General features: G+C 64.6%; 361 protein-coding genes, 5 tRNA genes, 1 rRNA gene, 2 pseudogenes and 1 riboswitch (1 of these 370 cut by a window edge). Of the genes and pseudogenes, 156 read left to right on the top strand and 213 right to left on the bottom strand.

Annotated features, from left to right (window positions below):
* Positions 1 to 488: 488 nt before the first annotated feature.
* From LQG66_RS29185 to LQG66_RS29175, 3 genes are all read right to left on the bottom strand, one after another.
* Positions 489 to 564: transfer RNA gene (locus LQG66_RS29185), tRNA-Ala, on the bottom strand.
* 82 nt (positions 565 to 646) lie between these two features.
* Positions 647 to 723, bottom strand: a tRNA-Ile gene (locus LQG66_RS29180).
* A gap of 219 nt (positions 724 to 942) precedes the next feature.
* Positions 943 to 2,431: ribosomal RNA gene (locus LQG66_RS29175) — 16S ribosomal RNA — on the bottom strand.
* Between the two features lie 809 nt (positions 2,432 to 3,240).
* Here LQG66_RS29175 and LQG66_RS29170 point away from each other — a divergent pair.
* Entirely contained in the window at positions 3,241 to 5,301 is a 2,061-nt protein-coding gene (locus LQG66_RS29170) for a M23 family metallopeptidase (RefSeq protein WP_231319300.1), read from the top strand.
* Positions 5,302 to 5,415: 114 nt separating this feature from the next.
* Here the strand turns inward: LQG66_RS29170 and clpB are convergent, their stop codons facing one another.
* Entirely contained in the window at positions 5,416 to 8,055 is a 2,640-nt protein-coding gene (gene clpB / locus LQG66_RS29165) for an ATP-dependent chaperone ClpB (protein ID WP_231319299.1), read from the bottom strand.
* Between the two features lie 212 nt (positions 8,056 to 8,267).
* On the opposite strand from clpB, the gene LQG66_RS29160 reads away from it, so the two are divergent.
* The gene (locus tag LQG66_RS29160; RefSeq protein WP_231319298.1) at positions 8,268 to 9,065 is read left to right on the top strand and encodes an MOSC domain-containing protein; all 798 of its coding nucleotides are present in this window, start codon (positions 8,268 to 8,270) and stop codon (positions 9,063 to 9,065) included.
* Positions 9,066 to 9,275: 210 nt separating this feature from the next.
* Here LQG66_RS29160 and LQG66_RS29155 read toward each other — a convergent pair whose 3' ends face one another.
* Positions 9,276 to 9,929: a TIGR02594 family protein gene (locus LQG66_RS29155; RefSeq protein ID WP_231319297.1), complete on the bottom strand. Its 654-nt coding sequence runs from the start codon at positions 9,927 to 9,929 to the stop codon at positions 9,276 to 9,278.
* Between the two features lie 256 nt (positions 9,930 to 10,185).
* On the opposite strand from LQG66_RS29155, the gene LQG66_RS29150 reads away from it, so the two are divergent.
* Positions 10,186 to 11,049: an alpha/beta fold hydrolase gene (locus LQG66_RS29150; RefSeq protein ID WP_231319296.1), complete on the top strand. Its 864-nt coding sequence runs from the start codon at positions 10,186 to 10,188 to the stop codon at positions 11,047 to 11,049.
* Between the two features lie 106 nt (positions 11,050 to 11,155).
* A complete protein-coding gene (locus LQG66_RS29145) occupies positions 11,156 to 12,244 on the top strand; it encodes a serine hydrolase domain-containing protein (protein ID WP_231319295.1) in 1,089 nt (362 codons plus the stop codon).
* Positions 12,245 to 12,434: 190 nt separating this feature from the next.
* Here LQG66_RS29145 and LQG66_RS29140 read toward each other — a convergent pair whose 3' ends face one another.
* Positions 12,435 to 12,854, bottom strand: a complete 420-nt coding sequence (locus tag LQG66_RS29140) for a secondary thiamine-phosphate synthase enzyme YjbQ (protein ID WP_231319294.1) — start codon at positions 12,852 to 12,854, stop codon at positions 12,435 to 12,437.
* A 385-nt stretch (positions 12,855 to 13,239) separates the two neighbouring features.
* On the opposite strand from LQG66_RS29140, the gene LQG66_RS29135 reads away from it, so the two are divergent.
* The 4 genes from LQG66_RS29135 (at position 13,240) to LQG66_RS29120 (ending at position 17,729) form a co-directional block, all read left to right on the top strand.
* A complete protein-coding gene (locus LQG66_RS29135) occupies positions 13,240 to 13,971 on the top strand; it encodes an AfsR/SARP family transcriptional regulator (protein ID WP_231319293.1) in 732 nt (243 codons plus the stop codon).
* A 201-nt stretch (positions 13,972 to 14,172) separates the two neighbouring features.
* Positions 14,173 to 15,279 (top strand): hypothetical protein, encoded by a 1,107-nt coding sequence (locus LQG66_RS29130; RefSeq protein WP_231319292.1) that lies wholly within the window; start codon positions 14,173 to 14,175, stop codon positions 15,277 to 15,279.
* 107 nt (positions 15,280 to 15,386) lie between these two features.
* Positions 15,387 to 15,617, top strand: coding sequence for a hypothetical protein (locus tag LQG66_RS29125; protein WP_231319291.1), 231 nt, complete (start codon positions 15,387 to 15,389; stop codon positions 15,615 to 15,617).
* A 45-nt stretch (positions 15,618 to 15,662) separates the two neighbouring features.
* Entirely contained in the window at positions 15,663 to 17,729 is a 2,067-nt protein-coding gene (locus tag LQG66_RS29120; RefSeq protein WP_231319290.1) for a S8 family serine peptidase, read from the top strand.
* Positions 17,730 to 18,064: 335 nt separating this feature from the next.
* Here the strand turns inward: LQG66_RS29120 and LQG66_RS29115 are convergent, their stop codons facing one another.
* From LQG66_RS29115 to metX, 3 genes are all read right to left on the bottom strand, one after another.
* A complete protein-coding gene (locus LQG66_RS29115) occupies positions 18,065 to 19,282 on the bottom strand; it encodes an ATP-grasp domain-containing protein (protein WP_231319289.1) in 1,218 nt (405 codons plus the stop codon).
* A 906-nt stretch (positions 19,283 to 20,188) separates the two neighbouring features.
* Positions 20,189 to 20,857 (bottom strand): methionine biosynthesis protein MetW, encoded by a 669-nt coding sequence (gene metW, locus LQG66_RS29110; protein WP_231319288.1) that lies wholly within the window; start codon positions 20,855 to 20,857, stop codon positions 20,189 to 20,191.
* 3 nt (positions 20,858 to 20,860) lie between these two features.
* Positions 20,861 to 22,120, bottom strand: coding sequence for a homoserine O-acetyltransferase MetX (gene metX / locus LQG66_RS29105; RefSeq protein ID WP_231319287.1), 1,260 nt, complete (start codon positions 22,118 to 22,120; stop codon positions 20,861 to 20,863).
* 82 nt (positions 22,121 to 22,202) lie between these two features.
* Positions 22,203 to 22,282, bottom strand: a riboswitch (SAM riboswitch).
* A 199-nt stretch (positions 22,283 to 22,481) separates the two neighbouring features.
* Here metX and LQG66_RS29100 point away from each other — a divergent pair.
* Genes LQG66_RS29100 through LQG66_RS29090 form a run of 3 tightly spaced genes read left to right on the top strand, consistent with a single transcriptional unit; the run spans position 22,482 to position 25,386 of the window.
* Positions 22,482 to 23,315 carry a chorismate mutase gene (locus LQG66_RS29100; RefSeq protein ID WP_231319286.1) on the top strand — a complete coding sequence of 278 codons (834 nt, stop codon included), beginning with the start codon at positions 22,482 to 22,484 and terminating at the stop codon, positions 23,313 to 23,315.
* 41 nt (positions 23,316 to 23,356) lie between these two features.
* Positions 23,357 to 24,454 carry a histidinol-phosphate transaminase gene (hisC, locus tag LQG66_RS29095; protein WP_231319285.1) on the top strand — a complete coding sequence of 366 codons (1,098 nt, stop codon included), beginning with the start codon at positions 23,357 to 23,359 and terminating at the stop codon, positions 24,452 to 24,454.
* Positions 24,451 to 25,386, top strand: a complete 936-nt coding sequence (locus tag LQG66_RS29090) for a prephenate/arogenate dehydrogenase family protein (protein WP_231319284.1) — start codon at positions 24,451 to 24,453, stop codon at positions 25,384 to 25,386. The genes hisC and LQG66_RS29090 overlap by 4 nt, the downstream gene beginning before the upstream one ends.
* A 12-nt stretch (positions 25,387 to 25,398) precedes the next feature.
* On the opposite strand, the gene LQG66_RS29085 is transcribed toward LQG66_RS29090, so the two are convergent.
* A complete protein-coding gene (locus tag LQG66_RS29085) occupies positions 25,399 to 26,583 on the bottom strand; it encodes a DUF2125 domain-containing protein (protein WP_231319283.1) in 1,185 nt (394 codons plus the stop codon).
* 99 nt (positions 26,584 to 26,682) lie between these two features.
* Between LQG66_RS29085 and LQG66_RS29080 the strand changes: the two genes are divergently transcribed.
* Entirely contained in the window at positions 26,683 to 27,282 is a 600-nt protein-coding gene (locus LQG66_RS29080; protein ID WP_425601259.1) for a gamma-glutamylcyclotransferase, read from the top strand.
* A gap of 6 nt (positions 27,283 to 27,288) precedes the next feature.
* On the opposite strand, the gene LQG66_RS29075 is transcribed toward LQG66_RS29080, so the two are convergent.
* The 4 genes from LQG66_RS29075 to ftsE form a co-directional block, all read right to left on the bottom strand.
* Positions 27,289 to 28,056, bottom strand: a complete 768-nt coding sequence (locus LQG66_RS29075) for a lysophospholipid acyltransferase family protein (protein ID WP_231319282.1) — start codon at positions 28,054 to 28,056, stop codon at positions 27,289 to 27,291.
* 12 nt (positions 28,057 to 28,068) lie between these two features.
* A complete protein-coding gene (locus tag LQG66_RS29070) occupies positions 28,069 to 28,782 on the bottom strand; it encodes a YdcF family protein (RefSeq protein ID WP_231319281.1) in 714 nt (237 codons plus the stop codon).
* A gap of 259 nt (positions 28,783 to 29,041) precedes the next feature.
* Positions 29,042 to 30,010 carry a cell division protein FtsX gene (locus tag LQG66_RS29065; protein WP_231319280.1) on the bottom strand — a complete coding sequence of 323 codons (969 nt, stop codon included), beginning with the start codon at positions 30,008 to 30,010 and terminating at the stop codon, positions 29,042 to 29,044.
* On the bottom strand, positions 30,003 to 30,662 hold the full coding sequence (gene ftsE / locus LQG66_RS29060) for a cell division ATP-binding protein FtsE (RefSeq protein WP_231319279.1): 660 nt from the start codon (positions 30,660 to 30,662) through the stop codon (positions 30,003 to 30,005). The genes LQG66_RS29065 and ftsE overlap by 8 nt, the downstream gene beginning before the upstream one ends.
* 214 nt (positions 30,663 to 30,876) lie before the next feature.
* On the opposite strand from ftsE, the gene LQG66_RS29055 reads away from it, so the two are divergent.
* Positions 30,877 to 31,719: an MJ0042-type zinc finger domain-containing protein gene (locus tag LQG66_RS29055; RefSeq protein WP_231327989.1), complete on the top strand. Its 843-nt coding sequence runs from the start codon at positions 30,877 to 30,879 to the stop codon at positions 31,717 to 31,719.
* Between the two features lie 54 nt (positions 31,720 to 31,773).
* Entirely contained in the window at positions 31,774 to 32,154 is a 381-nt protein-coding gene (locus tag LQG66_RS29050; protein ID WP_231319278.1) for a response regulator, read from the top strand.
* A 548-nt stretch (positions 32,155 to 32,702) separates the two neighbouring features.
* On the opposite strand, the gene LQG66_RS29045 is transcribed toward LQG66_RS29050, so the two are convergent.
* From LQG66_RS29045 to LQG66_RS29005, 9 genes are all read right to left on the bottom strand, one after another.
* Positions 32,703 to 32,909 carry a hypothetical protein gene (locus LQG66_RS29045; protein ID WP_231319277.1) on the bottom strand — a complete coding sequence of 69 codons (207 nt, stop codon included), beginning with the start codon at positions 32,907 to 32,909 and terminating at the stop codon, positions 32,703 to 32,705.
* Positions 32,910 to 33,239: 330 nt separating this feature from the next.
* The gene (locus LQG66_RS29040; RefSeq protein WP_231319276.1) at positions 33,240 to 34,409 is read right to left on the bottom strand and encodes a mandelate racemase/muconate lactonizing enzyme family protein; all 1,170 of its coding nucleotides are present in this window, start codon (positions 34,407 to 34,409) and stop codon (positions 33,240 to 33,242) included.
* 34 nt (positions 34,410 to 34,443) lie between these two features.
* The gene (locus LQG66_RS29035) at positions 34,444 to 35,151 is read right to left on the bottom strand and encodes an SDR family NAD(P)-dependent oxidoreductase (RefSeq protein ID WP_231319275.1); all 708 of its coding nucleotides are present in this window, start codon (positions 35,149 to 35,151) and stop codon (positions 34,444 to 34,446) included.
* On the bottom strand, positions 35,148 to 36,218 hold the full coding sequence (locus LQG66_RS29030; protein WP_231319274.1) for an ABC transporter substrate-binding protein: 1,071 nt from the start codon (positions 36,216 to 36,218) through the stop codon (positions 35,148 to 35,150). Before LQG66_RS29030 ends, LQG66_RS29035 begins: the two co-directional genes overlap by 4 nt.
* An 18-nt stretch (positions 36,219 to 36,236) precedes the next feature.
* Positions 36,237 to 37,076 (bottom strand): ABC transporter permease, encoded by an 840-nt coding sequence (locus LQG66_RS29025; protein ID WP_231319273.1) that lies wholly within the window; start codon positions 37,074 to 37,076, stop codon positions 36,237 to 36,239.
* On the bottom strand, positions 37,069 to 37,896 hold the full coding sequence (locus LQG66_RS29020; protein WP_231319272.1) for an ABC transporter ATP-binding protein: 828 nt from the start codon (positions 37,894 to 37,896) through the stop codon (positions 37,069 to 37,071). Before LQG66_RS29020 ends, LQG66_RS29025 begins: the two co-directional genes overlap by 8 nt.
* Positions 37,897 to 37,973: 77 nt before the next feature.
* Complete coding sequence (locus LQG66_RS29015) at positions 37,974 to 38,918, bottom strand: dihydrodipicolinate synthase family protein (protein ID WP_231319271.1); 945 nt, start codon at positions 38,916 to 38,918, stop codon at positions 37,974 to 37,976.
* A gap of 27 nt (positions 38,919 to 38,945) precedes the next feature.
* Positions 38,946 to 39,761, bottom strand: coding sequence for an IclR family transcriptional regulator (locus tag LQG66_RS29010; RefSeq protein ID WP_231319270.1), 816 nt, complete (start codon positions 39,759 to 39,761; stop codon positions 38,946 to 38,948).
* 359 nt (positions 39,762 to 40,120) lie between these two features.
* Positions 40,121 to 40,351, bottom strand: a complete 231-nt coding sequence (locus LQG66_RS29005) for a hypothetical protein (RefSeq protein WP_231319269.1) — start codon at positions 40,349 to 40,351, stop codon at positions 40,121 to 40,123.
* A gap of 603 nt (positions 40,352 to 40,954) precedes the next feature.
* On the opposite strand from LQG66_RS29005, the gene LQG66_RS29000 reads away from it, so the two are divergent.
* The 3 genes from LQG66_RS29000 to LQG66_RS28990 all read left to right on the top strand — a co-directional run bounded on the left by LQG66_RS29000 (position 40,955) and on the right by LQG66_RS28990 (position 43,586).
* Complete coding sequence (locus tag LQG66_RS29000; RefSeq protein ID WP_231319268.1) at positions 40,955 to 42,277, top strand: MFS transporter; 1,323 nt, start codon at positions 40,955 to 40,957, stop codon at positions 42,275 to 42,277.
* A gap of 334 nt (positions 42,278 to 42,611) precedes the next feature.
* Positions 42,612 to 43,094, top strand: coding sequence for a transcription elongation factor GreA (greA, locus tag LQG66_RS28995; protein WP_231319267.1), 483 nt, complete (start codon positions 42,612 to 42,614; stop codon positions 43,092 to 43,094).
* Between the two features lie 27 nt (positions 43,095 to 43,121).
* Positions 43,122 to 43,586, top strand: a complete 465-nt coding sequence (locus LQG66_RS28990) for a metallophosphoesterase family protein (RefSeq protein WP_231319266.1) — start codon at positions 43,122 to 43,124, stop codon at positions 43,584 to 43,586.
* A 58-nt stretch (positions 43,587 to 43,644) separates the two neighbouring features.
* On the opposite strand, the gene LQG66_RS28985 is transcribed toward LQG66_RS28990, so the two are convergent.
* Positions 43,645 to 45,993: a phosphocholine-specific phospholipase C gene (locus LQG66_RS28985; RefSeq protein WP_231319265.1), complete on the bottom strand. Its 2,349-nt coding sequence runs from the start codon at positions 45,991 to 45,993 to the stop codon at positions 43,645 to 43,647.
* Between the two features lie 207 nt (positions 45,994 to 46,200).
* On the opposite strand from LQG66_RS28985, the gene LQG66_RS28980 reads away from it, so the two are divergent.
* A complete protein-coding gene (locus LQG66_RS28980) occupies positions 46,201 to 47,073 on the top strand; it encodes a MurR/RpiR family transcriptional regulator (protein WP_231319264.1) in 873 nt (290 codons plus the stop codon).
* Positions 47,074 to 47,138: 65 nt separating this feature from the next.
* Here LQG66_RS28980 and LQG66_RS28975 read toward each other — a convergent pair whose 3' ends face one another.
* The gene (locus tag LQG66_RS28975) at positions 47,139 to 49,766 is read right to left on the bottom strand and encodes a TIGR02302 family protein (RefSeq protein WP_231319263.1); all 2,628 of its coding nucleotides are present in this window, start codon (positions 49,764 to 49,766) and stop codon (positions 47,139 to 47,141) included.
* 1,096 nt (positions 49,767 to 50,862) lie between these two features.
* Between LQG66_RS28975 and LQG66_RS28970 the strand changes: the two genes are divergently transcribed.
* The 4 genes from LQG66_RS28970 (at position 50,863) to LQG66_RS28955 (ending at position 56,180) form a co-directional block, all read left to right on the top strand.
* On the top strand, positions 50,863 to 51,831 hold the full coding sequence (locus LQG66_RS28970) for a hypothetical protein (protein WP_231319262.1): 969 nt from the start codon (positions 50,863 to 50,865) through the stop codon (positions 51,829 to 51,831).
* A 5-nt stretch (positions 51,832 to 51,836) separates the two neighbouring features.
* Entirely contained in the window at positions 51,837 to 54,668 is a 2,832-nt protein-coding gene (locus LQG66_RS28965; protein ID WP_231319261.1) for a DEAD/DEAH box helicase, read from the top strand.
* 450 nt (positions 54,669 to 55,118) lie between these two features.
* Positions 55,119 to 55,520 carry an NUDIX hydrolase gene (locus LQG66_RS28960; protein WP_231319260.1) on the top strand — a complete coding sequence of 134 codons (402 nt, stop codon included), beginning with the start codon at positions 55,119 to 55,121 and terminating at the stop codon, positions 55,518 to 55,520.
* A 123-nt stretch (positions 55,521 to 55,643) separates the two neighbouring features.
* Entirely contained in the window at positions 55,644 to 56,180 is a 537-nt protein-coding gene (locus LQG66_RS28955) for a hypothetical protein (protein ID WP_231319259.1), read from the top strand.
* Positions 56,181 to 56,248: 68 nt separating this feature from the next.
* On the opposite strand, the gene LQG66_RS28950 is transcribed toward LQG66_RS28955, so the two are convergent.
* Positions 56,249 to 56,572: an addiction module antidote protein gene (locus LQG66_RS28950; RefSeq protein WP_231319258.1), complete on the bottom strand. Its 324-nt coding sequence runs from the start codon at positions 56,570 to 56,572 to the stop codon at positions 56,249 to 56,251.
* A gap of 563 nt (positions 56,573 to 57,135) precedes the next feature.
* On the bottom strand, positions 57,136 to 58,059 hold the full coding sequence (locus tag LQG66_RS28945; RefSeq protein ID WP_345778919.1) for a LysR family transcriptional regulator: 924 nt from the start codon (positions 58,057 to 58,059) through the stop codon (positions 57,136 to 57,138).
* A gap of 107 nt (positions 58,060 to 58,166) precedes the next feature.
* Here LQG66_RS28945 and LQG66_RS28940 point away from each other — a divergent pair, with 107 nt between their 5' ends.
* Positions 58,167 to 58,871 carry an alpha/beta fold hydrolase gene (locus LQG66_RS28940; protein ID WP_231319256.1) on the top strand — a complete coding sequence of 235 codons (705 nt, stop codon included), beginning with the start codon at positions 58,167 to 58,169 and terminating at the stop codon, positions 58,869 to 58,871.
* Positions 58,872 to 58,978: 107 nt separating this feature from the next.
* Here LQG66_RS28940 and lysA read toward each other — a convergent pair whose 3' ends face one another.
* The 3 genes from lysA to argH form a co-directional block, all read right to left on the bottom strand.
* Positions 58,979 to 60,244: a diaminopimelate decarboxylase gene (lysA, locus tag LQG66_RS28935; RefSeq protein WP_231319255.1), complete on the bottom strand. Its 1,266-nt coding sequence runs from the start codon at positions 60,242 to 60,244 to the stop codon at positions 58,979 to 58,981.
* A 423-nt stretch (positions 60,245 to 60,667) separates the two neighbouring features.
* Complete coding sequence (gene lptM / locus LQG66_RS28930) at positions 60,668 to 60,961, bottom strand: LPS translocon maturation chaperone LptM (protein ID WP_231319254.1); 294 nt, start codon at positions 60,959 to 60,961, stop codon at positions 60,668 to 60,670.
* Positions 60,962 to 61,044: 83 nt separating this feature from the next.
* On the bottom strand, positions 61,045 to 62,436 hold the full coding sequence (gene argH, locus LQG66_RS28925) for an argininosuccinate lyase (RefSeq protein ID WP_231319253.1): 1,392 nt from the start codon (positions 62,434 to 62,436) through the stop codon (positions 61,045 to 61,047).
* A gap of 97 nt (positions 62,437 to 62,533) precedes the next feature.
* Here argH and tlpA point away from each other — a divergent pair, with 97 nt between their 5' ends.
* Positions 62,534 to 63,223 (top strand): thiol:disulfide interchange protein TlpA, encoded by a 690-nt coding sequence (gene tlpA / locus LQG66_RS28920; protein WP_231319252.1) that lies wholly within the window; start codon positions 62,534 to 62,536, stop codon positions 63,221 to 63,223.
* Positions 63,224 to 63,379: 156 nt separating this feature from the next.
* On the opposite strand, the gene LQG66_RS28915 is transcribed toward tlpA, so the two are convergent.
* The 6 genes from LQG66_RS28915 to LQG66_RS28890 form a co-directional block, all read right to left on the bottom strand.
* Positions 63,380 to 63,577, bottom strand: a complete 198-nt coding sequence (locus tag LQG66_RS28915) for a putative motility protein (RefSeq protein WP_231319251.1) — start codon at positions 63,575 to 63,577, stop codon at positions 63,380 to 63,382.
* Between the two features lie 80 nt (positions 63,578 to 63,657).
* Positions 63,658 to 64,536: a 3-hydroxybutyryl-CoA dehydrogenase gene (locus tag LQG66_RS28910; protein WP_231319250.1), complete on the bottom strand. Its 879-nt coding sequence runs from the start codon at positions 64,534 to 64,536 to the stop codon at positions 63,658 to 63,660.
* Positions 64,537 to 64,633: 97 nt separating this feature from the next.
* On the bottom strand, positions 64,634 to 65,578 hold the full coding sequence (locus LQG66_RS28905) for an electron transfer flavoprotein subunit alpha/FixB family protein (protein ID WP_231319249.1): 945 nt from the start codon (positions 65,576 to 65,578) through the stop codon (positions 64,634 to 64,636).
* Positions 65,578 to 66,327, bottom strand: a complete 750-nt coding sequence (locus LQG66_RS28900) for an electron transfer flavoprotein subunit beta/FixA family protein (RefSeq protein ID WP_231319248.1) — start codon at positions 66,325 to 66,327, stop codon at positions 65,578 to 65,580. Before LQG66_RS28900 ends, LQG66_RS28905 begins: the two co-directional genes overlap by 1 nt.
* A gap of 119 nt (positions 66,328 to 66,446) precedes the next feature.
* On the bottom strand, positions 66,447 to 67,019 hold the full coding sequence (locus tag LQG66_RS28895; RefSeq protein WP_231319247.1) for a cob(I)yrinic acid a,c-diamide adenosyltransferase: 573 nt from the start codon (positions 67,017 to 67,019) through the stop codon (positions 66,447 to 66,449).
* Between the two features lie 42 nt (positions 67,020 to 67,061).
* Positions 67,062 to 67,256, bottom strand: a complete 195-nt coding sequence (locus tag LQG66_RS28890) for a twin transmembrane helix small protein (protein ID WP_231327988.1) — start codon at positions 67,254 to 67,256, stop codon at positions 67,062 to 67,064.
* Between the two features lie 118 nt (positions 67,257 to 67,374).
* On the opposite strand from LQG66_RS28890, the gene LQG66_RS28885 reads away from it, so the two are divergent.
* On the top strand, positions 67,375 to 68,280 hold the full coding sequence (locus LQG66_RS28885; RefSeq protein ID WP_231319246.1) for a YihY/virulence factor BrkB family protein: 906 nt from the start codon (positions 67,375 to 67,377) through the stop codon (positions 68,278 to 68,280).
* On the opposite strand, the gene LQG66_RS28880 is transcribed toward LQG66_RS28885, so the two are convergent.
* From LQG66_RS28880 to LQG66_RS28870, 3 genes are all read right to left on the bottom strand, one after another.
* Positions 68,207 to 69,349, bottom strand: coding sequence for an ATP-binding protein (locus tag LQG66_RS28880; protein WP_425601364.1), 1,143 nt, complete (start codon positions 69,347 to 69,349; stop codon positions 68,207 to 68,209). The genes LQG66_RS28885 and LQG66_RS28880 overlap by 74 nt on opposite strands.
* Positions 69,350 to 69,885: 536 nt before the next feature.
* Positions 69,886 to 70,758 (bottom strand): tRNA glutamyl-Q(34) synthetase GluQRS, encoded by an 873-nt coding sequence (gluQRS, locus tag LQG66_RS28875; protein ID WP_231319244.1) that lies wholly within the window; start codon positions 70,756 to 70,758, stop codon positions 69,886 to 69,888.
* A complete protein-coding gene (locus tag LQG66_RS28870) occupies positions 70,755 to 71,711 on the bottom strand; it encodes a nucleotidyltransferase domain-containing protein (RefSeq protein ID WP_231319243.1) in 957 nt (318 codons plus the stop codon). The genes gluQRS and LQG66_RS28870 overlap by 4 nt, the downstream gene beginning before the upstream one ends.
* A gap of 16 nt (positions 71,712 to 71,727) precedes the next feature.
* On the opposite strand from LQG66_RS28870, the gene LQG66_RS28865 reads away from it, so the two are divergent.
* The 10 genes from LQG66_RS28865 to LQG66_RS28820 all read left to right on the top strand — a co-directional run bounded on the left by LQG66_RS28865 (position 71,728) and on the right by LQG66_RS28820 (position 84,374).
* A complete protein-coding gene (locus LQG66_RS28865; protein ID WP_231319242.1) occupies positions 71,728 to 72,381 on the top strand; it encodes a DNA-3-methyladenine glycosylase family protein in 654 nt (217 codons plus the stop codon).
* A gap of 105 nt (positions 72,382 to 72,486) precedes the next feature.
* Positions 72,487 to 73,578 (top strand): DUF2855 family protein, encoded by a 1,092-nt coding sequence (locus tag LQG66_RS28860; RefSeq protein ID WP_231319241.1) that lies wholly within the window; start codon positions 72,487 to 72,489, stop codon positions 73,576 to 73,578.
* A 90-nt stretch (positions 73,579 to 73,668) separates the two neighbouring features.
* The gene (locus tag LQG66_RS28855) at positions 73,669 to 74,643 is read left to right on the top strand and encodes a peptidyl-alpha-hydroxyglycine alpha-amidating lyase family protein (protein WP_231319240.1); all 975 of its coding nucleotides are present in this window, start codon (positions 73,669 to 73,671) and stop codon (positions 74,641 to 74,643) included.
* Between the two features lie 222 nt (positions 74,644 to 74,865).
* Entirely contained in the window at positions 74,866 to 75,423 is a 558-nt protein-coding gene (locus LQG66_RS28850; protein ID WP_231319239.1) for an HNH endonuclease, read from the top strand.
* A gap of 307 nt (positions 75,424 to 75,730) precedes the next feature.
* On the top strand, positions 75,731 to 77,695 hold the full coding sequence (locus tag LQG66_RS28845) for a putative bifunctional diguanylate cyclase/phosphodiesterase (protein ID WP_231319238.1): 1,965 nt from the start codon (positions 75,731 to 75,733) through the stop codon (positions 77,693 to 77,695).
* 799 nt (positions 77,696 to 78,494) lie between these two features.
* Positions 78,495 to 79,478 carry a phosphotransferase enzyme family protein gene (locus LQG66_RS28840; protein WP_231319237.1) on the top strand — a complete coding sequence of 328 codons (984 nt, stop codon included), beginning with the start codon at positions 78,495 to 78,497 and terminating at the stop codon, positions 79,476 to 79,478.
* Positions 79,479 to 79,569: 91 nt separating this feature from the next.
* Positions 79,570 to 80,856: a M20 metallopeptidase family protein gene (locus LQG66_RS28835; RefSeq protein WP_231319236.1), complete on the top strand. Its 1,287-nt coding sequence runs from the start codon at positions 79,570 to 79,572 to the stop codon at positions 80,854 to 80,856.
* A 326-nt stretch (positions 80,857 to 81,182) separates the two neighbouring features.
* Positions 81,183 to 82,322 (top strand): RNA ligase RtcB family protein, encoded by a 1,140-nt coding sequence (locus LQG66_RS28830; RefSeq protein ID WP_231319235.1) that lies wholly within the window; start codon positions 81,183 to 81,185, stop codon positions 82,320 to 82,322.
* Positions 82,319 to 82,939 (top strand): peptide chain release factor H, encoded by a 621-nt coding sequence (gene prfH, locus LQG66_RS28825; RefSeq protein ID WP_231319234.1) that lies wholly within the window; start codon positions 82,319 to 82,321, stop codon positions 82,937 to 82,939. Before LQG66_RS28830 ends, prfH begins: the two co-directional genes overlap by 4 nt.
* 175 nt (positions 82,940 to 83,114) lie before the next feature.
* The gene (locus tag LQG66_RS28820) at positions 83,115 to 84,374 is read left to right on the top strand and encodes an Hsp70 family protein (protein ID WP_231319233.1); all 1,260 of its coding nucleotides are present in this window, start codon (positions 83,115 to 83,117) and stop codon (positions 84,372 to 84,374) included.
* A gap of 12 nt (positions 84,375 to 84,386) precedes the next feature.
* On the opposite strand, the gene LQG66_RS28815 is transcribed toward LQG66_RS28820, so the two are convergent.
* Both LQG66_RS28815 and LQG66_RS28810 read right to left on the bottom strand, forming a co-directional pair.
* Positions 84,387 to 85,922, bottom strand: coding sequence for a hypothetical protein (locus LQG66_RS28815; protein ID WP_231319232.1), 1,536 nt, complete (start codon positions 85,920 to 85,922; stop codon positions 84,387 to 84,389).
* Between the two features lie 324 nt (positions 85,923 to 86,246).
* On the bottom strand, positions 86,247 to 87,803 hold the full coding sequence (locus LQG66_RS28810; protein ID WP_231319231.1) for a hypothetical protein: 1,557 nt from the start codon (positions 87,801 to 87,803) through the stop codon (positions 86,247 to 86,249).
* A gap of 288 nt (positions 87,804 to 88,091) precedes the next feature.
* Here LQG66_RS28810 and LQG66_RS28805 point away from each other — a divergent pair, with 288 nt between their 5' ends.
* Positions 88,092 to 88,664, top strand: a complete 573-nt coding sequence (locus tag LQG66_RS28805; protein ID WP_231319230.1) for a GNAT family N-acetyltransferase — start codon at positions 88,092 to 88,094, stop codon at positions 88,662 to 88,664.
* A gap of 13 nt (positions 88,665 to 88,677) precedes the next feature.
* Here the strand turns inward: LQG66_RS28805 and LQG66_RS28800 are convergent, their stop codons facing one another.
* Positions 88,678 to 89,574: an alpha/beta fold hydrolase gene (locus LQG66_RS28800; protein WP_231319229.1), complete on the bottom strand. Its 897-nt coding sequence runs from the start codon at positions 89,572 to 89,574 to the stop codon at positions 88,678 to 88,680.
* Here LQG66_RS28800 and LQG66_RS28795 point away from each other — a divergent pair.
* Positions 89,543 to 90,729 (top strand): annotated as a pseudogene (locus LQG66_RS28795) (transcriptional regulator); the annotation flags it as partial. The gene LQG66_RS28800 and the pseudogene LQG66_RS28795 sit on opposite strands and share 32 nt — an antisense overlap.
* A gap of 159 nt (positions 90,730 to 90,888) precedes the next feature.
* On the top strand, positions 90,889 to 91,059 hold the full coding sequence (locus tag LQG66_RS28790) for a Flp family type IVb pilin (protein ID WP_231319228.1): 171 nt from the start codon (positions 90,889 to 90,891) through the stop codon (positions 91,057 to 91,059).
* Positions 91,060 to 91,264: 205 nt separating this feature from the next.
* On the opposite strand, the gene rquA is transcribed toward LQG66_RS28790, so the two are convergent.
* The 6 genes from rquA to LQG66_RS28760 are packed head-to-tail and all read right to left on the bottom strand — an operon-like array spanning position 91,265 to position 96,838.
* A complete protein-coding gene (gene rquA / locus LQG66_RS28785; protein ID WP_231319227.1) occupies positions 91,265 to 91,939 on the bottom strand; it encodes a rhodoquinone biosynthesis methyltransferase RquA in 675 nt (224 codons plus the stop codon).
* Between the two features lie 50 nt (positions 91,940 to 91,989).
* The gene (gene frdD / locus LQG66_RS28780; RefSeq protein ID WP_231319226.1) at positions 91,990 to 92,373 is read right to left on the bottom strand and encodes a fumarate reductase subunit FrdD; all 384 of its coding nucleotides are present in this window, start codon (positions 92,371 to 92,373) and stop codon (positions 91,990 to 91,992) included.
* Positions 92,370 to 92,774: a succinate dehydrogenase/fumarate reductase transmembrane subunit gene (locus LQG66_RS28775; protein WP_231319225.1), complete on the bottom strand. Its 405-nt coding sequence runs from the start codon at positions 92,772 to 92,774 to the stop codon at positions 92,370 to 92,372. The genes frdD and LQG66_RS28775 overlap by 4 nt, the downstream gene beginning before the upstream one ends.
* Positions 92,771 to 93,529: a succinate dehydrogenase/fumarate reductase iron-sulfur subunit gene (locus tag LQG66_RS28770; protein WP_231319224.1), complete on the bottom strand. Its 759-nt coding sequence runs from the start codon at positions 93,527 to 93,529 to the stop codon at positions 92,771 to 92,773. The genes LQG66_RS28775 and LQG66_RS28770 overlap by 4 nt, the downstream gene beginning before the upstream one ends.
* Positions 93,522 to 95,309 carry a fumarate reductase (quinol) flavoprotein subunit gene (gene frdA, locus LQG66_RS28765; RefSeq protein WP_231319223.1) on the bottom strand — a complete coding sequence of 596 codons (1,788 nt, stop codon included), beginning with the start codon at positions 95,307 to 95,309 and terminating at the stop codon, positions 93,522 to 93,524. The genes LQG66_RS28770 and frdA overlap by 8 nt, the downstream gene beginning before the upstream one ends.
* An 11-nt stretch (positions 95,310 to 95,320) precedes the next feature.
* Positions 95,321 to 96,838 (bottom strand): DASS family sodium-coupled anion symporter, encoded by a 1,518-nt coding sequence (locus tag LQG66_RS28760; RefSeq protein ID WP_231319222.1) that lies wholly within the window; start codon positions 96,836 to 96,838, stop codon positions 95,321 to 95,323.
* A 505-nt stretch (positions 96,839 to 97,343) separates the two neighbouring features.
* Here LQG66_RS28760 and LQG66_RS28755 point away from each other — a divergent pair.
* From LQG66_RS28755 to LQG66_RS28735, 5 genes are all read left to right on the top strand, one after another.
* On the top strand, positions 97,344 to 98,789 hold the full coding sequence (locus LQG66_RS28755) for an FAD-binding oxidoreductase (RefSeq protein WP_231319221.1): 1,446 nt from the start codon (positions 97,344 to 97,346) through the stop codon (positions 98,787 to 98,789).
* On the top strand, positions 98,786 to 99,229 hold the full coding sequence (locus LQG66_RS28750; RefSeq protein WP_231319220.1) for a DUF4383 domain-containing protein: 444 nt from the start codon (positions 98,786 to 98,788) through the stop codon (positions 99,227 to 99,229). Before LQG66_RS28755 ends, LQG66_RS28750 begins: the two co-directional genes overlap by 4 nt.
* Positions 99,226 to 100,329, top strand: coding sequence for a hypothetical protein (locus tag LQG66_RS28745; RefSeq protein WP_231319219.1), 1,104 nt, complete (start codon positions 99,226 to 99,228; stop codon positions 100,327 to 100,329). The genes LQG66_RS28750 and LQG66_RS28745 overlap by 4 nt, the downstream gene beginning before the upstream one ends.
* The gene (locus LQG66_RS28740) at positions 100,313 to 100,618 is read left to right on the top strand and encodes a hypothetical protein (RefSeq protein WP_231319218.1); all 306 of its coding nucleotides are present in this window, start codon (positions 100,313 to 100,315) and stop codon (positions 100,616 to 100,618) included. The genes LQG66_RS28745 and LQG66_RS28740 overlap by 17 nt, the downstream gene beginning before the upstream one ends.
* A 172-nt stretch (positions 100,619 to 100,790) precedes the next feature.
* Positions 100,791 to 101,762, top strand: coding sequence for a S1C family serine protease (locus tag LQG66_RS28735; protein ID WP_231319217.1), 972 nt, complete (start codon positions 100,791 to 100,793; stop codon positions 101,760 to 101,762).
* A 60-nt stretch (positions 101,763 to 101,822) separates the two neighbouring features.
* On the opposite strand, the gene LQG66_RS28730 is transcribed toward LQG66_RS28735, so the two are convergent.
* Complete coding sequence (locus tag LQG66_RS28730) at positions 101,823 to 103,763, bottom strand: Tle-like phospholipase domain-containing protein (protein ID WP_231319216.1); 1,941 nt, start codon at positions 103,761 to 103,763, stop codon at positions 101,823 to 101,825.
* Between the two features lie 355 nt (positions 103,764 to 104,118).
* On the opposite strand from LQG66_RS28730, the gene LQG66_RS28725 reads away from it, so the two are divergent.
* The 4 genes from LQG66_RS28725 to LQG66_RS28710 all read left to right on the top strand — a co-directional run bounded on the left by LQG66_RS28725 (position 104,119) and on the right by LQG66_RS28710 (position 107,810).
* On the top strand, positions 104,119 to 105,183 hold the full coding sequence (locus tag LQG66_RS28725; protein WP_231319215.1) for an alpha/beta hydrolase: 1,065 nt from the start codon (positions 104,119 to 104,121) through the stop codon (positions 105,181 to 105,183).
* Between the two features lie 138 nt (positions 105,184 to 105,321).
* On the top strand, positions 105,322 to 106,686 hold the full coding sequence (locus LQG66_RS28720) for a hypothetical protein (protein WP_231319214.1): 1,365 nt from the start codon (positions 105,322 to 105,324) through the stop codon (positions 106,684 to 106,686).
* A gap of 4 nt (positions 106,687 to 106,690) precedes the next feature.
* Positions 106,691 to 107,512, top strand: a complete 822-nt coding sequence (locus LQG66_RS28715; RefSeq protein ID WP_231319213.1) for a COG3904 family protein — start codon at positions 106,691 to 106,693, stop codon at positions 107,510 to 107,512.
* Positions 107,513 to 107,603: 91 nt separating this feature from the next.
* Positions 107,604 to 107,810 (top strand): hypothetical protein, encoded by a 207-nt coding sequence (locus LQG66_RS28710; RefSeq protein WP_231319212.1) that lies wholly within the window; start codon positions 107,604 to 107,606, stop codon positions 107,808 to 107,810.
* Between the two features lie 96 nt (positions 107,811 to 107,906).
* Here LQG66_RS28710 and LQG66_RS28705 read toward each other — a convergent pair whose 3' ends face one another.
* The 5 genes from LQG66_RS28705 to LQG66_RS28685 form a co-directional block, all read right to left on the bottom strand.
* Positions 107,907 to 108,572: a DsbA family protein gene (locus LQG66_RS28705; protein ID WP_231319211.1), complete on the bottom strand. Its 666-nt coding sequence runs from the start codon at positions 108,570 to 108,572 to the stop codon at positions 107,907 to 107,909.
* 19 nt (positions 108,573 to 108,591) lie between these two features.
* On the bottom strand, positions 108,592 to 109,377 hold the full coding sequence (locus LQG66_RS28700; protein ID WP_231319210.1) for a sulfite exporter TauE/SafE family protein: 786 nt from the start codon (positions 109,375 to 109,377) through the stop codon (positions 108,592 to 108,594).
* A gap of 45 nt (positions 109,378 to 109,422) precedes the next feature.
* Complete coding sequence (locus LQG66_RS28695; RefSeq protein WP_231319209.1) at positions 109,423 to 110,145, bottom strand: LrgB family protein; 723 nt, start codon at positions 110,143 to 110,145, stop codon at positions 109,423 to 109,425.
* Positions 110,142 to 110,537 (bottom strand): CidA/LrgA family protein, encoded by a 396-nt coding sequence (locus LQG66_RS28690; RefSeq protein WP_231319208.1) that lies wholly within the window; start codon positions 110,535 to 110,537, stop codon positions 110,142 to 110,144. Before LQG66_RS28690 ends, LQG66_RS28695 begins: the two co-directional genes overlap by 4 nt.
* A gap of 143 nt (positions 110,538 to 110,680) precedes the next feature.
* The gene (locus tag LQG66_RS28685) at positions 110,681 to 111,187 is read right to left on the bottom strand and encodes a hypothetical protein (protein ID WP_231319207.1); all 507 of its coding nucleotides are present in this window, start codon (positions 111,185 to 111,187) and stop codon (positions 110,681 to 110,683) included.
* Between the two features lie 189 nt (positions 111,188 to 111,376).
* Here LQG66_RS28685 and LQG66_RS28680 point away from each other — a divergent pair, with 189 nt between their 5' ends.
* Both LQG66_RS28680 and LQG66_RS28675 read left to right on the top strand, forming a co-directional pair.
* Positions 111,377 to 111,658, top strand: coding sequence for a hypothetical protein (locus LQG66_RS28680; protein ID WP_231319206.1), 282 nt, complete (start codon positions 111,377 to 111,379; stop codon positions 111,656 to 111,658).
* Between the two features lie 135 nt (positions 111,659 to 111,793).
* Complete coding sequence (locus LQG66_RS28675; protein WP_231319205.1) at positions 111,794 to 112,879, top strand: AbrB family transcriptional regulator; 1,086 nt, start codon at positions 111,794 to 111,796, stop codon at positions 112,877 to 112,879.
* On the opposite strand, the gene LQG66_RS28670 is transcribed toward LQG66_RS28675, so the two are convergent.
* Entirely contained in the window at positions 112,876 to 113,418 is a 543-nt protein-coding gene (locus LQG66_RS28670) for a disulfide bond formation protein B (protein WP_231319204.1), read from the bottom strand. The genes LQG66_RS28675 and LQG66_RS28670 overlap by 4 nt on opposite strands.
* Positions 113,419 to 113,591: 173 nt before the next feature.
* Here LQG66_RS28670 and LQG66_RS28665 point away from each other — a divergent pair.
* Positions 113,592 to 113,676: transfer RNA gene (locus tag LQG66_RS28665), tRNA-Leu, on the top strand.
* 177 nt (positions 113,677 to 113,853) lie between these two features.
* Positions 113,854 to 115,071, top strand: coding sequence for a tyrosine-type recombinase/integrase (locus LQG66_RS28660; RefSeq protein ID WP_231319203.1), 1,218 nt, complete (start codon positions 113,854 to 113,856; stop codon positions 115,069 to 115,071).
* Between the two features lie 43 nt (positions 115,072 to 115,114).
* Here LQG66_RS28660 and LQG66_RS28655 read toward each other — a convergent pair whose 3' ends face one another.
* From LQG66_RS28655 to LQG66_RS28635, 5 genes are all read right to left on the bottom strand, one after another.
* Positions 115,115 to 115,678 (bottom strand): hypothetical protein, encoded by a 564-nt coding sequence (locus LQG66_RS28655; protein WP_231319202.1) that lies wholly within the window; start codon positions 115,676 to 115,678, stop codon positions 115,115 to 115,117.
* Positions 115,679 to 115,723: 45 nt separating this feature from the next.
* On the bottom strand, positions 115,724 to 117,175 hold the full coding sequence (locus LQG66_RS28650; RefSeq protein WP_231319201.1) for an argonaute/piwi family protein: 1,452 nt from the start codon (positions 117,173 to 117,175) through the stop codon (positions 115,724 to 115,726).
* On the bottom strand, positions 117,172 to 118,518 hold the full coding sequence (locus LQG66_RS28645) for a DUF4365 domain-containing protein (protein WP_231319200.1): 1,347 nt from the start codon (positions 118,516 to 118,518) through the stop codon (positions 117,172 to 117,174). Before LQG66_RS28645 ends, LQG66_RS28650 begins: the two co-directional genes overlap by 4 nt.
* Before the next feature lie 478 nt (positions 118,519 to 118,996).
* Positions 118,997 to 119,197 carry a conjugal transfer protein TraD gene (locus LQG66_RS28640; RefSeq protein WP_231319199.1) on the bottom strand — a complete coding sequence of 67 codons (201 nt, stop codon included), beginning with the start codon at positions 119,195 to 119,197 and terminating at the stop codon, positions 118,997 to 118,999.
* A 1-nt stretch (position 119,198) separates the two neighbouring features.
* Positions 119,199 to 119,525 (bottom strand): conjugal transfer protein TraD, encoded by a 327-nt coding sequence (locus tag LQG66_RS28635; RefSeq protein ID WP_231327987.1) that lies wholly within the window; start codon positions 119,523 to 119,525, stop codon positions 119,199 to 119,201.
* A 170-nt stretch (positions 119,526 to 119,695) separates the two neighbouring features.
* On the opposite strand from LQG66_RS28635, the gene traA reads away from it, so the two are divergent.
* Positions 119,696 to 122,707 carry a Ti-type conjugative transfer relaxase TraA gene (traA, locus tag LQG66_RS28630; protein ID WP_231319198.1) on the top strand — a complete coding sequence of 1,004 codons (3,012 nt, stop codon included), beginning with the start codon at positions 119,696 to 119,698 and terminating at the stop codon, positions 122,705 to 122,707.
* A 127-nt stretch (positions 122,708 to 122,834) separates the two neighbouring features.
* Positions 122,835 to 123,041 carry a helix-turn-helix transcriptional regulator gene (locus tag LQG66_RS28625; protein ID WP_231319197.1) on the top strand — a complete coding sequence of 69 codons (207 nt, stop codon included), beginning with the start codon at positions 122,835 to 122,837 and terminating at the stop codon, positions 123,039 to 123,041.
* 33 nt (positions 123,042 to 123,074) lie between these two features.
* Here LQG66_RS28625 and qatD read toward each other — a convergent pair whose 3' ends face one another.
* From qatD to LQG66_RS28595, 6 genes are all read right to left on the bottom strand, one after another.
* A complete protein-coding gene (gene qatD, locus LQG66_RS28620) occupies positions 123,075 to 123,827 on the bottom strand; it encodes a Qat anti-phage system TatD family nuclease QatD (RefSeq protein ID WP_231319196.1) in 753 nt (250 codons plus the stop codon).
* A 10-nt stretch (positions 123,828 to 123,837) separates the two neighbouring features.
* The gene (qatC, locus tag LQG66_RS28615; protein WP_231319195.1) at positions 123,838 to 125,193 is read right to left on the bottom strand and encodes a Qat anti-phage system QueC-like protein QatC; all 1,356 of its coding nucleotides are present in this window, start codon (positions 125,191 to 125,193) and stop codon (positions 123,838 to 123,840) included.
* Entirely contained in the window at positions 125,190 to 125,882 is a 693-nt protein-coding gene (gene qatB / locus LQG66_RS28610) for a Qat anti-phage system associated protein QatB (RefSeq protein ID WP_231319194.1), read from the bottom strand. Before qatB ends, qatC begins: the two co-directional genes overlap by 4 nt.
* 182 nt (positions 125,883 to 126,064) lie before the next feature.
* On the bottom strand, positions 126,065 to 128,020 hold the full coding sequence (qatA, locus tag LQG66_RS28605) for a Qat anti-phage system ATPase QatA (RefSeq protein ID WP_231319193.1): 1,956 nt from the start codon (positions 128,018 to 128,020) through the stop codon (positions 126,065 to 126,067).
* 104 nt (positions 128,021 to 128,124) lie between these two features.
* Positions 128,125 to 128,871 (bottom strand): hypothetical protein, encoded by a 747-nt coding sequence (locus tag LQG66_RS28600; protein WP_231319192.1) that lies wholly within the window; start codon positions 128,869 to 128,871, stop codon positions 128,125 to 128,127.
* Positions 128,872 to 128,933: 62 nt separating this feature from the next.
* The gene (locus tag LQG66_RS28595; RefSeq protein ID WP_231319191.1) at positions 128,934 to 129,440 is read right to left on the bottom strand and encodes a hypothetical protein; all 507 of its coding nucleotides are present in this window, start codon (positions 129,438 to 129,440) and stop codon (positions 128,934 to 128,936) included.
* Between the two features lie 144 nt (positions 129,441 to 129,584).
* On the opposite strand from LQG66_RS28595, the gene LQG66_RS28590 reads away from it, so the two are divergent.
* Together LQG66_RS28590 and LQG66_RS28585 are read left to right on the top strand one after the other, a co-directional pair.
* Complete coding sequence (locus LQG66_RS28590) at positions 129,585 to 129,926, top strand: helix-turn-helix domain-containing protein (RefSeq protein WP_231319190.1); 342 nt, start codon at positions 129,585 to 129,587, stop codon at positions 129,924 to 129,926.
* On the top strand, positions 129,916 to 131,178 hold the full coding sequence (locus LQG66_RS28585) for a type II toxin-antitoxin system HipA family toxin (RefSeq protein ID WP_231319189.1): 1,263 nt from the start codon (positions 129,916 to 129,918) through the stop codon (positions 131,176 to 131,178). The genes LQG66_RS28590 and LQG66_RS28585 overlap by 11 nt, the downstream gene beginning before the upstream one ends.
* Before the next feature lie 32 nt (positions 131,179 to 131,210).
* Here the strand turns inward: LQG66_RS28585 and LQG66_RS28580 are convergent, their stop codons facing one another.
* Positions 131,211 to 135,743 (bottom strand): NACHT domain-containing protein, encoded by a 4,533-nt coding sequence (locus LQG66_RS28580; RefSeq protein WP_231319188.1) that lies wholly within the window; start codon positions 135,741 to 135,743, stop codon positions 131,211 to 131,213.
* A 567-nt stretch (positions 135,744 to 136,310) separates the two neighbouring features.
* Here LQG66_RS28580 and LQG66_RS28575 point away from each other — a divergent pair.
* From LQG66_RS28575 to LQG66_RS28560, 5 genes are all read left to right on the top strand, one after another.
* Positions 136,311 to 136,742, top strand: a complete 432-nt coding sequence (locus LQG66_RS28575) for a hypothetical protein (protein ID WP_231319187.1) — start codon at positions 136,311 to 136,313, stop codon at positions 136,740 to 136,742.
* A gap of 765 nt (positions 136,743 to 137,507) precedes the next feature.
* Positions 137,508 to 137,738 (top strand): BA14K family protein, encoded by a 231-nt coding sequence (locus LQG66_RS37280; RefSeq protein ID WP_256460588.1) that lies wholly within the window; start codon positions 137,508 to 137,510, stop codon positions 137,736 to 137,738.
* A 116-nt stretch (positions 137,739 to 137,854) separates the two neighbouring features.
* A complete protein-coding gene (locus LQG66_RS28570) occupies positions 137,855 to 138,577 on the top strand; it encodes an Hsp20/alpha crystallin family protein (protein WP_231319186.1) in 723 nt (240 codons plus the stop codon).
* Positions 138,578 to 138,748: 171 nt separating this feature from the next.
* Positions 138,749 to 138,979, top strand: a complete 231-nt coding sequence (locus LQG66_RS28565) for a hypothetical protein (RefSeq protein WP_231319185.1) — start codon at positions 138,749 to 138,751, stop codon at positions 138,977 to 138,979.
* 41 nt (positions 138,980 to 139,020) lie between these two features.
* On the top strand, positions 139,021 to 139,314 hold the full coding sequence (locus LQG66_RS28560; RefSeq protein ID WP_231319184.1) for a hypothetical protein: 294 nt from the start codon (positions 139,021 to 139,023) through the stop codon (positions 139,312 to 139,314).
* A 144-nt stretch (positions 139,315 to 139,458) separates the two neighbouring features.
* On the opposite strand, the gene LQG66_RS28555 is transcribed toward LQG66_RS28560, so the two are convergent.
* From LQG66_RS28555 to LQG66_RS28535, 5 genes are all read right to left on the bottom strand, one after another.
* A complete protein-coding gene (locus LQG66_RS28555; RefSeq protein WP_231319183.1) occupies positions 139,459 to 139,683 on the bottom strand; it encodes a hypothetical protein in 225 nt (74 codons plus the stop codon).
* A gap of 292 nt (positions 139,684 to 139,975) precedes the next feature.
* Positions 139,976 to 140,149, bottom strand: a complete 174-nt coding sequence (locus LQG66_RS28550; protein ID WP_231319182.1) for a hypothetical protein — start codon at positions 140,147 to 140,149, stop codon at positions 139,976 to 139,978.
* A gap of 266 nt (positions 140,150 to 140,415) precedes the next feature.
* Positions 140,416 to 140,568 (bottom strand): hypothetical protein, encoded by a 153-nt coding sequence (locus LQG66_RS28545; protein WP_231319181.1) that lies wholly within the window; start codon positions 140,566 to 140,568, stop codon positions 140,416 to 140,418.
* A 381-nt stretch (positions 140,569 to 140,949) separates the two neighbouring features.
* Complete coding sequence (locus LQG66_RS28540) at positions 140,950 to 141,324, bottom strand: response regulator (protein ID WP_231319180.1); 375 nt, start codon at positions 141,322 to 141,324, stop codon at positions 140,950 to 140,952.
* Positions 141,317 to 142,372 carry an HWE histidine kinase domain-containing protein gene (locus LQG66_RS28535; RefSeq protein ID WP_231319179.1) on the bottom strand — a complete coding sequence of 352 codons (1,056 nt, stop codon included), beginning with the start codon at positions 142,370 to 142,372 and terminating at the stop codon, positions 141,317 to 141,319. Before LQG66_RS28535 ends, LQG66_RS28540 begins: the two co-directional genes overlap by 8 nt.
* 298 nt (positions 142,373 to 142,670) lie before the next feature.
* Between LQG66_RS28535 and LQG66_RS28530 the strand changes: the two genes are divergently transcribed.
* From LQG66_RS28530 to LQG66_RS28515, 4 genes are all read left to right on the top strand, one after another.
* The gene (locus LQG66_RS28530; protein ID WP_231319178.1) at positions 142,671 to 144,521 is read left to right on the top strand and encodes an ABC transporter ATP-binding protein/permease; all 1,851 of its coding nucleotides are present in this window, start codon (positions 142,671 to 142,673) and stop codon (positions 144,519 to 144,521) included.
* Between the two features lie 158 nt (positions 144,522 to 144,679).
* Positions 144,680 to 144,844: a DUF3309 family protein gene (locus tag LQG66_RS28525; RefSeq protein ID WP_080584230.1), complete on the top strand. Its 165-nt coding sequence runs from the start codon at positions 144,680 to 144,682 to the stop codon at positions 144,842 to 144,844.
* Between the two features lie 108 nt (positions 144,845 to 144,952).
* Complete coding sequence (locus tag LQG66_RS28520) at positions 144,953 to 145,657, top strand: exopolysaccharide biosynthesis protein (protein ID WP_231319177.1); 705 nt, start codon at positions 144,953 to 144,955, stop codon at positions 145,655 to 145,657.
* Positions 145,658 to 145,872: 215 nt separating this feature from the next.
* Complete coding sequence (locus LQG66_RS28515; RefSeq protein ID WP_231319176.1) at positions 145,873 to 146,652, top strand: sensor histidine kinase; 780 nt, start codon at positions 145,873 to 145,875, stop codon at positions 146,650 to 146,652.
* Positions 146,653 to 147,210: 558 nt separating this feature from the next.
* Here the strand turns inward: LQG66_RS28515 and LQG66_RS28510 are convergent.
* From LQG66_RS28510 to LQG66_RS28480, 7 genes are all read right to left on the bottom strand, one after another.
* Positions 147,211 to 147,906, bottom strand: a complete 696-nt coding sequence (locus LQG66_RS28510) for an ABC transporter ATP-binding protein (RefSeq protein WP_231319175.1) — start codon at positions 147,904 to 147,906, stop codon at positions 147,211 to 147,213.
* Positions 147,906 to 148,655 (bottom strand): ABC transporter ATP-binding protein, encoded by a 750-nt coding sequence (locus LQG66_RS28505; RefSeq protein ID WP_231319174.1) that lies wholly within the window; start codon positions 148,653 to 148,655, stop codon positions 147,906 to 147,908. Before LQG66_RS28505 ends, LQG66_RS28510 begins: the two co-directional genes overlap by 1 nt.
* Positions 148,652 to 149,950 carry a branched-chain amino acid ABC transporter permease gene (locus LQG66_RS28500; RefSeq protein WP_231319173.1) on the bottom strand — a complete coding sequence of 433 codons (1,299 nt, stop codon included), beginning with the start codon at positions 149,948 to 149,950 and terminating at the stop codon, positions 148,652 to 148,654. Before LQG66_RS28500 ends, LQG66_RS28505 begins: the two co-directional genes overlap by 4 nt.
* A complete protein-coding gene (locus LQG66_RS28495) occupies positions 149,947 to 150,894 on the bottom strand; it encodes a branched-chain amino acid ABC transporter permease (RefSeq protein ID WP_231319172.1) in 948 nt (315 codons plus the stop codon). The genes LQG66_RS28500 and LQG66_RS28495 overlap by 4 nt, the downstream gene beginning before the upstream one ends.
* A gap of 112 nt (positions 150,895 to 151,006) precedes the next feature.
* On the bottom strand, positions 151,007 to 152,239 hold the full coding sequence (locus LQG66_RS28490) for a branched-chain amino acid ABC transporter substrate-binding protein (RefSeq protein WP_231319171.1): 1,233 nt from the start codon (positions 152,237 to 152,239) through the stop codon (positions 151,007 to 151,009).
* 261 nt (positions 152,240 to 152,500) lie between these two features.
* On the bottom strand, positions 152,501 to 153,781 hold the full coding sequence (locus LQG66_RS28485; protein ID WP_231319170.1) for a serine hydrolase domain-containing protein: 1,281 nt from the start codon (positions 153,779 to 153,781) through the stop codon (positions 152,501 to 152,503).
* 131 nt (positions 153,782 to 153,912) lie between these two features.
* Positions 153,913 to 155,139: an ABC transporter substrate-binding protein gene (locus LQG66_RS28480; protein WP_231319169.1), complete on the bottom strand. Its 1,227-nt coding sequence runs from the start codon at positions 155,137 to 155,139 to the stop codon at positions 153,913 to 153,915.
* 318 nt (positions 155,140 to 155,457) lie between these two features.
* Here LQG66_RS28480 and LQG66_RS28475 point away from each other — a divergent pair, with 318 nt between their 5' ends.
* The 3 genes from LQG66_RS28475 to LQG66_RS28465 all read left to right on the top strand — a co-directional run bounded on the left by LQG66_RS28475 (position 155,458) and on the right by LQG66_RS28465 (position 159,041).
* Positions 155,458 to 156,150, top strand: a complete 693-nt coding sequence (locus LQG66_RS28475; protein WP_231319168.1) for a TetR/AcrR family transcriptional regulator — start codon at positions 155,458 to 155,460, stop codon at positions 156,148 to 156,150.
* 115 nt (positions 156,151 to 156,265) lie between these two features.
* Positions 156,266 to 158,320 (top strand): acetoacetate--CoA ligase, encoded by a 2,055-nt coding sequence (locus LQG66_RS28470; RefSeq protein ID WP_231319167.1) that lies wholly within the window; start codon positions 156,266 to 156,268, stop codon positions 158,318 to 158,320.
* Positions 158,321 to 158,798: 478 nt separating this feature from the next.
* Complete coding sequence (locus LQG66_RS28465; protein ID WP_231319166.1) at positions 158,799 to 159,041, top strand: hypothetical protein; 243 nt, start codon at positions 158,799 to 158,801, stop codon at positions 159,039 to 159,041.
* Between the two features lie 417 nt (positions 159,042 to 159,458).
* Here the strand turns inward: LQG66_RS28465 and LQG66_RS28460 are convergent, their stop codons facing one another.
* From LQG66_RS28460 to LQG66_RS28450, 3 genes are all read right to left on the bottom strand, one after another.
* Positions 159,459 to 159,671 carry a hypothetical protein gene (locus LQG66_RS28460; protein ID WP_231319165.1) on the bottom strand — a complete coding sequence of 71 codons (213 nt, stop codon included), beginning with the start codon at positions 159,669 to 159,671 and terminating at the stop codon, positions 159,459 to 159,461.
* 129 nt (positions 159,672 to 159,800) lie between these two features.
* Positions 159,801 to 161,027, bottom strand: a complete 1,227-nt coding sequence (locus LQG66_RS28455) for an MFS transporter (RefSeq protein ID WP_231319164.1) — start codon at positions 161,025 to 161,027, stop codon at positions 159,801 to 159,803.
* Between the two features lie 883 nt (positions 161,028 to 161,910).
* Positions 161,911 to 162,348, bottom strand: a complete 438-nt coding sequence (locus tag LQG66_RS28450; RefSeq protein ID WP_231319163.1) for a hypothetical protein — start codon at positions 162,346 to 162,348, stop codon at positions 161,911 to 161,913.
* 471 nt (positions 162,349 to 162,819) lie between these two features.
* On the opposite strand from LQG66_RS28450, the pseudogene LQG66_RS28445 reads away from it, so the two are divergent.
* From LQG66_RS28445 to LQG66_RS28425, 5 genes and pseudogenes are all read left to right on the top strand, one after another.
* A pseudogene (locus LQG66_RS28445) lies at positions 162,820 to 163,056 on the top strand (hypothetical protein).
* Positions 163,057 to 163,328: 272 nt separating this feature from the next.
* A complete protein-coding gene (locus LQG66_RS28440) occupies positions 163,329 to 164,747 on the top strand; it encodes a hypothetical protein (protein ID WP_231319162.1) in 1,419 nt (472 codons plus the stop codon).
* Positions 164,747 to 165,568, top strand: a complete 822-nt coding sequence (locus LQG66_RS28435) for a hypothetical protein (RefSeq protein WP_231319161.1) — start codon at positions 164,747 to 164,749, stop codon at positions 165,566 to 165,568. Before LQG66_RS28440 ends, LQG66_RS28435 begins: the two co-directional genes overlap by 1 nt.
* Before the next feature lie 11 nt (positions 165,569 to 165,579).
* Positions 165,580 to 166,467, top strand: a complete 888-nt coding sequence (locus LQG66_RS28430) for a hypothetical protein (protein ID WP_231319160.1) — start codon at positions 165,580 to 165,582, stop codon at positions 166,465 to 166,467.
* Between the two features lie 9 nt (positions 166,468 to 166,476).
* Positions 166,477 to 167,484 (top strand): hypothetical protein, encoded by a 1,008-nt coding sequence (locus tag LQG66_RS28425; protein ID WP_231319159.1) that lies wholly within the window; start codon positions 166,477 to 166,479, stop codon positions 167,482 to 167,484.
* Positions 167,485 to 167,793: 309 nt separating this feature from the next.
* Here LQG66_RS28425 and LQG66_RS28420 read toward each other — a convergent pair whose 3' ends face one another.
* Positions 167,794 to 168,954 (bottom strand): sensor histidine kinase, encoded by a 1,161-nt coding sequence (locus LQG66_RS28420; protein WP_231319158.1) that lies wholly within the window; start codon positions 168,952 to 168,954, stop codon positions 167,794 to 167,796.
* Between the two features lie 81 nt (positions 168,955 to 169,035).
* On the opposite strand from LQG66_RS28420, the gene LQG66_RS28415 reads away from it, so the two are divergent.
* Both LQG66_RS28415 and LQG66_RS28410 read left to right on the top strand, forming a co-directional pair.
* The gene (locus LQG66_RS28415) at positions 169,036 to 169,371 is read left to right on the top strand and encodes a response regulator (protein WP_231327986.1); all 336 of its coding nucleotides are present in this window, start codon (positions 169,036 to 169,038) and stop codon (positions 169,369 to 169,371) included.
* A gap of 369 nt (positions 169,372 to 169,740) precedes the next feature.
* Positions 169,741 to 169,935, top strand: coding sequence for a hypothetical protein (locus LQG66_RS28410; protein ID WP_231319157.1), 195 nt, complete (start codon positions 169,741 to 169,743; stop codon positions 169,933 to 169,935).
* A 93-nt stretch (positions 169,936 to 170,028) separates the two neighbouring features.
* Here the strand turns inward: LQG66_RS28410 and LQG66_RS28405 are convergent, their stop codons facing one another.
* Together LQG66_RS28405 and LQG66_RS28400 are read right to left on the bottom strand one after the other, a co-directional pair.
* Positions 170,029 to 170,718: a substrate-binding domain-containing protein gene (locus LQG66_RS28405; RefSeq protein ID WP_231319156.1), complete on the bottom strand. Its 690-nt coding sequence runs from the start codon at positions 170,716 to 170,718 to the stop codon at positions 170,029 to 170,031.
* A 100-nt stretch (positions 170,719 to 170,818) separates the two neighbouring features.
* Positions 170,819 to 172,858, bottom strand: coding sequence for an NAD(+) synthase (locus tag LQG66_RS28400; RefSeq protein WP_231319155.1), 2,040 nt, complete (start codon positions 172,856 to 172,858; stop codon positions 170,819 to 170,821).
* A gap of 262 nt (positions 172,859 to 173,120) precedes the next feature.
* Here LQG66_RS28400 and LQG66_RS28395 point away from each other — a divergent pair, with 262 nt between their 5' ends.
* From LQG66_RS28395 to LQG66_RS28385, 3 genes are all read left to right on the top strand, one after another.
* A complete protein-coding gene (locus LQG66_RS28395) occupies positions 173,121 to 174,341 on the top strand; it encodes a serine hydrolase domain-containing protein (RefSeq protein ID WP_231327985.1) in 1,221 nt (406 codons plus the stop codon).
* A 54-nt stretch (positions 174,342 to 174,395) separates the two neighbouring features.
* Positions 174,396 to 175,247 carry an NAD-dependent epimerase/dehydratase family protein gene (locus LQG66_RS28390; RefSeq protein WP_231319154.1) on the top strand — a complete coding sequence of 284 codons (852 nt, stop codon included), beginning with the start codon at positions 174,396 to 174,398 and terminating at the stop codon, positions 175,245 to 175,247.
* A 124-nt stretch (positions 175,248 to 175,371) separates the two neighbouring features.
* A complete protein-coding gene (locus tag LQG66_RS28385; protein WP_231319153.1) occupies positions 175,372 to 175,851 on the top strand; it encodes a hypothetical protein in 480 nt (159 codons plus the stop codon).
* Between the two features lie 100 nt (positions 175,852 to 175,951).
* Here LQG66_RS28385 and LQG66_RS28380 read toward each other — a convergent pair whose 3' ends face one another.
* The 4 genes from LQG66_RS28380 to LQG66_RS28365 form a co-directional block, all read right to left on the bottom strand.
* Entirely contained in the window at positions 175,952 to 176,584 is a 633-nt protein-coding gene (locus LQG66_RS28380; protein WP_231327984.1) for a hypothetical protein, read from the bottom strand.
* A 200-nt stretch (positions 176,585 to 176,784) separates the two neighbouring features.
* The gene (locus LQG66_RS28375) at positions 176,785 to 177,051 is read right to left on the bottom strand and encodes a hypothetical protein (RefSeq protein WP_231319152.1); all 267 of its coding nucleotides are present in this window, start codon (positions 177,049 to 177,051) and stop codon (positions 176,785 to 176,787) included.
* A 120-nt stretch (positions 177,052 to 177,171) separates the two neighbouring features.
* Entirely contained in the window at positions 177,172 to 178,155 is a 984-nt protein-coding gene (locus LQG66_RS28370) for an NAD(P)H-dependent flavin oxidoreductase (RefSeq protein ID WP_231319151.1), read from the bottom strand.
* Positions 178,156 to 178,211: 56 nt separating this feature from the next.
* A complete protein-coding gene (locus LQG66_RS28365) occupies positions 178,212 to 178,835 on the bottom strand; it encodes a hypothetical protein (protein WP_231319150.1) in 624 nt (207 codons plus the stop codon).
* Between the two features lie 163 nt (positions 178,836 to 178,998).
* Here LQG66_RS28365 and LQG66_RS28360 point away from each other — a divergent pair, with 163 nt between their 5' ends.
* Positions 178,999 to 180,561, top strand: coding sequence for an AMP-binding protein (locus tag LQG66_RS28360; protein WP_231319149.1), 1,563 nt, complete (start codon positions 178,999 to 179,001; stop codon positions 180,559 to 180,561).
* A gap of 1,134 nt (positions 180,562 to 181,695) precedes the next feature.
* On the opposite strand, the gene LQG66_RS28355 is transcribed toward LQG66_RS28360, so the two are convergent.
* The 4 genes from LQG66_RS28355 to LQG66_RS28340 form a co-directional block, all read right to left on the bottom strand.
* Entirely contained in the window at positions 181,696 to 182,082 is a 387-nt protein-coding gene (locus LQG66_RS28355; protein ID WP_231319148.1) for a hypothetical protein, read from the bottom strand.
* A 25-nt stretch (positions 182,083 to 182,107) separates the two neighbouring features.
* Positions 182,108 to 182,311, bottom strand: a complete 204-nt coding sequence (locus tag LQG66_RS28350) for a hypothetical protein (RefSeq protein ID WP_231319147.1) — start codon at positions 182,309 to 182,311, stop codon at positions 182,108 to 182,110.
* A gap of 327 nt (positions 182,312 to 182,638) precedes the next feature.
* Complete coding sequence (locus LQG66_RS28345) at positions 182,639 to 183,769, bottom strand: hypothetical protein (protein ID WP_231319146.1); 1,131 nt, start codon at positions 183,767 to 183,769, stop codon at positions 182,639 to 182,641.
* Positions 183,770 to 183,993: 224 nt separating this feature from the next.
* Positions 183,994 to 184,833: a hypothetical protein gene (locus tag LQG66_RS28340; RefSeq protein WP_231319145.1), complete on the bottom strand. Its 840-nt coding sequence runs from the start codon at positions 184,831 to 184,833 to the stop codon at positions 183,994 to 183,996.
* 815 nt (positions 184,834 to 185,648) lie between these two features.
* Between LQG66_RS28340 and LQG66_RS28330 the strand changes: the two genes are divergently transcribed.
* Positions 185,649 to 186,425, top strand: coding sequence for a molybdate ABC transporter substrate-binding protein (locus LQG66_RS28330; protein WP_231319144.1), 777 nt, complete (start codon positions 185,649 to 185,651; stop codon positions 186,423 to 186,425).
* A gap of 52 nt (positions 186,426 to 186,477) precedes the next feature.
* Here LQG66_RS28330 and LQG66_RS28325 read toward each other — a convergent pair whose 3' ends face one another.
* The 4 genes from LQG66_RS28325 to LQG66_RS28310 all read right to left on the bottom strand — a co-directional run bounded on the left by LQG66_RS28325 (position 186,478) and on the right by LQG66_RS28310 (position 192,192).
* On the bottom strand, positions 186,478 to 187,611 hold the full coding sequence (locus LQG66_RS28325) for an alpha/beta hydrolase (protein WP_231319143.1): 1,134 nt from the start codon (positions 187,609 to 187,611) through the stop codon (positions 186,478 to 186,480).
* A gap of 57 nt (positions 187,612 to 187,668) precedes the next feature.
* Positions 187,669 to 189,165: an SLC13 family permease gene (locus tag LQG66_RS28320; protein WP_231319142.1), complete on the bottom strand. Its 1,497-nt coding sequence runs from the start codon at positions 189,163 to 189,165 to the stop codon at positions 187,669 to 187,671.
* A 134-nt stretch (positions 189,166 to 189,299) separates the two neighbouring features.
* Entirely contained in the window at positions 189,300 to 191,396 is a 2,097-nt protein-coding gene (locus LQG66_RS28315; protein ID WP_231319141.1) for an acetate--CoA ligase family protein, read from the bottom strand.
* 4 nt (positions 191,397 to 191,400) lie between these two features.
* Complete coding sequence (locus LQG66_RS28310) at positions 191,401 to 192,192, bottom strand: enoyl-CoA hydratase/isomerase family protein (RefSeq protein WP_231319140.1); 792 nt, start codon at positions 192,190 to 192,192, stop codon at positions 191,401 to 191,403.
* Between the two features lie 336 nt (positions 192,193 to 192,528).
* Between LQG66_RS28310 and LQG66_RS28305 the strand changes: the two genes are divergently transcribed.
* Positions 192,529 to 193,353 carry an IclR family transcriptional regulator gene (locus LQG66_RS28305; RefSeq protein WP_231319139.1) on the top strand — a complete coding sequence of 275 codons (825 nt, stop codon included), beginning with the start codon at positions 192,529 to 192,531 and terminating at the stop codon, positions 193,351 to 193,353.
* Positions 193,354 to 193,482: 129 nt separating this feature from the next.
* On the opposite strand, the gene LQG66_RS28300 is transcribed toward LQG66_RS28305, so the two are convergent.
* From LQG66_RS28300 to minC, 4 genes are read right to left on the bottom strand one after another with little or no spacing between them, the layout of a single operon-like run.
* Positions 193,483 to 194,256, bottom strand: a complete 774-nt coding sequence (locus tag LQG66_RS28300; RefSeq protein ID WP_231319138.1) for a thioesterase family protein — start codon at positions 194,254 to 194,256, stop codon at positions 193,483 to 193,485.
* Between the two features lie 21 nt (positions 194,257 to 194,277).
* A complete protein-coding gene (gene minE / locus LQG66_RS28295) occupies positions 194,278 to 194,553 on the bottom strand; it encodes a cell division topological specificity factor MinE (RefSeq protein ID WP_231319137.1) in 276 nt (91 codons plus the stop codon).
* The gene (gene minD / locus LQG66_RS28290) at positions 194,550 to 195,365 is read right to left on the bottom strand and encodes a septum site-determining protein MinD (protein ID WP_231319136.1); all 816 of its coding nucleotides are present in this window, start codon (positions 195,363 to 195,365) and stop codon (positions 194,550 to 194,552) included. Before minD ends, minE begins: the two co-directional genes overlap by 4 nt.
* 20 nt (positions 195,366 to 195,385) lie before the next feature.
* Entirely contained in the window at positions 195,386 to 196,075 is a 690-nt protein-coding gene (gene minC, locus LQG66_RS28285; protein ID WP_425601258.1) for a septum site-determining protein MinC, read from the bottom strand.
* Positions 196,076 to 196,599: 524 nt separating this feature from the next.
* Here minC and LQG66_RS28280 point away from each other — a divergent pair.
* From LQG66_RS28280 to LQG66_RS28260, 5 genes are all read left to right on the top strand, one after another.
* The gene (locus LQG66_RS28280; protein ID WP_231319134.1) at positions 196,600 to 197,238 is read left to right on the top strand and encodes a hypothetical protein; all 639 of its coding nucleotides are present in this window, start codon (positions 196,600 to 196,602) and stop codon (positions 197,236 to 197,238) included.
* Positions 197,239 to 197,283: 45 nt separating this feature from the next.
* A complete protein-coding gene (locus LQG66_RS28275) occupies positions 197,284 to 198,909 on the top strand; it encodes an ABC transporter substrate-binding protein (protein ID WP_231319133.1) in 1,626 nt (541 codons plus the stop codon).
* A gap of 131 nt (positions 198,910 to 199,040) precedes the next feature.
* Positions 199,041 to 200,570, top strand: a complete 1,530-nt coding sequence (locus LQG66_RS28270) for an ABC transporter substrate-binding protein (protein ID WP_231319132.1) — start codon at positions 199,041 to 199,043, stop codon at positions 200,568 to 200,570.
* Positions 200,571 to 200,782: 212 nt separating this feature from the next.
* Positions 200,783 to 202,354 (top strand): ABC transporter substrate-binding protein, encoded by a 1,572-nt coding sequence (locus tag LQG66_RS28265; protein ID WP_231319131.1) that lies wholly within the window; start codon positions 200,783 to 200,785, stop codon positions 202,352 to 202,354.
* Between the two features lie 127 nt (positions 202,355 to 202,481).
* Complete coding sequence (locus tag LQG66_RS28260; protein WP_231328088.1) at positions 202,482 to 202,847, top strand: hypothetical protein; 366 nt, start codon at positions 202,482 to 202,484, stop codon at positions 202,845 to 202,847.
* Positions 202,848 to 203,269: 422 nt separating this feature from the next.
* Here LQG66_RS28260 and LQG66_RS28255 read toward each other — a convergent pair whose 3' ends face one another.
* The 5 genes from LQG66_RS28255 to LQG66_RS28235 form a co-directional block, all read right to left on the bottom strand.
* Positions 203,270 to 204,238: an NAD(P)H-dependent flavin oxidoreductase gene (locus LQG66_RS28255; RefSeq protein WP_231319130.1), complete on the bottom strand. Its 969-nt coding sequence runs from the start codon at positions 204,236 to 204,238 to the stop codon at positions 203,270 to 203,272.
* A gap of 169 nt (positions 204,239 to 204,407) precedes the next feature.
* Positions 204,408 to 205,067 carry a hypothetical protein gene (locus LQG66_RS28250; protein WP_231319128.1) on the bottom strand — a complete coding sequence of 220 codons (660 nt, stop codon included), beginning with the start codon at positions 205,065 to 205,067 and terminating at the stop codon, positions 204,408 to 204,410.
* A 55-nt stretch (positions 205,068 to 205,122) separates the two neighbouring features.
* Complete coding sequence (locus LQG66_RS28245; protein WP_231319126.1) at positions 205,123 to 205,704, bottom strand: YqaA family protein; 582 nt, start codon at positions 205,702 to 205,704, stop codon at positions 205,123 to 205,125.
* A 62-nt stretch (positions 205,705 to 205,766) separates the two neighbouring features.
* On the bottom strand, positions 205,767 to 206,168 hold the full coding sequence (gene hisE / locus LQG66_RS28240; protein ID WP_231319124.1) for a phosphoribosyl-ATP diphosphatase: 402 nt from the start codon (positions 206,166 to 206,168) through the stop codon (positions 205,767 to 205,769).
* 100 nt (positions 206,169 to 206,268) lie between these two features.
* On the bottom strand, positions 206,269 to 206,679 hold the full coding sequence (locus LQG66_RS28235; protein WP_231319123.1) for a hypothetical protein: 411 nt from the start codon (positions 206,677 to 206,679) through the stop codon (positions 206,269 to 206,271).
* Between the two features lie 225 nt (positions 206,680 to 206,904).
* On the opposite strand from LQG66_RS28235, the gene LQG66_RS28230 reads away from it, so the two are divergent.
* From LQG66_RS28230 to LQG66_RS28205, 6 genes are all read left to right on the top strand, one after another.
* Entirely contained in the window at positions 206,905 to 207,951 is a 1,047-nt protein-coding gene (locus LQG66_RS28230) for an ABC transporter substrate-binding protein (RefSeq protein WP_231319121.1), read from the top strand.
* Positions 207,952 to 208,042: 91 nt separating this feature from the next.
* Positions 208,043 to 209,845 carry a glucan ABC transporter ATP-binding protein/ permease gene (locus LQG66_RS28225; protein ID WP_231319119.1) on the top strand — a complete coding sequence of 601 codons (1,803 nt, stop codon included), beginning with the start codon at positions 208,043 to 208,045 and terminating at the stop codon, positions 209,843 to 209,845.
* 173 nt (positions 209,846 to 210,018) lie between these two features.
* The gene (locus tag LQG66_RS28220) at positions 210,019 to 211,428 is read left to right on the top strand and encodes a D-alanyl-D-alanine carboxypeptidase family protein (RefSeq protein WP_231319108.1); all 1,410 of its coding nucleotides are present in this window, start codon (positions 210,019 to 210,021) and stop codon (positions 211,426 to 211,428) included.
* Positions 211,429 to 211,621: 193 nt separating this feature from the next.
* Positions 211,622 to 213,313: a long-chain fatty acid--CoA ligase gene (locus LQG66_RS28215; RefSeq protein WP_231319106.1), complete on the top strand. Its 1,692-nt coding sequence runs from the start codon at positions 211,622 to 211,624 to the stop codon at positions 213,311 to 213,313.
* 143 nt (positions 213,314 to 213,456) lie between these two features.
* The gene (locus tag LQG66_RS28210; protein WP_231319103.1) at positions 213,457 to 213,942 is read left to right on the top strand and encodes a peroxiredoxin; all 486 of its coding nucleotides are present in this window, start codon (positions 213,457 to 213,459) and stop codon (positions 213,940 to 213,942) included.
* Between the two features lie 142 nt (positions 213,943 to 214,084).
* Entirely contained in the window at positions 214,085 to 214,369 is a 285-nt protein-coding gene (locus LQG66_RS28205) for a hypothetical protein (RefSeq protein WP_231319101.1), read from the top strand.
* 45 nt (positions 214,370 to 214,414) lie between these two features.
* On the opposite strand, the gene rnhA is transcribed toward LQG66_RS28205, so the two are convergent.
* The 3 genes from rnhA to ispH form a co-directional block, all read right to left on the bottom strand.
* Complete coding sequence (gene rnhA / locus LQG66_RS28200; protein WP_231319100.1) at positions 214,415 to 214,879, bottom strand: ribonuclease HI; 465 nt, start codon at positions 214,877 to 214,879, stop codon at positions 214,415 to 214,417.
* Positions 214,876 to 215,850, bottom strand: a complete 975-nt coding sequence (locus LQG66_RS28195) for a homoserine kinase (protein WP_231319093.1) — start codon at positions 215,848 to 215,850, stop codon at positions 214,876 to 214,878. The genes rnhA and LQG66_RS28195 overlap by 4 nt, the downstream gene beginning before the upstream one ends.
* A gap of 156 nt (positions 215,851 to 216,006) precedes the next feature.
* The gene (gene ispH, locus LQG66_RS28190) at positions 216,007 to 216,975 is read right to left on the bottom strand and encodes a 4-hydroxy-3-methylbut-2-enyl diphosphate reductase (protein WP_231319079.1); all 969 of its coding nucleotides are present in this window, start codon (positions 216,973 to 216,975) and stop codon (positions 216,007 to 216,009) included.
* 270 nt (positions 216,976 to 217,245) lie between these two features.
* On the opposite strand from ispH, the gene LQG66_RS28185 reads away from it, so the two are divergent.
* Positions 217,246 to 217,938: a DUF1013 domain-containing protein gene (locus tag LQG66_RS28185; protein ID WP_231319071.1), complete on the top strand. Its 693-nt coding sequence runs from the start codon at positions 217,246 to 217,248 to the stop codon at positions 217,936 to 217,938.
* Positions 217,939 to 218,246: 308 nt separating this feature from the next.
* On the opposite strand, the gene LQG66_RS28180 is transcribed toward LQG66_RS28185, so the two are convergent.
* From LQG66_RS28180 to LQG66_RS28135, 10 genes are all read right to left on the bottom strand, one after another.
* On the bottom strand, positions 218,247 to 218,978 hold the full coding sequence (locus LQG66_RS28180; protein ID WP_231319069.1) for an OmpW/AlkL family protein: 732 nt from the start codon (positions 218,976 to 218,978) through the stop codon (positions 218,247 to 218,249).
* A 186-nt stretch (positions 218,979 to 219,164) separates the two neighbouring features.
* On the bottom strand, positions 219,165 to 219,437 hold the full coding sequence (locus LQG66_RS28175) for a hypothetical protein (protein ID WP_231319068.1): 273 nt from the start codon (positions 219,435 to 219,437) through the stop codon (positions 219,165 to 219,167).
* A gap of 100 nt (positions 219,438 to 219,537) precedes the next feature.
* On the bottom strand, positions 219,538 to 221,442 hold the full coding sequence (locus LQG66_RS28170) for a propionyl-CoA synthetase (protein ID WP_231319066.1): 1,905 nt from the start codon (positions 221,440 to 221,442) through the stop codon (positions 219,538 to 219,540).
* 122 nt (positions 221,443 to 221,564) lie between these two features.
* On the bottom strand, positions 221,565 to 222,959 hold the full coding sequence (locus LQG66_RS28165; protein WP_231319064.1) for a tetratricopeptide repeat protein: 1,395 nt from the start codon (positions 222,957 to 222,959) through the stop codon (positions 221,565 to 221,567).
* 108 nt (positions 222,960 to 223,067) lie between these two features.
* On the bottom strand, positions 223,068 to 223,838 hold the full coding sequence (locus LQG66_RS28160; protein WP_425601257.1) for a tetratricopeptide repeat protein: 771 nt from the start codon (positions 223,836 to 223,838) through the stop codon (positions 223,068 to 223,070).
* Between the two features lie 70 nt (positions 223,839 to 223,908).
* Positions 223,909 to 224,709: an SDR family NAD(P)-dependent oxidoreductase gene (locus tag LQG66_RS28155; RefSeq protein ID WP_231319059.1), complete on the bottom strand. Its 801-nt coding sequence runs from the start codon at positions 224,707 to 224,709 to the stop codon at positions 223,909 to 223,911.
* 36 nt (positions 224,710 to 224,745) lie between these two features.
* A complete protein-coding gene (locus LQG66_RS28150; protein ID WP_231319056.1) occupies positions 224,746 to 225,120 on the bottom strand; it encodes a DUF1850 domain-containing protein in 375 nt (124 codons plus the stop codon).
* Entirely contained in the window at positions 225,117 to 227,210 is a 2,094-nt protein-coding gene (locus tag LQG66_RS28145; RefSeq protein WP_231327983.1) for a TRAP transporter permease, read from the bottom strand. The genes LQG66_RS28150 and LQG66_RS28145 overlap by 4 nt, the downstream gene beginning before the upstream one ends.
* Positions 227,211 to 227,348: 138 nt before the next feature.
* Positions 227,349 to 228,311 carry a TAXI family TRAP transporter solute-binding subunit gene (locus LQG66_RS28140; protein ID WP_231319054.1) on the bottom strand — a complete coding sequence of 321 codons (963 nt, stop codon included), beginning with the start codon at positions 228,309 to 228,311 and terminating at the stop codon, positions 227,349 to 227,351.
* Between the two features lie 254 nt (positions 228,312 to 228,565).
* Entirely contained in the window at positions 228,566 to 229,045 is a 480-nt protein-coding gene (locus tag LQG66_RS28135) for a hypothetical protein (protein ID WP_231319052.1), read from the bottom strand.
* A 174-nt stretch (positions 229,046 to 229,219) separates the two neighbouring features.
* Between LQG66_RS28135 and LQG66_RS28130 the strand changes: the two genes are divergently transcribed.
* On the top strand, positions 229,220 to 229,522 hold the full coding sequence (locus LQG66_RS28130; protein ID WP_231319050.1) for a hypothetical protein: 303 nt from the start codon (positions 229,220 to 229,222) through the stop codon (positions 229,520 to 229,522).
* 18 nt (positions 229,523 to 229,540) lie between these two features.
* Here LQG66_RS28130 and LQG66_RS28125 read toward each other — a convergent pair whose 3' ends face one another.
* Positions 229,541 to 230,722 carry a hypothetical protein gene (locus LQG66_RS28125; RefSeq protein ID WP_231327982.1) on the bottom strand — a complete coding sequence of 394 codons (1,182 nt, stop codon included), beginning with the start codon at positions 230,720 to 230,722 and terminating at the stop codon, positions 229,541 to 229,543.
* Positions 230,723 to 230,747: 25 nt separating this feature from the next.
* A complete protein-coding gene (locus LQG66_RS28120; RefSeq protein WP_231319048.1) occupies positions 230,748 to 231,377 on the bottom strand; it encodes an NUDIX hydrolase in 630 nt (209 codons plus the stop codon).
* Between the two features lie 77 nt (positions 231,378 to 231,454).
* Here LQG66_RS28120 and LQG66_RS28115 point away from each other — a divergent pair, with 77 nt between their 5' ends.
* From LQG66_RS28115 to LQG66_RS28100, 4 genes are all read left to right on the top strand, one after another.
* Positions 231,455 to 231,877 carry a PaaI family thioesterase gene (locus LQG66_RS28115; RefSeq protein ID WP_231319046.1) on the top strand — a complete coding sequence of 141 codons (423 nt, stop codon included), beginning with the start codon at positions 231,455 to 231,457 and terminating at the stop codon, positions 231,875 to 231,877.
* Positions 231,878 to 232,076: 199 nt separating this feature from the next.
* A complete protein-coding gene (locus LQG66_RS28110) occupies positions 232,077 to 233,132 on the top strand; it encodes an aldo/keto reductase (RefSeq protein ID WP_231319043.1) in 1,056 nt (351 codons plus the stop codon).
* Positions 233,133 to 233,213: 81 nt separating this feature from the next.
* Positions 233,214 to 234,446, top strand: a complete 1,233-nt coding sequence (locus LQG66_RS28105) for a restriction endonuclease (RefSeq protein ID WP_231319040.1) — start codon at positions 233,214 to 233,216, stop codon at positions 234,444 to 234,446.
* Between the two features lie 148 nt (positions 234,447 to 234,594).
* Positions 234,595 to 235,908, top strand: coding sequence for a tetratricopeptide repeat protein (locus LQG66_RS28100; protein WP_231319033.1), 1,314 nt, complete (start codon positions 234,595 to 234,597; stop codon positions 235,906 to 235,908).
* Positions 235,909 to 235,914: 6 nt separating this feature from the next.
* Here LQG66_RS28100 and LQG66_RS28095 read toward each other — a convergent pair whose 3' ends face one another.
* The 3 genes from LQG66_RS28095 to LQG66_RS28085 form a co-directional block, all read right to left on the bottom strand.
* A complete protein-coding gene (locus tag LQG66_RS28095; protein WP_231319030.1) occupies positions 235,915 to 236,880 on the bottom strand; it encodes an NAD(P)-dependent oxidoreductase in 966 nt (321 codons plus the stop codon).
* A 121-nt stretch (positions 236,881 to 237,001) separates the two neighbouring features.
* Positions 237,002 to 238,159 carry an IS481 family transposase gene (locus LQG66_RS28090; protein WP_256460584.1) on the bottom strand — a complete coding sequence of 386 codons (1,158 nt, stop codon included), beginning with the start codon at positions 238,157 to 238,159 and terminating at the stop codon, positions 237,002 to 237,004.
* A gap of 137 nt (positions 238,160 to 238,296) precedes the next feature.
* Complete coding sequence (locus tag LQG66_RS28085; RefSeq protein WP_231319020.1) at positions 238,297 to 239,598, bottom strand: M24 family metallopeptidase; 1,302 nt, start codon at positions 239,596 to 239,598, stop codon at positions 238,297 to 238,299.
* A 158-nt stretch (positions 239,599 to 239,756) separates the two neighbouring features.
* Here LQG66_RS28085 and LQG66_RS28080 point away from each other — a divergent pair, with 158 nt between their 5' ends.
* On the top strand, positions 239,757 to 240,788 hold the full coding sequence (locus LQG66_RS28080; RefSeq protein ID WP_256460642.1) for a LacI family DNA-binding transcriptional regulator: 1,032 nt from the start codon (positions 239,757 to 239,759) through the stop codon (positions 240,786 to 240,788).
* A 3-nt stretch (positions 240,789 to 240,791) separates the two neighbouring features.
* Here the strand turns inward: LQG66_RS28080 and LQG66_RS28075 are convergent, their stop codons facing one another.
* A complete protein-coding gene (locus tag LQG66_RS28075) occupies positions 240,792 to 242,282 on the bottom strand; it encodes an N-acyl-D-amino-acid deacylase family protein (protein WP_231319006.1) in 1,491 nt (496 codons plus the stop codon).
* A 253-nt stretch (positions 242,283 to 242,535) separates the two neighbouring features.
* Between LQG66_RS28075 and LQG66_RS28070 the strand changes: the two genes are divergently transcribed.
* A complete protein-coding gene (locus tag LQG66_RS28070; protein WP_231319004.1) occupies positions 242,536 to 243,573 on the top strand; it encodes a zinc-dependent alcohol dehydrogenase family protein in 1,038 nt (345 codons plus the stop codon).
* 49 nt (positions 243,574 to 243,622) lie between these two features.
* Here the strand turns inward: LQG66_RS28070 and glgA are convergent, their stop codons facing one another.
* The 10 genes from glgA to LQG66_RS28020 all read right to left on the bottom strand — a co-directional run bounded on the left by glgA (position 243,623) and on the right by LQG66_RS28020 (position 255,434).
* Positions 243,623 to 245,083 carry a glycogen synthase GlgA gene (gene glgA, locus LQG66_RS28065; protein ID WP_231319002.1) on the bottom strand — a complete coding sequence of 487 codons (1,461 nt, stop codon included), beginning with the start codon at positions 245,081 to 245,083 and terminating at the stop codon, positions 243,623 to 243,625.
* Positions 245,080 to 246,345 (bottom strand): glucose-1-phosphate adenylyltransferase, encoded by a 1,266-nt coding sequence (gene glgC, locus LQG66_RS28060; protein ID WP_231318991.1) that lies wholly within the window; start codon positions 246,343 to 246,345, stop codon positions 245,080 to 245,082. The genes glgA and glgC overlap by 4 nt, the downstream gene beginning before the upstream one ends.
* Positions 246,346 to 246,478: 133 nt before the next feature.
* Entirely contained in the window at positions 246,479 to 247,426 is a 948-nt protein-coding gene (locus tag LQG66_RS28055) for a carbohydrate kinase family protein (RefSeq protein ID WP_231318989.1), read from the bottom strand.
* Between the two features lie 2 nt (positions 247,427 to 247,428).
* Complete coding sequence (locus LQG66_RS28050; protein WP_231318987.1) at positions 247,429 to 249,072, bottom strand: FGGY-family carbohydrate kinase; 1,644 nt, start codon at positions 249,070 to 249,072, stop codon at positions 247,429 to 247,431.
* A 29-nt stretch (positions 249,073 to 249,101) separates the two neighbouring features.
* Complete coding sequence (locus LQG66_RS28045) at positions 249,102 to 249,875, bottom strand: SDR family NAD(P)-dependent oxidoreductase (protein WP_231318985.1); 774 nt, start codon at positions 249,873 to 249,875, stop codon at positions 249,102 to 249,104.
* A gap of 47 nt (positions 249,876 to 249,922) precedes the next feature.
* Positions 249,923 to 250,930, bottom strand: a complete 1,008-nt coding sequence (locus LQG66_RS28040; protein ID WP_231318984.1) for an ABC transporter ATP-binding protein — start codon at positions 250,928 to 250,930, stop codon at positions 249,923 to 249,925.
* A gap of 15 nt (positions 250,931 to 250,945) precedes the next feature.
* Positions 250,946 to 251,776, bottom strand: a complete 831-nt coding sequence (locus LQG66_RS28035) for a carbohydrate ABC transporter permease (RefSeq protein WP_231318982.1) — start codon at positions 251,774 to 251,776, stop codon at positions 250,946 to 250,948.
* Positions 251,777 to 251,780: 4 nt separating this feature from the next.
* On the bottom strand, positions 251,781 to 252,653 hold the full coding sequence (locus LQG66_RS28030; RefSeq protein WP_231318979.1) for a carbohydrate ABC transporter permease: 873 nt from the start codon (positions 252,651 to 252,653) through the stop codon (positions 251,781 to 251,783).
* A gap of 333 nt (positions 252,654 to 252,986) precedes the next feature.
* Complete coding sequence (locus LQG66_RS28025; RefSeq protein ID WP_425601363.1) at positions 252,987 to 254,276, bottom strand: ABC transporter substrate-binding protein; 1,290 nt, start codon at positions 254,274 to 254,276, stop codon at positions 252,987 to 252,989.
* 207 nt (positions 254,277 to 254,483) lie between these two features.
* On the bottom strand, positions 254,484 to 255,434 hold the full coding sequence (locus LQG66_RS28020) for a sugar-binding transcriptional regulator (RefSeq protein WP_231318976.1): 951 nt from the start codon (positions 255,432 to 255,434) through the stop codon (positions 254,484 to 254,486).
* A 406-nt stretch (positions 255,435 to 255,840) separates the two neighbouring features.
* Here LQG66_RS28020 and LQG66_RS28015 point away from each other — a divergent pair, with 406 nt between their 5' ends.
* The 4 genes from LQG66_RS28015 to LQG66_RS28000 all read left to right on the top strand — a co-directional run bounded on the left by LQG66_RS28015 (position 255,841) and on the right by LQG66_RS28000 (position 257,460).
* Complete coding sequence (locus LQG66_RS28015) at positions 255,841 to 256,251, top strand: flagellar basal body rod protein FlgC (protein ID WP_231318974.1); 411 nt, start codon at positions 255,841 to 255,843, stop codon at positions 256,249 to 256,251.
* Between the two features lie 135 nt (positions 256,252 to 256,386).
* Positions 256,387 to 256,581: a hypothetical protein gene (locus LQG66_RS28010; RefSeq protein ID WP_231318971.1), complete on the top strand. Its 195-nt coding sequence runs from the start codon at positions 256,387 to 256,389 to the stop codon at positions 256,579 to 256,581.
* 36 nt (positions 256,582 to 256,617) lie between these two features.
* Complete coding sequence (locus LQG66_RS28005) at positions 256,618 to 257,121, top strand: DUF3990 domain-containing protein (RefSeq protein ID WP_231318969.1); 504 nt, start codon at positions 256,618 to 256,620, stop codon at positions 257,119 to 257,121.
* 24 nt (positions 257,122 to 257,145) lie between these two features.
* Entirely contained in the window at positions 257,146 to 257,460 is a 315-nt protein-coding gene (locus LQG66_RS28000; RefSeq protein WP_231318967.1) for a hypothetical protein, read from the top strand.
* 161 nt (positions 257,461 to 257,621) lie between these two features.
* On the opposite strand, the gene aqpZ is transcribed toward LQG66_RS28000, so the two are convergent.
* The 4 genes from aqpZ to LQG66_RS27975 all read right to left on the bottom strand — a co-directional run bounded on the left by aqpZ (position 257,622) and on the right by LQG66_RS27975 (position 263,988).
* Positions 257,622 to 258,362 (bottom strand): aquaporin Z, encoded by a 741-nt coding sequence (gene aqpZ, locus LQG66_RS27995; protein ID WP_231318965.1) that lies wholly within the window; start codon positions 258,360 to 258,362, stop codon positions 257,622 to 257,624.
* Between the two features lie 1,117 nt (positions 258,363 to 259,479).
* Positions 259,480 to 262,029, bottom strand: a complete 2,550-nt coding sequence (locus LQG66_RS27985) for a phospholipase D-like domain-containing protein (RefSeq protein ID WP_231318962.1) — start codon at positions 262,027 to 262,029, stop codon at positions 259,480 to 259,482.
* Positions 262,019 to 263,668 carry a hypothetical protein gene (locus LQG66_RS27980; protein ID WP_231318960.1) on the bottom strand — a complete coding sequence of 550 codons (1,650 nt, stop codon included), beginning with the start codon at positions 263,666 to 263,668 and terminating at the stop codon, positions 262,019 to 262,021. The genes LQG66_RS27985 and LQG66_RS27980 overlap by 11 nt, the downstream gene beginning before the upstream one ends.
* Before the next feature lie 137 nt (positions 263,669 to 263,805).
* Positions 263,806 to 263,988 carry a hypothetical protein gene (locus LQG66_RS27975; protein WP_231318958.1) on the bottom strand — a complete coding sequence of 61 codons (183 nt, stop codon included), beginning with the start codon at positions 263,986 to 263,988 and terminating at the stop codon, positions 263,806 to 263,808.
* Positions 263,989 to 264,260: 272 nt separating this feature from the next.
* On the opposite strand from LQG66_RS27975, the gene LQG66_RS27970 reads away from it, so the two are divergent.
* Positions 264,261 to 264,806: a hypothetical protein gene (locus LQG66_RS27970; protein WP_231318955.1), complete on the top strand. Its 546-nt coding sequence runs from the start codon at positions 264,261 to 264,263 to the stop codon at positions 264,804 to 264,806.
* A gap of 168 nt (positions 264,807 to 264,974) precedes the next feature.
* Positions 264,975 to 265,745 (top strand): hypothetical protein, encoded by a 771-nt coding sequence (locus tag LQG66_RS27965; RefSeq protein ID WP_231318953.1) that lies wholly within the window; start codon positions 264,975 to 264,977, stop codon positions 265,743 to 265,745.
* Between the two features lie 831 nt (positions 265,746 to 266,576).
* Here the strand turns inward: LQG66_RS27965 and LQG66_RS27960 are convergent.
* The 10 genes from LQG66_RS27960 to LQG66_RS27915 form a co-directional block, all read right to left on the bottom strand.
* Positions 266,577 to 266,652 (bottom strand) — tRNA-Phe (locus tag LQG66_RS27960).
* A gap of 173 nt (positions 266,653 to 266,825) precedes the next feature.
* Positions 266,826 to 267,023, bottom strand: a complete 198-nt coding sequence (gene yacG, locus LQG66_RS27955) for a DNA gyrase inhibitor YacG (protein ID WP_231318950.1) — start codon at positions 267,021 to 267,023, stop codon at positions 266,826 to 266,828.
* 48 nt (positions 267,024 to 267,071) lie between these two features.
* Complete coding sequence (locus LQG66_RS27950; RefSeq protein ID WP_231318948.1) at positions 267,072 to 267,701, bottom strand: Maf-like protein; 630 nt, start codon at positions 267,699 to 267,701, stop codon at positions 267,072 to 267,074.
* Positions 267,702 to 267,887: 186 nt separating this feature from the next.
* Positions 267,888 to 268,358, bottom strand: coding sequence for an arsenate-mycothiol transferase ArsC (locus LQG66_RS27945; RefSeq protein WP_231318940.1), 471 nt, complete (start codon positions 268,356 to 268,358; stop codon positions 267,888 to 267,890).
* Positions 268,359 to 268,436: 78 nt separating this feature from the next.
* Positions 268,437 to 268,943, bottom strand: coding sequence for a UPF0262 family protein (locus tag LQG66_RS27940; protein ID WP_231318938.1), 507 nt, complete (start codon positions 268,941 to 268,943; stop codon positions 268,437 to 268,439).
* Positions 268,940 to 270,235, bottom strand: a complete 1,296-nt coding sequence (gene hisD, locus LQG66_RS27935) for a histidinol dehydrogenase (protein WP_231318937.1) — start codon at positions 270,233 to 270,235, stop codon at positions 268,940 to 268,942. The genes LQG66_RS27940 and hisD overlap by 4 nt, the downstream gene beginning before the upstream one ends.
* Positions 270,236 to 270,322: 87 nt before the next feature.
* Positions 270,323 to 270,766, bottom strand: coding sequence for a DUF2948 family protein (locus tag LQG66_RS27930; RefSeq protein WP_231318934.1), 444 nt, complete (start codon positions 270,764 to 270,766; stop codon positions 270,323 to 270,325).
* Between the two features lie 27 nt (positions 270,767 to 270,793).
* Positions 270,794 to 272,083 carry a UDP-N-acetylglucosamine 1-carboxyvinyltransferase gene (gene murA, locus LQG66_RS27925; RefSeq protein WP_231318933.1) on the bottom strand — a complete coding sequence of 430 codons (1,290 nt, stop codon included), beginning with the start codon at positions 272,081 to 272,083 and terminating at the stop codon, positions 270,794 to 270,796.
* A 160-nt stretch (positions 272,084 to 272,243) separates the two neighbouring features.
* Entirely contained in the window at positions 272,244 to 273,944 is a 1,701-nt protein-coding gene (locus LQG66_RS27920; RefSeq protein WP_425601362.1) for an FAD-dependent oxidoreductase, read from the bottom strand.
* 43 nt (positions 273,945 to 273,987) lie between these two features.
* On the bottom strand, positions 273,988 to 274,176 hold the full coding sequence (locus LQG66_RS27915; RefSeq protein ID WP_231318929.1) for a hypothetical protein: 189 nt from the start codon (positions 274,174 to 274,176) through the stop codon (positions 273,988 to 273,990).
* 354 nt (positions 274,177 to 274,530) lie between these two features.
* Here LQG66_RS27915 and LQG66_RS27910 point away from each other — a divergent pair.
* Positions 274,531 to 274,605: transfer RNA gene (locus tag LQG66_RS27910), tRNA-Thr, on the top strand.
* Positions 274,606 to 274,846: 241 nt separating this feature from the next.
* Here the strand turns inward: LQG66_RS27910 and LQG66_RS27905 are convergent.
* The 4 genes from LQG66_RS27905 to tcmP form a co-directional block, all read right to left on the bottom strand.
* On the bottom strand, positions 274,847 to 275,995 hold the full coding sequence (locus LQG66_RS27905) for an IS4 family transposase (RefSeq protein ID WP_231327867.1): 1,149 nt from the start codon (positions 275,993 to 275,995) through the stop codon (positions 274,847 to 274,849).
* A 370-nt stretch (positions 275,996 to 276,365) separates the two neighbouring features.
* A complete protein-coding gene (gene poxB / locus LQG66_RS27900) occupies positions 276,366 to 278,096 on the bottom strand; it encodes a ubiquinone-dependent pyruvate dehydrogenase (protein WP_231318926.1) in 1,731 nt (576 codons plus the stop codon).
* Between the two features lie 817 nt (positions 278,097 to 278,913).
* On the bottom strand, positions 278,914 to 279,663 hold the full coding sequence (locus LQG66_RS27895; RefSeq protein WP_231318925.1) for a DUF5131 family protein: 750 nt from the start codon (positions 279,661 to 279,663) through the stop codon (positions 278,914 to 278,916).
* Entirely contained in the window at positions 279,663 to 280,505 is an 843-nt protein-coding gene (tcmP, locus tag LQG66_RS27890) for a three-Cys-motif partner protein TcmP (RefSeq protein WP_231318922.1), read from the bottom strand. The genes LQG66_RS27895 and tcmP overlap by 1 nt, the downstream gene beginning before the upstream one ends.
* A 327-nt stretch (positions 280,506 to 280,832) precedes the next feature.
* Between tcmP and LQG66_RS27885 the strand changes: the two genes are divergently transcribed.
* A complete protein-coding gene (locus LQG66_RS27885; RefSeq protein WP_231318921.1) occupies positions 280,833 to 281,408 on the top strand; it encodes a hypothetical protein in 576 nt (191 codons plus the stop codon).
* Between the two features lie 13 nt (positions 281,409 to 281,421).
* Here LQG66_RS27885 and LQG66_RS27880 read toward each other — a convergent pair whose 3' ends face one another.
* Positions 281,422 to 282,075, bottom strand: a complete 654-nt coding sequence (locus LQG66_RS27880; protein WP_231318919.1) for a dienelactone hydrolase family protein — start codon at positions 282,073 to 282,075, stop codon at positions 281,422 to 281,424.
* 367 nt (positions 282,076 to 282,442) lie between these two features.
* Between LQG66_RS27880 and LQG66_RS27875 the strand changes: the two genes are divergently transcribed.
* A complete protein-coding gene (locus LQG66_RS27875; protein ID WP_231318918.1) occupies positions 282,443 to 283,003 on the top strand; it encodes a carboxymuconolactone decarboxylase family protein in 561 nt (186 codons plus the stop codon).
* A 121-nt stretch (positions 283,004 to 283,124) separates the two neighbouring features.
* Here LQG66_RS27875 and LQG66_RS27870 read toward each other — a convergent pair whose 3' ends face one another.
* The 3 genes from LQG66_RS27870 to LQG66_RS27860 all read right to left on the bottom strand — a co-directional run bounded on the left by LQG66_RS27870 (position 283,125) and on the right by LQG66_RS27860 (position 287,442).
* The gene (locus LQG66_RS27870; RefSeq protein ID WP_231327783.1) at positions 283,125 to 284,273 is read right to left on the bottom strand and encodes an IS4 family transposase; all 1,149 of its coding nucleotides are present in this window, start codon (positions 284,271 to 284,273) and stop codon (positions 283,125 to 283,127) included.
* A 224-nt stretch (positions 284,274 to 284,497) separates the two neighbouring features.
* Positions 284,498 to 286,573, bottom strand: coding sequence for a methyl-accepting chemotaxis protein (locus LQG66_RS27865; protein ID WP_231318915.1), 2,076 nt, complete (start codon positions 286,571 to 286,573; stop codon positions 284,498 to 284,500).
* A 140-nt stretch (positions 286,574 to 286,713) separates the two neighbouring features.
* The gene (locus LQG66_RS27860; protein WP_231318913.1) at positions 286,714 to 287,442 is read right to left on the bottom strand and encodes an SDR family oxidoreductase; all 729 of its coding nucleotides are present in this window, start codon (positions 287,440 to 287,442) and stop codon (positions 286,714 to 286,716) included.
* A gap of 143 nt (positions 287,443 to 287,585) precedes the next feature.
* Between LQG66_RS27860 and LQG66_RS27855 the strand changes: the two genes are divergently transcribed.
* Positions 287,586 to 289,208 (top strand): ABC transporter substrate-binding protein, encoded by a 1,623-nt coding sequence (locus tag LQG66_RS27855; RefSeq protein WP_231318910.1) that lies wholly within the window; start codon positions 287,586 to 287,588, stop codon positions 289,206 to 289,208.
* Positions 289,209 to 289,513: 305 nt separating this feature from the next.
* Here LQG66_RS27855 and LQG66_RS27850 read toward each other — a convergent pair whose 3' ends face one another.
* Together LQG66_RS27850 and LQG66_RS27845 are read right to left on the bottom strand one after the other, a co-directional pair.
* Positions 289,514 to 290,551, bottom strand: coding sequence for a magnesium and cobalt transport protein CorA (locus LQG66_RS27850; RefSeq protein ID WP_231318909.1), 1,038 nt, complete (start codon positions 290,549 to 290,551; stop codon positions 289,514 to 289,516).
* Between the two features lie 49 nt (positions 290,552 to 290,600).
* Positions 290,601 to 292,205, bottom strand: a complete 1,605-nt coding sequence (locus LQG66_RS27845; protein WP_231318907.1) for a hybrid sensor histidine kinase/response regulator — start codon at positions 292,203 to 292,205, stop codon at positions 290,601 to 290,603.
* A gap of 281 nt (positions 292,206 to 292,486) precedes the next feature.
* Between LQG66_RS27845 and LQG66_RS27840 the strand changes: the two genes are divergently transcribed.
* Positions 292,487 to 293,191, top strand: coding sequence for an SDR family oxidoreductase (locus tag LQG66_RS27840; protein ID WP_231318905.1), 705 nt, complete (start codon positions 292,487 to 292,489; stop codon positions 293,189 to 293,191).
* A 15-nt stretch (positions 293,192 to 293,206) separates the two neighbouring features.
* Here the strand turns inward: LQG66_RS27840 and LQG66_RS27835 are convergent, their stop codons facing one another.
* Both LQG66_RS27835 and LQG66_RS27830 read right to left on the bottom strand, forming a co-directional pair.
* Positions 293,207 to 294,646 carry a glutamine synthetase family protein gene (locus LQG66_RS27835; protein ID WP_231318902.1) on the bottom strand — a complete coding sequence of 480 codons (1,440 nt, stop codon included), beginning with the start codon at positions 294,644 to 294,646 and terminating at the stop codon, positions 293,207 to 293,209.
* 205 nt (positions 294,647 to 294,851) lie between these two features.
* Positions 294,852 to 296,210 (bottom strand): aromatic ring-hydroxylating dioxygenase subunit alpha, encoded by a 1,359-nt coding sequence (locus LQG66_RS27830; protein ID WP_231318901.1) that lies wholly within the window; start codon positions 296,208 to 296,210, stop codon positions 294,852 to 294,854.
* A gap of 211 nt (positions 296,211 to 296,421) precedes the next feature.
* Between LQG66_RS27830 and LQG66_RS27825 the strand changes: the two genes are divergently transcribed.
* On the top strand, positions 296,422 to 297,222 hold the full coding sequence (locus LQG66_RS27825) for an IclR family transcriptional regulator domain-containing protein (protein ID WP_231318900.1): 801 nt from the start codon (positions 296,422 to 296,424) through the stop codon (positions 297,220 to 297,222).
* Positions 297,223 to 297,936: 714 nt separating this feature from the next.
* Here the strand turns inward: LQG66_RS27825 and LQG66_RS27820 are convergent.
* The gene (locus LQG66_RS27820; protein WP_231318899.1) at positions 297,937 to 298,323 is read right to left on the bottom strand and encodes a hypothetical protein; all 387 of its coding nucleotides are present in this window, start codon (positions 298,321 to 298,323) and stop codon (positions 297,937 to 297,939) included.
* 82 nt (positions 298,324 to 298,405) lie between these two features.
* Here LQG66_RS27820 and LQG66_RS27815 point away from each other — a divergent pair, with 82 nt between their 5' ends.
* From LQG66_RS27815 to LQG66_RS27805, 3 genes are all read left to right on the top strand, one after another.
* Positions 298,406 to 299,107 carry an alpha/beta fold hydrolase gene (locus LQG66_RS27815; RefSeq protein WP_231318897.1) on the top strand — a complete coding sequence of 234 codons (702 nt, stop codon included), beginning with the start codon at positions 298,406 to 298,408 and terminating at the stop codon, positions 299,105 to 299,107.
* A 91-nt stretch (positions 299,108 to 299,198) separates the two neighbouring features.
* The gene (locus LQG66_RS27810; RefSeq protein WP_231318896.1) at positions 299,199 to 299,486 is read left to right on the top strand and encodes a hypothetical protein; all 288 of its coding nucleotides are present in this window, start codon (positions 299,199 to 299,201) and stop codon (positions 299,484 to 299,486) included.
* Entirely contained in the window at positions 299,473 to 299,991 is a 519-nt protein-coding gene (locus tag LQG66_RS27805) for a hypothetical protein (protein WP_231318893.1), read from the top strand. Before LQG66_RS27810 ends, LQG66_RS27805 begins: the two co-directional genes overlap by 14 nt.
* 18 nt (positions 299,992 to 300,009) lie before the next feature.
* Here the strand turns inward: LQG66_RS27805 and LQG66_RS27800 are convergent, their stop codons facing one another.
* Positions 300,010 to 300,609 carry a TetR/AcrR family transcriptional regulator gene (locus tag LQG66_RS27800; RefSeq protein ID WP_231318890.1) on the bottom strand — a complete coding sequence of 200 codons (600 nt, stop codon included), beginning with the start codon at positions 300,607 to 300,609 and terminating at the stop codon, positions 300,010 to 300,012.
* Between the two features lie 192 nt (positions 300,610 to 300,801).
* Between LQG66_RS27800 and LQG66_RS27795 the strand changes: the two genes are divergently transcribed.
* Genes LQG66_RS27795 through LQG66_RS27785 form a run of 3 tightly spaced genes read left to right on the top strand, consistent with a single transcriptional unit; the run spans position 300,802 to position 304,626 of the window.
* Positions 300,802 to 301,296 (top strand): (2Fe-2S)-binding protein, encoded by a 495-nt coding sequence (locus LQG66_RS27795; protein WP_231318889.1) that lies wholly within the window; start codon positions 300,802 to 300,804, stop codon positions 301,294 to 301,296.
* On the top strand, positions 301,293 to 302,369 hold the full coding sequence (locus tag LQG66_RS27790) for an FAD binding domain-containing protein (RefSeq protein WP_231318887.1): 1,077 nt from the start codon (positions 301,293 to 301,295) through the stop codon (positions 302,367 to 302,369). Before LQG66_RS27795 ends, LQG66_RS27790 begins: the two co-directional genes overlap by 4 nt.
* Complete coding sequence (locus tag LQG66_RS27785) at positions 302,359 to 304,626, top strand: xanthine dehydrogenase family protein molybdopterin-binding subunit (RefSeq protein ID WP_231318885.1); 2,268 nt, start codon at positions 302,359 to 302,361, stop codon at positions 304,624 to 304,626. Before LQG66_RS27790 ends, LQG66_RS27785 begins: the two co-directional genes overlap by 11 nt.
* A 95-nt stretch (positions 304,627 to 304,721) precedes the next feature.
* Here LQG66_RS27785 and LQG66_RS27780 read toward each other — a convergent pair whose 3' ends face one another.
* Positions 304,722 to 306,710, bottom strand: coding sequence for a methyl-accepting chemotaxis protein (locus LQG66_RS27780; protein ID WP_231318883.1), 1,989 nt, complete (start codon positions 306,708 to 306,710; stop codon positions 304,722 to 304,724).
* A gap of 365 nt (positions 306,711 to 307,075) precedes the next feature.
* Between LQG66_RS27780 and LQG66_RS27775 the strand changes: the two genes are divergently transcribed.
* From LQG66_RS27775 to LQG66_RS27735, 9 genes are all read left to right on the top strand, one after another.
* Positions 307,076 to 307,387: a hypothetical protein gene (locus LQG66_RS27775; protein WP_231318880.1), complete on the top strand. Its 312-nt coding sequence runs from the start codon at positions 307,076 to 307,078 to the stop codon at positions 307,385 to 307,387.
* A gap of 219 nt (positions 307,388 to 307,606) precedes the next feature.
* A complete protein-coding gene (locus LQG66_RS27770) occupies positions 307,607 to 308,338 on the top strand; it encodes an outer membrane protein (protein WP_231318877.1) in 732 nt (243 codons plus the stop codon).
* Between the two features lie 244 nt (positions 308,339 to 308,582).
* On the top strand, positions 308,583 to 310,721 hold the full coding sequence (locus LQG66_RS27765) for a methyl-accepting chemotaxis protein (protein ID WP_231318875.1): 2,139 nt from the start codon (positions 308,583 to 308,585) through the stop codon (positions 310,719 to 310,721).
* Positions 310,722 to 310,982: 261 nt separating this feature from the next.
* Positions 310,983 to 312,041, top strand: a complete 1,059-nt coding sequence (locus LQG66_RS27760) for an MBL fold metallo-hydrolase (RefSeq protein ID WP_231318873.1) — start codon at positions 310,983 to 310,985, stop codon at positions 312,039 to 312,041.
* Between the two features lie 213 nt (positions 312,042 to 312,254).
* Complete coding sequence (gene hemA, locus LQG66_RS27755; RefSeq protein WP_231318870.1) at positions 312,255 to 313,484, top strand: 5-aminolevulinate synthase; 1,230 nt, start codon at positions 312,255 to 312,257, stop codon at positions 313,482 to 313,484.
* A 277-nt stretch (positions 313,485 to 313,761) separates the two neighbouring features.
* Positions 313,762 to 317,283 carry a PAS domain-containing hybrid sensor histidine kinase/response regulator gene (locus LQG66_RS27750; protein WP_231318867.1) on the top strand — a complete coding sequence of 1,174 codons (3,522 nt, stop codon included), beginning with the start codon at positions 313,762 to 313,764 and terminating at the stop codon, positions 317,281 to 317,283.
* A 9-nt stretch (positions 317,284 to 317,292) separates the two neighbouring features.
* Positions 317,293 to 317,700 (top strand): TfoX/Sxy family protein, encoded by a 408-nt coding sequence (locus LQG66_RS27745; protein ID WP_231318864.1) that lies wholly within the window; start codon positions 317,293 to 317,295, stop codon positions 317,698 to 317,700.
* Between the two features lie 147 nt (positions 317,701 to 317,847).
* On the top strand, positions 317,848 to 318,132 hold the full coding sequence (locus LQG66_RS27740) for a type II toxin-antitoxin system RelE/ParE family toxin (protein WP_231327978.1): 285 nt from the start codon (positions 317,848 to 317,850) through the stop codon (positions 318,130 to 318,132).
* Between the two features lie 10 nt (positions 318,133 to 318,142).
* A complete protein-coding gene (locus LQG66_RS27735) occupies positions 318,143 to 318,445 on the top strand; it encodes a HigA family addiction module antitoxin (RefSeq protein ID WP_231318863.1) in 303 nt (100 codons plus the stop codon).
* Positions 318,446 to 318,480: 35 nt separating this feature from the next.
* Here the strand turns inward: LQG66_RS27735 and LQG66_RS27730 are convergent, their stop codons facing one another.
* The gene (locus tag LQG66_RS27730; RefSeq protein ID WP_231318860.1) at positions 318,481 to 319,419 is read right to left on the bottom strand and encodes a LysR family transcriptional regulator; all 939 of its coding nucleotides are present in this window, start codon (positions 319,417 to 319,419) and stop codon (positions 318,481 to 318,483) included.
* A 106-nt stretch (positions 319,420 to 319,525) separates the two neighbouring features.
* Between LQG66_RS27730 and LQG66_RS27725 the strand changes: the two genes are divergently transcribed.
* Both LQG66_RS27725 and LQG66_RS27720 read left to right on the top strand, forming a co-directional pair.
* Positions 319,526 to 320,497, top strand: a complete 972-nt coding sequence (locus tag LQG66_RS27725; RefSeq protein ID WP_231318858.1) for an alpha/beta fold hydrolase — start codon at positions 319,526 to 319,528, stop codon at positions 320,495 to 320,497.
* 46 nt (positions 320,498 to 320,543) lie between these two features.
* Complete coding sequence (locus LQG66_RS27720; RefSeq protein WP_231318857.1) at positions 320,544 to 321,176, top strand: alpha/beta hydrolase; 633 nt, start codon at positions 320,544 to 320,546, stop codon at positions 321,174 to 321,176.
* A gap of 37 nt (positions 321,177 to 321,213) precedes the next feature.
* Here LQG66_RS27720 and LQG66_RS27715 read toward each other — a convergent pair whose 3' ends face one another.
* From LQG66_RS27715 to LQG66_RS27670, 10 genes are all read right to left on the bottom strand, one after another.
* Positions 321,214 to 321,711 (bottom strand): SRPBCC family protein, encoded by a 498-nt coding sequence (locus LQG66_RS27715; RefSeq protein ID WP_231318855.1) that lies wholly within the window; start codon positions 321,709 to 321,711, stop codon positions 321,214 to 321,216.
* Positions 321,708 to 322,148 carry an ArsR/SmtB family transcription factor gene (locus tag LQG66_RS27710; RefSeq protein ID WP_425601256.1) on the bottom strand — a complete coding sequence of 147 codons (441 nt, stop codon included), beginning with the start codon at positions 322,146 to 322,148 and terminating at the stop codon, positions 321,708 to 321,710. Before LQG66_RS27710 ends, LQG66_RS27715 begins: the two co-directional genes overlap by 4 nt.
* 201 nt (positions 322,149 to 322,349) lie before the next feature.
* A complete protein-coding gene (locus LQG66_RS27705) occupies positions 322,350 to 322,661 on the bottom strand; it encodes a 1-deoxy-D-xylulose-5-phosphate synthase (protein WP_231318852.1) in 312 nt (103 codons plus the stop codon).
* A 47-nt stretch (positions 322,662 to 322,708) separates the two neighbouring features.
* Positions 322,709 to 323,821, bottom strand: a complete 1,113-nt coding sequence (locus tag LQG66_RS27700) for a hypothetical protein (protein ID WP_231318851.1) — start codon at positions 323,819 to 323,821, stop codon at positions 322,709 to 322,711.
* Positions 323,822 to 323,908: 87 nt separating this feature from the next.
* On the bottom strand, positions 323,909 to 324,358 hold the full coding sequence (gene rpiB, locus LQG66_RS27695) for a ribose 5-phosphate isomerase B (protein ID WP_231318848.1): 450 nt from the start codon (positions 324,356 to 324,358) through the stop codon (positions 323,909 to 323,911).
* A gap of 113 nt (positions 324,359 to 324,471) precedes the next feature.
* On the bottom strand, positions 324,472 to 325,458 hold the full coding sequence (locus LQG66_RS27690) for an alpha/beta hydrolase family protein (RefSeq protein WP_231318845.1): 987 nt from the start codon (positions 325,456 to 325,458) through the stop codon (positions 324,472 to 324,474).
* 35 nt (positions 325,459 to 325,493) lie between these two features.
* Positions 325,494 to 326,435 (bottom strand): GIN domain-containing protein, encoded by a 942-nt coding sequence (locus LQG66_RS27685; protein WP_231318844.1) that lies wholly within the window; start codon positions 326,433 to 326,435, stop codon positions 325,494 to 325,496.
* A gap of 19 nt (positions 326,436 to 326,454) precedes the next feature.
* Positions 326,455 to 327,027 carry a DUF1700 domain-containing protein gene (locus tag LQG66_RS27680; RefSeq protein WP_231318843.1) on the bottom strand — a complete coding sequence of 191 codons (573 nt, stop codon included), beginning with the start codon at positions 327,025 to 327,027 and terminating at the stop codon, positions 326,455 to 326,457.
* The gene (locus LQG66_RS27675) at positions 327,027 to 327,350 is read right to left on the bottom strand and encodes a PadR family transcriptional regulator (RefSeq protein WP_231318841.1); all 324 of its coding nucleotides are present in this window, start codon (positions 327,348 to 327,350) and stop codon (positions 327,027 to 327,029) included. The genes LQG66_RS27680 and LQG66_RS27675 overlap by 1 nt, the downstream gene beginning before the upstream one ends.
* Positions 327,351 to 328,290: 940 nt before the next feature.
* Positions 328,291 to 328,965 carry a response regulator gene (locus LQG66_RS27670; RefSeq protein WP_231318840.1) on the bottom strand — a complete coding sequence of 225 codons (675 nt, stop codon included), beginning with the start codon at positions 328,963 to 328,965 and terminating at the stop codon, positions 328,291 to 328,293.
* 493 nt (positions 328,966 to 329,458) lie between these two features.
* Here LQG66_RS27670 and LQG66_RS27665 point away from each other — a divergent pair, with 493 nt between their 5' ends.
* Positions 329,459 to 331,084 carry an MFS transporter gene (locus LQG66_RS27665; protein WP_231318838.1) on the top strand — a complete coding sequence of 542 codons (1,626 nt, stop codon included), beginning with the start codon at positions 329,459 to 329,461 and terminating at the stop codon, positions 331,082 to 331,084.
* Positions 331,085 to 331,190: 106 nt separating this feature from the next.
* Here LQG66_RS27665 and LQG66_RS27660 read toward each other — a convergent pair whose 3' ends face one another.
* The 3 genes from LQG66_RS27660 to LQG66_RS27650 form a co-directional block, all read right to left on the bottom strand.
* Complete coding sequence (locus LQG66_RS27660; RefSeq protein ID WP_231318837.1) at positions 331,191 to 331,658, bottom strand: secondary thiamine-phosphate synthase enzyme YjbQ; 468 nt, start codon at positions 331,656 to 331,658, stop codon at positions 331,191 to 331,193.
* A gap of 24 nt (positions 331,659 to 331,682) precedes the next feature.
* Positions 331,683 to 332,261: a hypothetical protein gene (locus LQG66_RS27655; protein ID WP_231318829.1), complete on the bottom strand. Its 579-nt coding sequence runs from the start codon at positions 332,259 to 332,261 to the stop codon at positions 331,683 to 331,685.
* A gap of 104 nt (positions 332,262 to 332,365) precedes the next feature.
* Positions 332,366 to 332,989: a 2-hydroxychromene-2-carboxylate isomerase gene (locus LQG66_RS27650; RefSeq protein WP_231318828.1), complete on the bottom strand. Its 624-nt coding sequence runs from the start codon at positions 332,987 to 332,989 to the stop codon at positions 332,366 to 332,368.
* Between the two features lie 274 nt (positions 332,990 to 333,263).
* Between LQG66_RS27650 and LQG66_RS27645 the strand changes: the two genes are divergently transcribed.
* The 5 genes from LQG66_RS27645 to LQG66_RS27625 all read left to right on the top strand — a co-directional run bounded on the left by LQG66_RS27645 (position 333,264) and on the right by LQG66_RS27625 (position 335,805).
* Complete coding sequence (locus tag LQG66_RS27645) at positions 333,264 to 333,641, top strand: AtpZ/AtpI family protein (protein WP_231318826.1); 378 nt, start codon at positions 333,264 to 333,266, stop codon at positions 333,639 to 333,641.
* 72 nt (positions 333,642 to 333,713) lie between these two features.
* Positions 333,714 to 334,457, top strand: a complete 744-nt coding sequence (locus LQG66_RS27640) for a F0F1 ATP synthase subunit A (RefSeq protein ID WP_231318823.1) — start codon at positions 333,714 to 333,716, stop codon at positions 334,455 to 334,457.
* A 40-nt stretch (positions 334,458 to 334,497) separates the two neighbouring features.
* A complete protein-coding gene (locus LQG66_RS27635) occupies positions 334,498 to 334,725 on the top strand; it encodes a F0F1 ATP synthase subunit C (protein ID WP_006615622.1) in 228 nt (75 codons plus the stop codon).
* Positions 334,726 to 334,753: 28 nt separating this feature from the next.
* Positions 334,754 to 335,314 (top strand): F0F1 ATP synthase subunit B family protein, encoded by a 561-nt coding sequence (locus tag LQG66_RS27630; RefSeq protein WP_231318820.1) that lies wholly within the window; start codon positions 334,754 to 334,756, stop codon positions 335,312 to 335,314.
* A complete protein-coding gene (locus LQG66_RS27625; RefSeq protein WP_231318818.1) occupies positions 335,314 to 335,805 on the top strand; it encodes a F0F1 ATP synthase subunit B family protein in 492 nt (163 codons plus the stop codon). The genes LQG66_RS27630 and LQG66_RS27625 overlap by 1 nt, the downstream gene beginning before the upstream one ends.
* Before the next feature lie 167 nt (positions 335,806 to 335,972).
* Here LQG66_RS27625 and LQG66_RS27620 read toward each other — a convergent pair whose 3' ends face one another.
* The 4 genes from LQG66_RS27620 to thrC form a co-directional block, all read right to left on the bottom strand.
* The gene (locus LQG66_RS27620; RefSeq protein WP_231327976.1) at positions 335,973 to 336,587 is read right to left on the bottom strand and encodes a hypothetical protein; all 615 of its coding nucleotides are present in this window, start codon (positions 336,585 to 336,587) and stop codon (positions 335,973 to 335,975) included.
* A gap of 195 nt (positions 336,588 to 336,782) precedes the next feature.
* Positions 336,783 to 337,370 (bottom strand): GNAT family N-acetyltransferase, encoded by a 588-nt coding sequence (locus LQG66_RS27615; RefSeq protein WP_231318816.1) that lies wholly within the window; start codon positions 337,368 to 337,370, stop codon positions 336,783 to 336,785.
* Positions 337,371 to 337,466: 96 nt separating this feature from the next.
* On the bottom strand, positions 337,467 to 338,756 hold the full coding sequence (locus LQG66_RS27610) for a M16 family metallopeptidase (protein WP_231327975.1): 1,290 nt from the start codon (positions 338,754 to 338,756) through the stop codon (positions 337,467 to 337,469).
* Positions 338,756 to 340,171 (bottom strand): threonine synthase, encoded by a 1,416-nt coding sequence (gene thrC, locus LQG66_RS27605; RefSeq protein WP_231318815.1) that lies wholly within the window; start codon positions 340,169 to 340,171, stop codon positions 338,756 to 338,758. Before thrC ends, LQG66_RS27610 begins: the two co-directional genes overlap by 1 nt.
* A gap of 1,400 nt (positions 340,172 to 341,571) precedes the next feature.
* Between thrC and LQG66_RS27600 the strand changes: the two genes are divergently transcribed.
* From LQG66_RS27600 to LQG66_RS27590, 3 genes are all read left to right on the top strand, one after another.
* Complete coding sequence (locus LQG66_RS27600; RefSeq protein WP_231318812.1) at positions 341,572 to 341,895, top strand: heavy metal-binding domain-containing protein; 324 nt, start codon at positions 341,572 to 341,574, stop codon at positions 341,893 to 341,895.
* Positions 341,892 to 342,113, top strand: a complete 222-nt coding sequence (locus tag LQG66_RS27595) for a hypothetical protein (RefSeq protein WP_231318811.1) — start codon at positions 341,892 to 341,894, stop codon at positions 342,111 to 342,113. The genes LQG66_RS27600 and LQG66_RS27595 overlap by 4 nt, the downstream gene beginning before the upstream one ends.
* Positions 342,114 to 342,283: 170 nt before the next feature.
* Complete coding sequence (locus LQG66_RS27590; RefSeq protein ID WP_231318809.1) at positions 342,284 to 343,132, top strand: PhzF family phenazine biosynthesis protein; 849 nt, start codon at positions 342,284 to 342,286, stop codon at positions 343,130 to 343,132.
* A gap of 86 nt (positions 343,133 to 343,218) precedes the next feature.
* Here the strand turns inward: LQG66_RS27590 and LQG66_RS27585 are convergent, their stop codons facing one another.
* The 10 genes from LQG66_RS27585 to coxB form a co-directional block, all read right to left on the bottom strand.
* On the bottom strand, positions 343,219 to 343,686 hold the full coding sequence (locus LQG66_RS27585) for a carboxymuconolactone decarboxylase family protein (protein ID WP_425601255.1): 468 nt from the start codon (positions 343,684 to 343,686) through the stop codon (positions 343,219 to 343,221).
* Positions 343,571 to 344,050 (bottom strand): MerR family transcriptional regulator, encoded by a 480-nt coding sequence (locus tag LQG66_RS27580; RefSeq protein WP_231318808.1) that lies wholly within the window; start codon positions 344,048 to 344,050, stop codon positions 343,571 to 343,573. The genes LQG66_RS27585 and LQG66_RS27580 overlap by 116 nt, the downstream gene beginning before the upstream one ends.
* Before the next feature lie 162 nt (positions 344,051 to 344,212).
* A complete protein-coding gene (locus tag LQG66_RS27575; RefSeq protein WP_231318806.1) occupies positions 344,213 to 344,977 on the bottom strand; it encodes an SURF1 family protein in 765 nt (254 codons plus the stop codon).
* A gap of 351 nt (positions 344,978 to 345,328) precedes the next feature.
* Complete coding sequence (locus LQG66_RS27570; protein ID WP_231318804.1) at positions 345,329 to 345,718, bottom strand: DUF983 domain-containing protein; 390 nt, start codon at positions 345,716 to 345,718, stop codon at positions 345,329 to 345,331.
* A gap of 181 nt (positions 345,719 to 345,899) precedes the next feature.
* Positions 345,900 to 346,757: a cytochrome c oxidase subunit 3 gene (locus LQG66_RS27565; protein ID WP_231318801.1), complete on the bottom strand. Its 858-nt coding sequence runs from the start codon at positions 346,755 to 346,757 to the stop codon at positions 345,900 to 345,902.
* An 86-nt stretch (positions 346,758 to 346,843) separates the two neighbouring features.
* Positions 346,844 to 347,533, bottom strand: a complete 690-nt coding sequence (locus LQG66_RS27560; RefSeq protein ID WP_231327973.1) for a cytochrome c oxidase assembly protein — start codon at positions 347,531 to 347,533, stop codon at positions 346,844 to 346,846.
* A gap of 11 nt (positions 347,534 to 347,544) precedes the next feature.
* Entirely contained in the window at positions 347,545 to 347,721 is a 177-nt protein-coding gene (locus LQG66_RS27555) for a CoxF protein (protein ID WP_231318800.1), read from the bottom strand.
* A gap of 7 nt (positions 347,722 to 347,728) precedes the next feature.
* Positions 347,729 to 348,667 (bottom strand): heme o synthase, encoded by a 939-nt coding sequence (locus LQG66_RS27550; RefSeq protein ID WP_231318798.1) that lies wholly within the window; start codon positions 348,665 to 348,667, stop codon positions 347,729 to 347,731.
* A gap of 146 nt (positions 348,668 to 348,813) precedes the next feature.
* Positions 348,814 to 350,427, bottom strand: a complete 1,614-nt coding sequence (gene ctaD / locus LQG66_RS27545) for a cytochrome c oxidase subunit I (protein WP_231318795.1) — start codon at positions 350,425 to 350,427, stop codon at positions 348,814 to 348,816.
* Positions 350,428 to 350,495: 68 nt separating this feature from the next.
* Positions 350,496 to 351,335, bottom strand: a complete 840-nt coding sequence (coxB, locus tag LQG66_RS27540) for a cytochrome c oxidase subunit II (RefSeq protein WP_231318793.1) — start codon at positions 351,333 to 351,335, stop codon at positions 350,496 to 350,498.
* Positions 351,336 to 351,806: 471 nt separating this feature from the next.
* Here coxB and LQG66_RS27535 point away from each other — a divergent pair, with 471 nt between their 5' ends.
* Complete coding sequence (locus tag LQG66_RS27535; RefSeq protein ID WP_231318791.1) at positions 351,807 to 352,436, top strand: invasion associated locus B family protein; 630 nt, start codon at positions 351,807 to 351,809, stop codon at positions 352,434 to 352,436.
* A gap of 8 nt (positions 352,437 to 352,444) precedes the next feature.
* Here the strand turns inward: LQG66_RS27535 and LQG66_RS27530 are convergent, their stop codons facing one another.
* The 3 genes from LQG66_RS27530 to LQG66_RS27520 form a co-directional block, all read right to left on the bottom strand.
* Entirely contained in the window at positions 352,445 to 352,966 is a 522-nt protein-coding gene (locus tag LQG66_RS27530) for a GNAT family N-acetyltransferase (protein ID WP_231318789.1), read from the bottom strand.
* Positions 352,959 to 356,069: a toll/interleukin-1 receptor domain-containing protein gene (locus LQG66_RS27525; RefSeq protein ID WP_231318788.1), complete on the bottom strand. Its 3,111-nt coding sequence runs from the start codon at positions 356,067 to 356,069 to the stop codon at positions 352,959 to 352,961. Before LQG66_RS27525 ends, LQG66_RS27530 begins: the two co-directional genes overlap by 8 nt.
* 175 nt (positions 356,070 to 356,244) lie before the next feature.
* Positions 356,245 to 356,745 carry a GNAT family N-acetyltransferase gene (locus LQG66_RS27520; RefSeq protein ID WP_231318787.1) on the bottom strand — a complete coding sequence of 167 codons (501 nt, stop codon included), beginning with the start codon at positions 356,743 to 356,745 and terminating at the stop codon, positions 356,245 to 356,247.
* Positions 356,746 to 356,829: 84 nt separating this feature from the next.
* On the opposite strand from LQG66_RS27520, the gene tldD reads away from it, so the two are divergent.
* The 6 genes from tldD to LQG66_RS27490 all read left to right on the top strand — a co-directional run bounded on the left by tldD (position 356,830) and on the right by LQG66_RS27490 (position 363,646).
* Positions 356,830 to 358,257, top strand: coding sequence for a metalloprotease TldD (tldD, locus tag LQG66_RS27515; RefSeq protein ID WP_231318785.1), 1,428 nt, complete (start codon positions 356,830 to 356,832; stop codon positions 358,255 to 358,257).
* A complete protein-coding gene (lepB, locus tag LQG66_RS27510) occupies positions 358,254 to 359,045 on the top strand; it encodes a signal peptidase I (protein WP_425601254.1) in 792 nt (263 codons plus the stop codon). Before tldD ends, lepB begins: the two co-directional genes overlap by 4 nt.
* 452 nt (positions 359,046 to 359,497) lie before the next feature.
* On the top strand, positions 359,498 to 360,556 hold the full coding sequence (locus LQG66_RS27505; protein WP_231318783.1) for a radical SAM protein: 1,059 nt from the start codon (positions 359,498 to 359,500) through the stop codon (positions 360,554 to 360,556).
* The gene (locus tag LQG66_RS27500; protein WP_231318782.1) at positions 360,557 to 361,417 is read left to right on the top strand and encodes a hypothetical protein; all 861 of its coding nucleotides are present in this window, start codon (positions 360,557 to 360,559) and stop codon (positions 361,415 to 361,417) included.
* A gap of 7 nt (positions 361,418 to 361,424) precedes the next feature.
* Positions 361,425 to 362,864, top strand: a complete 1,440-nt coding sequence (locus tag LQG66_RS27495) for a 5'-methylthioadenosine/S-adenosylhomocysteine nucleosidase (RefSeq protein WP_231318781.1) — start codon at positions 361,425 to 361,427, stop codon at positions 362,862 to 362,864.
* 8 nt (positions 362,865 to 362,872) lie between these two features.
* Entirely contained in the window at positions 362,873 to 363,646 is a 774-nt protein-coding gene (locus tag LQG66_RS27490) for an exodeoxyribonuclease III (protein WP_256460586.1), read from the top strand.
* Positions 363,647 to 363,752: 106 nt separating this feature from the next.
* On the opposite strand, the gene LQG66_RS27485 is transcribed toward LQG66_RS27490, so the two are convergent.
* The 3 genes from LQG66_RS27485 to LQG66_RS27475 form a co-directional block, all read right to left on the bottom strand.
* A complete protein-coding gene (locus LQG66_RS27485; protein ID WP_231318778.1) occupies positions 363,753 to 364,436 on the bottom strand; it encodes a PAN domain-containing protein in 684 nt (227 codons plus the stop codon).
* 268 nt (positions 364,437 to 364,704) lie between these two features.
* Positions 364,705 to 366,075, bottom strand: coding sequence for a glutamate--cysteine ligase (locus LQG66_RS27480; protein WP_231318775.1), 1,371 nt, complete (start codon positions 366,073 to 366,075; stop codon positions 364,705 to 364,707).
* 96 nt (positions 366,076 to 366,171) lie between these two features.
* On the bottom strand, positions 366,172 to 366,660 hold the full coding sequence (locus LQG66_RS27475) for a MarR family winged helix-turn-helix transcriptional regulator (protein ID WP_231318774.1): 489 nt from the start codon (positions 366,658 to 366,660) through the stop codon (positions 366,172 to 366,174).
* Positions 366,661 to 366,807: 147 nt separating this feature from the next.
* On the opposite strand from LQG66_RS27475, the gene gstA reads away from it, so the two are divergent.
* Complete coding sequence (gstA, locus tag LQG66_RS27470; RefSeq protein WP_231318773.1) at positions 366,808 to 367,422, top strand: glutathione transferase GstA; 615 nt, start codon at positions 366,808 to 366,810, stop codon at positions 367,420 to 367,422.
* Between the two features lie 248 nt (positions 367,423 to 367,670).
* Here the strand turns inward: gstA and LQG66_RS27465 are convergent, their stop codons facing one another.
* From LQG66_RS27465 to LQG66_RS27440, 6 genes are all read right to left on the bottom strand, one after another.
* Entirely contained in the window at positions 367,671 to 367,967 is a 297-nt protein-coding gene (locus LQG66_RS27465; RefSeq protein WP_231318772.1) for a type II toxin-antitoxin system RelE/ParE family toxin, read from the bottom strand.
* A 6-nt stretch (positions 367,968 to 367,973) separates the two neighbouring features.
* Entirely contained in the window at positions 367,974 to 368,180 is a 207-nt protein-coding gene (locus tag LQG66_RS27460) for an addiction module protein (RefSeq protein ID WP_231318770.1), read from the bottom strand.
* A 119-nt stretch (positions 368,181 to 368,299) separates the two neighbouring features.
* Positions 368,300 to 370,513, bottom strand: a complete 2,214-nt coding sequence (locus LQG66_RS27455) for a 3-hydroxyacyl-CoA dehydrogenase NAD-binding domain-containing protein (protein WP_231318769.1) — start codon at positions 370,511 to 370,513, stop codon at positions 368,300 to 368,302.
* A gap of 156 nt (positions 370,514 to 370,669) precedes the next feature.
* Positions 370,670 to 371,878 carry an acetyl-CoA C-acetyltransferase gene (locus LQG66_RS27450; RefSeq protein ID WP_231318768.1) on the bottom strand — a complete coding sequence of 403 codons (1,209 nt, stop codon included), beginning with the start codon at positions 371,876 to 371,878 and terminating at the stop codon, positions 370,670 to 370,672.
* 90 nt (positions 371,879 to 371,968) lie between these two features.
* Positions 371,969 to 373,759: an acyl-CoA dehydrogenase C-terminal domain-containing protein gene (locus LQG66_RS27445; RefSeq protein WP_231318767.1), complete on the bottom strand. Its 1,791-nt coding sequence runs from the start codon at positions 373,757 to 373,759 to the stop codon at positions 371,969 to 371,971.
* Positions 373,760 to 373,902: 143 nt separating this feature from the next.
* Positions 373,903 to 374,301, bottom strand: coding sequence for a nuclear transport factor 2 family protein (locus LQG66_RS27440; protein ID WP_231318765.1), 399 nt, complete (start codon positions 374,299 to 374,301; stop codon positions 373,903 to 373,905).
* Between the two features lie 137 nt (positions 374,302 to 374,438).
* On the opposite strand from LQG66_RS27440, the gene LQG66_RS27435 reads away from it, so the two are divergent.
* The 5 genes from LQG66_RS27435 (at position 374,439) to LQG66_RS27415 (ending at position 381,578) form a co-directional block, all read left to right on the top strand.
* Positions 374,439 to 375,026 carry a PadR family transcriptional regulator gene (locus tag LQG66_RS27435; protein ID WP_231318763.1) on the top strand — a complete coding sequence of 196 codons (588 nt, stop codon included), beginning with the start codon at positions 374,439 to 374,441 and terminating at the stop codon, positions 375,024 to 375,026.
* A gap of 194 nt (positions 375,027 to 375,220) precedes the next feature.
* Positions 375,221 to 378,715 carry a tetratricopeptide repeat protein gene (locus LQG66_RS27430; RefSeq protein ID WP_231318762.1) on the top strand — a complete coding sequence of 1,165 codons (3,495 nt, stop codon included), beginning with the start codon at positions 375,221 to 375,223 and terminating at the stop codon, positions 378,713 to 378,715.
* A 183-nt stretch (positions 378,716 to 378,898) separates the two neighbouring features.
* Positions 378,899 to 379,726 (top strand): COG3904 family protein, encoded by an 828-nt coding sequence (locus tag LQG66_RS27425; protein ID WP_231318761.1) that lies wholly within the window; start codon positions 378,899 to 378,901, stop codon positions 379,724 to 379,726.
* 149 nt (positions 379,727 to 379,875) lie between these two features.
* The gene (locus tag LQG66_RS27420) at positions 379,876 to 380,802 is read left to right on the top strand and encodes a sulfite exporter TauE/SafE family protein (protein WP_231318758.1); all 927 of its coding nucleotides are present in this window, start codon (positions 379,876 to 379,878) and stop codon (positions 380,800 to 380,802) included.
* Positions 380,799 to 381,578 (top strand): TIGR02186 family protein, encoded by a 780-nt coding sequence (locus LQG66_RS27415; RefSeq protein ID WP_231318756.1) that lies wholly within the window; start codon positions 380,799 to 380,801, stop codon positions 381,576 to 381,578. Before LQG66_RS27420 ends, LQG66_RS27415 begins: the two co-directional genes overlap by 4 nt.
* A 20-nt stretch (positions 381,579 to 381,598) precedes the next feature.
* On the opposite strand, the gene LQG66_RS27410 is transcribed toward LQG66_RS27415, so the two are convergent.
* Positions 381,599 to 382,360 carry an MBL fold metallo-hydrolase gene (locus tag LQG66_RS27410; RefSeq protein ID WP_231318754.1) on the bottom strand — a complete coding sequence of 254 codons (762 nt, stop codon included), beginning with the start codon at positions 382,358 to 382,360 and terminating at the stop codon, positions 381,599 to 381,601.
* A complete protein-coding gene (locus tag LQG66_RS27405) occupies positions 382,357 to 383,280 on the bottom strand; it encodes a DMT family transporter (RefSeq protein ID WP_231318752.1) in 924 nt (307 codons plus the stop codon). Before LQG66_RS27405 ends, LQG66_RS27410 begins: the two co-directional genes overlap by 4 nt.
* A 97-nt stretch (positions 383,281 to 383,377) precedes the next feature.
* On the opposite strand from LQG66_RS27405, the gene LQG66_RS27400 reads away from it, so the two are divergent.
* Entirely contained in the window at positions 383,378 to 384,244 is an 867-nt protein-coding gene (locus tag LQG66_RS27400) for a LysR family transcriptional regulator (protein ID WP_231318751.1), read from the top strand.
* A 6-nt stretch (positions 384,245 to 384,250) separates the two neighbouring features.
* Here the strand turns inward: LQG66_RS27400 and LQG66_RS27395 are convergent, their stop codons facing one another.
* From LQG66_RS27395 to LQG66_RS27375, 5 genes are all read right to left on the bottom strand, one after another.
* On the bottom strand, positions 384,251 to 384,640 hold the full coding sequence (locus tag LQG66_RS27395; RefSeq protein WP_231318745.1) for a hypothetical protein: 390 nt from the start codon (positions 384,638 to 384,640) through the stop codon (positions 384,251 to 384,253).
* Positions 384,641 to 384,658: 18 nt separating this feature from the next.
* Positions 384,659 to 385,351, bottom strand: coding sequence for a ligase-associated DNA damage response endonuclease PdeM (gene pdeM / locus LQG66_RS27390; protein ID WP_425601253.1), 693 nt, complete (start codon positions 385,349 to 385,351; stop codon positions 384,659 to 384,661).
* 12 nt (positions 385,352 to 385,363) lie between these two features.
* Positions 385,364 to 387,934: a ligase-associated DNA damage response DEXH box helicase gene (locus LQG66_RS27385; RefSeq protein WP_425601252.1), complete on the bottom strand. Its 2,571-nt coding sequence runs from the start codon at positions 387,932 to 387,934 to the stop codon at positions 385,364 to 385,366.
* 1,035 nt (positions 387,935 to 388,969) lie between these two features.
* Positions 388,970 to 390,199 carry an ABC transporter substrate-binding protein gene (locus LQG66_RS27380; RefSeq protein ID WP_231318742.1) on the bottom strand — a complete coding sequence of 410 codons (1,230 nt, stop codon included), beginning with the start codon at positions 390,197 to 390,199 and terminating at the stop codon, positions 388,970 to 388,972.
* A 131-nt stretch (positions 390,200 to 390,330) separates the two neighbouring features.
* The gene (locus LQG66_RS27375) at positions 390,331 to 391,257 is read right to left on the bottom strand and encodes a class I SAM-dependent DNA methyltransferase (protein ID WP_231327969.1); all 927 of its coding nucleotides are present in this window, start codon (positions 391,255 to 391,257) and stop codon (positions 390,331 to 390,333) included.
* 157 nt (positions 391,258 to 391,414) lie between these two features.
* Here LQG66_RS27375 and LQG66_RS27370 point away from each other — a divergent pair, with 157 nt between their 5' ends.
* From LQG66_RS27370 to LQG66_RS27350, 5 genes are all read left to right on the top strand, one after another.
* Positions 391,415 to 392,461, top strand: coding sequence for a ligase-associated DNA damage response exonuclease (locus LQG66_RS27370; RefSeq protein ID WP_231318741.1), 1,047 nt, complete (start codon positions 391,415 to 391,417; stop codon positions 392,459 to 392,461).
* Positions 392,458 to 394,332, top strand: coding sequence for an ATP-dependent DNA ligase (locus tag LQG66_RS27365; protein ID WP_231318740.1), 1,875 nt, complete (start codon positions 392,458 to 392,460; stop codon positions 394,330 to 394,332). Before LQG66_RS27370 ends, LQG66_RS27365 begins: the two co-directional genes overlap by 4 nt.
* Before the next feature lie 122 nt (positions 394,333 to 394,454).
* Positions 394,455 to 394,763 (top strand): DUF6460 domain-containing protein, encoded by a 309-nt coding sequence (locus tag LQG66_RS27360; RefSeq protein WP_231318738.1) that lies wholly within the window; start codon positions 394,455 to 394,457, stop codon positions 394,761 to 394,763.
* A 13-nt stretch (positions 394,764 to 394,776) separates the two neighbouring features.
* Positions 394,777 to 395,511 carry an MBL fold metallo-hydrolase gene (locus tag LQG66_RS27355; RefSeq protein ID WP_231318736.1) on the top strand — a complete coding sequence of 245 codons (735 nt, stop codon included), beginning with the start codon at positions 394,777 to 394,779 and terminating at the stop codon, positions 395,509 to 395,511.
* Between the two features lie 145 nt (positions 395,512 to 395,656).
* On the top strand, positions 395,657 to 396,940 hold the full coding sequence (locus tag LQG66_RS27350; RefSeq protein ID WP_231327968.1) for an MATE family efflux transporter: 1,284 nt from the start codon (positions 395,657 to 395,659) through the stop codon (positions 396,938 to 396,940).
* Positions 396,941 to 396,958: 18 nt separating this feature from the next.
* Here LQG66_RS27350 and LQG66_RS27345 read toward each other — a convergent pair whose 3' ends face one another.
* Both LQG66_RS27345 and LQG66_RS27340 read right to left on the bottom strand, forming a co-directional pair.
* Positions 396,959 to 398,053: a quinone-dependent dihydroorotate dehydrogenase gene (locus LQG66_RS27345; protein WP_231318733.1), complete on the bottom strand. Its 1,095-nt coding sequence runs from the start codon at positions 398,051 to 398,053 to the stop codon at positions 396,959 to 396,961.
* On the bottom strand, positions 398,050 to 398,259 hold the 3' portion of the coding sequence (locus tag LQG66_RS27340; protein ID WP_231318732.1) for a DUF952 domain-containing protein. Its footprint extends 135 nt past the window's final position; 210 of the gene's 345 nt are visible here — the last part of the coding sequence; the start codon falls outside the window, past its right edge — the gene reads right to left on this strand; the stop codon is at positions 398,050 to 398,052. The genes LQG66_RS27345 and LQG66_RS27340 overlap by 4 nt, the downstream gene beginning before the upstream one ends.

The raw sequence follows: 398,259 nt of genomic DNA, 5'->3' as shown, positions 1-398,259 counted from the left end.
CACCCGCCCCGAAGGACAAGGCGTAGAGCAGCGCGGACAATGATTAGAAAGACCAGCTTGCTTCTTAAGATCGAACCGATAGCCGTGCGGTCAAGCGCAGCTAACAGAGTCATTTACAACAGACGGGATGCTTCACAGCTTCCAGCCTGCGCCGAAATGACCCGGAGATAGTGAAGGCGTCAGTGCAAAGTCGAAACGCGGACCGCTTGCGCGGTGGCACTTCATTGCACGACCCTACTCGGATCGATCTCCTCTTCACGATGTCAGATAACACGCAGTCTTCTGTAGTCCCGGTGAGGACCAGAAGATGCGAAGTGTTGTCTCGCGGACGAATTGTTTGTCGGTCACAGCCAGCCCAGAGGCACAGCCCGCCTACGCCCTATCGGGCTTCGGCGCGGCAGCCTTCGCGCATCATCGACTGCATTCAGTCGAACTAGCCGGGCTCGATCGGCTGGCTTGCCGAGCCGAAGCGCCGCAGGCGCGAAGGCTGGTGGAGCCTGTCGGGATCGAACCGACGACCTCATGCTTGCAAAGCACGCGCTCTCCCAGCTGAGCTAAGGCCCCATAACCGGAAAGACGAATGCAAAGCAGCGCGATCGTCGAGACGATTGGCTTGCCGAGCCGAAGCGCCGCTAGGCGCGAAGGCTGGTGGGCCTGGGAAGACTTGAACTTCCGACCTCACGCTTATCAAGCGCGCGCTCTAACCAACTGAGCTACAAGCCCGTACCGCTTGAAGCGCGTTGCCACCCTGCCCGTGAAGGCCGATGCAGCGCAGCCCCAGGCAGCGTGTTCGTCCGCGAAGAAAGAGAAACGAAGACGGCGAAATCCCGCCAATGGAGCTCATCCAAGATCTGGCGATCTCGGTGGCCCCTGATGTTTCTAAAACAGCTCGATAGAAGCAGACGATCCGAAGATCGAAGCTTGCTGAAGAGCCATCCTTAGAAAGGAGGTGATCCAGCCGCAGGTTCCCCTACGGCTACCTTGTTACGACTTCACCCCAGTCGCTGACCCTACCGTGGTCGGCTGCCTCCATTGCTGGTTAGCGCACCGCCTTCAGGTAAAGCCAACTCCCATGGTGTGACGGGCGGTGTGTACAAGGCCCGGGAACGTATTCACCGTGGCGTGCTGATCCACGATTACTAGCGATTCCAACTTCATGGGCTCGAGTTGCAGAGCCCAATCCGAACTGAGACGGCTTTTTGAGATTTGCGAAGGGTTGCCCCTTAGCTTCCCACTGTCACCGCCATTGTAGCACGTGTGTAGCCCAGCCCGTAAGGGCCATGAGGACTTGACGTCATCCCCACCTTCCTCGCGGCTTATCACCGGCAGTCTCCTTAGAGTGCTCAACTAAATGGTAGCAACTAAGGACGGGGGTTGCGCTCGTTGCGGGACTTAACCCAACATCTCACGACACGAGCTGACGACAGCCATGCAGCACCTGTGCTCCAGGCTCCGAAGAGAAGGTCACATCTCTGCGACCGGTCCTGGACATGTCAAGGGCTGGTAAGGTTCTGCGCGTTGCGTCGAATTAAACCACATGCTCCACCGCTTGTGCGGGCCCCCGTCAATTCCTTTGAGTTTTAATCTTGCGACCGTACTCCCCAGGCGGAATGCTTAAAGCGTTAGCTGCGCCACTGGTGAGTAAACCCACCAACGGCTGGCATTCATCGTTTACGGCGTGGACTACCAGGGTATCTAATCCTGTTTGCTCCCCACGCTTTCGTGCCTCAGCGTCAGTATCGGGCCAGTGAGCCGCCTTCGCCACTGGTGTTCTTGCGAATATCTACGAATTTCACCTCTACACTCGCAGTTCCACTCACCTCTCCCGAACTCAAGATCTTCAGTATCAAAGGCAGTTCTGGAGTTGAGCTCCAGGATTTCACCCCTGACTTAAAGACCCGCCTACGCACCCTTTACGCCCAGTGATTCCGAGCAACGCTAGCCCCCTTCGTATTACCGCGGCTGCTGGCACGAAGTTAGCCGGGGCTTATTCTTGCGGTACCGTCATTATCTTCCCGCACAAAAGAGCTTTACAACCCTAGGGCCTTCATCACTCACGCGGCATGGCTGGATCAGGGTTGCCCCCATTGTCCAATATTCCCCACTGCTGCCTCCCGTAGGAGTTTGGGCCGTGTCTCAGTCCCAATGTGGCTGATCATCCTCTCAGACCAGCTACTGATCGTCGCCTTGGTGGGCCATTACCCCACCAACTAGCTAATCAGACGCGGGCCGATCTTTCGGCGATAAATCTTTCCCCGTAAGGGCTTATCCGGTATTAGCACAAGTTTCCCTGTGTTGTTCCGAACCAAAAGGTACGTTCCCACGCGTTACTCACCCGTCTGCCGCTGACGTATTGCTACGCCCGCTCGACTTGCATGTGTTAAGCCTGCCGCCAGCGTTCGCTCTGAGCCAGGATCAAACTCTCAAGTTGAACTTGAAGTCTTGAACCGGCTGATCACAACGTTTGACGAGGTCCCACCAATCGATCTCCACGCTTCACAGCGCGAAAACCATGGTGTTACCTTTGAAACATTGTCCGCCGAAGTCTTCTCGTCCGATCCCGAAATCAAAAGCCGAAGCTCTCAATCCCGAGACCCGCAAGGACTCCGCCGTCCACGTTTCTCTTTCTTCATCTTCACTTGTCAAACAGCCCGGGACGTCAGCCCCACCCTCTTTGAGAGGGGGTCGCTCAACCTTTTTCGACGGCGATGATCAACCGGGTTTTACCGGTTGTGCACCACTCAGCAAAAGTGAGGAGCAACATTGACGCGTATGCTCGCCCCGGTGTGTCCCGAAGCGGCGCCGCGTTCAGTGATCGTGCTTATAGGGGGGTCCGATCGGGGTGTCAACGACCAATGTCAACAAATCGTCGCATCGAATCATTTTTTTCCCGGCGCCATGGGAAGCCCGATTTCTTGCGGACTTCACGCCCCACTTGGGCCACAATCCTGCGACGATTTGTTAAGCATCGACCAGAATCGATTTGGCTCCAGCGGGGACCGCCAACCGATCCGTGGGTGATCCATATCAAGGAAGTGGCGAGCCCTTCGCCTGATCAAGACAGCCGAGACAAAATCGAGAGATCCTAAAAGAAGAACAGCGGGGCGCGGATTCGGGCTTTGAGGCCCGGGCTATCGAACCGTCAGATGCGCGCCATCATTCCGAGCCGTTTGTCGTAAACGGTAAGCCGCACGGCAGCTGAGGGACCTCGGTGCTGACTTTGAACTTGGGGGACGCAGGTTGAACCAACGGACGCCACGCGGGGGTTATGGACGCGAGGTCGGCATGATCGATCTCGGTCATGAGCCACCGCTGTCCGTCGACGGCTCCGAAGCCGCGGTGATCGATCGCCGCCGCGTCTCCGTCCAATGGTTCTCTGGAACGATCCTGACCGGCTTGTGCGGCGCGGCCCTGATCGGCGGCGCCGTTTTCGCTTCACTCGACGGCGAGCTGACGTTTGCGCGCATGCCCGAGCGGGTGGAAAGCGCGCTGCGCGGCGCATTCGGTGCCAATGACCGGGTGGCCACCTTGCGCAAGAGCGATCGGCTGCCGCCGCCCAGCGAAGCCACCGCCGCCCGCAACGTCGTTCGCGTCTCGACCGTGACCCGCGCCGGATCGCGCGAGCTGATCCGGGTTCGCCCCTATGTGCGGATCTCGGGCAACCTTTCGATGACCACGAGCGACCTCTCCGCCAAGATTCCGGCGTTCAATGCCCAGCGGCTGCTCAGCGACACCGACAATGACAAGGCGGGACCGGGAGAGGATCCGAACAATCCCGAGGCCGTCGAGCCCGACGCCGAAGTCTCCTTCGTGACCAAGGACCTCGCGACCGTGCTGCCCAAGGCCAAGATCGCAGCCTCGGTGGCGCTGGACGAAATCGTGATGCGGGTCCGGGATGCAGCCAACTGGCGTGGCAACAATGGCGGCGTCCGCTACGCCTCGCTCGCCAATGCCGCGGCCGACGCGGCCGGCGCCCAGGGCGACCTCAAGCTCTCCTACGCCAATGACGGCAGCTCACCCGATCCCTACGCCGGTTTCGAAACCCGTGTGGTGCCTGAGAACGTGACCCTGCTGCCCAAGACCAAGGACCAGATCACCGGGGGCAACCCGCTCGGTGAACGCGTCCATCTGGTCAAGAAGGGCGACACCGTCGCCTCGATCCTGCGCGACCAGGGCGCCACGCCCGACGAGGCCAGGGCGATCGCAGCCCAGCTCGGCCCCCGCGGCCGCGACGGCGGTCTCAAGGAAGGCGAGAAGCTGCGCATCCTGATGGGGCCCTCCAGCCCTGCCCCCGGCGCCCGGCTGCAGCCGTTCCGGGTCATCGTCGCCAACGACACCATGATCGAAGCGGTCGCCGCACTGTCGGACCTTGGAAAATACGTCGCGGTCGACGCCCAGAGCATGAACACGGTGACCGAGACGGCCGACAACACCAATGACGAAGAGGACGACGGCAGCGGCGTTCGCCTCTATCAGAGCATCTACGAGACGGCGATGCGCAACAAGGTGCCGACGCCCGTCATCGAGGACATGATCCGGATCTACTCCTACGACGTCGACTTCCAGCGCAAGGTGCAGCCCGGCGATTCCTTCGACGTGTTCTATGCCGGCGACGACGATGAAAAGCCCGGCACCAACGACAAGAGCGAGGTGCTGTTCGCCTCACTCACGGTCGGCGGCGAGACCAAGAAATACTATCGCTTCCTGACCCCGGACGACAGCGTCGTCGACTATTATGACGAGACCGGCAAGAGCGCGAAGAAGTTCCTGGTCCGCAAGCCGGTCAGCAACGCGATCATGCGCTCCGGCTTCGGCGGCCGCCGCCATCCGATCCTCGGCTTTGTGAAGATGCACACCGGCGTCGACTGGGCCACCGCCTATGGCACCCCGATCTTTGCCTCCGGCAATGGCGTGTTGGAGAAGGTCGGCCCGGAAGGCGGCTACGGCAAATATATCCGCATCAAGCACAACAATGGCTACGAGACCGCCTACGGCCACATGTCGGCGTTCGCCAAGGGCATGGAGCCCGGCAAGCGGGTTCGCCAGGGCCAGGTGATCGGCTTCGTCGGCTCGACCGGCCAGTCCACCGGACCGCACGTGCACTACGAAATCCTGGTCAACGGCCGCTTCGTCGATCCCCTGCGCGTGAAGCTGCCGCGCGGCCGCTCGCTCGAAGGCCAGATCATGGCCAGCTTCGAGAAGGAGCGCGATCGCGTCGATCAGATGATGGTCGGCCGCGGCAACGGCGCCCCCCGCGTGTCGGACGCCGGACCGATCCAGGTCCAGTCCGCAAATCGCTGATTCCGCACATTCAATCCGCGCCATTCCTTCGAACGGCAACGGCCCCCGCCGATCAACTCGGCGAGGGCCGCACCTGATGTGATCGGCGGCAGCGCCGCTCTCAGCTCAGCTTGCTCAGTTCAGCTTGCGCTTCGGGATCGGCGCCTCGAACGTCGCGATCTCAGCGGTGCGATGCGCCTTGCCGTTGAAGGTCAGCACATTGCCTTCCGCTGAAATCGCGACCTTGTCGCCGTCCTTGACGTCGCCGGCGAGGATCATCTCGGCGAGAGGATCCTGCACGCTGCGCTGGATCACCCGCTTCAAAGGCCGGGCGCCATAGGCGGGATCCCAGCCCTTGGCGGCGAGCCAGTCGCGCGCATCGCCATCGAGCGACAGCGTGATCTTACGATCCTCCAGCAGCTTCTGGAGGCGAGCGAACTGGATCTCGACGATCCGGCCCATCTCGCTCTTCTGCAGCCGGTGGAACAGGATGATCTCGTCGACGCGGTTGAGGAACTCGGGCCGGAAATGGCTCCGCACCGTGCCCATCACCAGATCGCGCACCTCCGAGGTGTCCTCGCCTTCCGGCTGATTGACCAGGAACTCGGAGCCGAGGTTCGAGGTCATGATGATCAGCGTGTTGCGGAAATCGACGGTACGGCCCTGGCCGTCGGTCAGGCGGCCGTCGTCGAGCACCTGCAGCAGCACGTTGAAGACATCCGGATGTGCCTTCTCGATCTCGTCGAACAGCACGACCTGATAGGGCCGGCGCCGCACGGCTTCGGTCAGCGCCCCGCCCTCGTCATAGCCGACATAGCCGGGAGGCGCGCCGATCAGCCGCGACACCGAGTGCTTCTCCATGTACTCGGACATGTCGAGGCGGACCATCGCGGTCTCGTCGTTGAATAGGTATTCGGCGAGCGCCTTGGTGAGCTCGGTCTTGCCGACGCCGGTCGGCCCTAGGAACATGAACGAGCCCATCGGCCGGTGCGGGTCCTGCAGGCCGGCGCGCGAGCGCCGCACGGCGGTCGCAACCGCATGCACGGCCTCGAACTGGCCGACGACGCGCCTGCCGAGGCTATCCTCCATGCGCAGCAGCTTGTCCTTCTCGCCCTCCAGCATCTTGTCGACCGGCACGCCGGTCCAGCGCGACACCACCTGCGCGATGTGGTTGGCGGTGACCGCCTCCTCCATCATCTCACCGGAGTTTTCCTTGGCCTCGATGTCCGCGAGCCGCTTCTCGAGCTCGGGGATCCGGCCATAGGCCAGCTCGCCCGCCTTCTGGTACTCGCCGCGGCGCTGCGCGTTGGCGAGCTCGATACGCAGGGCGTCGAGCTCGCTCTTCAGCTTCTGCGCGTTCGACAGCTTGTCTTTCTCTGCGCTCCACTTCGACGTGAGCACCGAGGACTTCTCCTCGAGGTCGGCGAGCTCCTTCTCCAGCGCCTGCAGACGGGTCTTGGAGCCGAGGTCGCTTTCCTTCTTGAGCGCCTCCTGCTCGATCTTGAGCCGGATGATCTCGCGGTCGAGCGAATCCAGCTCCTCGGGCTTGGAGTCGACCTGCATCTTCAGCCGCGCGGCCGCCTCGTCCATCAGGTCGATCGCCTTGTCGGGCAGGAAGCGGTCGGTGATGTAGCGGTTCGACAGCGTCGCCGATGCCACCAGCGCGGAATCGGTGATGCGCACGCCGTGATGCTGTTCGTATTTGTCCTTCAAGCCGCGCAGGATCGAGATGGTGTCCTCGACCGTCGGCTCGGTGACGTAGACCGGCTGGAACCGCCGCGCCAAGGCCGCGTCCTTCTCGACATGCTTCTGATACTCGTCGAGCGTGGTCGCGCCGATGCAGTGCAGCTCGCCGCGCGCCAGCGCGGGCTTCAGCAGGTTCGACGCATCCATCGCGCCGTCGGCCTTGCCGGCGCCGATCAAGGTGTGCATCTCGTCGATGAACAGCACGATGCCGCCCTCGGCCGAGATCACCTCCTGCAGCACCGCCTTCAGCCGCTCCTCGAACTCACCGCGATATTTCGCGCCGGCGATCAGTGCGCCCAGATCGAGCGACAGCAGCCGCTTGTCCTTGAGGCTCTCCGGCACGTCGCCATTGACGATGCGCAGCGCCAGCCCCTCGACGATCGCGGTCTTGCCGACACCGGGTTCGCCGATCAGCACGGGATTGTTTTTGGTCCGGCGCGACAGCACCTGGATGGTGCGGCGAATTTCCTCGTCGCGGCCGATCACCGGGTCGAGCTTGCCGTCGCGCGCCGCCTGGGTCAGGTCGCGGGCATATTTCTTCAGCGCGTCATAGGCGTTCTCGGCGGTCGCCGAGTCCGCGGTGCGGCCCTTGCGCAAGGATTCGATCGCTGCGTTGAGGTTCTGCGGGCTCACGCCGCCCTTGGTGAGGATGCTGCCGGCTTCGCTGTTCTTCTCCAGCGTCAGTCCGAGCAGCAGACGCTCGACCGTGACGAAGCTGTCGCCGGCCTTCTCGGCCGCCTTCTCCGCCGCGTCGAAGGCGCGCGCCAGCTCAGGCGACAGATAGACCTGTCCGGCGCCGCTGCCGGACACCTTCGGCAGCTTGTTCAGCGCGTCTTCGGTGGCTTTGAGGATCGCGCGCGAATTGCCGCCGGCGCGATCGATCAGACCGCCCGCGAGTCCCTCGCCGTCATCGAGCAACACTTTCAGCAGATGCAGCGGCGAGAACTGCTGATGGCCGTCGCGCACTGCCAGCGATTGCGCCGATTGGATGAAGCCCCGCGCGCGCTCGGTATATTTGTCGATATTCATGATGTTTCCCTCAGCCTGCTGTCACGCCCCGAAGGCACGGTTCCAACATCTTCATTGGGTTTCCGCTCGTGGCGTTGACGTCCATCAACACCGCAATCGGCCACGTCGCCGGATTGCACCCGGCTTGAGCTGAAATGTGGGAAGGCGGGCCGGAAACGGAAGAGGCCGCTTCACAAATTCGTGTGCCCTGGCCGGGCCGGCGGGAATCTCCTATGACCGCGGCCATGGATCCCATCCCCGCCGCACGCATCACCGGCCTGTACCGCTATCCGGTCAAGGGCCTTACCCCCGAGCCGCTGCGGAGCGCGCCGCTGCGGGTCGCACAGACCCTGCCGGCCGACCGCCGCTACGCGCTCGAGAACGGCCCCACCGGCTTCGATCCAGCGGCCCCGATCTGGAAGCCCAAGACGGCGTATCTGATGCTGATGCGCAATGAGCGCCTGGCTGGGTTCAAGACGTTGTTCGAGGACGCGACCAACACCCTCACCATCCGCAAGGATGGCGCGATCGTCGCCCAGGGCGATCTCGAAAGCACCGAGGGCCGCGCTGATATCGAGAACTTCTTCGCCACCGAGTTCGCCGACGAGCTGCGCGGGCCACCCAAACTGTTGTCGGGCGGCGGCTACAGTTTTACGGATCTGGCGCGCAAGGTGGTCTCGATCATCAACCTCGCCTCTCTGGCGGAGATCGAAAAGCTCGTAGGTGCCGCCGTGCATCCGCTGCGCTTCCGCGCCAACATCTACGTCGCGGGCTGGCCGGCCTGGCACGAGGCCTCGCTCATGGGCGAAACGCTGCGCATCGGATCGGCGCGGCTCAAGGTCGTGAAGACCACCACCCGCTGCGCCGCGGTCAACGTCGATCCCGACACCGCCGCGCGTGACCTCGACATTCCCTCAGCGATCGTCCGCGACCGCGGCAACAACGAATGCGGCATCTATGCCGAGGTCATCGCAGCCGGCGACATCGCGGTGGGCGATGAGCTCGCGGTGGAGCAGCCGAGCTTGTTGTAGGCCTCCTCACCAGTCACCGCGGGGCCGGTGCGCTCCCTCCCCCGCTTGCGGGGGAGGGTTGGGGCGGGGGCCCGCCCCAAGCGAAGATCTTCGTGTGGAGGGACTTCCCCCACCCGCATCGCATCTTCGATGCGACGCGACCTCCCCCGCAAGCGGGGGAGGCACAGACTGAGCGAGCGGCGATCGCTCAACTCATCAGTTCGAGATTGATCAGTTCGGCACCACGTAGGCGTAGATGCGCCCACGCGACACCGCGCTCTCGCGCACGCGATTGCCGTTGTTGCCGGAGATCACGATCGGGTTGCCCTGGGCATCGACGCCCGAGACCACGCCGACATGACCGCCGCCGCGGCGGCTCATGACCGCGATCGCCCCGACCTGCGGGCCGGAGACGCGCTGGCCGTAGCTCGCGAACGAGCGCGCCATGTCGGAACCGGTGCCGTGATGGCCGGTGCGCTCTAGCACCATGTTCATGAAGCGCGCGCACCACAGGCTGCGCCGGCCGGTCGGATTGCCGCTGCCGATGAAGCTGCGGGCCGCGGAGACGACGCTACTGCCGCCGAAGCCGCCGGACGTCGCCATGCCGTCGGACGCCGTGCCCGGCATCATGACGCTGGCCTGCGCATCGTCGACGCCGCTCACCTGCATCCGTGCGACGCCGCGTTCCCAGCGCGACATGCGGGCAACGGAGCGACGGTGGTGATGATGCCTCGCGTAGTGATGGCCGCCGTGGCTGCGGTGGGCATGATGCCCGGAGCCGTGATGCGGACGGGCCGAAGCCGGTGTTGCGGTGGCGGCAATCACTGCCGAGCACATGGTCAACGCAACGATGTGAAGCGACCGGCGAAGGGTAGACACAACCATACTCAATCCTTCTGTTACTTCCCCCAGTACCCTGACTTGGCACCCCCTTGTCCTCAGCCCGGCTCCTCTGCAAGCCGCCAGCGGGGCCCGTAAAGAGGGGCGCTGTGACGAAAACATGACCATGCGTGGCAAAAGGTTGGCGAATGAGGGGCGATTCCAGGTTTATTATCCGGCGAAAATCGATCGGCCGGCCGATCCATTGTCGCGCCTCGCGCGACACGTCATCGTGCAGCACGCGACACGGGAGGAGCTGAAGATGCCCTATGCAACGGCGAAAGACGGCGTTCGCCTCTATTTTGAAGAGGTCGGCGCGGGCACGCCGCTGCTCTTCCTGCACGAGTTCGCGGCCGACCACACCAATTGGGAGCCGCAGCTGCGCTACTTCGCGCGACGCCATCGTTGCATCGCCTACTCGGCGCGCGGCTATCCGCCGTCCGACGTGCCGGCCGCGGCCGATGTCTACAGCTACGTGCACTTCTATACGGACGCGCTGGCGGTGCTCGACCATCTCGGCATCGCCAAGGCTCACTTCGTCGGCCTGTCGATGGGCTCCTACTCCGCGCTGCAGGTGGCGCTGAACGCGCCCGCGCGTATCCGGTCCATGGTGCTGGCCGGTGTCGGCTCGGGCTCCAGCCTGGAGCAGCTCGACGCCTTCCGCGCCCAGTGCCGCGCGACAGCCGAGCAGTTCGAGACGCAGGGATCGGCCGAGACCGCCAAGGTGACGCGCGAGGCGCCGGGTCGCATCCCGTTCCTGGTCAAGGACCCGCGGGGACATGCCGACTTCTACGCCGCGCTGGCGCGCCACGACGCCAACGGTTCCGCCAACACCATGCGCGGCTTCCAAGGCGGCCGCCCCTCGATCTACACGATGGCGGACGCGATCCGCCGCGTGACCACGTCGGCGCTCATCATCTGCGGCGACGAGGACGATTCCTGCATCGAACCGAGCCTGTTTCTCAAACAACATTTGCCGGCCTCGGGCCTGATGGTCTTCCCCAAGTCCGGCCACGTGCTCAACCTGGAAGAGTCGGCGCTGTTCAACGACACGGTCGAGCGCTTCATCGCGCTGGTCGAGGCCGGGCGATGGGAGCCGCGTGATCCGAGGTCGATGGTGCGGTAGTCGCGCGCCTCCACGGTCGCGGCCTCCTTCGACGGGTTCGACAGCGGCACGGTAGCCGGTTAAGCTGGAACTCCCTCGATACGGCCGCACTGGAATGGACGTCACGATGCGCTCGATCGCTATTCTGGCCGCCACATGGATCGTTTGCACCGGCCTTGCGCACGGGGCCGAGCACGCTCCGGGCTGGGGCTGTGGCGGGCCGCCTGATCTGCAGGACGGCTGGACCGTCACCGCGCCCGAGGCTCAGAGCGTCACTCCGACAGTGCTGTGCGAGATGGGCGACGGCGTCGCCGCCGGGCACCTCCCCGAGGTCGACTCCATCCTCGTGGTCCGTCACGGCGTGCTCGTCTACGAGCGCTACTTCAACCGCCCGCACACCCTGAGCTATGACGCGGCGACCCGCCACGTCGGCAACTCGATGACCAAGAGCGTCGTCTCGCTGCTGCTCGGGATCGCGGTCGACCGCGGCCTCATCAAGGATCTCGATGCGCCGGTGTTGTCGTTCTTCCCGGAATTCGCCGACCTGCGCACGCCGGAGAAGGAGCGGATCACGCTGCGTCATCTCCTGACGATGACGGCTGGCTTGAACGCATCGGTGTCGGCGCAGATGTTGAGCCGGGATCACGATCCCGACCGGCATGCATTCGAACAGGCCCTCGCCCGCGAGCCGGGCGCGGCCTTCGAGTACAGCAATCTGGACACCGAAATCATCGGGGCCATTCTGGAGAAAGTGACGGGCAAGCCGCTCGACGTGTTCGCGATAGACGAGCTGTTCGGCCCGCTCGGCATCACCGACGTCGATTGGTACCGCCGTCTCGGCAATCAGCGTGCGATGTCGAGCAACGGACTGAGCCTGCGCCCGCGCGACTGGGCGAAGCTCGGACAGCTCGTCCTGAACCGCGGCGCCTGGGACGGCAAGCAACTCGTCTCGGCATCCTGGATCGCCCAATCGACGAGCCCGCAGGTCAGCGCGCCGAAATCCTTTTCATATGGCTTCCAGTGGTGGCTGGGCCACTCGGCGGTCCGGGATCACACCGTCGCCTGGACCGCCGCGCTCGGCTTCAACGCGCAGAAGCTCATCGTCATCCCCGAATACGATACGATCGTGGTCTTCCATGCGTCGCGCGAGTCCGTCCAGATGGTCACGCCGGAAATCGAGCTGCTGAATCGCTACATCCTGCCTGCGCTGCTGTGAGCCTCATCCGGAAGGACGATGACGAGGCCCCTTGGCGCTGACGCTCCTCACAATGGCGATCCCGGATCTCAACTTGTGCTCGGCTCCCTCCACTCCGTCATGGCCGGGTTCCGTCCGGGGCATGACGCGTAACTCGTTGGCCGGGCTCCTCGTCGCGAAAGTTCCTTGTCGTCACATGGAGTAGGCCCACTTACTCTCCGATGATCTTGATCAACACCCGCTTGCGCCTTCCGCCGTCGAACTCGCCGTAGAAGATCTGCTCCCACGGGCCGAAATCGAGCTTGCCATTGGTGATCGCGACCACGACCTCGCGGCCCATGATCTGGCGCTTCATGTGGGCGTCGGCATTGTCCTCGCCGGTCCGGTTGTGCCGATAGCCCGCGACCGGCTCGTGCGGTGCCAGCTTCTCCAGCCATTGCTCGTAGTCGGCGTGCAGCCCGCCCTCGTCGTCATTGATGAAGACCGACGCGGTGATGTGCATGGCGTTGACGAGCACGAGGCCCTCGCGCACGCCGCTTTCCTTCAGCGCCACCTCGACATCACCAGTGATGTTGATGAAGGCGCGCCGGCCCGGCGTCTGGAACCAAAGTTCCTTGCGAAACGATTTCATAGGATCACTCCCGATATTCGCAGGCAGACATGTTGCGGGATACGGCATGACGGTTCCCCGGCGCGAAGTGTGGCGCAGCTCACATCATGCGATGTCGACCACGCCCATACTGGACACGATGAAGTGCATACTGCACGCGCAGGAAACGCGACCTCTTTGCATCCTGCAACCCAAAGTGATGAACCGGACGCTGCCCGGGATGACTTAACTACATTGCCGATCTCATTTCGACGATGACAACGAAAAAAAGTGGCGGCTCGCCTTTTGGCGGCGACGGTGCAGACCTGATTGGATTGCAGCCGCTCATTCTCATCGCACGAGAAGCTCGACCCTCCGGAAGGCCTGAAGCCAATCGCTGCGAGTCGCTATTCAAAGGAGAGAGACAATGAGTTTGCTGCGTATCAATCTCTTTGGCGGTCTTGAAATAAGACAGGTCTCCGGCGAGTCGGTCGTGATCCCGAGCCGCAAGGCCGCGGCACTCCTGGGCTATGTCGCCCTCACCTCTCCGCGTGGCATTTCACGCAGCAAGCTTGCTGCACTCCTATGGGAAGGACGCTTCGGCGATAACGCGCGCGCGAACCTTCGGCAGGCTCTGCTGACGCTGCGTCGGGTGCTGCCGCAATGCGCTGATGTCATTTCGGCGGAACGCGACGACATTCGGATCTATCCGAACGCCGTCAACACCGACGTGCAGGAGTTCGAACGACTGCTGCAGTCGGGCGATCTGGATACGATGGCCCGCGCAGCTGCGCTCTACCGGGGTGAACTGCTCGACGGCATAAGCTCGACCTCGTGTGCGTTCGAAGCATGGCTATCCGCCGAACGCCAACGACTGCGCATGCAAGCGATGCGAGCCATCGCCGACTTGCTGGACGTCGGCGGCCGCAACCACGTGGAGATCGCGATGACCTTCTCGCTGCGCGTCCTTGCTGCCGACCCGCTCCAGGAGGACGTCCACCGCACATTGATGCGCTGCTACGCGCAGCAGGGTCGCCGTGCCGATGCCCTGCGACAATATGACCTGTGCCGCACCGTGCTGCGAAGGCAGGTCGGCGCGACGCCAGAAAGCGAAACCGAAAGCCTGCAGCGCGAAATCAGGCGCATGCTTCGCGCCTGATTACTCCGCGCGAGCTCGCGCCATGCCTGCTCCACATCATCGACTTTGACGGCACTTTCACGCCCCACTTGACACTTGCATCACGGCCAGGCGCGCAACATCGGCCTCGATCGACTTCGCGCTGCAAACTGCTCCTTGTGAGGGCAATAGGCGCGTCGCTCAGAGGTCAGGCAACAGGTGAGGAGACTCGATATGAATGGCATGCAGCAGCCGACTGAGGACTTCAGCCAATTGAATCCCGAAGGCATCTTCGGCTCCATTCTCGGACGGTTCGCCGGACAGGCGATCGGAAAGTTGATCGGCGGCAAGACCGGCCGGACGATCGGCGGTGCCGTGGGCGGAATCGCAGGCGGGTTCGCTCCGTTCTCAGCCGGCCCCGGCGCAGAGCAGCCGTCGGAGATGGAGTTGCAGGGCTTCTGGAGCGTGCTCAAGAAGATCGGCCAGGGCGTCCAGACCGGCGTCAACATCGGCCACAATCTCGGCATCTTCAGCGCCGATCCGCAAGCAGCCGTAGCGGCGCAGCCGACCGACATGGAGTTGCAGGGCTTCTGGAGCGTGCTCAAGAAGATCGGCCAGGGCGTCCAGACCGGCGTCAACATCGGCCACAATCTCGGCATCTTCAGCGCCGGTCCGCAGGCGGCAGCAGTGCAGCCGACCGACATGGAGCTGCAGAGCTTCTGGAGCGTGCTCAAGAAGATCGGCCAGGGCGTCCAGACCGGCGTCAACATCGGCCACAACCTCGGCATCTTCAGCACCGCTCCGCAAGCGGCAGCAGTGCAGCCGACCGACATGGAGCTGCAGAGCTTCTGGAGCGTGCTCAAGAAGATCGGCCAGGGCGTGCAGACCGGCCTCGACGTCGGCCACAACCTCGGCATCTTCAGCGCCGATCCGCAGGCTGCCGCAGCATCACAGCCGACCGACATGGAACTGCAGAGCTTCTGGAGCGTGCTCAAGAAGATCGGCCAGGGTGCGCAGACCGGTCTCGACATCGGCCACAAGCTCGGCATCTTCAGCGCCGCTCCGCAAGCCGCAGCAGCGGTGCAGCCGACCGACATGGAGTTGCAAAGCTTCTGGAGCGTGCTGAAGAAGATCGGCCAGGGCGTCCAGACCGGCGTCAATGTCGGCCACAATCTCGGCATCTTCAGCGCCGATCCGCAGGCTGCCGCAGCATCACAGCCGACCGACATGGAACTGCAGGGCTTCTGGAGCGTGCTGAAGAAGATCGGCCAGGGCGCGCAGACCGGCCTCGACATCGGCCACAAGCTCGGCATCTTCAGCACCGGTCAGCCCGTCAACACGATGCACTAGGACCACCGGTCTGCAGCAACGACCCTTCGGAACGTAGGTACGAAGTAGCGAAGCGGTGGGCGTACGCTAGTTCGCCCACCGCTGACCTGACATGGATGGAGCGACGCATGGCGGATTCGAATTCACCTCAGGAGTTCATCGTGCAAGGCGAACCGGTCAAGTCCGGTCAACTCGCAGATCACTTGAGCCGCGAGCCCAGCGTGAAACGCGTTGGGCAGGTCGCGCCCGATGTCGTCATCCTGTCCATGACGAAGACACAGGCGGATCACCTCCGATCGACTTTCAGCACGATCGTGGTGGAGCCGAACGCTCCGCTGAAATCATTTGGCGCCGGCTGAATTTTGGTACGCCCCAACGATTTGACGAGATGAAGGAGCCCGCAAATGGCTGCAAGAAGCAAACCTGAAATTTCAAACGAGAGGGAGGCGGCCGGTCTGGCCGTCAACGGCACCGGAGCACAGCCCGGAGCGGTGGACCAGCACACAGCTGATCCAGTCGTCGCACCGCAGGCCGCCGCATCCGGACCTGGCGCGCCAGCCGCCGCGGCGCGGGGGACCGGCCGAACCGCAGGCCAGGAGACAGGCAGTGGCGGCCAGGCGGCGCCGGCAACAGGGCAGCCTGCCGCGACGATCGCACCGCGGCGCGCGCAGTACATGCTGGCCCCGCGCCAGCAGATGGGCGTTGAGACCTTCAGCGCGGATTTCGTCGTCCAGCAGTTGACCAAGAGCCCTGACATCGAGGTGGTGAAGACGATTCATCCGCCGCAGCTGTTCGGATTTCAGAGCGCCGACCCGGGACAAGTGCCGCTCGGTCCGATGGTCCTCGCCCGCATGGCTCCCGACAAGGCCGAGCTGCTGAAGACCCAGGCCGGAGCGCGGCTCGCGGTCGAACGCGACGCGCCGCTCACCTACATGCTCGATCCGTCTCTGCCGCAGGTGCCGGCGCCACATCAGCTTCCCAATCCCGGCGTTCTCATCCCATTGGCCGACGGGTTCTCGACGACCATCGAGGTAGTCGGCGAGGCCGGTCCGCTGGCGGAGACAGAGGTGTATGTGTTCGGCAGCGTGTGGCCGGTGCAGGGCGTCACCGACGCCAACGGTCACGTCACGCTGAGGATGCAGGGCGAAACGCCGGACACCATCCGCTCGATCCTCGTCAAGCCGCGGGTCGACTACTGGACCTTCTGGCTCGATCGTCCGCAGCTGGTCCCTGATGGTGTGACCCGGATCGGCGCCAAGCCGCTCGGCGCGTATCTGCGGGACTTTCCCGGTCAGCAATTGCTCGGGTGGGGCCAACGTGCGATGGGCCTCGATCGTCTCCCCCTCACCTATAATGGCGCGGGAGTGAAGATCGCGATCATCGACTCCGGCGCTGCGCCGACGCATCGCAATCTGCACGGCGTCACGATCGGCGCCAGCATGGTCGGCGATCCCGCGGCCTGGACCGTCGATACCATCGGTCACGGCTCGCATTGCGCCGGAATCATCGCCGGCGGTCCGATCGGCGCGGGTGGCGGCATTCGCGGCTTCGCGCCCGCGGCCGAGATCCACGTCTGCCGCATCTTCCCGGGCGGCCGGTTCAGCGATCTCGTCTCGGCCCTCGACTACTGCATGTTGCACGGCATCGATGTCGCCAACATGAGCCTGGGCGGCGGCGAGCCGTCGCAGATCATCGAGGATCGCATCCTGCGCGCCAAGCAGATGGGCATGGCATGTATCGTCGCCGCCGGAAATTCTTCCGGACCCGTCCAGTTTCCGGGCTCGACGCCGCATTGTCTGTCGGTCGCGGCCATGGGCAAGTGGGGCGAGTTTCCCGACGACAGCTTCCACGCACAGCAGGCGTTGGATGGCTTCCAGAGCAGCGACGGATATTTTCCGGCGAAATTCAGCTGCTTCGGGCCGGAGATCGATGTCTGCGCGCCGGGCGTCGGCATCGTGTCCTCGCTGCCGGCGGATGGTTTCGGCGCTTGGGACGGCACCTCGATGGCGACGCCCCACGTGACCGGCCTCGCCGCGCTCGTGCTGGCGCATCATCCCGACTTCAAGGGCGCGTTCCAGACCCGCGATGCCCGCCGTGTGGAGCGGCTGTTCCAGATCCTGAAGGACACATCGGTGCCGCTGCAGTTCGGCGATCCGAACCGCTCGGGTGCCGGACTGCCGAACGCGGCGCGTGCCCTGGGCCTGGAAGCAGGCGTAACATCCTCGCCCGCGGCCGATCCCTCGCTCGACGTTCTCCGTCGCCTGCTGGGACTGGCGCGAGGCGAGCCGCAAAGTCCAGTTGCGGCCCCGGCGATTGCGCCGCAACTGCCCGATGCGAAGCTGAACGGTGCAGGTAACGGTGCAGGTCCGGTCGCGAGGGGGCCGGCAAAAACGACGGGCGAGCCGCCGGCCACCGTGGACCCTAGTCCGGCCCAGATTCGCGACATCATGCACAAGGTCGGATTGCTTTAGGGTTGCCGGCCAGGCCGTGACGGGATGCGGCAACAGGCGTTGTACGACGGGCAGTTTGCGCATGGACCTCATGCACTGATTGCCCGTCGTGTTGTTGTTCGCAAGCCAATTGGCGGCAGCAGGCCTGTTGCGCTCACCCCCTATTGGAACGCACTCGTCTTCGCTCGGATGGCAGAGGTGATCTGTATCACCACCATCCGCCGGCAATCGCCGATCTCCTCATTCCTGTAGCCGCCATCGCCATCATTGTGATCTTGCGTGGTCTGCGACGTGCGCTGAAATGGCGATATCCAATCTAAAAGCGTCGACTATTCTTCTTGCCGCAAGAGAGGCCGTCACCCTGCCGCAGCGCGGATCTCCGCCCATGCCTCCGGCGTGACCGCGTAGGGACCGACCGCGCCAGCATGGAATTTGCGCCACAGCGACGGGCTGATCAGCGACGCCCCGAGCGCGGCGAGGACAGGAAGCGCCGCGCGCGGATCGCCCGCAATCGGCGTGAGCTCTTCGGTCGATCCGGCATAATCACCGCGCGCGAAGATCGCATCGATGGCTTCGCGTAACACGGCACTGCGCGATCCGCTCTGTTCGGCGGCTCCGAGGATCGCGAGCAGCGTCTGGCGCGTGCGCACGCCCACCATGCCGGCCGGCTGCTCCGAAACCGGCACGCCGACCGCGACATCGAGCATGGACGCAACGAGATCGACGCCGGCCGCGAACGCGTTGGCGGGTTCGACCAGCCGCGGGTTGACGTCGATGATGACCGGGCCGGCATCGCCGATGATCACGTCCATCGACAGGCCGCCATGCCAGTCGAGCGACGCGACCAGCCGGGCCAGCATCTCGGCCAGTCCCGGCAACACGACGCTCTCCTTCAGCGACGCTCCGCCGCCGACGCCCTCACGCACGCGAAGGCAGGCGTGATGCGCGACCAGCCGGCCACGGTCCGCGACGGCCTGGACCATCGCGAGCGGACCCGATGCCTGGACCTGCGCAATCAGCTCCGATCGTCCGATACCCAGCTCGCGCGCCACCCGCTCGAGCTCCTTAGCGTTACCAACGCGCCGTACGCCCGAGCTTGCCGTGCTGACCGGCCGCTTCAGAAAAACCGGGTAGGTGGTGATGTCACGGAGGTCGTCGGGAGTTGCAATCAGGAAAGTGCGGGGCTGCGGCGCGCCAACCGCTTCAAGCGTATGATAGGCGGAAATCTTATCCTGCACGCGCGCAAGACTCTGGAAGGGCGGCACGACGGTCGCAACCCGCAGATGCGGACGGCGCGCTGACAGGACGGTCACCTGCTCCTGCGTCGGAAACAACAGATCGATGCTGCGCTCGGCTGCGATCCGTTCCGCCGCCGCGAGCCATCCGAACGGATCGCGCCCGAACCGCGGCACCGCGTGAACGGCCCGCACATGCCGTGTAAAGCGCGACAGGCAGATGCGCGTCGACGAGAGAAGCTCGACCTCATGGCCGAGCGCGCCCAGCCGTCCTGCAACCTGGCGCGAGGTCAGGCCCGATCCTTCCGACAGCAGGATGCGCATGGGCGAAGACCTCATCATCTTCGCTCCCGGCCGGACACCCGGCATCAGGAGCGACGCTGACCAATACCTTAGCCTACTTTATTGGAGAGCGTTGAGCTGCATCAATGTCGTTTGCACGCCGCGGAACGACGACGTCTGCCCGACGGGTAATCCGCGCATGCACGCCATGCGACAACTGCCCGTCGTGTTAGTTTGTCGCACGATGAGCGCTTGCACCGTCGGGCAAATCAGCTCCATGTTTCCGCCCGTCCCGCCTCACAGCAAGAGGGGCGTATCGCGGTCGTCATGAACGCTGAGGTGGGATGCGGTGGGCGTGTCGGGTTGCGCGTGGGTTCGCTCGCGCGGACGAACAATTCCGGCACGCACGGTCAAGTCGCGCGGTCCTGATACCCCGACGCTGGTATCACGCTTGCGACGACGCTCACGCGTCGCGCAGGCAACGGTGGCCAAAAAGCCCGGCGCACCGGGGAGAACGCGAAGCAGCCGTTAGACCATCGCGCAGGGAAGGCCGGGTGTTCCGGCTCGTACCTGTGGTACCTGCCGCCTGCATTTTTTCTGCAGGCGGGCCATGGGTGCGGCCAGCATCCGGCCTTCCCTGCGCCTCTTCGTTGTCTGGAGGCGAGACCTGCAGCAAAGCTCGGGCGCAAATGCGCCGCGGGAATGCGTAGTGACGCCATCAGCTGTTTGAGATGTGAAGCGGACACTTGAGCAAGTATGACTTGCGCAATGAAGTCGCCCAGCACTCCCGTGTCGTCCCGGCGAACGCCGGGACCCATACCGCGGAATCGATCGGTGAGGCGCAACTGCCAGTCGTCGTCTCAGCGCGGCCGGTGGTTATGGTCCCGGCGTTCGCCGGGACGACAGCGGAGAATGACGCGTCCTCCGTGGTCGACAATGCCGCTACCGAACGACGCCCGCCCCCTACCGCCCCTTTTCCGCGCGGCTCAGCAGGAACACGCCCTGCTCGCCGAACATGTTCCAGAACCACCAGGGCATGGCGACGCGCAGCGGGCGGGCGTAGGCATCGAGCGCGACGGCGCGCTCCATCTTGACGCCGATCTCGTCGCACAGCTGCACGAAATCCTTGATGGTGCAGAAATGGATGTTGGGCGTGTCGTACCAGGTGAAGGGCAGGTTGTCGGTGCGCGGCATGTGGCCGCCGACCAGGAGCTGCAGCCGCAGCCGCCAGAAGCCGAAATTCGGGAAGGTGACGATGGCGCGGCGGCCGATGCGCAGCAGATTCTCCAGCACCGTCTTGGGACGGCGCGTCGCCTGCAGCGTCTGCGACAGGATCACGTAGTCGAAGGCATCGTCGGGATAGTCGACCAGATCCGTGTCGGCGTCGCCCTGCACCACCGCGAGCCCCTTGGCGACGCAATGGTTGACGCCCTCACGCGACAGCTCGATGCCGCGCCCATCGATGCCGCGGCTCTCCAGCAGTTGCAGCAGATCGCCATCGCCGCAGCCGATGTCGAGCACCTTGGAGCCGCGCTCGACCATGCCGGCGACCAGGAGATGATCGGGACGATAGGCCAGCACCTCGCCGCCGGAAAAGCCGTTCAGCGGCAGAACGCCTTGCTGCATGTTCATGGCTCAGCCTCCCCTCACCGCGGCAAGGCCGCGCGCCTTGCCGGCGGAGTCGAGGAAGGCGCTGGCAATCTCGAAGAACTCGGGCACGTCGAGCAGGAACGCGTCGTGGCCCCTGTCGGTCTCGATCTCCGCGAACGACACCCGCGCGCTGGAGGCGTTGAGCGCATGCACCAGCGCCCGCGACTCCGAGGTCGGGAACAGCCAGTCGCTGGTGAAGGACACCACGCAGAAGCGGGTCTTGATGCCGCGGAACGCCGCTGCCAGCACGCCGTCGTGGTCGCCGGCGATGTCGAAATAGTCCATCGCCCGCGTCAGATAGAGATAGGAGTTGGCGTCGAAGCGCTCGACGAAGGACGAGCCCTGGTAGCGCAGATAGCTCTCGACCTGGAAGTCGGCATCGAACGAGAACGTCGGCAACTCGCGGTCCTGCATGCGGCGGCCGAACTTGCGATGCAGCGCCGCGTCGGACAAATAAGTGATGTGCGCGGCCATCCGCGCCACCGCGAGCCCGCGATGCGGATGGATGCCCTTGTCGGCGTAGCCGCCATGATCCCAGTCGGGATCGGCCATGACAGCCTGGCGGCCGAGCTCGTGGAACGCGATGTTCTGCGCCGAGTGGCGCGTGGCGCAGGCGATCGCGAGCGTCGCGAACACGCGGGCAGGATAGGCCACCGTCCATTGCAGCGCCTGCATGCCGCCCATCGAGCCGCCGACCACGGCGAACAGCGTATCGATGCCGAGATGATCGATCAGCATCGCCTGCGCGCGCACCATGTCGGGAATGGTGATGATCGGAAAATCCAGTCCCCACACCTTGCCGGTGGCCGGGTTCAGCGAGGCCGGCCCGGTCGAACCCATGCAGCCGCCGATCACGTTGGAGCAGATGATGAAATAGCGGCTGGGATCGAGCGGGCGGCCGGGGCCGACCAGCGTCTCCCACCAGCCCGGCTTGCCGGTGACGGGATGGCGGTTGGCGACGTGCTGATCGCCGGTCAGCGCGTGGCAGATCAGGACCGCGTTCGACTTGTCGGCGTTGAGCTCGCCATAGGTCTGGTAGGCGATCTGGAACGGCGCGAGGTCGACGCCGCAATCGAGATGCAGCGGCCTGGCGGCATCGAACTGCGCGACGAGCGAGCTCGGATGATCGACCTCGTGCGAGCGCTCCTCCGAGCGTGTCTCCAAGCGTGCTTCCAACGGTTCCTGGGGCGCGACCGTGCGCAGCGCGGATGTGGATTTCGGCGTCAGGCCTGTCATGTCTCTCACCCCGGCCATCCGGCAAGGGCTCCCGAACCACGTGACATATCAGGCCATGAAAAACCCGGCCCGAACTGGGGTTCGGCCGGGATCGATAACGTCCCCGGCCTGTTTAGCGAATTCTTTAACGTGGCTGCAAGCCGGCCGGCTCAAATGACCACGGAACGGCCAGAAACTAGTCCCGCGGGCGCTCCTCGTCAAGGCAAGCTGGGGTTGACCGCCGACCGGGCATTCCGCGGCTGCAGCGGCGCCAAGCCCTGGGCACCACGAGGTAAACTTGCTGTTGCGCAGGTCTCCCGCTTCAGACAGAACGACGCTGTTCCGTGCGGCCGCGCGCCGTTTTGCGGGACCAGCAAAGAGTTGCACTCCGATGTCGAACCCGCCGCCTGCCCCGCCCTCGCTCGCCGAATTGCGCAAGGAGATCGACGCGATCGATGAACAGGTCCATCAGTTGCTGATGCAGCGGGCCGACATCATCGACCGGCTGATCAAGGTCAAGAAGACCCAGGAGGTCGGCTCGGCGTTCCGGCCGGCGCGCGAGGCCGACATGATGCGGCGCCTGGTGCAGCGCCATCGCGGCATCCTGCCGCTCGACACCGTCGAGGGCATCTGGCGCGTCATCGTCTCGACGTTCACATACGTCCAGGCGCCGTTCTCGGTTCACGCGGATGTGTCCGTCGGCGAGTCCGCGATGCGCGATTCCGCCCGGTTCCATTTCGGTTTCGTGGTGCCTTACGTCGCGCATTTCAGCGCGCAGGCCGCGGTCGAAGCCGTGGCGCGCTCGAAAGGCGATCTGGCGCTGGTGTCGGCGACCTCGGGCCATGGGCCATGGTGGATCACGCTCGAGCCGGCGGGCGCGCCGAAGATCATCGCGCGGATGCCCTTCATCGAGCGCGCCGATCATCCGGCGGCGTTGCCGGTGTTCGCGGTGTCGCGCGTGGCCGACGATGCGTTGGTGCTGGAGGTCGAGACCTGGAGCATCCGCGTATCCGGCTGGAATGCGCAAGTGTCCCGCGCGCTGTCGCCGCTCGCCGACGTCGTCGCGGTCCCTGATACCGCCTTCGACAGCGCCGCACTGCTGGTGTCGATCGAGGCACCTTCGAACCTCGAAAAAATCAAGGCTGCCCTGATCGCGGCGGGCGCCTCGGTACGCTCGACGGCCCTCGTCGGCGGCCATGCAAAACGCTATACGGTTCCCAGCTGAGGCGCCTCGCGCCCGTCCCGAGAGACTTTCCGGAGTTGATGATGTCCCGCCCCGTGCCGAATCCCGGCATCCTCGATATTGCGCCCTACACGCCCGGCAAGAGCCCGAAGCCGGAGCCGGGCCGCAAGGTGTTCAAGCTGTCGGCCAATGAGACCCCGTTCGGTCCCTCGCCCAAGGCGATCGAGGCGTTCAAGAGCACGGCCACGCATCTGGAGGATTATCCCGAAGGCACCTCGCGGGTGCTGCGCGAAGCGATCGGCCGTAGCTTTGGCCTCGATCCCGACCGCATCGTCTGCGGCGCCGGCTCCGACGAGATCCTCAATCTGCTGGCGCACACTTTTCTCGGCCAGGGCGACGAGGCGATCTCGACCACGCACGGGTTCCTGGTCTATCCGATCGCGACCATGGGCTGCGGCGCCAAGAGCGTCATCGCGTCCGAGAAAGAGTATCGCACCGACGTCGATGCGATCCTGGCCGCGGTGACGCCGCGCACCAAGCTGGTCTGGCTGGCCAACCCGAACAACCCGACCGGCACCTACATCCCGTTCGACGAGGTCAAGCGGCTGCGCGCCGGCCTGCCCTCGCATGTCGTGCTGGTGCTCGACGCGGCTTATGCGGACTACGTCTCACGTAACGATTACGAGTTCGGGATCGAGCTGGTCGCGACCACCGAGAACACGGTCGTCACGCATACGTTTTCCAAGATCCACGGATTGGCCGCACTACGCGTCGGCTGGATGTTCGGCCCGGCCCACATCGTCGATGCCATCAACCGCATCCGCGGACCGTTCAACGTCTCGACCCCGGCGATGCTCGCCGCGGTGGCTGCGATCGAAGACACTGCGCATCAGCAGATGTCGAAGACGCACACGGAGACGTGGCGAAGCTGGCTGACCGAGGAGATCGGCAAGCTCGGGCTGAAGGTGACGCCGAGCGTCACCAACTTCATCCTGATCCACTTCCCGACGGACAAAGGCCGGACTGCGGTCGAGGCCGACGAGTTCCTGACGCGGCGCGGCCTCGTGCTGCGCGCCCTCGCCAACTACAAGCTGCCGCACGCCCTGCGCATGACAATCGGCACCGAGGAAGCCAATCGACTCGTGGTCGATGCTCTCAGCGACTTCATGGGGCCGAAGTGACCGGCTCTGGGCGGTTCGAACGCGTCGCGCTGATCGGCTTCGGCCTGATCGGCGGCTCGATCGCGCGCGCGGCACGGCTGCAGGGCGTGGCCGGCGAGATCGTCACCACGGCGCGCTCGGAGACGACGCGCGCGCGCGTCGCCGAGCTCGGCATCGTCGATCGCGTCGTCGAAAGCAATGCGGACGCGGTGAAGGATGCCGATCTCGTCATCCTCTGCATTCCCGTCGGCGTCTGCGGTCCCGTCGCGGAGGAGATCGCTCCGCATCTGAAGCCCGGCGCCATCGTCTCCGATGTCGGTTCGGTGAAGGGCGCCATCGTGCGCGACATGGCGCCCCACCTGCCCGCAAACGTTCACTTCGTCCCTGCGCATCCGGTGGCCGGCACCGAGAATTCGGGTCCCGATTCCGGCTTCGCCGAGCTGTTCATCAACCGCTGGTGCATTCTCACGCCGCCGGAAGGCGTTGACGCTGATGCGGTGGAGCGGCTGCGCGCGTTCTGGACCGCGCTCGGCGCCAAGGTCGAGATCATGACGCCGGATCATCACGACCGCGTGCTCGCGATCACCAGCCATCTGCCGCATCTGATCGCCTACACCATCGTCGGCACCGCCGATGAGCTTGCGCAGGTGACGGAGTCCGAGGTGATCAAGTTCTCCGCCGGCGGCTTTCGCGATTTCACCCGCATCGCCGCCTCCGACCCGACGATGTGGCGCGACGTGTTCCTGAGCAACAAGGATGCGGTGCTCGACATGCTTGGCACCTTCACCGAGGATCTGTCGAAGCTGACGCGGGCGATCCGCCGCGGCGACGGCCAGGCGCTGTTCGATCACTTCACGCGCACACGCGCGATCCGCCGCGGCATCGTCGAGATCGGCCAGGATTCCGCGGCGCCCGATTTCGGCAGGCCGCTGCCGCAGTTGAAGAAGCCGTGACGGCTTCGTCGATCAGAACAATGGGGGGACCCGCGCGACCTTGAACGGACCGACCACGACGGCACCGTCGGAAAAGCGCAACGGGAAGGTTCGCGCCTTGCGACCCTCGAGGACGGCTTCCTTGCCGAGCGCGTTGATGCCGAGCGCGACGCCGACATTGGCGTTCTGCTTGACGACCTTGCCAAGCCCGGGAATGGCACGGTCCAGCGCGCCGAACAGATTGTTGACGTCCTGCGATTTCACGCCGGGCGCCACGCGATCCAGCGTCCCCTGCGGCACGCCGTTTTCGAGCATCTTGTCGAGGCCGAGCGCGGGGATGACCTTTTCGATGCCGGCCACCGTCATCTGCACCTCGCCGTCGATCCCGCCATTGGCCGTCAGCGTCAGCGTACCCGAGGCGACCGCCAGCAACTCGCCCTGCTGGATCCGCGACTCGACGATCTCGACATGACCGCCGGCCGCCTGGATCTCACGAAACCGCTCCGGCCAGGGTTTGGGGCGGAAATCTTTCAGGCCGGTGAGCCGAGCCTGGATGTCGGCGTTGAACGGCTCGGCGAGCAGCGGATGACTGCCCTGAATGCTGCCGTTTGCGATCTGCAGCGACGTCTCCAGCACCGGATGATCGGACGGCGTGCCCTCGGCGAGACGCCCGTGCAATTCGGCGTGATCGGCACGCGCTGCGGGCACGGCAGCTCCGCCATCGATACGATCGATGGTCGGCTGCTCGAACACGAGATCGGCGCGCTGCGGCGGCCCCGGGAGGCCGCGGACGCTCGCCTCCCCCACGCGCCAATTCACGGCGAACGGTGCCGGCCCACGCCCGTCGGCGATGACAGCAGGCCCCTTGAACTCCGCGATGATCCGCTTCGGATCCCACACCTGCGCCACGACCAGGATTTCGTCGAGCTTGGCATTCATCAACGGCGTGCCGGCGGCCTGCGAGAACAGCGAAACACTTGGATCAGCGCAGCGGACCTCGAGTCGGAACGGGAAGCCGGCGACCGAGCGGTTCGCGCAATCATAGACGCGCCCCGCTTTCGCTTCGCGCGCGCGCCAAGCGTCGGCCTGGACATCCACCTGCGAAGCGGCGAAGAACCAGAATGCGCTCCACGCAACGGCTGCGATCAGAAGCAGGACAGGAGCGGCAAAGAGCCCCCACCGCGAGCGCCGACGCGGCGCGTGATTCAAACGGGACATGCAGCAAACCCTTTGCGCAGCAATTTTGGCAATTCCGCGATCACGGATTGTGTATTTAAGTTAACAATTCGCGATCACCACCCTTAGGCCTCCGGTTTCATGTCTGCAATGACCCTGTCCGAACACGACCTTTCCCACGGCGACCTCTGGGTGTTCGGCTATGGCTCGCTGATGTGGCGCCCCGGTTTCGACTTTCTCGAGCAGATGCCCGCCAGACTGATCGGCGAGCACCGCGCGTTGTGTGTCTATTCCTTCGTCCATCGCGGAACGCCGGAGAAGCCGGGCCTCGTGCTCGGTCTGGATCGCGGCGGCGCCTGCCGCGGCCTCGCGTTTCGGGTTGCCGAAGACAAGCGAGAGGCGACGATCGCGTATCTGCGCGCCCGCGAGCAGGTGACGTCGGTCTATCGCGAGGTGTCGCGCTCGGTGTGGCTGGAAAACGATGCGCGCCAGCGGGTGAGCGCGCTGGTCTACGTCGTCGACCGCAGCCATGTGCAATATGCCGGCCGGCTGTCGCTGCAGGAGCAGCTGCGCCATGTCCGTCAGGGCCACGGGCAGTCCGGGGCCAACCGCGACTACGTGCTCTCGACCGTGAAGGCGATCGAGGCCCAGGGGTTCCGCGACACGCAGCTGCATCGGCTGGCGATGATGCTGCACGACGACGGCCACTCGCTGCATCCAACGCCGGATGACGCGGCATAGAGCACGTCAAGCCTTCACCGTCGTCGGCACGCGGCCGAACAATTGCGCCTGCTCGGCCTGTCCCGCAGCGACGAGACGATTGGTCGCATCCTCGATGACGGTCTCGATCCGGGTCATGAATTCATCACGCGGCAGGCCCGGCGGCAAAGGATCGAGAAATTCCATCACCAGCGTTCCCGGATAGCGCAGGAAAGTCCGGCGGGGCCAGAACAGGCCGGAGTTGAGCGCCACCGGCAGGCAGGGTACGCCGCAGTCGACATAGATCAGGGCGACGCCGGCCTTATAATGCGGCGGCGCACCCGGCGGGCGCCGCGTTCCCTCCGGGAATATCACGAACTGGCGGTCGTGCTTCACCTCCTCCGCAGCACGCCGCATGACTTGCTTGAGCGCGCGGGCGCCGGAGCTGCGATCGATCGCGACCATGTTCGCCTTGACCAGATACTGCCCGAACAGGGGAATGCGGAGCAGCTCACGCTTCAGCACGAAGAATGGCTGGTCGAAGAAATGGAGAAGCGAGATCGTCTCCCACATCGACTGGTGCTTGGCGGCGACGATCAGCGGCCCCTTCGGGATCTTCTCGACGCCGCGATACTCGACCCGGATGTTGCAGATAACGCGCATCAACAGGATGTTGCTCTGCGCCCACCAGTTCGCGACCCGCAGCACCGCCTTGCGCGGCATCGCCAGCGTTGGCAGCGCAACCAGCAACCAGAACACGAAGTTCGGATAGAACAGGATGTTGAACAGCAGCGAACGCAGGAAAATCGAGACCATCGGGAACCCTGTTCAATTGGCTTGCGCCGTCGCCGGACGGCGCGAGACCGAGCCGGTCGGCGCCTCGACCTCGGGCGCCAGGTCGAGGCCGAGATCGGCGAGCCGCAGCCGCATCTCGGCCGCAACATATTTGGCATATTCGGACAGCAGAAGGCGCAGCGTCGGGGCGCTGGTCCACCACGGCTCATCACGCCATTTCTCGCCCACCACGGCGTACGGAATGAGGTTCATGCTCGGCATGGCGTGCGAGAGTTCGACGATGGCGCGCGGCATGTGATAGTTCGAGGTGACGACGATCAGCGACTTGAACCCGCGCTCGGTCGCCCAGCGCCGCGTCTGCGCCGCATTGCTGCGGGTGTTGATCGCGGAATAATCCAGGTCGACGCAGCAATTGATGAACGACCTCGCCTCCGGCAGTGAGCGGGTGATGTCGCTGGCGTCGTTGGTCGGGTGGACGCCGGAGATCAGGAGGCGCTGGCCGTAGCCGCCGGCGAGCAGTTCCACGGCGTCGGACACCCGTGAGGAGCCGCCGGTCAAAACCACGATACCGTCGGCCTTGCGCTCGGGCTGGATTTCGGCGCCGCGCAGTTGCGACAGAAAACCGACGAAGCCGACGGCCGCGATGAAGAAGCCGACCGCAAGCGTGGCCACGACGCCTGCGAGCGTGCGACCCAGCGCCGCGGTGAGCGGCAGCTTACGCCTGCTATGGTCGGTCCCTGGCCCCATGCACCAACGCCTGGCGATCCCTTGCCTGCATGCGCCCGGCCCCATGCCGGCGCGCGCTCCCGTCGTTCAAGTCCTGGAGTGCAGGCAGGTTTCGCCGGCATCCCGATCACGTTCTGTCGCGGCCGATCCTGGCGCGTGACCTCCACCGTGTTCGTGACCCAACTCACCCCTGTCGTGCCTCATCCCGACGCAAACGATTTTAGGCGGTTTTCGGGCGAAGTGAAATCGGCACCAAGATCCCTGGGGACAGCGGCCGCCATCAGTCGATGTTCGCCAGCGTCGTGAACAGGGTGCGGCGCGCCGCCCAGCCGGTCACGGCGGCGATCACGACGGCCTGCAGGGCGATCACGATGTATCCAAGCGGGCGCAGCGAGAACGTGCCCAGCAGGGCCGCGAACTGGTCACCCACGGGGGTGCCGGAGAACCAGTTGGCAATCGACTCCGAGAACCCGAAGCCGAGCATCGCAAATCCACCCCCGATCACGCCGCCTTCGAGCCCGAGCTGGAGGAAATGCCGCAGGAAATGATTGGCGATGTAGCGGTCGCCGGCGCCGACGAAATGCAGCACCTCGACGATCGGCCGGTTCGAGGCCATCGCGCCGCGGGTCGCGAACGACACCGAGATGATGGTGGCCGCGATCACCAGACTGAGGATGCCGAATCCGGCGAACAGCGTCGCGCCGGTCATCGAGCGCATCCGCTCGATCCAGGCGCGATGGTCGTCGACGCTGGCCGTCGGCGCGACCTGGATGACGCGGTTGCGCAAGCCGGTGAGATCGAACGTGGTCCCCGGCTGCACCCGCGCGATGATGACGCGCGGCACCGGCAGATCGTCGAACGACAGGCCGCTGCCGAGCCAAGGCTCGAGCAGCTTGCCCGACTCGTCCTTGGTGAACGGCCTGACCTCGACGATGCCGGACTGCGCGCGCATCGCCTCGGTGACCAACGCCGTGTCGCGCTCGAGATCGCGGCCGGTCTTGGGGCGGACCTGGACCGTGATTTCGCTCGCCACCTCGGATTGCCACTCGGCCGCCGACTCGCTGATCAGCAGCACGCCTCCGGTCGTGACCGAGGCCAGGAAGGTCATGATCGCCACCACGGCGACCAGCGCGCGGCCGGCGATCGAGGCGCGCGGCACGATGGGGGACACGATGCGGGCCTGCGCCGGCAGTTGCGGGCGGTCGTCGCCGAGATCGACCAGGAGGCCGCGTTCGTCCACGCTACTCATAGATGTGCAGCCGTCCCTGATGCAGCACCAGCCGGCGGGCCTCGTACTGGTCCATCAGCGTGATGTCGTGGGTTGCGATGATTACCGCCGTGCCGGAGCGGTTGAGTTCGATGAACAGCCGCAACAGGCGGCGGCCCAGCGTCGGATCGACGTTGCCGGTCGGCTCGTCCGCGAGCAGCAGTTGCGGCCGCGAGATCACGGCACGGGCGATCGCGGCGCGCTGCTTCTCGCCGCCGGACAGGATCGGCGGCAGCGCATCCATGCGCTCGCCGAGACCCACCCATTTCAGGAGGTCGATGACCTCCTTGCGATAGCTCGACTCGTCGCGGCCGACGACGCGGAATGGCAGCGCCACATTCTCATAGGTCGTCATGTGGTCGAGCAGCCGGAAGTCCTGCAGCACGATGCCGATGCGCTTGCGCAGATCAGCGATCTCGTCCTTGCTGAGCAGTGAGACGTCGTAGCCGAGCAGATTGACCAGGCCCCGGGTCGGCCGCAGCGACAGGAACAGCAGCTTCAGCAGCGACGTCTTGCCGGCGCCCGACGGGCCGGTGAGAAACTGAAAGGAGTGGGCCGGAATCTGAAAGCTGAGGTCGCGGAGGATCTCCGGCCCCAGTCCATAGCGCAGCCCAACATTTTCAAATCGAACCAAAGCATCAGCTCCGTTCGACAGCGTGCGCGGCCCACACCCGCGCACCAAGACCGACGGGACGACGAGCCGATTGAGCGCCCGTTATGGTTTCCGGTTCGTTAACGGTCGCCATGTACCATTGGCGCAATTGAGTTCCGAAGTTCGTCGACATGGCGGTTCTTGTAGCACGAACTCCCGGAAACAAAGCGGCAATGGCCGTCGGAGAACAGGCGCGATGTTCATCATTTGCCCCCATTGTACCACATCTTATGCCATTGATTTGGCAACCCTGGGTACAGCCGGCCGCAACGTGCGTTGCTCCCGTTGCAAGGAGGTGTGGCTGGCGCATCCCGAGGATGCGGTCGCGGCTCCGGCGCCGATGCCGGCGATGGCCGAGGCCGGCGCGGCGGCCGCGCCGCGCGACGTGGCCGACGAATGGGAAGCCCTCGCCCGCGAGGAAGCCGACGAACAGCCGCCGGAAGTGGCGAGTCCGCCGCTCGCCGCCGACTGGCCCGAGGACGAGACCGGCGAGGCCGGGGCCGATCCGGGGGAGCCGGCTCCGGCCAGGGGCTCGCGGCTCGCCATTCTCAAAAAATTCATCAGGCATCCTGTTTTACCGCCTCTCGCCGGAAGGGCCATCTTCAACCTGCCGGCACTCACGGCCGCGATGGCGGCGCTCACGATCGCGCTCGTCGTCTGGCGTGCCGACGTGGTCCGGCTGATGCCGCAGACGGCCTCCTTCTACAAGCTGGTTGGGCTCGAGGTGAACCTGCGCGGCGTAACCTTCAAGGATCTGAAGGTGGCGACGGAAACCGTCGACGGCAAGCCGGTGCTGGTCATCGAGGGCATGATCGTCAGCACCACGAAGAAGGCGGTCGACCTGCCCCGGCTGCGCTTCAGCGTTCGCGACGCGCAGGGCACCGAGATCTATGCCTGGAATTCCGTGCTCGACCAGGCCGTGCTGAAGCCCGGGGAGCGCACCGCCTTCAAGTCGCGGCTCGCTTCGCCCCCTCCCGAAGGCCGCAATATCGATATACGGTTCTTCAACCGGCGCGATCTGACCGCCGGCAGTGCATAATGATTGCGGTCTCGCGGCTCTCGCGCGGGCCCCACGAGACGGAGACGAAACCATATGTCGCGCGTTCTGATCGCCGACGACGAAGATTCGATGCGGACGCTGGTCGCGCGCGCAATAGCCATGGACGGCCACGAGACCGTCACCGCGCAGGACGGCGCCGAGGCGCTCGAGATCCTGACACGTGAGAACGGCGCCTTCGACCTGCTGCTGAGCGACATCCAGATGCCGATCATGGATGGCATCGCGCTGGCGCTGGCAGCCGCACGCGATTTCCCCGACCTGACGATCCTGTTGATGACGGGCTTTGCGCATCAGCGCGAGCGGGCCTCGAATCTCAGCGCGATCGCGCATGACGTGATCACCAAGCCGTTCTCGGTCGCCGACATTCGCACCGCGGTCGCCGACGCGCTGGCGTCGAAGCCGGCCAAGGCGTAGGGCGTGCGGATCGCGCGGGCGTCGCCTGGAGACGCCAAGGTGGATGGCTCGCGCCTTGCCATCGACTGATCGCTGCGATCCTCGGTGTCGCTCCACTCTCCGCTGTCGTCCCCGCGCACGCGGGGACCCATAACCACCGGCGGGCGTTGAGGGTCGAGGATGGTCCCACATCTGGCGCAATCACATCTCCCTGGGGCTATGGGTCCCGGGTCGGCGCCACGCCGTCGCTTCGCGCCGTCGCGGCTTGCCCGGGACGACGGTGGTGGTGAGATGGAGCGCGGAGCGTCCGACTTCCCTCGCGGAAAGATCGCGAGGGGGACTGATCCTCTCCTCCGTCATTGCGAGCGCAGCGAAGCAATCCAGGCTGTCTCCGCAGAGGGATTCTGGATTGCTTCGCTGCGCTCGCAATGACGCTGGGGGAGGCATCTCGTTTCCCAACTCATACAATTCACGTGCGTTCGCATTCCCGCGGCATGTCTTGCCCGAGCTTTGCCAGTCGTTGTCACCCTCGCAAGGTCGGAGGGCGCAGGGAATGCCGGGTGAAGGCCTCACCCATGGCCCGCCTGCGAAAAAAATGCAGGCGGCAGGTACCACAGGTTCAGCCGATCATCCGGCATTCCCTGCGCGACGGTCTTAACGTTTACTTTGCGCTCTCCCCGGTGTCCGGGCTTGTTAGCCACCGTTATCAGCAGGATCATCACCTGCCGACTTAGCGCCAGCGTCGGGGCGCCAGGACCACGCAACTTCACGTCCACGCCACGCCGTTCGTCCGCGCAGCAAAGCTACGCTGCGGCATATCGCGGCCATCGCCTCCCCGCCTCGCGTGTCGTGACGATCGCGCGCAACGCCCCTTCCGAGTGAGGCGGGATGCGCGGAAATGTGCCGGTGATTTGCCCGACGGTGCAAGGCCGCAGCATGCGACAAACTGGCTCGACGGGCAGATTGCGCAGAGCTGTCATGAGCAGACTGCCCGTCGGGCGGGTCAACACGCGCTCCGTACTCAGTGTCGTCCCGAGCAAGTCCGGGCGCGCGTGCCGCGCGCTTGTCCGGGACGACAGCGAGATCTTGATTGAGGCGCCGTCGACTCACGCGCTGAGTGCGCGCATCTCGGCATAGAGATCCGACTTGCCTTCAAAGCCGATACCCGGGAGATCGGGCATCGTGATGTGGCCGTCGATCACCTTCACGCCGTCGGGGAAGCCACCATAGGGCTGGAACAGGTCGGGATAGCTCTCATTGCCGCCGAGGCCGAGGCCGGCGGCGATGTTGAGCGACATCTGGTGGCCACCATGCGGGATGCAGCGCGACGGCGACCAGCCGTAGGTCCTGAGCACGTCCAGCGTGCGCAGATATTCGCACAGGCCGTAGGACAGCGCGCAGTCGAACTGCAGCCAGTCGCGATCGGGACGCATGCCGCCGTAGCGGATGAGGTTGCGCGCATCCTGGTGGCTGAACAGGTTCTCGCCGGTCGCCATCGGGCCGGGATAGTAGTCGGCCAAGGTCGCCTGCAGGTGATAGTCGAGCGGATCGCCAGCCTCCTCGTACCAGAACAGCGGATAGTCGCGCAGCATCTTGGCGTAGGCGATCGCGGTCTCCAGGTCGAAGCGGCCATTGGCGTCGACGGCGAGCTGGTTGTTGGGGCCGATCTCGGCGAGCACGGCCTCGATGCGATGGCGGTCTTCCTCAATGGGGGCGCCGCCGATCTTCATCTTCACGACGTTGTAGCCGCGCTCGAGATAGCCGCGCATCTCCCGGCGCAGCGCCGAGAGATCCTTGCCCGGATAGTAGTAGCCGCCGGCGGCGTAGACGAACACGCGCGGATCGGCGGTGCGGTCGTGACGCTCGGCGAGCAGACGAAACAGCGGCTTGTCGGCGATCTTGGCGACCGCGTCCCAGATCGCCATGTCGAGCGTGCCGACCGCGACCGAACGCTCGCCGTGGCCACCGGGCTTCTCGTTGCTCATCATCGCCGCCCAGGCCTTGTCGGGATCGATGTTGTCCTTGCTGGCGTCCAGCAGCGAGGCGGGGTCGGCGTCCAGCAGGCGCGCCCTGAACCGCTCACGGATGAGCCCGCCCTGGCCGTAACGGCCGTTGGAGTTGAAGCCGTAGCCGACGACGGGACGCCCCTGGCGCTCGACATTGGTGATGACCGCGACGAGGCTCGACGTCATCTTGGTGAAGTCGATATAGGCGTTGCGGATCGGCGATGAGATCGGCTTCGTCACCTCGCGGACGTCGACGATACGGACGGTCATGGTCATTCTCCTGATCTTGATTGCATCCGCCGCATCAGAGCGAGGCGCCGGCGCAGATGGTGATGGTCTGGCCGGTGATGGCGCCGGCCTCCGGCGACAGCAGGAAAGCAGTGAGCGCGGCGACTTCAGTGGGATCGACGAAGCGGCCCATCGGCGGCAGCACCGGCGCGGTGCCGGCCCGGCTGGGATCGCGCAGGAACGGCGTGTCGGTCGCGGCCGGTGCGATGACGTTGACGGTGACGCGACGCGGCGCGAGCTCGATCGCCCAGGAGCGTGCGAGGCCGGTGAGCGCCGCCTTGGTCGCGGCGTACTGGCTGCGGCCCGCCGCACCATTGGCGGTACGACTGCCGATCAGCACGATGCGGCCGCCCTCGCCCAGACGCGGCGCCAACGCATTGGCCAGCGCCTCCGCGGCGCCGACATGGACGCGCCACATCCCTTCGCCGCTCTCGGCCTGCAACTCGCCGAGACGGCCGACACGCATGTAGCCGGCGGCATGGACCAGCGCGGTCACGGCACCGACGTCAGCAAGGCGCGCGATCAGCGTGTGCGGCTCAGCCAGATCGGCCTCGAAGCCATCGAAGCGTTCGTGCGACAGCACCGAGGCCGCGCGGTCGATGCCGGTCACGCGCCAGCCGTCCGCCAGCAGACGCTCGGCGACCGCGCGGCCGATGCCGGAGCTGGTTCCGGTCACCACCGCATGGCGCGGTCCGGAGCTGCTGTCGTGGTCCTGCGCCGTCATCCCTTGTACGCAGCCGCCTCGGCCTTGACCTTCACTGCATCGAAATTGTTGATCTTGTCGATCAGCTCATTGGTGTAGAGCGCAGCATAGTCCTTGATGTCCAGCCCGTTCATTGCCGCTTCGGTGCGGAACTCCTGCTCGTTGATCGCGCCCATCTGGGTGTTGGCATAAGGCGGCGCATACAGCTTGATGCGGCGGCTGATCGACTGCAGCACGGCCTTGACCGCCTCGTCCTCGCTGGCGCCGCGCGGCGCCGTTTCCGGATAGAGCTTGAGAAAGGCCTTGGCGCCGGCGGCGGGATTGGCGAGCAGAAACTGCGAGGCCTTGCACACCGAGCGGCCGAAGCCGATCAAGAGATCCTTGTCCTTCTCGAAGGTCGCGGGCATCGCCATCAGAAACTGGCCGCCGACCATCGGGATCGAGGTCGGACGCGGCAGGTAGGTCAGCTCGATGCCGGCGGCCTCGATCTGGCCGAAGCCGGTGTCGAAATAGGCCAGCGCATCGACGACGCCGCGCTGCAGGGCGACGCCGGCCGGCGTGCCGTTGCCGACCGCGACCCAGCTCACATCCTTGTCCGGATCGAGGCCGAGCGCCTTCAGCACGTTCTTGGTCACCGGATATTCGGTGGCGCCAAAGTCCGAGACGCCGACCTTCTTGCCCTTCAGATCGGTGTAGCTCTTGAGCGCAGAGCCGGGCGGGACGGCGATGTCCCATTTGTACGGGTAGGTGTACTGATAGAACATCTTGGCGCCGCCCCATTCGTTCTTGGCGAGCAGCGGCAACGCCGTCGACGGCACGCCGATGCCGATCGCCACCGAGCCGCGATCGGTCGCGACCTGGACGTTGGCGTTGGTGCCGAGCGCCTGGACGTCGAGCGAGAAGCCCTCCTGCGCATTGTAGCCGAGCGCCTCGCCGATCACACAATTGATGACCGTGGCGTTGAGCGCCTTGAGCCCGACGCCGAAACGGATCTTTCTGATGTCGGCGGCCATCAGCCCGGCCGGAGCGCCGCTCATCAGCAGCGCCGCACCGGCGCTGCTCTTCAGGAATGACCTGCGCGAAACCATTCTTCGTTCCTCCCTGTTTTATTTTTTGCGGTTGGCGCCCCAGTGCACGACCTTGGCCTCGCACCAGCGCACGATCCCATGCAGCACGATGCCGAGCACGCCGAGAATGATCAGCGCGGCGAACACGCCGGCGACGTCCGACACCGCCTGGGCCTGGGTGATGACGACGCCCATGCCGCGCTGGGCGCCGAGGAACTCGGCAACGATCGCGCCGAGCAGTGCATAGACCACGGCCATGTCGAGGCCGGCGAAGATGAAGGGCGCGGCGTTGGGCAGCTTGACGATGCGATAGGTCTCCAGCCGCGACGCCGACAGCGAGCGCATCAGGTCGATGCGTTCCGGTTCGACGGCGCGCAGCCCAGTGAAGCTGTTGATCAGCACGGGGAAGAACGACAGCAGTGCCGAGATCGCGATCTTCGAGCCGTCGCCGAAGCCGAACCAGATCACGATCAGCGGCGCGATTGCCACCTTCGGCAGGCTCTGCAGCGCGAACGCATACGGCATCACCAGCCGTTCGATCGCCTCGACCTCCGCCATCAGCGAGCCGATCAGAAGGCCGAGCAAGACTCCGATCGTGCAGCCGATTGCGGCGTTGCTGAGCGTGCTCCACAGCGGCAGGTAATAGCCGAGCTGGCTTGCCGGGCTGACCGCTAATCCGGACCACAGCGCGCGGACGACGGCTTCGGGCTTCGGCAGGATGTAGGATGGGATGTTCAGCAGGTTGACCGCGGCGATCCAGCTCAGGATCAGGACCGCAAGGCCGATCCAGGCGATCGGCGATCCCAGGCTGAAACTGCGGCGAGGCTTGGCCGGCTTTTGCGACATGGATGAAACGGCGACGTTGGCGAGATCAGTCATGGCCATGCTCCTGTGCATTGAGCAGCCCGCGGACCTCCTTGGCGAGCCGCGCATAATCCGGATGCAGCACGATGTCGTCGAACGTACGCGGCCGCGGAATCGGCACGGAGAGATCGGCGAGGATGCGTCCGGGGCGCGCCGACATCACGATGACGCGGTCGGCGAGGAAGATGGCCTCCGAGATCGAGTGGGTGATCAGCAGGATGGTCTTGCGGTTCTCCTGCCAGATGCGCTGCAGCTCGAGGTTCAAGCGCTCGCGCGTCAACGCATCGAGCGCGCCGAACGGCTCGTCCATCAGGAGGATCTCGGGATCGCGCGCCAGCGCGCGGCAGATGCCGGCGCGCTGCTGCATGCCGCCGGACAGCTCGTAGGGATATTTGTCGCCGAAATCAGCGAGGCCGGTGACCGCGAGCAGTCGCTCGATGCGGTCGCCGGCCGGCGCGTGCTTGCCGCCGACGCGCAGCGGCAGCCGCACATTGTCGCGCACCGTCATCCACGGCAGCAGGTTGGCAGCCTGGAACACGACGCCGACCTTGCGCGAGGGCCCTGCGACCTTCTCGCCATCGAGCAGCAGCCGTCCCTCGCTATAGCCGTCGAGCCCGGCGAGCAGGCGCAGCAAGGTGCTCTTGCCGCAGCCGGAGGGTCCGACGACGCAGACGAACTCGCCCGGCTTGATGTCGAGCGAGATCCGGCTCAGCGCATGGACCGCCGCGCCCGAGGCCGAGACATAGGTCTTCGACAGCTGGTCGATCGCGATCAGCACATCGTTCGGCGCGTCCGTGGCGCGCCGTGGCGCATTGTCGACATCCATCATCAGCATGAGCGTCCACCCGGAATGTTATTCGTTGTCGTCTGGGGTGACGGCCGGGCCACGCCCGACCGTCGCTTGTCGATCAATCAGGCCGCGGCCTGCACCGTCAGTCCGGCCGCAGCCACTGCGGCGCGGATCGCCGCCATCTCCTCGGCGCTCGGCGCATGCGTCGGCGGCCGCACCGTGGCGTCGCGGATGACACCGGCGACCTGCATCGCCGCCTTCATCCGGCCATGCGCCTCGCCGGTCGGCTCGCCGCCGCCATACACGGCGTCCTTCAACGGATCGATCATGCCCTGCAGCTTCATCGCAAGCTTGAGGTCACCGGCGGTGACGGCCGCGAACAGATCGTAGATCAAATCCGGAATCAGCGAGGCGAAGCCGACCAGCGCGCCGTCGACACCTTGCACCATCGAGGCCAGCAGATATTCGTCGTGGCAGGTCAAGAGCGCCTTGTGCGGCGCCGCCGCGCGGATCGCCTTGATGTCGCGGGCGTATTTGTTCATCTCGCGGGTGCCGATCTTGAACGCCTGCACGTGATCGAGACGCGCGAGCTCGGCGAGCAGATCTGACGAGAACGAAGCGCGGGTCCAGGCCGGATAGACGTGCACGATCAGCGGCAGCCTGGTCGCTTCGCCGATGGCGCTGAAATAGTCGAGGCAGTGCTCGCGCTTGAAACCGAAGCGCAGCCAGTGATGCGGCGGCATGATGTCGAGCGCTGTGGCGCCGGCTTCCTTGGCCATCAGCGCGTGCTCGATGCCGTCCTTGATGCCCTCGCAGACCACCGAGGAGATGGTCGGGCAGATGCCGGCGAGCGCCTTGGCGACGATGCGCGTGACCTCGGCGCGCTCTTTCGCCGTCAGGCTGAAGACCTCACCGGTGTGGCCGTTGGTCATGATGCCGACGATGCCGCGGCGCTTGCCGAGCCATGCGGCGTAGCGCGACAGCTCGGCCTCGTCGATCGAGTGGTCGGCGTTGAAGGGGACGGCGATCGCCGGGATGATCCCCTTGAAGTTGGTCATGACGCTCATATCAGGCTCCTGGTGGTCAGTTCGATGTCATCGGTTGGAAACGGTTGCAGTGGCGCCGCCCATGGCCTCGAGCGCGCGCGACAGCTGGGCGGCGGCCCTGAGCAGCGGCGCGACGCCCATGCGTTCGAACGCCTCGGCTGACATGCGCATGGTCGGCGCCGCGACGCTGATCGCGGCCAGCGGCACGCCGTCGCGGTCGATCACGGGCGCGGCGAGCACGCACAGCCCCGGTGCATTTTCCTGATTGGACAGCGCGTAGCCGGCGGCCTTCACCTGGCGCAGGCGCTCTAGCAGCGCATCGAGATCGGTGATGGTGGTCTCGGTGCGCTTGATGCGTGGCTGCGCTTCGAGCACCTCGACCTGCGTTTCCACCGGCAGCAGCGCCAGCAGCGCCTGGCCGACGGCGGTGGAGTAGACCGGCGCGCGGCTGCCGATGCGGACGTCGACGCCGAGCCGGACGAGACCGGCCTGGATGCGCTCGACATAGACGATGTCGCTGCCGTCGAGCACCGCCAGCGAGGCGGCCTCGTTCATCTCGCCGACGAGGCTGCGCAGGATCGGCCGCGCCTGGGTGCGCAGCTCCGAGCGCGCGATCGCGTTGAAGCCGAGATCGAGACATTTCAGCGTGAGACGGAAGCGCCTGGTGTCGCCGACCTTCTCGACATAGCCGAGCATCAGCAGCGTGTTGAGCAGGCGGAACGTGGTGCCCTTGTCGAGCGCAGCGCGGCGCGCGACGTCGGCGAGCACCAGCTCGGGCTCCTCACTGGTGAAGGCGTTCAGCACCTGAAAGCCCTTGGCCAGCGATTGCACGACGCTTTTGCCAGCCTTGCTGTCCTCGTCCACTGGAGGCTCCCGACGTTTCCTGCTTGACGCCCTCGAACAACGGCGGCATTGTTGTTGTATAGTTCGGATTGCGAACTATAGTTCGTATATTGAAACGCGCTGCTGCGCTCCTGTCAAGCGCGAACAGGCGTAACGTGCGCTGATCCCCACGCGCCCGCCCCTGATCGCACCGGCCTGATCCGTCTTACGCGCACCTGGGTCGCGTCCAAGCCTCGGGCCGGGCATCCAGGGGCTATTCGAGTCCACCGGGACGGGCCGACCAGACGTTCACGACCTCGGAAAGGCGAACCGAGGCGATCTCCGGAGCCGAAAACGCTTCAGGAATGACGATCACGTCGATCGAGTCTTCGGTCAGACGTTCATAGAGCGTCCGGGCTTATATCCACCTCGGGTTCGACAATGACCGACGGATGCGCGGCCGCGATTGCCGAAACCAGCCTCGGCAGCCAGGTCAGTGCCGACAGTTCGGTGACACCCAGACGAAGACGTCGTGCAGGCGGCCGCCTGCTGTGCTTCAGAGAAGGTATCTGCTCCTGAATGACCAGCATGTTGCGACCGAGCGCCAGGATGTGCTCGCCGTGCTCGGTCAACTGTGCACCGCGCTGATTCCGATCGAACAGAGCGAGCCCGGTCGAGGATCCAATCGAGTGCTTCCAGCTGCCTCAGCGTGATCCTATCGCACCGCGTGAAGGGCGTTGACGGGGTACATTCCAAAAAGAAATCTATCTCCATTACTTTTTATCTATTTTGCGAATTAGCGCGCAATCCTAGTCTTCGCTCGAGAACACGCCATGAAACGTGAGATCGACAGCAAACAGCCGCGCAGGCGGTCATGGCGGAATGTCCGGCGAGTTGCCGAGCGAGATCGTTTTCCGCGGTCGCCGTGCCGAAGGACGGCGTCGCTTCCGCAATCGAGCAAGGCAAGGCGCGAGAACGCAAGGAGCACGAGATGCGCGAGGCCGTTCGCGGCGGTGCCACCAGAGCGCAGCTCCTCGAACTATCACCGATCCTGGCGCGTCTGGGATTGACCTGACCCGAGATCGAAGCACGGTTTAGAGCATACGCTGCGCAAAACGCAGCGCGCCAATCGCCGCGGAACGACGGCGAAGCAAGCACGACAAGTTCAACAACGAGGGAACGCTCCTGCTGTCGTCTATGCGCAGTCTGGACGTCGACATCAAGGGAGGAAGACCATGACGGTGGGTATTGTAGCCGGATCGGCGACCAGGCCGACGCATTTTCGCTGGGTCGTGCTCACGCTCATATTCACGATCTATACAATCGCCGCTGCGGATCGGGCCAATATCGGCTTTGCCCTGCCCTTCATCCGCAAGGAATTTTCGATGTCCAACACCGAGGCGGGGGCGCTGCTCAGCCTCTTCCTCTGGGGCTACGCGCTGACCCAAATCCCGTCGGGCTTCGCCATCAGCAAATTCGGCGTCCACCGCTTCTTCTCCTGGGCGATGGTTCTGACCTCCGGGTTCACGGCGCTGACCGGCGCGAGCAGTTCGATGCTGATGCTCCAGTTCAGTCGGTTCGGACTCGGCGTTTCGGAGGCGCCGCTGCCCATCGGCGTCGCCACGACAATCAACAATTGGTTCCGGCCGCAGGAAAAGGGGATTGCCAGTGGCGTCTTTCTGTCGGCAGTCAAGTTCGGACCCGTGATCGTGCCGCCGATCTGCGCTATGATCGTCTCCATCTGGAGCTGGCGCGAGATCTTCTATTTCTTCGCAGTGCCCGGGCTGATCCTGGCGGTTGTATGGTTTCTCTTGGTCGCGAACCGGCCGTCCGAGAGCCGATTCTGCAATCAGGAAGAGCTCGACGTCATCACGGACAAGAGCGTCGCCGAACGAGCAAGGAAAACAGCGCGGCGTGATTTCGGCCTGCTCGACAAGATCATTCGCGCCGAGAAGCCCGAGATACTCGATACCAACGCGAAGGTCTTCAGGTCCTGGGACATCTGGGGCAGCTCTCTCGGCTATGCTTTCCAGCTCGGCATTTCCAATTACATGCTAGCCTGGATCCCGACCTACTTGCTCACGGTCAAGAAGTTTTCGGTGACCGGAACGGGTTTCGTCGCAGCCGCGCCGTGGATTGGCGCCGTCGTCGGCAATCTCGTCGGAGGATATGTTTCTGATCGCTGGCTCGACAAGCGCCGCAAGCCCGGCATGATGTTTTCTGCGCTGGCCACTGCGTTCACGATGTACGCGCTGATGAACTCACCCTCCGATCCGACCTTGTTCGCAGGGCTGCTGTTTGTGACGGGCCTTCTGTTCAGCTTCGGGTTCTCCGCGTACATGGCCTATCCGATGATGCTGGCGAGCAAGCAGAGCTTCCCCATCGCCAATGCGATCGTGAATACCGGGGGCCAGATCGGCGGTGCCTGCGCTCCTCTTGCGGCTGGCTTCATGCTGGACCGCTTCGGCTGGGATTCGGTCTTCCTGCTCATGGTTGCCGGCTCTCTCGCGACGTTTCTGGTCCTGCTCACCGTCAAGGAGCCGTTGGCGCAGGACTGAGTGCGGCAACCTGGCTCATTCCGTCCGCGACCGCCTTCATCGGAATGCGCCCGTGATCCGGTCGTATGATTGTCCGCTATCCTCGAGCGGTCGCTTTACGCGGACCGGTAAGGACCGCGTCCAACTGTCCGAGATGCACCGAAGAGAGTTCGGACTCAAACGGTTCGGAGCGCTGGCTCGAGCATACCGGGCGCTGAATCCCTGCGCCACTGGGCGCGCGCACGCCAGCGGAGCCTTGCTGAACATCGCGATAGGACTTGAAATGCGCTACGACGACATGATCTCTCACCGGTACCCCTCGCGCCTTCAAGGCCGGTTGCAGGAGTTGTCGAACGTGAGCGTCGCATTCACCAAGGAAGAGAGCGCCGAGACCGCGGCCGAGACGTTGCTGCCGGACCGGCCGGTGTCGCCGCACCCCAACCTCGTGACCGCAGCAGGCTTCAAGGCGCTGGAGGATCAGCTGCGCGAAGCGCAGGCGGCCTACGAAGCGGCGCAGGCGAACGAGGACGTCAACGAGCGGCGGCGGGAATCGGCGCTGCCGCTGCGCGACGCCCACTACTTTGCAGCGCGGGTCCGGACCGCGCAGGTGATGCCGGCGCCGGCATCGACCGATCAGATCGCGTTCGGCAGCACGGTGACGTTCCGGCGCGGCGATGGCCGCGTGCAGACCTACACCATCGTCGGCGAGGACGAGGCCGATCCCAAGCGCGGCATGATCTCCTACGTCTCGCCGGTGGCTCGCCTGCTCGTGGGCAAGTCGGCCGGAGACGTGGTGGAGGCGTCCGGGCAGGAGCTGGAGATCCTCAAGATCGCCTGAGGCCCCCCTTCACGCCGGCATGGAACGATGCTCAGACTTGGAATCATCTCCGATACGCACGGCCTGCTGAGGCCCGAGGCAATGCGGTCTTTGGCCGGCGTCGATCACGTCATCCACGCCGGCGATATCGGCCGACCCGATATCGTCGAGCAACTTCGTCTGATAGCCCTGGTCACCGCGATCCGCGGCAATATCGATACGGCGGACTGGGCGAAGGCCTATCCCGAGACCGACAGCGTCCATCTCGAGGGCCGGACGTTCTTCCTCGTGCACGATGTCCACGACCTGACAATCAATCCGGCCGAGGCCGGCATCGACGTCGTGATCTCAGGCCACTCGCATCGTGCGCGGGTCGAAACGATCGACGGCGTGCTCTACCTGAATCCGGGCAGCGCCGGCCCGCGCCGCTTCAAGCTCCCGATCACGCTCGCGACGCTGGATATCTCGTCAGGCCGCCTGTCCCCCGTGATCCACGATCTCAGCAGCGGTTGAAGCAACGCGAAAGGGCGCCCATGGGCGCCCTCCGCAAACCTCGTATGGGATGCAGTGACTAGAAGCGATCGGCCAATGCCATGCCGGGATCGCTGAACGACGCGCGGCCGGTCTCGACGTGGCCGGCGACGCGGCGTGAGAAGCTGTCGTCGGTGTCGCTGGTGACGACGAAGTCGTACCACAGGCCGGACTTGCGCAGATGCCAATAGAGCTCACCGTGGCGGCCGGGCGCGGACACTTTGACGGTCCACGACGTCGACGGACCGCCATGGCTCGGTCCGGGAAAGAAGCTCGGCGCGCCGAAGCCGAAGCCGGGCGCATCGAAATCGGGAGCCGACCGAAAGCCCGGCACCGCGCCAAAACCCACTTGGTGGAAGCCGGGCAGCGGACCGAAGCCCGGGCACCGCGGCTCGAGCGCGGCCGAGACCGACGCGGTGACGGCCTGCAGCGGGCCATAGATCTCGTTGGACTTCACCGTGAAGCTCACGCGGGCATGGCCGTCGTTGCGGAACTGCATGTGCAGGCCGCCCTCGAAGACGTTGTAGCCGACGAAGATCTCCGGGTTGGCGGCATTCGATTGCCTGACCTTGTCGAGGTCGCCCTTGAAATGGCGGTGGAATCCGTTCGGGCCGAGCACCCAGAGATCGTAGAGACCGTCGTTGCCGATGCTCCATTCGTCGTCGAGCATCTGGCCGGCCTCGACGGTGTAGCGCCGCGGGATGAGGTCGAGGTGCTGCTTGTCGTAGACGTGGAACACGGCGCCGGCAAAGCCAGTGTTGGCGAACAGCAGCTTCACCTTGCCCGTGGCAGCGTCGACCCTCGCGGTGGCGTGCAGGATGTAGGGCAGCGGGCGCGAATAGCGTACGCCGGTTTCCTGGAACAGCGGCTGCGGCGTCGCGGGCGCGACCGGCGCCGGCAACGTCTTCTGATGCGCGTCGGAGGCCTGCCAGTTGCTCTGGTCGGGCAGCTCCGGAAAGCGCGGATCGTTCGGGCTGGCGAAGTCGAACGCCGAGGTGAGATCGCCCGAGATGGCGCGGTGCCACGGGCTGATGGCGTCGACCTTGATCGCAAAGCGCTTCTCGAGGAAGCGACCGATCGAGGTATGATCGAACACCTGCGAGTTGATCCAGCCGCCCTTGCTCCACGGCGACACGACATACATCGGCACGCGCGCGGAGAGCCCCCATGGGCGGATGTTGCCGCTGACCGTGTCCGCCGCGGTCAGGACGTTGCCCACCGTGTTGGCGAAGTACTCGCCGGCGAGCGGCAGCGTCGCCTTGCCCATCAGCTTGCCGTTGATGTCGTAGGATGGCACCGCGGGCGCCGGCAGATGATCGAAGAAGCCGTCATTCTCGTCGAACGTCAGGAAGAAGACAGTCTGGCTCCAGACCTCGGGATTGGCGGTCAGCGCCTCCAGCACCTGGTCGGTGAAATTGCCGGCGCGGGTCGGGCTGCCGCCGCCGGGATGCTCGGAGTTGGCCTGGGTCGGCAGGATCCACGACACCTCCGGCAGCGTGCCGGCCATGACGTCGGCCTTCAGCCGGTCCAGATAGTCGGGACCGCCGGTCAGGCCATGCACGTAGTTCGGATCGCCCGGCTGCGCATGACGGAAGCTGGAAAATGCCAGACAGCCGTGCATCGCGCCGGTCCAGTTGTCGTTCATGTCCTGATAGATGTGCCAGCTGACACCGGCCTTGTTCAGGAGATCGGGCAGCGTGTCCCAGTTGAAGTCGCTGCCGACATACTTGTAGTTGGCCTGCGGCTGCGGCTGGCCGGCGACCCAATTGTGCGGGCTGGGCCAGCAGCGGAGGTTGTTGGGCTCGGAATCGTTGGTGGTGGAGTTGATGCCCTGCGCGCGCAGCGCCGGATTGAAGTTGGAGCCCGACCAGAACACGATCCGGTTCGGGTCGGTGCCGGTGGTGATCGAGGCGTGATAGGCGTCGCACAGCGTGAAGGCCTCAGCGAGCGCGAACTGGAACGGGATGTCGTCGCGGCCGAAATAACCCATCGCATAGGGCGTCTTGTACTTCGCCCAATAGCCCATCTTGCCCTGGTTCCAGGCGGCCTGGCTGTCGCCGAACGAATGCGGCGTGCCGTAGCCGACCAGCGCGTTCGAGGTCGTGGAGTCGCGGTGATAGGGCGGGATCTCGCGGCTGCCGTCGGACTGGAACCAGACCGGCTTGCCGCTTTCGAGCGGAATCGGGAAACGATCGCCGAAGCCGCGGACGCCGCGCAGCGTGCCGAAATAGTGGTCGAACGAGCGGTTCTCCTGCATCAGGATGACGATGTGCTTGACGTCCTGAATGGTGCCGGTCCGGCGCCGTGCCGGAATGGCCAGCGCCTGGCGGATGCTGGCGAAGGCAGTCGCCGCCGTGGCGCCTGCCAGAAAATCGCGACGTGTTGTCATGCTGATACGACCTTTTGAAATCCTGGAGAACAGATTCAGGGTTGGCGGGCGGACCCGACCTGCGCCTGCGAGCTCCACCGGCGTATCAGCGCGACTTGACGCCGCTGTGAAATTTTTATTTATGAAATTAATATGCCTGAGATTTTCTCAGTCACCCCAACCTGCGCCCGCTAGGCATGGCAGTCGGACGCGCTTTGCGAGGCGAGAGTGACAGGATCGACCACCCCAGCACCATCCGTGAACGGTATCCTGTCCCGCATTCGCGAGCTGCAGAACGAGCTTCCGCCGAAGGCCCGGCAGATCGCGGAGCTGATCATCGCCCGGCCGGAGCCGTTCATTCACATGTCGATCACCGAGGTCGCGGAGGCCTGCGATGTCAGCGAGGGCACCATCGTGTCGTTCTGCCGACGCGTCGGGGTTCGGGGCTTTCAGGAGCTCAAGATCCTGCTGGCCCGCGACCTGATCGAGCCGGTCCGCCTGATCCAGGAGGATCTGCATCGCGGCGATGATCCGGCGACGGTCACCGACCACATCTTCGCCGCCCACGCCGCTTCGCTGCAGGAGACGCGCCGCCTGCTCTCGATGGAGGCGCTGGCGCAGGCCGCGAAGCTGTTGCGGGAGGCGCAGCGGATCGAGATCTATGGCATCGGAAGCTCGGCGCCGGTCGCGCAGGATTTGTCCTACCGCCTGCTGCAGCTGGGGCTGGCGGCCAATGCGATCGTCGATTCCCATGTCCAAGCGGTCAGCGCCGGCATGACCGGACCTGGGGTCACGACGGTCACGGTGTCGCATTCCGGCAGCACGGTCGAGACGGTGCTGGCGACCCGACTGGCGCAGGCAGCCGGCGCGCGCACCATCGGCATCACGCGGCTCGGCAAGTCGCCGCTCGCGGCGCATTGCGAGGTGCTGCTCTACACGGTGGCGAACGAGACCCGCTACCGGCCCGAGGCGATGAGCAGCCGCGTCGCCCAGCTCGCCATCATCGACACGCTGGTCAGCTGCTGCGCGCTGACCGACACCGAGCGCTCCGTCGACCGGCTGCAGCATGCCGCGCGAATCCTGTCCGAGAAGCGCTACTGACCGGCCTGCGCGAGCTCAAGCAGACCAGCCAGCCACCTTCCGCAGGCAACGCGGACCGCGCAGCCTCAGTACTCCTTCAGCAGCCGCTCGATGTAGTCGAGCTCGACCTGCGGCCGTGACGGATCGGCGAGACGGCGGCGCAGCTCCTCCAGGATGCGGCGGACGCGCTGGACATCGATCTCGCCCGGAATCTTCTGCGAGAAATCGTCGATGTCGCGGCCGGGATGCATCGGGCGGCCGAGCGGATCGGTCTGCTGGGCGCCCGCCTGCCGGCCGGCGCGCTGGCCCGGACCATCGCCCGGCTGGTCGCCGTCGCCCTGCTGCATCGCTTCGGCCAGGCTCTGGGCGCCCTTGCGCAACGCATCCAGCGCCTTGCCCTGCGATTCCACGGCGCCGTCAGCATTGCTGTCGCCGAGCTGACTGCCGGCATCACCCATGGCGCCGTCGGCTTCATCGAGACCATCGCCGGCATCACCCTGGTCGCCTTGGTCACCCTGATCGCCTTGCTGACCCTGCTGCCCCTTCTGGCCTTTCTGACCCTTCTGGCCTTTTTCGCCCTTCTGGCCCATGCCGCGCTTGGCGAGCTGATCCTGCAGCTGCTTCAGCCGGTCGCGCAGCGCCTGCTGGTCCTGCTGCAGGTCGCCCATGCTCTGGTCCTGGTCGCCCTGCTGGCCCTGCTGCTTGTTGCGGTTGCGGCGGGAGTCCTGGCCCTGCTTGAAGGTCTTGTCGCGGAGCTGCTGCTGCTTACGGATCATGTCGCCGAGCTCGTTGAGCGCCTGCTCCATGTCGTTGTCGCCGCCCTGGTTGGGCTGCGCCATCTGCAGGTTCTCCAGCATCTGCTGCAGCTGATCGAGCAGCTCGCGCGCGCCTTCCTTGTCGCCCTGGCGCGACAGCCGCTCCATGCGGTCGATCATGTTCTGCAGGTCCTGCTGGCGCAGGATCTTGGTGTTCTGGTCGAGCGGCCGCTGCGCAGCTTGCGGGTTGTTGCGCAGCTGCTCGGCGAGCTGGCGCATGTAGTTGTCCATCGCCCGGCGCAGGTCCTCGGCGAGCTTCTTGATCTCCTCGTCGGTGGCGCCGCGCTCCAGCGCCTGCTTGAGCGCGTCCTGGGCCGCGCGCAGCGCCTTGTCGACGTCGCTGATATTGCCGTCCTCGATGGTGACCGCGAGCGCCCACAGGCTTGCGACCACCTCGCGCAGCGCGTCGTCGGTGCGCGCCGCCTCGAGCTGACGCGTGACCGCGTGCAGGCCGAGATACTGGCCGGTCTCGGGCGTGAACAGCTCCGGCGCGATCGCCAGCGCATCGAGCGCGGTGAACACGTCGCCATTGCGGTTGCCGTCGAGCGCCAGCAGGCGGCGCTGCTCGATCAGCGCCCGCGCCAAGGGCTTGGTGAACAGCCGCTCCGGCAGCTTGGTCTCGAACGGCTCGCTCGTGCCCTCGTTGCCGGCCTCGTCCTTGGCGGTCAGCGTGATCGTCACGTCAGCGCCGGCATAGGGATCCTCGCTGAGATCCTTGACGGTCTGGCCGACGCCGTTGCGGGTGCGCGCATTCGGCAGCACCAGCGGAAACTCCGGCGGCTGGAACAGCGGCCGGGCGACAGACGCGTCCGCGGCCTTGCTCTCGGCAGCCTTACTTTCGACAGGACGCGCGACGACCCGGGCGTGGGCTTCGGTGACGCCGTAATCGTCCTCGAGCTTGTAGGACAGCTTCAGCGAGCCGCGCGCCTGCCGTTCGGGGTCCTTGGCCATGCTGATGACAGGCGGCCGGTCCGGCGTCGCCGCGAACACCCATTGCGGTTGGCCGGAGGGCGCCCGCACGTGCACGGTGCCGTCGGTCCGAATCGTGAAATGCTTCTCGGTGGTGCCTTTCGGCGCAGCCTCGCCGGCGGCGACCTCGCCGGGCGCGGCCTCGGTGACACCGCCTGACGTGATCACGTCGAGATTGCCGCCGCTGGAGCGCACGATCAGCGTGCTGCCCGCGGGCACCACGATCGGGCCGCTCGAAGGCACCGCGCCTTCCTTGTTGGCGGCGGAGAGGATGATCGGCGGCTTGGCCGTATAGAGCGGCGGCTTGACCCAGGCATCGACGCGGATCGTGACCGGCGCCAGCACGCCGTTCCAGTCGAACGCCGAGGCCACGCGCATCGGCCGCTCGTCGCCGGCCGCGACATAGGTCGCGACCAGCAGCACGATGACCAGCGCGCGGAAGGCCCAGGGATCGTGCAGCGACAGCCGCGGCCGCGGCGTGCCGGCGCGGATGCGCTTGATCGAGGCCAGGGTGCGCTCGCGCTGTGCCTGCCACAGCGCGCGGGCGATCGGATCCTGGGTGGAGAGCGTGTCGGTCAGCGCGGTGGCGGGACGATGGGCGATCCCCGAACCCCGATCGAGGCGGGCCAGGCCGTCGTCACGGCTGGGCCAGCGGAAGCGCAGCATCGGCACGGCGGCGCCGAGCAGGAGCAGCAGGAACAAGCCAACTCCGATGGCGCGGGCTGCGAACGGCAGGCCGAGCCAGAGTCCGGCCCAGGAGACGATCAGGAACAGGCCGATGACCGTCAGCAGCCGCGCGAGATGCGGCCAGCCGTGCTCCCAGGCGATGGCGAGACGCGCCCGCTGCAGCGCCTGCACCAGCTTCAGCCGCGCAAGGCCATCGGGCGTGTTGCTTGCCGGCCGCGCCGGCTCGGGGGTGACACCGCTCAACAATCCCTCCAGGTTGCCCGGATGTTCAACCTAGCACAAAGGCAGCCGTGAGGCACCCGTTCCTGCGGGACTTTCCCGCACACGGGGACGGTTCACACGGGAGTGTGACCGGCCGGGTTCCCGGAAAGCTACGGGGCGGGTGCGAGGCCTCATGGTCTGCGGGGCCTCATGGTTCGAGACGCGCCGCATGCGGCGCTCCTCACCATGAGGATGGAGCTCCGAGATCGGCGCAGCACATCAAGAAACGACCTTCGCTCCTCACCCTGAGGAGCCCGCCGCAGGCGGGCGTCTCGAAGGGCGAGGCCCGCACTGCCAACCAAGCTCGTCACAAGCACATCCGTTCTCGCGGCGTGTCTCCGCCCGAGTTTTCCAAGAAGGCGTCCCCCTCATCAGGCAGAGGGCGCAGGGAAGACCGGGCGCCGGCCGGCGCCCATGGTCCGCGTGCAACAAAAAGCACGCGGCAGAACCACAGGCTCAGCCGAGATCACCCGGCCTTCCCTGCGCGATGGTGTTGCGATTTATACGCGATCTTCCCGGGGACCGGCTTTATTGCCCCCGTCGCCGGCGATTCGTCACCGCCCGCTTGGCATCAGCACCGGGATGCCAGAACCACGCGACTTCATCGTCGCACCGGGATCGTTCGTCCGCGCGAGAGACCCGCGCTGCGACCCAATGCGCCCACCGCATCCCGCACCCGACGTCCGTGACGATCGCGAAGCGCCCCCTCTGTGGGACGGGATGCGGGGGTTAAAGCATGATTTCGGATAAAGCGCAATAGGAATATTCTGGTAGAGCGGCCGAACAGGGTCAAGCGCGCTAAGATATATGCTCGCGACATCGAGCCTCACAGATCTTGACCGCATTTCACTCGCTTTCCGGCGGGCGGCCTAGACGATCCCAAGTAACCGGCCAAGTCTCCATGATCGAACCGGGAAATTCAGCGGACAGCGCGAGCTGGCATTGACGTTCAGGCGGCTCTGGCAGGGGCATGGGCGCCGGTATCGCAGGACGGTGCAAGTCTGCGCGTATTAAAGGTGTCTATCTTGCGTGCAGCCAGACGTTGAGAGATGATCCCGAGGGGAGGCGGCGCTCAGCTATGAAGGCTGTTGCTGCCGGCAAATGGGCAATGCTTTCTTTTTGGACGCCCGAAGATTTCCGACCGAAAGTAGTTGGGCTCGATGGTCTGAACGATCATTGGGAACCAATTATCCACGATGCTCGTGAACTGGCGTTCACAAAATCCCAACGCGGCTTGCAAAATGCGGACTTTTGGGACCCTTTGCCCGCTCCTCCCAAGACCGTCAATTCCACCTCAAGCGAGCGGGAGCCAGACTGGTTTGATTATGTCGAACTTCCGCTCTTTGAGGCACGCGCTTTCGAGCACCCGTTTGGGTTACCTCGGGAGCAGGATCGTGCCGAAAGCTTGCAGGCTCGAAGGGCTCGGTGGCTCCTGAGTCTACTTGATGTACCCTCATCGATCGATCGGCGGAGATTTTTGGGTAAGTTCATCGAGCTATTTGAGCATTTCAACCACGCGAACACGTTTAAAGCAGTGTCGGACCTTGCTTTGAACGGTGCTTCTGCTGACGATATAATCACTGCGTTTCACTTAAAGCTGGCATGGGCCGAATGCCCAATATTCTGGAGCATTCGCCAATCTAAAGTTCGAGCGCCGTTCATCCCTCAGAATGGACAAGCGATGCTCACTTGGACTAAGGCCGTGCGCTTGACCATTCTATCAAAGGGGCTTCCGGCCGAGTGTATAATTCGAGACGATTGGTACGAGGAGTGGCTTGTCGTTCCATTCGGCGATCCGGCGTTTTGGTTCTTCATTGACTACGTTACGCTCCGATTGGAGGCATTCGCCGCAGGAGCACTTGAGCTCCCCGATGAGCTTAGACGGAAGGACGTGCGCAGCCTTCCGTCGCCGAGCTTTGGGGGAAATTCACTTGATGGCACGCTTTTGGGAAGTCCCTCACGGACCGGCCAGCTCGTTCGTCTAGCGACGGATGCCTGGGGGCTTTCTTGCTTGACCGACAAAGTTTCCGAGGCAGCCGCTGAGTAATTAGAATGAATGAATTGATTCCCGTTGAAGGGGCCTGGGTTTGCAGGCGATCGAATCCGGATGAAATTGGCGTCGTTGTAGCTACACGGGAGACGTCAAATCGAACGACAATCGAAGTCGACTTTGGCCCGAAGGGAAAAACTACGCTGGGACAAGACGAATGGGGATGCGGGTTTCAGATCGGGCATTGCGTCCAAGATATACCGCTTTCCGGCGTAAGGGAGACGTTGGGCGCAGGCACCGTGCTTCACGTTCGAGAGCTGGCGGCACGCTTTCAAGTATTGGTTCAGCTCCATTCTACGGGGCAGTCAATCTGGTTGCCATTTGAACGGTTGCGCAGGATCATGGATCCGGAGCTTCTCTATAGGCGCGCGGGCCCAATCGCCGAGCGGGGCGCTGAACGATTTTCGCTCAACATCATTGCGCACGCACTGAGCAAATGGAACGAAGCGACCGGCGCACTAGATCGGTTGGATGTCGATCCGCTCCCGCATCAGATATCACTAGTACATCGCATTGTGAATTCGGGCCAGACGAACTGGCTTATTGCAGACGACGTCGGCTTGGGAAAAACCATCGAGGTCGGGCTGCTCCTCGCCGCACTTGAGCGGCGGCAAAATCTGCGGCGAATCTTATTCGTTGTTCCGTCGGGTCTGACGCGACAATGGAAAGAGGAAATGCTGACTAAGTTCGATCGTCGTTTCCTTATCTTCGGTACAGATTTCCGGATATCTGATCACAAGGAGTGGGGTCTTTTCGAGAGGGTCATTGTATCTCTTGACTTAGCGAAACCGCGTCAATCCGACGACGACGGCACAAGCGATTCGACCTCATTCGGAATGTTGCTGGCAGCAGGGGTGTGGGACTTGATCGTTTTCGATGAAGCCCATCGGTTGGCACGAGATGACAGAGGTCGGTCGACGCTCCGATACAAGTTGGCGCAAGCCTTGCGAGCGAAGACCGACAGGCTCATCCTGCTGACCGGCACTCCGCACCAGGGCGAAACTGGAAAGTTTCGCAACCTGCTGACGCTCGTTCGGCCCGATTTGAGTGCAGCAATAGATGAGATTGAAACGGAACCAGACGTCGTTCAAGAAATAGTGCTCCGAAACCGAAAGATCGATGCGGTAGATCTCGACGGTACCTTTCTGTTCAAAGGGGTGATCGTAAGGCGCGCAGCTATCGATCACGACCCCGAATTCGAGGCCTTAGAGCGCCAGCTTCAAGACTACCTTCGGATGGGATATCGAGCGGGCGATTCACTGGGCGGCGCCGAGGGCCGTGCAATAGGTTTCGTCATGACCATCTACCGAAAGATGGCGTCGTCATCGATAGCTGCGCTGTACATTGCATTGAAGAACAGGCTTGAACGACTAACCGCTCAAAATGACGCTGAAAGCCTACTATATCCTGAGCAGGACGATGAAGAGACCGACGGGGACGACCAACTGGAGGAACGATCGCGCGGACCAGGGCGAGCGCCATTCTTCGAGACCGAGACGCAGTGTTTGCGAGATCTAATGGCGAAGGCCGCCGAAGCTATGAGGAACGACAAGAAGGGCGACGCTTTAGTTTCATTAGTTTGCGATATCGTCGTCGCGCAGAAGAAGAAGGTCCTTATATTCACGGAATATCGATCGACTCAAGCCTACCTTATTTATCGGCTAAAGTCTGCCGTCGGCGAGAAGCCGGAGATCATCAACGGCAGTATGACAGTGGAAGAGAAGAGAAACGCCATCAGGGCGTTCGAAAGCGAAAATCCGATTTTGATCTCGACTGAGGCGGGCGGCGAGGGTCTTAATCTACACAAAGACTGCCACATACTCATCAACTACGATTTGCCGTGGAATCCCTCGCGGATTTCCCAACGCATAGGGCGGCTCTATCGTTACGGCCAAAAGCAAAAAGTCGTCGTTATAAATTTTCTTGCTCGCGACACGATTGACAACGAAATCGTCTCTATTTTGTTTGATCGACTCGACATCATAGTCAGAGAGATGGCGACCGTGGGGCCTGAGTTTGACGAACGCTATGCCGCCGACATTCTGGGAGAACTGTTAGAGCGAATTGATATTTCGATGCTTTTGGAGGAAGCCCAGGGTGGCCGGGTCGACCGTACTCAAGATCGGATAGACGACGCCTTGAATCAGGCGAAGCGAGCAAAACTGATCCAAGATGACATTCTAAGCTTTGCTACATCTACGGGGTCTCCTGATCTAGAATCATTGGGGCAATACACGACGGCCGATGTCGCGACATTTATAAAGCGATCGGCTCGGTTCTTTGAGATCGAAGTTGAGGAAAGTGGCGACGAAGAGCGCTTCACGATGCGGCTCCCCGCTCACATGAAAGGTAGATTTGCTGAGTTTGGAGGCAGAACGGTTGTAAGCGCAACAACCCGACGAGCGGCATGGAGTCGGGGCGACCAGATCCTAATCGACTTTTCAACCGAATTTCTGAATTGGCTCGTCGATAACGTTACAGCGGAACAATTTAACGGAAGTTATTCGGTGATCGCTAGGCGCGAAACTGCCGAGTTCGTTGCCGCGTTTCTAGCTAGATTCCAAAATGACCAAGGCCATACGCTAGGCGAAAAATTAATCGTGTTGACGCAGGATCCAGGGGCAGCCCCCGTAGTGAACACAAGCATCGTCAGAAAACTACTATTCGCGCCTGGCGAGGATGCAGCACCGAAGCTGCGTGATCCTGTTGAGCGGAAGCGGCAGATGGACCTCGCGCGGGACCATGCTGAACTCCTGATGGCTCAGGAACTGACGCGGTTTAAGCATCCGAACGATCTGGTCACTCTAGCGGCCGGTGAATTTTCGTCCTCCTGAGGAATCTCGTAAGAACAAACAGCGTTATAGCTATTGCGATTGTCGAAAGTCATCCAGGCATTCAGAGACCGGAATTGCTCCTGACAAAAGCAGATGATTCCTCGCGCAGATGTAGGATTGCGTGACGCTGCAGAAAATTCGTGGCTAGCGCTACCTATAGCCGTTCCCCCCCTCACTCCGAGCGGCAGTAGGGAATGACGTTGCAGTCCCTCATCGTCACCGCCACGCCGCGGCTTTCGCCTTCGGCTTGGCTCGGAATTACGGTGACGCTGAATTTTTCTCGGCCCGCTCGGATGGATGAGGCGGACAGGCACTTGACTGCACTGCGTCAGAATGACGAAATCGGGCAGTTGAGTGCGCCTAGACCTCCGAAACTGCCAAGGCCTCCCAGATCAATTCTGCTACGATGCGCCTCAGCGACGACATGGATTTGGTTGCTGGCACATGGCGATGAACGAGCCTCGGTTGGGCTGCGGTGTTGTGATCGTTGATGGCGGGGCGATCCTGCTCGTCCAGCGCCTTCGCGAACCGGAGGCCGGCTGCTGGGGCCTGCCGGGCGGCAAGATCGACTGGCTGGAGCCGGTGGAGGACGCGGTCAGGCGTGAGGCGACAGAGGAGCTCGACATCACGCTTGGCGACCTCAGGCTGATCTGCGTGGTCGACCAGATCGACCGGCTGAGGGGCGACCACTGGGTTGCGCCGGTCTATCTCGCCTCGGGCTTCAAGGGTGAGCCGAGGCTGGTCGAACCCGACAAGCACGCCGCGTTCGGCTGGTTCGCCTTGCACGCGCTTCCGAATCCACTCACTCTTGCAACGCAGCAGGCCGTGCAGGCCCTGTCCCGCGAGCGCTGAGTCGGGGATGACGTAACAGTGCCCTCAAGTCCTGGGTCTCGCTGCGTTGGCCTTTTATCAGGCGCACTGTCACCATAGGCAATGTGCATAACCAGGTGAGCCGGGAGCATCATCGCCATGCACATGTCGATCGCGCAGTTGGCGCTTTGGCGGAAGAGGATCGCGGCGCCGATGCGCGCTCTGATCGGCCTGCTGACCTGTGCCATGCTGCTCGCCTGGCCGGCGCGCGCGCCGGCGGCAGAAGCCGGAGGTGGCGCCGCCGTCGAAATTCGCAACGGACCGACGCCCAGCGAACTCGAACTTCGCGCCCATGGGACGGTCGAACTCGCCTCCGAATTGATCGTTGAGGAGCAGCGCGCCGACGGCACCTTCGCGCGCGCTCAGGATCTCGATCGCGACTCGCTCAGGCTCGTGGCGTCGTGCGACCGGCGGCCCGGCACATGCGTGACAATCGACGAACGCGGCCTGCGGCCGGTGCCCTGGAGCGGCATGTCCTGTTCGTCCCAATGCGGCCGGGACTGCGACAGGAACTTTCCGATGTACGGCCGATTCCGCTTCGTGGTGATGTCGTGCGACGGCGGGACGAGGTTCGAAGGCCCGGTCTTCGAGCGGCCTCGGCCTCACCGATTCATCTCACCACCTCCGGCCTCTCGCGAATGACTGGTCACCGTGAAGGTGTGCCCCTTCGCTCGGAGCAGCAGTGGGAGTTGCGATGCAGTCCATCATTATCACCGCAACGCCGCGGCTTTCGCCTTCGGCTTGGCTCGGGCCGGCTCGGCCGTCAGCCGGATTCCCATCGCGGCGATGATCCGCAGGACGGTTGCGAATTCGGGGTTGCCGTTCTCGCCGAGCGTCTTGTAGAGCCCCTCCCTGGTCACGCCGGCGGCCTTTGCGACCTGGCTCATGCCCTGCGCCCGGGCTACGAGATTGAGAGCGTCGCGGACCTCTGTGGGATCGCCATCGGCGAGCACGATGTTGAGATACTCCGCGCGGGCGGCCGCTGTGCGAAGGTGCTCGGCGGCGTCAAACTTCTTCAGCTTGCTGACCTTCATCCTCAGTCCTCCAATGTCGCTGCGACGTCCTGGGCCTTCCGAATGTCCTTGTCCTGGGTCCTTCCCTGAATTGAACCGCTGCGAACCAATGTTCTCGACGCCGCTCTTATTGCGACACCCATTTCGGTCGTGTTGCGGTGAGAATCGACCTCATCTCGTCATCGATCTGCGCCGCAGATGAATCTCCGTCCGGGAAAATCGTAAGCGCCCCAACGGTGGTAGCCTCGCGCAGTGACAAAAAGAACGCCTCCAAGCAATCGCGTGAAGACGAAAGTTGGTATCGAGGGCATCCAGGTGGCGACCAACCATCAACACAAGCTGCGATGCGGTAGCACCGGCCTCGGCTGCCTTACGCAGCTCTCGAACCAGGGCATCGTCAAGACTCATCCTACTACTTTCCGGTTGCCGTGAATCTGCATGAAAACGGCTGCGTGGAAGCGGTTAAACCGTCGAGCCGCCAGGTTGCAAAGACTTGCCCCTCACAACCACGGCGCCGGCGTGTCCATCGCGATCAGCGCCTCCACCTCGATCCGCGGCCGATCACGGCGGCCTGATCGTTCCCGCTATTGAGCTTCGACATAGCGGATGATGCTCTGGTTCTGGACGTTTGCGATCAATTCGTCAGCGCGAGACAACAGCCTGCGGAGCAAGGGGGACGCATTGGCCTGGTTGTATCCCAAGGCCAGATCGACCGTCGGCGTGCCCCCCTCGAGCGCTCGGGCGACGACGTTGGGGGCCAGCATGTTCTGCGCATAGAGGGGGACGAGGCTGATTCCGCCCGTGGACGCGACGAGCGACATGGCCGACGAGATGTTCTCGCCTTCGTATTTGGGCTTGAGGGTGATGCCGACCCTCGATGCGTAGTCCAGGATGACGGCTTGCAGGACCGGGGAGGTTCTCGCCGAGCTGACGTAGATTTCTCCGGCAAGATCCTGCGGCCGAATCTTCTTGCGCGACGCCAGGCGATGGTCGGCCGGCAGCACGGCGATCAAAGGCTCCTTCGCCAGCGTCTTATAGATGAGACCCGCACTGTCGTTCTCGGGCCGAAGGAAGGCGATGTCCAACTGCCCTCGCATCAAGGCCAGCGCGAGCTCCGGGGAGGACTGCGTACACAGCGTGACCTCGACCTCCGGCGCTTCCTCGCGGAGGATGCGCAACAGGTGCGGCAGCCACATGACCTCCAGTCCGACCAGGAATCCCATCGACAGGAGCGGTCTTTGCGGCTGGGCTGTCCGCCGGGCGCCATCCGTCGCCGCCTCGACCTGCAGCAGCGCCAGCCGTGCGTGATCGAGAAACACGCGTCCGGCAGGGGTGAGCGCCACGCCGCGCGCCTGGCGCTCCAGCAGCTGCACGCCGACTTCGGTTTCCAGATCGCGAATCTGTCGGCTCAACGACGGCTGCGAGGTGTTCAGTCGCCGCTGGGCAGCGGTCAACAAACTGCCTTCCTCCGCAACCGCAACGAAATAGCGCAAATGCCGGAGTTCCATCCGTCCTCTTATATCTTCAAGGCATAGCTCGGAACCTACAAGGTCTTGGTCATCGGCAAAAGCAGGATTTACCGTCGCGCCGTTTCAACCAAAAAGGGACAACAACAATGGCAACGACGTCCAAACCGAGCATCGTCTTCTGTCACGGCCTCTGGGCCGACGGCTCGTGCTTCAGCAAGGTGATCCCCGCCCTGCAGGCCGATGGGCACGAGGTGATCGCCGTCCAATACGGGCTCAACAGCTACGCGGATGACGTTGCGACCGTGAAGCGCACGCTGGGGCGGGTCAGCAGCCCCGCCATCCTTGTCGGTCACTCCTACGGCGGGGCCACCATCACGGGCGCAGGGACGGACGAGCGCGTCGCCGGTCTGGTCTATATCGCCGCCGTCGCGCCTGACGTCCACGAGACCGTGCAGAGCGAGCTCAACAAATACCCGACCGAAATCTTTTCCCAGATCGAGGTCGCAGGCGGACGTGTCTGGATCAAGCCGGAAGGCACCAAGTATTTTGCGGGAGACCTTTCCGAGCAGGAGCAGAAGCTGGTGTGGGCGACCCACTACCCGCCCGCCTCCGACCTGCTCGAGCAGCAGGATCTCGATCAGGTCGCCTGGAGGTCGAAACCGAGCTGGTTCATCCTCGCTCAGAAGGACCAGACCGTGCATCCAGATCTTCAGCATTTTCTGGCGAAACGCATGAACGCGACCGTCGTCGAGACCAACAGCAGCCACGTCATCATGCTGTCCCAGCCTGCCGTCGTCATCGACGTCATCCGCAAGGCCGTTGCGGCCGTTCAGAAAGGCCAGTCGAAGTAGCGTTTCGCTCGCGAGGGAGATGCCGTTTGCAATGCGGCTTCTCCTTTGTCTGCGTCAGACCGTGTGAGATCGACCGGACGGGAGCCGCCCGGCCGATCGCCCCGTCCTCACAACCAGGGCGCCGGCGTATCCATCGCGATCAGTTGCTCGACCTCGATGCGCGGCCGGATCACGGCGGCCTGGTCGCCCTTGACCAGCACCTCAGGGACCAGCGCGCGGGTGTTGTAGGTGCAGGCCTGCACCGCGCCGTAGGCGCCGGCGGTCATGATGGCGAGGAGGTCGCCGGGCTTGGGCTCGGGCAGCGTGCGGTCCAGCGCAAGGTAGTCGCCGCTCTCGCAGACCGGGCCGACGACGTCGGCCACGAACGATGCAGCGCCAGGCGCCGGCTGCGTCACCGGCAGGATGTCGTGATGGGCCTCGTAGAGCGTCGGGCGGATCAGGTCGTTCATCGCGGCGTCGATAATGACGAAGTTCTTGGCCTCGCCGTGCTTCACATAGATCACCCGGGCGACGAGGATGCCGGCATTGCCGACGATCATGCGGCCGGGCTCGAACATCAGGGTGCAGCCGAGATTGTGCGAGATGCGCTTGACCATCGCGGCATAGGCCGCGGGCTCCGGCGGCACCGCGCGGTCCATGTGATAGGGGATGCCGAGGCCGCCGCCGAAATCGACATGGGAGATGGTGTGACCGTCGGCGCGCAGGGTCTGCACGAACTCGGTGAGGATGCGAAACGCCGTCTCCATCGGGCCGAGATCGGTGATCTGGCTGCCGATGTGGACGTCGACGCCGGTGACCTCGATGCCCGGCATCTTCGCGGCGCGGGCGTAGACGCGGCGCGCGTGCTCCAAGGGAATGCCGAACTTGTTCTCCGATTTGCCGGTCGAGATTTTTGCGTGGGTGCCGGCATCGACGTCGGGATTGACGCGCACCGAGATGCGCGCCGTGTGGCCGGTCTCGGCCGCGAGCCGCGCCAGCAGGTCGAGCTCCGGCTCGGACTCGACGTTGATGCAGTGGATGTCGGCTGACAGCGCGGCGCGCAGCTCGGCCTCGGTCTTGCCGACGCCGGAGAACAGGATTTTCCGCGAGGGAATGCCGGCCGCGAGCGCGCGCTTCAGCTCACCGCCGGAGACGACGTCGGCGCCGGCCCCACACTTGGCGAGGGTGCGCAGCACCGACTGGTTGGAATTGGCCTTCATGGCGTAGCAGATCAGCACGTCCTGGCCTGCGAAGGCGTCGGCGAACACGCGGTAGTGCCGCTCCAGGGTCGCAGTCGAGTAGCAGTAGAACGGCGTGCCGACGCGGGCGGCGAGCTCGGTGAGATTGACGGCCTCGGCGTGCAGCACGCCGTCGCGGTAGTCGAAATGATTCATGGGTCTGATCCGCGCACGGGGCCGCGAGAGATGTTGATTGTGGCGGCGAATTGCCGGGAAATGGAGGGGATTGTCAATTGACGCGGCCGCCCTCGCATCCGGGCCGGGCGATCGCATTCGATGTCGTTCCGGGGCGCGCGGAGCGCGAGCCCGGAACCCATAACCACAGGATGCCGTGTGGGGCACGCTCAGGGTTGGCAGCGCGCCACGCGACTTCGTCCTGGGGTTATGGATTCCGGGCTCATTCGCGCTGCTTCAAAATGGCTGCGCCATTTTGCGCGCGAATGCCCCGGAATGACGAAGCCATTGGGACCGGCCTCCGGGACATCGAAGGACGGTGACCGCCCCGCCCGTCGAGCACCAGCCATCGGCGACAACCCTATCGCTCTGCGTCAGGGAGACCCGTCGAGCCGAAGCGCTGGCCTATTTGCTGTCGAGCAGCGGGTCGAGGATGAAGGGCTTCTTGGTGCCGCGGGTGGCGGCGGGGGCGGAGTCGGCGCCATAGCCGGAATTGAACAGGCCGGGCTTGTTCGCGGCGTCCGTGGCGGTGTCGGCGGGAGCGGCCGACATCTGCGGCGCCGGCGGGGAATTGGCCGGCAGGTCCAACGGGCCCTTGCGCCCGCAGGCGGCGAGCGAGAGGGCGGCAGCCCCCACGACGAGAAGGGTCCAGGCTTTGGACATCGGACGGCGACTGCGATTCACGTGTGAGATCCCCATGCGGGCGGCACCATACAGAGATTGACCGGATATGACGAGTGCCGGAGTGCCACGCCAAGCCGGTCAAATTCTGTCGACCGGCCCTACTTTCGCTGTTTTTCCAGCCGCTTCAGCCAGCCCTTGGCCTGGGCCAGAACGTTCTTCGGCGCGGTGCCGCCGTAGCTGGTGCGGCTCTTCACGGAAGACTCCACCGAGAGCACGCCGAGCACCTCGGCTGAGATCTTCGGCTCGACCTCCTGCATCGCCTTCAGCGGCAGCTCGTGCAGCGCCACGCCCTGCTTGGCTGCGAGCGCCACGATCCGCCCCGTGACGTGGTGGGCCTCGCGGAACGGCATCTTCAGGGTGCGCACCAGCCAGTCGGCGAGATCGGTCGCGGTGGCATAGCCCTCGCCCGCGGCCGCCTTCATCCGCGCCTCGTCCGGCACCAGGTCGAGCGCCATGCCGGTCATGGCGCGGATGGCGAGCGACAGCGCCGCGAACGCCTCCATCGCCCCCTGCTTGTCCTCCTGCATGTCCTTCTGGTAGGCGAGCGGCAGGCCCTTCATCACGATCAGGAGCCCGTTCAGCGCGCCGATCACGCGGCCGGTCTTGGCACGCACCAGCTCGGCGGCGTCCGGATTGCGCTTCTGCGGCATGATCGAGGAGCCGGTGGTGAACTTGTCCGACAGCTTGATCAGGCCGACCAGCGGCGAGGTCCAGATCACGATCTCCTCGGCGAAGCGCGACAGATGCACCGCGCAGATCGACGCCGCCGACAGCGTCTCCAGCACGAAATCGCGGTCCGACACGGCGTCGAGCGAATTGGCCATCGGCCGCTCGAAGCCGAGCGCCTCGGCGGTGGCGTGGCGGTCGATCGGGAACGAGGTGCCGGCGAGCGCGGCAGCCCCCAGCGGCGATTCATTGAGCCGCTTGCGGGCATCGAGGAAGCGGCCGCGGTCGCGCCCGGCCATCTCGACATAGGCCAGCAGGTGGTGGCCGAAGGTGACGGGCTGGGCGGTCTGCAGATGGGTGAAGCCCGGCATCACGGTCGACGCATGCTCGAGCGCGCGCGTCGCCAGCGCGTGCTGGTAGGCGGCGAGCGCCGCATCGATGTCGTCGATGATGTCGCGCACGAACAGGCGGAAGTCGGTCGCGACCTGGTCGTTGCGCGAGCGCGCGGTGTGCAGCCGCCCCGCGGCCGGCCCGATCAGCTCGCCGAGCCGGCTCTCGACGTTCATGTGAATGTCTTCCAGGGCCCGCTTGAACTCGAACGAACCCTTGGTGATCTCTGACAAAATCGTGTCTAGACCCTTGCCGATATTTTTCGCATCACCGGCCGTGATGATGCCCTGAGCGGCGAGCATCGCGGCGTGTGCCTTGGAAGCGGCGATGTCCTGTGCGTAGAGGTGGCGATCGACGTCGATCGAGACGTTGATGTCCTCCATGATCTCGTCGGGACGCTCCGAGAACCGTCCGCCCCACATCGTGTTGCTCATGCCTGAACCGCTCTTAAGACCTTGCTGACCGCCACTGGATGGGACACACCGTCCGCGCCCCGAAACTCGCGCTCCTGATAGCCGCAACCGACCCGAGATGACAAACGATAAGCCAGACCCGTCCCCTGCCCGCCCCGCCGGCCCGCGCCGTGCGCTGCTGGCGGCCGGTGCCGTAGCGGTCGTCGCCGTGGCCGGCATCGCCGCGGTGACCTTCGGCGGATCGCTGAAGGGACGGCCGGCGGGCGACCAGGCCTGCCAGGCGGCGGTCGCTACCGCCGCGCGGATCGCGCCGCTGATCAAGGGCGAGGTCGCGGCGCTGACGGCCGCAACGGCGCCGCTGCGGCTGCCTGACTTGGCGTTCGAGGATGCCGGCGGCGCGCCGAAGAAGTTGTCGGACTTTCGCGGCAAGACGGTACTTTTGAACCTCTGGGCGACTTGGTGCGTGCCCTGCCGCAAGGAGATGCCGGCGCTCGACGGGCTGCAGGCCAAGCTCGGCAATGACGGTTTCCAGGTGGTCGCGGTCAACATCGACACGCGCGATCCCGAGAAGCCGAAGGCGTTCCTCAACGACGCCAAGCTCACCCAATTGGCCTATTTCAGCGACCAGAAGGCCAAGGTGTTCCAGGATCTCAAGGCGGTCGGCCGCGCGCTGGGCATGCCGACCTCGGTGCTGGTCGACGGCAATGGCTGCGAGATTGCGACCATCGCAGGTCCCGCAGAATGGAACAGCGACGACGCGGTCAAGCTGATCCAGGCGGCGACCACGAAGGCCGCCGCGGGACTGTAGGTCGCCCCCTCACCACGGCCGTCATTCCGGGGCAGCCCGTCAGGGCTGAACCCGGAATCTCGATGTGAGTGCGACAAGCTCCAGATTCCGGGTTCGATGCTGTCGCATCGCCCCGGAATGACCGCGGATTAAGGGCGGACTTCGACGCCGCAAAACTCAGGCGGCGATGTTGAGGTTGCCGCCGACGCCGGGGCCGGCATTGGCGAGCGACAACGTCTGCTGCGCGCCGCCGAGCAGCGTCATGACCGCATCCTTCTGAGCGTTCAGGTTCTGCTTCATCACCGACGTGGCGACCTGCTGCTGGGTCGCACTCGCCTGCTGCGCCATGACCGCAGCCACCAAGCTCATATCCATACGCACTTACCTCTCTGAGGGCCACGCTAGCCGAGGAGCCTTAACGAAGCGTATCGATACATAGCCCGGGAGCGGTAGATTTAGCGCGTCGGCACCGGCTTGGGGCCGCGATAGTCGTAGAAGCCGCGCTGCGTCTTGCGACCGAGCCAGCCGGCCTCGACATATTTCACCAGCAGCGGGCACGGGCGGTACTTGGAATCGGCCAGCCCCTCATGCAGCACCTGCATGATCGACAGGCAGATATCCAGGCCGATGAAATCGGCCAGCTCCAGCGGGCCCATCGGGTGATGGGCACCGAGCTTCATCGCCGCATCGATCGCCTCGACGTTCCCGACGCCCTCATAAAGCGTGTAGATCGCCTCATTGATCATCGGCAGCAGGATGCGATTGACGATGAAAGCCGGAAAGTCCTCGGAGACCGCGACCTGCTTGCCCAGCCTGCGGACGAACTCCTTGGCCGACTCGAAGGTGGTGTCGTCGGTCGCGATGCCGCGGATCAGCTCGACCAGCTCCATCAACGGAACCGGGTTCATGAAATGGATGCCGATGAAGCGCTCGGGCCGGTCGGTGCAGGCGGCGAGCCGCGTGATCGAGATCGAGGACGTATTGGAGGCGATCACCGCCTCCGGCTTCAGGACTGCGCACAGATCGTGGAAGATCTTGCGCTTGACGTCCTCCTTCTCGATCGCCGTCTCGATGACGAGGTCGCAATCGGCGAGACCGTCGAGGCTGTCGGTCAGCGTGATATGGCCGAGCGCCTGACCGCGCGCCTCGTCGGAGATGATCTTCTTGGCGGCCTGACGGGTCAGATTGCCGTTGATGGTCGCCATCCCCGACTTTAACCGATCGGCGGAGACGTCGTTGAGCACCACGTCGAGCCCGGCCAGCGCGGCAACGTGCGCGATGCCGTTCCCCATCTGTCCCGCGCCGATCACACCGAGCTTGTTGATCTGAGCCATGTTGTCATCCACCGGAATGGCGCATCATTCGCGCCCATCCATGCCCTAACAGGAGAAACACCGGCCGCGCAGTCCCCTGCGGCCGGTGTCAGCAGCGTTACTTGCCGAGCTTGCCGAGCGCCTCGGTCAGCTCGGGAACCGCTTGGTAAAGGTCGGCGACCAGACCGTAATCGGCAACCTGGAAAATCGGCGCATCCTCGTCCTTGTTGATCGCGACGATCACCTTGGAGTCCTTCATCCCGGCGAGATGCTGGATCGCGCCGGAAATGCCGACCGCCACGTAGAGCTCCGGCGCCACCACCTTGCCGGTCTGACCGACCTGCCAGTCGTTCGGCGCGTAGCCGGCATCCACCGCAGCGCGGGAGGCGCCGACGCCCGCGCCGAGCTTGTCGGCGAGCGGCTCGATATATTTGGCGAAGTTCTCGCGGCTCTGCATGGCGCGGCCACCCGAGACGATGATCTTGGCCGAGGTCAGCTCGGGACGGTCGTTCTTGGCGACCTCCTCGCCGACGAAGGCCGACAGCGCCGGATCGCCCGCCGCGGCAATCGTCTCGACCGGCGCGCTGCCGCCCTCGCCGCTGGCTGCGAAGGTCGAGGTGCGCACGGTGATCACCTTCTTGGCGTCCTTCGACTTCACCGTCTGGATCGCGTTGCCGGCGTAGATCGGCCGCTCGAACGTGTCGGGCGCCACGACCTTGATGATCTCCGACACCTGCATCACGTCGAGCAGCGCGGCGATCCGGGGCATCACGTTCTTGAAGCGCGAGGTCGCCGGCGCGACGATCGCGTCGTAGTTCGCGGCGAGCTGCACGACCAGCGCGGCGAGCGGCTCGGCGAGATCATGGGCATAGGCCGCATCGTCGGCCAGCAGCACCTTCTTGACGCCGGAGAGCTTGGCAGCGGCTTCGGCTGCGCCCTTGGCGCCCTGGCCCGCGACCAGCACGTCGACATCGGCGCCGAGCGCGGCAGCCGCCGTCAGCGCCTTGTTGGTCGAGTCCTTGATCCCGGCATTGTCGTGTTCGGCAATCAGCAGCGTGGCCATCAGAGCACCCCCGCCTCGGTCTTGAGTTTGGAAACGAGCTCGGCGACGTCCTTGACCTTGACGCCGGCCTTGCGGCCCGCCGGCTCGGTGGTCTTGAGAACCTCGAGACGCGGCGTGAGATCGACGCCGACATCGGCGGCGGTCTTGTCCGCGATCGGCTTCTTCTTCGCCTTCATGATGTTCGGCAGCGAGGCATAGCGCGGCTCGTTCAGGCGCAGGTCGGTGGTGACGATGGCCGGTCCCTTCAGCTTCACGGTCTGCAGACCGCCATCGACCTCGCGCGTGACCTTGAAGTCGCTGCCTTCAACCTCGAGCTTGGAGGCGAAGGTCGCCTGCGCCCAGCCGAGCAGCGCGGCCAGCATCTGGCCGGTCTGGTTGGAATCGTCATCGATCGCCTGCTTGCCGAGAATGATCAGACCCGGCTGCTCCTCCTGGGCGATGACCTTCAGGATCTTGGCCACCGCGAGCGGCTCGACGCTGCCCTCGGCCTTGACCAGGATGCCGCGGTCGGCGCCCATCGCGAGCGCGGTGCGGATGGTCTCCGACGCCTGCGCGGGGCCGATCGACACGACGACGACCTCGGTCGCCTTGCCGGCTTCCTTCAGCCGCAGCGCTTCCTCGACCGCGATCTCGTCGAACGGATTCATCGACATCTTGACGTTGGCGAGTTCAACGCCCGATCCGTCGCTCTTGACGCGAACCTTGACGTTGTAATCGACCACCCGCTTGACCGGCACCAGAATCTTCATCGATCCTCTTTCGCTCTAAATCTTCCGGGGTTGACCTGTTCGGGCGCGGAACCTAAAGCCCCCGTACCCCCCGGTCAACGCGCGACGGGCGAAAAATCGCCGGCCCGCACGCCTCCGGGTTAACGGTTTCGCCCCGGTACCCACAACACGTCGCCGGCACCATTGCGGTTCGCGGCGCGGCTCGCCACGAACAGGAAATCCGACAGCCGGTTCATGTAACGAATGCCGGCCTCGCTGACCGGCTCGTCCGGCCGGGCGGCGAGTTCCACCATGATCCGTTCCGCCCTGCGGCAAATGGTACGCGCGACGTGCAGGTGCGCCGCCGCGGGGGTTCCTCCCGGCAGCACGAACGACGTCAAAGGCGACAGCCGCTCGTTGAGCGCATCGATGTCGCGCTCCAGGCGATCGACCTGATTGGCGACCACGCGCAGGCGCTCCGCCTTGCCCTCCCGCTGCGGCACCGCCAGATCAGCGCCGAGGTCGAACAGATCGTTCTGGATCAGGCCGAGCATGGCGTCGATCTCGGGCGCGTCGGCGAGATGCAGCCGGACCACGCCGATCGCGGCGTTGGTCTCGTCGACGGTTCCATAGGCGGAGACGCGCAGATCGTATTTCGGGCGGCGCTCACCATTGCCGAGCGCGGTCGTGCCGTCATCACCGGTGCGCGTGTAGATGCGATTGAGGACCACCATGTCGTTTCTCAGCGCCCCGTTTGTTTCTCAACGCCCCGTTTCTCAATGCCCCATGGCCCAGATGGCCGCCATCGCAACGACGATCGCAACGAATTGCAGGATCACCCGCCAGCGCATCAGTTTCTGCGACAGGTTCGGCGAGCCGCCGCGGGTCATGTTGAAGAGACCGAGAAACAGCACCACAGCAACCGCGCCGACGGCGATCGGAAGGATAAATTTACCGAGAAGCGAAGCCATTGGGGCTAGATAACACCGCGTGGCGGCCAACGCCATGCCGGATCGGGCACGGGGGCTGCAACTTCTGGCTTTTGCGTCCGTAATATCGGAAGGTATGAGGCATGACCGTTGGCGGAGAGTGCAGGGACAGGTGACAGCGCTTCGCTACATCGTTCACGTCGCGGTGGATGCGTTCTACGAGTTCCTCGCCGATGACGGCTGGGCGATTGCGAGCCACATCGCGCTCTCGACGCTGATGGCGCTGTTCCCCTTCCTGATCGTATTGACCTCGCTGGCGGGCTTCCTGGGCTCCAAGGATCTCGCCGATCAGGCCGTCACCCTCATGCTCCAGACCTGGCCGACCCAGGTCGCGGATGCGCTGGCCGGTGAAATCCACGACGTGCTCACGACGACGCGGAGCGATGCGCTGACCATCGGCGCCGTGCTTGCGGTCTACTTCGCCTCGAACGGCGTCGAGGCCCTGCGCGTCGCGCTGAACCGCGCCTATGGCGTAGTCGAGCAGCGCCGGTGGTACTGGCTGCGGCTGGAATCGATCGGCTACACGCTGGTCGCAGCCTTCACGGCGCTCGCGATGTCGTTCCTGATCGTGCTCGGCCCGCTGATGCTGGCGACGGCGCGACGCTACCTGCCGCTCGCGGTCGAAGCCAATGAGCGCTTCGTCAACCTCTCGCGCTATGGGATCACCATCAGCGCCCTGATTATCGCCCTCTTCATCCTGCACGCTTGGCTGCCCTCCGGCCGGCGCGGCTTCATGCAGATCCTGCCCGGCATCGTCTTCACCTTCATCGCCTCGCTGGTGTCGGGCATCGTGTTCGGACAATACTTGGCACGCTTCGCCAACAACTACGTCACCATGTATGCCGGGCTCGCCTCGGTGATCATCGCGCTCGTGTTCCTGTATTTCATCGCCGCGATCTTCGTATATGGCGGCGAATTGAACGCATCGATCATCAAGTCGCGGCTGCCGCACGGCGGGTCGCTTCAAGCAGCGCAGTCGCTAGGGCCCGCGGCGAGACGGGCTTGAGCAGGAACGCATCGGCGCCGGCAGCGCGCGAGGCCGCCTCGTCCTCGCCGCGCCCGGACACGCCGATGATCGGAATCGTGCCGTGCGGCGTCCCAAGCTGGCGGACCCGCGCGATCGTCTCGACGCCGTTGATGCCGGGCAGCACCATGTCCATCAGAACGGCATCATAACTGCCCGCCGCGATCCGCTCGGGCGCAGCCTCGCCGCGGCCGATGAACTCGGCCTGGTGGCCGAGCTCATTCAGGATCGTGTTCAGCACCACGCGACCGAAGGGATTGTCCTCGACCCCGAGGATCCGCAGCGGCCGCGTCGGCGCCAGGGTAACGCCGTCCTCGGCTCCGCCTGCCGTCGTGTGCGGCGCCGCCGCCACCGTCACCGCAACCGTCAGCGTGAACGTCGTGCCGCCGCCCGAATGCGGCGCCACCGCGACGTCGCCGCCCATGGCTCGGGCTAATTGCCGCACCGAGGACAGCCCCAGCCCGGCGCCGCCGAACCGCGAGGCGATCGAGACATTGGCCTGGGTGAACGGCCGGAACAGCCGTTTGATCTCCTGCAGGGTCAGGCCGATGCCCGAATCCGAGACGTGGAAAGCGACCGCGACCTTGCCTTTGCTCGCGCCCTTGGTGCGCTTGCTGCGGCCACCCCGACCGGTCGGCTCGATCCTGAGCGCCACGCCGCCCTGCTCGGTGAACTTCACCGCGTTGTCGATCAGGTTTTCGAGCGCCGCCCGCAGCCGCACGGGATCCCCGATCACGAGCGCCGGCAGGTCGTCGGCGACCTCGACCTTCGCCTCCAATCCCTTCGCCGCGGCGCGGCCCGCCAGCGAGTCGCCGGCCGCGCGCGCCAGCACGCGCAGGTCGAACAGGTCCTCGCGCAGCACGGCGCCGGCGGTCTCGCCCTTGGCGGCATCGACGAACAGGATCGCCAGGCTGGAGAGATGCTCGGCGCCGGCCTTGATGGTGTCGACCCAGCGCCGCTCGCGCTCGCCCAGCTCGGAGGTGGCAAGCAGATCGCTGATCGCGAGGATGCCGGTCAGGGGCGTTCGCACCTCGTGGGCGAACACCGCCAAGGCCGTCTCGACCACGCCGGCTCCGGAGGCCCTTTCAGCGGTCTTGGGGGCTGGCTTCGAGCCCGGCTTGGAAGCGCTTCTCCGGCCCCCCGCCATGGCCGTGACCTGGGGAACGCGCTTCTTCAGCGGCCTCGCCTTCGTCGGCGCTGCCTTCGCTGGTGTCTTCGACCGTCGGGTCTCAGGCGGCGGTGTCTTTGATGACTGTGTCTTGGACCGCTTTCTCTCGGACGGCACCTGCTTGCCAGGCGCCTTGGAGCCAGCGTTGCCAGCCGGCCTGGACGCTGCCGGCCTCACCGGCCGAGACCGACGTCCTGTACTCATCTTCCGAACGCGCTTCATCATGGCCCCTGTGACATGAACTCCGAAAAACGAAGGGGCACTTCTGTGGTCATGTCTCGTCGTGCCGCTTTCGATTGAAGCTCCCGATTACCCGCGCCACCGGTTAGCATGGCACGGTCGTTCCCGGGTGTCACGATGCCCTAAAGGTTGTCCCCGCCGGAAACATTCGGCAACCCGCCTGTCAGCCTGCCTGATGGTTACAACATGCCGATCCTGTGTCGGATTTCGGCCGACGAGACGCCTTCCGCGCGCAGGGCACGCAGGCCCGTGGCCTGATTGGACTTCGACAGCTTGTGGCCGGTCGCGTCGCGAATCAGTCGGTGATGTCGATAGGCCGGCGCGGGCAGGCCGAGCAGAGCCTGCAGCAACCGGTGCACGCTGGTAGCATGGAACAGGTCCTGCCCGCGCACGACCTCGGTCACGCCCTGCAACGCGTCGTCGATCACGACCGCAAGATGGTAGCTCGTCGGGGTCTCCTTGCGGGCCAGGATCACGTCGCCCCAGACCTCCGGCCGTGCCGTCACCGGACCGGCTTCACCGGACGGCCCGGTGCCATGCTCGTCCCAGGCCAACACGCCGACGCGCCCCAGAGCGGCAGCCATGTCGAGCCGCAACGCATAGGGCAACCCACCGGCCATCAGCTCTGCACGCCGAGCGGCAGAGAGGGTCTTGGCCGTTCCAGGATAGAGCGGCGCGCCGTCGGGATCACGCGGCCAGGCGCCCTCGGCCTCACGCAGCGCCACCAGCCGCGCGATCTCGGCCCGGCTCTCGAAGCTCGGATAGACGAGGCCCATGTCTTGCAGCCGCGCCAGCGCCGCAAGGTAGTCCGCGATATGCTCGGATTGGCGCCTGACCGGCTGCTCCCAGGCGATGCCGAGCCAGCCGAGATCCTCATAGATCGCCTGCTCGAACTCGGGACGACAGCGCGTCGGGTCGATATCCTCGATGCGCAGCAGGAGGCGGCCGCCGCTCGCTTGCGCGCGCTGAAAGTTCAACAGCGCCGAGTAGGCGTGGCCGAGATGAAGATGGCCGTTGGGGCTCGGAGCAAATCGGAAAACGGGTGGCGTCATGGCGAGATCCGGGAAACGGATCGCTGCGCCTGTTCTCGCTGCGCTTCGCGTTCCAGACGTTCGACGACGGTCCGATAGAATTGCTCTGCCTGCTCCATCGCCTCGCCGGCGCCCCGGTCGCGCCCCTCCCCGAACGACGTTCGGGCCAGCTCGAATTCGGCGTCGATGAAATCGGCCACAACCGTCGGCAGCGGTGCGGCGCCGAGCTCATGGGTCGACGCTTTCCGCTTCATGAGACCGGCGACCTCGGCCTTCAAGGCCGCCGGCGGATCGCACTCTGCCATCAAGGTCGGGAAATGCATCGGCGCCACCGCCTCGGCAGGGTGCAGGCGCAGCCAGCGCAGCGTCGCCGCCGGCCGCAGCGCATAGAATATCTTCTTCTGCGCGACGCTCGTCCCGTCACCGAAGTACGCGCGGCGCTGGCGTTCTCCGAGGTGCAGATAGTGCCGGGCGATGGCATCGCGGCTCGCCACCGCCCTCGCGAAGGCGAGAAAATCGTCGCGAAACCACGCCGCGCCCCGATAGATCACGGGCGAACGCAGCCACTCGATGATGACCGCGTTGCCCTTCAGCAGAAGGCGCAACGCCTTGGCAAGGTCCCAGCCATTGGCGTCGAAATCGCCCTCGAGCGGAAACTCGATGACATCGCGGACGGGCCATGGCTTGATATGATCGGCGGCGCGCCGCACATAGACGAACCTGCAATCATAGTCGCTGTCGGGCGAGGCGAAGCCCCAGGCGCGGCTTCCGCTCTCGATGGCGAGCGGCAGAAAGACGCCCTGCTCGCGAACGACTCGATCCAGCAGGCCGTCGACCCCCGCGACCTTGTCGCGGTCCATGTCGGAGGGGATGCTACGCAAGCTCATGGAGAATTCCAACCTTGACTGATGCTGCCTTAACCTCGGGCCCCGGTGCAGTCCACCCGGCGCGACACCATGCAGCGCGCGCAGCACTGCGTCCTGCGCCGCGATGACCCTCCATCTCGAAAGCCAGGACATCCTCGATGATGCGGTCCGTGCCCTCGTGAAGCAGGACCCTCGGCTGGCGCCGATCCTCGCGGCCACCGGCATGCCGGCGCTGCGACGGCGTGAGCCGGGCTTCGCCGGGATCGCCCACATCGTCTGCGGCCAGCAACTGTCGACCGCGAGCGCCGCCGCGATCTGGGGCCGCCTGAAGGCGGCGTTCGAGCCGTTCGATCACGACGCGATCCGCCGCGCCCGCGCCGACCGGCTGGGACGGCTCGGGCTGTCCGCCGCCAAGATCAAGACGCTCAAGCACATCGCGCGCGAGCTCGGCGCCGGGCGGCTGAACCTCGACGTGCTCGCCAATGAGGACGCTGACGCCGCGCATGCCACCCTGACCGCCCTGCCCGGAATCGGACCGTGGACGGCTGACGTCTATCTCCTGTTCTGCCTCGGCCACGGTGACGCCTGGCCCGCCGGCGACCTCGCCGTGCAGGAGGCCATGAAGATCGGGTTCGGCCTCGCCGCGCGTCCCACCGCCAAGCAGATGATGCCGCTCGCAGAAGCGTGGCGGCCGCTGCGGGGTGCGGCCGCGCATCTGTGGTGGAGCTATTATCGTGTGCTCAAAAGGCGCGAGGGCGTCGTCACCACGCCGAACTAACAGCGCCGGCGAACGCCGTTTCAAACAAAGTTGGAGTTGCAAAACGGTCATCGATGCCGGCCAGGATTGCGACAGGGTCATCATCGCATTGGCGAGGTCAGCAACATGCAATCCACCGATTTCATCGTCGCGCGCAAAGATCTGCAGGACTGCAAGACGATCACCACCGAACTCCCCCATGAAGGGGCGCTTCCCGCGGAGGCGCTGCTGGTGAAGGTCGATCGCTTCGCCTTCACCGCCAACAACATCACCTACGCGCTGCTCGGCGAGCAGCTGCAATACTGGCAGCTGTTCCCCGCACCGGCCGGCTTCGGCATCATTCCCGTGTGGGGCTTCGGCGACGTGATCGCCTCGCGGCATCCCATGATCGCGGAAGGCGAACGCCTGTTCGGCTATTTCCCGATAGCGACGCATCTCGTGATCGAGGCCGCCGATGTCGGCAAGCGTGGCCTGCGCGACGCGGCGGCGCATCGTCAGAAGGTCGCTCCCGTCTACAACGCCTATGCACGGGTCGGCGGCGATCCCGCTTATGCCGGACGGCAGGGCGATCACCAGGCCCTGCTGCGCCCCCTGTTCATGCTGTCGTTCCTGGTCGACGATTTTCTCGCCGAGCATGCGCATTTCGGCGCCACGACAGTCATCCTGTCCTCGGCCTCGAGCAAGACCGCCTTCGGGCTTGCGCACCTCCTGCATAGCCAACGCACGGGAATCCGCGTCATCGGCCTGACCTCGGCAGCCAACGTCGCGTTCGTGCGCTCGCTCGGCTGCTACGACGACATCGTGACCTACGACGCGGTCGGCACGCTCGACCCGACATCGCGCACGGCCTTCGTCGACATGGCCGGCAATGCCGGTCTGCGCGCCGCATTGCATCGGCACCACGGCGACAATCTCGTGTATTCCGGCCGTGTCGGCCTGACGCATCAGGACGGTCTCGACGACGCTGAGATACTTCCTGGCGCCCGGCCCGCCTGGTTCTTCGCCCCCGACCAGATCAGGAAGCGCGCCCGGGAATGGGGCCCCGGCGGCATCGAGACGCGGCTCGGCGCGGCGTGGCGGGACTTCGCGCCGCGGCTCGACGGCTGGCTCACGATCACCGACGGGCGCGGCCCGGATGCCGTGCAGCGCGTCTATCTCGACACGCTGCAGGGACGTATTCCGCCGGATCAGGGGCATATGCTGACGATGACGGCGTGAGACGCTTTCCGGATGGCGCCGATCGCGTGTAGCCTTGTTCGAACTCAGGTTGCTCGAACTCAGGTTGCGCGAATTCACGGAGGCCACAGCATGTCCGCCATTCTCGGCTCGGGCGATTACAGCTATCGCGTCGTCAAGAACTGGGCGAAACTGCCCGACGGCTGGGCGCTGACCGACGTCGCCGCCGTCGCCGTCGACAGCAAGGACCGCGTCTACGCCTTCAATCGCGGCGTCCATCCGATGATCGTGTTCGACCGCGACGGCAATTACATCAGGAGCTGGGGCGAGGGCCTGTTCAGACGCGCCCATGGCCTGTCGATCGACGCGGACGACAATCTCTATTGCACCGACGACGGCGACCATACGGTGCGCAAATGCACTGATGACGGCAAGGTGCTGCTGACCATCGGCCTGCCGGAGCGCCCGGCGCCGTTCATGAGTGGCGAGCCGTTCAACCGTTGCACCCACACCGCGCTGTCTCCGTCCGGTGAGATCTACGTCTCCGACGGCTATGGCAATGCGCGGGTCCATCAATACACGCCCGACGGCCGCTTGATCCGCAGCTGGGGTGAGCCGGGCTCCGATCCCGGCCAGTTCAACATCGTTCACAACATCGCCACCGACGCCGACGGCTTCGTCTATGTCGCCGACCGCGAGAACCACCGCGTCCAGGTATTCGACGGCCAGGGCCGCTACGAGACGCAGTGGAACAATCTGCACCGGCCCTGCGCGCTGTGCGCCTGCGGGCCCAAGCGCAAGACCTTCATCATCGGCGAGCTCGGCCCGGGCCTGCCCGTGAACCTCAATGTTCCCAATCTCGGTCCGCGCCTGACCATCACCGACTCCACCGGCCAGCGCATGGCCCGGCTCGGCGGCGAGCACGGCCCCGGCCTGGAAACCGGCCGCTTCCTCGCGCCGCATGGGCTCGCGATCGATTCGCGGGGCGACATCTATGTCGGCGAGGTCGGCGTCACCAACTGGAGCACGAGCTTCCCCGACCGCCCGATGCCGGCCGAGGTCAACATTCGCCGCTGCCTGCAGAAGCTGGAGCGGGTCCCGGCCTGATGGCATCCCGGAACCGGCCGGCTCGAGGCGAGAGCTCTCATGCAAGCCATTTGCACCGTGGCAGTCGCCCGCCGCCACGGTTCTGACGCGCTTTGAGCGCAGGCAGCGGGATGCGGGAGAAGCCATGTCAAGCCATTCTTGGGGCTTCACAATCCCGTCACGCTGAATGTAGTATGTCGGGGCATGCTGCTTCGCAGCCGTAATGGAGGCCAGGAGCGTTAATTGAACGCACATGTCTCGCAGGGCGGTTGGCCGGTGTTGGTGTTGAACGCCGACTTCCGGCCGCTGAGCTACTATCCGCTGTCGCTTTGGTCCTGGCAGGACGCGATAAAGGCGGTGTTCCTCGATCGCGTCAACATCGTCGAGTACTACGACAGGGCGATCCGAAGTCCTTCGTTCGAAATCCAGTTGCCCAGCGTCGTTTCGCTGAAGTCCTTCGTCAAGCCGACGACGCATCCGGCCTTCACCCGCTTCAACGTGTTCCTGCGCGACCGCTTCGCCTGCCAGTACTGCCACTCGGGTGACGACCTGACCTTCGATCACGTGATTCCGCGCAGCAAGGGTGGCCAGACCACCTGGGAGAACGTCGTCGCCGCCTGCTCGCCCTGCAACTTGCGGAAGGGCAATCTGACGCCACAGCAGGCCAAGATGTTTCCCAAGCAGGCGCCCTACGCGCCGACCGTCCACCAGCTCCACCGCAACGGCCGGCTGTTCCCGCCGAACTACCTGCACGACAGCTGGCTCGACTATCTCTATTGGGACACCGAGCTCGATCCGTAGCGGATGTAGCAACTCCCCAACGACGTCATTGCGAGCGATCCGGCCGGCGCCAAGCGCGGCCGGATGCAGCGAAGCCATCCAGTCCGGCGCGCCCCCTTGGATCGCTTCGGCGCAAATGCGCCGCGCGATGACAACGTGACTTCTGCCTGCAATCCCCCGCCCTGCGGCACACGCGCTCGCCGCCGGTATAATAGTCGGGATTAACCCCACCTTAGCCACCGTTCCGCATGCTCGCCAGCCGCCGCATGGGCCGCCGCGATGGCTGCCTCCTTCCGCCATAGACCGAGCAGGGCCGTCCGTTCCGCGCATGCAAACCGCACCCACCGATTGCAAAGCGGCGGCGCTTGCGAAAGCCCAGGCAGCGAGCTCGCTGCAGAACATTTCCCTCACTCTGTTCGCCAACGTGGCGATCGCAACCTCGCTGGCGCTGCTGCTCTACTTCAGGGAAGGCAACACGCTCATCTTCTGGTGGCTGGGCGCGGCGATCACCTTCGCCGTACTGCGCGCCGGCTGGGTCTCGCATTTGAAATCGTCGGGCCGGATCGACCGCGACCCGCACCGGGTGCTGCGCAGTCTCATGCTGATGGCCCTTGCCAGCGGACTGCTCTGGTCTGTCGTGCCGCTGGCGCTGCCGCTGTTCTCGCACGAGCAAAACGTCAACGACATCGTCTTCATCATGGCCGGCACCACCACCGGCGCGATCATCCAGAGCCTCGCCTATTCGCCGATGGCGATCGCCTTCGGCGCGCCGCTGATGGGCTCGACCGTGTTGCGGATGCTGCTCTCCGGCAGTGGCGTCGGCTACATCGTCGCGGCCGACGTCGCATTCCTGACCATCATGCTGTTCCGCGCGGCGCTGCTCGGCGAGCGCAATTTCATCGCCAACCAGAATACGGCGATCGAGGCAACGGTCCTGGCGGAGTCGGTGGCTGAGGCCAACCAGGCCCTGGAGCGCCTGGTTCGGACGGACTCGCTGACCGGACTCGCCAATCGCAGCCACTTCCGCAACGTGGCCGCTGCGGCATGCCGCTCCGGACGCGCTGTCGCATTCCTCCTGCTCGACATCGACAACTTCAAGACCATCAACGACGCCCGCGGCCACGAGGCCGGCGACCGGGTGATCGAGGCGGTCGCGGCGCTGCTGCGATCCGGCTGCCGGGCGGACGACCTTCCGGTCCGGCTTGGCGGCGACGAGTTCGTGGTCGTGCTGCAGGGCGACGAGGTTGCCGTCCGATCCGTTGCATTGGCTGAATGGCTGATGGCCTCGCTGTCGCAGCCGCTCCTGATCGCAGGCCAGGCGCTGCCCGTCAGCTGCTCGATCGGCATCGCCGTGGATGCGGAGGGCAACATCGATCTCGAGGAGCTGTCCGCCCGGGCCGATGCCGCGCTGTATCGCGCCAAGGACGACGGCCGCGCCTGCATGCGCGTGTTCGACGCCGCGATGCAGTCCGAGCTCACGCTTCAGCGCCGTCTCGATGCGGAGCTGCCGGCGGCGCTGGCACGCCGCGAGCTGCATGTCGAATTCCAGCCGCAGGTCGCGATGGCCACCCGGGAGGTCATCGGCTTCGAGGCGCTGCTGCGCTGGAAGCATCCCAACGTGGGCTTGATTCCGCCGCCGGATATCGTGTCCGCGGCGATCCGACTGCGCCTGTCCGGCCAGCTCACGGAGTTCGTCGGCGAACGGGTCTGCGCGTTCCTGCGTGCGCTCGACCGCAAGAAGGCCCCGAATGTCAGGGTGGCGATCAACGTGTCGCCGCGCGAATTTCCGATTCACTCGCCGGCCCAGACCCTCAAGACCGTCTCCGAGCGCTACGGCGTCGATCCGCGGCGGATCGAGATCGAGGTCACCGAAGAGGCGATGTTCGATCCCAAGCGCTGCGCCGACGAGCTGAAGCTGATCCATGACTACGGCTTCGGACTGGCGATCGACGATTTCGGCGTCGGCCATTCCTCGATCGCCAATCTCATGGCGGTCGAGATCGATACGATCAAGATCGACCGCTCCTTCATCCACGGCATCACCAGGAACCGCCGGGATCAGCAGCTCGTGGCGGCCATCACCGCGGTCGCGCTGCCGCTCGGCCACCGCATCATCGCCGAGGGTGTCGAAAACGAAGCGGATGCAGAGCTGCTGCGCATGCTCGGCTGCTCCTACGGCCAGGGCTGGCTGTACGGCCGGCCAATGACGGAGAGCGACGCGATCGCGTGGCTGGCGCAGCGGCGCGACGGCGGCGCGGCGGCCATTGGCCACCTGCCGGCACGCAGCGCATAGTCGCCGCGCGCCGGCTGGCCGCGCTCGCGGGCCGAGGCGCCTCACAACCACGACGTCGTGCATGGACGACATTCATACATGCATCATCCTCCCCGCGGCGCGCTCGACGCCCGGGTGATGCTGATCGTGTCCCTCTCCAACCGAGAGGGTGGAGGGAAGACCGAGCCGCGGCTGAGGCCGTGGCCCCCGTGCGGACAAGAATGCACGGGGCAGGAACCACAGGTTCAGCCGGTACGACCCGGCCTTCCCTGCGCGATGGTTTGAACGGCTGTTCCGCGCTCTCCCCGGGGACCGGGCTTGTTTGCCCCCGTCGTCCGCAACGACGCACGAACGTCATCACGAACTTGGCGCCAGCATCGGGGCGCCAGGACCACACGGCTTGACCGTCCGCCACGTCATCAGTCGTCTGCGCGCGAACGCGCCTGACATCGCGACGGCCACCACTCCCCGCCTCTACGTATCGTGACGACGCGTACGCCCCTCTGCATGAGGCGGGATAGGCGAGAGATAATCATGGTTTCTGTAAAAACGAAAGCGGGATATTTTTCGTCCGCCCCCTGGACAAAGCCGACAGATTGAAAGCGCACGGCCCGGAGCTGATTTGCCCGACGAGCACCGTCTTGACTTCAGCAATTGCAGCGTCCGGCCGCGCTCGCGGGTCCGGAACAGCCGCTCCGTCACGACCATTGCTCTTTGGTCTTCGATCCGTAGTATCTCTGCATGATTGGCCTGACGTGGGTCGGACTCGCATTCGCGCCCGCGCGGAATAGTCGCCGATCGCGCAAACGGAACCTTCACCGTGCTTGATTTCGAGCCGATCTACACGACGACCGCCGCGGAGAGCATCGCCCGCTTCGTGGCCGGGCATTACGCGCTGCCCGGACCGCTCGATTGCCGCATGGTCAACCGCGGCTTCAACGACGTCTACCTGATCGTCGCCGCAACCGGCGACCGCTACGTCTTCCGCCTCTCGCATCACCGCGCCCGCGGCGCAGCCGACGTCCGCACCGAAACCGATTTTGTGGCGCATCTCGCGCGCTGCGGCGTGCCCGTCGCCGCCGCAGTCCAGGCGCGTGACGGCGCTCTGTACGTCCGCGGCCGGGCGGCGGAAGGTGTGCGCGAAGGCGTGCTGTTTCACGCGCTCGATGGCAGGGCGCCGGAGGTGGCGTCGACCGCCGATGCGCGCGCCAACGGCGTCACGCTTGCGAAGGTCCATGGTGCCGCGACGTCGCATCGCGCCGTCGCGCCGCTCTACCGGCTGGATCTCGACCATCTGCTGCGGCGCCCGCTGGCGCGTGTCCAGGCGTTTTGCCGCGTCATCGACGCCGGCGACGGCGGCATCCTCCAGGACATCGCCACACGAACGGCTGCGAGGATCGAGGCCATGGACGGTCTGACCTGGACGCATTGTCACGGCGACTGCCATGGCTTCAACGCGCGCATCAGCGAAGGCGGCGAGGCCGTATTCTTCGACTTCGACGATGGCGGCCCCGGCTATCTCGCCTACGACCTCTCGGTGTTCTTGTGGGCGAAGCTGTCGTTCGGCCGGCGCTTCCATGCGGCGTGGCAGGCGTTCGTCGACGGCTATCGATCGGTTCGCCCGATCTCGGCGGCGGACTTCGAGGCCGCGCATGCCTTCGTCATCGTGCGGCATTTCTGGCTGATGGGCGAACAGGCCAGCCGCTCACGCGAGTGGGGCAGCGAGCCGGTCCGCTGGGTCACGCGCGAGCGCGAGTTCCTGGAGACATGGGAAGCGGACCAGCTCGCTGATCGTCTGGTCTGAGCGTTCGAACTCCTGTCGCGTCATCGGCAATACTTTTCGATTGTCATCAAACGTGACATCCTCTGATCAGAGATGCCTTCGCGAGGAGCCGATGAGAAAACTCGCTTCATGTCTTGCACTGGCAGTATGGCTGGCGCACACGCCGGCGTGGGCGGCTGATCTGCCGTCGAGTCTCGCGAGCGCGACGGCGACCATGCAAGGCGCCTACACGTTCCTTCATGAAAATCCCGAGCTGGGCAAGAAGGAGTTCAAGGCCCACGACTATCTGCTCGATGCCTTGAAGGGACTGGGATTCACGCAGTTCGTGACCTCGGCCAAGGCACCGACCGCTGTGATCGCGGTCCTGGACAGCGGACAGGCAGGACCGGTCATCGCGCTCAGGGCCGAAATGGATGCGCGTCCTCTGGAGGTGGGAGCCGTCGAGCCGGCCTCGCATGCGCCGCGCTCACACATCGACGGGTTGATGCACAATTGCGGCCATGACATTCACGCCTCGATCCTGCTCGGGACCGCCGCGGTTCTCATTGCCAACAAGGACCGCATCTCCGGCAAGATCGTGTTCCTGTTCCAACCTGCCGAGGAAACACCCGGAGGGGCCGACGACATCGTCCACGAGAAGATCCTCGACGATCTCGGCGTCCAGGCCATCTTCGCCGAGCACGTCGCTCCGGGGCTGCCGATCGGCACCGTCGCGATCGCGCCGGGCTACACGCTCGCCGGCAGCAACTACTTTCATCTGAGGATCAAGGGCAAGGGGTCGCATGCGGCTGCGCCCAATGAAGGCACGGACACGCCACTTGTCGCCGCGCGCATGGCGATCGAACTGTCCGACTATCCGGCGCGTCACCTCGAGATCGCCAACAGGCCCGTGGTCATCTCCGTCACCCGGCTGCTTGCGGATGGCAATGCCGGCAACGTCCTCCCGGCCGACGCCGAGCTCAGCGGCACGATCCGCAGCTTCGAGAACATCTTCAAGAGCGAGAACGCCACGCCGTCGCTGAAGGAGCGGTTGGACCAGCTCGTCGCGCGGATGGCAACCGAGGCCGCTGTCGACACCGAGTGGACGGTCCGGCCCGGCGCGCCGCCGACCCGCAACGACGTCGCCTTGTTCGATCGCGCGGTCACGCCGCTCGGACAGGCCTGGCCCGGCATGCTCGATACGCATCCCGGGCGAGGCATGTTCTCCGAGGACTTCTCTTACTACACCGAAGCTCTGCCGGCGCTGTATTTCTCGATCGGCGTGAGCAAGGACGGGCGAGGGCTCGCCAGCGTCCACACCGGAGAGTTCGATGCGCATCCGGATGTCTTCGCCCAGGGCCTGCGCCTGATGACGAGCCTCGCGGTGATCGGCACCACGGGAAGGATGGACTGGCGTTGAACGGTGGCGGCGTCTGCAAGATGCAAGACGGTGGCAGCCATTGCAGTTCGGCTTGGCGTGAATGAGCGTGGCCTGCACGCCACAGTCAGCCCGACTGTCAGTCGCTGCACATTGTCAGGCCGGCCGCGATGTGATTAGTAGCGGCCGGCGTCGAGCATTCCGCTCCGCCGCACAGGAGAGAGATGATGACTGCGATCATCCGTTGCTCCGCCAGGAGCCGCCGGGACTGATCCTCGCGTGAGGCGAGGTTTGGTTCGGCACGCGTGCGTCTTCGCGCGCTGATCATCCCTGACCAAAATCTCCCTAGCTTTCTCCAAGGTACCCACATGGGCAATTCCCATCGCGTGGACGGCCGTGCGCCGGTCCACGGCTTCTACGCGTCCAGCTCCTGGATCGAGGGCGCCGCCGTGCGCCAGCTCGAAGCGGTGGCTGCTATCTCCGGCGTGTGCGCGGTCGCAGGCATGCCGGATCTGCATCCCGGCAAGTTCGGTCCCGTCGGCTGCGCCATCCTCGCCGATCACATCCACCCGGCCTTCGTCGGCTCCGACGCCGGCTGCGGCATGGCGCTGTTCGCGTTGGACATCGCGAGCCGCCGCCTGCGCATCGACAAGGCCGCCGACCGGCTGCGTGACGTCGCCAAACCCTATGACGGCGACATCGCCGGTGAGCTCGCGATGCATGGGCTCGCGCCGTCCGATTTCGATGCCGCGCTCGGCACGATCGGCGGCGGCAATCACTTCTGCGAGCTGCAGGCGGTCGAGGAGGTGTTCGATCCGAACTGCGGCATCGATCGCGACCGCGCCTATCTGCTGGTGCATTCGGGCTCGCGCGGCCTCGGCCATCAGCTGCTCGAACGGCAAGTCGCGGACGGCCTGCGGCCGCTCGCGACCGACAGCGCGGCTGGGCAAGCCTATCTGCAAGCGCATGATCATGCGCTGCGCTGGGCCTCGCGGAATCGGCAAGTGATCGCACAGCGCGCCGCGGCGGCGCTGCGCTGCGAGGCCGATCCGGTGTGCGAATGCTCGCACAACTGCGTCGTGCATCGCGCCGACGGCGTGCTGCACCGGAAGGGCGCGGCGCCGTCGGACCAGGGTCTCGTCGTCGTGCCGGGCTCGCGCGGCGCGCTGTCCTATCTCGTCGCGCCGCTCGCCACGGCGCCGAAGGAGGCGCTGTGGTCGATCGCGCACGGCGCCGGCCGCAAGTTCGATCGGAGCTCGATGATGGGCCGCGTCGGCGCCACCAGATCGGATCGCGAGCGGCTGGCGCGCAATCCGTTCGGCGGCAGCGTCATCTGCGAGGATCGCGCGCTGCTCGTCGAGGAGGCACCTGAAGCCTACAAGCCGATCGCCGGCGTGATCGGCGATCTCGAAGCGTTCGGGCTCGCGCGCGTCGTTGCCAGCTTCCGCCCGCTGGTCACGGTGAAGAAGATCGCCAATGAGCGGCCGCGCAGGGAGGACCGGCGATGAGACGCCTGCTCCTCACGGCGGGGCGCGGTCCCGCCGAATGCCGGATCGCGGTGGCACATGCGCTGGCGCGGATCGCTGATGAAGCCGACGCCGCGGATTGCGATTGCGCGATCGCGCGAGACCAGAACGATCGGCACGGGCCGGCCAGCGCGATCATCGTGCTCGACGGCCCCGCGGCGGTTGATATCGCGCGGCGCTGGACGCAGGGCTCGTTGCTGTGGGTATGCCGTAGCCCGTTGCGGCCGCATCACGGCCGCAAGAACTGGTTCGTCGGTGTCGTCGATCTGCCGCTGCCGCAACAGGTGCCGGCATTGGCGGCTGCCGACGTCAGGTTCGAAAGCTTCCGCGCCGGCGGTCCCGGCGGCCAGCACCAGAACAAGACCGAGAGCGCGGTGCGCGCCGTCCACGTGCCGACCGGCCTCGCCGCGATCGCGCGCGACGGCCGCTCGCAGCATCGCAACAAGGCGCTGGCGCTCGCCCGTCTCGGGGCGCTGCTGGACGGACGCGCGCGCCTCGCGGACGCCGGCGAGGCGCGTCTGATCCATGACGCGCATGACAGCATCGAACGTGGCGCCGCCGGCCTGCGTTTCGAGGGACCAGAGTTCAGGCCGGCATGATGATCACGATGCAGCCAGGGGACCGAAACGCCCCTGGCTGCACCTTCAACAGGCAAGGATGCACAGTCATCTCCCCGCCAGGAGACTGCCATGCGCGTCGGCCCGCACATTGGCAGATGACACCGCGCCGCCGAACGGCTAAGCGGACCGCCCCCCGGAATGAAACGAGACGAGCATGGCGGCAGCGGCCCATTGTGGCATCGACTTCGGCACTTCGAACACCACCGTCGGCCTCAGCGACCATGCCTCTGCAGAGCTCATCCCGCTGGAGGGCGAGCATCGCACGCTGCCGAGCGCGATGTTCTTCGATTTCGAGGATCACGGCGTGCAGTTCGGGCGCAGCGCCATCGACCGCTATCTGACCGGCCATGACGGCCGCTTCATGCGCGCGCTGAAGAGCATTCTCGGCACCGCGCTGATCCACGAGAAGACCTACATAAGGCAGAAGGCGGTGCCGTTCGCCGGCATCCTCGGCTTCTTCTTCGCGCATCTGAAGACGCAGATCGAGACGCGGCTCGGCCACGAGGTCAACCAAGTCGTGCTCGGCCGCCCCGTGCGCTTCGTCGACAAGGACGACAAGGCCGATGCGGAGGCGCAAAGCGCGCTGGAGGGAATCGCGCGCGACCAGGGCTTCAAGCACATCGCGTTCCAGTACGAGCCGATCGCCGCCGCGCTCGACTACGAGCAGCAGGTCACACGCGAGGAGCTGGTGCTGATCGTCGACATCGGCGGCGGCACCTCCGACTTCTCGATCGTGCGCGTCTCGCCCGAGCGGCGCGGCAAGACCCGGCGCGACGACGACATCCTCGCCAATGGCGGCATCCATATCGGCGGCACCGATTTCGACCGGCTGCTGAGCCTGCGATGCGTGATGCCGCATCTCGGCTATGGCAGCTTGACCGCGGACGGCAAGCGCAACCTGCCCACGCTGTACTATCATGAGCTCGCCACCTGGCATCGCATCAACCAGCTCTACAAGAAGGCGGTGATGGGCGAGCTGCGTCAGATCCGCTACGAGGCCGAGCGGCGCGATCTGGTCGATCGTTTCATCAAAGTCGTGGAGGACCATCGCGGCCATACGCTGGCGATCGGCGTCGAGCAGGCCAAGATCGCGCTGACTGCGGCGAAGTCGGTCACACCGGTGCTCTCGGAGAAGGACGACTGGGCCCGCATCCGCTTCACGCGCAAGGATTTCGACCGCGCCATCGCCGACCAGGTGGAGCGCATCGTGCGCACGGTCGGAACGCTGCTCGACGATGCCGGTGTCGAGGCCGCCGCCATCAACACGATCTTCCTGACAGGCGGCTCCAGCATGGTACCGGCGCTGCGGCAGGCGATCCTTGCGCTGTTTCCGGACGCGCGCGTCGCCGAGACCGATCTGCTCGGAAGCGTCGGCATCGGGCTCGCGCTCGATGCCCGCCGCAAGTTCGGCTGAGCGCAATCGGCGTCAGGGCGCGGGCGCGGCAGGCGCGGGTTGGCTCTCCCGCACGCGCTGAGGCTCAGAGCGCGACGCCGGACGGGACGACACCACGGTCGGGACCACGACGCGCATCGGACCGCGCTTCGCGGGCGCCGGCTGAGGACCGGTCGTCGTTCCTGCTCTGGGGCGCGCCGGCTGTCCAGCGTGGATGATGCGCCAGGGCCCTGGATCGTCTGGAAGCGATCGCGGAGAAACCGGCGCGGATCGGCTGGCGTGGCGCGGCCGCGGCAGCTCGTTGCGCACGGGCGTCGCGACGGGAGGAGGGATCACGGGAGGGAGGATGTCGGGTTTCCAGTCAGCGGCCGGCGGCGGATCGCCGGGCGTGCTGCTCGGAGCTGCCGCTACGGTCGCTTCCGCCGCCGGCTCGTCGGGCAGATCGGCCGGAGCACGCGCCGCAACCGACGTCTCCACGCGCGGGATCGAGCCGGTCGTCTCGACGACCGCCTCCACATGGAACGCGGAATTCGGCAGCAGCAGGCCCGCGACGGCGAGCGCAGCCGCAAGGCCCCGACCGAGCCCGACCGCCGCGGGATGATCATGCAGCGGAAGCAAGCGGCCGACCCGGCGCGCGGCATCCACAGCAACCACGACGATGAAGGCGGCGAAGCCGAGGCTGCCGCCGACGCTGGGCAGGATCGCCGAGGCCTGGACCAGAAACACCGTCAGCGCCGCCGCAGCCACGACCGGCTCGACCAGGCCACGCAACCGCTGCGACGATGACATGCCGAGAAAGCAACCCGCATAATAGGCATCGACGAGACAGCCATCGCCGGGCCGGAGCTGCTGCAGGATCGCCAGACCGAGGAAGGCCACGGCGGCGGAGGTAAAGATGCGTGCCGCCCGCCCCGAGCCGGCGACGTTGGGCGACCTCAGCGCGAAGATGGTCGCGAACATCCCGGCCAGGCACGAGGCAAAGATGACGAGGGAATCGCCGAGCCCCTTGTCGAATTCGTCGAGACGCGCGAGGTGGAGCACCTCGCCTTCGGGGCCGAGCAGCGGCGCAAGGCTGAGGAAGAGAAACGAGCCGACCGCGGCGAGTGCCCCGAAACGGCCGCCATAGCCGCGCAACAGCACGACGCGCATGCGCATCTCGATCGCGCAGACGGTGCAGAACACCAGGCCGCAAAACACCGACAGCAGGATGAACGACGCGCTCGCCGGCAGGCCTGCGCGCGCCACGCTCTCGCTGAGCGTCACGATCGATGTCATGCCGCTGAAGCTGCCGCCATAGGCGGAGGACGAGAAGGTCGTCGGGATGAGATCCCTGGTCGGTTCGACAATCAGGGCTGCGCAGAGCAGCAGCGTGGCAGTGGCGGACGCGAGTGCCGGCGGCACGCCTGACCTCGTGAGATGCAAGGTCGCGAGACAACCGAGAAAGGCGCCCGCGAATGAGGCCAGTGGCACGAGATAGAGCGCCAGAAGCGGCTGGCGCAGGCCTTCCCGCCATGCAAGCGGATCGAACGCCTGCGGCGCTTGCGAACCCCCGGCATGAAGATCGGCCATTCGCCCCTCACGTCCTCACGACCATCGGGCGCACACGCGCGATGGCTGGGTGAACGCCGCACATCCTGTCCGGCGACCTCGCTTGCAAGCTGTCGTCATGAGCCGAAGCCGACGAGAGCCCTGTTCCGATCCGACACGTGCGGCATCCGTTCCGCGAGACGCACCGGGACGATGCCTTCAAGAGGCTGCGCCATGGACGTCGCCAGCGGTGGCACCGACAAAAGGCGAGAGAGACACTTGATGTGACAAAGGGGCGGAGGATTGTGCCGAAACTATGCCGAAGTGAGGCCACATCAGGCCCCTCGCCCCAGATGTGGTCCGCGGTCACTGACCTGCCGAGGTCGACGGATCCGGGCGCCACTCCTGCGCCGGCTGCAGGTCCTGCCGAGCCACGACGCGCGGCCTGGGGATCGACTGCGGCACGACACGCACCTGGCTGCGCCTGACGGACGCCGGTTGCGCTCCCGTTGCAATGACCTGACCATAGCGGACGACGCGCCGGGGCGGCTCTACGGACGATGGCGCCGCGCCGTGGGCGTGCTCGCCGCGCCCCCGCGCGCGGAGCAGCTCGCCGCTATCAGGGTTCAAGATCTGCATGGGCAAATCGGGTCCTGCTCCGGCGGCGGGCGCCGGCTCGCCAGACACCTTGCTCAAAGCGTCCCGCACATCCTCCGCTTCCGATGGGCCCGAGAGCCGTGCAGCCGTTGGCGCAACCGGCTGGTCCACATTCGCGATCGAGCCGGTCTGCTCATCGGGCGGCCGCCCGATGAGCAGCTCGCTCGGCAGCAGCACACCCAGAATGGCCAATGCGGCGACGAGGCCCCGCGTCCACGCGATCATGGTCTGCCGCGGCGATTCTCCCGCTTCGACGAACAGCCGGACCGCCGCGTCGACGAAGATGACTGAAACGAAGGCCACATATCCGAGGCTGCCGCCGACGGCAGGCAGGATCGGACAGGTCAGGACCATCAGAGCCGTCAGCAGAACCGCCGCGGCCATCGCCTGCAGCAGGCTGCGCAATCGCCGCGGTGACGACATGCCGACGAAGCAACCGGCATAATAGGCGTCGAGATCACAGGCCTCGCTGGGCACGAACTGCTGGAGCACCACGAGGCCGGCGAACGCAACGGTCGCGGCGACGAAGATGCGGACCGCGCGCCGCGACCCCGCGACCGGCGCCCAGCGCAGGGCGGCCATGGTCGCCAACATCCCGGCTGTGCACAGCGCGAACGTGATTGCGACCGCGCCGAGCCCCTGCTCCAGCACACCGCGGCGTACGATCGGAAGCATCTCACCTTCGGCGCCGAGCATCGGCGCCAGGCCGACGAACAGGAAGGATGCGACCGCCGCGAGCGCGCCCAGTCGTCCGCCATAGCCACGGGCTAACCCGCCGCGCAGCCACATGTCGAGCGCACAACCAAGACAGAACACCAGTCCGCAGAACAGCGATAGCAGGATGAAGGCGGCATCGAGCGGCAGTCCGGCCCGGATGACGCTCGCGTTCAGGAGCGTCACCGGAGTCATGCCGACGAAGCTGCCGCCATAGGCAGAGGAGAAGAAAGTGCTCGGCACCAGGTCGGCCGTCCGGGTCAGGATCAGCGACGAGCTCAGCAGCAGCGCGGCCGTTGCGGAGGCAATCAGCGGCGACAGGCCGGATGTGCTCAAATGCAGCGTCATCAGGCAGCCGAGGAAGGCGGCGATGAAGGAGGCCAACGGCGGGCAGCCGAGCTGGAACAGCTCCGAGCCGTAGAACGGGACGGCCCTGCCGAGCCGCCGCTCGCGCCATGTGCGCGGATCGAACGTCTGCTCCGCCTGCAAACGACGCAACTGATGATCGACCGTTCCGCGCTTCATATCCACGACACCCCGAATCGAGTTCATCCAAGATCTGCGTTCTGGTCTCGCTGCAGGCGATCGCGGACGTTCGGGCGCAACGCTGAGCCCGAGCCGTCGCAGCCCTGCGGCGGTTGTACACGGGTTGCATGCTTGCAACTGCGTTCAATCAATGCACCACCGTGCTGCGTTGCGGGAGTATTAGGTTCCGCTATCCAACGAAAGCTCCTGGCAACCTTAACGGCGGTGCGGCGGGTTAACGATCATTGGGGGCGAGGCGCGCAACCGAGGGGCTACGGCTTGAAGCCGACGCCGGTTCGCGACAACATCGTTCGCATGCCCACGCCCCAGCTGCATACCGCGCGATTGATCCTGCGGCCGCTGGCGCTCACCGACGCGCCAGCGATCCAGCACCATTTCAACAACTGGAACATCATTCGCAACCTCGCGGCCATCGTGCCGTGGCCCTACCCCGACGACGGCGCCGAGACGTTCATCAGGCTGCAGCTCGACAGGATCGCAAGCGGCGAGGAGATCTATCAGTGGGTGCTCGTGCCGCGCCACGGCGACGGCGAGGCGATCGGCAACATCCACTTCCGTCCGCGCGCGGACTCGTCCAAGGGCAATCGCGGCTTCTGGCTGGCCGAGCCGTACTGGAACCGTGGGCTGATGAGCGAGGCCATCGCCGCGGTGAACGACTTCGCCTTCGGCCCGCTCGGCCTCGATCACTTCTACGTCTGCAACGTCGCGAGCAATGCCGCCTCGCGCCGGGTCAAGCAGAAGACCGGCGCCGAGTTCGTAGGCTTCATCGAGCTGGCGCACCACAACGGCGAGACCAGGTCCGAGAAATGGATCGTGCGGCGGGAGACGTGGCTGCAACGCCGACAACCGGCACGCGCTCCCGCCTGATCCCGGGCCTCTGCTACGCGCCCGCCATCACGTCGATCACCGCCTGGGCAAAGGCCTGCGGCGCCTCCTGCGGCAGGTTGTGGCCGATGCCGCCGGTGATCAGCCGGTGCTCGTAGCGGCCTGTGAACTTGTTCGCATAGGCCTCCGGTGCCGGATGCGGCGCGCCATTGGCATCGCCTTCCATCGTGATCGTCGGCACCGTGATCTCAGGGAAGGTCGCGAGCTTCGCCTCCAGCGCATCATACTTCGTCTCGCCTGCCGCGAGGCCGAGCCGCCAGCGATAATTGTGCACGACGATGTCGACGTGGTCGGGATTGTCGAGGGCCGCAGCACTCCGGGCGAAGGTCGCGTCGTCGAACGCCCATCTCGGCGAGGCCGTCTGCCAGATCAGCTTCGCGAAGTCGCGCCGGTTCTTGTCGTAGCCGTCGCGGCCGCGCTCGGTCGCGAAGTAGAACTGATACCACCATTGCAGCTCGGCCGCCGGCGGCAGCGGCTTGCGGCCGGCCTGCTGACTGCCGATCAGATAACCGCTGACCGACACCATCGCCTTGCAGCGCTCCGGCCACAGCGCGGCGATGATGTTGGCGGTGCGCGCGCCCCAATCATAGCCGGCCAGCGCAGCGCTCCTGATCTGCAGCGCGTCCATCAGTGCGACGATGTCGGCGGCGACCGCGACCGGCTGGCCGCTGCGCGAGGCGGTCGGCGACAGCAGCCGCGTCGAGCCGTAGCCGCGCAGATGAGGAATGATGACGCGATGGCCCGCCGCGGCCAGCGCGGGCGCGACGTCGGCGAAGCTGTGGATGTCGTAGGGCCAGCCATGCAGCAGAATCACGACCGGGCCATCGGCGGGGCCGGCCTCGGCATAGCCGATGCTGAGCCCCGCGATCGCGGTGCTGCCCTTCACCAACATGAGCGCCGATCCCGAGCAGGACTATTTCGCCGACGGCATGGTCGAGGACATCATCACGGCGCTGTCACGCTGCAGTGGCCTGGCCGTCATCGCCCGCAACTCCTCCTTCACCTACAAGGGCAAGGCCGTCGACATCCGCGAGGTCGGGCGCGACCTCGGTGTCGGCTACGTGCTCGAAGGCAGCGTGCGCCGCGCCGGTTCGCGGCTGCGCATCAGCGGCCAGCTGATCGATGCGCTCTCCGGCGCGCATCTGTGGGCCGACCGCTTCGACGGCGATCTCACCGATGTGTTCGCACTGCAGGACCGCATCACCGAGAGCGTGGTGGCGGCCATCGAGCCGGCGCTCGAACTCGCGGAAGGCGAGCGCCGCCGCGCCGCGCCGCGGCTGCATCCGGACGCCCATGACCTGCTGCTGCGCGCCGCCAGCCTGCGCGACACGTTCACGGCCGAGAGCCTGGTCGCGGCCATCGCATGTCTCGGCCGGGCGCTGGCGATCGACCCCGATTGTGCTCCCGCCATGGCCGCGCATGCCTATTGCCAGGCGCCGCGCCACTTTCAGGGCTGGAGCGAACCGGGCGAGGACTACGGCAACGCCGCCGTCACGCTGGCCTGGCAGGCCAGCGAACGCGCGCCCAATGACGCGCAGGTGCTGTGAATGGCGGCCTTCGCGATCTGGAACATGGCCGACGACATCGCGCCGGCACGCGAACTCTTCAAGCGCTCGCTCGCGATCAATCCGAACTCGGCGATGGCGCTGACCTTGAGCGGGTGGATCGAGACCATGGCGGGCCATCCGGCCGCGGGCCGCGCGTTGATCGAACGTGCCCAGCGGCTGAACCCGCGCGATCGCGCGGCTGGCTCGCCGCCGGCGCGATGGCGATCTGCGCGGTGGTCGAGACTGATTTCGTCGCTGCGATCCGCTGGGCCGAGAAGGCTCTGGCGCAGAACCGCCGCTTCGCTGTTGCGCTGCGCGTTCTGATCGTCGCCCTGGTGGGGAGCGGCGACCGCGTCCGCGCGACCGAGATCGCACGCCAGCTGCTGACCGTGGAACCTCAGCTCACCGTATCCGGATTCCTGGCACGGATCCCGTTTCCCGTTCGCGGCATGGCTACAACCTATGCGGATGCCCTGCGCGCAGCAGGCGTTCCGGCCTAAGGCCGATTGCGTGCAGCAGGAGCCGTCGCGACTGGGATTTCAGCCATTTCCTCGAAGTCGCGAAACTTGCGCGGCGGCCGTTTACACTACCTTAGGTTCCATTCCGTAGTTTCGCGGGCACCGTCCGGCGATGGATTGGCCGGCGTGCGGAGGGGGTCGATGAAAGAATTACTTCTCAAATTTTATGAAGATGAATCGGGCGCGACGGCCATCGAATACGGCCTGATCTGCGCCGGCATCGCGCTCGCCATCATCACGATCCTCAACAAGCTCGGTCTCACCATCGAGGGCATCTTCACGACGCTCACCGCCAAGCTGGGCGGCGGCTGATCGGCCGGTTTGTCTGCCATGGCGTTCTCAGGACCGGAGCAATCCGGTTGCCATGGTCGGACGGGCCGGGCCATGCGCCCGGCCTTCGCATTTCAGGCGACGCCGTGTCGCAAGCCGAAGATATCTGTTGGCGCAGACGTCCCCGGCTGCCGCCGATGGGATTTGCTGTCGTGTTGCGCGTCCTTGGACGGAACGAAAAGCGGCTTCAGGCGCGCTCGGCAACGACGATCTGATAGAGACCGCCGAACCGCGTCCGCTTGCGCCAGCGGAAGCCGGTGGCCGCGGGTCCTGCGATATCGCGGATCTCGCTCTGCCACATGCGCTGGGCAAACGGCTCCAGCCAGTCGAAGATCCGGCGCATCAGCGGCTTCAGCGGGTGGAACCGGCCGGGACGATGATAGTCCACGAACACGGCCCGCCCACCGGGCGCGACCTGCGCCAGCATCGCGCGCGTGATCCGGACCTTGAGATCGTCGGGCACCTCGTGCAGCAGGAAGAAGCAGGCGACGACGTCGGCCTGCTGCGCGTGCGGATCGGCGGCGTCGCCGCACGCCACATGGGCCTGCGGCAAATCAGCGAGCTTGCGCCGCGTCAGATCGACCTGCAGCGGTGCGATGTCGCGCACATCGAGCTTGCCGTCGGTCCCGACCTTGGCGGCGACCTGGCGCGAGAAATCGCCATACACCGCGGCCGGCTGGAACACGCGGTCACCCGGCTTCACCTCGGCGAGCACGTCGCCGATCAGGCGCTGTGCATTGCCCCAGAGGATGGTCTGCACCACGACCTGCCGGTCGAGCCAGCGCGCGAGCGATGGCGTCAGATAGGCCCAGCCGTACACGTCCCGCAGATAGGAAGGGACACGCAGGGCGTCCGAAGTCATGTGAAGCACGTGAAACCACCTGGATGGAGAACAGAGGCCGGCGCGAGGGGTCAGAAGCCGACCATGAGCAGGACGACCGCCGTGACGATCGTCAGAACAAAGGCAACGCCGTAGGTCAGCCAGCGCAGCACCGTCACCGTCCCCACCCGCATGTCGTGCAGGGTGAGAAACAGCCGCTCGGCCGCATGCCAGAACAGCAGCGCGATCAGCGCCAGCAGCACCAGCTTGCCGAGCGGATTGCGCGCAAAGGCAAGCACCGTGTCGTAGCTGCCGAGGCGCTCCGGCACGCCCCAGCCGTGCGGGATCATGATCCCGGTGATGAGGATGAGCGCCGGGCCGAACAAGGCCGACAGCATGCCGCCGGCGCCGAACAGGAGCCAGAACAGCGGCGCGATGGTCCGCTTCGGCAGCGGCGAATCCTTCGGCACGCTCATGACCATGCTCCCACCACGACGACCAGCGCCAGGAGCGCGACCGAACAGCCCACCGCAAGCAACGTCGCCGCTTGCGTCATCAGTGCCTGCGGCACCAGCTTCCCGTGCCAGACGAGCTTGGGCATCGTCTTCGGCAGGATCCGAAACCAGGTCACCATGTGCCAGAGCGCAGCCGCCAGCAGCAGCAGATGGAGTGCGAGCGACAGCGGGCTTGCCAGGAACGCGCGGTAGCTCTCGAACGCTGCCGGGCCGCGCGCGAGGCAGACCAGCCCGGCGAGCAGGATCGCGCCGTAGACGGCGAGCGCGACGCCGCACAATTCGCGGATGGTGTAGGCGCGATATGGCGGATGCGCCCACCAGGTGCGCGGCTGCGGCCGCAGATAGGGACGACGTTCGCTCATGTCACGCTTTCCTTGCGCAGGCCGCTCAGGAAGAAGTCGAGCGCGCTATTGCTCTTGTTCTGGTTCACTGCGTTGGCCGGATCGACCTGCTTCGGGCAGACTTCGGAGCAGATGCCGACGGCGGTGCAGGACCACACGCCGTCCTCGCCGCGGATCTGATCGAGCCGGGCCTGCTGGCCGCCGTCGCGGGAATCGCTCGAATAACGCTGCAGCAGCGCCATCGCGCCCGGTCCGATGAAGTCGGGATTGGCGCCGTATTGCGGACAGGCCGCATAGCACAGCATGCAGTTGATGCAGTCGGCGAAGGACGCATAGGCTTCCATCTGCGAAGGCGTCTGCAGATACGTCCCTTCCTCCACCGTCTTCGGCACCTTCGGCATCACGTAGGGATAGATGCTCTCGATCTTCTTGACGAAATCGCCGACGGTGACGACGAGGTCGCGTTCGATCGGAAAATTCTGCAACGGCTCGACCGTAACGGGACCGGGCGCGAGGTCACGCAGGAAGGTGTTGCAGGCGAGCTTCGGCTCGCCGTTGATCATCATGCCGCAGCTGCCGCACACCGCCATGCGGCAGGACCAGCGAAACGCCAGGCTGCCGTCGAGCGTCGCCTTGATTTCCTGCAGCGCCTGCAGCACCGACATGTCGTCGCTGTAGGGCACCTGGAAGGATCCGAAGGCCGGCTCGGTGTCCGTGGACGGACAATAGCGCAGGATGCGCAGTTCGATCGTCGTCTTCGCTGTCGTATCAGGCATGGGTTGCATCTTTGCGAGCTGCTTCGAGTTGCTCGCCGAGCGCGCCATAGGCGCGCTGTCCGGGCGGCGAGCGCGTGATCTTGACCGGCTGGGCGGTGATGCGCGGCGCGGCGCCCTCCTGATAATGCGCCAGGCTGTGGCTGAGGTAATTCGCATCGTCGCGCTTGTCGAAGCCGTCGAGCCGCTGGTGGGCGCCGCGCGACTCCTTGCGGGCCAGCGCCGCATGCGCCATCGCCTCGGCGACATCGAGCTGATAGCCGAGCTCGATCGCCCCGATCCAATCGGTGTTCCAGACCCGCGACCGATCCTCCAGCGCGACATGCTGATAGCGCTGCTTCAGTTGCGCGATCGTTTCGCACGTCTGCTGCATCTCCGGGCCGAGCCGGTAGATGCCGCAGCCGCGCTCCATGCTCACGGCCATTTCCGTGCGCAGCGCCGCGTGACGCTCGCCGTCGCCGTTCTGCTGCAACAGCGCCAGCGCCTTGGCCTCGATCGCGCGCGCCTGATCGGCGCTTCGGGCGTCCGCCGCCGGCGCCGCCTTGGCGAATGCGGCCGCCTGCTCGCCGGCGACGCGGCCGAACACCGTGAGCTCGGCCAGCGAATTCGATCCGAGACGGTTGGCGCCGTGGATGCCGACGCTGGAGCATTCGCCCGCGGCATAGAGGCCGGCCAGGGGCGAGGCCGTGTCGATGTCGACCAGGATGCCACCCATCGTGTAGTGCACCGCCGGGCGCACAGGGATCGCCGCCGTCACCGGATCGACGCCGGCAAAGCTCTTGGCGAGCTCGCAGATCAGCGGCAGCCGCTCCTTCAGCTTGGCCGCGCCGAGATGGCGCAGATCGAGCAGCACGGCCTCGCCCTGCGGCGTGGTCACGGTGCGGCCCTTGCGCTCCTCCTGCCAGAACGCCTGGCTCAGCCGGTCGCGCGGGCCAAGCTCCATGAACTTGTTGCGCGGCTCCGGGGTGACGGGACCGAGGCCATAGTCCTGGAGGTAGCGGTAGTTGTCCTTGTTGACGAGCAGCGCGCCTTCGCCGCGGCATCCCTCGGTGATCAGGATGCCGGTGCCGGGCAGGCAGGTCGGATGATACTGCACGAACTCCATGTCGCGCAGCGGCACGCCGTGGCGGAAGGCCAGCGCCATGCCGTCGCCGGTGACGATGCCGCCATTGGTGTTCTGGCGGAACACCCGCCCTGCCCCGCCCGTCGCCATCACCACCGCGCGGGCGCGGATCGCGGTGAACTCGCCGGTCGCCGGCGACAGCACCACCGCGCCCTGCACCCGGCCGTCATCGACGATCAGATCGACGCAGAAATATTCGTCGAAGCGACGGATCTGCGGAAACTTGGTCGAGGTCTGGAACAGGGTGTGTAGGATGTGAAAGCCGGAGCGATCGGCCGCGAACCAGGTCCGTTCGACCTTCATGCCGCCGAACTTGCGGACGTTGACGTGGCCGTCCGGCTGGCGGCTCCACGGGCAGCCCCAGTGTTCGAGCTGGATCATCTCCCGGGTGCAGTGGCCGACGAAATAGTCGACGACGTCCTGCTCGCACAGCCAGTCGCCGCCCTCCACCGTGTCGTTGAAGTGGTTGTCGAGACTGTCATCGGCGCGCACCACGCCCGCCGAGCCGCCCTCCGCGGCGACCGTATGGCTGCGCATCGGATAGACTTTCGAGACCAGCGCGACGGTCATGTCCGGCGCGGATTGCGCCGCCGCGATGGCGGCCCGCAATCCGGCGCCGCCGGCGCCCAGCACCAGGATGTCGGCGTTGAAGAAATCCATGAGCTTTCTCTTCAGGTCAGATACAGCAGCGTCGGCACGCCGATCAGCAGGAACACGATGAGGAAATAGGCGCCGAAGATCGCTCCGAGCCGCCAATAGTCGCGCCCGGGCAGAAAGCCACTGCCGGCATAGACCGGGCTCGGGCCCGTGCCGTAGGGCGTGATGATGCCCATGATGCCGAGGCTGAGCGCCAGCGCCAGGGCCGATGTCGTCGGCGGGATGCCGGGAATCCCGGTTGCGACCGTCAGCATCAGCGGCAGCAGCGCCGTGGTGTGCGCGGTGGTCGAGGCAAACAGATAGTGGAGCAGAAAGAACAGCACGATCAGGCCGACCAATCCCCAGAGCGGGGTCATCGTCGACAGCGCCGGGCCCACGAGCCCGGCCAGCCACGCGATGATGCCGGTCTGCGTGAGGCCGCTGGCAAGCGGGACCAGGGTCCCGAACCAGATCAGCGTGTTGAACGCCGGCTTGTCCTCCAGCACGTCGCTCCACCCGATCGTGCCGGTGACCACCAGCAGGCTCACGACCAGCAGCGCCACCGTGGTCGGGTCGATGATCGCGGTGGCGAAGATCCACAGCCCGAGCGCCAGCAGGACCAGCACCAGCAGCGTGATCTCGCGGCCCGACAAACGCCCCATCGCGGCCAGCTCGCTGCGCGCCCAGGTCGGCACCTCCGGGCTCTCCTTCAATTCCGGCGGATAGAGGCGGTAGGCGAGCAGCGGCGTGGTGGCGAGCAGCACCAGCCCGGTCGGCAGGAAGGCGAGAAACCATTGCATCCAGGCGATGTCGACGTGGACCGTCTTGCGGATCAGCTCGACTGCCAGCACGTTCGGCGCCAGCGCCGTCACGAACATCGAGGAGGTGACGCAGGTGGAGGCGATCGCCGTCCACATCAGGAAGCCGCCGACGCGGCGCGACGACGGGTCGTTCGGCAGCGACTGATAGAAGCCCGGAATGTTCTTGATGATCGGGAAGATCGTGCCGCCGCTGCGCGCGGTGTTCGACGGCATGAAGGGCGCGAGGATCAGGTCCGCCAGCATGACCGCATAGCCGAGTGTCAAGGTGCGGCCTCCCAGCCGCGACAGCAGCAGCAGCGACAGCCGCTTGCCCAGCCCCGTCTTCTCATAGCCGAGCGAAAACACGAAGGCCGCGAAGATCAGCCAGACGGTTGCATTCGAGAAGCCGGACAGCGCCCAGCTGATGGCGCCGCTGGTCGTGTTCGTCGTGGCGAGCTGGGCCGGAGAGAACAGCACGAAGCGGCCGAGCACCGCGGCCATCGTGACGCCGAGAAAGCCGATGGCTGCTGCGGGAATTGGCTCGGTGATCAGGCCGATGATGACAGTGACGAACAGCGACAGGTACCACCAGCTGTATTGCGGCAGGCCCGCAGGCGGCGGCACCAGTGCCATGACGGTTCCGACCGCAAGCGGGGCGAGCGCAGCCAGCAGGCGGCGATTGATATGGGGCCTGACGGCCCCGCCCTCCCGGCGCGAATGTTCAAGCAGGAAAGCAGCCGAGTGGAAGTTCATTGCCCGTCCGTCACGTCGTTGTGTGGCACAGCGGCAATGTGTACTGCAACGACATCGACCGGTTGATTTGAGTCAAGATCGTCGGCTGATTTTGCACGCAACGGGTCACAACTCCGTCATACGGGCATGGATCGTGCGCGGCAGCTGTCGAGCAAATAGTTAGTTCGTCAGGCAATATTCCGAGCCGGCGCTCGTGCTCCGGCGCCACCATTCGCCCACCGGAGCGGAGCCACTCAGGCGAATGCCGCCGCCACACAAGCCGACGGGCAGATCGACGGATGAGATGGCGCCTCGCACAAGGGCGCTCGATATCGGAGGAACCGGAATCCGGATCCCGCCGGCGGACCTGCACTGGCACGCTGTCGCTGTCGGCCTGCCAGATCCGGAGCTCGGGCAGCGCGTACATGCCATTGTCGGGATCGACAGGGCCGGCAATGCGCAGGCAAAAATTGCAAACATTTGCGATGATGGCATAGAGTCCTCCGCGGCAGGGGGAGTCAGCGTCATGATCACCAGACGACGGTTTTTGCGCACCGCGGCTGCCGCCGCGGTCCTGCCGTTGGCGCAGCCGCCCGGAGCCCGCGCCGAGCTGCGCACCATCCTCAACGATGCCAGCCGGCTCAACCCGACGCCGGTCGCCAAGCATGTGGTGATCACCAAGCCGGCCACCGACGACCTGATCGCGCGGCTGCGCGTGGAGCTGAAGGAGGCTGCGGCCGCGAAACGTTCGGTGACCGCGGCCGTGGCCCGGCATTCGATGGGCGGCCAGAGCCTGCCGCGCGACGGCACCGCGGTGACGCTCGACGGCGGGCCGATCGAACTCGATACCGCGGCACGGACCTATCGCACGTCCGCAGGCAATCGCTGGCGGGATGTCATTGCGGCGCTCGACCCCAAGGGCTTCTCGCCCGCCGTGATGCAGTCCAACAGCGATTTCGGCGTCGGCAGCACCTTCTGCGTCAACGCGCATGGCTGGCCCGTGCCCTACGGACCGTTCGGCTCGACGGTGAAGTCGATCCGCATGCTGCTCGCCGACGGCACGCTGGTGCAGTGCTCGCGCAGCGAGAATGCCGAGCTGTTCGGGCTGGCCATGGGCGGCTACGGCCTGTTCGGGATCATCGTCGATCTCGATGTCGAGATGACGCCGAACCTCCTGCTCGAGCCGCGCTTCGAGCGCATGGCACCGGAGCGCTTCGCCGAGGCGTTCACGCGCAGCATCGACGGCGATGCCAATGTGAAGATGGCCTATGGCCGGATGTCGGTGTCGCGCAAGGCGTTCTTCGACGACGCCCTGCTGGTCAGCTTCCGCCCGGCCCCCGATGCACCGGCCGCCCTGCCAGCCGTGGTGAGCTCGGGCAAGCTCACCGGCGTCGCCAACACGATCTATCGCGCGCAGACCGGCTGGGAAGTCGCCAAGGGGCTGCGCTGGTTCATGGAGACGCGGCTCGGCCCGGCCATCTCCGACAAGCGCTACACCCGCAACTCGCTGATGGCCGAGCCGGTGGCCAATCTGGCGCAGAAGGACATGCGCCGCACCGACATCCTGCACGAATATTTCGTGGCGCCCGAACGCTTCGGCGACTTCCTCGCCGCGTGCCGCGACATCATTCCCAAGGCCCGCGCCGAATTTCTCAACGTCACCTTGCGCTACGTCGCCGAGGATAAGACGCCCGCACTCACCATCGCACCGGTGCGCCGCATCGCGGCCGTGATGTCGTTCTCGCAGGAGGCCACGCCGGAGGGCGAGATCGACATGCTGCGCACGACCGAGGCGCTGATCGAGCGGATCACCGCGATCGGCGGCGCGTTCTATCTGCCCTACCGCCTGCACGCCCGCCGCGACCAGGTCGAGAAGGCCTATCCGGCCGCCGCGAGCTTCGCCGCCGCCAAGCGGCGCCATGATCCGAACCTGCTGTTCCGCAACGCGATGTGGGAGGCTTATTTCGCATGACGACGATGGCTGCAGACCGTGTCTCTCTCGACCGCTATCGTGTTGCCGCGCTCGCGCTCGCCGTGGCGCTGCTGTTCGCGGCGGCGACCGACTACATCCCCGCCTTCATCGATGCCGAGGGCCGCGTGTTCGGCCTGTTCCAGCTCGACATCTACAAGGACGCGCTGCACGTTGCCTCGGGCCTGTGGGCGCTGGTTGCGATGACGACACGGCGCAGCGCCGTGTTCTTCCTGCGCGTGTTCGGCACGCTGTATTTCCTCGACGGCGTGATGGGCGTGTTCACCGGCTCGGGCTACCTCGACCTTTCGATCTTCATCGACGGCATCCGCAACACCTCGCTGCTGGTGAAGGTGCTCTCCAGCCTGCCGCATCTCGCGCTGGGCGCGATCGGTATCGCGGTCGGCTGGTCGCCCTGGCGCACGGGGCCGGCGTCAGCATGAGCCTGCGTCGCAAAGCGCTGTATCTGGTCGGCGCCATCGTGGCGGCCGCTGCCGTCGGCATCGCCACCACCGTGATCAGCGTCGAGACGGTCTGCGTCGCCGACGTGCCGACGCCGATCGTGACATCCGAGTTCGGCATCACCGACCCCGGCTATGCGCGGGCGCAGGGTGACAGCTTCCTCACCTTTCCGGAGTGGTACATCGTCCACGCCTACAGCGATCTCGCTGCGGTGACCGGGCAGGCGTCGGAGTCGGATTTTCACTATCTGTCGAGCATCGCCGGTTTCTGGCGCAGCCTGTGCCGCGCCACGCGACAGGCCGCGGGGTCCGGCCCGGCGACCTCCGACCAGAAGCTCACGAACTACATCATCGGCTTCAGCTTCACCGCCGAAATGGCGTTGCAGGGCGGCTATGAAAAGACCATCGGAGCCATGAGCGAGGAGACGGCCGACGGCGTCAAGACGGCCGAGGATGCCTTCAACCTGGCGCTGCTGAAGGACTACGCAGCGTTTCTCTACCAGACGCCGTGGTATCGGTACCCGTTCGCAGCCAAGCTCGGTCAGTTCTGGCGCGAGACGCCGTTCGTGCCGTCGGTCCGCGCGGTGGAACGGCGCTTCTCGCTGAGCCTGCAATATGCCGCGCGTGCCGCCTATGCGGCCGTGATCGGGCATGCGGCTGGATATGATCCAGCGGTCCTGACGATCCGGAGCGTGGTGACCGGTCTGCCCGCGGCCGAGCTCGCCGCAATCCCGGGAGTGACGGCGGTCCGAGAGGTGAAGGATGCCGGCGGCGCACAGGGCGTGCTGGTCGAGACCGAGCGCTACGCCAAGTTCGATGCCTTCGCGAAGGAGCTCGGGCGCCACGCCGGTGCCGCGCTCGGCGAAGTGGCGGGCAACCAACGGATTCTGGTCACGATCGTCGTCCCTCCCGGCGACGGACGGCTGGCAGCCTTCGATGGGCTGCCTATATTCAGTGTCCAGATCCAGTCCCGTCCCGGTGCACGCCGCGTTGGCGTCGACGTACCGGTCCAGTCGCTGGTTCAGGACATCGCCCGTTTCGAAGCTGCCGGCTATACTTTCGAGCATGCCTACGATTATTGATCGACGGTCCTCATCGCGTGCCCTGCCGTTGGCGGGACTGCTCGCCGTGGTCGCGACCTGGTTCGCGGGCATGGCCGCGATGGCGTTCGTGATCAAGCCCGACGCCGTCGTGGCGTTCGGACCGTCGGGCCGCATCATCCCGGCGGTCGTCGCCTCCGATGGAGCCCTGCTCGATGCCGGGCGTTTCCACGTTGCGGCAAGAACGGGAGCGGCCACGGTCGGCAGCCTCTATGCGGCCGGCGCCTGGTTCGTCTGGCCGCTCATCGGCAAGGGCTGCGGCCGGGGCTGATCGCGCGCCGCGGTGGGAACGCTCATCCCGCCACGGCTCGGCAGGGCCTCCAGAACTGGTGCGGCCGAGCCCAAAGATGTTAAGCTCGCGTTAACGCTGCGGCCATGACGCGACACGAAGCAGAAGCTTGGTCGAGGCCCGCCCCCGGGGTTCGACAGAGCAGGAGAATGTGATGCCTTCTTTGACCGAATGGAAAGTGCCGTTCGCCTTCCAGCCTCGCGCCGAAGACTACAAGTTCAATCTGGACCACGCCCTGTCATCGATCGTGGGCCTGCATGCGATCATTCCGCCCGACGCGTTCAGTGCGGAAACGCTGGGCACCGAACGCGCCGGCAATGCGGTCGTGATCGAAGACGGGCTGGTGCTGACCATCGGCTATCTGATCACCGAGGCCGAATCGGTTTGGCTGCACCTCAACGACGGACGGGTGGTCGAAGGCCATGTGCTCGGATTCGATTTCGCCACAGGCTTCGGCCTGGTGCAGGCGCTCGGGCCGCTCGACCTGCCGCCGCTGCCGCTCGGCTCCTCGGCCGCGACCAAGATCGGCGATCAGGTCGTGCTCGGCGGTGCCGGCGGCCGGACGCGATCGGTCGCGAGCCGGATCATCGCCAAGCAGGAGTTCACCGGCTACTGGGAGTATCTGCTCGACGAAGCGATCTTCACCCATCCCGCCCATCCCAATTGGGGCGGCACCGGCCTGCTCTCGGCCAAGGGCGAACTGATCGGCATCGGATCGCTGCAGCTCGAACGCGAACGCGACAGCAAGGCCGAGCACGTCAACATGATCGTGCCGATCGACCTGCTGAAGCCCGTCATCGACGACCTCCGGCGTTTCGGCCGCGTCAACAAGCCGGCCCGCCCGTGGCTCGGCATGTACTCGACCGAGGTCGACGATCGCGTCGTGGTGATCGGCGTTTCCAACAACGGCCCGGCGGCGCGCGCCGAGCTCAAGGCCGGCGACGTGATCCTCGGCATCAATGGCGACAAGGTCACGAGCCAGGGCGAGTTCTATCGCAAGCTCTGGGCGCTCGGAGCCGCCGGCGTCGACGTGCCGCTCACCGTCCACCACGAGGGTGTCACCTTCGACGTCACGGTCGCCTCGACCGATCGCACCAAGCTGCTCAAGGGCCCGCGGCTGCACTGAGGCAGCCGCTCCCTCCTCGACCGATTGCGGCGGCCCGCAGCCGTCGCCTGTGGTTGCCGCTCACGCATTGACGTGCCAGGCGGCTGCGACGATCTCGTGCAGGTGTTGATCGGTCGGCATCTGCGAGGCCGCAGTCGGATCGAATCCCGGATGCGCCTGGGCATAGGTCGCCATGGCCTGAACCAGCTGCGATACCTGGGTGTCGATCTCCAGACCCCCGGCCTTGATCTCCTGCAGTTGATAGGAGCCGCCGAGAAACCAGTCGGCGATGGTGACCTGCTGATGCGTGCCCATAACGTCGATCTCGAGGTCGTTGCCCGATTTGGCGAACCAGAAATTGTCGGCCGCATAGGCCGTGCCGAAGTCGAGCGTGCCGGTCGGCTTCGACAGCGATGCAACGCCGTTGATGATGACGTCCTTGCCGTCGCCGGGTGCGTACACATAGGTCGCCCCGACACCGCCCACCAGGATGTTGTTGCCGGCGCCACCGTCCAGCATATCGATGCCGCCTCCACCGATCAGCAGGTCGTCATTGCCGGTGCCGAACAGCGTGTCGTTGCCGCCACCTGCAATCAGCAGCGCGCCGTCGGACGCGGCAATCGTCGCGCCGGTTACGGGGTCGATCGTCACCGTCGTGGCGGCATCGCTCAGCGCGGCGCTGAGCCAATCCAGATTGTCGGTCTTGCCGCCCCAGAGCGCGCCGATCGCCATGTCGATCAGGGTGGCATTGTCGCCGTCGAAACTCGCGACCGCATCGATCAGTGCGACCTTGCCGAGGATGTCGACGGCGGATCCCGTAGCGGCTGATGACCACAGATCGGATGAGAGATCCGCGACCAGCAGGGTCTTGGCCGTGTCCTGATAGATGATCCCGTGCTCGTGCCCGATCACGCCCGGTGTCGCCGTCGTCACCTCGTCGTGGTTCTGCGCCAGCAGGGCCGAATATTCGACCACGATCTCGGCCAGCGCCTTCTCGACCCCGCCATTCTTCAGATAGGTGGCGGCCGTGCTCGCGCTCACGCTGTTGCCGAGCACATCGCCGCCGTTGAACAGCGCCTGCACGGCGCTGTTGCCGTAACCGGTCGCATCGGTCACGGTCGAGTAGGCGATCATGTCCTTCATCTTGGCCGCCGGCGAGCCTTCTCCGCTCGCCGCACTGGCCGCGGGAATGCCGACGGCCGTGGCGACCGCGTCGTCCTCGAGCGGCGCCAGCAGCACGGCCGCAGCCTTCTTCCAATCCTGAGCGTTGTTGTCGCTCGCCCACTGCATCATCGTGAGCAGCGCGATCGAGTGCAGGCTGACCGGATCGAGCCCGAGATCGGTCCCCGAGCCGAGCACGGTCTTCTGCTCGGACGCGATGCCGGTCGCTGCATGGGCGATTGCGATCGCGCCATCGATGGGACCGAGCTGCAGCAGCGCCAGCGGCGCTTCCAGCACCGGTGCTGCGGCCCGCACATATTGCAGGATCTCGCCGGAGACGGAGACCATGTGAATGTCGGAGTAACGGTCGACGGGGTGGGACGTGAGCGCGCCCCAGAAGCCGTGCAGCTGATCGTAGCGGACTTCGGCGGCAAACTCGAACGGCATCGCGTCGAACGCGTAAGCTACCTTGTCATTCAGCGCGGCGATGTAGCCGGCAAGTCCGCCGCCGAGCGAATGCCCCGTCAACGACACATGGGACGTCGTCGCCCATGTCTTGTAGTAGGCTTCCGCGTCCGGAAACTGCGTCGGCCAGCCGGCGAGTCCTGCGCCTCCCAGCCAGCCCGGCACGTCGGCGATGCTGTCGGTGCCGCGAAACGAGATGATCCGCGTCGAGGGATCACCGGCGAGCTGATAGGTTGCGGCCTCGAAATTGTCGGCGGCCGAGGTCACGCTTCCCGCCACCAGATCATAACTTCCGATGCGATTGAAATTGACCACGAGCGTCGGGTTGACGCCCCTGTTGTAGACGTCCATGGCAAGCACCGCGTTGATCAACGCGGCCGACGGCGATTGAGTCATATGCGAGTCCCCCCTTGGCAACCGATCGGCAGTTTTGACCCAGCGATGTGCTCCCTTCGGGAACCGAAACTGCGCCGTTGGCTTTCATCAAGTGCGACATCGCGCCCGAATTTTGTCAATCGAGTTTCGTCACCGCGTGTATTCCTGCCGATTTCGTCTGCTGCGCGCGATGACGCAGACTTGAAGGCCCTCCGCCGTGTTGACTTGCGCGCAACGCGTCGCAACACTGCGGCGCCGCGCAGCGAACACACGTTCGGAAAATGATCATTGCCCGCACCGCCGATTCTGCGTTGCATGAGGGCGCTCGCCGGCAAGCGGGTGAGACGTCTCAACCCGATGCACCAAGGAGACCTGCATGACGGACGCCGTGGTGGACGACATCCTCATCGTGTTGCCGCCGCTGCTGCAGACACTCGAAGCGCTGTCCTACGTCGCGCGCTATCTGAACCCGCCGGATTTCGATCGCGTGATGGCGGACATCGGTGATCCCGAGCAGGCCCTGCACACGGCGCGGGCACATCTCACCTCGTGGCCGGCGGATTTCTCACATATCCGCATCGCCTTCGACACCGCAGCCGACGCCGCGCTGATGTCGTTCGCGGGCCTGCGCGCGGTCCAGCGCGGCGAAGGCGATCTGGTCGACGTCTTCCGCGCGCTCCGCCAGCTGCCGCGCGCGCTCGAGGCGCTGTTTCCGCTGGCGGCGACGCTGCCGCCTCTCAGCGAATTCTTCCTTGATCCGGCCGTCGAGCGCGACGATGCATTGCGTCAGCTGCTGGCTGCGTCCGCCGGCAAGGACGCCGTGTTTCACGACCACAACGAGATCGGCAACCGCGGCGGCTTTTCGCTCTATGTCCCGGAATACTACACGGCCGACCGCGCCTGGCCGCTGGTGATGGCGCTGCACGGCGGCAGCGGCAACGGCCGCGACTTCCTGTGGAGCTGGCTGCGCGCCGCGCGCAGTCTCGGCGCCATCCTGGTCACACCGACCGCGACGGGACCGACCTGGGCCCTGATGGGCGAGGATGCCGACACGCCGAACCTCGTGCGCATTCTCGATCTCGTCCGCAGCCGCGTCGCCATCGATCCGGCGCGGATGCTGCTGACAGGGATGAGCGACGGCGGCACGTTCTGCTACGTCAGCGGGCTGGAGCGCAGCTCGCCGTTCACCCATCTCGCGCCGGTCGCCGCGACCTTCCATCCGCTGATGGCTGAGATCGCCGACCGCGACCGCCTGCGTGGCCTGCCGATCCAGATCGTGCACGGCCGGCTCGACTGGATGTTCCCGGTGGAGATCGCACGGCACACCTGCGATGCGCTGGCCAAATCGGGCGCCAATGTCGTCTACCGGGAGATCGACGATCTCAGCCATTGCTATCCGCGCGAGGTGAATGTGGAGCTCTTGCGCTGGCTGATGGGATGATGCGCCGGCTTGCACGGGACGCACCGATCGGCAGGGCCGCCGACATAATCTCGTCCGATTTTCTCCGCATTGATAACGGCTTGGCCAAACAGCGGGGGCGCTGCTCAGGGCGGTCATGATGCCGCCGAAGGACCGTTCATGCTCTCGCCTTCCGCGCCCGCCGCGCAGGTTTCGTCTGCCCGTCCGACCTCTGTTCTGCTCGCGCATGGCGTGACCCGCCTCGAAGTCACGCTCAAGCTCACGACCGCCATCCTGGCGCTCGCTGCCGGCGTCTACACCTATCTCGGCGTTCGCGAGCTGCTCAACGGCAGCCCGACCACGGTGTTCTTCGCCGCCGTGATCTATTCGGTCGCGGTCTCGGTCGGCATCTACGCCTTCTGGGTGTTCATGATGCAGTTCATGCCGCACGTCACCGGCACGATCGGTCGTCTGCTGATGGGCGGCTGCATGCTGCTCGGCTCGCTGATGATCGTCGCCATGTCATCCTGGCTGAACGCATCGGCGCTCGCCGGCGCCGCCGCCATCCAGCAGCATCTTGCGATCACGGTGCAGAACTACACGCGCGATCTCGACACCGCGAATTCCCACGCGATTGCCGCACAGAGCCTGCTACCCGACATTCAGCTCGCCTCCACCCGCTTCGCCAAGCTCGCGGAGGCCGAACGCGCGGGCTCGCTGACGGGAACGTCCGGGTCGGGGACCGTCGTCCAGCTCCTCACCCAGATGTCCACGCAGCTCGACGGCCTGGGACAGCAGGTCCAGGAGTCGGGCAAGCGGGTCTCTGCGCTCTATGAGCAAGGCGGCAAGAGCCTCGCCAAGATGCGCGAGCTGATCTCCGACCGCGGCCCGATCGCCACGCGCAGCGACGCCTTCGCGACGGAGTCGCTGAACCTGATGGGCGTGATTGCCAATCTGCAGCAGACCTTGGTGGCCCCTGCGGTGAAGCGCGCCGCGACCTCGCTCTCGGCCGGCTTCATCGCGCCCGCCGCGGGCGGACGCAGCGGCGATCTGGCCGAGCGCCAGACAGCCGTCGTGGGCAAGGTCGAAAGCGCGATCGCGACCCAGGCTGCCTCGCTCGCCGACGCCGCTGACAAGATTCTCGCGATGCCCCGCGTCGAGGCGACACGCTTCCAGACGCTGTCGCCGGCGGAGGCCGTGCTGCGCTACGCTGGCGACTTCATCCCGAGCTGGGCGGGCGCGATCTCCATCGACCTGATGCCGGCGGTGCTCGTGCTGATCCTGTGTGTCGTCCATGCCGCGATTCGCCGCGAAGGCTTGCCGGCCGTGAGCGCCTCTAACCTGACGGCGAGCGACCTCGTCACTGCGCTGCAGATCGCTCGCGAGGTCGAGGACGCAAGGCGCGCCGCCGAGACGCGCGCGCCTGCGGGCACGCATGGCGACGTGCCTTCCGCGCCACCTATCGAGCCGCAACCGGCTCCCGCGGCCTCGGCCGTTGCGGACGAGAACGTCACGTCATTGTCCTCGGCGAGGATTGGGAAGTAGTCCCATGGCCTCGGCTTTGAACCGCCGCATCCATGCCTGGCTCTCCGACAATCCGGACGAGAGCATCCTGCGCTGGGTTTTCCGCACGATCCTCGTCGTTACGGTCGCGGTCCTCGTGGCCGACCTCGTCGAGCTGAATGCTCCAGCTGTCTCATCCGATGCGGCCCCGCCTCAGCTCGACATTCAGCGGGAGCAGCCGGATCTGCCGGCCGAGCCTCCCTCGGTGCTGGCGCCGCTGATGAAGCGGTTGATGCCGCTGCCGCAGGGCGACCGCGCCTTGCAGCAGCCGATTCAATTCGAGCTGCGCGGTGGCGCGCGGCTGTTCGCGACCGGCACGATCACGCCCGGCAGCGCGCGCGCCTTCGCGGACGAGGTTGAACGGCACGGCGAATACGTCAAGACAATCGTGCTGAATTCGCCGGGCGGCTCGGTCGCCGACGCGTTGGCCATGGGCCGGCTGATTCGTGCACGAAAATTCGCCACCGAGGTGGAAGCGGGAAAATACTGCGCCTCGTCGTGTCCGCTGGTGTTCGCCGGCGGTGTCGAGCGGCGGGCCGGCGACCGGGCGACGATCGGCGTGCATCAGATTGCCGCGGCCCCGACCACCGCGACGGCCGTCAGGTCCGGCAACGACATGAGCCTCGCCCAGAACATCTCGGCGCGCTGCCAGCGTCATCTCGCGGAGATGGGCGTCGACCTCAAGGTCTGGGTGCACGCGATGGAAACGCCGCATGACCAGCTGTTCACGTTCAAGCCCGACGAGTTGAAAGCGCTCAATCTCGTCACCGCGGCGCCAGAATCGCGGCCCGAAAAATCACGCAGTTGAGGTGTGTGCTCTCGGTTGAACCATCCGCACGACCTGCGGAACCAAGCTGCGAGGGCGGCGTTGTCGGCCGTCACACTGGAGAAACCTGACCATGCGGACCTTCGTAGGAATGATCCTGGGCGCGCTCATCCTGGGGCTCGGCGTCTACGTCCATGACTCGATGCAGACCTCCGAGGTCGCCAACGGGCCGACCGCGCAGACGCGCCGGACCATCGTGAACTGGGACGTTGCGGCGGAGAGCTGGAATTCGCTCAAGACCCGTGCGCACGACGACTGGGTTCGCATCTCGTCGAAATGACGGGCACATCGCATCGCTGACGCTTTTGAAGGCGCCTCGAACCCGTGTCGAGGCGCCTTTCGCATGGCCGATTTGAAGTGGCCTGTTTGACCACGCCTATTTGGCCGCGCTTGCCTTGCGCGCGTCAGCAATCACCTGCTCGAACTGGGCCATGGTGAGAACGCCGGGCACCCTGAATTTGCCGACGATGAAGGATGGCGTGCCGCGGAAGCTCAGGCCCCGCGCCTGCTTGTCGTTACGCGCCAGCATGGCGTCGATGGCCTTGGCGTTGGCGGCAAGATCGCGCTTGGCGCGGTCGACATCGATGCCTGCCTCAGAGAGCAGCTCGTCGATGCGCGGCTCCGTGAGCTTCGAGCTGGTGCCGATCAGCGCGTCATGCGCTTTCGCGTATTTGTCCTGATACTTGCAGGCCAGCGCCATCCGCGCCGCGACCACCGACACCGGCCCGAGGATCGGCCACTCCTTCAGCACCCAGCGCACCTTGCCGTCGTCGTGCACCACCTGCTGCAGCTCGGGATCGAGCTTGCGGCAATACGGACAATTGTAGTCGAACCATTCGACGATCGCGATGTCGCCCGTTGCATTGCCGAGCACGGGCGCATCCGGATCGCGCAGCACCGAGGCCTCGTCGGGCTCGTCGACGTCCTCCGCGCGGCTCGCGCGGGGCCACAAAGACAACCCGGCCGCACCAGCGCCAAAAAGGGTCAGAAAGCTGCGCCGGCCGAAAGCTGCGACCATGTCGTCCGAGGTGCTGCGTTTCATCATGTCTCCGATCGCACGGTCAGCTCCAGATCTGCAGCAGGCTGCGCGCCAGCATATACAGCGCCACCGCGGCAATCACGACGGAAAAGACCACGTTCAATGCGCCGCGCCGTTCCGAGAGTTGGCGCGCCAGACGCGTGCCCGCAAGACCTCCGGCGATACCGCCCGCAATGAACAGGCCGGCGAGATCCCAGGCCACGAGCCCGGACCAGGCATAGCTGGACGCGGTGGTGAGACCGAAGGTCGTCACCGCGACGAGCGACGAGCTCACTGCGTTCATGATCGGCATGCCGGTCGCGGCCATCAGCGCCGGCACGATCAGGAAGCCGCCGCCGATGCCGAAGAAGCCGGACAGGCTGCCCGTGGCGAGGCCGAAACCGACGATGGCCGGCAGATTGGCCATGCTCATCTTGACGTCGGGGATGCCGATCCGCCCGCGTGTCTTCAGCATCAGCATGGCAATGACCATCATCACCAGCGCGAACAGCGCCAGCAGCTTCTGGCCGTCGACCATCTTGCCGAGCAGCGAGCCCGCAAAGGCGCCGGCGATGCCGGCTGCTGCGAACAGCGCCGCGATCGGCCAGATCACGGTGCCGCCGCGCGCATGGTTGACGAGATTGAGCGCGGCATTGGTGGCGACCGCAATCGCGCTCGAGCCGATCGCGATGTGCGGCTCCGGCACGCCGACCACATAGACCATCAAGGGCACCGCGAGCACCGAGCCGCCGCCGCCGACGAGGCCGAGGGAAAACCCGACCATCGCGCCGCACAACACGCCGAGCACGCCTTGGGTAGCAGAAATCATCGCGGCAGCAGGTTCACTTCCGGATCGGAAAGGCAAGCCCGAAAATCACCGGACCAACAGCGTAACGGCGAGTGGAACGAGGAAGGAGGTAACAAGCGCGTTCAGGCTCATTGCGATGCCGGAAAATGTGCCGGCGAGCGCGTCGACCTGGAATGCGCGCGCGGTGCCGATGCCGTGCGCGGCGAGGCCGGCGGCAAATCCCCTGGCACGGAAATCGGTGATGCCGGTGCTGTTCATCAGCGGCGTGACGATGATGGCACCGGTGATGCCGGTGAGCACGACCGCGACCGCGGTCAGCGACGGATCGGCGTGCAGCGACTCGCTGATCCCCATCGCCACCCCCGCCGTCACCGATTTCGACGCCAGCGACAGCACGATTTCGCGGGGCAGGCCGAACGCCTCGGCGAGCCAGACCACCGACACGATGGCCGTGATGGAGCCGGCCATCAGCGCGGCCAGCATCGGCAGGACGGCCTGCACCACGATCCGGCGGTTCCGGTACAACGGCACGGCGAGTGCCACGGTGGCCGGACCGAGCAGGAAGTGCACGAACTGGGCGCCGGCGAAATAGGTCGTATAGGGCGTGCCGGTCACGAGCAGGAACGCGGCGACGATCCACATCGCATGCAGCACGGGATTGGCGAGCGGATGCCGTCGCGTGCGCAGCGACACCGCATCCGTGATCGCATAGACGACCAGCGTCACGGTGAGCCACAGCAGCGGCGACTGGGCGAGATAGACCCAGAGCGAAAACGGATTTGCGCTCATGACGGCCCGTTCCGCGACAGCAGCCGGCTGGTCACGACGAAGGCCGCGACCGTGACCAGCAAGGTCGCGATCACCGAGAGCACCAGCACCGCGGCGATCGCGAGGCCATGGGCCGCCACGAGATCGAGCTTCTGCACGACGCCGACGCCGGCCGGCACGAACAGCAGCGACAGGTTGGCGAGCAGCACGCGGCTGACGTCTTCGATCCGGCCACGGCCCTCGTCCGTGGCGAGCGGGCCGATGGCCAGCGGCTTGATCCGATCGCGCAGCAACAGCAATGCGAGCAGCAGAACCAGGCCCAGCACGGGTCCGGGCAGTGGCAGCGCCAGGCCGCGCACGACGACTTCGCCGAGCAGCTGGCAGACCAGTATGAGGCCGAGGCTTGCGATCATCGCCGAATTTGTAGGTCAGACCGGCGCAAATTGTGGGCGGCCCCGCCGCCGACAAGGGCAACCGTCATGAGCGCAGCGGAGATATCGAAACGGCCGGACGCATGACACGTCCGGCCGCAGATGGCCTGCTCAATCGACCCCGCTCAGGCGGCGCCCTTCAGCTTCTTGGTGCACTCGCTGTAGTAGCCGCCGCCCTTCTCGATCCACTTCATGCCGCCATTGGCGTTGGTCGCCTTGTTGGCGTTGTACTGGTCGACGCAGGTATGCATCCGCGCCTTGCCGGCCGTCTCCTTGGCATATTTCGGATCGACCGCAGTCGGATACACCGCGGGGCCGCTCGGCGCCGCGGCCGGGGCGGCCTCCTTGGGGGCGACCTTGGTCTCCTTCGCGGGCTTCGCCTCGGCAGCAGGAGCGGCCGGAGCCGCGGGCGCGGCAGGGGCGGCAGCGGTCGCGTCGCTGCCGCACTGGGCCTTGCGGAAGTCGTTCCACTTCTGGCCGTTGAGCGTACCGGCGTCCTTTGCCTGCTTGTACTTGGCGCTGCATTCCTGCGAGGTCAGCGCCTGGGCCGGTGCGGCGGCGAACGCTGTCAGGCCGACAACGGCCAAAGCCGCCAATGACGAGGCGGCGAATGATCTAACTTGAAAACTCATTCTCGATCTCCCTGTGGAGCATGATGAATGGGACCACAATTCTAGCGAGAGGCCCGCCGCCGACAAGGCAGGCGGGACCGCCAGCGCGCGAAAATATAATTTGCGTCGTGCGCCGATCCGGCCCATTCCATTCACACCGGGTTCAGCATCGTCGGACGCGCGCGACGCTGTCCAATCGAGGATTTCAGCATGACTCTTTCCGCCCGCGCGGCTGCTGCGGCCGCCGCCATCGCCACCCTGTTGGCTGCGGGTCCCGCCTTGTCGCAACCGGCGTTGACGCTGCCGTCGCGGCCCGACGCCGCCACGGACAAGTTCGCGACGATGGACAAGCCAGCGCGCCGGGCAATCTCGGTCGCCTGCTCCAAGGAGGCCGATGACCAGGGACTGCGCGGCAGGGCCCGCGGCAAATTCCGCTCCGCCTGCAAGCGCGACAAGGCCGCGGCTGCGAGCGCGGCCGACAAGCCGAAGTGACCTTCCTGAAGTGAATCCCCAAGTGGGTTTCGAAGCGGGCTCCGAAGTGAACGGTGCCGGCCGTTGCGTGGGCGCATGGCGCCTGCGCAGCCGCGGGAATTGTTCGCAAGGCACGCTTTTGGCATAAGCCGCGTCGTGCGCCAGATCATCTCCTCCCTCCCGTTCGACCTGCCGAGCCGCGCCAAGACCCTGAGCGCGCTCGAGACGCTTGCCCTCGGCACCGCCGGTGGCCTGATCTTCCTCGTCGCTCACCTGCCGGGCGGCCTGATCTCGGGTGCCATGATCGCGACCGCGATCGCGGCGATCGCCGGCCGGCCGCTGGCGATGCCGCCGATCCTCACCCAGACCGTGCTGCTGCTGCTCGGCATCTCGATCGGCGCGGTGGTCTCGCGCGAGCTGATCAACCATGTGAGCGCCTATCCGCTGACGATCGCGCTGCTCGCGCTCGCGACCTTCTGCTCGACCTTCGGCTCCAGCCTCTATCTGCAGCGCGTCCATGGCTGGGACCGCACCTCGGCGCTGCTCGCCGGCAGCCCCGGCGCGCTGTCGCAGATCACGATCCTCGCCGTCGAGCGCGGCGCCGACCTGCCCGCGATCGCGGTGGTGCAGACCCTGCGGGTGATCATCCTGACCGCCGCGCTGCCGCTGGTACTCGCGCTCGCCGGCGTGGCCCCGTCGTCCTCGCCCTCGCTGACCCAGGCGGTGGCCTCACCGCTCGGTCTGCTCGCACTGCTGGTGGCTTCGCTGGCCGCCGCGGTGCTGATGCAGCTGATCAAGTTTCCGGCGAGTTGGCTGTTCGGTGCGATGGTCGCAAGCGGCATCCTGCACGGCGCTGGTCTCGTCGAGGGCGGCCTGCCGGAATGGATGCGCGGCATCGCGCTGGTCGGCATCGGCGCCCTGATCGGCAGCCGCTTCGCGCGGATGCGGATCAAGACCCTGGCCGGCCACATCCGCGCCGCGCTGGGCTCGTTCGCGATCGCGGTCGCGATCTCGGCGGCCTTCGTCGCTGTCATCGTGCTCACCACGCATGTGCGCTTCTCCGACACCATCGTGGCGTTCGCGCCCGGCGCGATGGACGCGATGATGGCGCTGGCGCTGACCCTGCACATCGACCCGATCTTCGTCGGCGCCCATCACCTCTCGCGCTTCGTGTTCGTCACCATCGCCACTCCCGGCATCGTCCATCTGTTCGGACGGCCGCAGGACGACGTCGACGATTAGGCGGCAGTTGGCCTCCGGGCGGCGCCCCAGCCGGCGACGGCGGCGATGAACAGCGAGATCAGCACGCTGTAGCCGGCGAGCGACAGGCCGAGGAAGCGGAACTGCACCTCGTCGCAGCGCACGACGTGGACGCTATCAAGCCGCTCCAGCAGGCTGCCGGCGCTGCCGAGATTGCCGATCGGCCCGGTGCATTCGGTCGGGCCCTGCCAGAAGCCCCATTCGACGCCGGCGTGGTAGACGCCGAGCCCGGCATTGCCGAGGGCGGCCAGCGCGATGAGGCCGAGCCCGGCCAGCACCAATCCGCGCGGCGCGCCGCGGGCGGCCACGAGCGCGATCACCAGGGCGAGCGGTACGATTGCATAATAAGCCCAGCGCTGCTTCAGGCAGAGCTCGCAGGGCTGCAGCCCCCAGACCAGCTGCATGTACCAGGCGCCCGCCAGGGTCGCCGCGGCGACGCCGGCCGCGAGCAGCGCCGCGGTCACCGCCGGGTTCAGGGCCCCCATCGCAGGGCGCGCCATCACGGAGCTGTTCGTCGTCATCTGTCCTCCCGAACGGGCATACCTCCGGCGTCACGCCGGGCCGTTCCGGCTCCTACTCCCGCCAGCGAAAACTGTCGAGATGAGTGGCCATCACGTCCGTGCGGGTTGACCCTGTCCGGCCGGCCGCTATAGTTCGCCCGCTTCGCACGGTTCCTGTACAGGCCCAGGCGATTGCCCCTGTGGCGGAACTGGTAGACGCGCTCGACTCAAAATCGAGTTCCGCAAGGAGTGCTGGTTCGATTCCGGCCAGGGGCACCATTTGACCGTCCGCCCTCATCCGCTTGCGTCCGTTTCTCCCTCAAAATCAAGGCAAAGCCGCCGATCGCCCGCCGCGGTCGTACGCCCCGGTTTGCTGGTATCCGCCCCGTCAGTTGGTATCCTCGCTGGTAGCTTGCTGGGGTGCTGGTATCGCGAATTTGGGGTGGAATCGAACCTATGCCGACCAAGACTGACACCTATTTCCGGCACCTGAAGCCGGCCGAAAAGGACTACAAGCGCTCCGATGACGGCGGGCTGTTCATGCTCGTCACCACCACCGGATCGAAGCTCTGGCGCTTCGCCTATCGCTACGACAGCAAGCAGAAGCTGCTCGCCATCGGCCCTTATCCGATCGTTTCCCTGGTCGACGCCCGGGCCAAGCGGGACGAAGCTAAGAGGCTGCTGGCAGAGGACATCGATCCCTCCGTCGAGCGCAAGGCCGAGCGCCGTCAGGCCAGGATTGCCCGCGCCAATACATTCGAAGCCGTCGCCAAGGAGCTGATGGAGAAATTCGAGGCCGAGGGCGACGCGCCGACGACGCTGAAGAAGAAGCAGTGGCTGCTCGACTTCGCCAACCAGGAATTCGGCAAGCGCCCGATCGCCGAGTTGAAGGCGCCCGAGATCCTCGACGCCTTGCGAAAGATCGAAAGGCGTGGACGGCACGAGACCGCCACTAGGGCGCGCAGCACGATCGGCGCGGTTTTCCGCTATGCGATCGCTACTGGCCGCGCCGAACGCGACCCGACCGGCGACCTCCGCGGCGCTCTGATCACGCCAAAGGTGACCCACCGCGCCACGATCGTCGAGCCGCATGCCGTGGGCGCCCTCCTCCGTGCCATTGATGGCTTCGAGGGGCAGGCCGTCACGAGGTACGCGCTCAAGCTGGCACCTCTGATGTTCGTTCGGCCTGGAGAGCTCCGAAAGGCCGAATGGACCGAGTTCAATATAGCGAGCGCCGAATGGCGCATCCCGGCCGCCAAAATGAAGATGCGACGCCCGCATCGGGTGCCACTCGCCCCGCAAACCCTCGCCATCCTGGAAGAGCTTCGCGAACTGACGGGAGGATCGAAGCTGCTCTTTCCGTCAGTGCGATCCTGGCACCGCCCCATCAGCGACAACACACTCAATGCCGCGCTCCGAAGGCTCGGTTACGACAAGACCGAAATCACGGTTCACGGCTTCAGATCGACCGCCTCGGTTCTGTTGAACGAAAGCGGCAAATGGCACGCGGATGCGATCGAACGCCAGCTTGCCCATCAGGAGACGAATGAAATCCGTGGCGCCTATACACATGCCGCCGAGTTCTGGCAGGAGCGCGTGCGCATGATGCAATGGTGGGCGGACGAGCTTGATCGGATGAAAGAGCTTGGCCGTGTCCTGAGAAAGAGCGCCTGAAGAAAACGCAGAACGGAACTGCTTGCGATTGAGCCGAACGCCATCACACCAAGGTGTCCGGCTCAAGAAGCGACAAAAGTGAACGGACCACCACCAATCTCCGGCGTCCGACGGTGGTCGTCGTAAGATGCCCTTCTCCTATCAGCTCATAGAGCTTCGTGCGCCCGAGGCCCGTCGCGTCACATGCTTCGTTAATTGTGCAAGTGAGCTTCTGGGCGAATGGTATCGCCCGCACCCGTGCAATGTCCGACGCAGATGAAGTAACCTGCACTTCTAACTCGCCGTTCTCTCGCCGTTTTCGCTTCATGGATTCCTCTGCCAGCAACGACTCGACGAGAGTAAGACTCGTCTGTGCTATTGGCAGCGTCAATGCGAGCATTCGAGCGTCACAGCGCACGACCGCGCACGTCGACGGCCATTCGGATAGTCGCGGATGCCAGCGACGGTGAGAGATTTTACGCGACAGCGACAACCGCATGCCGTCCGAGATGAGACCATCGAGATCGGATCCCTTCGCAACCATCTCAAATCGCCGACGATATCGAAACAATTTGGAGCAGAAGAAGGCCCGATCAAAGTCTCCGCAGACGTCGACGTAGATCGTCACGTCACCGACCGTACCCCACTCCATGGGACGGCGATCGTGTGGTCATCACATATAAAAGCTGTATCTCGGCGCTATTTCCTGCCCCTCTGGCACATATTTCAAAACTTCCCCTACGTGCTTCGCGGCAGCAATCGTGATCGGCATGCCGTTGTCGAACTGCGTGTTGTTCCAATTCATCTTCGTGAGAGCGAGCGTCTCTTCCGCCACGTGCTGCAACGGCTGTCCCTGGACTTGGCACCGCAACTGCAGAGGACGCGGCACATACATGCCGGGATAGGTTCGAAAGAAGTCGACGCTGCCGCGAGTGTAGAGAAGCGCCTGATCCTTGTCGAAGCGCAGCAGCGTCCCCCGCAACGGCGGGTATATGCCGAGACGGTAGAGGCGGGTCATCGACTTCTGGATCCAGACGAAATCCGCGTAATCGATGTCGCGTTCATCTATCGCCTTGTGAAAACCGTCCAGTTCGTTGCGGTCGAACTTCGAGGTCTTATGGAGGACCACGCGAGCAGGCCAATGCCCGTGCTGATCGCGGAACACCTTCAGCGAACCCTTCAGCAGTTCATAAGCGTCGATTGCAGTCAGGTGCGGCCGACGGTCCTCCTCGCTTTCGACCATGCGGCCACCCCGCAGAATCAGCCCCTCTCCGCGCTCGTCGAACATCTGGGCGGTGCTGGTATGAACCTGTTCGCCGTCCACCGAACGATAGAAGCTCAGCCCAACGAACGACGTCCGGAGCTGACGCGCGTCGCGCGCCAGGCGCCACGGCAAACCGCCCGCTTTGTAGTAGGCCGCCGTCAGCAGATTCCAGGCGATGGTTGCGGGGTCCTGGGTCCGGCGTTCGCTGGTCTCCTTCAGCTTGCGCGGAATCCTAATCGTGGGGTCGTAGGTCGTCGGCCAAAGAAGCTGAATCGGTAGCCTCAAGCGCATACACGACGCCTTCAGCATGCCACGGAAATCAAGCGCGGTCCCCGCCTCGGTCTCGTCGTCATCTTCGCCGCCTGCCACGTCGCGAGCGTTGTAGGTCCGCTCGATGATTTCGACCGGCAACGCGATCAGTACGACGTCTGGCTTCGCCGTCTGCTCTGCCAATGCCGAGATCTCGTTGGTGATCGTCTCCACGATCGCCTGCGTGACCTCCCGTTGGCCCGGTATCGCGACGAGGCGGGCGATCTCACGCGCTGGAAGGACGCGCTGGATCTCGTCGGAAGTGACGAATTCACATCTGAACGTGGTCTCGAAATCGACACCAGGGAACGGAGGGAAGAGATTCGGTTGCCGGCTCTGCTTGGCGGCGAATCCCTTCGCGCATCTCTCGATCCAACGGGCAGTTCCTTCAACCGTCTCTGCGCTGCCGATGACGCCCATCTTGATGCGCTTGGGTGCGCTCTCCATCCCAAAATCGAGCGGACCGTAGTCCATGATGCCGAAACGAATATCGGGATGGCGGAACGCGTGTCCGAACTCCAAGTCCGGTTCGGTAAGATGGGTGAGCCTCACGTGATGTTCTCGACCGTTTCGCCCGCCAGGGCGTATTCGAACAATGGAGACGAGGGGTCAGTCTCCTGCGACTTCCAAAGATCGTCCGGCACCCCGACGTCGAGTTCAAGTGCGTCGACCGCGCTGAATGAAAGGAACGGGTACGCCTTCGTCAACAGGTCCTCCGCACCGTGCGTCGTCAGGAAGTCACGCCACATCACGAACTGCCCCATGACGGCCGCGTTATTCTCGATCTCCTTGATCTTCTTCAGCCGCTCGCCGGCGTAGGCATCGGCATCCTGTCCGTTATATGTGAAGTGGTAGGTTGGCGTGATTTCGGCGTACCATTTGCCAGCGAGCCGGACGAAGCGATGCAGGAAGGCCGAGTGCCGCCAATAGGCGAATTTCTTCGGATCGCTTTTCTTCTTGCCGTACGGTCCTACCACGCGGCGGGTAGTGGTGTTCTGCAGGCTCCGGTAGGCATAGTTCAGGCTGTGCTTATCCTTGGGCTTGCGGAAGAAGAACACGCGGCTGTCGCGGTCCCGGTAAAGGTCCGGCCTGACGAACTCCCCGATAGCCCTGTTGAGGAGAGCCACGAAGTCACGCTGCCGGTCCTCGTCGTCGCTGTTCGCCCACTCCGTGGTGTCGAATTCCTCCATCGCCTCCCAGTCGCAGAGCTTCTTCCACGGATGTTCGTCCAGCGGATGGAAGGACAGCACCGACTTCGAACGAACGATCCATTCCCCGCGCGCCGGCTTCACAATCTCGCCGAGCGCTCCGCCGAACGACTTGTCCGATCCGTGGGACGTGGGCGCCCAGAACACCCGGGGCGCGAATTTGACCTCCAGCAGGTTCACCAAGATCTGCTCACTTTTCTTGACGCTCGGCCCCGATGCCCCGGGACGGACCGCCGTCGCGACCGAGATCAGGCTGGCCTTGGCCTCCCGCGTGAACTCGTCCTTCCTCTTGTCGAAGACGACCTTGCGTGACTTGCGTCGTTCCGGATCCGCAAACCACTCCTTGAGCGACTTCCAGTAGGCCTTCCGCGTCCTCAGAGCCACGACGATAAGGAGAACGGGCGCCGTGCCTTTGGTCCAGTATTCGATATCGGCGTCGGCGCAGGGAAACTCGAACGTCTCCTCGTTCTCCCCTTGAAGGCGTTCGCGCTCGGTCGCCTTGCCCTGGACCTGCAGGAGCAGGTTGCCCACCTCGCCCGTCTCGGCATCACGCAGCTCGATGAAGCCGTCGATGCCCGCTTCGACGCCGCCGGTTGGATAAAACATGAATCCCATTGAGAGAATGATTCCCTCGATGAGGGACATTCCCTGCTGCCCGATGACGTCGCTTTTCCCGATCTTCTTCATGGCCTTATGTTGGCGCGCGATCCGATTCCTGTCCACTGGTTGACGCTGGCCGTGCACTCATTCGTCGGTTGCCGGCGATCCACAATCCGCTTTGACCGCAAGCGTCCCTTGTTGTGTGCAGCGACGATCAGCAGGCGCGCCCTTCGACGGCATGGCCGAGCGGCGAATCGCGGCGATTGTCTGTCTAGCTATCACCGGCCGTTGCGGCCACTTGATCCGATTTCCACATCCGATGCTAGCTCGCCATCTTTAACCTGTCGCCGGATCGAGCGGTTTCAAGCTTCCACGGACCCACCACTCTCGCCGACATCGAGCTCATGAAGCGTCTACTTCGAGCGCCACTCACCGTCATTAAGTAGTCTCACCGAGCCGAGGCGCCCGCGCACGGCTTCGGCTGAGCAAAAGTCGGGGAAGTGCAGGCACGGTTCAGAGTCTAGACCTTGGCGTCGGCACCAACGCTTTGGCCGTCCTCGAACGCCTATTTTCCCTTTGCAGTCCAGAGCGCCAACGCCTTCTCGCGCTCTTCGCTTCGGAGCTTGTGGGCCATCCAGAGCAGCGCGCCGTAGATGATGGCGCGGTCGTCACCGGTTAGGTCCACGATGCCCGCCTTGACGACCAGGCCACCGAGTTCGATGAGATGCCGTGTGCGCTTGCGGCGCTCGACCTGCCAAGTGCGCATATCATGTCGCGCCCTTGCGGCTCGGTGCCGGTTGAGGGCCGCTCGGTTGCGCAGAAGCGCCGTCCATGTTGCGGTCAGTTGCTGGTGCAATTCGCCGCGTCCGACTTTGAAAGAACGCGGCGCCGCGCTTGGCCCAAGCCTCCTTCTTTCCGGCCTCTTTCATCTCGGCCAGCACGATAAGCGCGCCAGCCAGTTCTTCCGCAGTGAGTGTGTCGGCCCCAGTCGCGACAACCAGTTCGCCGAGCTGGCGCACTTTGCGAGTTTTCAGGCCGCGCGCTTTGTCTTCGAGTGCCTTCAGGTCCGCATCAAAGTCTCGTGGTTTGCGCATCGTCGTCTCCATGAGTTCGATGGAGAAATGATAGGCGAGCACACCGCGGAATGCTGTAAGGTCATCAGGACGGCCTGGGACGGTGCGATCCCTCCCGAGATTTTTTCGAGGGAGGGCGCGCTTATACGTCGTTCCGACGTGCGCTTCGTTGTGCCAGTGATCTGGTCGCGATGGCGATCTATCATCTTCATGTCAAAGTCATTGGCCGAAAGACCGGGAGCAGTGCGATAGCGGCGGCTGCTTACCGCTCCGGCTCGCGGCTGCGCGACGAGCGGCTCGGCCGTGATCAGGATTTTTCCGGGAAGCGCGGCGTCGTCCATTCCGAGGTGATGCTGCCGGAGAACGCGCCGGAGGCCTGGGGCGACCGGGCCCGGCTTTGGAATGATGTCGAGGCGTTCGAAGTCCGGAAAGATGCTCAGCTTGCTCGTGAGGTGGAGTTCGCCCTTCCGCGCGAGCTGAGCGAGGCACAGGGCATCGAGCTGGCCCGGGACTTCGTTCGGGGCGAGTTCGTCGGTCTCGGAATGATTGCCGACCTCAATGTGCATTGTGATATGGCCGAGGACGGCATGCCCAAGCCCCATGCCCATGTCATGCTGACCATGCGCTCGGTCGACGAGAACGGGTTTGGCCAAAAGGTGCGGGACTGGAACCGCACGGAGATGGTCGAGCGTTGGCGCGAACGTTGGGCGGAGCTCGCGAATGAGCGCCTGGCCGAGCTCGACATCGACGCACGGATCGACCATCGCAGTCTGGAAGCCCAGGGCGTCGCACTGGAGCCGCAAAGCCAGATCGGCGCGCCGGCCAAACGCATCGAGGTTCGGGGCATCACAGGCGAAGTGTGTGAGGCCGACCGGGCCGAGATGCACCGCGAGATCGCGCGGAACAACGGCGCGCGGATCATTGCCGATCCCTCCATTGGACTGGACGCCATCACCCGGCAGCAATCGACCTTCACGCACCGCGATCTGGCCAAGTTCGCGCACCGGCACAGCGACGGGCTCGACCAGTTCAATGAGCTGGTGGGCGCGATGCAGGGAGCGCCAGATCTGGTCGAACTCGGACGGGACACCCGCGGCGAGGATCGGTTTACCACCCGCGGAATGATCGAGACGGAACAGAGCCTGCATCGTGCTTCCGAGATGCTGGCGAACCGGAAGCATCATGAGGTTCGCGACGCGGACCGCAAGGCCGCTTTGATCCGTGCGGAGGCGCGTGGCCTGGTCCTTTCGTCCGAGCAGACCGAGGCGCTGGCGCATGTCACGGGCGGATGTGATTTGGGTGTCGTCCTCGGCCATGCCGGGACGGGAAAGAGCGCGATGCTAGGAGTGGCGCGGGAGGCCTGGGAGGCGGCAGGCTTCGAGGTCCGGGGCGCGGCGCTGTCCGGGATTGCCGCGGAAAATCTCGAAAGCGGATCGGGCATCGTGTCGCGCACGATTGCCAGCCTGGAGCATGGCTGGGAACAGGGCCGTGATCTGCTCAGTTCGCGCGATGTGCTGGTTGTCGACGAGGCCGGCATGGTCGGTACGCGCCAGCTCGAGCGCGTGCTGTCCCGTGTAGCAGAGGCCGGCGCGAAGGTGGTGCTGGTCGGCGATCCGCAGCAACTGCAAGCAATCGAAGCGGGGGCGGCGTTCAGATCGATCCATGAGCGTCACGGCGGGGCTGAAATCGGTGAAGTGCGCCGGCAGCGGGAGGGCTGGCAGCGCGACGCCACGCGCGATCTGGCAACCGGCAAAGTGGGTCATGCGCTCGGGGCCTACCGCTCCTACGGCATGGTGCATGAGGCCCACAGCCGCGAGCAGGCGCGAGGCGAATTGATCGAGCGCTGGAACCGCGACCGGCAGGCCTCGCCGCACCGGAGTCGGATTATTCTCACCCACACCAATGACGAGGTCCAGGCGCTGAACGGGGCGGCACGCGGGCGGATGCGGGCTGCGGGCGATCTCGGAGACGAGATACCCGTGAGGGTCGAGCGCGGCGCAAGAGCCTTCGCCAGTGGGGATCGCATCATGTTCCTGCAGAACGAGCGCAGCCTCGGCGTGAAGAACGGCATGCTTGGGACCGTCGAGCTGGTCAGCACGCAGTCCATGACCGTGCAGACCGACGACGGCCGATCCGTGCGCTTCGACCTCAAGGATTACAATCGAATCGACCACGGCTATGCCGCGACGATCCACAAGGCGCAGGGCATGACGGTCGACCGCGTCCATGTGCTGGCGACGCCCGGCATGGACGCCCATAGCAGCTACGTTGCCCTGTCGCGCCACCGCGACGGCGTCGACTTGCACTATAGCCACGACGATTTTGCCAATCGGGACCGGTTGACCCGTGCCCTGTCGCGCGATCGCGCCAAGGATATGGCCCTGGACTACGACCATGCCGATCCAGCCCAGGGCTACGCCGAACGGCGCGGAATCAACTTCCGCGAGCGCGTGGTCGAGATCGTTCGCAAGATCGTGCCAGAGAAACTGCGTGACAGGTTCGATGGCCTTCAATCTCCTGCAAATGCGCCCCGTCCGGATGGCGGCCATAGGCCGGAACAGAAATCGCCGGAACGGGACAGGAGCAGCGCGACAACCGAGCGGCGCGAAGTTGAGATGACGGAAAGAAAGCTCGTAGAGAATCCGGACAGAGATTTGCCCACAATACGCACCCGAGCGCTTGTACGCCATGCCCGCGCGATTGACGCGATCTTCGAAGCGAAAGCGACGGGTAGCGAGGCAAGTCCCGAGCAGGTGAAAGAATTGCAAAAAGCCCGCCAGGCCTTCGAAGACGTGCGGCCTTATGGCTCGTACGACGCCGAAGCCGCCTATAGGAAGAGCCCGGAACTGCCCCGCGAGGCAGCTGGCGGCCAGGTCAGCCGCGCTATCCGAGCGCTTCAGCTTGAGACTGAACTCCGCACCGATCCGAGCCGCCGCGCCGATCGCTTCGTGGAGCGCTGGCAGAAGCTCAATCACACCAGCCAGCGACAGTATCAGGCCGGCGAGATGTCTGGCTACAAGGCCACGCGGGCGGCTATGGGCGATATGGCGAGAGGCCTTGAGCGCGATCCGCAGCTGGAGTCCATCCTCGCCAATCGCAAGCGCGAGCTCGGCATCTCCTTCGACTCAGGTCGCCGGCTCGGCCAGGAGTTGGCTTTCACTCACGGCCTCGGTCTCGGAAGAGGCCGGGGCCTCGGACTATGACCCGTCCCATTTCTCGCCGTCCGAACGCCATGCTACGACATGCCAAAAACCCTCTAGCGTGCTTTTGAAAGCCGGCTCTTTTGGTCGAAGCAGGCGTCAGAAAGAGCCACCAGGAGGCAGCGTAGCTATGCGCGAACCAGATCGTATCATCCGGTTGAAAACGGTCCTCGCCAGGACTGGGCTATCCAGGTCAACCATCTATCGCAAGATAGCCGAAAGCACGTTCCCGGCTCAACTCAAAATCAGCGCCAACGGGACTGGATGGCGTGAATCCGAAATTAATCGCTGGGTCGCAGATCCTGTCTCGTGGCGTCCGAGAGGTGAGTGCAGTTAGATGGAATTCTCAAGGAACTAGCGGTTGGGCACCTTACGCTGACACGAGCTGTCGAAGATTTTCCTGTATCATCGTTCGCATCTCGTTAGGTGATCTTGACCGGATGCTGGCCAACCCCTCGACCGCGAGCTTAACATCACGCGGACGTGCGGGATCTGAGCCGCCCGCCTGGGTGAAGGGGCCATCGGTCTCGGTCAGTAACCGATCCAAGGGCAATCCCGCTATAATCTTCCGATGACGATCATTGCTCAGCATCGCCGCGTTGATAGAAAAGTAACACCCGAGTTCACACGCGCGCTTCGCTTCCGGCGCGGTCCCTGTGAACCAGTGGAGGACGGCCTTTCCCTTGTTCGGCAGCAGGTGCATTTCAAGCATATCAAGAACAGGTTTCACGGCACGCACGCTATGCAGCGTCAATATCTTGTCTTGCTTTTGCGCGCACGAACGCAGGATCTTCTCGAAAATTTGCTTCTGTAGATCGAACGACTTGTAGAAGCGCGGACTGGCGTCAAGACCAACCTCTCCGACATAACGTGAGGCTGGCAGATATTCTTGCCATAGCGCAAACTCGCTTGCTCGCTCGGAGACCAATTGCGGGTGAAGCCCGAGGGCAGCTCTGACATGCTTGGTCTTACTCGCCAACTCATTGTTGCGTGGCCACGCCCGCGGTGTCGTCGTGACGGCAAGGGTGAAGACCCCCTCCTTATCACACTCCGTCACCAATTTTTCATGATCAGGATAGAGATCGAGATGACAATGAAAATCCACGAGGCCGCTCAAGGTCACGCTGTCTCCATCAGCTAGGTCCCGCCCTCACGCCGTCAAGCAAAACGCCAACCTCGTTGAGCCCCCGCGTATAAACATCAGCCAGGGCATCCAATCGTGCAAGCTCATCAAAAAGCGGTCCGGGCTTATGTATCAGCATTCTTGCAAGCTGCGGTCGCTCTCTCAGACGCTCGATAGCATATTGGAACGAACGTATCTGCTTTCCTTCGGCCCGACGCGTATCCATCTCAGACGCCCGCAAATCAGGCACCGTGTAGGTGGTCGGATCACCGATCGATAGGAGCGCACCCCGCCGGATGAGGCATGGCAAGCAGAAACCGCAATGTTCTGTCGCCAGGCCTTTCCAACGACCCTTGGTCGGTGACGAGCACGACATGGAGCTTGGAACGAGGCCGCGCAACAGCTTCGCGTTGGAGCATTCGGAAACCATTTCGCCTTTCGTCTTGTTCCAATAAGGGTTCTCAACGACACCGGGTATGCCGAGAAGATGTAGCAACTGGTTCCACCTGGCGATATAGAACGGGTGCGTGGTGCGCGTACTCAGGGAGCCCAGCCGCAATGTATCGAGCGGCACATTAAGGGAGATCAATCCGTTCTCCGGAACGCGGAGCTTGAACGGCTTCCCAAAACTGGACCCCGCAAATATGCCGAGCGCGAAAAAGAGGAAAGACCGCGCGCGCGTTGAATCTTCGGAGCCGACCTTTCGCACGAGGTTCTTCGGAAAATTCATCCAGAGACGAAAGCGAGTTGGCGATAATTTGGCGTAATGCTTTTGGAGGACATCGAAGCAGTCTTCCTGAGACTTGCTGACGGCGCCCTCGCCAGCATGGCTGGCAAAGAGAGGCTGTCCGCCAGCTTCGAGCGCGTCAATGGCTCCGATCAGACTATCAAGACCACCTGAAAACAGGTTGACGCTGTCATAGGGCGGCGGGATCAACTCTGCGGCTAACGGTGCGAGGTATTGCCTGAATTTGGCGGAACGGGCTCGGAAGTCGACGATCCAGCGGTCGCCCGACAGAAAGTTGAGAATGCGGCGAAGCGTAGGTGCAGCGCCAATCCATCTGGCGGGATCGCTCACGGGCACGACGAGCCTGAGTTCTCGCGTCCACGAATCTTGTGACTCGGTCGCACGCGAAACCCTCGTATCGGCCGCATGAATGTGCGCCGCCAAGACGAGTAAATCGAGCGCGATCTCGGTCGGCACCAATTTTAGTTTTCTCAGATCATTCAGCGCCCTGCCGATACCGTGTCCGAGCCCTCTCTTGGAAACGACCAAGTCAAGCTTAGTGGACACCTCGCCAAGTGCCGTGGGGATTGCGGTGCGATCTCCCGGACCAAAGCGGCCGATGATGACGTGCTGTCTCATGACTCCGCCATCCCGTCCGCCATTGTTTGCAATATCGCGAAGGCGTCAGCGTAGATTGCATCGACAAAGCTGCTTACCTGGCCCTTTGCCAGCGTTCGCAAGTCCGTCTGCGAACGGGCCACGGCATCGCTCACGCCACGACGTATGAAGTCTTTTAGGACTGTCTGGATGCGCTCGACGGCGCGTACGTCGGCGGGCAGCGTCACGCCCTTCGACCCAATATCGTTGTAGATGCGCGCTTCGATCGCATGAGCGGCGTAAAGCTCGAACACAGTCTGCATCTGCGGAGCTGTCAAGGCGTCGAGGTCGGTCAACCCGAGGCCGGCAAGCTCAGCGATGGTTTCGATGAATGCATCGCGGGCAATGCCTTCGTCCACCGTCCCACCTTCTGGACAGATGTAATCAGCAAGCCCGAGAAAGATTTCTTCGATTGGCCGGCCTGCAAGAGCCTCAAGGTTTAGGGACCGGAGTGCCTGCTGAGCGCCTTGATTGGCGACGTCGCTTAAGAAGCTGGCGAGCCGCGCCGTCGTGCCCCGTGACGAGCCCATGCGCTGCACGGCGCCACGATTGCCGCCGACGCCACCAGATAGATATCCAGATATCGCCCGGCCCAGGCTGCGGCGATCGTTGCCGCCGCTCCCTGCAAAGCGCGTAAAATTGGTGCGCGGCGCGGTAAAATTGTCGGGCAACGCGGCTTGCGGTGTCGGTCGAACCGGAGGAGCTGCTGGGACGGTCGGCGGCACCGCGTTCGGGGCCGTTGGGTCGGGGGGTGGTAAATCTGGTCCTGCCGAAGGCGAACCGACGGGGTCAATCCATGTTGGGACCAGAGCAGATCCGGGCGAAGGTCCTCCATATGAACCGGAGGTTCCCATCAGCGCCGGCTCCCGGCTCGGATCTTGAGCGCGCCGGTGGCCGCCGTCTTCAGGACGGTGTTCGAGCTTGCGGCCCAACGTTGCAACAATTGCTCAAACCGCTGGACCGCTGCCTGCTCCACGATGACGCCCTGCCATCCGGAGACGGCCCAAGGTCCGTACCGGCCGACAGGAATGGCTTCCAGTAAATCGATCAAGCTGTTCTGCAAAGCTGGCTGGGTGCGAACAAGGACCGTGAGGCCATCAATTCCAGGCGGTTGTGCTTCAAAGCTGTCACTGCCCACGACGCGACTTCTGACCGCCTCAAATATCTGAGCGGCTTCAGCCGGTACCAGTCGCCGCAACTCAGCCTCGAGCCGCTGGACCGCGATCTTCGGGCCAAACATCTTCTCAACAAGTGGCGCGAGATGACCAAGAGCAACCCCAGCACCGAAATAGTCTTTGCGGTCTTTGGTCACAAAGAGATAGGGACGCAAGTCTTCCGTCGCGATTGGCGGCTGGACCTTCGCCCAGGACAGGATGGGTTGCGATGCCATCCATTCCGCCAAGGTAGCGCTCTCCGGAGGGCCTGAAGCAGGCTCGGCATCTTCCGGCTCCTTTCGCGCCGATTTTTTCGGTGTCGCGGCGGTGCCGGTTCCACCAGTGCCTGATCCCTCAAGATGGGCAAGCATCGCGCATTGCCCCTTGGGATCGACAGCGGCGGCCGTCGCGATCTGTTCAAAAAACCGCGGGAGAAATCTTTCAGCCAACATAAGCTTGGCGAGAACCGATAGTTTAACTTCAGCGCCGAAGCCGCGCGCCTCCGCCATCTGATGGCGGAGGAGGAGAGTATTCAGAAATCGTTTTATCTGACGCGGATTGCCCCTCGTCCCGCTCGCTAGGATGGGACCGATCTGATCGCTCAGCACAAGCATGTCTTGCGCGTTTCCGGCAGCGTCGCCGAGTGAGGCCTTCACAAAGGCGAAATCGATGGGTGTCGTGTCCCAAGGCTTTTTCAGCCGTTCGCGGCTCGCCGCTATCAGTCGCTTGTAGCCGTCATTTTCTTCTCCGATCACCGCACCGATCAAAAGCAGAGTTACATAGATGCGTGTTTCTGCCTCTCCGAGAGCGGGGATGCGGAAGGGGACCTGTATCAGCTTTTCAAGATAGTTTCGCGCGTAGTCCCGAGGGCCGGTCGTATCGGGAAGGTCGGGAAAATGTTTGCGAACCGCATATTCGATCATCGCTTCATCCGCGGCGACGACGAATGCGGTGTACTCGGTCATAACGAACAATCGGATCGCTTCGAGAGTCTCGATTGCGGTGTCGGGCAGGCAGCGATCAAGATCGTCGATGAGTACGATGAGACGTTTGATACCGGCTTCTTTAAGTAACTGATCGAAGGCCTTGCGAAATTCGTCGATCTCCTTCGGGACACTCTTCGATTCGACCTCGTCCTTCATAATCGACTTCACGTTGCCGATGACGGTGTCGAGATTTTCCTTTGTGGCGAGCTTGGCCGGATCAGCCCAGATGCTCTGAAGACCTCCAAGGATGGCCTGCAATTGGTCCGGGGTCGGAATTCCGGTAAAGGCGGTGAACGCTAAGCCTCCGGCATGCTTGGCAACCTTGAGCAAATCGATCCGGCGCCAAACGTCCTTGACCAGACCAGTTGCCTTGCTCAAGAGCGGGCGCTTTTCGATAAGGCCGGCAACAATGCCTTCGATCAGCGCGATCTTGGCATCCTCGAAGCCTTGAAAGCGCCAGCCATTGAACTTGAGGCAGAGAACGTCGTCGTTACCGTCAAGGCCGCCTTCGATCATTTCAAGGATGCTGGATTTACCAGCGCCCCAGTCGCCGTGGACGCCGATCGTCACCGGGCGCGACGGCTGCTCGCTGAGCAAGGCAATGATGCAATGCGCAATCGCTTCATTATTTAAGAGGTCAACGCTTGTTTCGTTGTCCGTAAGTATCATTTGTCTCCCCCGATGCATCGAAGGATAAATTTGAATGTTTCGCAATAGGCAATTCGACCACTGGTTGCGGCAAGCTGCCGCTAACGCCTCTTGGGGCCGGACGCTTAATTACTCAAATCGCGAACGATCAGCTCCACTGCTGCGAGTGCAGTCAGGGCCGCCCCCTTGTCGCAAGTCTCGCCAAGACGCTGAGCACGACCGGGATGGATGAGATTACGGAAGTCTTTCGCCAAAGTGATTTGTTGAGCCGTTGGGCGCTTAATGAGCCCCAGGGAATCCGCGACAGCAATGTACACCCCAAGCGCCCATTCGTCCGGTGGACCTTTAGTCTTAACCGGAACGTTCGTTAGATCGGGTGTAGGGCCTATGGCCCACAACAGTAAGGCTTCCGCAGCGGAGCCAGCCAAAACGGTTGCCGCTTTCCATTCTCCATTGTGCAAGGCGCTTGTCGCCGTGCTTAAGTCCAGTCGGATACTATCTCGCAAATCAGCGTCCGATATGAACGCCAAATCGGCTGTAACTGGCGAAGGGCTTTGGTCTGGACATTTGGCGAGAGCGTCTCGGATCAATGAGAGGACATTTCTGCCACGGATTTCGGACACACCTATCTGTCCTGCTCCCTTGCGCTGCCAAAAGCCAACGGAGTTTTTGATCGCCTCCACACCTGAGACCAAATCGCTGTAGTCGGCTCCGCTAATAGTCAGCAACTCTGTTGGGAGCTCGTCGACCAAACGCGCGATCGCCATCAGGCCCGCGACGGTCGCATGTGTTATGTCGAGTGTCCGAGCATTGAACGCGGAGTAGTGTTGATCAATCAGCGCAATGATTTCAGAAGGCACCACGCGGGGCATGCAACATTCCTTGTTGCTTCACGACCAGAACGCTAGCGGCGGAATTACTTTGGCAATTCAGTCTAGGGTGATGGCTTAGCGGGATCAAAAAGCTCTACAATCATCGTCGTGACCACTTGGAAGGGTGTCAGAAACATCGGGGCGTTCAAAACCGCATCGCTTCCATGAGCGAACATCTTACGCAGTGGATTGATCCAGCCAATGTCTCCTGAGATCAATCCCTGGTCCCTGGCAGCCTCAAGGAGCTCGGCCAACATGACGGGCGGCCGCAACTTTCCTTTGCGATCTAACCTCCCCTCGAACTGACTGCCGATGCGGAGCCGCAAGGCGTATTCGAGGCAGGGAAAGGTTTGGCTCGCAGCAAGGGTCAGCAAGTCATACGAGAAGTAGGAATAGATGTACGCGTTTCTGATGCCATCGTGAGATCGTCTGACGGTGTCAGGCACGTAGGCCGGCAACCCAAGTTTGCGCATGTCGTGATGAAGTTGCTCAAGCGTGCTGCCGACAAATCCAGCCGCCCCGGAATAGTAGGGGTCCGGCGATTGTAGATTCTGCACTTCCTTAAGCATATGCATCTCCCACGGCAGAAACTGCTCTTAAACGCATATTACAGCACATAAAATGCTCTTAAGAGCATTTACCTTGACTCCGGCATCAAGATGTCACATGCTCTTGAAAGCATCTTAAACCTCATAAGAGGCCTTTGAAAGCACATGGTCGCCGTCAACAAGCTCCAAAAGGCTCCGCCTTATCCCGTCTCCCAAGCGCTCAAGCACTTTGGAGCCAATCTGCGCACGGCCCGGATTCGCCGCAAGATGACGATCGCGGATGTGGCTGATCGCATCGGGACAGGACCGCGCGCCATCATGGACGCTGAAAAGGGCAAACCTTCCACCGGCATCGTTGTCTATACGAGCCTGCTGTGGCTCTACGACTTGTTGCAGCCATTCGACGACCTGGCCGATCCGCTCAAGGACGAAGAAGGGCTTTCGTTGCAATCAGCCACGGAGCGGACCCGCGTGCGCAAGAAAGGGAGTCTCGACAATGACTTCTAAGCAAAACACGGAATGCTACGTCTACATCACCCTACCCGGGCAAACGGACGCGGTAACGGCGGGCCGTTTCGAACTCAGCAAGGACCGGCGCGGGAACGCGCTCGGCCGTTTCGTCTATGGTAAGTCCTACCTCGCACGCGGCGACGCCGTCCCGATTGATCCAATTGAACTCAAGCTCTCCGGTGATACTTACGAGACAACCCGCTTGAACGGCGTGTTTGGCGCGCTACGCGATGCTGGCCCTGATTACTGGGGCCGGCGCGTCATCGAAAAGCATGCTGGCGTGCCGCAACTTGGCGAGCTGGATTATCTGCTCAATTCAGCAGACGACCGTGCTGGCGCGCTCGGATTTGGACTAGGGCAGCAGCCACCCGCTCCTCGCCGCAAGTTCAACAAAACGATCGAACTCGCGAAGCTTCAGGACATTTCTGAAGCTCTTATGCGAGAGGAAGACATCAAAACTGAGGAAGCCGCGCAGGTCCAGGATCTGATGCTCATCGGCACATCGATGGGTGGCGCCCGTCCCAAAGCCGTTGTGGAAGACACCGACGGCCTCTGGATCGCAAAGTTTAACCGTCCTGACGATCGCTGGAACAACACACGTGTCGAGCACGCAATGCTTGAGTTGGCTAAAGCTTGCGGGATCGGCGCCGCGGCAAGCCGCATCCAGACCATCGCCGGCAAGGATGTGCTTCTTATCAAGCGTTTCGATCGAGAGAAGACCGAGCAGGGCTATACACGCTCCCGGATGATCAGCGGATTGACGCTGTTGCGCGCGGAGGAGTCGGCCGAGGGGAGAGACCGCTGGTCCTACGTTCTCTTGTCCGAAGAACTGCGCCGCGTCGTCAAGGAGCCTAAGAGGGATGCACAGGAACTCTTTCGGCGCATGACCTTCAATGCGCTCATTTCGAACCTTGACGACCATCCGCGCAATCATGCGCTTCTTGCCAAAAATCAAGACTGGCATCTTTCCCCAGCCTACGACCTGACACCATCGCCGGTCATTGCGCAGGATCGTCGGGATTTGGCGATGGATATCGGCGATCAAGGCCGCTTTGCCAACACGAACAATCTGCTATCTCAGCACACCCGATTTCTTCTCGACGAAACGCAAGCCAAGGCAATCGTGGCGGAGATGACCGACAAAGTGCGCTCATCCTGGTATGACGTTGTACGAGCACAGGGCGTTACGGAAAAGGACGCCGAGACCATTCGTGGAGCCTTCGTTTATCCGGGCCTTCACCAAGAATAATCCAGGCTGCCGTGGCCACGACCCACGTGATCTCATTTACCGGAGCGGTTGGATCGCCTGCGAGCTAATCCAGGCGAGTGCTCTTCCTTGCGGCTCATCGGGGCAGCCCAGACGTCCCCCTTCCATTCACCGTTTTCGATCCACCAGAGACCACCCAGCGAATGACGGTCGCTTTCGTCTTCGTAGCGTCTTGGATCTCCGGCGACGCCACCGTCCTTCTCCGCGATCAGCACCCAAGCGCATGTCAGATTCCATTTCCGAAGCGCCTGAGTCAGAAGTTCCGCATTAATCAGTGCTGCACCATCGCGGCCCTGTGTCGGTCGTGTATCAAAAAATGCCAAAGTGCCATCCATCGTAACAAAGCCAGGTGACCACGGGTTTTCCGGCCTTAGCTGCAAGGCACGCGCGAGCTGTTCCGATGGGACGGCGAACATCTCGACCGCGTCCGACTGATCATATTCTCCTCGATCTCCCGACAACGTTGTTGTCAAGTAACCGAATTGGCCCGTCGACCGCTCCGCATTGAGCAACGGCCCGGCCGCCACACCTGCCAAGAGGTCCGCGGCGTGGAGCCCAAAAAGTCGGTGAGTCGTATGCTCGTGCTCGACCAGATCAGAGCCCGAAATATCTTTTCCGCGGATTTTGTCAAAGAGCTTTGGGAGGGTCTCAGGTTTGAGAATGATTAGCTCAACGAAGAACTGCCCGGTCCGCAGCGGGCCTTTCGTTTGAAGTTTATTGAGATAATCCTCGTCCGAGCGATACGCCTTCACAAGCCACCACCGCGCGCCAGACCGGTCCTTACGCTCCACAACACTTGGCAAATGCGGAAGATCCTCGGTTGTCGAGATCCAAGCGAGATCTAACGCGTCGCCAACGGCCTTGAAGTCGGTTGCAGGAAGACCGATCGGCGGAACGCGCGGGTCCCGCAAGTCAACCGCTTCCTCCTTCGTCAACAAGAACGATACATCGATATCAAGAGTGTCAAACAGCTCAATATTCTGCAGGATCTCCGGCTTCTTCTCCCAGTCAACGTACCAATGGTGGTCGATGAGATAGCCGACAAGCTCCCAGTAGGCGATCCATTGATATTTCTTACCGATGCGCTCAATGACGTGCTCGGTCCGCCTGCCGCCCCATCCCGAAAACTTCCGTTCGACGTGCTCGTGCTTCTTCTTGGACCATCCAAGATCGACAGCGCGCCAGGCAACCCAACGCTGAGCGCGCTGCCGCGAGAACAGCTTGATTTGCGCATCCCCGTGTTCTTCATACGGAGGTTCGGATTTGAACCGAGCACGCAACTCAGGCGTCAACTCGGCCAACAAGCGTTTCTCGGCGTCCTCAAATTTCCGCTTCAGGGCAGGCACCGATGGACGGGGCTTTTGGACGTAACCTGCGGGCGGCAAACTCGTCTCCCAATGCAGCGCCGCTTGGGCTGCTTGGTAGGCTTCGCGCGCTTTGCGCGTTGACGTGCCGAGCGCGCTGACTTTCCGCCCTAACTTTCCAATTTCCTTCCAGAACTGCGCTTTCGCCATCGCCGCCGTTTGGGGCTTGCCATCACGCAAGGATACCTCGGAAAAGCACCGCCCGATCGCGCTCATCGTATAGGTGCCAAAATCGCCGGCCATGGAGAATTCGTTGTCGGGATCGATATAGTGACCAACGACCGACGACATGATCGAATAAGCGTCCTCGTCGAGCTTTTTGACCGTTGCGCGCGATGGCCAGGTCGTGATCGGCTTCGTTGCGAACGGAGGCCGGCATTTCTTCAGATCAATCGATTTCGGAAGGGCTGTTCGTCGCGAAGCGAGATCAACGATACCTTGCGCATAGTGCCGCACGACGGCGTGGCGCTCCGGCACCGCCGCAGAGAACACCATATTGTAAGCCGCCTCCGCCGCCGCCCCAAGAACAGCAGGCTTGTCGTGAATGTGCAGGAGCGCGCCATAGGCAGCCCCGAGCACACGTTCACGAAGATAGAGATCGTCAGCTTCGCCGAATGTGAAAATCGTTTGCGCAATAAGAAGCGGGGCACGATAGAACATCGCCGTGAGAGCTTTTGTGGCCGCATCACGCACCTCACGATCCGTCGTCGTCAGAATCCAGCCCAGCGCCAAGGCGACGAGCCGCAACCGTTCCGAGTCAGTCTTGGATACCTCAGCCGATGCTGCCCAATCGATAAGGATGCTGACAGGGCTTTCGCGGTCCATCGCGCCGACGAGATAAGCGGACCAGATGGCATCGCGATCAGGAAGCGGCAGGCTCGTCAGATGCTTGTGCAGATAGTCGGCATTGAGCAAATGACCGGGATGGGACGCGAGCTGGATAAGGGTCGAATAAAAGTCATCGTCATCGAGCCCGTCATTTGTGCGCAGATGCTCCACCAAAGCGACGGTTTTGGCGGTGACCGCGCTCGGAACGCGCAGCTTCAGGCTCTCGATGAAGCTCGAAATCGGAACGGCAATGTCCTTCGCGAAACCCTTCCCGATGTGGACAAGCTCAACGCCGAACTTTTCCGGCACCTGCACCATCAGTGCTTCAATAACACTGGTGAACTGGTATCGCGTTTTTGGGTTGGTGAGGTGAGCAAATGAGCCGCGCGGGCCAAGTTCGACCGCTAGCGCAGCGGCGGAGTCCACCAATTGAAGGATCGCCGACGCACAGAAGTGATCGGAGAACCGCTGAAATGTGAACGTGATTTCCTGCACACCATCGCGCCTGTGTGCCCAGCGCAGCAAGCCTTCGTCTTCAAGCTTGAAGAGAAACGTGTTGCGATGCTCGGAGGCATGCGGAGGGTAGAGATATTTTTCCAGGAAGGCTCGCGCATCATCACGGGGAAGCGATAACGCGTCTTTCAGGAGCAACTCATGTGCGAAGCCTTGCAGGGCATTCCAAACGACCGCTTGGTTCGGATCGAAACGATCGAATCCTTTTCTGATCAGATTTTTTTGGACACTCGTCACGTAGAAGCGGAACACATCGGACAACCCATCGAGACCGAGTGGGAACGCAGTCCTTCCCTCGGCCACCAGCGCTTTGCAAGCGGTCGACAGGAACAAGGGATTCGTAAACTCCGGGTCCAAAAAGGGCATCGCAGGCCGATCAATGCCCCGTTTATCGAGATATTCCTTAGCAGCCTGGCCGAAGTTACCTGCAAACCCCTGATGTGTGCGCCGTGTGAGATTGTGCGGGTCAGGTAAACAGTAGGATTCATACGTGGTACGGCACGAGAGGACGACAGCAAGTCGATCGAACCGCTCGATGTTGCGCAACAACCCCAAGAGATGGCTCCGCCATATCGCTGCGTCTTCGGCTTCGTTGATTGCGTCGATGGCGATCAGGCACGGCCGTCCGGCGGCGAGCGCTGCCGCCTGTAGCGCGCCCAAAATTTCATCTTGCGTGAAGCGATCGAGGCCAAGCTTTAACGCGATCTGAGGCCAGGGGTCGCCGCGCTCGAAATACTGACCAAGAAGCATCACGGCCGGCGCGCCCGATTGAAGATGCTGCTGAACGGCATGAGCCAGCGCATGTGACTTCCCTGAGCCAGCCGTACCGGCGAGCAACAGGACCGGCCGGGCAAGAAGCTCCGGGTCGCAGGGCAAAACAAGCGCCGCCTCGAGAAGACGGTCGAGATGCATGAGCTCGCGGTAAGTGTCTTCGTCGGTGGGAACGCGCCATTCACGCGCCATATCATCGTAGAGCGCGCTCATGCGCTTCGACATAGCTTCGAGATCGATCCGTGGTGCATCAACCCAAGACATCGAGAGGGCTTCTTGTTCGAACGACCGAAACTCAGACGCGGCCTTCTGTGCCGCGGCGCGCACCGACTCCGGCATGCCGCTATCCGTGCTGATGTTGCTCGCCTTTGGAATGACCTCATGAATCCGCGTACAATAGTCCCGCGTGCCATGAAGGTACGCCTCGTTGCGGCAAAGAACGTCGAGATGACGCTGCGCGCTCACATCGACATGATCGTCCGCCGAGAAGCGCTCGTTGAGATCGGCCTGAACACCATCGAACTTTTGCCGAAACCATTCGTCTGTAAAAAGCACCTGATCGAACCAGTAGGTGCGAACGCCCGCATGGGACCCCGACGGCAATGTGAGCTGCCGAATGAGCTCGGTTTCATCCCAGAGATCAAGCGCGACAGTGCGGCCCGCTTCGGACGCTTTCTCCGCGGCCCATGTGGTGAATTTCGTCCAGCGCGCACGCTCGCTATCCCTCGTGCCGACACCGCTGCCCCCGAGGTTGCGGGGAATAACGACGACATACCTCGCGAGCGTGGGAAAGTTGGCAAGGGCTGCCTTGAAAGAGTCTTTGATCTGACCGATCTGGCCGTCATCCATAGTGTCAAGGAAGAATTTTGATTGCCAGCCGTGGTACGTGCCGTCCGGGAATCTCACCAGGATTTCGACGCCGCCGTCAGCTCCCTGACCTCTGTTCTCGATCAGCTGATGACCCGCCGGCGGTGCCGCGACAATCAACTGGCGGGTGAGTTCTTCGAAGGCGACCTTTTGATCGCCCCTATGTGGACGCATCTGGGAAAAGTGAATCGTAGCGCTTGCCATGCAAGCGAAAGTAACGACTTTTGCGCAACCAAGAAAGTGCAAACCCTGGCAGGGCTACGAACTCCACAGCCGGTTAGCAAGCCGCGCTACTAACTGAGCGAGCAAGTCCTAACGCCAATCGGCGGCACTCTCACCGGTCTTCCTCTAGCGATTCTGCCGAGACGCCCTAATTAGATCTCGATCGGTGGCTATCCGATCGCACTGCCCCAATAACGAGCACGCCGATGTGCAATGCTTGGAATCACTCCGCGAGTTGCCCCTGCGCCTTTGGCCCAGGTGGCGGCGGTGGCCGGGGTCGTGGTGGCGGTTTTTATTCAGCGCGAGAGATCGATATCTGGCCAAGCTGGGGCCGCGAGCGGCATCCCACGGTCGCAAGTTACGTCAATCCCAATGCTCGTTGTCCCGTGTGCGGCGCACAAGTTTTCTTTTATCGGTCTCCCTATAACGGCAGGGTGTTTCTTGACAGCTTAGGCTGGCCGTGGCCCAAGCATCATTGCACCGGCCGTCGCAGCGAGACGCCATTAACAATCATCCCGACCTGGCAACGGGGGGGGGTGGCAGCCGCTGATGTCCTCACGTGCACGCACCGGCACCGCCGGTCACACCGTAACCGGAGATGTTGATGGCGATTATCGTCAGTTGCACCTAGTCGCAAGCCAACCTGTCGACAATGCCAGTCCTGTCTTCGTGCGTCAGATCGCTGGCAAGCCCGACCTATTCTACGTCACCTATCTCAGTTCAGACGCGTTCAGCAACCACGAACGAAAGACGGTCGGCTTCTTGGAGACGATCTTGCCGGTTGCGACCGACATCATTGGTAAAGCCGCCGCAAGCGATGGCGCCGCAACTTATGAGATCGGAAGGTATTTGTTGTGGGAGGCGAACAGCCCATTCGACGCCGCTCCTTATATCGAGGCTGCCGCGATCGCGGGCGTTTTCGATGCGCAGGTCGACTTGGCCATTCTGCGGCTCTTGCCCATCGCCCAAAGGCCCAACTGAACAAGCTTGCTCAAGAGACAGCTTGTTCGATTGAACGACGCTCATTCTCATCAAAACTTGCGCGCTCGTTGGCCCATTCCACGTCGCGTTAATGTCGCGTGGAGCCGCCGGCAAATTTTGGGAAGCCTTGAAAACAAACGGAATTTTTTGCGCAACGACGCGACATGGAATCCGTGAGAATGCCTCGCAACGGCCTCGCTAATCATTTAAATCGTCGAATTTTTTCTTGGCTGCGGGGATAAGATTGGAACCTGTGATCTTCAGGTTATGGGTCTGAAGAGCAGACGGCCACGCGGAGTATCTGCTGATTGGCAACGGGTTCGGCGTTATGTTGTTGCCCCCCACAGCAAGACTCACAGGGAATTGACCAGAATAGCTCCTGATCTCTTAAGCCCAGCCCGAGCGGATTCGAACCGAAATATTGAAATATTTGCTTGGTATTCCCAATGGTATGACCCGCTCTCGAAAGCCAAAAAATTGTTATTTATCAGCTGCTTGGCCATCGTATTCGACGCCGGCCAGGGGCACCATTTGGGCGTTCGCCCTCATCCGCCGACATCTTTTTCCATCTTAAAATCAAACCCGAACCCGCCGTTTGCCCTACGCTGGCGTCCGCCCCGATGTGTTGGTATCCGCCCCCTCCGCTGGTATTTTGCTGGGGGCTGGCATCGCGATTGTTGGGTGGAATCGAACCTATACCGGCCAAGACTGACGCCTATTTCCGGCACCTGAAGCCGGCAGAAAAGGACCACGAGCGCTGCGACGATGGCGGGCTATTCGCAGAGCGCACTCGTTGGCGGGGCAATTGTAGGGGCAACGCAGCCCTACGGTTATTACGGCTACGGGCCCGGCTACTATTACGGTCCGGCCTACGTCGCTCCCGCTCCCTGTGTCGGTGACGACACCGTGTCCTATTGCGCGCTACGCTTCAGGTCCTATGACCCGTATTCCGGCACGTATCTCGGTTACGACGGCCTGCGGCATCCGTACCCGTAACTGATCCATCGTGTCGGCGAACGATCACGGTTGAACATGCGCTGCGCGCCGAGCTCGATTGCCAACACAACCTGGCTATGGATCTGTGTTAGCGAATCCGCTCGGCCCGCCGGCTTTTGACGCAGCAACGCAAGCTCATCGCATATGCTCCGCTCGTTAGGTCAACCTCGCTGACGGGCGCTCTTGCTTGCGGGGGCTTCGTCATCATTACCGGCGGTTCCGCCTTCAAATCCCCCGGCCATCTTGCGCTACATCAAGGCCATCGCGACTGCGAGGCGCAGGTTGCCCTCAATATTCCTTTCAACCTGTGGAGAGAGCAGATGAGCCTTCCGAGATTGTGGACCACCAGCCGGGAGCCAGCATTCGAACCCTTCAGGGCCATGCGGCGTGAAATGGAAACCGCGCTTCGCGCTTTTGATCAGGGTTTGCCTTCTCCCGGCATCGGGGCGGGCGCGCCGGCGATCAATGTGGCGGAAACCAAGGATGCCTTTGAAGTGACAGCCGAACTTCCCGGCGTGGACGAGAAGGATATCAAGGTCAGCCTGGACGGCAATCAGCTGGTGATCTCCGGCGAGAAGAAGGCGGAGAGCACGAAAGATGAGAAGGACTGGCATGTCGAGGAGCGCAGCTACGGCTCATTCTATCGATCGATGTCTCTGCCGTTCGAGCCGGAAGAGGGAGCCGTCGAAGCCCATTTCGACAAGGGCGTGCTGCATCTCGCGATCAAGAAGCCCGCCAAGGCCGTGAAGACCACCAAGACAATCGATATCAAGACAGGCGCTCCACCGAGCGCGAGCCCAGTATCGAACAAGGCCGCTGCGCCGGGCAAGGCTGCCTAGTCCCGCGCGGACGTTGCAAAAAACCGGAGACCCGAGCCAGACAAGCGGGTTGCGGTCTCCGGGTTTTGTCATTCCCATTCTTCCGATGCCGTGACGAGATGTCGCGGCTGATTGCGCTGTCGGTCTGAAAACAGCCGCCGGCCAGGCTTCTATGACGGGATGAGAGATCCGATGAAAAAGCCAGTTCGCTCAATTGACGAATCCGAGCCTGAGCAGAGGGTGCCGCGTGCCGACAGGCCGCCGACGGAAGGATTTGTGGTCATTGTCGATGGGCACTTCAAGTCGAAGTTTGACACGGCCGAAGCTGCGGAATCATCGGGTCGTAAACTTAGATCGAACTACCCGATGCTCAAGATCGAAATTTATGATGCCGTTACGACGACCCGAACGTTATTGAGCTGAGAAACTCAACTATCGCACCGTCCTCATCGGGAGCGGGAACAATGGCCTTCCTGAAACGAGAACTGTATCGCCAGCTAAAGGGCACCGAGACCACACACGAGGACCGTTGTTCCCTTGTCTTCGATACAGACACCAAGAGCTTGTATGTCGAGCGAGAGGTGGCGCATTTGGAGATAGGCAATGGGGGCACAATCGAATGCCAAACGGCAACAATGGATATTGCAGACTATCTAACGCAAGGCGGTCAGACCGCGGGTCACCGCGAGCTATGGCGTTTGCTGAGGGCGCTCTTCAATGACGACAGCGGCAACGCCGACTCCTCTCGTGAGATATGACATCGCCGCACCTCTTCGCAGCCATGGCCTGACGAAGCGCCCAAGCCGACTGACTTGGCGTCAAACGCGTGGAATGCAAGTAAGACAATCGCAATCATACCGTCTCTGCGATACAGGCCGCACGCACGGCGGCCTGTGGCAGCGTCATGCCAGGCTCTGCTTCTCGTTTGCGATTTGCGCCAACAGCTTGCGTACTCGCTCATCGTGAAATGCCATTCCGAAAAGGGCCAGGACGACCTGACCGGGCGGAAGTTCCTCATCGCCCTTTGCCTGCCGGATGAACATTTCCATCTCACCATTTTCGCGAACTACGATCGCCGCGTCGCTGGAACGCAGCTCGATGCGAGTTTGTCGCTTTAGCCCGAACATTCCGATCTCCTGTTTGCGCCTTCCCCAGATGACACAACTCCAGACTCGGGGAAAGAATACCAGAGAAGCCAATCTCGCGGTTAGACTAGAGCACCCGTCGCCTTCGGCTCACCGGACCAGGCCTACTTCAACCGGCTGCATGGACGGGATCCGCTTGGATCCAGTGAAAGGAGCTGCTCGGACGAGTAAGCGCGCATTCACACGCGTGCAAATGAGGCCACCAACCGAGGCAGCCTCATTTTATGTAGCGGAAAGAGATTAGTATCGGAAAGACCGCTGGACTATTCGAGCGTCAGGACTTTGACGGCGCTTTCTTTTCGAAGGCCGCGGTTACCTCATCCTTCTCGATGCGAGCCCCCGGGGTGCCGGGCTGGTTGAGGTTTTGCTCTTCTGTGCCGTCTCCCATCATTCCCGTGTGCTTATCGGCGGATTTCTTCTCGATGGTCGGCGAAGGCTTGTTCGTCATGGGAATACTCCGTGCGCAGGTTCGCCAGACCTCAACAGAACCGCCGATCAATGGTTCCTGGTCGGTTCTCTCGACCTGCCTCTTGAATGAACGAGGCGGCCAATCGAGGCAGCTCGTGAGACCCGCCCCGCCAGTTGCGATATTGAGCGGGGCGCTTACACTGAGCTTCGGAGGCTCGGGGGGCGTCCAATATCATCGGTTCCGAGAACGAGCCTGAGTGCGCCTGCGCATCTATTCCTTCTTAAGCGGCGGCGGCCTGGCGCAAATCAGCGCGGCTTAGGAACACCTTCCCCCGGGGTCTCTTTCGCCTCCTCATCGGCCAGCAACTTCAACAGCACCTCTCGCTCCGCGTCAGTGCGCGGCTCCGCGAGACGCTTTTTGAAGAGGGCCAGGTTCTCCCGGTGAATGAACTCATCCATAGCGAACCTCCCTGCTCGTGCGATCGCCGTCGCGATCGGGGCGACAACACCAACAGTTAGATTCCTCTCATGTCCGGGAGTCGACATAAAAAATGAATTCTGGAACGCGCCCTCAAATACGGGCAGCGCAACTTACCTATGGTGAAGAGCCGCCTCGACTATGTTTCGAACTTTGCGAATTTAATCGGTCAATTTTACACTTCTCGTGATCTCTCGCCGACAGAAATCAACTCCGCGACGAGGTGGCGAACATCGCGCCGAAGCGAACGTCGTATTGTGCAAGAGAGAGACCCTTTCCGCCCGCCATCTGCCGGCGGCTCATCATCAGCACTTACAAGCTACAGTGCAGAGCGACGCCCGTCCGATCTACAGACGCCACGATCACTCGATTGGCGCGATCTCGAGGCGAATAAGCATCGCCACCAGCTCTTCGAACTTGAACGGCTTCCTCAGCACGGGCCGCTCCGAGTGACCGCTTCTCAAATCATGACCGGTGTTGCCGGTCGCATAGACAAACGGGACTCGCCGCGCAGCAAGTGCGTCCGCCACTGCATGACTGTCGTTGCCATCCAGATTCGCGTCAAGCAGGGCGACGTCGAAGGCTTGCGCTTCAATCAACACGAGCGCCTTTTCGACCGTCGCGGCAGATGTCACCGATTCGCACCCGAGGTCGGCAAGCATGTCTTCGACCATCATGACAATCAGCATCTCATCCTCGACCACGAGGGCTCGCCGACCGCACAGCAACTTATCCACCGGGAGCGCCTCCAGCCAAGGGAATGTCTATGGTGCAGATAAGACCGTTCGGCTGATAGTCCAGCTGCACCGTGCCATCCAGCTCGTGGGCTAGGCCGCGCTCGAGCACCCGCGATCCAAATCCCTTATGTGCCGGCGGCGTAACCGGAGGGCCACCGTTCTCCTCCCAGCGCAGCAGGAGCCGTTCTCCGGCCGGTGTCGTCTTCGCCGTCCACGTGATCAGGATTGATCCGGCCGCGTTGGACAATGCGCCGTATTTCACGGCATTGGTCGCGAGCTCGTTGAACGCGATGCCGAGCGCCAAAGTCGCTTTTGGCGGAAAGCGGATGTTCTCACCCGTGATGACAATGCGATCCGCCCGGCCGCCGGAGACCCCGAATGGCTCCAGGGCATCGCGAACGATATCGAACAGCCCTGCGCTTTCCCATCTTTCGCGGGTCAGCAGGTCGTGCGACCGGGAGAGCGCAAACAGCCGGGACTCGATGGACCGCCGAATCTCCGTGGGATCGGTCGTGGTTCGCAAAGTCTGCCAGACGATCGATTGCACTGTGGAAAGGGTGTTCTTGACGCGATGATTCAACTCGTCGATCAGCATTCTGGATCGAACTTCATCGTCCTTGTGCTTGGTGAGATCAATGAGCGACACAAAATACTGAACGACGTTGCCGTCGGCATCGCGAACCGGGCTGACGAAGAGCCCGGCCCAGAATTCGCTGCCGTCCTTGCGGCGGCAGAGAGTTTCTGCGCCGCCACCGGAAGAACCGGCGAACTCGGCTTTGGTTCGTGTCAACGCCTCGGCGTCCGAACCGTCAGCCATTAGGAAATTGAACTCTTTGCCGAGCACTTCGTCCCGGCCATACCCCGTCAGGGCGAGAAGACTGTCGTTGGCAAAAATGATCGGATTGTCGGGTTTCGCCGCGTCCGTAAACAGCATGGCCATTCGGGTCGTTTCAGCGGCAACGACGAACGGACCGAGGTCCTTCCGAAAGCCATCGACCACGGCTTCGGCGCCCTTCTGCCGATCAGATTTCTGCGTTATTTCCGACATGTCCCTGGTCGATCGATGTGCCTTGCAGGCAATGCCGTGATGACGGTCCGCAGGCGTCTTCCTGAGCCAAGCATTGTCATGATAGCATAATGAACATGCTGCCGTGGCAAATCGTTGCGGCGGTCAAAATGCAGCTTTCCCGGGTCTGCTTGCCAATCCGGTGAACCGGCGGACGAAAAAGGGGTGGGCCGGGCGTATGAAGGCGGACGTTGCATCACCTGCTGCTCCTCAAGCCAATCCCCAGCGGGAGGAGACAATTTCGAAGCTGCCGCCGGCTGCACAGCCTTTGATACCGATCATGCCGGACGTGGTGGCCAGGCCCCCTCTCGCGGACGCACGCGTCAAAGCTACGCCAATCCACGGTTTCAATCTTGCCCGGGACCTGAACCTGTTCGCGCGCGTGCTTCGGCAGGCCGAAGGCGGACGATGGGTGATGGCGATCTTCGCTACCTCGACTGTCGTCACCATTGCCAATATGTTTGGCCAGGTCCAACTGAACGATTGGAACGGCCGGTTCTTCGATGCCGTCGGCCGCAAGGACCTGTCGGGCTTCGTCCAGGATCTCCGGACGTTCGTTGTCATCGTCGCCGTTCTGTTGGCACTCACGGTCGCAAACACCTTTCTCCAGGAGCGCCTGAAGTTTCGACTGCGCGAATGGATCACCCGTCATCTCCTGGCCGAGTGGCTCAAGCCATTGCGCGTCTATCAGCTCAGCTTTGCCGGCGAATTTGGTCACAATCCGGACCAACGCATCCAGGAGGACACGCGCCTTTTGGGTGACTACACCGCCGACCTCGGCTGCGGAATCGTCTATTCCTTGCTTCAGCTCATAGCTTTCGTCGGCATGCTGTGGACTCTATCGGCGCAAGTCACGTTCCAGGTCGCGGGCTACGACATCGCCATCCCCGGTTACATGGTCTGGTGTGCGCTCGCTTATGCCCTGACCGGGTCCTGTCTGACCTGGATCGTGGGGCGGCCGCTGATCGCGCTGAACGGCGAGCGATATGCGCGTGAGGCGGAATTCCGCTTCGCACTCGTTCGGGTCAATGAATCCGGCGAGAGCATCGCACTGCATGGCGGGGAGACGGACGAACGACGGCATCTCGAGGCCGCGCTCGCGGCCGTCGTGGACACGATGCGACGGATATCATCCTCGCTTGCTCACCTGACCTGGATCACATCGGGCATCGGCTGGCTGTCGCTGGTCGTTCCGATTCTGGTGGCCGCACCGGCCTATTTCGGCGGCAACCTGACGCTGGGCGGCCTGATCATGGTGGCGGGCGCGTTCACCCAAGTCCAATTGGCGCTGCGATGGTTCGTCGATAATTTTTCACGGCTCGCCGACTGGCGTGCGGCTGTCCACCGGGTCGCGCGCTTTCGTGAGGCGCTCGACAATCTCCCTGCGATCGAACAAGGCGCAGAGGAAATCAAACGCGCGCTGCACCCGGAAGGACATCTTGCTTTCGAGGGCGTGCGCATCTTCTTGCCGGACGGACATATCGTTATCGATGAGGCGACGGTCAGCATCACCCCAGGCGAGCGGGTACTGATTGTCGGCGACACCGGACGAGGAAAATCGACGCTGTTCCGCGCCGTGGCGGGCCTCTGGCCGTGGGGTTCCGGGATCATCCTCACGCCCGCACCCGGGGCCATGGCGTTCCTGCCGCAGCGCCCTTATCTGCCGCTGGGTACACTACGAAACGCCTTGAGCTATCCGAGCCCGCCCGACGCTTTCCTCGATGCCGATGTGCGACAAGCCCTGAAGCGGTGCGATCTCGGCGATCTCATTCCCAGGCTCGACAAGACCGAGCGCTGGGACAAGGAGCTTTCGCTCGGCGAACAGGAGCGCCTCGCTTTTGCACGACTGCTGCTGCACAAACCGGGATGGGTCTTTCTCGACGAAGCGACAGCTGCGCTCGACGAGGACAGCCAGCGCCGCGTCATGGGCCTGTTCGATGATGAGCTGAAGCAGACCACCGTGTTGAGCATCGGTCACCGGCCGGATCTCGCCGTCTATCATACCCGAACGCTTCAGCTCGTTCACGGACGTGACGGTGACCGCCTCAAACTCAAACCGCCCCCCGCGCCACCTCCGCCTCGGCGCTGGCTGCAACGGCTCGACGACTGGCTGCTGACGATCCGATCATGACGCGGTTGCCGTTTCGAGCACCCACATCCTTGACTTGAGTCAACAAAACTCGGCCATCTTCGCTGCAAGATGAGTTCCTCATTGGGAACTTGCCTGGGATCGCCTCGGGCTATTCCAGACAATGACCTCGCGGCAAAAACGCAAAGGGAGAGAGTGCAATGTCAATTTGGACCATCATTCTGATTATTCTAGTGATCGCGCTGCTGGGCGGCTTCAGCGGGATCGGTGGCGGTCCGTTTTACGGGACTGGCTACTACGGCGGTGGTGGTCTTGGCTTGGTGATCGTCATTCTGCTGATCTTGCTCCTGCTTGGCAAACTTTGACCAAGCGCCAGCCGGCGAGCAACTGATGAGCCGGCTTGAAATGCCGCTCATTCCATGGGGCGCGCTTTGAGATTGCCTCTGGCGCGTCTGCACGCGCAGAGGCGCTCATTGATTCACTCCATTGCTGTCGGCCCTGACGTCGAGGAAGAGAGGAGACCCAACCTGAAGCTGACGCTCCCCGCCGACGCAACAGCGTTTGTCCCCGCCTCGGTCCTGCTGCAACGACTGCACGACGAGGCGCCGAAGGATCACTTTACCCTGGGCTGGCTGATGAGCCGCATGCACAAGCGCTCCTTCGGCCTCATCATGCTGCTGCTCGCTGTGGTCGCTATTGCCCCCGGCGTCTCGATCGTCGCGGGCCTGCTACTCATGATTCCCGCATTCCAGATGATCCTGGGCCAGGACATGCCGGTGTTCCCGCGCCGCATCGCCGCTCGTCCATTGCCGACGCAGCACCTTGCCGCGCTGGTGCAGCGGGCTGTGCCCACGCTGAAGTATCTTGAGAAACTCATTCATCCGCGCTGGCCGACCCCGTTCGATGCGACCAAGCGCCTCGTCGGCGCCGTCGTCGTGCTGCTGAACATCACCCTGCTCTTCACACCGGTCCCCCTGAGCAACGTCGTCCCCGCCCTCGTGATCGCGCTGATCTCGCTGGCTTATCTCGAGGAGGACGGGCTGCTGCTTTCGATAGCGCTACTGGCGAGCGTCGTTGTGCTGGCGGTGGAGCTGACGGCAGTCTGGGAGACCATCCTCGGCGCGAAATGGATCTTCGGCCTGTGGTACTGGCTCGGCCACGCGCAAGCGCCGCGATGAAATGGCGGGCATATCGTCGCGGATCTGCTTCCTGGGAAATCAGCCGCTCGAACTTCAATCGAAATTGCGCTCGAGCCGCGACCATTTTTCGAATCACGAAAACATAATGTCGGATACCGGACGTAGTTGATTTGGGTCAATCTGGCTTTCTTTTTGCGGCTCTAGTTTCACGCTGTAGTTGAGTGACGCAAGAGCCTCTCACAGAGACTGACATCATGATCGACGAACGTTCGTCAGGCGGTTCCGACCTCCCTCCGGGCGTGATCTTTCGGACCCCCGATCAAGATCTGCCCGCTGCGGAGCTGACGGATTACCGGCTCAGAGAGCTTCAATTGCGAAAAACGCTTGCGAAGAGCGAGGCGCTGCTTCTTCAAAAGGACGAACTGATCCGCAGACAAGAACTATTGAAAGAGGAATCCAATCATCGGTTGTTGAACGATCTCCAGATGACCATCAGCCTTCTTTCACTGCAAAGTAGGACTTCAGCAAATCCGGAAGCGGCCTCACAATTGGCCGCGGCGGCCAATCGCGTTTCCATGATTGCGCGAATCCACCGTCGTCTTACTTCCTCCAAAGCTGCGCGAACAATAGCCTTCAAGAAATTCCTTGAAGACTTCTGTCTCGATTTCTCGGCGATGTCGTCCTCGGACGATTCACCGGCGAAGATCAGCGTCGAAGGCAGTGAAATCGATTTGCCGGCCACTACCGCCATTCCGCTCGGCTTCATCGCCAGCGAATTGGTCACGAACGCGGCAAAGTACGGCAAAGGCCGGATCGCTGTCAGGCTGGAGCCGGATCCGAAACATGGCTACGCGCTTTCGGTTGCCAACGGTGGCCCGGCGTTGCCCGAGGGGTTCGACCCCAGCGCAAGCAAAGGACTCGGCATGAAAATCATTCGATCCTTCACCAGCCAGATTGGCGGTGAGTTGCAGATCAGCCGTGGCGCCGACGGACAGGGCGCCCGGTTTGCCGTACTGTTTCCTGCGCTGAAGTGAGCACGCGATCAGCCCGCGTTCGGCATCATTGGGAAAAACGCCACGTCGACCGCACCGGACGCGCGATAGCTTCTCTCAAGGACGGATGAATGCACGATAGAACCGAGCGTTCGTCGGACCCGCGCCTCCACAGTCCATCGCGGATGCAACTGGCCTTGCGCCGACCCGAGCAGGACAGCACCAGATCGGGCCTCTGAACCAACGACCCTCTTCGATTGATGCCCGCGCGCCGATGATCAGTGGATAGCGGCGTACATGATCTTTTCCTCGGTCGCCTCCAGCGCGGAAAACTCTTCCACGAGCCTGCCTTGAAACCAGGATCCGATCCGACAAGAGCCCGTACGACCGCGGAGGAGCCTACGGCTTCATGACCCCCATGGTCTTGATGTGCGCCCCCAAAGAACAACGGGGCCTCATCGCACTTCAGTACGGCGTCCCAACGGAAATTCGGCATAGTCCGTCGGATCTGCGCAGACGCTAGACTGTCCCGTCTGCGGAGCGGCTCACAAGGGCACCGCCAAGTTCAGACGTACACTCACCGCACGGCAACCTCAATCGTCAGACCTCGAGCCACTCTTGCCGTACCGCGGCATTCGCCTTGAGCTGATCCGGCGTGCCCTCGAACACCACGCGACCGTGCCCCATGATGTAGACACGTTTCGAGATCCGCATCGCGATCGACAGCTTCTGCTCGACGAGCAGAATTGCGACGCCGGCTTGCGAGATGCGTGCGATGAGATCCCCCACTTGCTGCACGATCAGCGGCGCGAGACCTTCCGTCGGCTCATCAATCATGATGAGGTCGGGATCGCCCATCAGCGTGCGGCAGGTCGTGAGCATCTGCTTCTCGCCTCCGGAAAGCACGCCTGCGGGCGTATCGGCACGCGCGGCGAGATTGGGAAACATATCGAGCATGTCCTGAAGCCGCCACTTGCCCGGACGACGCGTATCCTTGATCCCGAGCAGGAGATTTTGCCGGACGGTCAAGCTCGGAAAAATGTCGCGATGCTCGGGAACGTAGCCGAGGCCGAGGCGCGCGATCTGGTAACTGGGGAGACCCGCAATGTCCTTGCCCTTGAAGCGGATGGTGCCCTGCGGATGGACTTCCCCCATGATCGCCTTGACCGTCGTGGAACGGCCGACGCCATTGCGGCCCAGCAGACTCACGACTTCGCCGGCGGCGACATCGAGATCGACGCCCTGAAGAATGTGGCTCTTGCCGTAGTAGGCGTGAAGATTCCTGACCTCAAGCATCAGTGCGCTTCCTGGCCGAGATAGGCTTCTTTCACCTTGGGATCCCGCCGGATCTCCTCAGGCGTACCAGACGCAATGATGCGTCCGTAGACCAGCACCGAGATGCGATCCGCCAGGCCGAACACGACGCTCATATCGTGCTCGACGATGACGAGCGTTCTGCCCTCGGTCAGCCGCCGGATCAGGGACACCGCGCGCTCGGTCTCGGCGTGGCTCATCCCTGCGGTCGGCTCGTCGAGCATGATGACCGTGGCGCCGCTCGCGATGGTGATGCCGATCTCCAGCTCGCGCTGCTCGGCATAGGTCAACAGGCCCGCCGGAACGTCGCGTCGGTGGGTCAGATGGATATCCTCGAGAATATGCGCGGTGCGCTCGCGCACCTCGGGCAGGCTGTCCACGTTCTTCCAGAACGCGTAGCGGTGCCCGGTCGCCCACAGCACCGCACAACGAACATTCTCCCATACGGTCATGCGGGCGAACACGTTGGTGACCTGGAACGAGCGCGACAGGCCACGCCGGTTGATCTCGAACGGTTGCAGGCCGGAGATCACGTTCCCGTTCAACCTCACCTCGCCCGAGGTCGGCCTGATATGGCCGCTGATCAGGTTGAACGTGGTGGACTTGCCGGCGCCATTCGGGCCGATGATGGCATGTCGCTCGCCTTGCGCAACACTGAGGTTGAGGTCGTGGATGATACCGATATTGCCAAAGCGCTTTTCGACGGCGCGGACTTCGATGGCTGCGGTCATGCCTGATCCTCCCGCTCACGCGCGGCACTGGCGGCGCGATCCCACGCCTGGGCGATGCGCTGCCAGGTCAGTCGCGCGACGACGAAGCCGCCGGAAAGGAGAACCGCAGCGGTGATCCACGTCGCCGGCGATGTCGGATTGAAGGCGATGCCAAACAGGTTGATGGGGTTGCTCTCCCCCCCGGGATAGCGCGCGATCGTCTCGATGGTCAGGATGACGCCGCAGACGAGCGCCGCGGTCGGCACGATTGCGACGAGATAGGACGGAAGCACGGACCACAATGTTCCAGCGCGCGCCAGCGGCCTGTGCATCATCAGGATTCCGGCGATGCCGCCGGGCGCGAACATCACGATGCCGATGAAGATGATGCCGAAATAGAGCTGCCACACGCTGGTGACGTTGGTCAGTCCGAGCTGCAGATACGTCACCAGGGCCGCGCCGAGGATCGGTCCGAAGAAGTAGGCGGTGCCACCGATGAAGGTCGCGAACAGCACGAGGCCGGACTGTATCGCCCCCAGATAGGCAGAGTTTGCAATCTCGAAACTGATCGCCGCCAGTCCGCCGGCGATGCCGGCGAAGAACCCGGCAAAGCAAAACGCGAGGTAGCGGACGACGTGGGGATCATAGCCGATGAACTGCACGCGCTCAGGGTTGTCGCGGACGGCGTTGCTGATCCGTCCGAGCGGAGTCCGGGTCAGCGCGTACATCGCGATGGCTGAGATCACCAGCCAGAATGCGATCAGATAGTAGACTTGGAGCTGCGGCCCGAACGTCCAGCCGAACATGCGCGGCAATGCGGTGCGGTCCGTGGTGATGCCGGCTTCGCCGCCGAATACCGAGCGCAGGATCAGCGACGATGATGCCACCAGCTCGCCGATACCAAGCGAGATCATCGCGAACACCGTGCCGGCGCGCTTGGTCATGACCCACCCGATGATGATCGCGAAAGCGAGGCCACCGAGGCCGCCGAACAGCGGGATGAACGGGAGCGGAATCGGCAAACTGTGAGAGACGACCGCATTCATCATATGGCACGCGGCGAAGCCGCCGAGGCCGTATTGAACGGCGTGACCGAACGACAGCAGCCCGGTCTGGCCCAGCAGGATGTTGTACGAGAGCGCGAACACGATCGCGATCCCGATCAGGCTGAAGGTCGTCAGCGAGCCGCCCGACGGAAACAGCAGCGGCAGCACGATCAGGACGATGACGCCGATCAGCCAGACGGCGTAGAAGCGCAGGTGCTCGCCCGCGGGCTTCGCCGAGACGCTCGGCGTCGAACTCGTTGCTGCGGTCATGACTCGCGCGTCCCCATCAGGCCGACGGGGCGCACGATCAGAACGACGACCAGCAGCAGATAAGGAATGATCGGTGCGACCTGGGCGACCGAGACGTTCCAGATGTCGCCGAGCACCGATGGTCCCGCCGCCGGATCGAGCGGACCGAACGCGCTCGCCAGCGAGCCGTTGATCGCGACCGCAAAGGTCTGCACCAGCCCGATGACCAGCGAGGCGATGAAGGCCCCAGGCAGGGAGCCGAGGCCGCCGAATACGATGACCACGAACAGGATGGGCCCGAGCGACGCCGCCATGTCGGACTGCGTCACCAAGGCGGGGCCGGCAATCACGCCGGCAAGGCCCGCCAGCGCGCTGCCGACGCCGAACACGGCCATGAACACCCGCCCGACATTGTGACCGAGATGCCCCACCATATGGGGATGGGTCAACGCCGCCTGCACGATGAGGCCGACCCGGGTGCGCCTGAGCACGATCAGCAGCACCACGAAAATCACGATCGACACGGCCAGCATGAAGATCTTGTAGGCTGGATAATTGGTCGAAAACACGGTGAAGGCCGGAAAGTCGAGCAACGCCGGCACGCGATAGTCGACCGGGCTCCGGCCCCAGATCATCGACACGATCTCCTCGATCGCAAATGCAAGTCCGAAGGTCAGCAGCAGTTCGGCAACATGGCCGTGTCGATGCGTATTGCGCAGGCCATAGCGCTCGACGGCCATTCCGATGGCGCCCACCAGGAGCGGCGCGAGCACCAGCGCCGGCCAGAAGCCGATCCACTTCGTCAGCTGAAAGCCGAAGAAGGCGCCGAGCATATAGAAGCTCGCATGGGCGAAGTTGAGCACGCCCATCATCGAGAAGATGACTGTCAGACCGCTCGACAACAGGAACAGCAGCATGCCGAACAGCACACCGTTCAGGGTCGATATGACAATGAGATCAAGCACAGCACACTCGTGAATCGGTGGTCTCAAGACCCGCGGCGCCGTCCAGGCCGTCAAGACGCCCGGACGCCGCCTTGCCGCGGCCAACGCGCCGCGGCAAGGCGGCGTGGACGATTTACGGCCGTGCCATCTTGCAGGTCGTGGAAACCATGGCCTGCGGCGTATCGACCCTGGAAACCAGATGCCAGCCCCAACCGGTGTTCTCCTCGTCGAACGGTTCGTTCGCGGCGAGCTTGCCGAAAGACGAAATGTAGATCGGCTGGAAGAACTGATGGTCATCCTTGCGCATGAGGCCTGTGCCGCCATCGAGGACGTCGAATTTCAGATCCTCGAGTGCGGCGGCAACCTTCACCGGGTCGATGGAGTTGGCCTTTTCGGCGGCAATCTTGAACATGCGCATCTCGTTCACCGCACGCGGATACCAGAGCGACATGTTCGCCTTGGCACGGAAGGCCTTCTCGTAATCCATCGCGGCCTGATGGCCTGTGTTGGCAAAGCCCTCGGTCAGCTGGAAAACCTGGTGATCGAGACCGGTCTGCTTGATCGCGGTCGGGCCGCCGGCGCCGCCAGCGTAGTAGGTATACCAATTGACCTTCAGGCCGGCGTCCGCGGCGGCCTTGAGCAGCAGCGCGATATCCTGGCCCCAATTGCCGGTGATGACACTGTCGGCGCCGGATGCCTTGATCTTGGCGATATAGGGCGAGAAATCCGTGATCTTCAGCAGCGGGTGCAGCTCGTCACCGACGATCTCGACGTCGGGCCGCTTGGCTGCCAGCATCTTGCGCGCATCGCTCCGCACCGACTGGCCAAACGAGTAATCCTGATTGATCAGGTACACCTTCTTGATCGAAGCGATGTCCTTGAGGTAGTTGGTCAACGCCTCCATCTTGATTTCCGAGCTGGCGTCCCAGCGGAAATGCCAGTAGCTGCACTTCTCGTTGGTCATGCTCGGATCGACCGCGGCATAGTTGAAGTAGAGCACTTCCTTGCCGGGGTTGCGCGTGTTGTTCTTGTTGACGAAATCCTCCAGGGCCAGACCGACGGACGATCCATTGCCTTGCGTGATGAAGCGAACGCCGGCGTCGATCGCCTTCTGCGCCTGCACCAGGGTTTCCTGTGGATTGGTCTTGTTGTCGAACGGCACGATCTCGACCTTGTGGCCGAGGATGCCGCCCTTGGCATTGAGCTCGTCGGCCAGATACTGGAACGTCTTCAGGCCGCCCTCGCCGATGCTGGCTCCGCCTCCGGACAGCGGATCGATATATCCGATCTTGACGGTGTCCTCGGCCGCCGCAACCTGACCGAACATCGGGACGATCAGGGCGATGGCTAGAGTTAACTTGCGCATATTGGTTTCCTCACTGGCTGTCGACTTCGGTCGATCGTTGGACGCGCATGCTGGCGCATTTGAAGAAGCACTGAGCAGAATAGAACCCGGATGACAAGATCAGCGTGGCATGAATGCAGCCGAAGCTGCCGCGAAATGTGAAACACATGGCCGGCCGCTGCCTATCAGTTTCACGAGGAGGAAAATGCGCGGGGAATCCACACACGTTCTCCCGCGCTGTCAAGCTGACACGACATCCGCCAATGGCAAGTCGCCGTCCGCTCATGCCTCGCCCTCTGCGCACGCGGCCCTGTGCCGCAGCGCCGCATAAGTTCCAGCTTGGTACATGGGCAGTGCGCGGCGGCCAGCGGCGCCGCGGCCGGTCGCGATTGTTGCTCCTGAACCTGCCGAAACCGGCACTTGATGCTGGATCAGGTAAATCATGATCACGTCGTTGACAGGGTCGGCCTGCCACCAGGTTCCAAAGATGCCCGGCCAGGTGATCGAGCCAGGGGCACCACAAGCATAAGGGTTGTCGACCGGATCCTCCGCTATCGAGAGACCGAGCCCGAAGCCGGATTTCTGCCAAAGCGGCATGCCGGCAAAGGGCACCCTGCGTTGTTCGTCGGTGAGCCGGTTCGTCCGCATCAGCCGGACGGTCTCGGGTCGAAGCAATCGGACGCCATCGAGGATGCCCTCTTCGAGCAGCATGCGCGCGAACCGATGATAGTCGGGGGCGGATGAGATCAGCCCGCCACCACCCGGCGTATAGGCCGGTGGCGCGTCATACATCTCAGGCTGGACCTTCGCGAGCCGTCCTGCCGCCTCGTCATATCTGTACAGGCTCGCGAGCCTGCTGCGCTTGTCGTGCGGAAGCCAGAAGTCGGTGTCGGTCATGCCGAGCGGCGTGAAGATCCGCTCCTGCAGGACCTGCCGGAACGGCTTGTCCTCGACCCGGCCGATCAGGAAGCCCAGCACGTCCGTCGAATGACCGTAATGGAACCGCTCCCCCGGCTGGTAGGCCAGCGGCAGCGTGCCGAGCGCGGCCAGCCACGCGTCCGGCGTTGACCGGTTCATCGCGGGGTCGCCAAGCGCCGCCTCATAGGCGCCCTTCAGCAGGCCTTCCGAGAAGAAGGCGTAGGCGAGCCCTGAGCGATGCGTGAGCAGATCCTCGATGGTGATCGCGCGCAGCGCGGGCACCGTGTCGTCGAGTGGCCCTGCGGCGTCGCGCAGCACGCTGACCTCGGCGAGCTCCGGAATCCAGCGCGAGATCGGGTCCTCCAGGGTCATCCTGCCTTGCTCGACCAGCATCAGCGCGGCCACCGAGGTGATCGGCTTGGTCATGGAGGCGATGCGGAACAGGGTGTCGGAGCGCATCGGCGTCGTTGTCTCGAGATCGCTCCAGCCGATCGCCTCGCTCTGAACGATCTCGCCACCCCGCGAAGTCAGCACCACGATCCCTGCGAGCTCACCGCGATCGACGAAGTCACGGAGAGCGAAGCCAACCATGGCCAGCTTGGCAGGATCGAATCCGCCGAGAGGGCGGAGAACATCACTCGTCATCAAAAGGGGCGCTCCGCCGGACAGAATGCGACATCGGGTACAGGCATGGGTTCAGGCCGCTCCAGAGAGGCGACGACGCCACGGCCCACCAGGCGCGAGCATGCGCTCGTCCCCGGCGCCGTGGCGCAGCGTCAGTCCGCCTTGAAGTCGTCCGTCAGAATCGGCCCGGACAGAACCCAGCGCTGCCCATCGAATTTCATCATCTGAAATTGCTTGTTGATGCGCCAATCATCAGGGCTCGTCGTAATCGACATCCCGGGCAGCCCCAGATCGGGAACGAAGCCCTTGATGTTGGTCGCCTGCTTCATGATGTTGGCACGCGTCAGCTCGTCGCCGCATTGCTTCAGGATGTGGACGAGCAACGCAGCCGTCGAGTAGCCATAGGTGGCGAAGCCGCTGTTGGCGTCCTCGCCGGGTGCGTATTTCGCCATGAAAGCCTTGTAGCGCTTCATGCCTTCGTCATTCGCCCATTGCGGATCGAGCGGGTCCTTGCCGTAGGCGACCGAGATGATGTCCTTGGCGTTCTCGACGCCTGCCGGGACAAGCACCTGCCCCACGGCCGACGCGTTGACCTCCAGGATGTGCACGGGCTTCCAGCCGAGCTCGGCGGCCTTCCTGATCGATTGCGCGGCGAATTTCGGCGTCGACATGTTGTAGAAGAGATCGGCGCCCGACGCTTTCAGCGTCACCATCTGGGAATCGACCGTCGGGTCGGAGAGCTCGTAGGACAGCTCCTTGACGATCATCGTGCCGGCCTTGGCGCCGAGGCCGTCCTTCAGGCCCTTGACGTAGTCCTTTCCGAGGTCGTCGTTCTGATAGAGGATGCCGATCTTCGCGTCCGGGTGGCTCTCCAGAATGTACTTTGCGTAGATGTGCGCTTCCGACTGGTAGTTGGGATTGGCGGAGATCGTCCACGGAAAGTTCTTCGGGTCGGTGAAGCGTGACGCTCCGCTTCCCGCCAGGAGCTGCGGGACACCCTTGCTGTTCAGATATTTATGGACCGCGGCGTTCGGCGGCGTCCCGATGATCTGGAACGTGGTGAGCACCTCATCGCTTTCGACCAGCCTGCGCACCTGCTCGACCGTCTTCGGCGGACTATAGGCGTCGTCGTACTGGATGAGGTTGATCTTGCGCCCGTTGACCCCGCCCTGCTCGTTGATCATGCGGATATAGGCGGCCTCCGCCTTGCCGATGGCGCCAAAGGCGGAAGCCGGCCCGCTCGATGGATTCGTCTGGCCGATCTTGATCTCGGTGTCGGTTGCGCCGGTGTCGTATTTCTTCTGCGCCAGCGCGGGTGTTGCAAGCGCGGCGCCGAGCATCAGCACGACGGCAGCGGCCGTCGACTTGAACGGTGTCATGTATCCTCCCATGAGCGGCTGATCTGGCGTCAGCCGTTTGCTGTTCGCCGCCCGCTTTTCATTGTGCCGCGTGCGAAACCCCACGGGGCGTGCACCGTGCGGGCATATCGTGGCGGCCTGCCAGGCTGCATGCGTCCAGGTCACGACTACCGCCGCGGCTGCATCCGGTCAAGTTCATTCATTTAGCACTAAATGAATTTGTTGGCGGAGCGCCTCCCTGCTTGACCCTGTGCCTCCCTTCCCCTCATCGTCGAACCCGAATGACGGGAGGAATGGCGCCCTCCGCCGTGACGCGCCGGATCAGGGAAGCAGGAGATCATGCCAGCAGGGCCGAAGCTCGAGGGGCGCCGCACCCGCGCCGAACAGCGCGCTACGACGGTGAAGCTGATCCTCGACACCAGCGAAGAGCTGTTTGCGCAGCTCGGCTATTTCGGGGTGACCATCAAGGATGTCGCCGACAAGATGGGCATCCATCCTGCGCTGATCCACTACTACTTCGAGGGCAAGAAGGCGCTGTTCGACGCGGTCTTCGAACGCCGTGTCGCGTATGCGGTGGCGGTGCGGACCGCCGAGCTGGACGCCTACGAAGCGAAGGTCGGGGACCGTCCGACCGTCGAAGGCGCGCTTCGCGCCTATTACGACGGCGCGTTCGAGGTCTACCTGAATGACGAGGACGGCTGGCGCCACTTCGGCCGGATCTTCGCGCAGGTGAACAACGCACCCGGCTATGGCGCCGAGATGATGGACACCTATTTCGATCCTCTCGTGCTGCGCCTCATCCGCCTCCTGCGGAAGGCGTTGCCCGACGCGAGCCCTGAGGATCTTTTCTGGAGCTTCCAGTTCACCTCCGGCGCCTATTCGCTGGTCCTGTCACGGACCGGCCGGATCGACCGGCTGTCCGACAATTTGTGCGCGTCCGACGATTTTGCAGCGGTTCGCGAGCGGTTCGTGACCTTCATGGCGGGCGGCTTCACCGCCCTCTACAAACGCCGGAAACGGAAGCTAAAATGAGTACGCCCAGGGACGCGGCATCCAACGCCCCGGAATGCCGCATGGCGACATCTCAGTGAACTTGTGCAGCGACGCACGTTGCCCTCGAGACGACACCACGCAGCCGGAACCGACCATGACACCTCCCCACGTCCCTCAGATCTCGCTCTATCGCAAATGGCTGAAGGACAACCGTGGTCTGCACTTCGAAGGCTTCGAGGACATGCGGCAATGGTCGGTTCGTGACCTCGACGGCTTCTGGCGCAGCATCTGGGACTACTATGACCTGCAATCGCCGACGCCGTTCTCAGCCGTGCTCGGCGAGCGCAGGATGCCGGGCGCCGTCTGGTTTCCGGGCGCTTCGGTCAACTATGCCCGGCAGGTGTTCCGACATGCCGAAGCGGCGCATGCGGCGGGCCTGCCTGCGATCGTCAGCGGCGACGAGAGCGGCAAGCTTGCGGAAACGACATGGCCGGAGCTGCGCAGGAAGGCCGCCGCTCTGGCCATCCACCTGCGGGATCAGGGCGTGCAGCCCGGGGACCGGGTCGCGGCGTATCTGCCCAACATTCCCGAGACCATCATCGCGTTTCTGGCTGCCGCGAGCATCGGAGCGACCTGGAGCGTTTGCGCCCCGGATATGGCGGCGCCCGCCGTCGTCGACCGGTTCAAGCAGATCGCGCCAAAGGTGCTGATCGCCTGCGACGCCGTCACTTACGCCGGGCGGCGGCATGACCGTCGCGGCGTCATCGATGAACTGCTGCGATCTCTGCCGACGGTCGAGCACTTCATCCTGCACTCAGACGGCAGCTGCGCCCAAACCGTCGCCAACGCCCTGCTTTCGGACGTCCTCGCCAGGACCGGAGGCGCAGTCAACGCGTTCGAGCCGGACTGGCTGCCCTTCGACCATCCGCTCTGGATCGTCTATTCGAGCGGCACCACCGGCTTGCCCAAACCCATCGTCCATGGCCATGGCGGAATCATCATCGTGGCGCTGCCACTGCTGGGGCTGCACAACGACGTCGGCTGTTCCTACCATCCGAATTCGTTCGGTGAGCGCTACCACTGGTACAGCTCGACGGGCTGGATCATGTGGAACAGCCAGGTCGGCGGTCTGTTGAGCGGCACCACGTGCTGCATCTTCGATGGCAGCCCGGCCGGTCCCAAGGATAGCCCGGACTGGACCACGCTGTGGCGCTTCGTGGCCAACTCGCAATCGACCTTCTTTGGCGCAGGCGCCGCGTTCTTCGCCAGTTGCGCGAAGGCGGAGATCGATCTGGCGGCCGCGGGCGATCTGTCGCGTCTTCGTTGCCTCGGCTCGACAGGATCGCCCCTCAGTGCCGATACGCAAGCCTGGTTCAACAGGCGATTTTCTGTGCTCTCGCGCAGCAACGGCAGCCAGCCCCAGTCGGACATGTGGTGGGCCAACATCTCGGGCGGCACGGATTTCGCCGGAGCCTTCATCGGCGGCAATCGAGAATTGCCGCAGACGCCGGGCGCGATGCAGTGCCGCCTTCTTGGCGCGGCCGTCGAAGCCTTCAACGACCGCGGCGAGGCCGTCATCGACGAAGTCGGTGAACTCGTCTGTACTGAGCCGATGCCGTCGATGCCGCTGTATTTCTGGAACGATCCCGACGGGGCGCGCTACCGCGCCAGCTATTTCGAGACCTTCCCGGACAACTTCGACGGCACTGGACGCGGCCCGGTCTGGCGCCACGGTGACTGGCTGAAGGTCCATCCGGACGGATCCTGCGTGATCTATGGCCGCAGTGACGCGACGATCAATCGCCATGGCCTACGGATGGGGACAAGCGAGCTGTACTCGGCGATCGAGGCCTTGCCCGAGGTGCTGGACTCGCTCGTCGTCGACCTCGAATATCTCGGCCGCGAAAGCTACATGCCGTTGTTCGTGGTGCTAGGTGACGGCGTAGCCCTTGATGCTGAGATGAAGGTGAAGATCAACAAGGCCGTGGAAGCTGGTTTGTCGCGCCGGTTTGTTCCTGATGACGTCTTTGCCGTTGCTGAGATACCGCGCACGCTCTCCGGCAAGAAGCAGGAGCTGCCGATCAAGAAGCTCCTGCTCGGTCAGCCCATCGATAAGGTTATCAATCGCGATGCGATGGCCAATCCCGGATGCCTGGACTGGTACATCGCGTTCGCCCAGAACCATTTGCAGCTGATATCCGGCAGTTGATGCCGAAGACGATCGTCTCCGCACGCTCCGCATCGACGCCTGTCCATTTGTCGTCACGACACGATTGTTGGCACAATGCGCGATGGGCCTATCAACTTCGTCGTGGGTGACAGCCGGCCGCAACATCCAGGGCACCACGCTTCGCCCGCCGCCGTCGTAGCGTGGGCTCAACGAGGTCTTCTTGAGCACTGACAGCTCCATCTCTCGGTCGTGCCGGGCGCAGACCCGACACCAAGTCTCGTCCTTCAATTGTCGATCAGCACTCACAGGGAGCCGAGCGAAATTTCGGAAAAATAAAAGCGCAATGCCTTTTGATCGCGCCCGCTGCGGAACACCGGATTGGAGCGACTCCGGCAGATCAGCTTTCGGCATCCGACAGTTCTCGAGGCTCCGTCGTTTCGCACCGCAGCGTTGCCAACCATATCAATTGAGCGCAAGCTCTCCCCAAACGTGTAAGTCGCACAAATGGGAGAGACGCATGAAGGAACCGGGCCTCGACGGCCGCCACCGGGACAAGGATGGCGAGATCAGCAAGAAGCACGGCAATACGCTGGTCGGGACGTTGCGCACGATTTACGGCAAGCCTTTCGCGGCCGGCTATCCAGATACGACGAAACTCAGCGATGTACTGCTTCAGCTCAACGAAACGTCGCTCAGCCAGTTGCGCAGGGATCACGGCACCGGGCATCTGGATCACAAGATCAAGCAGGCTTCGAAGTGATCGGCAATGCCGAAGCGCCGTCGCGAGCGAACCGGGCGCGACGGCTCATGTGCGCCGGCTGAAATATCGCGCGCGCAGGCTGAGGCGACATATCCCATCGCAATGTCCGGGACTTGAAAAAATGTCCGGGACTGGAGAAAGCCGGCACCCTGCACCCGGGTCGTTTGGCGACTAGAGCTCCGAATGGCAATGTTGGGCGAGTTCGCTCCCGTGACCGAAAGATAGACCTTGCAGCAACGACGTGCGTTTCCTCGTGGCAACACGCCGCGTACCGAACGTCTTGACCACACGCGCGGCAACCTCGCTTAGGCGGCGACGATCTGTCATAACCTCTTGTCATAACCTCGCTCCATGAAGCGCCAGGAGAGCCCCATGCACGGAGCTTTCCTGACGCTGAAATCAGACCGACCTTGAATCCTACTTGGACATGCTGCCAGCCTGGTTGGTGCCCGGGGCGACATTGCCCTGGCTCGACGGATTGGCACTGCCGCCGGACTTCATGTCGGTGCCGGTCGTCTGCGACGAGGTCGACGCATGATGCTTCTTATGATGCTTCGCTTCGGCAGCGAGCGGAACGACCGCGAGGCCTGCTGCAACGAGCGCGGCAATGGCGAGCTGTGTCTTCTTCATGAATCGATCTCCATCAGGTTGAACCTCACGCACGCCCAACCCGCGTGCATTACTGGAGTTCCAGGCCTGCGGATCAAGTATTCTTCAATGACGTGGAAGAGATCCCTTTCCGCTTCGATGCGATCGGTCTCAGGCCGATGCCTGCGCTGGCATGGGGGCCGCCGGCGTCCTGGGAAACGGCCTGAACGTCATGGCGATCACGAAGGCGCCGAGGCCCATCAGCCAGGAGCCGACATAGAGCCACGTGTAGCTCGCGAAGGCGTCGTAGATCAGGCCGCCGGCCAAGGGGCCTGTCGCCATGCCCAGGCTGCCGGCCATGGCCGTTCCGCCGATGACCGTGCCCATGATCGCTTGCGGAAAATTCTCCCGCGCGATCGCGGCATAAAGCGGCATGGTGCCGGCATAGATGAAGCCGAACAGCGCGGCGACGGAGTAGAATGCTGCAAGCTCGCGCACGAACACGTAGGCCAGCGCGCCGAACGCCTGCGCGAGCAGGCCGAGGACCAGCACGCGCTTGGCGCCGAAGCGGTCGCCGAGCAGACCAAAGACGATCCGGCCGAAGAGGCCTGCCAGGCCCTCGACGCTATAGATCGTCACGGCCGCCATCAGTGGGATCCCGCAAGAGACCGCGTAGCTCACGGTGTGGATGATCGGGCCCGAATGCGTAGCGCAGCAGAAGAAGTTGGTGGCGAGCAGGATCACGAATTGCGGCGAGCGCACCGCTGCGGACAACGTCATCTCGGCGGGCGCCGCGTCGTCTCTGGACAGGGCGGCGTCGCCGCGCTCGGGCGCCGGCGGGCGCCGCACCAGCAGCGACACCGGAATCATGATCGCCGCGACCACGGCGGCGATGCACTGCATCGAGGTCCGCCAGTCATAGGTCGAGACCAGCCAGGCCGCGAGCGGCGACATGGTCATCGGCGCCACGCCCATGCCGGCGGAGACCAGCGAGACGGCGAGGCTGCGATGGGTGTCGAACCATCCGGTCACCGTTGCCATCATCGGCGCGAAGATCGCGGCGGTCGCGCCGCCGACCATCAGGCCGAACAGCAGCTGGAAAGTGAGCAGCGAGGGCGAAAGGCTCGCCAGCGCCAGGCTGGCGGCGAGCAGGATCGAACCGGTCAGCACCACGGGACGCGGCCCGATCCGGTCGGACAGCGTGCCCCAGCCCATGCTCGTGAACGCCATGGCCAGGAAGCCGATCGTCATCGCACTGGACACCCCGGCCACCGACCAGCCGGTGTCGAGCGCGATGGGCTTGAGGAACACCGGCAACGAGAACATGCCGCCGACCGCGACGCAGCCCAACAGGCCTCCGGCGGCCACGATCACCCAACGATAGCGCGCTGTAGTCATCCTTCGTCTCCGTTCCCCATCGTCCGGCTGAAAGACGAACAGGACAAGGCCGAGACGACATGCGGCGATCGGCTTTTTTTTGCGCGGGTTGAGAGGCCGGTACGGCGGCGCCGCCCGCGGCGGCGCCATGCCGTCTCACCATCCCGATCCACGCCGACACGTCGTTCCGATCAAGACATCAGGTTCCAGCAACTGCTCTTACGTGGGCAGAGCCTCGCCGCCGTCTTCACAAGCGCAGGCCGCCGATTATCAAGTTTCGTCATTCAGATTGTCAAACAGCCGCGGCAAGACGTGTCAGGCACGCGCGCACGATCTCGCGGCTTGGTGAGCCCGAGGGATGCGTTGGTCACGCGCCCATCGAAACGCGAGAGGCGCAGGGAAGGCCGGACCTCGACTGAGGCCCGTGGCCCGCCTGCGAAAAAAATGCAGGCGGCAGGTACCACAGGTTCAGCCGGACGACCCGGCCCTCCCTGCGCGATAGTTTTACGGTGTCCTTCGTGCTCTCCTTGGGGACCGGGCTCTGTTGCCCCCATCACCCGCGCTGCTGCTATCGCATCAGCAGCGGGCTTGACCTCAGCATCGGGAGGCCGGGACCACACGACTTCGCCGTCCGTGACCGCATGCGCCCGTCCGGCACAGCAATCGACGTCCATCGCAGCCCACCTCCACGTATCGTGACGACGCGTACGCCCTCTGCATGAGGCGGGATGCGTGGAGTAGAGCATAAATTTCTGAAAATCAAAAGAGAAATATTTTTGCAGTGGGATCTTGAAAGAGAACAAGCGATTGGGATGGCGGGTGAAAACGAGGCTTGGACTGTCGGAGGAATGCACCGTCGATACGATTACACGCCGATGTAAGGTGCGACCGCGCAGCCAGATACTTAATATCGGACAAGCGCGGTGAACGCGGTTACGAAACCACAAAAGAAAACAAAGGTTGATGCCAGCCCACACAAGATAGACCAGTGCATATAAGAAACACTGGCGACTTTAGCTGGCTCGGCCTGCTCAACTCGAACATCTTCGTCCGGCATTGGGTTCAAGTTCGGATAAAGCTTAGCAAGGTAGCTTTCCAAATATGCGTACGAGTACATCAAGAACAGATACCCGCCCGAAAATAGGAAGATGCCGAGAGCAAATATAATTGCAGCCGGCTTTAGTAGATTAACAGTCTCCGCATGGCCTGACTGGATGCTGTTGAGCGCCGCGATCATACCAATCAGGCCGGCCGTATTTCCGGAGCCCACTACTTTTAGCCCATCGCTCATTCGATCGATGAACGAGTTTGCTCCGCCCATTATCTGATCGACCGTCCGCACCGACCAACCTCTAGTCTAAGAGGTGCTCGCAAGCGCTATCTGTACCCGAGGAAGGAGCCGCTCGCTCCTTATTGTCTCGGTCGCGCCCCCTTCCCACCCACCGCCGATGATGTAGATCCTCCATCACCTCCACCGGCAATCCCGCCTCCGCCACCTCCACCGCTGCCTTCGCAGATCAGCCCGCCGGTCTCCAACTGTCTGCACGCACCAACGGCGCCGCCACCTCCACCGTACAGTCCACTTCCTCCGTCACCTCCCGCGCCGAATGGGGACTGCGCTCCTTTTCCACCCATCGAATCAACAGCAGCAGGATGGGCTCGATAGAACCCGACAACTCCCAGCGGCGCGCAAATGGAGTTTCCGCATACGACAGCTCTCGTGATCTGACCGTTTCGCGGTGCAAAATTACCGTTCACATCAAACGGGCACAAGCTCGCCTCAAGCGCGCAAGTCGCTAGGGGGGAGAGATGCATGAAAGAGCCGGGCCTCGACGGCCGCCCTCGGCACAAGGATGGCGAGATCAGCAAGAAGCATGGCGATACGCTGCTGGTCGGCACGCTGCGCGCAATCTACGGAAAGTCTTTCGCCCCGAGACGACCAAACTCAGCGACGTGCTGCTTAAGCTCAACGAAACGTCGCTGAGCCAGTTGCGCCGAGATCACGGCAGCGGCCCATTTGGATCACAAGATCAAGCAGGCTTCGAAGTAACCGGGACAGCCGACGGGCCGTTGCTTTCATCCGCCAGAGCGGTGCGAGGAGTTCGACTTCGCAGTCGCTGGAAGCGAATAAGCGCTCCCAAGGTAGCACGACTCCCTGCCCGTTGCATCGGTTGGCATCGACCTGGGTCCGGTAAACGCGAGCTTGCTGTAAGTCTCTACGGCTCTTTGTATTCTCCAGCCGCTCCCGCTTGCAACCTGTCGTTTTGTGCTATGATGTTCGGCAATTAACGTCCAGCGGCATAGTCCATTTTGGGTAGCGTGATGGTGGTTGGGGCCTTTCGCAAGCTGCGTGATGCCGTCCGGGGCGACGACGGGCGAGCAAAGGCTCAAGGCTATCTGAAACCGATCGATGTTGAAGAGACCGCCCGCGAGATGGATCTGATGCGGCTGGCCACCGAGCGTGGCCGACAGGAGCAGCCTTCTTCCGATTCCGTGCCACTCGATGCCATCGAACAGCAGATCACACAGACGCTGGAAGGCGAATGGGCATGGCACGGCGCCGAGCTCATTAATGGCCTGCGGGCCTATGCGGCGCGCCTGATAGCGGTTTCGGTCTCGACCGAGCTCGAAAATCTTCGCCTCGGCGCTCAAAACACGCTCGCTAAACTGCGCAACGCCCATCATCGTGCGGAAGCCGAGCTCGGCCCACTTCGCGAGCGATTTATCGCGCATCGGGACGAATTGAAGGAGTTTCGGGAAGCCAACAGGCTGCGCCGCGCGGCCCGCCCGCCTTCAAACAGATACACGACGCTCGGACTGCTGGTTTTCCTGGTTGGCGCGGAGGCCGGGCTAAACGGGTTCTTTTTCGCAAAGGGCGCGACCCTGGGGCTGCTGGGCGGCATCGTCATGGCGCTAGGGATTTCGTTTGTGAATGTGGTGACGTCATTCTCGGTCGGGCTGCTGCCGATGCGATGGATCAATCACCGGAATTTACCGATCAAGCTTGTCGGACTACTGATCGCAGCCGTCGCCCTCGCGGCCCTGGTATGCCTTCATGGCTTTGCCGCGCACTATAGGGATGCTACCGCCCTGGTTGGCGAGGACCGCGCCTTTGCTGTCGCGCGCGAGACGCTGGTCTCCAGCCCGTTGATGCTTGGCGATCTGAATTCATTCTATCTGTTCGGCCTCGGCCTGGTGCTGTCAGCGATGGCGGTCTGGAAGGGCTATACATTCGACGATCCGTATCCCGGCTATGGGGCGCATTCGCGCCGGGCGGAGGAAGCGCGCGAGGACTACAGCGACGAGCATGCTCTGCTGTTCGAGGATCTCGAGGATATCAAGGAAAAGACCGTCGCCGATCTTGACGAGGGCATCCGCCGCATTCCGCTGTTCCCGCAGCAAGCGGCCAAGGTCCGGGCGCAGCGCGAAGCCGAACTGCGCAGTTTTCAGGCGTATGAGAGCAGCATCGAGGCAGCCGTCAACCGGCTGCTGGCGATCTACCGGGACGCGAACCGCGCTGCCCGCCAGAGCCCGGCGCCCGCCTATTTCAGCGCGCCATGGAAGCTGTCGCGCAGCTTCCTCAAGGAGACGGCAGTGCTGACCGAGATCGCCGAGCCAGCAACGTCAGCTCCCGACGCACATGCGGCTCTTGAGGAGCTTCGTAAGCTCTCGACGAGCGTCATCGGAGAATATGAAGCGCTGATCGTCAAATATCCCCATCCGACACAGATGCCTCGCTGATGCCGCGCCGGTCGCGACGTAAGAAAGGAAGCGCCGATGGCCTGCGTGGACTGCTGCTGACCTTTCTCGGGCTGCTGCTGATTGGGGCCTTTGTCGGCGGTTATTGGTGGGTGCAGCACACGCGGCCGGTTCTGGACGCGGAGACCAACTGTCCCCTGTCGGGACCGACCGCTGTTCATGCCATCCTGTTCGATCGTAGCGACCCGATCACCGACCAGCAGGCCCAGCGTATTCGGCAGACGATCGATCGCTACAAGCAGGATGCGTCCTTCGGGAGTCGTTTCGATATCTATACGTTCGAAGGCGACACCACCCATGTGCTGAAACCCAAGCTTGTCATCTGCACGCTCGGCAAGCCTGATGCCGCCAATCCCTGGATTGAGAATCCCGAGCAGATCCGGAAGAGCTACGAGACCAAATTCGCCGCGGTGCTGGATCAGGTGGTCGAAGATCTCCTGCGCGCGTCACGTCAGAATTCCTCGCCGATCATCGAGAGCTTGCGTGCCGCCAGCATTACCTCCTTCGGCGCGTTCGATGCCGGTCGTTTGCCGTTGCGGCTGACGATGGTTTCGGACATGGTTCAGCATACCGCGCTGAGTTCCCATTTTCAGGCCGAGCCGAATTTCCCGGCTTTGTCGCATAGCAATCTCTGGCCCACCCTGCAGCCGCAGCTGAAGGGCGCTGAAGTCAACATCCTTTATCTGCTGAGGCCGACGGCGGTTCGCGGCAAAGTTTCCATTCAGAACCGGGGCCATCAGGCCTTTTGGGAACAGTTGGTCGCGGGATCTGGCGGTCGTTTGATTGCAGTCGAACCTCTTTAGCGAAGCATACCATGGCCGATATTGCGCAGAATGCGGACGGGCCGAAAAAGGCCGATATCGAGACGAGGCTCGACCGGGCGGCCCGCCTGGTGCCGCGTCGGCGATTCTTCAGCGACATGCCGGACAAGGGGCTGTTCGCGCTCGTCGCCGTATTCGGCTTTGCTGGTATACTGATCCTCAAGCTGCATCAGTTCAACGCAGACTATATCGCCGGCGGCGCTGTCGCGCTGATGCTTGCCTACGGGTTGATCGCGTTCCAGTTTCGCCGCGTCCAGCTCCGACCAGATCGCCTCGGAGACAATTTCTACTATCTGGGCTTCATTTTCACCTTGGCGAGCTTATCCGCTGCGCTGCTGTTGCTGCGCACCGGCGGCGACATCAAAGATCTGCTCGGCAGTTTCGGCATTGCACTATTCACAACTATTGTCGGTGTCGCAGGCCGCGTTCTGTTCGTGCAGATGCGCGCCGATATCGACGAAGTCGAAGATGAAGTCCGCCGCGATCTGCTCGGTGCGTCCGCCGATCTCCGTGCCCAATTGAGCCTGACCCTCGCCGAGTTCGAAACCTTTCATACCGGCGTGCAACAGGCGGCGCGCAAGGCCGCCGAGGAGTCGATCGGCGCGGCGCAGGATTCGATGTCGAACATCAGCCGCGTGGCCAACACCACCGCGGAGAACATCGATCGCGCCTTCCGTACCGAGGGGGACCGCGTCGAGGTTCTGCGTGAGGGCACGTCGAAAATCGAGGTCAAGCTGGTCCGGCTAGCCGACGACCTGAATGACCGCTTCGACGAGTTTGGCGCGCGTCTCGACCGCGTCGTCGACCGTCTGTCGGTCGCCATCGGACTGATTGAGAAGCGCCGCCGTTGGTTTCATTTTTGGCCGTTTCGCCGGAGTTAGGAGGCAGGAATGCCCTCACGACTTGCCGATGAACGCGAACAGCGCCGGGGCCTCATTCTTGGGCTGACGTTGGCGGAAATCCTGCTGCTGCTTCTGTTCCTGCTCTTGCTGACGCTCGCCGCCGAGCTCAAGGATTGGCAGGATAGAGCCAATACAGCCGAAGAGCAGTTGAAGCCGCTTCAGGAAGCGCTGTATTCGGGCGGGGCAGTGGATATCGCCGGCGTGCAGCAGCTCGTCGAGCGCTTCAAACGGCTGCAGGACGTCGAAGCGGAAGCGAAAACGCTCAAAGAGAAGAACAGCGAGCTTACCGAGCAATCCCAGCTATTCAAGTCGCTCGGCCTCGACACCTCGCAGACGCTCCGCTCCGTTGCCTCGGCCGTTAAGCAGGCATCCGAGATCGACCCGAACGATCCGCCTGCCTTGCTCAAGCGCGCGGTCGAAGTTCTCAATATCCTCGGAAAGGATACGCAGCCGGGCGAGGTCAAACCGTTTTCAGAGGTGGTCGATGATCTCAGCCGGAAGCTTGCCACCACGGAAGCCGAACGGGAGAAATACCGGCTCGATGTGCTCAATCTGATGCACCGGAGTGGAAACGGCCTCACCTACCCCTCGTGCTGGAAAACACCGACAGGACAGACGGAATATATCTTCGATATTACGTTTGGCGATCGCGGGATTCGGGTCAGGGACGCCACCCCTGCCCGAGCGAAAGATTCTGCCTGGGAGTTGGTTGGCTCGTTCGGACGGGACGCCGAAATTGACGAACGAAACTTCGTCACCGCCACCAGGAAGCTCGCCGACTGGGCAACGTCGCAAAATTGCAAGTTCTATACCCGCAACAGGGATGAGACCGGCCCGTCGAACAAGACCCGGTACAAGTACCTGCAGCGGATCGTTGAGCAAAACTTCTATCCCTACTATGCACCAGCTCCGAACGCGGCGCCACGAAGGCCAGCATCCGCTGCCATGACCACGACGGCCGCGCCCGGCCCGCCGGTCGAAGCGCGGCCGGAATAGTCAACGACGCTGCCGCCCCTCCTGGTACGTAATTACGGTGACATTCCTCGGCTGCACTGGAACTGCCCCTCCTCAAGTAAGACACGATAATTTCTGTCACAGGTATGGGTCGAGAAACCGCCGGTACGGCGGCGTCGCCTGCCCCCGCGTCATGGAGGGATGGCGCCCGGTCTCCTCGCACCGGGACATTCGATGACGCGCCGCGCATGATCGGATTCGCGGCGTCCTCGCACCGCGCCGTGGCGACGCCTGGCGGGTCGAGGTGCCCTCCAGCTCACGATCGATCACGGATCGCCAATCGCAGCAAGATCACCGGACGAGGTTCGCCGTGGGGATATTGATCGAGATGCTCAATCCTTCCGGGAACCACCGCCAGATCATCCGCCCATCATGTCTGCTCACCGTGGACCGCACGAGTGACGTTCCGAAGCCTTCGCTTGCAGGCTCTGAAACGACGGGGCCGCCGGTCTCCTTCCATACGACGCTGAGTTCGTCGCCTTTGACGGACCAGCTCAGTTCCACCGTTCCGCGCTCCGTGCTGAGCGCGCCGTATTTGGTGGCGTTGGTGGCGAGCTCGTGGAAGATCAGCGCCATGCTGTTGGTCGCATGATCACCAAGGTGGACGTCCGGCCCATTCATCAGCACGTGCTCATAGGGACGAAGGACCGTCGCCAGCACCTGGCGGAGGGTCACACCCGAGATCTTGCCATCCCCGAACGAACTCCTGACCAGCTGGTGGGCCGCCGAAAGCGCCTCGAGCCGGCCGGACAATTTGGTCAGCAGCTCTTCCTTCGAGTTCGAGGTGCGCGCGGTCAGACGCAGCATACCGCCGATGACGGCGAGCAGATTCTTGACGCGATGCGTCATCTCCTGCGTCAGCTGTTCCTGATCGCGCAAGGCGGCCTGCAAGCGCTCCTCCGATTGGACCATGCGCAGCGCGACCGCCGCAAAGGCGGCCAGCTCAGTCAGGACGCGCGCATGCTCCTGCGAGAAATGCCCTCCTTCTGCGGCGACGACCCATAGCGTCCCCACCGCCCCCGCCTCACCCGGCGCCACGACCCGAAGCGGCACGAGAAGCACCTCGGGGACGGTGATGCCGGCTTCGCGAATCCAGTCGTAGACGGTCTCCGGATGCCTCATCAGCATCGGCCCGTTGCTCGCAAGCGTGACGCCGCACGGACTGAAATCGAGCGGCGCTCGTGTCCCTTCGAACATGGCGAGCGAGCCATGAACGGCGAACCAGCGAAACGCCCCGGCGTCACGATCAAGGATGGAGATGCCGGCGGAAACGGCTTCGCTGGCCTCCATGGCCAGCCGAACGAGGCGCGGCAACACCTCGCCGGGGGTGTTGGCCATGTCATGGGCAAGATCGCGAAACGCAAGCTTCTCCCGCAGATAATCGGGATCACCCGAGCCGCGCTGCGCAAGCTCGCCGGTGATGATGATGTCGGAGATTGCGGGGGGAAACATTCGAGCTTGCTCGGAACGTATGATGCCTACGAAACTTGCAACTCTAAAGGCTTCTTGCCTGCAGGAGACCGCGCCTTGAGAGTGCTACTGGTGGAAGACGAGCCGCTCATTCTCATGGATATCGAACTCCAGCTTCAGGGAGCGGGACACAACGTCATATCAGTCCGCAACGCAGATCGCGCGATCGAAGTGCTGGCCGATCGCTCGGTGGACGTGCTTCTAACTGACATCGACATGCAGGGTTCCATGGATGGCCTCAGGCTCGCGGCCGCGGTGAGGGAGCGGTGGCCGCCGATCCAGATCGTGGTGATGTCCGGAAAAAAACGTCCGACGCGCGACGAGTTGCCGCAACGCGCGCGGTTTCTCGAAAAGCCGTTTCATACGCACAGCCTCCTGGAGGCCGTCGGACAATGGTGAACGTGTTTCCACGCTGACGGCTTGGTTCTGCCTTCATCCTTGCGTTTAGTGCACCGCTGAGATAACAGTGTAGAGGTAGATAGTTTGTGGTGGCGCTTTGAGCGCCGCTTGGACGCTTCCTTGAAAGCGCTTCCGAACAACGTAGCCCCTCTGAATCTGTAGAGCGTCATCCTCATTCGGCGCTTCAGATGCTACGGACGAACAAAACATACCAAGCCCCGTTAATCCCTGAGGTCGTGTCGCCGACCGAAGGCAACGCCAAGGCCACGACGGAACGATGGCCTTGCTGCCGATCTGCATCCTCAACTGGGAGGCAGACGATCCGAGCGATCATCAACCACACACGTGCCGACACATAGGACAATTCAGATGTTGCACCGCAAGCCAGCGAGCCGAGCCATTCTCGAGGCCAACAGGCTATTCAAGCCGGCTGAGCCGAAACCCACGGAATACGCAGAGGGCCAGAAGGCCTTCCAGGACAATCGCGAACGGCTCAGGTCGGAGCGCTTGGCGCGGACAAATGCCGTTGCAGGCGACACCAGCCTGCAACGCCGCTCCTCCTGAGTTCGTCACCAGCCGGTTGTCGCCATCAGCCGTCGAGGGCGCGGCTGTGACTATGCGCCCCTGTTGCCTCGAAGAGAAAGCTTCTCGTTCGCCTCACAGCGGCGTCATGCCGTGCTGGCGTTTGGTCTCGGCGGTCTCCTCGGAGACGAGATATTCGATGAAGGCGCGGGCCGCGTCCTGATTGACGGCCGCCTTGCAGAGTGCCGCGGCAAACACAGTCCCCGGCTGCAGTGACTCCGGCAACAGGCCGACGATCTCGATGCCGGGCGCGCCCAGCATTTCGCTGAGCTGCTGGAAGCCGACCTCGACCTCGCCCTCAGCAAGCAGTTTTGCGACGGGAATGCCGGGCTTGGCCTGGACCAGGCGCGAGACGCCCTCGCTCTCCAAACCCCAGTCGCGCGCCAATTTCTGCACGTGGGTGCCGCTCGGCCCGGTCGAGATGCCGATCGCCTTGGCGCTCTCCATGGCCTTGCGCACAGCGGCCTCGTCGAGCGGATCAGGCTTCGGACTGCCGGCGCGCACCGCCATCGCCATCGGTGATTCCGCGATCTCGATGATGCTGCCGGGCACGAGATGACCGTCGGCCTCGAGCTTCTGCAGCGCGTCGGACGCCAGCACCGCGAAGTCGAACGCCTCGCCAGCGCGGATGCGTTTGGCAGCATCGACGCCGCCGACGGATTCGATCGTGATCACCTCGCCGGTCGCCTCCTCATAGGCGGCTGCGAGCTCTGAGAGGATCTGCCGGGTCGCCATCGAGGAAATGCCAGCGGCGGTCACGCTCATGGTCTGCTCCGTTCAGCGAGGTTTGCGTAGCGCGCCGCACCACGCGTCACCACGATCGTCTCTCCGGATATTGCAAGCGGGGCAGCGGAGCAAGCTGCCCTCACTTCGGCACGTTGCGATCGAGATCCTCGAGCCAGGCCGTGGCATTGCCGTCGGACGGCGCGCGCCAGTCGCCGCGCGGCGACAGCGAGCCGCCGGCCACGACCTTCGGCCCGTTCGGCATCGCCGAGCGCTTGAACTGGCTGAAGGCGAAGAAGCGCTTGAGGAACACCTCCAGCCACTTCCGGATATCGCCGAGCGCATAGGCGCGGCGCTTGTCGGCGGGAAAGCCCGGCGGCCAGGCACCCTCGGCAGCATCTTTCCAGGCGTGATGCGCCATGAAGGCGATCTTCGACGGACGCATGCCGTAACGCAGCGTGTAGAACAGATTGAAGTCCTGCAGCTCATAGGGGCCGATCGCGGCCTCGGTGCTCTGCGGCGTCTCACCCTCCTTCACCGGCACGAGCTCCGGCGAGATCTCCGCGGACAGCACCGCTTCCAAGGTGCGGTCGACGTCGGCCGAGAACTGATGCGAGGCGATGACCCAGCGGATCAGATGCTGGATCAGCGTCTTCGGTACGCCGGCATTGACGTTGTAGTGCGCCATCTGATCGCCGACGCCATAGGTGCACCAGCCGAGTGCGAGCTCGGAGAGATCGCCGGTGCCGAGCACGAGGCCGCCGCGATCATTGGCGAGACGGAACAAATAGTCGGTGCGCAGCCCCGCCTGTACGTTCTCGAAGGTGACATCGTACACCGCATCGCCGCGCCCGAACGGATGGCCGATGTCCTTCAGCATCTGCGTCGCTGCGGGACGGATGTCGAGCTCGGCAGCGCTGACTTGAAGCGAGGCCATCAGCGCATGCGCGTAGGACTTGCTCTGCGCGCCCGTCGCGAAGCCCGGCATCGTATAGGCCAGGATGTTGGTCCGCGGCAGGCCGAGCAGGTCCATCGCTTTCGCCGCAACGATCAGCGCATGCGTCGAGTCGAGGCCGCCGGAGACCCCGATCACGATGCGCTTGGTGCCGGTGGCGCGCAGCCGCTGCGTCAGCCCCGCGACCTGGATGTTGTAGGCCTCGTAGCAGTCCTGATCGAGCCGCGCCGCGTCGCTCGGCACGAACGGGAAGCGCTCGACCGTACGCATGAAGCCGATGTTGTCCTGGGTCGGCTGCAGCTCGAAGCCGATCCGGCGATAATGCACGCCGGCGTTTTGCGCGCGCGCGTTGTCATCGAACGTGCCCATCAGCGCCCGCTCCTGGCGCGACAGGTCGAGATCGACATCGGCGAAGATGGTCTGGCCGGTCTGGCGGAAGCGCTCGCTCTCGGCCAGCAGCACGCCATTCTCGAAGATCGAGGTCTGGCCGTCCCAGGCGAGATCGGTGGTGGATTCGCCGACGCCCGCGGCCGCATAGATATAGGCTGCGAGGCAGCGCGCCGAGGTCGAACGGCACAACAGCGAGCGGGACTCGGCGCGGCCGACCGTGATCGGGCTGCCCGAGAGATTGGCGAGCACAGTGGCCCCGGCAAGCGCGAGCTCGGAGGCGGGTGTCACCGGGATCCACATGTCCTCGCAGATCTCGACACCGATGACGAGACCGGCGACGTCGGCCGCGGCAAACAACAGATCCGTGCCGAACGGCGCCATGGTCTCGGCGACCTCGATCATCTCGCCGCGAATGCCGGCGCCGGAGGCGAAGTGGCGGCCTTCATAGAACTCGCGATAGGTCGGCAGATAGATCTTCGGCACGACGCCGAGCACCTCGCCGCGATGGATCAGGACCGCGCAGTTGTAGACGCGATGGGCAAAGCGCAGCGGCGCGCCGACGATCAGGACCGGCATCAGGTCGTGCGAGGCTTCGACCAGCGTCAGGAGTCCGCGCTGGACCGCGTCCAGCAGCGGGTCCTGCTTGACGAGATCTTCGATCGCATATCCTGACAAGCAGAGCTCCGGAAACACCGCGACCGCCGCCCCCTGGTCGTGGCAGGCCCGCGCGGCGGCCAGGATCGCCGCCGCATTGGCGCTGGGGTTGGCGACGCTGGAGGCCGTGACGCAGGCCGCGACGCGGGCAAAGCCGTGCCGGTAGATCGAATGGAAGTTCATCGCGCGAGCCGTCTCCCTTTTCGTCCTTATATGACATGGCGCACGGCATGTGCCAGGGCAAGGACGCCGCGCTCTGCGCAGAGCCGGGCGCCGGCCGGGCGCGTCAATCGCATATGTGATTTGCCGCTCGCGCCCGCCGAATATACCAAGGGCGGCAACGAGCGACCGTCGGCGACGGAGCGCGTTGACCGCGAGAAGGTATCTTTCCGCAGCCCGGGCCGGCGCGGCACGCGCCTGGCTCGCACGGCTGCTTGCCGGCACCATGCTGCTCGGCGCGCCCGCCTTGGCTGCGGATGCGCTTTCGCCATATCCCGAAAAACTGGAACGCATAACCCGGCTCTTTGACAGCGAGGTGACGAGCGGCCGCCTGCCGGGTGCCGTCGTTCTGATCCAGCAGCACGGCCGGCCGGTCTACCTCAAATGCTTCGGCCTGCGTGACGCCAAGACCGGCCTGCCGATGACGCTGGATACGATCTTCGCTCTGCATTCGATGACCAAGCCGATCACGAGCCTGGCAGCGATGATGCTGATCGACCAGGGCAAGCTGTCGCTCACCGATCCCGCCGCAAAGTACATTCCCGCCTTCGCCGACATGATGGTCGGCGTCGAGGCCACCGGGGTCGACGGCTCGCGCGTGCTCAAGCTGGTCCCGCCGGTGCGGCCGGTCACGATCATGGATCTGCTGCGCCACAGCTCCGGCATCACCTACGAATATATCGGCGGTACGCTGATCGAGCACGCCTACATGGCGGCGCACCTCTTCGGCGGCCGCTTCGACAACGCCGAATTCGCCGACAGGATCGCCGCGCTGCCCCTGGCGCGCCAGCCCGGCACCTTGTGGCGCTACGGCCATTCGACCGACGTGCTGGGGCGCGTGATCGAAATCGTGTCGGGGCAAACGCTCTATCAGTTCGAGAAGCAGAACATTCTCGATCCACAGGGAATGACCAGCACCAAGTTCCTGCTGACAACGCCGGAAGAGCGGGCGCGCATGGCCGAACCGCTGCCCAGCGATCCGATCCTGGTCGCGGCAGAGCGCGGCCGACGCTCGCACCCCGAATGGGAATCCGGCGGCGGCGGTCTGGTTTCCGATATCACCGACTATGCGCGTTTTGCACAGATGCTGCTCAACGGCGGTGAACTCGACGGCAAGCGCTATCTCAGCCCGGCAGCCTTCAAGGACATGACGACCGATCATATCGGCCCGGGCTCGGGTGTCGAGCGCGACTACTTCTATTTTCCGGGCGACGGCTTCGGCTATGGCTACGGACTTGCGGTGCGCGTCGAGCCGGGCGACGCCAGGCCACCGCCGCCCGGCTCGATCGGCGAACTGAAATGGGATTCGGGCAGCGGCACCTATTTCGGCATCGATCCCAAGCTCGACATGATCTACATCTTGTTGGAGCAGACCCAGAACGAGCGCGGACGTATCACGGCAGCGTTCAAGAAACTGGTCTATGACGCCTTTACCGCACCCAATTGACGCCGCCGCGGCGTCCGGCGAACGCCAGCTCATCATCCGGGGTCTCAGTTGCGCATGAACCTGTTCGTCATCGGCCTCGGCTATACGGCGCAGCGCTTCGTCGAATTGTACGGCAACGCCTTCGCAGGCATCGCTGGCACCACGCGCAGTGAGGACAAGCGCGCGCAGCTGGCGCCATTCGACGTCGATCTGTTCGACGGCACGACGCCCGGGGCCGCGACGCTGGCGAAGGCGGCAGCGGCGGACGTCGTGCTGATCTCGGTGCCGCCCGGACCCGGCCTCGATCCGGTGCTGGCGGCGTTCGGAGATGCAACCACGGCAGGACGGGCGCGGCGCGTGGTCTATCTCTCCACCGTCGGCGTCTATGGCGACCACAAGGGCGCCTGGATCGACGAGGACACCCCGCTCGCACCCGAGCACGACCGGGTGCGCGCGCGCGTCCAGGTCGAGGAGGCGTGGCGCGGTCGGATCGGCGACCGGCTCGCCGTGCTCAGGCTGGGTGGCATCTACGGCCCCGGCCGCAATGCGCTGGTCGAGCTGCGTGCGGGCCGTGCGCGCCGCATCGTCAAGCCGGGCCAGGTATTCAATCGCATCCATGTCGATGACGCGGCCGCTGCGATCATGGGCGCGATCCGCCGCGCGCAGGGCGGTGCCTGGAATATCGTCGACGACGAGCCGGCGCCGCCGCAGGACGTCATCGGCTACGCCGCCGCGCTGATGGAGATCGATCCGCCGCCGGAGCTGCCGTTCGACAGCGCCGATCTGTCGCCGATGGCGAGGAGCTTCTACGCCAGCAACCGGCGCATCCGGAACATCAGCGCCAAGCGCGATCTCGGCCTCGTCGTCGCCTATCCGACCTATCGCGCCGGGCTTGACGCGCTATGGGCGGCGGGCGAGGGCCGCTGAAACGCGAGATTTTGGCGCAAGGCAGGAAACCTTTCGCGCCACCGGTGATTGCCACGAACAGAAATTGTCATGCGGGCCTGACGCGACTGCACGTCGCGCAGCCCTCACACACAGGATGTTCGACATGCAAGGCGATCAACCCATCAGCTGGCTGATGTTCTTCACGCTCGCAGCCACCATCATCATTGCCGCTGGCGCGTTCCTGGCGTTCCTGCGCTCGCGGCACAATCGCGAGATCGCAGCGGTGGCGCTCGAAGGCGACGGGCGCGGCCGCGGAATCGCGCCGTCAGGCGCCCTCCCCGAGCTCGGCGGCCTGTTGGTGCTCGCCCTCGTCGTCGGCGGCCTGCTGGTGGCAGGCTACCAGAGCGGCGGCGCTACGCATGTCGCCGGCGGCTCCAAGCCGACGCCGGTGCCGACCGCCCCGACCAATACCGACCGCGGCACCACGGTGGGCGCAGGCGCGGCGATCACCCCGCCGGAAGCCCCGACCATGACCCAGCCGGCCAGGCCGGGCCCCGATCTGCGCACCGCCCCGGCGTCGTCTCCGACCGGCGCGGGCCCCGAGAGTGGGGGGCATCCGGAGGCCAACCCTCCGGCGCGGTAAAACCGGCTGCCTCAAGAACCACGAAGGCCGCGCATGCGCGGCCTTTTCTTATTTTCGCGCGTCTTTTTTCACGAGGCGCGCGCGCCGAGATCGCCCCCGATCAGATCGCGGCGGCGACCTTGTCGAGGCCGATGGTGCGGGCGAGCCGGCGCACCTCATCCTTCTGGTCGTCGCGCAGCTGCCACAGCAGCGGCATCGCTGCGGATTTCAGCTGCTGCACCTCGTCCGAATCCGGATCGATCGCCACCGCGCCCGGCTTGGCGGCACCCTGCCGCGCCGTGTGCACCTTGCGGGCGACGGCGCGCAGCGCGCTCTCCACGGCGGGCCAATAATATTCCTGACTTGCCGACAGCCGCAGCCGCTCCTTGATGCCGGCGATCTGGCCGTCGGACAGCAGCGAATAGGCCTTCTGCACCTCGGGCTTCAGCGGGGCAGGCGCGAGCGCGGGCTCGCTCCTGGCGACGATCCTGGACTTCGGCAGAGCCGGCTCGGCGACAACGGCCGCAGCGGCCGACGCCTTCGGCATCTCGGGCTCGGCCGGGGCATAGGCAAAGGCCTGGCGCAGCGGATCCTTCTTCGCCGCGCTCGGCTGCTGCTCTTCGGCAGCCGCAAGTGTGACGACGGCGAGGCGGTCAGCCTTGGCTTCGCGGTTCGAGATCGGGCTCTTCGCCACCACCGCCGGCATCATCGCACCGGCCGAGGGAACGCTGTCCCGCATCAGCACGCTCGTCACGGCCGCACCGGCGATCAGCACGCCCAGCAAAGCGACAAAAGCGATCGACTTCGTCACGCAAATCTCCGTATCCCGGCGGAAAGACCGCACTTTGCCGAAAACTGGGAGTTAATTAAGGCTTTACGATGCCACAGAAACACATGAGCCACCATTCTGCCCTGTCAACATGGCGGATATTTTTTTGCGACCGCGAACGACTGCTAGGCCGCGGACGAGAGCTCGGCCGCCGTCTGCAGATCGTAGGCGGCCTGGATGTCGGCGATGATGTCGGAGGCCTCCCACAGGGCGGCCGGCTCGACGGAACGAAGGCTGATGGTCCAGTTCCCGCCGCGAGCGGTGCGCGGCACGCTCATGATGTCGAACTGGACGCCGCGGCATAGCGGATGCCGCTGCAGGGCATGCCCGACCCGGATCCGGATCTCCTCGAGCGTCGCGCGCTCCTTGCCCTGCCCCGTCCCGATGCCCATCGCGCATCCCCGTCCATTCGGCCCTGCGGGTTTCCGCAAGCACGACACGGAGAACCACCATCAGCCGATTGTGGGACGGGATGGTTAATGGCGGCTTAAGGCACCGGGCCGTCTTTCGCCTCATCGCGCAGCCCCGCTCGGCTGACCGGCGCGGCGGTACTCATCCACGGTGCGCGCGATCAGCGCCGCCACAGTGGGAATGTCGGTGACCCCCGACGTCGCGTGTCCGGCACTCCAGACGTCGCGCCAGCGCTTCGGCCGCGCCTCGCGCGCGCCGATGTCGATGTCGCTGCCGATCTCGATTGCGCCGCGCGCCGGCAAAGCCTCCGGATCGAGCCCGGCTGCGACAACGGACGGCTTCAACATGCTGGTCGGCAGGCCGGTGAAGGCCGAGGTCAGCAGAATGTCGTCGGCCGAGCTGTCGACCAGCATCGCCTTGTAGCGATCGTCGGCCACGCTCTCGCGCGTGGCGATGAATTTCGTGCCCATGTAGGCGAGATCGCAGCCGAGCACCTCGGCGGCGCGCAACGCCACGCCGTCGCTGATGCCGCCGGCGAGCACGATCGGACCGGCGAAGAAGCTCCTAACCGCGCGCACGAAGGCGAACGGGTTGAGCCAGCCGGTCTGGCCGCCAGCGCCGGCCGTCAGCAGCACGAGACCATCGGCGCCGGCCTCGACGGCGCGCTCGGCGTGGCGGATCGAGGCGACATCGGCGAGCACGATCGCACCGGCATCATGCAGCGGCCGGATCACCGGCGCAGGTGAGCCGACCGAGGTGATCACGAGCTCCGGTCGGTGCCGCAGCAGCACGGCGAGATCATCCTGCAGCCTTGCATTGGAGCGATGCACGATCAGGTTCGGGCAGACCGGCGCGACCGCCTCGCCCGTGGCCTCTGCCACGCGGGCCAGCCGCGCCTCGATCTCGCGCAGCCAGCCGTCGAGCTCGTCGGGTGTCCGGCAGTTGACGGTCGGAAAAGCGCCGATGACGCCGTTCGCACAGGCCGTGCTCACCAGCTCGATTCCCGACACCAGGAACATCGGCGCTGCGATCAGCGGCAGGCGTAGTCGCGCCCGTAGGCCGGCCAATGTCGTCTGTTGCGCCACGTGTCCGCTCCCTGATCCATTGCTTGGCTCAGGGATAGCGACGCCGGCGCCGGCCTTCAATCCTGGCCGAAGAAGCGGAAGCGCGGCGTGTCCATGGCGACCGGCTGGGCGGCGTAGACGCGCGAGCCCGCATCGTCGCGCACCGCCTGCTCGACCGCGCGCAGATCCTGCTCGCGCTGCTGGCGGCGACGTTCGGCGAACTGCCGCCGCCGCTCGGCGCTGTGCCGTTCCGCACTGCGCTTGCGCTCGGCGTCGCGGACCTTGAGATCGGCATCCTGCTTCTCCTGGGCCTTGTTCTCTTGGGCCTTGGCCTGCGCGCCCTCGGACGCAGCGACGGGTTCGTTGGCGGAACCAGGCGCGGCGGATGCCGGTGTCGTAGCCATCGCCGACGACGGCTGCGGTGATGCATCGGCCGCAGCCGGCACCGCGACCGACGTCTGCTCCGGCGCGGGAGCCACCCTGATCGGAGCGGTGGTGGCGCCCTGCGTCGCGGCGAGATACGAGCTCACGGCCGGACTCGGTGAGGGCGTATCCGGCGCCGGTCGTTCGAGCCTGGTCGATTCCAGCGGGCGCGTCTTCGGATTCATGCTCTCGCCGATCAGAAGTCCGCCGCCGATCCCGGCTGCGACGGCGATGGTAACCGTTCCAACCCCCGTGAAAAAAGCCGTCGAACTGCGCATGGCCTTGCTCCTTATGCTGGGGCGGCAACGTCCCGCACGCGACGATGTTCCGGCATTCCGCAGAAGTGACATCGCGCCGGCTTGAGCGCGACCGGCATTCTGGTAGCCTTCGTTCCAAGCCCTGCAATTCGACAATGATCGGGGCATCCTGGGAGGCCGACGCATGAGCCATCAGCTCCATTCGTTCCCCGTGGTCTGCGAGCAGACCCTGCTGACGCTGTCGCGCTACCCGCAGCGCACCGCCTTCAGCTGGCCGGGCGGATCGCTGTCCTATCAGGGCGCGATCGACCTGATCGGCCGCCTGCAGAGCGTGTTCATGCATCTGGCGCTGCCGCCGGGAACACGCGTCGCCCTGCTCACGGCCAATCGCGCCGATACGTGGTGCGCCGGCATCGCCGCGCAGCTGTCGCGGCTCGCGATCACCTGGCTGCATCCGCTGGGATCGCTGGAGGATCAACTGTTCCAGCTCGCGGATTCCGAGTCGCAGGTGCTGGTGGTCGATACGGCCGCGTTCCGCGACCGCGGCGGCGAGCTGGCTTCGCGGGCCGACGGCGTCCGCCATGTGTTCACGCTGGGGCCGGCCGACTACGGCATCGACCTGTTGGCCGCGATCGACCGCGCCGGCCACGCCAGCGCGCGCAATTTCGCGACGCCCGATGATCTCGCGACCTTGAACTACACCGGCGGCACCACCGGCAAGTCGAAGGGCGCGCTGCGCCGGCATCAGGAATATGGCGGCTTCGCCACCGCGATCCTGGCTGATTTCGAGATCCCCGATCAGGCACGCTATCTGACGGTGGCGCCGATCAGCCATGTCGCCGGCACCAAGGTGCTGCCGACCCTGATGCGCGGCGGCACCGTGCACATGCTCAAAGGCTTCGATCCGGAGGCCGTGCTTTCGACGATCGCGCGCGAGCGCATCAACTTCACGCTGTTCGTGCCGACCATGATCTACGTGCTGCTCGATCACCCCGCGCTCGACCGGACCGACCTGTCCTCGCTCGAGCTCGTGCTGTATGGCGCCTCGGCGATGTCGCCGACGCGGCTGGTCGAAGGCATCGCGCGCATCGGCCCGGTGTTCTCGCAGCTCTACGGCCAGACCGAGTGCTATCCGGTCTCGGTGCTGCGCAAGGCCGATCACGATCCGAAGCAGCAGGAGCTGTTCCTGTCCTGCGGCTTCCCGATCGCGGCCTGCGACGCCAAGATTCTCGACGACGATGATCAGGAGGTGGCGCAGGGCGAGGCCGGTGAGATCTGCGTGCGCGCGCCGCACGTGATGGCGGAGTACTGGAAGCGGCCGGACATCACGGCCGAGACCTTGAAGAACGGCTGGCTGCACACCGGCGACATCGCCCGCCGCGACGAGCGCGGCTACCTGTACATCCTCGACCGCAAGAAGGACATGATCGTCTCCGGCGGTTTCAACATTTTTCCGCGCGAGATCGAGGATGTGCTGACCCAGCATGCCGACGTCGCGATGTGCGCCGTGGTCGGCGTGCCCGACGACAAATGGGGCGAGGCCGTCACCGCGATCGTGGTGCCGCGCGCGGGCGCGCAGATCGACGCGAACGAGCTGATCGCGTTGGTCAAGGCGCGCAAGGGCTCCGCCCATGCCCCTAAGCACGTCGAGTTCGTCAAGGAACTGCCGGTGACCGGCGTCGGCAAGGTCGACAAGAAGGTGCTGCGCGCGCGGTATTGGGAAGGGCGCGATCGGATGGTGGGGTAGCCGCACGATCAGCTCCCTCGATCGTGCTCCGTCATTGCGAGGCGCCCTTGCGCCAAAGCAATCCAGAGCGGCATGCGTGGCCCTGGATTGCTTCGCTGCGCTCGCAATGACGGAGAATGAGAGACACGGCCGCGCAAACCTTTCCGTCAGCCCAACACGCAATGTCACCCGCGCTGTCGTCCCGGGCAAGCGAAGCGCGCCCCGGGATCCATAACCACAGGACGGCGTGGTGAGCGCAGGTGGGTCGACGCGCGTGCCTCGACCATCGGCCTGTGGCTATGGTCCCCGCTTTCGCGAGGACGACAATCTTTGTATCGCGCGATCCTCGCCAGGCATTCCACCGCCCACCGGACAGCACAGAAGTTGTTGCGCGAGTTGCAAACATGGCGCCACCGTCTCGCGGCGCATTCGCGTCCGAGTCTTGCTGAAGCGTCGGCCCCTCCATCGACGGAGGGTGCAGGGAAGGCCAGGCCTCGGCTGAGGCCTGCGGTCCGCGTGCAGCAAAAAAGCACGCGGCAGAACCACAGGTCAGCCGGACGACCCGGCCCTCCCTGCGCAACGGCTTTACGGCTTATACGCAGTCTCCCCGGCGACCGGGCTTGTTTGCCACCGTCGTCTCGCAAGATGCGCATTGCACGCCTCGCGAAACTTGACCTCAGCGTCGGGAGGCCAGGACCCTGCGACTTCACCGTCCGCGGCATGGCGTACGTCGGCGTGCCCAAGCACGCTGCGCCACATCGCGGCCATCGCATCCCGCACCCAACGCCTCGTGACGTTCGCGCTGCGCCCCTCTTCAATGAGGCGGGATGCGAGGAGGAAAGCATCGATTTCGGAAAATGCAAAGTGAAATATTTTTCGCTGATCATCTGGACAGGCCAAATCAGCTTGAAGCGGCTCGCGAATTTCGCTTTTCCGCGCGCGCGTTAGCGCGGGCATCATCGATGCGAACGCGCAATAGTCCAGGCAGGGACGTACCCGTCGGGCAAATCACCGCGCCGTCTCGCAACGTCTCCAGGCAGGCCTGGCAGTCCGCGAAGTTCTGCCGCGCTCACCGAGGTCAACACGATGGCTGCATTGCGAAGACTCCGGTGTGGCCGCGCAACACAACGGGATGCCTGACCGGGAGCCCACGCCTCAGGAAGCAGAAATTTCACTCGACTCTGGAGGGCCGCCTTCAGTGCGCGCAAAGGAAAGCCACCATAGGCTGCGCACCACCGGCAACAGAAAGAGCGCGCAGGCGGCGATGATGATCGCGTAAACCAAGGCGCCGCTCTCGTTGATCAGCATCTTAGCCCCGAGTACCAATGGGAAAGTCCAATAGGCGAGAAACATGATCGCGTAGGCCTTCCAAAGCGATCTTGGCAGAAGGCGCTTGTCGAAGGCGAACAAAAAGAGGCTCCACACGGCGGGCAACAGGATTGCGCTCGTGATCATCGTAAGTGCATTCGCGGAATGCACAGCGTCAAAGGCAGCCCACACAAATAATAGTGCGTATAGAAACGCGATAATCTTCCACCACATCGCCAAGGCTCCCCCTGAAAGCTCATCAAGCCGAGCGTGGCCCGAGGCCCGACAATAGCTTGATCGTGTAGAACACAGGGTGTTCGGAAACGTAGCCGGTCATCGCCTGAGCCAGTTTTTCGTGGCGCTTGGCGTCGGTTTCAAGACCCCAGCCTGCGGTCGCGGCGAAGATAATCTCCACGCCGAGCGCGTGTCCATACGCGCCGCTCAGTTGATTGTAGATGTCCACCGGCCCCCGACGTCGTCACCATGATCCACAGCACGTCGCGCTCGTCGTCGCCGGAAGAATTCACTCCAAGAGAGGTCGAGATGAGCCGGAGTGACGCTCGATCACGACCTTCTAAGCGTCTCCTAGGCGGCAATCGCCAACGCACGCGCGGTAGCAACCGAGCAGACACACAACCAAAATGACACTGCCAGCGTACACACTCCAAACTCGATCGCTGGCGAATAACTGCTAACGTCAGTTATGTGCGCATCGTCCGTCTGCGGGTCGGCGCTTGGCGAGCACGACACCGAGACTGCCGCGCAAGGGTCTAAGCACGAACCAACCACGTCACAATGCCTCCAGCGCCCTACGCGATGGCGCGAGCGGGAGCCACTTGGGAATGCGGCGCTTGGCGAGCCAATAGGGCCGCCACAGCCCACGCCAAGTGGCGCCGTCGAAAGGCGCCTTGTCCCAGCGCACCTCGCCCGTCTCGATGCGCGGCAGATCGTGCAGGTGCAGCCAGCGCCGCGCGACCCACCACAGCTCGCGCGAGACGGCCTTGTTCCCAGCGGCCTCGAGCTGGACGATGTTCAACAAGGGATCACGACGGCGGACGGCGACCTCGAGCGTCGCGACGCGTTCGCCGCCGCGCCGAACACTCCATAGCCGCGAGCGGTTGAGGGCGATGTCCTCACCGTAGAGGCGGACACAATTGCGCATGGCCGCCGCCTCCTCCTTGACCGCAGGCATGCCATCGATCGGCCGGAACTCATAGTCGCCGACACGACCCGGATTGAGCCACATGTCGCGGATCGGCTGCCGGCCAAGATTGAGATGCAGCTCGGCCATTTCTCGCCAGGCGCCCGCTGCCGCGACGGCGGCGTCGAGCTTCATGTCCGGCGTCCACGGTTTTTCGACGAGTTCGTAGGCCGATGTGGTAGGCTGACTGGAGAACCAGATCCACAGACCCAGCAGATGCATGCGAGCGAGCTTCGGCGCTCGCGGCGCGCCAACAAACTCACGGGCGATCCACACGGCGGCCGGCTCATGCGCAAGCGCAGCCATTTCGGAAACGAGCTGCAGCCACCTCGGCATCAGCTTCGGCGAGCGCGGCAGATGGTTGCCGATCTGCCGCCGGAACAGCTCGCCGTCCGGCAGTGGATCGATCGGACGGACGAACGCCTCCGGCGGCAGCTTGCGCAACCACATCGGCAAGCCCGCCGCGGCCGCCGCCTCCGCAAGTGGACGGCCTGCGATCACGCAAGCGAGCACCGGTTCGGGATCGAACCCGCGCCGCGGCGCCGCGAGCGCGAACAATAGCGCCGGAAAGCTGAGAGCCAGATCCGCGATGTGCGAGTGGCGCATGGCCAGCGCGCGCACGCGGGATTGGAAACGACACGTGTAGCGCCGCAGCCGGCGTTCGTGCAGGTCGAAACGCTCCGGCTCCCGGCGGGGAGTCAGCAAGAGATTTGATGTCATGACACGACGGTTCAGGCGCAGGCCACGAGGGCCGCGGGCTTTTCGACGAGAGGGGAAAGTGTCAAATCGTATCCGGGACAATCATCCCGGTCGGCCGCGTCAATGATCGCGCAGCGAGCCCGGGAAGCGCGTGAGTCTGGACATCGTCGCCTCCTGTGTTGAAGTTGGGAAGGAGCTACCTATCCTGTTTCCCGGCGAAGCGCAACCGACCAACGATCTTTACGCTAGCGAGGCCCGATCACCGACAAGACCTTCGTCGTGTGTGTAGCAGGGTGCTCGGACATGTAGGCCTCTATGGCATGGGCTACTTTTTCGTGACGCGTTGCGTTGGCTCCGAGCGCCCAGGCGGCGGTTGCTGCGTATGCGATCGTGCCGGCGAACGACTGAGCATACTTCTCCTTCAACTGGCCTATGATCTCGTTTGGACCGCCCGCCATTGCGAGGTTAACATTGGCAATGTCGATGGCAATCAGCTCGGAGCGGTCGGCGGTCTGAGCCAGAAATTCGATGATTCGTCGAACGTAGCGCTCGTCGCCGCTGGCAAAAAATGCGCCCCATAAGATGTCGAGATGCGTCGGCGTTGCGATCTGGATATCCAACGCCTCCGACGGCAACGCACCCAGTTCGTCCTTCAACATCTGGTTCGCGCCGGACTTCGCGAAACGCGCCTGCATCTGCTGTCGGATCGCGGAGTTCCCTGAGAGCGCCAGAGCCGCATCAATTGCGACGGCGCTCCTGTCGTCGAGCCAGGACGGAAGCAGGCGTTCGATCCATTCTGGATGCTCGCGAAAGACGACCGAGAAGAAGCCGATCGCCGGCGGGAAAACGCTCCAGGGCGATGCGGCTTTGTAGGCATGTCCGGCCCATCTGGCCCAAAGCCCAACGAGACGCTCGGGCTGGGGGTCCTTGTGGTAGAACAGCATCAGCTCGTCGTCTTCCGCTGCCGCGACGGACTCCAGGACGCGATCTTCCGACTTCGAGGCAGGAAGCTGGCCGATCGGCCGACGCCAGATGAAGACCATCACAACGGCAAGGATCAAGACCAGGACAGCAATGTTGATCACGACGCCCCCTCGGACTTCCTCATGAGCTGCAGCAGAGATCCGCGCAGGCGCCCCGCTCTATCACGCCTCCACCTTGGTGCAGCCCGTATACGGCCTGGCCTCCGTGAAAAATCATCTCCACGCCGTTGAAGCGGACGAGGTCACCCTCGACGCCATCGCGATAGCTCGGGCTACCGCTTCACCTTCGCCATGTGTAGCGCCACTGCGGCCAGGATCAATGCCTTGAATGTGGCCGCGTCGATCTCGTCACCCGCGTGAATGTCGATCGCGCGGCGCGTGTTGCCGTCGAGGCCGGAGAAGATACCTGCAGGGTCGGGCAGCGCCGTACAGCTGTGGTGAGAGTCGGCGCGGCCACGCTTCGGCCCGAGCGCCTCGCCGGGCTTTTTGGAGAGCTACGCAGCGAATGCCTACTCAGTGGCATTGCCTTGGGCTGCCTCTCCCCCAGTCGTCGGCTTCTTCTCAATGATTTTTCACGAATACCCCAAATGGCTCGATCGGCGGCTTCCGTCGTGGCTCGACGACAGAAGCGCCGTCGCGATCGACGCTAACCACGTCATCCTGTGGTTATGGATCCCGGATCGACGCCGCGCCGCGCCATCGCGCGCCCCGGCTCGAGCCAGCGCGAAAGTGAGCACGGATCCCGCGACGTCGCAGCCACCGAAGCCGCTGTGACGCTTCGTAGCTGTTGCTCTACCAATTAGACTCACGACACCCTTTGACAAAATTCCACTAAGTGAAAATTGCCCCGTTACAATTTCGGGCACCCTGGTAACCTCCCGGCAAAGAGATAACTGAACCGGGGAGGTACAACACTCATGATCCATTCATTTGCGGTCCGTGCGCTCGCGTGCGCTGCGCTGCTGTCGATGCCAATGGCGACGGCTGATGCCGACGAGCTCAAGATCCTGACCACCGGCATCCTGAAAGGATCGTTCACAGAGATCGCGAGCAGCTTCGAGCGCGAGACCGGTCACAGGATCACGATGTCCTGGGGACCGTCATCAGGCAATTCCCCCGAAGCCAGCCAGGTCCGTGTGAAGAACGGCGAGCATGTCGACGTGCTGATCATGGTCAACACCGGGATGGATGAGTTGATCAAGGGCGGATACTTCGCCCCGGTCGAGCGCAAGGACGTCGCCGTGTCCAAGATCGGCGTTGCGGTGAAAGCCGGGCACAGGCTACCGGACATCTCGACGGAAGCAGCGCTTCGCCAGGCACTCCTCGATGCGACGTCGATCGGCTATTCCGAGGGAGCCAGCGGGACGTATGTTGCCAATGTCCTGCTCAAGAAGCTCGGCATCGCCGACCAGGTTGCGGGCAAGAGCCACGTCATACTGGGCCGCAAGTTTGTTGGAGAAGCCATCGCCAGCGGCGAGGTCGAGCTCGGTCTCCAGCAGATCAGCGAGCTGCGGCTGGAGCCGGGAATCATTGTCGTTGGACCGCTGCCCGACGATCTGCAGAAGAAGAGCGTCGTGTCAGCCGCCGTGTCGTCCAAAGCGGCCAGCGTGGACGTCGCAAAGCAATTTCTTGCCTATCTGACGTCACCAGCTGCGACGGAGTCGATGCAGAAGAGCGGGCTGGACCTGCCGTAGCACAGCGACGATCGTCGTCGCCGGACAGATCCACCCGGGACGGCGGCGGGCGCTATTTCACGTTCTCCCTCAACCAGGCCGCCAATGCGGCCGCGATGTCGAGATTGTTGAGCTCAAGCATCACCATGTGGCCATTGCCGTGGATGCCACGATCCCCCAGCCGCATGGTCTGAACGGAGACACCGGCCTGCTCCAGATATCCCGCCGTGCATTGGTCGTACACCGCGTGGTAGGACGCTTCGGCGGTGACGACGAGCGTCGGCCGCCCCATCAGGTTCTTCAATTTTCGCGCCGGCTCCGCCTGCAGGATGCAAGCCGTGAGATCGGGAGCATCGGGCTGCGGCTGCTTCACGGTGCGTAGCTCGGACGCGGCGGAGATCGGAGGATCGTAGGTCATGGGAATGTCGGTCACGCCCCATGCTCTCGCCTTGTTGGTGCTGGTCACGGCGTTCTCGAACGGAGGACCGCTTGGCTCGACGGCGACGATCGCCTTGACCAGGGCCGGCCGCGCCTCCGCGATGGCCCAGCCGAGCGGCCCGGCCTGCGAATGGGTCAGCAGGATCGCCGGACCGATCCGGTCGAGCAGTGCGGCGCCGGCAGATTGCATCAGGCTCTGCGTCTCCTCGTCACTCGCCAGCGAGTCGACCTGAGTGGCATAGAACGCATCGAAGATGGGATCGCCCATGCGCCCCTTGCCCTCGCCCGAACCCGGCCACTGCGTGTGCTTGGTCGCCTGCGGCCACTGGTTGAAGCGTTCGGACGCTGTGAATTGCCGCTCCAGCTGCGAGGCAGTGAAGTTCCGCAAGGCGCCGTCAACGTTCGGATGCCAGGCCGAACGGCCACGCGCGGGTTGATCGACCAGGTAGACGGCGTAGCCTTGCTCGAGGAAATACTCCGCCCAGCCCTCCCGGCCGTCCGGAGTCATCATCCAGTTGGTCGCCGTCTGCATTGCGCCGTGAATCAGGACCAGCGGGTATTTCTGCGTGATCGTCTTCGGCGCCAGATACTCCACATACATCTGGCCCCGCATGAGCTCCTTGCCGGGCTCCCCAACGTAGCGGCCGCCGACATAGAAGAAGGCGCGCTCGGCGGCCACGGTCGGAAGCCTGACTGGGGCCTGCGCCAGCGCAAGTGATGCGAAGGCGAGCAGCCACGAGCCGGTCGCGATCAACGAAATTCTTCTCATGTTGAGCTTCCTCTATCTGCTCGGGCGCAAGCTACAGATCATATTGCCCCGCGCCCTTCACTTCCAGAGACCCACCAGCGGCCAGTAAGTGAACATGAACAGCACGATCAGGCCGTACATGATCACGGCGAGCGGGAGTCCGAGCCGCATCATGTCGCGGGTCGTGAAGCCTCCGGTGCCGTAGGCGATCATGGCGGGGGCAGACGTCACTGGAATGATGGCCAGGCATTGGGCAATGAGGGCAACACCAAGAACGATCCCGGTGATGGGAATATCCGGATTGTGCAGAGACACCAGGAAGCCGATGATCGCGGGCGTGATTGCCGTGAGGCACGACGTGATGCTGGTGAAGCAGAAGCGCACGAAGAACACGACGACGTAGATCATGATCGCCAGCGCCGTCACCGACAAGCCTCCCATTCCGGACTCGACGAAGGCGACCTTGGCGAGCCACGCCGCTCCGCCGGTCCTGGTCAACATCTCAGCCATCGAAATTCCTGCACCGAACAGAAGGATCGAGTTCCAGTCGATCCGCTTGTAGAGATCGTTGCAGGTAGTGACCCCGACCCCCGGCATGACGAGCAGCAGGACGCAGAGCGCCGAGATGGCGGACGCCTCGACGTGATGGATCTTGTCCGTTGCCCAAAGCACGATCGTCAGCGTCATGATGACCGACGCCCTCTTCTCGGCCGTCGACATCGGCCCCAGCTCGGCGAGACGGGCCGCGATGTAGCCGCTGCCTCCGGGCATTTCCGAGAACTCGAACTTGAACAGCCGCGTGGCCAGGACGTACAGGCCGACGGAAAACACCACCGTGTAGGGAAACAGATCGATCAGCCAGTCGAGATAGCCGAGCTGCGGCTGACCGGCTCCGGTCAGGAAATTGACCATCACGGGATTGGGCGCCGCGCCGGTGAGAACGCCGACGCCGGTCACCGATGGAAGGATGCCGGCGAGAAGAAGCATCGCCTTGCCGATCTGGCTATCGCGCGGCAGACCGAATGCCTCGATCAGGCCGATCACGATCGGAACCAGGGTTGCCGCACGCGCGATCACAGACGGGATGAAGAACGTCAGCGCGAAGGCGGTGAGAATGATGCCGAGCATGATGGCGTGGGTGTTTGCGCCGACGAGCCTCAAGATCAGATAGGCCACGCGCTTCTCCAGCCCCGTGCTCGTGATCGCTGCAGCCATCGCCAGACCTGCCGCAACGAACAGCCAGCCGCCGTTGGAAAAGCCGCTGAGCGCAAGGGGTATGGCCTTTGCTGTTCCAAGAATGGCCCCCGGGTCGCTTCCGGCCGGCGAGAAGCCGAGTGCGAGGATCAGCAGCAGCACCAGCGCGACCGCGCTGACGCCGTAGGGGATCGCCTCGGTGATCCACATCAGCACCACGAAGGTCATCACCGCGATGACGCGCTGGCCTGCCGGCGACAGGCCCGCCGGCGCCGGCGCCAAGACGATGGCCGCCATGATGGCGAGACCGATCAGCACGGTCAGAAGTTTCCTGGTGGAAGCCCCTGTTGTTTCGGACGCAGCATGAACCAGCGTCGACATGCGTATCCTCCATTTTGGTTATTTGATCTTGTTTGTTTGATTGCCGACGACCGGCCGGCTTTTGTCGGCGATCGTCGGATTCCTGTTCTCATTCGCGACCTTCAGTGCCGCCGCCGAGAAGCGATCCAGTCTGCTCAGCCGCCGGCGGACGCCAGCACCACGACGCCATCCGCCGCGCAGACCCCCTGGCCTTCCGGCAGGACGAAGACCGGGTTGATCTCGGCCTCGATCAGGCGGTCGCCGAGCTGCGCCGCCATGAAGGAGAAATCCACGATGGCCGAGACGAGGGCCTCCACGTCGGCTTTCGGGCGCCCCCGAAATCCGTCCAGCAGCGGCCAGGTGATCAGGTCATGCAGCATCGCACGGGCCTCGGCCCGGCTCAGCCCGCCCGTCGGCGGCAGCAGGCGCATGGTCGTATCGTTGAAGAGCTCCGCGGTGACACCGCCCATGCCGAGCAGAACCGCAGTCCCGAGCGGATCGCGATGCAGCCCCAGGATCAGCTCCGTGCCGCCCGACACCATCGCCTGCACGAGGAAGCGCCGCGGCCGCCGGCCGGTTGCGGCTTCCACGTCGATCGCCATCGTGGTCAGCCGGTCGCCGATCGTCTCCGGCGTCAGATTGACGGCGACACCGCCGATGTCGCTCTTATGCGTGATCTCAGCGGACAGAATCTTCAGCACCAACCTGCCGCCAAGCGCACGCGCAGCCGCCTCGGCCTGCGCCGCGGTTTCGACGATCCGCTCCGCGGCCGCGGGAATGCCGAACCGCGCGAACAGCGCCTTGGCCTTGGACTCGTCGAGCGAGCCCGTCGGGAGATCGCTGGTGTCGACCTGCCGCTCGGCGCATGTGGCCATATCGCTCGGCGGCGACTCGGCGGCCTGAAGCAGCCCGGAGAGCGCGGACGCGCAGCTCTCCGCCGACGTATAGGCCGGCACGCCACGCGCGGTGAGCACGGCGCCGACCTCCGGCGCATGCGGGCTGACATAGGCGATGACGGGCTTGTCGGACATCGCCAGGCAGTCACGGATGGCATCGGCGAGCAGCGCGGGCGTGCCGACCGCCGACGATCCCGCGATGATGATCAGGGCGTCATAGGACGAGCTGGCCAGCAAGGTGCGGATCGCACCACGCAGGATCTCCGGCTGCAGGCCGGCCAGCGTCAGATCGATCGGATTGCGATCGAGGTTGGCATGGAAGCCCGATTGCAACGACCTGAGCTGAGCCGCGGTCTCCGCGTCGGGCGCCGGCGTCTCGAATCCGGCAACGCCAAGGCTGTCGGAGACGATCGTTCCAGCGCCGCCCGTCGACGTCAGGATCGCCACCCGCTTGCCGCCGAGCTTTCGCCCGGCCGCCAGCGCCGCGGGAATGTCGAGCAGCTCCTCGAACGTCCTGGCGCGGATGACACCGAGCTGCCGGAACAGCGCGTCGTACATGCGGTCCGAGCCAGCCAGCGCGCCGGTGTGGGAAACGGCCGCCTGGGCGCCCGCCTCCGACCGGCCGATCTTGAAGGCCACCACCGGCTTGCCGGCCTGACGCGCCTTTTGCACCGCCTCGCGAAAGCGGTCCGGATGCCGGATCGCCTCGACATAGAGGGCGATCACCTTGGTGGCGTCGTCAGCCGCAAGATATTCGATGAAATCCGAGAGCTCGAGATCGGCTTCGTTGCTGGTGGAGATGAGCTTCGACAGCCCGATGCCGCGCGCCGCCGCGCGAGACAGCAGCGCGCCGAGAATGCCGCCGCTCTGCGAGACCAGCCCGACCGGACCGGCCGGGAGGTGATCCGTCGCCAGTGCGCCCGAGGCCGAGAGCACGATCTTGTCGGTCAGATTGACGAGGCCGATCGTATTGGGGCCGAGAATGCGCATCGCGCCGGCAGCTTCCAGAAGCTCGTGCTGTCGCCGCCCCCCCTCTTCGCCGTTTTCCGCATAGCCGCTGGCGAGGACGATGGCGGCGGCGGCACCCCGCCTGGCAAGCTCGCGCACCGCCACGTGCGCGCGCTCCGCGCCCAATAGCACGAGCCCGACATCCGGCACGGCGGGCAGCGCCGCGATATCCGGATAGCAAATGAGATCGCCGATGCGGTCGACCTTCGGATTGACGGGGTAGATCTCGCCCGCGAAGCCGTGCTTCTGCAGGAATGACACCGGCCGCCCCGAGGTCTTGCCCGGATCGGCCGACGCACCGATGACGGCAATGCTACGCGGCCGGATCAGCCGTGCGATGGCGTTCATGAGATCACTCCTTCGCGGACGAGCGAGCGAGGAACGCCGTGACCGCTTCGCGGTGCTCGGCGCTGGTGTAGCAGATGGCTTGCGCCTGGCTGCCGAGATCGAAGATCTCGTGGGCCGAGCGCTCGAAGCTCTCGTTGAGAATTTTCTTGCCCAGTGCGAGCGCCGTCGGCGAGCCCTGCGCGAGTTCGGCCGCCCAGCCCTGCGCGGCCGACAGCAGCTCGTCGGACGGCACCTTGCGGTCGAGAATGCCGAGCGCAACAGCTTCGCCGGCTTCGACCATGCGCCCCGTGAAGATCAGCTGCTTTGCCTTGGCCAAGCCGACGCGGCGCGGGAGAAAGTACAGGCCGCCGCCGTCCGGGATCAGTCCGCGCTTGATATAGGACCACGTGAATTGCGAGCGTTCCGAGCCGATCAGAAAATCGCACGCGAGCGCGGTGTCGGCGCCGAGCCCGGCTGCCGCGCCGTTGACCGCCGCGACCGTCGGCTTGGGGAGGTTCAACAGCAGCGCCTGCGCCCGGTGCACGCCCTGCTGCCTGCTCCAGCCGTTGAACGCGACCTCTCCCTGCGGGGCCTCGAGGCGCTGCTTCATGCCGGCGATGTCGCCGCCGGCGCAGAACGCGCTGCCGCGGCCCGTGAGCACCAGGGCCTTGATCGCCTTGTCGCTCGCGACGGTCTGCAGCGCGGCGACGAACTCCGCGCGCATGTCGTCGCTCATGGCATTCCGGCGGTCCGGCCGGTTCAGCGCGAGGGTTGCGACGCCGGCATGAACTGAGAATTCGATGAACTGATAGGTCATGAGCGAGCCTCGGTGTTTGAACGGGATTGACGGTGTGCGAAGGCCTTCATTGCGTGCGCACATACGCGGCACGACGCTCCGACAGCCGGTTGAGACCGGCCGGGCATCTCGGGCACCCTCGGCCGAGCGATCAGCGATGTGATGATTTATACCGGCCGTCCGTCGGGTGATCGTCAACGGACCGGACGAAGCCGGAGCTAGCCACCTGGAATGTCAGACATTGCGTTTCGTGCTCCCGGCATGTTTTGCGTTTGCTTATTTGTCTGCCTCTATACCGGATCGGCACGAAAGAGGGTATACTCCTCATTCCACTTAGTGGAATGAGGAGGCAACGCGGTGGCTGCACCGAGACGTTATGCCGGCGGCGCAAACGGCAACCGTTCGCTGGAGAGGGGCATCGACATCCTGCGTGCCTTTCGGCCGGGCGTCGATACGCTCGGCAATGGCGAGATCGCCGAGCGCACCGGCCTGCCGCGCTCCACGGTCAGCCGCCTGACCAAAACGCTGGTCGCGTTCGGCATGCTTGACGACATCAGGGCCGAGCGAGGCTACCGGCTTGCCGCGGCGGTTCTCAGCTTCGGCCACTCCGTTCGCATGGGATCGCCGGTGCTCAATGTGCTTGGTCCGCTGATGCGGGCCGAATCGACGCGACGCCGGCTCAATGTCGGTCTCGCGACCGCCGATCGCACCATGATGGTGTACCTGGAATCCATTCGCTACAATCCCCGCCCGACTCTGCGCAGCATCGTCGCCGGCCAGCAGGTCCCGATGGAGTTGACCTCGCTCGGCCGCGCCTATCTCGCGGGCATCGCAGAAGGCGATCGGGCGAAGCTGATGGTTCAGTTCAGGCGCCGCAGTGCGGCCGCCACCAGGGCCCTGATCGCCGACATCCAGACATCGATCGGCTCGGTCCGGCGGGACGGCTACTGTGCGGTGTCGTGGCAACCAGGTGTGCTCGCCGTCGCAACGCCGATCGCTGTGGACGGCCTGCCGGTCTACGCGCTCAACATGAGCATGCAGGACATCGAGCCGACTGAAGCTCTCGCCGCCGAGATCGGCGCATATCTGACGGCATTCGCAGACCGATGCCGGGAGGCGCTGCGCGCCGATCCGGCCGATCGATCGCATCCTGGCAGAGGCGGCCCGCGAAGCGCTATATGAGCTTGGGCGCAAGCGGCGCGTCTCAGAGCATCGAACAACTTGTGAGCCGGCGCCTGTCGACGTTGCGCGAGCCGGACCATCGCCGCGGCTGCAGCCCACTTTATTACCGCAAGAACAAGTCGCTCGCGTTCACCGCTTCTCGATGACGAGGCTCTGCACCACGCGGCCGAAATAGCCTCTGACGTCGCCGAGCCGTGCCATCGCGAGGCCGGCGCCTTCGGGGCCGATCCAGCTCTCGGCGTCGAGCAGGATCCAGTCGCCGACCGGCTCGCGCGCCATGCTCACGGTGAGATCGGCATTGAGGAACGTGTAGCTGTGGAAGTCGAGCGCGGCCGCGGTGCCGTTGCAGAAATCGCTCGCGACCACCGCGCGCATCGCCTGCGAGACCGCGTGTCCCTCGACCAGCGGCCAGTCGACGCGGTACCAGATCGCGCCCGGGCCCTTGACGCCGAAACGGCCGCGCGCGGCGCGCAGGGTCACGCCGCGGACGAAGGGACTGGTCGAGAAATCCGCCGGCTCCGGCTGCGCATCGGCCGGTCCTGCGAGATCGACCGGCAGCTCGCGGACGTCGTCCGGCAACGGCACCGCATCCTGCCTGATCTTGAGCACGGTCGCGGTGACCACGGCCGTATCGCCGGCGCGCAAGCGCACCGCGCAGAGCTGGATCTTGCGGCCTTCGCGCAGCACCTCGGTCTCGACCGTGAGCTCGGCGAGCGGCACCGGCCGCATCAGGTCGATGGTGACGCGGGCGATGCGCATCGGCGACTTCGTCGCGATGCGTTCGGCCGCCCACACCGCCAGCGCCGACGGCGCGGAGCCGTGTTGCATCGTCGGATCCCAGGGACCCGCGGCGTCGGGACTGACGGTGACCTGATTGTCCGCGACGCGGAAGATCGGCCGCATCAGCGCGCGCCTCGCCACGCGTCAGCCCGCGCTGGCAAAGGCGCGATCGGCGCCGTTGGGCAGTTCGATGTCGACCTCGAGCGTCGAGACATGCTTCCCCCGGTCCATACGGACGATGACCTTGTCCGGATCGAGTACCACATGGCGCGAAACCACGGCGAGGATTTCCTCGCGCAGCTGCATCAGGAGATCGGGCTGGCCGCGCAGGCTCCGCTCATGCGCGAGCAGGATCTGCAGCCGCTCCCGCGCGACCGGCGCAGAGGCCGTACGCCCCGTAAAGAGCCGCAACACGCTCATGCAGCCCTCCGTCCCAACAGCAGGTTCATGAGACCCTTGCGCTCGCTCGGGATCTGCATCTCGACCTCCTCGCCGAGCAGGCGGCGCATCGCGTCGTGATAGGCGCGGGCCGGCGCGCTGGCCGGGCTGTTCAAGGTGACGGGGCAGCCGACATTGGAGGCGCGCAGCACGTCCTGGCTCTCCGGCACGATGCCGAGCAGCGGCGTCGCCAGGATCTCCAGCACGTCGTCGATCGACAGCATCTCGCCGCGCGCGGCGCGGCCTGCATCATAGCGCGTGATCAGGATGTGCTTCTCGACGCGTTCGCCGTTCTCGGCGCGCACCGTCTTCGAATCCAGCATGCCGATGATGCGGTCGGAATCGCGCACCGAGGACACTTCGGGATTGGTGACGATGATCGCCTCGTCGGCATAGCGCATCGCGAGCATTGCGCCGCGCTCGATGCCGGCGGGGCTGTCGCACACCACCCAGTCGAAGGTCTTGCGCAACTCCGCGATGATGCGGCCGACGCCGTCCTCGGTCAGCGCGTCCTTGTCCTTGGTCTGCGAGGCCGGCAGCAGCCAGAGATTTTCCAGCCGCTTGTCGCGGATCAGCGCCTGCGGCAGCTTGGCGACGCCGTGCACGACGTTGATGAGATCGAACACGACGCGCCGCTCCGCGCCCATGACGAGATCGAGATTGCGCAGGCCGACGTCGAAATCGACCACGACGACCTTCTCGCCGGCCTGCGCCAGCGCAGCGCCCATGGCCGCCGTCGTGGTGGTCTTTCCGACGCCACCCTTGCCCGACGTCACTACAAGTACTTTCGCCATCTCTCAAACCCTCCTGCTACTCAGTTCAATGGTACGATCTTCATGGAATGACCTTCGAGCCGGGCCTGCGCCGCCCGGCCGCGCAACGCGGCGTCGATCTGCTCCGCGGTCTGGTAGTAACCGTCGATCGCGACGAGCTCTGCCTCGATCTTCTGGCAATAGATCCGCGCCGCCGAATTGCCGTTGACGCCGGCCATCGCCCGGCCGCGCAGCGCGCCATAGACATGAATGGAGCCGCCGGCGACGATCTCGGCGCCCGACGACACCGCGCCGAGCACGGTGACGTCGCCGTCGGGAAACACGATCGACTGGCCGGAGCGGACGGGCTGATCGAGCAGCAGCGATGTCGGCTGCTGCAGCTGTGGCTTCTCGGGCTCGATCTCCTGCACGGCGCAGTGACGGCCGCCGGACAACAATGGCGGCATGCCGAGCGACAGCCGCGCCTGCTCCACGCCTTCGAGCCCGAGCACGCGGATGTTGCGCGACTCGATGCTCTTGATCAGGTGGGTGATCGCGAGCGGGCTCAGATCCACTGCGGAGAGATCGAGCACGATCGGCTTGCCGACGAAGAAACCCGGCGAGCCCGCCAGCGTCGCGTCGAGCTCGCTGAGCCAATCGGCAATCGGCACGACCGGCGAAAAGACGAAGGCGACATAGGAGCGCCCGCGCAGACGAATAAGCGGACGTACCGTTTCAGCGCCTGCACTCATGATCATCCGACCCAACCCTTCTTAGTGATTGGTTAACTGTCGGCGCCAGATGGTTAACGGATGGTTAAATCGACGCTAAGCCGCTCGAAAATCGACCGCGGCCCGCCCGACATAGTTCGATGATGATCGAATCAAGGCACAATCTTGGCACGATTGCGACGCAAATCCCGAGCATCTGCGTCAAGACCTGACACGCCTCATTTTAATCACATCATGATGATAACTTTAACGTACATATAATGCGGAGCCGACGGCTTTAAGCGGTTCCGATCAATTGACACTCGTCAGGGGGCGGGGCATGGAATCGAAACAGGCGCCAAAGGCATACGTAACGTGCCGCGGCGCCTTGCAGGAAAGGACCGCTGGCGTGCGATCGGTGATCGACGCGAAACGTCTGATTCTGCACAGGATTCCGTGTGGACTGAGGTGGCAGAACCGCTCCCGCTCTTCGTTTGAAATTCGTCTCATACGACCAGGGCAGTAGCGTATCAGTTTACCGGAATCGAGCGTCAGAGGAGTAGCGTATGAGTTCGTTGAGTGAACAGAATCCGATGAACCCACAAGACCCGCTGCACTACGCGCCGCGCTGGCTGCGCGAACGCCCGGAGGCAGCACGTCTATCTCTTGTTGGTGACAACGCCAAGGCAGCGGAGGCGGCCGAGCGTCCCGCTTCGGGACAGCAAGGACCGCTCGATGCTCGCTTGGAGACCGCCGTGTTCGAATCCCTTCGCCAGTCGCTGAACCCGCAAGTCATGCGCGAGCCCCCGGATCTCGAGCGTGAGCGCGACCGCCGCTCGGTCGTGTTCAAGATCGCCGGGCGCTTCGCCGCGGCAACCGGTGTGGCTGCCGTCGTCGCGCTGTTCTTCGTCAACATCGTTCCGGTGTGGCGCCAGCCCGATGCGAGCTCATCATTCGTCGCCGCCGTGCAGTCGATGAAGACGCTGCCGGCCGTGGCTGCCGATGCGGACGACGCCAAGGCGGACCAGACCAGTTCGCTGCCGGAGCGGGCCGAAGCCCCGGTCCCGGCGCTGTCGCAGTTCAAGTCCCTGCTGGCCACGGATGCTCCGGCGCCGACCGCCGAGGCGGAGACTCCCGAAAAGCCCATGCTGCAGCAGTTCATGCAGTGGAACCAGAAGACGGGACAGATGGAGCGGGTTCGCTAACCCGCTTGCTCTGATCCGAATTCAAAAGCATCCCATAAGGCGACAATGATCGACGTCCTACCGCAGAAAGCGGCAGCACGCCGTCCGCGGGCTCACGCCCGTATGGCAGCCGCCCTGCTCGGCATCATCGCGACCAGCGATGCTGCGACGAGCGGCGTCATGGCTGCGCCCGGCGACAATGTCGGCGTGGCGCGCCAGCTCGGTAGCCGCGTCGGCCCGATCATCGGCTCGGCGCTCGCATGCCGCGACATCGCGCGGCCGCGTATTCAGGCGATCATCGAGAAGTTTCAGATGGTCATCCGCGAGGCCGCTTCGAGCGAGGCCGATCGCGACGAATTGACACGCCTGCTCGACCGCTATGTCGCCGAAGGCCGCGGCCTCGTCACCGGCGGTCGCCTGGATTGCCGCGGCGCGGATCGCCAGCTTGGCGAGCTCGAACAGTCGCTCGCCACGCCGACACAAGCGCGATCCAACCTGCCCGTGGTGACGATCGGACCATCGAGCGCGCAGGCCGCAACCGCGCCGGCGCAGATCCTGCCGCCTGCGGGCGCCGTCCGCGGCATCACGCAGAGCGACATGAAGTTCGGCATGGTCATCCCCTATGGCGGCCCGGTGAAGGAAAGCGGGCGGCTGCTGAAGATCGGCGTCGAGGCGGCGTTCAATCGCACCAATGAAGCGGGCGGCATCAACGGCCGCGTGCTGAAGCTCGTGACCGCCGACGACGGCTATGATCCGGCGCGCACGCTCGATGCGATGAAGCAGCTCCATGAAAAGGAGCAGGTGTTCGGCTTCATCTGCAATTTCGGCTCGGCGACCGCCGCGGTTGCGATCCCCTATGCGCTGGAGCGGCGCGCGCTGTTTTTCGCGCCCTACACCGGCGCCAATGTGGTGCGCCACGATCCGCCCGACCGCTACGTCTTCAACTACCGACCGAGCTATGCCGAGGAAACCGACGCGATCGTCCGGTATCTGGTCAAGCTCCGCAAGCTGCAGCCGCGCCAGATCGTCGTGTTCGCGCAGAACGACGCGTTCGGCGATGCCGGCTTTGCGGGTGTCGCCAAGGCGTTTCGCGCGCTCGGCGCCAATGACAATGCGATCGCCCGGGTCAACTATCCGCGCAACACGGTGGATGTGGACGACGCCATCAACCAGCTGAAGCTGCTGAAGACGCCGGTCCGGGCCGTGGTCATGCTGGCAACGACCCGGGCCGCAGCCAAGTTCATCGAGAAGGCGCACGATGTCTTCCCGGGCGCGATCTTCGCCAACATCTCCGCGGTCGGCGGCTCCGCGCTTGCCAGCGAATTGATGCTGCTTGGTCCGCGCTACGCCGATGGCGTCATCGTCACGCAAACCGTCCCCGGCGTCTCCGGCTATTCGAGCCTGGTGCTGGAGTACAAGAACGCGCTTGCGAAGTACTTCCCCGGCGAACCGGCGGATTATACCTCGCTGGAAGGCTATATATCGGCGAGCGTCCTCATCGAGGGATTGAAGCGCGCCGGCCCCAGTTTCGACACCGAGCAGCTGGTCGACACGCTCGAGACGATGCGCAACGTCGATCTCGGCCTCGGCGCCCAGCTCGGCTTCGAACGCGCCGAACACCAGGCATCTCACAAGATCTGGGGCACGGCTCTGAACGACAGCGGCGCCTACCAGCCCATCGAACTTGAATAGAATACCGCTGGCGGGCAGTTAGCCCCCGCCAACACGGATAAAAACGCGACAGAGAAACCCGACATTAATTCGAAATGCCACGAATAGCAGAGTGATGAGGTCAGCAGCTCACGGAGCGAGTGGATAATTCGATGACGGTTCGTTGGTCCGCCTTGATCATCGGGAGCCTGTTCGGTGCTCCCCTCACGCCCGCATTCGCGGCGGCGTCCGACATGGTCAGGGATCTCGCCGGCCGGGTGGGGCCGATCGTGGGCCAGGCGTCGGCCTGCACGGACATCGCGCAGGGGCGCGTCCAGACCATCGTCGACAGATTTCGCGAGGCCATTCGTCAGTCGACGACCGACGACGGCGAACGTGATCAGCTGACCCGCAGCTTCAACGGCTACATCGCCGAAGGCCGCAGCCGCACGGGCACCTCGCAGGCGAACTGCGCGACCGCAGAGCGGCAATTGACCGAGTTGGAGCGCTCGCTGAGCCAGCCGGCCGCCGCCGGCCCGAGCGCGCCCTCTCCAGCGGAAGCGACGACGGGAGCCGTGGCCGCAGCGGCGGTGCGCGGCGTCACCGAGCGCGAGATCCGCTTTGGTATCGTCATGCCGTTCTCCGGCATCCGCAAGGAAACCGGGCGCCAGATGAAACAGGGCATCGAGGCCGCCTTCGCCCGCGCCAATGATGCCGGCGGTGTCGGCGGGCGCACGCTTCGGCTCGTCGCCGCCGATGACGGCTACGATCCGAACCGGACGCTAGCGGCGATGGGCCAGCTCTACGACAAGGAGCAGGTGTTCGGCTTCATCGGCAATATCGGCACGGCGAACTCGCAGGTGGCCATTCCCTACGCGCTGGAGCGGCGCGCGCTGTATTTCGCACCGAATTCCGGCGCGCTCGTGGTGAGGCGCGATCCGCCCGATCGCTACGTCTTCAACTACCGCGCCAGCTACGCGGAGGAGACGGCCGCGCTGGTGCGCTATCTCGTCAAGATGAAGCGGATTCCGCCGCGCCAGATCGCGGTGTTCACCCAGCAGGACGCCTTTGGCGACGACGGTTTCGCCGGCGTCGGGAAGGCCTACCGGCAGCTGAACGTCAGCGATCCCGTGGTGCGTTTCACCTATCCGCGCGCGACGATGGATGTCGAGGAGGCGGTCAACCAGGTCAAGGCCTACAAACCTCAGCTCAAGGCGGTCATCATGGTGGCCACCGATCGCGCGGCCGCGAAGTTCATCGAGAAGACGCGCGATGCGGTGCCGGGCCTGATCTACGCCAACGTATCCGCCGTCGGCTCGACGTCGCTCGCGACCGAGCTGAAACTGCTCGGTCCGCGCTTCACCAATGGCGTCATCGTGACGCAGGGCGTGCCGGCTGTTTCTGGGTATTCGAGCCTCGTGCTCGACTACAAGACTGCACTGGCCAAGTATTCTCCCGGTGAGGCGCCGGATTACACGTCGCTCGAAGGCTACATCGCGGCCACGATCCTGATCCAGGCGCTGAAGCAGACCGATCCGCTCGACACCGAGCGACTGGTCGACACGCTCGAATCGATGCGCAGCCTCGATCTCGGCCTCGGCGCTCCACTCGCATTTGGACGCGCAGAGCACCAGGCGTCACACAAGATCTGGGGCACTGCACTCGACGAAACCGGCACGTACCAGCCAATCGAACTTGACTAGACTTAGCTGCAAGGAAAAGAACTGGTTGAAGACGACGCATTAGCAAGTTCTAAAGCATGATCAGAGATAGCCGTGCCGGGTTACCGAAATGGTCATGCTCTTAGGAAAGGCTAGTCTGTGCATGGTGGCGGTCATAAATCTTCTCCGTCGCAGACAAAGCGTCAAATCACCAGGCGGAAGACCTGGATGGGGTCCATAGTGGGATAGTGGCAATGAGCTTTCGTTCTAGCGTGTTCTTGGTTGCGGCATTGCTCGCAACGCCCGCCAGCGCGGCGGGCACCAATGCGGATGTGGTGCGTAATCTTGCGAGCCGGGTTGGGCCGATCGTGGGAGCAGCATCCGCCTGTCAGGCGATCGACCAGGGCCGCGTTCAGGCCATCGTCGACAAGTTTCGCGAGGTGATCCGGGAGGCCTCCACGGGCGGCTCGGATCGCGACGAACTCACCCGCGTCTTCAACGGCTACGTCGCGGACGGCCGCAACCGCGTCGGTGCAGCGCAGACGGACTGCAACGCCGCAGGCCGCCAGCTGGCCGAGCTCGAGCGTTCGCTCGGGCAGGCCGCGCCGAGCCAGACGGCCACCAGCCTCGCCGGGGTGATCGCCCCGTCCGCGGCTGTCGCCGCCACGGTGCCGACGGCGACGCTTCCGCCCCCGACCAACAGCAACGTCCAGGGGGTGACCGCCAACGAGATCCGCTTCGGCATCGCCGCGCCGTTCTCGGGTGCGTCGAAGGAGCTCGGCCGGCAGATGAAGCTTGGCATCGAGGCCGCCTTCAACCGCGCCAACGACGGCGGCGGTGTCGCCGGGCGGTCGCTGCGCCTGTATTCGGCTGACGACGGCTACGAGCCGGCGCGCACGCTGGATGCGATGAAGCAGCTCTACGAGAAGGACAAGGTGTTCGGCTTCATCGGCAATGTCGGCACGCCGACCTCGGCCGTGGCCATGCCCTTCGCGCTGCAGCGCCGGGTCCTGTTCTACGGTGCGTTCACCGGCGCCAACATCCTGCGCAACGATCCGCCGGATCGCTACGTATTCAACTACCGCGCCAGCTACGCGGAAGAGACCGACACCGTCGTGCGTTATCTCGTCAAGCTGCGCCGCCTGCAGCCCAGGGACATCGCCGTGTTCGCGCAACAGGATGCCTACGGCGATGCCGGCTTCTCCGGTGTGGCCAAGGCCTTCCGGTCGCTCGGCCTCGCCGATACGTCCATCGTCCGCTTCAACTACAAGCGCAACACGGTGGACGTCGATGAGGCGGTCAACCAGCTGCGGGCGATGAAGAATCCGCCCAAGGCGATCGTCATGGTCGCGACCTACCGGGCGGCCGCGAAGTTCATCGAGAAGACGCGCGATCTCTATCCGAGCATGATCTATACCAACGTGTCGTTCGTGGGCTCGACCGAACTGTCCGACGAACTGATGCTGCTCGGTCCGCGCTATGCCAGCGGCGTCATCGTCACCCAGGTGGTGCCGGCGGTCGGTGGCTATTCGAGCGCCGTGCTCGAATACAAGAGCGCGCTCGAGAAGTACTTCCCGGGCGAAGCACCGTCCTACGTGTCGTTCGAAGGCTATATCGCGGCCAACGTCCTGGTTCAGGCGATGCGTCGGGTCGGCCCGCAGCTCGACAGCGAGGCGTTGATCGACACGCTGGAGAACATGCGCGACATCGATCTCGGCCTCGGCGCCAAGCTCGGCTTCGGCCGCGCCGAACACCAAGCTTCGCACAAGATCTGGGGTACGGCGCTGGACGAGCGCGGCAAGTTCCAGGCGATCGAGCTGGAATAGCCTCGCGCTCGGTCTGACCTTTGACAAATGGACGCGGCAGCCACCGGCTGCCGCGTCTTTCATTTTCGGCCGGGTTTCATGCTGCCGAACGATTTGGATCGAATGCAGGCAGACCGCTGGCCGGCGAGTGCGCGATGTCGCTTGGTATGTTTCCGGTCAGGTCGGCCAACCGGACGCCATCGCGTTCGAGCCGGAACGCCCTAATGGGGCCAGAAGCGGTTCTCGCCCCGAAGCGTTTTCGCACCTGCTGCGGGGCAGTGCCCCCCGTACTGAGCTGAACCTTTCTACTTCGCCGACTGACCTACTTCAGGGGCAGGGTAAGGTAGAGGTCGCGACTATTATGGCCAAAGTTTTTTCTAGGGCTTTTTCTGAGTCATCGGATGGTACGAAGGACGCGTTGCTCAAACATCTGGTGCTGTTCTGTGCCTCCGGATTGTTCGTGTTGATGTTGGCGCTGAGCTACGGGATAGATCTGAGCCCCGGCTTTTTCTGATCTTCTATTCTTCCGGGCAAGCTTCCGCTTCGGGTAAGCGGCGGTTGCCAGCTTTCAGCACACCAATGTCTGCCGCGGGTTACACAAGCAGTCCAATCACCGGACGCCACGAAGGCTCATCCACCCGCGAGAGCGGACGTCATGTCCCGCTCGATGGAGATATCAGGCTCGCGTCGGCCAAAACCGCCGCTAAAGCGGATTTCACCGTTGTCACCACGGCGCAGGCGAGCCTGGAATAGCGGCGACACCAGCTCCGTCACGGTCCGCGGAAGTTGTCTCCGGGTCCGGCAGCGCGCTGGTGACGAAGACTTGGATGGCCGGGACGAAGCCCGGCCATGACGACGCTGAAGAAGATGGGCCCAAGCCGAAATACCCGGCCCGTTCGGCGTGCCCCAAGCGGCCCGAGGCGAAGACCCATCACCTCACAGCGGCGGATCGATCGCCTCGTCGTATTCCTTCTTGAAGCGCGCGATCAGCTCGGCTGCAGGCAGCACGTCCTTGATGGCGCCGATGCCCTGACCCGAGCCCCAGATCTCCTTCCAGGCCTTCGGCCTGGCGCGCTCGCCCGACTCGTCTGTGCCGAAGCTCATCTTCGTGGGATCGGAGGTCGGCAGCTTTTCGGGATCGAGGCCGGCCGCGACGATCGACGGCTTCAGATAGTTGCCGTGCACGCCGGTGAACAGGTTCGAATAGACGATGTCGTCGGCGCCCGAACTCGTGATCATGGCCTTGTAGGCCTCGGCCGCATTGGCCTCCTTGGTGGCGATGAAGGCCGAGCCGACATAGGCGAAGTCGGCGCCGAGAATGCGCGCGGCGCGGATGGCGCGGCCGTTGCCGATGGCGCCCGAGAGCGCAATCGGTCCGTCGAACCAGCTCCGCGTCTCAGCGACGAAGGCGAACGGCGAGATGGTGCCGGCGTGGCCGCCCGCGCCGGCCGCGACCAGGATCAGACCGTCGGCGCCCTTCTCGATCGCCTTGTGAGCGAAGGTCTGGTTGATCACGTCGTGGAAGACGATGCCGCCCCAACGATGCGCCGCCTGATTGAGCTCCTCGCGCGCGCCGAGCGACGTGATGACCATCGGCACCTTGTACTTCTCGCACAGCTTAAGATCGTGCTCGAGACGATTGTTGGAGCGATGCACGATCTGGTTGACGGCGAACGGCGCCGACGGGGCTTCCGGATGCGCCCGGTCGTAGGCGGCGAGCTCCTCGGTGATGCGCGCCAGCCATTCGTCGAGCAATTCCGGCGGCCGCGCGTTCAGCGCCGGAAACGAGCCCACGACACCGGCCTTGCATTGCGCGATCACCAGATCGGGCACGGAGATGATGAACAAAGGCGAGCCGATCACGGGGATCGACAGGCGCCCCTTGAACAAGGCGGGCATGGACATGGATCAGAATTCCTCTTCGTGAAATGCGGACAGCTCGTAATCACGAGCATGCCCGACATCATGCCGTGATGGCAATTCGTCCGCAGAGGGACCGGAAAAGCCCGTGAAGGGTCTTGCGTTGAGGCGCTGACCGAAGGTGCAACGCTGGCCCGCCAGCCTTGTTGGAGCCCTATTGGCAGAGCGCTGATGTCACGAACGTGTCGGTGCGGCAGTCGCCCGGCTTGCGCTGGCGGCCGGGGATCAGCACCTTGGCCGAGCAGCTCTCCGCGGAATCGGTGTTGAGGCTCTTGCCTTCCTTATAGCCCTTGCCCTGGCACAGCCTGTCGGCCCCGAGCTTGCAATCCGGCGTGCCGTTGGTCGCGACCGGACAGACGGAGCGACCCGAGATCATGCTGGAGGGCTTGGCCAGTCGCGACAGCGCATCGCCGGTCTCCTTCAGCACCCCCTTGCTGCCCTCGCCCGCGCTCGGCTCGGCCGGCTTGTCGGTCGTCCCGGCCGGCCGGTCGGCAGCATCGTCCCGGGGACCGGCCGTGTCACCTGGCGCGCCCGCGGGCGGCGCCAGGCTCGTCTCGCCCGGGCGCTTCAGCGGGATGATCGACATCTTGTCGAACAGCTTGCCGAGCTCCTCCACCAACCCCGGGTTGGAGCGAGGCGGCGCAACGTCGACCGCCGGCGCCTGCTGCGGTGGAGGGGACTCGCGCAGGCCGATCGCGGGCGCCGATTGGGCCCAGGCCGCAACAGCCGAGAACGCGAAGGCGATCGACACCAAGCTCGCGAGCAGCCGTGACCGTCGCAGTGTCGCAGGCCGTTGACCGGTCAGGAGCAGCATGACGGCAGTCTACCTCCTCCCACCACCACCAGCAGAGCGCCGGCAGCGCATCGCCTCAGATCAGCTTCACCGCGACGACGAAGCCCGCAACCAGAACGGCCGCGCCGAGCGCCACCCAGAGGCCGAGATGCTTTTCGATCCGCACCCTGATCCATTCACCGTAGCGGTTGAGCAGGATCGCGGCGATGAAGAAGCGGCCGCCGCGCGCCACGACCGAGCAGAGAAAGAACAGGAACAGGTTGTAGCCGGCAAAGCCCGACGTGATCGTGACGAGCTTGTAGGGGATTGGCGTCAATCCCTTCAGCAGGATGATGACCGCGCCCCATTCGGCGTAGGAGGCGCGGAACGCCTCGACCTTGTCGCCAAGGCCGTAGAGATGGATCAGCCATTGGCCGAGCGAATCGTAGAGCAGCGCGCCGATCGCGTAGCCGACCATGCCGCCTGCGACCGAGGCCGCGGTACAGACGCCCGCGAACAGCCAGGCCCGCTGCGGCTTGGCCAGCGACATCGGGATCAGCATCACATCCGGCGGCACCGGAAAGAACGAGCTTTCAGCGAAGGCAACCGCGGCCATGATCCACAGGGCATGCGGCTTGTGTGCGGCGTCGATACACCAGTCATAGATCCGTCTGAGCATGGTTCGCGATGAAGCAAACCGGGCAGGGTTTGTCCATGGGCGATGTGCCCGTCCCGCCGAAGCTAATGCCGCTTGCGGATCGTCCGACCTTCGACCGCGACGATCGGTCGCCCCGACACCCGCGGGGGTGCAGCCTTGGCGACCTTTACCGGCGATTTCGGCAGCTTCTCGGCGATGCCGAGCATCAGCTCGCGCCGCTCCATCTCGCGCCAGACGTCCTCGGGCTCGACACCGAGCTCGGCCCACAGCACCGCCAGATTGTAGAGGAGATCGGCGCTTTCCCGCACCACGGCCTGGGCGTCGCCGCTGACCGCATCGATCGCGACCTCGATGGCCTCTTCAGCGAGCTTCTTGGCCATCTTGCCCGTGCCCTGCTGCATCAGCTTGGCCGTGCGCGAGCGCGCCGGATCCAGATCCCGTGCAGCCAGAACAGCGCGATACAGACGCTCGATCGAATCGGTCATCCGGCCACATTAGTTAAATTCGGTGGCAGGCATGTTAACGTTTGCGGCAGGCATGAAAAATCCGCCGGCGACGCGCCGGCGGATTGGTCTGGTCGGTCGATCACCAGCCGTAATGGTGGTGAGGGTAGCCGCCGCCATAGCCGCCATAATAGGGGCCGCCGCCATAGGACTGATAGCCCGGCCCGTAGCCGTAGTAGGCCGGACGGCCATAGTAGTCGTCATAATCGGCACGGCGATTCTGGGTCGCCGCAATGGCGAGACCCGTGCCGACGATGCCGGCGAAGGCCGCCGCAGCGGCCGCGCCGCCTCCGCCGCCACGATAATAACGACGACGCGCGCTGACGTCGGTCAGTCCGCCGTCCTTGGCCGCGCTGGCCGAAACACCGTTGCCAGCCCGCGCTGCGCCGGCAAAGGCGAGCGTCGGCTGGATTGCCGTCAAGGCGACCGCGGCGACTGTCGCCATGACAGTGGCACGCCCTAGACGCGAAAAAGTCCCGCGCTGTGTGATCATGTGATCCTCCATGTGATCAATCTCGCGAGGCAACTCACGGACCGGGCCACAGTTCCCCTCGCGAAACCATAAGTCGAAGCCGCAAATCGCCGCAGGCCTTGCTCATGGACCGTTCAGATTCGATCAGACATGATTAGGTGCCCGCCGGGCGAAGCGGCGCTGTCACGAAACGGACATATCCGCAGGTGCGGCCGAGCGAGCCCATTCCGATACCGGCGTGATGTCATGCGTATGCAACGGCTCCTCGTCTCTCTTGCCCTCGCCATTCTTGCGACATGCGTGCTCGCGGGTCAGAGCGCCGTGCGCGCGGAAGAGACGAAGCGCCCGGTCGCCGTCATGTTCGCGCTGGATCGTCCGCTCGACGGCAGCATGGCGCCGCTGGTGCTCGCGGCCACCCGCGGCCTGTTCAGCGCCGAGGGCGCGACCGTCACCATGACCACGGCCAAGGGCTCGCCCGATGCGATCGCGCGCGTGGCCGCAGGCGAGACCGACATGGCGCTCGCCGACATCAACGAGCTGATCCGCTATCGCGACACGTCCGGCAGCCAGCCGATCAAGGCCGTGTTCGTGCTGTTCAACACGGCGCCCTACGCCATCATCGCCCGCAAGAGCCGCGGCATCCACGGGCTCGCCGACATCGAGGGCAAGACGCTCGGCGTGGCCGAGGGGGATCTCTCGATCCGGCTGTGGCCGGCGGTGGCGCACCACAACCATCTCAGGACCGAGACGATCAAGCTGTCGCGCGTCGGCGCGGCCGTGCGCGAGCCGATCCTGTCGGCCGGCCAGGTCGATGCCGTCAGCGGCTTCTCCTATCTCTCCGCGCTCAATCTGCGCGACCGCGGCGTGCCGGCCGCCGATCTCGCCGTGCTGCGCTTCGCCGATTTCGGCTGTGAGGCCTATGGCCACGCCGTGATCGTCAATCCGGACTTTGCAGCCAAACAGCCGGCCGCCGTGAAGGGCGTCCTGCGGGCGCTGACATCAGGACTGCAACTCGCAATCAAGGATCCAGCCGCGGCCGTCACCGACGTGATCAGCCGGATGGACGACGCCTCGCGCGAGCTCGAGCTCGAGCGCCTGCAGACCGTGCTGGCCGACAATGTGCTGACATCGGACGTTCGCCGCGACGGTATCGGCGGTATCGATCCCGCCCGCTTCGAACGCGCCCTCGACCAGATCGCCGAGGACGGCAAATTCCACCACAAGCGCCCTGCGCCGGCCGACATCTTCGACGACAGCTTCCTGCCACCGGCCGACAGCCGTCTCGTCAACTGAGCGCTCGCCGCAACAGCCCATCCCTTGCTAACATGCAGCAGCGCGCCGCCCGGCGCGGCTGCCCCGAATGCCTGCGCAAAGTGCCTCGCCCATGTCCCTGCTCCGCATCTACGCCCGCGTGCTTCACCTGCTCGGAAAGGAGGCGCGGCTGGGCTGGATCCTGGCCATCGCGAACCTCGCACTCGCCGTCGCCCAGTTCGCCGAGCCGGTGCTGTTCGGACGCATTGTCGACTCGCTCTCCGGCAACGCGTCGACCAGCACGGCCTGGCCGCTGCTCGCGGCCTGGGCCGGCTTCGGGCTGTTCACGATTCTCGCCAGCGCCTGGGTCGCACTGCAGGCCGACCGGCTCGCCCACCGCCAGCGCCACGCGGTGCTGACGGGCTATTTCGAGCACATCCTGCAGCTGCCGCTGACGTTCCATTCCGGCACGCATTCCGGCCGGCTGATGAAGGTGATGATCAACGGCACCGATGCGCTGTGGAAGCTGTGGCTGTCGTTCTTCCGCGAGCATTTCGCGGCGATCATGTCGGTGCTCGTGCTGCTGCCGCTGTCGCTGTACCTGAACTGGCGGCTCGCGATCCTGCTGTTCGTGCTGTGCGTCGTGTTCACGGTGCTGACGACCCTGGTCGTGCGCAAGACCTACGGCATGCAGAGCGAGGTCGAGGAGCACTACAGCGATCTGTCGGCGCGCGCCTCCGACGCGCTCGGCAACGTCGCGCTGGTGCAGAGCTTCGTGCGCATCGACGCCGAGGTCCAGGGCCTGCGCAATGTCGCCGGCCAATTGCTGTCGGTGCAGATGCCGGTGCTCGGCTGGTGGGCGCTGGTGACGGTGATCACGCGCGCCTCCACGACCATCACGGTGCTCGCGATCTTTACGTTCGGCATCACGCTGCATCAGGCGGGGCTGACCTCGGTCGGCGAAATCGTGATGTTCGTGTCGTTCGCGACCATGCTGATCCAGAAGCTCGAGCAGGTCGTGTCCTTCATCAACAACGTCTTCATGGAAGCGCCGCGCCTGGCCGAGTTCTTCACCGTGCTCGATGCCGTGCCGGCGGTGCGCGACCGCCCTGACGCGATCGAGATCGGCCGTCTCTCGGGCCTCGTTGAATTCAACGACGTGTCGTTCTCCTATGACGGCAAGCGCCCGGCGGTCGAGGACCTCACCTTCACCGCGCTGCCCGGCCAGACCATCGCGCTGGTCGGGCCGACCGGCGCCGGCAAGTCGACCGCGATCGCGCTGCTGCATCGTGCGTTCGATCCGCAATCCGGATTCATCAAGATCGACGGCATGGATGTGCGCGGCCTGAAGCTCGCGGCGCTGCGCCGGAACATCGGCGTCGTGTTCCAGGAGGCGCTGCTGTTCAACCGCTCGATTCGCGAGAACCTGCTGGTCGGCAAGCCCGATGCGACCGACGAGGAGCTGCGCACCGCCGCTGCCCGCGCCCAGGCGCTCGACTTCATCGACCGCGCCGAGCAGGGCTTCGATACCAATGCCGGCGAGCGCGGCCGCATGCTGTCCGGCGGCGAGCGCCAGCGGCTGTCGATCGCTCGCGCATTGTTGAAGGACCCGCCGATCCTGATTCTCGACGAGGCGACCAGCGCGCTCGATGCCGTGACCGAGGCCAAGCTCAATGCGGCGCTGGACGAGGTGATGAAGGGACGCACGACCTTCGTGATCGCGCACCGGCTCTCGACCATCCGCAATGCGACCCGGATCCTGGTGTTCGAGAACGGACGCGTGATCGAAAGCGGAACGTTCGATGAACTCGTCGCGAAAGGCGGCCACTTCGCGGAACTCGCGAAAGCCCAGTTCATGGTGCAGGAGAACGCAAGCGTGAACCCACGCGCGACTCTCGCGGCGCCCGAGAGTGACGACTCCATCGTCAAGGCCTGATAGCGGGAGGCTTTCATCGTGGAATTGAATGGCTGGCCTCTGTTCGCCAGCGACGAGCCGGTATAGGTTCGCGGCCTGCCGCCCCGGTGCGGCGCCGGACACGCTTGAAACCCGAAAGCCCGTTTGCCCACCTCATGTCGCGAGGCGGGTTCTCAAAGGACCGGACCAGACCAGTGCAGACGCTTCGCCTGTTGTTCCGCCACACCCCACTCTGCATCCTTCTCGTTGCCACTGCGCTCGTGCTGACGCCTCGATCGGCCGACGCAGAGGCGCTGCTGCTCGTCGAAGCCGACAGCGGCAAAGTGCTGGAAGCGCAGAACGCCACCTATCCGTGGTACCCGGCGTCGGTCACCAAGCTGATGACCGCCTACGTCACGCTCAAGGCGGTCAAGGACGGCAAGATCTCGCTCGACACGCTGGTAACGGTCTCTCCCACGGCAGCTTCGCAATCGCCGTCGAAGATGGGGTATCGGCCGGGTACGCAGCTGACTGTCGACAACGCGCTGAAGATGATGCTGGTGAAGTCCGCCAACGACATGGCGGTGGTGCTGGCCGAGGGCGTCGGCGGCTCGATCGACGGCTTCTCGGTGATGATGAACGAGACCGCGCAGAAGCTCGGCATGACGCAGACGAGCTACGTCAATCCGAACGGTCTGCCCGCCGACGGCCAGATCACCTCGGCGCGGGACCTCGCGATCCTCGCGCGAGCCATCATCCGCGACCTGCCGGAATACGAGTATTTCGTGCACATCCCCTCGATCCGCTACGGCCGCCGCATCGTGCAGAACTTCAACCGGCTGATCGGGCGCTATCCCGGCGCCGACGGCTTCAAGACCGGCTTCATCTGCGCGTCGGGCTACAATCTGGTGGCGTCCGCGACCCGCAACGGCAAGCGCCTGATCGCCGTCGTGCTCGGCGCCTCGTCGGGACAGATGCGCGCGGTGCGTGCAATCCAGATGCTCGACCGCGGCTTCAACGGCAACCAGCTCAGCTGGCTGAAGGCTCCGCTGGGCAATGTCGAGCAGCTGGTGCCGGTCGACGCCACCCCACCCAACCTGCGCGACGAAATGTGCAGCGGCCGGCGCCACCGCCCCGCGAGCGACGACGACGAGGACACGGTCGCGGGCGCCGAGGGCGAAGCGACCGGCGGCACCTTGCTCGCAGGGTTGCAGACGCCGACGATGAAGCCATCGGAACTCCTCGCGGCAACCCCGGCCCCCTCGGAACCGATCCTGGTCTATACCGGCCCGACGCGCACCGGCGCGGCCCTGATCGCGGCAGTTGCCGCCGACGCCGACGCACAGACCCCGCCCAGGCACCGCGGCAAGAAGGCGCAGGCGGCCGCCAGGAAGGCGAGTCGGACCGCGGCGGCCAGGATCGACGGGGACACGAAGGCGGCAGCCAAGTCGGACAGCAAGACGTCCGAAGCGAAGCCGGCAGCGGCACGCCGCGTCGCGGCCAAGCACGAGGCCGGCGCAAAATCCGCGGAAAAGCCCGGCTCCGACGCCGCCGCCAAGCCCGCCAAGCGCAAAGCGGCCGCAAAGCCGAAAACCGAAGGCAAGCCGGCCCCCAAGGACGGCTGATCTCGCGCCGCACGCGCGGCCAAAGCCGCCCCTCGCCGACGTCGGCCCCGGCTGCCTTTACTCTGCCTCTTTCGTCTACACCTCGGCCGCTTGCCTTGCTCGGCCGGAGATTCGATATTGGCCGTCGAAATGCTGCCCGGAGATGACCGGCGCCGCATCAACGACCATAAGAGACGATCAGAGAGGAAGCTTCATGGAGCGCATCTGGCTCAAGCACTATCCGGCCGGCGTTCCCGCCGATATCGATACCGGCAAGTACCAATCGCTGGTCGAGCTGCTGGAGGAGAGCTTCAAGAAGTTCGCCGACCGTCGGGCCTTCATCTGCATGGACAAGGCGATCAGCTATCGCGAGCTCGACGACATGTCGGTCGCGATGGGTGCCTATCTGCAGGGCCTGGGGCTGGTGAAAGGCGCGCGGGTCGCGCTGATGATGCCGAACGTGCTGCAATATCCGATCGCGATCGCGGCGGTGCTGCGGGCCGGCTACACGGTCGTCAACGTCAATCCGCTGTACACGCCGCGCGAGCTCGAGCATCAGCTCAAGGATTCCGGCGCCGAGGCGATCATCGTGCTGGAGAACTTCGCCCACACCGTCCAGCAGGTGGTGGGCCACACCCAGGTCAAGCACATCGTGATCGCCAGCATGGGCGATCTGCTCGGCTTCAAGGGCGTGATCGTCAATCTCGTCGTGCGCAGGCTCAAGAAGATGGTGCCGGCGTTCTCGCTGCCCGGCGCTGTGTCGTTCAACGACGCGCTCGCGGCCGGACGCGGCAAGCGTTTCCAGAAGCCGGCCATCGGGCCCGACGACGTCGCCTTCCTGCAATATACCGGCGGCACCACCGGCGTCTCCAAGGGCGCCACGCTGCTTCATCGCAACATCATCGCCAACGTGCTGCAGAACGATGCCTGGCTGCAGCCGGCGCTGGACCGGCCGCCGCATGTCGAGCAGCTGCTGCTCGTGTGCGCGCTGCCGCTCTACCACATCTTCGCGCTGACCTGCTGCTTCCTGCTGGCCGTGCGCGCCGGCGGCGCCAATCTCCTGATCCCCAATCCGCGCGATATCGCCGGCTTCATCAAGGAGCTGATGAAGTATCAGGTCAACAACTTCCCGGCCGTCAACACACTCTACAACGGTCTCTTGCACCATCCCGACTTCAGGAAGGTCGACTTCTCCAAGCTGAAGATCTCCAATGGCGGCGGCATGGCGGTGCAGCGCGCTGTCGCCGAGCAGTGGAAGCAGGTGACCGGCTGCAGCATCGCCGAAGGCTATGGCCTGTCGGAAACTGCGCCGGTGCTGACCTGCAATCCGCCGACCTCGACGGAGTTCACCGGCACCATCGGCCTGCCGTTGCCGTCGACCTGGCTGTCGATCCGCGACGATGACGGCAACGAAGTGCCGCTCGGCCAGGCCGGCGAGATCTGCGCCAAGGGTCCGCAGGTCATGGCGGGCTACTGGAATCGTCCCGACGAGACCGCAAAGGTGATGACGGCGGACGGCTTCTTCCGCACCGGCGACATCGGCATCATGGCCGAAGACGGCTCGATCAGGATCGTCGACCGCAAGAAGGACATGATCCTCGTCTCCGGCTTCAACGTCTACCCGAACGAGGTCGAGGAAGTGATCGCGATGCACCCAGGCGTGCTGGAGACCGCCGTGATCGGCCTGCCTGACGAGAAGTCGGGCGAGATCGTGAAGGCGTTCGTGGTCAGGAAGGACCCGAACCTCACGCCCGAGGACATCATCAAGCACTGCCACGAGCAGCTGACCAACTACAAGGTGCCGAAGCAGATCGAGTTCAGGACCGAGCTGCCGAAGACCAACGTCGGCAAGATCCTGCGCCGCCAGCTGCGCGACGAGAAGAAGAAGCCGGCAGCGGCCGCCTGAGCCGCTTGGCGCCGAAGCAAGTGCTGTGCGATGACGGACACGTGATCACGGCGGCCCGTTGCCGTTTCAGGGCCGCCGAATAAGGTAGCGCGCACCGCGCAAGACACATTCGCAAGACACATCCAGGGGAAGGAGTTTTCGAAATGACCATCCAGATTGGCGACAAGCTGCCGCAGGGCCAATTCCGCGTGATGACCGAGGAAGGGCCGCAGGTCAAAACCACCGATGACATCTTCAAGGGCAAGAAGGTCGCGCTGTTCGCGGTGCCCGGCGCCTACACCGGCACCTGCCACAAGATGCATCTGCCCAGCATCTTCCTGAACGCCTACGCCATCAAGGACAAGGGCGTCGACACCATCGGCATCGTCTCGGTCAACGACGCCTTCGTCATGAACGCCTGGAAGCGCGACACCGACCAGCGCGACGAGGCGGTGTTCCTTGCCGACGGCAATGCCGATTTCACCAAGGCGATCGGCATGGAGCTCGACGCCTCCGGCGCCGGCCTCGGCATCCGTTCCAAGCGCTATTCGATGCTCGTCGAGGACGGCGTGGTGACGAAGCTCAACCTCGAAGCGGCACCTGGCAAGGTCGAGGTCTCCGGCGGCGACACGCTGCTCGGGCAACTGTGATCCTGCAGGCTCGATCCAAATACGAAGGCCCGCGCTAATCCGCGGGCCTTTTGCTTTTCTGTTTCATTCGAATTTTATGAGACCAGAGCGACGATCTTCAAGCTCCTGTCGATAGCCTCCATTGGGCAAGATGAGAGCTCTTATGACGGCGATTCTGATTATCTGCGCTGGGATCGCATTTTTGCTGTGGCGGCTGCGGCGCGCCCAGGAGGATGCTGCGGAGCATCTTGCGAGCGGATTGGCCCGCGACCCTCTCTATTGGGTCGGTAGTACGATGGCGCTGATTGTGCTTGGTCTGGCGATGTACATGGCGCATGAGCACTCGGGCTTCACAGGCGCGGGAGGCTGGTTCTGGGCAGCGGAGCTTGTACTGATCATCGCGACCCTGTGGGTTCGCCGAACGCTGAAATGGCGCTACCCGTACTGACCAAACCAGCAAAGCGCGAGAGCGTCCGCATTCCTGGCGGACTCCTCAGCCGCGCACGTTCTTCTGCATTCTGGCCATGGCGACGCCATCGCGCGCGAGCTGATCGGCACGTTCGTTCTCGGCGTGGCCCGCATGGCCCTTGACCCAGTGCCAGTTCACCTTGTGCGGCTTCAGCGCCGCATCCAGCCGCTGCCATAGCTCGGCATTCTTGACCGGCTTCTTGTCCGCGGTCTTCCAGCCGTTGCGCTTCCAGCCGTGAATCCAGCTGGTGATGCCCTGCCGGACATATTGGCTGTCGGTATAGAGCTCGACCTGGCACGACTTCTTCAGCGCTTCGAGCGCCGAGATCGCCGCCATCAGCTCCATGCGGTTGTTGGTCGTGTGCGGCTCGCCGCCCTTGAGCTCTTTTTCCTTGTCGCCGAAGCGCAGGATCGCGCCCCAGCCGCCGGGCCCGGGATTCCCCGAGCAGGCGCCATCGGTGTAGATGCTGACGACCGGATGCTCACTCACGCCGCAGCTCCGCCGATGCCGTAGTCGCGCACGCTCGCGACGTTCTGGTGGAAGCGCAGCTTGCGGACATATTCGAGCGGGTCCTTGGGCTTGACCAGCGCGCCCGGCGGCACGTTGAGCCAGTCCACGAGGCGCGTCAGCAGGAAGCGGATCGCAGCCCCGCGCGCCAGCAAAGGCAACGCCTCCAGCTCCGCTTCCGACAGCGGCCGCGCACGGCCATAGGCATTGAAGAAGGCGCGCGCCTTGGTGACGTTGAGAGAATGGTCCGCCTCGAAGCACCACGCATTCAGGCAGATCGCGACATCGTAGGCGAGGATGTCGTTGCAGGAGAACGGAAAGTCGATCAGGCCCGACAGCTTGTCGCCGAGAAAGAACACGTTGTCCGGAAACAGGTCGGCATGAATGACTCCTTCCGGCAGCTGCGTCGGCCATGCGCGCTCGAGCGCGTCGAGCTCTGCCGACAACAGCGCCGCAAGGCCGGCCTGCACCGTATCGGCCCGCGCGGCCGCCTGGGCGAACAACGACCGCCAGCCGGAGACCGAGAGAGGATTCCTGCGCACCAGCGGGAAGTCGCGTCCGGCCAGATGCATCCGCGCCAGCGCTTCGCCAACACCGGCGCAGTGCGTGACGCTCGGCTTGCGCGGCCACATGCCTTCCAGGAAGTTGATGATCGCCGCCGGCCGGCCGGCCAGGCTGGAATAGACGGCGCCGTCGCGATTGCGCGCCGGCTGCGGACAGCTCACTCCACGCTCGGCAAGGTGGGCCATCAGCCCCAGGAAATATGGCAGATCGTCCACCGCCACGCGCTTCTCGTAGAGCGTGAGGATGAAGGAGCCCCTGGTCGTGTGCAGCAGGAAGTTGGAGTTCTCGACACCTTCGGCGATGCCCTTGTAGGAGAGCAGATCGCCGATGTCGTAGGTCTTGAGGAAGTCCGCGAGCTCGTCGGCGGCGACGTCGGTGTAGACCGCCATGCCCTGTCCTGATTGTCGAAGTTCGCTGGCCCGAACCGCTCCCTTCGAACTTCAGACTCGGGAACGGCGCCTACTTCCTCGCGCATGCGGACCGGCCGCGCAAGGGGGCATATGGAACGGCCGCCCCCGCAGTCGCGAGGACGGCGGGCAGGATGCCTATTCGGCCGCCGCTTCCGGCCGCAGCGAGCGCGGCAGCGGGAAGAACTCGTTCTCCTCCGCCGCCGAGACCGTCTCGACGTGGAGCACGTAGCGCTCGGCGAAGGCGCCCATGATCTCCTCGACGATCACCTCGGGCGCCGAGGCGCCGGCGGTGATGCCAAGGCTCTTGATGCCCTCGAAACGCGCCCAGTCGATATCGCTGGCACGTTGGGCCAAGACCGCAATGGGACAGCCCTCGCGCTCGGCGACTTCGCGCAGCCGCTGCGAATTGGACGAGTTCGGCGCGCCGACCACGATCAGGGCATCGACCACCGGTGCCACCTTCTTCACCGCCAGCTGGCGGTTGGTGGTGGCGTAGCAGATGTCTTCCTTGTGCGGGCCCGAGATGTTCGGAAAACGGCCCTTGAGGATCGCAACGATATCCTTGGTGTCGTCGATCGACAGCGTGGTCTGGGTGACGAAAGCGAGGTTGTTAGGGTCCTTCGGCGTGAAGGTCGAGGCGTCGTCGGCGGTCTCGATCAGGGTCACGGCGCCCGGCGGCAGCTGGCCGACGGTGCCGACCACCTCCGGGTGGTGCGAATGGCCGATCAGCAGGATCTCACGGCCACGCTTGAAGTGGATGGCCGCCTCGCGGTGGACCTTAGTCACCAGCGGGCAGGTCGCGTCCAGGGAGAAGAAGTTGCGAGACTGGGCCTCGGCCGGAACCGATTTCGGCACGCCATGGGCGGAAAATACCACCGGTGCGTTGGTACTGTCGGGAATTTCCGCCAATTCCTCGACGAAGATGGCGCCTTTGGTCTTGAGGCTGTCCACGACGTAGCGGTTGTGCACGATCTCGTGGCGGACATAGACCGGGGCGCCGTAGATGGCGAGCGCCCGTTCCACGGTGTCGATGGCACGCACCACGCCGGCGCAGAAGCCGCGCGGCGAGCAAAGCACGATTTTGAGGTCTGGTTTGGCTGCCATGAAGCTGATCTGTGCGGCTGTTTCGGCGACCTGAGACCCCCTAGCCGGCAAGTGGGGGTGGTCGATACGCGATGGCTCAGGGCCAGGACTGGTTTCCGTAGGACCCGTTTGGATAGGACTTGGGACTGCTTTCGAGCGCTGTCAAGGCCGTTTCTTGAGGCCATTGCGCCACGCCCCCCGGGCGGCTTATATAGGGCCAATTCCCGTCATCGTCGATGACCGCAGGTTTCGCCTCCAAGGCAGAGGGGCGGAGCACAAAGGAGATTTGCCATGAGCAACGCCCCGCTGATGCCGAAGGCAACTGCCGTGTGGCTGGTCGACAATACCGCGCTGAGCTTCGACCAGGTCGCCGATTTTACCAAGATGCACCCGCTCGAAGTGCGCGCGATTGCCGACGGCGACGCTGCCCAGGGCATCAAGGGGATGGACCCGATTTCGACCGGACAGCTCACCCGTGAGGAGATCGAAAAGGGCGAGCGCGACCCGAATTACCGGCTGAGGCTGCAGGAGAGCAAGGTCGTGCTGCCGGCGCAGGCCAAGCGCAAGGGCCCCCGCTACACCCCGGTGTCGCGCCGCCACGAGCGCCCGAGCGCCATCCTCTGGCTGGTGCGCAACCATCCCGAGCTGAAGGACGCCTCGATCATGCGCCTCGTCGGCACCACCAAGAGCACGATCGCCAGCGTGCGCGACCGCACCCACTGGAACGCGCAGACGCTGACGCCGATGGATCCGGTGACGCTCGGCCTGTGCTCGCAGATCGAGCTCGACTTCGAGGTGCAGCGGGCCGCCAAGGAAAAGCCGCTCGACGCCCAGTACAGCGGCGCCACCCTGCTGCCGGCCTCCGAGACCACCCGCAAGGACGAGTACGAGCCGGCGGGACGCGACCACGACGACCTCAACGTCGACGCCGTGTTCGCCAAGCTCAAGACCATCGGCGGCAAGAAGCACGACGACGAGGAGTAGTCCTCGCTCCTCGTCCATCTCTCTCGATCGTCACCGGTGCGCGAGACAACTCGGTGTCGTCCCCGCGAACGCGGGGACCCATAGCCACAGGATCGCATTGGAGCCAGAGCTGGCTGTGACTAAGCCTTCCGTTCCCTACTCCCGCTGCAGCGTATGGGTCCCGGCGTTCGCCGGGACGACAGCGGTGAGGAGGCGCGAGACGCGCTCGTCACGCCCCATTGCCCCGGCCTCGAGCCGGGACAGATAGCTCCCTCAAAAAAATGGCGCCGGGGATGCCGGCGCCATGCAGTCTCGGGAGAAAACGCCGGTCAGAACTTGTAGGTGACGCCGGCGCCGACCAGCCAGGGGTCGATGTTGGCGCGGCCCGTGATGGGAATGGCGCCGTTGACGGTCGCCGAATAGTTCGGCTGCAGCCACAACTTCTTGACGTCGACGTTCAGACCCCAATGCCGGTCGAGCATGTAGTCGAAGCCGAACTGGACGGCGGCGCCCCACTGGTTCGAGATGTGCAGGTTGGTCACCGCGAGACCGTTGAACACCTGATTGGATGCGCTCTGGCTGAAGAAGACCGTGTAGTTCACGCCGGCGCCGACATACGGCTTGAAGGCGCCGAAATCGGTGAAGTGATATTGCAGCGTCAAGGTCGGCGGCAGCAGCCAGGCCTTGCCGACATTGAGGCCGTCCAGCGTGCCCGTGCCGCTGATCGAGTGGCGGGTGACCCCGAGAATCAGTTCGGCCGCGATGTTCTTGGTGAAGAAGTAGCTGATGTCGAGCTCCGGCACGACCGTGTTGGAGATCTTCAGGCCCGAATTCGGCGACGACAGCGCCGGCACGCCGGCGACGTTCACGGTGGAGCCGCCCGCATCCGGCAGCACGCCAAGCGCGCGGACGCGGATCATCCAGGGATTCCAGGCCTCAACCACGGGCGCCTTGGTGTAGACCGGCGCCGCCTGCAGATCGGCTGCTTGCGCAGAGCCCATGGCTCCGCAGACCGCCGCCAGCACCAGCAGCGACGACGAGAGTTTCAGCATTCTGTTCATCGAGGTCCCCATAACCACCCTTGAGCTTCACTTGCGCGCGGGCAACAGCCGCGCCTTGCGGTCACAGGTGTGGCAGGGACGCCATCCGCTTGGATTTGATCTCAATCAATCGGCACGGTTGCAGCACCGATGTCACGCGACTGTTGCACTGAAGCCACGTTCGATGAGATGCGGTTGCAGGAGCGCTCAGGGCCTATCGGGGTGATTGAGCATGAATTCGCCGAGGTCGCGCTGCCTGCGATCGGCGCGCGCTTCGGCGCGTTGCCGCTGCACGTCGCGATCCTTGCGACAGGCGACATACTCCGCCGAGCCCGGCGCGGTCTTGCCTCCGGCCCGGCAGACGGCATCGTCGTCATTGTCGCCAACCGCCACCGCCGGCGCCTGGTTGCGGGCGGCGCAGGCCGTGAGCGAAAGCACGGCCGTCAGCACCAAAGCGAGGCGGGCGGAGGTCTGTCGCATCACAGGTTCCATTTCGTCATACAGGCTTTCTCAGCCGTTGCTTGACGATAATGGAGGCCCGGGTCAAGACCGGGCGCGCCCATACCTTGTGCCCCGCGCGTCAGACGCGGCTCTTCAGCGCCTCGCCGATCTCGTCGAGCACCTTGGGATCCTCGATCGTGGCCGGCATGCTCCATTGCTCGCCGTCGGCGATCTTCTTGATCGTGCCGCGCAGGATCTTGCCCGACCGCGTCTTCGGCAGCCGGCCGACCGTGATCGCCAGCTTGAACGCGGCGACGGGACCGAGCTTGTCACGCACCAGCGCCACGATCTCCTTCTCGATCGTCGAGGGACTGCGCGACACGCCGGCCTTGAGCACGAGGAAGCCGCAGGGCACCTCGCCCTTGATCGCATCCTTGATGCCGAGCACGGCGCATTCGGCGACGTCGGGGTGCGAGGCGAGGATCTCCTCCATGCCGCCGGTCGAGAGCCTGTGGCCCGCGACATTGATGATGTCGTCGGTGCGGCCCATCACGAAGACGTAGCCGTCCTCGTCCTTGTAGCCGGCGTCCGATGTCTTGTAGTAGCCGGGGAATTCGCTGAGATAGGAGTCCTTGAAGCGATCCTCCTGCTGCCACAGGGTCGGCAGGCAGCCCGGCGGCATCGGCAGCTTGATCACGATCGAGCCCATCGTGTTGACCGGAACGGGCCTGGCGGCCTCGTCGACGATATCGACCTGATAACCCGGCATCGGCACCGTCGGCGAGCCATGCTTGACCGGCAGCAACCCGAGGCCGACCGGATTGCCGGCGATGCACCAGCCGGTCTCGGTCTGCCACCAATGATCGATCACCGGCACCTTGAGCTGCTGCTCGGCCCATTCCACCGTCGGCGGATCGGCGCGCTCGCCGGCCAGGAACAGCGTGCGGAACTGCGACAGATCATACTTGCGCAGCAAGGTGCCTTCGGGGTCCTCCTTGCGGATGGCACGAAACGCCGTCGGCGCCGTGAACAGCGCCACCGCCTTGTGCTCGGCGATGACGCGCCAGAACGCGCCGGCATCGGGCGTGCCGACCGGCTTGCCCTCATACATCAGCGATGTCGCGCCGTGGATCAGCGGGCCGTAGATGATGTAGCTGTGGCCGACCACCCAGCCGATGTCCGAGCCGCACCACCAGACCTCGCCCGGCTTGATGCCGTAGAGATTTTCCATCGACCATTTCAGCGCGACGAGATGACCGCCATTGTCGCGCACCACGCCCTTCGGCAGGCCGGTCGTGCCGGAGGTGTAGAGGATGTAGAGCGGATCGGTCGCCAGCACCGGCACGCAGGGCGCGAGCTTGCCGTTGGCGAGCGCGGATTTGCGCAGCGCTGCCCAGTCGTAGTCGCGGCCGGGCTTCAGCTCGCAGACATGCTCGGGCCGCTGCAGGATGATGCAGGCCTGCGGGCGCTTGTCCGAGAGCTCGATCGCCTGGTCGAGCAGCGGCTTGTACTGCACGATGCGGCCGGGCTCGATGCCGCAGCTCGCCGACAGCACCAGCTTCGGCGTCGCGTCGTCGATGCGGGTCGCGAGCTCCTTGGCGGCGAAGCCGCCGAACACAACCGAATGCACGGCGCCGATGCGCGCGCAGGCCAGCATCGCGACCATCGCTTCGGGCACCATCGGCATATAGAGGACGACGCGATCGCCCTTGACGACGCCGAAATCCTGCATGATCGCGGCGAGCGTCTGCACCTCCTTCAGCATCTCGGCATAGGTAAGCCGGGTGACGGTGTTGGTGAGCGGCGAATCGTGGATCAACGCCAGCTGCGCGCCGCGGCCGGCAGCCACATGACGATCGAGCGCATTGTAGCAGGTGTTGACGACGCCACCGACGAACCAGCGGCCATACGCGCCCATCGTGGGATCGAATATCTTTTTGGCTGGCTCGATCCAGTCGATCGCGCGCGCGGCCTCGGCCCAGAACCCCTCAGGGTCCCGCAGCGACCGTGCATGGACCTCGTGATAGCTGCTCGCAGCGCTCATGACGTTTCCCCAAGATCTGTGTTTATTCCCGACTATTGTCACGGGACAAAGCGACAGTTCAAGCCGTCATGAATTGATCCAGATCAGGAGCGACCTTGGGCCCGGCCATTTTCCAGGCCGGATCAATGCGCTGCGTCGCGCAGCGTGTCCAAGCGGCGCTGCAGGGCTAGACGAAGGTCGTAGCCCGGCTTGCCGAACGTGGCGTTGCGCGCGGCGACGAAATCGCGCTGCGTGCTGCGCAGCTCCGCGGCGGCGCGGCCACGGGACGACTTCAGCAAGCGGCCATAGCTCTCGGCGACGGCGAGATCGAGCACCGCGAGCTGTGGATCGGCACAGATTACCTTCTCAACCTCGCGCGCAGCCGTGGCGCAATCGAACGACGGGCCGCTCCTCTCCGAAGGCGCATTCAGCGGCTGCGGCATCTGGGCGCCGAACTTCTTGATCTCGGCCAGCATGACGCGGCGGCCGGCGGCGGCATTCTCGTTGCCGGGATCGAGGCGCAGCGCGGCCTCGTAATCCGCCAGCGCCTTGGCGCGCTCGCCCATCTTCTTGAACAGCACGGCCCGGTTGTTATAGGTGAGCGCGAAATCCGGATCGAGGCGCAGCGCCGCATCGTAGTCGCTCAGCGCCGCCCCGAGCTCGTTCTTGAACTGATGGGAATCGCCGCGATTGGTCAGAAAGTTCGGACGCGGCTGCAACCTGATCGCCTGATCGTAGTCGGCGATCGCCTTGTCGTAGTCGCCCAGCGCAGCATAGGTGAGGCCGCGATTGTCGAAATATTCCGGCACCTTCGGATCACGCCGGATCGCCTCGTCGTCATCGGCGAGCGCCTTGTCCATCTGGCCGAGCTTCTTGTAGGCGGCCGCGCGGTTGGTGAAAGTGCGCGGCCGATCGGGATCGAGCCGGATCGCTTCGTCGTAGTCGCGCACCGCCTTCTCGTTGTCTCCGCGCAGATAGAACGCCACGCCGCGATCGGCATAGGCCTGGGCGTAATCCGGTTTCAGGCGGATCGCCTGGTCATAGTCGGCGACAGCGCGGTCGAGCCGGCGCTGGCCGGTGTAGACCACGCCGCGCAGCTCGAACGCTTCGGCATCGTCCGGATTCAGCGAAATCGCCATGCTCAGATCGGCCGCCGCCTTGGCCTGGTCGCCGCCCGCCTCGCGCATGAGATCGCCACGCAGCCGATAGGCGCGCGCATTGCGGCCGTCGAGCGCGACGGCGCGGTCGAGATCCTTCAGCGCCAGGGTCAAACCGCCCGACGTGCGGGCATGGGCGTCGGCACGGCCGACCAGGGCGGCGGATTGATCCTTCGGCGAACTCGCCGCCTGCTCGATCGCCGCCGTGCAGGCGGCGATCAGCTCGGCGGGCGGCGCCTTGCTGCCGGCTGCGCATTCCGTGTCCGCGGCCAAGACGGGGCACGCTCCCAGGCCGAGGACAAGGCCGGCTGCGAGACGGAGCACGCGGGCGGATGCGCGGTAAGATTGGCAGGTCGGAATCGACTGGATCGAAGTATGCATCGTCGTGGACTTTGCGGCTGGGGTCTTCGAGCGGTACGGGTTGAGAAACGCTGCTCTCTCCCGTTGTCGTCACCGACCCGAACCGGGTTCAAGCCCCGCGGCCGACGATCAATAGCCGTCCGCGCCGTTCAGCCGCCGCAGGCGGTCCTGCATCGCCTTCTTGAGATCGTAGCCGGCGCGACCGAATTCGGCATTGCGCCGCGCGATGAAGGCGTCCTGCTCGCGCTGCAGGCCGCGGGCGGCGGCGGCGCTGCCGGCCTCACGCACCACCCGAGCCTGCGAGCCGTCGATCTCGCGATCGAGATTGGCGAGCTCGGGATCGGCGCAGATTGCCTTCTCGACGGCACGCCGCACAGTCGCGCAATTGAAGCTCGGCCGGCCGGCGACCGCCATCTGGGCGCCGAGGCGCTCGAGTTCGACGGCGAGCGCATGATAGTTGCTGCGCGCACTGGCGTGATCCGGATTGAGCCGCAGCGCCGTGGCGAAGTCGGCCAACGCCCTGGGACGATCGCCCTTCTTCCGACGCAGCTCGCCGCGCGCGTTGAAGATGTCGGCAAGCGTCGGATCGAGCTGCAGCGCGACGTCGTAATCGGCAATGGCGCGATCAGCCTCGCCCTTTGTGATCAGGATCGAGGCCCGCGCGATCAGCGCATTGATGCGATCGCTCCTGGCAACCTTCGTGTTGTCGATCAGCGCCCCGCACTCCGTGAGCACCTTGTCGGCGTCACGGGCCTCGGACGCGGCCATGCAGGCGCTGGCGTCCACCACCGGCTCCTTTGCCGGCTCGGTCGCGCCGATGGCATGCGCCTCCACCGCGAGCAGGGCACACCAAGCGGTCAGCATGGCCAGGATGACCGCCCCAAAGCGACATTGCTGCATCGTCAGGTCCCGATGAAAGCGCCCCCGCACGGATATGACGCAGGCCGCACCGCGATGCAATTGGGTCGACCTAGCTGCGGCACGTGAGCCCGCCGTCGACCACGAGCATGGTGCCGGTGACGTAGCGCGACTCGTCGGAGGCGAGGAACAAGGCGGCATTGGCGACGTCGAAGGCGTCACCCATGTGCCCCATCGGTACCTGCGCGTCGCGCTTGCGCCACATCTCCGCGACGTCGCCCTCGGCATAGCTCGCGGCGAGCCCGGCGGAATGCTCGACCATCGGGGTCTTCATCAGTCCGGGCAGGATCGCATTGACGCGCACGTGCTTCGACGCGAACTCGACCGCGGTGGTTCGCGTCATCTGGTTCATCGCCGCCTTGCTGGCACCGTAGCTGACATAGGAGATGCCGACCTGGCGGATCGAGGCAACCGAGGAGATGTTGATGATGGAACCGCCGCCCTGCCCGATCATCACGGGAATGACGTGCTTCATGGCGAGATAGGCGCTCTTCAGGTTGACCGCGAACACGCGGTCCCACTCGGCTTCCTCGATATCGACGACGCTGCCCATCTCGGCGATGCCGACATTGTTGTCGAGCACGTCGACACGGCCATAGGCCGTGAGACAGGCCTTCACCATCGCCTCGACCTCGGCGGCCTTGGAGACGTCGGCGGTGAACGCCTCGGCCTGCCCACCCTCGCCTGAAATGATCGAAGCGGTCTCGGCCGCCGCCTCTCCATTGCGGTCGACGCAGAACACCTTGGCGCCCTGCCGCGCGAAAGTCACGGCCGTCGCCTTGCCGTTGCCCCAGCCCGGCCCGATCGACCCGGCGCCGACCACCAGCGCCACCTTGCCCTCGAGACGATCCATCGCGTCCTCCCTGACTTGTTCGTTTTGATCTGTTGGTTATTCGTTGCAGACGCTCATCGTGATCGTCGCGACGCCGATATCGTGACCGAAGATCTCCGAGAGCGTCCGGCATTGCCCGTCGCCACAGACCCGCCACTCGCCGGCCGCGCCGGAATTTGCGAGCACGAGCCGCGACAGCGGCGCGCGCTGCGGCTGCCACTGGAACCAGCCGTCGACCAGCCGCGCCTCCGGCGGCGGCTCCATGCCGGCACCCGAGCCTTTGACGCGCGCCTGCGCCAGTTCGAGACCATCCGGCGTGACACGCCAGTCCTCCTGCCACGCGGTCTTCTCGACCGAATGGCTCCAGGCCAGGGTGAAGCTGGCCAGGGCCAGCGCCTTCACGACACCGGCGGAAGCGAGGCAGAGGCTCAAGCGGACGCCACCACCGCAGCCGGCGGCCGCTGACGCCACTGCCAGGCGACGATCGCCAGTCCCAGCACGAAGCCCAGCAGGTCGCTGTAAGGGAATTCGCCGAGCAGGCAGACCGATGCGACGAACGCCAGGAGGCGCTCGATCACGGTCATGCGCGTGAACAGGAAACCGATCGCGACCATGCCGAACAGAGCAATCGAGGCGAGCGCCTTCACGCCCGCATACGCCACCGCGCCGAGGAAGCCGACCTGCGCCTCCATCGGATCCCCCGGCTGCAGCATCAGTGCCGGCGAATAAACGAAGAGGAAGGGGATGACATAGCCGGCGAGTGCGATCCGCATCGCCTCCCAGCCGATCTTGTCGGGGTTCTCCTTGGCGATCGGCGCCGCGGCCAGCGCCGCCAACGCCACCGGCGGCGAGAGGTCGGCCATGATGCCGTAGTAGAACGCGAACATGTGGCTCGCGATCAGCGGCACGCCGAGCTTGGCGAGCGCAGGTGCGGCCAGCGCCGCGGTGATGATGTAGGTCGGGATGGTCGGAATGCCGGTGCCGAGCAGGATCGACAGCAGCATCGTCATGATCAGCGCCGCGAACAGGCTGGTCTTGCCGAGGCCGATCACCCAGCTGCCGAAGATCGAGCCGACGCCGGTCTGCGTCATCATGCCGATGATGACGCCGACGATGGCGCAGGCCATGCCGACCGTCAGCGCCGACTTCGCACTCTCGGCCAGCGAATCGCGGCAGGCGTGCAACGTGCCCATGCCGCCGCGCACGAAGCCGGTGACGACGACGAGCGCGACGACGACGGCGGCGACGGGCACGATCTGCAGGCCGTTGCGCGAGAGCGCGCCGACCACGAGTGCCAGCCCGATCCAGAATACGTAGCGCAGCACCTGGTTGGAAAAGCCCATCGTGATCGAGGTGCCGAGGATCAGCGCCACCGTGAGCGCGAGGCCCATCGATCCCGCATAGAGCGGCGTGAAGCCTTCGAACAGCATATAGACCAGCGCCGCCAGCGGCAGCACGAGGTACCAGCGCTCGATCAGCGCCTTCCAGGCGCTGGGAATCTCCGACGGCTTCATGCCGGTCAGGCCATGCCTGCCGGCTTCCAGATGCACCATCCAGAAGGCCGAGGCGAAATAGAGGATGGCCGGGATCACGGCCGCCTTGACGATGACCGAGTAATCCACGCCGAGCGTCTCGGCCATGATGAAGGCCACCGCGCCCATCACCGGCGGCATGATCTGGCCGCCCATCGACGCCGTCGCTTCGACGCCGGCCGCGAAGGCGCGGCGATAGCCAAACCTGATCATCAGCGGGATCGTGAACTGGCCGACGGTGACGACGTTGGCGACGCCGGAGCCCGAGATCGTGCCCATCATGCCCGAGGCGAACACGGCGACCTTGGCCGGGCCGCCGCGGGTGCGGCCGAACAGACCCAGCGAGACGTCGGTGAACAGCTGGATCATGCCGGCATGTTCAAGGAACGAGCCGAACAGGATGAACAGGAAGATGTAGGTGGCCGAGACATAGATCGGCACGCCGTAGAAGCCTTCGGTGCCGAACGACAGATGGGTCACAATCTGATCGAAATCATAGCCACGATGGTTGAGCGGGGCCGGCAGATATTGGCCGAAGAACCAATAGAGCAAGCAGGCGCCGCACATCAGCGGCAGCGCAAGTCCCATCAGCCGGCGCGTGCCCTCGAAGATCAGCACGGCCAGCAGTGTTCCGACCACCAGATCGATCCGGGTCGGATCACCGTCGCGCGCAATCAGGTCGGCATAGAAGATCCACTGATAGAGCCCGCACAGGAAGCCGACGGCGCCGATGGCCCAGCCGGCAATGCGTCCCGCATCGGTCTTGGCGGTGAAATTGCCGATCAGGCCGAAGGTGAGCAGCAGCAGGAAGCCGACATGGACGCCGCGTACGACCTGGCTCGGCAGGTAGTTGAAGGCGGCAACATAGAGCTGGAACACGGCGAAAGCGAGCCCGATGCCGTAGGCGAGATAGCCCCAGCGGCCGGGACCGAAGCCCTCCGGAAAGCCGTGTTCGAAATTGTCGAACTCGACCTTCACAGGCGTTTCCATGTTCACGGCTTCGATCGTCATGATCCCCCCAAACGCGCCGCCATCAGGCACGGCCCACCATGGCCGTAGCCACCTTGAACAATAGCTGCGCGGAAGTGTCTCCCGCGCAGTCGATGGCGAACGACGCAGCCCGCGCCCTTACTTGATGACGCCCTTTTCCTTGTAATAGCGGATGGCGCCCGGATGCAGCGGCACCGGACTGTCCTGCGCCGCCGTCTCCAGCTTGATCTCCTTGCCGGCGGCATGCGCATTGGCGAGCTCGGGCAGGGAATCGAAGATCAGCTTGGTCATCTGATAGGCAAGGTCATCCGACACGGCCGAGCTGGTGACGAGGTAGTTGATCACGGCCGCGGTCGGCACGTCCTTGTCCTGGCCGGTATAGGTGTTGGCCGGGATGGTCGCCGCCACGAAGGGCGCGCCGATCTTCTCGACCACCTCCTTCGGGACTGACACCACGGTGATCGGCGACGACGTCGACAGATCCTTCAACGAGGCGACGCCGAGCCCGGCCGACTGAAGCGTCGCGCCGAGCTGCCGGTTCTTCATCAGATCGACTGACTCGGCGAACGGCAGATATTCGACCTTGCCGAGATCCTTGTAGCTCATGCCGGCGGCCGCGAGGATCGCGCGCGAGTTGAGCTCGGTGCCGGACTTGGGCGCGCCGACCGACAGGCTCTTGCCCTTCAGATCCGCCAGCGTCTTGATCCCGGACTCGGCGGTCGCGACGATCTGGATGTAGTTCGGATAGATCGCGCCGAGGGTGCGCAGCTTGTCCAGCTTGGACTTGAAGCCGGCCTCTTCCTCGCCGTTCCAGGCCGCTTTGAGAGAATCGCCGAGCGCAAACGCCAGCTCGCCGCGGCCCTGCTGCAGCAGGATCAGGTTCTCGACCGAGGCCTTGGTGGCCTGCACCTGGGTCTTCACGTTGGGGATCTTGTCACCGTAGATCTTCCCGATCGCGACGCCGAGCGGATAATAGACGCCGGACGTTCCGCCGGTCAGTACGTTGATGAAGCTCTGCGCCCGCGCCGCAGGGGCGGCCAGCAGGCAGGCGGCGGCCACGATCAGCCCGGTTGCAGCGCCAAAGGATTTTGAAAAACGCATTGGTCCTCCCATTGATTTTGCCGGCAAATTGGACGGATGCAGGCGCGCGGTCAACCCATCCAAAGGATTGGCGACCATGCCCGCCCGCCGGGCAGAGACCCGCCAGGACCGGAAAGCCTGCCGCACTTTCAACTTCACATTGACGGCCTCAGAGGCTTCGCGGACAAACGCACCCAGCCTCTGGTGCCGCTCCCCTGATGCCTCCGACCGCAGGCAGGCCGCTCACTGGCGAGGCGGCTCACTGGCAAGGCGGCTCACTGGAAGGTCATGTCGAGGCATTTGGAGATGTCCGAGCCCAGCCCGGATGAGATCGTGATGCAGCCTCGCACCTTCTGCTGGGTCTTGTCCGCCACCCAGATCGAATAGCCGCCATTGCCGAAGAAGGAATTGGTATTTGCCGGCTCGGTCTCGGTGGCGTCGAACTCGTAGCTCGAATCGGTATCGAACACCCGCGGCTTCTTGGCGCAGCCGCCGTCCGCCTGGACGTTGATGACTTCCTTGTTGTCCCGGGTGAGCGAGAGCGAGACCTGGCAGCGGAAATATTCCGACGTCTTGACGTTGAAGACGTAGGCATAGGATTTGCAGATGGCCGTGTTGAGCTTGCCGGCCGAGAGACCACGGCTGCAGGCGATCCGCTGGTTGTTGGACAGCTTGAATTCGTCGGCCCGGGCAGCGGACGCCAACGTCACCAGCGACACCGCCGAAACCAGACCGATCTTCGTGACGAGGTTCATCCGAATCATCCCCAGAGCGTCTTCTTTCAGTATGTTTCTAGACCACGCTGCACGATAATCGCGAGATGAGCGAATGGAAAATCCCCGAACGATCAGGCCCGCGATCGGACGGTGTTGATACCACAACGATGTTCGTGATTTGTTCAAGAGTCGATGATATTTTTGGAGAAGGACATGAAGAGCCCGGTTCTGAAAGCCTGTATTGCACTCGCAGCGCTGTGCGCGCTGACCGGCGTGACACTCGCGGCTCCGCCCGAGCCATGGGAGCTGAAACCCGACATGGGCTATGCCTATGGCAAGGACGGCAAGACGCTCGCCTACAAGATGGGCACGAAGAACGCCGACATGCTGCTGAAGGGCGCCAAGAAGGTGCCGAAGGGAACGCTGTTCTTCGTCGGTCAGAACGGCCAGCTCTACATCCGGACAGGACCCTATCTCGAGGGCGACGGCAACTTCTCGTTCGGCGCGGATGAGTGATGCCCGGCGAATGCGCTGTCAGAACGCCGCGGCCAGTTCCTTCGCACCGGCCAGGCTGCTCAGCGAATCCATCCGGGAATCGGTCACGGCCAGCAGCTTCGCAACCGTGTTGTGGCGAACGGCGACGGGATTGCGCTCGTAGCCGCCGCGCTGGAAGAAGTTCGCGGTCGGCACCTGCTCGCGCATGTCCATCGGCATCGTCACCATGTCGTAGCCGGTGCCGTCGCCGGTGAGATTCATCATCTCGAGCTCGGCCGCCGAGAGCGGCCGCGTATAGCCCTTGGTGCGCGCGAACACGACCGACGTCAGCAGCTTGTGGGTCTGCAGCATCGGACCGACATCGATGTCGAGCACCATCGCATGCATGGCCCAGCCCTGCTCCGTGTTGCCGATCTTCTCATGCGCCGACCAGTCGTCCGGCACCGAACGCGCGATCGCGACCATCTTCTTCAGCACCGCCAGCTTGTGCTCCATCGCCGCGCGGCCCGGACCGCTTGCCTGGGCGCTGCGTTCGCCGAGCAGACGGATGAACAGCGGGCCCTGCTCGGCCAACAGCTCGACGGTGTTGGTCGTGAGCAGCTGATTATAGCCGATCGCGGTCGAGATCGCGCGGTTACCCTTGAAGCCGGATTGCGAGTCGTGACGGCCGTTGCCGCCGGTCTCGAAGGCATAGACGCGCACCGCCTGCTCACGCGTGAGCCCGGCGGCGGCGGCGAACCGCGCATAGGCGCGCTTGAAATCGGTGTCGTTGGTTGGCCGCTGCGGCGACCATTGGAAATGCTCCTGCGCCGCCTTCAGGAGGTCGGCGACCACCGGAATGTATTTGCGCTCGCGCGGCTCGCCTTCAGGCTCCGGCTCGGGATTTACCGGCCGCTTCGGCCCGGTATAGACCGGCGGCTGCTCCAGCACATAGTCGTCCAGCCCGATCGGCTGCCGGTCGCGGCGCTTGGCATTGCGGATACGGCGCCTGTCGGAGATCGCCTTCCAATAGGCGCCGGCCTCCTGGTCGAATTCCGCGCGTGCCTGCTGGTATTCGGCAAGCCTGCGCCGGTACTCAGCGATCGCATCCGGCGAGGCCATCTGGGCCAGCGCTTCGCGCGGCGCTGTGGCCGAACCGGGTTCCGCGGCGAGCGATGGCGAGGCGCCCGAGACGACGCAGGCGAGGATCAGGGCAACCTTGCGAATCGGCTGATGCAGCATGCTGCCCTTGTAGCCGAAACGGTGGCTACTTCCAGGCAAACACCGGCTGTTCCAGATTGTGGACGCGGGTGTCGCGACCAGCCAGCACCTCGCGGAACTGATAGATCAGCGCCGCGGTGGGCGCGTGAATGATGCCCTCGCGGGCATGGAAACGAATCACGCGCCGCCTGCTCTCACGGATCGCAGTGAAGTCGAACGCATCATCCGCCGTGATCGCGTCCAGACCGATCCGGTGCACCGAGGTGACCTCGTCCGGATTCGGCCTGAGCGTATGACCATTGGCCGCCCACACGATGACGGGGGTAATCAGATAGCCGGACCGGGTCGGGTAATCGTCGAGCAGGCCCAGCACAGCGTCGGGCGCCAGGATCAACCCGAGCTCTTCCGCCAGCTCCCGCAAGGCGGCCTCGACCGGTGTTTCGCCGGCATCGCACCGCCCGCCCGGCAGCGCCCATTGCCCGCCATGACTGCGCAACCCCGCGGCACGCAGGGTCAGCAGCACCGCCGTGGCGCCGGTGTCGTGATCAGGGGCCAGCGCGATGGCCACCGCCGCCCGCTTGAGCGACGCCGTCGGCGCAGCCTCGTCCAGGCGCACGAAGCCGGCACAGCAGCTCTCGATTTTCCGCCTGGTGGCATCGTCGAACGGCATGGGCATGCAGCTTGACTACACCAGGCCGGCGACGGATGAAACGACCGCGTGCCGACGTGCGGCGACGGGAAAGGTGTCACCCTATGACGAAATCGGCCGCGGCCAGAATGAAGTCCGACGGCTGGGAGATCGTCGACACCTCCGGCTTCCTGCATCTGATCGGCCCGCTGTGGCAGCGCGTCGTCGATAACAGCCATGAATACGCCCTCGTGACCGAGGACAAGCATCATAACCGCCGCGGCCTGGTCCAGGGCGGCGTGATCATGACGCTGGCCGATCGCAGCTGTGGCATGACGGCGCGCTACGCCTCCGGCAAGGAGCAGATGGCGACCGTGCAGTTCGACACGCATTTCGTCGAATCCGGCAAGATCGGCGAGACCCTGGTGTCGCGCCCGCATGTGGTGCGGATCACCCGCAGCCTGGTGTTCATCACCACCGAGGTCACGGCCGCCAGCCGCGTGATCGCGATGGCGTCGGGCGTGTTCAAGATATTGAAGAGCGAGTAGGCATCACTCTCTCCGCCGTCATTGCGAGGAGCGAAGCGACGAAGCAATCCAAAGTCCCGCCGCGGACGCGATTCTGGATTGCTTCCGCCTTCGCCCGCCGGGCTTCGGCGGACATGTCGCTGCGCTCGCAATGACGCGCTGAGACGGCTATCGTGCCCCTGCATGTCCGTGCGCGGATATGGTCAGGAATGAGGCATTCATGAACTATCGCCAGCTCGGCCGCTCCGGCCTGAAGGTCTCCCCGATCTGCCTGGGGACGATGATGTTCGGCGGCCCCACCGACGAGGCGGCCTCGGGGCGCATCATCGCGAAGGCGCGCGACGCCGGCATCAACTTCATCGACACCGCCGATGCCTACAACAAGGGCGCATCGGAAGAGGTGGTCGGCCGCGCTATCGCCGGCGAACGCGACCGCTGGATCGTCGCGACCAAGCTCGCCAATCCGATGGGCGATGATCCCAACCGCGCCGGCCTGTCGCGGCGCTGGGTGCTGCAGGCGGCGGACGAGAGCCTGAAACGGCTCGGCACCGGCCACATCGACATCTACTACCTGCACAAGGAGGATCACGCGACGCCGCTGGAGGAGACCGTGCGCGCGATCGGCGATCTCCTGCGCGCCGGCAAGATCCGCTATTTCGGCGTCTCCAACTACCGCGCCTGGCGCGTCGCCGAAATCTGCAACATCTGCGACGCGATGGGCATCGACCGCCCGGTCGTCAGCCAGCCCTATTACAACGCGATGAACCGGATGCCCGAGGTCGAGCATCTGCCCGCCTGCGGCTATTACGGGCTGGGCGTCGTGCCCTACAGCCCGCTGGCACGTGGCGTGCTGACGGCGAAGTACAGCCCCGATGCACCGCCCGACAAGGAGACGCGCGCCGGCCGCAACGATACCAGGATGATGCAGACCGAATGGCGGCCGGAGTCGTTGCAGCTGGCGCAGGCGATCAAGCGCCACGCCGAGGCCAAGGGGTTTGCGCCGGGACAGTTCGCCGTGGCCTGGGTGCTGAACTCGGCCTTCATCAGCTCGGTCATCGCGGGGCCGCGCACCGAGGCGCAGTGGGACGACTACATCCGCGCGCTGGACTATCCCTTTGCCGCCGACGACGAGGCGCTGATCGATCGTCTGGTCGTCACCGGGCACGCCTCGACGCCTGGCTACAACGATCCGGCCTATCCGATCGAAGGCCGCAGGCCGCGGGCAAGCGAGAGCTCTTACCGGATGCAAAACAACAGCTTCAAGCGGAAGGAGTAAGATATGCCGAATAGATATTTATGAGGCGACGTGGCATGCTCCGAATCCTCAACTCAATCGATGCCGTGATTGGTGATGTCGATGACCGAGCCGACGTTGCCCGAACCCATTGTTCAGGCCCCCCTATATTCGCCCTTTTCCGAAATCGCTCATGCGATTCGGCTGCTCGAAGGCGAGCCCGTCCAACGGGTGCGCGATATGCTCAGCGCAATCGCGGCCCAAATGGGTAGCCCGCAGAACCCCGTAGACTGGTCGACCCCAGACTCTTGGATTGCCGAGCGCCTCGCTGGTGACCTCGAAGTTCTCGCACGGAAGATATGGGAAGGCAGCAATAAGGAATTAAATCCCCGCTACCTGAATGGCTGCTATCTGTTTATAAATCGCATGAACTTGTTGGATCAAGTTGATGGAATCTACAAATTGGGCGAGCGAGGAAGAAATTTCCTAGCACAAGACGAAGGACTTTTCCAGGAACTGGACGCAGCAGAAGGCATCCCAAAACTGCTATCGCTTGTTGCCGAGCGTTCACCCTGCAAGCGCGGAGATATTTTGCCGGCATGGTCAGATTATCTCAAAGCCGTATCCCAATTTTCTACTCCAAACACCTTCGCTGACACTCTCAGACGCCGGTTGATAGCGGCTGTGGAGCGCGGTCTAATTTCCCGAGAAGGCAACTTCTATGCGATCACTGATCTTGGTCTTCGATGGTTGAAAGGCTTTTCTACGCCTATTGACAGCACTCCAATTGCAGCCCCTTCGCCTAAACGCACCACGGTCGCCGAAGCCGCCCATGCGCACAACGAAGAGCAACTGTCTGCATTTCGAGCTCGTCTAATGCAACTCGAGCCAGTTCAATTCGAACATTTCGTCAAAGAGCTTCTTGATGCCATGGACTACGAGGATGTCCGCGTCACGAAGTTTAGTGGTGACAAGGGAGTTGACGTTGTTGCACGCGTACAATTTGGCATCACCGAGATTACTGAAGTCGTACAGGTAAAGAGAACGGAAGGCACAATAGTTCGACCAAAGATTGATGAACTCCGAGGAGCGCTACCTTATCATAAAGCCATCCGAGGAACCATCATCAGCCTTGGTAGCTTTGCAAAGGGCGCACAGGAAGGCGCCTTGTTTCCGGGCGCAGCACCGATAACGCTGATCGATGGAAAACGACTGCTAGACCTCTGCATTAAGCATCAGGTAGGAATTCGTCGTCGCCCCGTGGAAATCTATGAAATCGACGATTCATTTTTTCTGAAGAAGTTCAGTCGGGAAGATGTGGAGGAGGTTACGCCAATTCTCGATGAGACTGAGTAGCTGCTGTAGATCAGGATACCTTCTATGACGATGGATATCGATACTGCTGTGTTCAGACGTACGCCATTTCATCTAGACGCGCATCGAGAACGCTGGCTATGCCATCACTCCTATCTGATGCCTGATCGCAGGCCGCGCGTGGGGTGACATGGAGGAGGATCGCTACGGACTGCAATTGTCGACCGCCTCCGCCGAGGCCGCCGCGGCCTATCGCGAGGGCATCGATCTGCTGCTCGCCTTCTGGCCCGGCGCCACCGCCGCGTTCGAGCGGGCGATCATGCTCGATCCGGATTTCGCGCTGGCGCATGCCGGGCGCGCGCGCATTCACGCGATCTATCAGCAACGCGAGCCTGCGCTGCAGACGATCGGACGCGCGCGCAAGCTCGTCGCGACACGCGGCACCGCCCGCGAACAGAGCCATGTCGCGACGCTATCGCTCGCCATCGAGGGCCGCGGCGCGGAAGCGTTGACCGCGACGCTGGCGCATCTTGCGAACTGGCCGCGCGACGCGATGGTGATGGCGTTGCTGCTGGGCGCGTTCGGCCTGCTCGCGTTCTCCGGCCGCGCCGATCACGACACGGCGCGGCGCGATCTCTGCGACGGCTTTGCCGCCGCCTATGGCGAGGACTGGTGGTTCATGTCGAACCATGGCTGGGCGCTGACCGAGGCGGGCGAACTCGCGAAAGGCCGCGACATCACCACGCGCGCCTTCGCGCTGCGCCGGAACAACGCCTACGCCGTCCATGCGCTGCTGCACGCCATGTTCGAGGACGGCTCGGTGGACGAGGCCGATGCGCTCGTCACGGACTGGATCGGCGGCTACGATCGCGCCGGCATGCTGCACGGCCATATCTGCTGGCACCAGGCGCTCGGCGCACTGGACCGGGGCGATGCGGCGAAGGCGCTGGCGGTCTACACCGATGTGCTCCGGCCGGCGATGGACACGGCGCCGCCGCTCAACACGCTGTCCGACTGCGCCTCGCTGCTGTGGCGGCTGATGGCCGAAGAGCAGCCCATTCCACCCGACGCCTGGGCCGAGGTGTCGACCTATGCGCACAACCGTTTTGCCGGATCGACGCTGGCCTTCGCGGAGATGCACCTGGTGATGATCGCAGCGGCGATGCATGACAACGCCGGCCTCAAGGGGCGGCTCGCGGCCATGGAGCGGCGGCTGGCCGAAGGCAATCTTGCAGCCGGCCGCATCGTGCCGCACATGCTGCGAGCCCTGCGCGCGTTCGCTGAGGGCAATTGGCGCGGCTGCGCGCGCGAGCTTGCACCTGTCATCGGTGATCTCGCCCGCATCGGCGGCAGCCACGCGCAGCGCGCGGTGATCGAGGACACCTACATCCTGGCGCTGATCCGCAGCGGCGCATTGGCTCAAGCCCGTGACATGCTCGATGCCCGCCTGCACCGCCGCCCCTCCGCGCGCGATACGCGCTGGCGGGCGCTCACCGACACTTGAGACGGCCTACCCCTCCGTCTCCAGCCCGGTCGGCATCGGCACGTTCTCAGGATGCAGCTTGAGACCGGCGGCAAGCGCGACCGTCTCCAGCAGCGCCGCAAAATCCTTCTCCAGATAGGCGGCGGGATCGGTCTGCAGCGAGGCCGCGCCGACATGGGCCTGCAGCGCCTCGCGGGTCGCCGCCGTCACCGGCATCGCGACATCGAGCTGGCGCGCCGCCGACAGGCCGAGATCGAGATCCTTGCGCAGCAGCGGCGGCGTGAAGGTCGTGGTCCAGTCGAGATTGACCAGCGCGTTGCTCTTGTACCTGGTGAAGGTCGAGCCCATCACGCTCGCATTCATGAAGTTCAGGAAGGCGTGACGCGGCACGCCGGCCTTCTGCGCCAGGATCGTGATCTCGGCGAGGTTCTGGATCACGACGCCGAGGAACACGTTGTGCGCGATCTTGCAGATGCGCGCGAGCTCGCCCTCGCCGACATAGGACACCCCGGAAACGGCGATCTTGGCGAGGTACGGCTCGATGGCGTCGAACGCCGCCTTGGAGCCGGACACGACCGACGACAGCTTGCCTGCCTTGACGCATTTGCCGTTGCCCGACACCGGCGCGCGCACGAACTCGCAATCGAGCTGCTTCAGCTTTGCAGCGATCGCCTCCGACTGTTCGACGCCGATCGAGGAGCAGTCGACCAGAATCCTGGGACGCGGACCACGGCTCGCGGCGACCAGCCCGTTGTCGCCGAAATAGACCTGCTCGAGATCCTTGGCGGTCGACACCATCGTGAACACGATCTCGCGGGAGGCGAGATCGCTCGGACGGTCGACGATCACGCCGCCTTTCGCCGCAAGCGGCTCGGCCTTGGCGCGGGTGCGATTCCAGATCGCGACCTCGAGACCGGCCTTGAGCAGGCGCTCGGCCATCGGATAGCCCATGCGCCCCATGCCGATCCAGCCGAGCGAATGCGTCGCCGTCATTGTAGTCTCCTCACCCTACTTGTCACGACCCCGTCATTGCGAGGAGCGAAGCGACGAAGCAATCCAGAGTCAGGTTCGCCGCCCTGGATTGCTTCGCTTCTGTTCAGACCGGGCACATAGCTTACACCTGTTCGGAGACATAGTTGACACTTTTCGGGTCGCGCAAATCGATGGCTGCGATCTGATTTGCGGCAAAGAATATTCCGAACTTCCCGTCGCTACTGAGCGGGCGAATGGCGAGCCGCTCGCCACGAAAGGCTTGCGGCACTTTCCAGAGACGTCCCTTGAAGCTGACGTAGGCCTTCGTCGTAGAAACGGAACGGACGACCTCGCCCTCGTCGTACTCCACCGTTGGAAGGCGATCCGGCATCGTGCGCTGGCTGGGTCGATAGCGGCTTGCCGGCACATCGAAGTCCAACGCCTCGTGCGGCCGGTCGAGATTGTAGACGGCTCGCCATTCGTCGAGTGCCCGCTGGACATCGTCAAGGTCGCGGTAGCGCCTGAAGGCAAAGACCTCGGCCTTCAGGGTGCGATGGAAGCGTTCGTTCTTGCCCCGGCTCTGGGGATGGTAGGGGCGGCTGTGGATCGTTCGGATACCGAGCTTCAGAAGCCATACTGTCAGCGTGGTCCAGGGATCTTCAAGGGTGAAGCCCCAGGGGCCGCCGTTGTCGACGAACATCGCATCCGGCAGTCCGTAGCGGTGGAACGTCGTCTCCAGATGTCCTCGTACCGTCGAGCCTCGTTCGTTGTCACAAGCTGCCAGGCACAAGGAAAAGCGCGAGTGGTCGTCCAACGCCGTCAGCGGATGACAGGACACGCCGTTCTCCAGCGCGCTGTGCCCCTTGAAGTCCATTTGCCAAAGCTGATTGGGCGCATCCTTCTCGAACCGTTTGTAGGGCTGCCCAGGCGTGCCCGCAGGCTCCGTCACCCGATCGTAACGGCACAGGATATTGTGCACCGTCGATATCGCGGGAACGGCTTGCCCGTCGCGATCGAGACGACGCGCGAGCTTGCGCGCTCCCCAGGCTGGGTGAGCATCGCGCAATGCGACAATCTGCTGCTCAGTCGCAGCTGCGGTGCGCTCCGGACTGCGATGAGGCCGCCGCGACCGATCCGCCAGCGTTGTATCGCCGGCATCATGCCGCTGGATCCACTTGTAGCCGGTCTGAGCGCTGATGCCGAACTGCCGGCACAGCTTCCGCCGGTTCACTCCCTCCTGCTTGGCAAGCATCACAAACTCTCGTCGTTGGTCCATGACAGACACCTCTCGCCACGGCATCGCTCGCCCCTTTGCTTGACGAATCGAGCCGATTTTGACGTGTCAACCATGTCTCCGAACACCTGTCAGCCATGTCCCCGGGCTGAACACTTCGCTCGCAATGACAAAAAACCCCGACTACCTCACTGTCCTTACGCTCAATAACGGTTGGCGATCGGCAGTTCCTCAGCCGGAAACAGCGTGATCACCTGGCAGCCCTTGTCGGTGACCACGACCTCCTCCTCGATCCGCGCGGCGGAGAAGCCGTCGGTGGCGGGGCAGTAGGTTTCCAGCGCGAACACCATGCCGGTCTTGATCTCCATCGGGTTCTCCAGCGAGACCAGCCGTGAGATGATCGGACGCTCGTGCAGCGCGAGGCCAAGACCGTGGCCGAACTGCAGACCGAATGCCGCCATCTCGGACGGAAAGCCGAACTCTTCGGCCTTCGGCCAGACCTTGGCGACGGTGTCGGTGGAGACGCCCGGCTTGATCAGCGCGATGGCATTGTCGAGCCATTCGCGGCACTGCTTGTAGGCGTCGTGCTGCACCGGTGTGGCGCGGCCGATATTGAAGGTGCGGTAGTAGCAGGTGCGGTAGCCCTGATAGGACTGCAGGATGTCGAAGAAGGCCTGATCACCGGGACGCAAGATACGGTCGGTGAAATTGTGCGGATGCGGATTGCAGCGCTCGCCGGAGATGGCGTTGATCGCCTCGACGTCGTCGGAGCCCATCTCGTAGAGCATCTTGTTGGCGAGCGCGACGATGTCGTTCTCGCGCACGCCCGGCTTCAGGTTCTCGTAGATCGAGTGGTAGACGCCGTCGACCATGGCCGCGGCCTGGTTGAGCAGCATGATCTCGTCGATGTTCTTGATCTCGCGCGCGTCCAGCATGACCTGCTGGCCGTCGACCACCTTCATGCCGGCCTTCTGCAACTCGAAGAACATCGCGGTTTCCGCAAGGTCCACCCCGACCGGCATGTCGGCGACGCCGGCGGCGCGCAGCAGACTCATCACCTCCTCGGCATGCGCCTTCATCAGTCCGACGGCCGGCGGCACGGTGCCGCGCATCCCGAGCATGCCGGCGCGGCAATTCTCCGGCGCCAGCCAGTCGCAGAAGAGACGATGGTGCACGGCCGCCGAACCGAAATCCCACACGATCGGCTCGCCATCGCCCGCCAGCAGCGCGAACCGGCACAGCTTGTCACGCTCCCATTCGCCGATCTTGGTGCCGGAGACGTAGCGGATGTTGTTGACATCGAACAGCAGCAGCGCACCGTAGCCCGAGGCCTTCAGCGCCGCGCGGGCTCGCGCCAGCCGATAACGCCGCAACCGGTCGAAATCGACCCGGCGCTCGAAGTCGACGGAGACGTGGCCATGAGACGGGATCGCCCGCCCCCAGCGCCAATGCGGATCGAGATGCTCCGGGCTGACCAGATGCGGCTTCAGCGCGCTGGCTATCATGTGGACGTTTCCTTGCCGATTATTGCAATCGATTGCAGATCGGGATTTATTGCCATTGCGACAAGAGTGTCAAGGCAAGGCGCAGGCGAAAAGTCGCTGCGCCGCGGCATGACGGGGGCGGGATGAAGCGGACGGGACTGCGATCGGCCAAGGCGCGCATGGCGCCTCCGGCACGGCCGACGATCAAGGACATCGCCGCGCGCTGCGGCGTGCATCCTTCCACCGTATCGCGGGCGCTCAGCCCGGCGATGAAGCATCTCGTCGCGGCTGACGTCGCGAACCGGATTCAGGCGGCCGCCAACGCGCTGGGCTATCGGCTCAACATGGCGGCCAAGGGCCTGCGCACCGGGCGCAGCGGTCTGATCGGCGTGCTTGCGCCCGATATCGCCGACCCCGGCTTTCCGCCCGTCCTGTCCGGCATCGCCGATCATCTCCATGCGCAGGGTTATGCGACGATCGTGGCCGATGTCGGTAGCGAGGGCTCGGAGCAGGATCTCGTCGACCGGCTGATCGCCCATGGCGTCGACGGTCTCGTCCTGGCGACGGTGACGCTGGATGACGCGATCGTGACCCATTGCCTGGACAGCGCGCTGCCAGTCGTGCTGGTGAACCGGCTCGACCGCGGCGCGCGGCTGCCTTCGGTGGCCGGCGACGATGAGGGGGGCATGCGGCTTGCCGTCGATCACCTGGTTGCACTGGGTCACAAGCGCATCGGCCACGTCGCCGGACCACAGGAGATATCGACCGGCGCGCGGCGCCGGGCCGGCTTCGAGGCAAGCCTCAGGGAGGCCGGACTCGCGACGCGCAATGCCCTGGTCGAAACTGCCTCGGCCTATACGCGCGCGGCCGGACGCGAGGCAGCGCTACGCCTGCTCACGCGCAAGTCGCGGCCGACTGCGATCGTTGCCGCCAACGATCTGCTCGCACTCGGCGTCTATGATGCGCTGGCCACGCGCGGCCTCGCCTGCCCGGATGACGTATCGGTGGCCGGACATAACGACATGCCCTTCGTCGATATGGTCTCGCCGCCGCTCACGACGGTGCGGATCGCGCAGCGCGACATGGGCGAGGCGGCGGCACGCCTGCTGCTCGGCCGAATCGCCAATCCCGCCGGCTCGCGCGAGCATCTCATGCTGCCGCCGAGGCTGATCATACGCGGCTCGACGGCAGCGCCGCGCCCAGCCTCATGAGGCCTATTGGAGTGTCTTCTTGCCCGTGCCTACGGCGCGCGCGATCACTTGGCCGGCGCGAGCCTTCTGGTGCACGCCCTGCCACCAGGTGAGCGCGCCGTTGACGATGACGGCCTCGATGCCGGCGGCCGGCACGCACGGGTCATCATAGGTCGCGGTGTCGCGCACGCTTGCCGCATCGAAGATCGTGATGTCGGCATGGTTGCCGACCGCGATGGTGCCGCGCGCCTTGATGCCGAAATTCTGCGCGGTCAGCCCGCTCATCTTCCAGACCGCGGTTTCCAACGGGAACAGCTCGAGCTCGCGGCAGTAATAGCCGAGCACGCGCGGGAATGTGCCCCACAGACGCGGATGCGGACGCTCGCCGAACGGCAGGCCGTCGGAGCCGATCATGGTCGGCTCGAACGCCAGGATGGTCTGCACGTCGGCCTCGTCCATCGCGAAGTAGATCGCGGAGGCCGGCTGCAGCCGCTTCGCGGCTTCCAGCCGGTCGACGCCCCAGCTGGCTGCGATGTCGGCGAGATCGCGGCCCGCGACTTCCGGATGCGGACCTGACGCCGCCACGACGACCTTGACCTGCAGCTTGGCCGGATCGGTGTGCAGCATTGTCGAGGAAGCATTGTAGGGATAGCAGTCGAGCGCGACGCACTGGCAGCTCATCGCCTTCGCAATCAGCGGCAGCGTCTCCTTCGTGCGCCCGAAATTCGCCGGCCCCACCACCTTGTGATGCGAGATCACGACCTGGACGTCGAGCGCCTTGCCGATCGCGAAGCTCTCCTCCAGCGACCGTATCACCTCGTCGGCCTCGTTGCGCATATGCGTCGCATAGACCGCGCCGCTGCCGGTGAGGGGCCGGCAGATATCGATGATCTCCTCGGTCGGTGCCGCCTCCGCGGGCGGATAGAAGGTTCCGGTCGAAACGCCGATGGCGCCGGCATCGAGCGCCTCCTGCACGCAGGCGCGCATCTCGACGATCTCCGCCTCGGTCGCGGCTCCGCCGAGATCGCGCATGATCGAGGCGCGCAGCGACGTATGGCCGACCATCGGCGCGACGTTGACCGCAGCAGGCGCCGCATGCAACGCGGCGACGTAGTCGGCGAAAGCGGCATATTCGACGGCCCGGCCCTCGCCGGCCGACAGCAGGCCGAGCGGCATCGGCCGCGAGGTGCCCGGCTTCAGCGGCGCGATGCTGACGCCGCAATTGCCGGTCACCACCGTGGTCACGCCTTGCGAGACCTTGCAGGTCATCTGGGGATCGACGAGGACCGCGCTGTCGTCATGCGTGTGCGAGTCGATGAAGCCCGGCGCGACGATGCGCCCCGTGGCGTCGATCACGCGGTGCGCCGCCTTGCCTTCAAGTTCGCCGATCGCAACGATGCGGCCATCCTTGATGCCGACATCGGCCTCGAAACGTGGTGCGCGTGTGCCGTCGACGACGGTGCCGCCGCGGATGATGAGATCGAAAGACGCGGGCGAATTCGGGATGTCGGTCATGAGGTCTCGGTCTTGCTGGGAACCGCAGGACTATCCGCGAGCCGTGTCGAAGCGTCCAGCGCGATCCGCATGTGATCTGCGCCGGGCTGGACTGCAAATCGTCGCGGCCACCAAGCTTCCTATCCCGGCATTGGCGCGCTGGTGACAATCAACACACGATAGTGATGCGGATCGTCGCCTCGGTTGATACGCCTCAACGGAGCACAACCTCATCTGCGCCAAGCTTCGAGATGCAACCCTGCGGAGGAACATCATGAAAGCACTGGTCTATCATGGCCCCGGCCAGAAATCCCTGGATGAGCGACCCAAGCCCGTAGTCATCGAGCCCGGCGATGCAATCGTCCGAATTCTGAAGACCACGATCTGCGGCACGGACCTCCACATTCTCAAGGGCGACGTTCCGACCTGCACGCCGGGTCGCATTCTGGGTCATGAGGGTGTCGGCGTGGTCGACGCGGTCGGCAGCGCGGTGCGCGCCTTCAAGCCGGGCGATCACGTCATCATCTCCTGCATCTCAGCCTGTGGGACCTGCGACTATTGCCGCCGCGGCATGTACTCGCATTGCCGCCACGGCGGCTGGATCCTCGGCCACAAGATCGATGGCACCCAGGCGGAGTACGTGCGCACGCCTCACGCCGACACCAGCCTCTACCACGTGCCCGCGGGCACCGAGGAGGACGCGCTGGTGATGTTGAGCGACATCCTCCCGACCGGTTTCGAATGTGGCGTGCTCAATGGCAAGGTCGAGCCGGGCGCGACGGTGGCGATCGTGGGCGCGGGTCCGATCGGATTGGCGGCGCTGTTGACCGCGCAGTTCTATTCGCCGGCCGAGATCATCATGATCGACCTTGACGACAACCGGCTCGAGGTCGCCGCCCGCTTCGGCGCCACCAGCGTCATCAACAACACCGACGGCAAGGCGGTCGACAAGGTCATGGCGCTGACGAACGGCCGCGGCGTCGACACCGCGATCGAGGCGGTCGGCGTCCCCGCGACGTTCGTGACCTGCGAAGACATCGTCGCCCCCGGCGGCGTGATCGCCAATGTCGGCGTGCACGGGGTCAAGGTCGACCTGCATCTCGAGAAGCTGTGGGACCGCAACATTGCGATCACGACGCGGCTGGTCGATACCGTGACGACGCCGATGCTGCTCAAGACGGTACAGTCGCGCAAGCTCGAACCGAAGCGGCTGATCACCCATCGTTTCAGGCTCGATCAGATTCTCGATGCCTATGAGACGTTCGGCGCCGCCGCCAAGACGCACGCGCTGAAGGTCCTGATCGAGGCATGAGGCGCGAGGCCTGCTGGCTTGCATGTCTCCGCCGACGCAGCGCGCAGCCTCATGCTCCGCGCTGCGCGACGATCTGCCGATACAGCTCGGCATAACGGCCGGCCCGGTGCCGCCACGACACGTCGGTCAGCATCGCGTTGAGCTGCATGCGCGGCCAGTTCGAGGCGTTGCTGCGCGTGGCATAGAACGCCGCAGCGGCCCGGCGCAGCGCGTGGTCGAGCGCCTCGGCCGTGACCGGGCTGAACTTGAAGCCGGTGGCCGCCACGCCGGCCTCGCTCTCGTCGATCACGGTGTCGGCAAGGCCGCCGACCGCGGCGACGATCGGCAGCGCGCCGTAGCGCAGCGCGCAGAGCTGCGTCAGCCCGCACGGCTCGAAGCGCGACGGCACCACCAGCGCGTCGCAGCCGGCCTGGATCTGGTGGGCGAGCGTTTCGTCATAGCCCGTGACGACGCCGATCTGACCAGGATGCGCCAACGCCGCCGCCCGGAAGCCATCGCGCAGCTCGGCATCCCCGTCGCCCAGCACGGCCAGTTGAATGCCGCTGCCGGTCAGCGTCGGCAGGCATGCCAGCAACAGGTCGAGCCCCTTCTGCGAGGTCAGCCGGCTGACAACGCCGAGCAGGAACGTGTCCGGCGAGGCCTGCAGGCCCATGCGCGCCTGCAACGCGGCTTTGTTGGGCGCCCGCGCCTCGAGCCGCTCGATGCTGTAGTTGGATGCGAGCGCAGCATCGGCTGCCGGGTCCCAGACGGTCGTATCGATGCCATTGAGGATACCGACCAGGTCACGCGCGCGCTGGCGAAGGAGGCCGCCGAGACCCATGCCATGCTCGTCGCTCTGGATCTCCCGGGCATAGGTCGGCGACACCGTCGTGATCTTGTCGGCGAACTGCAGCCCCGCCTTGAGGAAGCTGATGTCGCCGTAATATTCGAGGCCATAGATCGAGAAGGATTCCGGCGGCAGGCCGAGCGGCGCGAGGTAGTGGCGCGGAAAGCGCCCCTGGAACGCCAGATTGTGCACGGTCATGACCGCGCCAGGATGTGGCCGGTGGCTGTACAGCAGATAGGCCGGCACGAGCGCAGCCTGCCAGTCATGGCCATGAACGACATCCGGCACGAAGGCCGGCACCGCGCCGAGCCCGATATAGGCGGCGGCGCGCGCCAGGGCCGCGAAACGGAACGCGTTGTCCGGCCAGTCCTTGCCGTCCGGCCCGAGATACGGGTTGCCCTCGCGGTCGTAGAGATGCGGCGCATCGAGCACGAACAGATCGAGCGCGCCGTGGCTGCCGCCGAGCAGCCGGGCGTTGCCGCCGAAGAAATTCGGCAGCGAGCTGATTTCGGTCGTCTGCTCCAACGCCGCCATGACCGCGGGATAGCCGGGAATCAGCGTGCGGACCTCGACGTCCTCCGCCATGAGCGCCCACGGCAACGCGCCGACGACGTCGGCGAGGCCGCCCGTCTTGACGATCGGATAAACCTCCGACGCAACCGACAGAACACGCAGTGGCGTCATGAATTGAGCCCATCGATCATCGGCTGGGTGATCAGGGTCACGCCGGTCTCCGTGGTCCTGAACCGCTTGGCGTCGAATTCCGGATCCTCGCCGACCACGAGCCCTTCCGGAATCTGCACGCCGCGATCGACCACCACGTTGGTCAGCCGCGCGTGACGGGCGACATTGACGTAGGGCAACAGCACGGCGTTCTGCAACTTGGCATAGGAATGCAGATGAGCCCCGGTGAACAGCAGCGAGCGCTGCACCGAGGCGCCCGAGACGATGCAGCCGCCCGACACCAGCGAGCAGGTCGCCTCGCCGCGCCGGCCGTCCTCGTCGTGAACGAACTTGGCCGGCGGCGTGATCTCCGAATAGGTCCAGAGCGGCCACGAGCGATCATAGAGATCGAGCTCAGGCAGCACGTCTGTCAGGTCGAGATTGGCCGCCCAATAGGCATCGACCGTTCCAACATCCCGCCAATAGCTGCGCTCGTCCAGACCGGCGCGGACACAGGAGCGCGAGAACTGGTGGGCGACGGCGCGGCCGTTCTTGACGATGTAGGGAATGATGTCGCGGCCGAAATCATGATTGGAGTTTGGATCGCCGGCGTCGCGCTTCAGCTCCTCGAACAGGAATTTGGCGTCGAACACGTAGATGCCCATGCTCGCGAGCGACTTGTCGGGCTTACCCGGCATCGGCGGCGGATCGGCCGGCTTCTCGATGAAGTCGCGGATCGTGTCGTCCTCATTGATGTGCATGACGCCGAAGCCTGAGGATTCCTCGCGCGGCATCTCCAGGCAGCCGACGGTGACGTCGGCGCGCTGGTCGACATGCTGCTGCAGCATCAGCTCGTAGTCCATCTTGTAGATGTGGTCGCCGGCCAGCACGACGATGTATTTCGTATTGTAGGTCTCGAGGATGTCGATGTTCTGATATACGGCGTCGGCCGTTCCGACGTACCACATCGTCTCCGACACGCGCTGACTGGCGGGCAGGATGTCGAAGCTTTCGTTGCGCTCGGGGCGGAAGAAGTTCCAGCCCATCTGCAGGTGCCGGATCAGGCTGTGCGCCTTGTACTGCGTCGCCACTGCAATGCGACGGATGCCGGAATTGACGGCGTTCGACAGCGCGAAATCGATGATGCGCGACTTGCCGCCGAAATAGACGGCGGGCTTGGCGCGACGGTCGGTCAGCTCCAGCAGCCGGCTGCCGCGTCCGCCGGCCAACACGAAGGCCAGCGCGTGACGGGACAGCGGCTCGGTCCGTGCGGCGGGTGCCATGGTTCTCCTCCCTGCAACTCGTTGTCGCGTCATGATGTCGGTCACGGGAGCAACGTCGGTCATCCGCCGCTTCCGGTCCTCACATATGACGGGGGAACAGCCAACCAGTTCCCAATGCTGAGTGCAATGGGCTTCAGTCGAGGTCGGCCCAGGTCGTGGCCATCTCGCCCCAGCGCGGCGGGTCGGCGCCTTCGCGCGCGCAAGTCACGGCTGCGCACGCGGCGGCGAAGGCGAGGACGCGACGCAGTTGGACCGTGGTGAGCGCCTCGAGCCCGCTCTTGCCCAACCGGCCGAGCTTATTCAGCGCGAACAGGAGCCCGGCCTGGAAGCTGTCGCCGGCCCCGATCGTGTCGACGACGTCGATGGCGGGAGCCGCGACCTCGACCATTCCCGCACCGGCATGCCAGCCCAGCGCGCCCTTGGGGCCGCGGGTGACCACGAACAGGTGCGTGCCGCGCGCCAGCAGAGCGTCGGCACGCGCCGCATAATCGTCGTGCCCATGCAAATACTCGAAATCGACATCCGACATCTTGATCAGGTCCGCGGACGCGGCAAATTCGTCCATCCGAGCGCGATAGGCTGCCTTGTCCTGCACGAGGTTCGGCCGGCAGTTCGGATCGAAGGAGATCGTCACCGCGCCGCCGGCTGCGCCGATCAAGGCACGGGTCTCTCCGGCGCCCTGATCGTGGATCAGCGTGGTCGAGCCGACATGGATGGCATCAATGTTTGCAAAGGGAATGCTGTCCGGCTGCCAGGTCCATTTCCGCGCCGCCGTTTCCGCGTCGTAGAAGGCATACTGCGCCTCGCCGCCGACATGGCGGACGAAGGCCAGCGTGGTCTGGTCGGAGCTGCGGGTGGTGTAGCCGAGGTCGACGTCCGACTCTTGCGCATGCGCTGCGATCATGGCGCCGAACAGGTCGGTCGAGATCCCGCCGACGAATCCGGTCGGCGCGCCCAGGCGCGCCACTCCGACCGCAACGTTCAGGCAGGAGCCGCCGACCACCGGCCGCAAGACATCGCGCCCGTCGGCCAGTCTGGCCGGGACGAAATCGATCAGCGCATCGCCGCAACTCAGGATCATGGTCATGCCTCCCCAGCGGCCCCATGCATCACGGAACGGCTCTCGCGATCAAGCGTCCGCAGCAGGCCATGGATGCGCCGCTTGCGGCGATGGAAGGCGGCGACGCCTGGATCGGTCGGGTCGCTGAGGCGGCCGAGCGTGGACATCGAGGCCATCGTGTCGCCGATCGAGCGGAAGGCGCCGCCGGCGACCGCGCCAAGCATGGCCGCACCCAGCAGCACCGGTTCCTGGGTGCCCGGCAGCGCCACCGTCAGCCCGGTCGTATCGGCCATGATCTGGCGCACCAGCGGACTGCGCGAGGCGCCGCCAGCCATGACCAGGGTCCGGCTGGTCACGCCGTTGGCGGCGAAGGCGTCGATCACGTCGGCCAGGCCGTACGCGAGCCCGCACAGCCCGGCCACGAGCAGCCGCTCCATCGCGCCGATATCAGCGTCGAGATCGAGGCCCGCGATGACGGCGCGCGAGGCCGGATCGGCATAGGGCGAGCGGTTGCCCAGGAACTCGGGGAGGATATGGAGGTCGCGCGCGAGCAGCGCAGCAACACCGGCGCCGTTGGTGCGCGCCATGATCCGCTTCTCGAGGAAGCTGATGACATCAAGCCCCTCGGCGCGGGCCGCAGCGGTCGCCTCGGCAGACGCCGGATGCGAGCGCAGCAGATGATCGATCGCAGCGCCCGCGGCGGACTGGCCGCCCTCGTTGAGCCAGAGCCCGGGCACCATGCCCTGATAATAAGGGCCCCACACGCCCGGCACGAAGGACGGCGCCCGCGTCGTGGCCATGATACAGGCCGATGTCCCCATGATGTAGGCGAGGCGGTCGCAGACCTCAACCTCACCACCGTCAGCCGCGCGGCCGCCGATCGCGCCGATGCCGCCGGCGTGGGCGTCGATCAGCGCGGCGCCGACCGGCGTGCCCGCCACGAGCCCAAGCTCCTTCGCCGCGTCCCGCGACAGCCCGTGGCCGAGCGCCGTGCCCGGTGCAACGATCTCGGTGCCGATCCGCGCATAATTCTCCGCGACGAAATCGTCGAGCCCGATTCGGCGGAAGTACGCCGCACTCCAGCACGTCTCGTGGGCGAGATAGTTCCACTTGCAGGTGACCGTGCACATCGAGCGTGCCAGCGAGCCCGTCGCACGAAAGGTGAGAAAATCGGCGAGGTCGAAGAAGTGCCCGGCGGCGTCGAAGCTCGTCCGCAGATGCCGCTTCAACCACAAGAGCTTCGGCATCTCCATTTCCGGCGAGATCGAGCCGCCGACATAGCGCAGCACCTCGTCCTCGGTCGCATTGATATCGCGCGCCTCGGCCAGCGCGCGGTGATCCATCCACACGATGACGTTGCGTTGGGCATCACCGGAACCGCTGACGGTCAGCGGCGCGCCTTCCCGGTCGAGCACCACCAGCGAGCAGGTTGCGTCGAAGCCGATGCCCTTGATCAGGTCCGGCGCGATGGCGGCTTCCGCCAGCGCGGCTTTGACAGCGGCGCAACAGGCGCGCCAGATGTCGTCGGAGGATTGCTCGACGACGTCGCCGGCCTCGTGCCAGGTCCGGATCGGATGCCGCGCCGCGGCAAGCAGGCGGCCGGCCTCATCGAAAACTCCGGCACGCGTGCTGGTTGTGCCGACATCGACACCGACAAAGGCCTGCATGTTCCACTCCCGTCAATTTTGACGAGAGCTTACCAGCAAGTGTAGCCGCCATCGACAACGACGACGCTGCCGGTCATCAAACTTGCCGCCTCCGAGGCCAGGAACAGCACCACCGAGGCGATCTCCTCGACCTGCCCCATGCGCCCCATCGGGGTTCCACCGATCCAGGCGTCGTACATGCGCGGATTGCTCTTCACGAAGGCGTTGAGCGGCGTCTCGATATAGGTCGGCGCGACGGCGTTGACCCGGATGCCACGCGCGCCCCATTCGGCCGCCAGCGACTTGGTCAGATGATGCACTGCGGCCTTCGAGGCGTTGTAGAAGCACTGCTCCTGCGGCTTGTTGACGATGAAGCCGGACATCGAGCCGATGTTGACGATGCTGCCGCTCTTGGCCGTCAGCATGTGCTTGCCGAAGGCGCGGCAGCACCAGAACGTGCCGTTGAGATTGACGTCGAGCACGTTGAGCCAGTGCTCGTCGGTCACGGTCTCGGCCGGCGTCTCGCTGCGCGCAATGCCGGCGTTATTGACGAGAATGTCGACCTTGCCGTAACGCGCGACCAGATCGTCGGCGACCGCCGTGACCTGCGCCGAATTGGTGACGTCCATCAGCGCGGTCTCGGTGTCCAGGCCTTTGGCTTTCATCGCCGCCTGCCCGTCCGCCGCCGCCTTGGCATCGCGATCGGCGATCACGACACGGGCGCCTGCCTCCGCCAGCGCCTCCACGCAGGCGAGGCCGATGCCCTGCCCGCCGCCGGTGACCAACGCGGTCTTGCCGTTCAGTTTGAATTTTTCCAGATACATCGTCGTGGTCCGTTGTTGTCGTTGACACCCGGAGGGGGCGTCACCTCTCATGCGAAGATCGAATTGCCGTTGGCATCGAAGCGATAGATCCGGTTCGGCTCCGGCCGCAGCGTCACCTCGTCGCCGGCGCTGAGGCGTTTTTCGCCGACAACGCGCACCGTGAGCGTGCCGAGCAGGCCTGCATCGACATAGAGAAAGGTGTCGCTGCCGAGATGCTCCGCGATCACGACCTTGCCGCGCCAGCCCTCGCCGCCCTCGTCGACGATGCCGACATGCTCGGGTCTTACGCCGATCGTGACGGCGCCGCGCCGTTCGGCCTCTGCGCCGGTGATCAAGTTCATCTTCGGCGAGCCGATGAAGCCGGCGACGAACAGATTGGCCGGCCGCTGGTAGAGCTCGATCGGCGAGCCATATTGCTCGATGCGGCCGGCGTTCAGCACCACAATCTTGTCGGCCATGGTCATGGCCTCGACCTGGTCGTGGGTCACGTAGATCGCCGTGGTGCCGAGCTGCTTCTGCAGCCGCGTCACCTCGAGCCGCATCTGCACGCGCAGCGCGGCGTCGAGATTGGACAGCGGCTCGTCGAACAGGAACGCCTTGGGCTCGCGCACGATGGCGCGGCCGATCGCGACGCGCTGGCGCTGGCCGCCGGAGAGCTCGCGCGGCTTGCGGTCGAGATAGGGCGTGAGGTTCAAGGTGGCAGCCGCCGCCTCGACCTTCTGATTGATTTCGGCCTTGGGCAGCCCGGCCATCTTGAGACCGAAGGCGATGTTGCCGCGCACGCTCATATGCGGATAGAGCGCGTAGGACTGGAACACCATCGACAGGCCGCGCTTGGCCGGCGGCACGTCAACGACGTTCAAATCATCGATCAGGATGCGGCCGCCCGTGACGTCCTCCAGCCCTGCGATCAGCCGCAGCAGCGTGGTCTTGCCGCAGCCGGACGGGCCGACGAACACCACGAAGGCACCATCGGGGATGTCGAGATCGGCGCCCTTGATGATGTGGACGGGTCCGAACGATTTCTGCACACCTTCAAGCGTGATCCGTCCCATGGTCCCAGCCTTTCGTTATTTCACTGCGCCGAAGGTCAGCCCGCGCACGAGCTGCTTCTGGCTGAACCAGCCGATGATCAGGATCGGCGCGATCGCGAGCGTGGAGGCCGCCGACAGCCGCGCCCAGAACAGGCCTTCCGGGCTCGAATAGGAGGCGATGAAGGTCGTCAGCGGCGCCGCATTCAGGGTCGACAGGTTCAAGGTCCAGAACGCCTCGTTCCAGGCCAGGATCAGGTTGAGCAGCATGGTCGAGGCCAGCCCGGGAATCGCCATCGGCGTCAGCACGTAGATCAGCTCGCGGCCGATCGTGGCGCCGTCCATCCGCGCCGCTTCCAGGATGTCCTTCGGGATCTCCTTGAAGTAGGTGAACAGCATCCAGATCACGATCGGCAGATTGCCGAGGCACAGGATGAAGACCAGCCCGCTGCGGGTGTCGAGCAGCCCCATGTTCTTGTAGATCAGGTAGATCGGAACGAGCACGCCGACCGGCGGCATCATCTTGGTCGAGAGCATCCAGAGCAGGATGTCCTTGGTGCGCTTGGTCGGCGAGAACGCCATCGACCATGCCGCGGGAATCGCGATCAACATCGCAATCAAGGTCGATCCGCCGGCGACGATCAGCGAGTTCAGTGCGTGATGCAGGTAGTCGCTGCGCTCCTGCACGGTGGCGTAGTTCTCGGTGGTCCAGTGGAAGAACAGGAACGATGGCGGCGTCGCGAACGCCTCTAGCTCGGTCTTGAAGCTCGCCAGCACCATCCACAGGATCGGGAAGAAGATCACGAACCCGGCGAGCCACGCGGCTACCGTCGAGATCACGACATGACGTCCGGTGACCTTGCGCGCCATGAGCTCACGCCTCCAGATTGCGGCCGACGATGCGGACCAGGAAGAAGGCGACGATGTTGGCGATGACGACAGCAACGAGGCCGCCCGCCGAGGCGGTGCCGACATCGAACTGGATCAGCGCCTGCGAATAGACCAGGAAGGCGATGTTGGTGGTCTGCAATCCAGGCCCGCCGCCTGTCGTGACGAAGATCTCGGCGAACACGGTGAGCAGGAAGATGGTCTCGATCAGGATCACCACCGTGATCGGGCGCGCCAGATGCGGCACGGTCAGATAGATGAAGCGCGACACCGCGCTGGCGCCGTCCATCTCGGCCGCCTCCTTCTGTTCCTCGTCGAGCGACTGCAGCGCGGTCAACAGGATCAGGGTCGCGAACGGCAGCCACTGCCAGGCGACGATGAAGATGACGGCGAGCAGCGGGGCGTCGGTGAACCAGTCGATCGGCGTCATCCCGAGCGAGGTCGCGATCCACGCGAACAGGCCGGACACGGGGTGCATCAGCAGGTTCTTCCACACCAGCGCGCTGACGGTCGGCATCACGAAGAACGGCGCGATCACCATCAGGCGGATGATGTTGCGGCCGATCACCGGCTGGTCGAGCAGGATCGCCAGGGGAATGCCGAGGCCGATCGTGAGCAGCAGCACCGAGCCGACCAGGACGAGCGTGTTCTGCAGCGAGGCGAGGAAGGCGGGGTCGGTGAGGAAGTACTCGAAATTCTCCAGGCCGACGAAGCTCTCCGAGCCGGGATCGAGCAGGCTGTAGTGCAGGGTCGAGAAGTAGACCGTCAGCGCCAGCGGCACGATCATCCAGATGAACAGCAGGATGACCGCGGGCGACAGCAGCGCGCGGGCCAGGATTTGCGTCTGTCTGGTGGCCATGTTGGTTGTCCTCGTTCGCGCACAGCGGCATCGTCATTGCGACCGAAGCGACGCAATCCAGTGTCGCGGGCGGGACTCTGGATTGCTTCGTCGCCTTGGGCTCCTCGCAATGACGAGCTGATAACTCGCGTAGGGTGGGCAAAGGCGCAAAACGCCGTGCCCACCATCTTCACCTTTGCCGGGGCGCGGTGGACACGCTTCGCTTTGCCCACCCTACGAAGCTCGCATGCCGGCCCCATCGGAGAGAAAATGCGGCCATCCCCGTGGGGAGGGATGGCCGCCAGTGATCAGCTCGGGAGGAGTTTTGGTTTCGAGCTGATAACCTTGGCGCGCCTATTTGATGTAGCCGGCGCGCTTCATCTCGCGTTCGGTGGAGGACTGTGCCGCCGCGAGTGCCGCATCGACCGTCATCGAGCCGGCGAGCGCAGCGGAGAACTGCTGTCCGACCGCCGTGCCGATGCCCTGGAACTCAGGAATGGCGGCATACTGCACGCCGACATACGGCACCGGCTTCACCGTCGGCTTGTTCGGATCGGCGGCATCGATCGAGGCGAGCGTCAGCTTGGCGAACGGCGCGACCTTCAGGTACTCCTCGTTCTTGTAGAGCGAGGTGCGGGTGCCTGGCGGCACGTTGGCCCAGCCGTCCTTGGATGCCACCAGCTTGAGATAGTCCTTGCTGGTCGCCCAGGCGATGAACTTCTCGGCCGCCTCGACCTTCTGCGAGCCGGCGGGGACCGCGAGGCTCCACGCCCACAGCCAGTTGGCGTTCTTGCCGAGGCCGGTGTTCGGCGCCAACGCGAAGCCAACCTTGTCGGCGACCTTGGAGTCCTTCGGGTTGGTCACGAACGAGGCAGCAACCGTCGCATCGATCCACATCGCGCATTTGCCCGAGTTGAACAGCGCGAGGTTCTCGTTGAAGCCGTTGGAGCTGGCGCCGGGAGGGCCGGCTTCCTTCATCAGGTCGACATAGGTCGACAGCGTCTTCTTCCATTCCGGCGTGTTGAACTGCGGCTGCCATTTCTCGTCGAACCAGCGCGCGCCGAACGAGTTCGACATCGCGGTCAGGAATGCCATGTTCTCGCCCCAGCCGGCCTTGCCGCGCAGGCAGATACCGAACACGCCGCCCTGCTTGTCGGTGAGCTTCTTGGCGGCGTCGATCACGAAGTCCCAGGTCGGGCTCTCCGGCATCTTCAGCCCGGCCTTGTCGAACAGGTCGGTGCGGTACATCACCATCGAGCTCTCGCCGTAGAACGGCGCCGCATAGAGCTTGCCGTCGACCGACACCGCATCCTTGATCTTCGGCAGGATGTCGCCCACGTCGTAGTCGGCGCCGAGCTTGTCGAGCGGCACCAGCCAGTTCTTCTTGGCCCAGATCGGCACCTCGTAGGTGCCGATGGTGAGGACGTCGAACTGGCCGCCCTTGGTGGCGATGTCGGTGGTGACGCGCTGGCGCAGCATGTTTTCTTCCAGGGTCACCCATTTCACGGAGATGTCGGGATTGGCCTTGGTGAATTCGCTCGTCAGGCCCTGCATCCTGATCATGTCGCCATTGTTGACGGTGGCGATGGTCAGGCTGGTCTCGGCCATTGCGGGCGCGGCGGTCAGCAGCGCGGCGGCGCCCATCAGGGCGGCAAGCATGCTCGTCCGAGTGAAGATGATCTTCACGGTGTCCTCCCTTCCCGTGTCTTTTGAACATATGCTCACGGGCTGAGCTGATGTTCACAACACTGGTCATGCTTTGTCAAGCGTTCGCCGGCGCCTACAGGTTGTGCGGCGCGACGGGGATCAGTCCTGAGATTGAAGAATGGGAGCAGCGGCGTGGCCGACCCGTTACGCCAGAATGGCGCGCGCCGTGGCCTCGTCGGTGATCAAGCCGTTGATCAGCCGCCCAATCAAAGCTGCCCGGATCGCCGGGATCTTGGCCGGACCAAGCGCCGCGGCGATCGTCATCGCACGGGCCGGCACCTCGGGCGGAATGCTGGTGAGCCGCCGGTTGGTGCCGCCGGCGATCACCCGGCCCCCGGCATCATAGGCCCAGCCGGTGATCTCACCGATGGCGCCGAGCCGCATCATTTCGGTGAGCTCGTCGCGGGTGACGAAGCCGTCGACATGCATCTGCGCCTTCTGGTCCATCTGCCCGATGCCGACCAGCTTCAGGTCGGCCTTGTCGGCCACCGCCTTGACCTTGGCGATCGCGTCGAGCCGGACCATGCGGTCGCGCTCGTCCTCCGAGCCCATCAGGAACGGCAGCGGCATCGGATAGTGCCGCGCGCCGGTGCGGTCGGCGAGGCGCCCCACAGTATCAAAGAAGCTCGCCGAGCCGTCTGCCAGGATGTTGCCGACCAGCGAGACGATCTGGTGTTCGGGCCGGTCGATCGGCGAGACGCGCTCGACCGCGGCGCGCACGGCACGGCCGGTGCCGAGCGCGATGATGACGGGCGTCTCGGTGCGCAAAGTGGTTTCGAGCAGGTTGGCGCAGCGCTCGGCAATGCCGGCGGCGCCGGCGGGCGCGGCCGGGTCGGTCGGCACCACCTCGCAATGCACCAGCGCGAAGCGTTCCTTGAGCCGGGCCGCCAGCGCCATGCAGGAGGCGATGGGATGCTCGAGCCGGAACGTGATCAGCCGCTCGGCCAGACACAGCGAGACCAGCCGCTGCGCCGAGGCGCGCGACACCTGGAGCATCCGGGCGATCTCGTCCTGGGTGTGGCCGGCGATGAAATAGAGCCAGCCGGCGCGAGCGGCGTCGTCGAGCCGTGATTTTTCGCTATCGCTGCCCGCCATGGCGCCGAGCCGGCCTCCTCCCAGATATCCCGCACGCCTGCATGGCGGCTTTTCCGCTGACCGGACGGCTCTATGACATGGCCGCCGCGGCGTCGAGAACAGCGTCGGGCCGCCATCCCCAGACCGGGCGGACATCGTCCATCCAGCAGATCATATGCCCTTGATATGAGCAATAGCCCGGCACCCGTCCAATGATCGGGTCTCGCGGCCGACCGTCACATGGTGGCGCCTGCCTCGCATACCCGCGCCGCGGTGAGGACGAAGGGCCGCCAAACACGCCGGCGCCGCGAGGGCCAATGGTGAACGGAGCCTTGCTCCGATCGTTCTGATTTTGCGGTCGAGCTTGACCCTTGCTTACCGGGCGAAGGGTTTAGTTGGCGTTCCACCACGCCTCGACAAGGCACGCATGAGCAGCATCGCCACCATCGCAGTCTCCGGCATGAACGCGGCGTCGCGCCGGCTCGAGGTCTCCGCCTCGAACGTCGCGAATGCCAGGAGCACGGGTGCGCTGCCCGACGCCAACGGCACGCTGCCGGCGAACGCGCCGAAAGCCTATTCGCCGCTCGAGCTGGTGCAAAGCGATGTAGCCGGCGGCGGCACGCAGACCACCGTCACCACCGCAAGCTCCGCGACGTCGGCGAGCTACGATCCGACGGCTCCCTTCGCCAACAAGGACGGCCTGGTCGCCGCGCCCAATGTCGATCTCGCGCAGGAGATGATCAGCCAGTTGGTCGCCAAGTACAGCTTCGCGGCCAATGCGCGCGTGCTGACGGCGAGCGACGAGATGAGCCGGACCGTGATCGACATGAAGGTGTGAGCGCGGCCAAAACGGGCGACGACTCCGCGCCGCTCCCGCGATCCGTTCACCCTGCTCAGCCAGCACCTGCGGCTCGACCAGCAGCCCCTGCCGCTCGTACCGGCCGCGCGTCCGGCTGAAACGCACGACGACCGCGTGGCGCTTGCTGCTCGCCCTCGCGCGCCGCGACAGCAGGGCCTTGCCGGCGGGCAGGAAGACGAGATCCCTAAGGCCGGTGCAGCCGAAGCGCCCGCAGGGTTCGATCACGATGGAATGCGCAACGCCGGCGGCAAGACCGGCATGGAGCGGGATTGCGCGCGGCGTTCCTGCCAAAACGAAATCGACCCGTGATACGATCGGCGGCGATCAGGGCGGAGAAATGCGGCTGTGGCTTGGAGCAACGCACCGGCGCGGGTCTATCACGGGACGACGCTGGCGAATGCGCAGCTGATCGTGAGCCATGGCATCAACCCGCGCGCCGGACGCGGCGCCGCCGATTTCGGCCAGGGCTTCTATGTCACCACGACGCTGCATCAGGCCCAGCAATGGGCCAATCAGAAGGTGAGAAACCTGCCGTCCCACGCCACCGGCGTCGCGGCGGTGCTGAGCTACGACATGGACCGGGATCTGGCTGCGGCCTGCGAGCATCTCACCTTCGTCCTGGCCGATAGCGACTATCATGATTTCGTGCTATTCAATCGGCTCGGAAGTGCGACGCATGGCCGGAGCGGAGGCACTGCTTACGAGCTTGTCCATGGCCCCGTCGCGGCATTTCCGCAGTCGATCACCTACGCCAATTGCGATCAGATCTGCTGCATCGGGGCCAACGCGGTCGCCGCGCTGGGCGCGCCGGTCGGCGGCATCGCGACCGGCAATCCGCTGTTCCCGTGAGAGGCTCCCGTTGGAGATCAGGCCATGCACATCGAGCAGCTGGACGACGACTCCCGCATCCGCATCCACGAACGCCACCAGGCCATGACGCAGGCCGCGCTGGTTCAGGTGTTCGGAATGACGCAGGACGACGCCGCGCGGGCGGTGCGGGAGCTCTGGTCGCGCTACGACGCGGCGCCGCGGGCCGAACGCGACCTGTTGCTGCACAACGATCCCGTCGCACTCGCCTGCGATCTCGCCGGGCAGGACTGGAGCAGTATCCCGCAATGGCGCCTCGACAAATTCAACGAGAGCCGGCGCGCGGCACTCGAGGAACTGGCCCGCGCGGTCGTGCCGTGAGGACGGGTCGCCAGCCGAACATCGGTCGGCGGACGGCAATGCCGCTCTTTGCGGCCCGTCCAGAGCTGACAAAGGCCGACGATCCAATGGCCGACACGTCAAATGACCAGGACTCGGCCGGCCAACGACTCTGCGCGATGTGACCGCGTAAGGACAAATCCCTACGCACTCCTCTCGATCACGCTCTGACCTGTCACATCGCCGGCCGGCTCCGGGCTGAGCCAGCTATAGAGGAAGCCGCCGGCCGCGCCGCCGAGCAGCGGCGCCACCCAGAACAGCCAGAGCTGCGCCAGCGCCCAGCCGCCCACGAACAGCGCCGGCCCGGTGCTGCGCGCCGGGTTCACCGACGTGTTGGTCACATGAATGCTGATGAGGTGAATGAGCGTCAGGGCGAGACCGATCGCGATCGGGGCAAATCCGGCCGGTGCCTTGCCGTGGGTCGACCCCATGATGACGAACAGGAACATCATGGTCAGCACGAACTCGGTGAGCAGGCAGGCGCCGAGCCCGTATTTGCCGGGCGAATGCTCGGCATAGCCGTTGGCGGCAAAGCCGCCGGCGAGACTGAAGTCCGGGGCACCGCTGGCGATCGCATACAGCACCGCAGCTGCGACGATCGCGCCGACGACCTGCGCGATGATGTAGGGCACGATCAGGCTGGTCGGAAACCGGCCGCCGCAGGCCAGCCCCACCGTCACCGCCGGATTGAGATGACAGCCGGAGATGTGCCCGATCGCGTAGGCCATGGTCAGCACCGTGAGACCGAAAGCGAGGGCCACGCCAAGCATGCCGATCCCGACATCAGGCACCCCAGCAGCGATCACCGCACTGCCACAGCCGCCGAATGTGAGCCAGAAGGTGCCGATCGCCTCCGCCACGAGCCTATTGCCGTTGCCGTTCATCATCGCCTCCCTGGGTGCGTGTGATTGGCCCGATTTTGATCGCCCCACCATCAGGTGTAGATCATCACTTCCGCAACCCAGAGTCAAAGGCGCAGTCGCAGCGGCGGCGAGGGAGTTGCTTGCCCCGGGCCTGGGCCTCAACACGACGAACATGGCCGCGCCAGTGCATTTGATCCGAGGCGCGCTGCGACGGCTGCCCCGATTTCGAAAAGCTATTAAATGCACTGTCACCGTAATGCTGGGGCCGACGACGTTTGCACGGTCTATCGATCGTGCCGACACGCCGGCGAGAGCATCGGCACGTTCGCCCATGGCCAATTGCGCCAGCGGCCGTCTTCGCCGACGCAAGCGGAGGATGTCGGGGGCGGGCTCGTTGTCGCATCCGAGGATACCTCGAGCGCGGCAAATCGGTGGTCGACATAGGTCGTGGAAAGGTATCCGGCGACGGTCACCACCAGGACGACCGCAAATCCCTTGGCTGAGTCACTCCAGCGCATGTCATCACATCCCTTGTTCGGCGTGCCAGGACCACATGGGACGACATTGACGCACAATCGCGCGGCGGGCTGTGAGAGAGGTCACATCGACATCATGCGATTATTTCGGCTCCTGATCGGCCGGCTTGTTCGCGGGGGGCCTCGGCGTGTCGGACGCCTCGGCGCCCTTGGCGTAGTTTCGTGCAGCGTCAACGTAATCCCAACTCCTTCGGCCTCAACCATAACTCGCCGAGCTACATCGTCGGCGTCGGCGATTCGTTTCGGATCGATGGGCTGTTTGACGAGCTGGATAGAGCGTCGCCCTCCGAAGGCTAAGGCCACACGTTCGAATCATGTCGGGTGCGCCACTTGCGAGCAAACCTGAGCACTCCGGCCGGAATCACCCCGCCGCCCATGACGAGGCGCGAGGCGTTCCAGCACGGTCCGCCTGCCGATGATGCGGATTCATCGACCTCGACCTGATCGACCTCGACTCGGATGTAGGCCCTCCGGAAGGGCGTTTCGCCCGTCGGGACATTCGTCCGCATGACCCCGACGAATTAAGCGATCCTCTCCTGCGTGATCCGCGCCTCCGGACGCGTTTCGGCAAGGGCGCGGTCGAACGCGACCTTCGCTTGCCCCTATACCGACGATAGTGAAGCGACAGCAAGGTGGTCTGCCAGATAGGTGAGCCGGGGCCTGTTCTCTTTCAAAGCCACGAGCGAAATTTTGCCGCCATTCCGGCCCGCAACCATACGGACAATCCAGTCTTCGGCTGTCTTATGGAACGCGATGTCACCCGCTTCAGCCAATTCACCCCGCCGCAATGCCCCCTTATCGGCGCGTAGGGTGGCGAAACTATCCGCCAACCGACGAATGTCCCTTAGCCAGTCCAGTTCGCCTGCAGTGAAGCTTCCGATACTTTCCCGCGCCTCATCGATAACGGTCTCGTCTGAAAGTATGACCTGTGCGAGTGCAACGATCATGGCGTTCCGCTTCAGTCTTTGCTCCCACGCCTCCGGACTCTCCCTGAATGGCTTATGCAAATTCAGGGTCAGGCCACAGTCCCATGCCAGCCACAACAGCAATCCTTTCAGACGGGCTACGTCATCACTTTCACTAAACTCCTCTCCGAGCGCTTCAAGACTAAGCAGCGACGACGTTGACGGCTCGCGCTCAAAAATATTCAGCATGACTGCTTCCAGGAGGCGCAGTCGCTGATCTTTAGGCACCGCTGTTTTACCCTTTTCGATCCAGGCGGCACGGCCATCGCATGACCGCAACTCTCTGAGCACGGCCAGCACTCCCAGAAGACGGATAAGTATTTTGGTAAGTGCCACCTTCCCTTCAGCGTAGGCCTTCATTTGTGAAATCATTCTGTTCACAACAGTGCGGACCTTTGAATGACACGCGACCAGAAGCTCAGCCTGCTTGTCCGGCGTGAGAGCGACTTCCGCGTCAGGATCGTCGTCCGCGCCGATCTGCTCTTCTTCAGTTCGGCCAAACCGGTCAAGCTCTTCGCGTGATTTGTCCTGATGCAGGCGCAAGTGGTAGATCAGTGCATCGAGCAAATAGGCGAAATCGCTAGAATGATTGAGCCGCTGCCTTTTTCCGCCTTTTCTCATTTCGCTGACATCGATTTCCAGCGTTGCAACGGAATCGGGTCCAGTTGGCTGCTGCGAATTTCGTGAACCTGCCCTTTTCGCCGGCTGGGCCGCAGCGGCTGGGTCGTCCTCGTCAAAAACTATCTTATCGATGCACTGAATCAGGAGTGAGATATCCGGACTGTCGGTGTCTAGGCTCGCGAGAGCATCTCTAAGGCGTCGCTGCGTTCCGCTTCGGGCTTGCTCCTCGACTATCCCCGCATGATGAAGGGCAAGATTCAATGCAAGTTTGCTCGCGTCGAATCCTTGAAGAGCGATGGCTTTTTCGATGTCGTTTGTCGCGAAATTCAAGACCGCGAAGCGATCCTCAACAGCGACGTCAACGGAATTACTGATTGCGCTCCCATCAGCGGCAATTATCGCGAAAGTCAAATCGCGGAAACCCTTCAGCAAGTCCAAGTCGAACAAGATGCGTGTTGCTTCCGCCAAAGCGACACCGCTACGTATGCCTGTGGCAGGAGCTTTTTCCCACTGAGTCTGATTTATAGAAATCTCTTCCCAGTTTTTTTGGGTCAGGGTCGGGAAGGTGTGTATATCGCTGCAGCCGAGTGAATTGGCCGTTTTGAGAGCATCGTCTCCAATGCGGGCGAGCATCAGCTCGACGTTGCCACCGGCATCGTCGGCCAGCCATGCGGGCCGGCTGGGGTTCGCGCTGCCCGATGCAAAAACGGACATTCCTTCTTTCTGCTGCGCCAAGACAAACTTGGCATGGAGATACGGTTCGTCGGATTTCTCGTCACAGCCAATGCGCCCCGCCTGGACAAACGTCATGCCTTCGAGAGCTTGAGCCTGAACAGGCATCTGAACCGTCTTGGGATCGACCGCCACAGTTATCCTGCCCGGCTGCAAATCCCTTTTCACGCGCTTGAGAAAACTCAATTCCTGGTCGAAGAACGCTCCGCCCGCCGAAAATTGAGAGGTCTCGCCGTCCAAGAGCCCAGTGAACTGTTGCCATAGGGGCGTTCCACCTGGGCGTCCCGCAAGTAACCTGATTTTCGGGTCCGCAGATGGTGATCCGTTCAGCCAGGGCGCGAATTCCTTGACCCGGCGGATCATGGATCGGACGTGGTCGGGAACACCAACCGTAAAGTCATTCAGCCAAAATTCGATTTCCTTCCAGACGTCCTGAGCAAGGTTAATTCCTGCCGTGTCCTTTTCCCGGATTTGAACGAGGTTTGTTATCTCTCGATTAAATCCAAAGCCCGCAAGCGTCATATTGTGACTGCCGACGAGTATCGCTCCTTTGCTCTTGCCCGCCAGGAAAATCAGTTTTGGATGAAATGCTCCCGGTACGCTCACGGGCAGAAGGGTGTATTGCCGGCCGGCAAGTCGGGGCGGGTGGCTGATGAGCGATGCCGCGTACTGCTGAGCATCCATCAGCAGAGCATTGTGCCGGACACCGGCATTAGCGAGCCGCCGCAGTACCACCTCTTCATAGAAGGGAAGATAAGCGTTGTAGGTGGTAATCAGCGAAGCTTCATAGCCGCCCTTCTTCAGTTCGTCGATCAGCGAGATTTTATTGAGCATCTGCAAGCTCGAATTGCGCTCGCCCAATAGGGCTGAGCTGCCAGCCCAGCGGGGCCTTTTCAAGTGCGCCGATATCCTTAAGCACCCGAACCGCTTGATTGAAGCGCGGCCTTGTGTGAACGGCGGGCGGAATTGCTATCACTTCCATGCCGCGATCAGAGGGCCGTATCCTGAAAGTAGATTGCGATTGCCCTCTCAATTTCCTTAAGGCGACGCGCAGATGTATCTCCAGGCCCCAGTTAATCGCGAGCCATCGGAGCACTTCCCCAATTGTCGAAGACGCCCAGCTTCCCGAGACGTGACGGGCAAATGACTCAAGATTGATCGGGTAATATCGGAAATAGTCCGGCTCAAAGACCAGATCGGCATATTGCCGATCCGCGGAATTGGTTCTGCGCGCGAGCGCTATCAACGTTTTCAGAGCCGCAGACACGATTTGCTTGCGGTTCTCGGCGGACTTGATCCCACGCGAGAGTGCAGCGATCCGTTCCGTCAGCTGCACTTCATGCATTTTCTCGCTCCAGTCCGCCAGCGCAGGCAACCAACTCTTACTGTCTGCAACGCATTCCGAAAACGTTCTTTGCTGGCCCAATTCGTCCAAAGCTTCAAGAACTTCACGCTGCTCCGTGAACCAATTTGCGATATCGGTACTTGCATCCATCCGTAGGCCGGATGCTTCGTAGGCATCGAGCAAGGCATAGAAGAGTCCTTGAACGGCAATCGACAGCAGCTCATTGCGAGCATAGATCGCCCATTTTTCTCGCGTATTCGCGAGGGCGGAAGGCACAGCCCAAGGAGTTCCCCCCGGCAGGCTGCCTGAATATATGCAGGCCCGAAACAATGGCTCGGACAGTTGCTCGCCCTTCGCGTAAAGCAGATCGGCAAGCTGCAAAATTATTTTAAGCGATCTCTGCCGCGGCAGGGCCTCCGTGTCACGGAAGCGATCCCGGACAAAAAACAGTTCGCCAAGTATCTTTTGTTCGCCCGGGTTGTTGCAGAGTTGGCAGGGGCAAAAGCCATGCAGGGCATCGAGCTCCGCTGCCGTAACCCGATCCGTGTCTACCGCCTCCATGAAAAGCGCGCGATTGACGCTGCAATCCATTTGTTCCGCGATCACAGATCCCAGCTGCCGAGTGTAACGAATGCCGGCGGTCGCATCACCGTCAATGATCGAAAGCTCCCTCAGAACGCCGAGATAATACTGTCCGAGCCCCCCGAGTTTGTTCGCGAAATAACGTTTCTTCGCTCCTTCACGCAACGAAAAGTCAGATAGACGTATAACACCATCTGCTCCCAACGCCCTTGCCACGTCCGCAAGGGTGTCGCTACCCACCATCGCCGCCGAGTGATCGTCCGCATCGTCCCCACACACATCGGCATGACGCTGCGAAACCAGGCAAAACAAGCAATCGGCCCGGCGAAAGCGCTCGACGAAATTGTCGTTAAATTCGCGATGCCCAGCCTTGTCGAAGGCCCATATCAGCCACGGGTAGAAGGAATAATACCGGGCTCTGTCCGTGACATTCGTAATTCCGGGCAGCAAACGTCCGTATATATTTATGCACGTTGCTTGCACCGCAAGATGATCGAGGCCGCCGACTTGAAAGGGCGGCTTTACCCATGCTGTCTCTGCCTGCATAAATAATTGTCCCCGCAATAATTTTCATAACCAATAGAGCACGCAACCTGGGTTGCCTTTTTCTGCGATACTACACTTATAGTTTCGCGCTGGGCAATCACCTAGCGCGGCCCTACAGCTTCTGACATCGGGCGCAATCAACGCGGCCTGTATTCGGGCCGCGCGAGAGCGAGGCGGATATTGCGCAGATTAAAGTGCGCCGCGCGCAGCTCCGGAGAATTCTCCGGCAGGCGCGGCAGTTCGCCCGCGATCACGCGCAGCAGCGCGTGCAGCTCGGTTTTCGTTAAGCGGGCAATCTCGGCTTGTGTCAGGACTCTCATTTCTTCCTCCATCGGCTTCGGCTCGCGGACATCGCGGCCTCATGCGGACGGCAGGAGGGCTTTGGCGGGCTGTGTACCCGTCAGGGCTGAAACGTGAGAGGAGGAATGCCGCTTTCGGCATTTGCGACAGCTTCAGGTCAAAGCAGCTATCGCTAAATACGGATGAAAGGACGCGAGGACGGCAGGCCGAGTGGAGGAAAATGGGGGACAGAACAAGAAAGGCTGGCCGTGCCGGAAAGCCGGGCGCGGTATAATTTACTAAGAGAGGTTCGATGACGGAAGCGCCGCTGACACGCCGGGAGAGGCTGAGAAGGACCGCGATATTATGCGGCCACTGCATTCGCAATCTTGCCTATTACCGCGCAGGCTGGAACGGCGGCGAACTGCGCTTCGGGAGACGAAGCCGCATCCACGGCTCTATCAACGGTAATTTTCTCGACGTCATGGTGCTGGAATGGCTCAAGCTGTTCGTCGCCACCGAACAACATGCCTGGCAGAACGTCGTCACAGACAAAGCGCAATTTCTTCAGGGGCTGCTCGCACAGCTCACCTGCACGGAAACGCAGTTCAATGATTACATCAACGAAATGCGCACATACCGGGACAAGTTTATCGCCCATCTTGATTCACGCAGGCAGATGGACGTCCCTGTGATGGACATGGCGAGAGAAGCGGCGATTTATTATCACCGCTACCTTCTAGCGAATGAGAACCAGAACGACCCGTACAGACCCGACCTCGACTACGACATCGCGGCCCTCTACGCCGACTGCGAGGCCGAGGCAATTGAGTTCTACGAATCTTGCTCTCCTCGCTGACATGCTCCAGTTCAACCGGCCGTCATAGCGGCCTGGCCAGCGGATAACCGCGCTCCGTGGGGAAAAGGTAGAATGCACGGAGTATTTCAGCGGCTCTTATCGCTGTGGGGCAGCATCAAGAATAGACTGCGCGGTTGCCGATACGGCCGGCGCAGGAGGGTGGAAAAGATGCTCAACATTCTTCGGCTGCCGGTCACGAAGGAACATCTGCTGAAGATGACCAAGGAGGAGCGCAGCCTTTTCCTGCTGCTCGGATATGCGTCGAACCAGGTGAACGCCCTGTGGAAGCTCGTGACCATCCTGACGAATGGCGAAGAGAACGACCCGGTAAAGCAGCGGCTGGAGGGTGCCCAGACCCAGATCTTCGTGCGCCTGACGATTGGGGCTATGCGCGAGGCGCTAAAGCTGGTGGAGGGGCGGTTTGTGAAACGGCCGCTTGGCCGGGAATATCTGCCGTTGCTCGATGCGCCGGCCGCGGAAGCGCTGGATCGCCTCAAAATGCGGTTTGGCAAGATCGATATGCTCACGGTGATTCGGGACAGCTATGCTTTCCACCATCCCACCATCGACGAAATGGAAGGTGCCTTCCAGAAGGCAAGCTCAAATGACGGAGGCGAGGAAGCCGACTGGGCGATCTACTTCAACGACGCGCTTCTTAACGTGTTCTTTTTCGTCTCCGATTTCGTTCTTGTACACGGGATGGCTAATGCTATCGGCGAGCCGGATGTGAATGAGGCGCACAAAAGGCTTCTCGGAGAGCTGGCTCCGGTCGCGCATGACCTATCGGAGTTCTCGTTCGGGTTTGCGGCGGCGATCTTCCGAAAGTATTTCGGCGAGGAGCTGCTGATGACGCTGGTGGCTCAATTTAAAGACGCTCCCGATATCGACGATCTCCGATATCCGTTCTTTGTTGAAACGCCGGGCCTGCGCAACGGCTGAGGTTATCCGGTGTCTCTTTCGATTACGGTGACGATGCACTTTTCTCGCCGCGTGTTTCTGGTCAGCGCCGAGCGATGATTCGTCGCGCTCGGGAGGCAGGTCGACATCATCCGTGAGTTTGATGGCGGCCAACACGACGACCGATGTGCCGCGGCAAGGCAACGGCTCAGACCGAAACTTCCGAATACCAGAAAAAATCTTGACGCCGCCCCCAAATCAGTGATCTTATCCCGCCATCCTGCTTCGCCGAGAGGGACGTATCGCGATCGTCACGGCACGTGAGGCGGGGATGCGATGGCCGCGGCTTCGTCAGGCGCTTTTGCGCGACGACTGATGAGGTGCGGACGGCGAAGTCGCGTGGTCCTGGCGTCCCGATGCTGGCGCCAAGGTCGCGGCGTTCATGACGAGCGCAGCGGGCGACGGGGGCAAGACAGCCGGTCCCCGGGGAGATCGCGTATAAGCCGTAAAGCCATCGCGCGGGGAAGGCCGGATGTTCGGCCGTACCTGTGGTTCTGCCGCGTGCTTTCTTGCTGCACGCGGACCGCGGGTGCGACCAGCACCCGGCCTTCCCCGCGCCCTCTCAACCGAAGAGGACGCCAACTGCAGCAGAGCTCGGGCCTATCAGGCCGCGAGATCGCGGCGGCATGGCCGTGAGCAAGGCTGCGAAGAAGCGGCAGGCTGTTTGACAGGGTTGATTGGGATCAGAGAGCGCAGCTCAGGCGCGGGCAAGCGGGGCTCACACGCCCGGCTACGCCAAGTGGCTTCGCCGGGCACGCTTCGCCCTTCGGGCCACTGCGCGGCTGCGCCACGCGTAGCCCGAAGGGCGAAGCGTGGTGCCCAGGGGCGGAATCGAACCACCGACACTGCGATTTTCAGTCGCATGCTCTACCAACTGAGCTACCTGGGCAGGTCTCTTGAGGGCGAAAAAGCCCAACGAGCCGGCGGGTTATAGTGGGCCGGGACGGCGCTGTCTACCGCCCTGAGGGGCAAGTTTCCACATTCCTTTTGCAGTCGCGCAACAACGGCGCGAGCCCGCCTGCGCCGGCCGGTGCTGCGGGGCAAAACCATGAAAATACGAGACTATTCGACGTCGTCCTCGTCGCCTTCGGTGGCCGGGATGACATAGGAGCCGCTCAGCCAGCGATGGAGGTCGACGTCGCGGCAGCGCGGCGAGCAGAACGGCTGCACCGCATCAGCCGCGGGCCGGCGGCAGATCGGGCAGCGGCGGACGGGCTTGGCGGACGTAGCGGCGGTCGGCTTGGGCGATTGGTTTGACATCGGCAGCTATTTTAGGCGTTGGCGCCGGCGGATAAACCCCCGCGGCGCTCAGACCGCGACGGTGTTGAGCCAGCCGAAGCGGATCGGGAACCCCTCGCCGGCGAGCAGGGTCGTGGTCTCATAGAGCGGCAGGCCGACGACATTGGTGTAGGAGCCCACCATCTTCACCACGAACGAGCCGGCGATGCCCTGCACGGCGTAGCCGCCGGCCTTCCCGCGCCATTCGCCGGAGCCGATATAGGCCTGGATGTCGTCCTCGCTGAGCCGCTTGAAACGGACGCGGGTCTCGACCAGGCGCTGGCGGAACGCCTCCTTCGGCGTCACCAGCGTGATCGCGGTGTAGACGCGGTGGTTGCGGCCCGACAGCAGCCGCAGGCACTGCGAGGCCTCGTCGACCAGATTGGCCTTCGGGAGAATGCGGCGGCCGACCGCGACCACGGTGTCGGCCGAGATGATGAAGGACCCGCGCAGCTCGTCGTCGAGCTGGACGGATTTCAGCGCGGCATCGGCCTTGGCGCGCGCCAGCCGGTTGGCGCAGGCGCGCGGCAGCTCGCCACGCTTCGGCGTCTCGTCGACATCGGCGGGGCGCAGCGCATCGGGCTCGATGCCGGCCTGGTTGAGCAGCGCCAGACGCCGCGGCGAGCCGGATGCAAGAACGATTTTGGGACGGCCGAGCATGCTGATTTCGCTGAGGGATTCGAAAGCTGTGGGGCGGGCGCGCGGAACCTATCGGAAGGGCTGCCATTCCACAACCCGCCAGGGTGCGACAAGGCTGCGACAGCCTGCTCTACGGCGGCAGTTTGAGCGGCGGACGACGCTGGTGTTTCGGTTCGATGACACCAGCACGGGAACCGGGTCGGCAACTCACAGCCCCGCAGGTCCCGGCTTGCCGAAGCGCTTGCGGATGCGCGCGAACAACCCGTCGCAGACCTCGCGATAGGCGGCGAGCTTCTGCTCGCGATTGCCGTCGGTGCCGGTCGGATCGGGCGTCGGCCAGTATTCGACGTCGGCGGCGATGGTGCGGGTCAGCTCCAGCGCCTTGTGATGCGCTTCGGGAGAGAGCGTGATGATGAGATCGAAATTCAGCCCCTCCCAGTCCTCGAGCTCCTCGAAGGTGGTCGGCTTGTGCTGCGAGATGTCCTGGCCGAGCTCGGCCATGACGGACACGGCAAACGGGTCGAGCTCGCCCTTCTTGACGCCGGCGGAGCGCACATACAGCGCCTGCGGAAACATCTGGTGCAGCAGACTCTCGGCCATCGGCGAGCGCACGCTGTTCTGGCCGCAGGCAAATAGCACCGCCTGCGGCTGGTGCGCGCGCGGCGGCCCCTCGGCCATGCGCCTACACGCCCCCCTTGAACGCGTGGGCGGCGGAGAATTCAGCCGGGCGCGGCGCGCGATTGGAAGCCCGCGGCGTCACTGGCCCTCGCCCTTCCAGTGCAGCACGGTGATCAGCGTAAACAGCCGGCGCGAGGTCTCGAAATCGACCCGCACCTTGCCCTTCAGCCGCTCCTGCAGGGTATGCGAGCCCTCGTCGTGAATGCCGCGGCGGCCCATGTCGATCGCCTCGATCTTGTCGGGCGTGGCGGTGCGGATCGCCTGATAGTAGCTGTCGCAGATCATGAAATAGTCCTTCACGATCCGTCGGAACGGCGACAGCGACAACAGATGCGTGACCACCGGCGTGCCGTCCTCGCGGCGGATGTCGAACATCAGCCGGTTGGCGGTGATGCCGAGATGCAGGGTAAAGGGACCGGCGCCGTCGGCGCCTTCCGGCGCGAACAGGTTCTCCTCGACAAGGTCGTAGATCGCGATCGCCCGCTCATGCTCGATGTCCGGACCGGAGCGGCCGATCGACTCCTCGTCGAGCGTCACCGCCACGATGCGATTGGTCCGGTCGTCGCCTGGCGGGTGCTGGGTCATGGCAGGTTGAGGCGTATTCCCACGGAGCGTGAATGGGCGTCGAGACCCTCGGCCTTGCCCAGAGTCATCGCCGCTGGTCCCAGCGCGCGCAACTGGTCCGGACCGCATTTCAACAGCGACGTGCGCTTCATGAAGTCGAGCACGCCAAGGCCGGAGGAGAACCGCGCCGAACGCGCGGTCGGCAGCACATGATTGGAGCCGCCGACATAGTCGCCGATGGCCTCCGGCGTGTGCGCGCCGAGGAAGATGGCGCCGGCATTGCGGACCTTGGCCGCGAACGCATCGGGATCAGCGGTCATGATCTCCAGATGCTCGGCGGCGATGGCATCGGCGAGCGGCACGGCCTGGTCGAGATGGTCGACCTCGATGATGGCGCCGAAATCGGCCCAGGAGGCGCCGGCGATGGCGGCGCGCGGAAGGGTCTTGAGCTGGCCCTCGACGGCGCGGGCGACGTCGGAGGCCAAGCGGCGGCTGTCGGTGATCAGGATCGACTGCGCGCTGGCGTCGTGCTCGGCCTGGGCCAAAAGATCCGCCGCGATCCAATCGGCATTGCCGCTATCGTCGGCGATCACCAGCACCTCGGAGGGCCCGGCGATCATGTCGATGCCGACCTTGCCGAACACCAGCCGCTTGGCGGCCGCGACATAGGCATTGCCTGGCCCGACGATCTTGACCACCGGCGCGATCGTCGCCGTGCCATGCGCGAGCGCGGCCACGGCCTGGGCGCCACCGACCCGGTAGATCTCGGAGACGCCGCCGAGCTGGGCGGCGGCCAAAACCAACGGATTGAGCTTGCCGTCAGGCGCCGGTACCACCATCACGAGGCGCGCCACGCCTGCGACCCTGGCGGGAATCGCGTTCATCAGCACCGAGGACGGATAGGCCGCGGTGCCGCCGGGCACATACAGCCCCGCCGACTCGATCGCGCTCCAGCGCCAGCCGAGCTCGACGCCGGCTTCGTCGGTGAAGCGCTGGTCCTGCGGCAGCTGCTTCAGATGAAAGGCCTCGATACGGTCGCGCGCGAATTTCAGCGCGTCCAGCGTGGCCGCATCGCAGGCCTTGACCGCCGCTTCGATCTCGGCGGCGGTGACGCGCAGGGACGACGCGTCGAGCTCCAGCCGGTCGAACTTGCGCGTCGCCTCGATCAGCGCCGCATCACCGCGTTTCGCGACGTCGTCGACGATGGCGCGGGCGGCGGCTTCGACGTCGGCGGAGACCTCGCGCTTGGCGGCGAGAAACTGCCGAAACTTCTGGTCGAAATCGGCGCTGTCGCGGGTGAGACGAATGGGCATGTCTGGCGCTTTCCGAAGGGGCGGCTCACCCCCGATCTCCTGCTCAATGGCGTGGCAGCGCGGGGCCGTCAACCCTCAGAACGGGGCCTATCCCGACAGCGTCGGCCCATCGTCGCCGGCGCCCAGATCATCCTCCCCAAGATCGGTCAGCTCGCATTCCAGGCATTCGACATCCAGCCGCAGCGCGCCGCCATGGGAGAACAGCAGAAGCGCGCTGCCAGCAGGCGGCTCGGCGCCGGGATGGAATTCGATCCCGATCAGCTCCAGCACGGCCGCGGGCGCATCGAGCTCGATCCGGCGCGACTTGCACGCCAGCACCCGGTCGAACCGCAGCGCAGCCAGCAAACGGCGCGGCTCGGCCTGACCGTGCAGGGCCTGGTCCCAGTCGAGCCGGTTCATGCCGATCACCAGCCGCTTCTCGGCCTGGCGCCAGATGATGTCGGCCGCCTGCACCCGCGCGTCCTGCACGTGGGTGGAGATGACGGCGAGGTCGTCGGCATCGAGCGCGATCAGTTTGAGCCGGTCGGTCACGGCATCATCCTCTTGGCGGAACGGCCCTCACTCGCGGATGCGCTCGATCGTGGCGCCGCAGGCCTTGAGCTTGTCCTCCAGCCGTTCGAAGCCGCGATCGAGATGGTAGACGCGATTGATCATGGTTTCGCCTTCGGCGGCAAGCCCGGCAATCACCAGCGACACCGAGGCGCGCAGATCGGTCGCCATCACGGGCGCGCCGCGCAGGGTGCCGACGCCCTCGATCCGCGCGGTCTCGCCGTCGAGGCTGATGCGGGCGCCGAAGCGGGCCAGCTCCTGCACATGCATGAAGCGGTTCTCGAAGATGGTCTCGGTGATCTCAGAGGCGCCCTGCGCGCGCACCATCAGCGCCATCAGCTGGGCCTGAAGATCGGTCGGAAAACCGGGAAACGGCGCGGTCGTGACCTGCACGGGGCGGATGCCGTGGCCATTGCGGACGATGCGGATGCCCTCGGCATCGCTGCTGATCTCCGCGCCTGCCTCGGCCAGCACGTCGAGCGCGGATTGCAACAGCTCGGGACGCGCGCCGGCGAGCCGGACGTCGCCGCCGGTCATAGCGGTCGCGATGGCGTAGGTGCCGGCCTCGATGCGATCGGGCAGCACGGTGTGCCGCGCGCCGTGCAGCGACGCCACGCCCTCGATCTCGATGCGGGGCGTGCCGGCGCCGGCGATCCGCGCGCCCATCTTGTTGAGGCAGTCGGCGAGATCGGTGATCTCAGGCTCGCAGGCGGCGTTGGTGATGATGGTCGTGCCCTTGGCGAGGCTCGCGGCCATGACCGCGACGTGAGTGCCGCCGACCGTGACCTTGGGAAAGTCGATCGTGCCACCACGCAGGCCGCCCGGGGCCTTGGCGACGACATAGCCTGCGGCGATGTCGATGCCGGCGCCGAGCCGCTCCAGCGCCATGATCAGGAGGTCGACCGGACGGGTGCCAATGGCGCAGCCGCCGGGCAAGGACACCCGCGCCTCGTGCATGCGCGCCAGCAGCGGCGCGATCACCCAGAAGCTCGCCCGCATCCGCGACACCAGCTCGTAGGGCGCGGTGGTGTCGATGATGTCGGCGGCCGAGATCTGCAGCGTCTGGCCCTGGTACTGGCCGTCGCCGGGGCGCTTGCCGACCGCCATGATGTCCACACCGTGATTGCCGAGAATGCGCTGCAGCTGGGCGACGTCAGCGAGCCGCGGCACGTTGTCCAGGATCAGCGTCTCCGGGGTCAGCAGACCGGCGATCATCAGCGGCAAAGCGGCATTCTTCGCCCCCGAGATCGGGATGATGCCGTGGAGCGGGTTGCCGCCGACGATACGAATGCGATCCATACTGGTCCTGCTGGGCTGGCCGGGAGATTTCGGTAAGGTTGGCGCAACAGGACCGACATTACGGCGATTTGATGGGTTCGCAACGGCAGGTCGCATCGCCGCGGGATTCATCCCGGAACTCTCCAGCCCGCGGCGCCGCGGCGATTGCGAGCGGCGCGAATCAGGCCGGCGGAAGCAGCGGATCGGCCAGGAACCCGTGCAGCGCGGCGACCACCTGGGCGCCCTCGCCGATGGCGCCGCCGACGCGCTTGACCGAGCCCGACCTGACATCACCGACGGCGTAGACGCCGGGCACCGAGGTCTCCAGCGGCGACACCATCCGCCCCGCGTTCTGCTCGGATTGCGCGCCGGTGACGACGAAACCGGCGCGATCGCGCGTGATGCCGCAGCCGTCGAGCCAGCCGGTGGCCGGATCGGCGCCCACGAACAGAAACAGATTGCGGATCTCGGCCGGCGTCTGCTCGGCCGACAGCCGGCTCTTCAGCGTGATGCGCTCGAGCCCTGTATCGGCGCCGCCGTCGAGCGCGACCACTTCGGTGTTGAACAGGAGCTCGATGTTCGGCGTCGCCTCGATACGCTCGATCAGATAGCGCGACATCGAGGCGGCGAGCCCGCCGCCGCGGATGATCATGCGCACCTTCTTGACGTGGCCGGACAGAAAGACCGCAGCCTGGCCGGCCGAATTGCCGCCGCCGACCAGCGCGACCTCCTGCCCCGCGCACAGCCGCGCCTCGATCGGCGAGGCCCAGTACCAGACGCCGCGGCCCTCGAACTCCTTGAGCCGGTCGAGATCCGGGCGCCGGTAGAGCGCCCCGCTCGCGACCACGACCGATCGCGCGCGCACCTCGTCGCCGCCATCGAGCGCCAGCACGAAGGCGCCGTTCTTGCGCTCGCAATCGAGCGCGGTCACCGATACCGGAATCATGATGTCGGCGCCGAATTTCTGCGCCTGGTTGAAGGCGCGCGCGGTCAGCGCGAGGCCGGTGATGCCGGTTGGAAAGCCGAAATAATTCTCGATGCGGGCACTGGCGCCGGCCTGGCCGCCGAAGGCGCGCGAATCCAGCACCGCGACCGAGAGACCCTCGGAGGCCCCATAGACGGCGGTGGCAAGTCCGGCCGGACCGCAGCCGACGACCGCGACATCGTAGATCCTCTCGCCGCGCCGGCCGCCGATCATGCCGACGGCGCGCGCCAGCTCGGTCTCGGTGGGGTTGCGCAGCACGCTGCCGTCGGACACCACGACCAGCGGCAGCTCGGCCGGCGTCGGCGAATAGCGCGCGATCAGCTCGGCCGCGTCATGATCGACGGCGGGGTCGAGCAGATGGTGCGGAAAGCCGTTGCGGGTGAGGAAGCTCTGCAGCCGTGCGATCGCCGCCGATTGCGGCGGTCCGATCATGACCGGGCCGCCGGCGCCGCCCTGGATCAGATTGACCCGGCGCAGGATCAGCGCGCGCATGATGCGCTCGCCGAGCTCGGCCTCGGCGATCAGGAGCGCACGCAACCGCTCCGGGGGAATCAGGATGACTTCGACATCGCCCTCGGCGCGGCCATCGACCAGCGCGACCCGGCCCGAGAGCTGGGCGATCTCGGCCAGAAACTGGCCCGGCCCCTGGTCGATCACCGGGGTGACATGGCCGAGGCCGTCGCGCTGGGTGATCGCGACGTGGCCCTTGAGGATCACGAACATGCCGGGGCCGGGCTTGCCGGTCTCGAACAGCAGCTCGCCGTCGCGATAGGTTCGGATCTCGCCAAAACCGCGCAGACGCGCGATCTCCTGCGCCGCGAGCTCAGGGAAGGTCTGCTCGAAGCGCGGCAGCGTCTTCGCCAGCTCCGCCCGCCGTGCCGCCGAATCAGCCGCCATCCCGTCATCGACCGTCATCATCGTCCCCGCTCTTCCAATCTGCTCAACGTGTCACGTCATCCGGGCCGCCGGTCGGGGCCTCGTCCAAGCCATCATTCTCGACGGGCGCCGCCGCCTGGCCGCGCTCGCGACTCTGCGCCTTGCGCCGCTTCAGGTTCTCGCGCAGCGCCTGCTTGAGCCGCTCGCCGCGCCCGCCCTTCGCGGGCGCCGATGTCCTGGTCTGATCCGTCATCGCCCTCCTCCCGGTCATCCCTTACCACAGGCACAATTGGGGCCATGGACGCGAAAGCCAAGAGGCGTTGACGACGCAGACGGTAAGTTCCGCCTGGTTCGGCGTCGCCTGCCCGGATGGGGAGTTGCGGCCACGACCGCCGTCATTCCGGTTCTCCCGACGGCAAAGGCCGGGAATTGCTGTCCGGGCGGGCGATTTCGACCCGATTCGAAGGTCTTTCCAGCCATTCCGACGGGGCATGCCGAGGTCTTTCCCCGAAAACCGGGCGAGCCGCGCTTGCGCATGCGGGGACCTTGTGGCATGAACCGCCCGCGCTTGGTCGCGGCCTTCGGGCCTGTAACCGCGAGTCCCTTTGCTGCCGTAGCTCAGTGGTAGAGCACTCCCTTGGTAAGGGAGAGGTCGACAGTTCAATCCTGTCCGGCAGCACCATCCACCTCCCCGATCGCCTCACGTTACATCCTCGTGCAGTTCTAAACGCGGCGCCCGCCAAGCACGCGGCGCGCTCCCTCCCCCGCTTACGGGCGGGGCAATCGCATATGCGGACCCAAGCTTGTGGCCGGCTCCCTCCACACCGTCATGGCCGGGCTCCGTCCCGGCCATCCACGTCGTTCGGAGTGCCGGGAAAGACGTGGATGCCCGGGACGGAGCCCACGGCTGTCCGGTTTAGTTTTTAGCATATACTTAGGCTCAACTGGCGGTCATCTTGCCTGGCTGGCGGGGGCCGATCGAGTAGTCGATCGATCCGCTTGCGATGCATGAGGTTTTGCGTGATCAGACCTGTAAACGTCTGCAGGCTCTTGACGCTGTTTTGCAGCTTATGGGTCGCGCGCAGCAACAGATGAGCGATCAGCGCCACGGCGATCTGGATGCGAATGGCGTTCTCGGAGGTTCCGAGAAAGTGGCGGATCTTCAGCGTATGTTTGACCCAGCGAAAGAACAGCTCGATCTGCCAACGGCGCTTATAGAGATCGGCGATTTCATCGGCCGATGCATCGAGATCATTGGTGACGATGCGCAGGATTTTTCCGGTTTCCGTAGAGATCCTGATCTCTCTGACAGGATCCTGGAACGGGTTCTTTCGGGACGCTGCGAGCCTCGCAGGCAGGAGGCCGACACGGTCAGACAGGACGGAAGAGTCTTTCAGGATCTTGTTCTCGGTCACATTTCTGAGCTTGGTATTGGCTTTGAGACGGGTAACGAGACGACACCCTTGCTTGTTGAGCTCGGCCCACCAGCCGTAATCATAGTAACCAAGATCGAAGACGTAGGTGGCGCCTAGGCGGATCGGAAGAGACTTCGCCATGGTGATGTCGTTGACGTTTCCCGCGGTCAACTCAGCCGAGGTTGGATTCTCGGTATCTGGATTATAGACGATGTGCAGCTTGAAGCAGTTGATGCCGCGGCTGAACTTGGCCCAGTCGGCACTGAGCGAGTTCAGGGAAAATCTGGTCGAATCGATCAGATAGACCGCATCCGCGACTTCACCTGCCAGCTTCCGTTCACAGCTTTTCATCATCTCGGCCAGAAGCCCGGTGAAGACCTCATAGGGCCGCCGAGCATTGGCATCAGCCAGCGTGGAACGCGAAACCTCCTTTGCGCCAACGTGATAGAGCCGCGCTGCGTGGCTCTCGAAGGACGCTTCAATGGCACGCAGGCTCTCCGCGCGAGCCAGTTGGCCATAAAGCAGAGCGAGAAACTGGTTCTGGGTACTGAGCCGGCGCACGCGCTTGTTCGCCCGATGTGTTTCCACAAGCCGGTCGAAATCCCTCCACGGAACAAGCTTCTGCAGCGCGTGAAATACAGTATTGTGGTGGCGCATGGCGGGACCTTCCTGGCGTGTCTCGAACATTTGGCGATGCTCAAGACCGCAGAAGAATCCACGCCATGCGCCTTGTCCACTCATTCTAAACCGGACAGCCGTGGGACGGAGCCCGGGCATGACGAGTAACTAATTGACGGCTGTCCTCGTTGCGGGAGGCCATTATCGTCATATGCGATAGCCCTGCGCTTGCGGGGGAGGGTTGGGGTGGGGGCAGCTCCAGCGGCAGTGCTCGCGGCTCCCCCCACCCGCATCGCATCGAAGATGCGATGCGACCTCCCCCGCAAGCGGGAGAGGTGCACCGTCGTCGTGGCAAGAGGCGTACGCCTCGACTGCAAGATTGCCCCACTGTCAGCTCGCCCAGCCAGCCTCACCGCGGCAACAGATTCTCCTTCGCAAGATCGATCACCTCGTCGCCGCGGCCGCTCATGACGGCGCGGATCAGCCAGACGCTGAAGCCTTTGACCTGCTCGAGCCCGATGGTCGGCGGCATCGATAGCTCCTGCTTGGCGGTGATGACGTCGAGCACGGCGGGGCCGTCATGCGCGAGCCAGTCGGCGACCGCGCCGGGCAACTCGCCGGGGTCCTCGACGCGGCGCGCGTGAATGCCCATCGCGCGGGCCATCGCGGCGAAATCCGGATTCTCCAGGTCGGTGCCGTACTCGACGAAGCCCGAGGCCTTCATCTCCAGCGCGACGAAGCCGAGCGTGCCGTTGTTGTAGATCACGACCTTCACCGGCAGCTTCTCCTGCTTCAGGGTGATGAGATCGCCCATCAGCATCGCAAAACCGCCGTCGCCCGACAGCGAGATCACCTGCCGTCCCACCTGCGCTGCCTGGATGCCGATCGCCTGCGCCATCGCATTGGCCATCGAGCCGTGCACCAGCGAGCCGATCAGGCGGCGGCGCCCGTTCATCGCGATGTAGCGCGCCGCCCAGATCGTCGGCGTGCCGACATCGAAGGTGAACACGGCATCGTCGGCGGCCCTCTCGCTGACGAGCCGCGTCAGATATTGCGGGTGGATCGGTCGGCGGCCCGGCGTGCCTACCGCGAGATCGTCGAGGCCTTTGCGCGCCGCCGCGTAGCGCGCGAGGTTGTCGTCGAGATGACGCCGATCGGTTTTCGCCGTCAGCTTCGGCAACAGCGCCCGCAAGGTCTCGCCGACGTCGCCGACCACGCCGACATCGAGCCGCGCGCGGCGGCCGAGCTGGCTCGGCCGGATGTCGACTTGCGCAATCCCGACGTCCGAAGGGATGAACTGCTTGTAGGGAAAATCCGTGCCGAGCATCACCAGCGCGTCACAGCTATGCATGGCGGCGTAGCCGGAGGAGAAGCCGATGAAGCCGGTCAGCCCGACGTCATAGGGATTGTCGTACTCGACATGCTCCTTGCCGCCGAGCGCGTGCACGATCGGGCTGTGCAGGATCTCGGCGAGCCGCATCAGCTCGGCATGCGAGCCGGCACAGCCGCGGCCGCAGAACAAGGTCACGCGGCTCGCCTTGTTGAGAAATTCCGCCAGCGCATCGAGCTCCGGCTCGGCCGGCCGCACCACCGGCTTCGGCGGCATCAGGCCCAGCCCCGGCGACGGCGCGCGCTTCGGCGCCGGCTTCAGCGCGACATCGCCGGGAATGACGATCACGGCCACGCCGCGCTCGCCGGTCGCGGCGCGGATCGCGTTCTCCAGCACGAACGGCATCTGCGCGGGATCGGAGACCAGCTCGCAATAGACGCTGCATTCGCGGAACAGGTTCTGCGGATGCGTCTCCTGGAAGTAACCGCCGCCGATCTCGGCCGAGGGGATCTGCGCCGCGATCGCCACCACCGGCGTGCGGCTGCGCTGCGCATCGTAGAGACCGTTGATCAGATGCAGGTTGCCGGGGCCGCAGGAGCCGGCGCAGACCGCGAGCGCCCCCGTGATCTGCGACTCGCCCGAGGCCGCGAACGCCGCAACCTCCTCATGGCGGACATGGACCCAGTCGATCGTCTTGCGGACGCACAGCGACTCGGTGAGGCCGTTGAGGCTGTCGCCGACGACGCCATAGATGCGTTTGACGCCGGCAATTTCGAGCGTCTCGACGATCTGGTCTGCAATGGTGGTCATGCGCGGATGATCCTTTGACGATAGGGGACGCCGGGAGCGTATCGCACGAGGCTTTGATGCCGTGTTACCCGTGCCGGTGGTCGCGGCCGAATCAAAATCCCGCGCAGCCGAAGGTTCCGACGCGCTCGGGCAGAGGCCTCGGATCACGGCGCATGAGTTCATGAGAGCATCAGTTCATGAGCCCCCAGCCTCGCGGCGCGTTTTGCGTCCGAGCTCTGCGGTGAGCACCGCCCTCCTCGATAGAGGGCGCAGGGAAGGCCGGGAGCCTGCCGCCCCCATGGCCCGCCTGCAGAAAGAAATGCAGGCGGCAGGTACCACAGGTTCGGCTGGGACATCCCGGCCCTCCCTGCGCGATGGCTTTACGACTTATACGCGCTCTCCCTGGGGACCGGGCTTTCTTGCCCCCATCACCCGCGATGCGCGTGAAGCACACCAGCGAGCTTGGCCTCAGCGTCGGGAGGCCAGGACCACACGATTTCGCCGTCCGACATGTCACCAGCCATCTCGCGCTGACGCGCCTTGGCGACACACCGGCCATCGCATCCCACATTCAACGCTCGTGACGACTCGCGAAGCGCCCCTCTTCGATGAGCGCGGGACGGGCGGAAATGTGAAGGTGATTTGCCCGACGGTGCAAGCCGAAAGTGTGCGACAAACTGGCACGACGGGCAGTTTGGGCATGGCGGGTATGCGACTACGGTACATCCGCGCTGTACTTCAGAAGCCGACTATCGTGCGCATCAACGAGGTCTTTGATCCCACATCACCGGAGCAAATATCGGCCGGCGGCTGATTAGCGAAAAGCATCCGACGACTACTAAGCGATCGTTGCCCTCGGCATCTCATCAAAGATTTGGTCGCGATAGACTCGGCCAGCCGCCTTTTTACGAGAACCGCCCCACTGCTTGAAGAAGAACGCCGTTCCAGACATCCTGCACGCGGCCTCGATCTGATCAACCCATGCTTCCATCATTGGACGTGCTCGCGGCCCGCTCTCTCCGCCAACAATCGCCCACTGAATGCCACTCAAGTCGACATTCGCCACCGACCCCAGCAGCGGTTCAAATGAAACAAACCGAACAGTAGCCCTAACGCCGCGCAATGCATCAATCCTACTCAGATAGTCCGCGCTCTCTACGCTCGTCCCGAGCCATACGTTGCCAAGCTCTGGCAAAGCCGCAGTAAACTCAACCATCCGCTCGGGACGTTTGGTCAATATCTGATACGTATGCCTGGGCGTTCGCATCATCACCGACCAGACTTCGCGCACAAACGAGTCGGGCACAGCATCATGAAACAGATCAGACATTGAATTGACGAATATCCGGCGCGGCTTCATCCACTTGGTCGGCGTATCCAGCACAGACCTATCTAGACGGATCTTTCCAGTCCAAACGGCACGATGCCCGCTCTTGCGCGTCAGCCCACGGTATTTCTCCATCCCCATAGCCTGGAGCCGTCCCGCCATGCGCATCGCGTAGCAATTACTGCAACCGGGCGAAAGCAGAGTACACCCCGCCACCGGATTCCACGTCGCGTCGGTCCACTCGATCGAAGTTTCCGCCATTAAAAGTCCATTTCCCTCTGCTCCCGAGGATCACGCCGAATTGCTTCCCAGAATTTTTGCGCAAGCTGATGTCCACTGACAAACACCAGCCAGTACAGGGGCTGATCCTTCGAACCTCGGACCAGCTCAACCCCTCGGGCCGGCGCTTTTCCCAATTTTTCGATTTCCTGCATCCAATAAGCCATGAGCGCCGCACGAAACGGTCTGTTTGCCTGGCTAGGATCGACCACCTTCCGCCATCCTGGAGCAAATGTCTCCAACACGTTGCTTCCCGGCGCACTGTATTTGTCGCTGTTCCGCTGGAGATCTTGAACGCTCACGTGGATGAGCATGTCGACTCTCTTCAGCTGCGATAATTTGCGTACTAGATCGAACGAAAGAGCCTCCAAATTGAACGGATCGAGAAAAGCGAAGTGCAGACCGCCTGGATTGAGTGATGCAATGATGTCATCAACTGCAGCGATAGCTGGGCGGCTGTAACAAATCGGATTTCCACCGATAGCTTTTAATCTTTGCCCCACTGCCGCCGAGTTTGCAGACTCCATATCGTTCAGATGCATCTCGGTGAAGGGGGTTTTATTCGCTTGTGCTGCTTTGCAGGCGACTAAAGGACTTCCGTCAATGATCCGATCCGTATCCCTAACCAGAGAGCGTCCAGGTCCAGAAAACAGCTCAATGTAGCTTGCTCCTGCCCGCCAAACTGGCGGAGGCAGGTAATCTTTGCGAGCAACACTCGCCAACTCGATATATCGTCTCACCCGGGCATGCTTCTCTTCTGCCCACTCCCCGACTTCCGATACGACAAGACCATCTGCAGGATCAATTTTGTCGGATTGCTTCATCACGACACTTCCCTCTTTTCCGATTCTACTCGGGAGAAAGCTATTTGAAGTACTGCTCCGCGCGTCGAGGCGCCTTTAGAAATGCGGACTGCGAATCTGCTTCGCTGCGAATTCCTACACACTCCTGGCAGAATCATGAGAGGCAGATTCAGGCGGACTTGCCACGACGATTGCGGATGCCCCCTCAGCCTCCCGACCACGCTACTCGCTGCCGCTCGCTGGAAGATTTGCGATCGCGGTTCTGAAACGACAGACAGAATGTTCTATTTTTGTTCACGGCGCAACGGCAAAAACTCTCCGCGGACAAATACGAGATTCGGGTAACCCATGTCCCTGATCGACCGCTTCCTGCCGAACTACCAGTTCTCCGAGCGCCACGAAACGCTGGTGCGCTGCCCGCCCGCCGAGTTGCTCGACCTGATCCAGAGCTGGGAGCCGCCGCGCGACCGCTTCTCGGGCGTCGCGATGGCGCTGCGGCAGATGCCGGCGCGGCTGATGCATGCGCTGGCACCGTCGCGGCATCCGGCCCCGCAGCCGTTCAGCCTGAAGAGCTTCACCCCGCTCGGCCGCGACGGCGACCGCGCCATGGTCGGCGGGTTGATCGGACAGTTCTGGCGCAACGATTTCGGCCTCGTCCACATCGCGAGCCCGGAGGCGTTCATCGCCTTCAATGCGCCGCGCACGCCGAAGCTCGTGCTCGGCTTCACGGCGGAGCCGGAGGGCGAGCTGACGCGGCTCGTCACCGAGACGCGCGTGCACTGCCCCGACCGCACTTCGTTGCTGATGTTCATGCCCTATTGGCTGGTGATCCGTCCCGCAAGCGGCCTGATACGGCGGCGCATGCTCGGCGCGATCAAGGCGATCGCCGAGCAGCGGGAGCCGAGATCGCCGGTGCGATCCTGAGATCCTTCTCGCGTCATTCCCGCGCGGCCTGCAACCGGGTCCGGAAGAAGCGCACGACGCGATCGGTGGCGTCCGCCGCCATCGGATCATCGTCCGAAAAATCGAAGCCATGGGCTCGTCCGGGATAGATGACCTGATCGGCCGGGGCCCCGACCGCCCGCGCGAGCTTGACCAAGGCCTCACCCCGCGCCAACGGCACGTTCTGATCCGCATCGCCATGAAGTTCGAGCAGGGGCGGCAAACGCCGCACGCGAGAGGCGGCGTTGTCCGGCATCCCGCCATACAGCACCGCGAGCGCAGCAAACCTGTTGTCGCGGGCCGCAGTCCCGGCGGCGACATAACCCCCGAGCGAAAAGCCGAGCAGGCCGACGCGCCCGGAACTCTCCGGCTGCGCCAGGATCGCGGTCGCGGCGGATGACACGCGCTCGAACCAGCGATCGAAGCGCTCGGTCTGGTAGGCCACCCGCTGCTCGCGCGTGGTGATCGTCGCCAGCGCGCGATCGTCCGCCGGGCTGTAATAGCGGACCAGGTAGGCATCGGTCCCGGCCGACGCCAATGCATCGGCATAGCGCTCATAGGCGCGGCGCCTGAGCTCGACACCGCGCGCGCCGTGGAGAATCAGAACACCGGGGCGCTTGCCGGCCCCGGCAGCCGCGTAGCGGGTCAACGCTACGCCGCCCTCCGAGTCGTCTACGCGAAGCTCTGCGGTCGTTCGCGCGAGCGATGGAGACGAGAAAATGAGACCGGCGACGCCGCTCAAAACGCTTCGACGTGCGAGCATTCGCATCACTTCTTGATTCAGTTGCGAGGGGACGGCGCGAGGCTTTGCGGAGGAATGTAATCACACCCGAATGCGGGGGCCGATGAAAATCTTCGCGATCGCCCCTCGATCCCGAGACGTCCGTGCGATCGCGCCAGCCCGGTCTGCCTGCATCTTCATCAGGTCTGCCGCCATGACACTGGATCGTCACCCGAACGTCATTTGCGCCGCTGCGCCGCTGTCATAGCCTGGGTCATCACAACAGGAGACCATCATGCGCCTACCCATCGTCAGCCCGGACGCATTGAACGACGAGCAGAAGCCGCTTTACGCCGACATGAAGCAAGGCATTCAGGCGAGCTTCAAGGGCTTCATCAACATCCGCGACGACGGCGCGCTGCTCGGGCCGTGGAATCCGTGGCTGCGCGAGCCGAAATTCGGCAAGCCGGTGTGGGAGCTGGTGAAGGCGATGGTCGACAAGCCGTCGCTGTCGCCGACGGTGCGCGAGGTCGCGATCCTGGTCACCGGCGCGCATTTCCGCTCGGCCTATGAGCTCTATGCGCATGTGCTCGTCGCCGAGCAGCGCGGCCTGTCGGACGAGAAGCTCGCCACCATCGTCGCGGGCCAGCGGCCGGCCGATCTCACCCGGCCGGAGGCCGTCGCCTATGATTTTGCCTCGGCGCTGGTCAATGGCGGGGTGCTGCCGGAGCTGACCTACAAGGCCGCGGTCGAACAGTTCGGCGTACATGGCGCCGCCGAGTTGTCCTATCTGATCGGCGTCTATTGCATGGTGTCGGTCACGCTCAATACCTTCGACGTGCCGGTGCCGGAGTGAGAGAAGCTCGTTGCGCCCCCCGCAAGCGGCAGGGTGATCGCACATGGCGCTCTGCGTGTTAAGTTCGTCTGTTTCCACGTCGTCATGGCCGGGCTTGTCCCACGGCTGTCCGGTTTAGTTTTTAGCATATACTTAGGCTCAACTGGCGGTCATCTTGCCTGGCTGGCGGGGGCCGATCGAGTAGTCGATCGATCCGCTTGCGATGCATGAGGTTTTGCGTGATCAGACCTGTAAACGTCTGCAGGCTCTTGACGCTGTTTTGCAGCTTATGGGTCGCGCGCAGCAACAGATGAGCGATCAGCGCCACGGCGATCTGGATGCGAATGGCGTTCTCGGAGGTTCCGAGAAAGTGGCGGATCTTCAGCGTATGTTTGACCCAGCGAAAGAACAGCTCGATCTGCCAACGGCGCTTATAGAGATCGGCGATTTCATCGGCCGATGCATCGAGATCATTGGTGACGATGCGCAGGATTTTTCCGGTTTCCGTAGAGATCCTGATCTCTCTGACAGGATCCTGGAACGGGTTCTTTCGGGACGCTGCGAGCCTCGCAGGCAGGAGGCCGACACGGTCAGACAGGACGGAAGAGTCTTTCGGGATCTTGTTCTCGGTCACATTTCTGAGCTTGGTATTGGCTTTGAGACGGGTAACGAGACGACACCCTTGCTTGTTGAGCTCGGCCCACCAGCCGTAATCATAGTAACCAAGATCGAAGACGTAGGTGGCGCCTAGGCGGATCGGAAGAGACTTCGCCATGGTGATGTCGTTGACGTTTCCCGCGGTCAACTCAGCCGAGGTTGGATTCTCGGTATCTGGATTATAGACGATGTGCAGCTTGAAGCAGTTGATGCCGCGGCTGAACTTGGCCCAGTCGGCACTGAGCGAGTTCAGGGAAAATCTGGTCGAATCGATCAGATAGACCGCATCCGCGACTTCACCTGCCAGCTTCCGTTCACAGCTTTTCATCATCTCGGCCAGAAGCCCGGTGAAGACCTCATAGGGCCGCCGAGCATTGGCATCAGCCAGCGTGGAACGCGAAACCTCCTTTGCGCCAACGTGATAGAGCCGCGCTGCGTGGCTCTCGAAGGACGCTTCAATGGCACGCAGGCTCTCCGCGCGAGCCAGTTGGCCATAAAGCAGAGCGAGAAACTGGTTCTGGGTACTGAGCCGGCGCACGCGCTTGTTCGCCCGATGTGTTTCCACAAGCCGGTCGAAATCCCTCCACGGAACAAGCTTCTGCAGCGCGTGAAATACAGTATTGTGGTGGCGCATGGCGGGACCTTCCTGGCGTGTCTCGAACATTTGGCGATGCTCAAGACCGCAGAAGAATCCACGCCATGCGCCTTGTCCACTCATTCTAAACCGGACAGCCGTGGGACAAGCCCGGGCATGACGGAGTAACCAATTGACAAGCGTTCGCGCCGCGATGGATGGCCCTGTTCGTCAAAAGCAATCGCCCTCGCGAGCTTCACGGCCGGAGGACGCTTCAGGCGCGCTCACGCCGCGCGGACGGAGTTCAGGAAGCGGCTGACCTCGTCTCGGAGGCGGCTGCTCTGGCCGGACAGCGACTTCGCGGCGGACAGCACCTGCGACGAGGCCGAGCCGGTCTCGTCGGCGCCGTGCCGGACGCTGGCGATGTTCGCCGACACCTGCTGGGTGCCATGGGCGGCCTGCTGGACGTTGCGCGAGATTTCGCGCGTCGCCGAGCTCTGCTCCTCGACGGCGGAAGCGATCGCCGAGGCGATCTCCGACATCCGGGCGATGGTCTCGCCGATCTCCTTGATCGAGCCGACCGACTCCTGGGTGGCCGCCTGGATGCCGCCGATCTGCTGGCCGATCTCGCCGGTCGCCTTCGCGGTCTGCTCGGCCAGCGCCTTCACCTCGGAGGCGACCACCGCGAAGCCGCGGCCGGCCTCGCCGGCGCGCGCGGCCTCGATGGTGGCATTGAGCGCCAGCAGGTTGGTTTGTCCTGCGATCGCATTGATCAGCTCGACGACATCGCCGATCCGCGCGGCCGCCTTGGCGAGCTCAGCGACATTGTCGTTGGTCTTGCGCGCCTGCGCCAGCGCCTCGTTGGCGATGCGCGCGGAGTCCTGCACCTGGCGGCTGATCTCGTTGACCGACGAGCTCATCTCCTCGGCGGCCGCGGCCACCGAATGCACGTTGGTCGAGGCCTCCTCGGAGGCCGAGGTGACCACCGTGGCGAGCTCCAGCGAGCGGCCCGCCGTGGTCGTCAGCGAAGAGGCGGAGCGTTCCAGATCGGCCGACGCCGACGACACGACGCCGACGACCTCGCCGATCGCGGCCTCGAATTCGCGCGTGAAGCGCTCGACGCGCTGGCCGCGCTCGATCTTGGCCTGCGCTTCGGCTGCGGCCGCCTGCTCGGCGCGCTTCTTCTCCAGCAGCGCCTCCTTGAAGGTCTGCAGCGAGCCGGCCATCGCCGCGATCTCGTCGTCGCGATCACTGGTGGGCACCGCGACGTCGTCGTTTCCGGCCGCCATCTGGCCGATCAGTCCGGTCAGGCTCACGATCGGATTGATGACGCGGCGGCGCAGCAGCATCGTGACGAACACGAGAATGCCGATGAGGGCGACGACCACCGCCGTCGCCAGCGCGAGCATCAGGTACGCTGCGTCGCGCGCGGCCACCGCGCTGTCGCGCGCCTCGGTGATCGCGGCATCGCGCACGACGAAGAACTTCTGCACGGCAGGGACCACGACCTCGGCCAGCTGATCCGCGTTAAGGGAATAATTGAGATCGCCGAGCCCAGCCGCAATGTCCTTGTCGACGATCGGAATGGCGCGTCCGAAATACGCCTCCCGGGCCTCCTTGAAGGCCGCCAGCAGGCGCTCCGGATTGCCGAGCTGGTCGATGCCGGCCTCCAGGCGGTCGCGGTCGATCTCGGTGCGGCCCTGGGCGCGGTCCATCGCCGCCTTCTCGGCCGGGGCCACTGCGCGCCGGGCGCTGAGCGCCGGCGACAGAGCGGCCGCGCGGCCGCCGGCGGTGACGCGCAGGTCCTGCGCGGTGCGGGCGACGTCGAGCAGCGTCGTCAGCGACGCGTCGACATTCGCGACCCGGTTCTGCAGCCGATTCAGGATCGGCTCGAGCGCCATCGCCACCTGGGTCACGCCGGGCAGAAAGCCCTTGATCACAGCCAGGTCGCGCGCGCTCAGCGGCGTGGTCAGCGTGGGGTCCACGCCAGCGAGGATTCCGGACAGCTTGGATGCCGCCTGATCCAGGCTGCGCGCGATCGCCTCGCTGTCGGAAACGTTGGCGAGCTGCGCGCGCGCTTTTGCCAAGGAGGCCTCGGACGACTGCCTGATCTTGCGCACACCTTCGAGCTGCGCCGGCGTTGCGGCAGTTTCCTGGAACAAGGGCGTGATGTAGGGCGCGCGATGGCCGACGACATCCTGCGCGTAGAGCAGCACCGCGCCGAACGCCTCGACGGTCTTGATCGCTTCCGCCTTGTCGCTCACCGCCCTGACCTGCTCGATGACGACCTGCGCAGCGGGAAGAACGGCCAGGGCCGTGACCGAGAGCATCGAGATTGCGAAGAGGCGGCCGATCTTCATGATTGAATTCCGGGTTTGAGGCGCCACAACGCTAGGTTCGCTATGATTAAAGTTGTGCTTAATTCGATTTCCGTAATTTTGCGGGGCCGTCGTCATCGGCGCAGCCCATGCAGGCCTCGGTCCGCTCCGATGACGCCGCCCTACAGATCGAAATTCGTCGGCAGCATCACGACGTCGCGGATGGTCATGCCGCGCGGGCGCGTCAGCATGAACATCACCACGTTGGCCACTTCGGACGGCTCCAGCAGGCTGCCGGACTCGCGCGCCTCCTTGAGCTTCTCCGCCGGCCAGTCCGCGATCAGCGCGGTGACGACCGGGCCCGGCGAGATCGCGCCGACGCGGATGCCGTGCTTGAACACCTGGCGCCGCACCGTCTGCACGAAGCAGTCGATCGCCCATTTCGACGAGGCGTAGACCGGCTCCCACGGCGTCGGAAAATGCGCCGCCAGCGAGCTCGTGACGATGATGTCGCCCGACCCGCGCGCGATCATGTGCGGCAACACGTCGCGCACGTTCTTCATCACCACATTGACGTTGAGGGTCAGCATGCGGTCGATGGCATCGACGCTGGCATCGACGAGGTCGCCGCCGAGATAGCTGCCGGCATTGGCATGGAAAATGTCGAGCCGGCCGGCGGCATCGAGCACGCGCGGCAGCAGGGTGGCGCAATCCGTCGCATCGAGCAGGTCGATCACCACGGGGATCGCGGCCTCGCCGTGCTTGTCGCGGAGTGCGGCCAATGCTGCGGCATCGCGATCGATCATGACGACGCGCGCGCCCGCGGCCAGCATCGCCTCGCTGCTGGCAAGTCCGATGCCCGAAGCCGCGCCGGTCACCGCCGCCACCTTGCCTTCGAGGTCTCTCGCCATCGCCTGCCTCCTCCACCGTGATTTGCGGACGATCGTAGCAAAGGCGGCCCGCGATGTCGGGACCAATCGGCCGCCAGCACATGCGGATGCTGGCACGCACCTTGCCTTGGTAACGGCAATCGATCACGCCGCAGGGAGGCCCCATGAGCAGCTCGGATTTCGACGTCACACGCCGCAACGTCTTGCTCGCGGGATTGGGCGCCGCCGGACTGACCACGCTGGCACCTGGCATCGCGTGGTCGCAGGGACGCGCCGAGACGCTGCTGGTGGTGCAGGAGCTCGGACCGAACTCGCTGGACATGCAGGGTATCGGCTCGAACCAGACCGTGAACGGACTCGCCTGGAACTGCTACGACCGGCTGCTCAGCTATGCCGCGAAGACCTTGCCCGACGGCACCACGTCCTATGACCGCGCCGCGCTGGCGCCGGAGCTCGCCGAGAGCTGGGAGGTCGCAGCGGACGGCCTGTCCTGCACCTTCAAGCTGCGCAAGGAGGCCACCTTCCACGACGGCACGCCGGTCACGGCGAAAGACGTCAAATGGTCGTTCGACCGCTCCGTCTCGGTCGGCGGCTTTCCGACGTTCCAGATGTCGGCGGGATCGCTGGAGAAGCCGGAGCAGTTCGTGGCGGTCGACGACCACACCTTCCGCATCGACTACATCCGCAAGGACAAGATGCTGCTGTTCAACGTCGCGGTGGTCGTGCCCTTCATCATCAATTCGGAGCTCGCCAAGAAGAATGTCACCGCGGAGGACCCGTGGGCGCTGACGTGGCTGAAGAACAACGAGGCCGGCGGCGGCGCCTACAAGGTCGAGAGCTGGAAGCCGGGCACCGAGACCGTGCTGAGCCGGTTCGACAATTGGAAATGCGGACCGTTGCCGAAGATCAAGCGCGTGATCGCGCGCGACATTCCCTCCGCCGGCACGCGCCGCGCCATGCTCGAGCGCGGTGACGCGGATCTCTCCAGCGGCTTCGCGCCGCGCGATTTCGACCAGCTGATCAAGGAGGGCAAGGTCAAGGTCACGGGCGTGCCGATCCCGAATGCGCTGTGGTATGTCGCACTGAATACGGCGAAGCCACCATTCGACAATGTCAAGCTGCGCCAGGCGATCGCCTGGGCGATGCCCTATGAGCAGATCCAGTCGAGCGCGTTCTTTGGCCGCGCGGTGCCGATGCATGGCGGCGCAAGCGAGGTCACCAAGCCGGTATGGCCGCAGCCGTTCCCCTATGTGACCGATCTCGACAAGGCCAAGGCGCTGATGAAGGAGGCCGGCTTTGAAGCCGGCCTCGATACGAGCTTGTCGCTCGATGCCGGCACCGCAACGGTCGGCGAGCCCACCGCGATCCTGATCCAGGAGAGCCTCGCCAAGATCGGCATCAAGGCCGGCATCGACAAGATCCCCGGCGCCAACTGGCGCACGACGCTCAACAAGAAGGAGCTGCCGATGGCGCTGAACAGGTTCAGCGGCTGGCTCGATTATCCCGAATACTACTTCTATTGGAATTTCCACGGCCGCAATTCGATCTTCAACATCTCGTCCTACCAGAGCAAGGAGATGGACGCGCTGATCGAGAAGGCGCGCTTCACGGCGGATGCGGCGGAGTATGAGAGCACGGTGAAGGACTTCATCGCGCTGTGCATGCGCGAGGTGCCGGTCGTCCCGCTCAACCAGCCGATCCACGACGTCGCGATGCAGAAGGCGGTCAGCGGCTACGAGTTCTGGTTCCACCGCGAGCCGGATTATCGGCAGTTCGTGAAGGGGTAGCTGTTGATTGGATGAGGTCAATACGCAACGGCGGCCCAGCTCCGCAGCGACGTGACTACATCTTTCGCCACGACGGCGGTGCCCCCTCTCCCCTTGTGGGAGAGGGGGCCGGAGATGCGAAGCATCGAAGGCGGGTGAAGGGTTTCCATCCGCACGGGCGGATGTGGAGAGAGACCCCTCACCCGGCATGATCGCGCTTCGCTCGATCATGCCACCCTCTCCCACAAGGGAGAGGGTGCACTGCCGGCGTGGCACGTCGTTCGCGTCAATTGCAGAAGGTCGGCCGATAGCGCGATGGCGGCCCTTCACAACCACCCGCGCCGCCGGAATTGCCAATACAGCACGCTGCAGACGGTCGCGATGAAGCCGAGGACGGCGTAGTAGCCGTATTGCCATTTCAGCTCCGGCATGTGCTCGAAGTTCATGCCGTAGATGCCGGCAACCGCGGTCGGCACCGCGAGGATCGCGGCCCAGGCTGTGAGCCGGCGGGCGATGTCGGTCTGCTGCGCCTGCCCCGCCATCATGCTGGCCTCGAACACGAAGGCGAGGATCTCGCGCAAGGAGTCAGCGTCCTCCTCGGCGCGCTTGGCATGGTCGAGCACGTCGCGGAACAAGGGCGCCATCTCGGCATCGATCGCAACGTTGTCGACATGCTCCAGCCGCTTGCAGACATCGACCACGGGGCCGACGGCGCGGCGCAGCCGCAACAGGTCGCGCCGCAGACGATACAGCTGGTCGACCTCGTGGCGCGCCAGCGGCCGCTGCAGCACGGCCTCCTCCAGCGTCTCGACCTCGGCCATGATGCTCTCGGTCACGGGACGATAATTGTCGACGATGAAGTCGAGGATCGCATACAGGATGTAGTCCTCGCCCTTGGCGAGCGAGCCTGGGCAGGATTCGCAGCGCTCGCGCACCGCGCCATAGGACGTCGAGGCACCGTGGCGCACCGAGACGACGAAGCCCGGGCCGACGAAGACGTGGGTTTCGCCGAACACGATGTGTCCGTCGACGAGCTGCGCGGTGCGCGCGACGACGAACAGCGCATCGCCATAGCGCTCGACCTTGGGCTGCTGATGCGCCTTCGACGCGTCCTCGATCGCGAGCTCATGCAGACCGAACTGATCGGCGACGCGCTGCAGCAGCACACCATCCGGCTCGTGCAGCCCGATCCACACCACGTGGCCCGGCCGCTGGCTCCAGGCGCCCGCGTCCTCGATCGCAATGTCGGCGATGCGGCGGCCATTGGCGTAGACACCCGCCGCGACCACGCCGGCCTCGGGCGGCTCGCTGCGAACCTGAACGGCCGGCGCGTCGGCCGGTGTCTGCCTCGTCACGTGGCGCATCGTAGCTCTCCGCTCGCAGCGCCGACTTTCGGCGCACCGACTCGTCCGGTCAAGTGACGCCGGTCGGGCCGTCGAGCAGCTGCCGCACGCGACGGACCAGATCGGTGCGCCGGTACGGCTTGTTGATGATCTCGAACTCGCCGATGTTGGCATCGGCGCGCTCGACCGCGGCATCCGAATAGCCGGTCGTCAGCAGCACCTTCAGCTTCGGCTGGCGCTTGCGCGCCTCGCGCGCCAGCACCGTGCCGTTCATGCCGCCGGGCATCACGAGATCGGTGAACAGCAGATCGAAGCGCACCGCCGAATCCAGCAACTCCAGCGCGGCATGCGCGTTGGCGGCGACCTCGGTGCGATAGCCGAAATCCTCCAGGATCGAGCGCGCGAGCTCGGCCACCTCCTGGCGGTCCTCGACGATCAGGATGCGCTCGCTGCCGGTGCGATCCATCGCCATCTGCGGACGCACCGAGGGCTGTGCGATCGCCTGCTCGGTGGCCGGAAACAGCAGCTGCACAGTGGTGCCGTGGCCGACCTCGCTGTCGATGTAGGTGCTGCCGCCCGACTGCCGCGTGAAGCCATAGACCATCGCAAGGCCGAGCCCGGTGCCCTTGCCCTCCTCCTTGGTGGTGAAGAACGGCTCGGCGACGCGGGTGAGAATACGGCGCGGAATGCCGACGCCGTCGTCGGACACTTTCAGTGCGACATAGCGTCCGCCCTTGGGCACGCCGAACTGCACGATGTCCTCCTCCGCAATTTCCTTGTTCTCGGTGCGGATGGTGAGCGTGCCGCCGTTCGGCATCGCATCGCGGGCGTTGACGAACAGATTGAGCAGCGCGACCTCGGCCTGGGTCTGGTCGACCCGGCTGTTCCACAGGCCTTGCTGCGCCTTGACGACGATGCGCACGCTTTCGCCGAGCGTATGGCGCGCCATCTGCACCAGGGTCTCGATCATGTTGTTGAGGTTGATCGGCCGGCTGTCGAGCCGCTGCTTGCGCGCGAACGACAACAGCTGCTGGGTCAGCGTCGCGGCGCGGTTGGCGGCGGCGCGGATGTTGTCGACGGCGCGGCGATGGCGCGGAGCGAGCTCGCTGACGGCGCTCTGCAGCGTCTCGGTGTAGCCGATGATGACCTGAAGAATGTTGTTGAAGTCGTGCGCGATACCGCCGGTGAGCTGGCCGATCGCCTCCATCTTCTGCGCCTGGATCAGCGCGCTCTCGGCATCGCGCCGGCGCGACACGTCGAGCTGCGAGCCGAAGAAATAGACGAGCTCGCCGCTGCGATTGTAGACAGGGCTGATGAACAGCGCATTCCAGAACGCCGCGCCGTTCTTGCGATAATTGAGGATCTCGACCGCGACATCCTGGCGGGTGGCAATCGCGGTACGAATCGCCGCAATCGTGTCGCGGTCGGTGTCCGGTCCCTGCAGGAAACGGCAATTGGCGCCGACGATCTCGCCGAGGCTGTAGCCGGTCATTTCGAGAAAGGCCCGGTTGGCAAACAGGACCGGATTGTCGTTCTGGCGCGGATCGGTGACGATCATCGGCATCCGCGTCGTCTCGACGGCGGCGAAGAAGATGTCGTGGTGCTCCGACGACAGATCGGCCGCATCGCCGCTGTCGACGACCGCACGATCGCGCTGCGGCTTCTGGTCTGACATCTTTCCCTGCTCCGCCCTTCCCGGATCGCGAGACGCATCGTCGAACCGCAATCGGCCTCGTGCCGATGCTGCCCCTCGATATGCCGCTCGGTGGGATCGGGTTCCCGCAACGCGGCAATGCGCACGCGCGCGTCGTGAACAGCAGCAGATGCTCACGAAAAAGCGACGCGCTTTGCGGGAACACATCCAACAGCTATTCGGATACCCCGGCGCTCGACGCCGTCGGGCGGAATGCGCTACATCGCTGTCGGCATCATCCTTACAAGGCAGGAGTCATCGTCATGGCCACACAACGTGTCGCACTGGTCACTGCGGGCGGCAGTGGCATGGGCGCGGCCGCCGCCCGCCGTCTGGCCGCCGATGGATTCCAAGTCGCGATCCTGTCGTCCTCGGGCAAAGGCGAGGCGCTGGCGGCCGAACTCGGCGGCCTCGGCGTCACCGGCTCCAACAAGTCCAACGACGATCTGAAGCGCCTGGTCGACGGCGCGATGGCCCGCTGGGGCCGCATCGACGTGCTCGTCAACAGCGCCGGCCACGGCCCGCGCGCGCCGATCCTGGAATTGACCGACGAGCAGTGGCACGGCGGGCTCGACACCTATCTGCTGAACGTCATCCGCCCGACGCGCCTGGTCACACCCGTGATGCAGGCGCAGCAGGGCGGCGCGATCATCAACATCTCGACCGCCTGGACCTTCGAGCCGTCGGCGATGTTTCCGACCTCGGCCGTGTTCCGCGCCGGGCTCGCCGCCTTCACCAAGATCTTCACCGATACCTACGCGGCCGACAACATCCGCATGAACAACGTGCTGCCCGGCTGGATCGACAGCCTCCCGGCGACGGAGGAGCGCCGCAAGACGGTGCCGATGGGCCGCTACGGCAAGTCCGAGGAGATCGCCGCCACCATCGCCTTCCTCGCCTCCGAAGGTGCGGCCTACATCACCGGCCAGAACATCCGCGTCGACGGCGGCCTGACGCGCAGCGTGTGAGAGGCCACAGCGCTTTCAAAACATCTCGAAATACTCGCGCTGCTCCCAGTCGGACACCTCCGCCTGGAAGCGCTCGATTTCGGCGGTCTTGATGAAGGTGTAGTAGTCGATGAAGGTGGCGCCGAACGCCGTGCGGAAGAACGCATCGTTCTTCAGCGTATCGACCGCTTCGCCCAGAGATTTCGGCAGGAGGTCAGCCTTGGTCTCATAGGGCACGTCAGCCGACGGGCCGGGATCGAGCTTGCGATCGATGCCGTCGAGGCCGGCTGCGATCTGCGAGGCCATATAGAGATAGGGATTGGCGGCGGGCTCGCCGATGCGGTTCTCGAGGCGCGTGGCACCGTCGCCCGCGCCGCCGAGTACGCGGATCATGACGCCGCGATTGTCGCGGCCCCAGATCGCCCGATCCGGCGCCAGCGAATAGGACCGGTAGCGCCGGTAGCCGTTGATGGTCGGCGTCGAGAACACCGCCGACGCGCGCGCATGCGCCAGCAGGCCGGCCATGTAGTGACGGCCGAGCGCTGACAGCCCTTCGGCGGTCTCCGTCATGAAGGCGTTGCTGCCGTCGCGCGCGACCAGCGACTGGTGCAGATGCCAGCCCGACGACATCACGTTGGGAATACGCGGCCGGCACATGAAGGTGGCGTGATAGCCGTGGCGCTGCGCGATCTGCTTCACGGCGCTGCGGAACAGCACCATGGTGTCGGCAGGCTCCAGGCCGATGCCGGGCTGCAGCACGAACTCGCACTGGCTCGGACCATATTCGAGCTCGATCGAGCGCAGGGGCAAACCGAGCGCAGCGAGATTGGCCCTGATGATCTCGAGCGCCGGCTCCATCTGATCGAAGCGCTGCTCGGTCAGATATTGATAGCCCTGCGTCAGCAGGCTGACCGTCGGCGGCACGCCCGGCTGCCCGGGCATGCCGGCATCACCAGGCGCGAGCCTGGGATCCTCGACCTTGAAGATGTGGCACTCGACCTCGAGGCCGGCCTTGAACTGATAGCCGCGCTGAGCGAGCGTCGTCAGCGCCGAACGATAGAGATTGCGCGTGGCGAACGGCACGGGCGTCGCGTTTGCGAAGTACAGATCGCACAGCACCCAGCCGGTGCCGGGTGCCCACGGCAGCACACGGAAGGTCGTGGGATCGGCGACCATCAGCGCATCGCTGCCGCCCTGCATCTCGGCCATGCCGAAGCCGCCGCCGGCGGTGAACACCGGAAACACCGTGCGGTGCGAGGTGTCCTTGGCGAGCAGGGTCGTGGTGATCGAGCAGCCGTCCTCCAGCGAGGACAGCGCGGCATCGACGGTGAGCGTCTTGCCGCGCAGGATGCCGTGCTGATCGGGGAACGAGAAGCGGATGGTGGTGAGGCCGTGCTCTTCCACGATCCGCCGCATGCGCACTGCGGCTTCGGTTTGTTCAGCGGTCCACAGCTGATGCTTGTCGACGAAACTCAACGATGGCTCCGTGACGCATTGTGAGAAGCGTAGGGTGGGCAAAGCCGTCGGAACGGCGCGACGCGCCGTCCGAAGGCGTGCCCACCATTCACGAGTACCGGTGCGGCGGTGGGCACGTCGCGTTCGCAGCATCCGTCAGCGCAAAAGCAGCAACACCGCCGCGAACGCGCCTTTGCCCACCCTACAGGGTCTTGCGGTTGCATCTTTACTCCGCCGCGCTCAGATGCGGCGCCAGACGCACGATATCCGCTGGCACCGGCGCGGCCCAGGGCGCACGACGGCGGCGGCGCACGTCGACCTCCATCCAGTAGGTCTCCCAGCCGCGGGTCGGACCGATGCCGTCCATCGTCGCCGGGCCCTGCACGCTGCGCGCCTCGGCGGCGTCGAGGAACAGCATCGGCCGCTCGCCGCGCGCGACGGTCTCGATCTGCTCGCGCAGCAGCCGGCGATACTGGATGATGGCCTTGTCGGACTGGCCGAGATGCTCGCGGGTGCGATCCTGGATCCGCCCCATCGACTCAACCGCCCACTGGTCGTGCACGTTGATGTCGTTGCCCATGCCGGTATAGGTGGCGGTCGCCTGCTCGTGCGGATCGAAGCCGTAGTCGTTGCTCTTGTTCTTGCGCGAGCGATAGTCCGGCAGCTCATAGAGCTCGAGCCGCTGCGCCCGCATCTTGGCCTTGTCGACCGGCACGCCGTAACTGGTGAAGATCGCGTACCAGTAGCAGGTCTCGTCATCGACCGGCACGTGCCACTGCGTGATGGTCATCTCCGTGCTCATCGGAATCACGAAGGCATGCGGGAACAGCTGGTTGGTGACGCGCACATGGGTGCGCTCGGCATCGATCTCGCGCAGCGCGATGATGCGCAGGCCGTATTCGGTGCGCTCGACATTGATGATCGGGCGATCATACTCGCGCAGCACCTTGGTCATCGGCAGCTCGCTGTCGGCGGAGGCGCCGCGGAACTGCTTGCCGTAGGCGGTCGACGTGTCCTCGTCCTCGAAGAAGCGGTGCAGGAACGAGGCGTGCGCCGGGTCGATGCCGACCTCCAGCGCCTGCAGCCAGTTGCACTCGATCAGGCCCTTGAAGGCGAAGGTGTAGGTCTCAGGCGCGGCGAAGCAGTCGAGATCCGGGAACGCCGGGGCTGCACCGTCGCCGAGCCAGGCCCAGAGGATGCCGCCCTTCTCGACCACGGGATAAGAGCGCTGCCTGACGTTCTGGCATAGCGGTGAACCGGCCGGTTCCGCGGGGGTCTCCAGGCATTGACCGTCGGCGTCGAACAGCCAGCCATGGAACGCGCAGCGCAGCCCGCCGTTCTCCAACCGTCCGAAAGCGAGATCGGCACCGCGATGCGGACAATCGCGGTCAAGTAGTCCATAGCGGCCCTGCTCATCCTTGAAGAGCACGAAATGCTGGCCGAGCAGCTTGACCGCGCGGATCGGGCGTTCGCCCGCGAGTTCGTCCACCAGCGCGGCCGGCTGCCAGTACATCCTCATTAGTTTACCGGCGGGCGCGGCCTGTCCGATGCGCGTGATCAGGTCATTCTGCTCATGGCTCATCATGATGGCCGTCTCTCCTGTTCCGTCGCAAGTCGGGCGTTGGGCGTCACGCGATCATCGCATAATGTGCGCTAGACGAACATATGTTCGCCTCGATTAGATTCGCTTTAAACAGGGAGAAGCGCAAGTGAAAAAGCTACAACCGAAGCCGAAGGGCACACGGACAGCAGCTTCACTGCGGCCCAAAACAACAACAACGGATCGTGTCAGGCCGATGCCTAAACTGAAGCGGACTGATGAGGAGAAGAAGTTGGCGCGCGGCGACGGACCCGAGTTCGTCGAGGCGCTCGATCGCGGTCTGCGCGTCATACAGGCCTTCAGTCGCGAGGGCCGACCGATGACCTTGAGCAAGGCCGCCGAACTCACAGGTCTTGCACGCGCCACCGTCCGGCGAATCCTTCTGACGTTGAAGGCGTCGGGCTTCGTCTACGGCGACGACCGGCTGTTCTCGCTGACGCCGCGCGTGCTGCTGCTGGCGTCCAGCTACCTCGCATCCAATCAGATCAATACCGTATTGCAGCCGTTGATGGACGTTGCGGCCGCGGAGGCCCGCGAGGTCTGCTCGCTCGCTGTTCTCGACGGTGACGAGGTCGTGTTCATTGCGCGCGCGACGCCGACGCGGATGTTTTCCACGGGCCTCGAAATCGGCTATCGGCTACCGGCCTTCTGCAGCTCGGTCGGGCGCGCGCTGTTGAGCCGGATGCCAGACGATCAGCTACGTCAGGCGGTCGAGCACATATCCCTCACCGCGATGACACCGCAGACGATCACCGACAAGGAGGCGCTGATCGCATCGATCATCGCCGTCCGCAGCGATGGATATTCCCTGGTCGACGGCGAAGCCGAGCAGGGCTTCCGCTCGATCTCCGTGCCGATCCGCCGCTACGATGGCGGCATCGTCGCCGCCGCCAATATCGGCGGGCATGTCGATCGCATCGGCATCGACGAGATGAAGGAGCGTTTCCTGCCGCTCCTGAAGAAGCTCGCGGCGGCCGTTCAGCCGCTGCTCGTCTAGCCGAAACGATCCGCGCCGGCTTCAGATGAAGCGGCGCAGGCCATGCCGGGCCACGCGCGCGGAGATCGCGCACGTCCGCGCTGCGACGAGCCCTGCGCGGCCAGGCCGCTCCCGATCGCACCATCGGCCTCGGCCACCCCGCCTTCCGACGCGCTGGGCGGCATCGCGACGACCGGAATCCGCGGCGCAACGTCGTGTGAAAACGTCGGGCATGACGTGCGTCTGGCGGGCGCCGCCGCGTCGACGGCGGCACATCTCACAAGACCATCAGCCCGCGCGCCGAAGCCGCGCCGGCGTTCGCTCGGCCGCATGCACGACGTCGCCGGCCATGGAGCTGGATCTCGACGTCACCGGTGCACCACCGCGATCACAATCGCCGAGCCTTTAAGTAGTTCGACAAGCCAGCCGCCACCTATTAGTTGCACAACGACATATGGTCGAAATCTGGCAAGAGCCATCCAATGGCCGCGACTAATAACTTCGAAGCCACACGAGCGGGGCTCGGCGAGCGCCTGCCACGGACGTGATCATGTCGTGGCGCCGAGGGTGCCGCGCCACTATTGCAAGTGACACGCAGGTAACATCGCGCTGTCATGCCGGTAACTGGAACTGATCGGAAGTTGTTAGATCCGCCCTCTTCGCGCGTCTGATCTCTGATGCCACGGGAAAGCCGCGAACGCCGCTTCCCCCCGGCAATCCTCCGCGATCAGGGCCTCAACCGGCGATCACGCACAATCCTCGGGGGTCATCGACCAAGCGCACGACGTAGAGACGCAGACGGCGCATTGCGCGCGTCATCGGAGATGGATCAAACTGTAGACGTAGGACTTCGGGCCCTTGTCGCTGACCCAGTCGCCCTCGGGCGGTGCTGCGCCGTGATCCGCCCTGGTCCCTGGGCAGCACGTGCCACGGACGGCCCATGCAGGTCTGCGAGCTGTCGTTCCACGCCACCCAGCCCCAGTCCGGCTTCCATACGTTCCAGTAATCCCCGTCGGCGCGCTTGAAGCCGACGCTGCCGTCGGCACGGGTCATGCGCGTAAAGCCATAGACGAGATCGTCGCTCTGGCGCCGCAGTTCGAACCGGAGGACTTCGTTGGACATCGGCGGCGTCTCGCGCGTAAATGGCGCAGCGGGTGGAAAACACCCGGGCCGACACGGGAAACGCCGTTCCAGAGGAAAAGCCATGACAGATGCGCTGCCGCTCGTGCTGGTGCCCGGACTGATCTCGTCACCCCGCATCTATGCCCCCGTGATCCCGGCGCTGTGGCGGCTCGGGCCGGTCATGGTGGCGAACCACATCCGCGATGACGGCATGGCATCGATCGCGCGTCGCATCCTGGCCGAGGCGCCGCCGCGTTTCGCGCTCGCCGGCCACTCGATGGGCGGCTACATCGCCTTCGAGATCATGCGCCAGGCGCCGGAGCGGGTCGGCCGGCTGGCGCTGATCAACACCCAGGCGCGGCCCGACACGCCGGAGGCCAGCGCGCGGCGCCGCACCATGATCACGCGCGCCAAGGACGGCGATTATCACGGCGTGGTGGACGAGCTGTTTGCCGGCTTCGTCCATCCCTCGCGCCAGGATGATGCGCAGCTGCGCCAGCTCGTGCACGACATGGCGGACGAGGTCGGCGTCGACGGCTTCGTCCGGCAGCAGACCGCGGTGATGACGCGGCCGGACTCGCGGCCGACGCTGACCGCGATCCGCTGCCCGACCCTGATCCTGACCGGCGACACCGACAACACCATCCCGAACAGCCTGTCGAAGGAGATGGCCGACGAGATCGCCGGCAGCTGGCTGGTCGTGCTCGAGCATTGCGGCCACCTGCCGCAGCCCGAGCAGCCAGGGGAGACGGCGCAGGCGCTGGTGGAGTGGCTGCGGGGGTGAGGCTGCCGTCGCAGCAATCGAAACTCAGGACGGGTCGCCGGTGGCTACTCTCCGGAATGCAGCGTTCCGGAATGCAGCGTATAGTACGGCAATGCTGGACAACGCCAAAATCGCCAACATCGCCCGCCAGGTCGCCACTGCGAATCTGAGCAGCTCCGCCGCGGTAACAGACGTCACGACATCGCCCTATGCGGATTCCGAAGGCCGTGATGCCCTGCGGATCACCATCGTATTGAGTCCCATCCAAGGGACCAACATCGAGGGAGAAGCAGTTCTGGATACGCTGGTCCAGATCCAGGAGCAGCTCCAGGCCGCAGGCGAGGACCGTTTTCCGCTGATCGAATACGAGGCGGAGAACGAGGCCGTTGGCGATACTTAATCCGGAGCATTTGTTTCAGCAGGCGGAGCAGTTGATCGTTCCGCCCGCCGCGGGGCCGCCACGACAGGTCAACATCCGTCGCGCAATTTCGGCTGCCTATTATGGATTGTTTGATGCAACGCTCATCGCCGCTGCAGATCAATTCATCGGCAAGACGAAACAAGGGACATCTTTGTACGCCCTCGTCTATAGGGCCGTGGATCATCGAGACCTTCGATTGCTATGCGAGGAGGTCAAAAAGTCGAAGCTCTCCGCCAAATATCAACCGTTTGCGCCCTCTGGAGGCTTTGGAGCAAACCTTCAAGCGTTCGCATTCGCTGTCCTGGAGCTGCAAGAGAAGCGCCATGAAGCCGACTATAATCCGATGATCCGCGTCAAAACCTTGGATGCGCAGCTCGCAATCAGAATGGCGAGAGCTGCATTGGCGAGCTTCGAAGCCGCTCGCGTCCAAAGCCAGGAAGCTTTCCTGACATTGTTGACTCTATTGCTATTCCCGCCCCGCTGAGCAGGACGCCAAAGCCAACTACGCTTCTCTGGCTCTTCCCTTGCCCACCCGCAACCCGTCCACGAACACATCTAAGAGCCGCAGCACGCTCTGCTGCCAGCCGGTCTGGTCGTGCATGTAGCACATGCCGATCAGCGCGCGGAGCAGGTCGTCGGCGGTGACGTCGGCGCGCACCTCGCCGGCCTCGACGGCGCGGGCGAGCAGCGCGCCGATGGAGCGCGTGAGATGACCGTGCGAATAGGCCGCGAGCTCGGAGTTCGCGGTCATGACGATCGCCAGCGCCGCCATCATGCCCTTCTTGGTGGCGACGAACTGCACCGTCGAGCGCAGCCAGCGCCTGAGCGCCTCGACCGGCGACGGCTCGCTCTTCAGCTCCTCGGCCAGCTCCGAGAGCTGCTCGACCTCGCGGCGATAGACCGCCTCGAACAGATCCTCGCGGGTCGGGAAGTGACGATAGAGCGTGCCGATGCCGACGCCGGCCTGCCGCGCCACCGCCTCGAGGCTCGCATCGGGGCCGCCGGCGGAGAACACCAGCTTGGCTGCATGCAGCACGCGCTCGCGGTTTCGCACCGCATCTGCGCGCGGCTTGCGCGTCTGCTCTTGTGGTTTCGTCTCCATCTCACCAGCTCTTGATCGGCCCCGTGCACTGCACCCTTGCTAAACGGAGGACTCCTCCGTATAAATAGACCTGCCACCCGGGGACGGCTACTCCCTTGCTCGCCCCGCGGTCGCTGGATCTGGACGGACCACCGCCCGTAAGGCTGTGCCCGCTGCGATCCGATTAGGCCATCGCTTCGATCGGAACAACGCATGAATTGGACTGTCAGACTCACCGTCAACGGTGAGCCGCGAACGCTTGCGCTCGACGACCCCCGCGTCACCCTGCTCGACCTGCTGCGCGAGCGTCTCCACCTCCCCGGCACCAAGAAAGGCTGCGACCGCGGCCAGTGCGGCGCCTGCACCGTCCTCGTCGACGGCCGCCGCATCAATTCCTGCCTGACGCTGGCCGCCAGTCTCGACGGCGCGGCGATCACCACCATCGAAGGGCTGGCCCATGGCGACCAGCTGCACCCGGTGCAGCAGGCCTTCATCGCCCACGACGCCCTGCAATGCGGCTTCTGCACGCCCGGCCAGATCATGAGCGCGGTCGGCCTCATCAATGAAGGCCAGGCCGGCAACGACGCGGACCGCGTCCGCGAAGGCATGAGCGGCAATCTGTGCCGCTGCAGCGCCTATGTCGGCATCGTCGAGGCGGTGCTGGACGCGCAGGCGACGCTTGCGGACAATACGGAGCGCGCGGCATGAACCGGTTCGATTATGTGAGGCCGTCGACGGTCGCGGAAGCGATCACGGCGGCTAGCGCGCCGGGCGCTGCCTATCTCGCATCCGGCACCAATCTGCTCGACCTGATGAAGGGCAACGTCGTCAGGCCGTCGCGGCTGGTCGACATCTCGCAGCTCGGCGAGCTCAAGCGGATCGACAAGCTCGGCAATGGCGACGTCAGGATCGGCGCGCTGGTGCGCAATGCCGACCTCGCGCATGACGCGGACCTCGCGCATGACGCGGACTTCGCGCATGATTTTCCGGCCGTCGCGGAAGCGCTGCTGTCCGGCGCCTCGGCGCAGCTGCGCAATGCGGCGACTGTCGGCGGCAATCTGCTGCAGCGGACGCGCTGCGCCTATTTCTACGATCCGGCCTCGGCCTGCAACAAGCGCACGCCCGGCGCCGGCTGCGACGCACGCGGCGGCGACAACCATCAGCATGCCGTGCTGGGCTGGAGCGAGGCCTGCATCGCCACCAACCCGTCCGATTTCTGCGTACTGCTGGCGGCGTTCGATGCCGTGGTCGAGATCGAAGGCAAAGCGGGCCGGCGCGAGGTCGCGCTGGAGGCGCTGCATCTGTTGCCCGGCACGACGCCGGAGCGCGAGACCGTGCTCGCCCCTGGCGAGATCATCGTGGCGGTCCGGCTGCCCGCCACAGCGCGCGCGTTCGCAAAGCACGCGCGCTATCTCAAAGTGCGCGAGCGCAATTCCTATGCGTTTGCCGTGGTATCTGCCGCCGCCGGTCTCGTGATCGAGAACAACAAGATCAAGCAGGCGCGCCTGGCGCTCGGCGGCGTCGCGGCCAAGCCGTGGCGCGCACACGAGGCGGAGGCGCTGCTCGCGGGCCAGCCTGCGGAGGCGCGTGCATTCCAGCAGGCCGCAGATGCGGCGCTGCGTGAGGCAAACCCCTCCGGCGACAACGCCTACAAGATCCCGCTCGCGCGCAACCTGATCGTGCGCGCGCTGCAGGCGGCCGCCCAAGGCACGCCGTCGCGCATGCCGGCGCTGCCGGCCTCTCCCTTCTCCTCCGTTCCAGGAGTGCTTCATGACGCCTGAGCTCAATCCGACCCGCGATCCCGCCCATCTCCGCCACGGCTCCAACATCGGCCAGTCGCTGTCGCGCGTCGATGGTCTGGCCAAGGTCACAGGCAGCGCGCGCTTCGCCGCCGACAACAATCCGCCCGGCCTGCTGCATGCCGCGCTGGTCGTGAGCAGCATCGCGCGCGGCCGCGTCGTCTCGCTCGATGTCGACGCCGCCAAGGCCCACCCCGGCGTGGTCGAGGTGATGACCTCCGCCAACCGGCCGCCGCTGGCCGGTGATCCCGACGGCAAGCCTAATCCGTTCGCGTTCCGGTTCGAGGCGCTGCAGAACGATCGCGTGCGCTACGCCAACCAGCCGATCGCGCTCGTCGTCGCCGAGAGCCTGGAAGCCGCGACCGAAGGCGCCGCTCTGCTGTCGCCGCGCTACGACGCCGAGCCGGTGCGCATCGGGCTCGACGCCAGCGACGCTTACGTGCCGCCCGTGGTCGGCATGGGCTTTGCTGCCGAGAGCTATCATGGCGACGTCGAGGCCGCGCTCGCCGGCAGCGACAGGCAGATCACGGCGACCTACGAGACCCCGGCGCATTATCACAACGCAATGGAGCCGCATGCGATCGTCGCCGAATGGCAGGGCGACAAGCTCGTCATCGACACGCCGACCCAGGGCCTCGTGATGATGCGCGGGCGCATCGCCGAGCTGTTCGGGATTGCGCCGGAGAACATCCTGATCCGCAGCCCCTTCCTCGGCGGCGGGTTCGGCGGCAAGGGCTTCATCGCCGGGCCGCAGATCCTCGGCATTCTCGCCGCGAAGCTGCTCGGCCGTCCGGTCAAGCTCGTGGTGCGCCGCGAGCAGCTCTACGGTCCGTTCGGCCATCGCTCGCCGACGCGGCAGACGCTTCGCCTCGGCGCCAGCGCTGCGGGACAGTTGTCAGGGATCCATCATCACGCCCGGATCGCGACCTCGAGCTTCGAGGACTTCTACGAGGCGGCGGCGCATGTCACGCACACGCTGTATGCCGCCCCGGCGATCGCGACCACCTATGACGCGGTGCGCATGGACACCGGCACGCCGCTGTTCGTGCGCGCGCCCGGCATCGCGCCGGGCTCGATCGCGCTGGAGAGCGCGGTCGACGAGATGGCGGAGGCGTGCGGCCTCGATCCGCTGGCATTTCGCGTCAAGAACTATGCCGAGGTCGAGCCGGCCACCGGCAAGCCGTTCTCGTCCAAGGCGCTGCGCGAGTGCTACACGCAAGGTGCCGAGCGTTTCGGCTGGTGGGAGCGGCCGCTGAAGCCGCGCATGATGCGCGACAAGGATGGCTTCCTGGTCGGCTGGGGCATGGGCACGGCAACGTTCCATGCGCTGATGTTCGCAGGCCAGGCGCGCGCGGTGATCCGGCGTGACGGCAGCGGCGTGGTGGAGAGCGGCGCGCACGACATGGGCCAGGGCGCCTGGACGGCATTCGCCCAGATCGCCGCGGATTCTCTCGCGCTCGATCTCGACCAGGTCACGTTCAAGGCCGGAACGTCGGACCTGCCGGATGCCGGCATCGCCGGCGGCTCGGCGCATACGGCGACCGTGGGCACCGCGATCCACAATGCCGGCGCGGCCGTCATTGCGAAGCTCGCTGAGCTTGCGACCTCCGATCAGCGCTCGCCGCTCTATGGCGGCGGCAACGCCGGCGTGATTGCCCGCAACGGGCGGCTGCTCCGGCGCGACGACGACAGCCGCGGCGAGAGCTATGCCGACATCCTGGCCCGCGCCGGTCTTGCGGAGATCGAGGGCTCCGGCTCAGGTGTGCCCGATCCCGCCGCCAACGAACAGTACGCGATGAGCTCGCATGGCGCCGTGTTCGCCGAGGTGAAGGTCGATCCGGATCTGGGCCAAGTGCGCGTAACCCGCATGGTCGGCGCGTTTGCTGCCGGCCGGATCATCAATCCGAAGCTGGTGGAGAGCCAGCTCATCGGCGGCATGATCTGGGGCATCTCGCTCGCACTGCACGAGGAGGCCGTCACCGACCGCCGCACGGGGCGCATCATGAACGCCAATCTCGGCGAGTATCATGTGCCGGTGAACGCCGACGTCCCGGCGATCGAAGCGTTCACGGTCGAGGAGCACGATCCGTTCGTCAACCCGCTCGGCATCAAGGGCGTCGGCGAGATCGGCATCACGGGCTCGGCGGGCGCGGTCGCCAATGCCGTCGCGCATGCGACGGGCGTCCGCATCCGGCGCTTCCCGGTGCGCATCGGCGATCTGGTGCGTACCGGCCGATGACGGACGCGGGTTGAGCGATCCTGCAACAAGCGACGCCTCCGTTCCTTGCGGCCGGAACGGAGGCTCGTGTCGTTTGAGCGACTTTCGTGGCGGCTTCAGGCCGCCTGGCGCGCGAAAGACGACCTGAACCAGGCCGCGAAGGACTCGCGCTTGTCACCAAGCTCGAACGCGACGTGCACCGCGTCCTTCTCCCGAGCGCGGACCTGGTATGGAATATCGCCGTCGAAGCCATCGAACTGGAGAACGCCGCGATCACCGATTCCCGGCTCGGGATCGAAGCGGAACCAGGCCCCCCCTTCGGAAAGGTCGACCAGATCGGCCTTCACGGCGCCCTTGCGTGCATCGATGACCTTGATCGGCAGGCTCGTACGGATGCGCGGCGAGCGGCGGCGATCCGCTTCGGTGGTCGTGGTCCGGACCACCTTCACCAGCGTCGCGCGCAACGCACTCAGGCTGGAGGCGACGTTGCCGATGGCGCTGCGCACTTCCGCGGCCCGATCGTTGACCATGCCGGCATCCTTGCCGACATTGCCGATCTTGGACGACACATCCCGCGCCGCACTCGCCGATGCGGCGACGGAGCGGCTGATCTCCTGGGTCGCCGCGTGCTGCTCCTCCATCGCCGCGGCAATCGACGCCGCGACTCCGTCGATTTCGGAAATCTGGCTGCCGATGCCCTCGACCGCATCGACGGTCGCCTGCGTGGTGGTCTGCACCTCCCCGATCAGGCGCGAAATCTCCTCGGTCGACTTGGCGGTCTGATCCGACAACGACTTGACCTCGGCGGCGACGACGGCAAAGCCGCGGCCGGCATCGCCGGCGCGCGCCGCCTCGATGGTGGCGTTGAGTGCGAGCAGGTTGGTCTGCTCGGCTATGCCGCCGATCAGGTTCGAGACTTCGGCGATCTTGTCCACCGCCTTCGACAACGATCCCATCGTGTTCTTGGCCTTCTCGCGGCCGCTGACCGCCGACTTGGTGATGGTGCTGGCGCGCGCGACCTGGCTGGAAATCTCGCGGATCGCGGCGCTCAGCTGCTCGGCGGCCGCCGAGACCGTCTGCGCATTGGCGAGCGACTGCTCGGAGGCAGCCGCCACCGCTTGCGCATCCGAAGACAGTTCATGGGCGAGGTCGGACAGGCCTGCCGCCACCGCTTCGACCTGGCGCGACGCGCCGGCCGCCGCCTCGACCGACGTGCCGGTCTCGCGCTCGATCACGTCGGCCATGTCGAGCATGGCGCGCTTCTTCTGGTCCTCGGCGGCGGCGCGATCACGTTCCTGCTTGTCGCGCAGGCTGGCGTTCTCGCTTGCGTTGGTCTTGAAGACGGCGAGCGCGCGGGCCATCGCTCCGATCTCGTCGCCGCGTTCGAAATAGGGAATGTCGGTGGAGAGCTCGCCCCGTGCTATCCGGCGCATCAGGCCGGTCATACGGACAAGCGGACGGACGACGCCGATCACAAGTCCCGACAGCCCGGCGACGACCAGGACCAGCACGATGCCGGCGACGGTCCAGACAACAACGGAGATGCTGCGGTCCTGGGAAGCCGCCGTGGCCTCCATGTCCGAATTCAGCTTGTTCGCCTTTTCGACGAGCGCGTCGATCAGCGCGCGGTGCGCGCCATAGGATTCGGTCAGCCGGCCGTAGGCGGTTTCGGCCTTCGCCATGTCGCCGGCGCGCAGCGCCGGGATCAGCTCGCCCTCTGCGGCCTGCCAGAACTTCCTGACCTCGGCGTCGGATCTTTCGACCAGCAGCGACTTCAGGTCCGGCTCCAGCGCCGAGCTGCTCCAGAACGTCTTGCGATCCTCGTAGTCCTTCTTGAGCTGCGTCAGCTTCTGGACATGCGCATCCGCGTTCTTGGGATTGCGCAGCGCCAGCGTCGACTCGAGATAGGCTTCGAGAACATATTCCGGCGGCGGCAGGATGTCGGCCACCAGGTCGTTACCGAGCTTGATCTTGTCGTAGAGCGGCCCGCCGACCTTCAGTTCGCGCAAGGCATAGGCACTGGTCAGGACGACGGCACCGAAGCCGAGCGCCAGCACGAGGCCGAAGGCGGCGATGATCGCGGAGATGGAGAGACGCATCTTCATGTCGGACGACTCCGTTTGGGAGCCCAGGATCGTGAGCGAGGCCTGCCAGTCGGACCTCGTCTTCATTGACGCGATCAAAGATCTTCAGTCCGGAGCGCCGGCCGAATGGACAATGCGACCAACCTGCACAACCTCTTTTCAAGGAAGGTAAATTTTCTCGTCCGTAGAATTGCGGCCGCGCCACCGTTGGAAGCGGTGGAGGGCCATCGGCGGCCGGAGCTTCGGAGATGGACGGGCTGCGGCCGTGGCGACGGCACGGGAACCCCGCTGCTCTCGATTCTCCGTCCGGCTCTGCTCTCTGTCTGACCTGGCTCAAGGCGGGACTGAACTCTTCAGGTATGGGGTCGGTTGCCAAGGAGCCCCGCATGTCGAAACCCATCCCGGACAAAGCCGAGGTCGCGCTCGAATATCCCGACAAGTTCTATGTCGGCACGTTCGCGCATTCGTCCCGGTTCGACGCCCATCTCGACCCCACCGGACTGGCGCTGACCTTGGAGCGGCCCGGCCCCGAGGACGTCCGCAAGTCGATCCATATGCATCTGAACTGGGGGCTGCTCGCCGCGATCATCGACGAGATCGCCACGAACATCGCCGCGATCCCCAAAGATGACGTCGTTCATCGCGAACAGCTGCACGAGTCGGTGGCTGCCCTGCACGAAGCCCTTAAGGCGCCTTAACCAGTTGTGCCGCTGCGGCACAGCGGTGCCGTCCTTTAACCTCTGCTTCAGGCTTCGTTAGCCGTTTGCTAACTACGAGAAAACGTTTGGTCGCGAACGGGTTGGCTTCGAGACCACTGTGCTGCGCGAGTGACAGCATTTTACTCAAATCCGATCTATCTCCAATCCATCGACGGCGCGCGATGCGCGAGCCTTGTTAGTCTGAGTTGGAGATCCGCCATGAAGAAGATCCTGTTCGCAACCGCCGCCCTTGCCGCGCTCGCCTCGGCGCAGTCCGCTCTTGCCGCCGATCTCGGCGCGCGCACCTATCCCTACGCCACCAAGGCGCCGGTCTACGCCGCCCCGATCTACAACTGGACCGGCTTCTACCTCGGTGCGCATCTCGGCGGCGCGTTCTCCAGCAACAACAATTTCTCCGGCCTCGGCACCGGCAACAATTCGAACGGCCGCTTCCTCGGCGGCGTGCAGGTGGGCGCCGACTGGCAGTTCGCCCCGACCTGGGTGCTCGGCGTCGAGGGGCAGTACAGCTGGCTGAGCGGCAGCGTCGGAGCAGCCTTCCCCGGCGGCTACGCCTACACCAACAGCCAGCGCGGCCTCGGCTCGATCACCGGCCGCTTGGGCTACACCTGGGGTCCGGGCCTGCTCTACGTGAAGGGCGGCTACGCCTATTCAGACAACAACGAGAAGGTGACGCTGGCCGGCACGCCGGTCGCCTTCGCCACGTCAGGCGACCACCGCAACGGCTGGACCGTCGGCGCCGGCCTCGAATACATGTTCGCGCCGAGCTGGTCCGCCAAGGCCGAGTATGACTACTACAATTTCGGCAGCGCCAATTTCGCGGCCCCGGCTGCGCTCGTGCCGACCGGCAGCTTCACCACGGACGACCATACGTTCAAGGCCGGCGTGAACTACCGCTTCAACTGGGGCGCTCCGATGGCAGCGCGCTACTAATCAGCAGGCGTCAAAACAAGAAGCGATGAAAGGCCGGCAGCGATGCCGGCCTTTCTTTTATCGGAAGGGCCATCGAGGCGCCAACCAACAATCCTTGCCGCTCCGTTAACATGCCGCACGGTGAAATGCGGAAATGCGCGAAAAGGCGGCGGCGGCCGGGTCATTTCCCTGATTTGTTAACCGCCGGCCGCGATACTGCGTGCAAGCTTCAGCTCAAAGTAGCGCGTATCGGGGGACACCAGAGATGGCGAGCAGGTTCAGCTTCAGCGGAGTGCCCGGCCTGCTTCGACCCAGATGGGGCGTCCGCGGCAGTCTGTTCGCGGCTTTTGCGGTGATCGCCGGCATGGCAATCGCGATCAGCATCGGCGCCGGACTGATGCTGCGCCATATCGGCGGCACCATGGTCGAGCTGTCGGGCCGCGACATTCCGCGACTGACCTCGAGCCTGCAACTGCTGGCGCAGAGCTCTAGCCTCGCCAGCCTCGGCCCGGCGCTGCTCGGCTCGCAGAGCGAGGACGGGCTCAACGAGCGTCTCAAGAAGATGCAGGAGATCCAGAAGGCCACGCAGCAGCGCCTCGGCGAGATCAGCGCGCTCGGCGCCGACAAGAGCGTAGTGGCGCCGCTGGCCGAGACCATCAAGAACATCAACGAGGCCAACCAGAGCCTGGTGTCGGCGGCCCGCGAGCGGCTGGAGACGGCGGCCGCGCACAAGAAGCAGTATGACGCGCTGCGCCAGGCGCAGGCGGAATTCACCGCCGCTGCCAACGAGCCGATGCTGGATGCTCAGACGCAGCTGAACGCCGTGCTCGGTGCCGCCGAAGTGTCGACGGACGATGCCACCGCCGCGGCGCGGTTCGTCGAGCAGCTCGGCAACGTGATCGCGTCCGGCAACCTCATCGTGGCGCAGATGGCGGCCGCCTTGTCGGCCAACGACAGCGACACGCTGGAGACGATCGAGAGCCAGTTCAAGGACGCGCTGGCCCAGCTGAAATCCAATCTGGAGCTGTTGCCGAGCGGCCGGAGCACGAAGGCGCTCCATGACGCCGCGCTGAAGCTCGCGGCGCTCGGCGAAGGCAAGGGCCGCGTCTTCAAGCTGCGCGAGAAGGAGCTCGATGCCAGCGATTACGGGCAGACCGTGCTCGAGGAGACGCGCAAGCTCAACGTCGGCCTCGACATCAGCGTTCAGCAGCTGGTCGAAGGCGTGCGCAGCTCCACGGAAGGCGCCACCAGCACGGCCGGCCGCAAGATCGAGCTGGCAACGCTCGGCATGATCGGGGCGGGGGCAGCCACCCTGCTCGGCTCGGCGCTGTTCGTCTGGCTGTACGTCGGAGGCAACATCCTGCGCCGCATCAAGCGGCTGCAGCGGGTGATGCAGATGCTGTCGAGCGGCGATCTGGAGACCGAGATCCAGGCCTCGAAGCAGCGCGACGAGATCGGCGCGATGGTCGATACCTTGCAGGTCTTCCGCGACAACATGGTCCGCGCCCGCACCCTCGCCGCCGAACAGGACAAGGAAAATGCCGCCAAGGCCGAACGCGCCGCGCGCATGGAGGCGCAGATCACCCAATTCGAGGCGACCGTGCGCGGCGCGCTCACCAACCTGCAGAATTCCGCCACCGCGATGCAGACGACCGCACAGAGCATGTCGCAGACCGCCGACCAGTCCAATTCGCTGGTCAACGCGGTCGCGGCGGCCGCCGAGGAGACCTCGGTCAACGTGCAGACCGTCTCCGCCGGCACCGAGCAGCTGTCGTCGTCGATCGCCGAGATCGGCCGCCAGGTCGTGACCTCGGCCCGGATCGCCAAGAAGGCGGTCGAGGAAGCCGGCGCGACCGACTCGACCATGCAGGGCCTCGCCGACAACGCGAGCCGCATCAGCGTGGTCGTCGACCTGATCCAGGTGATCGCCTCGCAGACCAACCTGCTCGCGCTCAACGCGACGATCGAGGCGGCGCGGGCGGGCGACGCCGGCCGCGGCTTCGCCGTGGTCGCCCAGGAGGTGAAAAGCCTGGCCAGCCAGACCGCCAAGGCCACCGACGAGATCCGCACCCAGATCGCCGGGATGCAGCAGGTCGCGTCCTCGGCCGTCGCCGCCATCCGCAACATCGGCGGGACCATCGCCGAGATCGACAACGTCACCACCGCGATCGCCGCGGCTGTCGAGCAGCAGGGCACCGCCACGCACGAGATCGCCCGCAACATCCAGCAGGCGGCCAGCGGCACCAGCGAGGTCTCCAACAACATCACCGGCGTCTCCAGCGCCTCGGCACAGGCCGGGACGTCCGCGAACGACGTGCTGGGCGCCTCGGAGACGCTGCGCCGCGAGGCGGACACGCTGCGCTCGGAGGTCAATGCGTTCCTGACCAACATCCGGGCGGCGTAGTCACCATCCGGGCCTCGCCCTTCGAGACGCCCGCCTGCGGCGGGCTCCTCAGGGTGAGGAGACAAAGGTCGCGCTGTGGCCCGCAGAACTCTGGATCGAGGCGGAGACTCTCAACCCTCATGGTGAGGAGCGCCGCCCTTGCGGCGCGTCTCGAACCATGAGGCCCCGGCCTGCCGCGCCCCGGAATAACAGGCAGCCATGCCATTTCCGGGTTCTTTTTCGGCTGGCGCTCGCCCGCGGCGGCGTTTAAGCCGATGAGGCATGACCAAGACAGACACCGTTCACTCCTCGGCCGAGACCCTGAGATATCCCTGGGAGCAGCACCCGGGTGAGGATCAGGTCGTCGAGGTCGCGCCCGGCGTGTTGTGGCTGCGCCTGAAGCTGCCGTTCCGCCTCAACCATGTGAACATCTATCTGCTCGCCGACGGCGACGGCTGGGCGGCCATCGATTCCGGCTTCGGCAACGAGGAGTCGATCGCGGCCTGGACCCGGCTGCTCGACGGCCCGCTCGCGCACGTGAAGATCACGCGGCTGATCGTAACTCATTCGCATCCCGACCATGTCGGGCTGGCGGGGTGGATCGTCGAGCGCTTCGACTGCCCGCTGGTGATGTCGCAGGTCGAATATCTGCAGTCGGTCTACCACCAGAGCCGCGGCACCGAGGAGCGCCGCAACGCCCAGCGGCTGTTCTTCCGCCGCCACGGCATGGACGAGAGCCTGACCGACAAGCTGCTCGGCCGCGGCCAGGACTACCTGCAGCGCGTCTCGGTGCTGCCGGCCTCCTACCACCGCATCTCCCATGGCGACGAGATCCAGATCGGCAGCCGGCGCTTCAAGGTCATCACCGGCGGCGGCCACGCGCTCGACCAGGTCATGCTGTATTGCGCCGCCGACAAGCTGTTCCTGTCGGCCGACCAGGTGCTGAGCAAGATCTCGCCCAATGTCAGCGTCTGGGCGGTCGAGCCGGACCAGAACTCGCTCGGCGAATATCTGGCCTCGCTGGCGCGCCTCACCACCACCCTGCCCTATGACGTGCTGGTGCTGCCGGGCCATGGCGTGCCGTTCTACGGGCTGAAGACCCGCATCAAGCAGCTCGCCGACCATCACGAGGAGCGCTGCCGCATGATCGCGGACGCCTGCCGCGCGGAGACCAGGACCTCGGCGCAGCTGGTGCCGGTGGTGTTCCACAAGCACGTGCTCGACCCGCACCAGATGGGCTTCGCGGCCGGCGAGCTGATCGCCCATGTCAACTACATGCTGGTCGAGGGCCGCCTGACGAGCCAGGACATCGACGGCGTGCTCCATTATCGCACCACCTGAGGCTGCGGGACCGGCCCCGCGGCTCGCCTCCGCTCGCCCTGCCCCAGCACCGCCGCAATGCGAGCGCGGTTCTGTCGACATCAACGGCCCTTGGACAAATCGCCCAATTCCCGCCGTGGGATTCCGGCTCGACAGCCCGGCTGGAAACGCTCTAAGAAGGCCTCAAGACCCGCTCCAGATGCTGCACTGCAGCGCGCCACGTCAGGTTTCGTGATGGACTACAGCCAGTATTTCGGTGCCGCCCTCGGTCGTCTGCATGATGAGCGTCGCTACCGTGTTTTCGCAGATCTCGAACGCATCGCCGGCCGGTTTCCGCATGCGCTGTGGCATTCGCCGAACGGGCCCCGCAACGTCGTGATCTGGTGCTCCAACGACTATCTCGGCATGGGCCAGCACCCGAAGGTGGTCGGCGCGATGGTCGAGACCGCGACCCGGGTCGGCACCGGCGCCGGCGGCACCCGCAACATCGCCGGCACCCATCATCCGCTGGTGCAGCTGGAGGCGGAGCTCGCCGATCTCCACGGCAAGGAAGCGGCGCTGCTGTTTACATCAGGCTATGTCTCCAATCAGACCGGCATCGCCACCATCGCCAAGCTGATCCCGAACTGCCTGATCCTGTCCGATGCGCTGAACCACAATTCGATGATCGAGGGCGTGCGCCAGTCCGGCGCCGAGCGCCAGATCTTCCGCCACAACGATGTCGCCCATCTCGAAGAGCTGCTGATCGCGGCCGGTCCCGACCGACCCAAGCTGATCGCCTGCGAGAGCCTGTATTCGATGGACGGCGACGTGGCGCCGCTGGCCGCGATCTGCGACCTCGCCGAGCGCTACAACGCCATGACCTATGTCGACGAGGTCCACGCGGTCGGCATGTACGGCCCGCGCGGCGGCGGCATCGCCGAGCGCGACGGTGTGATGCATCGGATCGACATCCTCGAAGGCACCTTGGCCAAGGCGTTCGGCTGTCTCGGCGGCTACATCGCAGCCTCGGGCGAGATCATCGACGCCGTGCGCTCCTACGCGCCGGGCTTCATCTTCACGACCGCGCTGCCGCCGCCGATCTGCTCGGCCGCGACGGCTGCGATCAAGCATCTGAAGTCGTCGAGCTGGGAGCGCGAGCGCCACCAGGACCGCGCCGCGCGGGTCAAGGCGATCCTCACGGCCGCCGGCCTGCCGGTGATGGCCAACGACACCCACATCGTGCCGCTGTTCGTCGGCGATCCCGAGAAGTGCAAGCAGGCCTGCGACCTGCTGCTCGAAGAGCACGGCATCTATATCCAGCCGATCAACTACCCGACCGTCGCCAAGGGCACCGAGCGCCTGCGCATTACGCCCTCGCCCTATCATGACGACGGCCTGATCGACCGCCTCGCCGAGGCGCTGCTGCAGGTCTGGGAACGGCTCGGCCTTGCGCTGCACAAGAAGGCCCTGGCGGCGGAGTAGTCCCGCCACCTCTCTCCGTCATTCCGGGGCGTGTGAAGCACGAGCCCGGAATCCATTGGGCTACGGAGCATGAGGCGAGATGGATTCCGGGCTCGCCCTGCGGGCACCCCGGAATGACGACGGAGAATGCCGCGACGGCTGCCGCTGCTAACGATGAACCGAGGTCTGCACTCGCCCGGGAAGATCGCTGTCGCCTCGCCTCCTGCAAACGGCTAGGTTTCCCGGATCACGGGATCAGCCCGGAGCCCTGAGACAGACGTCAGGAGACGCGCAAGCCATGCTGCATGACTGGGGCGTGATCGCGGCCGCGTTCGGCTACATCGGCTTCCTGTTCCTGGTTGCCAGCCATGGCAACCGGGCGGCCAACCGGCGGCCGCCGGAAAGCCGCGGCCGGCTGTCCGGGCTGATCTACCCGCTGTCGCTGGCGATCTACTGCACCTCCTGGACCTTCTTCGGCTCGGTCGGCTTCGCCTCGCGCAACAGCGTCGACTTCCTCGCGATCTATCTCGGGCCGATCCTGATGGTCGGCGCCTGCACGCCACTGCTGCGCCGTGTCATCCGGCTCGCCAAATCGCAGAACATCACCTCCGTCGCCGACCTCATCGGCGCTCGCTACGGCAAGAGCCAGGCGGTGGCGGCAACGGTGGCGCTGATCGCGATCATCGGCTCGGTGCCCTACATCGCATTGCAGCTGAAGGCCGTCGCGTCCTCGCTGCAGACCATCCTGATCGACGACCGCGCCTTCGCCCACATTCCTATCGTCGGCGACATGGCGTTGATGGTGACCTTCGCGATGGCTGTCTTCGCGGTGCTGTTCGGCACAAGGCAGACCGACGCCACCGAGCACCAGCATGGCCTGATGCTGGCGGTCGCGACCGAGTCGATCATCAAGCTGGTCGCCTTCCTGGCCGCCGGCGCCTTCGTCACCTTCTGGATGTTCTCGCCGGTCGAGCTGATCGAGCGGGCGATGAAATCGCCCGAGGCCGAGCGCGCGCTGGAATATGTGCCGGGCATCGGCAGCTTCCTGACCATGACCTTGCTGTCGTTCTGCGCCCCGATGCTGCTGCCACGCCAGTTCCACGTCAGCGTGGTCGAGAACGCCGACGACGCGCAGGTGTCGCGCGCCCGCTGGCTGTTTCCGCTCTATCTCGTCGCGATCAATCTGTTCGTGATCCCGATCGCGCTCGCCGGCCTCGTCACCTTCCCGTTCGGCGCGGTCGACAGCGACATGTACGTGCTGGCGCTGCCGATCGAGGCGAATTCGCAATGGCTGTCGATCCTGGTGTTCGTCGGCGGCCTGTCGGCGGCAACCGCGATGGTGATCGTCGAGTGCGTGGCGCTGTCGATCATGGTCTGCAACGACATCGTGGTGCCCCTGGTGTTGCAGCGCCAGCAGGATCATCGCGAGGTCGGCCGCGACTTCGCCGGCTTCTTGCTCGGCACCCGCCGCATCGCGATCTTCGCCATCATGGTGATGGCCTATTTCTACTACCGCGCGCTCGGCACCACCCAGCTCGCGGCCATCGGCCTGCTGTCCTTTGCCGCGATCGCCCAGCTTGCGCCGAGCTTCTTCGGCGGCCTGTTCTGGCGCCGGGCGACCGCGCGCGGCGCGATCGGCGGCATGCTGGTCGGCTTCGGCGTCTGGCTCTACACGCTGTTCATCCCGAGCTTCCTCGACACCTCGACCGCGGGCATCCTGTTCCTGCAGCACGGCCCGTTCGGGCTCGAGGCTCTCAGGCCGCAGGCGCTGCTCGGCACCGACCTGCCGCCGCTGCTGCATGGCGTGCTCTGGAGCCTGTCGCTCAATTTGCTGACCTATGTCGTGCTGTCGCTGGCGCGGCAGCCGTCATCGATCGAGCTGCTGCAGGCCGACCTGTTCGTGCCGGCGGAGCTGACGCCGAGCGCGCCGAGCTTCCGGCGCTGGCGCTCCACCGTGACCGTGCAGGACATCCAGAGCACGGTGGCGCAATATCTCGGGCCGGACCGTGCCCGCGCCTCGTTCGAGGCCTTCGCCGACGGCCGCAACCTCCCGCTCGATCCGGCCGCACCGGCGGATTTCGAGCTGCTGCGCCATGCCGAGCACCTGATCGCCTCCTCGATCGGCGCGGCCTCGTCGCGGCTGGTGATGTCGCTGCTGCTGCGCAAGCGCGCGGTCTCGGCCAAGGCCGCGCTGAAGCTGCTCGACGACTCCCACGCCGCGCTCCACTTCAACCGCGAGATCCTGCAGACCGCGCTGAACCACGTGCGCCAGGGCATTGCCGTGTTCGACGTCGACCTGCAGCTGATCTGCTCCAACGGCCAGTTCGTGGATCTCCTGGGCCTGCCGCCGCATCTGGTGCAGATCGGCAGCCCCTTGAGGGAGATCCTCGAATTCATGGGTACGATCGGCGAGCCCACCTATGAGGACAGCGACGCGCTGCTGGCGCGCCGGCTCGCGGCCTACACCACCGAAGGTGAGCCCTATCTGGAACGCCTCGCCGAATGCCACATGGTGATCGAGGTCCGCACCAACCGCATGCCGGACGGCGGGCTCGTCATCACCTTCACCGACGTCACGCCGTCGTTCGAGGCCGCCGAGGCGCTGGAGCGCGCCAATGCGACCTTGGAAAAGCGCGTGCGCGACCGCACCGAGGAGCTGACCCGGCTGAACTCGGAGCTGGCGCTGGCCAAGAGCGCCGCCGAGGATGCCAACATCTCCAAGACGCGCTTTCTCGCCGCCGCCAGTCACGACATTCTGCAGCCGCTGAACGCGGCGCGCCTCTACGTGACGAGCCTCGTCGAGCGGCAGACGCCCAGCGAGGACTCGCGGCTGGTGGAGAACATCGACGACTCGCTGGAGGCGATCGAGGAGATCCTCGGCGCGCTGCTCGACATCTCCCGGCTCGATGCCGGCGCGATGACGCCGTCGATATCGAGCTTCAAGATGGCCGACCTGATGCGCTCGCTCGAAATCGAGTTCGCTCCGGCCGCCCGCGCCAAGGGGCTGGAGCTGACCTTCGTACCCTCATCGCTTCCCGTCGAATCCGACCGCCTGCTGCTGCGCCGGCTGTTGCAGAACTTCATTTCCAACGCCATCAAATACACCCCCAAGGGCCGCGTCCTGGTCGGCTGCCGCCGGCACGGCCAGTCGCTGCGGATCGGCGTCTGGGACACCGGCGTCGGCATCCCGCCGGTGAAGCGCGGCGAGATCTTCAAGGAATTCCACCGGCTCGAACAGGGCGCGCGGATCGCCCGCGGCCTGGGCCTCGGCCTGTCGATCGTCGAACGCATCGCGCGCGTGCTCAACCACGGCATTGCGCTCGACTCCAATCCGGGCCGCGGCTCGGCTTTCTCGGTGACGGTGCCGATCGCCAAGGCGATCAACCACACCGCAGCCGTGACCAGCGCGACGCCGCTCGCCAAGACGTCGATCGGCGGCGCGCTGATCGTCTGCATCGAGAACGACCCCGCGATCCTCGACGGCATGCGGACCTTGCTGACGGCGTGGGACGCCGAGGTGATCGCCGTGGCCGACTTCGAATCCGCCGTCGACGCCGTCGAGGCGCGCGGCGGCGCCGTCACCGGCCTGCTCGTCGACTACCACCTCGACCGCGGCAACGGCATCGCCGCCATCCGCGACATCCGCCGCCGCTTCAACGAGGCGCTGCCCGCCATCCTGATCACCGCCGACCGCAGCCCGCACGTCCGCGCCGCCGCCCGCGACGAGAACATCGCCGTGCTCAACAAGCCGCTGAAGCCGGCCTCGCTGCGCGCTCTGCTCGGCCAGTGGCGCATCCAGCAGATGGTCGCGGCGGAGTAGCGAGAGGCCATGGTTGCCAGTGCGGGCTTCTCGGAGTTTCTGCGCGAACAGCTGGCGCCGCTCGGCCGCCTCACCTTCCGCCGCATGTTCGGCAAGACCGGTGTGTTCTGCGACGGCGTCATGCTGGCGATGGTGGCCGACGACACGCTCTATGTCCGGGTCGATGACGGCAACAAGCAGATCTTCCAGGAGGCCGCGTCATATCCGCCGCTCAACTACACCAAGGGCGGACGCGCCATCGACCTCGCCTTCTGGCGCGCGCCTGAGCGATTGTTCGACGAGCCCGACGAGCTCGTGACCTGGGCCCGTGCAGCGCTCGCCGCCGCGCATCGCGTCGCGGCCCGGCGCTCACCTGCGCCGGCGGCAAAGGCCGGTCGACGTCGCAAGGCTGGTCCGAACCAGCGCCGTCAAGATTAGCCTCAGCAGAAACACATCCGGGGTTTGATGGCCCATCCAGCACGTGATGATGCAGAGTTCGCCTGAGCCGAGTTCCCGATGGTCGAGACGTCTCGATGGAGCAGCTTTACGCTTTACGTATCTCGTAATTCTTCCTATATTGCCGGCATGATTGTCGGCTACCGGGACAGAAGGACCGAGCGCTTTGCGAATGGCGAAGTTGTTCGGGAATTCTCCGGGTTCGCCCGGCAGGCGGAGATACGGCTCGATCGGCTGGAAGCCGCAACAAGCTTGAAGGATCTTGCCGCCTTGCCGGGCAACCGGTTGGAGAGGCTCAAAGGCAATCGGCAGGGCCAGTACAGCATCCGCATCAATGATCAATGGCGGATCTGTTTTGAATGGCCCGCCGGCTCACCCGGCCCAGTCAATGTCGAGATCGTCGACTATCACTAGGAGGCACGCCATGGCACGCAGCCCCATTCATCCGGGCGTTCATCTCGCCGAAGAGCTCGACGAACTCGGCCTATCGGCCGCAGAGCTGTCGCGCCAGCTCGACGTGCCTGTCAACCGGATCACCGCAATTATCAACGGCCAGCGCGGCATCACCGCCGATACTGCGTTACGCCTGGGCCACTGGTTCGGGACCAGCCCGGATTTCTGGCTCAACCTGCAAAAGATCTACGAATTGCGATTGGCGCAGCAGGAGGTCGGCGACCTCGTCAAAAGGCTGCCGACCCGTGCAGGACTTCGGACGCAGGCTGGGTAGGGTGCAGCGGATCTGAGGCGCGATCAATTCCGCCGCTACGTCACGGATCGTCGCCGCGTCGTTGCCTGTCCAAGGCTATCCCCCATCCGCTCCACCAGGTAGTCCACGAACACCCGGATGCGCGCCGGCATGTTGGCGCCGCCGACGAAGACCGCGTGAAAGACTTCCTTGTCGCCGGGATTGAACGATTCAAGAAGCGGGACCAGTCGTCCCTCCACGACCGCGTTCCCGAGGCTGAAATTGCCGACGCGGGCGATGCCGACGCCATCGAGAGCCAACTGGCTTAGCGTGTCGCCGCTGTTGGCTTCAATCGCGCCTCGCACCTTCAGGGCGTAGTCGATCCCGTCGCAGCGGAACGGCCAGACCGGCTCGGCGCGGCGAAAGCTGAAGTTCAGGCAATTGTGGTTGTACAGGTCTTCCGGCGTCTCGGGCACGCCCCAGCGGGCGAGGTAGTCGGGCGAGGCGACGACGGTGCGGCCATTCTCGCTGAGACGGCGTGCGGTGAGCGCGCTGTCGGCCAGCGGACCGCCGCGAACCGCCACATCCGCCTGCCCCGCCGCCACATCGACGAGCCCGTCGCTGAGGTTGATATCGACCACGATGTTCGGATAGCGCCGCACGAACTCGCCCAGCAGCGGAACAATGCAGATGCGCCCGTGGGAAATGGCGGCGCTGACCCGGATGCGGCCGCGTGGCGACCCCTGGTCGGCGATCGCCTGCTCGGCCTCGTCGAGGTCGGCCAGGATGCGGCGGGCCGCGCTGAGATAGGCGCGGCCCTCGGCGGTCAGCGTGAGCGCGCGCGTGGTGCGCAACAGCAGGCGGGCGCCGAGCCGCGCCTCGATCCGGTCGAGGGTCCGGCTGACGGCCGATGCGGTCAGTGCGAGGCTGCGGCCGGCGGCTGAAAAACTGCCGCTGTCGGCGACGGCGCAGAACACCTCGAGCTCTCGGGCGCGGTCCGCGCTGGTCATGGCCATCTTTGCGTCCAGATCAAAAATCCTTGGCTTCACTACCCTCTAATACCGCGGCCCGCCCTCGTCTAGCTTTGCCTGCATCAACAAGGCTCACCCCGAGGAGATCGCCATGAACCTGCCCCGCCTGCTGCAACGAACCGCCCTTGCCGCCACCGCGCTCACCGTCCTCACGAGTGCCGCCCTCGCCGACGCGACCGAGGCGCCGGGGGATTTCCCCAAGACCTTCCGCACCCAGGAGGTCGCGACCAACGGCACGACGCTCCACGTCCGCGTCGGCGGCACCGGGCCTGCCGTCGTGCTGCTGCACGGCTATGGCGACACCGGCGACATGTGGGTGCCGCTCGCCGCCAAGCTTGCGCAGAACCACACGGTGATCGTGCCCGATCTGCGCGGGCTCGGCCTGTCCGCCCGTGCCGACACCGGCTTCGAGAAGGCCAACCAGGCGGAGGACATCGCAGGCGTCATGGACGCGCTGGGCGCTGTAACCGCCGAGGTCGTGGCGCACGACATCGGCAACATGGTCGCCTATGCGCTGGCGGCGCGGCATTCCGACCGGGTGACCAGGCTGGTGCTGATGGATGCGCCGGTGCCGGGCATCGGTCCGTGGGAGGAGATCCTGAAGAACCCGCTGCTGTGGCACTTCCGCTTCGGCGGCCCCGATATGGAGCGCCTGGTGGCCGGCCGCGAGCGCATCTATCTCGACCGCTTCTGGAACGAGTTCTCGGCCGATCCCGCCCATTTCCCGGAAGCCGCGCGCGTTCACTACGCACAGCTCTACGCCACGCCCGGGCGGATGCATGCGGGCTTCCGCCAGTTCGCCGCCTTTGATCAGGACGCGATCGACAACCGCGCCTGGCTTGCAGCGCACGGCAAGCTGCCGATGCCGGTGCTGGCGATCGGGGGCGCAGCGTCGTTCGGCGCGACGATGGCTGCGGTGATGCGGGCCGGCGCGACCGACGTCCAGGAGCAGGTCATCGCCGGCTCCGGCCACTGGCTGATGGAGGAGCAGCCGGCGGCGACGGTCGCTGCGATCGACGCCTTCCTCAATGGACGGCCGGCCGACGCACCGTCGTCGCGCTGACGTTCACAGACTGATCCAGCGCAGCAGAGCCGGAAGGACGTCGATGATGCCGACCCATACAATTGATGATGCGATCGGAGCGGCCAACGCGTCCCAAAAGCCTGCGGTCATCTTCATCCACGGCCTGTGGTTGAAGCCCAATTCGTGGGACCGCTGGGCCGAGATGTTCAACGCCGCAGGCTATGCGGCGTTGGCGCCCGGTTGGCCGGCGGAGGTGGGCGGCGCCGCGGCGCCCGAAACCATCGGCGAGGTCGCGGCGCATTTCTCCCGCCTCTCCGAGGCGCTGGACCGCCGCCCGGCCCTCGTCGGCCACGCGCTCGGCGGGCTGATCGCGCAGACCCTGGCCGGGCGCGGGCTTTCGGCCGCGACGGTGGCGATCGATCCGGCCCCGTTTCGCGGGGGACTGCCCCTGCCGGTCTCGGCCCTGCGATCTGCCTGGCCGATGCCGCAAACCCCGGCCAGCTCCGGCCAACGTGGACCGTTGCTGATCATCTCCGGGGAGCGCGACCACACCCTGCCGCCATCGGTCGGCCGCGCCGCCTATGAACGGCAGGAGCGCAATCAGGACGCCGTCACCGAGTTCGTCCAACTTCCGTGGCGCGGTCACGCGCTGACCATCGGCAGCGGCTGGCGCGAGGTGGCGGAGGCAGCGCTGAATTTCGTGAGACGCTTTCTCTAGCGCCTCACCTGGCGTGTCATTCAGGGCTCGACAGCCGCTATAGCTGACCTGTCGCCGTCTCGACGTGCCGCGCCAACTTCTCCAGGGTCTGGTAGCCGTACTCGACGGCGCCGAAGCCGATCGTCCAGTCGCGCTGTGCCTTGGTCGGATGCAGTTGCCGCAGCGTGATCACGGTCTTGCCGTCGCTCTGCTCATGGAACGTAATCGTGGTGCGAAACCGGGCTGGATCGTCATCCATGTCCGAACCATGATCGATCTCGATCAGGTGCGGCGGCTCGATGCGCCGAAAGCACATTCGATTTGAAAATCGCTGGCCGTCTGGCGCGACCATATCGAAGCGCCACATGCCGCCGACGCGAATGTCGATCTCCCTGCTTTCGATCTTGAACCCCGCCGGTCCGAACCAATTCAGCAAATGCTCCGGCTCGGTCCAGGCCGCAAAGACGACATCACGCTTTGCCTTGATGACACGCGAGAGAACGATCTCGCGCTCGATATCCCAGTGGGCGAGAGCGGCGTCCGGAGTTGAGGTCATGGCGATTTCCTGTGCTTTGAGGATATCGTGTGTGGTTGGGCGCGTCGGTCGCGACGCTTTTTCCCTGGCGGCTTCTGCTCGAGCGTCGCGACATAAGCCTCGAGCCGGTCAAGGCGGGCTTCCCAGATGGCGCGCTGCTCGATGAGCCAGTTCTCGGCCCCCTTCATGGCGCCCGGCATCAGGCGGCATGTGCGGACACGGCCGTGTTTCTCCGACTCGACGAGGCCGCCGGTCTCCAACACACTGATGTGTTTCATCAGGCTCGGCAGTGCCATGTCGAACGGCTGAGCGAGTTCGCCCACGGACGCCTCGCCTTGCGAGAGCCGCGCGATGATTGCGCGCCGCGTTGGATCGGCGAGCGCGCTGAACACGTTGTCGAGGCGAGGAGGATAGTTATCCATGCAGCTAACAATGGACGTGCAGCGGCCAGCTGTCAACAATAGTTTTCCAATTGGATAACTATCTGTGGCCCGGCTGCGCAGCGGGAGGCGTCCGCTCCTCAGAATGAGCCGGCAACACCGCCCGGCGATTTCGCAACCGTCGGCATTCGGACGCAGGTTGCAACGGATCGGAGGTCCGTCGATTTCACCGTGCATCCGTCAGCGGAATCAGCGGAAGCAGTGCAAACGTCGCTGGCCTCATTCGGGGAGCTTTCCCCGGATGTCGCGCCAGTATTCCTCCAAGACGTCGGGATCGATTTCGATCCGCGCGGAGCTCTCGGCGTAGAGACGATCCTGACCGTCCTTTCGCGGACCGGAAATCCAAAACCGTTCGCCGGTTTCGACATCGAAATAGTTGGCCTTGTATCCGCGTCCCTTCAGGCTCTGAAAGGTGCGCCCTCCGTAGCTGATCGACTTGCCGGTCTTAGAGAACGTAACGCAGCCAATCCGCGCCGGCCCGTTCAGCGATTCCGACTTGTTCTCGATATACATGATGCGCGCTTTCGGCATCGGTCTTCACTCCGAATGTCCTCACCGGTCAGATGCTCGTCCGCCACTCACGACCGCTTCAGGCGGCGCAACCAGTCCTTCTCGGCTTCCGCGCGCAATAGATGAATCGTCCGATAGGCACGCGTTAGCGAACCCTCCTCGTAGGATTTTCTTTCCGAAAGCATGACGATCCAGCTACTGATCGCATCGTACTCATCGACCCGCAGCCCGTACAAGCAGTCGAGCAGGAACTGATCCCACCATTCGGGATTGGGCGTACGGTCGAGACAATTGACCAGCGCATCGGCTGCGAGCAGGTTCTCTTCGGGATTTTTCGCCGCCAGACACAAGATGCTTTGCAGATAGTATCGGAACGCGTCCGGCGCGAACCTGAAGAATGCGTCGGAATGGCCGTTCCAATCCTGCAGCGTAATCTCGCGCCAGTCCCTGCCGGCAAACCACAGCACATCCTCGTCATCGGCCACCGGAATTGACCGATTGATCAGAACGTCCGGCTTCTCGCGATGAGCGAAGGCGCGTTCGATCTGCCTGACGAGCCGCAGCGCGGGCGCGTCGTCTCCGGTCTCGAGTTCGACGGCCCGTTTGGTCGCAGCTATCACCGCTGCGTCGACAGCGGCGAGAAACTCCGCATTCTCCTTGTTTCGCTTCAGCAGAATATCCAGTCCCAGGAATATGCCGGAGACGGCGTCGCGCGCGCCGGCCTTGCCCGTCATCTCCCGCAACAGCGCCAACGCACGATCGGGCGGCGCGACGCGCGCCACGAAGTCGCCGACGGCAAAGGCCGGATCTTCATCTGCCACATGCTCGAAGTTGGCGGCCATGCACGCGAGCAGGCGTTGGGCTTGGATCGCCGACAGCTTCTCACGCTCGAGGTAGAGCCCAGTGACCAGATGGAACAAGCCTCGCCTTCCGGTCAGGAGGGGATTGGCGAGCAGACGGCAGACGAAATCAATATGCTGCTCGGAGATCGAGGCAGCGGTCAGAAGCGAGTCCGAGAATGCGTCGGCGACCTCCTCCGAAACCCGGGCCGCATCAGCCGGCTCGGCATCGACAAGGCGACGATAGGCGAATTCGAAATCCAAGGCTCTCTCCTGACCGGCGCCCGGCGTTTTGGCTTGGTGTACCTGTCCAGAAAAGCAACCAGAATGGAGCCCGCGCAATCGAGATGTAGGGATTGGGTGAACGAATTCAGACCAATCGCCGCGAGCTCGATCGCGGCATCATTGTCCGGACAAGAAGCGACGGCGCTACTCCTCCAGCGCGGTGATCATGTCCACCCGCGTCGCATGCCGGCCGCCCTCGAAATCCGCAGTGAGGAATGCGTCGACGATATCGAGCGCCAGGCCTTCCCCAACCACGCGCGCTCCGATCGACAGCATGTTGGCGTCGTTGTGCTGGCGGATCATCCGCGCCGAGAACGTGTCCGCGCAGACGCCGCAACGGATGCCCTTGACCTTGTTGGCGGCCATCATGATGCCCTGGCCGGTGCCGCACAGAATGATGCCAAATCGGCAATCGCCGGAGGCGACGAGCCGCGCGGCCGCTTCACCATGCTTGGGATAGTGGGTGCTCTCCGGCGTCGTCGGTCCGATATCGACCACGACCCAGTCCTGCCGCGCGAGACGAACGGCAATGGCCAGTCGCAGCGGAATGGCGGCGTGGTCGCTGGAGAGCACGACACGGTTGCTGGCTGTCATCGAGAAGGCGTCCTGTTTTCTGAGGCAAGTGAGCGGGTCGGCCGAGTTGGATCAGTCGTGCAAGGTGCCGTCCATGTTTCCAGGGTCGCGGCGAACGGAGCCGACGTGAGGCCTCACTCCGCCGGCCGGGCCAGCCGGGCCCGGAAGAAGGCGAGCACGTCGGCGTTGAACTCTGCGTGGAAGGCAACGCGGTCGAAGTCCGGCGCATCGGCACAGAGGTCGGACTGCGCCTGGACCAGCGCCGGCGGACAAAGGAAGAAGGCGAAGTGGCCGGAGTTCGGCACCACCCGATAGTCGTGCCCCGCCGGAAGGTTGGCGTCGACGAAAGCGACATGGCTGGGCAGCACGCCGTCCCCGCCCCGGCTCGATGCCCAGAGTTGAACCGGCACGTGGATGGGTGCCAGGCTCTCGGCGGAGAAGAAGATGGCGGGTGGATCGGCAAGCACTGCAGCTTTGATCCGCGGATCATGCGTCAGCGGTTGCGAGGGATATCGCTTGTCCAGGATCTCCTGGCAGAACAGCCGCCGGGCTTGCTGACAATGATCGAAGGCCGCTCCCGGCCAATCCGGATCGGCGCCGAGGAGTACGAGCCCGGTATAGCCGCCGCGGGAAAAGCCGAAGAAGCCGATCCTGTCATGATCGATGTGTGCAGCGAAGGGCGACGGGCCGACCATGAAGTCGATCAGCCGTTTGATGTCGGTGGGCCGCTCGACGAACACCGAGAGATCGCCGGACCGGCTCAGGTCCTGCGCGGTATCGCCGGGATGATTGATGGCCGCGACCATGAAGCCGTGGTCGGCGAGCGTCTCGGCCGTATCGTGACTGCCGAGAAGCGAGCCGCCGCGCCCGTGCGACGCCGCGACGAGCGGCAGATGCGCGCCTGCCAGCGGGCAGTCCTTGACCCCCGTCAGGATGAAAACGCCGACCGGGATCTCTGCCGGCTTTTCGGCGCAGGGATACCAGACGAGACCGTGAATCGCCGGTCCGTCGGCGTCCGCGGGAATGTCGATCGATCGCACGCCGGCCGCTTGCGCCAGCGTCGCGGTAAGACAGATGGCGAGCAACGAAAGAGCTCTGCAGGCACTTTTGAAAGCGGACATCGGCTTCTCTCCTCGGTGATCTCTCTCGTGTAGGTCTACGGCACCTGCTTGATCTGCCCGGAACCCGAGACGTGCGAGTTGATCCGCGCCACGGCGCCGTGCAGTCGCACGACCGCGCTGCCGGAGACGGAGATATCGGCATCCTGTCGCGGCGCGAGGTCGACGTCGCCGCTGCCGTGAATCGTCGCGCTGGTGCGATCGGCGATCAGCCGACCCAGATCGGCGCGGCCGGAGCCGGCCGACTCCAGTGACACCTCATGCGCCGCTCCACTGGCGGTGACGACGCCGCTGCCGCGCAGCGTGATGTGCAGCGACTCCTGCCTGCTGTCGGCGAGGTTGAGATTGCCGCTGCCGTGGAGGTTCGCCGTGGTTGTCCGGGTGACGAGACGGCCGAGATCCACCCGACCCGAGCCGGCTGCTTCCACAACGGCCTCGTGGACTTCGCCGCCAGCCGTGACCGCGCCGCTGCCATGCGCCGTGATCCGCACCACATCCTGGCGAATGTCGGCGAGGTCGAGGCGCGCTGAACCATCGATTGTCCATGACGTAACCGCGGGGCCGGAGAGCTGGACGACGAGATCGTCGGCCCGAAGACAGTCGACCAGGTCGCCCCACTCGGCCGTGTCCCACTCCAGCTGGCCGTCACGCAGGCGCACGTGGCCCGCCAGGTCTGCCTCACCGGTGACGCTGGCCTGCGCCGTCGGCCCCGGCTGGAAATGCACGTGCGCCGGAATCCTGATCCTGACGGCGTCGCCGCCCGGCCAGGCGAGATCGACCGTGCGGCGCTCGCGCGATTGGGTCTCTCCTGACCATGGCATGGCCACGCAGCCTCTGGAGGCGCCTGCCCAGGATCTGCGTGCCCAGGACAGGTCACCGCCGTCGACCCAGTCCTGCGCCGACGCCAGCGCCGTGATGACCCCGCACGTTACCGCGATGCCGAGCGACACCACCGCGATCTGTCCTAGCCGTTCACTCATTGCGCACCTCCGATCCTGGTCAAGCGTGGTCGTGTTCCGGCCTGAGCAGCCGGTAATGCAGCCGGGCGTAATTGCCGAGCATTCTCACCGCAACATTGAGCGCCAGCAGCAGCAGCGCGCCGCAGCCGATGCTGCTGGCGACGAGCCCGATGCCGGCCACCGCGCGTAGCGCCATCGCGACAAGCGAGGCGAAGTGTCCGATCTTGAGCAGACTGAGCAGCAGGCCGATGCCAACGATACCCAGCACGAAGACCACGAGGCCGACCGCCAGGGTCACCAGCATCACGGCGAACAGCAGCGGCAGCAGCAGCAGGATGTCGACGGTGGCCAGGCCGCCCAGTGCCAGCAGCACGGCGGCGGAGTTGCCCAGGCTGCGATGCTTCTCCCAATGGCGCAACCCGGTCTCGGCGCGCAGCTCGCGCGCTAGCCGCCGCGGGTCGCCCAACGCCGCAGCCACCTCCGCCTCGCCGCGCCCGGAGGCAGCAGCTTCATCGAAATAGGACATGTAGTCCGCGATGATCTCGTCGATGTCATCAGCCGGCAGCCCGGCGAGACCGTCCTTGAGGAGGCCCAAGAAGGCGACGCGGTCCATCAGCGTTCTCCCAGCAATGTGTTGACGGCATCAGCAAAGCTTCGCCACTCGCGCTTCTGCGCCGTGAAGGCGGCGCGGCCGGCCGGAGTGAGCCGATAATATTTGCGCGGCGGACCGCTGTTGGATTCGGCAAGACGGGTTTCGACCAGCTTGTCGTCCTGCATGCGCCGCATCAAAGGATAGATCGTCCCCTCTCCGATGCCCACGCCAGCCGCCAGCGAGCTGGCAATCTCGTAGGCGTAGCTCTCGCCCCGCGCCAGCAGCGCCAGCACGCACAATTCGAGCGCACCCTTCTTCAGCTGGACCTGCATCTGTTCCGTCATGGCTAGAAGGTATCACAAGGTACCTTGCATCGCAAGGTACCTGTCTATGACAGACAAAACGTGACGGCGCCACGACCATAAATCGTGGGGGCTCGTCTACAGACGTCGAAATTCTTGGTGTGGCGGCCACATTTTCATTTCTTTTTTCCAGAAATCATGCTACGAGTCGCGCCATCCCGTGCCCGCCATGAGGGGCGCTTCGCGATCGTCACGAACGTGGGGCGCGGGATGCGGTGGGCGCGTCGGGTCGCAGCGTGATTAGTCATGCCGACGAACGATCCGGCGCGCACGGTCAAGCCGTGTGGTCCTGGCATCCCGTTGCTGATGCCAAGTCCGTGACGACGGTGTTGCGGATGACGGGGGCAAGAACGCCGGTCCCCGGGGAGAGCGCGGAGCAGCCGTTAAAGCCATCGCGCAGGGAGGGCCGGGTCGTCCGGCTGAACCTGTGGTTCCTGCCGCCTGCATTTTTTTCGCAGGCGGGCCACGGGCCTCAGTCGAGGTCCGGCCTTCCCTGCGCCCTCTGTTTCGGAGAGGGCATATGACTGGCAAAGCTCGGACGCCGATGGCGCCGCGAGGCGGCGAAGGTGCGTCGCGAGGTTAGGAGAGCTCGGTGAACGCTGTCGGTCGACACGCGGCGAACAGGCGCCTGATCGCCGGCGATGATCGGCAGATCTTCACGAGCACGGCGCCAGGAATGCAAATTTACTATCCCACGCTCCATCGTCGTCATGGCCGGGCTTGTCCCGGCCATCCACGTCTTTCGGCGCCTGGAAGAACGACGTGGATGCGCGGGCCTTCGCCGCGCCGAAGCGGCTTCGGCCGCGCAGGCGAGACAAGCCCGCGCATGACGAGCCAACCAACCGGCATCATTTCTCGTGGCAATCAGCCGCCACACACCAAGCCGCGCGAGATGACGGCGCCATCCGACGATGCCAACCCGTCACTTCCCCGTCGGCGTGTCCTGCCGCCAGGCCGAGCCCGCGATCTTTGCCGCCGCGATCACCGCCTGGGTCCGGCTCTCGACCCCGAGCTTCTGCAGGATCGCCGAGACATGCGCCTTGATCGTCGCCTCGGAGACGCCGAGCTCGTAGGCGATCTGCTTGTTGAGCAACCCCTGCGACAGCATCATCAGCACCCGCACCTGCTGCGGGGTCAGCGTGACCAGGCGGTCGCGCAGCTTGGTCATTTCGGGGTCCGCCCCCGCGGCGAGATCGGTGTCCGGCGGCACCCAGACGTCGCCGTCCATCACCTTCATGACGGCGTCGCGCAGCGTCTCCACCCCGAACCGCTTCGGGATGAAGCCGGACGCGCCGAAATCGAGCGAGCGCCGGATCGTGGCGCCATCGTCGCTCGCCGACACGATCACGACCGGGATCGCCGGATATTGCGCGCGCAGATAGATCAGGCCCGAAAAGCCGGAGATGCCGGGCATGTTCAGGTCGAGCAGCACGAGATCGACCTCGGAATCCTTCTCCAGGAGCGCGGTCAGGTCCTCGAACGAGCCGGCCTCGTCGACCACGGCCTCCGCGAGCACGCTCGCGACAGCCTGCCGCAGTGCATTGCGAAACAGCGGATGATCATCGGCGATGACGAGATGGGTGCTGGCAGCCGCCATACGTTTTCTGACTTGACCTTACAACCTGACTTGACCGTGCACTGCCGCAACACGTCGCCGCGCGCGGTTTCCAGATGCGACATTCACCCGGAGAGAAGCCCGCCCTTCTCCGCAACGAATCTCGCATCCACCGCACCAGAGACGCCGTTCGGCCCTGCCAAAATACTCACCCGGCGGCTGGTTGCATGCAAGCATGCAATTCCACCTGCGGGAAAGGCGGTTAATCCGCCCCTTGTGCGACGCAACATCGATAGCGCGACGGCCAATGAGCGAACTTGATCCGCCGCAATGTCCCCACCTTTCCGCAGGCCGCAGCCGCCAGAGCCGAAAGTCGTATTGGGGCCGGTTTCACTGCAATGTTACTTAAGCCGCCAAGGCCTCTGCGAACCACGCCGTCCAAGTCCGGCATGCGGGGGCGAAACGATCATAGCAACATCTTGGGGAGCGAATGCCAATGTCAACAATCGTAGCCACGCAAGCGAGAACGGGAGGCATGACGAAGGACGAGCGCTTCGTCATTCTGGCGTCCTCTCTCGGCACCGTGTTCGAGTGGTATGACTTCTACCTCTACGGGTCGTTGGCCTCGATCATCGGCGCGCAGTTCTTCTCCGCCTATCCGCCGGCCACCCGCGACATCTTCGCGCTGCTCGCCTTCGCCGCCGGCTTTTTGGTGCGCCCGTTCGGCGCCATTGTGTTCGGCCGCATCGGCGACATCGTCGGCCGCAAATACACCTTCCTGGTCACGATCCTGATCATGGGTCTGTCGACCTTCATCGTCGGCATCCTGCCGAACGCCGAGACCATCGGCTTCGCGGCGCCGGTGATCCTGATCGGCCTGCGCCTGCTGCAGGGCCTCGCGCTCGGTGGTGAGTATGGCGGCGCGGCCACCTATGTCGCCGAGCACGCCCCGATGGGCAAGCGCGGCTACTACACCTCCTTCATCCAGACCACCGCGACGATGGGCCTGTTCCTGTCGCTGCTGGTGATCCTGTTCACCCGCACCATCATCGGCGAGGCTGAGTTCGCCAAGTGGGGCTGGCGGGTTCCGTTCCTGGTCTCCGTGCTGCTGCTCGGCGTCTCCGTCTGGATCCGTCTGCGCCTCAACGAATCGCCGGTCTTCCAGAAGATGAAGGACGAGGGCAAGAGCTCGAAGGCACCGCTGACGGAAGCCTTCGCCAACTGGAACAACGGCAAGATCGTGCTGCTCGCCTTGATCGGCGCCACCATGGGCCAGGGCGTGGTCTGGTACACCGGCCAGTTCTACGCGCTGTTCTTCCTGCAATCGATCCTGAAGGTCGACGGCTACACCGCCAACCTCCTGATCGCCTGGTCGCTGCTGCTCGGCACCGGCTTCTTCGTGTTCTTCGGCATCCTCTCCGACAAGATCGGCCGCAAGCCGATCATCCTCGGCGGCTGCCTGATCGCAGCACTCACCTTCTTCCCGATCTTCAAGATGATCACCAGCAACGCCAACCCGGCGCTGGAGAAGGCGATTGAAGCGACGAAGGTGGAAGTGGTGGCGGATCCGGCCGGTTGCGGCGATCTGTTCAATCCTGTCGGCACCCGCGTCTTCACCGCGCCTTGCGACACCGCGCGTGACTTCCTCGCCAAGTCATCGGTTCGCTACAGCACGGTCCCCGGACCGGCCGGCTCCGGCGTCAAGGTGACCTTCAACGGCAAGGAAGTGCCCTACACCGACGCCAAGGCGAGCAATCCGGCCTTGACCGCCGCGATCGGCGAATCCGGCTATCCGAAGGCGGGTGACGCCGGCATCGTCAAGATGGCGCATCCGTTCGACGTCTTCCGTCCGCAGGTCGCCGCGATCGTCGGCCTGCTGTTCATCCTGGTGATCTTCGTCACCATGGTGTACGGCCCGATCGCCGCGATGCTGGTCGAACTGTTCCCGACCAAGATCCGCTACACCTCGATGTCGCTGCCCTACCATATCGGCAACGGCTGGTTCGGCGGCCTGCTGCCGGCGACCGCCTTCGCGATCGTGGCCTCGACCGGCGATATCTATGCCGGCCTCTGGTACCCGATCACGTTCGCCGTGATCACGGCGGTCATCGGCTTCATCTTCCTGCCGGAGACCAAGGACGTCGACATCCAGTCGACCTGACCACGGCGCGGGCGGTCACGCCGCCCGCTTCTTCTTCAAACGAACGGCCGCGGATCGCTCCGCGGCCGTTCCGCGTTTCGGCAGGCGGCGTTTCTTCTTTATGGCGTCAGGCAGCCCCGATGAACTGCAACACGACCTCGCGAATGTGCGGACGAGACCGATGCTCGATCAGATAGATTGCCTGCCAGGTCCCCAGCATCATGCGGCCGTCCGTGACGGGCACCTGCAGCGACACCGAGCTCAGCATCGTCTTGATGTGCGCCGGCATGTCGTCGGGCCCCTCGGTATCGTGAGCCCAGCCGGCATTTTCAGGTGCGAGCCGCGCCAGCGCCGTGGTGAGATCATGCAACACGGTCGGATCGGCATTTTCCTGGATCGTGAGCGACGCCGAGGTATGGCGGACGAAGGCGGTCACGACGCCTTCGCGGGCGCCCCCCTCGCGCAGGAAGGCCTCGACCTCACGCGTGAGATCGGTGAAGCCACGGCCGGAGGTCTGCACCGTCAGGGTCGAGGTCACGACCGTATTGATGGCGGCTGTCGAAGGTGCCGTTCGCGATGTCGATCTCGCGGGCATGCGTTCAGCCTCCCCGGCTCGGTCTCAGATCTTGCCCGAGACGTCCTTCTGCACCCGCATGGCCATGTCGAGCAGCCGGCGCCAGGCCTGCTCGAGGAAGCCCATCATGCGGTCCATGTCCTGATCGCTGGGCAGCGGGATCTCGAGCTTGCGCGTACCGTCGGCGGATTTCGGCTCGCCCGGCTTCTCACCAGTCCTGTCACCAGCCTTGGGCTCGGGCTTCTTCAACTGATCGGATTTGGGCAGCGCCTGATCCTTCGGCAGCGGCTCGTCGATCTTGCCGGAGATGCTCTGGTCGCGCGAGGCGAGCTGGCCCTTGAGCTTTTCATTCTCCGCCTGCAGCCGTCCGATCTCGGCGTCGAGCGCGGCGCGCTCGTCGGGCACGGCGTAACAGGCCCAGCCCGAACCGGCGCTGTTGTTGCAGGTCGAGACCGCGCCGGTCCGGGTGTCGAGCCTGACCACACCGTCCGGCGTCGTCGACATCGTGTAGCGCCCCCTGTCGTTATCGGGCGCCGTGTCCTCGGCCGCCGACACTTCTCCGCACAGACCACCCAACACCAAGAGCGCGACGAGCGGCTGCCGATATGACTGCATCAGACTCATGGCTGGCTCTCCAGGGCGTGCTCGAAAGACGGCGGCCATGCACGCCGGAATTGTGTCGCCGCCAAGACGTTCCGTCCGGTGCGGTCACCTGCCACAGGCTGCACCTAGGTCTCGCACGTATAGGCCGAGCGGCCGGATTTCAACGCATCCGCCAGCAGTTCGAGCCGGTCCTGGCCCCAGAACACCTCGCCATCCAGCACATAGGCGGGCGAGCCGAACACGCCAGCCGCCAGCGCATCCTGCCGGTTCTGTTCATAGGCCGCGCCAACCGTGTCGGTCGCGGCCCGCGCCAGCAGGTCGCGGCCGGACAGTCCGGTCGCATCGGCGAGGCCCGCGATGACGTCCGCATCCGCAAGGTTCAGCTGCTGCTCCCAGATCGCCGGGAAGGCGCGCTGCAGGTAGGGTTCCGGATCGAGCCCCGCCTGCAGCGCGGCGATCACCACGCCGTCGGCAAGCCTGGCATTGAACGGCCAGTTCTTCGGCTGAAGGTGAAATTCGAGGCCGCGCTTGTCGCGCCAGCGCTTGAGCTCGACGATGCGGTAGCGCTGCCGCGCCGGGTGGCGCTTGGCGAGCGGCAGGCCGCCGGTCTCGGCAAACAGATCGACCAGCATCACCGGCTTGTGGTTTACGGCGACGCCGTGGCTGGCGGCGATGTCGCGGAACAGGCGGTGCCCGATATAGGCCCATGGCGACTGCAGCGAGAAATAATAGTCGATCTGGCGCGACATGCGGGTTCCCACGCGGCTTGGGGGTTCAGCGACATCGGATCAGACGGTCACGGAGCGTGCAAGATTGCAACTGCGGAGAACGCTGTTGATGCGGCGCGGTGACACGCCCGACCGATCTGACGAAAAAGCCAAGAAATAGAGCAAATTCAGGCATCTAACAGTTCAACACGCAATCTTGACTTGGGGGGATGCGGTCAGTATGGTCCGCGCGACTTTTGAAGGGCGATGGGGCGCTATTTCCTGAAACCCGCAACAGCGCGTCGGGTCTCCACACATGGCGGATGGCACGAACGACAGCGGCGGACACGGGGATCGCGATAAGTCGCCTGATGAGGTTGCGCTTTCCGCAAGGCTCGGAAGTCTCGACCAACGGTTGTCCGAATTTCGTGACGGCCGACGGGTTGAGACTGATCAACCTGGAATCGGCAGCGGGGACACTGCAGCCCGGGCTTCGGCCATGGCGCGTGGACTGCGACTGTCCTCCGAGTTGATCGCCGGTGTCCTCGTCGGTGCGTTGCTTGGCTGGGGCTTCGACCGCTTGCTGTCGACATCGCCCTTTGGATTTATCGTGTTTTTCCTGCTCGGCTTCGCCGCCGGCGTGTTGAACGTGGTGAGATCCGCAGGCGTCGCTCCGGACAGGCCCCGCCAATGAGACGCGCGCGGAAGACCGTCGAGTGAATTGCAAAGCGCCGGCGTGGCCGGTCAACAATGAGACGCCACGCGGATGATCGATCCGATCGAACAATTCCACCTCAACAAGATCTTCACGATCGGCCACATCGGCAATCAGGAGATCGCTTTCACCACGTCCTCCGCGTACATGCTGCTCGCGGTGGCGATCATCGCTGTCATGATGCTGGCCGCCGGGCGTCAGCTCGTGCCGGGCCGCTTCCAGTCGGTGGTCGAGCTGTCCTACGAATTCGTGGCCAATACCATCAGGACCAGCGCCGGCTCGCAGGGCATGACGTTCTTCCCGCTGGTGTTCTCGCTGTTCATGTTCATCTTCGTCTCGAACATCGTCGGCATCATTCCCTACACCTTCACGATCTCCAGCCATATCATCGTCACCTTCGCGCTGGCGCTCTTGGTGTTCCTGACGGTCATCATCTACGGCTTCTACAAGAACGGCCTGAAGTTCCTTAAGCTGTTCGTGCCGTCCGGCATTCCGGTGGTGATCATGCCGCTGGTGGTGGTGATCGAAATCATCTCCTTCTTCTCGCGGCCGATCTCGCACAGCGTCCGTCTGTTCGCCAACATGCTGGCCGGCCACGTCACGCTGAAGGTGTTCGCGAGCTTCGTCACCATGCTCGGCGCGCTCGGCTTCGTCGGCAAGGTCGGCGCGCTGCTGCCGCTCGGTCTCACGGTCGCTCTGACCGGCCTCGAGCTGATGGTCGCGTTCCTTCAGGCCTACGTCTTCACGATCCTCACCTGCATCTATCTCAACGATGCTATCCATCCGGGCCATTGATCCGGCCCTCTCTACCAAACCTCTCAGAAGGAGTTCGTTCATGGATCCGGTCGCAGCGAAGTACATTGGCGCGGGCATTGCCTGCATCGGCATGGGTGGCGCGGGTGCCGGCATCGGCATCATCTTCGGCAACTACCTGTCGGCCGCTCTGCGCAATCCGTCCGCCGCTCAGGGCCAGTTCGGCAACCTGATTTTCGGCTTCGCGGTGACCGAAGCGCTCGGCATCTTCTCGCTGCTGATCGCGCTGCTCCTGCTGTACGCCGTCTAAGACGGCCTGAGCCGGACAGGAGAAGCCCGTGGCTGAAAGTCATGGCGAGGCCAAGGGCACCGCAGGCGCCCATACGGAGGCCGAAGGCGGGCATGGTTTCCCTCCATTCCAGAAGGAAACCTTTCCCTCCCAGATCGTCTCATTGGTGATCGCCTTCGTGGCGCTGTACGTGATCGTCTCGCGTCTGGCGTTGCCGAAGGTGGGGGCCGTCATCGATGCCCGCCAGAAGTCGATCGACGGCGATCTGGCCGAAGCGCAGCGGCTGAAGGATGAATCCGAAGCCGCGATGAAGGCGTATGAAAGCGAGCTCGCAACGGCCCGCTCCCGCGCCCAGGCGATCGGAGCCGAGACCCGCGAGAAGCTCGCGGCCAGCTCGGATGCCGAACGCAAGGCGCTGGAAGACAGCCTCGCGACCAAGCTCGTGGCGGCTGAGAAATCCATCGCCAATACGCGCACGACCGCGATGGGCAACGTCCGCAGCATTGCTGCGGAGGCGGCCGGCGCGATCGTGCTGCAGCTGACCGGCAAGGCCCCCGCGGCCAAGACGGTCGAAGCTGCGGTCGATGCATCGTTGAAGGGAACAGCCTGATGCATTTGCTCGCCGATCCGGAAACCTGGGTTGCGATTGCCTTCGTGATCCTGATGGGCCTGTTCGCCTATCTCGGTGTCCACCGCATGCTCCTGAAGGCCCTCGACAATCGCAGCGAGCGCATCAGATCCGAGCTGGCGGAGGCCAAGCGGCTCAAGGAAGAGGCGGCCAAGGTGCTCGCCGATTACAAGACCCGCCGCGCCAGCGCCGAACGTGAGGCCGAGGAGATCGTGACCAGCGCCAAGGCGGAAGCCGAGCGCATCGCGACCGACGCCAAGGCCAAGATGGAAGACTTCGTCGCCCGCCGTACCAAGGCCGCCGAGGGCAAGATCGCCCTCGCCGAAGCTCAGGCTCTCGCCGACGTCAGGGCCGCTGCGGCCGACGCCGCCGTCCAGGCCGCCGCGACCGTGCTGTCGCAGTCGGTCAAGGGTGGCCTCGGCGAAGACCTCGTGACCAAGGGCATCACGGAAGTCAGCCGCAAGCTGAACTGAGCCGTATCCCATCATCGATCCAACATCTTCAAAAGGCCGGTGCGATCTGATCGCACCGGCCTTTTTGCTTTGAAACCTATTCGCGACCGCGGTGACCTCGACACCTGGCGTGGCGATCATCGACTGTCCCCGCCGCCGCCGATGCCGACCTCACTCCCGTCCGGCCCTCACTTCCGCTTCTTGCCCGGCCGTTCCGGGGTCAGGGCCTGCGGATCGAAGCCGATGTAGAATACGTAATTGTCGGCATTGGCGCCGGCCGGCGGCACCGGATAAACCATGTCCTCCGCCACGATCGTGAACGGCACGCTGCCATCCCCCGTCATCTGCACCGTGGTGCGATAGGCCTTGGTGGCAATCACCTTCTCGCCGATGCCGCCCTGGACCACGGCGATGCGCATCGGAATATCGACGGTCGCGGGCGCACCGGCCGGGCCGGCCACGACCCGGCCCTGGATGCCGATCTTGGCCGTGATCTCGGCGCCGTTGAGATTGCATTCCCGGGCGGTCTTGGTGATCGAAGCCTGGAAACGGACGTCGTTGCCGACCGCCTGCTTGCCCGGTGCCGCCATCGCAAAGGTCGAGGCTCCGGCGCGGATGTTGACCGGCGGACAGCTCAAGCCCTCGGTCGGGTCCACCGGCGGACCGCCGCTGGCGGGCAGGTTCTGCTGCCCCTTGTCGTCGGAGCCGCCGCCGAACAGGCTCTTGAAGCGGTCGGTCAGCGATTGGGCTGACGCCGGCGCCGCAGCCCCTGCCGCTCCCATGGCCAGCAGCACGGCCGCCAGCGTCCCGACCCTGATCACACTCGTCTGTCGCATCGTCTGATGTCCCCGGCATCTCGTCGCCCGGCCCGCCGCCTCACGCTTGGACCGCGCGATCGCGGCGAAGCCAAGACGTCGGCACAAAGGCGTCTATACCCATTTCGGAGGCGGGAACCAGCCCCGATCGGCGGCCTTCCATCCCCAACCCGATCACAATTGCTACCCGCGGAAATCCTCATGCAGCAGGCCGTACAGGTAGTGGTCCTGCCAGACCCCGTTGATGCAGAGATAGCGGCGCGCCAGGCCCTCGCGGGTGAAGCCGCACTTCTCCAGCACCCGGATCGATGGCGTATTGGTCGGAATGCAGGCCGCCTCGACCCGGTGCAAGTTGAGCTCGCCGAACAGGGTCGGCAGCAACAGCCGCAGCGCCACGGTCATATAGCCGCGCTGCGCGAACGGCTGGCCCATCCAGTAGCCGATGGTCCCGGCCTGGACGATGCCGCGGCGGACGTTGGCGAGCGTGATGCCACCAAGCATGGCGTCATCCGATTCGCGGAACACGATGAACGGATAGGAGCGGTCTGCCGAGATATCCTCGGCATAGCGGCGCAGCCGGCGGCGAAAGCCGGAGCGCGTCAGGTCGTCCGACGGCCAGATCGGCTCCCAGGGTGTCAGGTACTCGCGGCTGATCTCGCGCAAACTTGCCCATTGCGCGTAATCAGCCATCTGCGGCGCGCGCAGCAGCAGGCCGTTGCCGCGCGGGGCAAGCGCAGCCGGCCCGCTGGATGGCAAGCGAAACAGGGCCATCTGTGATGCTCCCCCCTGCTCTTCAGAAGCCGACCGCGTGGCCGGCACGCCCGGCGACAACCACGCTCACGATGCTGCGAGTTTCCGGACCCGTGCTCAATGCAGTTGGGCCTTCGACTTCGGGCTGGTCAGACCTTCGGCGAAAGTCACCGCCGTGTCCAGACCTCTGCCGCTGCCCAGCGCGACCACCGCCGGCTTGCTGCGCGCGAGCAGCGCGCGTGCAGCATCGCGCGTGCTCTCGACGCTGACCGCTTCGATCTTCTCGATCATCTCCTGCAGGGTCTGCGGCCGGCCATAAGCCAGGATGTGACGCGCGAGCTGCTCGGCGCGGGCGCTGCAGCTCTCCAGGGCCATCAAAAGCCCCGCCTTCATCTGCGCCCTGGCCCGCGCCACCTCGGCCTCGCCGAGCGTTTCCACCGCGTTGCCGATGATGTCGACCACGACCTCCATCATCTCGGGCGCATCGGCGGGATCGGTCCCGGTGTAGAGACCGAAGAAGCCGGTATCGCTATAGGGCGCGTGGAACGTGTAGACGGAGTAGCAGAGCCCCCTGTTCTCGCGCACCTCCTGAAACAGCCGGGACGACATGCCGCCGCCGAGGATGTTGGTGAAGACCTGCAGCGAGAACAGCGACGGATCAGCCTGCGGCACGCCCTCGAGCGCAAGCGTCAGATGCGCCTGCTCGAGGTCGCGATGCACAACCCGCGAACCGCCCTTGCCGAACGCCGCCGGCTGCGGCTTCGGCGCCGGACCGCCATTGAAGCTGGCAAAATGCCTGGTCACGTCCTCGACCACCCGCTGATGGTCGACGGCGCCGGCCGCGGCGACCACCATGTCGGGGCCACGGTAATGCGTGGCGAGATAGCCGTGCAGCTTGTCGCGGTCGAACGCCTGCAGCGTCTTGGCGGTGCCGAGCAGCGAACGCCCCATCGGCTGATCGGGGAAGCACAGCTCGTTGAGGTGCTCGAACACGACGTCGTCGGGCGTGTCCTGCGCCGCGCCGATTTCCTGCACGATCACGTTCTTCTCGCGCTCCAGCTCCTCCGGCACGAACGACGGATTGGCGAGGATGTCGGAGAGCACGTCGAGCGCCAGCGGCACATCGGCCTTCAGCACGCGCGCGTAGTAGGCCGTGGTCTCGGTCGAGGTGCCGGCGTTGAGATCGCCGCCGACCGCCTCGATCGCCTCGACGATCTCGCGCGCGCTGCGCATCGTGGTGCCCTTGAACGCCATATGTTCCAGAAGATGCGAGATGCCGTGCTCGTCCGGTTTCTCGTCGCGGCCGCCGACCCCGGCCCACACCCCGAGCGCCGCGGTCTCCAGATGCGGCATCGTGTCGGTGACGACCGTCAACCCCGTCGGCAGCTTGGTGACTTCCACGCCCATCATGCAATTCCCTGCTTGGCGGCCCGGCTGACCGAGCGGATGAAGGTCTCCACCTCGGCCTGGTCGTTCCGCATGATCCTGACGTCCTCGCGCTTGCTCATCAGCCCTTCGAGCCAAACCGGCAGCTGCGGCCGCATTCCGCAGGCGGCCTCGACCGCATCGGGGAATTTGGCGGGATGCGCCGTCGACAGCACGATGTTCGGCACCGAGGTGTCGGTGCCGTCGCGGTCAGCCACTGCCAGTGCCACCGCCGTGTGCGGGTCGACGAGATCGCCGGCCTCGCGGAAGGCGGCGCGGATCGCGGCCGCGGTCTCGGTCTCGTCGGCGCGGCCGGCATCGAAATCGGCGCGGATCGCTGCCAGCATCGCGTCAGGCAGCACAAAGCGGCCCGACTGCTTCAGGCTCTCCATCAGCCGCCGCACGGAGGCTGCGTCGCGGCCGCCGGCCTCGAACAGCAGCCGCTCGAAATTGGACGACACCTGGATGTCCATCGAGGGCGACGCCGTCGCATGCACCTCGCGCACCTCGTAGATGCCGGTCTTGAGCGTGCGGGCGAGGATGTCGTTGACGTTGGTCGCGACGCGCAGGGTGCGCACCGGCAGGCCCATGCGCTTGGCGACGTAGCCGGCGAAGACGTCGCCGAAATTGCCGGTCGGCACCGTGAAGTCGACGGCGCGCGCGGGTGCGCCGACCGCGACCGCCGACGTGAAGTAATAGACCACCTGGGCCACCACGCGCGCCCAGTTGATCGAGTTGACGCCGGACAGCGCCACCGAATCACGGAAGGCGTGATGGTTGAACAGGCCCTTCACGAGCGCCTGGCAGTCGTCGAAATGACCTTCGATGGCGAGCGCATGGACATTGGCCGCGCCCGACGTCGTTATCATGCGCCGCTGCACCTCGGAGATGCGGCCGTGCGGGAACAGCACGATGAGATCGGCATTGTCGCGGCCGGCGAAGGCGTCGACCGCCGCGCCGCCGGTGTCGCCCGAGGTCGCGACCACGATGGTGGTGCGCTCGCCGCGCCTGGCCAGGACATGGTCCATCAGCCGCGAGATCAGCTGCATCGCCACGTCCTTGAACGCCAAGGTCGGCCCGTGGAACAGCTCCAGCACAAACTGATGCGGCGCGCTCTGGTCGAGCGGCACCACCGCTGGGTGGCGGAACGTGGCATAGGCCTCGTTGGCCATGCGGCCGAGCTCGGCGTCGGAGATCTCTCCGGCCACGAACGGCTTGATGACCTCGACCGCGACCTCCCAATAAGGCCGGCCGAAGAACGAGGCGATGGTCTCGGCCGAGAGCTGCGGCCAGGTCTCGGGCACGTAGAGGCCGCCGTCACGGGCGAGCCCGGTCAGCATCACATCGCAGAAGGTGAGCGCGGGGGCCTCCCCGCGGGTCGAAACATAGCGCGTCAAACCGCTCTCCAGACCTGCGTCACCAGGCCATAACCTGTTGATTGAATTCGAAATCGGAACTGCCCGGCGGCAACATGGTCCGGCACCATAATGGTTTTGGCCTTCGCGCGAAACCGGTTGTTGCCGGTCCCGAAGAATGGTCGGCTTCGGGTTACGGCTGCGTTACGGGGGCGGCTTGGATAGGCAGCTCCTTGCGAGCCGACGGAACCCGCTCCCACTCCGCTGTCGCCGCCCCGGGGGGTTTTCCGAAGGCTCAACCGAGGACAGGCTCCGGCGGGCGATCCAGTCCGCCGTGACGGCCGCGGTCGACCGCGCCGCCGCGGCGTACTGGATCCCCGCCTTCGCGGGGATGACGACGGGGAGGCGGCGATGGCACCCGTCCTGCCGCATCAAGGCTGATTGTTCGAAGCATTAGTCTTTCCTCCGTCATGGCGAGCGCAGCGAAGCAATCCAGGGCCATGGGCGGGACTCTGGCTTGCTTCGTCGCTGCGCTCCTCGCAATGACGCGTGGTGACATGGGATCTCGGCAAGCAACCGTCTCGGCAAGCAACCGTTTCGGAAAGCCCCGCCCCGCAAAACGCACCTTCGCGTCCTCGCGGCGCGATCGGCACCCGAGCTTTGCGAAACTTGATCCCTCCTTGGGTTGGAGGGCGCAGGGAAGACCGGATGCCGGCTGGCACCCGCGGCCCCCGTGCGAACAGAAATGCACGGGGCAGGAACCACAGGCTCAGCCAGAGCGACCCGGCCTTCCCTGCGCAATGGCTTACGACTTATACGCGCTCTCCTCGGTGCACCGGGCTTTTTGGCCACCGTCATCGACGCGATGCATCGGCATCGGCGCCAACTTGATACCAGCGTCGGGGTATCAGGACCACGCGACTTCGCCGTCCGTGCCGGCCGCACTCGTCAGTTGCAGCCTTCACGTCCATCGCATCCCACCCCAACGTCCGTGACGACGCGTACGCCCCTCGCAACGAGGCGGGACGGAGAGAGACAACCACAATTTCTGAAAAAAGGAAATAGGAATTTTTGAGCAGACCGAACCGGAATGGCCGATCGCCTTGAGCTCGTTGGCGAAATGATTTTTTCGGCGCAGGCGAATTTGGCGACTCACAGCGCGGTCAAGTCCGCGACGAGACAGCCCGTCGGGCGACTCGGGCAAGCACGAAGACTGCAGCCGTCATTGCGAGCCATCCGATCCCACTGGCTGCGCGACCGGATGCTCGAAGCAATCCAGACTGCATCCGCGTCGCGCGTCCTGGATTGCTTCGGCGCAAAGGCGCCTCGCAATGACGAAGGATAGAGCCGTACTGCCAAGCGCGGCTGCCTTGAACCGGAACCATGGCTCGGTTGTCAAACGGAGCGTTGGCCGAGCTGGCCGGCAGAAGATGGAGCCTTCCATGATCGTCGTGACAACGGAAAACGTGACCGGCCATCGCACGGTGCGGATGCTGGGGCAGTGTTTCGGCGTGGTGGTGCGCAGCCGCGGCCTCGGCGGCAATCTGCTGGCCAGCCTGCGTTCGATCGTCGGCGGCGAGATCCACGAATACACCCAGATGCTGGAGGAGGCGCGGCGCCATGCGCTCGACCGCCTCGTCCACAATGCCACCTCGATGGGCGCCAATGCGATCCTGATGATGCGCTTCGACAGCGCCGAGATCGGCCAGACCATGAGCGAGATCGTCGCCTACGGCACCGCGGCCGTGATCGAACCGGCACCATGATCGGCGTCATGCTCTGGCTCGCGGTCATCGTCGCCGTCGTGCTGGTGTGGGCATTCTTCCGCCAGGGCGGCTACAAGCGCGAGGCCCTGACGGCGCCGCCGGGACCGGAGTGGGTCAAGACGGAAGAGCGCTTCGTCGATCCCACCAGCGGCGACACGCTCGATGTGTGGTTTGATCCCGGGACCGGCGAGCGGGCGTATGTGAGGGCGCATAGGTAGCCCGCATGAGCGATAGCGACATGCGGGGTCAGCACCGGTCCCGCATATCGCTACGCTCATGCGGGCTACGATTTATCGCGCGCTTCCGGAGATCGCGCTCGCATCAAACTCCACTTGCATGCGCTGCAACGGCAGGCATTCTCGAACCGTCACACTGACGCGAGACCCACATGATCATCCAACACATCGCCGCCTTCACCGACGGCCCGACCGGCGGCAATCCGGCTGGCGTCGTCATCTGCGAAGCGCTGCCCGACGCCGCCACGATGCAGGCGATGGCCGCCGAGATCGGCTATTCGGAGACGGCGTTTGCGGCGCCTGTCGATGGCGCATGGCGGGTGCGCTACTTCGCGCCGGAAGCTGAGGTCGATTTCTGCGGGCATGCGACCATTGCCCTCGGCGCCGCGCTGGCCCGGCACGAACGCTCCGGCACCTTTGCGCTCAAGCTCAATCATGCCGACATCACCGTCGATGGCCATCATTCGGCGACGGATTGGAGCGCGTCGTTCCGATCGCCGCCGACGCAGACGCGCAGCCTCTCGTCCGCGGCGCTCGACGAGACGCTGGCGCTGTTCGCGCTGTCGCCTGACGACCTCGACCCGCGCATCCCGCCCATTGTCGCCCATGCCGGGATGGATCATCCGGTCATAGCGCTGCGAGACCGCAACCGCCTCGGGGCCGTCAGCTATGACTTCGGCCGGGGTCAGGAGCTGGCGCAGCGCGAGCGTTTCTGCACGTTTGCGCTGGTTCATGCCGAGACGCCGCAGCTTTTCCACGCCCGCAATCCGTTCCCGTTCGGCGGTGTTTACGAGGATCCGGCGACGGGTGCGGCGGCCGCAGCGCTGGCCGGCTATCTGCGCGAGCTCGCATGGCCGGCCCAGGAGCCTATCGTGATCCGGCAGGGCGAGGACATGGGCGTGCCCTGCTGCCTGCGGGTCGATCTCGACGGGCCGGTCGGCGCACCGGTCAGGGTGTCCGGCAGCGTGCGGTTGATCGGGGCCGACGCGCAGCCCGTATGAGCGAAGCGACAGGCGGGGCCGGACGAACGGCCGTGCCTCTCGCTGTGCTCACGCGGGCCGCGACCGTCAGCGCGCGCTGCCCATGCTCATAGCGGGCGACCGGCCTTCGCGTCGGCCTCGGCGAACACGGCCTTGGCCGCGAACAGGCCGTTGAGCGCGGCGGGGAAACCGGCATAGACCGCCATCTGCATGATCACCTCGGTGATCTCGTCGCGGCTGAGGCCGACATTGAGACCCGCATGGATGTGCACCTTGAGCTGCGGGCTGGCATTGCCGAGCGCGGTCAGGGCCGCGATGGTCGCGATCTCGCGGCTGCGCAGATCGAGGCCGGGGCGCGAATAGATGTCGCCGAACGGAAACTCGATCACGTAGGTCGCGAAATCCGGCGCGATGTCGGCGAGCGCCGCGATCACGTTGTGACCGGCCTCGCCGTCGATGCTATCGAGCGCGCGCCGGCCGCGCGCCAGCCGCTCGTGGTCGCCGCCCGCTCCCTGCGGGGCGTCGGCCGGCGTCTTGGGTGCCACTGCCGGCTGAATTGCCGTCGTCTGAGTCATGATCGTTCGTCCTCTCGTTGGTGCCGGCATAGCCGGCAATCTTGCCGTCGAGAACGAGAAGGCAATCCTGCAACGCGGCGACGTGCGCCCGAACCACATCGCGATGCCGCTCCAGGAGCTGGCGCCGCTCGGGCTCGGTGGCGGCGCCGCGCGCACGCAGCTCCGCGTAACGCAGCATGTCCCGGATCGGCATTCCCGTGGCCTTCAGCCGGCCGAGGAATTCGATCCAGGTCAGGATCGATGCGTCGTAGTCCCGCTGCTGCGCATGATCGCGGTCGGCCCTGGGCAGCAGCCCGATCCGCTCGTAGTAGCGGATCGTATGGGGCGTCAGCCCCGACTGCCTGGCCAATTCGCCGATCTTCATGCGCGCCCGTCTCCATTCACGACGCCATGCAGGCTACGGGTTCGAGCGCGCTCTAAGTCAAGGGCCGTTTCACCGGCAGCGGACCACGTCATAGGCGCGGCGTAGCCGGCATGAGCGAAGCGATCTGCGGGAAGGTGGACATGGTCATGCGGGCAACGGACCTCACAGCTTCTCGCCCGCGGGTCGCCGGCCCCGCGCCCACACCGCGAAGGCGATGATCAGCGCCGCCGCCAGCGAGAACCAGGTGATGGCGTATTGCATGTGCTCGTCGCGCAGATGCGGCGACAGCGGACCAGGCTGCGGGATGCCGTTCTCGGGGACCGGCGTTTCGAGATCGATGTAGAACGGCGCGACCTCTCCCCAACCGAGCGTCTTGGCCATCGCGAGATGATCGCGCGTGAACCAGAGACGCTTGTCGCGATTTTCGGCAGTGGTGAGCAGGCCGGCCGCTTCCGGGAAACGCAGATAGCCGGTCAGGGTCACAGGCTCGCCGGTGACGAGTTTGGCCGCTGCGCGATCCTGCACGGCGCGCTCCTGCATGGTGTTGGCGACGAAGCCGGCGTCGACCACCACCGTCTCGCCGGACGGCAGCCGCGCCGGCAGGAACGCCCAGGTCCCCGGCCCCGACACGTCCTCGCGCACGGCGGAGCCGGCGCTGTAGACCATCGCGTCGGGCAACTTGGCATAGCTCGCGGTGAAGCTGACGCGGCGGAACTCGTCCGTGGCGGGCGTGAGCGTGGGCCACACGCTCTGTGGCGGCAGCGGCGCGGGCGCCGCGCTGATCCGATCGGTAAGTGCTGCGATCAGCTGATGCTTGGCAGCGCCGCGCTGCAGCTGCCAGACGCCGAGGCCGAAGCACAGCACGACCATCGCGATGGTGAAGGCGGCAAAGGCGCGGGACGAGGTCTTGGAGCGGGGCGAGGTCATGTTGTTTGGGCGAGTCAATTTGCGCCGTCTCTTTGAGTTGATTGACAGAACGATGGCGCGGCGGGCTCGGTCTTCACCTCTCCCCGCTCGCGGGGAGAGGTCGGATTGCAACGCAAGATGCAATCCGGGTGAGGGGGTACAGGTCTCACCACGGACACTGCCCGTGGCTGCCCCTCACCCCAACCCTCTCCCCGTAAGAACTGGGAGAGGAAGCGCACCGGTCGCGCCGCAGATGTCTTCGGCTTAAACGAGCAGCTCTTTTTCCTCTCAGCTCGTTCAAAAACAGAGATTGTCGTCTTCGCCAAGCGTGCGATGATCAGGCCACAGATCGGTCGTCGCCAACGCCAGACATCAACGCGGCGTCTTGTCCACCAGGCGGCCGGGGGCAGCCTTGTGGTGGAATTGCAGGGCGATCAGCAGCGACTTCATCGCGCGCAGGGGGAGAAGCGTCGTGACCAGGATCAGCGGTCCCCACAGCGCGGCATGGACCCAGAACGGCGGCTGGTACTTCACCTCGACGATCAGCGCCGCGCCGACCACGATCGCGCCGGCCAGCATCATGATGAAGATCGCTGGACCGTCGCCGGTGTCGATGAAGGCGTAGTCGAGGTCGCAGGCCTCGCAGCGCTTGCGCAGATTGAGGAAGCCGTCGAACAGCTTGCCCTGGCCGCAGCGCGGACAGCGGCAGGCGATCCCACGCAGGATGGTCTGGGTCAGGGTGACGGGCGGATGAGCGATCATGGTGTCTTGCCCCAAGGCTGCCGGACGCGACGCCTCAGCTTAAGCGACGAAGCGGCGGGATCGGATCACATTTGGATCAACCGGCGGCAACCCGTCCAACGAAAAAGGGCGACCCGACGGTCGCCCTTCCTTAACACGTTCGACGGAACCGTCGCGCGCGCTCGTCGCACGCGAGCGGCTTTTAGTGGGCGCCGTGGGCCATGGTCTCGGCGCCGTGGCCCCAGACGTAGATGCAGATGAACAGGAACAGCCAGACCACGTCGACGAAGTGCCAGTACCAGGCGGCGAACTCGAAGCCGAGGTGCTGCTTCGGCGTGAAGTGGCCGGCATAGGCGCGCGCCAGGCAGACGATCAGGAAGATCGTGCCGACCAGGACATGGAAGCCGTGGAAGCCGGTCGCCATGAAGAAGGTCGAACCATAGACGTGGCCGGCGAACGAGAACGTCGCGTGGCTGTACTCATAGGCCTGCACGCAGGTAAACGTCGCGCCCAGCAGGACGGTCAGGATCAGGCCGTATTTCAGGCCCTTGCGGTCGCCCTCGAGAAGCGCGTGGTGTGCCCAGGTCACCGTGGTGCCGGAGGTCAGCAGGATCAGCGTGTTGAGCAGCGGCAGATGCCAGGGATCGAAGGTCTCGATGCCCTTGGGCGGCCAGACGCCGCCGAACAGCGCGTCGCGGGTGGCCTGCACCTCATAGGCCGGGAACAGGGCGGCGTTGAAATAGGCCCAGAACCAGGCGACGAAGAACATCACCTCCGAGGCGATGAACAGGATCATGCCGTAGCGGTGGTGCAGCTGCACCACGCGGGTGTGGTCGCCCTTGTACTGGGCTTCCTTGATGACGTCGCCCCACCAGCTCGCCATGGTGTAGAGCACGCCGATCAGGCCGATGCCGAACACGATCGGCGCGGCGCCGAACATCTTGTGCATCCAGCCGATCGCGCCGAACGCCATGATGAACGCCGAGACCGAGCCGACGAACGGCCAGGGGCTCGGATCGACGAGATGGTAGTCGTGATGCTTGGCGTGCGCCTCAGCCATGTCAAGTCTCTCCCCAGATCGATGCCGGTCGCGCCGGCACGTAGTCGTTCAACAGCGATGGTCGCGGACGTTGGACGTCCGCACCATCATAGATTGCCCCGCGGCTTGTCCGGCTCGCCCGCAGCGACCGGTTTCGGCGCGGCGTCGCGGACGGGATAGAAGGTGTAGGATAGCGTGATCGTCTTGAGCCCGTCGTTCTCGTGATCGGCCGTGATCGCGGGATCGACGTAGAACACGACCGGCATCTCGCGGGTCTCGCCCGGCGCCATGGTCTGCTCGGTGAAGCAGAAGCAGTTGATCTTCTGGAAATAGGCGCCCGAGGTCAGCGGCGACACGTTGTAGGCGGCCTGGCCCGCGGTGGTGCGCGCCGACTGGTTGGTGACGGTGTAATAGACCGTGACCACCTCGCCGATCGCGACCTCGATCTCGGTCTTTTCCGGCACGAACTTCCATGGCAGCCCGCCGGCGACGTTGGCGTCGAAGCGCACCGCGATCCGGCGCGCCAGCGGCGCCGTTGCCGGCGCCGACGTCGCGACCTGCGTAGTGCCGTTGAAGCCGGTGGCCCGGCAGAACCAGTTGTAGAACGGCACGGCCGCATAGGACGCGCCGACCATCAACACCACGACGGCGCCGCAGATGCCGCCGACCAGCGCATCGCGGCTCAGACGCGGCGCGGCGCGGGTCGGCGCGGCAGCGGCCTGCGCAGCCGGCGCGGTGGTCGGGAGGGTCTGGTCGGTCTGCCCCGTCACGTCGTCCTGTCTCGCACCGTCCTGCATCACACCAGCCATCACATCGGCCGCTTCAGCACGGCGGGGCCCTTCACCATGGTCACCGCGAAGAACAGCACCACGAGCACGCCGAGCGCGAGCGCAATCGCGATCGAGCGCCGGCGGCGGCTGCGCAGCTGCGCCTCGGTGAGGACGATGCCATCCGGCTCATTATGCTCGGCCATTGCGTTTGCCATACGCCCCCTACCAGATCAGCGGCGCGATCATGCGCGCGACGGCTTCGAGCCCGAGCGTCGCGAACAGCGCGAACAGATACAGGATGGAGAAAGCGAACAGCTTGCGGTTGGCGCGCAGCGAGGCGCTGCGCTCGCGCTTGCGGAACACCTCGATCGCCAGCCACATCATCCCGGCGCCGAGCGCCAGCGAGACGACGCCATACACGGCGTCGAAATAGCCGAGCGGCCAGGGCGCAGCAGCGACCGCGACCAGCACGATTGTGTAGAGCAGGATCTGCAGCCGGGTCGCGTCGGGCCCGGCGACGACGGGGAGCATCGGCACGCCGGCGCGGGCGTAATCGTCGCTGCGGAACAGCGCCAGTGCCCAGAAATGCGGCGGCGTCCAGAAGAAGATGGTCAGGAACAGCCAGAGCGGCTCCGGCGCGATCGAGCCGGTCGCCGCGACCCAGGCCACGACTGGCGGCAGCGCGCCGGCGGCGCCGCCGATGACGATGTTCTGCGCGGTCCAGCGCTTCAGCCACAGCGTGTAGATCACGACGTAGAAGAAGATCGTGAAGGCGAGCAGCGCCCCGGCATACCAGTTGACGAGGATGCCCAGCGTCATCACGGAGAAGAACGACAGCGTGGTGCCGAAGGCGAGCGCCTCGGAGCGGGTGATGCGGCCACGCGGGATCGGCCGGTTGCAGGTGCGCGACATCAGCGCATCGATGTCGCCTTCCAGAGCCATGTTCAGCGCGCCGGAGGCGCCGGCGCCGACCGCGATGCACAAGAGCGAGGTGATCGCCAGCACGGGGTGGAAATGGCCGGGGGCGATCAGAAGACCGACCAGCGCCGTGAAGATCACGAGCGACATCACCCGCGGCTTCAAGAGCGCGAGATAATCGCCGACATCGGCCTCGGAAATCCGCGGGCCGACGGCAATGGCGTTCTGATCAATGACCGACACGACGAATCCAGACTTCAATTCAAACGGTTCAGAAGCATGCCGCTTCGGGGCTTCGCTTCAAGGACCGGTCGGCGTGCCGCAGGACACGCCGGCCGGGAGACGTCGACGCGGCGCCGGAGAGCGGCACCGCGTCGTAGCAGCCGGGCTTACTGCACCCGCGGCAGCACCTCGAACTGATGGAACGGCGGCGGCGACGACAAGGTCCATTCCAGCGTGGTGGCGCCCGGTCCCCACGGATTGTTCGCGGCCTGCTGCTTGCGCATGAAGGCGTCGACGATCCCGTAGATGAAGATCAGCACGCCGAAGCCGGAGATGTAGGAGCCGATCGACGACACCAGGTTCCAGCCGGCAAACGCGTCCGGATAATCGATGTAGCGCCGCGGCATGCCGGACAGGCCGAGGAAGTGCTGCGGGAAGAACACCAGATTGACGCCGATGAAGGTGACCCAGAAGTGCGCCTTCGCGATCGGCTCCGAGTACATGTAGCCGAACATCTTCGGGAACCAGTAGTACCAGCCCGCGAAGATGGCGAACACGGCGCCGAGCGACAGCACGTAATGGAAGTGCGCCACGACGTAATAGGTGTCCTGCAGCACGCGGTCGACACCGGCATTGGCCAGCACGACGCCGGTGACGCCGCCGACCGTGAACAGGAAGATGAAGCCCACGGCCCACAGCATCGGCGCGCGGAACTCGATCGAACCTCCCCACATCGTGGCGATCCAGGAGAAGATCTTCACGCCGGTCGGCACCGCGATCACCATGGTGGCGGCGACGAAATAGGCCTGCGTCGCCGAGGACATGCCGACCGTGTACATGTGGTGGGCCCACACCACGAAGCCGATGCCGCCGATCGCGACCATCGCATAGGCCATGCCGAGATAGCCGAACACGGGCTTGCGCGAGAAGGTCGACACGATCTGGCTGATCATGCCGAAGCCGGGCAGGATCAGGATATAGACTTCGGGGTGGCCGAAGAACCAGAAGAGGTGCTGGAATAGCACCGGGTCGCCGCCGCCGGCCGGATCGAAGAAGGTGGTGCCGAAATTGCGGTCGGTCAGCATCATCGTGATGGCGCCGGCGAGCACCGGCAGCGACAGCAGCAGCAGGAACACCGTCACCAGGATCGACCACACGAACAGCGGCATCTTGTGCAGGGTCATGCCCGGCGCGCGCATGTTGAAGATGGTGGTGATGAAGTTGATCGAGCCCAGGATCGACGACGCGCCGGCGAGATGCAGCGACAGGATCGCGAAGTCCACCGCCGGTCCGGGATGGCCGGAGGTCGACAGCGGCACATACATCGTCCAGCCGGCGCCGACGCCGTTGGCGCCGGGCTCGCCCTCGACGAAGGTCGAGGTCAACAGCAGCGCGAACGAGGCCGGCAGCAGCCAGAACGAGATGTTGTTCATGCGCGGGAACGCCATGTCCGGCGCGCCGATCATCAGCGGCACCATCCAGTTGCCGAAGCCGCCGATCATCGCCGGCATGACCATGAAGAAGATCATGATCAGGCCGTGCGAGGTCACGAACACGTTGTAGGTGTGGTTCTCGTGGAAGAGCTGCACGCCCGGATACATCAGCTCGATGCGGATCGCGATCGACATGGCGGCGCCGATGATGCCGGCGCACACCGCGAAGATCAGGTACATCGTGCCGATGTCTTTGTGGTTGGTCGAATACAGCCAGCGCCGCCATCCGGTCGGATGGTCGTGCGCGTGATCGTCATGGCTGCCATGGGTCGCTACGTTCGTCGCCATTGTCCAATCCTCAGTGTCCCCGTGGACCGCGAGCAGCGGCCCTCAATCTCGCGTTTCGTCCCCGCGCGTTACTGCGACAGCCCTGCAGCCGACGCGTAGCTGCTCGTGGGCGCGCTGGCGTACTTCTTCTTGGCGTCCTCGACCCAGGCGGTGAACTCCTGGTCGCTGACGACGCGCACAGCGATCGGCATGTAGGCGTGGTCCTTGCCGCACAGCTCCGAGCACTGGCCGTAATACATGCCGACCTTGGTCGCCTTGAACCAGGTCTCGTTGAGGCGGCCGGGAATGGCGTCAATCTTGACGCCGAACGACGGGATCGCCCACGAGTGGATCACGTCGGCGCCCGTGGTCTGCACCCGGACCACCTTGTTGACCGGCACGACCATCTCATTGTCGACGGCGAGCAGGCGCGGCTTCTTGTCCTGCGCCATCAGCGAGTCGAACTCGAACTTGCCGTTGTCGGGATAGGCGTAGCTCCAGTACCACTGCTTGCCGGTGGCCTTGATGGTGAGATCGGCGTTCGGCACGTCGAGCTCGAGGAACAGGAGGCGGAACGACGGCACCGCGATCATGACCAGGATCAGCACCGGGATCAGCGTCCACGCCACCTCGATCAGCGTGTTGTGCGTGGTCTGCGACGGCACCGGATTGGCGCGGGCGTTGAACTTCACGACCACGGCGATGAGCAGCGCCAGCACGAACAGCGTGATGATGGTGATGATCGTCAGGAGCAGACCATGGAACCAGGTGATGTTCTCCATCACCGGCGTCGCGGCCTCCTGCAGCTTGTATTCCCACGGCGCGGGCTGCCCCGATTCCGCAGACGCCGATCCACCCCACACGAGCGTCATGCCCGCCACGGCCAAGCCCAGCAACCAGGCACTCAATTGGCCTTTCGACATCTTCATGTCGTCGCGCTCCCTTCAGAACTTTCCCCCTCAGCGCACAACCCGTTTCAGACGGTGCGCCGTACGATCCGCTCTCCTGACAATTGGCCTTCGGGCGGACGCATAGAAAAGCACCTGGGCCAGTTCACTGGAATGACGAAATCTTTCTTCTCAAACCATAATTCTTGATCTATCGCAATGCAGTCTTGAGCCGGATTTCGCACGCGGCGCGATCTGCGGCGACAGGCGTATTTTCCGGGAAATTGCTGCATGGCGCGATTTCGCCGACAACGAGCGCTTGACAGCCGTTCCTTGCGATGTACGCAACGGAACACGGCCGTTTGCGAGGCTGATTCGGCGAGCAGCGGCAGCGCCACCGGGTGCGGCCATATTTCATATGGTTTCGTGCCGTACGCTGGTGACGCTGTCCTCATGGCGCCATCATTGCCGTATCATGGCGTCGGACGCGCAGATCACCCACAGGAAATTGTCATGGCACCGACCCGGATCAGGGTTTCAACGGACAAGACAGCTGACACGTCGAGCCCAGCTGCGAACGACTCGCGCCGTTTGCGCCCGTTGAACGCTGGTCTCGCGCGACTCACCCACGGCGTTGCCGGCTGGGCCGCTGTCGCAGCCGTGGTGGCGGCCGCACTGGCGACGACAATCGCCATGCCGGGTTCTGCGCTGGCGCAGGGCGCAGTGCGCTCGGTGCACGGTGACTGGCAGATTCGCTGCGATACGCCGCCGGGCGCGCAGAGCGAGCAATGCGCGCTGATCCAGAGCGTGGTAGCCGAGGACCGCTCCAACGCCGGCCTGACCGTGATCATGCTCAAGACCGCCGACCAGAAGAGCCGGCTGATGCGCGTCGTGGCGCCGCTCGGCGTGCTGCTGCCGTCCGGCCTCGGCCTCAAGCTCGACAACCAGGATGTCGGCCGCGCCGGCTTCGTCCGCTGCCTGCCCAATGGCTGCGTCGCCGAGGTGGTCATGGACGAAAAGCTGCTCGGCCAGCTCAAGACCGCCAAGACCGCGACCTTCATCATTTTCGAGACCCCGGAGGAGGGTATCGGCTTCCCGCTGAGCCTCAACGGCCTCGCCGACGGCTTCGACAAGCTGCCCTGATCGGGGCGCTACAGTGACCGCATCATGACGACGGAGACGGTGCGAAACCCCTCCTGCTCGAACAGGTGGTGTGCCCGCTTGTTGTCGATGCCGCTCTCCAGGAACAGCCGTGCGATGGTCCGCGACCTCGCCTCCGTGGCGATCCAGTCAAGCATCGCCTTGCCAATGCCACGGCTGCGCATGGCCGGGCTGACGATCATGTCCTCGACGACGGCGAATGGCACCGGCGCCTGCCCGGCAAAGGTCACGATCGACAGGCCGACGAGCTCGCCGTCCAGCTCGGCCACCAGGACGGCCTGACCGCTACGCCCTGGCGCGCCAACACCCGCCTGCCGCAAGCGCGCGCGGAGCTCCGCCTCCAGTACCGCGGGAAGATCGTCCCGCCAGCGTCCGGGCCCGAGCGCCCGCCCGCCCTGCAGCTCGCTGTGCGATACATAGGCGGGACCGACATGGCCGGCGAAAAAGGCAGCGAGCTCGCCCGCCCGTTCGATGTCGCCGCACCAGCTGATCGTCAGGTCTCGATCAGGCACCCTGCCCTCTCCCCTTCACGCAGGGATCGCCTGCCGAGCGGCCGTCAGCGGCGCGCAGCACCGCCTTGCGAGCCTCAAGATGACACAGAAACCGGCTGCGATCCCAGCTGTACCATTGTCCGGCGCCCGCCAGCAAACGCGAGAGCTGTGCGGGCAGCAGCGCGGCCACGTCGAGCCCTCGCCGATGCAGCGTGCCGATGAAATGGAAGACGTGCTCGAGCACGTAGCAGTCCTCGTCGCCCAGCCAAGCGTCATAGGCGGGCTTGAAGTCGGACAGCAGAGCCACCCGCGCCGCAGCATCGGCCTTCAGGATGAACGAACCGAGATTCTCAGCGCACAGCCCGCGCAGGCGGCAATTGGGGTCGCTGTAGAAGCGCCGCACCGCACGCAGGAACGGACCGGGATGCTTTTCGCTGAGGATGAAGGCCGCCTCGGAGGCGCCGTAGCGCACCCGCCAGGCCGGGATATCGAGCAGGGCCTCGACCACCTCCAGGAGCCTGGATTCAGCCTCGATCAGCCGCGCCAGCGTCGACGCGGCCGTTTCGCCCACCAGCCAGACCGGGTGGCTGAACAGCAGGCGCATGAGCTCGCCGAGATCCGCGATCGTCAGCCCGGCCAATGCGTCCTCCGCCTCCGCGATCAGATCGACGTTCCGGCCGAGTTCCCAATAGTCCGCCATGATCCGGACGATCGGGACACTGCGCGCCGCCGCAAGGAAGTCAGCGATGGCGGCCTCGACCGCGACGAGGTCGTCGAAGTCCGCCCGGACAGCGTTGCTGGCCGTGCTGGACGGTGGACATCGCGGCACCGCCCGAAAGAGGCCAATGGCCTCGATCGTGTCGATATCGATCTGGTGGAAATCCCACACCGGCTGCCATAAGCCGGCGCTGCCGGCCGGCTCATGCTGATCGAAGACGACCGGTCGCCGCAGCGCCAGGTTGATGAGCAGATGTCCGAGGATCGCCCGGCCGGTGTATTCGGTGCGACCGGCCCATGCCGCCAGCACCGCGGGATCGATGCGTTCAGGCGCGTACGCATAGACCTGTGCCAGCGCATAGCCGCCGACCTCGAACTCGTTGAGGCCGCGGTGCTTCACCAACGCGGTCAACTGCGCCGCCGTCACGATCGATGCGTCGTCCAGATGCACACTGGCGAGCGCGCCCGCCGTCGCATAGCGCAGCACGAGATTGTTGGTGGCGAGGAACTGCTCCTGCAGCCGCGGCCAGATCTCGCGATGGTTCTCGATCAGCAACCGGATCGGCTGCTTGAGCGGCTCGATTTCATAGAAGTCGCCCAGCACCGTCACCAGATATTCCGGGATCAGCTTGCCGGCGCGCTTCTTGTCCTCCGACACGCGCAGCGCCATCACCACGAGCCGCGTCAACTCGTCGAGAATGGCGCGCGCGGATGCAGCGGAATTCTCCTTCACCAGCGTGCGCAGCACCTCGACGATATGCGGGAACAGCCGCCACACCTGCGGGCTGCGCCGGACGTCCTTCGGATAGACGAGGCCGAAGGCCACCACGAGCTGATCGAGCGCCGTGTCACGGCTCGGAAGGCCCCCACACGGTTCGCTCCATCGCGACGCACTGACCAGCCGGACCAGCCGGTGCAGGCGGATGCAGTCGGTCACGACGGCGGGATCGCGCTCGTCAGGCACGCGCGTGCGATCGATCAGGGCGAACGCGAGCAGCGCGGCAATGGCCTGATCGAGCTCCGGCTCGTGGAGAGAGGCCAGCGGCGCGCCGAAGGCCTGGCGCGCGGCGGAGAACAGCGTGAGCGGGATCGGATCCGGCGCCAGCAGCGCGGCATAGGCGATCAGCACCCCGGAAGCGGGATGCCGCTCGGCCGCCGCGTCGATCGCCATGCCGAATGTCTTGGCAATGGTTCGGCCATTGTAATATTCGACGGACGTCTCGGCCTCGATCACGATTTCCGGCCGCTTCCTGAACTCCTCGAGATAATGGACGTAGCCGCACGAGGTCGCCGCATCGAACGCCGCGGCCTGAACATGGGCCAAAGGCAGCCCACCGAATTCGTCGGCGAGCGCCCGCGCCGCCAACCGCTCGGCCGGCGTCCGGTCCTCAGCACGTCCATTGCGCGCCAAGAGATATTTTGCGCCGATATCCGGAGACCACACCTTGATCTGAAGCGGCCGGGTGATCTCGCTCCAATCTCTCGCGTTCGAGGTCACCAGGACATGCGCAGAGCCCTTCCGCTGTACGAACGGCTTCAGATCATTCCAGGCGCCGGCATTGTCGTAGACCAGCAGCGTGCGCTCGTCGGCGTCGGCAAGCCTGTCGCGCACCCGTGCAAAGGCTGCATCGGCGTCCTCTCCCGGCGAAACCCAGCCGAGCCTCAAGCCGAGCGCCACGAGGTCGGCACGCATGCTGACCACATCGTCCGCATTGATCCACCAGGTCACGCTGTAGTCCAGTTGACGAGCCTCGGCGTACGCTGCCGCCAGGGTGGTCTTACCGACGCCGCGCAGGCCATGGAGCACGACGATTGAAGCCGAGCCCTGTCGCCGGATCATCGCCTTCTCGATGCGCTTGAGATCGGGATCTCTGCCGAGAAAGTGATAGGGCACATCGACCTTGATGTTCGAGATTGCGCGCAGGCGTGCCCCCGGAAACGGGTTCCTCGGGACGTCTGCGTCCTGCTGGCCTGGAAACACAGTCTCGTGAGCGGGCGGCGGTCCGGCGGGCCGGAACATCGCCTCGAGCAGGGCATAGGCGTCGCTCTCGCCGACGCCGAACAGGTCGCAGCTTCTGAGGCTCGCGAGCGAGGTCGGAAGCTCGATCGGCTCGATCCGCACCGGCAGGACGAATCTCCGCCGCCCGTTGATCGATGCGTGGAGCGCGCTGGTCCACTCGAAAAGCGGATAGGGTCTTTGCAGGTAAGCCTTGCTGAGCACCAAGAGGATGTGATCAGCGGCATCGTGCCTGTCGAACACCCACGCCGGGATATTGTCACCGACATTCAGCTCCCAAGCGTCGAGGTGGACGACATGGCCGAGCGCGGTGAGCGTGCGACCGATCCAGAAGGCCCAGCGGCGGTCATTCTCGGTCGAACTGGTATGGCTGATGAAAATGTCGGCCACGGCGTCCCCCGACCGCCCCGCGCAATCCGCACAGTGGAACGCGCCGCGAAACAACACGCAAGAGAGGACCGACCGGACAGCGTAACAATCTGAGGTTGGATCACGCTGCCGGTAATCAGGCACGGTCATGGGCGCGGAATCGCCTGGGCAAGGCCACGACGGACGGAATCGCGCCTCAGCGGGCCCCGTCGAGCGCCAGGGCCATCACCAGCAGCGTTCTGTCGAAGCCGTCATTGCCGGCCTCGCGCGGTTGCACCGCCTTGAGCAGGAATCCGGCCTTCTGGTACAGCCTGATCGCGTTCGTATTGCCGCGATAGACCGTGAGCTCGACGCGCGAGAAGCCCGCCCGTCGTGCAGCCTCGAGCGCTGCGGCCATCAGCCGCGTTCCGATGCCCTGGCGGCGGAAATGCGGCAAAAGACCCATGCCGAGCACCCCGATTCGGGCATCGATCGGCCCAGATTTGGGCGTCACATCGCACCAGCCGACCACATCGCCACCCGAGAGGGCCACGAATTGCGGATATCCCTCCTGAATATTGTTCAGGATGAAGGCGCACGTGGACTCCAGCGGTGGCGCCTGCATGAAGGACAGATAACGTCGTTCGCGCGCGACGAAGTCCAGCGTGCGGTGAAAGCTCTCGATCTGATCGAGCGTGATGGGAACGATCTCAACCATGTCCGTTCGGTAATCATCCTGCCCCTCGCGCCCCGACGTCAAAACAACTATCTTGGAATGAACGCTCCGACAACGGATTGACCCATGACGACTCCCGCCACCACTTCCCTGCTCGAACGCGCCAATCTGGATCGTGACGCCGTCCAGAGCGAGGTCGCGCGCGGCCTGGCCGGCGCCGACGACGGCGAACTGTTCTTCGAATACAGCCAGACCGAGGCGCTGACCTTCGACAACGGCCGGCTCAAGCAGGCGACCTACGATACGAGCCAGGGATTCGGCCTGCGCGCCGTGAAGGACGACGCGGTCGGCTATGCGCATTCCTCCGACGTGTCGCTGCCCGCCTTGATGCGCGCGGCCGATGCGGTCAGCGCTGTCAGGGGCGGCTATTCCGGCACGTTCGCAAGCCCCCCGCCGCACACCAATGTCCGCCTCTATGGCGACGACAATCCGCTCGATGCGCCGGGCTTCGAGAGCAAGGTCAAGCTGCTCGGCGAGATCGACGCCTATCTGCGCGACAAGGATCCGCGCATTCGCCAGGTGACGGTGAGCCTGGGCGCGACCTGGCAGGTGGTGGAAATCCTGCGGCCCGACGGCGAGAGCTATCGCGACATCCGCCCGCTGGTGCGCGTCAACGTTTCCGTGGTCGCCGGCCAGGGCGACCGCCAGGAGAGCGGCAGCAAGGGCTATGGAGGGCGCGAGCCCTATGCGCGCTTCATCGAGACCAAGGCATGGCGCGAGGCGGCCGACGGCGCGCTGCGCGAAGCGCTGGTCAATCTGGAATCCGTCCCCGCCCCCGCCGGCGAGATGGACGTGGTGTTGGGGGCCGGCTGGCCAGGCGTGATGCTGCACGAAGCGGTCGGCCACGGCCTGGAAGGCGACTTCAACCGCAAGAAGACCTCGGCCTTCGCAGGGCTGCTCGGCAAGCCCGTCGCAGCCAAGGGCGTCACCGTGGTCGATGACGGCACCATGTCGTCACGCCGCGGCTCGCTGTCGATCGACGACGAGGGCACGCCGACCAGCCGCACCGTGCTGATCGAGGACGGCATCCTGACAGGCTACATGCAGGACCGCCAGAACGCGCGGCTGATGAACATGGCGCCCACCGGCAACGGCCGCCGCCAGGGCTACGCCCATGTGCCGATGCCCCGCATGACCAACACCTACATGCTGGCCGGCGAGCGCGACCCGGCCGAGATCATCGCCTCGGTGAAGAACGGCATCTACGCCGTCAATTTCGGCGGCGGCCAGGTCGACATCACCTCGGGCAAATACGTGTTCCAGTGCACCGAGGCCTACCGGATCGAAAACGGCAAGGTCGGCGCGCCGGTCAAGGGCGCGATGCTGATCGGCAACGGGCCGACCGACCTCAACCGCATCAGCATGATCGGCAACGACCTCTCGCTCGACACCGGCATCGGCACCTGTGGCAAGAACGGCCAGGGCGTGCCGGTCGGCGTCGGCCAGCCGACGCTGCGTATGGATCAGATTACGGTCGGAGGGACCGGCCGATGAGCCTCGACAAGATGTCCGCGGACAAGATCAGCACGAAGGCCGTGCGCAAGGAAGGCAGTTGGGGCGGGCAGCTCGCGCAGCTCGCCGCCGTTGTGATGGTGGTGTTCGTCGCCAAGGGCGCGATCGCCGAGCCGTTTTACGTGCCGTCGGGCTCGATGGAGCCGACGCTGCTGATCGGCGACGCGTTGCTGGCATCGAAATTCCCCTATGGCTACGGCACGTCGTCATTGCCGATGCAGATTACGCTGCCCGAGACGGGACGGCTGTTCGGCGAAACGCCGAAGCGCGGCGATGTCGTCGTGTTCCGCTGGCCGGGCGACACCTCGCAGGCCTGGGTCAAGCGCGTCGTCGGCCTGCCCGGTGACCGCATCCAGATGCGCCAGGGGCAGCTCTACATCAACGGCCAGGCGGCTGCGCTCAAGCCGGACGGCATCGGCGATGCCGAGGACGACACCGGCCGCAACGAGCCGGCCTATCGCTACGTCGAGACGCTGCCGAACGGGGTGTCGCATCTGATCTTCAAGATGCGCGACAATGGCCGGCTCGACAACACGCCGGAGGTGCAGGTGCCGGCCGGCAAGCTTTTCGTGCTGGGCGACAACCGCGATAATTCCGCCGACAGCCGCGTCTCCCTGCGCGACGGCGGCGTCGGCCTGCTGCCGATCGACAATCTGGTCGGCCGCGCCGACGCGGTGGTCGGCTCCTGGGATCTCGGCTTCAAGAACCAGCCGGTCTGGGCCTGGCTGTCGGGCTTCCGGATGGATCGTTTCTTCACCGCCGTGCGGTGAAGGGCCGGGGCTGGATCCTCGACGACCCAAGGGGGGCGACGCCTCAGACGTGGCCACATCGCCCCACGCCTCTCAAGGCGGACATCAAGCTGCCGGCGCTCTTGAAGGCGTCGGGGCAGCAGCCGAGTCATGGGACCCTCCGAAGCAGTTTACTTCGTCGATCACTAACGCAATTATCGATTCCGATCGTAGGCGGTCCAGAATTAGGTCGAGCCTATTCTGCATAGCGGCTCGAAGGTGGCGCAGGCTAAATTGAGCTTTCCACTTCGAATACACCCCTATCAGAGGTTGTGCTAAAATCAAGACAGAAACGCAACATGTGGTGGACATATGCAAATTGAACACCAAATGTAGCGCGGCATATATATGATTCGTTCGGAGGATTAATGCGAGGCTCTTTCCACACAGATCCTGAGTTTCGCAACCATTTCAATAGGTTGCATCAAGTTTTCATGTACATCACCGATCGCTGCAACCTTGAGTGTGAACAATGTATATACAAGCCAAGCATCTCTCATTTCATCAACGAAGAGATTGAACTCGGTGCAGCGCTAGACCTTCTCTCGACCTTTCGGGACATGGGAGCCTCCAAAGTAACCTTCCTTGGCGGCGAGCCAACTATCTACGGCCACAGCCAAGGGGGACAACCGCTGTTGGATCTGATCAGGGGCACTAGATCGCTCGGCTACGAGTATGTGCGGCTTGATACCAATGGACAGAAGACCAAGCGCTTCCTTCCTGAGTTAGACTTTCGCAAACTCGATGAGATCGCATTTAGTCTCGATGGCTATTCGCCTGAAACTAATGATCCACTTAGAGGCAAAGAGACTTTCCTTCGCGCAGTCGATGCAATGCGCCACGCGATTTCGCTCGGTTATCGAGTAACCATCACCTGCTGCGTTCAGAAGCTGTTCCTGCAACGCGACGCTGAGGGAATTCTGCGCCTGGAGACAATGGTCCGTTTCGCTGAAGCCCTGGGCGTCCACCAAATCAACTTCCACGATCTTTTTAAGGTCGGAATACCGATGGATACCTGGACCGGCAATTTCGCGCCGGAACCCGCCGACTGGCTGCCAGTTTACAATGAGATTTCAGCCAAGATTCGATCCAATCAATTCGGGATTTCTGTTCGGCTGCCGCAGTGCTTTGTGACGAAAACCGAATTTGCGAGAAATCCCGAGTTTTATGGATACTGTCCAGTGAAACTGGGTGAGCGGGTCATGGTACACCCAAACGGCACCATTCGAGTGTGTTCGAACTTGATCTGCACCGGCTATGGCGTGGCTCGCTACTATGACCGCAAAATCGAGTGGGACAGGTCACCAGGCAATGAGATTGCAGGCCATGACTTAAATCGCAGCACCCCTTGCACTAACCGAAGCCGACACCGAAAGTACGGGGACCTCGTGCCTACTTGTTTTTCATTTAAGCCGGGGCAAGACGAACACGTCTGGAAAACCAAGCTTCAATGGGACGACATGGACCGCCACCATGAAGCCGGGGTAGCTTAGATGTCTACAAAGGAACTCCGTCGCTCCCTTTCAAAGACGCTTGAGCAGGCCGGCCTCGGAAACATAAAGATAGACAGGATTAAGTGGCTGGCCTTTGCAGACGCAAATATAGAGCAGAACGCACGAGTTCATCGCGCAACAAACGATTTGCTATTGAAGCTCGTTACAGAAGGAACTCCGGGACGCTGCATACATGTTACCGGGGAAATGCGCGCTCTTCTCGATCCATTTCATCGCGACATCTGCTCGAAGATGTTCAAGCAGAGCGGCAATGCTTTTGCGGTACTTTATAACCTTCCTCGAGACCAACGCACAAATCGCAATAAGGCGATAGGCTGGAGTTTAAAGAAGTGGTCGCAGAAAGGTCGCCGGGCATGGCCCGAATATCTCAGAACGCTCGATGTGATAGCCGAGCGAGCGGTAGATGTTCACGCCAGCACCGAGGAAAAAGAAATCCAATACTCAGTATTTGGCAATAGATATACCCAACTGCAAGAGAAGCATGCAGACGCAGCCAAGGCTAAGCGCGTATGGCTCCTGGAATCTGATATTTTGAACGAGGCCCTTACAGACCGCGGCGAGCGTCTGCTGAACCAATCGCTTGATATCGATGAAGGTTGGTATAGCGGATTTCTCAAGTCGCTCGGCGGCTTGGGGGCCCGAGCAATACTTAGCAAACTGGCCGATGGCAAAGCCATTGAGATACATCAGTTGGACGATGACCGCTTAGCCGAATTCGGTGTATCTCTAGCAGACACAACAGACGCTCTAAATACGATGGGCTTCGCCGCCACAGATGAGCAGGGCCGTTGGATGATTACTAAATCGGGCACTGAATATTTGAACCTATTAACGCGCTGATTGGCCAATGAAGGAAAGATGGGCAGCTGCGACCGCCGACCTACTGCAGCAATTCAAGAATAATTTGGGCGGCCTCAATCCGGAACAAGCCCTGGCGGATCTAAAGATCTGGGTGGGCTACTCTCCGAGTCATCCGCAAATTCAAGAGGTGACGAGCGTTTTGCGCGAACTGCTTGAAACGCACGGTGCGATTGTTCTTCCTAAGTCGAAGCCACAAGGAGCGTTCGACGATACACTCGTTCTTGAGCAATTAAAGAGCGTTGATCATATTGCAATGCTCGCTGTAACACCTGGCGTGTCAGTCGAAGCATTGGAACTCTGCAATGTCAGCAAGCCAGAATCAGACAAAATGTTTGTCTACATGCCGAGTGAATATCGAGACGGGTACATTTGCGACCTCCTTCAGCGACGGCACGACAGCTCAAGAATTAGATTTTTTCCTATTAGCACGCTGCTTGAACCAGCTTTCTGCTGCAAGCTGTTCTGGGATGCCCTGGAAGCGGCCTCAATGAAAGATAGGAAGCGAAAAATGGAGCCCGTGCGAACTCCACGAATTGGCATAATAACAGCCCTCTCGAAGGAGTTTAGGGCCGTTGAGGCCATCTTGGGTGACGCGACCCCGGCGGTATCCAGGACGGCAAATGGATACAGAAATCTGGTGCACGGAACGATAGCCGCTCATGGCGGAGGCCTTCACCATGTAGTTTTAGCTCTTGCAGGAAAAGGAAATAACAAGGCGGCAATCAGAGCAACTCAATTGTTACAGGAGTACGGAACAGTTGAAGAAATCTTTATGGTTGGAATAGCGGCAGGCGTTCCTAATCCGAAAAAGCCTCAAGAGGATGTTAGATTGGGCGACGTAGTCGTAGCCGATGAGTTCGGCGTCATTCAATACGATATGATTAAAGACAAAACGGGAAAACGACAGTATGCATTTCCTCCTCGCCCACCCTCACCGGATTGGGTCAATCTGCTCAATACTCGAATTGACCTAATGAATTCTGCGCCGACGTATTGGCGTTATCTTGATGAGATACTTTCGAAGCTTAGCGTCATTCGGCCGCGCAAGGATCACCTCAACGACTCTCCGTGGCAAGACCTGAGTAGAATAATAAAGCGGCCGAGAGACAAAGAGCGATCAGCCGGCAGGCCAAAGTTACATATGGGCCCAATTGGAAGTGCAAATACCGTCCTAAAACGGGCAGCGTTCAGAGACGCGCTACAGGACAAATTCCATATTCTGGCAATTGAGATGGAGGCGTCGGGAATAGCGGACGCCACGTGGGAACATGGGAAAGGTTATATGGTTGTTCGCGGCATATGCGACTACGCGAATGACGGGAAGAACGATACATGGCAAAACTATGCGGCGTGCACCGCCGCAGCATTTTCTAGGCAACTAATCGAAGAAATGCCTTTACGTACTATCCATAAAGATCCTGGTTGACGAAATTTATGAAACTCCAGATATCAACTTGGAACATCAACGGACTTCGGTCCGGCGTACGATCCGGGTTGGATAAGTGGCTCTCCGCGCACGGAAGCGACGTGGTTTGTCTGCAGGAAGTAAAGACGGAGCAAGATTTGTTAGGGAACCTTTGGTTTCCTGGGTACAATGCGTATTGGTTTGAGGCAGATCGACCCGGCTATAGTGGCGTCGTCTCGTTAGTCTCTACAAGTATAACTCCACTCTCAATCAGCAAAGGAATTGGGGACTCAGACATTGACCGTGAAGGTCGCGTACTTTCAATAGAGCTAGATCAGTTCGAACTGATCAATGTGTATGCGCCACATAGTCACAGAGCACTCACCCGGCTCGACTTTAAAATGCATTTCTTAAGGAAACTGAACGAATTTATTCTCTCTAGAGCCGAACGCGGAAAGCCGATTGTTATCGTCGGCGACCTCAACGTGGCGCACGATGAACGGGACGTAGCAAACTTTTCTTCTAACCGAAAGAACGCAGGTTTCCTTCCTCAGGAGCGGCAATGGCTCGATGATTTGTTGAAGAACAGATTTGTCGATGGATTTCGTTTCTTCTGTGGGGAGGAAGGACACTATACTTGGTGGAGCCCCATAAAGGGCGTGCGGGAAAGAAACGTCGGCTGGCGGTTAGATTATATCCTCGTCGATCGCAAGACGATCGGAGCTTTGAAGTCGTGCTTTCATTCGCCGGAGCAACGCGGTTCCGATCACTGCCCCGTTACGGCTATTTTTGAATTTCCGTAACAGAAAGTTATCTCGGCTTTAGCACTAGTTGCAAGCCGCCAGCTCCTTTTTGTACGAGAGCGCATTCTACTCGATCGTCGTCGCCCGTTCAGCAGGATAAGAAGGATTACCGCACCACGCCCGACGTAAAACCGGCGCGGCGGCGCGGCGGCTTGATCTCCTTCTTCAGGAAGCAGTGCGCCTCCTTGCCGGCATAGCCGGCGCGGGCGAAGGTCCAGGCGCGGCATTTGTTGTCGCCGGTGCAGGCGGCCTTGCAGATATCCTCGGCGTCGGCGGACTTCTCGGCATTCTTGTCCGCCGCCTTGTCGCTGCTCTTGTCGCCGGTCTTGTCTCCGCCCTTGTCGGCAACCTTCTCAGCCTTGTCGTTGGCCTTGAGATCGGTGGTCTTGATATCGAAGCTGCGATAGTCGCCGCCGGGACGGTCGATCGAGGTTTCGACCGCGTCGTTGCGTATCTCGACGACGCCGGCGCCGCGCACGCCGGAGACGCAGCAATTGTCGGGCACGCGCGCCGGCACGCTGTTCTTCAGCCAGCAGACCGCACCCGCCTCCATCACGGTCGGATAGTTGAAGCTCCAGGCCCGGCAGCGCCGGTCGTGCTCGCACAGCAGCGCGCAATCGGCCGGATCGCCAGAGGCGATCGGCGCGCTCATGTAGTCGCCGCCGGGGCGGTCGGAATAGGTTTGCGCATCGGCCGGCGCCAGACGCGCAGCCGCGAGCAGGCACGCCAATGCCCACAGCCCTGCCCCGATGAAGCGCCCCGCGCGCCGCCGCTGAAAGATCCGACCCATTGTTAATGTTCGAGTTTTCTTGCGTGCTTTTGGGCGGTCATTTGATCGCCACGAACCTGTATGGCGGATGAACGCGACCCGAAGGGCTCGTGACCTGCGGCAAAGCGACGACGCAGGCTCTCCAGTGGCAATCGACACAAACCGAAACAAAATAAGTTCGCCGGCCGGGCTCCCGCGCATTCGGCGGCAACCGGCGCAACGGTTGGCCGAACCTGCGGCGCGTGCAGGCTCGGCTCGAAACGGGCCTGTTCAGGCCCGCCGTTGCGGCTCAGAACGCATATTCGTCGTAGGCCGGCTCGACCGAGCCGTGCCACGGGCCGTTGAACTTCTCGAGCATTTCTTCGGCCGGCGAACGGCCGCAATCGATGATCTGGTCGAGCGGCTCGAGATAGCGGCTTTCGTCGCGGCCGAGATGGTCGATGCGGCCCCGCCGGCGCAGACCGAGATGCGCCAGGGTCAGGCATTCCTTGGCGACCTCGAACACGTAGCGGCCGCGGATCTTGGCCTTGAATCCCAGCCGTGGCACGTCGTCCCGCAGATCCTGGCGCTCGCCGGCATTCCAGTGCTTGACCAGGTCCCAGGCCGCGTCGAGGCTGGTGTCGTCATAGAGCAGACCGACCCAGAACGCCGGCAGCGCCGGCAGCCGGCCCCACGGCACGCCGTCGGCGCCGCGCATCTCCAGATAGCGCTTCAGGCGGACCTCAGGAAACGCCGTCGAGAGATGATTGGCCCAGTCCGACAGCGTCGGGCGCTCGCCCGGCATCGCCGGATTCCTGCCCTCGAAGAAGTCGCGGAACGAGGTCCCGGAGACGTCGATATAGGTCTCGTCGCGCTTGACGAAATACATGGGAACGTCGAGCGCGTAATCGACCCAGCGCTCGAAGCTCATGCCGTCCTCGAACGCCCAGGGGATCATGCCGGAGCGCTGGTTGTCGGTGTCGCGCCAGATCTCGGAGCGGAACGAGAGATATCCGTTCGGCTTGCCCTCGGTGAACGGCGAATTGGCGAACAATGCGGTGGCGATCGGCTGCAGCGCCACCGACACCCGGAGCTTCTTGACCATGTCGGCTTCCGAGGAGAAGTCGAGATTGGTCTGCACCGTGCAGGTCCGGAACATCATGTCGAGGCCGTAGCGACCGACCTTCGGCATGTAGCTTCTCATGATCTTGTAGCGGCCCTTGGGCATCACCGGAATTTCGGCGCGCGTCCAGGACGGCGTCATGCCGAGACCAAGGAAGCCGATGCCCAGCGGGGCCGCGATCTCGCGCACCTGCGCCAGATGCGCCATCAGCTCGCCCTGCGTCTGGTGCACGGTCTCCACCGGCGCGCCGGACAGCTCGAACTGGCCACCCGGCTCCAGCGAAATGGCGCCGCCACCGGTCACGTCATAGAGCCCGATGATGTTGCCGCGCTCCATGATCGGCTCCCAGCCGAGCAGCAGCTTCATGCCTTCGAGCAGCGCGCCGATGCCGCGCGCGCCCTCGTAAGGCACGGGGCGGTGGCCGTCGAGCGTGAACGGCGTCTTCTCGTGCTCGGTGCCGATCCGGAAGGCGGACGGCGGCTTCACGCCGGCCGCGAGCCACGCCACGAGCTCGTCGCGCGACTGCAGCGGGGTCATATCGATCTGGTCACGCGCCATGGGAGTCTCGGTTCAGAAGCGCTTCGAGGGTCGCGCGTGATGACAGGAATGGCCGCGGACCCGAACAGGCCGCGGATGTGAATGGGAACAGATGCTTCATCGGGTCGACGCGCCTTCTCCGGCAGACAATTGCGCGGCCTGACCGCAGGAGCAGCCGAGCCGGTCGAGCAGCAGGCACAGCTTGGCGGCGTCGGCATCCGACAGCTTGCAGCCGACATGCTTCTCGATCGCGGCCGAATAGGCCGACCACATCCGTTTCTGCAGCTCGCGCCCGGACTCGGTGATCTCCACGAACTGGCCCCGCTTGTCCATCTTGCATTCGCGCCGGACAACCAGACCTTCGTCGACGAGACGATCGATCAGTCGGGAGGTGGAATATTGCGGGATCAGCATCTGCCGCTCGAGCTCGACCGGTCGCAGCTCGCCCGACGGCGCCCGGGACAGCTCCAGAAGCGCATCATACCAGGCGAGCGGCGGAAAACCGGCCTTCTTCAGCTCCTGCTCGACGCCGTCCAGCACCCGGCTCTGGACCCGCATCAGGCGGATCCAGGCGGCGGTCGCCTCGGTCGATGGTTTGCGTTTCATGGGCCGGCTCGTATCCTAGAGGTCCTCGTTCTACAGCATTCGATGCAGCTGCATCAATCTTGACTATTCCATGCAAGTGCATTTAAGGGCGGGTGTGACGCCCCGATCGGTTCCACGGAAAAAACGGTCTCACGGAGGGAATACAAGATGAAGCTTTATTATTCACCCGGCGCCTGCTCGCTCTCGCCCCACATCGCCCTGCTCGAGGCAGGCCTGCCCTACGATCTCGTCAAGGTCGATCTTCGCGCCAAGACCCTGGAAAATGGCGACGATTATCTCAAGGTCAATCCGAAGGGCCAGGTGCCGGCGCTGGGGCTGCCGAGCGGCGAAATCGTGACCGAGGGGCCGGTCATCGTCCAGATGATCGCCGACCACGCCGCGGACAAGAGCCTGGCCCCGCCGCGCGACAGCGGCGAACGCTACAAGCTCCTGGAATGGCTGAACTTCATCACGTCCGAGCTGCACAAGAATTTCAGCCCGATGTTCTCACCCGTCCTGGCCGACGAGGCCAAGGCCTTCTTCAAGGACCGGGTGATGGCCAAGTTCAAATATGTCGACGGCCAGCTGGCCGGGCGCGACTACCTCATGGGCAGCCAGTTCTCCGTCGCCGATGGCTACCTGTTCACCATGCTGAGCTGGGCGGAGCGGATGAAGTTCGATCTGTCCGCGATGCCGAACCTCGTCGCCTACAAGAACCGCGTCGCCGCGCGGCCGAAGGTTCAGGAGGCGCTGACCAAGGAAGGGCTGATGAAGGCGGGGTGAGGGACTTCGCTTCGCTTTAGCCAGAGATTTTGCGCACGCCGCCTCGACGCTCTCGGTATCGTCCCCGCGAAAGCGGGGATCCATACCCACAGGGAGCAGTTGTGACGCGAGACGGTCGTGATGCCTTTCGGCGCAACAAACGACCGCTGCGGCGTATGGTCCCGGGTCGGCGCTCGGCAACGCTGGCCCGTTGCCGAGCTTGCCCGGGACGACAGTGTGCTTAAACCGCACCGCTCGAAACGGCACCTTCACGATGTTCGGTTTTGCCAGACCTTTGGATCGCGGCTCGTGTGGAAAACGGCAACGACATACACCGCCGCGCGGGTTTCTCTGAAAATGAGCAGATAGGGGAAATGCCGAAGCGGCGCCCGCCGCGTCCTATGGGACGATGAAGGAAACTGCTTGGGATTCTCACCCAGCCTTGAGACCGCAACTCGCAACGCTTCACGAAATCGCGGGACGATCTCGGGCGCTTGCGCTTCATACCAGGCCAAGTCGTCTTCGAGATCGCTACGCGCGGCGGCCGTGAAGAAGACCCGCGGCATCCAACGTCACCGCTTGTCGAGCTCGGCCTCGATCTCGTCCCAAGACATAGCTCCGCGCGCGTCAGTCTCGAAGGTCGCCATGCGGCGCGCAAGCTCTGCCTCCTGAGCCGGCGTCAGACTCACGTCTTCGGGCGCCAAGCTGTCCCACAGCTCGCCTATGAGAGCGAGCCGTTCGCTTTTCGTCAGCTTGGATATGTCGAATGTATCGGCCATGACCTCAATATAGCGCCAAGGGCCGGAAAAGACGACTCATAGGGTAGCGGTGTCCGCGAGGTCCAGGGCGAGCCCCCGATTACGCCAGAGCGTTTCGGGAGCTCGCAGAACCGAACCGCTCAAGCCGCGGCCTTCTTCGGCGGGAAGCGGCCGTAGAAGGTCTCGCCCTTGGCGGCCATTTCCTCCAGCAGCTTCGGCGGGGCGAAGCGCGAGCCGTACTTCGCCGTGTACTTGTGGCACAGCTCGACGAATTTCTTCGTGCCCATGAAGTCGATGTAGGACAGCGTGCCGCCGGTGAACGGCGCGAAGCCGAACCCCAAGATCGAGCCGACATCGGCCTCGCGCACGTCGGTGATGACGTGATCCTCGACGGTGCGCGCGGCTTCCACCGCCTGCACCACCAGGAAGCGCTGCTTCAGCTCCTCGACGTCAAGCGTATCGGGATCGAGATGCTTGGATTGCAGCTTGGCAAGATCAGGCCACAGGCTCTTCTGACCCTTGCCCTTCTCGGGATAGTCGTAGAAGCCCTTGGCGTTCTTGCGGCCGAAGCGGCCCTGCTTCTCGACCAGCTCGACCATCAGCTTCTTGTGGTCCTGGTTGATCGCGTTCGGCCCGAGATCATGCTCGGTCGCCTTCATGATCTTGAGGCCCAGATCGAGCGCAACCTCGTCCGACAGCGACAGCGGGCCGACCGGCATGCCGGCCATCTTGGCCACATTCTCGATCATCGCCGGCGGCACGCCTTCGAGGAACATCTCGTTGCCCTCGGCGATGTAGCGCATCACGCAGCGGTTGGCGAAGAAGCCGCGGGAGTCGTTCACCACGATCGGCGTCTTGCCGATGGTGCGGACATAATCCAGCGCGGTCGCCAGCGCGACGTCGCTCGTGGCCTTGCCCATGATGATCTCGACCAGCATCATCTTCTCGACCGGCGAGAAGAAGTGGATGCCGATGAAGCGGCCCTGGTCCTTGAACTCCTCGGCCAGCGAGGTGATCGGCAGGGTCGAGGTGTTTGAGGCGAAGACCGCGCCCTCCTTGAGGAGCGGCTGCGCCTTGGCGTAGGTCTCGGCCTTGACCTTGCGGTCCTCGAACACGGCCTCGATGACGAGATCGCAATCCTTCAGTGCGTTGTAATCGGCGGTCGCGGTGATGCGGCCCATGATCGCCTCGGCCTCGCCCGGCTTGGCACGGCCCTTCTTGACCAGGCCGTCGATGACGCTCTGCGCGTGCGCCTTGCCCTTGTCGGCGCTCTCCTGGTCGCGATCGACCAGCACGACCTCGAGCCCGCCGCGCGCCGAGACGTAGCCGACGGATGCGCCCATGAAGCCGGCGCCGATGACGGCGATCTTCTTCAGCTTGCTCGGCGGCACGTCAGCCGGACGGCGCGCGCCCTTGTTCAATTCCTGCATCGACAGGAACAGGCTGCGGATCATCGCCGCCGCCTCCTTCGAGCGCAGGATGTAGGCGAAGTAGCGCGACTCGACGCGTAAGCCAGCATCGATCGGCAGCTGCAGGCCTTCATACACGCAGCTCATGATGGCGCGCGCGGCCGGATAGTTGTCGTAGGTTTCGCGGCGGTAGATGGCGTTGCCGGCCGGGAACATCATCATGCCGTTCTTCGAGAACACCGGGCCGCCGGGCAGCTTGAAGCCCTTCTCGTCCCACGGCGCGACGGCCTTGCCGCCGGCCTTGATCCAGTCCTTCGCGGCCTTGATCAGGTCCGCGGCCGGCACGATGGCATCGACCAGCTTCATCGCCTTGGCCTTGTCGAGGGTGAGCGCCTCGCCCTTCAGCAGCAGGTTCATCGCGTCCTGCGGCTGCACGATGCGCGGCACGCGCTGGGTGCCGCCTGCGCCGGGGAACAGGCCGACCTTGATCTCGGGCAGGCCGAGGCGCGTCTTCGGATTCTCGGCTGCAACACGGTGATGGCAGGCCAAGGTCAGCTCGAAGCCGCCGCCGAGCGCGAGGCCGTTGATGGCCGCGACCCACGGCTTGCCCGAGGTTTCCATCGCCCGGTAGATCTGCGAGAAGCGCCGGCTGTTGTCGAACAGCATCTGGTTGGCGGCTTCCTCACCCTTGCTCTTCAGCAGCTCGGCATAGGTGCGGTTCATGCCCTCGAGCATGGAGAGATCAGCGCCGGCGCAGAACGCCTCCTTGGCCGAGGTGATGACGACGCCCTTGACGGCGGCATCCGCCGTCGTCTCCTTGACGATGGTCTCGAGCTCGATCGCCGAGGTCTCGTCCAGCACGTTCATCGAACGTCCGGGAATGTCCCAGGTGATCAGCGCAATGCCGTCGGCATCGGTTTCGAGTTTGAAGTTCTTGAAGGCCATTTGGTGCTCCCTGGATGCCAGCAGCCGGTCGGCGCGGCAAAAAATCTTGCGATCGTAGGGCGGGCAAAGGCGCCCTTGCGCCGTGCCCACCGACGGTGTCGATGACGAAGACGGTGGGCTCGCTTCGCTTTGCCCACCCTACTTTTCAGGTATCGGTCACACCCGCTCGATGATGGTCGCGGTGCCCATGCCGCCGCCGATGCACAGCGTGACCAGCGCGGTCGCCTTGCCGGTGCGCTCGAGCTCGTCGAGCACGGTGCCCAGGATCATCGCGCCGGTGGCGCCGAGCGGATGGCCAAGCGCGATCGCGCCGCCATTGACGTTGATCTTGTCCTTGTCGATCTCGAACGCCTGCATGTAGCGCAGCACGACCGAGGCGAAGGCCTCGTTGAGCTCGAACAGATCGATGTCCGAGGTCTTCATGCCGGAGCGCTCGAACAGCTTCTCGGTGACGTCGACCGGTCCGGTCAGCATCATCGCCGGCTCCGAGCCGATATTGGCGAAGGCGCGGATCTTGGCGCGGGCCTTGAGACCGTACTTCGCAGCAGCCTCCTTGCTGCCGAGCAGCACCGCACCGGCGCCGTCGACGATGCCCGAGGAGTTGCCGGCATGATGCACGTAGTTGACGCGCTCGATCTCGGGATGCGACTGGATCGCCACCGCGTCGAACCCGCCCATCTGCGCCATCTGCACGAACGCCGGCTGCAGCTGCGCCAGCGACTGCATCGTCGTCGACGGGCGCATGTGCTCGTCCTTGGCCAGGATGGTCAGGCCGTTGATGTCCTTGACCGGCACGACCGACTTGTTGAAGCGGCCCTCCTCCCAGGACTTAGCGGCGCGTTGCTGGCTCTGCACCGCGTAGGCGTCGACGTCGTCGCGCGAGAAGCCATACTTGGTCGCGATCAGGTCGGCCGAGACGCCCTGCGGCATGAAATAGGCCGGCACCGCCATCGAGGGATCCATCGGCCACGCGCCGCCGGAAGCGCCGATGCCGACGCGGCTCATCGACTCCGCGCCGCCGCCGATCACGAGGTCGTGCTGGCCGCTCATGACTTGCGCGGCGGCGAAGTTCACGGCATCGAGGCCGGAGGCGCAGAAGCGGCTGATCTGGATGCCGGGGACGGCCTCGCCGAGACCCGCATTCAAGGCCGCGAAGCGGGCGATGTCGGAGCCGGCCTCGCCCACGGGATCGACGACGCCGAGCACGACGTCATCGACCACGTCCTCGGGCAGATTGTTGCGGTCCTTGAGCGCCTTCAAGGGCACGGTGGCGAGCGCGAGTGCGGTCACCTCATGCAGTGAACCGTCCGCTTTGCCGCGGCCGCGGGGAGTACGCACGTGGTCGTAGATAAAGGCCTCAGGCATCACGCCCTCCTCATCTGGTCAAATTCGTTTTCGTTGTTGTTGGTGGCGACGGAAGCCGGCGCGCGCAGCACGCCGGCGTCCGCCTCGGCATCAGAAGGCTTCCGCCGGCAGTTCCATCACGGTCGCGCAGCCGGCCTGCAGGCGGGCGAGATGCGCCACCGTCTCGGGCAGCACGCGCTCCATGAAGAAGCGGCCAGTCACCAGCTTGGTGGTGAGATAGGTCGAGCTGTCACCGGCCGCAATCTTGTCCTGCGCGACCTTCGCCATCTTCGCCCACATGTAGCCGAAGGTGACCAGCGCAAAGAGATGCATGTAGTCGGTGGCGGCGGCGCCGGCATTGTCCGGCTTGGCCATCGCGTTCTGCATCAGCCAGGTGGTGGCCTGCTGCAGGTGGCCGAGCGCGGTCGACAGCGGCGTGACGAACGGCTTCATCGCATCGTCGGCGCCATGCTCCTTGGCGAAGGAGCCGACCTCGGCGAAGAACGCCATCACGGCGCGGCCGCCATCACGCGGCAGCTTGCGGCCGACCAGGTCGAGCGCCTGGATGCCGTTGGCGCCCTCATAGATCATCGCGATGCGCGCATCGCGCACGAATTGCTCCATGCCGTGCTCGGCGATGTAGCCGTGGCCGCCATACATCTGCTGCGCCTGCACGGCGTTGGCAAAGCCCATCTCGGTCATGTAGCCCTTCATGACCGGCGTCATCAGGCCCATGTGGTCGTCGGCCGCCTTGCGATCCCTGGGATCCTGCGAGCGATGCGCGACGTCGCTCTTCAGCGAGGTCCACACCACCATGGCGCGCGCAGCCTCGTTGAAGGCGCGGATCGACAGCAGCGTGCGGCGCACGTCGGGATGCACGATGATCGGATCGGCCGCCTTGTCCGGCGCCTTGGCGCCGGTCAGCGAACGGCCCTGGATGCGCTCGCGCGCATAGGCGACCGCGTTCTGATAGGCCACCTCTGACTGCGCGAGCCCCTGCACGGCGACGCCGAGCCGGGCCTCGTTCATCATCACGAACATGCCCTGCATGCCCTTGTTCTCTTCGCCGATCAGCCAGCCGGTGGCGTTGTCGTAGTTCATCACACAGGTCGAGTTGCCGTGAATGCCCATCTTATGCTCGATCGAGCCGCAGGTGACGCCGTTGCGCGTCCCCACGGAGCCGTCCGGATTGACCATGAATTTGGGCACCACGAACAGCGACACGCCCTTGATGCCCGCGGGCGCACCTTCGATGCGAGCAAGCACGAGGTGGATGATGTTGGGGGCCAAATCATGCTCGCCGGCCGAGATGAAGATCTTGGTGCCCGTGATCTTGAAGCTGCCGTCGGCCTGGCGCACCGCCTTGGTGCGGAGCAGGCCGAGATCGGTGCCGCAATGCGGCTCGGTGAGGTTCATGGTGCCGGTCCACTCGCCGGCCACCATCTTCGGCACGTAGGTCTTCTTCTGCTCCTCGCTGCCATGCACGATGAGCGCAGCCGTCGCGCCCATGGTGAGGCCGCCATACATCGCGAACGCCATGTTGGCCGAGCACTGGAATTCGTTGACGGTCTGGCTCAGCGTCACCGGCAGGCCCTGCCCGCCATATTCCGTCGGCGCCGACAGGCCGAGCCAGCCGCCCTCGACGATCTGCTTGTAGGCCTCCTTGAAGCCCTTCGGCGTGGTCACGCTGCCGTCGTCATGGCGCTTGCAGCCTTCGAGATCACCAATGCGATTGAGCGGCTGCAGCACCTCTTCGGCGAGCTTGGCGGCTTCGCCGATGATCGCCTCGCGGACATCCGCCGAGGCATCGGAGAAGCCCGGCAGATTGTCGTAACGATCGATCTGGAATACGTCGTTGAGCAGGAAGGTCACATCTTCCACGGGGGCTTTGTAGATCGGCATCGGAGTCTCCGGCAGGAAGGCTGAAGTTTCAGACTGGGAAATGTCTCGGACGCGGCAACCGTTTCGGCCGCGGACTGTAGCGATTTCTCTGGAGTTGCGGCAGCACTTACTTTGCGGCCGTGCGGCTGATGGTCACGGCTTGGTCAAGACGGCTTACTCATTGCGGCCAACTGCTCCGCCATCAGGCGGTGCAGCAGATTGATCGCCTTCAACGGGCGGACCATGACCTTGAAATGCGTGATGCGCCCATCGGCATCGAAGCTGATGATGTCGACGCCGTTGAGCTTGATGCCTTCGATCTCGTTCTCGAATTCGAGCACCGCGCCGGTGGCGTTGCGCCACTCGCCGACATACTTGAATCCGGGACCGCCTAAGACTTTCTCAGCACTCGCGAGATATTTGAACGTGATGTCGCGGCCGCGCTGCGGCGTATGCACGACGGGACTTTCGAACACGGCGTCGGGGTGCAGCAGCTCCCGCAGCACGCCGAGATCGTGAGACCTCATATAGCCGTACCATCCATCGAGGCCGGTCATTGTCATTGGGCGTCTCCTCGGGGCGGAATAGGCCAGCACCACAACCACCCCATATGCACATTGACGCATATGCGCCAGTGTGCATAATGTCAAGCGTGGAGCGGGGCAGAACACGATCAGAAAAACGGGAGCAGTTTCCGGCCATGGCCCTTGGCGACGCGATCCTCGCCTGCCTCACTGAACATCCGATGACGGGCTACGAGCTCGCCAAGACGTTCGACTCCTCGATCGGGTTCTTCTGGAAGACCGACCACCAGCAGATCTATCGTGAGCTGTCGCGGCTGCGCGATCGCGGCTACATCCAGGGTCGCGAGGTGGTGCAGACCGGCAAGCCGAACAAGCTCGTCTACACGCTAACGGCCGAGGGGCGTACAGCGTTCCGGAACTGGGCGGCCCGCCCCAGCGTGCCGGCCTCGATCAAGGACGATCTCCTGGTCCGCCTCTATGCGCTGGGCGCTGCCGACATCGCGCCGGTGCGCGCCGACCTGATGGCGCGGCTCGAGCATCATCGCGACCGCGCCGACCGCTACGACCGCATCCTGAAGAAGCGCTTTCCCGACGGCAGCGCGGCGCCGGCCGACCTGGGCAAGCTGCTCAACCTGCGTCTCGGGCTGCGTCACGAGCGGATGGTGGCGGAATGGTGCGAGGAAGCGATATCAGCGCTCGCGGCCATATCCACTGCAAGCAGCGTGCTGCCGCTGGATCCACCATCGCGGGAAATCGCCGGCTGATACGCGCTGTTCGAAAATCCTTCGCAAAACTTTGGACCGCGCCAGCGGTAAACTTAACCCGTTATTTACCGTAAAAGTCAAAAGTCGGAACCTGGAGCAGACGATCTGCGCGGTTTCCGTTCATCTTCATGTCCGGGACGCGTGGGGAGGCTGGAGGCGCTTGGTGGAGCGCTGGAAGCAAAACCGGACGAGACATGAATTCGCGCGTACCGTGGAGTAATGAAGGCATCGACCCGTCCGTCCGCGATAGGGCCGAGGCCGCGGCGCAACGCGCCGGAATGACGCTGAACGACTGGATCAACTCCACGCTCGGCGCATCTGCCGCGCCCGACTTCCGCAGCAGCCACACGCCGCGCAGCGCCCCGCCGGGCGGCCGGGACAGCCGCGAGGTCAGCGACATCCATCAGCGGCTCGACTCCATCGCGCGGCAGATCGAACAGATGTCACGGCCCGGCGCGCGCAAGGACACTCCCCGCGACGAGCAGGGCGTGGCACGCCAGCTCAACGACGCCATCTCGCGGCTCGATGCCCGGCTGTCCCAGATCTCGACGCCGCTGCGCAAGTCCGCCACCGAAGACCGCTACCATGGTCCCGATGGCGTCGAGCGCGCTGCCGCGCAGCTCTATCGTCCGGCATCGCCGCTCAGCGCCGGGTCGTTCGACGTGGCCGTGGCCGAGATCAGCGCCCGCCAGAGCGAGCTCGACAACGCCCGCCCGCTGCCGCCGCATCAGGCGCCGCCGACTGCGCCGGCCATGGCGCCGGCCGAGACGCCGTTGATGATGCCGCCGCCGCAGGCACCCAGTCCCGATTTTTCGCTGCTCGAACGCCACTTGCAGAAGATCACCAGCCAGATCGAAGCGCTGCATCGGCCCGATAACGGCATCGATCAGTCGATCGCAGGCTTCCGCAACGAACTCGCCGAGATTCGCCACGCCATCACCGAGGCGATGCCACGCCGGGCGATCGAATCGATCGAGAACGAAATCCGTTCGCTGTCGCGCCGCATCGACGAGAACCGGCACACCGGCGGAGACGGCCAGGCGCTGGCCGGCATCGAACGCGCATTGACCGACATCCGCGAGGTCGTGGGCTCGCTCAAGCCGGCCGAACAGCTTGCCGGCTATGACGAGGCCATCCGCAATCTCGGCGCCAAGCTGGACCTGATCCTGCGCGCCAATGACGATCCCGGCACGGTCCAGCAACTCGAGAGCGCCATCGCGGCGCTGCGTGCGATCGTGGCCAATGTCGCCTCGAATGACGCGCTGGAGCGGCTGTCGGACGACCTTCGGCAGCTGTCGTCGAAGGTCGACCAGGTCACGCAGGCGCGCGACAACCACGAGTCGTTCCAGGATTCCTTTGCTGCGCTCGAACAGCGGATCGCGGCGCTGACCACGACCCTGGAAAGCCGCGAACGGCCCGCGCCTGCGCCCGACAACACCGCCCAGATCGAAGAGGCGCTGCGCGGCCTCTCCGACCGCATCGACCGGCTGCAGGTCGGCAATGACGGCTCGTCCGCCATCACGCATCTCGAGCAGCGGATCGGTTACCTGCTGGAGCGGCTGGAAGCCGCCAACGATCCGCGTGGCGGCAACATGAGCCGCGTCGAGGACGGGCTCCAGGACATCCTGCGCTATCTCGAGCGGCAGCAGGCCACTTTCGCAGCGCTGGCCGAGAGCCGGTCGCAGCGCGAGGCGTCGCAGGACAGCGGCCTGATCGACATGGTCAAGCGCGAGCTGTCCGACATCCGCTTCAGCCAGACCGAAACCGATCGCAACACCCAGGATTCGCTGGAGACGGTCCACAACACGCTCGGTCATGTCGTCGACCGCCTGGCCATGATCGAGGGCGATCTGCGCAATGTGCGCGCGACTGCGAGCCAGCCTATTCCGCTGCCGCCGCTCGCCGCGCCGATCGAGCCGCCGATGCCGGCTGCGCGGGCGCCAGCACCGCAGGCCTATGCCGAACCGGTCAGGGCGGAGCCTCCCTATCGTCCCGAACTGCCCAATCCGGCGGCCGAGCAGCCCGCTGCGCACATCGTCAATCCGGCGGCGAGCCAGCCGGCCTTCGCGTCCGCGCCGCGTGACTTCCGCGCGCCGACAGCGCCTGCGGCCGCGACGCCCCCCCCGGTTCCGATGAAGGCGATCGCCGACATCCTGGAGCCGCACACTGCACAGGCAGCCCGCCCGGCCGCCCTCGTTCCTGAGCTGCCACCGGATCATCCGCTCGAACCTGGCACGCGCCCGCCTGGCCGCACCGCCTCGCCGGCGGAGCGGATCGCCGCCTCCGAGGATGCCCTCAACGAGCTTCCGGCCGGCAAGCGCGAACCGGTCTCCACGTCGAGCTTCATTGCCGCCGCTCGCCGTGCCGCACAGGCCGCGGCCGCCGCACAGCCTGCGGACGCCAAGAAGGCCGTCGAAAAAGCCAAGAAGGACAAGCCGAAGGACAAGCCTAAGGATGTCGTCAAGGAGGCTCCCAAGGAAGTCGTCAAGGAAGCACCCAGGGCAAAAGCCAAGGAAAAGCCCACCGCCGCGCTGACGGCCGAAGGCGACGAGGAAGTCTCGACGATCGGATCGAAGATCCGCTCGCTGCTGGTCGGCGCCAGCGTCGTCGTGATCGTGCTCGGGACCTTCAAATTCGCGATGTCGCTGCTCGACACCGGAAGCACGCCGCCGCCGGCATCGCCGATCGAGAGCCAAGGCGAGGCGCCGCGCGCGCAGATGCCGTCGGCCACACCGAGCCTGTCACCGCGTCCGGCCACGCCGGACCAGAGCGTGCCGTCGCTGACCTCGCCGACCCCGATCGACCGGCAGTCCTACAACAGGGCGATGCCGACCGAGGCGGAGACGATCGCGATGCTCGCGATCCCGCAGGACACGGAGAAGCCGGCCGCCGTTGCCGCAGCAACCGACATCACAGGCACGATCCCGACCGCAGCCAATGGCCAGAGGCTCGGCCTCGTGCAGGTGCCGGCCGCCGAGAAGCTGCCGGATGCGATCGGCGGGATGGCGCTGCGCAACGCCGCCCTCAAGGGCGACCCGACCGCGGCCTACGAGGTCGGCCTGCGGTTTGCCGAGGGCAAGGGCATCGCGGCGAATTTCGAGGAAGCCGCGAAATGGTATGACCGCGCGGCACAAGCGGGGCTCATTCCCGCCGTCTTCCGTCTCGGCACCTTCTACGAGAAGGGCCTCGGCGTGAAAAAGGATGCCGACATTGCGCGCCGCTACTACGTCGTCGCCGCCGAGCGCGGCAGCGCCAAGGCGATGCACAATCTGGCCGTGCTGGATGCTGACGGCGGCGGCAAGGGCGCAAACTACAAGAGCGCCTCGCAATGGTTCCGCAAGGCGGCCGAGCGCGGCGTGGCCGACAGCCAGTTCAACCTCGGCATCCTCTATGCCCGCGGCATCGGGGTCGAGCAGAACCTCGCCGAGTCGTTCAAGTGGTTCAGCCTTGCCGCGGCGCAGGGCGATGCCGACGCCGGTCGCAAGCGCGACGATGTTGCCAAGCGGCTCGATGCGCAGTCACTCGCGGCCGCCAGGCTCGCGATCCAGACCTTCACGGTCGAACCGCAGCCGGACGACGCGATCAACGTCCCGGCGCCCGCCGGCGGCTGGGACGGCACGCAGGCGATCGCCAGGGCTGCGGCAGCCAAGGCTGCCCTGGCCAAGCGCGCCGCGGCGACGCCACGCTGACGACGCCACGCTAGTCTAACGACGCAGCGTCGCTCTGATCCGACATCCGATCTCATGATCGGCCGGCCCAAGCGATGGCGGCAAAATCCCGAAAGCCTGCGCTCGCGCGCCATAGTCTCGCGCCCTCGTCCGGTATAGGTATTCGCGGCGCGTCCTGATCGACGCCGCGGAGGAGTGCATCGCGTGTCAGCCGAGAACGGACAACAGGACGGCGCGCGCTTCCGGCAGTCACCGACCGGCCCCCGCGTGGCTCCCCGGACCACGACGAACTTCGCCGCCGCGCCTCCACCACGTGTGCAGGAGGTCACCGACGGCTATCCTGCGGCGTTCCGATGGCGCCGGCTCGCATCGGTGGTCTTCTTCGTCGCGATCGTGCTCGGCACGGGCATTCGCGCCTACCGGGACCTGTCGCGTCCGGACGCATGGTCGTTCTGGAAAGACCAGTACGTCTCGCCGAGCCTGTCGTCGGCGCTACTCGCAAATGCCGGGACCCCCGGGATGGGCGGAGACCATGCGGTGCTCGCGGTGAGCGGCCGCATCGGGCCCGCGGCGGCGAGCTGGCTGCGCGACAAGATCAACGAGTCCCATTTGAAAGCCGGCGACATTCTTCTCCTGTCCTCGCCGGGCGGCAATCTCGACCAGGGCGTGATGATGGGAGAGATTGTTCGCGCCCGCGGTCTGGCCACCGCGGTGGGCACGATCGACGGTGCCGGCCGCATCCGTCCCGGCTCCTGCGCCAGCGCCTGCGTGTTCGCCTTCGCCGGCGGACTGACCCGCTATGGCCTCGACGGATCGGCGCTCGGCGTGCATCGGTTCACCTCGGCGGCCCAGGGCGAAGACGCCGTCGCCGATACCCAGCGCGTCACCGGGGCGATCCTCGGCTACATGACGCGCATGGGCGTGTCGTCGCAGGTCATCGAAGCCATGTCCGAGACGCGCGACATCCGGTGGCTCGAGCCTGGGGAGGCCGAAGCGATGAAGCTGGTCACGGCGCCGCTCAAGTCGCTGTGATCGATCGCTGCGGCGGAGCCCACCTCCGCCGCCCCTTGGGTCTCAGCCGGTAATCTCTGGTCCCTTGGGCCGCGTTTTCGGTTATGCAGGACCGAAGCACCTGCTTCGCTGCGCGGGATGCTCCGTTGAACGTGTGCAGGGTCGCGCGGATGCAGATTTACCTCCCGATCGCCGACATCCCGGTCAACATCTTCCTGCTGCTGGCGATGGGGGCTGCGGTCGGCTTCGTCTCCGGCATGTTCGGCATCGGCGGCGGCTTCCTGATGACACCGCTGCTGATCTTCGTCGGGATCACGCCGGCCGTCGCGGTCGCCTCGGTGTCCAGCCACATCGCGGCGTCCTCGTTCTCCGGTGCACTGTCCTATTGGCGGCGGCGCGCGATCGATCCCTCGCTGGCTGCGGTTCTGATGATCGGCGGCGCGCTCGGCACGGCGCTCGGCGTCGCCACCTTCACGCTGCTGCGCTCGCTCGGCCAGCTCGACCTGATGATCGCGCTGTCCTACGTCGTGCTTCTGACGAGCGTCGGCGGCGTGATGTTCTGGGAAGGATTGCGCGCGATGATGCGGGCGCGCCAGGGCGCGGTAGCGACCGTGCGGCGTCCCGGCAGCCATGTCTGGATTCACGGCCTGCCGCTGAAGATGCGCTTCAAGCGCTCGAAGATCTACGTCTCGGTCATCCCGGTGATCGGCGTTGGCCTCATCATCGGCTTTCTCGGCGCCGTCATGGGCATCGGCGGTGGCTTCATCCTGGTGCCGCTGCTGATCTACCTCCTGCGCGTGCCGACCTCGACCGTGATCGGCACCTCGATGGTCCTGACGCTCGCGACCATGATGATCGCGACCATGCTGCACGCCTTGAGCAATCATCTGGTCGATGCCGTGCTGGCGCTGATCCTGATGATCGGCGGCGTGACCGGGGCCCAGTTCGGGGCCCGCGCCGGACAGATGATCCGCGGCGAGCAGCTGCGGCTCCTGCTCGGCCTGCTCATCCTCGCAGTCGGCATCCGCTTCGCGATCGAACTCGTGATCCGGCCCGACGACCTGTTCACGATCCGCGAGACCGAGATGAGCCGATGACGCCTCTCCGCCTCACATGTCTTGCGCTCATGCTGCTGCTTGCCGGCGCCGCACCGGCGCGCGCCGAGCGCCTGATCGTCTCCGTCTCCAATCACCGCGTGACGGTGACGCCGAACTATTCCGGCGAGGAGCTGGTGCTGTTCGGTTCGGTCGAGAAGGAGGTGCTCACGGCAGCGAGCCAGACCGCCTACGATCTGGTGGTGACCGTGCGCGGACCGCGCGCCGACATGGTGACGCGGCGCAAGGAGCGCAGGTTCGGCATCTGGATCAACACCGACGCGCGCCAGTTCTTGAAAGTACCGGGCTATCTTGCGCTGTTCGCCAATCGCCCGTTCGAGGCGATGGCCTCGCCCGAGGTGCAGCGGCGGCAGCAGCTCGGCCTGACCAACGTGCTGCTGACCCAGCGCGTCGGCCCAGACTATGCCGACGTGGTGCCGAACGACGCGTTCCGCAGCGCCTTCGTGCGGCTGCAGTCGCAGCACGGGCTCTACCGCGAGGACACGTCGGCGGTGACGTTCCTGACGCCGACGCTGTTCCGCACCGGCATTCCGCTGCCGGCAGCGGTCCCGATCGGCACCTATGAGGTCGAGATCAAGCTGCTCGCGGACGGCGCGCTCGTCACCAAGACCGAAACGGCGTTCGAGATCGTCAAGGTCGGCTTCGAGCAGTTCGTCGCGAACTCGGCGCGGCAGAGCGGCTTCGTCTACGGCCTCGTCACAACGGCGATGGCGCTGATGACCGGCTGGATGGCCTCGATCGTGTTCCGAAGGGATTAGTCGAACCACCGTCATTGAGGTTATCTTTCGATCACCGTCCGCACACCGGGCTCCAGCAGTTGCAGGCGCGCACCGAAGCCGAGCGCGTCGAAGGCGCTGCGCAGGTCCTGCGCGCTCTGCCGGAAATGCGCCCAGCCGTCGGTGTGAACCGGCACGATGACGGCGTCGGCAAAGACGCGCGCCGTCTCGACCGTATCGTTGGTGTCCATCGTCAGGTGAAACGGTCCGCGCGTCTGCGCCGCGCCGGCAAACGGCAGCACGATTCCCGCATTGAAGCGCCGCGCCACCTCGGCGACGCCGTCGTAGAACACCGTGTCGCCGCTGACATAGATCGGCGCGCCATCCCGAGGGCTCAGCACGAAACCGATCACGTCGCCGGCCAATGGCTCGATGCCGGCCGGACCGTGGCGCGCCGGCGTCGCCGTGACCGTGAGCGTCTTGCCGCCTTTGCTCAATTCCGCGGTCTGCCATGGCGCCAGACCTTCAGCAGGCGCACCAAGCCTCGTTGCGCCGATTTCGGTCGTCAGCACGCGCGGCGCGCGGGTCAGGAACGCCCGGCCGCCATGATCGAGATTGTCGGCATGCTGATCATGGCTGAGCAGCACCGCGTCGACGTCGCCGATCGCGGCGACCGTCATGGCAGGCCCTGTGAGTTTCTCCAGCACCACATGCGGCAGTTCATAGCGGCCGGGGTCGTCGAAGGTCGGATCGGTCAGCAGGCGGAAGCCGTCGATTTCGATGAGGGCGGTCGGGCCGCCGATCAGGGTAATCGCAACGCTCATGATGATGCTCCCACAGTCCGGGCCGGCGCCCGTGTCACCAGATAGATCCCGAGCGCGACGGGAACGACGCCGAGCAGATCCTGCAGCGCGACGTGCTCGCCGAGCACCAGGAAGGCGAAGATCATTGCCAGCGGCGGCATCACGAAGTGATAGGCGCTGGCCGCGGTCGCGCCACACACCTTCAGCAGATGGAACCAGAGCACATAGGCCAGGATCGAGCCGCCGAGCACGAGGAAGGCGAACGCGCCGATCAGCTGCACATTCGGCATGATCGCGTCCACGTTCGACACGCTCAGCGCGACCGGCCACAGCGCGAGGCCGGCAGAGAGGTTCTGAATGCCATTGCCGACCCACAGGCTGCCCTGCGGCGCGAGCTGCTTGAACAGGATGGTGCCGGTGACGATCGAGGCGAGCGCCGCCAAGGTATAGAGGATGCCTTCGAGCTGGTCGGTGCCGACGGACATGCGGTGCCAGACGATCATGGCGACGCCGATGGTGCCCAGCGCGAGACCTGCGACCTTGCGCAAGGTCAGCGGCTCGCCGAGCAGCAGCGCGGCGAACACCGCCGTGAACACCGGATTGGCCGACACGATCAGCCCGCCCAGGCCGGCCGAGACCGTCTGCAGCCCGGTGTAGCCCAGACCGAGATAGAGCGCGTTGTTGGCGATGCCGATGATCGCGAACACCGCGGCATCGCGCCAGGTCATGCGCAGCTCGCCCCTGAAGACCGACGCCAGCAGGATCAGCACGCCGGCGAGCGAGAAGCGCGCCGCGAGCAGCAGCAGCGGCGGGCAATAGGTGACGCCGATCTTGCCGGCGACGAAGGCGAAGCTCCAGAGCAGGCAGAACAGCCCGATTTCGAGCGGCAGCAGGTTGGACTTCATGCGGGGTACCGCAGCCGGTGACGAGATCGACGACATCGGAGGTCTCCTTTGTCCCCGGTGTAGGGCCGCTCCTTTCCATTTGGAAATTAAATGATAGACTGGACTGCAGTGGATTTTCGAATGGGGGTCCCCGATGCTCGATCTGGACCTGTTGCGCAGCTTCGTCTCGGTGGTCGAAGCCGGCGGCTTCACCCGCGCCGGCGAGCGTATCCACCGCACGCAGTCGACGGTCAGCCAGCAGATCCGCCGGCTGGAGGAGGATCTCGGCCAGACGCTGCTCAACCGGGACGGTCGCGATGTCACCCCGACCGAGGCCGGCGAGCGGCTGTTGTCCTATGCCCGCCGCCTGCTCGCGCTCGCCGAGGAGGCGCGCGACGTGGTGGCGCGGCCCGGGCCGGACGGCGCGGTCAAGCTCGGCATCCCCGAGGATTTCGCCGCCTACCGGCTCGCCAAGCTGCTGGCAGCGTTCTCGCGGGCCCACCCCAATCTGCGGCTCGACGTGCGCGCCGACCAGAGCCTCAACCTGAAGCGCGACATCGAGCGCGGCGATCTCGACCTCGCGCTGCTCAAGCGCGGCGTCGACGACGAACGGGCGGCGATCGCGGCCTGGCCGGAGCAGGTCTATTGGGTGACCAGCAAGAGCCATCCGGTCGACCTCGACGCCCGCTCGCTGCCGCTGATCGGCTTCCCGCCCGGCTGCCTCTATCGCACCCGCGCGATCCACGCGCTGGAGAGCGGGGGGCGCGCCTGGCACATGGCCTACACGTCGTCGAGCCTTGCCGGCATCCAGGCCGCAGTCGCCGCCGGCATGGGCCTGAGCATCCTCTCCGACATGTCGGTTCAGGCCGATCACCGCGTCCTGACGGCACGCGAAGGCTTTGCGCCGATCGCGCGCACCGAGGTCGCCCTCGTCGCTTCGCCCGATGCGAGTCCCGCGACTCTGCGATTGGCCGACCGGCTGGCCGAGTTCTGCGAGAAGGTGCAGGCGAAGGCGGCTTAGCTCGTCTCATGCAGGAGCCACCTCCACCTGGCTTGCTAGGATCCAGCCGGAAAGACCCAGCGACGCAGAGAGCACGAAGCCGCGGACGCCCTGCGCAGCAAGCACCTGGGCCGCGGACGCCAAATCTTCTGCCCATGCCCCTTGGGCGCCGGTCATTCGATCGGTCTCGGCAATCTGCGCACCGTGGTCGGCAAGGATTGCGTCGACGGAAACTTCTTCCAAGGCGTAGATGATGTTGCCGAAGGCATCATGCTGGAAGTGATATCCCTGGACGCCCGTGAAGATCACGCATTGGCGCACCTGTTCCGCCTCGGGACGAATGATGAGCTTGATCCGTCGCTCCTCACAGTCCACGTCATAAGCCACCAGATTACCATCGTGAAACGAACGCAGCATGAGGAGTCACGCATCCAACTAATAACACCTCGCCGCGGCGATGGTATGCAGCCGCGTATCGCCCATTACATGGGCAATGAAGGCGCGTTTCGGGAATAACCTGGCAAAGGCCGCATCGCGTACGCTCAGGCCGCCGGCATAGGCGCCGAACGCGGGCATCACGGCGCGCTCGCCGTCGGAGACAAAGCAGCGCCGCTCCAGGGTGCGCGCCCGCGTCACCACCCGCGCCTTGGGATGCAGATGGCCGGCGATCTCGCCACGCGCGCCGGTCGGCTCGTGGCGGAAGGTCACCGCGCCGAGCGTGACCTCGTCCACGACCTCGCCGCCGATGCCGCGCGGCGCCGGATCGTGATTGCCGGTGATCCAGATCCAGTCGCGGCCGATCTGCAGGTTGGCGATGCAGGCGCGGTCGTCGCCGGAGAGCCGCGTATGGGCATCACGATCGTGGAAACTATCGCCGAGCGCGATGACCGTGCGCGGATTGTAGTGCGCGACGACGGCGGCGAGACGGCGCAGCGTCGCGACGGTGTCGAACGGCGGCAGCAGGGTGCCGCGTGACGCGAAGCTCGAGCCTTTTTCCAGATGCAGATCGGAGATCACGATCAGGCGCTGCTCGTCCCAAACCAGCGCGCCGGAGAGATCGGCCCGCAACGTGGCACCGGCGATCTCCATCGTGCCCGATGCAGCGAATGTGGCTTCTCGCAAAGTCATCTCGCGGCCTGCTTACCCCATCGCTTCCTTGACCAGCTCCTCAGCGGCTTCAGCCAGGAGCTCGTCGGCGGCCTCGCCATAGACGGATTCGCGGCCGATTTCCAGCATCACCGGCACCGCGAGCGGCGAGACGCGATCGAGTTCCCGATGGGTGATTCGTCCCTCGATGCGTTGGAGCATATCACCGAGCCGCTTCAGATCGAGCAGGCCGGTGGCGGCATCGGCGCGCGCCGCGCGCAACAGCATGTGATCGGGTTGATGCCGGCGCAGCACGTCGTAGACGAGATCGGTCGAGAACAGCACCTGGCGGCGGCTTTTCTCCTCGCCTGTGAAGCGGCGTGGGATCAGCCCCGAAATGACGGCGCAGGAGCGGAAGGTGCGCTTCATCAGCGCCGATTCGGCGAGCCACGCCTCGAGGTCGTCGCCCAGCATGTCGGGATCGAATAACGCAGCGAGATCGAGCCGGCCTTGGCTGATCATCAGCGACATGTCGCCGAGCCCCCACACCGCGAGCGCATATTCGTTGGCGACGAAGCCCAGCGGCCGGACGCGCGCCCGCTCCAGCCTTCGCGTCAACAGCATGCCGAGCGTCTGATGCGCGAGCCGGCCCTCGAACGGATAGCAGACGAGGTAATGCTTGTTGGAACGCGGGAAGGTCTCGACCAGGAGCTCGCGGCGCGCCGGCACGCGCGACACGTCCTTCTGCAGCAACAGCCAGTCGCGCACCTGCTCCGGCAAGGCCGACCATGCGCGGCGATCATCCAGCAAGCCGCGGACGCGATCGGCGAGATAGGTCGACAACGGAAACTTGCCGCCCATGTAGGACGGCACCTTGGGATCGGCATCGTTGGCGCGTGAGACGTAGACCTGATCCTCGGCGAGCGCCTCGTAGCGCACGATCTCACCGCCGAAAACGAAGGTATCGCCTTGCGTCAGTCCCTCGATGAAATATTCCTCGATCTCGCCCAGCAGCCGGCCGCCGCGGGCGATCGCGCCGGTCGAGCCGGCGCCGCCGCCGCGCGAGCGCACCAGCCGCACCTTCAGCATCGCCTCCTCGACGATGGTGCCGACATTCAGCCGGTAGCTCTGCCGCACCTTCGGATTGGCGACGCGCCAGCGCCCTTTATTTTCACCTTGCGCATCCTGCTTGATGCGGGCGAACCGCTCATAGGTCTTCAGCGCGTAGCCGCCGGTGGCGACGAAATCGACGACATCGTCGAAATCCGCGCGCGACAGCGACGCATAGGGCGCCGCCGTGACGATCTCGGCATAGAGCTCATCACTGAGAAACGGCTCCGCGCAGGCGCAGCCGAGCACGTGCTGGGCCAGCACGTCCAGCCCACCCGTGCGCAACGGCGGCGTGTCCTGGGCGTTGTCGGCAATGGCGTCGATCGCGACCGAACATTCCAGCACCTCGAAGCGATTGGCAGGCACCAGCACCGCGCGCGAGGCCTCGTCGAGCCGGTGATTGGCGCGGCCGATTCTTTGCATCAACCGCGAGCAGCCCTTGGGCGCGCCGACATTGATGACGAGATCGACATCGCCCCAGTCGACGCCGAGATCGAGCGAGGACGTGCAGACCACGCCGCGCAGCCGGCCGGCGGCCATCGCGTCCTCGACCTTGCGGCGCTGCGCGACGTCGAGCGAGCCGTGATGCAGCGCGATCGCGAGGTTGTCGTCGTTCATGCGCCAGAACTCCTGGAACAACATCTCGGCCTGGCTGCGGGTGTTGACGAAGACGAGCGTGGTCTTGTTCTGCTTGATCAGCTCGTACATCTCGGCCAGCGCGTGCCGCGCGCTATGCCCCGCCCACGGCAGGCGCTCGCGCGTGTCCAGCATCTCGACGACCGGCTGTGCGGCGCCGCCGGCGACCACGACGTCGGCCGCAGCGACACCGTCGTTCGGCTGCGGCACCAGGAAACGCGCGAGCTGCTCGGGCTCGGCGACGGTGGCCGACAGGCCGATCATGCGCATGTCCGGCGCCAGCCGCCACAGCCGCGCCAACGCCAGCGACAACAGATCGCCGCGCTTGGAGGTGACCAGCGCATGCAGCTCGTCGAGCACGACGCGCTGCAACGAAGAAAACAGATATGGCGCATCGTCCGACGACAACAGCAGCGCCATCTGCTCGGGCGTCGTCAGCAGGATGTCCGGCGGATAGCGGCGCTGCCGCTGGCGCCGCGACACCGGTGTGTCGCCGGTGCGGGTCTCGACCTTGATCGGCAGGCCCATCTCGGAGATCGGCGAATCGAGGTTGCGGGCGATGTCGACGGCGAGCGCCTTGAGCGGCGAGATGTAGAGCGTGTGCAGGCCGGCGGGGCGGACGACGGATCGGGCGGTCTCCTTCTGCCCCAGCTCCACCAAGGTCGGCAGGAACCCGGCCAAGGTCTTGCCGGCGCCGGTCGGCGCGATCAGCAGCGTCGAGCGCTGCGCGCGGGCCTTCTCCAACAGCGCCAGCTGATGCGCACGCGGTGTCCAGCCGCGCGCCGCGAACCATCGGGTGAAATGGTCCGGCAGCGCGGCGCTGTCTTCAGGTGGGACTGGTGAGACGCGGGGCGGCACTGGAGGAAGGTAGGCAGTCATTCCCGGTTCGTCGAGGGTTGGATAGGCGCCTCGGCAAACACCGCGGTCGTCCCGGCCCATCCTGGAGGGCACCAGCGCATCGTCGGATTCCACTGTCGCTCCAACCCCACCGTCATTGCGAGGAGCGAAGCGACGAAGCAATCCAGACCGTTTCGACGGAGGGACTCTGGATTGCTTCGCTGCGCTCGCAATGACGATTGGGCTGACGCGCTCGCATCGCAACGACACACGGCTCTCTTGGAAGCTGTCTTGGACGCTGTCTTGGGCGCTCTCATGTGGGCACACGCTCTCGTTCTCGCGGCAGGCGATGCCCGAGGTGTATGATGAGTTCGTCCCTCCAAAATGCAGAGGGCGCAGGGAAGGCCAGGCGTCGGCTGACGCCTGCGGCCCGCCTGCGAAAAAAATGCAGGCGGCAGGTACCACAGGTGCAGCCGAGAACGCCCGGCCTTCCCTGCGCGATGGTCTTCACGCTTATACGCAGTCTCCCTGGTGCGCCGGGCTTGTTGGCCACCATTGCGCATGATGCTTACGCATCAGCGCGTGACACCAGCATCGGGGTGTCGAGACGCTGCGACTTCACGTCCGCACGCCGCCGTTCGTCCGCACACCCCAAGGGGGCATGCTGCGGCAACCCGCGGCCATCGCTCCCCGCCCCGCGTGTCGTGACGATCGCGCGCAACGCCCCTCCGCAGTGAGGCGGGATGGCGAGAGGGAAACACGATTTCCGAAAATGCGCAAGTAGTTTATTTTTTCCAGAAATCAAAGACGAGCCAACCGCCCCGATGCCCCGCCTGAATGATCTGCGGGATCTCTCCTCTCGTCATTCCGGGGCGTGCGCAGCACGAGCCCGGAATCCATCCCGCGGCAGATGGCGCGGCCCGATGGATTCCGGGCTCGCCCTTCGGGCGCCCCGGAATGACAGCGGAGTTTGACGCACTTGTCGCGTGCCTTCGTTCGAATGCTCGGCGGCGGGCACGCGTCGCCTGCGCCCATCGGGCCCAGGCGTGGCTTTGCCCACCTTGCGATCCCCGTCCCCTACTCCGTCATCGGCTTGTCGGAGATGCTCCAGTCCTTGCCGTCGAAGATCGAGATGTAGAGCGTCTTCATCGGCGTGTAGTCGTCCGGCGTGTAGGCGAAATTGACGCCGTCGAGGAAGAACGGCGAGTGGAATCCGGCGAGCGTGGTGGCGTGCTTCAGCACGTTCTCGCGCGTCAGCGTGTCGCCGCAGCGGCGCAGGATCTCGCCCATCGACACCGCCTGGCCATAGCCGGCATAGGCGATGGTGTTGTCAGGATCGATGTTGGGCAGGTACTTGGCGCGCAGCGCCTCAAAACCCTTCACGTCCGGATCGTCCTTCCACTGCGGCACGCCGGCGTCCTTGGAGTATCTGATCGCAACGATGTCCTTGGCGTTCTCGAGACCTGCGGCGGAGAGAATCGAGCGCCCCGTCGAGCCCGCCGACAACAGCTGCAGCGGCTTCCAGCCGAGCTCGGCGACCTTGCGGATGGATTGCGAACTCGCCTTGCCCGTCGAGATGTTGTAGAAGACATCAGCGCCCGACTTCGACAGGTTGATCAGCTGCGAGTCGACCGTCGGCTCGGTGAGATCATAGGTCTGCTCCATGATCACCTGCGCCTTGCCGCCGGCATCCGCCAGCGTCTTCTTGAACGGTCCCAGGAAGTCGCGGCCGAAATCGTCGTTCTGATAGAGGATGCCGATCTTGGCTTCGGGCTTCACGCTGAGCACATGCTTGGCGAGAATGCGCGCTTCGGTCGGATAGAGCGGCAGCCCCGCCATGGTCCATTTGTAGTTTTTCGGATCGTTCCACTTCGAAGCGCCGGTGTTGAGCATCAGTTGCGGCACACCCTTGGAGTTGAGGTATTTGTGCACGGCCGTCTGCGGCGCGGTGCCAAGCGAGCCGTACAGCCCCAGCACCTCGTCCTGCTCCACCAGCCGCCGCGTCGCCTCGACGCATTTCGGCGCGCTGTAGCCATCGTCCATCGTCAGGAACTTGACCTTGCGCCCGTTGATGCCGCCCTGCTCGTTCAGCATCTGGAAATAGGCTTCACCCACCCGCCCGAGCACGCCGTAGAGCGAACCGGGACCGGAATGCGGAATGGTCTGGCCGATCTTGATCTCGGTGTCGCTGGCGCCGGCGTCATATTTCTTTTCGGCCGCCCAGACGTAAGGCGCAGCGATGGTCGACGCGCCGATGGTCGCAAGCGCGGTGGCGCAGAAATCGCGCCGCGTCAGATTCTTTTTCATTTTTTGTCTCTCCCTAGACGGCCCCATCTTTCTGGGATCGGGAGAGCCACGCAAGAGCCAAGTTGCGACGAACCGGCGCAGTGCAATGCGATGGTGAGACGGTCCTAGCGTCTAGACTCAAGTCTTGAGACTCAAGTCTTGCCGGCAACCACCGCCAGCCCGCGCACGGGGACCTGATCCTCGGTGCGCGGCGACGCCGGTTCGAGATGGGCCAATTGCAATCCGGCGGCTGCGATGATGCCGCTGATATATTCCGCGCCATGGGCATAGCGCAGCCCCTTGCCCATGATCACGCCATCGCCATCATGGGTCTCGACGGTAAAAGTCAGGAGGCCGCCGGGCGCCAGCACACGCTGCGTCTCACGCAGCACCGGACCGAGATCGCCGACATAGACCATCGCATCCGCCGCGAGAATGAGATCCGCCGACGCATCCGGCTGCCGCCGCAGGCCCGCCGTCATGTCGTCGACCTCGAGCTCGGCATAGAGCTCGGTCGCGCGCGCCTCCGCGATCATGCCGGCCGACAGATCAATGCCGATGAAGCTGTTGGCGTTCTTGGCGAACGCCGCCGCACCCAAGCCGGTGCCGCAGCCGAGATCGATGGCGCGCCTGAAATAGGCCGGCTTCCTCTCCGCGGCGCGCACCGCGATCACCGCCTTGAACAGGATCGCCGGCGCACGGTAGTTGAGCCGCTCGATCAGCTCGGCCTCGAAACGCGGCGCGTACTGGTCGAACAGCGACTGCACATAGGCCTTCGGCATGTCCGTGAGCGGCGCGGCGCCGAGCTGCATCAGCCGCACGCCGGCACCGTGGCGGTCATCCGGATCGGCGGCAACAGCGTTCTGGAAGGCTGCTATCGCCTTGTCAGGCTCGCCGAGATCGACGCGGATCTTGCCGAGCTCGAACCACGCCGAGGCGAAGTTGGGCGCGACCTCGATGGCCTGCTCCAGCACCTCGGCGGCCGCGACCGGATCGCCCTTCAAATGCAGGTCACGGGCGAACTCATAGCGGCGGTCGGCGATCAGATCGCCGGAGGACAGGAACAGGCGGTTGGGCATCTTGGAACCAATATCGTCATGGCCGGGCTTGCCCCGGTCATCCATCAAGGAACGTGTCATTCCAGGAGATGGATGCGCGGGTCAAGCCCGCGCATGACGAGCTGAGATGTGACGAGCTGAATCTGCACGCGCTGAAAAATCCCCCCGCGACACCTATATGACCCACATGCGCCCGCAAGACATCCTGCTACCCGTTCCTTCCGGCCTGTGCTGCAAGGCCGGCGGCTTCCACATCGATCCCGTGCGCCCGGTCGAGCGGGCGCTGATCACGCATGGCCATTCCGACCATGCCCGGGCCGGCCACGGCGCGGTGCTGGCGACGCAGGAGACGCTCGACATCATGCGGCTGCGCTACGGCGAGAATTTCGCCGGCGCGACGCAGGCGATCCGCTATGGCGAACAGGTCCGGCTCGGCGACGTCACCGTCAGCTTTCACCCCGCGGGGCACGTGCTTGGCTCGGCGCAGATCAAGGTGTCATCCGGCGGCACCTGCATCGTCGCCTCCGGCGACTACAAGGATGCGCGCGATCCGACCTGTGCGCCGTTCGAGCTGGTGCCATGCGACGTCTTCATTACCGAGGCGACATTCGGTCTGCCGGTGTTTCGCCATGGCGACGCGGCCGCTGAAGTGAAGAAGCTGCTGGCCTCGGTCGCGCTGTTTCCCGAGCGCGCGCATCTGGTCGGCGCGTATTCCCTGGGCAAGGCGCAGCGCGTGATCGCGCTGATCCGCGAGGCCGGCTATGACGCACCGATCTACCTGCATGGCGCGATGGAGAAGATCACGCGCTACTATCAGGACAAGGGCATACCGCTCGGCGAGCTCAGGCCGGTGAAGGGCGTCAAGAAGGCGGAGCTCGCCGGCACCATCACGCTCGCACCGCCGAGCGCGACCTCCGACCTGTGGACGCGCCGCTTTCCCGATCCCGTCACTGCCTTCGCCTCCGGCTGGATGCGGGTGCGCGCCCGCGCCCGGCAGCGCGGTGTCGAACTGCCGCTGGTGATCTCGGATCATGCCGATTGGGACGGGCTGACCGCGACCATCGCGGCAACCGGCGCCAGCGAGGTCTGGGTCACCCATGGCCAGGAGGACGCTCTGGTGCATTGGTGCCGGACCAGGGGCCTGGCGGCCCGGCCGCTCGACCTCGTCGGCTATGGCGACGAGGAGGAGAGCGAGGTCGTGGCCACGGAGGACGCGGAGGCATGAACCGCTTCGCCGCGCTGCTCGACCGGCTGGCCTACGAGCCCGGCCGCAACAACAAGCTGCGCCTGATGACGTCGTATTTCCGCGAGGTCGAAGATCCCGACCGCGGCTACGCGCTGGCGGCGCTGACCGGCGCATTGTCGTTCAAGCATGCCAAGCCGGCGCTGATCCGCGACCTCATCGCCGCACGCGCCGATCCGGTGCTGTTCGCGCTGTCCTATGACTACGTCGGGGATCTCTCCGAGACCGTCGCGCTGATGTGGCCGAAGGGCGGTGCGCATCAGCAGCAGCACGTCGCGGGGCACCCCCCTCCCCAGCCCTCCCCCACAAGGGGGGAGGGAGCGCGGTTGCGCGTGGCGCTTGCACCACACCCAGCATCGACCACGGACTCACTAGGTGATCTCGTCCTTCCAAACACCGCTCTCTCCGTTCCCTCCCCCCTTGTGGGGGAGGGTCAGGGAGGGGGGTACCACACGGGCGGTCTCACGAGAGAGCCCACACCGGGCCACAACAACCCGCCGCCGCCGACCCTCGCCGAGGTCGTCACCACCCTGCGCACCCTGGGCAAGACGGAGATGCCGCGACAGCTGGCGCGGTGGCTGGACGAGCTCGACGAGACCGGGCGCTGGGCGCTGTTGAAGCTGGTTACCGGCGCTCTGCGCATCGGCATTTCCGCGCGCCTCGCCAAGACCGCAGCGGCCGCGCTGGGCGACAAGGACCCGCACGACGTCGAGCTGATCTGGCCTGGCCTGTCGCCGCCCTATCTCGACCTGTTCGCCTGGCTCGAAGGCCGTGGCGACAAGCCTGTCAACCAGGACCCGGCGCCGTTCCGTCCGGTGATGCTGGCGCATGCCGTGGAGGACGAGGGCTTCTCAGGCCTGGACGCGGCCGACTACATCGCCGAGTGGAAATGGGACGGCATCCGCGTGCAGGCGGTCAGCGGCCGGGACATCGATGGCCACATCGTCACGCGGCTGTATTCGCGCAGCGGCGAGGACATCACGGCAAGCTTTCCAGATCTCCTGCCGTCGCTGCATCTGCCTGGTGCGCTCGACGGCGAGCTGCTGGTCGTGCGTGACGGCCGCGTGCAGAGCTTCAACGTGCTGCAGCAACGGCTGAACCGCAAGACGGTGTCGCCGAAGCTGATGAAGGACTACCCGATCCATTTGCGCGCCTATGATCTGCTCGGCGACGAGGACAACGATCTGCGCGAATTGCCTTTCGCCGAGCGCCGCACGCGGCTGGAGGCGTTCATCACACGTCTCGACGATCCGCATGTCGACCTGTCGCCGACCATCGCGTTCTCCACCTGGGACGAGCTGAAAGCCGCGCGCGCCAACCCTGCCTCGGCCGGCGCCGGCGACGACGCCGAAGCGGTGGAGGGCGTGATGCTGAAGCGGCGCGACGCGCTCTACCTGCCGGGCCGCCCCAAGGGGCAGTGGTGGAAGTGGAAGCACGACCCGCACATCATCGATGCCGTGCTGATGTATGCGCAGCGCGGCCACGGCAAGCGCTCGTCCTATTATTCCGACTACACGTTCGGTGTGTGGACTTCAGGTGACGGCGGCGATCAACTGGTTCCCGTCGGCAAGGCCTATTTCGGCTTCACCGACGAGGAGCTGCTGCAGATCGACCGCTTCGTCCGCCGCAACACCACCGAGAAGTTCGGCCCCGTCCGCCATGTCGTGCACGAGCCGGAACAGGGGCTGGTGCTCGAAGTGGCGTTCGAGGGCCTGCAGCGGTCACCGCGGCACAAATCCGGTATCGCGATGCGCTTTCCCCGCATCAGCCGGCTGCGCTGGGACAAGCCGCCGCGCGACGCGGACCGGCTGGAGACGCTGGAGCGCATGCTGAAGAGCGAGGCGCCGTCCTGATCGCGGGAACATTAAATGCCGGTAAGCGGATTGCACGGCCGATGCGGGTTCCCCACCTGCCCTGCCGTGCTCTATAATTGATACGCACGAATCCGAAGACGAACCCGCTTGGAGACGATGGCATGTCGAACGACGTCAGGGATTATCCGGCCCGCCCTCGCAGCCAGGATGGCCTGTATCGCTTTCTCGGCGGTTCGCCGCTCGGCGTGGCATTCAGGCTGATCCTGCTGTCGATCCTGGTCGGCGTGGTGCTGTCAGCGATCGGCTTCGATCCGCTCAACATTCTCTACAGCATCCGGCTCTTGTTCATCCGGCTGTATGAGCTCGGCTTCGACGCCTTCAACTGGCTGTGGCGCTACTTCCTGCTCGGCGCGGTCATCGTGATCCCGCTCTGGTTCCTGTCGCGGCTGTTTGCCCCGCGCGGCAGATAACAGGACGCTGCCGATGCAGCTCCGCTTCGTCGGCTGCGGTGACGCGTTCGGCTCGGGCGGCAGGTCCAATACCTGCTTCCACCTGACCGGCGCGCGCACCAATCTGCTGATCGACTGCGGCGCCTCGTCGCTGCCGGCGCTGAAGCGGCTCGGCATTGCCTGCAACGATGTCGCGCTGATCCTGATCACGCATTTCCATGGCGATCATTTCGCGGGCCTGCCGTTCCTGCTGCTCGATGCGCAGTTCTCGCGCCGGACGCGGCCACTGGTGATCGCCGGCCCGGCCGGGATCGCGACGCGGCTGACGCAGGTGATGGAAGCGCTGCTCGAGAATTCGTCGACGACGCCGCGCAGGTTCGAGCTGTCGGTGGTCGCGATGGAGCCGGAGCAGCCAGCGCGCTTTGGCGACATTTGCGTGACGCCCCATGCCGTCGTTCACGGCAGCGCCGGCGGGCCGTTTCTCGGCTACCGCATCGAGACCGAAGGACGAATCGTCGCCTATACGGCTGACACGGAATGGACCGAGAGCCTGATCCCGCTCGGACGCGACGCCGACCTGTTGATTGCCGAAGCCTACACTTACGACAAGCCGGTGAAAAACCACCTCAGCCTTGCCGCGCTCGAGGCCCGTCTCGCGGAGATCCGGCCGAAGCGGCTGGTGCTCACGCATATGAGCGACGACATGCTGGGCCGGCTGGACGGCATTCGCCACATGACCGCGCATGACGGTATGATGATTGAGCTCTAGCCTCATACCCGAAGCCCGGGCTAAACTCGGGTCGGGCCGGGCCGAGACCAGCCGCACTGGTGCGGCGAACGGAGCAGCGGCGAAACAAGCGAGCATTCCGTTGCATTCACCGGCACTCAAAAGGCCAGCCGTCACCAGCGCGCAGGTGTTCTCCATCGCGGGCCCGGCGATGCTCGCCAACATGACGACGCCACTGATCGGGGTCGTCGCGACCACCGCGATCGGCCGGCTGGGCGAGGCGAGCCAGCTCGGCGGCGTCGCCATGGCCTCGGTGATCTTCGACTGCCTGTTCTGGCTGTTCGGCTTCCTGCGCGTGAGCACGCTGGCGTTCACCGCGCAGTCGCTCGGTGCCGGCCACACCAGCGGGATTCGCGTGACGCTGATGCGCGGGCTCCTGGTCGCAGCGCTGGTCGGCACCGCGCTGATCGCATTGCAGCTGCCGCTGGCCGATATCCTGTTTGCCGCGATGGGCGGATCGGACGCGGTCGTCAACGCCGGACGCAGCTACTTCCTGGTCCGGATCTGGTCTGCCCCGTTCGCGCTCGCCAACTACGTGTTCCTCGGCTGGCTGATCGGCCAGGCCTGGGCCCGGCTGGCACTCGCCGTGCAGATCACGATCAACCTCATCAACATGACGGCGACGCTGGTGCTGGTCTCCATGCTCGATTTCGGGATCACGGGTGCCGCCATCGCCGCCGTGATTGCCGAGACCAGCGGCGTCGTGATCGGCCTCGCCGTCGCGCGGCATTATCTCCCCGGCCGGCTGGTGCAGTCATGGCATGAGCTGCTCGACCGGGATCAGCTGCTGCGCGTTCTCGCCGTCAACCGCGACATCATGATCCGAACGGCGGCGCTGATCGCCGTCTATCTGTTCTTCAATGCGCAAGGCGCCCGCGCCGGCGACGTGACGCTGGCGGCCAATGCCGTGCTGAACAACTTCCTGCTCGTCAGCGCCTTCTTCCTCGACGGCTTCGCCAACGCCGCCGAACAATTGTGCGGCTTCGCGCTGGGTGCGCGCGACCGCAAGGCCTTCAACGGCGCCACCCGGCTGATCCTCGCCTGGGGCTTCGGCTTTGCGCTCGCGGTCACCGTCGTGCTCGCCATTGCAGGCCCGGCCCTGATCGACATGATGACGGCGTCTGCGGCGGTGCGGCTCGCCGCGCGCGACTTTCTCGTCTTCGTGGTCGTCTCGCCGCTGCCGGCTGTTTTCGCCTTCGCTTTCGACGGAATCTATATCGGCGCGACCTGGGCGCGCGACATGCGCAACCTGATGCTGGCCTCGCTCGCGGCGTTCCTCTTGACCTGGTTCGCCCTTCGCTCCCTCGGCAATTTGGCGCTGTGGTTCGCGCTGCTCGGCTTCTACGCCGCCCGCGGCGCGCTGCAGGCGGCGAGGTATCCTGCGCTGCTCAAGGCGTCGTTCGGGAAGTAGCGAGGCCGAGGCCTGGGCTCAGACCGGCCAGTCCTCGGCGGTGATGGTGGCCGCATCGGCGCCGACGATTTCCGACAGCGCGTCGCGCCCCGTGCGCAGCAGGGTCGAGGTCAGATCGGCCTTGATGCTCTCGACCAGGCCGAGCCCCTTGTAGACCAGCGAGGAATACAGCTGGATCAGGCTGGCGCCGGCGCGGATCTTGGTGAGCGCCGCGCCGCCGGTGTCGATGCCGCCGACGCCGACAAGCGGAAACGCGCCTTCGACGCGCACGAAGGTCTCCGCCACCATGCGCGTCGACAGCCTGAACAGCGGGCGGCCCGAGAGACCGCCCTGCTCCTTGGCGCGGAGCTGCTCGCGCAGGCTGGAAGGACGGGCGAGCGTCGTGTTGGACACGATCATGCCGTCGACCCCGCGCGAGCGCGCGACGTGGACGACATCGTCGAGCTCGGCGAGGCTGAGATCGGGCGCGATCTTGAGCAGCACCGGCGTGTCGCCGGACTTCCGCCTGATACGGTCGCGCGCCTCCAGCACTTTGGCCAGGAGGTCATCGAGCTGCGAGGCCTGCTGCAGATTGCGCAGGCCCGGCGTGTTGGGCGAGGAAATGTTGACCGTGAAATAGCTCGCGACCGGCGCAAAGGTCTCGATCAGTCGGACGTAGTCGGCGACGCGATCGGCCGAATCCTTGTTGGCGCCGACATTGACGCCGACGATGCCGCCGAGATGGGCGCGCCCGGCCAGCCGCCGCAAGATCTGCTCGGCGCCGTCATTGTTGAAGCCCATCCGGTTGATGACCGCCTCGTCGCGCTCCAGGCGGAACAGACGCGGCCGCGGATTGCCGCTCTGCGGCCGGGGGGTCACCGACCCGATCTCGACGAAGCCGAAGCCGAGCCGGAGCAGCGCGTCGGGCACCTCGGCGTTCTTGTCGAAACCCGCGGCCATCCCGACCGGATTGGGGAAGTTCAGCCCGAAGGCCCGCACGGCGAGATTGGCAACGTCCGGCCGCGGCTTGATCGCCGGCAGCAGCTTCAGGCCCTGGATGGCGAGCCGGTGCGCATCCTCGGCGTCGAGCCAGCGCAGCAGCGGCAGCGATAGGGTGTCGAAGGCGCGGATCACGGCAGAAGTTCCGGAATGTCGTGGCCACCGTCAGCACGCGCGTGCATCTGATGAACAACCGTCACCGCGCCGACATCGAGCTCGCCGTAGAGGTGCGGGAACAGCTCGTCATTGCGGGAGCGCTCCCAGCGCAGCCGGTCGCCCAGCGCATCCGTCTCGACCTCGACCAGGAACAGCGCCGTCTGCCCGAAGAAGTGCTTCCGCGC

Origin of the sequence: Bradyrhizobium ontarionense (assembly GCF_021088345.1) — a bacterium.
GTDB classification, from domain to species: domain Bacteria; phylum Pseudomonadota; class Alphaproteobacteria; order Rhizobiales; family Xanthobacteraceae; genus Bradyrhizobium; species Bradyrhizobium ontarionense.
The sequence above is the reverse complement of the archived record's forward strand: the minus strand, read 5'-3'. Positions and strand labels throughout refer to the sequence as shown.

Bases quoted from the DNA above. Each gene is read 5' to 3' on its own strand.
- clpB (WP_231319299.1), bottom strand. From the start codon at position 8,055: ATGAATATCGACAAATATACCGAGCGCGCGCGGGGCTTCATCCAATCG.
- LQG66_RS29160 (WP_231319298.1), top strand. From the start codon at position 8,268: ATGACCGCGGCCATGGATCCCATCCCCGCCGCACGCATCACCGGCCTG.
- LQG66_RS29155 (WP_231319297.1), bottom strand. From the start codon at position 9,929: ATGGTTGTGTCTACCCTTCGCCGGTCGCTTCACATCGTTGCGTTGACC.
- LQG66_RS29150 (WP_231319296.1), top strand. From the start codon at position 10,186: ATGCCCTATGCAACGGCGAAAGACGGCGTTCGCCTCTATTTTGAAGAG.
- LQG66_RS29145 (WP_231319295.1), top strand. From the start codon at position 11,156: ATGCGCTCGATCGCTATTCTGGCCGCCACATGGATCGTTTGCACCGGC.
- LQG66_RS29140 (WP_231319294.1), bottom strand. From the start codon at position 12,854: ATGAAATCGTTTCGCAAGGAACTTTGGTTCCAGACGCCGGGCCGGCGC.
- LQG66_RS29135 (WP_231319293.1), top strand. From the start codon at position 13,240: ATGAGTTTGCTGCGTATCAATCTCTTTGGCGGTCTTGAAATAAGACAG.
- LQG66_RS29130 (WP_231319292.1), top strand. From the start codon at position 14,173: ATGCAGCAGCCGACTGAGGACTTCAGCCAATTGAATCCCGAAGGCATC.
- LQG66_RS29125 (WP_231319291.1), top strand. From the start codon at position 15,387: ATGGCGGATTCGAATTCACCTCAGGAGTTCATCGTGCAAGGCGAACCG.
- LQG66_RS29120 (WP_231319290.1), top strand. From the start codon at position 15,663: ATGGCTGCAAGAAGCAAACCTGAAATTTCAAACGAGAGGGAGGCGGCC.
- LQG66_RS29115 (WP_231319289.1), bottom strand. From the start codon at position 19,282: ATGAGGTCTTCGCCCATGCGCATCCTGCTGTCGGAAGGATCGGGCCTG.
- metW (WP_231319288.1), bottom strand. From the start codon at position 20,857: ATGAACATGCAGCAAGGCGTTCTGCCGCTGAACGGCTTTTCCGGCGGC.
- LQG66_RS29100 (WP_231319286.1), top strand. From the start codon at position 22,482: ATGTCGAACCCGCCGCCTGCCCCGCCCTCGCTCGCCGAATTGCGCAAG.
- hisC (WP_231319285.1), top strand. From the start codon at position 23,357: ATGTCCCGCCCCGTGCCGAATCCCGGCATCCTCGATATTGCGCCCTAC.
- LQG66_RS29085 (WP_231319283.1), bottom strand. From the start codon at position 26,583: ATGTCCCGTTTGAATCACGCGCCGCGTCGGCGCTCGCGGTGGGGGCTC.
- LQG66_RS29080 (WP_425601259.1), top strand. From the start codon at position 26,683: ATGTCTGCAATGACCCTGTCCGAACACGACCTTTCCCACGGCGACCTC.
- LQG66_RS29075 (WP_231319282.1), bottom strand. From the start codon at position 28,056: ATGGTCTCGATTTTCCTGCGTTCGCTGCTGTTCAACATCCTGTTCTAT.
- LQG66_RS29070 (WP_231319281.1), bottom strand. From the start codon at position 28,782: ATGGGGCCAGGGACCGACCATAGCAGGCGTAAGCTGCCGCTCACCGCG.
- LQG66_RS29065 (WP_231319280.1), bottom strand. From the start codon at position 30,010: ATGAGTAGCGTGGACGAACGCGGCCTCCTGGTCGATCTCGGCGACGAC.
- LQG66_RS29055 (WP_231327989.1), top strand. From the start codon at position 30,877: ATGTTCATCATTTGCCCCCATTGTACCACATCTTATGCCATTGATTTG.
- LQG66_RS29050 (WP_231319278.1), top strand. From the start codon at position 31,774: ATGTCGCGCGTTCTGATCGCCGACGACGAAGATTCGATGCGGACGCTG.
- LQG66_RS29040 (WP_231319276.1), bottom strand. From the start codon at position 34,409: ATGACCGTCCGTATCGTCGACGTCCGCGAGGTGACGAAGCCGATCTCA.
- LQG66_RS29035 (WP_231319275.1), bottom strand. From the start codon at position 35,151: ATGACGGCGCAGGACCACGACAGCAGCTCCGGACCGCGCCATGCGGTG.
- LQG66_RS29030 (WP_231319274.1), bottom strand. From the start codon at position 36,218: ATGGTTTCGCGCAGGTCATTCCTGAAGAGCAGCGCCGGTGCGGCGCTG.
- LQG66_RS29025 (WP_231319273.1), bottom strand. From the start codon at position 37,076: ATGACTGATCTCGCCAACGTCGCCGTTTCATCCATGTCGCAAAAGCCG.
- LQG66_RS29020 (WP_231319272.1), bottom strand. From the start codon at position 37,896: ATGCTGATGATGGATGTCGACAATGCGCCACGGCGCGCCACGGACGCG.
- LQG66_RS29015 (WP_231319271.1), bottom strand. From the start codon at position 38,918: ATGAGCGTCATGACCAACTTCAAGGGGATCATCCCGGCGATCGCCGTC.
- LQG66_RS29000 (WP_231319268.1), top strand. From the start codon at position 40,955: ATGACGGTGGGTATTGTAGCCGGATCGGCGACCAGGCCGACGCATTTT.
- LQG66_RS28990 (WP_231319266.1), top strand. From the start codon at position 43,122: ATGCTCAGACTTGGAATCATCTCCGATACGCACGGCCTGCTGAGGCCC.
- LQG66_RS28985 (WP_231319265.1), bottom strand. From the start codon at position 45,993: ATGACAACACGTCGCGATTTTCTGGCAGGCGCCACGGCGGCGACTGCC.
- LQG66_RS28970 (WP_231319262.1), top strand. From the start codon at position 50,863: ATGAAGGCTGTTGCTGCCGGCAAATGGGCAATGCTTTCTTTTTGGACG.
- LQG66_RS28965 (WP_231319261.1), top strand. From the start codon at position 51,837: ATGAATGAATTGATTCCCGTTGAAGGGGCCTGGGTTTGCAGGCGATCG.
- LQG66_RS28960 (WP_231319260.1), top strand. From the start codon at position 55,119: ATGAACGAGCCTCGGTTGGGCTGCGGTGTTGTGATCGTTGATGGCGGG.
- LQG66_RS28955 (WP_231319259.1), top strand. From the start codon at position 55,644: ATGTCGATCGCGCAGTTGGCGCTTTGGCGGAAGAGGATCGCGGCGCCG.
- LQG66_RS28950 (WP_231319258.1), bottom strand. From the start codon at position 56,572: ATGAAGGTCAGCAAGCTGAAGAAGTTTGACGCCGCCGAGCACCTTCGC.
- LQG66_RS28945 (WP_345778919.1), bottom strand. From the start codon at position 58,059: ATGGAACTCCGGCATTTGCGCTATTTCGTTGCGGTTGCGGAGGAAGGC.
- LQG66_RS28940 (WP_231319256.1), top strand. From the start codon at position 58,167: ATGGCAACGACGTCCAAACCGAGCATCGTCTTCTGTCACGGCCTCTGG.
- lysA (WP_231319255.1), bottom strand. From the start codon at position 60,244: ATGAATCATTTCGACTACCGCGACGGCGTGCTGCACGCCGAGGCCGTC.
- lptM (WP_231319254.1), bottom strand. From the start codon at position 60,961: ATGGGGATCTCACACGTGAATCGCAGTCGCCGTCCGATGTCCAAAGCC.
- argH (WP_231319253.1), bottom strand. From the start codon at position 62,436: ATGAGCAACACGATGTGGGGCGGACGGTTCTCGGAGCGTCCCGACGAG.
- tlpA (WP_231319252.1), top strand. From the start codon at position 62,534: ATGACAAACGATAAGCCAGACCCGTCCCCTGCCCGCCCCGCCGGCCCG.
- LQG66_RS28915 (WP_231319251.1), bottom strand. From the start codon at position 63,577: ATGGATATGAGCTTGGTGGCTGCGGTCATGGCGCAGCAGGCGAGTGCG.
- LQG66_RS28910 (WP_231319250.1), bottom strand. From the start codon at position 64,536: ATGGCTCAGATCAACAAGCTCGGTGTGATCGGCGCGGGACAGATGGGG.
- LQG66_RS28905 (WP_231319249.1), bottom strand. From the start codon at position 65,578: ATGGCCACGCTGCTGATTGCCGAACACGACAATGCCGGGATCAAGGAC.
- LQG66_RS28900 (WP_231319248.1), bottom strand. From the start codon at position 66,327: ATGAAGATTCTGGTGCCGGTCAAGCGGGTGGTCGATTACAACGTCAAG.
- LQG66_RS28895 (WP_231319247.1), bottom strand. From the start codon at position 67,019: ATGGTGGTCCTCAATCGCATCTACACGCGCACCGGTGATGACGGCACG.
- LQG66_RS28890 (WP_231327988.1), bottom strand. From the start codon at position 67,256: ATGGCTTCGCTTCTCGGTAAATTTATCCTTCCGATCGCCGTCGGCGCG.
- gluQRS (WP_231319244.1), bottom strand. From the start codon at position 70,758: ATGACGCCACCCGTTTTCCGATTTGCTCCGAGCCCCAACGGCCATCTT.
- LQG66_RS28865 (WP_231319242.1), top strand. From the start codon at position 71,728: ATGACCCTCCATCTCGAAAGCCAGGACATCCTCGATGATGCGGTCCGT.
- LQG66_RS28860 (WP_231319241.1), top strand. From the start codon at position 72,487: ATGCAATCCACCGATTTCATCGTCGCGCGCAAAGATCTGCAGGACTGC.
- LQG66_RS28855 (WP_231319240.1), top strand. From the start codon at position 73,669: ATGTCCGCCATTCTCGGCTCGGGCGATTACAGCTATCGCGTCGTCAAG.
- LQG66_RS28845 (WP_231319238.1), top strand. From the start codon at position 75,731: ATGCAAACCGCACCCACCGATTGCAAAGCGGCGGCGCTTGCGAAAGCC.
- LQG66_RS28835 (WP_231319236.1), top strand. From the start codon at position 79,570: ATGAGAAAACTCGCTTCATGTCTTGCACTGGCAGTATGGCTGGCGCAC.
- LQG66_RS28830 (WP_231319235.1), top strand. From the start codon at position 81,183: ATGGGCAATTCCCATCGCGTGGACGGCCGTGCGCCGGTCCACGGCTTC.
- prfH (WP_231319234.1), top strand. From the start codon at position 82,319: ATGAGACGCCTGCTCCTCACGGCGGGGCGCGGTCCCGCCGAATGCCGG.
- LQG66_RS28820 (WP_231319233.1), top strand. From the start codon at position 83,115: ATGGCGGCAGCGGCCCATTGTGGCATCGACTTCGGCACTTCGAACACC.
- LQG66_RS28815 (WP_231319232.1), bottom strand. From the start codon at position 85,922: ATGGCCGATCTTCATGCCGGGGGTTCGCAAGCGCCGCAGGCGTTCGAT.
- LQG66_RS28810 (WP_231319231.1), bottom strand. From the start codon at position 87,803: ATGAACTCGATTCGGGGTGTCGTGGATATGAAGCGCGGAACGGTCGAT.
- LQG66_RS28805 (WP_231319230.1), top strand. From the start codon at position 88,092: ATGCCCACGCCCCAGCTGCATACCGCGCGATTGATCCTGCGGCCGCTG.
- LQG66_RS28800 (WP_231319229.1), bottom strand. From the start codon at position 89,574: ATGTTGGTGAAGGGCAGCACCGCGATCGCGGGGCTCAGCATCGGCTAT.
- LQG66_RS28790 (WP_231319228.1), top strand. From the start codon at position 90,889: ATGAAAGAATTACTTCTCAAATTTTATGAAGATGAATCGGGCGCGACG.
- rquA (WP_231319227.1), bottom strand. From the start codon at position 91,939: ATGACTTCGGACGCCCTGCGTGTCCCTTCCTATCTGCGGGACGTGTAC.
- frdD (WP_231319226.1), bottom strand. From the start codon at position 92,373: ATGAGCGTGCCGAAGGATTCGCCGCTGCCGAAGCGGACCATCGCGCCG.
- LQG66_RS28775 (WP_231319225.1), bottom strand. From the start codon at position 92,774: ATGAGCGAACGTCGTCCCTATCTGCGGCCGCAGCCGCGCACCTGGTGG.
- LQG66_RS28770 (WP_231319224.1), bottom strand. From the start codon at position 93,529: ATGCCTGATACGACAGCGAAGACGACGATCGAACTGCGCATCCTGCGC.
- frdA (WP_231319223.1), bottom strand. From the start codon at position 95,309: ATGGATTTCTTCAACGCCGACATCCTGGTGCTGGGCGCCGGCGGCGCC.
- LQG66_RS28760 (WP_231319222.1), bottom strand. From the start codon at position 96,838: ATGAACTTCCACTCGGCTGCTTTCCTGCTTGAACATTCGCGCCGGGAG.
- LQG66_RS28755 (WP_231319221.1), top strand. From the start codon at position 97,344: ATGATCACCAGACGACGGTTTTTGCGCACCGCGGCTGCCGCCGCGGTC.
- LQG66_RS28750 (WP_231319220.1), top strand. From the start codon at position 98,786: ATGACGACGATGGCTGCAGACCGTGTCTCTCTCGACCGCTATCGTGTT.
- LQG66_RS28745 (WP_231319219.1), top strand. From the start codon at position 99,226: ATGAGCCTGCGTCGCAAAGCGCTGTATCTGGTCGGCGCCATCGTGGCG.
- LQG66_RS28740 (WP_231319218.1), top strand. From the start codon at position 100,313: ATGCCTACGATTATTGATCGACGGTCCTCATCGCGTGCCCTGCCGTTG.
- LQG66_RS28735 (WP_231319217.1), top strand. From the start codon at position 100,791: ATGCCTTCTTTGACCGAATGGAAAGTGCCGTTCGCCTTCCAGCCTCGC.
- LQG66_RS28730 (WP_231319216.1), bottom strand. From the start codon at position 103,763: ATGACTCAATCGCCGTCGGCCGCGTTGATCAACGCGGTGCTTGCCATG.
- LQG66_RS28725 (WP_231319215.1), top strand. From the start codon at position 104,119: ATGACGGACGCCGTGGTGGACGACATCCTCATCGTGTTGCCGCCGCTG.
- LQG66_RS28720 (WP_231319214.1), top strand. From the start codon at position 105,322: ATGCTCTCGCCTTCCGCGCCCGCCGCGCAGGTTTCGTCTGCCCGTCCG.
- LQG66_RS28715 (WP_231319213.1), top strand. From the start codon at position 106,691: ATGGCCTCGGCTTTGAACCGCCGCATCCATGCCTGGCTCTCCGACAAT.
- LQG66_RS28710 (WP_231319212.1), top strand. From the start codon at position 107,604: ATGCGGACCTTCGTAGGAATGATCCTGGGCGCGCTCATCCTGGGGCTC.
- LQG66_RS28705 (WP_231319211.1), bottom strand. From the start codon at position 108,572: ATGAAACGCAGCACCTCGGACGACATGGTCGCAGCTTTCGGCCGGCGC.
- LQG66_RS28700 (WP_231319210.1), bottom strand. From the start codon at position 109,377: ATGATTTCTGCTACCCAAGGCGTGCTCGGCGTGTTGTGCGGCGCGATG.
- LQG66_RS28695 (WP_231319209.1), bottom strand. From the start codon at position 110,145: ATGAGCGCAAATCCGTTTTCGCTCTGGGTCTATCTCGCCCAGTCGCCG.
- LQG66_RS28690 (WP_231319208.1), bottom strand. From the start codon at position 110,537: ATGATCGCAAGCCTCGGCCTCATACTGGTCTGCCAGCTGCTCGGCGAA.
- LQG66_RS28685 (WP_231319207.1), bottom strand. From the start codon at position 111,187: ATGAGTTTTCAAGTTAGATCATTCGCCGCCTCGTCATTGGCGGCTTTG.
- LQG66_RS28680 (WP_231319206.1), top strand. From the start codon at position 111,377: ATGACTCTTTCCGCCCGCGCGGCTGCTGCGGCCGCCGCCATCGCCACC.
- LQG66_RS28670 (WP_231319204.1), bottom strand. From the start codon at position 113,418: ATGACGACGAACAGCTCCGTGATGGCGCGCCCTGCGATGGGGGCCCTG.
- LQG66_RS28660 (WP_231319203.1), top strand. From the start codon at position 113,854: ATGCCGACCAAGACTGACACCTATTTCCGGCACCTGAAGCCGGCCGAA.
- LQG66_RS28645 (WP_231319200.1), bottom strand. From the start codon at position 118,518: ATGAAGAAGATCGGGAAAAGCGACGTCATCGGGCAGCAGGGAATGTCC.
- LQG66_RS28640 (WP_231319199.1), bottom strand. From the start codon at position 119,197: ATGCGCACTTGGCAGGTCGAGCGCCGCAAGCGCACACGGCATCTCATC.
- LQG66_RS28635 (WP_231327987.1), bottom strand. From the start codon at position 119,525: ATGCGCAAACCACGAGACTTTGATGCGGACCTGAAGGCACTCGAAGAC.
- traA (WP_231319198.1), top strand. From the start codon at position 119,696: ATGGCGATCTATCATCTTCATGTCAAAGTCATTGGCCGAAAGACCGGG.
- LQG66_RS28625 (WP_231319197.1), top strand. From the start codon at position 122,835: ATGCGCGAACCAGATCGTATCATCCGGTTGAAAACGGTCCTCGCCAGG.
- qatC (WP_231319195.1), bottom strand. From the start codon at position 125,193: ATGAGACAGCACGTCATCATCGGCCGCTTTGGTCCGGGAGATCGCACC.
- qatA (WP_231319193.1), bottom strand. From the start codon at position 128,020: ATGATACTTACGGACAACGAAACAAGCGTTGACCTCTTAAATAATGAA.
- LQG66_RS28600 (WP_231319192.1), bottom strand. From the start codon at position 128,871: ATGCCCCGCGTGGTGCCTTCTGAAATCATTGCGCTGATTGATCAACAC.
- LQG66_RS28595 (WP_231319191.1), bottom strand. From the start codon at position 129,440: ATGCTTAAGGAAGTGCAGAATCTACAATCGCCGGACCCCTACTATTCC.
- LQG66_RS28590 (WP_231319190.1), top strand. From the start codon at position 129,585: ATGGTCGCCGTCAACAAGCTCCAAAAGGCTCCGCCTTATCCCGTCTCC.
- LQG66_RS28585 (WP_231319189.1), top strand. From the start codon at position 129,916: ATGACTTCTAAGCAAAACACGGAATGCTACGTCTACATCACCCTACCC.
- LQG66_RS28580 (WP_231319188.1), bottom strand. From the start codon at position 135,743: ATGGCAAGCGCTACGATTCACTTTTCCCAGATGCGTCCACATAGGGGC.
- LQG66_RS28575 (WP_231319187.1), top strand. From the start codon at position 136,311: ATGTCCTCACGTGCACGCACCGGCACCGCCGGTCACACCGTAACCGGA.
- LQG66_RS37280 (WP_256460588.1), top strand. From the start codon at position 137,508: ATGGCGGGCTATTCGCAGAGCGCACTCGTTGGCGGGGCAATTGTAGGG.
- LQG66_RS28565 (WP_231319185.1), top strand. From the start codon at position 138,749: ATGAAAAAGCCAGTTCGCTCAATTGACGAATCCGAGCCTGAGCAGAGG.
- LQG66_RS28560 (WP_231319184.1), top strand. From the start codon at position 139,021: ATGGCCTTCCTGAAACGAGAACTGTATCGCCAGCTAAAGGGCACCGAG.
- LQG66_RS28555 (WP_231319183.1), bottom strand. From the start codon at position 139,683: ATGTTCGGGCTAAAGCGACAAACTCGCATCGAGCTGCGTTCCAGCGAC.
- LQG66_RS28550 (WP_231319182.1), bottom strand. From the start codon at position 140,149: ATGACGAACAAGCCTTCGCCGACCATCGAGAAGAAATCCGCCGATAAG.
- LQG66_RS28545 (WP_231319181.1), bottom strand. From the start codon at position 140,568: ATGGATGAGTTCATTCACCGGGAGAACCTGGCCCTCTTCAAAAAGCGT.
- LQG66_RS28535 (WP_231319179.1), bottom strand. From the start codon at position 142,372: ATGTCGGAAATAACGCAGAAATCTGATCGGCAGAAGGGCGCCGAAGCC.
- LQG66_RS28530 (WP_231319178.1), top strand. From the start codon at position 142,671: ATGCCGGACGTGGTGGCCAGGCCCCCTCTCGCGGACGCACGCGTCAAA.
- LQG66_RS28525 (WP_080584230.1), top strand. From the start codon at position 144,680: ATGTCAATTTGGACCATCATTCTGATTATTCTAGTGATCGCGCTGCTG.
- LQG66_RS28515 (WP_231319176.1), top strand. From the start codon at position 145,873: ATGATCGACGAACGTTCGTCAGGCGGTTCCGACCTCCCTCCGGGCGTG.
- LQG66_RS28510 (WP_231319175.1), bottom strand. From the start codon at position 147,906: ATGCTTGAGGTCAGGAATCTTCACGCCTACTACGGCAAGAGCCACATT.
- LQG66_RS28505 (WP_231319174.1), bottom strand. From the start codon at position 148,655: ATGACCGCAGCCATCGAAGTCCGCGCCGTCGAAAAGCGCTTTGGCAAT.
- LQG66_RS28500 (WP_231319173.1), bottom strand. From the start codon at position 149,950: ATGACCGCAGCAACGAGTTCGACGCCGAGCGTCTCGGCGAAGCCCGCG.
- LQG66_RS28490 (WP_231319171.1), bottom strand. From the start codon at position 152,239: ATGCGCAAGTTAACTCTAGCCATCGCCCTGATCGTCCCGATGTTCGGT.
- LQG66_RS28485 (WP_231319170.1), bottom strand. From the start codon at position 153,781: ATGACGAGTGATGTTCTCCGCCCTCTCGGCGGATTCGATCCTGCCAAG.
- LQG66_RS28480 (WP_231319169.1), bottom strand. From the start codon at position 155,139: ATGACACCGTTCAAGTCGACGGCCGCTGCCGTCGTGCTGATGCTCGGC.
- LQG66_RS28475 (WP_231319168.1), top strand. From the start codon at position 155,458: ATGCCAGCAGGGCCGAAGCTCGAGGGGCGCCGCACCCGCGCCGAACAG.
- LQG66_RS28470 (WP_231319167.1), top strand. From the start codon at position 156,266: ATGACACCTCCCCACGTCCCTCAGATCTCGCTCTATCGCAAATGGCTG.
- LQG66_RS28465 (WP_231319166.1), top strand. From the start codon at position 158,799: ATGAAGGAACCGGGCCTCGACGGCCGCCACCGGGACAAGGATGGCGAG.
- LQG66_RS28460 (WP_231319165.1), bottom strand. From the start codon at position 159,671: ATGAAGAAGACACAGCTCGCCATTGCCGCGCTCGTTGCAGCAGGCCTC.
- LQG66_RS28455 (WP_231319164.1), bottom strand. From the start codon at position 161,027: ATGACTACAGCGCGCTATCGTTGGGTGATCGTGGCCGCCGGAGGCCTG.
- LQG66_RS28440 (WP_231319162.1), top strand. From the start codon at position 163,329: ATGGTGGTTGGGGCCTTTCGCAAGCTGCGTGATGCCGTCCGGGGCGAC.
- LQG66_RS28435 (WP_231319161.1), top strand. From the start codon at position 164,747: ATGCCGCGCCGGTCGCGACGTAAGAAAGGAAGCGCCGATGGCCTGCGT.
- LQG66_RS28430 (WP_231319160.1), top strand. From the start codon at position 165,580: ATGGCCGATATTGCGCAGAATGCGGACGGGCCGAAAAAGGCCGATATC.
- LQG66_RS28425 (WP_231319159.1), top strand. From the start codon at position 166,477: ATGCCCTCACGACTTGCCGATGAACGCGAACAGCGCCGGGGCCTCATT.
- LQG66_RS28420 (WP_231319158.1), bottom strand. From the start codon at position 168,954: ATGTTTCCCCCCGCAATCTCCGACATCATCATCACCGGCGAGCTTGCG.
- LQG66_RS28410 (WP_231319157.1), top strand. From the start codon at position 169,741: ATGTTGCACCGCAAGCCAGCGAGCCGAGCCATTCTCGAGGCCAACAGG.
- LQG66_RS28405 (WP_231319156.1), bottom strand. From the start codon at position 170,718: ATGAGCGTGACCGCCGCTGGCATTTCCTCGATGGCGACCCGGCAGATC.
- LQG66_RS28400 (WP_231319155.1), bottom strand. From the start codon at position 172,858: ATGAACTTCCATTCGATCTACCGGCACGGCTTTGCCCGCGTCGCGGCC.
- LQG66_RS28395 (WP_231327985.1), top strand. From the start codon at position 173,121: ATGCTGCTCGGCGCGCCCGCCTTGGCTGCGGATGCGCTTTCGCCATAT.
- LQG66_RS28390 (WP_231319154.1), top strand. From the start codon at position 174,396: ATGAACCTGTTCGTCATCGGCCTCGGCTATACGGCGCAGCGCTTCGTC.
- LQG66_RS28385 (WP_231319153.1), top strand. From the start codon at position 175,372: ATGCAAGGCGATCAACCCATCAGCTGGCTGATGTTCTTCACGCTCGCA.
- LQG66_RS28375 (WP_231319152.1), bottom strand. From the start codon at position 177,051: ATGGGCATCGGGACGGGGCAGGGCAAGGAGCGCGCGACGCTCGAGGAG.
- LQG66_RS28365 (WP_231319150.1), bottom strand. From the start codon at position 178,835: ATGCGCAGTTCGACGGCTTTTTTCACGGGGGTTGGAACGGTTACCATC.
- LQG66_RS28360 (WP_231319149.1), top strand. From the start codon at position 178,999: ATGAGCCATCAGCTCCATTCGTTCCCCGTGGTCTGCGAGCAGACCCTG.
- LQG66_RS28355 (WP_231319148.1), bottom strand. From the start codon at position 182,082: ATGTGGTGGAAGATTATCGCGTTTCTATACGCACTATTATTTGTGTGG.
- LQG66_RS28345 (WP_231319146.1), bottom strand. From the start codon at position 183,769: ATGACATCAAATCTCTTGCTGACTCCCCGCCGGGAGCCGGAGCGTTTC.
- LQG66_RS28330 (WP_231319144.1), top strand. From the start codon at position 185,649: ATGATCCATTCATTTGCGGTCCGTGCGCTCGCGTGCGCTGCGCTGCTG.
- LQG66_RS28325 (WP_231319143.1), bottom strand. From the start codon at position 187,611: ATGAGAAGAATTTCGTTGATCGCGACCGGCTCGTGGCTGCTCGCCTTC.
- LQG66_RS28320 (WP_231319142.1), bottom strand. From the start codon at position 189,165: ATGTCGACGCTGGTTCATGCTGCGTCCGAAACAACAGGGGCTTCCACC.
- LQG66_RS28315 (WP_231319141.1), bottom strand. From the start codon at position 191,396: ATGAACGCCATCGCACGGCTGATCCGGCCGCGTAGCATTGCCGTCATC.
- LQG66_RS28310 (WP_231319140.1), bottom strand. From the start codon at position 192,192: ATGACCTATCAGTTCATCGAATTCTCAGTTCATGCCGGCGTCGCAACC.
- LQG66_RS28300 (WP_231319138.1), bottom strand. From the start codon at position 194,256: ATGCGGCCGATCTTCCGCGTCGCGGACAATCAGGTCACCGTCAGTCCC.
- minE (WP_231319137.1), bottom strand. From the start codon at position 194,553: ATGAGCGTGTTGCGGCTCTTTACGGGGCGTACGGCCTCTGCGCCGGTC.
- minD (WP_231319136.1), bottom strand. From the start codon at position 195,365: ATGGCGAAAGTACTTGTAGTGACGTCGGGCAAGGGTGGCGTCGGAAAG.
- minC (WP_425601258.1), bottom strand. From the start codon at position 196,075: ATGAGTGCAGGCGCTGAAACGGTACGTCCGCTTATTCGTCTGCGCGGG.
- LQG66_RS28280 (WP_231319134.1), top strand. From the start codon at position 196,600: ATGAGTTCGTTGAGTGAACAGAATCCGATGAACCCACAAGACCCGCTG.
- LQG66_RS28275 (WP_231319133.1), top strand. From the start codon at position 197,284: ATGATCGACGTCCTACCGCAGAAAGCGGCAGCACGCCGTCCGCGGGCT.
- LQG66_RS28270 (WP_231319132.1), top strand. From the start codon at position 199,041: ATGACGGTTCGTTGGTCCGCCTTGATCATCGGGAGCCTGTTCGGTGCT.
- LQG66_RS28265 (WP_231319131.1), top strand. From the start codon at position 200,783: ATGAGCTTTCGTTCTAGCGTGTTCTTGGTTGCGGCATTGCTCGCAACG.
- LQG66_RS28255 (WP_231319130.1), bottom strand. From the start codon at position 204,238: ATGTCCATGCCCGCCTTGTTCAAGGGGCGCCTGTCGATCCCCGTGATC.
- LQG66_RS28250 (WP_231319128.1), bottom strand. From the start codon at position 205,067: ATGCTGCTCCTGACCGGTCAACGGCCTGCGACACTGCGACGGTCACGG.
- LQG66_RS28245 (WP_231319126.1), bottom strand. From the start codon at position 205,704: ATGCTCAGACGGATCTATGACTGGTGTATCGACGCCGCACACAAGCCG.
- hisE (WP_231319124.1), bottom strand. From the start codon at position 206,168: ATGACCGATTCGATCGAGCGTCTGTATCGCGCTGTTCTGGCTGCACGG.
- LQG66_RS28235 (WP_231319123.1), bottom strand. From the start codon at position 206,679: ATGATCACACAGCGCGGGACTTTTTCGCGTCTAGGGCGTGCCACTGTC.
- LQG66_RS28230 (WP_231319121.1), top strand. From the start codon at position 206,905: ATGCGTATGCAACGGCTCCTCGTCTCTCTTGCCCTCGCCATTCTTGCG.
- LQG66_RS28225 (WP_231319119.1), top strand. From the start codon at position 208,043: ATGTCCCTGCTCCGCATCTACGCCCGCGTGCTTCACCTGCTCGGAAAG.
- LQG66_RS28215 (WP_231319106.1), top strand. From the start codon at position 211,622: ATGGAGCGCATCTGGCTCAAGCACTATCCGGCCGGCGTTCCCGCCGAT.
- LQG66_RS28210 (WP_231319103.1), top strand. From the start codon at position 213,457: ATGACCATCCAGATTGGCGACAAGCTGCCGCAGGGCCAATTCCGCGTG.
- LQG66_RS28205 (WP_231319101.1), top strand. From the start codon at position 214,085: ATGACGGCGATTCTGATTATCTGCGCTGGGATCGCATTTTTGCTGTGG.
- LQG66_RS28195 (WP_231319093.1), bottom strand. From the start codon at position 215,850: ATGGCGGTCTACACCGACGTCGCCGCCGACGAGCTCGCGGACTTCCTC.
- ispH (WP_231319079.1), bottom strand. From the start codon at position 216,975: ATGGCAGCCAAACCAGACCTCAAAATCGTGCTTTGCTCGCCGCGCGGC.
- LQG66_RS28185 (WP_231319071.1), top strand. From the start codon at position 217,246: ATGAGCAACGCCCCGCTGATGCCGAAGGCAACTGCCGTGTGGCTGGTC.
- LQG66_RS28180 (WP_231319069.1), bottom strand. From the start codon at position 218,978: ATGAACAGAATGCTGAAACTCTCGTCGTCGCTGCTGGTGCTGGCGGCG.
- LQG66_RS28175 (WP_231319068.1), bottom strand. From the start codon at position 219,437: ATGCGACAGACCTCCGCCCGCCTCGCTTTGGTGCTGACGGCCGTGCTT.
- LQG66_RS28170 (WP_231319066.1), bottom strand. From the start codon at position 221,442: ATGAGCGCTGCGAGCAGCTATCACGAGGTCCATGCACGGTCGCTGCGG.
- LQG66_RS28165 (WP_231319064.1), bottom strand. From the start codon at position 222,959: ATGCATACTTCGATCCAGTCGATTCCGACCTGCCAATCTTACCGCGCA.
- LQG66_RS28160 (WP_425601257.1), bottom strand. From the start codon at position 223,838: ATGCAGCAATGTCGCTTTGGGGCGGTCATCCTGGCCATGCTGACCGCT.
- LQG66_RS28155 (WP_231319059.1), bottom strand. From the start codon at position 224,709: ATGGATCGTCTCGAGGGCAAGGTGGCGCTGGTGGTCGGCGCCGGGTCG.
- LQG66_RS28145 (WP_231327983.1), bottom strand. From the start codon at position 227,210: ATGGAAACGCCTGTGAAGGTCGAGTTCGACAATTTCGAACACGGCTTT.
- LQG66_RS28140 (WP_231319054.1), bottom strand. From the start codon at position 228,311: ATGCGTTTTTCAAAATCCTTTGGCGCTGCAACCGGGCTGATCGTGGCC.
- LQG66_RS28135 (WP_231319052.1), bottom strand. From the start codon at position 229,045: ATGAACCTCGTCACGAAGATCGGTCTGGTTTCGGCGGTGTCGCTGGTG.
- LQG66_RS28130 (WP_231319050.1), top strand. From the start codon at position 229,220: ATGAAGAGCCCGGTTCTGAAAGCCTGTATTGCACTCGCAGCGCTGTGC.
- LQG66_RS28125 (WP_231327982.1), bottom strand. From the start codon at position 230,722: ATGCTGCATCAGCCGATTCGCAAGGTTGCCCTGATCCTCGCCTGCGTC.
- LQG66_RS28120 (WP_231319048.1), bottom strand. From the start codon at position 231,377: ATGCCCATGCCGTTCGACGATGCCACCAGGCGGAAAATCGAGAGCTGC.
- LQG66_RS28115 (WP_231319046.1), top strand. From the start codon at position 231,455: ATGACGAAATCGGCCGCGGCCAGAATGAAGTCCGACGGCTGGGAGATC.
- LQG66_RS28110 (WP_231319043.1), top strand. From the start codon at position 232,077: ATGAACTATCGCCAGCTCGGCCGCTCCGGCCTGAAGGTCTCCCCGATC.
- LQG66_RS28105 (WP_231319040.1), top strand. From the start codon at position 233,214: ATGACCGAGCCGACGTTGCCCGAACCCATTGTTCAGGCCCCCCTATAT.
- LQG66_RS28100 (WP_231319033.1), top strand. From the start codon at position 234,595: ATGGAGGAGGATCGCTACGGACTGCAATTGTCGACCGCCTCCGCCGAG.
- LQG66_RS28095 (WP_231319030.1), bottom strand. From the start codon at position 236,880: ATGACGGCGACGCATTCGCTCGGCTGGATCGGCATGGGGCGCATGGGC.
- LQG66_RS28090 (WP_256460584.1), bottom strand. From the start codon at position 238,159: ATGCCGTGGCGAGAGGTGTCTGTCATGGACCAACGACGAGAGTTTGTG.
- LQG66_RS28085 (WP_231319020.1), bottom strand. From the start codon at position 239,598: ATGATAGCCAGCGCGCTGAAGCCGCATCTGGTCAGCCCGGAGCATCTC.
- LQG66_RS28080 (WP_256460642.1), top strand. From the start codon at position 239,757: ATGGCGCCTCCGGCACGGCCGACGATCAAGGACATCGCCGCGCGCTGC.
- LQG66_RS28075 (WP_231319006.1), bottom strand. From the start codon at position 242,282: ATGACCGACATCCCGAATTCGCCCGCGTCTTTCGATCTCATCATCCGC.
- LQG66_RS28070 (WP_231319004.1), top strand. From the start codon at position 242,536: ATGAAAGCACTGGTCTATCATGGCCCCGGCCAGAAATCCCTGGATGAG.
- glgA (WP_231319002.1), bottom strand. From the start codon at position 245,083: ATGACGCCACTGCGTGTTCTGTCGGTTGCGTCGGAGGTTTATCCGATC.
- glgC (WP_231318991.1), bottom strand. From the start codon at position 246,345: ATGGCACCCGCCGCACGGACCGAGCCGCTGTCCCGTCACGCGCTGGCC.
- LQG66_RS28055 (WP_231318989.1), bottom strand. From the start codon at position 247,426: ATGATCCTGAGTTGCGGCGATGCGCTGATCGATTTCGTCCCGGCCAGA.
- LQG66_RS28050 (WP_231318987.1), bottom strand. From the start codon at position 249,072: ATGCAGGCCTTTGTCGGTGTCGATGTCGGCACAACCAGCACGCGTGCC.
- LQG66_RS28045 (WP_231318985.1), bottom strand. From the start codon at position 249,875: ATGTATCTGGAAAAATTCAAACTGAACGGCAAGACCGCGTTGGTCACC.
- LQG66_RS28040 (WP_231318984.1), bottom strand. From the start codon at position 250,930: ATGGGACGGATCACGCTTGAAGGTGTGCAGAAATCGTTCGGACCCGTC.
- LQG66_RS28035 (WP_231318982.1), bottom strand. From the start codon at position 251,776: ATGGCGCGCAAGGTCACCGGACGTCATGTCGTGATCTCGACGGTAGCC.
- LQG66_RS28030 (WP_231318979.1), bottom strand. From the start codon at position 252,653: ATGGCCACCAGACAGACGCAAATCCTGGCCCGCGCGCTGCTGTCGCCC.
- LQG66_RS28025 (WP_425601363.1), bottom strand. From the start codon at position 254,276: ATGGGCGCCGCCGCGCTGCTGACCGCCGCGCCCGCAATGGCCGAGACC.
- LQG66_RS28020 (WP_231318976.1), bottom strand. From the start codon at position 255,434: ATGGCGGGCAGCGATAGCGAAAAATCACGGCTCGACGACGCCGCTCGC.
- LQG66_RS28015 (WP_231318974.1), top strand. From the start codon at position 255,841: ATGAGCAGCATCGCCACCATCGCAGTCTCCGGCATGAACGCGGCGTCG.
- LQG66_RS28000 (WP_231318967.1), top strand. From the start codon at position 257,146: ATGCACATCGAGCAGCTGGACGACGACTCCCGCATCCGCATCCACGAA.
- aqpZ (WP_231318965.1), bottom strand. From the start codon at position 258,362: ATGAACGGCAACGGCAATAGGCTCGTGGCGGAGGCGATCGGCACCTTC.
- LQG66_RS27985 (WP_231318962.1), bottom strand. From the start codon at position 262,029: ATGCTCAATAAAATCTCGCTGATCGACGAACTGAAGAAGGGCGGCTAT.
- LQG66_RS27980 (WP_231318960.1), bottom strand. From the start codon at position 263,668: ATGCAGGCAGAGACAGCATGGGTAAAGCCGCCCTTTCAAGTCGGCGGC.
- LQG66_RS27975 (WP_231318958.1), bottom strand. From the start codon at position 263,988: ATGAGAGTCCTGACACAAGCCGAGATTGCCCGCTTAACGAAAACCGAG.
- LQG66_RS27970 (WP_231318955.1), top strand. From the start codon at position 264,261: ATGACGGAAGCGCCGCTGACACGCCGGGAGAGGCTGAGAAGGACCGCG.
- LQG66_RS27965 (WP_231318953.1), top strand. From the start codon at position 264,975: ATGCTCAACATTCTTCGGCTGCCGGTCACGAAGGAACATCTGCTGAAG.
- yacG (WP_231318950.1), bottom strand. From the start codon at position 267,023: ATGTCAAACCAATCGCCCAAGCCGACCGCCGCTACGTCCGCCAAGCCC.
- LQG66_RS27950 (WP_231318948.1), bottom strand. From the start codon at position 267,701: ATGCTCGGCCGTCCCAAAATCGTTCTTGCATCCGGCTCGCCGCGGCGT.
- LQG66_RS27945 (WP_231318940.1), bottom strand. From the start codon at position 268,358: ATGGCCGAGGGGCCGCCGCGCGCGCACCAGCCGCAGGCGGTGCTATTT.
- LQG66_RS27940 (WP_231318938.1), bottom strand. From the start codon at position 268,943: ATGACCCAGCACCCGCCAGGCGACGACCGGACCAATCGCATCGTGGCG.
- hisD (WP_231318937.1), bottom strand. From the start codon at position 270,235: ATGCCCATTCGTCTCACCCGCGACAGCGCCGATTTCGACCAGAAGTTT.
- murA (WP_231318933.1), bottom strand. From the start codon at position 272,083: ATGGATCGCATTCGTATCGTCGGCGGCAACCCGCTCCACGGCATCATC.
- LQG66_RS27920 (WP_425601362.1), bottom strand. From the start codon at position 273,944: ATGGCGGCTGATTCGGCGGCACGGCGGGCGGAGCTGGCGAAGACGCTG.
- LQG66_RS27915 (WP_231318929.1), bottom strand. From the start codon at position 274,176: ATGACGGATCAGACCAGGACATCGGCGCCCGCGAAGGGCGGGCGCGGC.
- LQG66_RS27905 (WP_231327867.1), bottom strand. From the start codon at position 275,995: ATGCGCCACCACAATACTGTATTTCACGCGCTGCAGAAGCTTGTTCCG.
- poxB (WP_231318926.1), bottom strand. From the start codon at position 278,096: ATGACCACCATTGCAGACCAGATCGTCGAGACGCTCGAAATTGCCGGC.
- LQG66_RS27895 (WP_231318925.1), bottom strand. From the start codon at position 279,663: ATGGCGGAAACTTCGATCGAGTGGACCGACGCGACGTGGAATCCGGTG.
- tcmP (WP_231318922.1), bottom strand. From the start codon at position 280,505: ATGAAGCAATCCGACAAAATTGATCCTGCAGATGGTCTTGTCGTATCG.
- LQG66_RS27885 (WP_231318921.1), top strand. From the start codon at position 280,833: ATGTCCCTGATCGACCGCTTCCTGCCGAACTACCAGTTCTCCGAGCGC.
- LQG66_RS27875 (WP_231318918.1), top strand. From the start codon at position 282,443: ATGCGCCTACCCATCGTCAGCCCGGACGCATTGAACGACGAGCAGAAG.
- LQG66_RS27870 (WP_231327783.1), bottom strand. From the start codon at position 284,273: ATGCGCCACCACAATACTGTATTTCACGCGCTGCAGAAGCTTGTTCCG.
- LQG66_RS27865 (WP_231318915.1), bottom strand. From the start codon at position 286,573: ATGAAGATCGGCCGCCTCTTCGCAATCTCGATGCTCTCGGTCACGGCC.
- LQG66_RS27860 (WP_231318913.1), bottom strand. From the start codon at position 287,442: ATGGCGAGAGACCTCGAAGGCAAGGTGGCGGCGGTGACCGGCGCGGCT.
- LQG66_RS27855 (WP_231318910.1), top strand. From the start codon at position 287,586: ATGAGCAGCTCGGATTTCGACGTCACACGCCGCAACGTCTTGCTCGCG.
- LQG66_RS27850 (WP_231318909.1), bottom strand. From the start codon at position 290,551: ATGCGCCACGTGACGAGGCAGACACCGGCCGACGCGCCGGCCGTTCAG.
- LQG66_RS27845 (WP_231318907.1), bottom strand. From the start codon at position 292,205: ATGTCAGACCAGAAGCCGCAGCGCGATCGTGCGGTCGTCGACAGCGGC.
- LQG66_RS27840 (WP_231318905.1), top strand. From the start codon at position 292,487: ATGGCCACACAACGTGTCGCACTGGTCACTGCGGGCGGCAGTGGCATG.
- LQG66_RS27830 (WP_231318901.1), bottom strand. From the start codon at position 296,210: ATGATGAGCCATGAGCAGAATGACCTGATCACGCGCATCGGACAGGCC.
- LQG66_RS27825 (WP_231318900.1), top strand. From the start codon at position 296,422: ATGCCTAAACTGAAGCGGACTGATGAGGAGAAGAAGTTGGCGCGCGGC.
- LQG66_RS27820 (WP_231318899.1), bottom strand. From the start codon at position 298,323: ATGTCCAACGAAGTCCTCCGGTTCGAACTGCGGCGCCAGAGCGACGAT.
- LQG66_RS27815 (WP_231318897.1), top strand. From the start codon at position 298,406: ATGACAGATGCGCTGCCGCTCGTGCTGGTGCCCGGACTGATCTCGTCA.
- LQG66_RS27810 (WP_231318896.1), top strand. From the start codon at position 299,199: ATGCTGGACAACGCCAAAATCGCCAACATCGCCCGCCAGGTCGCCACT.
- LQG66_RS27800 (WP_231318890.1), bottom strand. From the start codon at position 300,609: ATGGAGACGAAACCACAAGAGCAGACGCGCAAGCCGCGCGCAGATGCG.
- LQG66_RS27795 (WP_231318889.1), top strand. From the start codon at position 300,802: ATGAATTGGACTGTCAGACTCACCGTCAACGGTGAGCCGCGAACGCTT.
- LQG66_RS27790 (WP_231318887.1), top strand. From the start codon at position 301,293: ATGAACCGGTTCGATTATGTGAGGCCGTCGACGGTCGCGGAAGCGATC.
- LQG66_RS27785 (WP_231318885.1), top strand. From the start codon at position 302,359: ATGACGCCTGAGCTCAATCCGACCCGCGATCCCGCCCATCTCCGCCAC.
- LQG66_RS27780 (WP_231318883.1), bottom strand. From the start codon at position 306,710: ATGAAGATGCGTCTCTCCATCTCCGCGATCATCGCCGCCTTCGGCCTC.
- LQG66_RS27775 (WP_231318880.1), top strand. From the start codon at position 307,076: ATGTCGAAACCCATCCCGGACAAAGCCGAGGTCGCGCTCGAATATCCC.
- LQG66_RS27770 (WP_231318877.1), top strand. From the start codon at position 307,607: ATGAAGAAGATCCTGTTCGCAACCGCCGCCCTTGCCGCGCTCGCCTCG.
- LQG66_RS27765 (WP_231318875.1), top strand. From the start codon at position 308,583: ATGGCGAGCAGGTTCAGCTTCAGCGGAGTGCCCGGCCTGCTTCGACCC.
- LQG66_RS27760 (WP_231318873.1), top strand. From the start codon at position 310,983: ATGACCAAGACAGACACCGTTCACTCCTCGGCCGAGACCCTGAGATAT.
- hemA (WP_231318870.1), top strand. From the start codon at position 312,255: ATGGACTACAGCCAGTATTTCGGTGCCGCCCTCGGTCGTCTGCATGAT.
- LQG66_RS27750 (WP_231318867.1), top strand. From the start codon at position 313,762: ATGCTGCATGACTGGGGCGTGATCGCGGCCGCGTTCGGCTACATCGGC.
- LQG66_RS27745 (WP_231318864.1), top strand. From the start codon at position 317,293: ATGGTTGCCAGTGCGGGCTTCTCGGAGTTTCTGCGCGAACAGCTGGCG.
- LQG66_RS27740 (WP_231327978.1), top strand. From the start codon at position 317,848: ATGATTGTCGGCTACCGGGACAGAAGGACCGAGCGCTTTGCGAATGGC.
- LQG66_RS27735 (WP_231318863.1), top strand. From the start codon at position 318,143: ATGGCACGCAGCCCCATTCATCCGGGCGTTCATCTCGCCGAAGAGCTC.
- LQG66_RS27730 (WP_231318860.1), bottom strand. From the start codon at position 319,419: ATGGCCATGACCAGCGCGGACCGCGCCCGAGAGCTCGAGGTGTTCTGC.
- LQG66_RS27725 (WP_231318858.1), top strand. From the start codon at position 319,526: ATGAACCTGCCCCGCCTGCTGCAACGAACCGCCCTTGCCGCCACCGCG.
- LQG66_RS27720 (WP_231318857.1), top strand. From the start codon at position 320,544: ATGCCGACCCATACAATTGATGATGCGATCGGAGCGGCCAACGCGTCC.
- LQG66_RS27715 (WP_231318855.1), bottom strand. From the start codon at position 321,711: ATGACCTCAACTCCGGACGCCGCTCTCGCCCACTGGGATATCGAGCGC.
- LQG66_RS27705 (WP_231318852.1), bottom strand. From the start codon at position 322,661: ATGCCGAAAGCGCGCATCATGTATATCGAGAACAAGTCGGAATCGCTG.
- rpiB (WP_231318848.1), bottom strand. From the start codon at position 324,358: ATGACAGCCAGCAACCGTGTCGTGCTCTCCAGCGACCACGCCGCCATT.
- LQG66_RS27690 (WP_231318845.1), bottom strand. From the start codon at position 325,458: ATGTCCGCTTTCAAAAGTGCCTGCAGAGCTCTTTCGTTGCTCGCCATC.
- LQG66_RS27685 (WP_231318844.1), bottom strand. From the start codon at position 326,435: ATGAGTGAACGGCTAGGACAGATCGCGGTGGTGTCGCTCGGCATCGCG.
- LQG66_RS27680 (WP_231318843.1), bottom strand. From the start codon at position 327,027: ATGGACCGCGTCGCCTTCTTGGGCCTCCTCAAGGACGGTCTCGCCGGG.
- LQG66_RS27675 (WP_231318841.1), bottom strand. From the start codon at position 327,350: ATGACGGAACAGATGCAGGTCCAGCTGAAGAAGGGTGCGCTCGAATTG.
- LQG66_RS27670 (WP_231318840.1), bottom strand. From the start codon at position 328,965: ATGGCGGCTGCCAGCACCCATCTCGTCATCGCCGATGATCATCCGCTG.
- LQG66_RS27665 (WP_231318838.1), top strand. From the start codon at position 329,459: ATGACGAAGGACGAGCGCTTCGTCATTCTGGCGTCCTCTCTCGGCACC.
- LQG66_RS27660 (WP_231318837.1), bottom strand. From the start codon at position 331,658: ATGCCCGCGAGATCGACATCGCGAACGGCACCTTCGACAGCCGCCATC.
- LQG66_RS27655 (WP_231318829.1), bottom strand. From the start codon at position 332,261: ATGAGTCTGATGCAGTCATATCGGCAGCCGCTCGTCGCGCTCTTGGTG.
- LQG66_RS27650 (WP_231318828.1), bottom strand. From the start codon at position 332,989: ATGTCGCGCCAGATCGACTATTATTTCTCGCTGCAGTCGCCATGGGCC.
- LQG66_RS27645 (WP_231318826.1), top strand. From the start codon at position 333,264: ATGGCGGATGGCACGAACGACAGCGGCGGACACGGGGATCGCGATAAG.
- LQG66_RS27640 (WP_231318823.1), top strand. From the start codon at position 333,714: ATGATCGATCCGATCGAACAATTCCACCTCAACAAGATCTTCACGATC.
- LQG66_RS27635 (WP_006615622.1), top strand. From the start codon at position 334,498: ATGGATCCGGTCGCAGCGAAGTACATTGGCGCGGGCATTGCCTGCATC.
- LQG66_RS27625 (WP_231318818.1), top strand. From the start codon at position 335,314: ATGCATTTGCTCGCCGATCCGGAAACCTGGGTTGCGATTGCCTTCGTG.
- LQG66_RS27615 (WP_231318816.1), bottom strand. From the start codon at position 337,370: ATGGCCCTGTTTCGCTTGCCATCCAGCGGGCCGGCTGCGCTTGCCCCG.
- LQG66_RS27610 (WP_231327975.1), bottom strand. From the start codon at position 338,756: ATGGGCGTGGAAGTCACCAAGCTGCCGACGGGGTTGACGGTCGTCACC.
- LQG66_RS27600 (WP_231318812.1), top strand. From the start codon at position 341,572: ATGATCGTCGTGACAACGGAAAACGTGACCGGCCATCGCACGGTGCGG.
- LQG66_RS27595 (WP_231318811.1), top strand. From the start codon at position 341,892: ATGATCGGCGTCATGCTCTGGCTCGCGGTCATCGTCGCCGTCGTGCTG.
- LQG66_RS27590 (WP_231318809.1), top strand. From the start codon at position 342,284: ATGATCATCCAACACATCGCCGCCTTCACCGACGGCCCGACCGGCGGC.
- LQG66_RS27585 (WP_425601255.1), bottom strand. From the start codon at position 343,686: ATGACTCAGACGACGGCAATTCAGCCGGCAGTGGCACCCAAGACGCCG.
- LQG66_RS27580 (WP_231318808.1), bottom strand. From the start codon at position 344,050: ATGAAGATCGGCGAATTGGCCAGGCAGTCGGGGCTGACGCCCCATACG.
- LQG66_RS27575 (WP_231318806.1), bottom strand. From the start codon at position 344,977: ATGACCTCGCCCCGCTCCAAGACCTCGTCCCGCGCCTTTGCCGCCTTC.
- LQG66_RS27570 (WP_231318804.1), bottom strand. From the start codon at position 345,718: ATGATCGCTCATCCGCCCGTCACCCTGACCCAGACCATCCTGCGTGGG.
- LQG66_RS27565 (WP_231318801.1), bottom strand. From the start codon at position 346,757: ATGGCTGAGGCGCACGCCAAGCATCACGACTACCATCTCGTCGATCCG.
- LQG66_RS27560 (WP_231327973.1), bottom strand. From the start codon at position 347,533: ATGCAGGACGGTGCGAGACAGGACGACGTGACGGGGCAGACCGACCAG.
- LQG66_RS27555 (WP_231318800.1), bottom strand. From the start codon at position 347,721: ATGGCAAACGCAATGGCCGAGCATAATGAGCCGGATGGCATCGTCCTC.
- ctaD (WP_231318795.1), bottom strand. From the start codon at position 350,427: ATGGCGACGAACGTAGCGACCCATGGCAGCCATGACGATCACGCGCAC.
- coxB (WP_231318793.1), bottom strand. From the start codon at position 351,335: ATGAAGATGTCGAAAGGCCAATTGAGTGCCTGGTTGCTGGGCTTGGCC.
- LQG66_RS27535 (WP_231318791.1), top strand. From the start codon at position 351,807: ATGGCACCGACCCGGATCAGGGTTTCAACGGACAAGACAGCTGACACG.
- LQG66_RS27520 (WP_231318787.1), bottom strand. From the start codon at position 356,745: ATGGTTGAGATCGTTCCCATCACGCTCGATCAGATCGAGAGCTTTCAC.
- tldD (WP_231318785.1), top strand. From the start codon at position 356,830: ATGACGACTCCCGCCACCACTTCCCTGCTCGAACGCGCCAATCTGGAT.
- lepB (WP_425601254.1), top strand. From the start codon at position 358,254: ATGAGCCTCGACAAGATGTCCGCGGACAAGATCAGCACGAAGGCCGTG.
- LQG66_RS27505 (WP_231318783.1), top strand. From the start codon at position 359,498: ATGTACATCACCGATCGCTGCAACCTTGAGTGTGAACAATGTATATAC.
- LQG66_RS27500 (WP_231318782.1), top strand. From the start codon at position 360,557: ATGTCTACAAAGGAACTCCGTCGCTCCCTTTCAAAGACGCTTGAGCAG.
- LQG66_RS27495 (WP_231318781.1), top strand. From the start codon at position 361,425: ATGAAGGAAAGATGGGCAGCTGCGACCGCCGACCTACTGCAGCAATTC.
- LQG66_RS27490 (WP_256460586.1), top strand. From the start codon at position 362,873: ATGAAACTCCAGATATCAACTTGGAACATCAACGGACTTCGGTCCGGC.
- LQG66_RS27485 (WP_231318778.1), bottom strand. From the start codon at position 364,436: ATGGGTCGGATCTTTCAGCGGCGGCGCGCGGGGCGCTTCATCGGGGCA.
- LQG66_RS27480 (WP_231318775.1), bottom strand. From the start codon at position 366,075: ATGGCGCGTGACCAGATCGATATGACCCCGCTGCAGTCGCGCGACGAG.
- LQG66_RS27475 (WP_231318774.1), bottom strand. From the start codon at position 366,660: ATGAAACGCAAACCATCGACCGAGGCGACCGCCGCCTGGATCCGCCTG.
- gstA (WP_231318773.1), top strand. From the start codon at position 366,808: ATGAAGCTTTATTATTCACCCGGCGCCTGCTCGCTCTCGCCCCACATC.
- LQG66_RS27465 (WP_231318772.1), bottom strand. From the start codon at position 367,967: ATGCCGCGGGTCTTCTTCACGGCCGCCGCGCGTAGCGATCTCGAAGAC.
- LQG66_RS27460 (WP_231318770.1), bottom strand. From the start codon at position 368,180: ATGGCCGATACATTCGACATATCCAAGCTGACGAAAAGCGAACGGCTC.
- LQG66_RS27455 (WP_231318769.1), bottom strand. From the start codon at position 370,513: ATGGCCTTCAAGAACTTCAAACTCGAAACCGATGCCGACGGCATTGCG.
- LQG66_RS27450 (WP_231318768.1), bottom strand. From the start codon at position 371,878: ATGCCTGAGGCCTTTATCTACGACCACGTGCGTACTCCCCGCGGCCGC.
- LQG66_RS27445 (WP_231318767.1), bottom strand. From the start codon at position 373,759: ATGCCGATCTACAAAGCCCCCGTGGAAGATGTGACCTTCCTGCTCAAC.
- LQG66_RS27440 (WP_231318765.1), bottom strand. From the start codon at position 374,301: ATGACAATGACCGGCCTCGATGGATGGTACGGCTATATGAGGTCTCAC.
- LQG66_RS27435 (WP_231318763.1), top strand. From the start codon at position 374,439: ATGGCCCTTGGCGACGCGATCCTCGCCTGCCTCACTGAACATCCGATG.
- LQG66_RS27430 (WP_231318762.1), top strand. From the start codon at position 375,221: ATGAATTCGCGCGTACCGTGGAGTAATGAAGGCATCGACCCGTCCGTC.
- LQG66_RS27420 (WP_231318758.1), top strand. From the start codon at position 379,876: ATGCAGATTTACCTCCCGATCGCCGACATCCCGGTCAACATCTTCCTG.
- LQG66_RS27415 (WP_231318756.1), top strand. From the start codon at position 380,799: ATGACGCCTCTCCGCCTCACATGTCTTGCGCTCATGCTGCTGCTTGCC.
- LQG66_RS27410 (WP_231318754.1), bottom strand. From the start codon at position 382,360: ATGAGCGTTGCGATTACCCTGATCGGCGGCCCGACCGCCCTCATCGAA.
- LQG66_RS27405 (WP_231318752.1), bottom strand. From the start codon at position 383,280: ATGTCGTCGATCTCGTCACCGGCTGCGGTACCCCGCATGAAGTCCAAC.
- LQG66_RS27400 (WP_231318751.1), top strand. From the start codon at position 383,378: ATGCTCGATCTGGACCTGTTGCGCAGCTTCGTCTCGGTGGTCGAAGCC.
- LQG66_RS27395 (WP_231318745.1), bottom strand. From the start codon at position 384,640: ATGCTGCGTTCGTTTCACGATGGTAATCTGGTGGCTTATGACGTGGAC.
- pdeM (WP_425601253.1), bottom strand. From the start codon at position 385,351: ATGACTTTGCGAGAAGCCACATTCGCTGCATCGGGCACGATGGAGATC.
- LQG66_RS27385 (WP_425601252.1), bottom strand. From the start codon at position 387,934: ATGACTGCCTACCTTCCTCCAGTGCCGCCCCGCGTCTCACCAGTCCCA.
- LQG66_RS27380 (WP_231318742.1), bottom strand. From the start codon at position 390,199: ATGAAAAAGAATCTGACGCGGCGCGATTTCTGCGCCACCGCGCTTGCG.
- LQG66_RS27375 (WP_231327969.1), bottom strand. From the start codon at position 391,257: ATGCCCAACCGCCTGTTCCTGTCCTCCGGCGATCTGATCGCCGACCGC.
- LQG66_RS27370 (WP_231318741.1), top strand. From the start codon at position 391,415: ATGACCCACATGCGCCCGCAAGACATCCTGCTACCCGTTCCTTCCGGC.
- LQG66_RS27365 (WP_231318740.1), top strand. From the start codon at position 392,458: ATGAACCGCTTCGCCGCGCTGCTCGACCGGCTGGCCTACGAGCCCGGC.
- LQG66_RS27360 (WP_231318738.1), top strand. From the start codon at position 394,455: ATGTCGAACGACGTCAGGGATTATCCGGCCCGCCCTCGCAGCCAGGAT.
- LQG66_RS27355 (WP_231318736.1), top strand. From the start codon at position 394,777: ATGCAGCTCCGCTTCGTCGGCTGCGGTGACGCGTTCGGCTCGGGCGGC.